Source organism: Pectobacterium brasiliense, assembly GCF_016950255.1.
GTDB classification, from domain to species: Bacteria; Pseudomonadota; Gammaproteobacteria; order Enterobacterales; family Enterobacteriaceae; genus Pectobacterium; species Pectobacterium brasiliense.
Genome location: NZ_JACGFN010000002.1, coordinates 57,672 through 519,044 on the forward strand (window position 1 = coordinate 57,672; position 461,373 = coordinate 519,044).

Consider the following 461,373-nt stretch of genomic DNA (forward strand, 5'->3'; position numbering starts at 1 on the left):
ATACGCCGCAGCCAGCGCGCAGATCAGCGTTTCGCCGTCGATCGGGCGCGTACCGACTGCCGCCAGCGCGGCGGCAACCAGCGAAGCGCCGGGGTGCCCCATGCCGCGTCCGGCAACCTCATAACCATCATCGTAATCCAGCGCATTAATCGCCGCCGCATTCAAAAATGCCGCGCCGATGGCCGCCAACGGCGCGCCACCGTCCAATACCGGGCAATTGCCCGCCGCATAGTGCAGGCAGGTGACACGCGCGCAATCCCGCACCACCTGACTACTCGCACCGGCAATGCCACAGCCCAGACTGTCGATAAAATGCAGCACGATTTTTCGTCTTAACGCGGCGGGAATGTCCTGAATCGTCAGTCGATGGGCAAAGGTCGCGAGGCGCAACGTCAGAGGGAGTTCAATAGCGTAAGACATCGGTAACCGTCATTCTTTTATAAATAAAAGGAATATTAGCACCACGTTTTATTATTTATTTATCATTTTTTCGACCTGCTAAGATGCATCGGTTCTAACAAAATAAGAAACCTATTTCCTAATTACGTTGTTTCCAGGGGCTCTGCATCTATGTCTTATCAGTGGGATTTTTCCGCCATCTGGCCCTATCACCAACTGCTGCTGGAGGGGCTATGGGGAACGATAAAGATCGGTGCCACCAGCATCCTGATCGGGATGGTGGCAGGCATGGTGCTCGCCGCCATGAAAATGTCGCCCCAGCGGCTCTTGCGCCTGCCCGCCGCGATGTTGATTGGCTTTTATCGTAATACGCCCGCGCTGGTGCATTTTTTCTGGATTTACTACGCCCTGCCCGTCATTACGCCCTTAACGTTTTCGCCTTTCACCGCCGCCGTGATCGCGCTGTCCGCACAGTCCAGTGCCTTTTATGCCGAAGTTTACCGTGGCGCGATCTCTTCTATTCACACGGGACAATGGGAAGGGGCAAAAGCGCTGGGCATGTCGAAATCAACGGCACTGCGTCGGGTCATTCTTCCTCAGGCGTTACGCCGCATGATCCCACCCTTTATTGAGCGCTCGTTTGAACTCATTAAATCCACCTCTCTGGCGTCATCACTAGCTTATAGCGAGTTGCTTTATCAGGCGATGCAGATCAACAGCCAAACCTACCGACCGCTAGAAGTCTACAGTCTGGTGGCGGTGATGTATTTCACCCTGCTGCTGCTGATTAGCCTGTTCAGTCAACATATTGAGAAACGGCTGTCGCTGACCGATCGTCGGCTCGCGTAAGGAACATCATGCACTATCAATGGGATTTCTCGCTGGTCTGGCACAACCTTCCCGTGCTGCTGAAAGGCCTAGGCGTTACGCTCGAACTCTGGCTGTTAGCCGGTGTGTTGGGCACCGCTCTGGGGCTGGTTCTCGGTCTTTTTCGCGTATTTGGCAAACGCTGGCTGTCGCTGCCCGCCAGATGCTTTGTCGAAATCTTCCGTAATACGCCCGTCCTGATCCAACTGATCTGGTTTTATTACGCTTTTCCTGTTCTGGTCGGTATACAGTTCAGTACCTTTGCCGCCGCCGCGCTGGCTTTAACGCTGTATAGCGCCGCGTACTGTACGGAAATTTTCCGCGCGGGGCTGCAATCCATCGACCACGGACAGTGGGAAGGCGCAAAAGCGTTGGGCATGCGGCAGGCGGTGATCCTGCGGCGTGTGGTTCTGCCACAGGTGTTACGCAATATGCTGCCCGCCCTCACCAACCGGATGATCGAGCTAGCCAAGGTGACCTCACTGGCCTCCATTCTGGCCGTCAACGAACTGATGTATCAGGGGCGGCTGCTGAGCAGTACCTATTATCGCCCGCTGGAAATCCTGACGGTGGTGGCGCTGCTCTATTTCGTTTTGATCTGGCCGGGGAGCTACCTTGCCGCACGACTTGAACGTCGTTTCCGTTCAACCCCCTAGCCCCAGCGCCACAGGATTGCTATGAGTGAAACTATGACTTTGAATGAAAACAGTACTTTGAATGAAAACAGTACGTTGAGTGGAAATGAAGCGCTGAATGACGATATCGTCCTGCGCATTCGCGGGCTCCAGAAACGCTTCGGTGCCGTTGAGGTCTTGAAGGGGATCGATCTCGATGTACGCCGCGGCGAAAAAATTGCCATCATCGGCGGTAGTGGGTCGGGAAAAAGCACCCTGTTGCGCTGCCTGAATTTTATGGAGATCCCCAGCGCCGGCACCATCGAACTCGATGGCGTGGTACTGGGAAAAACCAATGCACAAGGCCAGCGTGATTATCCCGAAAAGCAGCTGTGCGCCGTGCGGGAACGCGTAGGCATGGTGTTTCAGCAATTCAACCTGTTTCCCCATCTGACCGTGCTGGAAAACGTGCGTGAAGCGCTGGTGTCAGTGAAGAGGATGCCGCGACAGGACGCCGATGTCATCGCCAAAGCCCAGTTGGAAAAGGTCGGGCTGAGCAACAAGCAAGAAGCCCGTCCCGGCAGCCTGTCCGGCGGTCAGCAGCAGCGGGTGGCAATTGCGCGTGCGCTGGCGATGTCACCGGAAGTCATGCTGTTCGATGAACCGACATCGTCACTGGATCCAGAACTGGTGGGCGAAGTGCTGCACACCATCCACGCGCTCGCGGAGGAAGGCCGTACCCTGCTGTTAGTCACCCATGAACTGGGATTCGCCTATCACTTCGCCGACCGCGTTATCTTTATCGAAAATGGCGTGATCCATGAAATGGGCAGCGCCGAGCAGGTGCTCAAAAATCCGCAGCAACCCCGTACCCAAGCCTTCCTTGCTCGTTTTGCTGAGCGAGCATTTTAACTCATCATTCAGGAACAGCACGATGCAACCCACCTTATCCAGCCAGAGCAGTCAGGCCTATTTGCAGGATCCGCGTAACAACGACGTACAAGTGTATGTGAATGGGGAGTTTGTACATCGCGACAATGCGGTGGTGTCGATCTTTGATTCCGGCTACGTGTGCGGCGACGGCGTATGGGAAGGCTTGCGTCTGGTTAACGGCCGCCTGATTGCGCTGGATGCACATCTGGATCGTCTGTTTGACGGTGCCGCCGCGATTCAGTTGGATATCGGCCATAGCCGGGAAGCGCTGACCGATATCCTCTATAACACGCTCGCCATCAACGGCATGACCGATGGCGCGCATATTCGCCTGATGATTACCCGGGGGAAAAAGCATACGCCGAATCAGGATCCCCGCTTTATTATCGGCGGTGCCACCATCGTGTGCGTGGCGGAGTATAAAGTCGTCGATACGGCGGCGAAAAAGCGCGGGCTGACGCTGTTTACCTCCACCTACCGCACCAGTACGCCAGACGTCTTCGATCTGCGGCTGAATTCGCACAGTCGACTTAATCTTATTCAGGCGCTGCTACAGGCGTTGCAGGCCGGTGCCGATGAAGCGCTGATGCTGGATCCGCACGGTTTTGTCGCCAGCTGTAACTCCACCAACTTTTTTATCGTCCGTCGCGGTGAACTGTGGACATCATCAGGCCGCTACTGCTTCAACGGTATTACCCGTCAGACCATTATCGATCTCGCGCAGGCCAACGGACTCACGGTCAAGACGCAGGATTTTACGCTGGCAGAAGCCCTTACCGCTGATGAAGCCTTTGTCACCGGCACGTTGGCGGGCATCACCCCGGTAAAAGCGCTGGATGGCCGGCCGTTTAGCGCTGAACACCGCCCGGTTACCGAGCAGCTCAGCCGCTGGTATGAGGCGTATCTGCATGCGCAGTGATTGAGGCGCTACGTTCAACAACGAATTGATTCAACGAATATTAACCGTTAGAAACATTTCATGTAACCTAAGCGCCATTTTTTCAAAAGAGCAGGTCAGGGAATGAAAGCCGTAAAGTTACTGTTTGGCATCCTACTACTGAATATGGTCATAGGGGTCAGCACGGCTATCGCCGCCCCAGACGACACCTTACCCCCTTTTGACGCGGGTAAAACGCTGGCGCATCCGATTATTTCGGGCGCACGCGACAGCAGCGCCCTTCTGGTTTTCATTCAGGAAAACCAGGTGGTCAACGGCTATTACTGCTTCTGTAGCGAAGAGGATAAGAGTGCCGATCACCTTCCTCACCTGCTCGGTACCTTCCCCGATTCCACCATTGAATCCGTGTTTTATGTCGACGTAGACCAGACTGGTCAAATCACGTTGGTATTGAGTAAAAGCCACGGCAAGTTCGCCCTGCGCGGTTGGCGTTACATTGAAGACGGCAGCTATATTCCGGTACGGAGTTTACAGCCGGTTCTGGACAAGCTGGTTCGCGAGAATAAGGATCTCAATGCAACGTCGATAAAACGCGCCCTCACCAAGCTTCCGCCTTATGACTACAGCGCGCAGTACCCTAAGTTCGATAATCATGATTTCGATAACATCGACTTTACTCAGGGCGACGTTGTCGGCTGGTATCTTGACGATGGCACACCTTCTCATGCTGCGAAGCAGCCAGCAGACAACGTCTACGCCTATAAAAAAACCTTCGCGGAAAAAGACGGTTTATTTCTTACCGTAACCTTCCGTCGCGTGGAAGACAGCGCAACACCTGGATTTCGCGCGACAGCCATCAGTTGGCAAGCTGACCCGGCTAAATTCAGCGGCAGCGAGAATGGGCCTTATGTCTATTACTCGCCGCAATATGGCTTAGTAAAAGGTTTTTTCCTGCATGGCGTTCCTGACGGAAAATGGACCACCGTCGGCGAGAACTTCGGCAGTTCAGGTAGCTATGTCGCGGGACAACAGCAAGGCCAGTGGACCATCAGCGATGGGCAAGAAACGGCAACGGGATTGATGAAAAACGATGAGCGTGAAGGCCGCTGGGAGATCGCCGACGACATGGATGGCAATACACCAGAGCTAAGTGGCTTCGATACTTATCTCAATGGCCAGCGTCATGGCCCCAGCGAGCGCCGTCTGGCCGGCGTGCTGCGCTCGAAGGGCGATTATGTTGATGACCAGCCTGAAGGCATATGGATCACCGAAAACGGCGAAGGCCCGTTTGTGAAAGGCGTGGCTAACGGGATGTGGAAACTCAAGACGGCTGACGGCGAAATCCAACAGGTCGAACTGATCGCTGGCGTAAAGCAGGGGGAACTGCGCTGGAGTGATAAGCAAGGCCGGCTGACACAAATCATTCATTATAAAGATAATCTTCCTCACGGTGTGTACCAGAAGTTCAACGCTGCCGGAAAAATGGTTTATCAGGCTGATTATGTCATGGGCAAACTGGAGGGTCGTGAAATCGAATATTATGACGATGGCACCACTGTGCGCGCCGATCGAGGCTACCGCAATGGCGAACTCGACGGCCCGAATATCTATAATTTCCCCGACGGAAAACCGAAGTCCATATCAACCCTTGACCGCGGTTACGAAGTCGGACTGATGCAGGAATTTACCGCCACTGGCGTCAAAATTATCGAACGCAATTACTGCCCTCTGTCGATGAGCGGTCGTGGCTACTGCGGTAAACAGCAAACCTTCAACCCGGACGGCACGCCCCTCACCGAAGCCGATTATCTGTTCAACCGCCAGCAAACCAATAACACCTGGTATGCGAACGGTCAGCGTCAGGATGAAACGCGTATCGGTACCGATGACAGCTACACCCAAATCAGCTATTACCCTAACGGTCAGATGCAATGCATTAGTCGCGCGCAGGGTTTCAAACCGTTGGTGGTCGATGGCAAAGAGTACAAAGATTATCAGGGCGCGCTGCGTCAGGGCGAAAGCGCCTGTTATTACCCCGATGGCAAAGTCAAAAGCAGCGGAGTCTGGAAAGACGGCAGGCTGACCACCGGCTGTGAAACCCGTTTCGATGAGAACGGAAAACAGACCGCCCCCGGCCCTAAAGGCTGCGTGCCCCCGAAATGGGAGTATGAACGCTGAGATCCCACACAGGAGAAACGCTCAGTCATCGATGATTCTGCACGGGTGTACGAGCGATTCATATCCTTTCGAAAGTGGTACCGCATTGAGTGAGGTTATATGGAGGCAGGTGCTTTCCATTACTCACTCACCGAGGTGACGATAAGCCCCGACGTTTGCTTAGGAAATTGAGTCGCCGGGGTTTATAGGCCGCTCAGCGGTATTATTCAGCGATGCCTCAGGTTTAAGATCTCGTTTGGGGTTGTCTGCTATGAGCGAGGAGCAGACATTCTACATTTAGAGATCATTGTAACACTGGAACTCTCTGTGGCTGTTTAATATATTCTTAGGTTGCTAAGGATGTATTGCTCAAATTCTGCTGTATGTATTCAATAAGCGCTCGTGTTTTAGCGGGCAAATAACGCCTGTTTGAATAAAGTGCGAACAATTGAAGTGGGGCTGGCGGTTGTTCAAACTTAATCTCGATCAGCCGTCCATCGTCGATGTAGGGTTGGCAGGCCTGTTTCGAAAGAATAGCGAAACCAACACCCGCTACCGCCGCGCGTCCTGCCATCTCTCCGCTGTTTACCCGGTAATGGCCTTTAACCTTTATCGTCTCGAATCCCCCGTTTTTATTCACAAACTGCCAGGGAGCACCTTTAAGTGCATTTACCGTGGTAATACAGGGTAATTCTTCAAATTGTTGTATACGAGAAAGTATGCCATAACGCTGAATGACGGAGGGGGCTGCAACGATAGTGCAAGGGATCGTCACCAGATGACGGGCTATGTAATCACTATCATCCATCTGGCCACGGCTCACAATAATGGCTAAATCCAGATCGTCTCTCAGGGATTCAAGACCAGACAAATTTGTGACACAGCTAATTTCCAGATCCGAGTGCTGGCAGGCGAAATCCGCAATCACAGAACCCAGCAGTGCAGGACCTATTTCATTGGGAATACAGATACGTAGTGGCCCCTTGAGCTGCATCTGCCGCAACGTTAATTCTGTTTCAGTCTGCTCAAGTGCATCCATTAATGGCTTCGCCCGGGAATAGAGCAGGAGCCCCGCTTGTGTGAGTTTCATATGTCGGGTGCTGCGCTCAATAAGGTGAAGATTCAGTCTGTCTTCTAACTGAGAAATACAACGACTCACGTTTGATGTCGGCATTTCAAGGACTTTAGATGCCCCAACAAAACTGTCTCTTTCAACCACCGCAATGAAAACTTTCAGGGTATTAAAATCAAGAACTGGCCGCATCAACTATCCCATAAATGATAACAATAAATGCCAGTTTTACCATCTATTGAACAAGATTGATAGCAGTTAAACTCGGATATCTTTCACCCACAGGTCGCTTGCTATGTCATTGGTCACAACAACGTTTAATCATAAAGCCCTCATCCGGATAGCGGTTGTTATGGCTTTTATCCAGTTCACAAATGCACTGGAATATATGATGTTCAACCCTGTTTTTGCTTTTATGGCATCAGACTTCGCCGTTCCCGTATCATTCTCAGGCTACGTATCCGGCATGTACACCTCCGGGGCGGTCCTGTCGGGAATTATCGCCTTTTACTGGATTGGTCGTTTCAATAAGAAACGTTTTTTAATCGCCAATATGGCGCTACTCGGCCTACTGACACTTTTGACGACATTTACCTCCAGCTTTAGCCTTCTGCTTACATTACGATTGTGTGCCGGATTGGTTGGAGGCACAACTATGGGGGTGAGTATCAGTATATTGATAAATCTCGCACCAGTTAACTTGCGAGGAAAAATGTTGGCGACGGTAATTGCATCATTTTCGATGGTAAGCATTGTCGGAATGCCCACGATACTATTTTTGTGTGCTCATTGTGGCTGGCATGTCGCTTTGTGGTTAATCAGTATGCTGTGTTTGTTGGCATTGCCACTGATTGTTTCCATCATCCCTCAGGATCCAGTCTCTTTCGACACACCCCACGCAATGCCTCTCGACATTAACACTTTACTGTTCGCTTCCAGTAATGCGCTGGTACAGTTTAGCTCGATGCTAGTCATTCCTGTTCTGGTACCATTAATGACCCAGCAACTGGGGGCCTCTCGATACCTGCTGCCATGGCTGTTTTTCGCTGGGGGCGTTGCAGGATACCTGTCAACAAAAATGACAGGCGCGTTAACTCCGCATTTTTCTGCTGTGGGTCTGGCTACAGGGTCAACTGTCGTTTTTTTACTCGCTTTGCTAATACCTGTTATGGGCTATTCGCATCCGGCGCTATTTATTATTTTATTTCTCGGTGCATCTTACAGTCGTCTGGTTTCCTCCTCGGCGGTGAGCATTCAGTTTCCTAATGACAGGCAACGCGCGGGATTCTCTTCATTGCAGACATCAATAATGTACCTGATCACAACGGTCGCATTTTTTCTGTCTGCCTTTCTATTACCTGGGCACGCCATAGCACCACAAAATATGAACACGTTGCTGGGAGTATGTGCAATTTCCGCATCAGGGTTCCCCATTATCGTTATCATTATGCAAAAGAAACTGGCTAAACGTACGCTCCAACCGAATCATCTCATCAATGATTAGCATAACGTCCGCTCCTGGCACGGTGCGGTCAGTTAACCGAGCCGGACGTCAGCTGCAAGCGAACAGTGGAAGTTTGGAATCCATACTCACCTTGAAGTGTCCTGAGCACAGAGGATCTGGGACTTAAGTAAGCGGTTAATTCGACATATACAGGCATTTAGGCCCATTTCGGCGGCCATAACCATAAGGCCCTGAGAATAGAGTAAACTGCTCACTGCCGCAGCAATAATGTTTATGATTTGCAGAGCCCAGTGTTGTTGATATTATGTAATAATAAATGCGCTCATGTTACTGACGCTTAAAGATAGATCACTATCGGGGAGCATGAGTCATTGCTAGCCGCGCGTCTGGGCATAACCTTCCTTCGAGATAAGTTATGCCTGATTACGTACATTTTCTTACGTTTGGTCTGGTTGCGTTAGGAATGGTATTAACTCCCGGCCCAAACATGATCTATTTAATTTCTCGCTCCATTTGCCAGGGAAAACGCGCTGGGCTTATTTCCCTAGGCGGCATTGCGCTTGGCTTTGTCTTTTACATGCTTTGTGCCGCATTCGGCATAACAGCATTTGTGTTTGCCATTCCTTATGCCTACGACTTACTTCGTTTTGGCGGAGCCGCTTACCTTCTCTATCTCGCCTGGCAAGCTGTAAAACCCGGTGGAAATGCCCCTTTTTCCGTTAAAGAGATGCCGGTTGATGGCCCTAATAAACTATTTATGATGGGCTTCATTACTAATCTCGCTAATCCTAAAATTGCCATCATGTATTTATCTTTGCTTCCGCAATTTATTCAACCAGACCATGGCAGCGTTCTAAGTCAGTCACTGGCGCTTGGATGTGTCCAAATCTTTATAAGCCTGATGGTAAATTCCATGATTGTCCTCGTTGCAGGTTCAATAGCAGGGTTTCTTTCAAGTCGTCCTTCATGGATAAAAGCGCAACGTTGGTTTATGGGTACTGTACTGGCAGGGCTAGCCCTGAAGATTGCTTGCGAGGGAAAGCGATAGTGATTGTTTCCCACTAATGAGCACATCACGACGTCAGCAATGTCCTCATATCACCCATGAGGACATCCTGCTCTGCTCCTCATAAGCTAACATATCTCAATGTTATCAATGCCCGCTCCTGGCACAGGGCTACCCTCTCCCACCACCAAGCAGTTATGAGAGGAAACGGACCTTACAGTAGAATGTTAGACAGCACGGAACATATTTAATCTTAAACCTCAAAATGAAGTCACTTCCAGTGAAAATCAACCATTGCCTGACCTGTGGCCAGCCAATGAGCAAAGAACCAGAAACGCTAAATCTTGATTGTGGCGGCGATTGTTTAAGTTGTATGGCCTGGCATGGCGATCCAGACGCAATTGAGGTTGTTGAAAGACTTACTGGCGAGAAACTGCCGCAAGTGCACACTCAGATAAGGATTTAAGTCAGGCCGCAAATTATCGTTTCATCAATCCCCCTGAAGAACTGCGGGCTCATGACTACAGTGAAATGAATAGGGTTTTATTCACGTTCCTCGACAAACTGGAATCATGCTACTGTCGGTCAAAAGCGTAGTGAGAATAACCTCATCCGAATGACATCATTAGCGCGATAAATAGATGCCGTCATTTTTAAGTTGAGAAAAAGCCCCCGGCTGAGACAGTCATCAGGGGCTTATCGGAAGAATATGTAGAACTACAGGCCCAGCTCCGACAGACCGGGATGATCATCCGGACGACGACCCAATGGCCAGTGGAACTTGCGTTCACTCTCTTTAATAGGCATGTCGTTTATACAGGCAAAGCGACGATGCATCAGGCCATCTTCTTCAAATTCCCAGTTTTCGTTGCCATAAGAGCGAAACCAGTTACCCGAGTCATCATGCCATTCATAGGCGTACCGCACGGCGATGCGATTATCAGTAAACGCCCATAACTCTTTAATCAGACGATACTCAAGTTCTTTTTTCCACTTCCGCGTGAGGAAACCTTTGGCTTCTTCACGATTGGTTGCAAACTCGGCGCGATTACGCCATTTGGTGTCTAGCGTGTAGGCCAGCGATACCTTTTCGGCATCTCGACTGTTCCAGCCATCTTCAGCCAGTCGCACCTTCTCAATCGCCGTTTCACGAGTGAAAGGAGGAAGTGGCGGGCGAGTCTGTTTATCGGACATGGTAGAGCCTCCAGGAAATTTGGATATATCAGTAGTATGGGATTTTTTGAAACTCAGGCCCTAGTGAGAGGCCTGTTTCAACAACAGTTGCGCCACTTCTCTTGCGCTATCGGCCACGCTGTCATCGCCCATCACGTGTGACATGGTGATGGCACCCTCCATCAGAATCAGCAGCTGTTTGGCCAAGGCTGATGGTTGCCCGATGTTTAATTGCTCGGTGAGTTCCAGCGTGTAATCCAGCAATTTTTGTTTATGCAGCTTTGCAATTTGGCGAACGGGATCGGCAGGGTCACCGACTTCTCCAGCCGTATTAATAAAGGCACAACCACGAAAGCCCTCTGACTCAAACCAGCCTTTGAGTACAGTGAACATATTCAGAATGCGCTCCTGAGGGGTATTGCCTTTATCACATTCCGTTCTGAACCAGTGCATCCAGCGTTCATCACGTGCATTCAACGCGGCGGCTGCCACGTCATCCTTGGTCGCGAAATAGCGATAAATGCTTTTCCTTGCGACGCCAGAGGTCTTGACCAGAAGGTCCATGCCAGTGGCATGAATGCCATTCTGATAGATAAGTTGCTCAGCGGTCGCCAGGATTTTTTCTCGGGTGTCGTTTAGTTTTTTGTTCATGAATAAATGGTAGAACGATCGTTCTACCTAGTCAAGCGTTAGCCTGAAAGCATTTTTCAAGAAATGAAGAGTGCAGTCCGTGTGGGAGAGCGAGTTCCACGCCCCTAAATCAATAGATCGCGACATAAGCACGTTCGTTTCTGGCACAACGTTGGGCAAATAAAGGAGGGTGAAGTCGGTTAAGCGAAAGGAGGTATGACGTTGCAGCCGCAACAGCCATACCGAAGAAAATTCAGTTTAGTTAATTTCAGCGGGAAGCACGATCTCAATACAGCTTCCTCCCAAGGCACTGTCTCTGCAACTTACCTGACCGCCATGCGCCCTTGCGATAGCATTCACTACGGCTAGCCCAAGCCCTGAGCCATCTGTTTTCGCCGAGCACACAGTATCAGCGCGATAAAAAGCGTCGAATATCGCCGTCATATCCTGTGGCAGAATGCCTGGCCCTTCATCCTCCACCGTGATACGGATGTCGCGGTTTACCCAATGACAGGTAATGAGAATTTTACCGGCAACAGAATATTTAATGGCATTACTCAGCAGCGCTGATAAAACCTGACTGATACGGATTTTGTCCACAAAACCAGTGAGTTGATCCGCCTCAATAGCGGGTGTCAGGCCTTTCTTCTCGAGTTCATCACGAAAGAGTTCGACGCTGGTTACGATCAACTGCTCCATCTGTACGGTTTCACGATAAAGGTAGAGCTGACCGCTATCGGAAAGGCTTAACACCCTTAAATCATCGATAAGTCTCGATAAACCTTCAGTCTGATTGAGCAACAGTAAAAATTGCCGATCGTCTTTCTCAAATATGCCATCCAGAATGCCCTGGATCCTGCCTTGTAAAATGGTAACGGGTGTCCTCAATTCGTGAGCGATGGCGGCATTCCATTTCTTCATTTCACTAGACATCACTTCCAGCTTACTGGCCATCGCATTGAAATCATCAACCAGTAATGCCGCCTCACGGATTTCCCGAACGCTATGTGTTGCTCTTGCGCTAAGCCGGCCTTCCGCAATCTTGCGGGCGCTTTCGGCCACGGCATTCAATGGAATAATGATTTTTCGCGCAAAGGACCAGGCAAAACCCAACGCGACCACAGAAGATAACAAACCAGAAATCAACGTCAGAACCCAGTCATGGGTAGTGGGTATCCAGCTATATTCATCCCGCACATCAGCAAAAGTGATGATATAGATGCTGTAAACCAAGGACAGGAGGATGAGCGTACTGAGCGCCACTTTAGACGTCAGGATGAAGAGCTGATAACGAATGCCGGTTTTCACCATCTTAGTCTCCAAGCCGATAGCCAAAGCCACGAATACTCTCAGGTACAGAGGATAACCCCGCCTGTTCAATTTTCTTCCTCAACTTGCTGATATGACTGTCCACCGTTCGCTCACTGGCTTCGCCCTCCGGCAGGCAATACTCCAGGATCTCCTGACGTGAAAATACCCTTTTTGGGTAGCGAATAAGATGGAGCAGAATTTTGAACTCTGTCGACGTGAGCTGGCTGCCAATATCGGTATAGGTATTTTTAATCACGACTGTGTGATGATTGACGTTCAGATCGATATGACGCGTGCTGAACGAGAGTGGGTTTTTATCGGTGCGGTGAAAAGACATGCGCCTTAAAATGACGTGAATCCTTGCGATTACCTCGGCAGGGTTGAAGGGTTTAACGATGTAATCGTCGGCTCCAGTCCGCAAAGCCTGAATCTTATCAATATCCGCATCCAGCGCGGTTAGCATCATGATCGGCACATCATTATCCCGCCTGATTTCACTCAGAACCTGCCAGCCATCAACATGCGGCATTCGAATATCCAGGATCACGAATGAGGGCGATTCGGCAAAAAAAAGTGAAATCGCTTCAAGGCCATCCTTCGCTCTCACCACAGTAAAACCTTCTTTCACCAGATAAGCGGTTAGAATTTCTGCAATTTCGTTTTCATCTTCTGCCAACAGGATTTTGATGTTTTTCATTTTTGCTCCAGATATCCGCTCATCTTTATCGCTCTCCACACCATCTCCACACAACCTACACTTAATGTAAACATATGAATTATATAATCATTCTAGCATGTGATATCTATTTTAAATATCAGGAAATGACGAGAATGATGCTTAACAGAACGACGAAAATAAGTGTGTTATCCCTCTTCTGGCTTTTATCAGCCTGTGATTCAGGTTCCGAAACCGCCACACAAACCGAAGAGATGCCGGCCATCGTGAACGTAGAGACACTGACCGCAGAACCGGTGTCTCGTGAGCAAACTTTTCCGGGACGGGTGGCCGCTTTTCGTATCGCACAGATTCGACCTCAAGTGAGCGGTATCGTCACTGAAATGCAGTTTAGCCAGGGAAGTGAATTAACACCGGGGCAAGCATTATTCCAGATCGATCCTGCGCCGTTTAAAGCTGACGTAAACAGTGCGGCCGCCGCATTGCAAAAAGCACAGGCCAGTTACCGACAGCTGCAAGCTAAAGCCAGCCGCCTTGCGAAGATAAAGCATTCAGGTGCAGTCAGCGACCAGGATTATGAGGAGGCGCTTTCCACTGCTGAGCAGGCAAAAGCGGCTATCTCTGAGGCGCGTGCCATTCTCGAACGCAAACAACTGGATCTCTCCTATTCAACGGTGAAATCTCCCATCGGTGGGCGGGTTGATCAAAATTTTATTACTGAAGGCGCGCTGGTCAGTGCCAGTGACAGTCAGGCTCTCGCAACGGTCCAGCAGATCGACAAAGTGTATGTTGATGTTCGACAGCCTGCCGCGCAAATGAACGCACTGCGCGCCGCCGCAGGCACAGGAGTCAGTGGCGAAAATGCGGCGTCCGCCGCCATTGTCTCTGCTGATGGAACGCCCTATAGCAACAAAGCACAAATCCTGTTTACCGGCGTCAGCGTTGATACGGGTACGGGGGACGTGGTGATGCGTCTGCTGGTTGATAACCCGGACAGAACCCTTTTGCCAGGCATGTATGTTCAGGCAAAAGTCTCACACCTGCTGGACAAAGAAGGCCTGATGGTTCCGCGTGAAGCCGTGGTACGTGAAGGCACTAAAACGCATGTCTGGCTCAATGATGAGGGTAAGGCGAAATCTGTCGAGGTTGAGCTGGGAGAGGCCGTTGGCGCTAAATTCTCAATCACAAACGGCCTTAAAGCTGGCGACCAGTTAGTTATCAAGGGGATGGGTAGATTACAGGACGGAATGTCTCTGCAACTGGCACAAGGTACACACCCGTAACCCCACCCTCACTATTATTCAGGATTTTCTATGCCGCAGTTTTTTATTAATCGCCCTGTCTTTGCCTGGGTCATTGCCGTGTTTATTGTGCTGTTCGGGATGATTGCCATCCCCAAACTGCCCGTTGCCCGTTATCCCTCCGTGGCCCCACCCAGTGTCAATATCTACGCCACTTATGCGGGTTCTACGCCTGAGATGATGAACAACAACGTCGTGTCTTTAATTGAGCGTGAACTGTCTTCGGTTAAAAACCTGCTCTACTTTGAATCGTCCAGTGATACCACGGGACAGGCAACCATTACCGTCACCTTTAAGCCCGGTACCGACCCCGAGCTGGCTCAGGTTGACGTGCAAAACCGTATTAAAATCGTCGAGCCAAGATTGCCCCAGGTGGTACGACAGAATGGCCTCAATGTTGAAGCATCGTCCTCAGGCTTTCTGATGATTATTGGGCTTTCCTCGAAGCAGGGGCAGATGTCGGACAGCGATTTAAGCGATTATTTCTCCCGTAATATGCTTGAAGAATTACGTCGGGTTGAGGGTGTAGGTCGAGTCCAGCTGTTTGGGGCGGAAAAAGCCATGCGCGTGTGGATCGATCCGATCAAACTCAATCAATATCGCCTGACGGTGAACGATATTAGTCAGGCGATCACCGCAGAGAATGCCCAGATATCCCCTGGCCGAACCGGCGATTCTCCCGCGGTGCCGGGCCAGCAGGTCACTTACCCTTTACTGGTGAAAGGCCAACTCAGTTCGCCTGAAGAGTTTGGCAATATCACTCTGAGATCGAACCGGGACGGCTCGCGGGTGATACTTTCTGATGTTGCCCGTCTGGAGCTTGGGCCACAAAGTTATACCTTTTCAACCCGGGAAAATGGGCAGATTTCCACCGGCGCGGCAATTCAGCTTGCCCCAGGCGCGAATGCGGTCAGAACAGCAGACCAAATTAAGTTGCGCCTTGATGACCTGAGTAAAGCGATGCCGTCAGGCATGCAATACACCATCCCGTTTGATACCACTCCGTTCGTAAAAATTTCGATTGAGAAAGTGGTACACACATTCATTGAGGCAATGGTACTGGTGTTTCTGGTGATGTATCTGTTCTTACAGAATGTCAGGTATACCTTTATCCCCGCCATTGTTGCTCCCATCGCGTTGCTGGGTACGTTCACGGTCATGCTGATGTCAGGCTTTTCCATTAACGTGTTGACCATGTTCGGCATGGTTCTGGCGATAGGGATCATCGTGGATGATGCAATCGTCGTCGTGGAAAACGTCGAGCGCATCATGGCTGAAGAAGGATTGGGACCGAAAGAAGCGACGCAGAAAGCGATGAAAGAGATAACCGGGGCGGTTGTCGGCATCACGCTGGTGCTCAGTGCCGTGTTTATTCCCATGGCGATGGCTACGGGGTCGGTCGGGACCATATACCGGCAGTTCACGCTGTCGATGGCCGTTTCGATACTAATTTCTGCTTTCCTTGCACTTAGCCTGACGCCCGCGTTGTGCGCCACGCTCCTGAAACCGATTGATAAAAATGCCCATGAGAAACGCGGCTTTTTCGGCTGGTTTAATCGCAAGTTTTCGGCGATGACCGACCGTTACGAAAGCGGCGTTGCCCGAATGTTGAAGCGAGTTGGAAGGTCGCTGGCCGTCTATGCGGCGCTGTGCGTTGTCCTGTTCTTATCGATGAGGAGCGTTCCCTCCTCCTTCCTGCCAGAGGAAGATCAGGGATATTTCCTGACCTCAATTCAGCTGCCTTCGGATGCCACGGAGGAGCGAACCTTAGGCGTAGTGAAAACGTTTGAAGATACCGTGCTGGGCAGAGAAGGCATCGAAACCAACCTGTCCATCATGGGATTCAGTTTCTCCGGTTCAGGTCCAAACTCGGCAATGGCATTTACCACGCTAAAAGACTGGGGCAAACGTCAGGGTGCGACCGCAGCGTCCGAATCCGGTCACGTGCTGGAGGCTTTATATGGCCACCCTGAAGCTGAGATCTACAGTCTGATGCCTCCGGCGATTGACGAACTCGGAAATTCTTCCGGCTTTGCCATGCGTCTTGAAGACCGGGCGGGTAAAGGATATGCCGCCCTCAAAGAAGCACAAAATAAACTTCTGGAGCTGGCAGCGGGCAGCAAGGTCGTTCAGGGCGTCTACGTTGACGGCTTGCCCGACGGGCAAGTGATTAACCTGCAAATCGACCGCCAGAAAGCCTTCGCATTGGGTGTGGCATTTGATGAAATTAGCCAGACGTTATCCGGTGCCGTGGGTTCTTTGTATGTTAATGATTTCCCTAACGCTGACCGTATGCAGCAAGTCATCATTCAGGCGGATGCTCCGTACCGTATGCAACCAGAGGACATTCTCAAACTGTACGTACGTAATGGCAGTGGCGGAATGGTTCCGCTTTCCGAGTTTGTTCAGGCTAAATGGGAGAATTCGCCGCTGCAGCTGGTGCGTTATAAAGGCTATCAGGCGATTAAAATTACCGGCAGTGCGGCGGCAGGCTATTCAAGCGGGGATGCCATAAAAGAAATGGAGCGACTGGCAGAACAGCTGCCAGAAGGGTTTTCCGTTGAGTGGACAGGTCTGTCATTGCAGGAGCAGCAGTCTGCCTCAGAAGCACCGATGCTGATGGTTCTGTCAATGCTGGTCGTGTTCCTGGTACTGGCGGCGCTTTATGAAAGCTGGGCCGTTCCACTGTCCGTCCTGATGGTTGTGCCGTTGGGTCTGTTAGGTGCCGTGCTGGCTGTCATGATGAGGGATATGTCGAATGATGTCTTCTTTAAGGTCGGGATGATTACCATCATCGGCCTGTCGGCAAAGAACGCGATCCTCATCGTGGAGTTCGCCAAACAGATGCATGAGGGCGGCAAAGGTTTACTCGAGTCCACGATTGAAGCCGCGCGGATGCGCCTGCGACCTATCCTGATGACTTCTCTGGCATTTACCCTGGGCGTAGTCCCCCTGATGATTGCCAGCGGAGCCAGCGCAGAAACCCAACATGCCATCGGTACGGGCGTATTTGGCGGTATGGTCAGCGGAACGATACTGGCAATATTCTTCGTCCCTGTATTCTATTTCTCAGTCATGAAAGTGGTCGAGAAATTTACCCGTAAGGCTTAATTTTTAGTGAGGGGCGTATCCTATGATGCGCCCTCGTTTATGGGGGGCACATGTCATCAATATATACTTACCATCAGGGCATTATTGATGAACTGATCCGCTGGATAGCGCAACAACACGACAACCCTGTCACAACCGCTATGGTTGCGGAACGCGCAGGTTTTTCTCGCTGGCATATGCAGAGAGTGTTTAAACAGCGGACAGGGATTACGCTGGGCAAATATATAAAAGATGTCAAACTTGGCAAGGCGGTGCTTGAGTTAATTAAAGGGAATGAACCGGTTATTATTACTGCGCTTCAGAACGGTTATGAATCCCAACAAACCTTTACCCGTGCGATAAAAAATTATACGGGCCTCACTCCGGGGAAGATCAAGCGGCTGCCTGACGAGCAAAAGATGAACTTGCTTGAATGGGTAGGACTATTGGACATCGCATCAATGCCACAGAGAAATTGATCAGCAACGACAGGCGGCAAAGGCCGCCTGTCATCATGAGTCGTAATTAATAACGTTCCAGCCAGTGGGCGTAAGGTGTTGGCAGCGTCCACGAGGCGCGATCGATGCCCAGTTCGCGGGCAGCCTGATAGCTCCAGTGCGGGTTCGCCAAATGCGCTTTCCCTACCATGACCAGATCCAACTGACCCGATGCCACAGCCTGCTCGGCCAGTTCCGGCGTGCCGAAACCCCAGGCAGAAGAGACAGGAAGATCGGCCTGCTCGCGTACCTGTTTAGCAATCGGCCCCATAAAAGCAGGTGCCCACGGAATGTTCGCCGTCGGCGTAGAGAAACCAATGCTAACACTCAGCATATCCAGCCCTGCCGCTTTAAAGCGACGCGTAAGCTCAATCGATTCCTGCAACGTTTCCTCATCGCGACCATCAAATTCAATTACGCCGAAACGGGCGGTCAACGGCAGATGCTGTGGCCACACGTCGCGAACGGCAGCCAGCGTTTCGAGCAGAAAACGGCTACGGTTGTCGAAGCTACCACCGTACTGATCGTTGCGTTTGTTGGAATGAACGGAGAAGAAACTCTGTGCCAGATAGCCGTGAGCAAAGTGCAGCTCCAGCCATTCAAACCCAGCGTCCAAAGCACGACGAGCGGCAGCGACAAAATCATCACGCACGCGGGCGATATCTTCCAGCGTCATTTCCTGCGGTTGCTTCGACAGATTCGCACCGAAAGCTTCTGCGGAAGGCGCAATAGTCTGCCAGCCGCGTGAGTCGCCAGCAGGGATATGGTCGTCGCCTTCCCAGGGAATGTTAGCGCTGGCTTTACGTCCGGCGTGTGCAATCTGAATTCCCGGCACGGAGCCTGCATCTTTAATGGATTTAGCAACCTTGGCAAACGCCTGCGCCTGCTCATCATTCCAGATGCCGGTACAGTGCGGAGAAATGCGGCCCTCGGGGGAAACCGCGGTTGCTTCTACGATAACCAACCCAGCACCACCGCGCGCCAGAGAAGCGTAATGCACCTGATGCCAGTCATTGATCAGGCCATCATTCGCGGAATAGGTACACATCGGTGGAACGGCAATACGGTTGCGTAACGTGATGTCTTTCAGTTTGAAGGGTTGAAACAGTGCGGACATAATATTTTCTGCCTTGTCTGGTTACTTCGATATTTCGATATTATTCGAATAATAGATTTTAGACAACCCTGACGCTATAATTCGCTCATGAGACCTTTTAAGCACCCTACCCCCGAAGAATTTACCCTTGAGCGCGTCCTGTATGCCTTGAGCGATCCGGTACGCTTATCCATTGTGCGTTGTTTATCCGTACAAGAAGAAGCAACGTGTAGCGAACTTGACGGCGGTCGGCCAAAATCCAGCGTGTCGCACCATTTTCGCGTGTTGCGCGACTCGGGCCTGCTGCATACCACCAACATCGGCACTACGCACATCAACCGACTGCGCCGCAGTGATATGCAACAGCGTTTCCCCGGCCTGCTCGACGCTATTCTGGCCCAATCCGCCGAGTAAATTTTTAGCATTAATGGCGGCCGTTCCGCCATTGCACACGCACGTTCATTCTCCCTTTCCCGCTATTCCAACATTGCTGCTTTGCTTTGCATTTCTATGAATATAGCGGCCACCATTTTTCCATTACTCTGATGCTGATACGGGTTTTACGAGGCAGGGTCAGAACCGCATGGATTACTACATTGGCATAGATATCGGGACCTCAAAGGTCAAATCGGTGCTATTCGATGCCGATTTCAACGAAGTGTTGATTGCGTCAGCCAACACCGTGACCTACTCGCCGCAGCCCGGCTACGCCGAGCAAGAGATGTCTCAGGTGTGGGACGCCGTGCTGTCTACCCTGAAAACGCTGGCTACCTCGCCACCGCTACAGCAGGGTTGCGTACGCGCCATCGGGCTAGCCGGACAGGGTGAAGGCGTCTGGCTAAGCGATCGCCACGGGCAACCGGTACGACAGGCCATTCTCTGGAGCGATACCCGAACAGCGGAACAGGTTCATCGGCTTAAACAGCGCCCGAATCTGGAAGCGACGCTCTTTCCTGAAACCGGTTCTCCCCTGCTCCCTTGTAACAGCGCGCAGCAGTTACGCTGGCTGACACAGCATCAGCCAGATGCGCTGAACGATGCCGATTACTTCTTTTTTGCCAAAGACTGGGTTCGCTTTCGACTGACGGGACAGGCTAATCTGGAACTGACCGATGCCGGTACGTCGCTGCTGGATCTGCATAGCGAGACGCTGTCAAAAACCGTGCTGGATAAGCTGAACTTACAGGCGATTAGGCCGCTTTTTCCGCCGCTGCTTTATCCCGATGATATCGCCGGCACGCTCAGCGATACCGTCGCCGCACAAACGGGTCTGCCAGCAGGCATCCCCGTCTGTGCGGGCGCACTGGATGTGTCTGCCGCCGCGCTGGGTATCGGCGCTATTCACGACGGCGACATTTTCACCATTCTCGGCACCACCTGCTGCACCGGCATTGTGTGCCGTGGTTTAACGCAGGTGAGCCTGCAAACCCGGTTTGTCGCGCACGCCTGGCCGGGCCACTATCTCAACCTGTTCGCGATGCAGTCTGGCACGCCCAATATTGACTGGGCTCTGAACACGCTGACCGACGGTGCCGATTTTCAGACAATCAACGCACGTATTGCCCGCGTGCCGCCTGGCAGCGGCGGCGTTTTCTATCAGCCTTACCTTAATGGCGAGCGCGCGCCGTTTTACAGCACCTCGGCCCGAGCGGGATTTTTTGGTATCGAGCAGTCCACCACTAACGCGCATTTGCTGCGCGCGGTCTTTGAGGGGCTCGCGTATGCGATTACCGATTCGCTCAGCGGCTACCCTACCCACGGCGATCTCTACATCGCCGGTGGCGGGGCCGCCTCAGCGATTTGGCTGCAAATTATCGCGGACTGCACCGGACGGCGGGTGATCGCCAGTTCGGTTAAGGAACTGAGCGCCTGCGGTGCTGCACGCCTTGCCGCCCTGTCCATCGGAGAAAGTGCCAACATTGTTCCTGCCGTCAACGCACAGGCGTCAACGTTTCTTCCTGATGCCGACGCCCATCGGCAGTACCAGACACTGTTTCCGGTTTTTCGCCAACTGCGCGACCAGCTACAGCCGCTCTGGCAGGCACGGGCTCAGGCGCTTAATGCACTCGACAATCACAACGCGGCGCGTTCGCACACGGCCCCTAGCTCACAGGAAAGTCTTGCCTCATGAAGATCGTATTTACCGCCGAATACGGCGGCAGCCTTGATGCCTTTCAGGCGTTAGGAGAACTGGTTGTGGACGGCTGGGCCATCGGCCAGCCCAAACTGAGCGAAGCGGCGCTGATTCGTCTGGCGGAGGACGCCGACGTCATCATCACCAGCTATGACGATATTACCGCCCACGTCATTGGGGCGTGTCCTCACCTGCGGCTTATCGCCTGTACTCGCGCCAATCCGGTCAACATCGATATCGAGGCCGCACGCCGTCGTCGTATTCCGGTGCTTTACACGCCCGGACGCAATGCCGATGCTGCAGCAGAATTAACGCTGGCACTGATGCTGAATGCCACCCGCCACATCCCTCAGGCCCATAGCGCGCTGAAGCGCGGCGAATTCACGCGTGAAACCGACACCGCGTTACAAACACAGGACGGGCTACGACAGGATGTAGTGTGGGACGTAGACAAACACAGCCCGTATGAGGTTTTCAAAGGCGGCGAACTACGTAATAAGACGCTCGGCATCATTGGTTATGGCAGCATTGGTCATCGAGTCGGGAAGCTGGCACGTGCCTTCGGTATGCAATTGCTGATAGCGGATCCGTATGTCGCCGCCGAAGAGATCGACGAACCGGGCATTCGCAAGACTACGCTGGACGAGTTGTTTTCACAGTCCGATTTCATCAGCCTGCATCTGAACAGCACGCCGCAGACCAAAGGGCTGGTCAACCTCGACAGGCTCAGAACCATGCGTCCCAGCGCCTATCTGATTAACACCTCGCGCGCTGCCGTTATTGTCGAAGCCGATCTGATCGCGGCGCTACGCGAAAAATGGCTGGCGGGTGCCGCACTTGACGTTTACGACAGCGAGCCGCTCTGGCGTCACCACCCGTTTATTACCGAATTTGATAACGTGGTACTCACGCCGCACATTGCCGGCGCGACGCGGGAGACGCTGATGAAACACACCGCGATGATCGCCGCCGACCTACAGCGGTTTATTCGCGGCGAACCGCTGCTTTACGAATGGAAATAGGCGCGGCACCGATCTGGTAGGTCAGCGTCTCTTAATAGGCCAGCGCCTCCTAATAGGTAGGCGCTTCTGCCATAAACTTCAGCGTATGCTCCCAGTCAATCACGCCTGCATCGGATCCCAACCCGGTGGCGACCAGCCCTGAAACGGCCGAACCGAGCTGGCAGGCCTGTTCCAGATCCCAGCCTTTTGCCAGACCGGCAATAAAGCCACCGCAGTAGCTGTCGCCGCAACCGGTCGTGTCCGATACTGCCACACGATAGGCGGGAATGTGCAGCGTGACATCCTGACCGAACACGTAAGACCCGCTCGCACCAGCCTTGAAAATGCAGGTGCCGACGCCGCGATCGAGGAAGAAAGCCGCAATCTCCGCCGGTGTAGTCAGGCCGGAGATAAACGCGGCCTCGTCCAGCGACGGCATAAAGTAGTCGACATCCGGCAGCAGTGGCGTCAGCAGCGACAGTGTCTCCGCATTTGGCGCAATCAGATCGAAACTGGTCGTCAGCCCCTTCGCTTTAGCGTGTCGAAGCAGACGCGCGCTCTGTCCCTGATCCATTTTCGCCAGCAGACCCGTACCGCCGTGGTGTAAAAAGCGCGCATTGCATACGGCGTCAAAGTCCTGCTCATCAATGAACAGGTGATCTGACGCCCCGCGATAGTGCAACGCAGGACGCTCGCCGTCCGGCCGAATGGTCAGAATGGTCGCGGAGGTCGATGCCGCTGTCGTTCGCTGCACCAGCGAGCAATCAATGCCCAGCTTGCGATAGGCCGCCAGAATAAAATCGGCTTTCTCATCCTCACCGAGACAGGCCGCCGTCGCGGTGCGGATGCCGAGTTTGGCGGCATTCATTGCCGCACCGCTGGCTGTACCGGCGGGATTAAGGCGAATTTCGTCGATAAAGTGTACACCACCACCTTCAGGCAAGCCGGTCACCGGCCGACCGGCAACATCCAGAATGGTTAATCCAACAAAAACCGCATCAAATTGGCTCACGCTCGCTCCTTCTTCACATTCCGCTTCTTCACATTCCGCTTCTTCACATTGTGTTTTTTTATTCGTGGCCGATTCATTATTGCCGCTGACGCAGTCGCCCTTGCAGGAAAGAGAGCGCCAGCGCCAGCACTAAAATCACGCCGCTCAGCGCATCTTTGACGATGAAGTTCAGCCCCATCAGGTTCAAACCGTTGGCGATCATACCGAGAAACAGCACGCCAATTAGCGTCCCCGCCACGTTGGGTCGCCCTTGCGCGTGGAACGCGGTGCCGATGAACACCGCGGCAATCGCGTCCATTAGGTAAGCCTGTCCGGCCAGCGGCGTAAACTGACGCAGATTGGCGGATAACACCACACCGCCGATGGCGCATGTCACCGACGTGACAATCAGCAGCCAGAACATCGTGCTCCGCACGTTAACGCCGGCAATCAGCGCCGCTGGCGCATTCAATCCCATTGCATGAATACGTTTACCGGCAATCGTCCGTTCAAAAAACAGGTAATAGGCAAGCCACAGCACCGCCACAATCACGATCGGCACCGGAACGCCCCACAGATCGCCAACGGCCAAATCATGGTACTGCGGTGCCATCCGGCGGTAAGCGATCGGTCCGCCGCCCTCGGTGTAAATGCGTTCGATGCTGCTACCGATAAACCATGTCCCGAGCGTCGCCAAAAACGGCTTAATGCGGCAGTGAATAATCAGCACCGCGTTAAGCAAACCAACCAGTGCGCCTCCCGCTAATGCCGCCAACACCGCTGCCTGCCACGGCAGGCCATAGACTTTGAGCGCCACCAGCGCGAAGGCGGCACCAAAATCCAGCGCAACGCCCACCGACAGATCGATTCCGCCCGCGGTCACCACCAGAGTCATAGCCAGCGCCACAATCAGCAGCACCGCACTGCCCTGCAGCAGATTCCCCCAGTTACCTAACGTCAAAAATATTGGGTTTTGCAGCGAGAAAAACACCAGAAAAGCCAGCAGAATGACCAGAAAACCATAGCGGATAAAGAACGACAGCCCCAGTCTGCCGCCCGGCAGCACAGGCTGCACCGCCAAAGAAGAAGGTTTCACGTGTGACTCCTTTGCCTGCGTAGCGAGGCGGCGGCGAGCACCACCAGAATCAGCACGCCCTTAATCGCACCGACCCAGAAAATATCGACTCGCAGTAGCGCCAGGCCGTTCGACAGGGCGTTCACCAGCAGCGTACCCAGCAATGCCCCCCAGATGGTGACCACCCGACGACGTGAAAACGCCGCACCAAGAAACGTCGCCAATACCATCTCCAGCAACAGCGGCTCTGCCGTGCCGGGCGAACTACCCGATCCTTGCGCCACCAGCGTCAGCGAGGCCAGCGCCGCCGCCAGCGCCCCCAACAGATACGAACCGATAATCAGCGGCTTGTGGGAAATGCCCGACAGTTGCGCCGCTTCGCGGTTTCCGCCCGCGGCCTGCAAATGCTGGCCCCAGCGGCTATGGTGAACGACAAACTGAAACAAGAAGAAGGCCAGCAGCATAAACCAGACCGCCAGCGGCAACCCAAGCAGGCTGCTATCACGAAACGCCACAATCAGCGGATCGCTCACGCTGATGCGCCGTTGCTGAGTCAGTAAATTGGTGAGTCCAATTACCGCCACGGAGCAGGCTAACGTCGCCAGTAGCGGCGGTAGCCGAATCGCCACCACCAGCGCGGCATTCACCGCCCCTGCCAGTAGCACAGCTCCTGCCACCAGCGCAATCAACCACGGGTAGCTGAACCCTGCGTTCGTCAAACCATCGCTGATTATCGCCACGGCAAGTACCGCAATCGCAGGCAGAGAGAGATCGATACCGCCGGAGACAACATCGTCACCGCCGCCCGTAATGACGCAGACCAGCCCGAAGCACAAGATCGCTAGCGGCGCACTTTGGCGTAAAATAATGGTGATATTTTGCCAGCTGAGAAAATAAGGTGCGCTCAGGCAGAGGAACAGCAGCAGTGCCGCAAACAGCACTAAGGGTATATGATTGAAAAACCCGGCTAAACGCGGCGTCGCTCGGAGGGATTGTAAGGCACGAGTCATACCGTCTCCTGCATGCGGCCGCTGCTGGTCAACGCCAGCAGGCTATCCAGTGAGAGATGTTCCGTCGGCACATCAGCGATGAGTTCACCGCGCCACATCACCAGAATACGATCGCACAGCCCCAGAAGTTCACCGTCATCGCTGGAAGAAACGATAACCGCTCGCCCTTCTGCCGCGAGCTGCCGGGTAAGCTGATAGATTTCTGCTTTCGCGCCAATATCAACCCCCAACGTCGGTTCATCAAGAATAAACAGCCGAGTCTCGGTCTTTAGCCAGCGCGCCAGTATCACCTTCTGCTGGTTACCGCCACTTAAATTGCGCACGGGCACGCTGACATCGCGCGGCCGGATATCCAGCGTCTGCGCCAGATGATTCGCCTGCGCTACAGCTTGCTTACGCCGCAGCCAACCGCGCCAGGCGACAGCGGGCAAGGAAGCCAGATTGATATTGTCCGCCACGGATAGCGGTAAAATCAGCCCATCATGACGACGATCGCGCGGCACCAGCGCCATCCGCTGCGCGATGGCCTGTACTGGAGAACGCGGGCGCAGCGTCTGACCCTCGATCGTAATATGTCCTTCACGGGCGGGCGTAATGCCATAGAGCGCATCAATCAGCGCCTCACGTCCCGATCCTAACAATCCCGCAATCCCAACAATTTCTCCCGCCGCCACCTGAAAACGGATTGGCTGAAAATGCTGCCGATCCGTGAGCTGTTCAACCTGTAGCAACGGCGTACCGCTTTTCTCTGTCTTGCGCTTCCCGTCAAACAGGCTGGCAATCTCTCGCCCCACCATCAGACGAATCATTCCATCGATATCCTTCGTCTCAGGATCGTCTAGTGTCGTCACCCCCTTACCATTACGTAACACGGTGACGCGATCGCAAATATCCGCAATTTCATTGAGATAGTGGGAGACATAGATAATCGCAATACCGCGCTGTTTCAGCGTCTGGAGCGTATGCAGTAACTGCGTGGCTTCCCGCGCTTCCAGCGGCGCAGTCGGCTCATCAAACACCACCAGCCGCGCCTTGCCGTCGATCAGCGCTCGTGCGACCTGCACCAGTTTGCGTTCCGCCAGGCTTAACTCCCGGATGAGTCGATTGGCGTCTATCGATAAATTGAACGTATGCTGAAAAAACTGTTCCGTTTCACGCCGCATCGCCCGACGATCGACGCCTCGCCAGCGGTTCACTCGTTCCTGACCGAGAAACACCGACTCCGCCACGGTAAAATGGGGGATCAGATGCAGTTCCTGATGGATAAAACGAATGCCGTGCGCGTGTATAACCGCGGGCGTCACAGCGCTCAACCGCTGCCCATCGACAGCGATCTCGCCGCCGTCTGAGGCATAAACGCCAGCCAGCACCTTGATTAAGGTCGATTTCCCCGCGCCGTTTTCCCCGATCAGGCCGAGAATTTCTCCCGGCCGAACCGTTAGCGAGACGTTGTCCAACGCGGGAACTCCCGCGAACTGCTTGCTGATGTGCGTCATTGCCAGACCGCCGCCGGACGGCAGCGGGGCTGAGTGATATCCCACCATAGGTTATTTCAGTTCGCCATAGCCAAGCTGTTTATAGACCGCCTTGGCTTCCGCCTCCCCTTTGACAGGCAAGACGGGTACAAACGTCTGCGGCAGCAGTGTGGCACCCGCGAAATAACGCGCGACGTTTTTCGCCGATGTGGTGCCAATCAGACGCGGCTGCTGCGCTACGTTGGCAACAAACGGACTGCCTTTCTCCGCCATAATTTCCAGCGTTTCTGGCCCGGCATCAATCGCCGTGACCTTCACGTCCTTATCACGCCCGGTTTCTTCCAATGCCTGCACCACGCCGATGGCCGGTTGATCCCAGCAGGCAACGTGGATTGCATCCAACGTGCCTTTCGGGTACTGGCTCAGCAGCTCAAGGGTTTTCTTGCGCGCGTCTTCCGGCGAGTTGGAATATTGTTCAGCCAGCTCAGGCTGAATAATTTTGATCCCCGGATAATCTTGCAGAACGTATTTCCACAAGTCATAGCGAATACCGCAGATGCGCAGCGCGTTGGAGAAAGCGTTGAAAACCGCGATGTTCCCTTTTCCTCCCAGCGCATCCGCCGTATAACGCCCGATCGTCGAGCCGATCGCGTAGTTATCTGACGTCGTGTTATTGATGGAATACGATGAAACATGATCGACGGTAAAAACCGGAATCTTTGCCTCATGCAGCGCTTTAAACTTCGGTTCTACCGCGCTGTCGCCGAGAATACTGATCACGGCATCGACCTTACGCGCCAGCAGGATATCGTGGTTATTGGCATGAACCTGATTATCACGCCCTCCATCTACGCCCACAACCTGCCCACCAAGTTTCTCAATTTCTTCGGTCGCCCCTTTGTAGGCCTCACGGTCCCAAAAGTGCTGTGTTCCCACTACGGCAACGCCAATAGTTTTTCCCTTCAATGACAGTGTCTCATCCGCTGCCTGAGCAGAGGTCATTACCCCTGTAGCCAACACGCACGCAGCGAGACGAGAAAAGCGAGTCTTCATCATTTTTATCCCGATTTTTATAAAATTATTAGCAGGGAAAGAGATTAGCAACGGGAAAAGTTAAATCGAAATAACAAAAATGATAATGGCTAGTGATTAAATAGAAATAGCATTGATAAACAGATGTAGCGAATTTTACTTATTGAATTTACAGGAATAAGTTATAAAAAATGCATCTTGTTTTTTGTCCCTATAAAGGGAGTGGTTAACACTCTTCTATACCCAAGGGAAAAGCAGACATGACAACGCTATCGATTTACCACCGTCCACAGATCACGCAACCCGTCCAGCAGATCACCGCGTTTACTGACATCGCTTCCCTGCTCGCCAGCGCCGGGATCCAGCTAGAGCACTGGCAGACCGATGCACCACCGTTAGACGCCAGCAACGAAACCATTTTGGCTCAGTACCATGCCGACATTGAACGTCTCAAACAGCAAGAGGGCTACACCTCTGCCGATGTGATCAGCCTGACGCCGGATCATGCCGAGAGACTGGCGCTGCGGGAAAAATTTCTTCAGGAACACACCCATAGTGAAGATGAAGTACGCTTCTTCGTGCGCGGCAGCGGAAGCTTCTTTGTGCCGATTGGCGAGCAGGTTTTCCAGCTTACCTGTGAGGCAGGCGATCTCTTACGCGTTCCCGCCAACACGCCGCACTGGTTTGACTGCGGCGAATTTCCTGATTTTGTCGCGATCCGCATTTTTACCAATCCAGAAGGCTGGGTTGGGCACTTTACCGGACGGGAGACGTTTCACTAATTCCACGATCGTTTCTGCATTTCTCCGCCGTTCCCTTTATACTGTGCGTTTTGTACCAAGACGAACGGCGAGACCCCTTCCGTAATGATGAATAACGATGTCCTGCGCAGCGTGCGCTATATGCTGAATTTGAATAATGACCACCTGCTGAAGATTCTGGCGCTGGTGGAGATGACCGTCCCTCCCCAGCAGTTGGTGAGCTACGTCAAAAAGGAAGGGGAAGAAGGTTATCAACCTTGCCCAGACATCGTGATGAGTTATTTCCTGAACGGGCTGATTCTGCAAAAACGTGGACAAGATGAAAACCAGCCTGCGCCGCAGTTTGAGCGCAAGATGACCAACAATATTATTCTGAAAAAGCTGCGTGTCGCGTTTTCATTAAAAACGGATGATATTCAGGCGATCCTGCTGGAACAGAATTTCCGCATTTCAGTACCGGAAGTCACCGCGATGATGCGCGCGCCCGATCATAAAAACTATCGCACCTGCGGCGATCAGGTGATCCGCTACTTCCTGAAAGGGCTGACGGCGCGAGTACGCAAAGGCTAAAACGCCGTTAACGAAAGACGCGAGCGTTGCCTGACTGACCCTTTCTTATAAAGGCATCAGCAACGCTCGGTTTTTAGTACGTTATCTGTTAATACGGTATTGTTTAATACAGTATCAGTGCTGTGTGTCATGCAGGATAGCGGTGACCAGCTTCTCGAGCTCTTCTTCCTCAAGCTGAGTGACCTGCTGCACGCTGTTCTTATCCATTCCCGTTAGCAATAAATTACGGGCAATTTGTCTGGCACTGCTTTTCATCCCTTGTTCAATGCCTTGTGCTAATCCTTGCTGAATACCGCGCTGGATTCCTTCCTCGAATCCCATTTTTTTCAATTGTTCTGCAATCGTCATAATGTCCTCCTGACCGGTTGATAGCGGTGCTGCCAGTGCGTCAATGAAATCTGCGGGTTTGGATGTGTTTCCCGCTTGTGCAATATAAAATAACAGCGCCCGACGCTGCGTCAGCGGCACCGACCAGCGTTCAAATAGTAACCCAATCTCACGCGCTAGCTCCAGCATATCACGGAGCCGTTGCAGTCAGGCGGCTGCATGCTTTTCCATCATCAAGCGTGCAGGAGCTGCGTCGACGTGCAGCGCCGGATGACGGCAGAAGCGGACGACGTCACCGACCACCAGCAGGCTGGGCGACTGTGGCTGATAACGTGCCAGCAGTGCCGGTAAGGTCGCCAATGTTGCAGTCAATAGCCGCTGATCCGGCTGGGTGCCGCGTTCGATAATCGCGACGGGCGTCTGCGCGGACAGCCCGTGCTCGATCAGACGCTGACACAGCCGACTGCTGTGGCTCAGCCCCATGTAGAACACCAGCGTTTGCTGGCTGTCCGCCAGCGTCGGCCAGTCCAATTGCGGCTCGCCATCGCGCGAATGGCCGGTCACGAAGCACACCGACTGCGCACAAGCCCGGTGCGTCAGCGGTAGCCCTACGGCCGCCGCACAGCCTGTCGCGGCGGTAATACCGGGTACGACGTGGCAGACGACTCCAGCCTGTTGGGCATAATCCATCTCTTCGCCACCGCGACCAAAAATAAAGGGATCGCCACCTTTCAGACGGATCACCCGCTGCCCGGCCTGCGCCAGTTCAACTAACAGCTGATTGATTTTTTCCTGTGACAAACGGTGACAGCCGCGCGTTTTCCCGACGTCGATGCACAGCGCCTGCTCCGGCACCAAATCCATAATCTCCGCCGACACCAGCCGATCGTAGACCACCACATCCGCCTGCTGGATTGCCCGCAGCGCCTTCAGCGTCAGCAGTTCTGCATCACCCGGCCCTGCACCTACCAGCCAGATTTCACCGCCGAGTACAGGCTGACGCCGTTGGCCCTGCGCCAATATTGATTGTGTTGTCATCATGTCACACCTCATTACGCCGTGGCGCTCAACCGGCTTTTTTCAATTCATTGACCGTTATCGGCACATGCTGGCTCAATAACGCTTTCAGTTCGGGGATACAGGAACCGCAGTTGGTGCCACATTTCAGCGTGCCGCCTAGCGCTGCCACGCTGTGGCAGCCTTTACGAATCGCACCGATGATGATCGCTTCACCAACGCTATAGCAACTGCAAACCGTCGCCCCTTGCGCCACCTGTCCCTGCGGTGCCTGCCCCGCCAGCAGCGCATGGCGCTCGTGCGGTTGCTGAGGTGGAGTGACAAACGCCTGACACACTGCGTCGCTGTCGATACGCAGCGCCTGTGCACTGACATAGCAGGCCAACACCACGCGACCATCACGCCAGCCAATCAGATGAAATACGCCGTTGCCCTGTGCAATCTGACACTGCATATTTTCCAGCCCATAATGTTCAATCAGCCATGCCTGCCAATCGTCTACCGGCACGCGGTCGGCAAACAGATACTGCGTCACGCCCTCATGAGGCACTTTGCTCCAGTAGGTGGCGGGCGGCGGTAGAACGTCATGATCTGCGGGTAACGTTAATGCTGCGGTAGATGGCTCGTCAGCAAAAAACAGCGTTGCCTGCCAGGCGGTATGCCAGAGTTGGATACGCACCCGGCTGTGCTTGCTTTCCGGCTGGCCGGAATACGGATCGGTAATCGGCGCCACTAAACTGTCAGCCCGAGCCTGAGCACTGAACTGCTGATTCCAGTGCATCGGTACAAACACACTGCCGCGGGCCTGTCCGGCGTCGAGTCGCGCCCGCGCCAACATCCAACCGTGCACCGACGACAGGCGTACCAGATCGCCCGCCTGAATGTCATGCGTCTGCGCATCCTGTGGATGCAGCTCGCAGTAAGGTTCGCTGATATGACGCATCAGCCGAGCCGCTTTGCCCGTACGCGTCATGGTGTGCCACTGATCGCGAATACGTCCGGTGTTCAGCACCAGCGGATACGCCGCGTTCCACGGACTTTGCGGCAGCGATGGCGTGACCGCCACCAGACGCGCTTTGCCATCGGCATGCCAGAATCGGCCATCGTCACCCAGTCGAGCGCGCCCGTGTGGGTATGTCGCATTCACCGGCCACTGTATCGGCTCCAACTGCTGCCACTGCTGGTTGCTGAGCGTCGCCAGCCCGCTGATATCAAACGCGCGGCTGCCGTTATTCTCAAATCCGGACAGAGTCGCATGTTCACGAAAGATCTCCGCCGGATGCTGATAAGCAAATGCCTCAGCAAATCCCATACGCTGCGCCACCTGACTCAACATCCACCAGTCGGCTTTGGCTTCCCCCGGCGCAGGCAGAAAGGCTCGCTGGCGAGACACTCGGCGTTCGGAATTAGTTACCGTGCCGTCTTTTTCTCCCCAGCCCAACGCAGGCAGTAAGATATCAGCGGTTTCTGCGGTATCGGTGTGGCGCATCACCTCGGAGACGATCACCAGCGGGCAGCGTTCCAGCGCCTGTTTCACCCGGTCAGCATCCGGCATCGACACCACCGGATTGGTGCCCATAATCCACACCGCTTTAATATCGCCGCACTCAACCGCGCGAAACAGTTCCACCGCATTCAGACCGGGCTGCGTCGCCACATTATCGCTCTGCCAGAAGCGCCCTACACACTCGATATCCTGTGGCGTAAAGCCCATATGGCTGGCAAGCTGATTGGCCAGCCCGCCAACTTCCCGCCCACCCATCGCATTTGGCTGTCCGGTTATCGAAAAGGGGCCGGAACCCGACACGCCGATTTTGCCGCTCAGCAGGTGAGCATTGATGATCGCGTTACATTTATCACTGCCCGAGGACGATTGATTAACACCCTGCGAATAGAGCGTGACCACTTTATCGCTGGTGCTGAACAGGTGGTAGAAACACTCGATATCGGCTTCATCTAACTGACAAAACTCCGCCACCTGCGCCACCGACCACGCTTGCGCTGACTCTAATGTTGCTTCCACGCCGGAAAAACGATCGGCCAATTCGGTGCGATCGATGCGTGGATCTTGTGCAATCCACTGCAGCAGGCCGTTGAACAGTCCGGCATCGCTACCGGGTTGCAGCGGTAAATGCAGATCGGCGATGTCACAGGTTGCGGTACGTCGAGGATCGATCACCACCACCTGCATCTGTGGCCGCTGCTGCTTCGCCTGCACCAGCCGCTGATACACCACCGGATGCGCCCAGGCGGTATTAGAACCGACCAGCACCACCACATCCGCCAGTTCGATATCTTCATAGTTACAGGGAACAGCGTCTGCTCCCAGCCCGCGCTTGTAGCCAATCACCGCAGACGCCATGCACAGCCGCGAATTGGTATCCATATTGGCGACGCCAATAAAGCCCTTCATCAGCTTGTTAGCGACGTAGTAATCTTCCGTCAACAGCTGGCCTGAACCATAAAACGCTACCGACTGCGGGCCGTGCTGCTGCATGGTCGCCAGCAGCCGTTCGGCTACCGTATCGAGCGCCTGATTCCAGCTAACGCGACGTCCTTCCACGAGCGGCCACAATAACCGGCCTTTCAAATCCAGCGTCTCTCCCAGCGCGGAGCCTTTGACGCACAGCCGACCCAAATTCGCCGGATGGGCAGGATCCCCGCTGATCTTTACCGCACCTTGCCCATCGTGTTCTGCCAGCACACCACAGCCGACGCCACAATAGGGGCAGGTTGTCCGACAGACGCGCGCGTTCATGATGCTTTCGCCATGGCAGTATCTGCCAGCACGACGCCTTCAGGCACAGCTAGCGGTTGACGGCATACCCAAATCTCGTCGTCTTCCACGCGCACCGGCCAGGCACGTACGTACAGCGCGCTGTCATCTGGGCTCACACCATCTCGCAGCTTGAAGCGTTTCTTGTACAGCGGTGAAATCACCACCGGTTCACCCGCCACGTCACCGATCAACCCACGCGATAGCACATTCGCTCCGCTGCCCGGCTCGTGGTTTTCCAACGCGTACACTTGCTGCTCGCTACCCGGCAGGTGGAACAGCGCGATCTGCTGCTGTCCGAGGCGCGCCGCCATGCCGGCATGGCGCGGAATATCACTCAGCGTCGCCACCTGTACCCACTCCGCTTCATGCGCGGCGGGTTTCAGAGCAACCAGTTCTGGCGAGACCGCTTTTTCATGATCCTGCGCCGGACGAATCTGTCCGCGCTCCGGCACCATCACCACCGCTTCATCCGGGCTATCGCTGTTCAGGAAGCCGCGGAATAGCGCCAGACGTTCCGGGCTTTCCAGCGTGGTTTGCCATTCGCACTGGTAGGCATCAACCACGCGCTGCATCTCTTTATCTAACTCTTCACCGATATTCAGGCTGTCTTCCAGAATCACCTGACGCAGATAGTCGATACCGCCTTCCAGATTATCCATCCAAGTGCTGGTCCGCTGGAGACGATCGCCGGTGCGGATATAGAACATCAAGACCCGATCGATAGTGCGCAGCAGAGTTTCCGTATCCAGATCGCTGGCGAAGAGATCGGCATGGCGCGGTTTCATGCCGCCGTTGCCGCACACATATAGATTCCAGCCTTTATCCGTGGCAATCACACCGATATCTTTGCTTTGCGCCTCAGCACATTCGCGGGTACAGCCAGACACCGCCATTTTAACTTTATGCGGCGAACGCAGCCCCTTGTAACGGTGCTCCAGTTGGATCGCCAGCCCGGTGGAATCCTGCACGCCATAGCGGCACCAGGTCGATCCCACGCAGGATTTCACGGTACGCAGCGATTTGCCGTAGGCATGACCGGTTTCAAATCCGGCATCGATCAGCTCACGCCAGATCTCTGGAAGTTGCTCCAGGCGCGCACCGAATAAATCTACGCGCTGACCGCCGGTGATCTTGGTGTACAGGTTATAGCGCTGCGCCACCTGACCGATCGCGATCAGCCCTTCCGGGGTGATTTCCCCCGCCGGCACGCGTGGCACGACGGAATACGTACCGTCTTTTTGGATGTTGGCAAAGAAACGATCGTTGGTATCCTGCAGCGGCAGGTGCTGCGGTTGCAGCAGATAATCATTCCAGCAGGACGCCAGCATCGACCCCACCAGAGGCTTACACACTTCACAGCCTAAACCGTGGCCGTAACGCTCAAGGAGGCTGTCGAACGAACGGATCTCATGCACACGAATCAGGTGGTACAGCTCCTGACGCGAATAGGCAAAGTGCTCGCAAATGTCCTTCTTCACTTCGACACCCAGCTGTGTCAGTTCATACTCCATCACCTGTTTCAGCAGCGGCACACAGCCGCCGCAGCCCGTTCCCGCTTTGGTGCAGGTTTTCAGCGCGCCCAGTTCGCCGCAGCCGCCTGCCACCGCCGCCGAGATATCGCTTTTGCTAACGTTATGACAGGAGCAAATCTGTGCGCTAGCCGGTAATGCCGCCACGCCCAATCCTTTCGGCGCATCGCCAGAGCGCGCAGGCAAAATCAATCCTTCCGGCTGTTTAGGCAACGGCATATCGTTGAGCATCATTTGCAGCAGCGTGCTGTAATCGCTGCTGTCGCCAATCAGTACCGCCCCCAGTAAACGCTTGCCGTCGGCAGAGACGACAATTTTCTTGTAGACCTCGTTCGGGCCGTCCGTCCACTGATAGCTTTGGCTCCCCGCCGTGCGTCCATGTGCATCGCCAATCGAGGCGACTTCAACGCCCAACAGCTTCAACTTGGTGCTCATGTCCGCGCCGGTAAATGGCGTATCGCGCTGCGCCAGCGTATCCGCCACGCTGCGTGCCATTTGGTAGCCCGGTGCCACCAATCCGAAAATTTGGCCTTTCCACAGCGCACACTCGCCGATAGCAAAAATTGCGTCATCGGAGGTCTGGCAGCGGTCGTCAATCACGATGCCACCGCGCGGCCCTTTCTCTAAATCGCAGCTATCTGCCAGCTTGTCACGCGGGCGAATCCCGGCGGAAAATAACACTAAGTCGGTTTCCAATACGCTGCCGTCAGCAAAGCAGAGGCGATGCAACGCCTGCTCGCCGTCGGTGATCTCACGCGTTTCTTTACTGAGATGAATCTGTACGCCCAGCGCCTCAATTTTGCGCCGCAGCATAGCGGCACCGCCGTCATCCAGCTGCACAGCCATCAGACGCGGCGCAAACTCCACCACATGGGTGTCCAGCCCCAACTGGCGCAGGGCGTTTGCCGCTTCCAGCCCCAGCAGGCCACCGCCAATCACCACGCCAGACTTGGCCTTTTTCGCCTGTGCGGCAATCGCGTCCAGATCGTCCAGCGTGCGATAAACCAGACAGCCGGGGCGCGTATTGCCGGGAATCGGCGGAACAAAGGCATAAGAGCCGGTCGCCAGCACCAGCTTGTCGTAGGCGGTTTCCCTGCCCTGTGCATCGCTCACGCATTGGCGTTCACGGTCGATCGCCACGATCTCACTGGCGCTGCGCAGCTCAATGCCGCTCTCGGCAAAAAAGCCGTCTTTTACCAGCGACAGAGAAGCGGCGCTGCGGCCAGAAAAATACTCGGAAAGGTGAACGCGGTCATAGGCTTCATGACGTTCTTCACCAAATACGACAATGTGGTAATGCTGATGCAGGTCGCGTTCAACCAGCTGTTCAAGAAAATAGTGGCCGACCATACCGTGGCCGACGACCAACAAAATAGGTTTGCTCATGACAGGAATCCTTACAGCTTCAGGCTGTGGGTCAGAATCAGGGGAAGAAAGACCGAAAAGCAGCGAGGCTGGCGGAATCATCTCGCCCGCTGTCGTGCTCTCCATCGCGGCCAGCAGGCGCTGGCTGTCGTCGGTGTCGCCATACAGCAGGACACCGCTCAGCCGCCCGTCGCGCAGTAGCAGACGGCGGTAGTGCTGCGTCTGCGGATCAAAAAGGGTGTACACCTCATCATCCGGTGCCGCGTTAATATCGCCGCCGCTGACCACGCCAATTCCCGTGACTTTCAGCCGCGTTGCCGCCTGTTCACGCTGATAGTCTTTCGGTGTGTGTCCGGCAAGGCGCTGTGCCACCAGCGCAGCATGGGTGAAACACGGGGCAACCAGCCCAAAGGTTTCGCCATTGAGTTCACAACATTCGCCGATTGCGCTGATATACGGGTCGGCAGTTTGCAACTGTCCGTCCACCAGCACGCCGCGGTTACAGGGTAAGCCGCCGTCGCGCGCCAGTTGGCTAGCGGGAATCACCCCCGCGGTCACGACCACCAACCCGGCCGGAATTGTACGGCCATCTGCCAGCGCAACAGCCGTGACGCCTTTTTCATCGCCATGCAGTGCGACTACCTGTACATCGGTCTCACAGGCAATACCGCGAGCACGCAGGCTGTCGCACAGCAGGTCGCTCGCCGTGGCATCCAGTTGACGCTCCATCAAAACTGGAACGCGATGCAGCAACGTGACGTCAGCACCGCGCAGTTGCAGCGCCGCGGCGGCTTCAATACCGAGCAAACCGCCCCCAATCACCACCGCAGGAACGGATCGGCTAATCGTCGCCAACATCAGCTCGACATCATCCAGCGTGCGGAAGCCGCACACACCAGCCAGATCGATACCGGGCATCGGCGGCATAAACGGCGTGGAACCGGTCGCCAACACCAGATGATCGTAGTGCAGTTGCCGTTGCGTCGTTGTCACCTCACGCTGCTGGCGATCGATGTGCGTGACCCGCTCACCCAGGAGATAATTCACCGGCAGCGCCGCATCGTCGTCGATAGCCGCAGGCGTCAGCAGCGTATCCGTAAACGCTTTCTCGCCACTCAATACTGGCGACAGCAGGATGCGGTTATAGCTGGCGCGCGGTTCATCACCAATCACGGTAATGCGGTAGCGCGTTGCGGCCAGTTGGCGCAGCACATCGACGAATCGCGCACTCGCCATCCCGTTACCAATCACAATCAGATGCGGTTTCATCATCGTTCCGGCCTCGCTGTCAGGCTGCTTTAGGCTGTTTTTCATATAAGAAATGCAGCACCTGCTGACGGTAGTGGTGGTAGTGCGGATCGTCAGCCAGCACGACGCGTGAACGCGGACGTTCCAGCTCGACTTTCATGATTTCCCCGACCGTCGCCGCGGGGCCGTTGGTCATCATCAGCACGCGATCCGACAGCAGCACCGCTTCGTCAACGTCGTGCGTAATCAGCACAATCGTGGTTTGCAACCGCTGCTGAATCTCCATCACTGCATCCTGAAGATGTGCGCGGGTCAACGCATCCAGCGCGCCGAACGGTTCATCCATCAGCAGGACTTTCGGCTTCATGGCCAGCGCGCGGGCGATGCCGACACGCTGCTTCATCCCGCCGGAGATCTCATTCGGCCGCTTGTTTAGCGCGTGCTCCATATGCACCAGTTCAAGATTGTGGGTAATCCATTCGTGCATTTCGCGTTTGTTCATCTGACCGCGAAACACCTGGCGTACCGCCAGTGCGACGTTTTCGTAGGTGGTCAGCCACGGCAGCAGCGAGTGGTTCTGAAAGACCACGCCGCGCTCCGGCCCCGGACCGTCGATTTCACGGTTGTCACATAGCAGTCCGCCGCTGCTTGGCAGCGTCAGACCGGCAATCAGGTTCAATAACGTGGACTTGCCGCAGCCGGAATGGCCGATCAGGCTGATCGTCTCCCCCGTGTGAATATCAAAACTCACCTGATCCAGCGCCAGAAACTCACCGCTGGCGGTATTGAAACGCTGGCTCACCTGCTGCACTTGAATAATCGGTGTTGTACGCATCGTCGGCTCCTTAGCGGTTGTCATAGCTGAAACGGTTAGCAATCCACACCAGTCCCTGCTCAAGCAGCAGACCGATAACGCCAATCACCACGATGGCGATGATGATGTTTTCCACATTCAGGTTGTTCCACTCATTCCAAATCCAGAAGCCGATACCGACGCCGCCGGTCAGCATTTCCGCCGCCACAATCACCAGCCAGGCAACACCAATCGACAGGCGCACGCCGGTCAACATGTTAGGCAGCACCGCAGGCAGCAGAATCTTGCGCATGATGGTAAATTCGGAGAGCTTCAGGACGCGCGCCACGTTCAGATAATCCTGCGGAATACGGCGCACGCCCTCGGCGGTATTGAGGATCATCGGCCAGATAGAACAGATAAAAATGGTCCAACTGGATGCCGGTTCGGCACGCTGGAACAGCAGCAGGCCGATAGGCAGCCACGCTAGCGGGCTGACCGGGCGCAGCAGCGAAATAATCGGATTAAGCATGTTGGCCAGAAAGGTAAAACGACCAATCAGGAAGCCAGCGGGAATGCCGACCAGTGCCGCCAGCCCGAAACCGATACCCACGCGTTGCAGCGAGGCCAATACGTTCCAGCCGATGCCCTGATCGTTCGGCCCTGCGATGTAAAACGGGTCGGCAAAGAGGCTGAGCGCCGCAAGCCAGGTCGTCCACGGCGTCGGGAAGTTTTCGCTGTTGAGCGCGGCAATCTGCCAGACCGCAACCAGCAGCCCCAGTCCGAGAACCGCAGGGAAGAGTTGCTGAAACAGCTTACGCAGCAGCAAGCGGTAGGCAAAAGCAGGAGCCGCCGGCGCTTTTGCGGGCGTTACGGGTTTAGTTGGCAGTGGCGTAATATCGGCGCTGCGTACGGTTTCCGGGGCGTTATCCGCGGTAATTGGAATGACCTGGGCCTGGTTTTTCATCATCAACCTCACTTATTTCTTCACGCTAAAACTGTTGGCATAACCCGCTGGATCGCTACCATCCCAGCGACGGCCATCGATGAGCACGCTGCTGCGCATGTCGCTACCGGGCAATGGCACACTCCCCACGGCATCGGCCGCCTGCTTATAGATATCAATGCGGTTAACCTGCTTCGCGACGGCCAGATAGTCCGGCTCTTCGGTGAGCAAGCCCCAGCGCTTGTGCTGAGTGAGGAACCACATGCCATCGGACAGGTACGGGTAGTTCACGGAACCGTCGTGGTAGAAACGCATCGCGTGTTCGTCTTTCCAGCTTTTCCCCAGTCCGTTCTCGTACTGGCCCAGCATGCGTCCGACGATGGTTTCTTCTTTGGCATTGATGTACGCGCGTCCGGCAACGACGCCGGCCGTTTCGCGGCGATTGTCGTCCGAGGCATCAATCCAGCGCGAGGCATCGAGAATCGCGGCGGTCAGCGCGCGGGCGCTATGCGGGTTGGCATTTACCCAGTCAGCGCGGGTGCCCAACACTTTTTCCGGGTGATCCGGCCAAATATCTTGCGAGGTGGCGGCGGTAAAACCGATTTTTTCGCTGATGGCACGCTGGTTCCACGGCTCGCCGACGCAGTAGCCGACCATATTGCCAATCTTCATGTTCATCACCATCTGTGGCGGCGGCACCACCACGGTGCGCACGTCGTTCAGTGGATGAATGCCGGCGGAAGCCAGCCAGTAATAGAGCCACATGGCGTGCGTACCGGTTGGGAAGGTTTGCGCGAAGGTGTAGGTTCCCGCCGGACTGGCGGCGATATATTTTTGCAGCGCGGCGAGATCCGTGACGTTGGCTTCACGCAGCTGGTTTGCCAGCGTGATCCCTTGTCCGTTCTGGTTGAGCGTCATCAGCGCTGCCATGTTGCTTTGCGCCCCGGATAGCCCCATTTGCAGACCGTACAGTTGGCCGTACAGAATGTGGGCCGCATCCAGTTCGCCCGACACCAGCTTGTCGCGTACTGCTGCCCAGCTGGCTTCTTTGCTGGGAACGATGGTGATGCCGTATTTCTTATCGAAGCCTTTCACTGCGGCCATCACGACCGAGGCGCAGTCCGTCAACGGAATAAACCCGACCCGAATTTCCTTTTTCTCCGGCGCGTCGGAACCCGCAGCCCAGGCGCTATTCATCAACCCCGGCAGCATCAGGCTACCGCCCAGTGCAGCACTCCCCAACAGAAACTGGCGGCGAGAGACGGTCATGCTTTTGGTTTTGGAATCACTCATCAACGACACCCTTGCGCAAAACACCTTTTCAGGCGGTAAAAACAAAAACGGCGTCCACAAGCCCATGCAGAATCTGCACGCTTATGGACGCCGTTGTCCGATTAACACCTTCCGCACCGCCGTTGGCCCGAAACGCATTATGAATGTTTGGTTGTTGCTAATGAGTTAAAGCAAGGTTTGTGCCAGTTATCACAGTTTTACATACTGCCGAGGGGCATGCTTTAATCGAGAGGTGAATTGAAATTTCGATAACAATATGTAATTTAAGGTTATTATTTCGTGCGCCAGAATATTGCCATTTCTATGCTACGTCGTAGCACGCGCCCGACAAGGGGCGCTCAGTCGCCGCCGCCCCGTGACCCGCGGCTTTCCGCGAGAAATAACGTCGCTACGCGATACCTTCAGAAAAAACAGCCTCTTAACGGACCGCCGTTGACGCGTTCCCGACGCGGCAACGGCTTTCGCGGCTTCCCTGCCGCTCATCCTAAGTCTGTTTTTCCTTCAGCGTTATTTACGCTCATCACAACACAACGACAGCGAGAACCCGCTACGCACGAAACCACCTCCCCCACCGCTATTGACGCCACAATTTCCTCTTCACAAGACGGCATCTTGCACCGCCAGCAAGCAGAACACGCACAGTTCATGTGCATATACCTCTTAAGGGGTATCTCCGAATACATCTGCCACCGCGAGCATCGCCGTCGCGATGTCAATCAGCTTTTTATTCTGACTCATCGCCATGCGGCGCAGGGTTTTGTAGGCCTCTTCTTCGCTTAATCCACGGTGCTGCATCAGTAAGCCCTTCGCGCGATCGATCTGCTTTCTTTCATTCAACGTGGCTCGCAGCGCAGCCAGTTCATGATCCTGCGCCTGTAAGCGCCGCGATTGTTGCTGCACCAGCGACAGCAGCGATCGCCCCAGTTGTGGACTGACACCATCGCTATTCAGCCAGCCGGGAGGGACGTTCTGCCCTTCCACGTCATGACCAGCGATAAATATCGAATAACCGGGATCGTTATGCTCCTGCTGCACCATCAGCGCGTCGAGATCCGCACGCTGATCGCTGCATGCCTTCTCCGCTGCTGCAATACGGGTACGGCAGCGCTGCATCAGCGTCTGCTCCAGTTCATCTTCCATCTGCTTCATTTCGTCGATGCGCCGCGTGGCAATCGAAAACCAGTGCAGGCTATCTGATTCCGACAGCTTTTCTATCGGGCTGCGGGTGCACACAATGCGGCGCAGGCGTTCAAACTCGCTGTCTATCGCGATAGCACGCCAGCGCTGCTGGTTTTCTTCATCGCTAAAATTCAGAAAGGTATCGAAGCAACGCTCCTGCCGCTCGATCAAATCCAGCAGCTTTTGCCGGGTTTCCTCATCGACGCTGCCCGCCGCATAGGCCGCCGCGCCGATCGCCCGCTCTTGCCCCGCCAGCTCTTTACCCTGCATAAAGCTGAACATGGCAATCAGCGCGCGGGAAATTCCCGGATCGGCTGCCGTGTCCGAAACCTCAAAAACCAGCGCCAGCAGATTACGGATAATGTCGTTGAAAAACGTCATCGCCTGCGGTTGAGGCAGCAAACGCTGGCGAATCTGCTGACGCAGCGTGGGCAGCAGACTTAGCGCATAAACCACGCTGGCAACGCGGCTGAATAAACGGCTCGCCTGCGGCAATTCCGCCGTCATTTTTTCCAACCCGGCCAGATGCGTCATCAAATGCGTCTGCGCCACCTGCACATCTTTCTCACGTAGCGCCAGCTCGTCGGCGAATAGTCGACCATCGGAGCAAAGAAACAGGTTGGCTGTTCCCCGTTCACGCTGCAATAGATGGACAAGCTGGCTAATTTTGCCCACCAGCTCACCGCTTTGCAGCAGGTAGCGCAGGCTGTTCAGCTCACACTGGCGCGAGGCAAGTAAAAATCGAATTGTCGTTGAAGGCTCCGCCACCATTGCACTCTCTCCTGAAAAAACCACAAGCAGGACTATGCAATTAGCGCGCCATTTGCATCCGTTCACAGTTATCAGGAAGCAAGGGCATAGCATCCGCGCGGTGACTGCCGCTTCCACACGCGTTTCACCTCAATTTTTAAACTCCGTTGCTAAACCCGCCAGCCACAGACGGTGATGCAGTTCGGCGAACTGCCTGAAAGTATGACTTTTCTGGCTCCAGCAACCGAGTTTGATCGGTGGGATGGAGCGGCCTGGGTGACAAATCAGGCGGCGCAACAACTTGCCGTAACCAAAAGCCTACAGCTGGAGTTGGCGGCACGGCGCGCGACGGCAAATACCCGAATTGCCGAGCTGAACTATGCTATGGACTTGGCTATTGCCACGGATGAAGAGCAAGAACAGCTAACCCAATGGAAAATTTATCTGGTTACGTTGAACCGCATTGATCTCACCGCTGCATCCGTCGTGTGGCCAATCGCGCCTTCCGTGTAATCGGTGTAACCCACATCCGATTAGATCAATAATGGTGTGTCGTATTTTAACGTACGGCACACACGCCTCACCTCCCTCTCTTTGGACAGGATATTCTGATAATTCCTAATTATTTTTATCGCCAAATGTAAAATTAAATAAAAAATGAAACTGTTATATTTATGCATCTCAAATCTGTACTATTTTAATTAATTTCAATTCTCAGCATCGAAATAAATAAAGAATAAAAAACTAATAATCACATTTTAATGAAATTAAAAACCAAAAAATAAAGTTAAATTAAAATATAAAAACAAAATAATCGTGTTAGAGATAAAAAAACCAAATCAACAAACTGTACTATTTATCCTTCAATTTTTGCACGCTATAATCTCTGCACGTTTTACTCACTACTCATTCTTATCTCACTTCAATCAATGAAGTTAATTTCTGACGGATGCAAATACCGTCGGCGGTAATTTATTTTCGTTTTATTCGCCACGATTTATTCCGGCAAGCATCGGAATAACAATATGGCGTGCATTTTCCTGCCTGAAGCTAGGAGCCTAACATGTTTGATGTCGTTGAGCTGTCGCGGCTGCAATTTGCCCTGACTGCCATGTATCACTTTCTTTTTGTCCCACTGACGCTCGGATTGTCTTTCCTGCTCGCCATTATGAACACCACCTATGTGTTAACCGGCAAGCAAATCTACAAGGATATGACCAAATTCTGGGGCAAGCTGTTCGCCATCAACTTTGCGCTGGGCGTGGCAACTGGTCTGACGCTGGAATTCCAGTTCGGCACCAACTGGTCTTACTATTCTCACTACGTGGGCGATATTTTTGGCGCACCGCTGGCGATGGAAGGACTCATGGCGTTCTTCCTCGAATCTACACTCATCGGCCTGTTCTTTTTCGGCTGGGATCGCCTGACCAAAGTCCAGCATATGCTGGTGACCTGGTTCGTCGCGCTGGGCTCCAACTTTTCCGCCCTGTGGATTCTGGTCGCCAACGGCTGGATGCAAAACCCGATTGCCGCTGAGTTCAATTATGAAACCATGCGCATGGAAATGCTGAGCTTCGCCGAACTGGTGCTGAACCCGGTCGCACAGGTGAAGTTCGTCCACACCGTGGCAGCAGGCTACACCGCTGGCGCGATGTTCGTCCTCGGGATCAGTTCTTACTATCTGCTGAGAGGCCGCGATATCGCCTTTGCCAAGCGCTCGTTCGCGATTGCCGCCAGTTTCGGCCTGGCCTCGGTGCTGTCCGTGATCGTACTGGGTGATGAATCCGGCTATGTCATGGGCGATGTGCAGAAAACCAAGCTGGCAGCGATCGAAGCCGAATGGGAAACGCAGCCCGCCCCCGCGTCTTTCACGCTGTTCGCCATCCCCAATCAGGAAACGATGCAGAACGATTATCCGATCCACGTTCCCTATCTGCTGGGCCTCATCGCCACGCGTTCGCTCGACAAACCCGTCGTCGGCATTAAAGACCTGATGGCGCAACATGAGATTCGCATTCGTAACGGCATGACGGCCTATGGTCTGTTGGAGGAGCTGCGCTCAGGTAATACCGACCCCGCCGTTCGCGCCCAATTTGAGGCTGCCAAGCGCGATCTTGGCTACGGTCTTCTGCTTAAGCGCTATACCGATGACGTCGCCAACGCCAGCGAAAACCAGATTCAGCAGGCAACCAAAGACTCAATCCCGCGCGTCGCGCCGCTGTATGTCGCTTTCCGTCTGATGGTGGGCTGCGGCGTGCTGATGCTCGCTATTTTTGCGCTGTCATTCTGGAGCGTGATACGTGGCCGCATGGGACAGCGTAAATGGCTGCACCGAGCCGCGCTGTACGGCATCCCCCTGCCCTGGATCGCGATTGAATCCGGCTGGTTCGTCGCCGAGTACGGTCGTCAGCCGTGGGCAGTCGGTGAGGTCTTGCCTACCGCTATCGCCAATTCATCTCTGGAAGCACACGACATTCTGCTGTCGATGGGGCTGATTTGCGGGCTGTACACGCTGTTTCTGGTCGCGGAAATGTATCTGATGTTCAGGTTTGCCCGACTGGGGCCAAGCAGCCTGAAAACCGGCCGCTACCACTTTGAACAATCGACGACACAACCCCTCACGACACCTGCAAAACCATAACGGGAGCCATAATAATGCTGGATTATGAAACATTACGCCTGATTTGGTGGGGATTGATTGGCCTGTTGTTTATCGGCTTTGCCATCACCGACGGCTTTGACATGGGCGTGGGCATTCTGTTGCGTTTGCTGGGCAAGAATGATACTGAACGGCGAGTCATGATTAACGTGATCGCCCCGCACTGGGACGGCAATCAGGTCTGGCTGATCACCGCGGCGGGCGCATTGTTCGCCGCCTGGCCGATGGTTTATGCCGCCGCGTTTTCCGGTTTCTACTTCGCCATGATTCTGGTGCTCGCCGCTCTGTTTTTCCGCCCGGTTGGCTTTGATTATCGATCCAAGCTGGAAAACCAGCGCTGGCGCAATATGTGGGACTGGGGCATTTTCATCGGCAGTTTCGTCCCCACGCTGGTGTTCGGCATCGCATTAGGTAACCTGTTGCAGGGCGTGCCGCTGAGCGTCGATATGTATTTGCGTCTCACCTACCACGGCGGGTTCTTTGGCCTGTTGAACCCGTTCGGGCTGCTGGCAGGCGTCGTGAGTGTCGCAATGATCGTCGCACACGGTGCAATTTACCTGCAAATGCGCACCACAGAGGCGCTTCAGCGTCGCGCGCAAAAAACCGTTCTGCTCGCCAGCACGCTGATGAGCCTCACCTTCTTACTGGCTGGCCTCTGGGTGCTAACCGGAATCGACGGCTACCTGATTACCTCCACGCTGGATAAAGCGGCCCCGTCTAACCCGCTGCATAAAGAGGTGGTCCAACAGGCCGGGGCCTGGTTAACCAACTTTACGGCGCACCCTGCGCTGTGGGCGATCCCCGCATTAGGTGTGGCTCTGCCGTGGTTCACCTGCCTCTTCTCTCGCGTAAACCGCTGCGGCTGGGGTTTTCTGACCTCATCATTGACGATTGTCTGCGTGATTCTGACGGCAGGCATTACGCTATTCCCGTTCGTGATGCCTTCCAGCTTCGATCCCAACGTCAGCCTGACCATTTGGGATGCCACGTCCAGCCAGCTTACGCTTCAGGTGATGACCATTCTGGCCTGTATTTTTGTTCCCACCATCCTGCTTTATACCAGCTGGTGTTATTACAAAATGTTTGGCCGGATCGATGCCCGCTACATCGAAGCCAATAAGCATTCCGTTTACTAACGACTTGAGGAGAAAGAGCATGTGGTATTTCGCCTGGATACTCGGCACGCTTCTAGCTTGCGCGTTCGCGCTGGTCACCGCGCTGGCGGTAGAGAACCATGAAGCGGGCAAAGACGCTTCCTGAGAAAACGAAGCGCCTCATCGGGCGCTTCATCATTCTTTGCTGAGACATCATCGCTGAAACAATTGTCGCTGATACCGTCATCAGGGCAGACGAAACCCGCCAAGGGCGCTAGAATGCAGACGCTGCGCCCAATCAGATGCCCTCTTCAACCTGAAATCAGACGACAACATGACAGCACCCAGACAGGACAAAACACCGTGGTGGAGTCAGGGGAAAACCCCGGACTACCGTTTTTCATTAGCGAATGAGCGCACCTTTCTGGCATGGATTCGCACCGCGCTGGCGTTTCTTGCCGGCGCAGTGGGTATCGACCAATTTACCGTGCACATCGATCCGCTGTTGCGTCAGGGGCTGTCGCTGTTGCTGGTCGTTAGCGCGGCACTGCTCGGTGCGTTGGCGTATCGTCGCTGGGTTAGTAATGAGAAAGCGATGCGTCAGGAAAGCGATATGCCGTATACGCCAATGCTGCTGATCGTGACGCTGTTTATCACCCTCATTGCCATCGCGCTTGCCGCGATGATTCTGTTCGGGTAGCGCATGGACACGACACGCGATCCGGGATTACAGCCACAGCGAACCGGCATGGCCTGGTCACGGACGCTGTTTGTGATGCTAATCAACAGCCTGCTGTGTTTTCGTCTGAGCATGGTGAATGACAGCCGAGTGGTGTTTGCCTGCGCCATTCTGCTCTTGTGTGTTTCTGCGTTGATGTCGGTGCTGGCGATTCTGCGCTACCGCTTTAACGCCCATTGCCAACCGGTGCTATCACGCGTTAGCCACGGGCTGATTGTGCTCACGTCATCATCGATTGTCATCACCGCGCTGGTCTTGCTGCTACATTTCAGCGGCGTGTGGTAAGCCCCGATTTTCTGTCATTTTTTCTGAAAGGAAAGGTTTTCTGAAAAGAAAAGTTTTCTGAAAAGAAAGGCGGTGAAGCCCAAACGCGCTTCACCGATTAGACGGACTATTCGATCGAACTTTCCGGGAACAGGAACGGGTTGATGCTGCTGCGAGAAAAGCCCTCTTCCTCCATTTTCACATCCAGCACCAGTGACGCCAGATCGTCGGCGACGGCTTCTACACGGTGATCTTTTTCCTGATATAGCAGCTTCAGATACGTGCCGCAGTGGCCGCAGCTTTCCGCTTTGATGGCGGAGTTTTCGCTATCCAGCGACCAGTAATTCAGCTCGCTCGATTCTTCACAGTTGCTGCATTTCACCCGCACCATGTGCCATTCGCTCTCGCACAGATTACAGTGTAGATAACGCAGCCCGCTGGACGTACCTAACTGCACTACGCCTGAGACCGGAATACTGCCGCACACGGGGCAGAACTGGCGATGTTCGCCGGGTACGGCACGCGCTTTACCGGGCAGTTGGCTTGCCATTTGCGCCCAGAACAGCGACAGCGCCGCCCAGATGAACGGGGCTTTATCATTGCTCTCGGCACGAAATTCGTGTTGCAGCAGCGCCGTTGCCTGTTCTTCCAGTTCCTGCTCTGAGACTTTTTCCAGATTCTCCAGCGTAGATAATACCTGCCCGCTGGCATCCGGTTTTAATTCTTCAATCAGTGCACGCAGCAGCGTGTGCCAGTGTGTATCACGAGGGAACACCGCGATATCGAGCGGTGGACGTTCACCAGACTGTTTCAGCACGTCACTCAGGTCAAGCTTCAACGGATGATCGTGCAATACCTTCTGCTGGGCTTCCACCACGCCTGCGGCGAAAGTGAGATAATCGCCCAACGGGTGATCTTCAGCTAACTGACGCAGACGCTCCGCGCGGCTGCTGTACAGGCTTTTCAGATTGGCAAAAAGCAACGGGGGGATATTCCCTTCCGGCATCGATTTTTCGTTCTGTTCTAACTGTTCCTGAGGAACAATGCGAATACTCATCAGGGGGATTTTTCCTGTTGTTTACGTTGTCTATCCGATAGATTTCGGGGTGCAGGAAGGCCGCCAGCGCGGTCCGAAAGATAGCGGGTATAGCTCACCTTTAGTCGGAATTATACGCATCGTGACTAGCGACTTTCTGATTTCCGGCAAGGTTATGGCTGTTTTTCGCCATCCATTCAGTCACCTTCAGCTATGACGGAAACAGTAGCAGAAAAGCGGCAAACATCTCCACACCTCTAAAGGGGTGATCGGGTCAAGCGTTCACTTATCTGCGATCGAATCAGCGATGCCAATACGATCACGCTTTGCTCACAGCGCTCGTCCCATTCATAGGAGGCGTTGAAGCGGAAGTAACGATCGTATTTGTCGCCAGTCGTGAACATTTTCCCCGGCGCAATACTGACGCCTCGTTCCAGCGCGCGGCGATATAGCTCCGTGCTGCTGATACCTTCAGGCAATTCCAGCCAGAGAAAATAACCACCTTGCGAATGATTAATGGGTACGTCGCCCGGGAAGTGTCGGCGTAGCGACTGTAACGCCGCGTGTTTACGTTGTTCCAGCGCTCGTCGCAGGCGGCGCAGATGGCTGTCATAGCTGCTGGTCGCCAGATAATCCGCAATCGCCAGCTGCATGGGTGCACTGGTCGATAAGGTACTCATCAGCTGTAAACGCTGAATGCTGCCCGCATAGCTCCCTGCCGCTACCCAGCCGATGCGGAACCCCGCCACCAGATTTTTAGAAAACGAAGAGCAGTGCAGAATCGTCCCTTTTTTATCCAACGCTTTTGCGGGCAACGGACGTTGCAGGCCGGTATAAAGCTCGCTGTAGACGTCATCCTCTACCAGCCCGACGCCGTGTTTTTCCAGCATCGCCACCAGCCGCTGTTTCTTTTCCCAGGACAGCGTGCAGCCGAGCGGGTTATGAAAATTGGTCATCAGCCAGCAGGCTTTAATTGGATAGTCGTTTAGCGCCTGCTGCAATGCATCAAGATCGATGCCCTGCTGCGGATCGGTTGCAATCGCAATCGCTTTGAGTTTAAGGCGTTCGATCGCCTGTAGCGCGCCGTAAAAAGCGGGAGATTCGATCACCACATAATCGCCCGGCTCCGTCAGCGCCTGAAGGCTGAGATTAAGGGACTCCATCGCGCCCGCCGTAATCACAATCTCATCGGGCGAGACGGCAATCCCCTGCAACGCGTAGCGCTGGGCGATGTTCTTCCTCAGGCTTTCATTACCCGGCGGCAAGTTATCCAGCGCGCTGTGTGGCTGCATATGACGCGCCACCGATGCCAACGAGCGCGTCAACTGGCGCTGTGGGAAGAGCTGTGGATCGGGAAACGCCGATCCGAACGGCATGACAGCCGGATCTTTGCTGGCCTGAAGCACGTCAAAAATGAACGCATTGACGTCTACGTCTTCGGTCAGTTGCACGCGCTCCTGCCCTACGGGCGAATGCAGGCTGTCTGCTGGTAGCACAGACAGCTTTGGTGCCGCGTAATAACCCGACTGTGGACGCGACACAATCAGCCCCTGACTTTCCAGCAGCTGATAAGCGTGCAGCACGGTCATCAGGCTCATACCCGAATGCAGTGATTTTTCCCGCAGCGAGGGCAATTTGTCGCCCGGCTGCCAGATCCCTTCCTGAAGCTGCTCACGGATCTGGTGAGCGAGCTGTTCAAACTTTGCCATAGCGCTGCGGTTTCGGTGGATGAGTCTGTCATTATTTTTAGCTCGATCACCACCGACAGGTCATGATCGAGAAGGATGCTTTATCGCGAACAACACGTTGTTCCAGGATTATTTCGCCGCGTAGCGTTGTACAAAATCCAGCAGAATCTTGCGCGCCCAGACGGGTTCCTGCGAAATATCCATCATCCTATCGACATCCCAACCGCCCTGTCGTAGCGCCGCTTCATTATGACGCAGGCACGTCAGCATGATGTCCGCGCTGAATTCCGGGTGAAATTGCACGGTCAGGACTTTATCGCTGTAGCGGATAATCTGGCAGCCATCCATCTCGGAACTCGCCAGCACCTGCGCACCAGCAGGTGGTTCCAGCACGGATTGCTGATGGGTCAGATAAGCACCAAACTGCTGCGGATAATCACGCAGTAAGGTGTCTTGCGCCGCGGCTTCATGGGTTGTCACAACCTGAACGCCCACTTCCTTGCCGTTCGGGTTATCCCCCACTTTACCGCCCAGCACATCGGCGAGCAGTTGGTGCCCATAACACACGCCCAGCAACGGAACATCCGCGTAATACGCTTCACGCAGCCAGCCTGCGGTGTATTCGCTCCAGTCCAGTCGATCGGTGACCATTGACCACGAGCCGGAAATCACCACCGCCGCCAGCGTATCAAACGACGGCAGTCGCTCCCCGAGATCGGGACGAACCACCTGCACCGGCTGCGTTTTGCCCTGCACCGCATCAGTAAACCACTTCCCCTGTTGCCCAACCTGAGACGCAATGCCTTCCGGCGGTTGGCCCAACTGAATCACCAGCAATACCCTTTCGCTCATCGTCCTGTTCTGCCCGTATTTGAAAAGCCATCAACCTGAGAAATCATCGGTCTGAAAAACCAATAAGCATGCTGTGCGCACTGCTTATAACGAACGTAGCACTATGACTCCATGAAAACCAGCCGCCATGAAAATCTGCGCATGGGGAAAAAAACCCTGCGCATTATTTTATCATCGTGAAATGGGGCTGCTTGAGGGCAGAAAGAGTCTGCTAACTGGAAGGCTGTTGATGGTAGGCTAGCGAGAAAACATCGTAGAAATCAACGTCACCTTTCGTACGTCGAATTTTCTCTATCCCTGCTTTCACGGCTGATGGCACCTGCTCGTTGCGTAGCAGCTTATCCTGCGTGTCCTGTGATACGTGGCGGACCGTAAACCACTCGCCGTTATAGCAAACACGGAGATCCAGCGTATCAATGTCTTCAAAGCGATAGGTCGGGTTGATATCTACCGAGAGCGCCAGCGTCATCACCAGCAGGAAAACCGTGAAGCCGATCAGATACGGTAAACCAAAATAAGGGGCATAAAAGAGGATGATCGCGACCGGCACGTAGCTCACCAGCATCGCGGCAAACAGATAGGGATGTGACTGCATGAATTTGCGGCTAAAACGTATTTTATTGTCGCGTTTTTCTTCCCGATTAATACGTTCGATCTCTTCGGTCAGAAGGCGTTTTACTTCATCCATCGTCATCACCATCGTGCTTGAGGAATACAACACTGCTGGCATCGATTAGAACATAGCCCCATGAGAGATAACAGATACAGTTTTCGACAGATTAACTATAACAGTTTGCCGAATGCCGGGATGGATTACCCCGGCAACTTCGGTGACAGAATGGCGGAGATTATGGAATGGCGGGCATCGTGAGATCGGGATCGATCAGATTGTAGATGTGATTGCCAAACACGGGTTGTTGCAACAGTTGATCAACCGCCAGCGCGACATCCCAACGGGACACCAACCCCAGCGTAGCAGCACCCTGCGTCAGTTTTGCATTGTGCGTCGCAACCACGTCCAGCAGACCGCCGGGACGAACAATACAGTGATCCAACGTACTGCTTTGCAACCAGCTTTCTGCCAGCGATTTCTCACGCACCGCGAAGCCAAACGCCGCTCTGGCGCGTGGCGACAACAGCGGCCAGCTATCGCCGCAGCCCAGTGATGTCACCAACAACATACGCTTAAGACCTGCCTGTTCGGCACCATCGATCACCGTGCGGTGACCCTGATAATTTACCGTGCCGCCGCCCATTGTCGATACCACAATGGCAGAAGGCCCCGCCACACGACAGGCTTCCGCGACCGTTTCCAGCTCGCAAGCATCGCCTTCTACTACCGTCATTCCCTGCTCACGCCAGTGTTTGGCCTGTTCAGGATTACGTAATACGAGTACGACTGCCTGCTCGCACTCAATAGCGCGCTGTAATAAACAGGCGCCGACCCCATTGCCTGCGCCGAAAAGTAACCACGTCATACCTGCTCCGGTTGTAATTCACTCGCCAGCGCACGGAACGCTTCAACCTGAGCGCTCAGCAACTGGCGGTGGCTGTCTCGTCCAAGGAAAATTTTAAACATCGCCGCACCGCTGGCATTAAAGAACACCACGGACGCCGTGTCCATCCCCATGAATTTACGTTCAATAAACGCAATGTGCTGACAGCTCGTTGCACGGATATGTCCGCTCAGGCCATTTTTACCGCGCAGGTTAAAGTAACCGTGGCGATGCGTACCGGTTGGCAGCTCGCTCTTGAATTCCAGAATCGCGTCCGCCGTGTGGCTGATTAGCGTCACTTCACCCCAGGTCGCAATCGTGTCCCAGACGCGATCGAAACGATCGCCCGCCGCCAGCGTACGCTGCGCCGCAGGCAAGGCCTCAACGACAGCAAACAGCGAGGTATTATATTTTCCGGCAATCTCTTCCAGTGTGCCATCAGGGTTGGTTGCCAGTAATTCATTCAGTGTCATCGTCATGGTTGCGTCTCCGGTTAGTGCGCATGCTCTTCGGCATTAAGCTGGGGGATAATTTGTTGTAATGCCTGCATCAGGTTATTCGCCCAGAAGCGGCCATCGTTGGTCAGACGCAGGCAGGTGGAATCGTCACAGGTCAGCCCGGCCTGATGCCACTGGCTAAGCAACGGCTGAAGTTCACGGGCATGGCGAGTCAACTGAGGCAGCTTGATACGACCGACCTCAATACCCGCCTGAAGCTGATGCTGCCACGGCCCGGTCGGACTGGCTGGCGTCATCATCATGATCGGTTTTTGCCCCTGATCGATCTGCTGGTAGTAGCGCTCCAGGCTGCGTTCCATCATGTAGGCTTGCCCGTTTATATTGCCGCCCGCACCGCTGCCCATTGCCAGACAGTCCGCGCCTTGTTTAATCAGCAGGTTATACAGGTTGCGTTCACGCGTGGTGCGCGCCCAGTGGCTGTTGCTAAGCTGGTGCCAGCCAGCATCGGCCAAAAACGCCGCACCAGTTCGGTAAAAATCACGACGGGCCACCACATCAGGCAGCGCCACACGCTGGTTTTCGGCCGCCTTCGCCAGCGGCGTGGTTGGTAACAGATTCAGCGCATACAGATCGACGCCGTCTAACGCTAAATCGCTGACGATGGCCAGATCTTCGTGCCAGATTTCCGGCGTTTGCTCCGGTAGACCGAACATCAGATCGCACACCACAGCGGCTCGATCTCGCTCGCACAGACGCTCAAGGAAGCGAATTGACTGCTGCTTATCCGACGTACGCGCCATACGCTGACGAATACGGGTATCGAACGTCTGAATTCCGATGGAGAAGCGGTTCGCTCCGGCATCCAGACAGGCATCGATCCGCTCATCGTCAAAATCCATCGCCCGCCCTTCTACTGTGATTTCACAGTCCGGTGCCAGCGGCAGAGAAGTACGGATCGCGCGAATAATCTGCGACAGCTCATCGGCCGCCAGCGCCGTTGGCGTCCCTCCACCAAAGTACACCGCATGAATCGGTGCAGACTGATGCAGCGGGCTATCCGCCTCCATCGCCAATTCCTGTAATAAATAGCGGGTATAGGTCGCCGTGCTGTCATCACGCAGCTTGTTTTGATAAAAACCGCAGAACGTGCAATGCGTGGCGCAGAAAGGAATGTGCAGGTAGAGCAGGCGTTTACGCGCAGGCACTGTCTGTTGCTTCAACGTCTGCCAACCGGCAGGAATCTGTTCTGGTGAAAGCGGCACATGGTTGCGCCATGGCATAGCCATACGTCGGGCGCCAAAAGGCTGCTCACCGGGCTCGGCATAATACGGCGTCAAATCGATGTTCATTAACGGCCCCCAAATAATCAATAAAATAAATTAAATGATAATTATTTTTATTTGGCAACCAGCCCAACAAGCAGAAAGGAAGAGGATTATTCTTTTCGCGTCATTTTCTCTTTAAATTAACCGATTTGCTTATTTTGGTTAAAATTGCAGATATAAATAAATACGGTTATTTCTCATGATTTTCATAGCATTAATCCACTGCACTCACTTTAAATGTTAAATAAATGAAAACAAAAATCACTACATTAAAATTCGTTAATTTAACAACCAATAAAATATTGCAAGTCCTTATTTAATAATAAATGAGATTGCAGTCACATTTTTTAATATCCATTCAAATTTAATTATCGCCGCCCTCCCTCAAATGATAATGTTAATGATAATCATTAACTTTTCAGAGAAAAAGCCATGAATAAAAAGGCCACACACTGGGCTCTCTTTATGCTGCCTGCTATTTATAGCGGCGCAATTAATGCAGCGCCAAACGATTCATCGACAAATCATTCGACCACAAACAGCGATGAAATAACCGTTATTAGTGCAGGGAGAACGGAACAGAATTTATGGGAAAGCCCGGTCACGATGCAGGTTATCGATAATGAAAAGCTGAATAAATATACGGGTGATTCTATTGCCGAAGCGCTGCGTGATATTCCCGGCGTCGATATTACCGATACCGCATTAGCCGGGCGGAAACAAATACGTATTCGCGGCGAAGAAGCCTCACGCGTATTAGTGTTAATTGACGGACAGGAAGTCACTTATCAACGCGCCGGACCCAATTACAGCCTCGGGTTATTAATCGATCCTTCTTATATTGAACGTATTGAAGTCGTGAAAGGCCCGCATTCGGTATTATATGGCTCGCAGGCTATCGGCGGCGTGATCAACTTTATTACCCGCAAAGGCGGAGACAAACCGTTGAGCGGCAAAATCAAAGCCGTTTATGACAGCGCGACCGCAGGCTGGCAGGAATCGGGTTTAGCCTACGGCTCCATCGATAATTTTGACTATCGCCTCAGCGGCAGCTATAGCGATCAGGGCAACCGCAGCACGCCGGATGGTCGTCTGCCGGATACTCATTTCCGCAACAGCGGACAGTCCGCCTGGCTCGGGTATCGTCTTGGCGATCATAAATTCGGCCTGTCGCTGGACAGCTTCAAGCTCAGCACGCAGACCTACACCGACTCGGATGAATACGACAGCTTCAGCGTGCGTATTCCTGAACTAGAAAGAAAGAAGGTCGGCCTGTTTTATGACTGGCAGATCGGCGGCGATGTGCTGAAAAACCTGCATCTGGATGCCTATCAGCAAAATATCAAACGCGAATTCCGTAACGATCTGTCGCAGAGCGGTAATCCGTTGCGCTATAACGGCATGGCGCTTTATCAAGGCAAAATGGCGATGAGTACAGGCACCGACGACAAGCAGACTAGTCGGGGATTGACCTTACAAGCGGATATCACGCCATTAGCCGGACACACGCTGATCGCTGGGGGACAATGGCTCTCCGATGTCGTGAAGCAAAATGCATTCTCCGATGTCCGGGTAACGGGATCGTTATCGCCGATGGGCACACCGTCTCTGTCGGTCAACCCAAGCTCAATATCCAATAACCACTGGCGGCAAAATAGCTGGGCGCTGTTCGCGCAGGATGAATGGAAAATAACACCGGACTGGACGTGGACACTGGGTGCGCGTCAATACTGGGTTGAATCACTCTCCTACGGTGGTCAGAAGACAGGCACCGTGAGAATGAACGGTATGGTGATGCCGAATAACAGTACGTCTGCCGCCGCGAAGGAAAGTGACAGTACACTCGTCACCGCCAGCAGCCTACGCTATTCCGGCTTTGACAATATCCAGCTGCGCGCCTCCTTCGCGCAAGGTTATGTCTACCCTACCCTGACGCATAAATTTTACGACACCGCGGCGGGTGGGAGCACCACTTACGGCAACGCCAATCTGAAAGCGGAAAAGTCGGATAACTATGAAGTCGGCATGCGTTATAAAAACGATAGCTGGCTGCTGGACAGCGCGATCTACCATTCACGCGCCAAAGACTACATCACCACGCTGAACTGCGCCGGTAACGCCGCCTGTTCCGGCAGCACGGACAGCAGCAGCCGCTACTACGCCAACGCCAACCGTGCGACTACGTACGGGATGGAAATGTATGCGGAATACCTCGGCTGGACGCTGTCTCCTTACGTTAACGGCAACATCATCCGCCGTGAGCTGGAATTGCCGACTCGCAGCACCTATCGCACGGGTGAACCCACCTTTACGGGCCGCGTCGGGGTCAAAAATATTATGCTGTTCGAACGTATGGAGTTGGAGTCGGATCTCTACCTCCGGGCAGCCTCACGAGCGAAGGATGAAACCGCAGATACCGCCGTCCAGCACAGCGGTTGGGCAACGGCTAATCTGGAATTTACCAGCACCTTCGGTAGCGAGAATCAATACCAGGTCACGCTGGCGCTGAATAACCTGCTGGATAAGCGCTATACCACCGCGCATGAAAGTATTCCCGCATCCGGCTTCAGCACCGCGATTGGCGCAGCGTTCTCATTCTAAGCATCATGATGATGAAGGCGATAATCGCGTTAATGCTCTTCGGGCTGTCTTCCTTCACCTGCGCGGCTGAGCCGCGCGTGGTGATTGCCGGTGGCTCGCTGGTGGAAATCGTTTATGCGCTTGGCGCAGGCGATACGGTGGTCGGCGTCGATCAGACCACTACCTATCCGCCACAAACAGCAACGCTGCCAAAGGTCAGCAACTGGCAACAGTTGACGAGCGAAGGCATTTTGTCACTGCACCCAACGCTGTTGATGACCTGGCAGGATGCCAACCCGCCGCAGGTACTTAATCAGCTTGAGCAGGCAGGTGTAACGGTGGCGCGTTTCACCCGCACGCCCAGCACGCCAGCGCAGTTGCTTAGCAATATTCGTCAGGCTGGCGCGTTGCTCAATCGCACGGAGGCTGCCGAGCAATTGGCGACCCGTCTCTCTCAGCAGTTGAGTGCGGTATCAGAGCGGCTGTCAACGCGGAAGGATCGCGTCAGCGTCGTGTTTTTGCTGAGTGTTGGCAGCAGTGCGGCGCAGGTCGCGGGGAAAAACACCGTGGTGGATAGCCTGATCGCGCTGGCAGGCGGAAAGAATATTGCCACACATAGTCAGTATCGTATTTACGGCGGCGAGGCGATGATTGCAGCCAATCCTGAGGTGGTTGTGGTGACGACGCAAAGTGTGGAAAACGGCGTGGAGGCGCTGGCGGCTGTACCCGGTTTAACGCAAACCGCAGCCTGGAAAAACCAGCGTATTATCGCGCTCGATCAGGCGATTTTACTGGGAATGGGGCCGCGCGTTGCCGAGGCTGTGGAAGCGCTGAATCGCGGATTTTATCCTGACTAAACGAATATATCCCCTAGATAATTCGAGTTGCAGGAAGGCGGCGACACAGTGAATCCTCAGGAGCTTACATCAGTAAGTGACTGAGGTGAGCGAGGAAAGCCAACGCACATGCAGCTTGAAGTATGACGGGGATTAACGGCCTCAATAATGAGGCCGTATCACACACTTACTGAATACCCTGACTACGCAGGTAATCTTCATAGTTGCCGGTGAAATCGATCACTTTATTTGGCGTTATTTCCAGAATACGGGTCGCCAACGAGCTGACAAATTCACGGTCATGGGAGACGAACAGCAGCGTCCCTTCATACATTTCCAGCGCCATATTCAGCGATTCAATGGATTCCATATCAAGGTGGTTGGTCGGTTCATCCATTACCAGAATATTCGGACGCTGCATCATCAGCTTACCGAACAGCATGCGGCCTTTTTCACCACCGGATAACACTTTCACTTTCTTCTTAATATCATCCTGGCTGAACAGTAAACGACCGAGTATGCTGCGCACGGCTTGCTCGTCGTCTTTTTCCTGTTTCCACTGGCTCATCCAGTCAAAAACAGTCAGCGTCTCATCGAATTCGTATTCGTGATCCTGCGCGTAGTAGCCAATTTTTGAGTTTTCAGACCATTTCACCGTACCGCTATCCGGTTCCAAATCACCGACCAGCGTTTTCAGTAATGTCGATTTACCGATACCGTTGGCACCCAGAATAGCGACTTTCTCACCCACTTCGACCATCAGGCCCAGCTTGCTAAACAGCGGGCCATTATCAAAACTTTTGCTCAACGCTTCAACTTCCAGCGCATTACGGAACAGTTTCTTATCCTGATCGAAACGGATAAACGGGTTTTGACGGCTGGACGCTTTCACTTCATCCAGCTGGATTTTATCGATCTGGCGTGCGCGCGATGTCGCCTGCTTGGATTTAGAGGCGTTGGCGCTAAAGCGGCTGACGAACGATTGCAGTTCGGAAATCTGCGCTTTCTTCTTGGCGTTATCGGCCAGTAAACGCTCACGAGCCTGCGTCGCGGCCGTCATGTACTCATCATAGTTGCCGGGATAAATACGCAGCTCGCCGTAGTCCAGGTCCGCCATATGCGTACAAACCATATTCAGGAAGTGACGGTCATGCGAGATGATGATCATGGTGCTGTTACGCTCGTTCAGCACCTGCTCCAGCCAGCGGATCGTATCGATATCCAGGTTGTTGGTCGGTTCGTCGAGCAGCAGGATATCGGGATCGGCAAACAGCGCCTGCGCCAACAAGACACGCAGTTTCCAGCCGGGAGCAATCTCACTCATCAAGCCATAGTGCTGCCCAACGGGAATTCCCACGCCCAGCAACAGTTCACCAGCACGAGATTCTGCGCTGTAGCCATCCATCTCACCATACTGCACTTCCAGATCGGCAACTTTGTAGCCGTCGGCTTCGCTCATTTCAGCCAATGAATAGATACGGTCGCGCTCTTCTTTTACCGCCCACAGCTCACCGTGGCCCATGATAACGGTATCCAGCACGCTGTATTTTTCAAAAGCGAACTGATCCTGACGCAGTTTACCCAGGCGTTCATTAGGATCGAGGAAGACGTTACCGCCGCTCGGCACCAGATCGCCGCCGAGAATCTTCATGAATGTAGATTTACCGCAGCCATTTGCGCCAATCAAACCGTAACGGTTGCCGCCACCAAATTTAACGGAAATGTTTTCAAACAACGGCTTGCTGCCGAACTGCATGGTGATATTGTTGGTACTTAACACAGCACTTATACTCGAGTCGGAATGTGATTTGGCGCGCATTATGCCACAAGCGCGCGATAGGATCGCGGTTAGTTTTGAGTAATATTTAAGCGATAGCGCATACAGGAGAGAAATGCGATGCCTATAGTACGTCGTTTCAAACAGGTCGACGTTTTCACCCAGCAGTCTTTCAAGGGCAATCCGCTTGCCGTCATTATGGAGGCGAAGGGATTAACCGATGCGCAAATGCAGGAGATCGCTCGCTGGACAAACCTGTCAGAAACCACGTTTGTCCTGCCAGCCACCGATCCTTTAGCGGATTACCATGTTCGTATTTTTACGCCAGAATCGGAAATGCCGTTTGCCGGACACCCTACGCTAGGCACCGCACATGCCCTGTTGGAAGAAGGGTTGCGCCCTAAATCCCCAGGTCAGTTAGTGCAACAGTGCGGCGTTGGCTTAGTGCCCATTAATATTAATGATGACGGCAGTCTGGCTTTCCACGCGCCGCAGGCCACCATGGTTCCGTTTGGTGATGAGCATGCGCCACTGCTGGAAAAAACACTGGGCATTACTGGTTTGGGTAGTGCTGCTATCGATAACCGCTACCCACCCACCGCGGTACACATGGGCATTCGCTGGCTTGTGATTCGCGTAGACAGCGCCGACACCTGTCTGAACATCACACCCGATGCAGACGCGCTCTCAGCCGTGCAAGACCTCAGCCAGACTAACGGCATCGCCATCTATGGCCCGCACGGTAATGCGACGCCAGCCGATTATGAAGTTCGTGCGCTCTACATTGAACGCGGTCATCTCAAAGAAGATCCGGTTACTGGTAGTGCCAACGCCTGTCTGGCAGCGCTGCTTCGCCAACAGCATTCTATCAATAACGTCACCGCGCCACTCAGCTACCTGGCGCGACAGGGCACCATGCTGCAACGCGATGGCCGCATTACTGTCACTTACCTGAACGATGAACCGTGGATCGGCGGGCACAGCGTCACGATCGTTGACGGAACGTTACAGCGGTAAAGGGAGCGATTTTATGGAAGCGCCATTTGTCGATACGTCATTTATAGATGCGCTGTATGAATTGCGTCATCAGCCCCGCCTGCACCTAGCGATCCAGGAAGAACGCGATGCCGATGCGCTCTTTACCCTGATTCAGCAGGAAAAAGCGCGCTTACGGCGTACTTTACCCTGGCCTGATTCCGTCAAGAGCGTCGATGACACGCGTGAAACCATTCGCGCCAACCGAAAGGCCTTCTTCGACAAAACGGCCGCCGTGTACATGATCCGCTGGGACGACGCGCCGGCTGGCATCGTCTCCTTCAACACGATTCAGGATAAAGAAGGCACCATCGGCTATTGGATCGCCGAAGCCTTTGAAGGCAAAGGCATCGTTTCTCAGGCTGTCAGTACACTGATAGCCGCCTATACCGATGCCAACCTCGTTGAGCGCTGCGTCATCAGAGCCTCAACCGCCAACATGCGTAGCAACGCTGTCGCTCAACGGCTTGGCTTCCGCTTTCACCACACGGAGAAAGACGCCGAGCGGATTGGCGAGCAGTGGTTCGATCACAATATTTATCACTATCCCGCCTGATATTACCTCGCATGCTTTCCACCACCTGATGCGCTGGCCTTCCGGCTGCGCATCAGGTTCTTTCGTTCCACGACGTGTTTCACTTATCGTGTCGTTATTATTTTGTGACTAACGTCACAAAAATGTTGAAATCCGATCTCATCTTCGCTACCATTAAAAAACGTGATGAACATCACATTTAACTAACCCGTTAGAGGAGCCTGATAATGAAAACTTTTCGCAAAATCAGCAAATTCTTTAAAAGAATGGGAGATGTTTATGTCAGTTACTGTGAACGTATTGGGTCAATCATCAGCCCGTTCTGATTGTGATATAAACAATCTCTAAAGCCGCCTCCTACAGGCGGCTTTTGTTTTTTCAGCCTCTCTGTCACCCTGTTCATCCCCCTTTCCTTTTTGTCTACCCACACGTCGCAGATTTGTGCAGCACACCGCATGCCTGAACATTCTCTTTTAAAAACAGCTCAATGCGTTTTCCTTTCACGGCAAAACCACCGTTAACAGACTATGCTTTTCTCTAGCTGTACTTGCTTCGCGTCCCCGACGTCTGCGCTAAAAGATAAAAAGGACATGGCTATGAGTAAAGTTAAACAACAGGATATTGACCGTCTGATCGAACTGGTCGGCGGGCGTGAGAACATCGCGGCGGTCACACACTGCATCACTCGTCTCCGCTTCGTCTTGCACGACTCGTCCAAAGCTCATCCCAAGAACATCGAAGAACTGCGTATTGTCAAAGGGTGTTTTACCAACGCCGGACAATTTCAGGTCGTGATCGGCACCAATGTGGATGAGTATTACAAGGCACTGCTCGCCACGACGGGCAAAGGCGAAATCAATAAGGAAGAGGCCAAAGTCGCCGCTCGCCAGAACATGAGCTGGTTTGAACGCAGCATTTCACATTTTGCCGAGATCTTTTTCCCGCTGCTTCCCGCGCTCATCAGCGGGGGCTTGATTCTCGGTGCACGTAACGTCATTGGCGATATCCCGATGCGCGACGGGCAAACGCTGGTACAGCTCTACCCAACCTGGCAAACCATCTACGATTTCCTCTGGCTGTTGGGTGAAGCCATCTTCTTCTATCTCCCCGTTGCGGTCTGCTGGTCAACCGTACGCAAAATGGGCGGCACGCCCATCCTCGGCATCGTGCTGGGCATCACGCTGGTATCGCCGCAGCTCATGAACGCCTACCTCATCGGTCAACAAACGCCTGAAGTGTGGAATTTCGGCTGGTTCACGATTGAGAAGATAGGTTATCAGGCACAGGTCATTCCGTCCGTCCTGGCCGGGATGGCGCTGGCGATAATCGAGACAAGGCTGAAAAAAATCGTGCCGGATTACCTCTATCTGGTGGTCGTGCCCGTAACCTCACTTATTCTGGCCGTGTTCCTGGCACACACGTTAATTGGCCCGTTTGGCCGTATGATTGGTGACGGTGTCGCCTGGGCCGTTAAAGCGGTCATGACTGGCAGCTTCGCCCCTGTTGGCGCAGCGCTGTTTGGGTTCCTGTATGCGCCGCTGGTCATCACGGGCGTGCACCAAACGACGTTAGCGATTGATATGCAGATGATTCAAAGTATGGGCGGCACACCGGTTTGGCCGCTTATCGCGCTGTCTAATATTGCTCAGGCGGCTGCCGTCGTCGGGGTGATTCTCGTCAGCCGAAAAGCCAACGAACGTGAAATTTCTGTTCCCGCCGCGATTTCCGCCTTTCTTGGCGTGACCGAACCGGCGATGTACGGTATCAACCTGAAATATCGCTTCCCGATGCTGTGCGCCATGATCGGTTCTGCCGCCGCCGCGCTCATTTGCGGCCTGTACGGCGTAACGGCAAATGGCATCGGCGTAGGCGGATTGCCGGGCATTCTCTCCATCAAGCCACAGTTTTGGGGAATCTTCGCTATCGCCACGCTGGTTGCCACCGTCATTCCGATTGTGCTGACGTCGCTGGTCTATAAGCGTAAAAGTCGCAATGGCACACTCGACCCTGCATAGCAGTGACATATAATTATTATCTCAACTCAGGCCGTGCAAGCACGGCCCCCTGTAATAAAGGAGCGACCTCATGACGATGAACGCCTCGCTTCCCTGGTGGCAAAACGGCGTAATTTATCAAATCTATCCGAAGAGCTTTCAGGACAGTACCGGAAATGGCATTGGCGACATCGCTGGCGTCACCACCCGACTCGATTACCTGCAACAGCTGGGTGTCGATGCGATCTGGCTGACGCCGGTTTATCTTTCTCCTCAGGTTGATAACGGCTATGACGTCGCCGACTACTGCGCCATCGACCCAACCTATGGCACGATGGCCGATATGGAAACGTTGATCGCGGAAGCGCACCAGCGCCGTATCCGTATCGTCATGGATATGGTGTTCAACCACACCTCGACGCAGCATCACTGGTTCCTGAACGCGCAGGATCGCCGCAGCCCGTACCGTCATTTTTATATCTGGCGTGATGGTAATGACGGTGCACTGCCCAATAACTGGCGATCAAAATTTGGTGGGCCAGCCTGGCAGTGGCACGCGGAAAGCAAACAGTATTATCTGCACCTTTTCGCTACCGAACAGGCCGATCTGAATTGGGAACACCCACGCGTACGCGATGAATTAAAACAGGTTTGTGAATTTTGGGCGGATAAAGGCGTGGACGGGCTGCGGCTGGACGTCATCAACCTGGTCTCCAAGCAGCAGGACTTCCCGTCTGATGCTCAGGGCGATGGACGCCGTTTCTATACCGATGGCCCCCTGATTCATGATTACTTGCAGGAATTCAGTCAGGATGTTTTTCAGCCACTCGGCTTGATGACCGTCGGTGAAATGTCATCTACCTCGCTGGAGCACTGCCGCCGCTACGCCGCGCTGGACGGCAGCGAACTCTCCATGACGTTCAATTTCCATCATCTGAAAGTCGATTATCCCAATGGGGAAAAATGGACGCTGGCGGAACCTGATTTCATCCAGCTTAAGCAGATTTTTAATCACTGGCAGCAGGGAATGCACAACCACGCCTGGAATGCGTTGTTCTGGTGTAATCACGATCAGCCACGCATCGTGTCACGCTTTGGTGACGAAGGCGAATTCCGTGTGCAGTCCGCCAAGATGCTGGCAATGGTACTTCACGGTATGCAAGGTACGCCCTATATCTATCAGGGCGAGGAACTGGGTATGACCAATCCCGGCTATACGCAGATTGAACAATACCGTGACATTGAAAGCCTGAATCAATTTGCTGAACAGCGCGATCGCGGCCAGCCAGAGGCACAAACCTTAGCAATCCTCGCCAGCAAGTCGCGCGATAACGGCCGTGCGCCGATGCAGTGGGATACCAGCAAGCATGCTGGATTTACGAGTGGTACACCGTGGATAACGCCATGCCAGAATTTCACCCACATTAACGCGGAGCTGGCGCTGGCGGATAAAGAGTCCGTCTTCTACACCTACCAACAGCTTATCGCTATGCGTAAAGCGCTTCCGCTGCTGACGTATGGCGAGTATCAGGATCTTTTGCCAGACCATCCTACCGTCTGGTGCTATCAGCGTATCTGGGAAGGACAGCGGCTTCTGGTTCTGGCAAACCTCAGCAAGCAGCCCCTGCTCTGGCAGCCTCCCATTGATACTCATGACCGCCGCTGGCGACTGTTACTCAGCAATTACCCTGACGCCCAGACTCAGCCCGCAATCCTGGAGCTACGCCCGTTTGAAGCCATCTATTGGGTACAAGGAATGCCGGAGAAAGAGGATAAGATTCAGGACTAAAGGATATCGAGAGATGTAGCGGGTAACCCCGCTACATTATTCCTGGAAACTACATTACCAGAAACTAGATTGGCAGAAACTAGCGCTTAGCCAGCAGTAATCCTAACACCAGACCTACCGAGGCACCGATACCGATACCGTGCCACGGTTTGTCATGCACATAGACGTCGGCTTTGTCGGCCACCTGCTTGGCGCGTGCATAATAGCTGTCAGTTACGCCAATACGGGCTTTGACTTCCAGCAGCGCTTTTTCAGCGCCCTTCTTCAAATCAAGGTAGGCTTGGTCTGCCTGATCGCCCGTATAGCGCAATACCTCATCCAGCGTTTCAGACAGAAGTTTTAAATCATCATCAACACGAATATCTTCAGGCTGTTTTTTTGTCGCTGCCATAAAGTGCTTCCTTCTGTTATGAAAAGTCATTAGTTATAAATCGTTGCCTTGTTAACTATAGACAATTTTGCGCCTTTGCTACGGCTTCAACAGACCAGATCATTCCTAAAACGTATTTTGCTTCCATAAAAAAACGCAGTGAGCGTTTTTCAACGTCGCTTGCGACGGCCCGAAGGGTGGCGAGCAGGAAGCTCGCCATAAAAAAACGCCGTTGATTCTCATCAACGGCGTTTCATAACTCAAGCAGACTCTCGTCAGCGGTTACATCATTGGCTGCGCCAATTGCACCAGAGAGATAAGCGGCTGCGGATACAAACCAAAGAACAGCACTGCGATGGAGGAGATCAGTACGACCACACCACCAGCGGTTAAAGCCCAGTTGTTTGGCGTATCACGCTGCAACACCTGCGGCGCATTCAGGAACAAACTGACCATCACACGCAGATAGTAGTACAGGCCAATGGCGCTACCCAGCACGACCGCACCAGTCAGCCACCACAGTTCAGCGTTAACACCGACAGCCAGCACGTAGAATTTACCGAAGAAGCCCAGCGTCATCGGAATACCCGCAAGAGACAGCATCATCACCGTCATCACCGCAGACAGGATCGGTTTATGCCAGAACAAACCACGGTAAGAGAACAGTGAATCAGCATCCGGCCCACGGTACGGGCTGGACATCAGGCTAACCACACCAAACGCACCCAGGCTGCTGAACAGGTAACCCACCAGATACACGCCTACGGTTTCCAGCGCCAGTTGATGGCTCTGAACCGCAATCAGGGCAACCAGCAAATAGCCCAAATGCGCGATGGAAGAGTAGCCGAGCAGACGTTTGATGTTGGTTTGCGATACCGCCATCACGTTACCGAACAGGATCGATGCGAATGCGATAACACCCAGCACGATTCTGACAGACTCGCTGTCAGCCATCGGCGCATACAGGAACAAACGCATGACTGCACCGAAAACGGCAATTTTACCGGCTGTCGCAAGAAACGTAGACACAGGTGCAGGCGCGCCCTGATACACATCAGGCGTCCACAGCTGGAACGGAACCAGAGACAGTTTGAAGCCCAGACCGACAATCATCATCCCCAAGCCTGCCAGCAACAGCGGCTCATGGATTTGGTGATCGCTCAGGCTCTTACCGAGGCTGGCAAAGCTCATATCACCTGATTCAGCATAAATCAGCGCCATCCCAAACAGCAGGAAGGAAGAGGCCGCTGCCGACAGCAGCATGTATTTAATACTGGCTTCCAGCGAACGTTTCAGGCGGAAGGCATAACCGACCAGACCAAACAACGGCAGAGAAAGCAGTTCAATCCCGATGAACAACGAAGCCAAATGGTTAGCGCTCGCCAGCAGGATCCCACCTAACGCAGCAATCAGAACCAGCAAGTAGAACTCATCACGGTTGTCTGGGTAGCCTTGCAGCCACGGATAGGCAAACGTGCTGGTTGCCAGACTGGCAAGCAGAACCAGTCCGGTATAGAACATCGAGAAGCCATCAACACGCAGCAGCGGCGTCACGTCCGTTGGGCCAGCCTGACCGACAAAGTACAGTGACAGCAACGCAATATTCAGGCCGATAACCGTCATGGTTGCGTTGACAAAATGGTTGCGTCGCCACGCAATGCACAGCATCACAACCACTACCGTCAATCCGACGATCAACAGCGGCGATAGCGCAATTAGTTGTTGAAGAGTTATTGTCATGGCGAATTACGGCCTTGTTGTTGAAATAATTGAATCTGGAGCAGACGACATAAACCACTGCTGGATATTTGACATCGCGGCACTGGAGGTATCCAGAATCGGTTGCGGGTAAACCCCTAACAACACCAGTAATACCACCAACAGCATCACGATAGACAATTCGCGGAACGACATACTCTTCAATGGTTCATCAGACTTAGGCGTACCGTAATAAGCACGCTGAATCATGATCAGTGAGTAGACCGACGCAAATACCAGACCGAAGGTTGAGATCACCGTAATCACCGGCACAACCTGATAGCTGCCGAACAGAATCATGAATTCGCCAACAAAGTTGCCCGTTCCTGGCATCCCCAACGTCGCGACAGCAAAGAACAGAGACAGCGCTGGCAGGTATTTCAAACGCGCCCACAGGCCGCCCATTTCACGCATGTCACGAGTATGCAGACGCTCGTACAGTTGACCGCACAGAATAAACAGACCGGCAGCGGACAGGCCGTGCGCAATCATCTGAATTACTGCGCCCTGATAAGCCAGTTGATTACCGGAATAGATGGCAATCATGACGAAGCCCATGTGGGACACCGAGGTGTAAGCGATCAGACGTTTGATGTCAGTCTGTTTAAAGGCCAACCAGGCACCGTAGAAGATACCAATCACACCCAGCCACATGGCAATCGGTGCAAAGGCATGGGAGGCGTTCGGGAACAGCGGCAGGCTGAAACGCAGCAGACCGTAGGCCGCCGTTTTCAACAGGATCCCCGCCAGATCAACAGAACCCGCGGTTGGCGCCTGGCTGTGTGCATCCGGCAGCCAGCCGTGCAACGGCACAACAGGCATTTTTACAGCAAACGCGATGAAGAAGCCCAGCATCAGCAGATATTCAACACCGTATGACATCGGCGTCTTCAGCAGGTCTTCATAGTTGAACGTCCAAACGCCGGTGGCATTGTGATGCACAAAGACCAGCGCCAGAATCGCAATCAACATGATCAGGCCACTTGCCTGGGTATAAATGAAGAACTTGGTTGCCGCCGTAATTCTGGTTTTACCATCGGAGCCTTTATGCCCCCACAGTGCAATCAGGAAGTACATCGGTACCAGCATCATTTCCCAGAAGAAGAAGAACAGGAACATGTCGATGGCAAGGAACACACCGATAACGCCGCCAAGAATCCACAGCAGGTTCAGGTGGAAAAAGCCCTGATAGCGCTGAATTTCATTCCAGGAACAGAGGATTGCCAACACGCCCAGCAGCCCCGTCAGCACCACCATCAGCAGCGACAGGCCATCCAGCGCAAGATGGATACCGATGCCGAAGCGTGGGATCCATGGCACATAAAACTCGGATTGCCATTGTGGCACGCCTGTTGGCGCAGTCAGAGAGTAACCGCCTTGCAACCACAGTTGCAGAGACAGTGCGAGTGTCAGCCCCATTGCAATCAACGCTATCCAGCGCGGTACTTTCGTACCAAAACGCTCTAACTGCCAGCACAGCAGACCGCCGATAAAGGGGAGAAGAATTAGCCAAGGTAGTAGCATGGCGTTTTGTGTCCCTAAATTAAAGAAATCTGAAAACTTGCCGTGGCGGGCATCCCTACCTGCGGAATGCCCTACCTTTTATACGTTACCGGATACTGCTTTAGACCAGCAGTAACAAGGCCAGTACCAGCACGGCACCAAAGCCCATAGAAGCAACGTACCAGCGCAACTGACCATTCGCACTGAGCGCTAGCCCACGGTTACCCCAACGGGTAATCGTAGCCGGAAGCGTCATCAATGCATTTAACGGATCACGCTGCAACAGCTTCGCGATAGCCAGATACGGTTTCACAAAGACATGGTCATACAACCAGTCGAAGCCCCACGCGTGGAACCACCAGGTCGAGAAGAAACGACCTGGAGCACTCTTCGCGATGCTGCTCACCGCCTGACGTTTACCCAGCCACAGCACAGCAGCAAGCAGAATACCGGCAATCGCCACCACGCCAGAGGTAATTTCCAACGTCATCAACTGACCATGTTCAAGCTCTGTCGTCGCCGGCAATACACCGTGCAACGGCGGAACAATCATCGCACCAATAAAGGTGGACAGAATCATCAGCACAACCAGCGGTAAGTGGTGAGAAATGCCTTTTCCTGCATGCGCTTTGGTTTTCTCTTCACCGTGGAACACGATGAAAATCATACGGAACGTATACAGCGAGGTCATGAAGGCACCGGCCAATCCAGCCACCATCAGATTGATGTGACCATTTGCCCATGCGCCAGCCAGAATCTCGTCTTTACTGAAGAAGCCTGCGGTAACCAGCGGCAGTGCAGCCAGCGCCGCGCCCCCGACCAGGAAGCAAACATAAACCAGCGGAATCGTTTTACGCAGGCCGCCCATCTTGAAGATGTTCTGCTCGTGGTGGCAGGCCAGAATCACCGAACCAGAAGAGAGGAACAGCAGCGCTTTAAAGAACGCGTGCGTCATCAGGTGGAAAATCGCGGCATCCCATGCCTGAACGCCCAGCGCCAGGAACATGTAACCAATCTGGCTCATAGTAGAATAAGCCAAGACGCGCTTGATGTCGGTTTGAACCAGAGCGGCAAAACCCGCCAGCACCAGCGTTACTGCACCCACAATTCCTACCAGATGCAGAACATCCGGTGCCATCAGGAAGAGGCCGTTTGTGCGCGCAATCAGGTAAACGCCCGCGGTAACCATCGTCGCGGCGTGGATCAGTGCAGAGACCGGCGTTGGACCCGCCATCGCATCTGCCAGCCAGGTTTGCAGCGGCAGCTGTGCCGATTTACCGACGGCACCACCCAGCAACATCAGCGTAGCCCAGGTGATTTCCGGTGAACCTTCAGCCAGTTTCTGCGGTGCCAATACCATCAGCTCGCGGAAGTTAAGCGTACCCAGTTCTTTGTAAAGGATGAACAGGGCAAAGGCGAGGAAGACGTCACCCACACGCGTAACGATGAAAGCTTTCATCGCCGCCGCGCCGTTCTTCGGATTGGTGTAGTAGAAACCGATCAGCAGGTAACTGCACAGCCCCACCCCTTCCCAACCGAGGTACATCAACAACAGGTTATCTGCCAGTACCAGAACGACCATACTCGCGATGAACAGGTTGGTGTAGGCAAAGAAGCGGGAATATCCCTCTTCCCCACGCATGTACCAGGAGGCAAACAGGTGGATAAAGAAACCAACGCCTGTTACAACGGACAGCATCGTCACCGAAAGGCCATCGAGCGTCAGCGTTACGCTGATGTCGAAGTTGCCAACGGCCATCCATGTCCACAAATGCTGATTAAAGAAGGTCACGCCACCGTGCTGTTGGCCCATGAAATCGACCACAACCCAAGCGGTAACCAACGCTGCCAGACCAATCGAGCCAACACCGACAGTCGCGGACGTATTTTCCGACCAGCGACCGCGAGAAAATGCCAGCAACAGAAAGCCGAGCAGCGGGAAGAGTATTGTTAAATAGAGTAAGTTCATCCGCGCATCTCACTGACTGTATCAATATTCAGGGTCTGACGACGACGATACATTTGTAGCAACAGTGCCAGACCAATACTGGCCTCAGCCGCTGCCAGCGTAATCGCCAGAATGTACATCACCTGACCATCCGGCTGCTGCCAGTAACTGCCTGCAACGACAAAAGCCAGCGCGGCAGCATTGATCATAATTTCGAGACTGATCAACATAAACAGCAGGTTACGGCGAATCAACAGACCAGTCAGTCCCAGAACAAACAGGATAGCGGCTAAAATTAACCCATGTTGTAACGGAATCATGCGCGTTCCCCCGTTATTTTCTTCTCAACGTCCTGGTTCGCGCCTTCTTTACTGACAACGTCACCACGTTTATCTTCACGACCAATGTGGAAAGCGACAACCAATCCCGCCAGCAGCAGCATTGATGCCAATTCAACAGCCAGAACATAAGGACCAAACAGGCTGATACCCACGGCTTTCGCCTCAACTGGCGTACCCGTTATGCCCTGCTCTTTCAGGCTAAGGATGGCATTGACGACAATCACCAGTAATGCCAGTGAAAGAATGCTCGGACCGATCCAGACGCTAGGCTTCAGCCAATTCCGCTCTTGTTCTTCTACGGAATTACCGAGGTTGAGCATCATGACCACGAACACAAACAGCACCATGATGGCACCTGCATACACGATGATGCTCAGCGCGCCGGCAAAATTAGCCCCCAGCGAGAAAAATACGCCCGCAATCGCCATAAGCGAGGTGACCATATACAACAATGCATGCACAGGATTGGTATGCGTAATGACGCGCAATGTCGCCAGTATCGCAATCAAGCCTGTGGTATAAAAAGCGAATTCCATGCTAGCTCCTTAGGGCAACAGGCCTTTGACATCAATGGGTTTAGCTTCGTTTTCAGCTTCGCCTTTGTCTTTCCCATCGATTGCCATACCAGCCATCCGGTAGAAATTGTATTCCGGATATTTACCCGGCCCCGATATCAGCAAATCTTCTTTCTCGTACACCAGATCCTGACGTTTGTAGTCGCCCATCTCGAAATCCGGCGTCAGCTGGATAGCAGTTGTCGGGCAGGCTTCTTCACAGAAGCCGCAGAAAATGCAGCGCGAGAAGTTGACGCGGAAGAACTCTGGATACCAGCGACCATCTTTGGTTTCCGCTTTCTGCAATGAGATACAGCCGACCGGACAGGCCACCGCACACAGGTTGCAGGCAACGCAACGCTCTTCACCATCAGGATCGCGCGTCAGCACGATACGACCACGGTAGCGCGGCGGTGGATTCACAGGCTCTTCTGGATACATTCTGGTTTCGCGCTTCTTAAAAGCATTCGATCCCACCATACAGATACTGCGTATCTGGGTGCCGAAACCAACCACTAACTCTTTCAATGTCATGGTTTATTCACCCCTTCTTAAGCGTTGTACAAAATGACGGCCGCTGTCGCCAGCAGATTCAAAAGCGTTATCGGCAGACAGACTTTCCAACCGAAAGACATCACCTGGTCATAACGCGGACGGGGTAACGAAGCACGAATCAGGATGAACATCATCATGAAAAAGCCTGTTTTCAGCGCAAACCAGACAAACGGAGGCAGGATTGGACCATGCCAGCCACCGAAGAATAAGGTCACCATCAGCGCGGAAACAGTCACGATCCCGATATATTCCCCGACAAAGAACAGACCGAATTTCATACCGGAGTATTCAATGTGGTAACCATCTGCCAGTTCCTGTTCAGCTTCAGGCTGGTCAAACGGGTGACGGTGACACACCGCCACGCCTGCGATGGCAAACGTAATAAAACCGAAGAACTGCGGGATCACGTTCCACAGGTGTTCCTGAGAATCGACGATGTCACGCATGTTGAACGAGCCCGCTTGCGCGACAACCCCCATCAATGACAGGCCGATGAACACTTCGTAGCTTACGGTCTGAGCAGAAGCACGTACCGCACCCAGCAGCGAGTATTTGTTGTTACTTGCCCAGCCAGCAAACAGCACCGCGTAAACGGCCAAACCTGCCATCATCAGGAAGAACAGGATACCGATGTTCAGATCGGCGACACCCCAGGTTGGCGTGATCGGCACAATCGCAAAGGCAATCAGCATTGACGTAAACGCGATCATCGGTGCCAGTGTGAAGATCACCTTATCGGTGAAATTCGGCACCCAGTCTTCTTTGAAGAACATCTTGATCATGTCAGCGACAAGCTGCAATGAACCGCCCCAACCTACCCGGTTCGGTCCATAACGTCCCTGGAAGAGGCCGAGCAGTCGACGTTCACCCATACTCATGAATGCGCCACAGGTCACCACAACCAGCAGAATCACGATCGCTTTTCCGACGGAGATCAGAATCTCGATTAATTCCGGTGTTAACCAACTCATTGTGCGGCCTCCCGCAGATTTTCAACGGTTGCACCCGCCAGCACCGGTGCAATGCCCGGCAAGCCCAGCGGTAAACCAACCTGTCCCTGACTCAATGTCGCACTTAAGCGCAGTGGCAGACGTAGCGTTTGTCCTGCACAGGTCAACTCCAGCAACGCACCGGCGTTCACGCCCAGCGTTGCCGCATCAGCCGGGTTCACCATAACGTAAGGCTCTGGCATACGCTGCTGAATCACGTCAGAACGCTGTGACATTTCATCACTACCAAACAGGTGATAATACGGCGCAACACGCCATTGACCCGCCTGTGGGACGAAAGCCGCAGGAATGTTATTGAAATACGCCAGCGAACCTTCTCCGGCTTCGATCATACGCACACCCGGATCGCCATGACGCAAATGTCCGCCCACTTCGTCCTGGAATTTGTTCCAGGCTTGCGGTGAGTTCCAGCCTGGTGCCCAGGCAAACGGAATTTGCTGACGATTAGCTGTCGGGCTGTTGTTCCCTTCCATTGAGAAGGCAAACATAGTGTCTTTATCGACGGGCTGACGCGGTTCATGCACGCTGATATTGGCACGCATCGCAGTACGGCCGCTGGAGCGAATCGGTGAACGCGACAGTTTCTGACCACGAATACGGAACGAGGCATCAGGCGCGGCATCTTTAATTGCAGCCAACTGCGGCAATTCAGCAACACACGCATCAATCACGTTATCCAACTGCGTCCAGTCAACCTGACGGCTGTTATAGGTGATATACAGCGAGTGCAGCCAGCGCCAGCTTTCCAGCATCACAATTTTGTCGTTGTAGTACGTTGGGTCATAAACCTGGAAGAAACGCTGAGCGCGGCCTTCCTGATTCACCAACGTACCGTCGCTTTCAGCAAAGCTGGCGGCAGACAGAATGATGCTGGCCTTATCCATGATGCGAGTACGCTGATGGTCAACCACAATCAGGTTTGCAGCTTTTTCCAGTGCCGCGTCAACGCGAGCGATTGGAGCATGACGGTAGAGATCGTTCTCCAGAACCACCACGCTATCAGCGTCGCCGTTTTCCAACTGCGCCAGCGCGTCATCCAGCGAACCGCCCCCCATGATTGACAACCCGATGCTGTTGGCAGCAGGAGCAACAAAGGTGATGCCGACGTCAGAACCGCGATTTTTCAGCGCCTTGGCAACGTTTGCCGCCGCAGAGATCACTTCCTCGCTACCTGAATTGGTACCGGAGATGATGAGTGGTTTTTTCGCACCGGCCAGCGCCTGTACGATGATATCGACTTTCTGGTCGAGGCCCGCAGCCAGATCGGTAACTGCTGGTGCGCTGCTATCCAGACCGTGTGCAATGGCAAAACCAAGGCGAGCCTGATCGGCAACTGGCGCACGGTAGTTCCATGCGGCGATGTCGTCCAGACGGGTGTTGTCGACGTTGGTGACAAACAGCGGATGCTTGGCATGCTGACCGATGTTCATGATCGCCGCAATCTGCCAGTCAGCCACTTTCTGTGCTGCTGCCATTTCGCGAGCTTTACCTTTAACAGCCTGACGAACTGCCAGTGCGATACGCGCACCTGTCTGCGTCAAGTCTTCACCCAGAATCAGAACCGCATCGTAGCCTTCGATCTCACGCAGCGCCGGTGTTCTCACACCGCTTTCACGCAGCACTTTCAGGATCAGTTGCAGACGATTTTGTTCTTCCTGCGCGATACCGGTGTAGAAGTTTTCAGCACCAACTAACTCACGCAACGCGAAGTTGCTTTCAATGCTGGCACGCGGTGAACCGATGCCGATCGTTTTCTTCGCCTGACGCAGCACATCCGCCGCACCTTGCAATGCCTGATCGGCATTCAGCGCGATCCAGTCATCACCACGACGTTGCAGCGGCTGGTTCGGACGGTCTTTCTGGTTGACATAGCCGTAACCAAAACGGCCGCGGTCACACAGGAAATAGTGGTTTACGCTACCGTTGAAACGGTTTTCGATACGACGCAGTTCGCCATAGCGCTCACCAGGGCTGGTATTACAGCCGATGCTGCACTGTTGGCAGACGCTCGGTGCAAACTGCATATCCCATTTACGGTTATAGCGCTCGGAGTGCGTTTTATCGGTGAATACACCGGTAGGACACACTTCAACCAGGTTGCCGGAGAACTCGCTTTCCAGCGTGCCATCTTCCGGGCGACCGAAGTAGACGTTGTCGTGAGCACCGTAAACACCGAGATCTTTGCCATCCGCGTAGTCTTTGTAGTAACGCACGCAGCGATAGCACGCGATACAGCGGTTCATCTCATGAGAAATGAACGGCCCGAGATCCTGATTGCGGTGGGTACGTTTGGTGAAGCGATAGCGACGGAAGTTCTGCCCCGTCATCACCGTCATATCCTGCAAATGACAGTTACCGCCTTCCTCACACACCGGACAATCGTGCGGATGGTTGGTCATCAGAAACTCAACTATCGTCTTACGGAATAGCTTCGCTTCTTCATCTTCAATCGCGATGAACGTTCCTTCGGTTGCCGGTGTCATACAAGACATCACCAGACGACCGCGGGTGTCTTCCGCGTTTTGGTACTGTTTTACCGCACAGAGGCGGCAGGATCCGACGCTCCCGAGCGCGGGGTGCCAGCAAAAGTAAGGAATATCAAGTCCCAGAGTCAGGCAAGCTTCAAGAAGGTTGTCTGCTCCGTTTACTTCATACTCTTTGCCGTCTACATGAATAGTAGCCATAGTCAGCATGCTTCCATAATGGCCCGTGTTACCACGAGCGCTAATCAAAAATTCTGTATACCCTCACTTTCAAATCGCAAATGCGTTGGCTACCTGCGCCTTGAAATCTATTGGGTTTATGAGGGTGGCTTATTTGCGCCACCCTGCGGATACATTCACTGCATCTCGCACGTGTTGAGCGATAGCTTACCAGCGCTCTTTCAACAGGTTAGGCTGAATACCGCCAATCGCTTTGACATTGCCTAAATACTGTTTAGAGATACCCGCTTCGAATTCTTCCCGGAAATACTTGATGGCACTTTGCAGCGGTTCGACCGCACCCGGCGCATGCGCACAGAAGGTGTTACCCGGTCCGAGAAAACGGCAAAGTTGCTCCAGCGTTTCGATATCGCCTGGCTGGCCTTCACCCTTCTCCAGCGCACGCAGAATCTTCACGCTCCACGGCAGACCATCGCGGCACGGCGTACACCAGCCACAGGATTCACGGGAGAAGAATTCTTCGAGATTGCGCGTCAGCGAAACCATATTGATTTCGTGATCGACGGCCATCGCCAATGCGGTACCCATACGGCTACCCGCTTTCGCAATGTGCTCAAAATCCATCGGCAGATCGAGATGGCTTTCCGTCAGGAAATCCGTACCGGCACCACCCGGTTGCCAAGCTTTCAGCTTCAGACCATCGCGCATACCGCCCGCGTAGTCTTCCAGAATTTCACGCGCAGTCGTACCGAACGGCAGTTCCCACAGGCCCGGATTCTTGACGCGGCCGGAGAAACCCATCAGTTTCGTGCCTGCATCTTTACTTTTACCCGCAGACAGCCCCTGATACCACGCCGCACCGTGCTCGATAATCGCCGGGACGTTACACAGCGTTTCCACGTTGTTAACGCAGGTCGGTTTGCCCCACACACCCGCAGACGCCGGGAACGGCGGCTTAGAGCGTGGGTTAGCACGACGGCCTTCCAGTGAGTTAATCAGTGCAGTTTCTTCACCGCAGATATAACGCCCAGCGCCCGTATGCACGAACAGCTCGAAATCAAATCCGCTGCCCAGAATATTTTTGCCCAGCAGGCCAGCCGCTTTCGCTTCTTCGATTGCGCGACGCAGGTGAACGGCAGCTTCGATGTATTCACCGCGCAGGAAGATGTAGCCACGGTAGGCTTTCAGCGCAAAGGCGCTGATCAGCATGCCTTCAACCAGCAGATGAGGCTCTTGCTCCATCAGCAGGCGGTCTTTATAAGTGCCGGGTTCCATCTCATCCGCGTTACACAGCAGGTAGCGGATATTCATGCTTTCGTCTTTCGGCATCAGGCTCCACTTCAAGCCTGTCGAAAAGCCTGCGCCGCCACGCCCTTTCAGGCCAGCGTCTTTAACCAGTGAGACCACTTCATCCTGCGCCATGCCGGTTAACGCTTTTTGCGCGGCGGCATAGCCGTTTTTGCTGCGATATTCATCCAGCCACACCGGCTGTTTGTCTGCACGTAAACGCCAGGTCAGAGGATGCTGCTCAGCAGTCAGAACAATGTCTTTACTCATTGATACTGCTCCAATAACGATTCAATTCCTTCCGGCGTCACATGGGTATGGGTATCTTCGTCAATCATCATTGACGGCCCCTTGTCACAGTTCCCCAGGCAGCAGGTCGGCAACAGCGTGAAACGTCCATCGAACGTTGTCTGTCCCGGTTTGATGCTGAGCTTACGCTCAAGCGCGGCCTGAACGCCCTGATAGCCATTGATGTGGCACACGACGCTGTCGCAATAGCGAATAACATGACGCCCGACAGGCTGACGGAAAATCTGGCTGTAGAACGTTGCCACGCCTTCCACGTCACTGGCAGGAATACCCAGCAACTCGGCAATCGCGTGGATAGCCCCATCCGGTACCCAGCCGCGTTCTTTCTGCACAATTTTCAGTGCTTCGATTGACGCGGCGCGTGCATCTTCGTAGTGATGTTTTTCGTGCTCAATGGCGTCACGTTCAGCATCACTCAATACAAAAGCATTGTCTTTTGTCAGCGAATCGGCAGCAGGTTGTCCCTGAGCGTCAATATGATCGTGATTGTTATGATCATGCATAATTAGCGGTCCACATCTGACATTACGAAATCAATACTGCCGAGGTAAACGATCAGGTCGGATACCAGACACCCACGAATGACAGAAGGAATCTGTTGCAGGTGCGCATAGCTCGGCGTGCGAATACGGGTACGGTAGCTCATCGTGCCGCCGTCGCTGGTCAGGTAATAGCTGTTGATACCTTTCGTTGCCTCAACCATCTGGAATGATTCATTGGCAGGCATCACCGGTCCCCAGGAAACCTGGAGGAAGTGGTTGATCAGCGTATCGATATGCTGCAACGTGCGCTCTTTTGGCGGCGGCGTCGTCAGCGGGTGATCCGCTTTGAACGGGCCTTCCGGCATGTTCTTGAGGCACTGATCCAGAATACGTAAGCTCTGACGCAGTTCTTCGACTTTCAGCATAACGCGGCTATAGCAATCGCTGATGCCGTCACCGACTGGCACTTCAAAGTCAAAGTTTTCATAACCGGAATACGGACGCCATTTACGCACGTCAAAACCAATACCAGTGGCACGTAGACCCGCACCCGTTACGCCCCAATCCAACGCTTCTTTCGCATTGTAGGCGGCGACGCCCTGAGTACGGCCTTTCAGAATGGTGTTCTGCAACGCAGCCTTGACGTAGGTATCCAGACGACTTGGCATCCAATCAAGGAACTCACGCAGCAGACGTTCCCAGCCGCGTGGCAGATCGTGTGCCACACCGCCAATACGGAACCACGCTGGGTGCATACGGAAGCCGGTAATCGCTTCAACCAAATCGTAAATTTTCTGGCGGTCAGTAAACGCAAAGAACACCGGTGTCATCGCACCGACGTCCTGAATATAAGTACTGATATACAGCAGATGGCTATTTATACGGAACAGCTCAGACAGCATTACGCGAATCGTCTTGACGCGATCCGGCACCTCAATACCTGCCAGTTTTTCCACGGCCAGTACGTACGGCATTTCGTTAACGCAGCCGCCGAGGTATTCAATACGGTCGGTATAAGGAATGTAGCTGTGCCAGGATTGGCGCTCGCCCATTTTCTCCGCACCGCGGTGGTGGTAGCCCACATCTGGCACGCAGTCGACGATTTCTTCACCATCCAATTGCAGGATAATACGGAAGGCACCGTGTGAAGATGGGTGGTTCGGACCGAGGTTGAGGAACATGAAGTCCTCATTTTCAGTACCGCGCTTCATTCCCCACTCTTCCGGTTTGAACGTCAGCGATTCCATCTCCAGATCTTCTTTCTGCTTGGTCAGCTCGAAAGGATCGAATTCGGTCGCACGCGCCGGATAATCTTTACGCAACGGATGACCTTCCCACGTCTGCGGCATCATGATGCGCGTCAGGTGCGGGTGACCATTGAACGTAATACCAAACATTTCCCACGTTTCACGCTCATACCAGTTGGCGTTCGGGAACAGTTTGGTCACGGTCGGTACATGCAGATCGCTCTCGGCTAACGCGACTTTCAGCATGATGTCGCGGTTACGCTCGATGGAAATGATGTGATAAAAGACGGAGTAGTCGGCAGCAGGTAAACCTTCACGATGGGTGCGCAGGCGCTCATCCATACCGTGCAAGTCAAACAGCATCACATAAGGCTTCGGCTGTTTTTTCAGGAATGCGACAACATCCAGTAATTGCTCACGCTTGACCCACACAACAGGGATACCTGTGCGGGTTGCCTGTACAGTAAATGCATCTGGTCCAAAACGGTTACACAGTTCGCCAACGACCGGATCGTTAAGGTGATCGCGGGTTTGCCAGCCTGGCTGAGCGAGATCGTGTGTCGTTAAATCTGTCATAAATATGTCACCACATTAAATGTGCTATTTCTGTAGCTGATAATGACCGCACACTATTATCGAGGTATTACACGGTCACCGGGTTTATCATCTACAGGTCAAATCTCATCAGGCGAACGCAGGTTAGTCACAGCGATTCGTTCGCCGCGTTTGCGCTCACGCTCAGATTGCATGTTGGCGCGGTAAACGCCCTGTTCACCCACCACCCATGACAGAGGGCGGCGTTCTTTACCGATGGATTCTTTCAGCAGCAGCAGCGCTTGCATGTAGGCTTCAGGACGCGGCGGGCAGCCCGGAATGTACACATCAACAGGCAGGAATTTATCTACACCCTGAACAACGGAATAGATATCGTACATACCACCGGAGTTAGCACATGCGCCCATGGAGATAACCCATTTAGGCTCCAGCATTTGTTCGTACAGACGCTGAATAACGGGGGCCATTTTGGTAAAGCAGGTTCCCGCGACTACCATGAAGTCAGCCTGACGTGGCGACGCACGCAGAACCTCAGCACCAAAACGTGCCACGTCATGAACGGCGGTAAATGACGTCACCATTTCTACGTAGCAACAAGACAGGCCGAAGTTGTACGGCCACAGGGAGTTCTGACGCCCCCAGTTCACCGTATCGTGTAATGCATGTTCCAGTTTGCCCATATAGACACTGCGGTGAACATGTTGCTCCAGAGGGTCGGAAACGATCTCCTGACTTTGCAGGGGATAACGGTCATTCTCACCGTCCGGCTCTATGCGGGTGAGCGTATAGTCCATCTTAAAATGCCTCGCTGTTACTGCGGATGATTGTTGGTAGTGTTGATGATGTCTGATTTAACGACTTGTCTCTTGGAACGTACCGGGGTCCAGTCAAGTGCCCCAACGCGAACCAGATAAATCAAACCAGCCAACAGCACCAAAATGAAAATGGTTGCTTCAATGAAGCCAATCCAGCCGCTTTCTTTGATAGACACAGCCCAAGCGTAGAGATAGAGGGCTTCAACGTCGAAGATTACGAAGAACATAGCGACAAGATAAAATTTAGCAGACAGGCGCAACCGCGCTGAACCTACGGAGTCGATACCGGATTCATAAGGTACGTTTTTGGCCCTGCCTTTTGCTCTCCCTCCCAGCAAGAATCCACCGGTCAGCATGAAGACGCAAAGGCCTACGGCAATGATAAGGAATAGCCCAAATGCCCAATGATGGGCGAGGATTTCAGTAGTTGTTGACATTCTCTTTGCTTACTCATCAAAAGTGGCGGGTAACATCTCTGCTCTATTATCGGCAGTTAATGCGCCACATCGATTAAAAGGAAGGATTAATAACCACAAAAAAGCATGGAAACGTATCAGGTAAGCCTTGCTTGGTATGGTTGAGCCCCTAAATTTGTAACCTTTTTTTCAACCTTACTAAAAATAACAGTACATTACTTTACATGCACGCTGTTTTGTTAACATTTTGTGTTCTCACCCGCAGCTAAATCGAGTCAGTACTTTTGTCAGTTAACCAGTGTGCAGCAGCACACGAAGCAAGTTAACCGCGTCACTATACCATTTTCACAGAAAATGCCTGTTCCCCCATGTGGTTATTAGGGGTATTTTTTGATCCAGCACACATTTTTACCAATTTAGTTAGTAAAAAAATCAAGATGATGCTGGATAAGATTTGATGCTATTTTCCATAACATTATTTTAAAAAAATAGAACCGACGTTTTATAAAGCGGGAGAGATCATTAATCTCGCCACGCCTAGCCTATTGATGTGAAATGGAAAACGCAAAGTGGGATCGGCGGGAAGAAAGCAGGCCAAGAAGGCGCTGCCGATGTGGGTTTAACACCTTAGTCATAAATCATCATCATTCGGGGTGCATCCCTACCCTCCCCGAATGATAGTTAACTACCCATTACGATTAGATCGCATCCTTCAGCGACGGGTCGGAAGACAATCTTTCATTCGTGCTGTTTGCTAACATGCTGACAGGCGTAATGTGAGAGGGCTTCCCTGATTCAATCACATTGAAAATTGCCGTTGCCAGCTCATTCTCCTGATTAGGATTCTGGCAGAGGAAATAACGCGTTTCAGGCAACCTCGGCAACCCCTCCTCTTCGCCCAACACCCGTAATTCCGGGCTCATCATTTCCACTGACCGCACGGTAATACCCATACCAGCCTTCACCGCAGCGCGCACAGCAGAGAGCGTTGAAGCGACATACGCAATTCTCCAGGGGATTCCAGCGGCCGTCAGCTGTTGTGTAGCCAACGTCCGGAAAGGACTCGGCTCATCCAGAACAACCAGAGGGACAGGTTCTTGCGATCGGAACTGATAATCCGCCGCGCAATACCATAACGTTGGAGAACTACGTAATAACACATGAGGAAACACCACACCGTTCATTGTGGTAATAACCAGATCTATTTTCCCCTGATTCAACATTTCCATCATTTCAGCGCTGCGTTTTACGCTGACATTGACGGAGAGTTTAGGAAATACGGATGTCACCCGATGCAAAATATAAGGAAGTATGGTGTCTGCCGTATCGTCAGACGCCCCGATGGTCAGCGTACCCTGAATATCGCTGTACATTAATGAAATACAAGCTTCATCATTGAATTGTAATATTTTTCTGGCATACCCCAGAAACTGGATACCATGTTCGGTCAGCAATTTATTACGCCCGTGCCGGGCAAAAAGCTCCTTTCCGATGAGTTGCTCCAGCCGCTGCATCTGCTGGCTGACAGCCGATTGGGTTCGATTGACTGCGCTCGCCGCTGCTGCAAATGTATTTAAATCTGCAACGGCAACAAACGTCCTCAGTAAATCAAGATCGAGATTAAGTACTGGTCGATTTGCACTGGTCATACGATTTTTCACTTATCTATTTTAATTTTAACAAAATATTCCTGGTGTTTTATTACATGTACAGGTAATGACCGATACATTTAAAGACACTATCGCAGACGCACGATAAGGGCAAAAAAATACTTATATTTCGTTACCACTATCGCCTTTCCATTGGTAAGACATCATGTAATTAAATGACTCACCAGCCTTAATCCTTAATTCAATAACAACGGCACCTTCCCTTTATTTCAACTTGCGAAATAAATACGCTCCACACTTAAATAAACACGATCTCCCTGTCACCCTATTCTGGCGCTAAAAAAGTGCGGCATGAACAGTTGTCCGCCCCCTACCATATCGCACCATCCAACGAGTACACAACCATATAGTGCAGATGCGCAACCATTTGCAGCAAAAGCGATAATCATTCTTCAAAAGGTACTACAGGAAGAGTACATTAAGCAGGTTATGCTATTCCGTCTGGGAATATGCGCTCTCTGCAGAAGGCTCGTACTATTTATGTCTCTGATTGAAAAATCCAAGAAACTGGAGAACGTATGCTATGACATCCGTGGCCCAGTCTTAAAGGAAGCCAAGCGGCTTGAAGAAGAAGGTAATAAAGTCCTTAAACTGAACATTGGCAACCCTGCCCCTTTCGGCTTCGAGGCACCAGACGAAATTCTGGTCGATGTCATCCGTAACCTGCCTACCGCCCAGGGTTACTGTGATTCCAAAGGCCTCTATTCCGCCCGTAAAGCCATCGTTCAGCACTATCAGGCGCGGGATATGCGCGATATTACGGTTGAAGACGTCTATATTGGTAACGGTGTTTCCGAACTCATCGTGCAATCCATGCAGGCGCTGCTTAACCCAGGCGATGAAATGCTGGTTCCTGCGCCGGACTACCCGCTTTGGACCGCCGCGGTTTCCCTGTCTAACGGCAACGCCGTTCACTATCTCTGCGATGAATCCTCCGATTGGTTCCCCGATCTGGATGATATCCGCAAAAAGATCACGTCCAATACTCGCGGTATTGTCATCATTAACCCGAATAACCCAACGGGTGCGGTCTACAGCAAAGAGCTGCTGTTGGATATCGTGGCGATTGCGCGCGAACATAACCTGATCATTTTTGCCGACGAAATTTACGACAAAATTCTGTATGACGATGCGCAGCATCACTCGATTGCCGCACTCGCGCCGGATCTGCTGACAGTCACGTTCAACGGACTTTCCAAGACCTACCGCGTGGCGGGTTTCCGTCAAGGCTGGATGGTACTCAATGGCCCGAAAAAACACGCCAAAGGCTACATTGAAGGGCTGGAAATGCTCGCCTCTATGCGTTTGTGCGCGAATGTGCCGATGCAGCATGCGATTCAGACCGCGCTGGGCGGCTATCAGAGCATCAGCGAATTTATTCAGCCCGGCGGACGCCTGTACGAGCAGCGCAACCGTTCCTGGGAACTGATCAATCAGATCCCCGGCGTGTCATGCGTAAAACCACGCGGCGCGCTCTATATGTTCCCACGCATTGATGCCAAGCGCTTCAATATCCACGACGACCAAAAGCTGGTATTGGATCTCCTGTTGCAGGAAAAAGTGTTGCTGGTTCAGGGAACCGCATTTAACTGGCCTTACCCGGACCACGTACGCATCGTCACGCTGCCGCGTATTGATGAGCTGGATATGGCAATCCACAAATTAGGGCGTTTCCTGGGGCACTATCACCAATAACCCAGCAGTCATCGAACCTATCCTCGCCGGGCAATCACCGCTCGGCGACTATACCTCACCTCCGTTTGCATAATCTCCGGCATGTGCCCACAATAGATGCCCACGATATTGCTATTTTACTGCGCTGTTGTCTGAGAGATCGCCATGAATCAGAGCCACTTTTTCGCCCATTTATCTCGTCTAAAACTCATCAGCCGTTGGCCGCTCATGCGCAACGTGCGCACGGAAAACGTCTCCGAGCACAGCCTTCAGGTCGCCTTTGTCGCCCACGCGCTGGCAGTCATCAAAAACCGTAAATTCGACGGTAACCTGAACGTAGAACGCATCGCGCTACTGGCGATGTACCATGATGCCAGCGAGGTGCTGACCGGTGACATGCCGACGCCGATCAAGTACTACAATGCGCAGATCGCACATGAGTACAAGAAGATAGAGAAGATTGCACAGCAGAAACTGGTTGAGATGTTGCCGGAAGAACTCCAGCAGGATTATCGAATGCTGCTGGATGATAACTACACCAGCGAAGAAGAACGCGCCATCGTTAAACAGGCAGACGCACTGTGCGCCTACCTGAAATGTCTGGAAGAATTATCCGCAGGCAATGCGGAATTCACACTTGCCAAAGCACGACTGGAAAAAACATTGCAGTTGCGCCACAGCCCGGAAATGGACTATTTCATGACGGTATTCGTGCCCAGCTTTAGCCTGTCGCTTGACGAAATCAGTCAGGATTCTCCGTTATAACGGGCGTCCGCTATAACGGTCAGAGGTCGTCAGAACGGATACAGCCACGGCACCATCACTACGCTGACCAACATCACCAGCACGGTAAAGGGGACGCCAATGCGCACAAAGTCCCCGAATTTATAACCGCCCGGTCCTAGTACCAACGTATTTACCGGTGACGACACCGGGGTCATAAAGGCGGCAGAGGCTGCAATCGCGATGATCATCGCAAAGGGATAAGGCGACACGCCCATCTGCTTCGCCGCGGCAATCGCAATGGGTGCCATCAGCACCGCCGTCGCCGTGTTGGAAATAAACAGACCGATCACAGCACACAGTACGAACAAGCACACCAGCATCACATGCGGCCCGGCGTTCCCGGCAACATCCATCAGCCCTTTAACAATCAGCGCTACACCGCCCGTTTGCTGCAACGCCAGCGCAAACGGCATCATCCCAACGATAAGAATAATACTCGGCCAGTGAATGGCTCGATAAGCACTTTCCATGTCGATACAGCGGAATTTACCCATCAGCAAACAGGCGATCAGCGCAGCGACTGCATTCGGTATTTCATCCGTCAGCATCATCGCTACCATCAGCGCCAGACAAAACAGCGCGTGAGGTGCCTGACTCACCGCGGGCGCAACGTCATCCACTTCGGCAGGGAGATTAAGTAAAAGGAAGTCGTTTTTCTGCGTGTGCAACTGCCGGATCATGCGCCAGTCGCCCATCACCAGCAGAATATCCCCGAGCTGGAGCGGTTCATCGGCGAGGATACCTTCCATCGCTTCGCCTGACCGGCGAATCCCCACGACACTCAGGCCATAGCGGCTACGAAATCCGACGTCGTACAGCGTTTTCCCCAGCAGCTCGGAATCAGGGATCAACGAGACTTCCGCCATTCCCACATCACGCGCCTGCTCAGAAAAATATTCACCGCGCAGCACCATCGGTTCAAGCCGCTGCGCGGTGCAAAATTCGCGTAAATCTACCTCAGAGGCCGACATGTCGATCAGTAAAACATCATTCAGGCGAAGTTCGGTATTGCCCGCCACGCTGATCATCACACGGCGAAACTTACGCCAGCGCTCAATCCCAACTACGTTTGCACCAAAGCGCTGACGCAGGCGTAAATCATCAAGACGGTGACCGATAAAAGGCGACCCCGGACGAATCGCCAGCCGACGCGCCCTGCCCGTCAGCCGATAATCACGAATCAGATCGCGAAATGTTCTTCTCTTCCACATCTCTTTTGCTGTTGCCGTCTCGGCGTCGCCAAGCCAGTAACGCGCGACCATCATATACGCCACACCCAGCAGCAAGACCACCATCCCTATCGGCGTCACGCTGAAAAACCCAAAACCCGCGACACCTTCGCGCATCAGCTCGCTGCTCACCACCATATTCGGCGGCGTCGCTACCAGCGTCATCATGCCGCTAATCAACCCGGCAAAACTCAGCGGCATCATCAACCTTCCGGGGGAAATCTTCATCCGTGCGGAAACGCTCAGCACCACGGGAATAAAAATCGCGACAACGCCGGTGGAACTCATGAAAGCACCTAGCAGCGCAACGGTGACCATCAGTAAGATCAACATCTTCATCTCACTGCTGCCCGCCACGCGAACCAGCCAATCACCGACCTGATAAGCAACGCCGGTACGAACCAACCCCTCACCAATCACAAACAGGGCAGCAATCAATATCACGTTAGGATCGCTGAACCCCACCAACGCTTCAGATAGCGTCAGCGTGCCGCTCAGTACAAACGCGATAATGACCAACAGCGCTACGACGTCCATGCGTAATTTATTGGTGGTAAACAACACAATGGCGATCAGCAACAGGGATAAAACCCAGAGAAGTTCGCTATTCAAAACGGTTCCCCTGACGGAAAAATGCATGTTGAGAGGTGTGGGTTCGCATACCCTGAAAAGGGAAGCCAACGCACATGCAGCTTGAAGTATAACGGGTATAGTCTGCCATAAAAAAACCTCGCGGATGCGAGGTTTGATCATATTTAGTCACAATTTTATCATTATGTTACAGACGCCTACTGGCGCAGAAGCACCTTAGCACCGTTCGGTAATTGTTCTATTTCTATCTGCTCCAACGAATCAAGAATCAGATCGACCTGATCCAGTTTCGGCGTATCCGCAGGAGCCTTCACCGCAATGACTTTACAGCCTGCGGCCAGCCCCGACAGCACGCCCGCTGGCGCATCTTCCACGACGACACACTCTTCCGGCTTTAACCCTAACTGCTGTGCGCCAAGGAGATAAGCATCAGGAGCAGGTTTGCCTTTGGCAACCTGCTCCGCGGTAATAAAGGCACGAGGAGCAGGTAGTTCTCCGCGATGATGACGGGCACTGGCAATCGGCACCGTACCAGACGTCACAATCGCCCAGGGAATATCCAGTGCATCCAAACGTTCCAGCAGCGCCTTAGCACCTGGCATGGCAACAATGCCCTGCGTATCAGACGCTTCAGTTTTCTCCAGCGCATCAAACTCTTGTTGAATCGTTTCTTCGCTTTGCCCTTGAAGAAAGTGACGCAGGGACGTGATTGCCTGCTTGCCATGAATAAAATCCAGCACTTCCTGTGGTTCAATATCGTGATCCTTTGCCCAGTTAATCCACGCACGTTCTACAGCAGGCAGTGAATCAACCAGCGTACCATCGAGGTCGAACAGAAAACCTTTACACTCCACAGAAAGCCCCTTTTTCATTAATCAGGCGTTGATGATCTGTGCGATCTCAACCGCACTCAAGTGATACTGGCGTGGGCAGGATTGCCAGACAGCCAGCATTCTGTTGTATTTGTCCCACATCTTCGTCTGCGCGTTAAACCCATGCGTACCCGCATCAAAGTGGGGATAGCGACCTTCGACATGTACCATAAAGCGTACAAAACCGAGGTAGCGCGCTTCCGTTGCGGCATCAAAGCCCAGGAAAGTCAGGCGACGCTCATCCAAATCCTGCTTATCTTTCAGATTGGTCCACGACACCTGCAAGGCATGATGCATTTCCATGATGTTAATAATCGAGCGGCAAACCTCTTCAGTCAGCTCACCAAACTCACGATCCAGCTCGCGCATCTGCAAACCATAACCACGCTCAATGATCGTTTGTAACCGGCGATAGCGCTCGGCGTTGTCAGGATCGAGCATCGTCATCATTTTGTATTGGTTTGAAAGGATCAATCTCTGGGCATTCGTCATTTCCATGTTGCTCTCCTGAACCCTCTTTGGTGTAAGCCAATGTCGCTAAATAGGTATTAACCGCAGAATCGCATACTGAATCGTGTCACGATAGCGGTAGCCACCGCTTCTTTGATTTGAAACAGGGGAAAGAACAAAATAGCTATCAACCCTCATACAGCCTGACGCCGATCACAAATCATCAAGGAAGGTTTTATCAAGCTGGCTAAATGCCCGCTTCAGCACATCTGCCAATGATTGGTAAGTCGGCGCTTCTTCCAATGGGGCCAATGCCTGACCTGACTCCAGCAGCTTATGACGAATCTCATGGAACCACTGTGCCAGCGTCGGCGGTAAAGGCGTCACGGAACGGCGGCCAAGCCACCAAAGGCCTTGCAACGGCAGGCTACAGGCAAACAGCGCGGTAGCAATGGCCGGGCCGAGTTGGCCGCCGAGCGCAATCTGCCATGTTAAGGTAAACACCGCCAGCGGCGGCATGATGCGGATGCCGAACCGTGTCGCTCGCGCTACACGGTTTTCAGGAAAGACTGGCGCCAGCTGCTTTTCTGCTGGCCACGTTTTCATGTAATGCTGCCCACGTTGGAGTAGCTGTAGCCAACTGATTCTACTGTCTGGTTTCGTCGCCATAGCCACACCTCAACTTTACAGATAAAAAATAAAACTTTTGCACAAATCAACAACTCAAGTTGATAAGGTTAAAATATATTTTGTGTTTACTCTACGCTATCGGTATCCTAGACCGGCCTTTTGGCCGCTGTATACCTAAAGTAGTATGACTACACGCAAGGAGTATAATTCCCTTCGCGACATAAGCGCAGCCAACGGCCATAACGCGGTTATTCATCGCTTTAAAAGCTGCGGTTTACATCAGGTCGATGTCACGTTGTTGTAGAGATTAGTTGTATCGATTATCCGATATAACCTACGTCATAGTATCGACCCTATTTCATCATCGTGTCTGGTGTATCACACCAAGGTATGATGTTAATCATAAATGCCAGTGGCGGCATGCGATACGCTATGCCCTGTATGACATTTTTTTAACCATGTATAACAAGTAGGTACTTCCATGTCGAGTAAGTTAGTACTGGTTCTTAACTGCGGTAGTTCATCCCTGAAATTCGCGATCATCGATGCGATTAACGGAGAAGAGTACCTGTCTGGTTTAGCCGAATGTTTCAACCTGCCTGAAGCCCGCATCAAATGGAAAATGGACGGCGGTAAACACGACGCCGAACTGGGTGCCGGTGCAGCTCACAGCGAAGCGCTGAACTTCATCGTCAATACCATTCTGTCTCAGAAACCAGAGCTGTCAGCTCAACTGGTTGCTATTGGTCACCGTATTGTTCACGGCGGTGAGAAGTTCACCCAATCCGCGATCATCACTGATGATGTTCTTCAGGGTATCAAAGATTCCGTACCTTTTGCACCTCTGCACAACCCGGCGCACCTGATCGGCATCGACGAAGCACTGAAATCTTTCCCGCACCTGGCTGATAAGAACGTCGCTGTTTTCGACACCGCGTTCCACCAGACCATGCCGGAAGAATCCTACCTTTATGCACTGCCGTACAAACTGTATAAAGAAAACCACATCCGTCGCTACGGCTTCCACGGCACCAGCCACTACTTTGTTTCTCGTGAAGCCGCTAAAGTGCTGAACAAACCAGTAGAAGAGCTGAACGTTATCACTTGCCATCTGGGCAACGGTGGTTCCGTTACTGCAATCCGTAATGGCGAATGCGTTGACACCTCTATGGGTCTGACGCCGCTGGAAGGTCTGGTGATGGGTACGCGCTGCGGCGATATCGACCCGGCTGTGATTTTCCACCTGCACGACGCTCTGGGCATGGACATTGATCGCATCAACACCCTGATGACCAAAGAATCTGGTCTGTTGGGTCTGACTGAAGTGACCAGCGACTGCCGCTACGTTGAAGATAACTACGAGACGAAAGCAGATGCTAAACGTGCAATGGACGTTTACTGCCACCGTCTGGCGAAATACATCGGTTCTTACGCTGCACTGATGGAAGGCCGTCTGGATGCCGTCATCTTCACCGGTGGTATCGGTGAAAACGCCGCAATGGTTCGTGAACTTTCGCTGAAAAAACTGGGCCTGCTGGGCTTTGACGTCGATCACGAACGCAACCTGGCTGCGCGCTTCGGTAAAGCAGGCAACATCGCTAAAGATGGCACCCGCCCTGCGCTGGTTATCCCGACCAATGAAGAGTTGGTCATCGCCGAAGACGCTTACCGTCTGACCGCGTAAAACACGTAACTCCCAACACCGTCAGCCAAGGCTGACGGTGTTGTTTTTGACTAACGAGCAACCGTAAAGAGGTTCGGCCGTGTCCCGTATAATCATGTTGATCCCAACTGGCACCAGCGTTGGTCTGACAAGCGTCAGCCTGGGTGTCATCCGCTCCATGGAACAGAAAGGCGTTCGCCTGAGCGTGTTCAAACCTATCGCCCAGCCGCGCAGTGGCGACAATACGCCAGATCAAACGACCACCATTATTCGTGCTAATTCCGCCATCAGCGCCGCCGAGCCGCTGGCGATGAGCCGCGTTGAAGCCCTGCTGAGCTCCAACCAGCAAGACGTGCTGATGGAAGAAATCATCGCGCGCTACCACGAAAATACCAAAGACGCAGAAGTCGTTCTGGTTGAAGGTCTGGTTCCTACCCGCAAGCACCAGTTTGCTAACGCATTGAACTATGAAATCGCCAAAACGCTGAACGCAGAAATCGTCTTCGTACTGGCGCTGGGTAACGATTCCCCGGCACAGCTGAAAGACCGTATCGAACTGGCGCGTTCCAGCTTCGGCGGCAGCAAAAACAAAAACATCACTGGCGTGATCATCAACAAACTGAATGCGCCGGTAGACGAACAGGGACGCACTCGCCCTGACCTGTCTGAAATCTTTGATGACTCCACGAAAGCCAGCGTTGCCAACATCGATCCGAAGCAACTGTTTGCTAACAGCCCGCTGCCGGTACTGGGCTGCATCCCATGGAGTTTTGACCTGATCGCAACGCGCGCTATTGATATGGCGAAGCACCTGAATGCGCGTATCGTCAACGAAGGTGACATTCAGACGCGTCGCGTTAAGTCCGTGACCTTCTGCGCACGCAGCATTCCTCATATGCTGGAGCATTTCCGTCCGGGTTCACTGCTGGTGACCTCCGCTGACCGTCCTGATGTTCTGGTTGCCGCCTGTCTGGCTGCCATGAATGGCGTGGAAATCGGTGCCCTGCTGCTGACTGGCGGCTACGAAATGGATCCGAGCATTGCCAAGCTGTGCGAGCGCGCCTTCCAAACTGGCCTGCCTGTATTTATGGTCAACACCAACACCTGGCAGACCTCACTCAGCCTGCAAAGCTTCAACCTTGAAGTACCGGCTGATGACCGTCAACGTGTTGAGAAAGTGCAGGAATACGTTGCACGCCACATCGATACCCAGTGGATCGATTCCCTGAGCGCAGAGTCTGAGCGTTCACGTCGTCTGTCTCCACCAGCATTCCGCTATCAGCTTACCGAGCTGGCGCGTAAAGCAGGCAAACGCATCGTTCTGCCAGAAGGTGATGAACCACGTACCGTTAAAGCAGCGTCTATCTGTGCTGAACGCGGTATTGCTCACTGTGTGCTGATCGGTAACCCGGAAGAAATTCAGCGTGTTGCTGCCGCTCAGGGCGTAGAACTGGGCAAAGGCATCGAAATCGTCGATCCGATTGTCGTACGTGAGCGCTATGTTGCGCGTCTGGTTGAGCTGCGTAAAAGCAAGGGCATGACCGAAGTGGTTGCGCGCGAACAGCTCGAAGACAACGTGGTGCTGGGTACGCTGATGCTGGAACAGGGCGAAGTTGACGGTCTGGTTTCTGGTGCCGTTCATACCACCGCTAACACCATCCGTCCGCCGTTGCAGCTGATCAAAACCGCACCGGGCAGCTCTCTGGTGTCTTCTGTGTTCTTCATGCTGCTGCCTGAGCAGGTTCTGGTTTACGGCGACTGCGCCATCAACCCAGATCCAACCGCAGAGCAACTGGCTGAAATCGCTATCCAGTCTGCTGATTCCGCTACCGCCTTCGGTATCGACCCACGCGTTGCGATGATCTCTTACTCTACCGGTAACTCCGGTGCGGGTAGCGATGTTGAGAAAGTGCGTGAAGCGACCCGTCTGGCACAGGAAAAACGCCCTGATCTGGTTATCGATGGTCCGCTGCAGTACGACGCCGCAATCATGGCTGACGTTGCACAGTCCAAAGCACCGAACTCGCCAGTTGCAGGTAAAGCCACCGTGTTCATCTTCCCTGACCTGAACACCGGTAACACCACGTACAAAGCGGTACAGCGTTCTGCCGACCTGATTTCCATCGGGCCAATGCTGCAAGGCATGCGCAAACCGGTTAACGACCTGTCTCGCGGCGCACTGGTAGACGATATCGTTTACACCGTTGCCCTGACCGCTATTCAGGCTACACAGCTCTAATCTATTCAGATTAATTCTGTTATCTTCTATGCCAGCCTCAGCGCTGGCATTTTTTATTGCTCTCCGTACAAAAACCACACCGCGCAGGCTCAAAAATAACCATAAACAGGGTCGATGGATGACGGTAATACGACGATTGGATCAACACTTTCAGCAGCAGTTGGAAAAAGGGATTACGCCTTCATCGCCCAAAGGGTTAACCCGTTTTTTGATTGAATTTCTCTATTTTGGTGTCAAAGAAGCCCGCGCCTGTCTCTTCGTTGGCCTGTTCTTTCTTGCCGTGTTTAGCGTACCGAAAGCTGGCTGGTTTTCTATCCCGCGCTATGATTTGTTGCTGATATTCGCCATTCTGATTCAGGGATGGATGGTTGCCAGCAAATTAGAAACCTGGGATGAGTTAAAAGCCATTACGCTGTTTCACCTCGTGGGTTTTGCGCTTGAAGTGTTTAAAACCTCATCAGGAATTCGCTCCTGGTCGTACCCTGATTTCGCCTACACCAAGGTACTGGGTGTGCCGCTGTTTGCCGGATTCATGTATGCCTCTGTCGGTAGCTATATCATTCAGTCCTGGCGGCTATTCGATCTTAAAATTCGCCATCACCCGCCCTACTGGCTGGCAACGCTGGTCGCGCTGCTCATTTATGCCAATTTCTTCACCCACCACTACATCGGCGACTACCGCTGGTACATTGCTGCACTGTCAGTTGGGCTCTATGCGCGCACCACCGTCATTTTCACGCCTTACGATCGGGAACGACGAATGCCGCTGTCATTGGCCTTTATTCTGATCGGCTTTTTCATCTGGCTGGCTGAAAATATCAGTACGTTTTTCAGTATCTGGAGCTATCCAGAACAGCTCGGAGCCTGGTCGATGGTTCACGTAGGGAAATGGAGTTCGTGGGCTTTACTGGTGATCATGACGTTCACCATCGTGATTTACCTGAAGGATATCAAGAAGAGTATTCATGTTCCCGAGTGATGACTCGCAGTTCATCACTCGGAAAAAATAGATGCCGCTGCGGGGAAAATCAGCGGCGAGATAGAAGCGATATTATTTCTGTGAATCAGCGTCTGATGAAGCGACGACGTTGCTGTCGTTTTCATCATGAGCATTTTCATCATGACTGTTTTTATCATTAACAGCAGATGTTGCAGCGGCTTCGACTGCCTCGTTCAGCTTACGTGAAATCGGCTTGCCATATTCCTGATCGCTATGGCGCGTTAGCCACAGCGACAGGGCTTTCAGCGAATCTGGCGTAAACTCATCGCAGCGTGCGGTGATCTCTTGCGGCGTCAGCCAACTGACCTCATCAACTTCTTCTTCCTGTAGCGCAAACGGCCCGTGGGTGACGCAGCTAAACAGCCCGCCCCACACCCGGCAATTCTCGCCTTCGTAATAGAACAAGCCGTGTTCTGCAAACGGCACGCCCGCAATGCCAAGCTCCTCTTCCGCTTCACGACGTGCGGATTCCAGCATTTGCTCACCGCTTTGCACTACGCCGCCAGCGGTCGCATCCAGCCAGCCTGGATAGAAATCTTTGACTTTCGTCCGGCGTTGAACCAGAACTTTACCCATTCCATCATGCACAACAATGTAAGTGGCACGATGACGAAGACTCTGCGCACGCATCTGCTGACGACTTGACTGAGCAATTACCTCGTTGTTTTCATTGACGATATCAACCCACTCTGTGCCTGCTGCCTGACTTTGTTCCGCCATCCTCTGAAACCCTTTAGTATTGGCACGTTGCTACGCGCGTCTGTTTTAAATGATCGATCTTTGCCGTGAATCTTCCCTGCTGCCTTGCCATTATTCAAGGTCAAAAACAGGGTATACGCTAAATTAGTGCCTAATCGTGACCTGTGCAATAGGTTCGCCGCCGTGTAACGGCAGAACCCGCAGCTCGTCTTGTTCAAGTAAACCGTAGCTCGCGGGGTATCCCCCCTTTGGCAAGCTCACTGAGCCGGGATTGAAAAAATAATATTCACCCCGTTGCTCAGCAACCGGAATATGGGTGTGACCATATACCAATACATCCCCCGCGTGTAGCGGCGGCATATTCTCTGGATGATAAAGATGACCGTGCGTCAGGAAAAGGCGATTCTGCGGCAATAGCACATGTTGCCAGGGTGCCGTTATCGGAAAGGTCAACAGCATCTGATCCACCTCACTGTCGCAGTTCCCTCGCACGGCAATAATGCGTGATGCATAGGCGTTCAGTCGGGCAGCCACTTCCGCAGGCTGATATGTTTCTGGCAGCGGATTGCGCGGGCCATGATTGAGAAAATCGCCCAGCAAGATAAGCCAGTCGGCATGACTCTGCTCAAAGATCTCCAGCACACGATCCGTCGCGCTGAGAGAACCGTGTATATCGGACGCAAACATTAACTTCATCGTTATCTCCACAGCGTTTATATCAACCATGCTACACCTACAACACCCGCATTCTTTATCGGACGTAGTCTACCAAAGTTAGCAATGTGCTTCCGGTAAAGATCGCTCAACGGCGTGCGTCATCGCTTATTTTTCACTCGCAGAAGTGGTAGGGTAAGAACCCGTTCCTCAATTCGCTATTCTGACAGCGCGTCGCTCTCTGAAGCGATCAACTGCCATACAGTCCATGATGTTTTTCTGAATTAAAACGGAGACTTGATTCATGATTGACCTGTATTACGCACCAACCCCTAACGGGCACAAGATCACCCTGTTTCTGGAAGAAGCTAATCTCCCCTACCAGCTCCACCGCGTGAATATCAGCAAAGGCGAACAATTCCGACCGGAGTTTCTGGCTATCTCGCCTAATAATAAAATTCCCGCGATTGTTGATACGCAGCCTGCGGAAGGTGACACGCCGATTAGCCTGTTTGAGTCAGGCGCTATCCTGCTCTATCTGGCGGAAAAACACGGCGTGCTGCTGAGCACCTCATTACGTGAGCGTACAACTACGCTGCAATGGCTTTTCTGGCAGGTTGCTGGTTTCGGACCGATGCTGGGGCAGAATCATCATTTTAACCACTATGCGCCTCAGCCAGTGCCTTACGCCATTGAACGCTATCAGCAGGAGACGCAGCGCCTGTACCGCGTGCTGGATAAACATCTGCAAGACAGCCCCTGGCTAGCAGGAGAAGATTACAGCATCGCTGATATCGCGACCTACCCGTGGGTGGTTTCTTATGCTCGCCAGCGCGTCGACCTTGATGACTACCCAGCGGTGAAGGCGTGGTATACGCGTATCAGTGAGCGTCCGGCAACGCAACGGGCTTACCAGCTCGCCGATCAATAAAATTCTGGCATCATCTCATTCGGCCTTTGGGTATCTTCTGCTATGGTAATCAATATATTGTCGTTAACGATACCCCCTGACGCTGCGGTTTAGTCGCAGTAACAGAAGCTACCGAGGGCCGAGCAATGCCACATCACTATTCTGACGCCATTATTCGTATAAAAAATCTGCGGCTGCGCACCTTCATCGGTATCAAAGATGAGGAAATTACGAATAAGCAGGATGTGATCATCAACGTTGTGATTCACTACCCAGCAGAACAGGCACGCAACAGCGAGAATATCGCTGATGCGCTGAACTACCGCACCATCACCAAAAGCATTATTCGCCACGTGGAAGATAACCGCTTCGCTTTGCTGGAAAAATTAACGCAGGATGTGCTCAACATCGCCAGCGATCACGAATGGATCACCTATGCTGAAGTAGAAGTCGATAAACCGTTTGCCCTGCGATACGCCGATTCGGTTTCCATGACCCTGCGTTATCACAAGGCATAAAGATAGGGAGAGGGGTGCGATGCAACTACTTATAACCGGCGGAACCGGCCTTATTGGTCGCCATCTTATCCAACAATTACAGCTGCTTTCCCATCACATTACGGTACTGACACGCGATCCAGAGCGCGCTCGAGGGGTTCTCGGCAATCAGGTGGAATACTGGTCCACGTTGAGTAATATCACCTCACTGAACGGCTTTGACGGCGTCATCAATCTGGCGGGTGAACCTATCGCCGACAAACGGTGGACGCCACAGCAAAAGCAGCGTCTGGCAAAGAGCCGCTGGAATATCACCGAGCAACTTACCACGCTGATAAAAGCCAGCAGTGAGCCACCGGCCGTTTTTATCTCGGGCTCCGCTGTCGGATATTATGGCGATCAGGGGGAAGCGCTGATCACGGAAGATGAATCCCCAGTCGATGAATTCACCCATCATCTGTGCGCCCGCTGGGAAGCCCTAGCACAGTCCGCCGAAAGCGATAAAACTCGCGTCTGCCTGCTGCGCACTGGCATTGTTCTTTCAGCACAAGGCGGCGCGCTGGCAAAAATGCTGCCAATTTTCCGCCTCGGGCTTGGCGGACCGATGGGTTCCGGCAAGCAATATATGCCGTGGATTCATATTGATGACATGGTGAACGGCATTATTTATCTGCTGAACCAGCCGATACTGAGCGGCCCCTTCAATATGGTTTCGCCCTACCCGGTTCATAATGAACAATTTTCCGCCACGCTGGCACACGTATTGGATCGTCCCGGTTTTCTGCGAGCACCCGCTTTTGCGATCAAACTACTGATGGGAGAAGCTTCGACGCTGGTACTGGGCGGACAGCGCGCCATTCCACAGCGGTTAGAGGCCGCAGGCTTTAATTTCCGCTTCCTTGAGCTGGAAGAAGCCTTACAGGACGTCATCAAGAAACCGGGCTGAAGTTTGATAAAATGCCCAAATATTCTGCACTTCTGGCGTAAAAATTGTGCTGAAGTGGGCGTGACCGTCGGGTGAGCCGCACGGACGCGGCGAAAGTCAGTGCCGCGTCGGGAACGCGTCACTGGCGGCCCGAATAGCGGTCAGGAACGCTGAAGGCACCGCGCAGCGGCACAATTCTCGCCCAAAAGCCAGTGGTCAAGGAGCAGCGGCAACTGAGCGCTCCTTGTCGGGCGTGTAGATAAAGTATAAGAATACTCGGTGGTTAACACGCACGAAACTTTTACACTATCCGACATAGAATTATGAAAATGCTAGAGCATGAGTACCTGTTAACTGCTAGATGCTGATAGCCATCAGCCCCAAAACCTACTTCAATGCACCTGACAAAAACTGCTGCAAACGTGCACTTTTCGGGCTCCCGAACAGCTGATCCGGCGGCCCCTCTTCCTCGATCACACCCTGATGCAGGAAGATAACGTGGCTGGAAACATGGCGGGCAAACTCCATTTCATGCGTCACCACCACCATCGTTTTCCCTTCCTCCGCAAGCTGCTGCATGATGCGCAACACCTCGCCGACCAGTTCGGGATCGAGCGCTGACGTAGGTTCATCAAATAACAAGACTTCCGGCTCCATCGCCAGCGCCCGTGCAATGGAAACACGCTGCTGTTGGCCACCGGAAAGATCCGACGGGTATTTCTGCTGGGCCGCATCCGTAATCCCGACCTTGTTCAGGTAGAACACCGCCCGCTCACGCGCTTCAGCTTTACTGAGTCCTAACACCTGAACCGGCGCTTCCATCACGTTTTCCAACGCCGTCATGAAGCTCCACAGGTTAAAGTGCTGAAACACCATCGTCAGACGCGTCCGCAGCATTTGAAGCTGCTTTTTATCAAAAACTTTCAGCTGTCCGTCAGTATCACGCACCATGCGAATTTCCTGATCGCTGACGTAGATCGCCCCCTCACAGGGTTTTTCCAGAAAATTGATACAGCGCAGTAAGGTACTTTTTCCCGAACCGGACGATCCAATAATTGAAATAACGTCACCCGCTTTCGCCTGTAATGAGATCCCTTTCAGTACCTCATGCTGGCCATAGCGTTTACGCAGTTCCGTCACCATCAGTTTGTTATTCGACATGCTCTTTTTTCCTGCGTTTAATGAGATGAACGGGTATAAAGATGACGTAACCAGCGCTGTTCCGCCTTTCTGAACAGCCCAATTAACACAAATGAAATCGCCAGATAGATAACCGCCGCGATGCCAAATGCATAAAACGGCTGGTAGGTTGCCGCGTTGATATCACGGGCGATTTTCAGAATATCCGGCACCGTTACGGTAAAGGCCAACGCCGTTGAATGCAGCATCAGAATCACTTCGTTGCTGTAAGCGGGCAGCGCAATACGCAGTGCACTCGGTAAAATAATGCAGCGATACTGCTTAAAGCGGGAGAAGCCGTAGGCTCTGGCCGCTTCAATTTCCCCATGAGGTACCGAGCGGATTGCTCCCGCGAAAATCTCTGTCGTGTACGCACAGGTATTCAGCGCCAGCGCCAAAATGGCGCAATTTAACCCGCTGCGAAAAAAAGCATTCAGCATGTCGGTGCCGCGCACAATCTCCAGGCTATACACGCCAGAATAGAACACCAGAAGCTGTACGTAGAGCGGCGTGCCGCGGAACACATAGGTGAATAGCCAAACCGGAAAGCTGAACCGGCGTCGCGGTGACACGCGGGCAATCGCCAGCGGCAGTGCCATCAGCCCGCCGATAACCACCGAAGAAATGAGCAGCCAGAGCGTCATCGCCAGCCCAGTCAGGCGGTAGCCGTCGCTCCACAGTAGCGGCTGCCAATATTGTTGCAGGATCTCACTCATAGTTTACTTTTTTGACTCCCTGCGAATAGTGCCTTTCCAGCCACCACAACACGCCGTTAGAAACGGTGGTAAAAATCAGGTACATCGCCCCAGCAACCAGCGCAAAATAAAACGGTTCGTGTGTGCCCTTACCGGCCAATTGCGTCGCCTTGATGACATCGTTCAGGCCAAGCAGTGACACCAGCGCTGTCGCTTTCAGAATCACCTGCCAGTTATTGCCGATGCCCGGCAGCGCGAAACGCATCATGGAAGGAAACAGAATACGGCGGAACACCTTCATCGGAGAGAAACCGAACGCGACGGCAGCTTCGATTTGCCCGCGCGGCACGGCAAGATAGGCTCCACGAAAGGTTTCCGTGAAATACGCACCGTAAATAAAGCCCAGAGTAATAATCCCGGCGGTCAGAGGATCGATATCAATCTGATCCAAACCGATCGATTCCGTCACGCCGTTTAAGACAATTTGCAAACCATAGAAAATCAGCAGCATCAGCACCAGATCGGGAATGCCGCGAATCAGCGTGGTATAGCAGGAAAAACACCCCGCCAGCAGACGGTTGGAAGACAGTTTCGCCGACGCGCCGATCAGGCCAATAGCCAGCGCCAGCAGTAACGAACTTGCTGCCAGTTCCAGCGTCATGATGGCACCATCCAGAATTAGCTGGGAATAGCCATAGAGCATCAATGATATCCGTTGAAATAGCGGTTAATGGCACGCTGCGTCATCAGTCAGGAACACGACACGAGAGGAACGATCCCGTGCCGCATGCCTTACGATCCCGCTACACATGTGATAAAGAAATGAGCGTCACCTTGGCGACATTAGCCGCCGTAGACGTCAAAATCGAAGTATTTTTTCGCGAAGGTATCGTAGGTACCGTCTTTACGCATTTCTTCAAAGGCTTTATCCAGCGCGGCTTTCAGCTCGGTATCCGCTTTGCGCAGACCCATACCCGTGCCCACACCGAAGAATTTGTCATCTTTTACCGCCGGGCCGGCAAACTCATAGTCTTTACCTGCGTCTAACTTCAGGAAACCTTCACTTGCTGCGACCTCATCCTGAAAGGCTGCATCAATACGGCCTGCGGCCAGATCGGCATAAATCAGATCCTGATTTTGGTAAGCGACAACGTCAACGCCTTTAGGCTGCCAGTTAGCATTAGCAAAGGCCTCCTGTGTTGATGCCTGCAATACGCCAACACGCTTTCCGCCCAGAGAAGCCAACGTGGGTTCAATGCTCGTCCCTTTCTTCGCAATCAGGCGTGAATTGGCCGCATACAGCTTCTCGGTGAAAGCAATTTCCTGCTGACGTTTTTCGGTGATAGACAGAGAAGAGATGATGGCATCGATTTTTTTCGCTTTCAGGGACGGAATTAACGCATCAAAGTCACTTTCTACAAACGTGCAGTTAGCCTGAATACGCTTGCACAGCTCTTTCGCCAGATCGATATCAAACCCAACCAGTTCGCCGCTGGCGTTTTTGGATTCAAAGGGAGCATAGGTAGGATCGGTACCAATTTTAATATTCTTAGGAATCTCCGCCATCGCGCTACCCGCAGCCAGAATGAGTGCCAATGGCAAGACTTTGATCAGTTTCTTCATATTGCTACCCTTATCATGAGTGATTGATGTCATGTGTCGTCAATGTCGGAATTATTTAGAGTGAATCGCTTTAAAAATGAACGATGTGAGTGCTATTTGTTTTCTGCGCCGACTATTACCGTTTTTGTAGCAGTTTTCATGCCACAATGAACGTAGGGATGTCGTAAAAACCCCATGATCGAAACGCGCAGAAAATAAGGGTTAACCATTTGATTCTGCAATATTTTCAGAGGGAATTTTTTGGCGCGTAACAATAAGGATAGATAACATTGGCATGAATACAAAAATCTAAACGCACCATTTCGGTGCTTTCACGCACAAAATTAGTGCAATGTGATAAAAAGGAACAAAAAAAGGGCAGTAAAAGTTTACCGCCCCGAGAGAGAAAAATAGCGTGTCTGGGTCTCTATCCTGCTACGACGCACCTTGCCAGCGGATAAAGAGATCTTTTGGCAGGTCGATGTCAAACTGGTCCAGAATACGATTCACCGTCTGATCGACAATATCCTGCACACTTTCTGGGCGATGATAAAACGCAGGCACCGGCGGCATGATTATCGCGCCCAGTTCAACGGCGGTGGTCATCAGCCGTAAATGCCCTAAATGCAGCGGCGTTTCACGCACTCCCAGCACCAGAGGACGACGCTCCTTCAGCACCACATCAGCCGCGCGGGTCAATAGATTGTCGCTGTAGCTGTGCACAATGCCGGAAAGGGTTTTTATCGAACAGGGTAAAATCACCATCCCCGCCGTTTTAAACGACCCCGAAGAGACGCTGGCGGCAATATCACGCGTGTCGTGTACCACATCGGCCAGCGCCTGCACGTCACGCAGGCTAAAATCCGTTTCTAGCGCCAGCGTCTGCCGGGCAGCCTGACTCATGATCAGATGCGTTTCGATACCTTCCAGCGTCTGTAAAACCTGTAGCAGCCGGATGCCGTAAATGACGCCGCTGGCACCGGAAATTCCTACAATGAGTCGCTTCATTCATACTGCCTCTGGCTAGCCGCGTAAGCAGAAACGCGGAAAAATCATCTGCGCAAACTTTGCCGCATTGATTAGCGATAAGCAAGGATAAGCACCGAAACCCTGTTTTCTCTATGCAATTTTTCTCTACATACAAAATTTTCTCTACATACAATAAGGGGGAGGACACTTTCGCGTCCTCCCCCTTCAATACAGCCTTAATGTGCGACTAGCTGTTAACCTTCGTTGTGCAATTCCAGATCTTCAACTTCATTCTGGCTACGCAACGCTTTGGCATCGTCATTGCGCAAGACTTCCAGATAATCCAGATAACCTTGATCGACGTCCTTCGTCACGTAAATCCCGTTGAATACCGAGCATTCAAACTGAGCAATATCCGGGTTATCTTCACGCGCGGCTTCAATCAGATCGTCGAGATCCTGGAATATCAGCTCATCGGCACCAATAATCTTACAGATTTCATCCACTTCACGACCGTGGGCAATCAGTTCATTGACGCTTGGCATATCGATGCCGTACACGTTAGGGAAGCGAATTTCCGGGGCCGCGGAGGCCAGATAAACACGCTTGGCTCCTGCTTCACGCGCCATCTCTACAATCTGCTCTGACGTTGTACCACGCACGATGGAGTCATCCACCAGCAGCACGTTCTTGTCACGGAACTCAGCACGGTTGGCGTTCAGCTTACGACGCACTGATTTCTTACGCGCCTGCTGCCCCGGCATGATAAACGTGCGGCCAACATAGCGGTTTTTCACAAATCCCTGACGATACGGCTTGTTGATGATACGCGCGATTTCCAGCGCGATATCACAAGAGGTTTCAGGAATCGGGATCACGACATCAATATCGAGATCTTCCCACTGGCGCGCAATTTTTTCACCGAGCTTCTGGCCCATGCGAACGCGTGCACTGTAGACCGAGATTTTATCAATGAAGGAATCCGGGCGAGCAAAGTAGACATATTCGAACAGGCACGGATTGCTCTTTGGATTCTCTGCACACTGGCGGGTAAATAGCTGCCCTTTTTCCGTAATGTAGATCGCTTCTCCCGGCGCCACATCGCGTAAAAATTCAAAGCCCAGCGTATCCAGCGCGACACTTTCTGACGCCACCATATACTCGCTGCGGCCATCTTCCAGATCGCGCTTACCAATCACCAGAGGACGAATCCCATTAGGATCGCGAAAAGCGACCATACCGTGACCGATAATCATGCCAACACAGGCATAGGCACCGCGAATTTGCTGGTGCGTTGCGGCAACGGCCGCAAAAATATTATCGGCTTCCAGCGGATAGTGTTGGAAACGGTCCAGCTCTCTGGCGAAAATATTCAGCAGAATTTCAGAATCAGACGTGGTGTTAACGTGACGACGCTCCTGCTCGAACAGCTTTTTACGCAGTTCGTGGGCGTTAGTCAGGTTACCGTTGTGAGCCAGCGTGATACCGAACGGAGAGTTCACATAGAAAGGCTGTGCTTCCGAGGCGCTGGAACTGCCCGCGGTCGGATAACGCACATGACCAAGCCCCATGTTGCCCTGTAGGCGTTGCATGTGCCGCGCTTCAAACACATCTTTCACCAGGCCATTGGCCTTACGCAGGCGAAAACAATTAAAGGCATCGATGGTCACAATACCCGCAGCATCCTGCCCACGGTGTTGCAACACCGTTAACGCGTCATAAATCGACTGGTTGACCGGTGTAAAACCGGCGATACCGACAATACCGCACATGGTGTCTTTTCCTCATCAGCGCTACCGCAGCGATAAATGCTGCGGCAAGAAACTTGACGTGCTTTGCAGGTAGTCAAAAAACCACCTGATAATATAACTGAACTGCGGGATTAACTGGGACTGCTTCCAGTCATCACTTTGTGAAAAACCGGTGAACGTATCCAGAAAGAATAGCAGTGCGGAAACGATCAGCACCCCGCGCAGCGCACCAAAACAGATGCCCAGAACGCGATCGGTGCCGGATAATCCGGTACGTTCAACCAGTGAACTAATCACATAGTTGACGATAGCTCCCACAATCAACGTTGCAATAAACAGAATGGCAATCGCAATACCGTTACGCACCAGCTCATCATCAAAACGGGTGAAGTAGACCGCGAGGTAAGCGTAGTAATGACTGGCAACAAAAAAAGCACATCCCCAGGTTACTAACGACAGCGCTTCGCGAACAAACCCCCGGATCAGGCTAACCAGAGCCGAAAATCCGATGATGCCAATAATGACGTAATCAACCCAAACCATGAACTATCCTAATAATGAACGATGCTACCGATAAGCCGCTACGTCATCCTGTTCGCGGCGCATTCTAACAGAAAAAGAAAACGTTTGCGTAGCGTATTTCCGCCGATTTCTTCGATAGATAATCAGGCGAAAAAACCGACAATACGTCATGCCTGATTCTATTCACTCTCGGCATGTCAAAACTCACAGCAGGCATCTTAAAACAGATGCGGGCGGAGTATCACTGATGTGAACCTCATCCCCACTGCCTGCTTTTGCTTATTTACGTGATCGACTGCTTTACGTGACAGACTGCAAACCAGCCATCACGTCATCACCACGCTCGACGACCTTAACGAACGGAATGTGCTCGCACCTGCCCGCTTAGCCCGCTGAGCTGTTTCAGCTCGCCCAGTGAAGACTCTAGCTTCTGCTTCGACGCATCCGGCCCAACGTAAATGCGGGTGATTTCGCCTGAAATCGGCGTTGATGGCACGGTATACGCGCGATAGCCAGAAAGACGAAGCTTGGCGACAATCTCGTTCACCTTATCCGCGTTTTTCAGCGCGCCAAGCTGCACAATATAGGCCTGTCCGACAGGCGCTTGCTGCGTCGGCTGCGTTTCAGGCTTCACTTCCGGTTTGGGTTCCGGTTTAGGCTCTGGCTTCGGTTTCGCTTCTTGCTTCACCTCAGGCTTTGGCTGAGGCTTCGGCGTCACAGGTGCTGGCGTCTGAACCAGCGGACGCTCAACCACCACTGGCGGTGCCGTCATGGCTGGCGTATTCGTGCCAGAATGGGACGATGGCGGCGTCTGCGTCGTGGTTTCAGGCGCTGTAGATGACGCAGACGATCTCGCTTCAGCGGCTTCGGCTTCCGCGCTGTTTTGCATCGCTGCCTCCGCCCCTTCCGGCGGTTGACTTGGCAGCGACGGGTTCAGTGCAGGCAGCGCTTCCATCTCATTGCTGTCACCCGGCTTAGGGATCAGCGGAATCGACGCAAACTCGTCTTCGTAGTGCTTTTTCTTGCCGTCCAGCAGGCCAGGTAAAACGATCACGCCCAGCGCGACCAGAATAACCGTACCGACCAGTCGATTCTGAAATTTACTCGCCATTCGCCTTCTCCTCATCCAGCGCTTCCATCACATGCGCTACCGTATGAAAAGATCCACACACAATGACGATATCCTGCTCCGTCGCCTCGGACATGGCTTGCTTCCAGGCGGCAACGACATCGGAGAACGATTGGCTGCGCGTCAGGTGCTCAGCAATCTGCTGCGCGGTGGCACCACGCGGCCCCTCCAGCGGAGCGCAATACCACGCATCCACCAACGGCGTTAAGTGAGCCAGCGTACCGGCAATGTCTTTATCCGACAGCATGCCAACAACGGCTCGCACTTTTCCGGTTTTCGGCAACTCAGCCAAGCGTTTTGCCAGATATGCCGCCGCATGAGGGTTGTGTGCAACATCAAGAATCAAACGCGGTGACGCCTGCACGGTCTGAAAACGGCCGGGTAATGCGGCATGCTGCAAACCGTGTCGAATTGCCTCTTCACTCACGTTGAGTGAAGAATAGTGCAATGCAGCCAGTGCCGTAGCGGCATTGGCTAAGGGGACGTTGGGTAACGGCAGCCGTGACAGCTCGCGCTGTTTATCCTGCCAGCTCCACGTCTCACGCTGCATTGAATACTCCCAGTCGCGACCACGGCGGCGCAACTGCGCGCCTTTCTCAGCGGCAACGTCGGCAATCGTTCCCGGCATATCCGGTTCACCAACAACGGCAGGTCTACCCTGTCGGAATATCCCGGCTTTCTCGCGGCCAATGCTTTCCCGATCGTTACCTAACCAATCGGTATGGTCGATAGCAATGCTGGTTACCACGGATACATCCGCATCCACAATATTGGTGGCATCCAGACGCCCGCCTAGCCCTACTTCCAGAATGACGACATCCAGATTCGCCTGCTTAAAGAGTTGCAGCGCCGACAGCGTACCGAATTCAAAATAGGTGAGCGATACCGCCCCTCTCCCTGCTTCGATATCCGCAAATGCCTGCGTGTGCAGCGCTTCAGGCAATTCTTTGCCCTGAATACGCACTCGCTCGGTATAGCGGACAAGGTGGGGAGAACTGTACACGCCTACCCGTAGCCCGGCGGCTAACAGAATGGATTCCAGCGTACAGCAGGTCGTTCCTTTGCCGTTCGTCCCCGCGACGGTGAAGATCGTGGCGGCAGGCTGGAGCAGTTGGAGATGTTCGGCAACCTGCTTAACACGCTCCAGACCTAAATCAATGGCCTGAGCGTGCAGGTGCTCAAGATAATGAAGCCACGTGACCAAAGGTGACGTGGCTTGAGGTATTTGAAGAGTATCCATGAGTCCCGTTCACTAGCTTACGGTTCATTGCGGGCAGAGCATGCATTGCTACTCGGTCGAGAACGACGTGGTCGAGCACCACACGCCCTGCCCATCATGTCAATTATGCGTCATCCTGTGATGATTCAGACGGCGCATCGCTGCGGATTTCCACGTCATCGTTGCCCGGTTCTGGATGGTTCGTCAGTTTGGCAAGAATAGTGGCCAGCTTGTAGCGCATTTCCGGACGACGAACGATCATATCGATCGCCCCTTTCTCAATCAGGAATTCACTGCGCTGGAAGCCTGGCGGCAGCTTTTCACGCACGGTTTGTTCGATAACGCGTGGGCCGGCAAAACCGATCAGCGCTTTCGGCTCAGCAATGTTCAGGTCGCCCAGCATCGCCAGACTCGCGGAAACACCACCCATGGTTGGGTCGGTCAGCACAGAAATGTAAGGCAAGCCGCGATCGCGCATTTTTGCCAATGCCGCACTGGTTTTCGCCATTTGCATCAGCGACATCAGCGCTTCCTGCATACGCGCACCACCACTGGCGGAGAAGCACACCAGCGGACAACCGTCTTCCAATGACTGCTCAACGGCACGCACAAAGCGCGCGCCCACAACAGACGCCATTGAACCGCCCATGAAAGAGAATTCAAATGACGCGGCGACAATCGGCATGCCGTACAGCGTGCCTTTCATCACGACCAGCGCATCTTTCTCATCGGACTGTTTCTGTGCAGAAACCAGACGATCTTTATATTTTTTGGAATCCCGGAATTTCAGGACATCCTTCGGTTCCAGCTCGCTTCCCAACTCGACAGTGTTTTCTTTATCCAGAAAAGCCTGTAGACGGGCGCGCGCGGAAAGGCGCATATGGTGATCGCACTTCGGGCAGACACCCAGATTGCGCTCCAACTCAGCACGATAAAGAACCTGACCGCAGCTATCACATTTTGTCCAGACCCCTTCAGGGATGTTCGCTTTGCGGGTCGGTGTAATATTGCTTTTGTTAAGAATTCGTTCAATCCAGCTCATTGATAACCTTTCTGCTTGAACCTGGCAAATGCCAGTCCGCTGTTCATGTTATTCCCTGACAACATTGCCAATGAAAAAATGCCTGAGACGCACGGCAATCGCGGTACAAAGGCATCGGCACCAAGGATGTTCCCAAGAACAGACCATAAATGCTGCCCATTAAACCATAACGTTCCGGTACTGTGGATAAAAAACTGGTCAAACCGGATGTTAAAATACTTCACTTATTTCACATTGCCGCGCGAGGCCGCTCTACGATGACGGGCAATCTCAATAATGCCCGGCAGGATAGAGAGGAAAATAATCGCAACAATCAGTAATTTCAGATTTTCCTGCACCACCGGCAAATCGCCAAACAGGTAGCCCGCATAGGTGAATGACAACACCCACAGCAGCGCACCAATCACATTATAGGCTGCAAAATGCCGATAGCTCATGTGCCCCATGCCTGCGACAAACGGCGCAAATGTTCTCACAATCGGGACAAAGCGCGCCAGAATTATCGTCTTGCCACCGTGACGCGCGTAAAATGCATGCGTTTTATCCAGATAGCTGCGGCGGAAAATCTTTGAGTTCGGGTTGCTAAACAGCTTCTCACCGAACAGTCGTCCAATCGTGTAGTTCACTGCATCGCCCGTAATCGCGGCCACGATCATCAGAAACACCATTGTGTGCACATTCAAATCGTTCGACGGCAACGCCGCCAGCGCCCCTGCGACAAACAGCAGCGAATCCCCCGGCAGAAACGGCGTCACCACCAGCCCGGTCTCACAGAACAGAATCAGGAACAAAATGGCATAAACCCAGACACCATATTGCGCCACCAGTTCCGCCAGGTGAACGTCAATGTGCAGAATAAAATCAATAATAAACTGTATAAATTCCATCACAACTTCTTCTCCCAAAGTGTCTATCGAACGCACGCGGTCGATATACGCAAGGCAGCCGCGCTACCCGTGTTGCCTTGCGTATAGCACGCTGAATAGCCTCGTCCTTAATACGCATCGCACGCTGCCTTTTGGCCTACGGCCATCTGGCAGCGTGCAACAGGTAAAAAGCGCACTCGCTACAATCAAAAACGTCAATCTGCTAAAAAGAGCGGCCCCATCGTAGGCTGCGGCAAAGCAAAACGCGCAGGATAATCTACCGCTACCAAATACAGCCCTTCGGCTCTGGCCGTTGCGCCAGCCAGCGTACGATCTTTGGCCGCCAGCAGCTCGGCAATCCACGATTCAGGGCGATTGCCACAGCCGACGTCCATCAGGCTGCCAACGATATTACGCACCATATGATGCACGAACGCATTGGCCTTAATATCTACCACGATATAGTCACCGTGACGTGTAACCTTTAAATGATTTACATAGCGCCACGGCGTGCGCGACTGGCACTGCACTGCACGAAAAGAGGTGAAATCATTCTCACCCAACAGGCATTGCCCGGCTCGCTCCATGCGTTCCACGTCTAACGGGTGATAAAAGTGCGTCATACCGCGCGAAAGCACCGCAGGACGATAGCGGTGATTGTAGATGACATAACGGTAGCGGCGTGCCGTCGCGCTGAAGCGCGCATGGAAATCCTCATCCACCGTTTTCACCCAGCGCACCGCGATATCCGGCGGTAAATTCGCATTCACACCCATCGTCCAGGCGGCGTCTTTTCGGATCGCGTGTGTGGTGAAATGCACAACCTGGCCGGTGCCGTGAACGCCAGCATCGGTTCGCCCGGCGCAAAACACTTCTATCGGTTCATCCGCGACTTTACTCAGCGCCTTTTCAAGACAGGCCTGCACGCTAGCGACATCAATCTGACGCTGCCAGCCATAATAGAGGCTACCGTCGTACTCAATGCCTAGCGCGATTTTCAGCGGGGCGCGTTCGTTTTCCGCAGCGGCATCGGCCTGAGTAGCCTCCGCCTGAGTGGTTTCCGACATTACCCGAGATACTCCTGCACCAGACACTCTGCCGTTTCCACCGCCATCAGCGCGCCGCCAAAGCGAGCGTTATCGGCGACCGACCAGAATTGCAGTAGCTCAGGAATACCGTAATCATTACGCAGGCAACCGACGCTCAGTTGCCCATTACCGGACGCATCACCCACCTGCGTCGGGTAATCCTGCTCGTCACTAACCTCAATATTTCCCGCATTGAGCAGTTCATCGCGTGCTTCTTCCGCAGACAACGGACGCAGCGATTCAAGATGAACAACCTGCGCATGACCATAGAACACAGGGGACTGAATGCAGGTCACTGAAATCGGCAATCCGTCGTCCTGTAAGACTTTACGTACCTGATCGACCAAACCGCGCTCTTCGCGCACGCTGCCCGCATCATCGGGCAGTAAAGGCAACAGATTGAATGCCAGCTGTTTCGGGAAAAGCCCGGCCTCAGGCGGAACACCATTCAGCAGACGAGCGCTTTGCCCCGCCAGATCGTCTACCGCCGCTTTACCTAGTGCGGAAACGGACAGCATATTGACAACATGCAGGCGCGAAAGCCCAGCCGCATCGGTCAACGGCTTAATCGCCGTCAGCAGTTGGCTGGTCAGACTGTCTGCCACCGCGACAATATTACGGTTACGGTAATCTGCCAGCGTATGCGTATTCACGCCGGGCACCACCAGCGGGACATCGGGCTCCAACGCAAACAGACCGCTGCTGTCGATAACCAGACAGCCCGCGTCCCCCGCTTCTTCCGCATAGCGGGCGCTGACATCCTGACCGGCGACAAAAAACGCCAGCTGTGCCTGTGACCAGTCAAAATCCGCCACATCGGTGACCAGGCAAGATTTGCCGTTAAAACGTATGGTTTCACCCGCGCTACGTTCACTGGCCAGCGGATAGAATTCACCCACCGGGAATTCGCGTTCCTGCAATAATTCCAGTAACGCCGTGCCTACTGCGCCCGTTGCGCCCAGCAGAGCAATATTCCAGCCGTCAGACATTTGGTTCTCTCCCAAATTTTGAATGAAACACAAATCATGAATGGAACTGACAGACGATAGCGACACCGTCTGTCAGTTCATGAATAAAAAAGTGATGCTCGCGCGAAACGCCGTTAGCGTGCGCCCCGCACTGACGCCGTGAATCCCAGCGCGTTCAGGCAATCTGCGCTGTCAGCATCGGCGCAGATAACATGGAGTGACGACCATTCGCGTCGTTCCTGATAATGTTTGCGCAGACGATCGAACTCGCCTTCCTGATGCGCAACGTGGCGCAACAGTGCATCGTCCCGGCGCACATCATACACCAGATGCACCAGACGTTTTAGCAACGCCTCATCCAGCGGCGCGGTCAATGTGACTTCGGCATACTCTGGTGCAGGCAAAAGCGACGAAAGCGCCACCTGCTGCGGGGTTCCGATAAACTCGCTCCACGCCTCAAACACCTGCGTGGTGCCGCGCGCTTTCCCTTCCAGCGTATAACCAGCGATATGCGCCGTGCCAATGTCTACTCGCGCCAGCAGATCGGTCGATAAGGCAGGTTCTGGCTCCCAGACGTCAAGAATGACGCTGAGCTTTTTACCCTGTTGCAGCGCCTCAAGCAGTGCAGCATTGTCCACCACCGGGCCACGGCAGGCGTTAATCAGAATACGTCCGTCCGCAAACGCGTTCAGTACGGCGGCATCAACTAAATGATGAGTACGGTACGGGCCGTCGAGATACAGCGGCGTATGCAGCGTCAGAATGTCGGCATCACGCACCAGCGTTTCTAGCGGCAGGAAATCGCCCGCCTCACCGCGATCGGCACGCGGCGGATCGCACAGCAGCGTGTTAACGCCCCAGGCTTTCAGACGTGCATCCAGGCGTCTGCCAACATTGCCCACGCCGACAATCCCGACGGTTTTATCACGCAGTTGGAAGCCATCACGCTCGGCCAGCATCAGCAAAGAAGAAAAGACGTACTCCACTACCGCAATGGCATTGCAGCCGGGGGCAGCAGAAAACGCGATCCCGTTGGCGTTAAGCCAGGTGTCATCGACATGGTCGGTGCCTGCTGTCGCGCTGCCGACAAATTTTACCGCCGAACCAGACAGCAGATCCGCGTTCACCTTCGTGACCGAGCGCACCATCAGCGCATCCGCGTCGGCCAGCAGCTCGCGCGGCAAAGGACGTCCCGGCACGGCCTGAACCTCACCCAGACGGCTAAATAGCTCGCGGGCATACGGCATATTCTCATCAACCAGAATCTTCATTGTCTTCTCCGACATCGGTAGCCAGCCAAAAAAAGCGGGGAGATATTTTGCCACCGAATGGTGCAGAAACCCAAGGCAATTACGACGCGATATCTTTCCGTTATCGGTTCTCACCGATGAGGATCATACAAGATGGTCGTCATAGAAAGCCGACGCCATACAAGGTTGATCGTCGTCACATGGCTCTGTTATGTTGTTTGCCATTGCCGCACTTGCCCCATTTTTATCGACCAGACTGGTAATTGGTGCGTTTTTCGTCTGGTCTGTTATGAGAAACCCAACGTTGAACGCCCTCTTTCCCACCATTGCCGTCCTGATTTGGTCAATTAACGTCATCGTCAACAAGCTCTCTGCAAACGTTATTGACCCAGCTGCTATCTCGTTTTATCGCTGGCTGCTGGCGTTCCTCGTCATGACACCGTTCATGCTGCCAACGCTTCGTCAGCACACAGCGACCATCCGTCAACACGCCTGGAAACTGCTCGTGCTGGGTCTGCTTGGCATGGTGCTGTATCAAAGTCTGGCCTATTACGCGGCGCACTCGATCAGCGCCGTGATGATGGGGATCATGGGGTCACTTGTACCGCTACTCACCGTCCTGCTCAGCATTCCGCTGCTGCGCCTGGCTCCCACGCTGGGCGTCATGCTCGGTAGCCTGCTGTCGCTGGTCGGGATTGTCTGGCTGATCGGTGAAGGACATCCCGAACAGATTCTGGCGCAGGGCATCGGCCCCGGTGAACTCATGATGTTTTGTGCGTCGTTGTCCTATGCACTCTATGGCGTGCTGACCAAACGCTGGAGCATCCCGTTGCCCAACTGGGTGTCGCTCTATGTGCAAATTGCCTTTGGCGTAGTCGTACTGATTCCAAATTTCCTGCTGACGGAGAATGTGCAACTCAACGCCGAAAATCTGCCGCTGGTGATTTTCGCTGGCATCATGGCCTCAATCCTTGCACCTTTTCTGTGGATTCAGGGGGTTATGCGTCTCGGAGCCAGCAAAGCCTCCATCTTTATGAACCTGACACCGATCTTTACGGCGATGATCGCGATTGGCTTTTTGCACGAGCCGTTACATCACTATCATCTGGTTGGCGGTGGCATCACGTTACTCGGCGTGATCCTCGCGCAGCGCTTACGCATCCCACTAGGGCGTAGCTCATAAGCCCCCCATAAGATTCGTGCCGTTTTAAGCGACGTCTGACTATCGGCCGTCACGGGAGATTGCTATGATTCATCTCAATCATGACGGCAGTGAGGATAACCGATATGCAACCTGTAAGCGGCCCAGGTGCCCCGCTGCCCGGCGAACGTTCGGTGACGCCGACCACCACATCGTCAACCTCTACATCATCTGCTAACGCCGCGGGTTCCGCCAACGGCGATCGACCGCTGACGCTGGCGCAGCGTACGACGTTGGAAAATCTGGTGCTGAGAGTTGCCGCACTGACAACGTCAAAGGCAGCGGAAGTCTGGACAACGGTAAAACAGGGATTAGGGCTGGCAGAAAATAATGAACTGCTGTCCCGCCATTACCAGCCTGCCGAGCAGATACTCCAGACGCGTTTAACGCAGGCGCAAGATAGCGGTGGACGTCAGCAGCTGCTTCAGCGCCTGACAGATATGCTCTCTCAGGGAAATAACCGTCAGGCGGTTAGCAATTTCATCCAGCAACAGTTCGGTAGCACCACGCTAAGCGCGCTGACTAAAACACAGCTACAGCAGGTGGTTACGCTGCTGCAAAACGGGCAAATCCCGCAGTCAACGGCATCAGCCACAGCATCGCAAACCGCTCAGGCCGCCAACTCGCCCGATCGTCCGCTCTCTCCTGCTGAACAGCGTGGCTTGAATCAGTTAGTCACCCGATTAGCGACCATGACCGGGGAACAGCCTGCAAGAGTGCTGAACAATCTGATGATGATGCAGAATCTTAGCCCGGGCGACGCTATCCCGTTAAAACATCTGCCGCTGATCACGCAGTTCTTGCAAGCACAGGTTGAGCTGCAACAAACACAGACGCTGCTGCGTGGCACCTCGCCAGCGCAGCAGGGAACACCAACAAATGCAGGCGCAGCGTCAGAACCGCTGACAGCCAACACCACCAATACGGCTAACGCGAATTCGTCATCCGCTGCGAATCTATCATCACAGCCACTAGCGACACAGAACGCGCTGCTCTCCCCGAATCTCGCACCATTACAGGCATTGCTACAACAGCCCATGACCGCGCAGGAACAGCACTTATTGATGGATTACACGCAGAATCGCTTCAATATCGGGTTACAAACGCCGCTGACGCCGATGCAGGTTAGCGATCTGCTGACGTTCCTGTTTACACAACGCATTCAGCGTTCACAGGAAACGGACTGGACAACCACGTCACAGTTGCTGCATCCGCTGTTTAACCCGCTGATTGCTTCGCTACCGCTCAGTTGGCAATCCCTGTTCCATAAGCCAATGTTTCTGGTGATTGTCAGCACCTGCGTGGCTGCATTTCTGCTGTGGGTATTAATCTAGCGTCAATACCGCTCATGACCATCATCAACCAAACCCGCACAAACAAAAAACCCCGCGGCTTGCGCCTGCGGGGTTTTTATTTCTTTGAATGATAATGTCTGTGTAAGAAACCGATTATTTATCGAGTTTTCTCATTACCAGCGCAGCGTTGGTTCCACCGAACCCGAAGCCGTTAGACATAACAGTTTTCAGTTCACGCTCAGTGGTTTCGGTAATGATGTTCATGCCTTCCGCACGTTCATCCAGCGTATCCACGTTGATGCTCGGTGCAATAAAGCCGTGCTCCAACATTAACAGCGTATAAATCGCTTCCTGAACACCAGCGGCCCCCAGAGAGTGACCAGTCATCGCTTTGGTGGCAGAAATCGGCGGAACCTTGTCACCGAAGACTTCACGGATCGCCCACAGTTCTTTCACATCACCTACTGGCGTTGAAGTACCGTGCGTGTTGATGTAATCGATCGGCGTGTCAATATCCTGCATCGCCATTTTCATACAACGTACCGCACCTTCGCCTGATGGGGCAACCATATCCGCACCGTCAGACGTCGCGCCGTAGCCGACGACTTCCGCATAAATATGTGCGCCACGCGCCAGCGCGTGTTCCAACTCTTCGACAACGACCATACCGCCACCGCCGGCGATCACGAAACCATCGCGATCGGCATCATAGGTACGGGACGCTTTTTCCGGTGTCTCATTGTATTTGGTCGACAGCGCGCCCATCGCATCAAACTCACAGGCCAGTTCCCAGCACAGCTCTTCGCCGCCACCGGCAAAAACAATGTCCTGTTTGCCCATCTGGATTTGCTCAACCGCGTTACCGATACAGTGTGCAGAGGTCGCACAGGCAGAGCTGATAGAGTAGTTCACGCCGTGAATTTTGAATGGCGTTGCCAGACACGCGGATACCGCAGAACCCATGGATTTGGTTACCACATAAGGGCCAACGGCTTTCAGGCCACGCGGGCTACGCATCGCATCAGCACCGAACACCTGATAGCGCGCAGAACCGCCGGAACCGGCGATCAGGCCAACGCGTGGGTTATTCTGATAAACCTCATCAGACAGCCCGGAATCTTGAATCGCCTGCTCCATGGATAAGTAGGCATAAATCGATGCATCACTCATAAAACGCACAACTTTGCGATCGATGAGGCCAGTGGTGTCCAGTTTGACATTCCCCCAGACGTGACTACGCATGCCGGAATCTTTCAGCTCTTGAGAGAAAGTAATACCCGAGCGGCCTTCCCGCAATGATGCCAGAACTTCCTGCTGGTTATTACCGATGCTTGATACGATCCCCAGGCCAGTAATCACTGCACGTTTCATTTAATACCTCTTCTTCCACTTATAGAGTTTGGGATTTCGCTTCGCACTTTAGCGTACAGTTGTAAGCTGAACAAGTCCGATCAGCCAAACTATCGCGAAATCATTGCTAAATTTGCGCCACAATATTCAGCCCGATAGAATCTCATCATCACTTGAATAATGAGCTTTTTGTCGTGACCAACCTCCCCATCCAACACGCGTCGTTAAGTTGGAACGCTCAGGGTACACCTGTATCGCAACAGTTTGATGACGTCTATTTTTCGAATCAGGATGGGTTGGCAGAAACCCGTTATGTGTTTTTAAAGGGCAATCAGTTTCCCGAGCGTTTCACCACGCACACGCGCGCAGCCTGCGTGATAGCAGAAACCGGCTTTGGTACGGGCCTGAATTTTCTGACGCTGTGGCAGGCGTTTGCCGACTTTCGTCAACAGCAGCCACAGGCGACATTGCGACACCTGCATTTCATTAGCTTCGAAAAATTCCCCCTGCGTCGGCATGATTTGGCTGCCGCACACGCCCAGTGGCCGGAACTGGCCGCCTTTGCGGATGAACTGCGAGAGCAATGGCCGCTACCGCTGCCGGGCTGCCACCGTCTGATTCTGGCGCAAGGCACTATTACGCTCGATCTATGGTTTGGTGACGTTAACGTCTTACTGCCTGAGCTGGATGATACTCAGAACCATCAGGTCGACGCCTGGTTTCTGGACGGCTTTGCGCCAGCCAAAAACCCAGATATGTGGACGGATAATCTGTTTCAGGCAATGGCTCGTCTGTGCCGTAAAGAAGGCACGTTCGCCACCTTTACCGCCGCAGGTTTTGTGCGTCGCGGTTTGCAACAGGCGGGGTTTAAGGTCAGTAAGATTAAAGGATTTGGGCAGAAACGGGAAATGTTGAGCGGCATGCTTCCCGACGCGCTTCCCGTCACCTCGCCAACACCGTGGTATGCACGCCCTGCTGCCAGCACGACTGACGATATTGCGATTATCGGCGGCGGCATCGCCAGCGTGCTTACTGCCCTTGCGCTGCAACGGCGCGGTGCAAACGTCACGCTCTACTGCGCAGAGGCACAGCCTGCCACGGGCGCATCCGGCAATCGTCAGGGGGCGCTGTATCCTCTGTTGAATAACCGGCACGATGCCGTGTCCCGCTTTTTCTCGCTCGCCTTTGATTTTGCCCACCGCAGCTATACCGCGCTGGCGCTGCAGGGTCTGGAGTTTGAGCACCAATGGTGCGGCGTCAGCCAGCTTGCCTGGGATGAAAAAAGTGCGCGTAAAATCGAACAGATTCTGCAAGGCGAATGGCCGGAAGAGCTGGTCGTTAGCGTGGATGTGCAGCAACTGGAAACGCAAAGCGGCCTGAATATCGGCGTAAATGGCATCACTTATCCTGACGGCGGCTGGCTGTGCCCGGCAGAACTGACGGCTTCTGCACTGAAACTGGCACAGCAAAACGGTCTGTCGGTACAGATGAGTACCGCCGTTTCCGCACTGGAGAAAACGGACGGCGGCTGGGCGCTCACCCTGAGCACCGGCCAGCAGGTAAATCATGCCGTTGTGGTGCTGGCAAATGGTCATCACATTACCGACTGGCCACAGACATCCCATTTACCCGCTTACGCCGTGCGCGGGCAGGTCAGCCATATTCCGACCAACCCGATGCTAGGTCAGCTCAAACAGGTTTTATGCTACGACGGCTATCTGACGCCGGTGAGTCCGCAGCATCAGACGCACTGCATCGGGGCGAGCTATTTACGGGGAGAAACACACTGTGATTATCGGGAAGATGAGCAGCAAGACAACCGCCAACGGTTGCTGAATTGTTTACCTGACGCAGACTGGGCGAAAACGATCGATGTCAGCGATGCACAGGCACGCCAGGGCGTCCGCTGTGCGCTACGCGATCATCTGCCGCTATTAGGCGCGGTACCGGACTATGAACAAACGCTGGCCGAGTACGAAGATCGACTGCATCCTCAACACCGTGCCGACACGGTGCCAAACGCACCCTATTGGCAGGATCTGTTTATTATCGGTGCGTTGGGCTCACGCGGGCTCTGCTCCGCCCCACTCGCGGCAGAAATTTTGGCTTCACAAATGTATGGAGAACCGCTACCGCTGGACCGCGATACGCTCGCCGCACTCAATCCGAATCGTTTCTGGATAAGAAAACTGCTGAAAGGCAAACCTGTAATAAAGGATTAATGAGGAAGAAGATGTGCTGGCTTGACTAAGCCAGCACTGATTGCTTAACGATGAGCACTGATGAAATCAGTGGGTACTGTTCTGCGCCTGTTGGAACAAACGTTCCCACATCCCGTTAACCAGTACCTGATCCGGCGGTGACAGTTCACCGTTTTTGATGGCATTATTAATACTGTCGCTAACGCGCACATGCAGGGCTTCAAGCGTGTGTTCCCCGTTTTCTTCCGCTTCTGCCACCGACACCGTCAGATGACCGCGCAAGTAGCCACCAGCAAAAAGCTCGTCGTCGCTGGCATGTTCTACCATGTCATCAATCAGCGCCAGAATGCGCGTTTCAAATTCTGCGATCATTTCTTATCCTCAAATTTTTTCGGTTCCCGCGCATCATAGATCGGCTGGATACGGGAAGCTCGCCGCCGTCAGCGGTGGCGTATTGTAAAACGATTGTAATGCACGAATAAAGCTCGCCGGACGTGCGGGAATCCCCTCTTCCAGATATTGCATCACCTGCGCATGCACGCGTCGCTGGAAATCAATGCGGTCCGGCTCGCAGTCGCCGTTCAGGTTGTCGCAGCTGACGTTAAACGGAAAGCCCGCGGCGACACAGAACAGCCAGTCGAAGGCCTGCGGTTTGATTTCCACCACCTCAAACTGGCTTTGCGTCGAGGCATCGCGGCCATCCGGGCAGTACCAGTAGCCGAAATCGACCTGCAAGCGCCGCTGGGCACCAGCAATGCACCAGTGAGAAATCTCGTGTAGCGCGCTGGCATAAAAACCGTGGGCAAACACAATCCGGTGATACGGAATGTCATCATCCGCTGGCAGATAAATCGGCTCATCATCGCCTTTTACCAGACGAGTATTGTATTCATCGCCAAAGCAATCATTAAAAATATCAATCAGCTGTTGATAGTGGTGCGTCGTAGTCATGTTATCTGTTGTTATCATAAAAACTGTCCCAGCCAAACGGCAATCTCATGCCCGTGGCTGTCATAAATCAGCTTGCCGCTCATAATAGCGGAAACCAGCACCAGCATAGGACGAATCAGCTTTTGCCCTTTCGTCATCACCATGTTGGCCCCCAGTCGCGCACCGAGGATCTGCCCGATCAGCATGACGCCGCCGACCACCCAGACCACTTTTCCGCTGAGTATAAAAAACAGCAGCCCGCCGAAGTTGGAGGTAAAGTTCAGGATTTTGGCATGCGCCGTCGCTTTTGCCAGATTGAAGCCATACAGAGTGACAAAGGCCAGCGCGTAAAACGATCCCGCGCCGGGGCCGAAGAAGCCGTCATAAAAACCGACACAACAGCCTGCCACAATCGCAAACGGAAGTGGCGACAGACGACGCTGCCGATCTTCATCGCCGATTTTAGGCGTGAGTAAAAAGTAGAGGCCGATGCCAATAATCAGCACCGGCAACAGCTGGCGCAGAAAATCAGCATTGATCTGCTGGATCAGCCAGGCACCAAAGGTCGAACCGACAAAGGTCAGCGCAATCGCCAGCTTCTGCTCGCCCAAATTCACCGCGCGACGGCGGATGAAATACAGGCTGGCGGAAAAAGATCCGCCAACAGCCTGAAGTTTATTCGTTGCCAGCGCCTGCGCCGGAGATAAACCCGCCGCCAGCAAGGCCGGGATCGTCAATAAACCGCCCCCGCCCGCAATCGAATCAATAAACCCTGCCAACGCCCCGACAAAAAACAGCACGGCCAGCATTTCTGGCCCAAGAACTAACCAGTCCATCGTTATTCGTTATCTCGCGGCAAAATGTCTGTCGAGTAATGCCTGACAAGACGGAGGCAACGGCGGCGGCGTGGTTTTTTCTGGGGCTTCGGTACTCGGCTGCTTCGGTTGGAACCAACTGGTTAATTCAGCACCGCACCCGTCACCGACAGGGGGTTCGTCCTGATCCTGACACTCAAGGCTGTCCGCCGGGCAGCGCAGGCGCACATGCATATGTGCACGGTGCGCAAACCAGGGGCGGACTTTACGCAGCCAGTCACGATCGTGGCCCGCTTCGGCACACAGCTGTTTTTTAATCGCCGGATTGACGAAAATACGCGTGACGTCGCTATCCAGCGCAGCGGTTTTGATCAGGGTGGTGACTTCTGGTCGCCAAACGCGTGGGTTAACGTTCAGTCCGCTGGCGTTAACCAAATCGATAGGCTGCGGTTTCAGCAACTGCTGCTCGCTCCAACGCTGTCTGGGCAATTGCAGCCAGATGTCGACATCCAGCCCGGATTGGTGACTGGCGTGGCCGCTGCTGAAACGTCCCCCTACAGGCATACCCATATCCCCCACCAGCACATTACCGGAGGTTTTGCGCTTAACCTCGTTGCTCAGGCGGTGAATAAACGCCAGCAGGTCGGGGTGACCGAAATAGCGGCGCTGATCGACGCGCATCACCTGATAATCCAGCGACTGCAATGGCAGCGGCAGGGCACCGATGATACAGCCATTGGAAAAACTACCAATTGACTGCGGCGTACCCGCAACCGGATGCGCAATCTCCTGCCAGGGCGTTTTCGCCCACGCGGCGTTCGATAACAGCGGCGCGCTCAGTACCAGCGCGAGAACCCCGATTAACCCTTGTTTCATTATTTTTTACCAGCGAGGAACCTGACTGTTCACATCCCCACACTGTGCGCGTTGGCGCAGCAGGTGATCCATTAACACAATCGCCATCATGGCTTCGGCAATCGGCACCGCACGAATACCGACACACGGGTCGTGACGCCCGCGCGTCACCATTTCAGACGCTTCACCCTGACGGTTGATCGTTTTCCCCGGCACCATAATGCTGGAGGTCGGCTTCAACGCCAGATGTGCAACGATGTTCTGGCCGCTGCTGATCCCGCCCAAAATGCCACCAGCATGATTGCTTTGGAAACCATCCGGCGTGATTTCGTCTCGATTTTCACTGCCACGTTTGGTGACAACGGCAAAGCCATCGCCAATTTCGACGCCTTTCACGGCATTGATGCTCATCAGTGCGTGAGCCAAATCGGCATCCAGACGATCAAAGACCGGCTCGCCTAATCCAACAGGCACCGACTCCGCCACGACGCTGACCTTGGCGCCAATCGAGTCGCCCTCTTTTTTCAGCGCCCGCATCAGTTCATCCAGGGCTTCCAGCTTGTCGATATCCGGGCAGAAGAACGGGTTTTGCTCAACCTGTTCCCAATCTTTCAGCTCGCAGGTGACATCGCCAATCTGCGACAGATAGCCACGTACCTTCACACCATGTTGCTGTTGCAGGTATTTCTTCGCAATCGCGCCAGCGGCAACGCGCATTGCTGTTTCGCGCGCGGAAGAGCGGCCACCGCCACGGTAATCACGCAGGCCGTATTTTTGCTCATAGGTGTAATCGGCATGACCGGGGCGAAAGACATCTTTAATCGCACCGTAATCCTGAGAACGCTGATCGGTATTTTCAATCAACAGACCAATGCTGGTCCCTGTTGTCACACCTTCAAAAACGCCGGACAGGATCTTGACTTGATCGGGTTCACGGCGCTGCGTCGTATAGCGGGAGGTTCCCGGACGGCGGCGATCCAAATCGTGTTGCAGATCCGCTTCCGTCAGCGGGATCCCCGGCGGTACGCCGTCAACAATACATCCCAGGGCAATACCGTGGGATTCACCAAATGTAGTGACGCGGAAAAATTGCCCAATACTGTTGCCTGCCATCACAACTCCTTCGCATGTGTTCTGTTTCTGCCTTACCGTCTACACGGTAAGGCGAATAAATATCGTTATGACCGTTTAATCACGGTAAGCGCTGAAATGCGCTTTGCAATCAACCAGCTGTGATTGCGTTAGCATAAACACACCGTCACCGCCGTTATCAAACTCAAGCCAGGTGAACGGGATGTCTGGGTATTGATCGATCAGGTGCACCATGCTGTTACCCACTTCGCAAATCAGCACGCCGTCATCGCTCAGATAGTCTGGCGCACAGGCCAGAATACGACGCACCAGATCCAGACCGTCGTTACCCGCCGCTAGCCCCAGTTCAGGCTCAAAACGGAATTCCTGTGGCAGATCGGACATATCTTCTTCATCCACATACGGTGGATTAGTCACGATCAAATCATAGCGAATCGCCGGTAAATCGCGGAACAGATCAGAGCGAATCGGCGTCACGCGGTATTCCAGACCGTGCTGCTGAATATTTTGTTCGGTTACCGCCAGCGCCTCGCTGGAGATATCGACCGCATCGACTTCCGCTTCCGGGAACGCCTGAGCGCAGGCAATAGCAATACAGCCGCTGCCCGTACACAGATCCAGAATATGGTTTGGCGTTTTTGGCAATTGCTCATCAAAGTAGTTATTGATCAGCTCACCGATGGGAGAGCGCGGCACCAGCACGCGTTCGTCCACGTAGAATTCCAGGCCGCAGAACCAGGCCTTGTTGGTCAGATAGGCGACCGGGATACGCTCATTGACGCGGCGGATCACGCGTTCAACAATGCGCTGCCGTTCGCTGGTGATCAGGCGCGACGTGTACATATCTTCAGGAATATCAAGCGGCAGATACAGGCTAGGCAATACCAGCTGTATGGCTTCATCCCAGGGATTATCCGTCCCGTGGCCGTAATAGACGTTAGCTGCGTTAAACCGGCTGACAGCCCAGCGCAACATATCCTGAATGGTATGAAGTTCACTGACGGCCTCATCGACGAAAATTTTGTCCAAGGGTGTCCTCCGCAGACTGTTCTGAATGGGAAATTGGCGCTTAGTTTGCCATGAAGCCCGCGACAAATCAGCAGATATAACTGACTGAACGCGTCCCGATACAGACTTTTATTTAGCGACAGCGGGGAGACAAGGTAAACTGATCGAATGTTGACGCAAGATGAATGAAACATGAGTAATAAATATTCGCTGAATGACGACGAATTACAGCTTTTTCGCACGTCAATCACTGGCACAAAAAAGTTGCGTCAGGATACCTATACCCACAAACCGCTGCGCAAAAAACCGGGTGAATTACCCGCCAAACGGGCATTGCAGGAGCAGGTTGATGCCAGTTTCTATTTTTCGGATGAGTTTCAGCCACAGCTGGATGCAGAAGGCCCGACGCGCTATGTCCGCCCGGGTGCCAGCCACTATGAATTGAAGAAGCTTCGGCGGGGAGATTATTCACCGGAGCTGTTTCTGGATTTGCATGGCCTGACGCAGCTTCAGGCAAAGCAGGAACTGGGCGCGCTGCTAGCGGCCTGTCGGCGGGAGCACGTTTACTGCGCCTGCGTAATGCACGGGCACGGCAAACATATCCTTAAGCAACAAACGCCGCTCTGGCTGGCACAGCACCCTGACGTGCTGGCTTTTCATCAGGCTCCGAAAGAATTTGGTGGGAATGCCGCGCTGCTGGTGTTGGTGGCGCTAGAGACGCCTTCGCTTGAATAAGCTCACTCTTCTTCAAAAAACGATGAGACGTGTAAGTTCATTACACGTCTCATACCGTATGAATTCAGGAGTTTGAGGTTAGTGGTATCAGGATTTCGCGTTCAACTGAGCCGGGCTGACTTGCCAGTGCAGAACGCCATGACCGGATTCCGCCTCCACCTTAACGCAGGCAATAGCGGATGTAGCGAACATCGGTGCGGTTTCATTCTGGCATAATTCGGCAACCAGATAGCCCACCAGCGGCAGATGCGACACAACCAGAACCGCCCCCACGCCTTCTCTCGCCAGCGTTTGCAGATAATAGCTAACAAGCTGGGCATCACCACCGGGCGTCAGCTCATTCAGGCAATCCGCCTCTTCCGGCAACGTCAGCGCTTTTTTCACCACCTCGAGCGTTTGCTGAGCGCGCAAATAAGGGCTCACCAGAACGCGCTCAATATCGATATTTTGCTCATTCAACCAACACGCCATCTGGCGGGATTCATCACGACCAGCGTCGCTCAATGGCCGAACAGCATCACTCGCTGCATCAAGTACCGCATCACCATGACGCATTATCAACACTTGCATATTACACCGCTATGTTAATGAAATATATGATATATCCTCATACTTAATGCTGTATGAGCATTGGCTTTGCTGCCGCTTTGGCATACCTGCAATGTAGCCATATATAAGGTAGATACCCTAAATCATTCAAGTATGACGGGTATAACCGCTTTGTTATTGTAGGTTACCTGAATTGTTGTAGGTTACCTGAGTTTCTCGCTATGTAAACTCACCTGAGGTCAGGTTTAAGTAGAAAATGTCATCATACCTGCTTCCCAACCACAGGTTACCCACTGAGATCGGCCGTGAAGGCGACCCAATACTGTTATAACATTAACCATTCTCAAAACACGTTTTTAGCGTTCCGTCACCAACGGGTCAATAATTGTAATGTATCAGCAACGTCACCAGACTCGCCGCTCTTATTTCCCATTGTTAATCACATGATAAATAAAAATTTTATAGGCACGCGACAGGATCTACCCGCTCGAAACACATAACCATATCTTTACAGTGGTCATTGTGAACGCTTACAGTAAAATCAAAAAATAAGAGACAGAATTCAATAATGAACAAAAAATCAGCACAAAACACTGATAAAATCAAAAATGTCGATTTCTTGCACTTTTTTAACGCATATCAATTTTTGCGACATTGTTAAACAACCACTCTGGTTCTATCTTTATATTAAATAGCACTTTTCTTCACTATTCATGTTTTATAAAAAAGGTAATTACACAGAATATAACGTCATATAATAAAAATAGATTGCTCTTCTATTTATGGACGAATATGCAATTCAGGATAAAGCTCGAAGAACGTCTCTGCTATTTATGTGCCCGCCATTATTCACACCACGGAAGATAAAATTAGTCATCCGTTTTCTTTATAGCGTTATCTTCACCATGCGGAACGCACTGAAAGTAATAGCGATATCTATTTCAGTAATGAGACATTTTTGTGTCAGTGATTTAGACGATTAGGAAAAAGAATACATGCTCTGCATTTTCTCAATCGGTTAAACCATGCATATCAATATCCGTGCTGATTAAAACGACTCGTTATGGTTACTTTTGTAAGAGTCATTCGTGACGAGCAGTTTTCACGAAAATCCATGTACTTTCGTGAAGACATTTTCGATGAAAATAAGTAAGAGGCATATAAAGGAATCGTTATGAATTCTAAACGTATAGCATTACCTATTCTGGCCACACTATTCACCACATTCGGCCTCTCCCCCACTGCCAGCAGCGTGACGATTAATGGTCAGATCCCTGTATCACTGACGATTACCTCTGCCTGCACGGTCAACAACGGAGGAGGCGCAGGCACTACATGGGGAACAATCAACTTTGGCTCTCATAATGACCTAACGCAGAATATTGACGCTCAGGTTTCCAGCATCGGGGGCAACGGGATTACCGTCAGTTGTTCTGTTGGCACACCGGCGGCGTTGTATCTCGATGCGGGTGCAAATGCCACCGCCTCGCTACGCCAGTTAGCGCCAGGCACGGGAACCTACAACGTTCCTTACCGTTTATACAGCGATTCAACCCGCACGACCGAAATCCCACTGAGTAGTGCAACTGGCATTGCCATTGTTGCAACGGGTAACCCACAGATGGTTCCAGTGTATGCCCGTATCCTGCCGTCAGATCAGACCGTGCTATCGCCCACCGCTGGGGCTTATACCGACACCGTCACAGCTACGATCGAATGGTAATTTTTTACAGGCTGGCATATTCGCATGCCGGCCTTTTTAGGGTCATTGATCCACAAGAAAAGGAGCCGTTATGTCACCACATCTCATACGCGATTCCGCATTGATTACCTACGCCCTGCCGTTCCCTCTGGCTTTGGGCGTTTTTCACATCGCCATTCAGGCTCGATAGCCGCGGGTATTGCGATGCGTTTTTCATCGGCATTGATTTTGTCACTTCTGCTGTCTGGCTCCATCGTCTCCACGGTGGCGATGGCGCTCACCGTAAGTAGCACATTCGATGTCACGGCGACGATACAAAAAGGCTGTGTTTTTGGCACCAGCACGGCAAGCAGCCAGCCCAACATGGGCACGCTGAATTTTGGGACGCGCAGCGCCGCGGCAACCAATGTGGATATCGCCAGTACCAGCGGTGGAGGGTCGATTATCGCGACCTGTACGCCAGGCATTAGCGCCGTTATTGAACTGAGCTATGGCGCTAATGGCGGTAACAGCACACAGCGTTATCTGAAAAATGCAGCAGGAACGCGCCTGTTGGCTTACCAACTTTACCGCGATGCGGCACGCACACAGGTCTGGGGAACGGGAGGTCTGGCACTCAACATCGCCTCCTTTCCCGCCACATCCCAGACCTACATCGTTTACGCCCGCTATTTTGGTGGCACACCGCTGCCCCCCGCAGGGGTTTATACCGATAACGTAACCGTCAGCCTGACTTATTAAAAACAAAACAGGGTGAATACAGAATGAAAAGGAAAATAACGTTTTTTATTCGGGCAATGGTCTTTTTATTAAGTGGTTTTGGCTCATCTTGCTTTGCTGCCAGCTCTATCCTCGTTTGGCCGATTTATCAGGTTATTGAGTCCGATGAGAACAGTTCTGCGCTATGGCTGGAAAACAAAGGCACGGCGCCCGTCGGCTTGCAAATCCGTATCATGTCCTGGAAGCAAATCGATTTTCAGGATCGTTATGCCGAACAAAGCAATGTGATTGCGACACCACCGTTCATGACGCTGGAGCCGGGTAAGCGCAATATGGTGCGTCTAATTCGCGTCAACCCAACACCCGCCAATACTGAGATGGCTTACCGCATCATCGTTGATGAAATTGCCGCGCCCTACCAACAGGATGCCCCGCAGATGGGGCTGCAATTCCAGATGCGCTATCTGCTACCGCTATTCCTTGATGGTGCAGGCATCTGGACGCATATGCGCCCGGGAAAACGACGCGCCAGCGCTGAGCCTACGCTGCCCGTGCTCAGTTGGCGAGTCAGCGCAGTTGGGGGGAAAAACTATCTTTATGTCCGCAATCGTGGCGTGGTGCATGCCCGCCTGAGCAACGTCTACTGGTCAGCCGACCAGAGCGGGAAAGGAAGCCGGATAAAGATAACCGACGGCTTTTTAGGCTATGTACTACCGGGACAAGAGATGCGCTGGCCGCTGCCCGCGGGTATATCCACACCGGGTGCAGGCATGCAGCTCTTCACTCACCTGATCGATATCCACGATCCTATCTTGATTAAACGCGAATGATAGCTCGGTTAGCCGCAGAAGCGTGTTTATTGACCGCGCGGTCATGGTGAGGTCAGGCATGAAGAGCAAAACAGGTGTGTTTCCTCTGCTCATCTATGCCCCGTTTACGCTGTTTTATTCTGTGACGATTTTCGCAGAAGACTATACCGATCTGCCCGCGCCACCCAGCGCCATGCCCTCACCCAGCGAATCCGTTTATTATTTAACAATTTCCGTCAACGGGCTGAGCGATAATCTGGTCGTGCCTGTAACGTATCGGGCGGGGAATTATTATGTGGATGCAGCAACACTGCGTTCGAATCACGTCCGTCTGCCAGACCAAAGCGTGGGGCTGGTCAATGTCAATGCCCTACCAGAGGTCACCACCGATTACGATCAGGCCATACAGCAGCTAAAAATCACCGTGCCTACACTCTGGCTACCCGAGCAATCTGTTGAAGGCGGCGGGCAGGACATGACGCATGTCCCCGCCCGTAGCAGCCCCGGCTTATTGTTCAACTATAACCTTTATTACACCTCGCCCCGTGCCAATTCAGATTCGCTCAGCAGTTGGATGGAACAGCGTTTTTTTAGCCCTTATGGAACCTTATCCAATACGGGGATCTACTATTTCACCTCGGGCAGTAATTCCGCGCAGCAAGATGGCTATCAGCGTTTCGATACCTATTGGCGCTATAACGATCACGACCGCATGATCACCTATCAGGTTGGTGACCTGATTAGCAACTCTCTAACGTGGAGCAACTCGGTGCGTATGGGCGGCCTGCGTGTCGCACGCAATTTCGGTCTTCGCCCAGATATCGTCACTTACCCGATGTTGCAATATACCGGTACGGCCGCCGTGCCCAGCACGCTGGACCTGTTTATCAACGGGTATAAAGCGAACAGTACCAGCCTGAATGCTGGCCCCTTCACACTCACGAATACGCCTTACCTGAACGGCGCAGGGGAAGCCACCGTCATTACCACAGACGCTCAGGGACGGCAGATTTCTACCACGATCCCGTTTTACGTCTCCAACACATTGTTAAGAGAGGGGTTAAGCGATTTCGATCTGTCCGTTGGCGTATTACGTCAGGACTATGGCATAAAGAATAATGCCTACACTGACGATCCCGCTGTCAGCGGCATCTATCGCTATGGGTTGACCAATAAGCTGACCGTGTCAGCGCATGGCGAAGCCGTACAGGATCTCTATCTGCTCGGTGCGGGAGCCGATTTTACCCTTGGCCGCTGGGGTACGCTGAGTTCGTCCTACAGTCAGAGTGAAAAAGAAGCCACCGGACACCAGCACACCACGGGCTATTCTTATTACACTTCCGCGTTTGGCCTGAATGTTCAACATGCCAAACGCAGTAAGGAATACCGCGATTTAACCGCCGTACTCACAGAAGGCCGCCTCAGTCAGGAAAGCTATCAGGCAACGCTCAGCAGCCAACTGTTCGGTGAAGGCAATGGTTCATTCGGCGTAGGCTATTTCGATATCCGCGCGTACGATTCAGCCCGTACTCGCCTGCTGAATTTTTCTTTCAGCCGTCAGGTCTGGCAAAACAGTTCTATTTATCTCGCCTTTAACAAAGCGCTGGGAGAAAACGGCTACAGCGCCCAGATCCAGTTCGTGATGCCTTTTGGTACCAACAGCAGCATTAATGCCGGCGTTCAGCGCGACAGCAATGGCGATTATTCACCGCGTGTTGGGGTGAACCGTACCGCGCCGACAGACGGCGGATTAGGCTGGGACGCCGCGTATGGCGCAGGAAAAAATCCTTATCACCAGGGCTCGCTGAACTGGCGCGGCCCTTATGCCACGCTTGCTGGCGGAACCTATGGCAATGAAGGAAACACCACGCAATGGGGGGAACTGAGCGGCTCGCTGATCTACATGAACGGGGGGCTTTTCGCCAGTAACCGCATCAACGACGCCTTTATTGTGGTCGATACCGAAGGATACCCCGACGTCCCGGTAAAATATGAAAACCAGATAGTAGGGAAAACCAACAAACGCGGTCACTTGCTCGTGCCGTGGGTCGTGTCCAATTACCCCGCGAAAGTGGAAATCGACACACTACAACTGCCAGCCAACGTCACCACGCCACAGGTGGAATCGCGCGTGTCGGTCAAAGAGGGCAGCGGCACCATCGTGACGTTCCCCGTTCATGCCGTGCGATCCGCCAACATTAAGTTGCGCAATACGGATGGCAACCCACTCACCATCGGCACCTGGATAACAAACGAGGTCAGCGGGGACACCACCATTAGCGGCTACGATGGCCTGGTCTACTTTACCAACCTGGGAACATCGAACCGCTTACGCTTTAAACAAGAAGACGGACAGCTTTGCCGGGTGGAATTTTCACTGCCGGAATCGCAGACCATGATGGAGACCATCGGCCCGCTTACCTGCCAGACTGACTCAAAAGGATAAAACGATGCTGACCCCGATACCAAAAACCCAGCACTTCTTCTCCGCCAATCGGCGAGCTGCCCGTTGGCTGGGTCTGGCCTTGATACTGATGGCGCTGTATTACGCCCCCTTTAGCTACGCCGCCTGCACGACCCCTCCTAGCAACACGACGCTGGGACCTTATGCTTCTTCCGTGGTCGGCGTTAATGGAACACCCCAGATCGTGACATCAGGCAGTGGATTCATCTGTACGGGAAGTCTGCTGAGTATAGCGGGTACTAATACCATCACCGCGACAATACAGAGCGATAGTAATCCCAGCGGCACCACCATGCGGATGCGTCGTGGGACGAGCACAGATTACGTTCCTTACAATCTGTGTATGGATTCGGGATGCGGTACACTCTATAACATCGGTTCAACCTACACCTGGAGCCAGACCACCTTTCTGGGGATATTAGGGCTGTTCAATTCATCAGATGGTTCTATACCGATCTATATCCGTACCAGTACAGGTAATAACATTTCTGCCGGTACCTATACCGATACGGTGACTATAAAATGGGATTATCGACTTTGTTCATTAGGGATAGTCTTGTGCATTTATGAGGAAGGCTCAACGACTTCAATCCTCAATATCACCATGAACATTACCAACGATTGCCAGATCACCAGTGCGCCGAATATCAATTTTGGTGTTGCGGCATTCCCCGCCGATTTCGCGGCGGTCAACAATAGCCTCGGCGTTCGCTGTACGCTGCTGGGGGCGTATACCGTCAAGCTGGTCAGTACCCATCCCGACGATGCTAACTGGCGCAGAATGATGGCCACCGTTAATGGTGTTCCCTCTTATATGCAATATCAACTTTATCGCACCGGGAACATCGCCTGGACCGAGACGAACGATTACAGCGGGACGGGGACGGGGATTACGCAGAGTATCCCGTACACCGCCCGCATTAACGCAAGTCAGGCCAGCAAGCCAGAAGGCGCGTATAAAGATACCGTCACGATTAACGTCACGATCAACTAGCGCCCTGGTCTTCATCGGTTGGCGGATAAAACGTCCGTCGACCTTCCCGCATCGCGAGCAGACGTTCACAGGGTGCGAACCGATCGCCATACTGTTGTTGCAGCACCAGCAGCGTTTTCACGACGGTTTCCACTCCCAAACGGTCCATATAGTGGAACGGCCCGCCGAGGAAAGGTGGGAAGCCAATGCCAAATACCGCGCCGATATCGCCATCGCGTGCGCACTGGATCACGCCTTCATCCAGACAACGTGCAGCCTCATTCAGCATCATCATCACGGCTCGCTGGCTGATGAGCGCAGGGTCGATATGGGCCTTCGCCGTGACATCCAGCAGCGGATAAACCGAGCTGTCTACCTCCCTGCCCGCGTGCCAGAAACGGCGTGTTTTATTGTATCGATAGAACCCTTTCCCATTCTTGCGCCCTTTTCGCCCATCTTTCAGGATCGCATCAAACGCGGGTGGAGAGGTGAAGCGTTTGCCCAGTTCTTCACTCAGCACTGGCACAATTTTGGTCGCGACATCAATACCGACTTCATCAAGCAGCGCGAGCGGACCAACAGGAAAACCAAAGCGCACCAGCGCATAGTCAATCGATTCGATCGGCTCCCCTTCCAGCAGGCAATAAGCCGCTTCGTTGATATAAGGCGCTAATATGCGGTTCACATAAAAACCGGCACTGTCGCCTACGACGATCGCAGTTTTCCCCTGCTTTCTCGCCAGCGCCACCGTCGTCGCCACCGTCTCTGCGCTGGTGTGAGCGTGAGGGATAATTTCAACCAGCGGCATTTTGTCCACCGGGCTAAAGTAGTGCAGACCCACAACCTGTTGCGGGCGGCGCGCGCCCTCTGCAATCTGATGGATCGGCAGCGAGGAAGTATTCGATGCAAAAATCGTATGCGGCGCAGCGTGCTCTTCAATCTCCGTCACCATTTGCCGCTTCAGCGCCAGATCTTCAAAAACGGCCTCAATGACGATATCCGCATGTTCAAAACCGCGATAGTCCGTACTGCCAGAAATCAACGTCATCAATCGCTGGCGCTCCGTCGGCTTCATCCGCTTACTCTGAACGCGTTTGGTCAGCAGCTGCCAGTTGTACTTCAGCGCATGGTTGATACCCTGTTCATTGATATCTTTAATGCGCACCGATAACTGCCCGCGCGTCGCCGTCACGCTGGCGATCCCACCACCCATCAGCCCACCGCCGAGAATACCGACACGGTGGATCGGCTTCGCTTCAGCGGGCGCGCCAGAGGTTTTCTTTAATGCATTAGAGGCAAAAAACAGATGGCGTAGCGCGGCCGATTCCGGCGTCATCACTAGTTTGCCGAACGCTTTCGCCTCGTGCCGATACCCTTCCTCACGACCTTTTTCTATGCCCCGACGCACCACCTGAATGATTTTTTCCGTGGCCGGATAGTTGCCGTGTGTTTTCGCACGCGTTTTGCGTTTCACTATTTTGAACAGCACATCGCGAATACCCGGACTGCTCAACAAACGCGAACGCCAGCCCAGCGGCACGGCTTTGCGTTTTCCTTTTTTGAGAATCTCGACTGCCGTCTCCAGCAGGATATCGTGCGGGACGGCCTCATCAACCAGCCCTTGTCGTAACGCCTGACTCGCACGGAGGTGGCGGCCGGTCAGAATGAGATCCAGCGCGCTATCCAGACCAATCAGCCGTGGCAACCGCTGCGTTCCACCTGAACCGGGGAGGAGGCCAAGCTGTACTTCCGGTAGCCCCAGCACCGTTTTTTCATCCAGCGAGCAGACGCGATAGTCGCAGGCCAATGCCAACTCCAGCCCTCCGCCCAGACAGGCACCGTGGATCGCCGCCACCACGGGGAACGGGAGCGCGGCCACCTGATCGAATGTTTCCTGCCCTTGCTTCGCCAGATTTTCTGCCTGTTCGGCACTGCTGCACTGGTTCAACATGGTGATATCCGCACCGGCGATAAACGAATCAGGCTTGGCGGAAATAAAAATCAGCCCCCTGAGCGTCGCATGCTGCCGCGCCTGCTCAAAGACTGTGAGAATCTGTTCTGCAAATTCGCTCTTTAGCGTGTTTACCTTTTCGCCAGGAACATCAATGCAAATAACACCGATATTGTCCGGCCGAATCGTTAGGGAAAAGGCAGACGGGCTTCCCGTTACGTGCGCTGTTTTTTCTGTTGCAGACGATGTTATCACGGAGAAAGGCTGTTGATCGTTCATGGCGTCACCTCCAGTACCATTGCCGCACCCAGCCCGCCAGCCGCGCAGGCAGTGGTTAATCCCAGCCCGCCGCCGCGACGGCGCAGTTCATTCAGCGTTTGGGTAATCATCCTCGCGCCAGTGGCAGCAAAGGGGTGTCCATAGGCAATGGATCCCCCCAGCACATTGAATTTTTCGCGATCCACCTCGCCCAGCGCGGCGTTTCTACCCAATTGATTCCGGGCAAACTCATCGCTGGCAAATAGCTTGAGATTTGCCAACGTCTGGGCGGCAAAGGCTTCATGCATATCAATGAGTGTCAGATCGGCCAGCGTCACGCCAGCCCTTGCCAACGCCAGCGGGGAGGCATAAGCCGGCCCCAACAACATATCACGCTGCACACCAATGGCGCTGAATGCATAGCTGCGCAGGTAACCTAGCGGCGTGAGCCCCAGGCTTTTCGCCCTGGATTCACTCATCATCAACACCGCTGCCGCGCCATCCGTAAGCGGCGTACTGTTCGCCGCCGTGACCGTACCGTGTCGGCGATCGAACGCCGGGCGTAAGCGGGAATACTGATCCAGTGCAGAATCATGGCGCACGTTGTTATCTTCACTCAGCGCCTTGTCATAAGGTGGGACGTAAGCCGTCATCACTTCATCGCGCAGCACGCCGGATTCCCAGGCCTGAGCCGCCAGCTTGTGCGAACGGTGCGCCAGTTCATCCTGCTCTTCACGCGTGATGCCGTAGGTTTTTGCCATTTGTTCGGCGGTATCGCCCATGCGTAATCCGGTGGAATACTCCGCCACGGCCGGCGCAACTGGCAGCAGGTCTTTCGGGCGCAGGCCGCTTAACAGTTTCAATTTCTGGCTCAGCGTCCGAGCCTTGTTCATATCCACCAACGTTCTGGCCAACGCTTTGCTGACGCCAATCGGCAGCACGGAAGAGGAATCCGCCCCGCCAGCAATGCCGACTTCGACCATCCCCGCCATAATGCTTTCCGCCACGTTGGCAACCGCCTGAAAGCTAGTGGCGCAGGCGCGCGACACGCTGTAGGCGTCGGTATGCACGCTCATGCCCGTGCCGAGCACAATCTCTCTGGCGATATTCGGCGCTTCGGGCATCTGAACCACCTGCCCAAAGACCAATAGCTCGATCAATTCAGGATCGATCCCAGTACGAACCAGTAATTCGCTGGTGACGAGCTTCCCTAATTCGATGGCAGGTACGCCATGATAGGCTGTTGCCTGCCGGGCAAATGGGGTGCGTAATCCGCTCACGAACGCAATGCGATCGCCACGGCGGGTTATCAGAGGTAATACCTCGCTCATAAACGCTCCTGTTAACCGAAAATAAAGTATGCGCACAACAGGTCAGACCTGATTTCATTGTTAACCAGATAGTTACATTACGCAAAGCTGCGCAACACAAAAGTGTGAAGAACATGTCGTTGTCAGCCCCGATACCCTCAACATTATTTACGCAAAGGCATTTGCCAACAAAATACATTAGCGCTAATGTATTTATTCCAACTAGGGAGGCGATGTTGAAAATTAAACCCGGATTGGGCGAACTGCTGAGGTATACCGCTGAGCTGGTTGATAAAGGTTCGGAGGCAAACTACCGCGCCCTGTCACTCAATTATCGTCCACGATTTACCCCTATCCTGCGTGCAATGGCCGCAGGCGCTCAGACCGTGCAGGACATCACTGCGTCCACGCACTTAACCCAGGGGGCGATCAGCCAGTCGGTCGCGTTAATGGAGCAGGACGGCATTCTTGTACGCGAACAGCTCAGTGATGGGCGCAAATTTGCCCTCAGGCTGACGCCAGCAGGCATTCAACTCGTTGCTCAGTTGGAAACCTGCTGGGAAGCCATTTTCCTCGCCATTGAACAGCTTGAAAAAGATGCCGGTTGGCCGCTGATGAAGGGGCTGGAGGAGTTGGCGTCTGCGCTGGAACAGAAGGACTTCGAGAAACGCATACAGATAGCACGTGCGGAATTACACGCCTCAGGTGATAAAGATGACTAACACAACCGAAGAAAGCAGAAACTGGTTTTCCTCAGGTGGGGAGAACTATGCTCGCTACCGACCGCACTATCCACCCGAACTGGCAGAATACCTTTCCAGTCTCGCACCAGATACCAAACATGCGCTGGATGTGGGATGCGGGACCGGGCAGCTTACACGACAGTTGGCTGAACATTTCGACGCTGTAAAAGGTATCGATCCCAGCGCGAGTCAGTTAGGCAACGCCGTTGCACATCATCGTATTGACTACGCGTGCTCCCCCGCAGAAGCGCTGCCCGAACAGCCACTCACTTACAGTTTGATTACCGCAGCGCAGGCCGCGCACTGGTTCAAGCTAGACGCGTTTTATCAGGAAGTCCGCAGAGTGGCAGTCCCTCAGGGAATACTGGCCCTCATCAGCTATGGCGTTATGCAGCTTGATGACGATCTGAACGACAGATTTCGTCAGTTTTATTACGAAGAGATTGGTCCGTTTTGGCCTACCGAACGTCAGTTGGTGGATAACGGATATCGGGATATCCCCTTCCCTTTTGATGAGATCGCCGCACCACCTCTTAACATCCAGCTTGAATGGCCGTTAGACGCCCTTATTGGTTATATTTCAACCTGGTCTGCCGTCGCCAGCGCCCGAGAAGCAGGACGAGAGGAAATGCTGCGCCGTTTTTATGAAGACATCGCGACGCTCTGGGGAACGCCAACAACATGCCGACCGATTCTATGGCCGATTAACATGCGCATTGGGAGAATTGAAAAGTAACGACACCACCGACAGTGGTGGATAGAAACAACGAAAGGAAATGAAGGGAAATAAAGTGAGTCAGGCAGGCGATGCGATAACGCAATGCCTGCCAGAGGAAGATTTAACGCAGGCCGAGCTGGAAAATCATCGTTTCAGCCTGACAGCTGAACGTGAAATCGATGTCCAGTTTAACGCCGCCGTCTACCTCTTCCAACGTGCTAGCGATTTCACAAGGTTCAGACTCTACCGCACGCGCTTTTTCCGTCAGGGCGGCCAGTGCCGCTTCCGCCTCAGCACGATCGCCGAAAACATTGCTGTAAGACGCCGTGCAATCCGTGTTATCCATAATTGTGCCAACATCGACACAGCAGCAGGCTGCGGTTTCTTCAGCACTGCATTTGTTGATTACGTTCGTCATGCTACTTTCCTCTTGAGGCTTAAGACGCGGGAGATTTGATCCAGTTCAAATATTTTTAGCTTCCTTATATTTTACTCCCTCATCCCGAAGCAGTGCCAGCACTTCATGCTGACCAGTAATTTTAGTGATATCAATCACATTACGGTGTTATATGACAGTAAAGACCGCGTAATATCTCTTCACACAAATTAACCAAAACGTTAAGCAGATCTAAATTTTGCATCATTTTAGAAATATTCTTAATACATAGTCGCAACATTGTCGTATTCCCCACTTATACTTTGGCAACTGGTCTGATTTGTCAGGCTGAGTGCGCCCCCTACAATGCGCGTCCCTTGTTACCTTGTGTAACAACGTTAAATAACAAGCATATAAAGAGGTTTTGGTCATGAGCCAGAAAAACCTGTTCAAACAATCCACAATTGCTGTTGCGGTGGCCCTGTTTTCAGCAAATGTGTCAGCAGCTGGTTTCCAGCTAAATGAATACTCGTCATCGGGTCTGGGACGTGCGTTTTCTGGTGAAGGTGCTGTAGCCGACAACGCGACTTCCGGCAGCCGTAACCCGGCGACCATGACCATGTTTGACCGCCCGTCTTTCTCCGGTGGTGTCACCTATATCAACCCGGATATTGATGTTCAGGGGAAAAATTCCCTGACCGGGCAAGATACCAGCGCCAAAAATATTGCGCCGCACGCCTGGGTGCCGAACCTACACTTCATCATGCCGCTGAATGAGCAGTGGGCGGTTGGCGCTTCTGCCACCACCAACTATGGCTTAGCAACGGAATTCAATGATAACTATGCCGCAGGTTCTATCGGCGGACAGACCGACCTGTTGACATCAAACCTGAACCTGAGCGCCGCTTATCGCCTGAACCAACATTTCAGCTTTGGTTTAGGGGTTAACGCCGTTTATGCCGATGCCAAAATTGTCCGTCGAGCAGGTGAACTCGCGAATATTCCTCCCGCTGCTGGCGGAGCACAGGGAGTCGTTGCTGGCCCGTCTTCTGAGCTGGCCCGTATGGAAGGTAAAGAGTGGGGTTACGGCTGGAACGCAGGCCTGCTGTATGAAGTCGATGAAAATAATCGCTTTGGCCTGACTTATCGTTCTAAAGTCGATATCGACTTTAACGGTGATTACAGCAACAATCTCCCAACAGCAGCTGGCGGTACTGGTGGTGCAACCGTTCCCGGTAAGCTAACGCTTAATCTACCGGAGATGTGGGAAGCCTCTGCTTACCACCGCGTGGCACCGAAGTGGGCGGTTCACTACAGCCTGACCTATACCAGCTGGAGCCAGTTCCAGGAGCTGAAAGCAACAGGCAGCAACGGTCAGACTCTGTTCCATAAAGATGAAAGCTTCCGTGATGCTTACCGTATCGCACTCGGTACTACCTACTATCATGACGATAACTGGACGTTCCGTGGCGGTATCGCGTTTGATGACAGCCCAGTACCGGCCGACAAACGTTCGATCTCCATCCCCGATCAGGATCGTTTCTGGTTAAGCGCAGGCACCACCTATGCCTTTAATAAAGACGCGTCTGTGGATGTTGGCGTGTCTTACATGCATGGTAAGCAGGTTGATATCAGTGAACCTATCTCTGATAGAGCGGGCTCCCCACGCTACAACTTCAGCTCCAAAGGTAAAGCCTGGCTGTACGGCGTGAACTTTAACTATGCGTTCTAAATAACGTATAGGTTTCTAAATAAAGCACGCGTTCTCATTGCTATCAGTCAGAACGTGATAAAGCAGGTAAGGCAACTTACCTGCTTTTTTATTGCTCATCATAAGGCATTTGTCTCTGTCTTACTGGCGTAGTGATTAGCTAATGATGAACAATCCACGAACATCGTAATGTCGAATCAGTCGTTCAAGAGACGCCCGCCATCCACGACGATCTCACTACCGATGGTCCATCGGGACTCATCTGAAGCCAGGTACAACACCGCCTTGGCAATCTCCTCCGCCGTACCGAAACGGCCGGAAGGAATGCTCTTGACGATCTCCTCGTTGACTTGTTTGCGATAGGTATCGGGAATACCAAGTTTGTCATACAGTGGGGTATCGACTGGCCCGGGGCTAACCGCGTTGATGCGAATGCCGCGTGCCATCAGTTCGCTCGACAGCGTCTTTGACAGGCTAAGAAAAGCCGCTTTGGTCGCCGAATAAACGGAGGAGCGGCTCGATCCTACATGCGTACTAATCGATGTATTGAGTACGACTGAAGCGGGATTGGCGAACACCGGCAATAGTGACTGGATCAGAAAATACGGCCCCTTGACGTTAATGTCGAGAGCGGCAGGCTGTGTCAGGTACTTTGCGGCTACGAAGCACCGCCGGTGCCAATCCAGTTTCTCTATGTTGCCAATCGCCTGCTACCAAAGCGAGCCATGGTATTCATGGACTTCATTGCAGAAGCATTTTCCAGGATCCCTGGACTCAACACCGACAATCGCTAGTTCGCATTAGGCTTGAAGGTACAAAAAAGGCCGCTTTCGCGGCCTGACATTGTGACTTCCAGCTAACCCCGATTACTCAGGCTTAACCTCAATATAGTCCAGGTCCAGCGTGCTGCTGGTGTAGCTGCGGATTTTATTGGTCATCTCAATATTACCGTCCAGCTTCTGACCATAAGAGGGAATGATCTCTTTCAGCTTGCCCTGCCATTCTGGCGTCGCAACTTTATCTTTAAACACTTTTTCCAGCAGGCTCAGCATAATCGGCGCGGCGGTAGACGCGCCCGGAGAGGCACCCAGCAGCGCGGCAATCGAACCATCTTGTGAACTGACAATCTCCGTACCCAGCTTCAGCACGCCGCCTTTGTCATCATCTTTCTTGATAACCTGAACGCGCTGGCCAGCAATCGTCAGTCTCCAGTCTTCTTTCTTCGCGTTCGGGAAGTATTCCTGCAGCGAGGCGAAACGATCGTCGTCATCCATCATGACCTGACCAACCAGATACTTCACCAGATCGAAGTTATCCAGACCGACGTGCGTCATTGGCATCACGTTGGAGAACGTCACGGAACCGATCAGATCCCACAGCGAACCATTTTTCAGGAACTTGCTGGAGAACGTAGCAAACGGTCCGAACAGCAGAACTGGCTTACCGTCAAAAATACGGGTGTCCAGATGAGGAACAGACATCGGTGGCGCACCGACGGAGGCTTTACCGTAAACTTTCGCCATGTGGCGCTTCACGATTTCCGGGTTTTCTGTCACCAGGAATTCGCCACCAACCGGGAAACCACCGTACAGATCGGCCTCAGGAATGCCGGATTTCTGCAACAACGGCAACGCCGCCCCACCCGCACCGATAAAGACAAACTTCGCCTTAATCACGCTTTCTTTCTCGCCGTTCTTCAGATCGGCGTAAGTCACGCTCCAGGTGTTATCCGCATTACGCTTGATATCACGCACTTCTGAATTCAGGTGCAGCGCAAAGTTGGATTTGGTTTTCATCGCGCCAACCAGCTGACGCGTGATTTCACCGTAGTTCACGTCGGTACCGATAGGCATACGAGTCGCCGCAATTTTCTGAGCCGGATCGCGACCTTCCATCACCAACGGCGCCCACTCTTTGATCGTATTGGGATCGTCAGAGAACTCCATGCCACGGTACAGCGTGCTGTGCTGCATCGCATCATAGCGGTGCTTCAGGAACGCGGTGTTCTCATCACCCCAGACAAAGGCGATGTGCGGCACGCTATTGATGAAAGAGTGCGGATTATTCAGCACGCCGTTTTTCACCTGATAGGACCAGAACTGGCGCGAGACTTCAAACGCTTCGGTAATTTCCAGCGCTTTGCTGATGTTGATTGGGCCGTCGGGATTATCCGGCGTGTAGTTGAGTTCCATGAAAGCAGAGTGACCCGTACCGGCATTATTCCAGCCGTTCGAGCTCTCTTCCGCCACATTATCCATTCGCTCAACCATGTCGATAGACCAGTCTGGTTGCAGCTCCTGTAAATACACGCCCAGCGTAGAGCTCATAATGCCCCCGCCGATCAGTACCACATCCGTTGTCTTCTCTGTCGTTTTAGCCTCTTCAGCCATCGCCAGTGGGGCGCTAACCACCACGCTGAGGCAGAAGAACATAGCAAGTAGTTTTTTCATGCTTATATCTCTATTTTTATAAGTGCAGGTAAATAGAATTCCGGGCATTCATTAACACACGACCACGCCATCATCCGTAAAAGGCATCATTCTTATGACCTTTTTGTTAATCACCTTGCTAACAAAAAAATCAGCGTGCAGACACATTTCAATCATGATGAGCATCGATAGCGGTTAACGACGTAGCATTATTGTTATCTGACGGAAGGAAATAAATTTTAGTAAGTAAATAAATGGACAACAATGCCATAACTTTTAAGAAACAAACCACAGAATCATCATGGTAAAAGTAAGTTTAGCAGTGTTTTATAAAAGCAAAAGGCACCCGCAGGTGCCTGTGAAATGAGCGATGTGACGCGACACTATTTCTCTGAATCGATCTCGTCGAGCGAGTCTTCAATCGCTGCCGCATTCGGGTTCTTCTGCGGGGTGAGTTGTCCATCACTGGCAAGGAAATCATGCCGCTGGAAGTAGGCTTCACGCACCATCAGGTATGGATCGGAAGAGTTACGCAACAGACCGTCGGAATCCAACAGCTGTGCTCGCGTTTCTATCCCTTCGATAGCCCATTTACCCGCGGACATCCAGAACGTCAGATAGCTCAGCATCGGATACAGCGTATCCACTACGCCACCGCCGTCTTCACGAGGTGTCACGCTGCCGTAACCAGGTACCACCAGATAAGGCCCGTAGCCCACGTCATAATGACCCAATGTGCTACCAAAGCGGCGAGACTCTTCTTTCGCCAGTTTCGGGTTCGCCATTGAGGCCACGTCAATCAGGCCGCCCATCCCGAGCAAGGTATTCAGGAAGAAGCGGTTAAAGTGAATCATCGCTTTATACGGCTTGCCTTCAACGAAGTAGTTCACCATCGTTGCAGGTTCTTCCAGGTTGCTGAAGAAGTTCCCCAGTCCGTTACGCGCGGGCGTCGGCACATAATCGCGCCAGGCCACCGCCGCAGGACGCAGCAGATAAGGATCCAGGACGTCATAGTTAAAGCTGAACATGGTACGGTTAAAGCCTTCAAGCGGATCAGAACGTCCTTCTTGAGCTCGATCCCCGGAACTGGCGCAACCGATCAGTAACACGCTGGCAAACACCACCCCACTCAGGCGGTAATTCATATCTGTTCTCCCTGATTTATAGTGTGCTATACCCGCGACCGAAAATGGGTATTCCCAGTATCAGCCCCAGCCTATCAGGCTGAGCGACAAGGACGGGATATCGGCCAACAGTGTAACATTTTATCGCTCCATCGCTACGTTGGCTTACGCATTACTGCATTTTCAGAGGTTTACCATTTTTCTTATGGGGACAACACGCGGCATCGTTACGACACGCGCTCCAGCGTGGGCGACAGTACGGTATTCCCTTGTTCCCCTCACAGCATAGCACCGCCAGCCTAAATCAGTGAGTCGCACTGCGCCATCCCATATTGTAAAAACTGACTACGCTTATCATCGGGGTTGTCGGTGATTACCCCTCACGCCAGTAGCGTTACCCAGACAATAACCGGCCCACTCGTCGAGAGAATCACTATGAATCCACCTTCAGAATCCAGACAAATCCAGCAAGAGAAAGACAAGGACGTGGCGGTAGAGAGTGAGGAAAGCACACAGGGAAAAGCGATCGATGTAGATGAAGATCACTTGCCTTCCCCCGCCGCTGCGATCCATGAAGAGATTCGTCAGGAAGGGCAAAAGGAGCTGGAACGCGATGCCATAGCGTTACTGTGGTCGGCGATTGCGGCAGGGATCTCTATGGGAACCTCATTCATGGCGGTCGGTATGCTCCACAACCATCTGGTTGGCGTACCCGGCGGCTTTCTGCTGGAGTGCTTCGGTTACACCATCGGCTTTGTGATTGTCATCATGGCACGCCAGCAGCTGTTCACCGAAAACACGGTCACGGCCGTGCTTCCCATCATGCATAAGCCCACACGCAGCAATATCTACCTACTCGGCCGGTTATGGTTTGTCGTGCTGACTGGCAACCTGATTGGTACAGCCTTGGCCGCCCTCGCCTTTACCTACATGCCCGTTTTTGATGGCGAAACGCGGGTGGCTTTGGTCGACATCGCGATGAAGGTCATGAAGCACTCACCAACGGAGATGTTCGCCAATGCCGTCGTCTCTGGATGGATTATTGCCACTATGGTCTGGATGCTGCCGCGCGCTTACTCCGCCAAGCTGTGGATTATCATCATCATGACCTGGATGATTGCCTTCAGTAACCTCACCCACATCGTGGCCGGTGCCTCAGAAATTTTCTATCTGGTGTTTATTGGCCATATTCCCTGGCAAGACTTCATCTGGCCGTTTGCTCTGCCCACGCTGGCGGGGAATATCATCGGCGGCACCTTTATTTTCGCACTCATCAGCCATGCGCAAATCCGCAACGATATGAGTCGTGCATCGCACGGTAAACGTCAGAAGGCGCATGAGAATGAGGGAAAAGAACATCGGCAGAAACGCTGATTGCCGACACTTTGAGCAAACGCGCCGTTAAGTGCTTATTCTCAGAGTGAAAATGCGTATAATAGCTGAGCTTCATGTCCCCGTAGTTAAACGGATATAACAAGCCCCTCCTAAGGGCTAGTTACTGGTTCGATTCCAGTCGGGGACACCATAATCTCGCCCACGAACGTCCATAAAAGTCTATTTTTTCCATTCTATTCATAAAGTTAAAAAAATCTAGTCTACTGCACTCTACTCAGTTTTACCGGCATCCACGCTGTTTTGTTGGTATGAATGTTGGCATGGTAAGTTCGATAATGCAGATACCATCACTGTGGGAGATTTGCTATGGCACTCACTGAGGCAAAGGTCAGAAATGCGAAACCGGCTGAGAAGTCCGTCAAACTGACTGACGGAAATGGTATGCACCTTCTGGTCCAATCTAACGGCTCTAAATACTGGCGTTATCGCTGATGATTCGGCGCACTGGCAGATGAAGCCACCGTCCCCGTAACGCTGAGTGTTTTGAACGGCAACAGAGCGATAATGCTCTACCAACGCGTAGGTTTTAAGGTCGTTGATAGCGATGATATTGCATTAAAAATGAAACGCCGCCCCGTCAAGCGCCAACAACCGTTTGAATAACAAACAATATATACTTACAACCATGAATAACCTTATAATATCAAGAGGATTTATTCACTATTTGTAAGGAATGCGTGTTTATTATGAAACGGAGTTATATAAAAAGCGTCGTTTTACCTTTTCTTTTTCTCTCCAGCGCGGCACATGCGCAAGACTTCCCCACTTTTGTGACAGATTTCACCAAGGTGTTGCAAAAGAGTAAATTGTCACAGAAGGATTACAATCAATTTATTGAACTCACTAATTCCTATTTTATTCCCGCTAGCTATGGTGTAAACATAGCGAAAAAAGATAAAGTAAGTTATAAAAACAACGAAATAATGCCAAAACTGGAATCTGACTCCAGCTTTATCTTCAATGGTTCAAATGGAAAATCGGCCTTTACTTCATTTCTGCAAGAAATAAAAAATCTCCCGCCGTCAGAAAAATATTTTGAAAAATCCTACACGGATGCAGGATCAGTCTTCGTCATGAATTACTATACGCTGTCATCAGGCATCATTAATATCCAGATGGACATCGTGTCTCCTCCTGGCCTCAAAGGGCTAGTCAAAAAACTTATTAACCAAGAGACACCAGACCTTGAACAAGAAGCAGGTGAGCGAACCTATATCTATCAATTCTCAAATATAAATGGCGGCTATAAGATGGTCAGTGCCAACGCCTACTCATCTTCAGATAAACGAATCTGCGCGTCCTGCTGACATGATTTCAATGGAATTGAAAATGATAAAAATCATAATAAAATCGCTATTGTTGATAATACTTTCATCACACTATGTTAACGCAAATAATCTTGTGTGTCGTAGTCCACTTGTTATTCAGTCGTTAATCAAAGAAGATCAAGAGAAAGCACAGCCCATCAACGATCGTGTATCTTTAGAGACAATTAGAAAAATTGAATTTGAATATGACATCATTATCACAAAACTTAAAACAAAAAATAATCTAAGCTGCTTTGGCAAGGCCAAGATAAAAATCCCATCCGATGTGGAAAATTTTTTAAAGTACTATCCTATTCTGGAGAATGGAGATCCTAAAGCAAAAAGCATTTACCGTTCCAATCTTTACCTACACAAAAAAGGTGATGAATACATCGTATTAGACCGTGTTTATTATAATGTTCATATTGCTGATAATCAGCAAGAAACCAATATTATGTATCCACACGATGAGTCAGTCTCACGCACACTTTATGGCTTGGCCTGGTTACAAGAAAATGCAGCAAGGCTGGAAGAACAATCACCACGTTTTAAATATATTAAAGCCATTGTCGAATTCAGAGAGGCTGATAGTGCGTTAAATGCTTACTGGAGTAATCTGCCCGATTATATTAAGGGGCAGCTGAAAGAAGATGCACGGCAATGGATAAAAAACAAAAATAAAAAATGTGGTGCAATAGAAACTATCGCGAATAACAACCGCTCAATGGAAGATCAGGCAAAAATTTATACCTGCCAACAGCAGATGACCAGGGAAAGGCTGGTGCAGCTTGGATTGACTGAAAACAAGGACAAGAAATGAAACAGCTCCTCTATGTCATGATTGGAATTATCTTTACTTGCACGTCAGCATATGCGAAGGACGACTTTCAATGCAGCGATCCCAACGCGGTTGAAGCCGTTAAAAAAACGTTTGCCGACCGTGCAAAAGAAATGTTCTATAAGTCCCCTTCTCAATCTGTTGATACTGTGAACGTGATTTATTCTAAAATATCAACTCAGCCACGCTGGGGAAAAGCATTCTCGTGTAGCCTGCGGGTTGAAATTCCCGTAAGTCAGGAGATTATCGACATCATTCTTAATGAAGACGATCTTTTGTACACAAAGGATGAAATGGGTAAAATTAGCAATAACCTTTTTACTAACACAGGGGAAAGCAAAGGTAATAGGCTCAGTGATGACAAGATCATCATTCCGTCATTTGCCTACGATCTCAGTGTTCTCGAGCATGAAAAGGAAATAAAAGTAGAAAAAAAATCCTATGATGCCCTATCCAAAGCGATTTATGCCGTTGCCTGGCTCAGTGAAAATGCCGAAAAAATCACAAAAACCGCACAAGATAAAACGCTTGAAAGTGAAAAGGAACAATATCTTTTCTTTTTCACCGACGTATATGGAATATTGGAAGACGCACCTGAAGATATAAAAAGTAAGTTCCACGCCTCTCAAGCAACATGGGTTAAAGAAAGAAATAAAAAGTGCGGCAATGCTGAATCCTTAGAGACGAATAATCTTTCAATTAAAGAACAGATTCATGCTTATCGCTGCCATAATGCAATGATGAGTGAACAAATATCCAGTTTAGATCCAAGCGAAGGGTGATAGTCACACTGATATTGCCTCAGGCTATTGCCTACTGTTTTAGCAATGGCCTGACTATAAACCTCTCGCTCAGTTTACCCGACGTGACGCTGCCAAATCGTCAGCGAATTAGCTATCGCTTGGCTGTACAGGGCGCTCAAGATAGGTAGACAGCACAATATACGAACGCGTTGAGCTTACGCCCGGCACCGCGTAAAGCTGAAACAGGAGCTTTTCCAGCGACTGCGCGTCTTCCGTGCGGATCTTGAGGATCAGTGCCGCATCGCCAGCAACCGAATGCACCTCTTCAACATCAGAATTGCGCGTTATCTCCATCAATTCTGATGAAACGCCCCAGCCGCTGGTGTCAACGTGAACAAATGCCAGAAGATTCTTTTTTATCGCGACAGGATCGAGCAACGCGGCTGTTTTTCGTATCACGCCATCGCGCCGAAGCCGCTTGACCCGTTCATGCGCGGCGGGCGCTGAAAGCGCAACCTTTTCCCCCAGCTCGGCATAGCTCAACGTGGCATCATCAACCAGTTCCCTTAATAATCTTCGGTCAGTTGCATCAATATCCCGTGTAGGAATGACTTTTTGCTTAATGTCATCTTTATTTATTTTCATTCTCTCATTCCCTGTTTAAAACGAATGTTGTTTGGTTAATAGTATTTTACCCGAATCATATTAAGCAAAAAGCGAAATTTCAATGTCACAACATCAACATGCCGAATGTCATGCCAACTCACGCACGCTTCGTGTCCCTGGTGCGGCTTATGTCCTGACGTTTTGTATCGGCGTGATTGGATCCAATTCGTTACTCCTGGGCCCTATCGCTCCCGAGATAGCCACATCCTTCAAGAGCACCGCACAATCAGTCATGCTGGCATCGGCCGCATTTGGCCTGGGAACGGCGCTTAGCGCCCTGTTTCTGGCACGATACATCGATCGATTCGGCGCTTTCAGGATGTTAAAGAACGCGATGCTCCTGCTGGTCGTTGCCTTGCTTTCCAGCGCGAGTGCTGCTTCCGTCGAATGGCTGATAGCCAGCCAGCTCATTGCCGGTATTGCATCCGGCGTGGCAATTCCGGCGATTTACACCACCGCCGCGGCTATCGCGCCCAGGGGGTTGGAAAGTAAAACAACGGGCGTCGTTCTTACCGGCTGGACGCTGAGCCTTGTCGCTGGCGTTTCACTCGCGTCGATTCTGGCAGAACAGTTTCACTGGCGTGTCGTTTATCTGGGGATCGGCGCACTTGCCATTTTGGCTATCGTCATCCTTTCCCGTCTGAGTAACCAGGATGAAAATGTCACGCGAGCCTCATCATCGCCGCTTGCAGCACTGAGCGTGCCCGGTGTGAAACCGCTATTGGCTGCGTGCGGCGGGTTCATGACCGCCTTTTACGGGGTTTACGGCTACCTGGGGGACTATCTCTATAATGCACTGCATCAGCCGCTCAGTGCCAACGGCCTGATTGCGCTTTGCTACGGTATCGGTTTTGGCTCAGCGGCTTTTCTGGATACGATGATAAGCAAAGTGAATGCCAAAGTGGCTATGCCAGCCTCATTCCTTACGGTAGCCGCGGTGTACCTCACTTTCGCCCTGTCAGGAAATAGCCTGCCCGTTATCTGCATTCTGATGCTTTTCCTTGGCACCGCTAACCACCTGTGCGTCAATTTATTGATCACCGGATTAAACACAACCGATACGTCGAAACGCGGTGCAATCATGGGGCTTAACAGTGCGGTTACCTATTTAGCCGTCTTTATCGGGAATACGCTTTTTGGTGCACTCTACCTACATTGGGGTTATACAACCGTATTATATGCGGCGGTCGGTTTCGTGGTGATTTCCATCCTGTTCACAGTACAAATTCGAACAGCCAGCAAACGCTGAATGGCATTAACACATTCCCATCTCTTATCCAGCAGGATATTTTTGTAGCGGCACACTGAATGTGTGCCGTCAGACAAGGTCAGTGCTGCCCCCGGTACGGCTTCCGCAATTCCAATATCGCATGGATTAACACTCCGCTTACCCACCTTGATAAACCTTCTATTCGCTGCGCCTGCAACCACGCCCAATATCCGCATGGACGCTGGGAAATATCTTAATAGTATGCCGACTCGATGAGCGCCCCAAAGAACGATGAAAATACACGCCTAGTTTATTTTAGGAAACGGACACCAAGATAATGCCAAGCAGTAACTGCATGATAGAATAGCTAAACTGGCATCTAGGATCGTTCCAAAAGCCGATACCTCATCGGTTGGTGCCAGTTGAAAAATAGGGAGGAAGGTAACGGGGAACACCTTTGTCAAAGTTGAACAATTTACGGAAATGGCTCAGTCTCGACGAGTCAGCGAAATACCTCGAAAGAAAAATCAACGAGCAAGTAGCTATAACAGATATTTTACGATTTGCTCTGGATGGGCATCTGATTTTATCAGTAAACCTACAATCACCTAAGATCGCCAAAAAGGTTGAAATAAAAAGAGTAAAAATGGCTGAAACAGCTACGAATGTGGAAGTGTATGTACGTGAAAACTGGGGGATATATATTGGTGAATCATTCTCCCCAGATCGTGAAATAGACTTTGCTATCGCAACAAGCAATGAGATAACAAGCCTGAGTGGGGTACAAGACACGCCGCTGTTAGGTATTGAGCGCTTATTTGCTGAAGAACAATACTGTAAGAGCCTTGGACTCCCCAAGCCATCAAGAAAGCAAGACATCATTCGAGGTGTAACCATCTCTGCTGGTCCATCAGGTCTTTACCAACTCCAGCATTTTATCGACGTTGACGATGAGATTGAGGATCTTTACCGAGCCGCGGAAGCCGCAGGGGATGCCAATCATCCAGCCTTCAATAACATTATCGAAATATTCAAAAACCTCAGCACGATTAGCATGTGGGATGCAGATGCCCACATGAGATATATTCCCGCGCCATCTGTGCCAGATGATATCTATTTTGTTGCTCGAACGGCCAATCTGGATAAGTTAGTTGAGGTGCTCAATGCGACTCCAGTGACAAAAACACCAAAACAGTCAAAGAAAACTGAGAATGCTCAAGCCAAGTTTATTAAAAATCTCCTCACGGTGATGTATGGCGCGGATGTCGCTGAAAATCCGAGAAAACATATCGATGGAAAGATGGCACAAATTAGAACCGATTTGGAGGCAAAAAGCCTTTACTGCCCTAGCGGAGTCACCATCGAAAACTGGCTGTCTGAAATAGAATAAATCGTAATATTGCATTTTATCTTTGTAAGATTACCCCACCAGCGACATAGCATTGACACAATTCTCCTGTAGACCGCAACCCCCTACAGGAGATAGCAAATGACTCACCCCTCTATAGTTCTTTCCTCTCAACTAACTGCCCCTATCGGTATCATCAGCGATATCCATGTTGAAGCCCGCGAATCGCTGGAACAGGAGGCAGGTAAGTGAAGAAAGGGATCGAAGTAAAGCTGACCATGCTCCGGGGAATTATTGATCTAATGACCAGTTGCGACGATTCAACCGAACTTGAAACCCTGCGCAATGTTGCACTAACGGCACTTGTGATCGTGGACGACATCAATGATGAATATTGCCATGAACAGTTCGACGAGAAGCGAATAAAAAGCTAAGCGCATCACAGTATAAATATGCCAACATCATCAGAATAAGAAGGCGAATCTTATATTTGTCTAAACGGGTTATGCACGCTGAATGTCGTAGTATAAATGGTGGTGTAAAGAGGTTGGCATCATTCCAGGGACAGTTCGCCCCTGATTATTATCAAAATCAATTTACCCCCATATATCGGAAAATACTCGGCAGGAAATGCGAAAATAGAGAGAGGTATATCTGACTATACCTCTCTTATGATAATTATTTCGACGCGGTTAGACTGGCCGCCGTAAATTCTGGATAACCGGCCGGCCGGCCATTATTCAGATTAGTCAGGAAATTACTGTCTTTAAGCGGAATAGAGGCGGAACCGTAGTCAAACGCATTTAATCGGTTACGCAGCTCTTCGTTACTGATACCGTCACCCGACATCGCATACCAGCTGACAATATCCGGCGTCACAAAGTTGCCGTAAGGGTTTTCCGCTTGTTCATTCGTTTTGGCAAACCGGAAAGCATGCGTTAACGCACCGTCTTTGTGGTACACAAATTTCAGGCGACCGCCCTGCTTATCGATATTCGCTGCGGCTTCCGTCGTCAGTTTGCCGTGCGCACTGAAGCTACCGTGTGTTACCGCCCCGTTTTTAGTCCAGATGGCAACATGCTCCCAGTCATGGCGATGACCCGTGTTCAAACCGCCCAACACCTGATCTTTTAAGAAATAGAGCGCATAGAAGCTACCACAATAGCGAGAACCACCGGAATCAACACAGGCATATCGGTGTAATGTATTTGACGACTCGAGAAAGTTACCCCATCGGCATCCACCCGTCAGACTTCCTGTCGGCTTCAAACCACCGTTTTGTACCCCACCTCGGCTAAACCCGGCACTGGGCAGACAACCATCACTGTCGAAATCAAATACCGGCGCAATCGCAAGCGCATTAATACCTGACGGTAGCGCTTGATCCAACTTAGAGAAATTATCCGCATGCGCAGAAAAAGCGACACATAATATGGATATCGCCATGATCGTTTTCTTTCCTGAAAGCATTTTCACTCCTTTAGCAGAAAATAGCCCTTTTATGGGCTCGTACCCTTGCAGTTACAATGAGGATAAAACGTAATATTGATAAAAAATGAAGGCGGAATTACTTTTAACAAGAAAGGAGTGGAAATAAAAATCATTTATTTCCAACAATGAACACCAATATATTTAGCCTGCAAAATAATGCAGGGGATTTATATATTAAAAATCGCTAACAATCCTAATCTGTTAGAATTTTTACTCACCGACCACATCATAACGCTGGCTTGCCGCATCAAAACGGTATTCCAACAGAATATCGCCTCCGCCGTGGGAATAGCAGTTCAGCATGATACTGCGATTATCTCCGCCATTTTCAATATTCATATAAACCGGAGTCATGAAAAAGCCAAACTGGCATTGTTGAAAATCAGGCTGGAGAAGCTGATCGACATTGCCGCTCTTCTTGTTAATCGCCTTGATACCCTCCACAACCATGCCTGTATCACTGTTTTGATACACGCCGACAAAACTGTGAGTCGACGTTTGTCCCCAGAATGGAATATCGACCTGCCCTTCGACTTTGGCGGGCTGCTCGCTATCGTCAAAGGATGCCACACGCCGTAGGCTAACATCATAACGCGCCTTTCCGTTTGACCACTCGCCGCGGAGCTCTTCCCCTATCTCGGTCAATTTAAACGGGCAGTGCGTCATATCGATGCCGGACTTAACGCCCTGAACGATATATTTATCATAGTCCTGCGGGGTATGGATTTCGCAGATTTCGAGCGAGGTATCCGAAAGCCGTCCATACAGAGGGATAGGCGCTCTGTATTTATCGTAAAAATAGCTCCCAAGCAGATTCTTATCCTGGTCAATACTGTATTTCTGCAATGAAAAATGCACAGGATAAGGCCCAATGTGGCCTTCGTAATTGCTCACGACATACCAGCCGGCTTGCGCTCCCCATGCTGCCGTCAATAGTCCACAGGCTATTAAGGTTGATACCGCTGCTCTCATACATTCACCTTGTCTACCCGTCATACTTCAGGCTGCTTATGCGTTGGTTTGTCTGCAACTCACACTATGTTTTTAGCGTGTCAATCATGAAGCCGGATCGTTCAAAAACGGCTTAGCGTATCAGGCTAATCATGGTGGCAGCAGGGACAGATTTCCACCTCAGACACCGTCATGGATGTTGTGCCTTCGCAATCCCACTCGACACGTACGGCCTGCGCCTCTCGCCCTGAGTGGTGCAAATACTTCTCGACTGGGCTTTCCGTCATCCCGGTAATCACCTCGGTGGCGATGAGCTCATCACCAACAAAAACGCGAGCCGTTGCCTGTGAGGCTTCGCGCGTTTCACCGGCTTGCCGATACAAATAGTTAACCGTCAGTTTAATGCTAGGCATAGCGCTTCTTAACAGAGGAAAAGACAGGGAAAACAGTGTATCGCGTTCCCCCGCGCTTGTAGAGCACATACGTGGCAAGGGATATCACTACGTCACGCTAATACCTTGATAGTTTTATGTTTTTAAAAAATGAAGCGATTTGGTCACATAAGCTCGCACGATTAGTAATCAAAAAGTTAAATCTTATGCATTTTGGATATTAATGAAGCAGAAAAAACAGCCGATACCTTTTACGATAGGGTGTTTTTTAATGCAATTGCATTTTGCATAAATAGTGTTTGGCATAAATACTGTTTTACATTAACTGTGTTCTCACTGAACCATTTCGTTAACGTCATATTGTTGAATAGTAGGAAAGTATCTCTAGCAGACTGATTCATCTTCCAAGGAAGATAATTATTCTGCTTGTGTTGGTGACCCCAATTTCAACGAGTGCGGTATTAACGTATGTGGTTTTAACACACTGAAGTAACTCACTGGTAAAACCATTACCAGCACTAAATAGATATAAGAAGGAGTTATACTGTGGTGATTCCAGATATTCAACTCGTGAATACAACTACCCCGGCAACCATGCCTCCGATTGGCGCAGCGGCTAACCCGACTGTCGTTGCCGCTATCAGCCCGGGGAATAAAACCGATACATCAGCAAACTCCGACTCTCAAAATATGCCGGGCTCGAACGAGAGCACCAAAGTCACGCTATCTTCTCAAAAGAAGCGTGCCGCTGAAGAGAAAGATGCTCCTCCACCTGAACAGGTTAAAGCACAGCAGAAAGCCGCTACCGAATATTCGCTGGCGATGACGGGTATTCCTTTGTACAACGGCAAGCTCATTTCCGTGGTTAAGTACCCAGATGGTAATTCTGAAATGTTCGATGCTTTTACCGGACAGCGCATCACACAAGAAGACCTGGCACTTATGGGCGCACTTCATAGTTCCGGTGGCGAACAGGTATTACATTTTGAGAGCAAAACGTCATATAGCAATTTGTCTGCCGCCGAAGTTTATCAGCAGATTCAGGAAATGCTGCATGGTTCAGGCGATCAGGAAGAGCTGGCTTAATAAAAAATAGATGCCAAGACAACGCTATTCATTGCCCTGGCATTAAAGAAAAATATAACGTTATCTTAATAATGTAATATGACTACTTGATGGAAACTGGCCGATTAATGAGCGTCTCTGAAAACTCAGCTAATCTTGTCAGACCATATTCCCAGGGACCAAATCCCGCTTCTGCATTAATATGCCCCGCCTCACCGACATCAACCAGTTCACTATCCCACGCATGCGCCCAGTATTGGGCGCGAGTGAAACTCATCAACGGATCGTTATGACTGGCAAATGTCAGCGTCGGAACCGACAGCGGTGCAGCCTGAATGCGATCGTCAATCTCAAAGCGCATCGGCTCAGCAGGGGCCACCAGCATCACACCAGCAATCCCTTCCTGACCCTGCTGCACCACATGACAGGAAGCCAACGCGCCAAAGCTATGGCCGATCAGAATCACAGGCTGAGTACAGACGCTAAGCTCACGGCGGATCGCCAACACCCAACGATCCAGATCGGCCTGATACCATTCCCGCTGGCGTATACGGTGCCAGTGAGGGAAACGCCGTTCCCAATGGCTTTGCCAGTGTTCGTCATCGCTGTCCCGCAATCCCGGCACCAGCACCATCGTTAGCTTCTGGCTCACTTCCGTTAGCCGCCGCTCGATTTCTGTTGTCTGCATCCGCCCTTAACACTCCTGTCAGTTACCCGTGCCCCTTCTTTCTGGTATATCAGCCACCGGTTACTTTAACAATCTGGCCTTGCAGCTTTTTCCTTTGATTTTGCCTTTCTGGAGCTGCTGCAACGCACGCTTAGCACTGGCTTTACGGATAGCGACATAAGCATGCATCGGGAACATATCAATTTTCCCCACTTCCGCTGCCGTTAATCCTGCATCACCGGTTAACGCCCCGAGGATATCGCCGGGACGGATTTTGGCTTTTCTGCCACCATCAATGCACAGCGTCATCATCTCTGGTTCGAGCGCAACCTCACCACTGCGACTAATTTCATCCGCCGATGTCCATTTAATGCGCATACCGAGATAGTCTTCAATCAGATTAGCGCGGTTCATTTCCTGTGGTGTACACAGGCTGACAGCCAGACCTTTCGTACCCGCGCGGCCCGTTCTGCCAATGCGGTGCACGTGGACTTCAGGGTCAAAAGCCAGCTCAAAATTCACCACCAGCTCCAGCTCTTTGATATCGAGGCCGCGAGCGGCAACGTCGGTTGCCACCAGCACACGGCAGCTGCGGTTAGCAAAACGCACCAGAACCTGATCGCGATCGCGCTGTTCCAGATCGCCATGCAGCGCGGATACGCTAATCCCGCGCATGTCCAGCGCATCAAATACGCTCTGGCAGTCACGCTTGGTGTTACAGAACACCACGCAGGACGAAGGCTGATAATGGCCCAAAATGGCAATCAACAGCGGCAGGCGCTGATCTTTCGTCGTCTCATAGAAACGTTGTTCAATAGCCGACTCTTCCACACCATCTGCAATCTCAAAACGTTGCGGCTGACGCTGAACGCGCGCGCTAATCTGTTCGATCTCTTCTGGATACGTAGCGGAAAATAACAGAGTTTGGCGATCGGACGGCGTGTAGGAAATCACATCATCAATGGCGTCAGTGAAGCCCATATCCAGCATGCGATCCGCTTCATCCAGCACCAGCACTTTCAGGCTATCCAGAGACAGCGACTGCTTGCGTAAATGGTCCTGAATACGTCCCGGCGTCCCGACAACAATATGCGGAGCATGAACCAGCGAATCGAGCTGTTGCCCCATCGGCTGACCCCCGCACAGTGTCAGAATCTTAATGTTTTGTGCAAAACGAGCCAGACGGCGCAGCTCTTTGCTGACCTGATCGGCCAGCTCACGCGTCGGGCACAGCACCAGCGCCTGCGTGGTAAAGTCGCTCACGACAATACGATCCAGCAACCCAATGCCGAATGCCGCCGTTTTACCGCTACCGGTTTTCGCCTTGGCCCGCACGTCTGCGCCGCTCAGAACGGCTGGCAGCGTCGCCGCCTGAACGGGCGTCATGTCGGTATAGCCCAGTTCATTAAGATTGGATAACTGCTCTGCGGGCAGCGCGAGGGAAGAAAAAGAGGTTGTACTCACAGTGATTACTCTACCAGGGACGAGATAACGAAAGGTGACGCCGCGCTAAAAAGCGGCGCAGATATGCCGCAATCATAGCAGAGTTCGCCATCGTTGACCGATTTACCTCCCGTTCTGCGACTAAAACCGCGAGGCAAATCCTTTGTTCACCAGAAAGCCTTGTCCTTCAGGTGATAAAAGGTAGTTTGCCAGCAGCCGCGCCTCACGTCGGGCAGGCTTCATGACAGCCAGCATGTACTCGGCATCAATGCGATAGGGATCGGGTAAATGAACTACATGTAGATCCGGTTGATTGAGCAACAACGGCAGATAGCTCGCATAGCCAATGTGCATATCACTCTGCCTAGTCCGAATCAGGTAACTTCCCGCCGTCATGCCAGCCGGAATGGCATGATCAAGCGCTCCGCCCACCAGCGGTTTCGCTTTGTCGCGCAGCTGATTTCCCCAGCCTCGATGCAGACGTTCGATGCGTTCAAAGAGCGCAAACGCATAATCCCCGCCAGGATCGCTGCCAGGCGTTGACGTTGAAAGCACAAAGCGTGGGTCAAGGAGCGCCATCAGCCAGGATTGAGTAGTGAGTTCCGGCACGTTACGCATCACAATACAAAGGTGGTTGCGCGTAAACACGCTGGTTTCTTCCGTCAGGCCCAGCGCTTTCAAGCGTAAAGGGTGCGCGCAGTTTGCCGAGGCGAAAATATCCACCGCGTCACCGTGCATTATTTTTTCACTCAGTAGCCCAGCCGGGCCAAACGTCGGTATCACGTCCACCGCATAGCGTTCGCTGAACGTCGCCAACAGCGGAGCAAATGCAAGGCGCAGGCTGCCCGCGGCATACAGGCGAAGGGGATCGGTCATGGTGGCTCCGTCATGGTCAATATCGGTATCAGCGCATAATACGGCTGCGCCACGATTTCCACGCACACCTGCCGCATCGGAATACCATACAGCTGCGACAGGTTATCCTCCGTCACAACCTCATCACAACGACCATAAAGATAGTGTTGATTATCCATCAGCAGCAGCGCCCGATCGGCAATGGCCAGCGCATGCGAGGGATCGTGCGTGGTGAGCAGGATGCTCAAGCGCTGCGTTTTAGCCAGATGCGTCAATAACCGCAGCACCTGCGCCTGATTTTGCACATCAAGCGCCGCCGTCGGCTCGTCCAGAATCAGCGTCTGGCACTCCGAAGCTAACGCACGCGCGATTAAGACGAGCTGCCGCTGCCCGCCGGACAACGCGCTAAATTCACACTCGGCAAGGGATGCGATTCCCAGCATCCCCAGCGCTTTCCGGGCTACGGTGATGTCATGCGCAGAAGGCATGGCAAACAGCCGAACACGTGCCGCACGCCCCATCAGTACCATATCCAGAACGCTATAAGAAAACGGCGGAGTGAATATCTGCGGCACAAAGCCAATGTGCCCATCGCGCTGGATCGTCCCGGAAAGCGGCGATAAGTGCCCCATCAGCGTATTCAGCAACGTCGTTTTTCCTCTGCCATTCGCGCCCAGAATCGCCGTAATTTCCCCTTCCTGACAGCGCAAATTCAGCGGTAAAAAAAAGCCCTGCCCCCGTTGGTAGCCATATACCAGTTCTTCCGTCGATAGCCTGATGGTCGGCATGCTAGCGTCCTCTACCCTGCCGCTGCGTTTTATACAGCAGCACGGCAAAAAGTGGCGCGCCAAGTAGCGCCGTCAGAATCCCCAGCGGAATTTCCGCTTCACTGAGATTGCGCGCCAGATCGTCCACCAGCACCATAAATCCTCCTCCCAGCCACAGCGACACCGGCAGCAGGCGACGATGATCGGCCCCCACCAGCCTACGTGCGACATGGGGAATCACCAGCCCAATCCAGCCAATACTGCCGCTGACCGCCACCTGCGCGGCGACTATCGCGGCACACAAACTCAAAATCAGCCAGCGCAAGGGCTGCACAGCGACACCCAGCGCACGCGCATCCTGCTCGCCCATCGACAGCACGTTGATGTGCCAACGCAGCCGCAGCAGCAGTCCGCCCGCAAGGGCTAACGGCACCGCCATGGTCATCAGCGAGTTCCAGTGTGCGGTGGCAAAGCTGCCCAGCAGCCAGAAAACGATGCTCGGCAGCTTTTCTTCGGTATCCGCCAGATATTGCATCAGGCTGACCAGTGCGCCAAAGAAGCCGCTGAGGATGACGCCTGCCAGAATCAGGATCAGCACGTTCTGTTTGCCGAATGCGGCGGCCATCATGAAAATCAGCAAGAGCGCCAGCATGCCGAACGTAAACGCAGACAGCAGCAAAAGCAGCGGCGTCCAGCTTAATAGAATCGCCAGCGTGCCGCCGAAGGCCGCGCCAGCGGACACGCCGATGATATGCGGATCGACCAGCGGGTTACGGAAAACGCCTTGCAGCGTGGCTCCGCTCAGCGCCAGCGCCGCGCCCGCACACCAGGCTAATAACACGCGGGGTAGGCGCACGCTCCACACTACTTGCCGTTCAATATCACCAAGTAAAGGATTGTTGCCAGACAGTGGCTCGATAAGGATCTGGACGATGCGCCACGGGGATAAGCTAAAACGCCCTATCCCCAATGAGCACACGGCAATCAACAGCGTGGACACCACCACCGTTAGCAGCGTGATCCGGTAGGTGCGATAACTCATTGTGCCGCAGAAACTTCCGCACGGTAGTCCATACGATAGAATCGTTGGTAATACGCATCAGCGGCTTTTTGCATATCGATATCGCTGAAGCGTTCAGGGTACAGCTTTTTCGCCATCCACAGTTCGCCAATCGCTAATGCTTCCGGCATCGGATAACCCCAGGCTTTGGCGTATTCCGGCATCAGATACACGCGATGTTGTTTCACCGCCTCAATCGCCTGCCAGGCCGGATCGTTAACGATCTGTTTCACGACATCCGGATAGCGATCCTGCACGAAAATTACCTCTGGGTTCCAGGCCAGCACATTTTCAATCGACACCTGTTTGAAGCCTTTTATCGATGCCGACGCTACATTAAGCGCCCCTGCGTGTGACATCATCAGACCGGTATATTTTCCTGAACCGTAGGTTGTCAGGTCAGGATTAGCCATATACACGCGGATTCGTTTCTCCTCTGGAATAGACGCCAGACGCGCACTCACATTTTGCCGCTGCGTAAACGTATAGTCGATCAGTGCTTGCGCCTGTTTCTGACGCTCAACCACATCACCAATCAGCCGAATACCTGCCTTAAGCCCTTCGTTATACGCCGCGTTTTCATCACCCATCGTAGGATTGATTTTGTCGGCTTCTCCCGGCTGATCCTGACGCAGCGAGATCGCCACAACGGGAATCCCCGTTCGCTCAATCTGCGCAATCATTTCTGGCGGTGCATAGTTAGCGACAAAAACCACCTGCGGCGACAGCTTCAGCAGGCTTTCAATATTGACCTGCGTGAGATCGCCCGGCATCGGCAAATCCGCCAGACGCGGAGCCAGCCGCACATAATGCTCGCCCAACTGTTTCTTCCAACTGGAAAGCACACCCACGACGCTCTCTTGTGCATCCAACTGCACCAGCAGGTTTAAGGTTTGATGCTGCAACACCACCACGCGATTAACGTGGTCGGGAATCGTTACAGTGCGCCCGAGTTGGTCGGTCACCTGACGCGCCGCCCAGGCGTTAGAAAACACCAAAAACAGCCCGGCAACCCACAGCGTGTAGCCAAATTTCTTTATCATGTTGGTATCCTGATTTTCGCTATATATAAAATGATACAGCGATAGCGACAAAGAAAATACTGATCTCGCTCATAATAATATTTAGATACCAACTTTGGGGTAGATCACCCCAGATTGGGTTTTCTGCTAAATAACCCACAGGCGATTTACTCTGCAAAATATTAGTCAGATAAACTGAATTATTACGTTAAAAAAATGATATTTATTCTCACTATTAATCGCGTAGAGTGCTTCTATTACTGATCTATATACCCTTGCTGGGTAGGACGAATAGGCTAAATATTTGTCTGAATATAAGGATAAGTACCCTATGAAGAAGATTGGCTTTTTATCATTCGGCCACTGGGCCCCGTCGCCGCAGTCTGGTACACGTTCCGCGGCTGATGCACTACTGCAATCTATCGACCTTGCCGTTGCCGCTGAAGAGTTGGGGGCTGACGGCGCCTATTTCAGGGTGCACCATTTTGCCCGCCAGTTGGGCTCACCTTTCCCACTGCTGTCCGCGATTGGGGCGAAAACCAAAAGCATTGAGATTGGCACTGGTGTCATTGATATGCGCTACGAAAATCCGCTGTACATGGCTGAAAACGCCAGCGCCGCCGATCTGATCTCTGGCGGGCGCTTGCAGCTCGGCATCAGCCGTGGTTCGCCAGAACAGGTGATCGATGGCTGGCGCTATTTTGGCTACCAGCCGACAGAAGGGGAATCGGAAGCGGATATGGCACGGCGTCATACCGAGGTGCTGTTGGATGTACTGCGTGGCGAGGGGTTTGCAAAACCGAATCCGCAGCCCATGTTCCCTAATCCACCCGGCCTTTTGCGTCTGGAGCCTTATTCTGATGGGTTACGTGAACGAATCTGGTGGGGTGCAGGATCGAATGCCACGGCAGTATGGGCAGCGAAGCTGGGCATGAACCTGCAAAGCTCCACGCTAAAGGATGACGAAACAGGCGAACCTTTTCATATCCAGCAGGCACAGCAAATTCGTGCCTATCGAGCCGCCTGGGCTGAGGCTGGACATACGCGCACGCCACATGTCTCCGTCAGCCGGAGTATTTTTGCCCTGATGGATCACCGCGATCGCGCCTATTTCGGCGGAAGCAGTAACGATAGTGACAAGGTGGGTTTTCTGGATGAAAACACGCGCGCGATTTTCGGTCGCAGCTATGCCGCTGAGCCGGACGCACTTATCCAACAGCTAAAACAGGATGAAGCGATCGCCGAAGCGGATACGCTATTGCTCACGGTGCCGAACCAGCTGGGCGTGGATTATAATGCGCATGTGATCGAATCGATCCTGAAATATGTTGCCCCTGCGATGGGATGGCGAGCGTAGTCCTGTAGCCTAACGCATTCAAGCCTATCCAATAGGTGCCAAACCAACGATAACAGCGTCAAAAATCGGGAAGATTGAGAGGCTATTTTCACTCGAATCCTCCCGGTTTTCCCAGTCCCTGAAACGGTTCAACGCTTTTTAATGCTATTTTGAAAATATAGTTTCTGGACCTCTTGAATTCCCCCCCTCACTCGGCGTAGATTTAGCGCCGATCCCGTCATAACTGGTGTGACTCTGGTGATGACAACGGGAAAGATTACCCTTCGGTGACATCACCGGCAGCGTAATTATTTCCTTCCATAATAAAACGCACAATCGGGATCGTTGCTGGCGTGGTTTCTGCTGGAGAATAAATCGGTGAAGTATTTTTTTATGGGTATCTCATTCTGTTTAGTCGTTTGGGTGAGTACCTTTATGCTGATGGTAGAATAACCTGTCATTTGCCCGGCAAAGATTTATTCATTGAAGGGCACACACAGATAAAGATAAAAAAGGCTGATGGTATTTATACCCTCAGCCTATTTTTATGCCTGCCGATCTATGTTCGACTGACGATTGTTCAACCGATGACTCGTATTGCCTTTGTCATGCTCTACAGATTGAATCCGTTCATTATCACGCCAAACACACCGCCCATTGCCAGCCAGGGGCCAAAGGCCAGCGGTTTAGCCGTATCCTCTTTACGCAATCCGCGCCAGACGAGAGTAACAACCAACCCGCTCAGCGCCGCCACCAGAACCAGGTTCGGCAATGCCTGCCAGCCCAGCCAGGCACCCAGCGCAGCCAGCAACTTAAAATCACCGTACCCCAGCGCCTCTTTGCCCGTTGCGTATTTGAATACCCAATAAAGCAGCCACAGAGATAAATAACCGGCCATCGCGCCGACTACGGCATCACTCAATGGGACAAATGTCTCCGACAGATTAAACAGCAGCCCTATCCACAGAAGCGACAGCGTAAGCACATCCGGCAGCAGCAGCGTTTTGATATCAATAACGGTCAGCACCAACAGGAATGACAGCAGAATCAACGCCCCCCACAGCGCCATACCGGGCAGCCAGAGTAAACCTGCCGTCAGAAAAGCCAGCATGGTGATGACTTCCACTAACGGATATTGCACAGATACTGATTGATGACAGCAGCGGGAGCGGCCACGCAGCCATAACCAACTGAATAGCGGGATGTTATCCTTCACCACAATAGCCTGCTGGCAGTGCGGACAAGACGAAGGCGGCCACCACAGGTTGTAGCGCGTATCAGGATCGGAATCGGCTATGCCCGTTTCAAGCTCGATGTCCTGCCGCCAGCGACGCTCCAGCATAATCGGCAAGCGGTAAATCACCACGTTCAGAAAACTGCCAACAATCAATCCCAACACGCCCAGCGATCCAAACCACCACGCCGGAAACAGCTGTGCAAATTCCCTTAAATCGTCCACGTTAATCCCTGATTGTTGATAAAGAAACGGTATGAATGAGCGGTTTATTTTTGCGTTCGACGACACAGCAATAACAACGAACGTTTTTTCTTACAACGATCATGTCTATTACAGCAAGCGCCCTTGAAAATTCAGCGTTCTGGCACCCTGTTCATCGGCTTTACCGGTGGTTGCCAGCAGCTTTTTCATCGTCGCGGGCAAGTCATTTCCGCTACTCAACCGCCCCGTGAAACGATATTCACCTTTCGGGGTGACGCTGCCTTTGCCAGACAATTGCAGATGTGAGGAGGTCTGCCGCAGGTTCGCTTCTAGCGCGCCTTGCTGGCAGCGTAACGTGGCCTGAGGCGTAGCGAGCACCAGTCCGCCCAGCGGCGTTTTCACCCGCGCCCCCGGCCAGGTTATATTGGCATCCAGCGACTGGCAGCCTGAACGGTCTACCGTCGCCTCTTGCAGATTGAGCTGCACGTTTCCTTCTGCGCCGATTGGTACGATAAAACGCAGGTGGCTGAATAAATAGCCCGCTGGCACAGAAAGCTGCCATTGATAAAACTGCGGCTGCTGCCAGCCGCGAATGATCCCGCGACCTGCAATGCCTTCCGGGTTTTTAAACGCGATTTCCAGCGCGGGCATAAAATCCGAGAAGGTGATATTCCAGTGCACATCGTCCAGCGTTAACGTGCGCCAGCTAAACCGTTGCAGGTTCCCCTGCCATAGCGTTCCGCTGGCCTCTGCAACCACCATTCCAGTTGGCAGCGGCACGGCGGTGAGCAAGCGGGCAGGCGCATAGCTCGCCAAGAACAGCCCGTAGGCCAGAACCATAGCGATACCTGCGCCAATGCCGGATTTAAGCTTCATCCGCCCGTTCCAGCATCAGTCTGGTAACATCCACCATTCCGGGGCTTTGCTCGACAGCATTCACATCCAGCGACATCACTTTTACGCCATTTTTCTGTTCCAGTTCGCCAAGCCAACGCAGCAGACTATTAAAATCACTCTGCCCCAGCGTCACCGATGCCTGACTACCCTGCGGCTGCAAGCGAACAACGCTGAGCCCGTAACGCTTGGTACTTTGCGAAATCAAAATCGGCAGACTGACGTCGCGCTGGCTATTGTCCCCCTGCGCCTGATTGCCCTGCGGAATCGATGAGGCCTGTTTCTGCATCCAGTTGACGGTTTGCTGTTCGCGGGAAATCGTACGCTCCCACAGATCTTCCCGTTCCTGCCAAGGCTGTAGGATAGCGTAATACACCAGACAGAGCAGAAGCACCGCCGCGCACACGACCATAAGCTGACGCTCGCGTGGGCTCATCGCCTGCCAGCGTTGCCGTAATTCATTCATTGCTGGCTCCTTAACGTTAAGCGGCCTTCAACCCGATCGTTTTCCTGCCGCATCTCTCCCGCCTGTACCTGATAATAAGCGGCAGCCTGCTGCTGAAATTGCTCGAGCTCCTGATATGACGTGCCCTGCAACGCCAGCCGGAATTCACCCGCAGCGCCGTCGTAAGACAGCGACTGAATTTTGATCGCGCTATTCTGCGTTATGAGTTGCTGTAAGGGGTTCAATTGATCCAGCAGCGCTTTCCCTGTGCCTCCGGCGGCCGTACGTTGCAGATGCTGCTGCATCTGCGCGCGCGGGTTAACGACATTCGTCTCGGAAGGGAAAATTTGCCGATAGACACGCACGCTTTCCTGTCGCCAATGTTCAGACTGTTGATAAAGCTGGTAATGCGCCCAGCCGGCATCCGCCACAACCAACAGCAGGTAACAGGCAAACGCGATCCCAACGCCGCGCCACGGCAGCAGGGTGTTTTGCCAGGCTTTCTCCGGCGCATAGTCGCCTTGTCGCAGATCGACCGAGGCAGGTAAGTGTGCCGTTGCCGCCAGTGTGAAGAGATCCGTTTCCGGCTGTGCCTTCCACTCGCCCTCTTCCTGCCATTCGTACTGCGACAGCTCACTGCCGACAGATGCAGCGCTGTAGCTGTATATCGCAGGTAGCGGCATAGACGCTTTCAGCAGGTCACCGCACCAGGAGGACTCTGCCGCCATCGCATGGCCCGTCGGCTGGCGAAATAGCCACATGTCATCATGCTGCAACGCGCTCCAGCCATCCTGATGTTTCGGTAATACGCGGGCATCAGGCAATAACGTATCGACGCTGAGGCCCAGCGCATCACACTGTGCCAGCCAGCACTGCATCCGGTTTTTTTCCACCACGGCAACCGTGCCATCATCGCCATGAATTTCCAGCACGGCAAAATGCAGCTTTTCAATTTCCGTCGCTAGCTGATCTTCCAGCATAAACGGCACGACCTGCGTCAGCTGACGCCGAGCCTGTCGGGGCAGCGTCAGGGTATAAAACGTCACGTCAGTGGCCGGAACCAGAACACGGGTAAATGCCACGGACGGATAGGCCGCTAGCGCCTGACGAACCTGTTCGACGCTGCCGCGTCCCTGACTCAGTAAATTTTCCCCATTAGATGAACGCACCTGCCATTCGATCTCTCCCAGCTCTTCTACCGGAAGACGAACAATGAGGCACGGATGTCGAGCGACCGTTCCTCGATTTAATGGGACTTTTGCGGCTTTTCGCTTCCATTTTCCCGCTATTTTCATGGATTCACCGTCCTATATCCTCCATATTGCCGCTGCACGATCTGTACCTTTTGTCCACTCAGATGAAGCAAGCTACGTTGATGAAAATCGCTGTCGCCGACACGCACCTGAAGTTTTACAAAGAACCATTCACTTTTTACTGCCAGCACTCGCTGCGCGGTATTTTTACTATTCGGGGGCAATAACCCGGTTTGTTGCAGAACTTCAATACTCGCCCACCCCATACGTGGCCGCTGCTGCACCAGCGCTTTTGCCTGCGACATCGTCATTTCGTTCAGGAACACGGCAGATAGCAGCGGGGCATCAAATTCGGTTAGCGTGTTGATATTAATGGACATCGCATCCACCGGCAGCGCACAGACATAGGGCAGTAACCGACGATAGAGATCGCTATCAACGCCATACACTGAGCGTAATTCACTGATTTCGCTCATTCTCTGATTCGCGGTACGATAAGGCACTGGCAACGCAGCATAGACTTCGTCTTCTGCGCCGTTCGCCGACGGATAGTTATCCGCATCAATCCAGTCACGCACCGCTGCGGTAATTTTTTCTGCACGATCCGTTTCTTCACCCAGATTTTTCAACAGCAAACGAAAAACTTGTGCCGGATAAGGCGTCTTCACCAGTGTGCTTTCGTTATCCACGCCTTGATTGATCGCATTCACATTAAAGCAGGTACGCGCATCAGTAATCTGGCCAGTGATTTCGCCACCGTCCACGGGGAAACGCATCCCCGGCTGCGACCAGTTCTGTCCGGCAAACGTGCGCCCCGGCATATTCCGCGCATCGCGCTGTAATATCTGCCCGCTTAGCGTTTCCGCCCCTAATGCGTACCATTTCGCCTGCTGACGGCTCAAATGACTTTCGGTACGCAAAAATGCTTTGCCTGTGCGTTCCGTAATCACCGCGGCAATCGTCACCATTAACGCCAGAATCAGGAGCACCACCAGCAGTGCCGCGCCGCGCTGACGCGACCTCATTTAACCGGCCCGGTGGTAATTAAAAACATACGCGACATTTCTCCGTAATCCCTTAAGGTCAGCACCACTTCGATTCCTTGTGGCAATTGCGTAGTGTTGTCCCAGCGATCGCGCCAGGTTTTATTGCTGAAAAAGCGCAGGCGGAAGCCATCAACCTGCGTAAGAAGCGGTTTTACGCCGGGTTCGAGCCCTTCTATCGGATCGGGAGTTACATGCGTTAACCGTTCCAGCGTGTGTTCCCGCAGCCGATAGGCCACAGGCTGAAGTTCCGAGCGTGGCAGAATGCCAAACGGGTTCTGCCAGCCATTACGCATAAAGCTGACGCCCCAATCATCACTTTTTAACTGATCGCGACCAGCGTAAAACATCGAGGTACTTCCTCTGCTGCCGCGTGCGATCATCTGGGAGAAATCGTTGTCCATTTGCGAAAATGCGCGCTGTATTTCGGCCAGACGCTCGGCTTTACGCTGCGAAATTTCATCGTTACGCATCACGCCGTTCAGCACCTGAAACGCACTTAGGCTCAGAGCCGCAAAAATAGCGATCGCCAGAATCATCTCCAGCAGCGTAAACCCCTGCTGGCGTTTCTGTCGCGCGGGCTCTCGTCCCCTTCTTGTTTGGCTGCACATCCTTGTCTTACTAAACATTATTGCTTCACCACATAGGTGCGCAGGGAAGCATCGGCGGCAAAGGCGTCTTTATTACGTCGCACTTCCACATCCAGCGCTTTGGTCTGAGGATCACCGGTCTCTACACCCTGCCAGCGCCAATGCCAGCGCAGGCCAGCGAACTGCGTTTCGCCTCTCACCCACGACGCTTCCGGCCAGCGCTGTTCCAGTCGCAGTTGAACCTGCTGGTTTTCCGCCACCCACCCTGCAAACGTCTTCTCTTCCAGCCGGCTCAGGCTACTTGCCTGTCTGGCTGTCGTTTGCAAAACAGCAATGCCTGCCAGCGCAAAAACGCTCAGCGCGACCAGCACTTCCACCAGCGTCATCCCTTTCTGTCGTCTCATCGTTTCTTGCCCTGACTCATCGACGTCACAAATCGTCCGGTGTTATCCACCTGGAGCCAATTCGAGAGCGCTTTGTTTTCAGATTTAACGAGCAGACGGAAAGGTGTGATTTCGCCACCGGGCAAAATCAGGATATCGGGATCGTCACCACTCTGCGTTTTATCCACTTTTTTCCCGTCGGCTTGCAGTAGCTCAAGCCGTAGTGCCTCGGGCAGCGTTGCCGATGCGCTCACCCGATGCGGTTGCCACGGCTGCCACTTGTAGCCCTGCCAGCGATCGCCACTCGGGATCGGTATCCCTTCTGATGCAGCGGGTCGCTGGAGTTGATAAAACTGCCAGCGATCGGAATAGATACGAACACCCAGCATGTATTCATTCACCTGGCTGCTTTCAGCGGCAAACTCTAGCTGCGCCTGAAAACGAGCCAACTGCCAGGCGCTGTCATTCTTGCGCTCGGGAGGAAACGCCATGACGACCATGCTAGCCGCGATGCCAGCCAGTAACACGACCAGCATCATTTCCAGCAGGGTGAACCCCTGCTGCTTCCTCGTTGACCGCTTCATTGCGCTTTTGCCGTCCTTTTCCCGCCGCCATTGATAGCAACTACCCACAACAGTCATCCACAGGCATCACCCAACAACCATCATCAATAAAGACAAGCGGATCGCCGCATACCTTTATTTCTTATCAAGATTCCAGTTGCCGATGTCATCTTCCGTTCCCGGCATGCCATCAGGCCCCAGAGAGAAGATATCGAGCTTGCCGTGCTGGCCGGGGTTCAGCAGTTGATAGTCCGTGCCCCACGGATCCTGCGGCAGGCGGCGAATATAGCCATCGGCTGGGTAGTTACGCGGTTCCGGCTGTACCGTCGGCTTCGTTACCAGCGCCTTCAGCCCCTGCTCGGTGGACGGATAGCGGTTGTTATCCAGCTTATACATGTCGAGTGCGCTTTCCAGAGACACAATATCGCTGACGGCTTTTTGCCGATCCGCCTTTTCCTTATTCCCCATCAGATTGGGTACCACCAGACTCGCCAGTACGCCGAGAATGACGATGACCACCATAATCTCCAACAGGGTAAAACCACGCTGACGATTACCGCTCTGACCATAACGATTTTGTCCACAACTACGCTGAGACTGTTGCATCCTTACTTTCCCTCATTCAATTGTTGGTTCTCTTACGAACTCATTAACGTATTCAGTTGCAGAATCGGTTGTAAAATCGCGAGTACGATAAACAACACCACCGCTGCCATGCTAACCACCAGCAGAGGCTCAAATAGCCCCAGCGCCAGCGTCATCTGCGAACTGAATTCCCGATCCTGATTATCCGCCGCCCGTTCCAGCATGCTATCCAGCTCGCCGCTGCGTTCACCGCTGGCGATCATATGGCGCATCATTGGGGGAAAGAGCGCCGTCTGTTCCAGCGCTTTGTGCAGGCTGACGCCCTCTCGTACCGCATCCGTCGCCAGAGAGAGCCGATGGCGGGCATAGTCATTACTCATGACATCGCCGCTAATGCGCATCGCCTGTAGCAACGGCACCGCACTGGCGTTAAGAATACTGAGCGTCCGCGCGTAGCGTGCCGTATTTAAGCCACGCGCTATACGGCCAATAAGCGGTAAATGCAGCAGGCGGCGATGAAAACTGATGCGCCGCTTTTCCTGCCGCAGCATCACGCGGAACGCCATAAAACCAGCCAGCAATGCCAGCAACATCCACGGTCCAAACGTGCGCACAGCATCGCTCATCCCCATCAACACGCGGGTTGAAAGCGGCAGCGCCTGCTTCATATGAATAAATTGCTCGACGACTTTCGGCACCACGACGGACAGCAAAATGCTGACCACGGCAATCGCGACCACGGTTAATACGCACGGGTAAATCATCGCCTGCTGAATGCGGCTACGCATCTGTTGGCGCTGTTCGGTGTAGTCCGCTAATCGGTTCAACACGGCATCAAGGTGACCGGACGTCTCGCCTGCGGCGACCATCGCGCAATACAACCGTTCGAAGCTGCTGGGGAAGCATTTCATGGCATCGGCCAGCGAGTGACCTTCCATAACCTTGCTGCGCACCGCCGCCATCAACTGGCTCAGCTGTGGCTTTTCACTCTGTTTCGCCACCGCATCCAGCGCTTCCTCCAGCGGCAGCGACGCCGCCACCAGCGTGGCCAACTGGCGAGTCAGCAGCGCCAAATCTGAGGTGCTGATCCGAATTTTGCGACGTAGGGAGAATCCTGTAGAACCGGATTTCTGCTGGTCGCCTCGGTTTTCATCAACCGACAACGGCACCAGCCCGCGCTCCCGCAATAGCTGACGCGCCTGCCTGGCAGAGTCGGCCTCTTGAACGCCACGGCATTTTTTCCCCTGCGCATCCAGCGCCTGATAGTGGTACTGTGCCATATCATTCCTCTTTGGTTACGCGGATCACTTCTTCCCAGGTCGTGAGCCCCGACAGTACCTTATCCAACCCGTCCTGACGGATGGTGGTTCGACTCCCCCCCAGAATCTGCGCAATCGCCATTTCACCGTCACTGCGGTGGATCGCGGCACGGACGTCGTCATTAATCAGCACCAGCTCATGAATGCCGATACGTCCCCGGTAGCCGGTAAAGCTACACTGCGGACAACCAACGGGATTATGCAGCAGCGTACCGGGCGCGATCCCCATCTGTTCAGCCTGAACCGGATCGACCGGCTGCGGCTGGCTACAGTCAGAACACAGCGTCCTGACCAGACGCTGCGCGAGAACGCCCAGCAAAGAGGTTGATAGCAGGAAAGGCTCGACGCCCATATCCTGCAAACGAGACAGTGCGCCCAGCGCACTATTGGTATGCAGTGTGGATAACACAAGGTGGCCGGTCAGCGAAGCCTGCACGGCAATCTGCGCCGTTTCACCATCACGAATCTCCCCCACCAGCACGACGTCCGGGTCCTGACGCAGAATGGCACGCAGCCCGCGGGCAAACGTCATATCGACCTTGGCATTGACCTGCGTTTGCCCGATGCCTTCCAGTTCATACTCGATGGGATCTTCCACCGTCATGATGTTACGTTCTGACGCATTCAGGCGGCTGAGCGCGGCGTAAAGCGTGGTACTTTTCCCCGATCCTGTCGGGCCGGTGACCAAAATAATGCCATGGGGACGATGGATCAGGCTGTCCAGCAGTTGCCGATTGCGTTCCGACATACCCAGCAGTTCAAGATCGAGCTTAACGCTGTTTTTATCCAGCAAGCGCAGCACGACGCGCTCACCGTAGTTCGACGGCAGTGTGGAGACACGAACGTCAATCGCTCGTCCCCCCACTCGCAGCGCCATACGTCCATCCTGCGGAATACGCTTTTCCGCAATATCCAGCTTTGCCATAACCTTGATACGCGACACCAGCAGCGACGCCAGCTTACGCTGTGGACGCAAAATTTCACGCAGTACGCCGTCAACGCGGAAGCGGATCAGCAAATAGCGCTCATACGTTTCGATATGAATATCCGACGCTTTATTTTTAATCGCTTCGGTCAACATGGCGTTGATGAGGCGGATAATCGGCGCGTCGTCGTCGGCATCGAGCAAATCGTCGCTGTCTGGCAATTCCTCCACCAGCGTATAAAAGTCCATTTCATTGCCGATATCTTCCATCAGACGGCGTGCTTCTTCCGAGTCGCGCTGATAGCTAATGACTAATTGCCGTTCAAACTCGTCTTCCGTCACGCGTTCAATCTTAAGCGAGCAGCCCGCAATCCGACGCGCTTCCAGCAAGGCAGAAGGCGGCGTTTGCGCGACGCAAATCGTCTGTAGGCTCGCATCATTTTCCCGCTGCAACAGCAGAATTTGCTGCGATCGCGCATAGGCAAAAGGCAATATCGGGCGTAGCTCTATCATCTGGGAGGCAACGTCACTCATTTCCCGCCCGCCGGATAAAACGCCACAATCGAGGACTGAACCTGACGGAACGTGTAGGCGTTTCCGCCTTCCGGCAAGCGCAGCAACTCGTTATTCAAGAGCCCCCCTTCGCTGCCGTTCACGTCTCGCTGCTTCTCCTCTTCCGCATTGAACGAGTGATATTTACTGGCAGAGGCGCTCTGGTATTGGCTGCGATCGCGAATAATGGAAGGACGGATAAACAGCATCAGGTTACGCTTTTTCGTTTCCGTGCTGTTGGAACGGAACAAGTATCCCAACACGGGAATATCGCCCAACAAAGGCACTTTACTCGCGGACTCATTGGTACTTTTATCCAGCAAGCCGCCAACAACGACGGTTTCACCGCTGCTGACCAGTACCGCGTTATTAACGGTACGCGTATTGAATGTTGCCCCCAGGTCGGTGCTGCTGCTGGAGGCCGCATCTGCCACGCTGGAGACTTCCTGTTCGATTTCCAGCAGAACGGAGTCGCCTTCGTTAATTTGGGGCTTCACTTTCAGTTTGATACCAACCGTTTTACGTTCTACCGTTTGGAAAACGTTGTCGCCGGATGTCGTCTGCGAACCGGCTAATACGGGTACTTCCTGACCGACGTTAAACGTCGCTTCCATATTGTCCAGCGTCACGATACTGGGCGTTGCCAGAATATCGTTCTTACTGTTTTTGGACAGCGCCGTCAGCAACATGCTCCAGTTACCCTGATAGAAACCGGCGGCAATCCCGTTGAAACCGCCAAGCGCCGTTGTCGCTGCCGTGCCAAGCGTTCCATCACGTCGGAACTGATCCGCCCCCGCCATCATTGTCGTGATCGGTAATCCCGTATTCGTGAATTGCGTTACACCAGCATTTTTATTCGCCCATTGAACGCCCAGATTCATGCCATCGGCATCCTGTACTTCCGCGATGATCGCTTCGACCAAGACCTGCGGACGACGGATATCCAACTGCGCAATCACCTGTTCCAGATCGCGCATGATGTCCGGTGCGGCATTCACAATCAGCGAGTTGGTTTGTTCGTGTGCCTTAATCGAAATGTCTTTACGCAGCGCAGGCAGCGCATTTTGCTGATCGGTTTGGATGCTGTCGCCAACGCCGGTGAGCACTTCGACCAGATCGGTAGCCTTGGCGTATTTGAGGTAGATAACTTTGGTGTTGCCCTGTACCGCCTGTTGGCGATCGAGCTGCTTGACCATATCAATCACGCGCTGGCGTGAATTCGGCTCGCCGCGCACCAGCACTGAGTTGGTTCGCTCGTCCGCCACAACATTGGCGGTCAACATACCGGGCAAGGCGGATTTCTCATCCATCTTGTTCAGCTCATTCACCATCTTCACCACTTCCGTTGAGGAAGCGTAAGACAGCGGTATGCTGGTCACATTCCGATCGCCGGTCTGATCAACCCGTTCGACAATCGTCATCAGCCGCTGAATCACCCCCGCGCGGCCGGTCATCAGCAGCACGTTCGACGGTTCGTAATGCACCACGCTCCCGGCACCAGCGTTGTCATTCAACTGACGCAGCAGCGGTGCCAAATCACGCGCGGCGACGTTGTTGACGGGCACGACGCGCGTCACCACTTCATCACCAATGCCCGGTTGTGCATCAGTGGCTAGCGGCATAGACGTCGATTTCGCATCCTTCGAGCGAATGATTTTCAGAACGTTGTTATCCATCGGAATCACGGTGAATCCATAAACATCCAGCACGCTCAGGAAGAACTGGTAATACTGTTCTTCATTCATCATGTCATAGCTGCGTACGGTAATGGTTCCGCTGACCGACGGATCGATAATGACCGTCTTATTCAGATTCTTACTGACGGTATTAATAAACTCCTGAATATCCGTGCCTTTAAAACTGGCGGAGAATTCGGCGCTCCACGCCAATGATGACGCCATCAGCAAAACGCTCCCGCTGAGCAATAACATGCTCTTGCGGCGTATATGATCAAGCCACTGGTTTTTATTCTTCGAAAAAACCTGACGCTTAAAAAATCCCTGTCCCTTGCTAAACAAATTAGTGGTCTCCATCCAGTGCCAGATATATATCCTGCTGTTGACCATCACGTTCGACGGTCAAATTAAATTTGCTCATCCCGGCTAGCTGCGCCATCGCCTGCTGTGCCTGATCCGCATCGCGTAAATCCATGCCGTTTAATGACACCGCGAGATCGTTATCCTGCAAACCAGCGCGGTAGAAAAGATCGGGATTTTTGCCGGGGTTTAACTGATATCCTTTCAGTACTTCTTCTTCCGTGACGGGAGAAATGCTGAGGTAATCCTGCGCCGAGAGGGGATTTTTTTGTATTTCCTCTTTCATCTGGCTAAATGTGCCAGAAGACGGCGGCGCATCAACGGTGTTTTCTTCCTGATACAAATGCAGCGCTTCATAGCGCCCTTGGTACTGGAGCACGACACGATCGGCAGAGATAGTCACAATTTTGGCTTCATAGCCCGGAATGGCATCGCCGACGCTGCGACTGTATTGCTGACTATCTTTAGCGATAATGGCAATCGAACGCTTGGCATCTCCACTCGCCAATACCCCAGTCAGGCTGATATTTAACGAAGTGAGCGGAATATCGCCGGATAATGCGGCGTCGTTAACCGCAGACGCATCTGCAGCGGGGGCATGGCCGAATAAGGTAAAATCACCCGGCGTTGCGGGCTTTTCTTTCGCCTGGGCAGGCGTGACCGACACGCCAACAATGCGTGAGTCTTCAGGGAGGAGAAAGCGCCAGGTCAATACGGCCAACTGCTGACAAATCAGCAGCAAAATCAGCCCCAACACAATACGTCGGATCAGTGGAGCGGGCAGTGACCGAAAAGTGGCAACCAACGAGTTAAAAGACGGATCTTTGAAAGCTTGCAATCGTGCCATAGGTAATCATCCATAATACTCCCCACGCCGAGTAGCGTGGGGAAAATGCCTTATTCCGTTGCGGCTTCCCGGGTGATGGTTTCATCACCGCTGGTCGTCAGCGCGGCATCATTATTTACACGGTCTTCGAGCCTGATATTTTCAATATGACCGAAATTCCAGGCTCCCGGTACATTCTCAAAAACGACATTCTTAAATTCACTGTTCTTCAGGAATGTGATGTCCGTAGCTTTTACATTTTTGAATTTTACATTCTCAAAATGTAAGCCTTGATGATAAGCATCACGTCCAAAAGAGAACTTATACGCATCAGCCATTTCAGCCACGGTCATCCCATCGACCATGATGCTGTTTTTCTTCGCTGTACCATCAACCGTGACGTTGGAAACGGTCACATCACGGAACTGTGCGGGCTCAGCAGCAGGCTGGGTATCGTTCACGTCCGCTTTATATTTAATCGTGAACACAAACGGCTCGTTGACAATATCACGCATCGCGTTATTACGGAATACCACGTCACGCGAGCCACCCCCATAATAGGGTCGACTCTTCATGCGCAGGCCAACATCCGTCTTATTCATTACGTTATCTTCAGCAACAATTTTTTCAATCCAGGCACCGGTATGGCTACCCGTAACCACCGCACCATGCCCACGGCGGAAGTAGTTATTGAAGATCCAGGCACCGCTCTGCGCTTTTTGCCCCAGCGTTGCCACTTCAGCACCATATCCCGCCGCAAAGTTTACGCTGTCATCCCCCGTGTCAAAAAAGTTATTGAATACCATGACGTTCTGGCTGTTGCCGAATTCAATGCCATCCGCATTATTCGCGTCGTACGTTGTGTGCACCAGCGCATTCATTGCCACATTTTCAGATTCCAGCACCATCACACCGTGGAAAGCCGGGTTCAGAATCGTCAGCCCTTCCAGATACATGTTGCTCACACCGCGCAGCGTCATCAGGCTGGAGCGTCGGTTTTTGTACGCCTCATCCAGTAGCATCCCTTCAGCAACGGCTTTTGCCGTTTGGTCTTTTGCCAGAATACCGTCACTGCTGACATTGGTGGCTTTGCTCGCACGATAGAGCGGTAACGTGTTATTTAACTCATCAGTTTCAGTAATGTTTGCGTCACCGGCTTTAATACCGCGCGTCCAGCCGTTGCCATCAATGGTGCCCTGCCCGACGATACGAATATTTTTAAAGGTGCCTGCATGGCTGCTGCCCTGATCGTCTGCTTCCAGAACGTTAATCAGAGAAGGCGGACGCTTCGGTAATTTAGGTGAACTGTAAGGGTAGAGATAGTAGCCGCGGGCGAGCGGGTAATCATCACCGTTTGCCGATCCCAGCAATGTGGCACCTTTCGCGACTTCAAACGTCATATCGCTGTGCAGGAACAATGCGCCGGTTTTAAACGTTCCCCCTTCAACCACGACCTTACATCCTTTCGGATACGCGGCTGGCGTACAGTCATCAATTGCCTTCTGAATCGCCACCGTGTCGTTAGCGACACCATCCCCTTTCGCACCGTAGTTGGTCACATTCAGTGACGCTGGCGTCGCCGTCGTTTTCTGCACGACGGTTTCACTATCTACGGATTCTTTGCCGTCATCATAAAGCGCGCGCACCGTGAAGCGGTATTCTGTTTCCGGCGACAGATTAGCGACCTTGAAATTGTGGAAGCTGACGCGGACATGCCAGTTATCGGTATCAATCGAATTGTAGAAATTATCGATATAGGGCTTGGCCGGCGAATGGGTGTTTTGGTTATCAATGGTTCCACCCAGCAAGGTTCCATTCATATAGACACGGTAATCTTTAATACCGGCGGCAGGTTTGGTCGGTTTTTCCCAGGCAAGCACCACGCTACTGTCATCATAGGCTAGCGTCGGCACTTTAAGATTTTGTGGCGCAGCAGAACGATCAACACCCACATTCGGCGTTGAGTCGCTATCGCTGCATCCGACAATCAGGCCGCTCAGAACGAGTGTCGCGCAGAGCGTAAGGCGAGTACGAGGTAAAAAGTCAGTCATAGCATTTCCTGTATTTTTACTATTATTTTGTCCGATGTATTTCGCCCTACGGCAGGGTAGTTGCCACAGAGCGAAACCTATCGGCAGAGGGTTTACAGATAAAAATCACATAAAAAAATAACGGGTTGAATCAGGCGATCTACGGCAGAGAAATATCCAGTTTCCCAGCACCGGCATTGTCCAGGACGTATTTCTCAACGGCGGCAATAGATTTCCCTGCGCTATATGTATAAGGCGGGCTCCATTCCAATTCATTGGTGCAGGTTTCCAGCGCCCATGCGGGTACCGCTTTGCCAGAAGTCGTAGCGGCGGCCTTCTCGGCTTCTTGCAATGTGCTGCATTTGTCTAATGCGATTTGATTCAAATTGCTTGCCGGATTGCCATTAAACCAGGAGCCGTTATCTTTAAATTTGCTTCCTTTGTAGGCACCGATGATTAGATTTTCATCCGCACCGCCGCCCTGGAAATTAAACACGTTACTTTCGGAAAGAATGGATGAATCGAAGCCCATCCCAATGGCATACAGAATGGGGTAATTTGTATCCGTTGCCCCGCGATGGTAGTTATTCAGCAAATGCACCTGACCAAAGCGCACACGCGGTGACCGCTGCACGCTGTTGTCCCATAAATTTCCTTCAAAAGTGATTCGGTATTCCCCTTTATCACCATCGCCGGAACCAATTAATACCGTTTTGTCATGCTCGGCAAAAATGTTGTAGGAAATCGTCAGGTAATCGGCACCGTCTTCTATGTCCAGCAAGCCGTCGTGGCGCTGGATATGTTTGCCAAATAGCACCGGTTCCTGATAGTCAGGATGTTCACCGTCCGTAAAGGTACAGTGATCAACCCAGACATTTTTGCTGGCGTTAATCGACACGGAATCATAGCGCGCATTCCAGTTGCCTTTATCACCGTCGCCCGCATCCCAGGCTGGGGCGAAGTCACGCGGTGCCTGAAACGTAATATTACGGATAATGATGTTGCTGTTATCGGTTTTACCGAACGTGTGGCTCAGGGTATTGAGGGATAAATAGCCTTCTACCAGCTTCGCTTCGCTACCCACGCCTAAAATGGTGGTATTCGGCGGGACCTGAAATTGAATCTGCGCCTTCTGGTTGTTGGCATACTGCGAACGTTGACCATTCTGCTTTTTAAGCAGGCTAAGTTCAGCGCTAGCCGCCGCTGCATCGCTGCCGCCAGCATCCGCCGTCGCTTTCAACTGCGCCATGTAATCCTGATCGAACGCTTTGACATATAAATCAAAATCAAACGTCGTTTTATTCGGCTTGGTTTTATAATACTCAGCATCCGCATAGCGTCCATTGCCTAAATCATCGCCGCGGACCGTGCCTTGCCAGTAGATAATTTTGGGTTCTAACTTCGCCTTCAATTCCGCATCGGCATCGCCTGCGATATAACGGGGGCTGCGGATATTATTTAATGCGTCTTTTAATTCCTGGCGGCTGGTGACGACATAAATACTATTTTCATGTGCGCCCTCGCCCCCCGTCGTTGCATAAAATTTACCATCCGTATTCTGATATTGCGCAGCCCAGCCAAACGGTGCCGTTTTCACCTGCAAATCTGGCGGAGCCGCTTCTGCCACTGGCTGCTGACTATTATCACACCCGGAAAGCACGAGCCCAGAAAGGGCAATAGCTACCGCACAGGTGCGTAAACGACCAGTCCCAATAACCGTTCTCAACATTTTATCCCTCAGTATTTTTTAATTATTAAAATAGAAAATAAATCCGCACAAAACCCTGCGATATTAATCGCATACTTTAAAAGTACTTTTATTCTTAATGTCGTGGCAGATTGACACGTCCCTTATTGATAAAAAAGCAATGCACTATCTGTAGTAAAAAACCACATAATAATACTGCCCATTTAGCACTCGGGACTGTTAATTAAATGATGATGCCTCCACGCTGACTGATTATCGAACAACAAAAAGAAACGTTATACCTACAATGGTAAAACATGGTTTCATTAAAGCAAATTCACACGTTTTTTTTGCGACCCGCATCAAGATTCCATCTGTGATTATTATGACTGTAATAGTTTTTAATCAAAATGAAGGAACTGTCACATAACCGAGATATTCAGTTTTCTGGCTCTTTCTATTTTTTGCAAAATAAGGCAGACGGCACCATCCTACTCACCCGACTTTGGTTTATGATGTGATGCTACACGACCTAAAATATGCCCTACACACTTAAGGATGAGCGCGTGGACAACGCACCGGACGCAACGACACACTCACAGCCAGCATGGCTTGCCAGATATCCGATGCCCGGTTATCTCATGGTTATTTACGCTCTGCTTTTTGCCGCGCTCGGCTGGTTCAGCCACCAGCGTTGGGGGAGCTCTGCTTCTCCGACGACCACTTTAGCGGCTCAAGCGGCCACCTTGCCTGCGGCAGAGGTGCAAACGCCAGCAGCACTCGCCGCTACACCTCATCAGGAAGAGGCTCATACCGATACGCCAGCCCCCTCAGAGAAAAGGACCACACTGCCGTTACCCGCCATCAGCAACGGTGAGGTTCCGCCGCTGGCCTACAGCGCACATGTTTACACGTCGGATGAAACCAAGCGCAGCATCACGCTCAACGGCCTGCAATTCCGCGAAGGGGATTCACCAATAGAAGGGCTGACCATAGAACAGATCCAGCAGGATATGACCATTTTTAGCGTAGAGGGTGAGGTGTTTATTCTGGAAGCACTGGAAGATTGGCCGGGCGGAAAATTCAACGAGAATGAACGTTCCGCCGACAATGAAAGTGGAAGCGCTACGCCTTAACTTTGACTGCGAATGGCGTCAATAAACGGCGTCAACGTACGGTTAAATTCCGAACACTGCGCCTCTTTTGGCGTACTGTCTTTCAATAACCCTTGATACAGGCTTTCACTGCGCTGCGGTAAAGCCTGATAGCTGGCAACATTCCAGCCTCGTTGTTTCGCTACAGCCAACGCGACATTGGCAATCGTCGCATCATCAGGCAGATCGCTGCGGTTACACTTCGATTTGAGATAGCGGGTAGCCGCAACCAGCGACGCCAGTTGATTCAGCTGATCGTTAGGAGAAACCGTTACCGCAGAAGACTGGCCTGCCACTGTTCCTTTTTGGGCAGACGTTCCTGTTTGTTGGCACCCGGCCAGCGTGACGCAAAGCAGCGTTAACGCAGAAATTTTAGACAGAGATAATGACATGACAAACTCATCCTGATTGAGATTAACGGTAGGCATTCTAGCAAATGATAAGCCGCTGTCACGGCATGTTTATAGGCTCCCAGTCAGTCGACTGGGAGCCGCGGTTATCAGGAAATGACTATCAGGCAGTCGTGCCCTTGCCAGGTATGGATTTGGTGGTTGGCAGGAGACCGTCAGCACGGAACATGGCCTTAATACCGCGCACCGCCTGCCGAATTCGATCCTGATTCTCAATTAAGGCAAACCGAACATGGGTATCGCCATAATCGCCAAAGCCAATGCCGGGGGAAACACAAACCTTCGCTTCCGACAGCAGTCGTTTAGCAAACTCCAGCGACCCCAGATGCGCATAGGCTTCAGGAATTTTCGCCCAGACATACATTGAGGCTTTCGGCTCATCAACAATCCAGCCGGCCTCGTGCAGACCACGCACCAACACGTTACGGCGCTGGCGATACTGCTCGGCAATATCCCGTACACATTGCTGATCGCCTTCCAACGCAGCAATCGCCGCCACCTGCAACGGCGTGAACGTGCCGTAATCGTGGTAGCTCTTAATCCGCGCCAGCGCGCTGACCAGCTCTGGGTTGCCGACCATAAAGCCGATGCGCCAGCCAGCCATGTTGTAACTTTTCGACAGCGTGAAGAACTCTACCGCGATGTCCTTCGCACCGGGAACCTGCATGATCGACGGCGCTTTCCAGCCGTCATACACGATATCGGCATAGGCCAGATCGTGGATCACCAACACGCCGTACTGTTTCGCCAACGCCACAACGCGTTCAAAGAAATCCAGCTCAACACACTGCGCTGTAGGGTTCGACGGAAAACCGAGAATCATCATTTTCGGCTTCGGAATACTCTCGCGGATCGCGCGTTCTAATTCGTTGAAGAAATCGACGCCGTCCACCAGCGGCACAGAACGCACCTGCGCCCCGGCAATCACCGCACCATAAATGTGAATCGGGTAGCTGGGGTTAGGCACCAGCACCGTATCGCCATGATCCAACGTTGCCAGCATCAGGTGCGCCAGCCCCTCTTTGGAGCCAATCGTGACGATAGCTTCACTTTCAGGATCGATATCAACCTCATAACGATCGGCGTACCAGCGGGAGATCGCACGGCGTAAGCGCGGAATGCCTCGGGATGTCGAATATCCGTGAGTATCTTCGCGTTGTGCGACCGTACAGAGTTTTTCCACGATATGAGGAGGGGTCGGGCCGTCAGGGTTACCCATGCTGAAATCAATAATATCTTCGCCGCGACGACGCGCAGCCATTTTTAATTCAGCAGTAATATTAAATACATACGGGGGAAGACGATCGATGCGCGTAAAACGGCGCGGAGAAGTAGAATCAGCCATAACATCCTCAGATTAACGTGAGCGCCCGGACCGTCCGAGCGACGCAGTGCCTGTAAAGGCACTCTACTCAACATCATTCAAATCGCAGTAAACCCGTTTTCGTTGACGGCAGCTTTCGTTAACCACAAGGGCACAGACGACCTGAAGTATAATGAGCTTATTCAAGCTATCTCAGATAATTCGCCCTGTCGATACCGTGCTCATAAATTTTTCCAGCCCGGAATTAAGCCTCATCTATTTATGGCTAAGATCGCGAAAAATGGAGAATACGCACCGAAAGAAGCATTACACTTGATGACCCGCTCAGGCCTTGTAAATAAGGCGCTTATCCCCCTGAGGCACAGGATGGTTAACCCGAGAGTAAGCTTATGACTGAGATGCGATATTTCACCGAGAGTTGGCCAATAGAAGGCGCATTTACCATTTCACGCGGCAGCAAGCGTCAGGCAGATGTCGTTGTAGTGGCGCTCCAGTCCGGCAACGTGACAGGCTACGGCGAATGCGTCCCTTATTCACGCTATGGCGAGTCCCTCAGTAGCGTCATGGCGCAGATTGCCTCACTGCACAGCGACGTCCGTAACGGTTTAGATCGGGAGACGCTGCAAACCATCCTGCCCGCAGGCGCGGCGCGCAATGCGCTCGATTGTGCATTCTGGGATCTGGAGTGCAAACAGCACCAACAGCGCATTTGGCAACGTTTGGATCTCCCTTCGCCTACGGCGTTGGAGACAGCCTATACCCTATCGTTGGATACGCCAGACCGTATGCGCCACGCCGCGATACATCATGCTAATCGCCCTCTTCTCAAACTAAAGCTGGCCGATGCAGACGATCTGGCCAGAGTTGCTGCCGTGCGCGAAGGCGCGCCATCGGCTCGCCTGATTGTGGATGCCAATGAAGGATGGGATACCGAACGTTACCTGACGCTGGTTCCTGAACTCGCTGCACTTGGCGTAACGATGATCGAACAACCTTTCCCAGCAGGCAAAGATGATGTGCTGGCAGACTTGCACCGCCCGATTCCCGTCTGTGCAGATGAATCCTGTCATGACAGTCAGTCGCTGGTCGCTCTGGTCGGCCGCTATGACATGATCAACATCAAGCTGGATAAAACCGGCGGACTAACGGAAGCCCTGCGTCTGCGAAAATACGCACAGGAGCAAGGTTTAAACATTATGGTCGGCTGCATGGTGAGTACATCGCTCTCGATGGCACCCGCATTTGTCGTGGCACAAGGTGCCGCCGTGGTCGATTTGGATGGCCCACTGCTCTTGCAGCGCGATCGCACTAACGGGCTGCACTATAACGGTAGCGAAATATTACCGCCCGACGCATTATTGTGGGGATAACGCGCGTTAACCTGCATTGAGCAACTATTAAGGAGTGTTGTGATGCAACGTCTTGTTTATGTTGATGGACAGTATGTAGAAGAAAATGAAGCAAAAATTTCTGTATTTGACCGTGGTTTCCTGTTTGCCGATGCCGTCTATGAAGTGACGGCGGTCATCGATGGCAAACTGGTTGATTTCGCCGATCATATCACTCGCCTGCAACGCTCCTGCCGCGAGCTGTCGCTCACGTTGCCCGTCACTCCTGAAGCACTCAAAGAGATTCACGATGAGCTGATCAATAAAAACGATCTGAAAGAAGGCGCGATCTATTTACAGCTTAGCCGCGGCAATGCCGGCGATCGTGATTTTTATTTCCCTTCTGCTGACGTCAAATCCACGCTGGTGTTATTCACTCAGGCACGTTCGCTGGTCGGTAACCCAAAAGCCACAACGGGCCTGCACGTTGTCACCACCGAGGATATTCGCTGGCACCGTCGGGACATCAAAACCGTCAGCCTGCTCGCCGCCAGCCTGGCAAAAGAGTATGCCCATGCCAATCAGGCCGACGATGCTTTCTTTGTCGAAGAAGGTTTCATTACCGAAGGCAGTTCCTGCAATTGCTACATCGTCCTGCATGACAACACGGTTGTGACCCGCCCACTCAGCAACGCTATTCTGCACGGTATTACGCGTCAGTCGCTGCTCAAGCTGGCAGAAAAGGAGGGCATTACGCTGGAAGAACGCTTTTTTACGCCGGAAGAGGCGTATCACGCCAAAGAGATTTTTGTCAGTTCAGCCACCATGCTGGTTCTCCCCGTCGTAATGCTGGATGGAAAAACGATCGGCGACGGCAAGCCCGGAAAAATGACTCAGCGGTTACGTGAAATCTATCTCGATATGATTAAGCAGCAGTAAAAATAGCCGCGCTTCACATCCTGTAAGCACGGCTTCGATGTTCATCCGTTACCCGTTCACTGCCGGATAACGGATGGCTGAGCACATTATTTATCTTCACCCGACATGCCGTCAGTCAGCGCAAACCCTGAGTTTTCCAACACCATCTTCTGCGGTACGGCCAGTGGAATATTAGATTCCCGCAGTCGCTTGATAATCGCAAACAGCAGATCGCTCTTCGCTTCCGATACCATTCTCGGGCTGCTGACATAGCCCGTGACGCTCAGCACCATGCCCGTTGGGTTCAACTGGCTGAACTTCACTGACGGTGCCGGGGTTTCCAGAATCGCCTCATGGCTGATGTAAGCATCCAGTAACAGTGTACGGACTTCTTCAGGATCGATATCCAGCGGGAACGTCAGCGCCAGCGTGGCAACCCCGAACGGGTTCCCCATCGTAATATTACGCACATTCTGCGAAATAAATTGGGAGTTCGGCACGATCACTGTCGAACGGTCGCCAAGCTGAATTTCCGTCGCACGCACGTTAATCCGCCGGATATCCCCTTCAACGCCGCTGATACTGACCGAATCGCCAACTTTCACCGGGCGCTCTGTCAACAAAATCAGGCCGGAGATAAAGTTCTTCACGATCTCCTGTAAGCCAAAACCGATACCCACCGACAGCGCGCTGACAATCCATGCCAGCTTGTTCCATTCAATCCCCAATGTCGCCAACGTCAGCAGGATAATCAGGATGTAGCCGATGTTGCTGAACAGCGTCACCAGCGACGCACGGATACCGCGTTCTAACGTCGTTTTAGGAAGGAATTCATCTTCCAGCCAGCGTTTTGAGGAGCGTAAAACATAAACCCCCACCACCAGGAAGAGCACGGCATTGACCAGATGAGCAGGCACGATGCTCAGCGTTTCCAGCCCTTTTCCGCCCCAGATTTCAACGGCTTTTTGCACCAGCTCCAACGGCGTAGTGGTGCCAAACGTCCCGTTCAGTAAAGCGACGGCCGCCATCAAGATTAAAAAGACTTTACCAGCAGCCGACAGGAGCAAGGTGGCCTGAGCCAGATGCCGATCGTCCAGATTGAGCGAATTTTTCATTCGCTTGCCGCTGGCGTTGTTGGGAGAAAAGAGGCTTTCGCAGATATCGGTAATAAACGTTGAGAACAAATACAGGCAGGAGAACACCATACCAATCCACACCAGCTCAAACGCCAGGAAACGAGCCAGTGAGATATAACCAATGACCAGCGAAACCAGAATAGAGAACGATGTCGCCAATACGGCAAGATGAATAATGCCGGATAATGTCGAACGCGCTTCCGGCTGTTCCCCTGAATGTACCATCTGTCGACGAATCTGATCGCTTTTTAGCGCGATCGTCCCCGCAGTAAAGGCCAGGAACAGTGCAGATAAGCCGTTCACCATAATGGTTGCCGCGACCGATGTTCCCACCGTCGCTGTCACTTGTTCAATAAAACCGAAGATCAGGATAATGCCCGCGGCAACCACAGGAAACGGCTTCATGGCTTTTGCGACAGGGTTAGCAATCGCAGGCAAACGCCATGAAGGGCGCTGATTCGAAAGAAACGCACGCCCCAATCCGGCGATCATCGAACAGAAAATTGCCTGTCTCACCAACGCATCAAGGAATGACACGACACGTTCTGAAGCTTCACCGTGGCGCGTAAACGTAAAGTCGATCAGATTTACCGCAATACCGATCGTGACCACGGTTGAAATAACCGATGCTGTGGCTAAAAAGCTCCGCCGCAGACGCCCTTCCGGCAGCCAGTTAATTCCCGCCCAGGCCAGACATTTCTCCATATACCGACGCCCCGCCGAACTCATAGCCATGGCGATCAAAATCAGGAGTGCGGAACCGTAACGCCAGTCTGGCTCCCAGGCCACCGTAAAAGCATCGCTTAATTGATCCTGAAAGGTACTCAGGCGGCGTACATCCTCAGCCTGCGGAGCCACAATCGGTGCCCAGAAGCGCCCGCCCAGAATGCTACCGGAATTCAATGCCAGCTGCGTTTTCAACGCATTACGGCGCAGAGTCACGATTTGCGCGGACAGATTGCTCGCTCCGGTGCGTAAAGCCTGAATCTGCTCGATCTGCGCATCCATTTTTGCTTTTTGCGTATTCAGACTGTTTCGCTTACGCGTCACTTCGCTGGTTTCACTAATGCTGGAGCCGGGCTCTGGCGCTGGTCCTAAGACATCCAACTGAGCCTGAATTTGAGCGCGCTGCGGTGCTACTGCATTAGCAAGCTCATTGGCGCTATTCACCAGTTCCTGCGTTGTGTCATTCAACGCGCCAAATTTGCTGTCGCTATTGGTGCCTGAAACCTGCTGCTTAATGTTATCTAACTGTTTTTGCAGCTTGACCAGCTCGGCATCGACATTAATTTTTACGGGCGCATCGGTCTGCGCAGGCTGTGGGTCAGGATCAGAATCCGCACTCGCCGCCGATGCATATCCAACAGGCAGCATAAACATTGCCAGCAGACAAACGCGCAAGAATGCGGATGAAAGAATGTTCATAAATCAAAAGGTTCCAAAGTTCGACAAAATAGCGGATCCACAAATAGCCGAGCGACAAACCCGGCACGTGAAAGCAGCCCACACTCATCCAAAACCCACGAATGCGGGCATAGTGTACCAACAGCGCAGAACGCAGAATACGTCCGTTCATAACTTGAAAAGAATTACTGAACGCATCTAGCAGATAAAACTGAAATTTTCATTGCTATGTGTAGTTCATGTGGACGAGGCTCGCAATTGTGCAAAAAAGTCACACCAGAGAAAGCGACATTCACCAAAGTTGTACAGGGATTCACCGTATAGCGTAAATCCAGCGCCAACCCGTTGACTCACTGGGACGTGTGGGTATAATCCAGCCCACTGTTGTAACACGCAACAGCCATTTCTTTTTTGAAATGCGCCCTTAGCTCAGTTGGATAGAGCAACGGCCTTCTAAGCCGTAGGTCACAGGTTCGAGCCCTGTAGGGCGTACCATTTTAAGTTCTCCCAGACTCTACCGAATTCAACAAAACCCCGTTATATTCATTGATACCACTAGGATTTTCTGTCGCTGAGCTCTACCGAGGTCAACCCAGCATACCGGAAATCAAGTCGATGTTGGGAAGCCCGCCAAGCCACAAGACAAAGAGTACAAGCTCACTGAGAGCGCAGGCCTTATCTTCTGATAAAGCCGAACGGAGCCAAATATTGGCGTTTGAAGTACCGCGTTGCGCGTAAAGAGAAAAAATTATTTATCGGCGTTTATCCTGATATCTCGCTGGCAGAAGCGAGATTAAAACGGGAAGAGGCTCGAAAAATCGTCGCTTCTGGTGGCGATCCTGGTGAACGGTAAACCCATCCCTGACAACCGTGGCAATATCTCTACGCGATTGATGGAACATACCCGGGAGAATCCGGCTAAGGGAACTTACGAAGATGAATTCTTCAGTATTCGTTACTTCAGAAGGGAACCGCGCATTTGACCTTCAAACGCCAGGAGTTGGTTGAACGTATGAACGACATCATAGCTAAACACTATCCAAAAATACTATCGAGTAAGAAAACCAAGGTACGTATACTTAGTAAGAACATGACAATAACGTAAACATCAGATGAATGGATTTCTATGAATAATATTAATAATGCTAAACGGATTTTAGATGAGAACACCAAAGTACTTTATGGCATCTTTGGTGTCATTAGTTCTTCTGGCTATTTCCCACCTTTGCCCTTTCTGAATGAATTCTTCCTGGTTGGCAGTGATCCATGTGATCAAGATGGAAGAATGGGTTGTTGGCGTCCATTCACCCTTATACCCTCGGAATATGAAGTGGTAAAGGAATGGTGGTTTGCATCTCATCCGGGTACAGTTGAGTCACGACTTGGTTGTGAATGTTGGGGGGATTGGGTTCAAGAGCTCCTCGAAATGTAAATGTAAGCCCCCCGCCAAACCGAACCATTCACTTTAGACGTCTTCTGAGATGCTCATTTCTTCTTTGTCGGGAAAAGTCATCATTTGAGCATTACAATTCCGCGTTCCAATTTCTGAAATAGCGCTTTAATTTCTCGACAGTATGCCGCCATTTCTGAGTTGTAGGCTTGCAGACCGTATTTTGGTTGCCGAAGAACCCCACTTCGTTAACCGCCTCCTGCTCACTGCGGGTTTCCAGCCATTTTACGGGAACAAAATACTCAGACTTCTCAGGGTCATCCGCGTTCAAGCGATAGAGATCGCTGTGCTTCAGCACATCCATTGCCAGCTTTTCACCGCCTTCGGTGTTGATGGTGAAGCTGCTGGCAGGTTCAACGGCACTCTGCACAATACCAACGCCGACGTAGCCTTTCGCCGGGATTTTTACCCACACACGGTTGCCCGGTTGAAGCTGTTTTAACGTCTGGCTGTACCAGCTTCCGCCGCCCGCACTGATAAAGTTGTAGTGTTGCGCCTCTTCCCAGTTTCGGCTTTGCATGTCGCCAAACGAGACGTAAAACTCTCCGTTCCACGGTTCCTTCGCATTGGCGCTTGCTACGGCGGTGGCCTGTGCGGCATTGGTTTGCGTTTCGCTCGGGTCGATAAGCCAGGTGCGGCTTAAGAACTGCTCGTCACCGTGCTGGAATACCTTAAAGAACAGTACGTTAATCGAGATACCGTTTTTGCTTAGATAGTCCACGATGCGTTCTGTGGACGGATCCAGCTCCGCCGCCACAATGATGATTTGGTGCGACTGGTTGAGTGACTCTTCTTCCAGTTCAGTATTGAAGCGCTGCTTGAACGCGTCACCGAGATTGCCGCCACCGGAGAATTTTTCATAAATCTGCGACAGACGATCGGCGGTTAAATCATCCACCCAAGAGGCGTAATCTAGCGCCTGCGCCACCACTTCACGCGGTGTGCGGTCGCGTTTAAGCTCAATCAGGATCAGCGAGGCATCCGGCGCAATAGCCAACAGGTCGATACGCCCTTTATCGAGCGTCGGTTCCTGATGCCCGATAATCATCCACTGGTCAGAGAGGATGGTGGGATCGTTTAGAATCATCTTCTCCAGCAGTTGTTCGCTGGCGAGTTTGCTGATGGTCAGCGGCTGAGGGGTCTCCCCTACTCGCCAGATAGCATGATGAACCGGCATCGTCTGTTCCTTAGTTTAGTGCTGCGTCGGTAAGTGCGTCCGCGAGATGGAGCTGGGTTTGCTGGGCGGATTGCAGGCGGGATTTGAGGGCGTCACAAATATCATTAAGTCGCTTTACTTCGCTAACAATTCGCTGCTGTTCTTTGATTGGGGCCAAGGGAAAGATAAAGCTCCTGACTTTCTTCCCGTTTAGTGCGGGCTGTGCTCCACCGTGCCCATCTCCTCTATGGGACAAATACTTACTTTTCGCCCAGATCCAAACATATTCAGGCTCGACAAGTGCTTGGTTAAAAACAAAAGCAGCAACATTTTGGTTAGTGCATGCGTCAATGCCTAAAACTGCCGTCTGCCCTCTCGTTTTTCCTTGCCCAATAATTGCCATTAGTAAGCTTCCAGTTGGAATCATACTTGTGCTCGAATTTTTAAAACCCTCAGATGTGATTTTTTCTTTTGTATCTAAAATAACTTCATTGGCAACTTCTCCAGAGCTAACCCAAGGGACATCTCCATTCCAATATTTCCTTTCAGATCTATCCGGAGTACTTCCCAACCTTATGTCAGCAAAATCCTGAACAACAATATTTAACCAAGAATGGGGTAATGAAGTGGGCTCTCCCAAAGGTTCAACTGGAGGATGTTTTTTGATTTTGCCTTCTTTCACCAATTGTATTTTTTCCTGCTCAATACGTTTAAGCAGTTCAGAAGCCGGTTCGTCGTTAGCATCTTGCGGCACCAGTTTCCCCATCACCGCCAGCTGCAGAATGGTTTGTTTAAGCGCATCGATACTCGCTTCGGTGGTAAATAACGTGTCGAAATGCTGGCTGATTCGCGCCCAGTTTTCGGCTAGTTCTTCGGCATTTTGGCTGTCGATCAGGGTTGCCAGCAGGGTTTCTACCAGTTGCTGATGCGCTTCCAGACTGGTCAGGGATTGCTGTGCAAGTTGATCGCACAGAGACATTAATATGTCAACTTTTGAAAGTATTCGCTGCTGTTCTTTTTCAGGGGCTAATCCAAGCAAAATAGTATTCATTTTTGCCTGATTCATTTTCGGCTGAGCGGTACCTGTAATATATTGTTCAAGATTAATCGAATTAATATACAGACCAACATACTTAAGAAAACCCTCCGACACTCCGTCTAAAACATGGGCATGGTTATTCACCCAGTACCTTCCATCAGCAATAAAGGCTATCGGTGTCGTTCTGTTTATTAAGTTGGCACCATCTTCACCAATAAGTAGCAGTGGCTTATCAAACAGAAAGTCATCAATTTTATCAATAATTCCTGATGCTCCATAATAGTCGTATTGTCCTTGCCGACTCGAACGTTCCTCAGATGAAAGAGGAACTCTCTCAGCATCACGATTAATAGTTGCATCACCTAAGCGACAAAACTCCCACCCCTCCGGCAACTCAAACGGCTTCTCATCCTCACTAATTTCCGGCTGCGGCTTCTGCTTTTTAATTTTTCCCTGCTTTACCAATTCCGCTTTCTCGGCGGCAATACGCTTTAACAAATCAGACGCGGGTTCATCATTCGGATCCTGTGGCACCAGTTTGCCGCGCACCGCCAGTTCCAGAATCAGCTCACGCAGTTTCTTAATGCCATAGAGGTCGATTTTGCCATTACTGCCTCGTCCCGCTGTAGAGCGGGCTTGCAGGGCAGAGGACCAGATATCGATATGGTCGGTGATCAGCGTCTCAACGGTCATCAATTCGCCCCCTTGTTGCCTGCCAGTGCGGCACCGAGGATATCGCGTAACTGATTACGCAGTTCGCGGATTTCCGCCAGATGCGTCTGGTACTGTGCCAGTAATTCGTCCGGATCGTGGCTGATGATTTCGCCCTGATAGGGGTTCTTGATATCAAGGTTAAAGTTGCGGGCGATGATCTCGTCGATGCTGACTTTCCATGTCTGATGGTTCTCTTCGCGGCTGGCAAAGCCGTCCGCTTCACTGCCCCACCAGTCGATTTCGGTTTGGAATTCCTCAAACTTCATCGGTTTGGTTTTGCTGTAGTTCTTCACGCCGTCTGGGTACGGATGCTCGTAGAACCACACCTGCTTAGTCGGCTGGCCTTTGGTAAAGAACAGAATATTGGTTTTGATACCGGTATACGGATTAAACACGCCATTCGGCAGGCGCACGATGGTGTGCAGGTTGCACGCTTCGGTGAGCAGCTTTTTGATTTTGGTTTTTACACCTTCGCCAAACAGCGTACCGTCTGGCAGCACCACTGCCGCGCGGCCTTTATCGGCCAGCACTTCGATAACCAATTGCAGGAACAGATCGGCGGTTTCACGGGTCTGCATTTCTGCCGGGAAGTTCTTCTCAATCCCGTCTTCTTCGGTACCGCCAAACGGTGGATTGGTGACAATCACATCCAGTTGTTCGTCCCAGGAAGAGAGCGGTTTATTGAGCGTGTTGTCATGGCGAATTTGCACCGGCACTTCAATGCCGTGCAACAGCATATTGGTGGTGCACAGCAGATGTGGAAGCTGCTTTTTCTCTACGCCATAGATCTGCTTTTGCAGCGTTTTGTGGTCTTCAGTGGTATTAACGTAATGTTCTTTCACATGGTCGAACGCACAGGCAAGGAAGCCGCCAGTGCCGCACGCCGGGTCCATAATGGACTCGCCCAGTTTCGGGTCAATACGGTTGACCATAAAGCGCGTCACTGCACGCGGGGTATAGAACTCGCCCGCATTACCGGCGCTTTGCAGGTCGCGCAGGATCTGTTCGTAGATATCGCCAAACAGATGACGCTCCTGACTGCTGCTGAAGTCGATTTCATTTAGCTTGTTGATCACCTGACGCAGCAGCGTGCCATTTTTCATGTAGTTGTAGGCATCGCTGAACGCCTGTTTTACCACAAAGCCACGCGGATTCTTATCGATCGGGGTTGTGAGATTTTTCAGGGTCGGGAACAGGTCGTCGTTCACAAATTCCAGCAACGCCTCCCCCGTGATGCCCTCGCTGTTTGCTGCCCAGCTACGCCATAAATAGCGTTGTGGGATCGGGAACTGGTAGTCATCCTGCTCCAGTTCCAACTCTTCTTCCTGAGTATCAAAAATCTTCAGAAACAGCAGCCATGAAAGCTGCCCCAGACGCTGGGCATCGCCATCCACCCCGGCGTCTTTACGCATAATGTCCTGAAGGGATTTAATGACTGAGCTAATCGACATGTATTCTTTCCATACTTAAAAAAGGATGCCACCGGACGCAGACGCGACCAGTGGCACGATGTTTATTCGTTATCAGGCTGAGCGCGGCGGTAGCTGGTAGATTTCGTTTTCCAGTTCGTTAACGGCTTGCTCATACGCCTTCTTGTCACCAAAGCGGGTTTTAATGATCTCTATCGGACGACCCAGCGCATCGAACGGTTTCAATTTAAGTACCTGGACATCCTCGATTTCCTGCACGCCTTCATCGGCGTATTTATCCAGCAGCGTGCTGAGCACCTGCTGCGCCGGTTGTGCATATTTCGTAAAATAGTTACGTTTACGCACATTGGCCGCGCGTTCCTGACGCGTTAACGGCGGCTGACCGTACACCACATGACAGAGTAAATCAAACGGGTCGAGATCTTTACCCACCTCTTCCGCCAGCACATCCCACAGAATCCCCAATTGCGCCAGTTCTTCAATAATGATCTGTTTGCGTGGTGCATCCTGCCATTTGCGCACGAAGCTATCCAGTGAAGCGTACTCGCTATCTTTGAGCATCGTTTTACGGGTGTAATCCTGGAAGGACTCAGTCACCAGTTTGCCATCAGAATCATAATACTGAACGCGCTTAGCCAGCACTTTTACATCCACGCCATTCACATAGAATTTACGGACTTTGTTGTCGTCATCGTCATGGAATTCACCATTGCCCCAATGCTTGTCATGATTAATCTGATAGTCAGCGGCGTCTTCTCGCGCTTTATTGGCGGCATTATCGCCGTCATCTTCCTCATCCAGCTTTTCATTGAAATCGGAATCTTGGTCGGAAATGTCGCTGGGTTTTACCACCAGCACTTTTTCTGGCAAGCCGTCAAAGCGAGGATCGGCAAACAGCTCTGTCGCTTTTTTGAAGTCAAGAATGGTGAACCACAGCTTACCGTGCTTTTCGTTGATTCGCGTGCCGCGCCCGATGATCTGTTTAAATTTGGTCATGGACTGGATGTTTTGATCCAGCACGACCAGCTTGCAAGTCTGCGCATCGACGCCGGTGGTCATCAGTTCAGAGGTTGTGGCGATAACAGGATAATCTTTTTTAGGGTTAATAAAATTATCGAGCTGCGCCTTGCCAATATCATCGTCGCCGGTGATTTTCATCACGTATTTTTCGTTCTTCAACACCTGCTCAGGGTTGAGCACCACCAGCGCATGGCGCATGCGATCGGCGTGATCGATGTCGTTGCAGAAGACAATCGTTTTATCCATCGGGTTAGTACGTTTCAGGTAATCGGTAATGGTCTGCGCCACCAGCATCGTGCGTTCATCAATGACCAGCGTGCGGTCAAAATCTTTCAGGTTGTAGATGCGGTCTTCAATTTCTTTGCCATATTTATCCAACTGCCCTTTGACAGGACGCCAGCCTTGTACATCGACGTCAATATCGACGCGCACCACTTTGTAAGGCGCGAGGAAGCCGTCTTCAATGCCCTCTTTCAGTGAATAGGTGTAAACCGGTTCACCGAAGTAATCGATATTGGAGACCTCTTCGGTTTCTTTCGGCGTGGCCGTCAGACCAACCTGCGTGGCGCTGCCGAAATACTCCAGAATCTCCCGCCAGGCAGAATCTTCGGACGCACTGCCACGGTGGCATTCATCAATCACAATCAGATCAAAGAAATCCGGTGCCACCTGCTTATAGGCTTTTTGATATTCTTCCGGCCCAGTAATCGCCTGATACAGTGCTAAATGCACTTCATAGGCCGGATCGATAGTACGCCCGGTGACTTTGGTCATCGCCGTGCCGAAAGGTTGAAAATCGTTGTTTTTAGTCTGATCGACCAGAATATTGCGGTCCGCAAGGAACAAAATGCGTTTTTTGTGTTTGGCTTTCCACAGACGCCAGATTATCTGGAACGCCGTATAGGTTTTGCCCGTGCCAGTCGCCATGACCAGTAGAATACGGTTCTTACCTGCCGATACAGCATCAACCGTTCGGTTGATCGCCTGCATCTGATAATAACGGGGAGATTTTCCGCTGCCGTCGTCGTAATAGTCCTGACTGATAACGGGCAGTTGCTCTTGAGTGAACCCTTTCCAGACACAGTATTTTTGCCAGAGCTGTTCAGGTGTTGGGAAATCGCTAAGGGCAATTTCGGATTCGAGCTGCTGCGGATTGGTTTTATCGTGGAAGATGAACCCATCACCGTTGGAGGCAAATACAAAGGGAACATCGAGCAGGCTAGCGTAGTCCAACCCCTGCTGCATCCCTTTGCTGATGGCGTGCTTGTTGGCTTTGGCTTCGATGACTGCAAGCGGCAAGTTCGGCTTGTGGTACAGCACGATGTCGGCAGATTTGACTTTGATACGTGAGGCTAATTTTCCGCGAACCACAATCTTGCCATCACGTAGTTTCACTTCCTGACGAATCTGAGCAAAATCATCCCAGCCAGCATCCTTAATCGTAGGAAGGATAAATTTGGTGATGATATCCGTTTCAGTCAGGTGCGTTTTGTTCACGCCAGCCATAGCAGAGCACTCCACGATATTGGGTTAGCTCTGATTTTACACAGATTAGTGCATCAGGTAATGACCCTAAATGACGTTTTGGACGGTTACTGGCAAAATCATTATTCGCCAGAACAAATTCTGCTGCTTCCCAGCACATGTAGCTGGATAACACTGTAGACAGAATAAAACCAGCTCAGTGCAACATCACTGAGCCGGCAACGTTTATGCTATTGAACTCGCCAGTCGCTAAAGTAATGACTGATGACTGAAGGTTGGTCGAGAGGAGCGGTGGCGGCTATATAGCCATCTGGCCGAACTAACAGGTATTGATCGGAATAGGGGCTACTTCCCGTTTCAACGTGCAGGACATTGACGATATCAGGCAGTGATGCAGGGACAGTCGCCGCGCCGATGATAAGCAAACTGTAATTGCGATAATTTAAATGTGAGTAAATTCTGCCTGGCTGACTGGATTGAGAATCACGCCACATAAAATCATGCAGCCTTTCGCCAACACGCCCGTCGGTTCCATAGCGAACACCCATCCCCGTGATGTAACCCGCACGTTTTTCGACAATCTTGACGTAGTCATCGGCATGGGTGCCCGTCTCTGAGGTTTTGGTTGAACGCACGAGTTCCGCTGACGTTTTTACGACTTCCAGCGCGACCGCTTTTCGCTCCGTTTCGTAACTCTGTAATAGCGTTTGAGGCGCATGATGATGGGTAATCATCGCGATTTTCCAGATGAGGTTAAATGCATCGGCCAATCCGGTATTTAGCCCTTGCCCACCATTTACCGAGTGAATATGGCTCGCATCGCCAGCGATAAATAATTTATTTTCAAGGATATAGTGTTCTGCTACAGACTCTTTAACCGAGAATTGTGAGTACCACTCAATCGACTTGAATTGCAGGCGGTGTGGTTGCAGAGCATGGTTAATTTTATCTATCGCCTGCTGTTGCGTGAAGTCCTCACTCTCCATCTGGATATAGAAACGATCAATCTTACCTTCACGTGGTATCCAGGCGACATCCGCGGTTTCTGCCTGGAAAACAATAATTTCCGGTACTTTTGGGAAATCAGTTTCTATTTCGCCATCAATCACTGCCCAGGTAATTTGTGGTCGAGTGATCTCAAACGGGATAGCAAAGTGTTGGCGCACAAACGATCGTGAACCATCTGCACCAATCAAATACCGGGAACGTACGGTCTCACCGCTGGTGAGCGTGGTGAGACAGCCGTCGTCCTCCAGCACAATATCTTCCACAGAAGTATTACGGCGCACGGCACTATTTAGCTCGGTGAGCTTATTATCGAGTGCTTGTTCCACATAAGCCTGACCAATCATTAAAAAATGCTTGTGAAAACAGCCTTCTAAAGCATCCCACCAGGTCGATTGGCGTGAAATAAATTTACCTTTTGACCAAACTGAGCTGGTATTGCAGGTTTTGCCCAAGGGATAAAGCTCGTCGAATAAACCGATAATTTCAAACAGCTGCAAACTACGGGCGTTTAGTGCATCAGCACGGCCTACCGTTAACGGCCCCGATGATTTATCGATGATGACGGTGCTTAAACCTGATAGCTGAGCAAGATAGGCACAGGCCAGGCCGACAGGCCCGGCGCCGATAATCATGAGATCAACATGCTGTGGTTTCATGACGGTTGCACCAAATGTGGGTTAGTCAGCGGCTGTTTAGCATGGATATGCACTCGGCGCAGATGACGGCCACTCTGGCTGGCATAAGATTCACGACCATGTAATAACGAGTAGTTATCTGCAATGACAATGTCGCCGCTTTGCCATTGGTGAGCATACTGAACCCGTGGATCATATAAGGCATGCTGCAAGCTGCTGAGTAATTGCTCTTGCTCTTCGGGTTCAATACCGGAGAAGTGATAAGTGGACGGGTTCAAGAATTCTTTATCACCAGCAATCGGTGGCTCACAAAAACGAATGACGGGATGAGTGCGGTAAGGGTGTTGCTCGATAATAGGAGCCTGCGCGGTGCTGCTGTATAGCTCGACGGCGCGCTGATACTGACCTGTTGCACGCTGCCACAGCGCTTTGGTTTCGGGTGACGCCAGACGTAACGCCGTGGTGGTACTCGAAAACGTGGTTCGCCCACCCTGCCCTTCGCCAACGGCTGAGACGCATTGAAAGACTTGTAGTTCCGGCACGGTTTTAAGGTACATGCCGTCCCAGTGCAAGGGAACATAGTTATTAGCAAAGATATGGTCGGTCGCATCGGGTTGTTCAACCAGCTCCAACACGGCACCAAATGGCCATTGCATAATGTCACCGATAGCTGCGCAGTATGTTGTTAAATTTTCTGCACTCGTAAAGCTATCAAAGCCACGCAGTACCACTAATTGTTCGTTCTCTACTAATGTACGCAGCCAGGTAGGTGATAATTCACCAATATGCACGCCTGACTGTTTAGGCTCAATACGCACACCAAAATGACAGGTTTCACCTTGGGACTGGGTTAAAGGCTGATAATCAAAGCGATCTTCTAAAGTGAATGAGTCCATTTTACTTCTCCGTGTATTATCCATTGCTGAAAGATCTCTTCAGATAATATCGGCAACAAATATTCAACACCACGGATACAATTTTAATAATTAGGAGGGTTTGAATAGAGAATCACTGCCCTCCTCTTTTCACTACTATCTAATGATGTAATAGACTTTGATACTCCCCCCACAATTAAAAAACCCCAGATAAACCTATCCGGGGTCTTTAAATAACGAGAAAAAACCGTCGCCGCTTCAGGCTTAGCCGCGGTTCTCTTCGATGTAGCGAGCCAAATCTGCTGGGGTTTTCAGAACGGTGGCGACTTCGGTTGGCGGGATCACGCAGCCGTAAACGTCCTGCACTTCCAGCACCAAGTCGACCGCTAGAATAGAGTCGAGAATGTCAGACTCAATCAGCTCATCGTTAAAGCCCACTTTACGGGATAAGATCTTTTCAAACAGCGCGAGTATTTCTTGTTCCATCATTTTTTCCTGAGTCATTAGATCGTGCGGGCATGGCTGTCCAGCAGTTTACGGTCAATTTTGCCGTTAGGATTAAGCGGCAACGCATCTTTGATAATAATTTGGGAAGGCACCATGTAAGGAGGAATCACCTTCGAGAGCGACGTTTTAATTGCTTCTGGCGCTAAGTTCGTCACGCAGAACGCCGCGATGCGCAGAACGCCACCGCCCGATTTCATCAACGGCAGAACCACGGCTTCGCTGATGTCGGATATCGCCAGCAGACGATTTTCAATCTCATTGATTTCAATGCGATAGCCATTCAGTTTGATCTGGCTGTCGTTGCGGCCCTGACAGTACAGCAGTCCGTCTTCATAGCCCAGGTCGCCGGTTCTGTAGCCCCGGAATGCTTCGCTCTCCCGATGCAGCAATTTCTCCGCATTCTCTTTCGCCAGCCCAAGGTAGCCGCGCATGACATTTTTGCCCCAAATGATCAGCTCGCCCTCAGACGTAATTTCCATTCTGGAGTCCGGCATCATCGCACCCACCGGCAGCAGATCGTTTTCACTGTGCAGGATTTCATCGGTGATTTCGATGACGGTAGTTGCGATGGTCGCTTCCGTTGGACCATAGGAGTTGAGAATTTTGGCCTGTGGGAAGCGACGGCGTAACTGTTTGACCAGCGCTTTGTTGAGCACTTCACCAATGAACACGAAGACGTTAAGTTCAGGTAAATATTCACTGTTGAACTGGGGGGAAAGCAGCCTCTGGTAGGCGAAAGAGGGCGTTGACACCCAGACGGAAACGCCGTTTTCTTTCAGGCGATCGAGCCAGTTTTCTGCCGCGATATCCTCTTTCGCATTCAGGACGATGTGCCCTCCAGTAGCCAGATTCGCCAGCAGCGGGATCAAAGAGAGATCGAAACTGAATACTGCATGGTTCATCAGCACTGGCACGTCCGGCAGCGAAAAGTCCTGACGCACCCACTTCATAAAGTGCCACAGACTTTCACGCCCGATCTGCACCCCTTTAGGCTTTCCAGTGCTGCCGGAGGTAAACATGATATAGGCAAGATCCTGCTCGACCAACGCCTGCCCTGCCTCACCGGTAGCAATGAACTGTCGGGTCGCCACATCGTAATAATAAGGCGCGCTCGCCAGGTGGCAAATCTCGTTAAGTCGCTCCTGAGGATAGATGCAGTCCACCGGAATATACGGGATGTTATGCAGCAGACAGCTATAGATCGCCACGGCAAACTCCGCCTGCTGATGCCCATATAACACGACTGGCTGCCCCGCGGGCTGCTGGCAGTGCTGATAGCGATGCGACCAGTCTGCCACAGCAATGGATAGCTGTTGCCAGGTCATTGCTTCATCGCTGCCGCTAATCGCCAACTGCTGTGGATTCGCAGGGTCGAGTAATGCCGCGCGGAGGAAGTCTTGCAGTTCCTGAAGTTCAGAGTGAAGATTCATAGTGGGGACATTCCGCTAAAGATGTAGAGGGAGGCCGCAGCGCTTGCCAGCGTCAGAATTCGACCGATGAACGCAATAACCGGATGATGTAGACAATTGCTCAGCGCCGGGCTGCGTTTGGCAGACCACAGCAGCATGTTGTGAGCAACGGAAATGGCGCCAAACAGTGCGCCGCTGATGACATAGTGTCGTTCAAGCCCGTTCCATGCCCCCATACAAAACAGGGTGCAGAAGATGCCAATATTCTGTGCCAACGTTTTGTTCTGTCGGAAAAAATCGAGCTTCATCAGATTCATATAAATCGGCATAAAGACCACATCCCTCAGCCATTCAGACAGGCTGATGTGAAAGCGTCGCCAGAAATCCTGCGGGTTTTTCGCCAGAATAGGCAGATTGAAGTTCGCCGGAATATTCAGGCCAAATAAGCGCCCTGCCCCGATAGCCATATTGCTGTAGCCAGCAAAATCAAAATAAAGGTAGGCGCTGTAGGCGAGCGACATCACGACACCCACGCTTAACGTAAACGGGCGCTGGCTCCACGACTCAATCACCAGATTATTGATCAGCATGGCAAATAAGAACTTCTGAATGATGCCGGTAAAAATCTGCTCCATCGCCACTAAAAACTGTTCACGGGTCAGCGTGAAGACCGGTTTATTAATGTCATTAACCCATGTCCGCCAGCGATACATCGGACCCGCCAGAATAATAAAAGGCATAAAGAGGTAGCAGAAGTAGTGCAGGAAGTTCTGGCCATCTTTTTTACTGCGATAAAGCAGGACATCAATGGCACGGAAAGTCATAAAGGACAGGCCGATCATGCCCCAGTGGTTGTTGAGGTGTAATTTCACCAAAAATAGCGGCAATAGTGTCAGGCTGACTGCCTGCCAGGTTTTTAACCAGCCTTTCTCTTTTAATGTGACGAGAATGTAGAAGCTTAGGAAAACCGCCACGGGAACAAGGTAATCCCCCTGAAAAATATATCCCCAGCCTAGCACTGCCAATACGGAGAAGGCGGATAAATACGTCAGCCGATAACTGAATACGCGATTAACTAGCGCGAACAGTAACGCCGATGAAAACAGAAGGAAAAAAAACATTCCGGAGCTGTACATCATTCATCCTTCAGAATTTTTGATATTCAAAATGCACTTTTAAACTCATGCTTTCATCAACAGACGTCCATGCAACGATGGTGACTGCCAGAAAGAGATAAAGGAAAAAAAGGCGAATGGCAGTTTTCATCATTTAAAACTCTCTGCAATAAATTGATCCATCGCGACCCATGCCGGCTCGGTTGGGTGCAGGCGGTCCCAATTCCAGCCGTTCTGATAAGGTTGCGCATACATATCAAAATAGCGGACCTGATTTGCGTCCAGCATCGATCTGATCTGGCTATCGACTGGCTGGAATTTCTCGGAATTCTTAATCGCCCACGGATTAATCGGATCGACAATCACCACAAATTGGACGTTGCGCGCTTTCAGCAGTTTGATCGTCGCCGATAACGCCTCCATTTGCGCCGGAACAATCGGTGCATCGTCCCACTCTTCCGGTGTTTTATCGTCGGCAAAAACGGACTTATCCATCCACAATGTGTCTGCACTTTGCTGACGGGACTGATTCAACACCTGAGACTGCGCCAACTCGCGATTCCAGTCAGGAGTCGGATTGACAGTTGCCCGATGTGGCCACGGTTGTGTCGACTGAGGGATAATACGCAGCATCGCCAGCCAGTCGTTTTTTATTAGCTCGCAGAAATTAGCAAATTGATAACTCACTTCCTGCCAGATAAGTTGTGGATCCCAACCATAGATCTTCATTTGGCCGAACGTTAAATGACTAATCTCTTCTTTATCGATATGTTGTAAGTAATTGACCAAAAAGGGTCGTGCCTGATCATCCTGCATCAGGGGATTAAAAATAGAGGCCGGAAAATTATTAGCAAAAATGGCCGGCGGAATACCGTCTGAATAAAAGCTATCGGGTGCCAGCAGCAAAACCACTTTACTGTTCGCGTTAAGTTCATTTTTAAAACGTGAGAGCAGTAAAAAGTGCGTGACGCTATCCACATAGCTATCGCCATAGGCCACAACCGGACGATGTAGCTGGTTATTAAAATAATTATAGACAGCGTAATGTTCATCTTCCGATGTAGAGACCTCGGAAGCCCCGAGAAAGAAAATCGCATTTCCCTGTAATGCATGGGAAATCGTGGCTATCTTTTCCTTTTGTTCTTTTGCCGTCCCTTCCATCGTGTTAATCAGTGGCTGGAATGTCAGCGCCGGATCAACGCTCTTCACCAGCGAGGGAACGCTAAGAAACAGGATGGCAAGGGTCGCCATCAGGATATGTAGGCAGAGAGTATTTTTGATTTTCATTATAAAGTAAGGCTACATGATATTTATTGTTTGAAAGTTGTGAATTTTTATCTTCACAGTAAATCGTTCCCTGTATTTTTGGATTATATACCAGGCTTATCGCCGATGATGAGCGTTGCTGTGTAACGGTATGTACAGTGTTTATGTCCGTCACAGAATAAGGCTGACGAGCCCCGCGCGATCGAGGCAGGAGAAGGGTTCTCCTACATCCATTATCACTTACGTGGTTTGAATATGCGTTAGTAAAGAGCGGTGACGGGCCCCATGCGTTCAGATTTGTTAGGGGTTTTAGGGATGATGATGTTCAAGAATCCTTGGTGCGATGAATAAGTACGAATAGCGTCATCCAGGCTTTCCTTTTTATTTCATCTGACAAACCATTCTCTTAATGTTAACTTAATGTATTCGCAATATTACGGATTCGCTCGTTATTCCTCCTCACGTTTTACAGGGCTATACGTAATTGAAAAAACTAAAAGGAGAATCGATGAAAAATTATCAGGCCACTCTCCCTCGGTTATTAATCGTCTCAATAACCCTGTTTGTTATCGCCTGCTCATCCAGCACGAAAAAATCCCCTACTGATGAAACGCCAGCGTGTATGAAATATCGTTCTATGATGACGGCACCCTTGCCACCAGCGGAAATGATGAGGCTAAAAAATCAGTGCGAGCAATCAAGGCATTAATGCGGTGGTATGTTCATCAGAGCCAGCATAGATCCGATGTATTTTACAAAACATACCAACGCCTTCGAATAAATCCACTCCCCCTCAAGGTAACGCTAGCCAAGTAGCGGTCATTATTGAAAATGGCCGCTATTCTCTTCAATTCGCTGCCCGTTCTAAATCGCCATAGAATGAATATGGATAGCCATTTTCCAGCCATTCAGCATCGTCAATAACGCAAACATCATCTTCTACATAAATATCTGATGCCATTATTTTTATTGCGAAACCATTAGTTTTGTATTCCGAGCGGAAATTATCATAGGTAATTTCGCCTCTACCGAAATAGTCTTTGAGTTCTTCCCGCCATAATAGCTCGATCTCTGCACTAAACGGGCCGCTCTCCATTTTCCCTTTCAGGCTGGCGATAATCTTTTTCTTCTCAACAAAACCCCATCGAACGGCATCCAGCGTCCAGGCATCGTCGCTAACACTAAACTCACCAGAAAAAATCGCTAAAAGCGCGTCATTATTATCAGAACACATTTCATTTCCTTGAATATTCAAAATTTGTCGGTGGAACCGATTATCTTAAACGCTTTTTAATCGCCTGACTTACAACCCAATAACCCAATAACCCAATAACCCAATCCTAACGTGGGTAGCGCAGCGCTTCCACAAACAGTGAAAAGGCCGTGGTATGCTGTTTGCGGCTGGGATAATACAGGTAGTAGCCGGGGAACGGCGGGCACCATTCCGTCAGCACCCGAATCAGACGCCCGCTGGCAATATCATTTTGTACCGAATCTTCAGGTACATAGGCCAGACCGAGCCCAATGCGTGCCGCGTCGATCCGCTGGCGCAGGCTATTCATGGTCAGTTGTCCCTCAACGCGCACCTTGATTTCCCGACCGTTTTTTTCAAATTCCCATGCATAGATGCCGCCCATCGTCGGCAGACGCAGGTTAATACAGCGGTGATGCTGCAAATCCTGTGGCGTCACGGGAGCAGGATTGCGAGCGAAATAGTTCGGGGAACCGACCACCGCCATGCTCATTTCCGGTGCGACACGCACGGCAATCATGTCTTTTTCCACCTGTTCTCCCAGGCGAATGCCCGCATCAAAGCGGCCGAGAACAATATCAGCTAAGGCGTTATCTACCGTGATGTCGACGTTAATATCGGGATAATTCACCAAAAATGGCTTTAACACCGGCCATAATATTGAATCAACCGCATGCTCCCCCGCCGTGATACGAATATTCCCCGCAGGCCGTTCGCGCATGTCACCCAGCGCCACCAGCTCGCTTTCAATATCCGCGAAGTGCGGGCCGAGGCTATGCGCCAGCTTCTCTCCCGCTTCCGTCGGCGCGACGCTGCGCGTGGTTCGGGTCAGCAAACGCACGCCAAGCCGCTCTTCAAGGCCGCGAATCGAATGGCTTAGTGCCGACTGGGAAAGCCCGAGCTTCGCCGCCGCTTTAGTAAAACTACGTTCTCTTGCCACCACAAGGAACGAAATGAGGTCATTAAAATTTTCTTTTAACATCAGCGTATCCGAAGAGTGGTGTCGTGAATGATGTCCATGTGAAACGGTCAATCGCTAATTAAGCCACGCTGAAAATTAGCAGCGGGACATAGCACCCCGCATTGCACGGCGTAATTAATGAATATAATTCATAGCCGCTTGCTGGTTTTGCCCTCTGGTGCTTCTCCGTAAATCGCAGTAACGTTTTGTACAGCCGCTGTCTTTCAGCTTTCACCAACCCTGAACAGCGAATCTTCCAATAACAGCTACGCTTTCCATGAGATGACTCGCAGCCTCTGCCGTGATGTTATCCATGTTAGTCCCGGCTGCGACTGCCGGAAAGGAGGAAAAATTGAAAATTACCCGCAGCGGTTCACACCCGTCCCAACCTGGCTCGGAAAGCTATTTTTCCGGCAACGTACGTATTGATGCGCCTTTTCAGGGTACTGCCCCGGCTCGGGTTGGTGGCGCGACGGTTACCTTTGAACCCGGTGCCCGCACGGCATGGCATACCCATCCGCTCGGTCAGACGCTGATCGTCACGCAGGGTCGGGGCTGGCTTCAGGAATGGGGCGGCGAGATTCAGGAAATCAATCAGGGCGATATCGTCTGGATACCCGAAGGCGTAAAACACTGGCACGGCGCGACGGCACAAACCGCGATGACACACATTGCCATTGCCGAATCGCTTAACGGCACCCCGGTTGAATGGCTGGAAAAAGTCAGCGACGAGCAGTACGGAAACGGGAAATAGCATAAGGAAAACGTCGCTATAAGAAAAAATAGCAACGGGTAGAAACAGCAAAGCCACTCAGCGTGAAACTGAATGGCTTCTTCCTTTGCTCCGCGATGCGGCTAGCGCATGTGGAGATTGACGCCAGAGACCTCTTTTCTGAGTTCAATAATCTCTTCAGCCAGCTCACGGCACAGCATCGCATTCATCAGGTGATCCTGCGCGTGCACCACGATAAGTTCGATATTGGCTTTTTCCTTACTCTGGTTGCCAATAAATCCGGTCTGGATCAACTGCGCCCGGTTCAGCGCCACCGCCGCCATTTTTAATAATTCATCGACGTGATCCCACTCCCCTCGACGAGCGGATCTCAGTGCTTCCATTGCGCAGGAACGTGTTTCGCCAGATTTAACGATAAGCTCAATCATCCGCGTTTCTACATCCATTTTTCCATCCCCCGAATATCAGTTGCTGTGTCACCTTTTGTCGGTCAATTAACCCCAAATTGCAGACAAGCGCACGTGACACCGAAGCAAGTACGGTGCATTTGTTGTATCGCTACTCATAGCCTGCAGAGTAAATATAGATGATAAATCAGGATTTGTTTCTGTAAATCATGATGTTATGTCTCATTTCCGGTGAAATAAATTTTACAGAGACGTCAGCCTGTTTTTTAGACGATCGATTTATACATATTCATGCCGTGACACGCCTTGAAATAAAGTGATGACCGAAATATCACACTCACCGGAACCTTAATTTAACCTTAAGAAAGCGAAATAATAATAACTATCATTATTATTATCGATATGTAGAATCCATCGTCGACTGCCGCTACATATCGGCCTGTGTCGCTAAAATAGCGTAGCTATCGCGAGTGATGCCGGGCTTCCCATGTAAGCCAGCCATACGCAAACACGACAGGTATTAATAAGGGTAAATAATATGAAGCTTAGTTTTGGATTGCTGAGTTCTGCCGTTTTATTCGCTTCCGGTTTGGCTCTCAGCGCATCGGCAACCGCAGCAGAAAACGATGAAGGGATTGTGATTTACAATGCCCAACATGAAAACCTCGTGAAATCCTGGGTTGACGGTTTTACCAAAGAAACTGGCATCAAGGTGACGTTGCGCAATGGCAGCGACACCGAATTGGGCAACCAACTGGTGCAGGAAGGGAAATCCTCCCCGGCCGATGTGTTCCTGACTGAAAATTCACCATCAATGGTGCTGGTCGATAACGCCAATCTCTTTGCTCCGCTGGATAACGCGACCCTTGCTCAGGTGCCGTCTGACTATCGACCATCCCACGGTCGCTGGATCGGGATTGCCGCACGATCCACCGTCTTTGTTTACAATCCGACCAAATTTACCGACGCTCAACTGCCGAAATCCTTAGCCGATCTGGCGAAGCCAGAATGGAAAGGTCGCTGGGCCGCGTCTCCATCCGGTGCAGATTTTCAGGCCATCGTCAGCGCCTATCTGGAGCTGAAAGGTGAGCAAGCCACACAGGCGTGGCTGAAAGGCATGAAAGAGAACTTCACCGCCTACAAAGGCAACAGCACGGTGATGAAAGCCGTGAATGCAGGCCAGATTGATAGCGGTGTGATCTATCACTATTACCGTTTTGTCGATCAGGCTAAAACCGGCGAAAACAGTAACAACACGAAGCTGTACTACTTCAAGCATAAAGATCCGGGCGCGTTCGTCAGTATTTCCGGCGGCGGCGTACTGGCATCCAGCAAACATGCGAAAGACGCACAGACCTTCATTAAGTGGATTACCGGCAAATCCGGTCAGGAAGTCTTGCGCACCAACGATGCCTTTGAGTACGCCGTTGGCGTCAACGCGGCCTCAAATGACAAACTGGTTCCGCTGAAAGATCTGGATGCGCCGAAAGTCGATGCCGCCAAGCTCAACAGCAAAAAAGTCGTGGATCTGATGACGCAAGCTGGTTTGTTGTAACGCACAGATTGTCGCATAGGGGTTATAGCATATCGATGTCATAACCCCCTTTCATCAGGGCGTTCGCGCCCTGATGAATCCTTACCCGAATGTCCGCTCAGCGCGGCTTCACCGTCTTAAAATATTGTCCTGACAAGGCAGCTACAGGCCGTATGACAAACGTTAGCTACAGCGAAACCACCCCGTTCACCGCCCCTTCTACGCCATTACGCAAGCCAGCCGCGTTGCTGACCATCGTCGCCCTGACGCTATCCCTGCTGGGGTTTATTCCGCTGGGCTTTGTGATTGGCGTGAGCATTGATACCGGTTGGGAAACGGCGCGTGCGCTGCTCTTGCGCCCTCGCGTCGGCGAATTACTAACCAACACGGTGCTGCTGGTTGTTCTGACGCTGCCGATTTGCACGGTGCTCGGCGTGCTGTTGGCCTGGCTGACTGAACGCACTACCCTGCCTGCCCGACGCCTGTGGTCGCTGCTGCTCACCGCGCCGCTGGCAATACCCGCATTTGTACAAAGCTATGCCTGGATCACTACCGCGCCCGGTCTGCATGGTCTGCCAGCTGGCGTGTTTTTATCCGTCGTCGCCTATTTGCCTTTTGTGTATTTACCCTGTGCCGCGACGCTGCGACGGCTGAATCCTGCGCTGGAAGATGTCGCGGCTACGCTGGGCGTGCCTCCCGTTACCGTATTTTTCCGCGTGGTGCTGCCGCAGCTAAAGCTGGCTATCGGCGGCGGGCTGCTGCTGATTGCGCTGCATCTGCTGGCGGAGTATGGCCTGTTCGCCATGATCCGCTTCGATACCTTTACCACCGCGATTTTCGATCAGTTTCAGTCAACGTTTAACGGTCCGGCGGCTAACATGCTGGCTGGCGTGCTGGCGCTGCTGTGCCTGTTTCTGTTGTGTGCGGATGCCCGCATGCGCGGCGTCACGCGCTATGCCCATGTCGGTTCCGGCGCGCCGCAGGCTGTCACGCTGGTACGCCTGTCGCTGCTTCCGCTGTTACTGGCTCTGCTGCTACTGGCGACGCTGGTGCTGCTCACGCTCGGCGTGCCTTTTATTACGCTGTCTCGCTGGCTGTGGTTTGGCGGCTGGGAAGTGTGGCAGCGCCGCGAACTGCTTGATGCCTTTCGCCAGACCATGACGCTGGCGCTGAGCGGTGCCGCACTGACAACGCTGGCGGCGATCCCGATGGCCTGGCTGACAATTCGCCATCCCAGCCGCCTGTATCGGTTTCTGGAAGGGTGCAATTACATTACCAGCTCTCTGCCGGGTATCGTCGTCGCGCTGGCGCTGGTGACCACCACGATTCACATCGTCAGGCCGCTCTACCAGACTGAATTCACCGTACTGCTGGCTTACCTGTTGATGTTTATGCCACGGGCGCTGGTTAATCTACGCGCCGGTATCGCACAGGCTCCAGTGGAGCTGGAGCAAGTCGCCGCCAGTCTGGGGCGTTCGCCGTTGCAGACGTTAATGACCGTGACCGTTCGACTGGCCGCGCCCGGCGTCGCAACAGGTGCAACGCTCGTCTTTCTGGCAATTGTTAACGAGCTGACCGCCACATTGCTGCTGGCTCCCAACGGCACCCGCACGCTGGCGACCGGCTTTTGGGCGCTCACCAGTGAGATCGATTATCCGGCGGCGGCACCCTACGCGCTGATTCTGGTTCTACTGTCGCTGCCGTGGACCTGGTTTCTCTACACGCAATCACAAAAAATGGCGGGGCTGTAATCATGTTAGAACTTCATCGCGTCAGTAAAGGCTTTAACGGGCGCATCGTGCTGTCTGACATTCATCTGACGTTAGAAAACAGTCGCCGCACGGCGATTGTTGGCCCGTCCGGTTCGGGGAAAACCACGCTGCTGCGCCTGATTGCCGGGTTTGAAAGACCAGATAGCGGCGTCATCACGCTGAACGGGCAGACGCTCTGCGATAACGGGCTTTCCGTTCCTGCCCATCAGCGCAGAATCGGCTACGTACCGCAGGACGGCGCGCTGTTCCCGCATCTTTGCATCGCAGACAACATCGCATTTGGGCTCAAAGGTTCGAAGGCAGAAAAACAAAAGCGTGTGGATGAGCTGATGGCGCTGGTTTCCCTTCCAGCGCATTTGCGGAAGCACTCGCCGCATGAGATTTCCGGCGGCCAGCAGCAGCGTGTCGCACTGGCTCGCGCGCTGGCACAGCGCCCTGCATTAATGCTGCTGGATGAACCTTTTTCGGCGCTGGATACCGGCCTGCGTGCCGCCACCCGTAAAGCGGTGATGGACGTATTGCAGCAGGCTAATGTGGCATCGATTCTGGTGACTCACGATCAGGGAGAGGCGCTGTCCTTTGCTGACCACGTTGTCGTTATGCGCGACGGTCAACTGTCGCAATCCGGTTCGCCGTGGGCGCTTTACCATCAGCCCGCCAATGAGGAGATCGCGACCTTTCTCGGCGAAACGCTAATCCTCGATGCACAGATCGACGGCGGTCATGCTGACTGTCTGCTTGGGCGCATCGCGGTAGATCGCCCAACCGCAAGCGGAAAGGCAAGAATCATGCTCAGACCGGAGCAAATCGCGATTCAGGATGCCGGGGTTAATAACGATAAGGTTGATAGTAATGAGGCAAATAGCACAGCAACCGTTCGCGCAACCATCCGCAAAGTTGATTTTTCCGGCTTTGTCTCGACGCTGACGTTGCACGTCCACCACGCAACAGCCGACATCATTGAACTGAAAACCGTCAGCCACGCCGCTTTTGCCGTCGGCCAGCAGGTCAGCCTGACGGTGAACGGTACGGCACACGTTTTCAGTCAATAACTCTCTATCGCTAGCGTTACGCGCAGGCGGCTTATCGCGCCGTCTGCGCGTTACGACTCACCAGCCAGACGCCCAGCAGAATAATCAGGACGCCGAGGTTTTTCCGCAGGCTCATCGGTTCGTTCAGCCACGGCAGGAAAACCGCCGCCAGATAAACCACCGCGTAGCTCAGGCTAATTAACGGATAGGCGCGGCTTAGCGGCAGGTAGCGTAGCACCATGAACCAGCACACCATCGATAGCCCGTAGCAGAGCATCCCGATTAGCACCGCAACCGCAGGCCAGCCGGCCAGCAACGTGCTGAACGGCGGCCAGTGCGTCATGGAAATGCTCGGCAGCGCCAGCATCCCGCTTTTCATTAACACCTGCGCGGTGCTGGCAAGCACAATGCTGCCAAGCGCCCAGACATAGCCCCTTTTCGCCATCATCCCCCCTGCATCAGATAGATACCGGTGACAATCAGCGCAATGCCCCACCAGTGATATTTGTCCACACGTTCGCTAAACCCGTAGTGCGCCAGCAGCGTGACCAGAACAAAATTGATGCTCAGCAGCGGATACGCCACGCCGAGCGGGATATGCTGCAACACCACAAGCCACAGCAGCAGCCCGATGCCGAGCAGCAAAGCCGCCAGCATCAGCCACCCCAGCGTCACGCATCGACGTCGATCCGCGGGTAAACGCCGCCAGCACTCCGCTGCCCGTTTCTGGCACAGCTGTCCCAGACTGGTCAGCAGGCAGACGATAGCCACCAGTAGATAACTCATGGCGCTATTTGCTTATAAAACAGCAGCACGTAGCGGTGCGATTTTTTCAACTGATCGGGGGCAGGCAGATTGCGGTATTCTTCATCGGTATCCCTATCGACTTTCAGCACCAGCGCGACATTTCCGCTACGCCGTTTCTCCGCAAGCCAGGCCGGGAAAGCCCCCTCATCCACAAAACGGTCAGTGGAATCGGCGTAGTCCAGACCGTAGTTCAATTCGCCCCGCGCCTTGAATAAGGTGATATCACTGCGCTTCAGCTCCCACGCCAGTCCGGCCGCCAGCCCAACCTCATCGCTCAGCACATAGCGGCTCTGCTCCAGCAACGGCTGATGGCTACGAATAAAGGTTTGAGGGTTCTTTGAATCGACCACGCTCGCCGGAATACTCCCGCCAACGAGCAGCGCCAGAAATAGCGGACAGCCTGCCACCAGATAGCCCCACGATCGCGGATTTCTCAGGCTAACAGCGGCAAAGGCAATCCAGCCGATAAAGCAGACGACACCCGAGACGATGGTCAGCCCTTCTCCCGGTTGATAGACATGCGGCACGATAATGCCGAGCCCGAGCGCGGCAACGGCGAGCGCCAGCATGCTGCCGAAGGCGATGTTAAGCCAGCTATTGATGCGCAATACACGTTCACGTATTGCGGGTGCCAGCCCGGAAATCCACGCCGCCATCAGCAGCGCCAGCGGTGCAAAGCACGGCAGAATGTAGGTCAGCAGCTTGCCTTTAGCGATGCTGAAAAACAGCAGCGGCATCACCATCCAGCACAGCAGGAGGAACCGTTCCGGGTTCGCTTTTCGTTCGCTCCAGCCGCTGCGCAGCGCGCCCGGCAGCAGCGCCAGCCAGGGGAATGCGCCGACCATCAGCACCGGCAGGTAATACCAGAATGGCGCTTTATGCTGTGCATCCTCTTCCGCAAAACGCTGGATATGCTCAATCCAAAAGAAGTAATGCCAGTAATCGGCTTCTCGTGCATGCACCGCCAGCGCCCACGGCGCACTCAGCAATACCGCGACGACAATCGCCAGCGGCCCGAACAGCAGCAGTTCCTTAATGCGCTTTTGCGCCAGCGCCACCGGCAGCACGCTGATGACCGGTAAAGCCAGCGCCAGAAAGCCTTTGGTCATGAATCCCATACCGCAGGCCAGCCCCATCAGTCCCCAGGCCACGAGCCGTTCGTGCATCAGCGTGGCGCGCTGAATCAGAACGTGGCTGAACAGCGCCGCCGTCATCCAGAGCGTCACCATCGGATCGAGCACGCTGTACGTGCCGATACCATACACCAGCAGTGACGTAAGATAGATCGTCGCCGCCAGCAGCGCAGTACGCCGGTTTTTCCACAACAGCATCGCCAGCCAAAACACCAGCAGCGCACTCAACGCAGTAGAAAATACCGAGGCAAAGCGCACGGAAAAATTGGTATGACCCAATAACCACTGGCTGATGTTATTCAGCCAGTAACCTGCGACGGGTTTCTCAAAATAGCGAATACCCAGCAAATGCGGCACGATCCAATCGCCACGCTGAAGCATCTCGCGGCTGATTTCCGCATAGCGCGTTTCGTCCGGTGACCACAGCCAGCGGCCGTTAAGCGGTAACAGGTAGAGCAAAGCAAATAACACCAGTATCACGGTGCTTTTCAGCTTTATCATGCCTTTTTCCATGCTATCTCCTGCTTTATTTATTCTTCCGTTTGCACACCAAGCCAGCCTTCCCGTCCGGGAAACGGCGCACGTTCAATCCGCCCGACGGGCAGCGTGGCGGGGTCATCAGGCAGTAAGGCGGAAAGCGGACAAAATTCGATGTGCTGCTGGCGGGCGCGAAGCAGCAGCTGACGGAACTGCGCCAGCTTCGCACCACCTTCCACCTCCGCATGGATGGTGTAGACCGGCACGCCGCGATCCTGCTGGATCGCCTCAAGAATAAAGTCGTTAAATTCGCCGTCGTTCACGCGTTCGCCGATGACTTCATCGTAGGTCGGCAAGGTGACCGGGATCTGCACGGTGCCCAACTCACCATTTTTCAGGCGCGGTCGAAAAGGTCGGGTGCCGCGACAGTCGCTGTTATAGTCCAGATTCCAGCGCTGCTTCATCTCTACAACGCGCGAATCGGCTCGCCAGCCTGCCACGGCGGAACAACGCACTGGCGATGGCAGAATCTGTGCCAACGCATCCATTCCTTCACGGAACTGCGCGGCCAACTGAGCATCCGACCAGCGCGCGACATTCGCCTGCCAGCCGTGATGATCCCAGGCATGTAGTCCGACTTCATGGCCTGCATCGTGCGTCTGGCGGATTAACGAACCAAACCGTTCGCCGATATGACGCCCCGGCCATGCCGTACCGGCAAGCAAGATATCCCAGCCGTAAAGCGAGGCCGCATTGGAGCGCAGCATCTTCCATAAAAAGCGTGGACGCAGCAGACGCCACAGGTGACGCCCCATGTTGTCCGGCCCGACGCTAAAAAAGAAGCTCGCCTGAATATCGAACTCTGCCAGCACATTTAGCAGCGCGGGCACGCCGTCCCGCGTACCGCGCCAGGTATCAACATCTATCCGCAGGCCAACACGCGTCATCCCTGCGCACCCTCGGCGTCAACGGTATTCTGGGGGTCAACGGTACGCAGAAAATAGTCCAGCGTTTCCGCGACGGTTTGATCCATCTTCACCATCGGCTCCCATGCCAGCAGGCGTTTGGCGTTGCGAATGCTCGGCGTACGGTGCTCCACATCCTGATAGCCTTTGCCGTAATAGCTGCTGCTTTCCACGTCAATAAACCCGGCGAACGGCGGGAAGCGGTCGCGCAGCGGATGCGCATTAAAGCTGGTCAGCAGCATTTCACCCAACTCGCGGATACTGGCTTCATTATGCGGATTACCGATATTGATGATCTGCCCGTCGCACTGGCCGTTGCGGTTTTCAATAATGCGGAACAGCGCTTCAATGCCGTCGTGAATGTCGGTAAAGCAGCGCTTCTGCGCCCCGCCGTCCACCAGCTTGATCGGCGATCCTTCCACCAGATTGAGGATCAGTTGGGTAATCGCCCGGGAGCTGCCGATGCGTGCCGCATCCAGCGTATCCAGCCGCGGCCCCATCCAGTTAAACGGACGGAACAGCGTAAAGCGCAGGCCGTTTTTCGCACCGTACGCCCAGATCACCCGATCCAGCAGTTGCTTGGACACCGAGTAGATCCAGCGCTGCTTGTTGATCGGCCCGACAATCAGGCGTGAGGTATCTTCATCAAATTCTTTGTCATCACACATGCCGTACACTTCCGAGGTGGACGGGAAAACGATGCGTTTGTTGTAGCGCACGCAGTCGCGCACGATTTTCAGGTTCTCTTCAAAGTCCAGTTCAAACACGCGCAGCGGGTTACGGGTGTATTCGATAGGCGTGGCAATCGCCACCAGCGGCAGAATGACATCGCATTTCTTGATGTGGTATTCGATCCATTCGTTATGAATGCTGATATCGCCTTCCACAAAATGAAAACGCGGATCGCCAAGAAAACGGGCGATGGCATCCGAGCTGATATCCAGCCCGTAAATCTCATAGCGATCGTCCCGCAGCAGGCGTTCGGTCAGGTGGTTACCGATAAAACCATTCACACCGAGGATCAGAACGCGTGTGCGGCGTCGCTGCACGCGGCTGGCGAGGTTACCCAATTTCGCCTGTGGCACCATGCCCATTTCCGCCGCCAGCCGGCTGCCTGACATATACAGCCCGGCTTCACTCTGCCCGCTGACAATCTCAAGCGCATCCTCACCGCAGGACACCACCAGCGGCGACGTCGAGATGATCGCGCCCGGTTCCTGCTTCACCCCATTGGCTCTCACATCGTTACTTTTAACGCGATTAACCTTCACTACACGAGCACGCCAGATAATCACTTTACGCTCACCGAGGAACGTAAACGCGCCCGGATACGGTTCCGTCACCGCGCGGATCAGGTTGTTAATCTCACAGGCGCTTTTTTGCCAGTCGATCAGCCCGTCTGCCGCCGTGCGACGTCCGAAATAGCTGGCACGGCTCTCATCCTGCGGCGTCAGCGTAATCTCACGTGAGCGAATCAGCGGCAGTTGCTGCGCCAGCAGCGCGGCAGCGGCAGTACGACATTTGCCATGCAGCGTCAGCGCGGTGTCTTCCTCATCAATCGCCACCACGGACTGGGCGACGATATCGCCGGCATCGGCGCGAGAAACCATCTTGTGCAGCGTCACGCCCGTCTGCGTTTCACCGTTCACCAGTACCCAATTAACCGGTGCACGTCCCCGATAGCGCGGCAGCAGTGAACCGTGCAGATTAAATGCGCCAAACGACGGTAGCTGGAGAATGTCATCGCTTAATAGCGTGCGGTAATAGAAGGAAAAAATAACATCCGGCGCCAGTTCCCGAATGCGGTTCACCCAGAGCGGATGGTTAACGTCTTCCGGCGCAAACACCGGCACGTCCATCTCGGCAGCCGCTTTCGCCACTGAGGCGTAGAAGTGGTTCTCGCCCGGCGCATCGCTGTGCGTAAACACCGCCTGAATCTCATAGCCCGCGAGCTTTAACGCCTCAAGGCCGACACAGCCGATATCATGGTAGGCAAATACGATCGCTTTCATTCTTCTTCATCCCGTAAAGTGGTAGCCAGTGGTGTTGCCGCACTCACTGTTTTTTGCACAAAATAGCGTGGCCGGGCACGGACATCGGTATAGATACGGCCGATGTATTCCCCTAAGAGCCCCATCCCGACGAACTGTGCGCCGATAAACATGAACAGCACGGCAAACAGCGTGAACACGCCTTCTGCCGCCCATTCCGCACCGAAAAACAGACGCAGGCCGATCAACAGCAGCGCCAGCAGGAAGCCCGACAGCGCAACGATGCTGCCAATCAGACTGAGTATGCGCAGTGGCGTCGTCGTCAGGCAGGTCAGCAGGTCGTACATCAGGTTAATCAGCTTCAGAAAGCTGTATTTAGACGTGCCGAATTCGCGCTCGGCGTGCATCACATCGATCTCGATGGTTTTCCGGGCGAACGTGTTGGCAAGGATAGGAATAAAGGTGCTGCGTTCATGACAGCGCAGCATCGCGCTGACAATGTGGCGGCGATACGCGCGCAGCATGCAGCCGTAATCCGCCATGGATTTCCCGGTCGAACGCCGGATCATCATGTTGATGGTTTTCGAGGCCAGTTTGCGAAACAGCGAATCTTTCCGGTTTGCCCGCACGGTGCCGACCACGTCATACCCTTGTGCGGCATATTCCACCAACCGCGGAATTTCTTCCGGCGGGTTCTGCAAATCGGCATCCAGCGTGATAATCACATCGCCCACCGCCTGCTGGAATCCCGCCATGATGGCAGAGTGCTGACCATAGTTGCGATTCAACAGCACGGCGATAATGTGCTTTTCCGGGTCGCTCGCCGCTTCGGTCAGCAGATCCGCCGAACGATCGCTGCTGCCGTCATCAACCAGAATAATTTCCCAGGGTTTACCGATCTTCTGACAGGCCGCCAGCGTGCGTTCGATCAGCACAGGCAAACTCTCTTCTTCGTTATAAACGGGAATCACAACGGAAACATTTTTGATGTCATCAATCACGAACAGACTCCAGAATCGAGGTTAGCGCCGCGACGACGCGATCGACATCGCTGTCCTGCATATCGGGGAACAGCGGCAGCGTCATCAGCGACGCTGAATTCCATTCCGTTGCCGGCAGGTGCAAGTGGGGATAGCGCTCACGGTAATATTTCTGTGTATGCACCGCTCTGAAATGCAGCCCGGTGTCAATACCGCGTGCTTGCAGTGCCACCATCAAATCATCGCGTGATATGCCGCACTGCGTTTCATCCACGCGCACCATAAACAGATGCCAGGCGTGCAAGTGGGGGTAGTCAGGAACGGCCAGCGGCTGGAGCGGCAGCGAACGCAACTGGGTGAGATAACGCGCAGCAAGCTGCTGACGGCGGGCGTTGATCGCCGGGAGTTTATCCAGTTGCACCAGCGCAATGGCTGCATTGATATCTGCCAGATTGTATTTAAACCCCGGCGTCACCACTTCGGCCTGTGGCTTGCGCCCCTGCAACTGCCTGTCGAATGCATCCACACCCAGCCCGTGAAACTTCAGGCTGCGTATGCGCTCGGCGAGCGCTTCGTCGTCCGTCACCACCATGCCGCCTTCCGCACAGGTGATGTTCTTAATCGCGTGAAACGAGAAAATGGCGGTTCCGCGCGCGCCGATCCATTCATCACGATATTGCGTACCCACGGCATGCGCCGCGTCCTCAATCAGCGGGATGCCGTAGCGCTCGCTGAGCACGCGAAGCGCCGCCAGATCGGCCGGAGCGCCAGCATAGTGCACGGGAATAATCGCTTTGGTTTTCGGTGTGATAGCCGCCTCAATATCCTGCGGTCGCACCATCAGCGTATGCCGATCTACGTCAACCATCACCGGTTCCGCGCCCAATAGCGTGATGATATTGACGGTTGAAACCCAGGTCTGGGACGGCGTAATCACCTCGTCGCCGGGGCCAATACCGAGCGCCATCAGCGTGACATGCATGCCGCCCGTCGCCGAACTGACCGCAATCGCCTGTCGGCACCCGATTCGCTGGCAAAACGCCTGCTCTAATTGCTGGCATTTCGGCCCCGTGGTTATCCAGCCGGATCGTAATACTTCCGCCACGGCAGCAATTTCTTCTTCACCCATATTCGGGCGGGAAAAAGGCAAAAAATCCGTCATAACGTATTCCCAAAATAAATAATGGCGAGAAATCATCATTCCGCAGTCTAAATAACGAAGCCTTAAGCCAACCTTAATTTATTGCGATAATCATAAAACCACAGATAAAAAGCACGACATAAAAAAACGGAAAAAAGACATAATTAATTACAATGCAAAAATGAACTTTTCGCGAATAACCGAATAACGCTTTATTGATTTACGGCAAAAAATCAATCTTCGCCAAATAAATCTCGCGTATAGACTTTGCCCATCACATCTTTTAATTCATCGGCATAACGATTGGTAATAATAATGTCACACTGCTGTTTGAAACTGTCGAGTTGATGAATGATGGGGAAATCTAAAAAATCATCATCATCAATCCCAGGCTCATAAATTACTACTTTGATTCCTTTCGCTTTTATCCTTTTCATAATCCCCTGAATGGAAGAGAAGCGAAAATTATCCGATCCCGCCTTCATAATAAGGCGGTGGACGCCGACGGTTTTCGGATGGCGACGGATAATCGTGTCGGCAATGAAGTCTTTTCGCGTATGGTTAGCGTCCACAATCGCCTTGATCAGGTTATTCGGCACGGTGCGATAATTCGCCAAAAGCTGCCGGGTATCCTTCGGTAAACAGTAGCCGCCATAGCCGAACGACGGATTATTGTAGTAATCGCCAATACGCGGATCGAGGCACACTCCTTCAATAATTTGCCGGGTATTCAGCCCCAGCGATTCGGCATAACTGTCCAACTCGTTAAAGTAGGCCACGCGCATCGCCAGAAAGGTATTTGCAAACAATTTTATCGCTTCAGCCTCTGTTGGGTCGGTAAATAGCACGCGAATATCTTTTTTTAATGCGCATTCCATCAATAGGTTAGCGAAGAATCTCGCTCTTTCCGACCGCTCGCCCACCACAATCCGCGACGGGTAAAGATTGTCGTGTAGCGCCTTGCCCTCACGCAAAAACTCGGGCGAAAAAATGATGTTATCCGTATCCAACTGCTGGCTAATTTTCTCGGTGAAGCCAACAGGCACCGTCGATTTAATCACCATAATGGCCTGCGGATTAATCGCCAGCACGTCGCGAATGACCGACTCTACCGACGACGTGTTGAAATAGTTGGTTTGCGGATCGTAATCTGTCGGCGTAGCGATGATTACGAATTGCGCGTCGGTATACGCCTCATGCTTATCCAACGTCGCGGAAAAATTCAGCGTTTCATGTTGTAAAAAACGCTCAATCTCGGCGTCATTAATCGGCGATTTTCGTTGATTCAACTGCACCACTTTTTCCGCCACAATATCCAACGCCACAACCTGATGCTGTTGCGCTAATAATAGTCCATTCGATAAACCGACATATCCCGTTCCGCTAATCGCTATTTTCATGAAGGGCTCTTTATTTCATTACTGGCTAAAAACCTATTTCGCCGCAGTATCTTTCTTCTTTTTTCATCTGAATAGAGGTGTAACATGTCAATTTATTTCGTGTTTCTCTCCCGCCATGCTTTTCTATCATTCACATATACGCCCTTCACTCATCCGTCGATAACGTCAGCTGCACACTATCCTTATCATTAGCAATTCCAGTTAAACGCCAATTAAACATAGCGTATTTAATGATAAATAAAGATCTTCTTACACCTTGTGACTTTTTTAAATCATTAGCGTGAAAACAAATTTTCATGACGTTATGTAACACAACGTCATTTATCTTAGATGATATTGGCGAATAAACACGATGATGTATTTTTATTTTGACCGCTTTATGGATGGCACAAGGAAACAGAATACAAATATGTGACATTTTATCAAAGCAACGTAGGGTTCGATAAAACGCAACAAAAACATAAGAGAATCTCATCAATAACGGCGCAAATTGCAGAAACGTCTACACTTACCATCAGTCATCTCTCTGGCTAAGGATGGGAAGAACAATGAAGGTCAGCACGCGCGACAAGGCCAGCCAGCATCAAATGCCGCTCCAAAAATTGATGATTGTTTTTATGTTATTCATCATCACCACAGTAGTGGCGCTGAACGGATGGGCTGTCTTCAATTCTCACCAACAGCTTATCGACTCCACGGAGCGAAACGCTAAAAACCTGTCGTTGTCACTGGCACGCCATGCCGAAGATACGTTTTTACAAGTCGATATATTGTTGCAAGATTTACAAGAGCGCATCGAGCAGGATGGTCAATCACCTGCGCAATTGAACCGCCTGGGCGATATTCTAAAGAGCCGTAAAACGGCGCTGCCGCAGCTGCATGGCATCTTCATTTACGACAACAAAGGCGAATGGCTGGTGAACTCGGGAGTATCAAAACCCGCCAATGCCAATAACGCTGACCGAGAGTATTTCAAGTATCATCAGAACAACGTCAGCCAGACCATGCACATCGGCAGCGTGATTCAGAGCCGCTCTACGGGCGATCTGATCATCCCCGTTTCTATGCGCATCAATAAGCAAGATGGCAGCTTTGATGGCGTGCTGCTCGCCACCCTCTCGCTGGACTATTTCAAACAGTATTATGGCTACTACTCTTTGGGGAACATGGATGTACTCGCCATTCTGTTGTCCGACGGCCGGATTCTGTACGGCCGCCCTTATGACGACTCTTATATCAACCGAAATGTATCCAGCGGTCCGCTCTTTTCAGAGTATCTGAAACAGTCCGAAAGCGGCACGGCGACGATCGTCTCCACGCTCGATCACATAGAACGGATTTATGGTTATACCAAATTAAAACGTTACCCCATCGTCATCGCTGCGGGGTTCGATCTTGGGTTAGTACTCAACAAGTGGCGATCGGACAATCTGGTCTACGGCGCCATTACCTTAATTCTGCTGTTCACCATTACCCTACTCGGCCTGATCGTGCTGAGACAAATTCGTATGAATGTGAAAAATCAGATCGATTTAACTATCGTGCGTGATGAGCTCACCTCGGTTAACCACACTTTGCAAACGCTGGCGCTGTTCGATGGTCTGACGGGCTTAGCCAACCGCCGCCAATTCGATATCTTTCTGCAACAAACCCTATTGCAGGCCGCAGAGAAGCGGCAGTGTATCGCGCTGATCATGTTCGATGTCGACGCCTTCAAGAAATATAACGACCACTATGGGCATGTAGCAGGCGATGAATGTCTGCGCAAGATTGGTAACCTCCTGAGCAATATGCTGCGACGTAACGAGGATTTGGTCGCCCGTTATGGCGGTGAAGAGTTCGCCATCATTATCACCGAGACAGATAAACAAAGTGCCGCCGCGCTGGCTCAGCGTGCGCTGGACTTAGTACGCGAGGAAAAGATCCCGCATGAAACCACGCTATTCTCGGAAAAAATCGTCACCATTAGCGCCGGTGTCTACGTGTTCTGCGCCGATAACCCACCACCAGCGGCGTCATCCGTTATCGATATTGCCGATGCCGCGCTGTACCGCGCCAAAAACGGCGGTAAAAACCGTATAGAGGTGAGTGAATAGCGCAGCCAACGCCCATCCAACTTAGTATGACGGGTGTAGAAACAATTAATATTGATGCAACGCCTGACAGCACGTGCAGCTTCTGACAAAATAGCGGCCATCTCCCCCTATTTCAAATTGATGGGTCTCTTCTCAGATGGCAGCAAAGATTATTGATGGTAAAACGATTGCGCAGCAGGTCAAAGACGAAGTTGCCGCACGAGTCACGCAGCGTTTAGCAGAAGGAAAACGCGCACCGGGTCTGGCTGTTGTGCTGGTCGGCGAGAATCCAGCGTCACAGATTTATGTCGCCAGCAAGCGCAAGGTGTGTGAAGAAGTTAGCTTTATTTCGCGCTCTTATGATTTACCTATCACCACAACGGAATCTGAGCTGTTGGCACTTATCGACCAGCTCAACGCCGACCAAACGATTGACGGTATTCTGGTTCAACTTCCGCTACCGGAAGGCATTGATAACACCAAAGTGATCGAACGTATCGCGCCAAGTAAAGATGTGGATGGCTTCCACCCTTACAACGTGGGTCGTCTGTGTCAGCGCGCGCCAATGCTGCGCGCCTGTACGCCACGCGGCATCATCACGCTGTTGGAGCGTTATAATATCGACACCTTCGGACTGAATGCCGTTGTCGTCGGCGCGTCTAATATCGTTGGTCGCCCGATGAGTCTGGAACTGCTGCTGGCTGGCTGTACGACTACCGTCACGCACCGTTTCACCAAAAATCTGCGCCACCATGTTGAAAACGCCGATCTGCTGGTTGTCGCGGTGGGTAAACCGGGCTTCATTCCTGGCGAATGGATTAAACCGGGCGCGATCGTGCTGGACGTGGGTATCAACCGTCTGGAAAGCGGTAAAGTGGTCGGCGATGTGGAATTTGAAACGGCACAGGAAAGAGCGTCTTACATCAGCCCCGTACCGGGCGGCGTCGGCCCAATGACCGTTGCCACACTGATTCAAAACACGCTACAGGCGTGCGAAGAGTATCATGACCACGCCGAATAATTGGCGAGTCAAACACGGATAAGCAGGAATTTATGGCAACCTTTAATCTTGAAAAGCATCCGCACGTTGAACTGTGCGATCTCTTGAAACTGCTGGGCTGGAGCGAAAGTGGCGCAGCAGCCAAACTGTCTATCGCCGCAGGCGACGTGACCGTTGACGGCCAGACGGAAACGCGCAAGCGCTGCAAAATCGTTGCTGGGCAAACCGTTCAGTTCAATGGCGAGACGGTAAACGTTACCGAGTAACCCTAACGGCCTCGATCATGACGAAAAAAAGCCCGCAATTTCATTTTTGCGGGCTTTTTATTTACGAACGTGTTGCAGGAAGAAAACGTTACTTACGGCGCCAGATCGTTCCCTGCGGGCCATCTTCCAGCACGATCCCCATTTCATTCAAGCGATCGCGAGCCTGATCCGCTAGCGCCCAGTCTTTCGCCGCACGCGCATCTTTACGCTGTTGGATTAACGCTTCGATTTCTTTTACTTCATCATCATCTACCTGCGCACCATTTTGCAGGAACTGCTCAGGATCCTGCTCCAGCAGGCCAAGCACGCCGGACAGTTTACGCAGTGCCGATGCCAGTTGGTTCGCCGCTTGTACATCTTCCGTTTTCAGGCGGTTAACTTCACGCGCCATATCAAACAGTACCGAATAGGCTTCCGGCGTGTTGAAATCGTCGTCCATCGCTTCGCGGAAACGGGCTTCAAACTCGTCACCGCCGTGCGCCGCAACGCTAGCATCCGTTCCACGCAGCGCCGTATACAGACGATCCAGCGCCGCACGTGCCTGTTTCAGGTTGTCTTCGCTGTAGTTCAACTGGCTACGGTAGTGGCCTGACATCAGGAAGTAACGCACGGTTTCCGGATCGTAATACGCCAGCACGTCACGTACGGTGAAGAAATTGTTGAGCGACTTTGACATCTTCTCGCGGTCAACCATCACCATGCCGGAGTGCATCCAGTAATTCACATACGAGCCGTCGTGTGCACAGCTGGACTGCGCGATCTCGTTTTCGTGGTGCGGGAACATTAAATCTGAACCGCCGCCGTGAATATCAAAATGCGTACCCAGCTGTTTGCAGTTCATGGCAGAACACTCGATGTGCCAGCCAGGCCGCCCTTCTCCCCACGGAGAGGACCAGTGAGGCTCACCCGGCTTGGACATTTTCCACAGCACGAAATCCATCGGGTTACGCTTCACTTCGGTAATTTCAACGCGCGCACCAGCCTGCAACTGATCCAGATCCTGACGAGACAGCACACCGTAACCCGGCGCGGTATCAACGGAGAACATCACATCGCCATTACTCGCAACATAGGCGTGACGACGGGCAATCAGCGTTTCCACCATTTCGATAATGTCGGCAATATGGTGCGTCGCACGCGGCTCGGCATCCGGACGCAGAATATTCAACGCATCAAAATCGGCGTGCATCTCTGCGATCATGCGGGTCGTCAGTTGGTCACTGGTTTCCCCATTCTCGATCGCACGTTTAATAATTTTGTCGTCAATATCGGTGACATTACGCACATATTTCAGTGAATATCCCAGATACCGCAAATACCGCGCCACCACATCAAACGCCACGAAAGTACGCCCGTGACCGATATGACACAGGTCATAAACGGTGATGCCACACACATACATTCCCACCTGACCGGCGTGGATAGGTTTAAATTCCTCTTTTTGGCGACTCAGCGTATTAAAAATCTTTAGCATCAGGGCATTCCAGTGTTTTTATAAAAAATGGTTTTCACAAAAAAATGGTTTCAAAGAAATGGTTTTCACAATCGCAGTTAGCGTCAGTAACATCAATGCATTCAGGGTTGATACCCAACGGCGTATTGAAACCTGAACCCTACTGTATTGCAAGGTTAATAAGAAGAGGGAATCAGCGAGAAAGGATAAAAATGAAATGGCCCGGAAAATCCGGGCCATTTCACATCATTGGCGATGACTGACAAGCAATCCGCCGACAAAAAACCATTAACGCCAGCGCGGATTGGACATCACAGAGTATTTTCCGCTACCGAGCAGGGCAATCGCGATACCCGCAAAGAAGAACACCGCCGTGCCTTCAACACCCCAGGCACCCGTTTTGGCCAGCGTGACGAAACCGTCAGGGTGAACCAGTAACGTCGCCACGAGCATGGTGAAGGAGAAAATCAGCGCAGAAGGACGTGTAAGAATCCCGAGAATCATCAGAATCGGGGTGATGACTTCTCCGACATAGACACCGTAGCCAATAAAAGCAGGAAGCCCAGCCGAGGTCAGCATGCCTTCAATGGCACCGATTCCACCGTGTACCTTATGCCAGCCATGAAACAGCATCAAAACGCTGAAAGATACGCGCAAAAACAGTTTGCCAAAATCCGGTTTGTCTAATAAACGATTAACGCCATCCAGAATACCCAGCATAGTTCACCTATCTCTTTAGAGTTATTTATGAAGAATAAGAATTACTCTCAGATTAATCTGGGTCGCAAAAAAAGAACACGTTGATTACGCAAAACATTGATCTGGGGCAACAAAAATCTCATTCAAATTAATTAACTTTCATTTGACGTTTTAATCAATTTATTTGTTTTTAAAAGTCCCTATTGCCTGATTAACACCTTATTGTGCACTATTATTAAGCGCGCATATTATTTGACACCTACCAAAATCAGAGTAGTAAACCTTTTTATACGATTTTCTCATCCATACAACCGCCAACAGCGGTGCGGTAAGCGCGAAGTACTGACTCAATCGACCAGTTATGCTATAACAGCGCTCTTGTTGTTCACCGCCTTTTGTGAACAGCACTCTTAATCACTAAGGCTATCTAGGGTTCATTATTATGATTACGCTTCATACCAACCACGGCGATATCGTTATTAATACGTTTGCAGACAAAGCGCCGGTTACCGTAGAAAATTTCCTGAACTACTGTCGCAGCGGTTTTTATGACAACACGATTTTTCACCGCGTGATTAATGGTTTTATGATTCAGGGCGGCGGCTTCGCTCCCGGCATGGATCAGAAAGAAACCAATGCGACAATCAAAAATGAAGCCAACAACGGCCTGAAAAACACCCGTGGCACATTGGCGATGGCGCGTACCAACGATCCGCACTCTGCGACTGCCCAGTTCTTTATCAACCTCGTTGATAACGACTTCCTGAACTTCCGTTCAGAGCGTGCCGATGGCTGGGGCTACTGCGTATTCGCAGAAGTCACCGAAGGCATGGACGTCGTTGATAAAATCAAAGGCGTGGCTACCGGCCGCAGCGGCATGCACCAGGACGTACCGAAAGAAGACGTGGTGATTACCCACGTAACGGTCAGCGAATAATCCGACCTGCATGGCAACGCTGTTCATTGCCGATCTGCATTTAAGTGTTCATGAACCGGCGATTACCGCCGGTTTTCTGCGTTTTTTACGCCATGATGCGATTCATGCCGATGCGCTGTACATTCTTGGCGATCTGTTTGATGCCTGGATTGGTGACGACGATCCCCAGCCATTGCATGCAACTGTCGCCGCGGAACTGCATGCTTTACATCAGCGCGGCATTCCCTGCTATTTCGTGCACGGTAACCGTGATTTCCTGATCGGTAAGCGTTTCGCCAAACAAAGCGGAATGACGCTGCTGCCGACGGAAACGGTGCTCGATCTCTACGGTCAGAAGATCCTCATTCTGCATGGCGATACGCTGTGCACTGACGATCAACATTACCAGCAATTCCGCCGTCGGGTACACAACCCGTTCATTCAGCGACTCTTCCTGCTATTACCGCTGTCATTACGGATGAACATTGCAGCGAAGATGCGGGCAGCCAGCCAGCATGAAAACCAGAAAAAGTCGCAGCAGATTATGGATGTCAATCACGACGCCGTACTTGAACGCTTACGGCATTATCAGGTGAAGACGATGATCCACGGCCACACGCACCGCCCGGCTATTCATCAGGTCGATCTCGGCGAATCTTCTGGTCGTCGTGCCGTTCTCGGAGCCTGGCATGAAGAAGGGTCGATGATTAAGGTCACACCACAGAATATCGAACTGATTTCCTTCCCATTTTAATGCGTTTACTGACATTGACTTAACGGTCTCTCGCCTTATTCCCCCAGCATTTCCGCATACGCAACCGTTTTCCTCGTCATAATGGCGTGATATGCTCTACGCCCTCAACGCCAGACCCTCCCTGTCTGGCCGACGCGAACGCGTCACGAACACGTACAATCACAGGAGCGTTACAGGCATGTCATCCAACGTTGCCCCGGCTAAAATTGCCATCGTCATGGGTTCAAAGAGTGACTGGGCCACCATGCAGTTTGCTGCGGAAATCCTCACCACGCTGAACATTCCTTTTCATACCGAAGTCGTTTCCGCACACCGGACACCGGATAAGCTGTTCAGCTTTGCTGAGCAAGCGGCACAGAACGGTTTTGATGTGATTATCGCGGGCGCAGGCGGCGCAGCACACCTGCCGGGTATGCTGGCAGCGAAAACGCTGGTTCCCGTGCTTGGCGTGCCGGTACAAAGCTCAACGCTGAGCGGTGTAGACAGCCTGTATTCCATCGTCCAAATGCCTCGCGGCATTCCGGTTGGCACGTTGGCGATTGGCAAAGCAGGCGCAGCGAATGCGGCTCTGCTGGCCGCACAAATTCTCGCCCTACATGACAATGATATCGCCACCCGACTGGCAGACTGGCGTCAGGCACAAACCGATGATGTGCTCTCTCATCCCGATCCGCGGGAGGAGGCATGAAACCGGTCTGCGTATTAGGCAATGGTCAGTTGGGCAGGATGCTGCGTCAGGCTGGTGAACCGCTAGGTATTGCGGTTTACCCGGTGGGACTGGATGCAGAGCCGGAGTCGGTTCCGTTTCATAACAGCGTCATTACCGCCGAGATCGAACGCTGGCCGGAAACCGCCCTCACCCGCGAGCTGGCCGAGCACACGGCGTTTGCAAACCGCGATATTTTCCCGCGTCTGGCCGATCGCCTGACGCAAAAACAGCTGCTAGACTCGCTGAATCTGGCAACCGCCCCGTGGCAACTGCTGGCTAGCGCCGATGAATGGCCACACGTCTTCACCTCATTGGGTGAATTAGCGATCGTTAAACGCCGCGTCGGCGGTTACGACGGTCGTGGGCAGTGGCGCTTGCGCGATGGCGAACAGCAAACGCTGCCCGCTGACTGCTACGGCGAATGCATCGTTGAGCAAGGCATTAACTTTTCTGGCGAAGTCTCGCTGGTGGGTGCCCGCAATACGCACGGCAAATGCGTATTCTACCCACTCACTCATAACCTGCATCAGGATGGCATTCTGCGCACCAGCGTGGCTTTCCCTCAACCCGATCCGCAGTTGCAGCAGCAGGCTGAACAGATGCTGTCTGCAATAATGAATGCGCTGGGTTATGTGGGCGTGATGGCGATGGAATGCTTTATCGTCGGCGATCACCTGCTTATTAACGAGCTGGCTCCACGCGTACACAATAGCGGACACTGGACGCAAAATGGTGCGTCCATCAGCCAATTTGAGCTGCACCTGCGCGCCATTCTGGATCTGCCGCTGCCAGTACCGGTTGTCGAAACACCGTCGGTGATGGTCAACCTGATCGGCACTGATGTGAATATCGACTGGCTGTCGCTGCCGCTGGTACATCTGCACTGGTATGAGAAAGAGGTTCGTCCTGGCCGCAAAGTTGGACACCTCAATCTACCGTCGTCGGACACCGCACAGTTGCAACGCACGTTGCAATCGCTGGCACCTCTATTACCAGAGGAATACCACAGCGGTCTGGCGTGGGCAGAGGAAAAACTCACCGCCTGACAGATCGGTGACCGTTATCCGGCAGGTTGCAATCTGCCGGGTAGCTCTCATCTGATGTGATGCAACAACAGGAGCCGCACCGTCGATACGTCCTCAAAAGAGAAAAAACATCATTACGCGTGACATCAGCAAAATTGCGTTTATTATTTCATCTGCTCTTTATTTTATTTATTGTTCATTTTTCATCACTCGATAATTAAGTAAAGTATCAATAACGAGCTGTTAAAAATATTTAAAATAAAGTATCAAGATTGATATTTTAATTTGCGCGGAAATTTATTAAAATATTTCCCGTCAATTCATTTCTGTGATCGCCTCAATATTATTCGCTGACCACCACGATATAGAATGCCGCCACAAAACAGTATTGACCTACTGACATAATTAGCAACATGTCTCGTTCATTTTTTAAACTCCGTAACGGCAGCTTGCCGATACTGTAATTTTTATAATCCACATCACGTGGCAATACTCTTGTAACAGAGTATTAATATGTTCACCGAGGAGAGATCAGTATATGAGCACCATTCAAGATAGCAGCCAGGTGTTAGAACAGGCTTCAGGATGGCGTAAAAGCGACACGGTCTGGATGCTGGGCCTCTATGGCACGGCCATCGGCGCTGGCGTGTTATTCTTACCTATCAATGCCGGTATTGGTGGGTTAATTCCGTTAATTATCATGGCACTGATTGCCTTCCCGATGACATATTATTCTCACCGTGCCTTATGCCGCTTTGTATTATCCGGCAAGAAAGGTGGCGAAGATATTACCGAAGTCGTTGAAGAACATTTCGGCGTTGGTGCAGGTAAATTAATCACTTTGCTTTATTTTTTCGCTATTTATCCGATCCTATTAGTTTATAGCGTCGCCATCACCAATACGGTAGATAGCTTTATTACTCACCAATTGCATTTGCCTTCTCCGCCACGTGCACTGCTGTCATTAATATTGATCCTCGGATTAATGTTTATTGTCCGCTTCGGTGAAGCGATGATCGTTAAGGCAATGAGTATTCTGGTTTACCCATTCGTTGCCGTGCTGATGTTGCTGGCACTTTATTTAATTCCGAACTGGAACACCTCTGTTTTTGAAAACATTTCTTTGAGTTCCAGCGTCACGGGCAACGGTCTGTTGGCAACATTATGGCTGGCTATTCCGGTGATGGTTTTCTCCTTCAACCACTCGCCAATCATCTCCTCTTTCGCCGTTGCCAAACGTAAAGAATATGGCGATGACGCCGAGCAAAAATGCTCACGCATTCTGTCTTACAGCCACATCATGATGGTGCTGACCGTAATGTTCTTCGTCTTCAGCTGTGTACTGAGCCTTTCTCCGGCTGAGCTGATGGAAGCGAAAGCACAGAACATTTCTATTCTGTCCTATCTGGCGAACCACTTTAACAACCCGGTAATCGGTTATCTGGCACCGGTTATTGCCACCATCGCGATCTCTAAATCGTTCCTGGGCCACTATCTGGGTGCAGGCGAAGGTTTTAACGGCATGATCGTGAAATCCCTGCGCAGCAGAGGCAAAACCATTTCCAACACCAAATTGAACCGCATCACTGGGCTGTTCATGCTGATCACGACCTGGGTTGTTGCGACGCTGAACCCAAGCATTCTGGGCATGATCGAAACATTGGGCGGCCCGATTATCGCGTGCCTGCTGTTCCTGATGCCGATGTACGCTATCCAGAAAGTCCCTGCGATGAAGAAATACAGCGGCCACATCAGCAACGTCTTTGTCACCCTGATGGGACTGATCGCTATTTCCGCCATTGTTTACAGCCTGCGCGATCTGCTGTAAGCACCACACTCTAATTTAACGCCGGCACGTTGTTTAACGACCGGCGTTTTTTTTCAAGGAAATCGCTATGGTCAGCGTATTTGATATCTTCAAAATCGGTATCGGCCCGTCCAGTTCTCATACTGTCGGCCCAATGAAAGCGGGTAAAATGTTCACCGACGATCTGGTGAACCGCGCGCTTATCTCATCGGTGACGCGTATTGTCGTTGATATTTACGGCTCGCTTTCCCTCACGGGGAAAGGGCACCATACCGATATCGCTATCATTATGGGGCTCGCGGGTAATCTGCCGGATAGCGTAAATATCGATAGTATTCCGGCGTTTATTCAACAGGTGAAAGACACCCAGCGTCTGCCGATGCTCAACGGTCAGTATGAGGTCAGCTTCCCGCTGGAATCCTCCTTGCGTTTCCAGCCGGAAAACCTGCCGCTGCATGAAAATGGCATGACCATTCGCGCCTATAACCAGCAAGAGTTGGTCTATAGCAAAACGTATTACTCCATCGGGGGCGGATTCGTCGTCGATCAGGAAAACTTCGGCAAACCAAATCTGGCTGAAGAAAGCGCGCCCTACCCGTTCTTTTCTGCCCAGAAACTGCTGCAACACTGCCACGATCACTGCTTGTCTTTATCCGCCATCGTCCTGAAAAACGAGATTGCGATGCATGGTCGGGAAGCGCTTGAGCACTATTTTGCCGACGTATGGAAAACCATGCAGGACTGCATGCATCGCGGCATGAATACGGAAGGCGTATTGCCCGGCCCATTACGCGTTCCCCGTCGGGCATCAGCGCTGCATCGCCTACTGTTCATCAACGATCGTTTTTCTAACGACCCGATGGACGCGATGGACTGGGTGAACATGTTTGCGATGGCCGTGTCGGAAGAAAATGCGGCTGGCGGACGCGTCGTCACCGCACCAACTAACGGCGCATGCGGCATTATTCCTGCCGTGCTGGCTTATTACGATCGTTACGTGCAACCGGTCACCCCGGAATCTTACCTGCGTTACTTCCTGGCATCCGGCGCTATCGGCATGCTCTACAAAATGAACGCCTCCATTTCCGGTGCGGAAGTGGGCTGTCAGGGAGAAGTCGGCGTGGCCTGTTCGATGGCGGCAGCCGGTCTGGCTGAGCTACTCGGCGCGAACCCTGAACAGGTATGCATCGCGGCGGAAATCGGCATGGAACATAATCTGGGGCTGACATGCGACCCGGTAGCGGGTCAGGTTCAGGTGCCGTGCATTGAACGCAACGCTATCGCCTCCGTGAAGGCAATCAACGCCGCCAGAATGGCAATGCGCCGTACCAGCGAACCACGCGTATCGTTGGATAAGGTCATTGAAACCATGTATGAAACCGGCAAAGACATGAACGCCAAGTACCGTGAAACCTCTCGCGGGGGACTGGCGATTAAAGTTGTTCTATGTGAATAACAAGCAGCAGAGGATAAACGGGCCTTGTCGCGTTAAGTACCAAGCAGCTTAACGCGACAATCAGGGACATGCGTAAGGGTTAATGCATTTGCATTAACCCTTTATTTTTTATCGCTTTCAGGCAGCGACCAGACAATGTTGTTTTCAGCCGCCGCGATATACCAATCTACCGTGCTGTTAGCGGGTTTCTTAATATTTTCATGCTTGGTGAGCGCTTTGGCAGGAAAGGTCGCGGCTTTCTTTCTGATACGCAGCGGCGTCTGTTTTTTCTCACCGCTAATCTGCGCATGGAAGGATTCCACTTCGGCATCGAAGAGCACGCCTTCAATCTGATGCAGACGATTTAATCCGCGCAGAATGGAGAGCAGGCTGCTGAGCGTAATGGATTCTCCCATTTCCGCACGCTTGATCGTTGCGATCCCCAGCCCTGCCCGTTCAGCAAGATCGACCTGCGATAAACGTTGCTGAATTCTGGAGTCTTTTATTCTCCGGCACAGCTCGGTAATAATTTCGCCTTCGTTCATGGTACTGAATTTCATCTTACCCGCCACTTGCCAGAGTCAAAAGATTTGCGCGCATTTTATCATCAATTTTTCAAATGGCACGGACAATTGATGAACGGTATCCATAATTTTTTTAGGTCATTTAAACGCGGCGATCTGATGAAATTTCACCCAAATCGACCAGTAATATAATCCTCCGTGCGGCGCTGCGTCGGAGAGGTAAACAGATCGTCCGTACGGTTGTATTCGATCAGTTTGCCCTGATTGATAAACGCGGTGTAATCCGACACGCGAGCGGCCTGCTGCATGTTGTGCGTCACCAGCACCAGCGTGAAATGCTGCTTTAGCGTTCCCATCAGTTCCTCGACAACCAGCGTCGAAATGGGATCGAGCGCGGAGGTCGGTTCGTCCAGCAACAACACTTCCGGTTCAATGGCGATCGCCCGGGCGATCACCAAACGCTGCTGCTGCCCGCTGGATAGCGTTAGCGCGTTGTCGCTCAGACGATCCTTTACCTCATGCCACAGTGCCGCCGCACGTAGCGCACGCTCAACGGCATCATCCAGAAAGCGGCGATCGCGTAGCCCCTGCAATCTCAGGCCATAAATCACATTTTCATAGATCGACTTGGGAAACGGATTCGGTCGTTGAAAAACCATACCGACCCGACGGCGCAACGTGGCAACATCCAGCTGTGGGTCGTTGACAGACATACCATTCAGCCAAATATCACCTTCGGTGCGGCAGTCATCCACCAGATCGTTCATGCGGTTAAAGCAGCGTAACAGCGTGGATTTACCACAGCCCGACGGCCCAATCAGCGCCGTCACCTGATTCCTCGGAATGCGAATCGAAATATCGTTCAGTGCCTGCTTGTCGCCATAGTAAAGATTCAGATGCTCCACGGTTAACGTCGTCTGCTCATCACTCAGTTGATGAACATCAGGCAGCGGTGCCATCTCCTTTTGTGTCATAAATCCCATAACTTCATCCTACTTTCAGAGTGATAACGAACGATATTTCTCACGCAGAACATGGCGAATCCCAATCGCTGCAAGGTTCAACCCAACAACAATCAACACCAGCAGCAGTGCGGTGATGTACACCAGCGGCCTTGCCGCTTCGACGTCTGGGCTTTGGAACGCCAGATCGTAGATTTGGAATCCCAGATGCATAAATTTTCGCTCAAGATGCAAATAAGGGAAAATGTCATCAATCGGTAACACCGGCACCGACTTCACCACGCCGACCAACATCAGCGGCGCGGTTTCTCCTGCGGCGCGCGCCACGGCGAGGATCAAGCCCGTCATCATCGCAGGAACCGCCATCGGCAGCACGACGTGCCACAGCGTTTCGGCTTTGGTGGCTCCCAACGCCAGTGAACCGTGGCGCACAGACATTGGAATGCGCGACAGCCCTTCTTCCGTCGCCACAATCACCACCGGCAGCGTCAGCAGAGCCAGCGTCAGCGACGCCCACAGCAGCCCCGGCGTACCAAACGTCGGATTCGGCAGCGCCTCGGAATAAAACAGCTGATCCAACGTGCCACCGATGAGATAAACAAAAAAGCCTAACCCGAACACGCCGTGCACAATGGAAGGGACCCCAGCCAGATTGACCACGGCAATCCGCACCCAGCGCGTTAAGCTATTTTTCCCTGCGTATTCATGCAGATAAACCGCGGCAATCACCCCCAACGGCATCACCACGATAGACATCAGCACCACCATCAGCACTGTGCCAAAAATGGCAGGGAAAAGGTGGCCAGCGCTGTTGCTGTCCGGCGAATAGTGCACCAGCATGTATTTCGCCTGAGCGCCCCAGTGACTGGCTTTTTCCCATAGGCTCATCGCGTTAGGGTACCAGGCCTGTTCAATGTCCCTGAGCGGAATAAGATGGACGCGGCCGTTCGCGTCCCGCAATTGCACGGTATCGCGATTAATGTCCTGATTGAGTGAGGTTAGCTGGCGCGACAGTTCATCAAAGCGGCGTTGCAGTTCAATGCGCTCAGCCTGAAGACGGGCTAACGCCTGATTATCCAGCGTCTTACTCTGCTGCCGCTTTTTCTCTTCCAGCCGCAGCGTCTCAAACTGTTGGTTGATCTTCGCCATCTCTCCCATACGGATGGCCTGCGTCTTCGCAAGCAATCCCTGCACCTGCTCGATGCGATGCTGTAAGGTGGCGGGAAGATCCGTTGCCACCAGCGGCTGCTCGCCCTCCAGCATGCCAGCCAGATAACCATAGGCAGTGCCATTGTTCGTCCGCTTCAACACCAAAATGTCGGCGGGTTTATCAAAGCGAACAATGTCGCGCGACAGCAGCGTGCGAAAGCTCTGCCCATGAATTTCACGCTGGCCAATTTTGATCAAATAGCGTGTTTCAGCATCCTCAGACGAAGGGGACAAACCAGCCTGTTCCAGTTGCTGGCGCGACAGCGTCTGCTCGGCATAAATTTCCCCTATCAGCGCACGTTGCGTACCCTGTTCCGGCTGTAACGTCAGCAGCCAGACGGGCTGTGGCCACAGGTAGCGCATGCCCTGCCCGGCCAGCAGTACGATAATTGCCAGCATCGCCAACAGGCTAATGGAAATTGACGACGCGGTCAGCCACACCCAGGGCCTTCCCGAACGGAACCAGCGCTTCACGCGTTTTCTCCTTCGTCACGGTAGCGTTGGCGTAAGCGCTGCCGGATAGTTTCAGCCAGCGTATTCACGATGAACGTGAAAACAAACAGCGTTAATGCCGTTAAGAACAGCACCCGATAATGACCGCTGTTCGTCACCGCTTCCGGCATTTCGATAGCGATATTCGCCGCCAGCGAACGCAGGCCCTGGAGCAGACCTTCATCCATAATCGGTGTATTGCCCGTCGCCATGAGCACAATCATGGTTTCCCCCACCGCGCGGCCAAAACTCAGCATCAGCGCGGCGAAAATCCCGGCACTGGCGGACGGCAGCACGACGCACCACAGGGTTTGCCACGCCGTCGCCCCCAGCGCCAGCGATCCCTGACTTAAACGAGCCGGTACGCTGAACAAAGCATCCTCCGCCAGCGAAAAAATCAGCGGGATCAGCGCGAAGCCAAGAGCAACGCCCGCCACCAGCGTATTGCGTTGCACAAAATCATCACCCAGCCACTGGTACAGCGGCTGCCCCAGCACCCAGTTCTCCATTCGCGGCGCAAGCCAACAGCCGACCACAAATGTCAGCAAGATCGTGGGAATGAGGAATAGCACGTCCCAGCCCGCAGGGAAACGCACGCGCCAGCGCGTCGGCAGGCATTCAATCAGCCAGCCGCAGCCGAGCACGGCCAGCATCCATAAAATCGGCATGACCAGAATCGCGGACAGATAGGTCGCAAAATGCGGGGCCAGCCAAATGGCCGCAATCAAACCGACAACCACCGTCGGCAGCGCGCCCATGATTTCCAGCGTGGGTTTAATCCAGCGTCGCAGCGTCGGCGACATAAAGCAGGCGGTATAAATCGCCGCGGACAGCGCCAGCGGCGTGGCAAACAGCATGGCGTAAATCGCGGCCTTCATCGTGCCCAGCATCAGCGGCATCATGCTGAATTTGGCTTGATAGCTGTCATCCGCCGACGTGGATTGCCAGATGTAGGCAGGCTCCGGATAGTTCTCGTACCACAGCTTTTGCCACAGCCCGTGCCAGCCAATATCAGGATACGGGTTATCAACCCGATAGCGATGCCAGCCCTGCGCCGTTTCAACCAGCAAAGCTGAACCGCGCGGCGAAAACGCCAGCGTTTGTGCATGAGCCGGTAATGTCTGCGTCAGCAGCGCATGCGACTGCTTGCTGGCAAACAACGACAACTCACCCTGTGCGCTCAATGTGGCAAAGACGCGCCGCTGCATTTCCGTTGCCAACAACACCGACTCTCCCACAACGTGCGGAAACTGACGGGTCTCTGTCAGCGTCACGCCCTTTTCACCCGGAACGTCAAACCATTGGCTAATCCGCCCGTCAGCAGCCTGCACCAGTAGCGATCGTCCACCGGACAACAGCGCCAGATGCAGCGGTTCCGCCAACTGTAACTGACGCTCTTCCCGCAGCGTCAGCGCGTTCGCCCCCACCTGCCATAGCGTTAATGTCTTACCGCTGAGCAAATACACCTGCTGCCCGTCGGGTGTCAGCAGCAGTTGGCTAACCGTACCCGCCGGAAGCGTAATCTGTGCACGTTGCCGCACGCCGTTTTTATCAATATCGGCAATAATCAAGGCATTTTCCTGCCCGATCGCCGCCACAACGACCTGCTTTTCACCCACTGCCGCCACTGCCAGATAACGCAGCGGCTGCGCAGGTAAACCCAGCGAATACGCCTGCTCACCCAGCGGATAATCCCAGACAGGAGAACGGTTTTCCGTACGCGATAACACAGGCTGAACGAAAACCAAACGGCCATCAGGCTGACTCAGGGCATAAACCTGTCGCTCACCCTGACTCTGCGCCAGTAGGCTCAACGCGGGAACCAGTTGAATACGCGACATGGGCTGGTTTTCCGCAAACGAGATAAACTCGCCATAGCCCTGACTGTCGATGCGAAACCCGATTTGCCCGTTGTCGCTAAGCCCCAGCGCCAGCGACGGTTCTGCACCCTGGCGTGGCACCGTTTTTTGGCCATTAACGGTGGGCGAAAGAAACAGTGGCGTCACCACATACAGGAGATAGAAGAAGATTAACAACAGCATAGCCAGCACCAGCAGCCCACTGCCCGCAACAATGCGGTGAACCAAGCGATCGATCCACGCTCGCCGACGATCCCGATACTGTGATGTGTTGCCTGTGTTTACCATTATTCTCGCCGTTAGAGTGAAGCCGCCAGAGTCGTGTTGCTAACGTATTGCGGGTAGCATATGTTGCCTTTACGCCCATAATATGACAATGGTAAGTCTGTCTATGAATTAGATTTTATCGTCATCAACACGCCATAATGTTGTTGTACCCTATCTCCACAACGGAAGGGTATGAATATTGGATGAACCTTCAGTACATGAGTTGAGCGGAGTGACAATGGGTCAGGACAAACTCTATATAGAGAAAGAATTAAGTTGGTTATCCTTTAATGAACGAGTACTTCAGGAAGCAGCAGATAAAAGCAATCCGTTAATCGAACGTATGCGCTTTCTGGGCATTTACTCCAGCAACCTTGATGAATTTTATAAAGTCCGTTTTGCCGATTTGAAAAGACGTATTCTGATTAACGAAGAGCAAGGTCTGGACGGCAATCTGCGACACCTTTTAGGCAAAATTCAGGCACGTGTTCTCAAAACCGATCAAATCTTCGATAGCCTGTACAACGAACTGCTGCTGGAGATGGCGCGTAACCAGATTTTTCTGGTCAACGAACGTCAGGTTTCCCCGAATCAGCAAGAGTGGCTGAGAGATTACTTCCGACAACATCTGCGCCCACACATCACGCCAATACTGATCTTTAACGAAACCGATCTGGTGGAGTTCCTGAAGGATAACTATACCTATCTTGCCGTCGAGATTATTCGTGGCGATGAGATCAGCTACGCGCTGCTGGAAATTCCTTCGGATAAAATACCGCGCTTCGTCAACCTGCCAGCGGAAGCACCGCGCCGTCGTAAGACCATGATCCTCATCGATAACATTCTTCGTTACTGTCTGGATGATATCTTCAAGGGCTTCTTTGATTATGATGCGCTGAACGCGTATTCCATGAAGATGACGCGCGATGCAGAATACGATCTGGTGACGGAAATGGAATCCAGCCTGCTGGAGCTGATGTCTTCCAGCCTGAAGCAGCGCCTGACCGCCGAACCGGTACGCTTCGTCTATCAGCGCGACATGCCGGACGCGATGGTCGCCATGCTGCTTGATAAACTGGGTATCTCTTCCTATGACTCCGTCATACCCGGCGGACGTTACCATAATTTCAAAGACTTTATTTCGTTCCCGAACGTCGGACGCGCCAATCTGGTCAACAAACCGTTGCCCCGCCTGCGGCACACCGGATTCAACAATTTTCGCAATGGGTTCGATGCAATCCGTGAGCGCGATGTGCTGCTCTATTACCCGTACCACACCTTCGAGCACGTATTGGAACTGCTGCGACAAGCCTCTTTCGACCCTAACGTGCTGTCCATCAAAATCAATATTTACCGCGTCGCCAAAGACTCGCGCATCATTAATTCGATGATCCATGCGGCACACAACGGCAAGAAAGTGACGGTCGTGGTCGAGCTACAGGCGCGCTTCGACGAAGAGGCGAATATCCACTGGGCCAAACGCCTGACGGAAGCCGGTGTACACGTTATTTTCTCAGTGCCAGGGCTGAAGATTCACGCCAAACTGTTCCTGATTTCCCGCCGCGAAGGGGAAAACATCGTGCGTTACGCGCACATCGGCACCGGTAACTTCAACGAAAAAACCGCCCGTTTGTATACCGACTATTCGTTGCTGACCGCCGACGAACGCATTACCAACGAAGTCCGTCGCGTCTTCAACTTCATTGAAAACCCCTACCGCCCGGTCAGCTTCGAGCACCTGCTGGTGTCACCGCAAAACTCCCGCGACAAGCTTTATCAATTGATCGATACCGAGATCGAAAATGCGCTGGCGAATCGTGATGCAGGCATTACGCTTAAGGTAAATAATCTGGTGGATAAGGGGCTGGCAGAAAAGCTGTATCAGGCTTCCTCTGCGGGCGTAAAAATCAATCTACTGGTACGTGGCATGTGTTCACTTATCCCTAATTTACCGGGGATCAGTGAAAATATTCAGGTCATCAGTATTCTTGACCGCTATCTGGAACACGATCGGGTGTATGTCTTCAACAACGGCGGGGACAAGAAAGTCTACCTCTCTTCCGCAGACTGGATGACACGCAACATTGATTATCGCATTGAAGTCGCAGTGGAAATCCTGGATCCCATTTTGAAAAACCGCGTGCTGGAAACGCTGGATATTCTGTTCAGCGATACGGTGAAAGCCCGTGTCATTGATAAAGAGTCGAGCAACCGCTATGTCTCACGCGGCAACAAGCGTAAAGTACGCGCGCAAAATGCCATTTACGACTACATCAAGGCGTTGGAGCAACCTGGAGATAAGCCTGAATAATGCCGTTAACGAACAATGAAAAAACCGAGATAAAGCCGCAAGAGTTTGCAGCTATCGACCTGGGCTCCAATAGTTTTCATATGGTGATCGCACGCGTGGTAAACGGTGCGCTTCAGGTATTGGGACGTTTAAAACAGCGGGTACATTTGGCCGATGGGCTGGACAGCAAAAATGTGCTCAGCGAAGAAGCCATTCAGCGCGGCCTGAGCTGTCTGGCGCTGTTTGCTGAACGCCTGCAAGGCTTTCCGGCAATGAACGTGTCTATCGTCGGCACGCACGCGCTGCGTCAGGCGGTCAACGCGCAGGAGTTTCTGCGCCGCGCGGCGGATATCATTCCCTATCCGATAGAGATCATTTCCGGCCATGAAGAAGCTCGTCTGATTTTTATGGGCGTGGAGCATACGCAGCCGGAAAAAGGCCGCAAGCTGGTCATCGATATCGGCGGCGGTTCTACAGAGCTGGTTATCGGTGAAGATTTCGAACCGATGCTGGTGGAAAGCCGTCGAATGGGGTGCGTCAGCTTCGCACAGCAGTTTTTCCCGAATGGTGAAATCAGCGAAGCCAACTTCAAGCGCGCCCGACTAGCCGCGGCACAAAAGCTGGAGACGCTGTCCTGGGAATACCGCATATACGGCTGGAAATTCGCCCTCGGCGCGTCTGGAACGATCAAAGCCACGCACGAAATTCTGGTGGAGATGGGAGAGAAAGACGGCCTGATTACTCCCGAGCGGCTAGAAATGCTACGCACACAGATCTTGCAGTTTAAGCACTTCAAAGCGCTGAGCCTGCCGGGCCTGTCCGAAGATCGTCAGTCGGTGCTGGTGCCCGGTCTGGCTATTCTGTGTGGTATTTTCGATGCGCTGGCAATCAAAGAGCTACGCCTGTCCGATGGCGCGCTGCGTGAAGGTGTGCTGTACGAAATGGAAGGGCGTTTCCGCCATCAGGATATTCGTATCCGTACCGCGCAGAGCCTGGCGACCCATTACAATATCGACCGTGAGCAGGCGCGACGCGTGCGGGAAACCACGCAGCAGCTTTATGCACAATGGGCAGAGCAAAATCCTAATCTGGTTCATCCACAGCTTGAAGCTATTTTGAACTGGGCCTCCATGCTGCATGAAGTTGGATTGGGTATTAACCATAGTGGCATGCACCGCCATTCTGCCTACATTTTGCAAAACACTAACCTGCCCGGCTTCAATCAGGAACAGCAGCTTGTGCTGTCCATGATCGTGCGATTGCACCGTAAAGCGATCAAGCTGGAAGAATTGCCGCGGTTGAATCTGTTCAAAAAGAAACAGTATTTGCCCATGGTGCAGCTTTTGCGCCTTGCCACGCTGTTGAATAACCAGCGTCAGGCAACGACAACGCCGGAATCGTTACGGTTGCATACCGATGATAACTACTGGACGCTGACGTTCCCACGCGACTTCTTTACCAATAACACGCTGGTACAGCTGGATTTGGAACGGGAACAGGAATACTGGCAGGACGTCACTGGCTGGAAGCTGATGATTGAGGAAGAAAAAGCCTGATTGATGAAAACGTTACGTGGAAACCCGAGCCTACGCCGAACAGTGCCGTGGCGCAAAATTGTGCAACCGAGCTGGCTGGTGAAGCCCGGTTAACGTAAAGTTTACAGGGATGGGGCCGATACCCAAATGATGGCTGGCGAGAATTTTCGCCAACATCATGCAACCTTGGCGGAAAGGTGCGCTTCCTTTCCATACCGGATATCAATCCAACTCAGTATTAAGGAGAGTGAAATGGATGTATCACAGATTGCATCACTCGCGACCGACCTCAGCAACATGCGTACCAGCAGTGAGGCCAGCGCGCTTGTGCTGAAAAAAGCGCTCGATAGCCAAGAGGCTGTTGCTTTAGGTATTTTGCAGGCATTACCACCTCTGCCAGCAAACCCGGCGATTGGGCGTAACGTCAATACCACGGCGTAATTCCTTGCACCACACAACCCGCTTATTCATTTTTGTTTGAGCGGGTTTTTTGGTGACCTCTTTCATCCCCCTGATTCTTCTTCCTTCACACTCCCCTTCATACTTATACCGAACGTGCGAAAACCGAAATCGGTCATCATCTTTTTCACATCGGCAGATTGACCTCGTCTACCGCTTGTGCCTAAATAAACAACAGCGAATGTTCGCTTTCACAGAGGATTAACTGGTAATGTCCACGCTTACCCATAAACGACGATTATCGATACGCCCGCGACGAAGTGGCTCTCGGATCGCCCGTGCCGTTTTACTCATCAGCTTCATTATTCTTTTAGGCCGCTTTGCTTACTCCACCATCACCGCGTTTGGTCATCACCAAGACAAACAGCAACAGCGTGCTGAACAATTACTGCTTCCTGCCAACGTACTCGTCAATCAGAAAGAGTAGCGCTTAACCAACCTGTTTCTTATCTTCTATTTTTCTTCATCAGGCATGCTGCCTTCGTATTTTCGTGCCCGTCATTTATCCCCGCACCCACTACCTATTCAGGTGATGCCGTACCAACAAAAAAACGTCGGGAACGTTTTTCAACGTTGCGTAGCAACGGCCCGAAGGGTGACGGATGAGGATATCCGTCATAAAAAATGTCCAGTGTCAAGCCTTTCGTGGAAACACGGCGGGCTTGAAACCATATGCGGGGCAATAGGTTAGCTCTGTTTCGTGCCGCTTGCCGTGGAGGCGGCGTTGTGGGCTGGGAGCCACATAGGAGCCTTGAGAAAGCAAGCCGGGTCGCGCTGTGGCGGCGACGATTGCCAAGGGATGGCGGGCTTGTTCGGCCATCATAGTCCAATCGTTCGCGGCACCCCAGAACGAGGAACGCGCAGCGTTCGGCTGCGCGTTCAAGGGGTGGCCTGCTTGGTTACTGCGGATCATCAGCTTGGTTTTGGTGGCGCGACCTTACCCGCACTACCCTTCCTGAATCCTCTATCCCCAGCGATGAACGCCTCCAGCATGTGCGGGATCAGCGTCGTGGCATCGACCGCCTCGCCATACGCCTGCGCGTGCAGCGCGGCGTAGCGGTCGAGGTCTGCTTTCAAGCTGGCCGGGCAGGCAAAGGTCAGCTTCATGCTCTCGGTCTTGGGCAGCGGCCCCAGCCGCAGTTTCTTGGTCGTGCTCATCGTGAAGTCCCCTTGTTGAAGAACAGCGGCTGATAAGGCCGCAACACCAAATCACGGTTCACGATGATGCGCACCGGCAAGCCGGGGCGGCTGGTCAGCGTGGGCTGGGTGTTGAGGTTGCGCCGGGTCACTTCCTGGCCGACCTGGTTCACGGTGTCCTGCAGGCTGTCGCGCCCGGCGATGATGACGCGATCACCATCCTGGCGGTTCTCGGGTGCGGCCAGTTCAGCTCCTACACCCAGCAGCGTTGTCAGCACCGCACCGGCAAAGATCCGACCCCAATGCCAGTCCACGTCGTCTTCCAGACCGGCATAGCCTGCGGGGTTGGTGCCGATCAGGTTGTCGAGCGTGAGCGATGACGTGTCGGGCAGGATGATGCGGTTCCACACCACCTGCACGCGGCTCTGGCCGTAGCTGACCTGGCTGTTGTACTTGCCCAGGATGCGAGATCCCTGCGGGATCAGCAGGAACTTGCCAGTGGCCGTGTCATAGATCGGCTCCGTCACCGTGGCGATCACGTCGCCCGGCAGGTCGGACTTGATGCCCGTGACCAGTGCCCCGGCAATGACCGTTCCGGCCATCACCTGATACGGCGAGGTGGGCATTTGCAGGTTGCCGGAGTTACGGGTTTCCGCAGAGCTGCCAGTCAGGAACGCCTCTTTCTGGTCTTGCCGGTTCTGCACGGCAGTCGGATCAGCAGGCTGGGCCGCCGTCGAGGCTGGGCCAGCGGCCGGCGGATCGAAAGCGGCATTGGCGGCGAAGCCAGGCGCGGCAGTGACCTGCGACTGCGCCACGGGTGCTGCTTGCGGGGAACCAGTGCGGAAGAACACCGATGAAGCTGCCGCCGCTTCTGCTTCCTTGCGCAGCGCATCGTTAGGGTCGTAACCCGGCGCGGCATAGGTGGCGGCGACAGGCTGCTGCGAGTTCACGATGGCCGGGCCAAGATCGCCCGGCAGCGGTGGCCCCAGTTCCGGCACGTCAGGCGGCAGCGCTGGCAGCTTGGAGTAATCCGTTGGCAGCGCGTCCAGCCCTTCCGAGCGCGACACACGATCCACGTTGTACAGCTCCGAGGATTCGCCCGCGCCGCGCTGCTGCGGTTGCAGAGACCAGATCAGCGCGCCCATCACGCCAACCGACAGGCCGCCGGCGAGGATGGCCAGCGTGCGTCGGTTCAGGCGCGTGACCGGGCGCGGTTGGGCGCGCAGCGCCACCGCCTCGGGTGCCACCTTGTCCGCCTGCGGCGCGGCAAGGTCGGGGGTATCGTCCTGGCTCATGCTCAGTTCCTCCCGGCGATGCCATGCGTGCGCTCGATGCGCACCACATCGCCCTTGTCGGCTCCCAGGCGCAGTTCTGCCGCACCGAACAGGCGATCAACGATGTAGTACGGTGAGCGGAAGCGATAGTTCACCAGTTGCCCGTCGCCCTGCGCACCGATGACGAACAGCGGCGGCAGCTCGCCCTGAGCGATGCCTGCCGGGAACTGGATATACACCTTCTCGCCATCATCGAAAGCCCGCAGCGGCTTCCATGATGGATTGCTGCCGCTGATCGCATAGCGAAACCGGATGTTCTCCAGCGACAGGCCCGCATCGACCGGCGCGGCAGCGCTGGCAGCCTGTGCCTGTCGCTGCAAGGCCAGCATCCGATCCTTGGGGTAATCCCAGGACACCGACGCCATCCATGCCTTGTCGGTCGAAGTCAGTTCCAGCAGATAGGTGCGGCGGCTGGTGGTGATGACCAGATTGGTCTTCAACCCGGAACGGATAGGCTTGACCAGCACATTGACGCGCAGATCGGCCCCGCTGCCGCTGGAGGTGTCGCCCACGATCCAGCGCACGGTATCGCCCGCAGCGACCGTCACCAGTTCCTCGCCGGGCTGGAGCGCGATCACTGTCACGCGGCCAACCGACGCATAGACCTGGTACAGCGCGCCATCGGTGAACGGCCAGACCTGGATCGCATTGACGTAGCCCTCTCGGGTCGGCGCAATGCGCGCCTCGGCATTGGCGCGGGAGACGCGCACCTTCTCGTCGGCAGGCTCCGGTACCACCGGGGCCGCATCAACGTCCGGCAGTGGCTTCAACTGTGCGGGCAGCGCCAAGGGCTCGGGCACGGCCACCACTTCGATGGGTTTGGGCGGCTCGGGCAATGGCTGCGCCTGAACCGGCTCATCGAGCGAGATCACCGGCGGCGGTTTGCCCTGCGTGGCGCAGCCTGCAAACAGAACAGTCGATGCCAGCAGGATCACCGGCAATGCGGTTTTACGGAAATGTGCATTCATGGTTTGGCTCCTTCAGAAGAATCCAGTTCACGGCTCCATGACAAGCCATTGACGTAGATGCCCAGCGGGTTGCGGCGCAGGCGTTCTTCGGTGCGCGGGGTCTGCTGCACGATGGACACCACCGCCGTCCATCGCTCCAACCCGGCAGCCGCTCCATTGACGTAGCGGCGTTCCGTCCAGCGCACGTTGAAAGACGCATCGCTGGCGCGTACCACGCTGGTGATCTGTACCGTCACCGACTCCTTGCCGATGCGGGCGAACGGGTCATTCACCCGCGCATAGTCGTTGAGCACCGCCGCGCCCCGGTCGGTGGTGTAGTCGTAGGCATCGAGCCAGTTCTGCCGCACGACGATGGGGTCGATGGACAACGACCGCACCAGCGTCATGAAGCGCGCGATGTGGTGTGCCGTCTGCGCATCGGTGGGCCGGTACGGCGTGGCCGCTTCGCCCACGGTGCGCACCTGGCCGGACTGATCGACCTCGATGACATAGGGCGTGACGATGGACTGGGCCGAGCGCCACACCAGGCCACCGGCCATCAGCAGCGCGAGCACCAGGCAGCCAAAAGCCATCAGCCGCCAATTCTTGGCCTGCACGCGGGCCGAGCCGATGCGCTCGTCCCACACCTGGGCGGCGGCTTGATACGGAGTGGCAGGCTGTGGCGTATCGGCATAGCGCACCTGCGGTCGTTTGAATCGCATGGGGTTCTCCTTAAAAGTCAGCTATCGGGTCATTCATCGGGGCGCAGGCTCGGGCCTTGGCCCGAACCGCCGCCGTCGCCACCGCGCAGCGTGTGCGCGACCGTGGCGGTGGCCTGGGTGAGTTGTTGGCGGCGTTGCAGGCGCTTGGCCCAGCCGGGTTGCTCCTGCTTCTGCGCATTGGCCGTGTTGCCGGCGGCATCGTCTGTGGTGGCCTGCCCGGAACTGGCAGCGCCACCGCCTGAACCACCATCGGTGCCGGAGCCTTGCCAGCCTGCTTTGAATGGCGCGGCAGTCTTGGCAGCGGCTGCTTTGATGCCAGCACCCGCGCGTTGACCTGCCGCCTGTGCGCCGCCCTTGGCGACAGTGCCCAGCCCTGCCAGCGCGCCTTTGGCCCCGCCGCCCGCAGCGGCGGAACCGGCCTGGAAAGCCGTCTTCGCGCTGCCAGCCGCCGAGGTTGCGGCCCGCGCACCAGACCCGGCGAGCTTGGCGGCAGCCGGTGCCATGCGCGCCCCGGCCATCACGGCTCCACCCACGCCGGTGGCGGCGGCACCTACGGCAACCGCCGCGCCTGCGGCACCCACAGCAGCACCGGCCATCGCCCCGGCACCCAACTGCGGTGCGCCGGAAACCAGCCCGGTGGCAATGCCAGGGCCGAAGATCCCCAACGCCAGCAGCGTCAGTGAGGCCAGCATGATGACCACCGCATGGTCGATGGAAGGCTCGGCTGGATGCACCTGGAACTCGGCAAACAGGCCCGAGCCGATGCCGACGATGACGGCCAGCACCAACACCTTGATGCCCGAAGACACCACGTTGCCCAGCACTTTCTCGGCGAGGAAGCTGGTCTTGTTCCACAGCGCAAACGGCACCAGCACGAAGCCCGCGAGCGTGGTCAGCTTGAACTCGATCAGCGTGATGAAAAGCTGGATCGCCAGAACGAAGAAACACAGGATCACCACCGCCCAGGCCAGGAACATGACCACGATGGGCGTCATGTTCACGAACACTTCGGGAAAGCCCGCCATGTCGCTGATCTGCTCAAGAATCGGTGCCGCCGCGTCGATGCCAGTCTTGGCCAAACGTCCCGGTTGCAGGAATTCGCCCATGCTCATCGTCGAGCCGCTGGCCGTCAGGCCCAGGCCCGCGAATGAGCGGAAGACGATGCTGGCCAGCCAGTTGAAGTTGTTGATGATGTAGGCGAAGGCACCGACGTAGAGCACCTTGCGCAGCAGCTTGGCGATCACGTCATCGCCTTGGCCGGTGGCGTGGCTCATCGCCCAGTACAACCCGGCAATCGTCATGTCGATGACGATCAGCGTGGCGGTGAGGAACGCGACTTCGCCCTGCAGCAGCCCAAAACCCGAGTCGATGTAGCGCGAGAAAGTAGCAAGAAAGCGGTCGATCACTGTCACGTCATTCATGGCACGTCCCCCTCGAAGGGCATGGCGTCTTGGTCACTGGCGGGTGTGTCAAAGCTCGGCGGGATCGGCGGCAGATCAGCCAGCGTGCGAAACTCGTCAGGCCCGGTTTCCCCGGCGAAGAAGCGCCGCCGGAAGGCATCGGCCGCGGCCAGGCAGGCGTCTTCGCCTGCCGTCGTCCTGTCGGCGGCACACTGCGCACGCAAAGCCTTTAGCCGCACGGGATCGGCGGCCAGAGCAGCGGCCAGGTCTTCGGTCGGCTGCTGGCCGCAAGCGACCAGCAGCACGGGCAGCACCAAGAAAACGCATCGCATGGCCGTCTCCCGTCAGTTGCCGTAGAAATCCACGCGCTGCGGTGTGTAGGGCGTGCCATCACCTAGAAAGCGACGCGTCACTTCACGTCCACGTTCGACAGCAGCTGCTTGGCGTGCCAGTTCGAGCGCGGCAGCGCGTTCCTGCGTGATCTGGAGTTGCTGCGCCTGGATGGATTGCTTGGCCTGCAAAGCCAGAAGCTGATTGGTCGCCTGCATGGCTTGCAGCGCGCCGGTGGCGGACTGACTCTGGCTGATCAGATCGGACAGTGCGCTTTCGTCTTGTGCCAGGTTCTGCGACACCTGCGCCTGCATCCGCATGGCGGTATGCAGGCCATTCAAAGTGTTCTTCCAGCGTTCCTGCGCATCGCGCAGCATCTGGTCGCCGCTGACGGTCGCGGCGTATTGTTCCGGGTACAACCGGGCGAAAGTGGCATCCATGCTCTGCACGTCATAGGCCAGGCCGCGCGCCTCGGCGATCAGGCGCTCAGTGGTTGCCAGCGTCGAGCGCAGGCGATTGACGATGTTGAAGTCCAGATTCGCCAGATTGCGCGCCTGGTTCATCAGCATCTGTGCTTCGTTTTGAAGCTGGTTGATTTGGTTGTTGATCTGCTCCAGCGTGCGAACAGCGGTCAACGTGTTCTGCACGAAATTGGACGGGTCAAACACCGTCAGCGCAGACGCAGGCTGTGAGGCCAGCAGCGATACCGACAGCACGGCGGCGAGTGAGACAGAGAGCAAACGGGGTTGGGTGTTCATGGCGAAACCTCCAGAGGATCAGAAGCGAGGAAGGACGCTGCCGCCGGTGAGGAAGGCAGCAGGTCTGCGGCCCAATCGAGGCCGCGATGGCGCAGCCAGGCACCGGCAAAGCCCGGTGTGCCTGCGTCCAGCAGCACGCGATCCATGTCGCGTTGGTCTTGCGGAGTGGAAGCCCCGGCAAAGGCCAGCGTGGCTGGCCCCAGGTCGAGGTCGAACAGGCGATTTCCCAACCGCGATTGGTAGTAGTAGTCACGCTTGGGTTGCGCGGTCGCCACGATCTCGATCTGGCGTGAGTTCAGCCCGAAGCCTTCGTAGATCGTGCGGATCTGCGGCTCTGTGGCCTGCGGATTGGGGAGGAAAATGCGACTCGCGCAGCTTTCGATCACCGCCGCAGCAATGCTCGAATCCTTGATGTCGGCTAGCGACTGAGTAGCGAAGATGACGCTGACATTCTTCTTGCGCAGCGTCTTGAGCCACTGGCGGATGCGGGCGGCGAACACCGGGTCATCGAGGAACAACCAGGCTTCATCGAGGATCAGCAGCGTGGGCGCGCCGTCGAAACGTTCATCGAAGCGGGCGAACAGGTAGCCCAGCACCGCCAGCACCGCCGCCTTGCTGTGCATGAGTTCTTCCATCTCGAAGCACTGCACAGAACCCGAACCAAGACGATCCGAATCTGCGTCCAGCAGCTTGCCGTGCGCGCCGCCCAGTACATAGGGCGCGAGCGCCTGGCGCAATGCGTTCGATTGCAGCAGCACCGACAGGCCCGTCAGCGTGCGCTGCTCCGCCGGCGCACCCGCAAGGCTGCCGAGTGCCGACCAGATCGCGGCCTTCTCCTCTGGGCCGATGGCCACGCCTTCGTGCAGCAAGCGGCCTTCCACCCATTCGGCGGCCCAGGTGCGGTAGCCCTCTTGGTCGACGCGGGCCAACGGCTGGAAAGCAATCGCCCCATCGCTGCCCAGGTCGTAATGCTCGCCCCCAAGCCCCAGGATGGTGGCGCGCATGGAGCGGCCCATATCGAAGGCGAAGATGCGCGAACCGAAGTAACGGCGGAACTGCATTGCCAGCGTGGCGAGCAATACCGACTTGCCCATGCCGGTTGGCCCGGCGACCAGCGTGTGGCCCACGTCTCCGATGTGCGTCACCAGCCGGAACGGCGTCGCGCCATCGGTGCGCGTGACGATCAGCGGCGGGCCATCCAGATGCGCGTTTTTCTCCGGCCCTGCCCAGACCGCTGACAGCGGCATCATGTGCGCCAGGTTCAGCGTCGAAACGATGGGCTGTCGCACATTCGCGTAGGCGTTGCCGGGGATCGAGGACAGCCAGGCATCGACAGCGTTGAGGGTTTCGGGGATGGTGACGAAGCCGCGCCCCTGGATGACGCGTTCCACCATGCGAAGCTTCTCGTCGGCGGTCGCCGGATCAGCATCGAGCACCGTCAATGTGGCAGTGAGATAGCCGAAAGACACCTGATCGCTGCCCAGCTCCTGCAGGGCGGCATCGGCATCGGCGGCCTTGTTGTTGGCGTCGGTATCGACCAGCGGGCTTTCCTGCTGGAAGATCGTTTCACGCAATAGCGCGACGACGTTCTTGCGCTTGGCGAACCACTGGCGGCGCAGGCGGCCCAGTTCTTTTTCCGCTTCGGCTTTGTCCAGGCACAGAAAGCGCGTGCTCCAGCGATAGCCAAAGCCCAGACGGTTGAGGTCGTCCAGAATCCCCGGCCAGGTCGAAGTCGGAAAGCCCCGCACCGATACCACTCGCAGGTGCTGGTCGCCCAGCATGGGGGTCAGACCACCGACCAACGGCGAGTCAGTTAGCAACGCGTCGATGTGAAACGGCACGCCGGGCACACCGACGCGGTAGCGTCGCGTGGACACCGTGGCGTGCAGGTAAGTCAGTGTCTGCGCGTCATCCAGCCAGCCAATTTCCGGCATCACGCCATCGAGCAGGTCGAACACGCGATCTGTTTCTGCCACGAAAGCTTCAAGCCGACCCTGCCAGTCCACACCGTCGCCCGGTGCGTTCTCATAGAGCATCTTGGCGGCGCGGGCGCGAGATTCTTCTGGTGGCAGATAAGCCAGCGTGAGGTGATAGGCGCTCTCGTAGTGATGGCCGGATTCCTCGGAAGCCGCGCGGCGTTCTTCTTCCACCAACCAGGACAACGGCTCGGGGAAGTCGGAACGTGGATAGCCCGCCGCTGCGCGGCGCTCGGCTTCGATGAACAAGGCCCAGCCCGATCCCAGGCGGCGCAGTGCGTTGTTGAGCCGCGCCGACGTGGCGATCAGCTCGCCTTGCGTGGCGCTGTCCAGATCCGGCCCACGAAAGCGTGCTGTGCGCTGGAACGAACCATCCTTGTTCAGCACCACCCCCGGCGCAATCAGCCCGGCCCAGGGCAACCAGTCGGCCAGCAGCGCGGGCCGCTGGCGGTATTCGGCAAGGTTCAGCATGTCGGCTTCTCCCTATGCGTCCAGCAGCGGCTTGTGCTTGATGTGCCGGGCGAAGACCTGCATGAACTGCGGATCGACGCGCGCGCCCCAGACCGCCAGCGAGTGCCCGACGATCCAGAGCACCACACCGGGAATCCACAGTTGCAGGCCCAGCCCGACGGCGGCGGCCAGCGTGCCGTTGGCAATGGCCACGGTGCGGGGCGCACCGCCCAGCAGGATCGGCTCGGTCAGCGAGCGATGCAGCGGCACTTCAAAACCCGGAAGATCGGTGGCCGTGCTCATACGACGGCCCCGCCGGAGAAGCTGAAAAACGACAGGAAGAAGCTGGAAGCCGCAAAGGCAATGGACAGACCGAAGACGATCTGGATCAGCTTGCGGAAACCGCCACTGGTATCCCCAAAGGCCAGCGCCAGACCCGTCGCAATAATGATGATGACCGCTACGATGCGGGCTACCGGCCCCTGGATGGATTCGAGGATGGATTGCAGTGGGCCTTCCCACGGCATTGAGGAACCGGCGGCCTGAGCCGTACCCGCCAGCAACAGCATCAACACCGCGAGCAGCAGCCCTTGTCCTGCGGGGCGAACCAGACTACGCAGCCGCGGCAGCGTGGGCGGCGGAGAAAGTGGATTGACAGAAAGACGGAAAGCATCAAAGTGCGTCATGGCAGTTCTCCAGGTTGATCAGTGGTCAGGGAAGGCGCAGCGGCACCGGCTGCGAGAGGAACCGGCGGCAACTCGGGAAGCGGTGCTTCCAGCGCATCCGCCAGGCGGTAGCCCGCGCCGTCGAAGCCGACAACGCGGGAAATGGTTTCGACGTGGCGCTTGCGGCCGCGTCCGGCGATGTGGATGACGACGTTGACCGCCTCGGCGATCAGGGCGCGGGGCGGGTTCACCGCCACTTCGAGAATCAGTTGCTCCAGGCGCAGCAGTGCGCCCAAGGCGGAGCCGGCATGGATGGTGGCGATACCACCGGGGTGGCCGGTGCCCCAGACCTTCACCAGATCCAGCGCTTCGCCGCCGCGCACTTCGCCCACGATCACGCGATCCGGGCGCAGCCGCATCGTGGCGCGCACCAGCTCCTGCATCGACACCACGCCCGCACGGGTGCGCAGCGGCACATGGTCACGGGCTGCGCATTGCAGTTCCATGGTGTCTTCCAGCACCAGCACGCGGTCGCCGGTGGCGGCGATCTCGGCCAGCAAGGCGTTGGCCAGCGTGGTCTTGCCGGTACTGGTGCCTCCGGCGATCAGGATGTTGTGCCGCTCGCGCACGGCATGACGCAGAAACTCGGCCTGCCCAGCGGTCAGGATGCCGTCGGCCACATACCGATCCAGACCGATGATGCTCACGGCGCGCTTGCGCAGCGCAAAGGCCGGGCCGGGTGCGGCGGGCGGCAGAATGCCCTCGAAGCGTTCGCCGGTTTCCGGCAGTTCGGCGGTCAAGAGCGGTTGGCCGCGATGCACCTCCGCACCGACATGGGCGGCGACCAGGCGGATGATGCGTTCGCCATCGGCTTCGGGTAGTTCAACGCCGAGCGGCGCACGGCCAGAGGACAACCGATCTACCCACAATGTCCGATCGGGGTTGAGCATCACTTCCACCACGTCCGGGTCTTCCAGCGCGGCGGCAATCACCGGCCCCATCGCCGTGCGCAGCATCTGGATGCGGCGATCCTGGGACGCCGCAGCGGATGAGCGTGGATCGGGCGCGATCTGTGGAACGGCACTCATGACGCACGCTCCGCTGTGCGTTCATGGGCGGCAGCCATTGCCGCCGCGTCATCCATGCGCATGCCGAACTCACGATCTTGGGGGTGCAGTTCTTCCACAACGTCGCGCACCAGGCTGCGGCCACGCAGCAGGTGGCGACCCAACTGTTCGACAAACTGCTCGAAACGCGCCTTGCCCTGCGCGCGAGCCGCGTCCTGATGGGCCTCCGGCACCGGCGTGCTGACGGTCAGGTAGTAGCGGACGAACAGCGCCAGCGTTTCGATCTGGATGTTCTGGTCGCGCTCCAGGCGCTCGGCCTGCCGCGACAGACGATCCAGTCGTTTGGCAATGGCGGCCTCACGCTGGTCGCCGGCATCAGGCGACAGCCAGGATGCCAAGGCAGCGGCGACGATGCTGGACTTGGACACGCCTTTCTTGGCGGCCAGTTCGTCCAGACGCTTGGCGTGCTCATGCTGGATGAACAGGTTCAATCGGTATTGGCTCATAGGTCGATTCCGTCGTTGGGGTCGAGAGATGCCAGCCGCGCCGTGCGTTGCAGAGCCGGATCGAGCTGGCCGGGAAGCACCGGGGGCATGTCGTCGTCATCGAGCAGCGACAGATCGCTGGTCGTGGCATCCATCTCGGGGGCATAGGCGATGGTTTCCGACAGTTCGGGCTGACGGCGTGGGCCGCCGTCATCGGTCGAACCCAAGTTCTCTAAGTCATCAGCGGATGCCGTGGTCGGTGACACAGGAACCGCAGGTATTGCTAGACCGCTCCAGTCATCAGGGCGTGCAGGCGGCACATCGGCATAGCGGCCTGCCGTCACCACAGGCGGCGGAATTACCCGTTGCTTGAAATTGGCGTCGGCGAAATAGCGCAGCTTCTTCGCCTTGATCGGCGCGACGCTGGACACCATCACCACGGATTCATCGGGCGGAAGCTGCATCACTTCGCCCGGCGTCAGCAGTGGCCGCGCCGTCTCCTGCCGCGACACCATCAGGTGCCCCAGCCACGGTGCAAGCCGGTGGCCGGCATAGTTGCGCTGTGCGCGCAACTCAGTGGCCGTGCCCAATGTTTCGGAAATGCGTTTGGCGGTGCGTTCGTCGTTGGTGGCGAACGTCACTCGCACATGGCAGTTATCGAGGATGGAATGGTTCTGCCCATACGCCTTGTCGATCTGGTTGAGCGACTGCGCGATCAGAAAGCTGCGGATGCCGTAGCCCGCCATGAAGGCGAGCGCTGTCTCGAAGAAGTCCAGCCGACCCAGCGCCGGAAATTCATCGAGCATCAACAGCAGCTTGTGGCGGCGTTGGATGCCGTCGCTGCCGTCCAACGATTCGGTGATTCGTCGGCCGATCTGGTTGAGGATCAGCCGGATCAGCGGTTTGGTGCGCGAAATGTCCGAAGGCGGCACCACCAGATAGAGCGATACCGGGTGCTTGGCGGAAATCAGGTCGGCAATGCGCCAATCGCAGCGCGAGGTGACTTCTGCCACTGTAGGGTCGCGGTACAACCCCAGGAACGACATGGCGGTTGAGAGCACACCAGAGCGCTCGTTGTCCGACTTGTTGAGCACTTCGCGGGCAGCGGAGGCGACGACGGGATGCTGCGCATCACCCAGGTGTTTAGTCGTCATCATCCGATGCAAGGTCAGCTCGAACGGGCTGGCTGGATCGCTGAGAAAGTTGGCGACGCCACGCAGCGTCTTGTCTTCCCCCGCGTACAGCACATGCAGGATCGCGCCGACCAGTAGCGCGTGACTGGTCTTCTCCCAGTGGTTGCGCTTCTCCAGCGCGCCTTCGGGATCGACCAAGATGTCGGCGATGTTCTGCACGTCGCGCACCTCATGCGCGCCGCGCCGCACTTCCAGCAGCGGGTTGTAAGCCGCCGACTTCGCATCTGTCGGGTTGAACAGCAGGCAGTGGCTGAATCGACTGCGCCAGCCAGCGGTGATCTGCCAGTTCTCGCCCTTGATGTCGTGGATGACGGCGGATGTCGGCCAGGACAACAGCGTTGGCACCACTAGGCCCACGCCCTTGCCCGAGCGAGTGGGCGCAAAGGTCAGGACGTGTTCCGGCCCTTCGTGCCTCAGGTAATGGCCGTCATGCTGACCGAGAAAGACGCCGGCGGGCTGCGTCAGCCCGGCCTTGCGAATGTCGGCAGCATCGGCCCAACGGGCCGAGCCATAGGTCGTCACCTTGCGCGCCTGCCGCGAGCGCCAGACAGACATAGCGATGGCGACCGCCACGGCCAGCAGGCCGCTGCTTGCCGCGATCATGCCTCCGGTGTCGAACACCTGCGGCGCGTAGGCGTCGAAGAAAAACCACCACTCGAAGAGCTTCCACGGGTAATAGACCGGTGTGCCGTGGAAGTCGAACCAGGGCGAGCCAAGGCGTAGCTGGTAGCCCAAGGCGGCGGCTGTCCATTGCGTGGCACCCCACACACCGGCGATCACGATGCCGAACACGGCGGCGATCTGCCCGAACAAAACGCCCTGAGCTTGCATACCTTGGCCTCCGATTTCTCCTGCGCTGATTCGCCGTGGAAAACGCGGCACAAAGGCGTGCCGCAGGCGTCAGGATCGGTGCCGGTTCAGTGCCGGTCAAAGACCGTTATCGGCAGCAAGGTGATGCAAAAAGCATGGCTCCATGTAGAGAAGAAGCCAGTAGAAACGCCGCAGGCGTGGGCGCGCTGCGGCGTGTAGAGAAAATAACGAAGATACGCGGCAAGCCGCCAACAGTTAGAACTTGGGCGGCGTTTCCGATGGCGTGTAAGGCACCTTGCCGTCGCCCAAAAAGCGCTTATTCGTCGCCTCCGCTACCCGGTTGCAGAGTACGTCTCCCATTGCCGTACGCTCGGTCTTGCACTGACGGCGCAGTTCCTTCAAGCGTTCGGGATCGGCCGCCAGTTCTTCCACGGTCGGGACACCGAAGTCCTGCTTCGGCGGCTCCGACGGGTCGCATGCTGTAAGCGCCGCGACCAGCAGCAAAGGGGTCATTCGCTTCATGGCTCGGTGTCCTCCGGGGCATCAGGTTCAGGTGGTTGTTCGGGCCTCGCGCCTTCGAGCAAGTCAATAGCTTGCACCCGCTCGATAAATCGGGACAGCGCTTCCGAAGGCTCACCTTCGCGATGCAGTAGATAGGTCGTCAGCACTGGGGAACAGCCTGCCAAGGGCCGCGCAACTACGCCCGGTTCGCGGCTGGCCTCGATGTGTGGTGCGGCAGTCAGGCCCAGCGCGAAGCCCGCTGATACCAGCGCCATCATCAGGTCGTATGAGGACACACGCTCTGCAATCAGTGGCTCCATTTCCGCGCGGCGCAGCACCCGCTCGACCTGGCGCGCGTGTCCTTCACAAGCGAGCGGATCACACAGCACGAGGGGGTAACGTATCATCTCCTCCAGCGGAATGCGCTTGTGTCTGAGCAGCGGGTGGCGAGCTGGCACCGCCACCATTAGCGGATCACTCCACACAGCCTGGGCTGCAATGCCTTCACCCACTTCATTGGATTGTGCGAAACCAACGTCGTAAAGGTCGTCGTGCAGCCCTTTGATCTGCTGTGAAAGCGGCACCTCAAACAGACGGATCTCGACTTCGGGTTCCTCCTGCCGGCACAACGCCAACAAGTTCGGCAAGCGCGATGACGTCGTGCCGTCGGACAGTGCAATGCGTAATTGCCCATGAAAGCCATTGGCCGCAGCCTGCACGCTGTCTCGGGCTTGCTGCAAGGCTGTGAAGATGCGCGGCACATGCTCAAGAAAAAGCTTGCCTGCCCGTGTCAGTCGTGTGCTGCGGCTGGTGCGTACGAACAATTGCTCGCCCAGATCTTCTTCCAATTCCCTGATGGTGCGCGACAAGGGCGACTGTTCTATATGTAGTTTTTCCGCAGCTCGGGCAAAGTGAAGCTCTTCCGCAACAGCGAGGAAACACCGTAAGTGCCGCAGTTCCATAGTTTCCCTTGTTCCCAATCGTTCCTATAAGAGCCTTGGTTATTCAACAGTCCCACTCACCACAAGAACCACAGTCAAGGCAACGCTCAAAGCGTGCCGAAAGCTTATGCCTTATGCCTCTGCAGGGTGGGAGCCAACAGCAACGGCAGAGCCAACAGCGTTAGAACAACAAGCATGGTGAGCCGAAGGCCGATGTGCTCGCCGATGAAGCCGAGTGGCGAAGGGCCGACGAGAAAGGCCGTGTAGCCGATCGTGGCCAAAACCGCGATGCGCGCGATTAGACCGAACCCGCCGTTCGCGAATCCAGAGAGGTGAACGTGATGCCAGTCATTTGGCACGCCATCTTTAGACATGTACTGACACATGGGGGCTACCCAAGCCCTGTTTGGGATCGTGACGCCGCCTGTAACCAAAGGCGAAAAAAGGTGGGTTTGTGCCGAAGCCATCAAACGCACATGAATGGTGTAATAGGAGAAAATGGGCAGGGACATAGCGTCCCGGTCTCTTGGCATGCATCCAATTACCGATTGCGCAATCTGATGCATGCAGAGACGTCGAGATACCATCAGAGCCCGTTGCGGAAGTCGGCGATGCTCACGTCGGTCAACGCGTAGTTGCTGAACGAGACATTGCAGCCATCGGCATTGGGGGATTGCGCCTCAAAGCCAATTTCCGGCTCCGCCTCGGTGTTGTCAAAAGCGAATGCCCGCACGAAAATCCACTTCACGCCATCCACTGAAGCATGCAGCGCGTACACGTTCTCTTTACGAGAAATGCGCAGATTTACCTGCTTGCCATCCACAGTAAAAGCATTCGCGTCGTCGGAGGTGCCACCTTTATTGATGACTGAAACCACCATGGGCTCCCCGTCTGGGGAATATTCGAAGCACAGCTTCGCCCAGGTGCTCTCATCGACCCGCAAGAGCAGCACACCCGCGTCAAAGGTGGCTCCGAACTCGACGTGTACTGTGGCACTGAATTGAAAGTCACCGGCCGGAATGCGAGTCATCAACGTCGCCGCATTGTGACGGCTGGCAGACGACACTACGGATCCAGCGCGGCCCGGATCTATGAAGATGTCGCTATGCCCGGGTGCGGTGGTGGTCACGCGACCGCTGTTGTTGTCAACCTTCCAGTCAGACCCTTGCGAAGCAACGAAGTCGTAAGGGACGTTGTGTAGTTTCATGACGCTCTCCAGTTCTAGGTTGGCAGAAAGAATCCGCGCGTATTGAAAGTGTCTGATCAGCGTGTGATGACGCGAACCAGCCATGGTGAAACTATGTCGCTCGCGTGCCTAGTGCGGGCTCAAGGTTTTGAAGAATCCTGTGAAGGCTCATGAACTACGCCTTTGCAAAGTGGTTGCCAACAGCAATGGCAGAGCCAATAGAGCCATGACAAATAGCATCGTGAGCCGTAGGCCTATGTGCTCGCCGATGAAGCCGAGTAGCGGAGGGCCGACAAGAAAGGCCGTGTAGCCGATCGTGGCCAGAACCGCGATGCGCGCGGATGGATCATGTCCAACTGAGGCACCGGCTGACATCGCTACAGGAAAGCCCAGTGATGCACCGATTCCCCAAAGAAATACGCCGATACCTGCCACAGACAAGGTTGGGGCCAGAACTACTATTAGTATTCCGACTGCGCCGATAAGCGCACTGGCGCGAATTACGTTGACGGGTCCGAAACGGCTCAGCACCCCGGTTCCCAAGAACCGTCCCAATGTCATCGTCGCAGCGAAAGCGACGAACAGAAGCGAACCAATGGCTTCAGAGGTTTCGTGCGCGTCCACAATCAGCAGTGGTAGCCAGTCGTTGGCGGAGCCTTCGGCCAGCGCCACAGCCAGCACAATTGCACCGATGAGGATGAGCTTCGGATCATCCTTGATGGTCGTGATGAAGCCTCGCTTATTTGCGGAATCAGTCGCGCGTGCGCCGTGTGATCCGACCACACCGTAGGCGACATAGACCAGCATCGGACACAGCAGCGCACAGACGACGAGCATGTGCGAGGTAACGGACAAGCCTTTTGCAACCAGTAGCAGACCACACACGGCACCGAGCGTCGTACCCAGGCTGAAGCAGCCGTGTACCAGCGTTAGCACGGGTCGCCCCAGCCCACGTTCCACATGCGCCCCCAACACGTTGACGGCCACTTCGGCCTGGGCCATTCCAAAACCAACCAGGCCCAAGCCAAAGCCTGTCATCCAAGCCAAAGCGAGGTGAGTACCGCTCGACAGCACGATCAGGCCCGCCAGAGCGAGCGTCATGCCAGCGCAGACTGCACGATCTGCACCAATACGGGCCACGATGTTGCCGGCCAGCAGAATCCCGCCCATCGAGCCAAGCGAGAACCCGAAAAGGATCAGACCCATCTCTGCTGTGGATGCGCTCAGAGCGTCGCGGATAGAGGGCGTGCGCACGATCCAGGAGGCCATGACAAAGCCGAGCACGAGGAAACATCCGAACAATGCCCGGCGCGTTTTGAGCAATCTTGCGTTTTCAGTATTCACATTCATTCTTGGTTGCAGGAGGCCTTAGGCCTTGCTGGTTGATCTGACGAAGCAAGCCGTTTGTTTGCCTACCAGTTCATTGGAGAGATAAGGCGCTGTCCGGCTTGCCTTTACGGCAGCCACTACCTCTGGAGGCCCACTGACCACCACTCGGCCTCCCGAATTGCCAGCCCCTGGTCCCATGTCGATGACCCAATCACACGCCGCGACCACGCGCATGTCGTGCTCGACCACCACAACTGTGTTGCCTGCCTGGACCAATCCATCGAGTTGCAGGAGCAAGCGATCGACATCCGCCGGGTGCAGTCCAGTGGTGGGCTCGTCCAGCACGTAAAGGGTGTTGCCATGCTGCAGCCGCTGCAACTCGGTGACGAGCTTGATGCGTTGCGCCTCACCCCCGCTCAACTCGGTCGCAGGCTGCCCCAGTCGCAGATAGCCCAGGCCGATGTCGTGCAACAGCATCAGTGGTCGCAGTACGGCAGGCTCATCCGAAAACACCTCGCAGGCATCCTTCACTGTGAGGTCAAGCACCTGCGCAATCGTCAGATCCTTCCACTTGATCTCAAGCGTTGCCGGGTTGTAACGAGCACCGTGGCATTCCGGGCACGGTGCGTACACGCTCGGGAGGAACAGCAACTCCACGCTCACAAAGCCTTCGCCTTCGCACTTTGGGCATCGTCCCTGTGCGACGTTGAAGGAAAAACGCCCTGGCCCATAGCGGCGCCGCTGTGCTGCAGGTGTGGCCGCGAACAGCTTGCGTACGCCGTCGAACAAGCCGGTGTAAGTTGCCAGGTTGGACCGTGGCGTGCGGCCGATGGGCTTTTGATCAACCCGAACCAGTCGTTTGATACCGACCAATCCCGCCAAGCGGCCCGCCGTCACGACGCCTGCACTATTGCTGGCAGCACCCGGATCATCGTCTTGCAGGTCGCTGAAGGATTGCGCGCTACTGGGCGAGCTATCGCCATCGTTGTGCTCGGCGTCAACCAAAGGCGTGCCGAGCTCCTGCGCTACAAGTTCGACCAGTGCATGACTGACCAGACTCGACTTCCCAGAGCCAGAAATTCCGGTCACCGCCGTCAGACACCCCGTCGGAAACGCGGCGTCCACATTTTTAAGGTTATGGCGCACAACGCCTTCAAGGCGTAGCCACTCAAGGGCATCCCGGCGAACTTGAACCTTTCTGTCGCTCTTGGCCGGGAACAGGTAGCGCGCCGTTTTGGATCGACTAACTTTCGCTAGCCCAGCAGGAGGGCCGCTATAGAGAACTTCTCCTCCATGGGCGCCAGCGTCGGGTCCGACGTCTACCAACCAGTCCGCTTCGCCCATGGTGGCCAGATCGTGCTCCACCACAAACAAGGAATTGCCAACTCTTTTGAGCCGATGCAGTGCAGCAATCAGTGCTTCGCCGTCTGCGGGGTGTAATCCTGCAGACGGTTCATCGAGTACGTACACGACTCCGAAAAGCTGTGATACCAGTTGCGTGGCCAGACGCAGGCGTTGCAGCTCGCCCGAGGACAGCGATGGCGTCGCGCGGTCGAGCCACAGATACCCAAGCCCGAGCTGTGTCATCGCGCTGATGCGCGAGGTAATTTCCTGGGCTAATCGCTGGGCAGCAAGCACCTGCTCCTGGGCATATTCAGGTACGGGCTTTGTCGTCGATCCCGAGCGGCGTTTACCGCCAGCCGTGGTGGGAAGACCCGCATGAATGCTGGCTGCTGGGATCTCCTGTCCGAGCCTGCCTTCGGCCGCCGGAGTAAGGAGCACTGCCATCTCGTCGAGCGTCAACCGCCCGAGCTCAACGATGTCGAGACCCGAGAAGGTGACCGTCAAAGCCTCAGGCTTGATGCGCTTTCCACCACAAACATGGCAGTCGCTACTGACCATGAATGCCGCGGCCCGCTCGCGCATACGCGCGCTCTTGCTGTGTGCGTAGGTGTGCAAGACATGCCGCTTCGCACTGCTGAATGTGCCCATGTAGCTTGGCGACAAACCAGTCTTTTGCGCGGCCTTGGCTTCCTCATGGCTGGCTCCGGCATACACCGGGACGGTAGGCTGCTCTTCAGTAAAAAGAATCCAGTCGCGCAATTTCTTGGGAAGCTTTCGCCATGGCACATCGACGTCGTGTCCCAGCATGACGAGGATGTCCCGCAGATTCTGCCCACCCCACGCAGTGGGCCAGGCCGCTACAGCGCGCTCGCGAATCGTCAGGCCGTCATTCGGAACCATCGACTGTTCGGTAACTTCATAGACTTTGCCCATGCCGTGGCAATGCGGGCATGCACCTTCCGGTGTGTTGGGCGAAAAGTCTTCCGCATACAGCATGGGGTGCCCCACGGGATACCGGCCCGCACGGGAGTAAAGGAGCCGCACCAAATTGGAAATGCCGCTCAGACTCCCAATAGAGGACCGAGCGGTAGGTGTACCCCGACGCTGTTGCAGCGCCACGGCGGGTGGCAGACCGTCGATAGCGTCCACATCCGGCGTACCCGCTTGGTCGATCAGCCGACGTGCATAAGGCGCAACTGATTCCAAGTAGCGACGCTGCGACTCGGCATATAAGGTGCCGAAAGCCAAGGACGACTTGCCCGAACCCGAGATACCCGTGAAGACCACCAGCGAATCACGGGGAATCTCAACGTCAATGTTCTTTAGGTTGTTTTCCCGTGCCCCGCGAATACTCACAAACCCGTGATTTTTAGATATTTCGTTCTTCATAATGTCGACTGATATCGTGGTTTCTTCCGAATTTGCAGGAGCGCAAAATGCTGTGCCCCCGCAATGATTCCGTTGCCTCCGTATTGCGTTGCTACACCCATTGAGGCCACAGCATCCACATCACAGCATTTGCATACGTTGGATTCGGACGACTTGCCACAGGTGCGTTCTCCGTTTTTCCTAAAGTCCGGGCAACGCCGCACTGCGCTTACGCTGCCCAAGACGAATCAGTTGCTCCCAGCAGCCGTAACAATATCAACCGAGCTATAAGCCAGTACCAGCCTCAGTTCTAATTTTTAGCTGGTTTCTGACTGTATACATGACTAAGCAATAAAGGATCAGCATTCCGATAAATGACCAGCTCGCTTTCTTCTATCGAGAAAGCCCGCCCATACTGTCAGAGCGAATGCCAAAAATACGAATATTGCAGCGATCAAAGGTGTGGATGTCAAACTTCCCCTTGCCACGATCATCCCCCCTATAGAAGCGCCTCCGGCGATCCCCAAATTGAATGCCGCGATATTCAGCCCGGAAGCGACATCCACGGCAGACGGCACATAACGCTCGGCTTGTTTAACGGCATAAAACTGAAGACCAGGAACGTTTCCGAAGGCGACTGCACCCCATATCAGAACGGTGATGAGCATCATCCATTTGCTTGATGCAGTGAATGCCAATGCGATAAGGACAACTGTCAATGCCAAGAATATCGAACGAAGCGCGGGCACAGCACCGTAGCGATCTACAAGCTTTCCACCATACAGATTTCCAACTGCAACAGACACGCCATACAAAAGCATCACGCCACTCACTGCTGCTGCCGAGAAGCCCGTGATTTCTTCAAGAATTGGCGCGAGGTAGGTAAAGGCTACGAAAGACCCACCGTAGCCAATAGCGGTAATTGCATAGGCCAGTATCAGGCGTGGGTGCGTTAGCACGCTGGCAAGTTGCCGCAATGTTGCAGGCTTGCTACTGGGGATGTTGCTAGGAACGAACAAAAGTGTTCCCAATATTGCGATTGCTCCCAAAGTAGCCACAACGAGGAAGGTCGAGCGCCAACCAAAAATCTGCCCAATAAAGGTTCCAATCGGCACACCAGTGACAAGTGCTACGGTCAGCCCTGTAAACATTATCGCAATAGCGCTGGCGGCTTTTTCCTTTGGAACAAGCCCTGCGGCAATGATGGTCGCGATTGAGTAAAAGACTCCGTGAGCTAGTCCTGTTAACACCCGAGCTGCGACTAGTGTCTCAAAACTCGGTGATGCCCATGCCAATATGTTGCTCGCAGTGAAAATCGCCATCAATGAGATAAGCAGAATCTTCCGGTGGACTTTCCCCGTGGCCGCGGTAAGCAAAGGGGCGCCGACCGCGACGCCCATTGCATAAAGGCTGACGAGCAGGCCTGCGGATGGCAGGCTAACGCCCAGGTCCGTTGCTACGATTGGAATCAATCCCACAATGACAAATTCGGCAGTGCCGATTGCAAAAGAACATATCGTTAGGGCAAACAATGCAATTGGCATCAGATCCTCTTAAATCATCAAAGAAAAAGCTCCCTGCAAAACCAAGGAAGTGGACTTTCCTAAGTCAACCCTGTCACTATGCTCGCACTGAGGGGCACCCAGGAAACAATTTGGGTTGTTTGAATAGGCCGCCTCAATTACCGAAAATGTGATTGCAGCCAAATCGAGCCTTACGCTAGTGGTTTTAGTCAACCGGTGTTTCCAAGCGCTAACAGAATTAAAAATGAAAATATGGGGACTAGACACTCACTGTTAGAAAGTAGTGTATAGCTCCGTTCGTGGATCAGTGACCGCCGAAAGTCCCAATATGCCAGTGCTTATTTTTTGGAACTAAGGCTTTCCTGAGTATTAGCCCAGCCGGTCAGATTCTCGACCAGGTTATCAACAGCCAACTCGGCCTTCTCAATAGACTCGACGACTCGCGCATCCCTAAACTCATCGAACTCGATAGCGATCGAATCGAAGTCCTTGATTCCGATATAGCGCAGAGCGGCCATTACGCCACCCTCGACATGGTTGTCAGCAGACAGACGTCCCCCTGCGTCGTAGCCGTAGTCTCCGCGCGAACTCAGGAGTACAGCCCGACGACCTTGGTCGGCCAAGAGCGGCCAATACGGTACTTCACCACGAGTCAGATCAAAACCGAATGTACGACCCACGCGGATGAGGTTATCGAGCCAAGCTTTCACCTGCGTTGGCACGCCAAAGTTGTACATGGGCACACCGAGCACTATCAAATCGCTTCGCAGAAGTTCGTCAATCAATGCGTCGCTCTCAGCAAGTCGCTCAACCATCCAAGGCTCTCGCTGCTCAGCTGGTGTAAATGCGGCATGAATCCACGCCGCGTCAACTTGGGCCGGAGGAGCTTTTCCAAGATCTCGGTAAACGACAGAATCTTGGGGCCGGATGCCCTGCCATTTAGACACGAAGCGCGACGTCAACCGCCTGGTATGCGAGCCGTGAGCTTGCTCAGCGGAGGAGCCAGGGCGGGCGCTTCCATCCAGGTAAAGAACATTAAGCATAATTCATCTATCCTTCTCAAATGTAGGCATGGAACTGCCGATAAGCGTATGATCTACGGGAGTAGACTTCACGACAAACGATCTTTTCTCAGTCGATAGGTGAGATAACTTCATGCATCAGCACATCCTCGGGAACATACCTCTTAGCGCGCTACGCGCTTTTGAGGCAGCGGCACGCCTGCAGAGCTTCAAGGAAGCTGCTACAGAGTTGTCGATCACTCCAACAGCGGTAAGTCATCGCATCAAACAGTTAGAGGATGCTCTTGATATCCGGTTATTCGCGCGTGAGGTACGCAGCGTCAGCCTCTCCGATGCTGGCCAACTTTTGTATCCTGCTGTCCACACTGCGTTTACCGGCATTGTGGGTGCGATCGAAGAACTGCAACGTCGAGACCGCAGGCCATCCGTTACATTAAGCACAACCTGCGGTTTTGCCGCTCGTTGGCTTTTGCCTCGTCTGCCTGCCCTCGCGGCGGCTATTCCTAACGTCGATTTGCACCTACATTCTTCTGATTCGCCAGTTCAAATTAAAGCTGGCAGTGCAGACCTTGCTATTAGATTTTGCACACCACCAGATTCAAGTGTTGAAAGCGAGGTATTGCTTCCTGGCAGATATGTGCCAGTTTGCGCTCCCTCACTTAATGCCGAAAATCGCGACGATTTCTCCAATATTGCGAGATTGCGTTTCCGTTCGAGTAAAAATGACGACTGCATTCCGGATTGGCCGCAATGGCTAGCCACTTCAACCATGGATGGAAAGCCGTCTGGACCAGAAATCGGCTTTTCTGACGAAGCACATACCATTCAAGCCGCAATTGCGGGTCAAGGAGTTGCACTTTCAAGTGTTGCCCTTGTTGCGGATGCTCTCGACGAAGGATTGCTTCGCGTGCCTTTCGGCCCGACAGTGGATGGTCGTGATTTCTATCTGCTCTCAGCCTTAGGTTCTTGTGAACATCCCGCAGTCGTGATGGTAAAAAATTGGCTTAGGGAAGAAGCGCGATTATTCGTGGCCAAACATTCAAATTATTTTTCATAGGATGCCCCTAAGACTAGAGATTAAATCTGTCAGCTCAAAAATAGTTCTGCTCATAGCTCGCGTCATGTGTACAAGGCGGTTATGAATTCATCTCCAATGATGGTGTCTTGCTCGCCAAAAGAATTATTTCGTGGTGCCTACTCTATCCAATTCACAGGCCGCGTTGTTTTCTGAAATCCCACGCGACCCCGTTCCCATGCACTGTCGCAGCAATCTGCTGCCCTAGCCGCTGTTCGATTACTGGCCGCCACGGCACTAGACTGAATTCCTTGCCATGGTCCAGGAGCGCGTAGCGGCCACTCACAAGCATCAAGGAGCGCCGGTAGATGCCGACCACCCTTTGCCCATCCGCAATCGGACGATGCTCCAGGCCGGTTGCAATGGCAATTCCTTCGGCAGCTTGCGCCATCTCCCGATTGCGCAGCGTGCTCAGCAGGTTGCGTGCGAGGATGACACGCCGCCCACGCCGCTGCGCCAGTCCCTGTTCTTCGAGGAAGTCGATGCGCTGCTGCAAGGCCTGCTTGGCGTCACCGCCAAAGCCGAGGTCGCCCATCCCACGGCCGCCGCCGATCAGTTGCTGGTCCAGCCAGGTGGCCCCAATCACGCGGGCCTGACGCTCAATTGCAAGATGCGATTTCAGTTGCACCGCCACGTCGCCCAGCCGCTGCGCGTCGTACTGGCGGCCACGCTCGGCCAGGTCGTCCGGCACCTTCCAGAGTCCATCGGCCACGCGCTCCACGATGCCGGCGCGGCGCAGGGCCTCCAGCCGGCGGACATGGGCAGCGACAACCTCCTGCGGATCGCGTCCGGCCTTGGCCCGGCCCTGTTCGATGGCCAGGTGATGGTCGGCGCGGTACAGGCCATCGCTCGCCAGCGCGGCGATGTTCTTGTCGGCCGCGCGTATGTTGGCCGAATCCTTCACTTCCACCACCGCGCCGGTGGGATAGTTCGCCAGCTCGTCGCGGGCGTTCAGTGCGACGTAGTGGGCCTTGCCATCCACACCGTCGATGACCAGATAGCCACGGTCGTGCAGCTCGTCGGCCAGCCCCTTCGCAGCCACGCGGCCGAGGATGCTGCGGCCACCTCCATCATCATTCTGGCTCGGCTCGAACACTGCCAGCTCGCGCTGCTGGCCGCTCATGGCGCGCTGCATAGTGCGGATGATGTCGCCACGCTCGCCCAAGGCGCGCAAGGTCTTCTCAGCATCGGCATGGACGGCCCAGATGCCGGGCTGCATTTCGTCGGCCAGGCCCAGCCGTTGTAAGCGTTGCAGCCGGCCGATCAGCAACAGACGCTGGCGTTGCAGCACCGGTGCGTTGAACTGTTCGATCTGCACTCGGCCATCGTCGCCGGCTTCGCGTTGCAGGGTGCGATCCAGGTTCGTCCACCGCTCCTGTTCCACCTCGCGCCCCAACGTCTGCTGGATCTCCAGTTCGGTGCGCGGCCCCAGCCATTCGGTCGCCAGTTCGGCGGCCCGGTGGCGGAAGCCGTGGGCGATGTAGTCGCCGGCGATGATGAGGTCTTTGCCGGTGTCGTCGCGCCCGCGCACGATCAGATGGGTGTGCGGGTTGTCGGTGTTCCAGTGATCGACCGCCACCCAATCCAGCCGCGTGCCCAGGTCGGCTTCCATGCGGTTCACCAGATGCCGGGTATAGGTGCGCAGGTCGTCCAGTTCCGCGCCGTCTTCCGGGGAAACGATGAAGCGGAAATGGTGCCGGTCGTCCTGGCAGCGTTCCTTGAAGGCATCAAGGTCGGCTTCATCGGCCTGCGGCCCGTAGGCCCGGCCCGGTTCGCCATCGCGGCCCGCGCCATCGCGCTCGATATAGCGCAGATGTTTCGCCAGCGACTGTGGGCTGGCGTTGCGCTGGTTGACCAGCAGCGTCTTGATAGTCACGCGCCGCGACATGGGGGTCAGCTTCGCGCCTGCGAAGCGCGCCGCCGTATGGCCGCGCCCCAAGCGCGAGCCGGGCCGCTGGCCTTGGCCGCCGGACGCGGCGGAATGGCGCACCGCCGACTTCCCGCCGCTGGCCTTGCCCGTCTGCTTGAGCACCTTGGAAACGAAGCTCTGGCCTTGGCCGTTGCCCCGGTTCTTCGGGGCGCTCGGGCGCACCCGGAAATCGTCGTCGCGGCGGTCGGTCATGGCTGTGCTCGCTGCAAGCTCTGGCGTGTCCTGGCGTGCGAAGCACGCGGACATGCCTGCATTGGCGCGACCCTCGCGCCGAACGCGGCACGGCGGCGAAGCCGCACCGTGCCGCGCCACCCCCATGTGCAGACAGGCTTTCGATGCGGCCCAGTGCCGCGTCCTTTTGTCTTGCCTTCCGCCTTTGCCCTTCGCTGTCGCTCCAGGCGTCGGCGGCCCGGCGGCGCTGCGTTGCTTGCAGCCAGACCGCCGGCGAACACAACGACGACCGCAGGCCGGGCGCGTTCGAGGCAAGACGCCTGCACGTTGGACGGCTGCGCCGAAGGCAGCGCGAAGTGCGGTGCGAATGCACCCGCACTGCACGCGCGACGACACCGCGACGGCCAGCAGAACGACATGCCCGATGGCACGATAAGATGCACGGCAACGTGCAGCGAATCGGCGGCCGTCATGGGCGTGTCTCCAGCCAGACCGGATGCGCGACGCCGATCACGGCGGATGCGCTGATCGGGCCGAAATAACGGCTGTCGAACGATGCCGGATTGGTCACGCTCAACAGGAACAGCTCGCCCGGTTCAAGGCGACGGCAAAGCTGCAAGGATGGCAGCGGCCGGCCCAGCCGGTCGGCGGGCAGCACGGCGGCCACCGGCACGCCGTCGATGCGTGCCTGACCGGCGACGATGCAAACGTGTTGTGGCGCGACTGCGCCCACACGTTTGAGCAGCGGAACGTGTGCCGGCAGGTAGCCGCGCTGCGTAGCGAGCGTGGCAACATCTGGCGGCAATGTGGTCAGGACGACGCTGCCTACGGACAAGGGGCGTGGCAGCAAGCCGGTGTCGTGGCGCTGTGGATCGACGCGATACCAGCCGACCGGAACGCTGATGGACGGGTTGTGGATCAGGCGCGGCAGCGGCTGCACGAAAGCCGCCCAGGCCAGCGCAGCGAGGCCGACGGCGGCGAAGCCGGTCAGCACGATGCGAGCTCGCAGGCGCGAGCGAGGAAGCGGCGCGGCTTTGGGTGTGCGTGCGGCGGTGGGATGGGCCGTCATGGCAGCGCCCTCCCGGCCAGCCAGGCGGCGTGCCGCTCGGCGGTGTATTCGGGCAGCGACAAATGCGCGGCGAGCCGGTTGGCGAGTGTGCGCCAGTACGCGGGCGACACGTCGATGGCAGCGATCCCCAGCGCCTCGATGCCGTCGATGCGTTCCAGCACGGCGCGCACACTGGCGTCACCTTCGGCATGCAGGAGAAGGCACGCGCCTGGCTGCACGCCGGGGATACGCTGCATGTCGTCCAGTGGCGTGGCAGCCTGCATCAGCATGAGCTGCCAGCGGATCGTGCCGTAGTCGTTGGCCTGCCAACGAACGCGGCAGAGGATTGCACCCGGCAGGAACATGGCGCAGCGCCGCCAGCGGTCGAGCTGGAGCGTGCGGGCTGGTTCGCCGAAGCGCAGATAGAGCTTGAAGCGCGGTTCAATGTAGGCGAGCGATACGCGCGTCAACGGCGCGCTACCAGGCTGGCTGGACGGTGCAGCGTGCGCAGCCGTGACCGCAATGGCGTCAGGTGCGGCAGCAGACAATACGGATGTGGTCATGGCGTGTTCTCCCTGCGGTGTTCTGGAAACTCGCGCTCCAGCAAGCCGCGCAGCAGGTCGGCCACGGTCACGCCTTGCGTGAAGGCCGACACCTTGATGCGCGCCCGCATGGCGGGCGTGATATCGAGGGTCAGGCGAGCGGTGTAGAGGTCGCCCTTGTTGAGCGCATCCGCGTCGCCCTTGCGAATCCACGCCTCGGCGTGCGGATTGGCGGGCGGACGCGCGCCGATTCCGACCCGCTTGGCCGGGCGTTTGCCGTTGGGTAGGTTGCTGTTGTCGCTCATGACGGCCACCGCAGCAGCTCATCGACCAGCGCGGTGATTTCCTGCGCCGCTGCGCTATCGGGGGCTGTCTCCCGCGCCAATCGACCCGCAGCCACGCTGTCGGCAAAGACGATGCGCTGACGCACCTCGCTGCGCAGCGCTGACAACGGCTGCTCGGCCAAGGCTTGCCGTGCTTCGCGCCCGATTACCGTGGTGCTGACGCGCCGGTTGATGACGAAGGCCGCGCGTAGCGCAGGCCGGAACACCTGGGCCTCACGGATCAGCGCCACCATCTCGGCGCTGGCCCACAGGTCGTAGGGGCTGGGTTGTACCGGGATCAGCACCCGTTCGGCTGCCAGCAGTGCAGAACGCGCCAAGGCGGCGATCCTGGGTGGCCCGTCGATGATGACGTGATCGGCTCGCCTGGCGAGTTCTGGGGCTTCCTGGTGCAGTGTTTCGCGTGCCAGGCCCACCGCGCTGAACAGCCGTGGCAAGCCTTGTTGGCTTCTGCGCTGCGTCCAGTCCAGCGATGAACCCTGCGGGTCGGCGTCGAGCAGGACGACGTGCTGACCGCGCAGCGCCAGTTCGCCCGCGATGTGCGTGGCGAGTGTGGTCTTGCCGACACCGCCTTTCTGGTTGAGCAAGGCGACGATCATGGCGCGGCCCTCCAGCTTGGAAGACCGGACTGTTTTTGCCGTGCCGAACGGGGTGGTTTTTGGAGTTTTTGCTGGCTGTTTTTTCGGCCTGCGGCAGTTGTCCACCGCAATGCTGTTTCTCTATCAATAGTTAGAGAATTTAAGTTAGTAATGTTAGAGGGATCGCAAACCCGCGCCGTTACTGGCTTTCCGGCGTTTTCGTACTCCTGATAGCACGATAGGCATACTCCTGATAGCACGACACCCCTTACTCCTGATAGCACGACCCCATCCACAGCTTGTCCCGCTGTTATCCCCGTGCCGTCTGCGGCACGGGCCGAAAGGTCAGCAATTCCATGTCGTCCTCGGGAATCCGCACGATGCCCAGCTCGTATCCCGGCAGCGATTGCCGGGCGACCAGCGCCCGCAGGTCGTAGGCGAAATCCGAAAACCGCGTGCTGCTGCCCGACTTGCGGTGCAGATGCCGGAAGTCGAACTGCCAGCCGTATTCCTGCCTGCCGCCATGCTTGCGCACCAGGCGGTACAACCAGCGCTCGATGCCTCCCGTGAGTCGGAAGTACGTCGGGTCGATGGTCAGCACCAGGGCGGCGTCCAACACGCCCGCATAGAACCAGTCCGGCAGGATCAGCTCGATGCCCAGCGGCGTGCCGTTGGCATCGGCCAGTTCCTTCCATTCGTTGATCCACGAAAAGCGGTGCAAGCGCCTTCCCGTGGTTTCGCGGATGGACGTGGCCACCGTGGTCGATTGCAGCCGATCCAACGCGGCCTTGAGACGCTGGTAGTCGCGCAGCGACTTGCCGCGTCCGATGAAGCGCAGGATCTCGTAGGGCGTGGCCTGCATCCGCCGGGACGGCTGGATGCCCGAGTCCTTGGCTTCGACGATCTGGCTGGCGGCCCAGATCAGGATGTCGGCATCCCAGATGGTGGCAATACCATGCTCCTGCGTGCCTTCCACGCGGATGGTGATGTTGCCGCTGCGGAAGTCGATCGGCGCTGCGCGCCGCGACTTCGCCAGCGAGAAGAACGGATAGGCCATCAAGTCCTGGGCATCGCGCGGTGCCATGTCCTCGCCCGGCAGTGCGCGGAACAGGTCGAGCTGTTCGCGCTGCTGCAAGGCGTGCCCTGGTGGGCGGGACATGGCGATGGCCACCGGCGATGCGCCGATCAGCGCGCACGGCTGTCAGCCGAGTGGTGCTCGGCATATTCGGGGTCGGAAGTGGTCTCGAAGCTGCGCGTTTCCGCCCAGGCATCGAGGTCGGCCACGGCGTACATGACGCGGCGACCGAACTTGCGAAACTTCGGGCCACCGCCGATCACGCGCTGCTTCTCCAGCGTGCGCGGCGAAAGGCGCAGGTAGTCAGCGGCCTCGTCGTTGGTCAGATAGCGTTGGGGCTGCGCGGGCGCAGCGACAGCAGCGGCGGCAGGCCGCAAGGGAGCGGGTCGCATGGGAAGTACCTCCATCAAGCCCGGCCACACAGCGCAGCCGGATGGAGGCAGTCTCAAGAAACTTGGGGCTCTTGCTCAGGGACGTTCTGCTGCGGATGCGAAACGTCCCCCCTCATGCGAAGTGACAGCCGGAAGCTGTGCCAGACGGCGATAACCGCCGCGCATCAGCCCATCGCCCCGGCGCACCAGCCGCCGCACGCGGGCGCGCAGAGCGCTGTCGGCGTGCCAGTCGGCGGTAACGGCATCCACACCAAACAGCCCTTCGGCCACCTCCCGCAAGGACGCACCCGCCAGGGTCGCGTCCAGCGCCTGAAGCGTGTGCAGTTCCAGCAATGCGGACAGCGGCGGACGTGGCCGGACGGTCGCCGCAGGTACGGCACCGGCTGCTACGGCGATCTTGTTCAATTCGCTCGCCAGAGCCGCATAGCGTTCGCAAGGCGCGGCGCAGGCCCGGATGGCATAGGCGTAAGCCATGCCATCGGCCAAGCCTGGCGCGAGCACGAAGCGCAGGCAGCAGCCGGGCCAGCACGCCACCAGCACCAGGCGCTTGCCGTCATGGATCAGGTGTTTGTGGCCCGGCAGTTTCCAGAACTCAAAGCACAGCGCATCGGGCGGCGGATCGGCATCCGGGTAGAGCTGCACCACGGCATCGTGATCAGGGAACCAGGCCGGGTGCGCGTCTCGCGCATCCAGGGCGGGATCTTCCAGCAGACGCAGCCCCCAAGGCCCGGCAACATCCGGTTGGCGACGACGACGCAGCCAGTCGTGACGATAGTCTGGATGACGGCGCAAGTACTCCCAGGCCAGCGCCGGGCCATCCAGGTGCAGAACGTAGAGATAGGCCGCCGTGGCATACCACGGCTCGGCACTGCGATCAGCCATACGGCAACCTCCCTGTGCTGGGGGTGCGTCGCCACGGCGAAACGGCGTGCTACGAGGCCATCGTCAAAACGTCATGGGTGAAGCGTAAACTGGCAGTGTCAAGACCGATGAACTCCGATGCGTTGCTGAAATCGTCCGAGTGCGACGGCGGCAACGCACTCCAATGGCATGCCGCGTCGGTCAGCTTGCCGCAGCTCGCGCCAAGCATCATGACCGTTTCGATCAGGCACGCACCGCTTCGGTGCAACACTGCCGATTCAGACCGAACGGGTCACAGACCAGACCGAAATAGACACAGTGCGCCTCGCTTTGCGGTGGCGCTCAATCGGTGATCGAGCCGTTGTCTTCGGCCAGTCGCAGGTATTCCGACAGCCGCCGCACCGGCTGGAAGTAGCGATCCCTCATCACGGGCTGCTGGCGCGGCCCGACGATGGCGGCCAGGTCGGACAGCTTCACCGCTCCCAGTGCAGGCATGCCTATCCCCAAGTCGATCAGGCCGTGGGCGGTGTCGCCATCGGCGGGGTCGAGCGAAGCCAGCAGCCAGGTGGCATGCGCATCTGGCGTGAACAAGCGCACCACGGGCAACGGGTCGGTGTCCTGCCCGGCGGCGCGGACTTGGCCGTTGACCAGCAGGCGCGTGCGCTCGTCGGCGGTGATGAGCGAAGTCATGGCTGTACTCCCACGGATGTACGGAGCAGCAGAGACGCTTTGCCGCTTTCCCTCGAAAGCACGGATGCGCAAGCCCACGCATCCGCAGAAGCGTAGAAGCACGAAGGCACATGCACGGAAGTCAGGAAAGACACGGATCAGGCTCTCCGCTTTTGAAGCAAGCCGCCAATGCGGATTTCAGTAAAGGCACAAAAACAGGTGAGATTGGATGAATGAGTTAAATATAACGTGGTTTTAATTGTGCTGCGAATCGACGCTTCTGTCTATGCAGAAGCGAACCGTCCAGCGCGGCCGACCGGCCGGCTCTACCACCTTCGACGCCGAGCTGGCCCAGGCCTTCGGCGCGGCGGTGCGCGCACTGCGGGTCGAGCGAGGCGTGGCGCAGGAAACCTTGGCACATCAAGCCGGTATCGAGCGTTCTCACATGGGCAAGATTGAGCGCGGTGAACACATGCCCACGCTGGCGATTATTTTCAAGATCGCGCGTACGCTGGGGCTCAGCGTCGCCCACTTGATGGGGGCCGTTGAAGAAGTCCTGGGCGAAGTGCCTAATTGACTCTGCATCGCATAGCTTCGCTTGGCGTGGTGCAACTTTGGAAAGGAACTCAATGGCGAAGACATGCATCGTGTGCGGACAGGCCGCAGGCTCTGGGGAGCACGTTTTTCCGGCGTCTCTTGGAGGCCGGCGGGTCAACTCCGGCATCTATTGCCCCAAGCACGACAACAGCTATTCGGGTCTCGTCAATGAGATTGCCGAGCAGCTCGACTTCCTCAATGCATACTTGGGCGTTCGGCCGGATCACTCCAAGCACCCCAAAACTGCCTATGGCGAGCACACGCTGACGGGAGAGACCGTTTCGATCTCTGCCAAGGAGATCAAATTCACGAAGCCCCGCGTCATCTCCCGCACCGCAGTTGGCGAAGGTGAAGAGTTGCATCTGGCATTTCCCAACCAGCAGTCCGTCAAACAGTTCGCAAAAAAGATGGAGGACGATGGACACGAGTGGACACCCTTGTCGAAGCCCTCCGCTCGGCCGTATATCACCGGCTCCATTCACCATAAGCGCAAATTTGGCGGTGCCTGTGGTCTGGGCGCCATCGCGTACATGACGCAGACATTCTTCGCGCAGGAATTCCCAGAGCTCGCGCGATCAGGGACGCTTTCCAACTTCATCAACTACACGCAAGCCATCGCCAAGGTCGCAGCGCTGGGCGGCTGCGAACAGCAGCCGGAAGAGCGCGAGGAATTGATCGAGGCACGCGCGGCGGTGACGGTTGCGCTGGAGCCCTTTGGAGGCACGGCACCGATCTGGTGGGATTTCAGCCCGCCCGCCGGAGCGCGCGCCAACAAGTTTGAATTTGGGCATCGAGTGACGGTTGGTATTGATGGCTTTGACGGCCAAATCTACGGCCGTGTCGCGCTGTTCTCCACTTTAACCTTTGCCGTACACCTGGGCACGGCACCGCAGGGTTCCGCCACGCGAGAAGTGACCGTGGACATTGATCCTCTCGCGGAGCATCCGCCACACGATATCGACAAACATCAGGTGCTCTCAGCGCTAGGCCGCGTTCAAGTGCCAGAACACTCTACCGAAGGGCTTGCGAATGCGCTCGCCGACGGCACGCAACAGCGTGCATTCGCAAACCTGCTGGAACGCTTGGAAGAACATCAACTCCTCAAACTGGCTCGCACCATGAGTATGGCGCTCGCGCCATGTTCCACCTTGTCGCCATTTGAAGCGCGAACACTGATCGAAAAGGAACTTGACCAACAACCACAGCAAATTTGGCGCTTGGTCACTTTTGTCGTTGAAGGCTTACGGGCGAAAATGGTCAAAGGCGGCATGGGAAGCATTACCCCAGTGCTAGATAACCTGATTGCGTATGACGCTCAATCAGCAAGCGGTCTATCGCAGCAGGCCGAGGCCACGTTAGCCCTGGCCAAATCCGCATTAGTTGCACAGATGGAGCAAGACTGCGCAGCAGGCGTACTCCACGAGGAACGCATTGCGGAACTCATAGGCAGAGGCCCTGGCCTTTATGCCGTGGGGCAGTTGGTGCTGGCCCCTGTCTTGCAGGTGTTTAGTGAATCCGCTCACCCCAATGAAGTGAGCAGGTAAGCCAAGCGCCTCGCCATAGTGGGCGAGGCGCTGAGGTGGTTACGCCGCCTTGGGCTTGCTGCGTGACCAGATCAGGTCATGCGTGCCATCCTCGTTTTCGATCAGGCGGGCATAGACCGTTGCAGGGAACGAAGGATCGTCCAGGGTCACGGACACATAGGGGCGTCCGGCCTCGCTGGTCTTTTTCCACGCTGCGCCTATATCGTGGCCAGCCGCTTGCAGGCGGTAGTCTGGTGCGCTCTCGTTGTCACCCTTGTCGTTGGGAACCAGCTTGACCTTGACGTTGAGCGTCAGGGTGCGAAGCGTGCCGGTGAGGCCGTCTTTCTCTGCGGTGAAGGTGCCGATGTTAGCCATGATGATTTCTCCTTTCGGGTTGAACAAGGTCGCGCCAGTGCGTCCTTGTTGTGATCCGCCCGGCGGGGGATGGGCTGGCGGCACCGCTCAGCGGTCGCAACACCGTGGAGAACCTGGAGGCGAAAAGAATTTGTCCCGCGAGGAATGCGCGCAGCGCAGGGGAAATTGTTTTCGCCTCCAGGTTGCAGTCATAAAGCCCAAGGCGCAGCCGCGCCAACGCCAGGATTCACGACAAGCCAAGGACGCACGGGCCGCCTCTCCCGAATGGAGACATGACCGACTCGGCATCCTCGCATGGCAGCTTCACCGGCTTGCGCCCTAACGCGGCCAGGTCAATGCCGCAGCGACAAGGTACGAGCGCTCCTGCCACAACTTGCGACCACATGCTTGATGCGTGGCGTGGAAGCTCCACATAGAGGCCAGGTGGTGTGTCGGTGAACCGTCTTTCGTGACGTACAGGCAACGAACCGCCAGCGTCGAGCACGGCACGCATTCGTGCAACCTGCCGCAGCAAGCCGGGGCGTAGCCCCACAAGCGCCGCCCATTGCGGCGAGGTGCTGTCGGAATGTCGGCGGCGCGTGCGCCGCTGCACTTGCATGGCTTCAATGACTTTTGCGCACAAGGCGACTGGTGCGCGGCCCCTTTGCCGCCTTCGGTAAGGCGGCAAAGGGGCGTTTTGGCTTTGAGCCTTGAAACCGGGTGCGGCCACTGCAGCGCACGGAGCTTTGGCATTCCCCGCGCCCAAGACGGAACGGCTTGGGCGCGGGGTTGCTTCCTATTCTTTGGTTTCGATGATCCGCCACATGGCACGCGGCAAGGCGCGGCCCGTGATGGGGTGTAGGTCGGTCAGGTCGGCACGGGCTCTCCAGCCGCGAGGCGGACGGTAGCCGCGCACGTCGCTATCGCCATGCCAGCGGCGGGCGCGTATCGTGCCGGGGGCGTAAGTCGCGGCCATGCGCGGTTCGTGGTGTCGTGGCTCATGGGGGAATCCTCGACATGAAAGCGCCCCGACCGGAACCGGGGCGCTATCTGTGGTGCGGGGTCAAGCGGCCAGTGCCTCGGCCTGCGTCTGTTCATCCGCCACGGCGGCGACTTCCTCCGGTGCTTCGGCTGCCTCGTCCGTCACCACCTCCTGCGCGGCCTGCTGCGTGACTTCGGCGGCGAAGATGGCAGGCATCCAACCGGTGCCATCGGCCAGCCGTTCGGCTTCGCTGGCAATGTCGCCTTTTTTCAACTTCGCCAGCCGGGTGACGTGCTGCGGTGCGAATTCGCCCACGGCTTCCAGAATCGCGACCTTCGGCACATGCTGGAAATAGCCGTCTGCGGTCGGTTGCCACCATGCCGCCATCTCCAGCGCCACGGCCTGCGCCAGTTCGGCACCCGGCTGGCGCTGCGTGGCGCGGGGCGTCACCACATCGACCGTGGATGCTACGAATACGGCCAGCAGGCGCACCAATTCATCCTGCGGCTTCGCCAGCAGTGCGGCGAACAGTTCGGCACTGTCCTCCGGCAAGGCCTCACCCGCTACCTGTTGCAGTGCGCGCAGAGCCACGGCGGCGGGCGATTCCGGCCAGTCCGGGGCCATGCCTTCCAGCCGATCTTGCTGGGTCAGCTTCACGCCCAGCGGCAGATCGTGGCCGTAGTGGCTGCCTTGCAAGACAGTCTGCACCATGCCATGCACCAGTGCGGCCAGCGCCACCTGCGGATGCCGTGCGACTTCGATTTGCAGCGCGGCGGTACGGTGGGCACTCAAGCGTTGCGCCAGCCGGTCGGACATGGCGGCGGGCTTAGGGGCGTCGTCGGCTTCCTCGCCGGTGTCGTCGTTCCCGGCTTCGCCCTCGCTGCCGAAACCTTGCCGCAGCCGTTCCAGCGTGCGCAGTGCCTTGGCCTCGGCTTCGCGCAGCAGGCCACGATGAATCACGGCCTCGCCGTTGCGGTCGATGGTGACGATGGCACCGGCGGCAGCTTTGGCGGCTTCCCCGTAGTCCTGCAAGCCATCTTCCAACGCCTGCAACTGTTCGCCCAGGTATTCGCCTTCCTGCTGCAAGACATCGGCCTTTTCTTCGTCGTCGGCGTCCAAGGCGGCATCCACGGCCTCGGCCAGCGCCTGCATCTTGGTTTGCAGCTTCTCGATGCGTTGGGCCTCGCGCTTGTTCGGGCTGCGGCGTTGCCTCGGGGCGCGCTGGAAGGCTTGCAGGTCGGCATGGGTCGTGCCGGGGGTGGCATCCACCCATGCCCAGCCTTCGGCCTTCACCTCGGCGGCAAGGCTGGCCAGCTTGTCCTGCGCCAGCCGTTCCAGCAGCGTGGCATCGGTCAGATACACGCCGCTATCGGCTTCCGCGAACAGATCGCGGCGGGTGCCACCGCCTGCGGCCTCGTAAGCATCCAGTCCAACGAAGCGCACCAGCGGATGCCGGTGGGCATCAATCTCTCGCTCGGTCAGGCGGTCGCGCAAATTGTGCGGGCCGCGCTGCCATGTCGGCGCATCGTAGAACGCGGCTTCCTGTGCGGTGTGGTCGTCGGTGATGGCAAGGGCCATCAACTGGTCAAGGCTCACGGCCTCGGCCCGGTAGTCGGCCAGTAGGCGCGGCGACACGTTGGCGAGTTTCAAGCGGCGCTGCACCACCAGCGGCGTGACGCTGAAATCGGCGGCAATGTCCTCGATGGGTCGGCCTTCGGCCAGAAGCGCGGCGAATGCCTCGAACTGGTCAGCGGGGTGCATGGCTTCGCGCTGCACGTTCTCGGTCAGGCTGGCGGTGCGGGCGGTGCCATCGGCCACCAGCAGGCAAGGGACGTCCCATTCCTTGCTGATGCGGCGCTTATTCGCCAGCAGCTTGAGGGCGGCAAGGCGACGGCCTCCGGCCACGACTTCGTAACGCTCGCCGTCAGCGGTCGCGGTCACGATCAGGTTTTGCAGCAGGCCGACACGCTGGATGCTGGCGGCGAGTTCGGGAATCGACATGCGCGGGGTCTTGCGCACGTTGCGGCCCGTGGGGCGCGATACCAGCCGCGACAGCGACACAAGAATCAGATTCTTGCTCGGGTCGGCGGCCTCCAGCAGCACGGCAGGCGCGGCGTTGGCCGTGCCGTGGATGGCTTGGGCTTCGGTGTGGTTGATGGCGTTCATGGTGAAAACTCCTTGCGATGATGGAATGCAGCAGCGAATGACGCGGCAAGGGTTGCTGCCTGCCCCTGCCGCGCAGGGAAATCAGGCTTTCAACTGGCGCAGGCCATCGGCCAGCAGCCACAGGGCGCGATTGAGGCGAATATCCGAATCAATGCCCTGCACCGGGCGGGTCTGCTGGCGGCGTCCGTTGGCGCTGCGTCCAGACAAACCGCCTTTGGTCAGGTTCTCTTGGGTTCGGTTGAACACGCTCCACAAGTCCGGGCGGCGGTCGTCGAACCGGCGCGGCATCAGGATTTGCGATTCGGTGATGGGTGCGGGCTTGTCCGGGTCGTCGTACTTAAGCGACAGCGCGGCGCGGGCGAACACCTCGGCTTCGCCTTCGTCCAGCGTGATGGCCTGCATGGACTCTCGGGATTCCAGCGCACGGTCAAAACCGTGTAGCACCTGATAGGCACCTTCGATCACTTGTCCGGCCACGTTGCCCTTATGCGGCACGCGCACATCGGCCACGGTATCGCCGCACACCAGCCCATTGCTGCACACGAAACGGAACATCCCGGCCAGCATCTGGTAGCTGCTGGTGCCATCGTGCGAGTTCAGCAGGATGATTTCGTTGGCCTCGCCTCGGGCGTTGATCTGGCTGGCGTGGCGTAGCCGGATCATGTGCTTGGTGTAGTCGCGGCGGTCTTGGTGGCGGGTGCGGGTCTGCGTCACCATGAAAGGCTGAAACCCTTCCTTGCGCAGTTCGGTCAGCACCGTGGCGGTGGGGATATAGGCGTAACGCTGGGAACGGCTTTCGTGGGGCGCTTCCGCAAAGATAGACGGGGCCACGCGGTGAATCTGGTCGTCCGACAGCGGGGTATCGCTGCGCAGAACCGGGGAACGTGATGCGAAACGGGATGCAAGCATGGTCTTTCTCCTGACGAAAAGGGTTTGCTGTTCAAACCGCACACCGGATTCCTAGATTCGGAGCCCAGCCTTTCGGCTGTTCGGTGCGGTTGGCACGAGGAACCCGGTTGGCCCTGTTGCCACCGTCTTTCCTGAGTTCATCGCCCGCGACGGTCAGGAGCCCACGGACGTGGGCCGTCAAGGAGAAAAGCGGCAGGTAGGTGCGGCCCGCAGGCGTAGCCGAGGACACGGCCTGGCGCGCCTTGACGGCACGCGGCCACGGGCTACAGTCGCGAGCAAGGTGATGGAGTCAGGAGAGACGGCTGGACATGGCAACGGCCGCCGTGATGTGCAAGCCGCAAGCAAGCGAAGCGCGCAGGCCCGAAGCTGGAAGCCGGGCCGTAGGCGTCAGGGATGTGGAAGGCTGGCGAATGCCAGTCCCGTCAGGGATGAGCGAAGAGCGAACCTGGAGCAGCGCGGTCCGCAAAGCGGAGACGCAAGGCTCTTCTTGGCTTATTATCTATTTGTAAGCACCTACAACGGAATAACTTCTTTCCAGTTCAGGAATCTCAAATATAAAAAGGATAGAGCCTTGTCTGATGTCAACTACGAAAAGCAAGCTCAGGACTACTACGGCAAGGCTCCCATTATTATTTTGGGTAGTGGAGCCTCGGCTGCCCATGGAATGTCTGGCATGTGGGGGCTTGCGCAGCATTTGATAAAGAATACTGACGTTTCAGGGCTCTCTGATGCTGAGATGGAGTCCTGGGGGATGTTCTGTCAGACACTGACAGAAGGCGTGGATTTAGAGGCAGCTCTCCACCGAGTAGCAGTATCTGAAGTGCTGACGTGCAGAATCATAAATTCTACTTGGTTACTTATAAACCATGAAGACTGCGGCATCTTCAAGAGTGGCTTGCAAAATAGCTCGATGTTCCCGCTGAGCCGTCTGCTTGAACATATGTTCAAAACAAGCCTAAGAAAAATAAATATCATCACTACAAATTATGATCGTTTGGCAGAGTACGCATGCGAGCAAAGCAGGCTCCATCACTACACTGGTTTCACACACGGTTTTTTCCGTCAATTGGCCACGCCCGATGAACTGACCTGCTCGCGCAGAGTGAATATTTGGAAAGTACATGGCTCTCTAGACTGGTTCCAGTCCCCACTAGAGGACACTGTCGCAATTTCGGGCTCACAAGAAATACCTGAAAACTACAGCCCCCAGATTGTCACGCCTGGCACGCAAAAGTATCAGAAGACGCATCTTGAGCCATTTCGCTCAATTATAAATAATGCAGACGTAGCCATTAACGAGGCCGGATCATATTTGTGCGTCGGATATGGATTCAATGATGAACATATCCAGCCAAAACTTATGGCCAAATGTCAGCGGCATGGCGCACCAGTCACCATCATTACATACGCGCTTTCGGAGTCAGCTAAGAGACTTATCCTTGGCGGCAAAGCACAAAATTATTTAGCCATAGAGCGAGGAGAAACAGACAATCAGTCTATTGTCTACTCCTCCCTTAGCAGTTCTGCAGTTACAGTAGAGAAAAACATCTGGAGCCTTGAGGGCTACTTATCACTCATCATGTAGAGAGGACATATGCCAATATTCAACTTTAGGGATGAAGAAGCGCTCGGGAAGGTTGCCTCGGTTGACACCACGAATGTCATCGTGGACGTCGAGAATGTGTCTCATCTGAAGAGGCTTCAGGTTAATCACCTCGCTGTACTCCAGAGTAGCAAGCCAGGACAGCACCTGATTGGTCTTATTACGCAAGTGACAAGAAAGCGCGGCATTGAGAATCTTTCTGATGACGGAATCGTAGATCAGAATTCAGAGTTGAATCTGTGCCGCATTGCATTAATTGGAACCATGCTGGATCGCGATGGCTCCAAGGAGAACGTTTTCCGTCGAACACTCGAAAGTGTTCCTGAAATAGATGCAAACTGCTTCGCTCTCGAAGGCGAGAACCTCACTGGATTTATGCGCACGCTCTCCAGTGTTTCAGCCGACGGCAATGCATTGACTCTCGGCAAATACACTCTGGATGACAATGCAGTAGCCTACCTTAATGGAAATAAATTCTTCCAGCGCCATGCCTTTATTGGAGGGAGCACAGGGTCTGGGAAGTCTTGGACAACGGCCAAAATTATTGAGCAGATGTCAGGGCTTTCTACAGCGAACGCCATTGTCTTCGACCTCCACGGAGAATATGCGCCATTGACGGGGCCTGGCATTCAGCACTTCAAGGTTGCTGGGCCTGCAGATGTTGAAGCCCAACGCACTATTTCTGATGGTGTGCTTTACCTGCCTTATTGGCTACTTTCTTATGAGGCGCTAGTTTCCATGTTTGTGGATCGCAGCGACCAAAATGCCCCGAACCAAGCCATGATTATGGCTCGCGAGATCAATCAGGCCAAGAGGAAGTACCTTGAAGACAATGGACAACAGGACTTGCTTAAGCATTTTACTGTAGATAGCCCTGTGCCATTTGATCTTAACTTCCTGATGTCGCGACTAAATGAAATAAACATCGAAATGGTTCCTGGTTCGCGCGGCGACAAGCAAGGCGACTTCTTCGGAAAGCTCGCACGCATGATTTCTCGCCTTGAGAACAAAATTTCCGATCGACGCCTCGGATTTATGTTTAATGGCGGCGGAGATATTCTTGATTTCACTTGGCTTGAGAAATTTGCCAGCGCTGCTCTTGGGAGCACTGCGGAGAACGGGAAAGCAGGAATCAAGATCATCAACTTCTCCGAGGTTCCCTCGGACGTCTTGCCCCTAATCGTATCCCTCGTTGCACGAGTTACGTTCTCAGTCCAACAGTGGACGCCATCAGAGCTTCGCCACCCTATTGCGCTTCTTTGTGATGAAGCGCACCTATATATGCCGCAGCGCAATATGGCAGATTCTGCCGACGATATTTCACTGGATATATTCGAGCGCATCGCCAAAGAGGGGCGAAAATATGGCGTTAGCTTGGTTGTAATCAGCCAACGTCCATCCGAAGTAAACAAAACACTGCTTAGCCAGTGCAGTAACTTTGTATCTATGCGTCTAACCAATGCTGAAGATCAAGGAGTTATTAAACGTCTACTTCCTGATAGCCTCGGCGGCTTCAGCGATATCCTTCCTACGCTCGACACTGGCGAGGCTTTGGTTGTTGGTGATGCCAGTTTATTGCCAAGCCGCATCAGAATCGACGAGCCACAAAATAAGCCGAATAGCGGGACTGTTAATTTTTGGGATGAATGGCAGATCCCAGTCGAAGAGAATCGACTAATGATCGCTGTTGACAACTGGCGAAAGCAAAATATCCAATAATGAACCCTGCATTAAAGCGGGTGCTATTTTAATTAGGTTATTGCTTCCCACTACTCGGAAGAAAAATCGAGGCAATAACTTTTTAAATTTACATTTCCAATGCCTGGTTGGTTTTTTGCACATGCAGGTAGTTTTCTGGAGTAGACGGATGAGGGATGTATTCAAGGATCTCAACGATGAAGATTGGGAGAATTTTGCTCAAGATGTTCTATTCCATCTTGGCTATACAATAGCTCTCGGGCCATCTGTGGGGCGCGATGATGGCGTGGATCTTCTTGTCGAGAAAGGTGGACAGAGATTTGTTGTAAGTTGCAAACACCATCAGAAGGCTATTGGTGTTTCGCAGGAAAAAGACATTCGAGATCGCATGGAGCTTAATTCATGCTCGGGATTTATAGCATTCTACTCGTCATCAGTAACTTCAGGCCTGAAAAAAAAGTTTGGCAAGCTTCGCGAGCTTGATTTTAAAGTGGTCGAGTACTACAAAACAAACATCTTAGACATAATCCCTACAATGATGGGATTTGTTCTGGAAAAGTACTTCAAGCAAGTGCACGACCTATATCACCATGTGAACACAAACATGGTATACAAGCCACTACCTTGTGTAATGAGGTGTGGATGTAATGATATTTTATCAAAAGAGAATCTCCCTCGCTCAATGGTTACCCTTGTAAAAAAGGGTAATAAGCTATGTTTCGAATACGGCTGCAAAAAATGTCTCAGGGATTATCCTGAACACAACCTGGACTGCTTCGACCCCGAAATAATAGGAGGATTCGATCTCATCGAAATATACTGGATGGAGATATCGCAGATTCGTTTTTTTGAGGAGTACTTCAAGTGGCGAGACTTAATTGATTTATGCCTGGAGAATCTCGAGGTTGTCCCTGATGACGATTTCTACAAGAACTTATCCATATTTAACATGGCGCTAATGCAAGTTATGGTTCCGCAAGGATGGGGGGTATGGCTGCCTGAAGAGTATGAAATCACCACGATTCGATTGATGTGAATTTTGCAATTTATTTCTGAGCGATCAGATTAACTCTAAGGACTCTCTCGGTTAGGGCTTAAGAATTGATACGTCATATCTTCATGAGGGTATGCTGTTTAAAAAAACTTCGACAGTGCGACACACAACTTTGCTTTTTTCTTCACGAAGTTTTAGTTGGCGTTTTGATGTGCAATTGTGCCCGTTGAGTTGCCTGCTTTAACTTCTCACTTAGCACTGCGCGCGGCGGCAAGCTTGTCAGGTACTCGGCGACGTGGATGCCCGACTTGTCTAGTTCCAGCAACTCAATCTGTTCGCGCTTCTTGCCGGTGCAAAGGATGATCCCCAGCGGCGAGGCTTCCGCCAGCTCCCGCTCGTTCTTGTCCAGCCAGCGCAAGTAAAGCTCCATCTGCCCTTTGTAGGCCGCCTTGAACTCGCCGATCTTCAACTCCACCGCCACCAGCCGCCGCAACTTGCGGTTGTAGAACAGTAGGTCAAGGTGGAAATCCTCATCGTCGATCTGGATGCGCTTCTGTCGGGCGACGAAGGAGAAGCCCGCACCCAGCTCCAGCAGGAAGGATTCCATTTCACGGATGATGGCCGCCTCTAGGTCACTTTCCTGCCAGCTATCTCGCATTCCCAGAAAGTCGAGGATGTACGGGTCGCGCATCACGAGCGCCGGTGTCATGCGTTGCGCGTCGCGCAAGGTCGCCAGCTCCCGCTCGATGGTTTCTTTCGGCTTTTGCGACAACGCCGTGCGCTCGTACAGCATCGAGTCAATGCGCTCGCGCAGAGTTCGCACGCTCCAGCGTTCAGCACCTGCAATCTGCGCGTAGTAGTCCCGCTGGAGCGGTTCCTTGAGTGCCAGCAGCAGGACAAAATGCGACCAGCTCAATTGTCGCGACAGTGTCGCGACAATTTGTTCTTCTGGGAACGTGGCGGCGAATTTGACCATCCGACGCAGATTCTTCTCCCCAAAGCCGCGCCCATAGTCGCGGGCAAGCTGCTCGGCCAGAGTCGGCAAGATTTCCTCGCCGTACCCGGCCCGCTGCCCGGAAAGCACCTCCGTATGGATGCGCTGGCCAATCTGCCAGAATAGCAGGGTCAGTTCGGCATTGATCGTTGAGGCGACGCGCTGCTTCGATGTCTCGATCAGTGCCCGAATGTCCCCCAGCAGCGCCGTCGGTTCTGCTGGTGACGTGATGGATACCCTTTCGCCTGGTCATGCTGTCACCTCCGCAGGTGATTGCTTGACACAGGTTAGCGCTTTGCGCCGGTTCGCCACCAACTCGGCGGCCTCCCGCACGGGCTTGTCTTCGGTGTGGACGTAGCGCATGAACATCGCCACGGTCTTGTGCGCCGTCAGCGCCATACCGACCTTCACTGGGATGCCCGAATTGGCAATGTCCGTCGCCGAACGGTGGCGGATGCCGTGCGTACCCACATGCGTTACACCAGCGGCTTTCAGAGTGCGAGTCCAACCGCTGTAATACTCGCCATCGCTCAGGTGCCGATCTGGATGCCGTGGAGAGGGCAGCACATGGGGCTTCATAGCATTGCGGGCGGCTGTTGAAAGAAGCCGATAGGCTTCTTCGCTCATGGGCTTGGACATACCCCCTGTCTTGCTGTCAGGCCACACCACGCGCCGGTTTTCCAGATCAATCCAATCCCATTGAAGCTCAATGATTTCGGAGCGACGAGCGGCAAACTCGAATTGCAGGCGGATGGCCAGCGGGATCACTGCATGCTCCAGGCCTTCCGCCTCCAATTGGTCAAGGTAGCGAAACAACTTGCCCATTTCCTCGTCGCTGATGAGGTGAGTCGCCTTGCCGTTCGGGTACATGGGCACATGGCGGCATGGGTTAGTGCCGTCAGGGCGATAGCCCCATACCTCAGCCAAGTTGAACATCTTGCGCATCACGCTGAACGTGCGGTTCGCATCGGCGGGTTTGTGCGCCATCTTCTTCATCATCGAAGCCACGTCAGGCCGCTTCAGATCCTGCACCTTCATGCGACCAAGCATCGGGATGATGTTGCGGTCAATGACGCTCTGGTAGCCTTCCTGCGTGCTAGGCTTGTTACGCTGGCTGGAGTAGTCTTCCATGAACTTGATGCACAGCTCCTTGACCGTGGGTGCCTGACGCGCTGCAGCCTTCTCTGCAGCAGGGTCGCCACCTCGGCGCACTTGCGCCAGCCACTCCTGCGCCAGCGACCGAGCCTGTTCGACGGTCAGTTCTCCATAGAGCCCCAAGGCAGGTTTGCGCCGCTCTCCGGCATTCGTGCGGTACTGGAGCATGAACACCTTGCGGCCTGCCGGGGTGATCTTGCACAGGAAGCCGGGAACCAGGGTATCGCGCAGTTCGACTGGCTGCGCTTGGGCTTGTGCCGCATCGACTGCGGACTTGGTGAGTTTGATTTTCGCCATGATGACTCCTCGGAAAGCCCGATTTCCAGGAGCCTGTTGGGAGCCAAGCGGGTGGAAGCCGGGTCAAGTTTCAGAAAGCACCGGCATATGATGAATCCGCCTAAGTTATTGATAAACCTGCTGTATCAGACTGTGGCGTAGTCCAGCGAAGTTCGGTGCTGGAATCATGGTGAAATAAAAAAACGGCAGTGCGAATCTTCGCAGCCACCGTTTTTATCAATCAATTGAGTTCCTCAATCAATCATGTGCTTGCTTCAAGCCAGGCTTAGACGATAGTCAGGGTCACATCGATGTTGCCGCGCGTTGCATTGGAGTATGGGCAAACGATATGGGCTTTCTGCACCAGATCTTCAGCCACGGCGCGATCCAGACCCGGCAGGGAAATCTTCAGTTCAACTTCAATACCAAATCCCGTCGGGATAGCCCCGATGCCTACGCTACCGTTTACCGTAGTATCAGCAGGGACAGCGATTTTCTCACGCGCACCGACAAATTTCATCGCACCAAGGAAACAAGCAGAATAGCCCGCGGCAAACAGCTGCTCTGGGTTCGTCCCTTCACCGCCTGCACCGCCCAGTTCACGTGGGGTCGTCAATTTAATATCAACCGCTTTATCGGAAGACACCGCACGACCATCACGACCACCGGTAGCTTGAGCATGGGCAACGTATAATACTTTTTCAATAGACATAATGTGACTCCAGATAGTTAGGGAATGGCCTAAGGCAATATAGATGCTGCTCAGGCTTTAATTACATAGTAAAAAATTAAATCGCGAACTACTTATTTGCGTAAAGAAAATCACGTAAAAACAGACTACTTAACAAATATAATGCTGTCTGAGGAGCTGCGGATGCACAAGGCAACCGCCACTATCTTCAAAGATGCCCAATCAGATTCTTACGCAGCGTTTCTAAATCTTTTTTGATCGTCTGTAGCTGGTCAAGATGGCATTCCGTCGCGCAAAACACGCTTTCAGGAATCGCTTTCGCCTGTTGCTGAAGTGCTCGCCCTGCTTCGGTTAAACCAACCAGCACCTGGCGCTCATCCTCTGTTCCCCGGTTACGCACGACTAAGCCTGCGCTTTGTAACCGCTTGAGCAACGGCGTTAGCGTTGCGGAATCGAGATACAGACGCTCACCCAGTTCAGACACCGTCAGCCCCTCACGCTCCCACAACACCAGCATGACCAGATATTGGGGATAGGTCAGGTTCAGCTCAGACAGCAAACGACGATACAGTTTATTCATCGCCAGATTGGCTGAATACAGTGCGAAGCACAGCTGTCCATCCAGTTTGTAAGCGTTGTCGTTCATCGTTTCTGCCATTGGTATCGGTTACGTTTCTGGAATTGAATATATATCGCCAAAAACTAAGTAGCAAGCGATTTAATAATTCATTAGATAAAAACCGCATCAAAAACGCGTCTGGGCACTATCGCACACCTTTCAGACTGCGATTCGCCAGTAATCCTATTCTTAATCTACTGATTTTGCGCTACGTTTAATAAAACACGGATAAAAAACAGATCGAGCATAAAACATTATGTCGAGTGTAAAAAAACTTACCGACCTCCGTCGCCGTATCTCCCTTCTGCTGTTGGAAAACAAAGAACTGGTTGAAGACATTATCAACCGGCAACCGCGCGTTACGGAACGCGATGACGCCTCGTTGGACGACAGCGCTGCATTAAATAACAAAATCAGACTGCGTGAAAAAAGCATCCTGCTCGATCAAACCGCAGAAATCAGCGAGCTCATCATCGGGCTGCATGCCGCTGACCTTGCCGACATGCTGGAATCTTTACCGCAGGATGAACGGCTGGCGCTCTGGCGGCTTATTCCTGTAGAGAAGCGCGGCCGCGTATTGATTGAGGCCTCTGACAGCATTTCTGACGATCTGATCGGCGACATGCAGGACAAGGAAATCCTGAGAGCGGTGAGGATTCTGGATGTTGATGAGCAGGCTCAGCTGTCTCGCCTCGTCCCCCGCCATCTGCTGGGCAGAATACTGACCTCGCTTGAGCCGAAGCAGCGCGCGCAGCTACGTGCCGCCATCAATTACGATGAAGACTGCCTCGGCCACATGATGGATTTCAAGCTCATCACCGTGCGCGCCGATGTCACACTCGCGACCGTACAGCGCTATCTGCGCTACCGTAAAACCATCCCCAATTCCACCGACAAACTGTTCGTTACCGATCGCAAAAATACGCTGATCGGCGAGCTGTCACTGGCCAGCATTCTGCTCCACTCGCCTCAGGCTCTGGTTAATGACGTCATGGACGATCAGCCGTTGAGATTCCAGCCTGAAGATAAAGTCGAAGAAGCCGCAGGGGCTTTTGAACGTTACGACTTAATTTCCAGCGCCGTGGTCGATAGCAAAGGGAAACTCATGGGACGCCTGACGATTGAGGATATCCTCGACGTCGTGAACCGAGAGAGCGACAGCAGTCTGCGGCGTTCAGGGGGGTTAACGCCTTCTGAAGACGTCTACGCGCCCGTGTATAAATCGTTTCGCAATCGCTGGGCATGGCTGGCGATCAATCTTTGTACGGCGCTTATAGCTTCGCGGGTTATCGGCCTGTTTGAGAATACATTATCCCATTTGGTGGCGCTGGCGACGCTCATGCCGATTGTCGCCGGAATTGGCGGGAATACGGGTAACCAGACGATTACGATGATCGTGCGTGCACTGGCGTTGCATCAACTTGAACACGGCAAAAAATCGTACCTGTTGCTTAAAGAATTAGGTGTTGCGCTGGTCAACGGGGTGATATGGGGCACGATTATGGGCGTGGTGACCTTCCTGCTCTATGGTAATGCCGCGATGGGTGGCGTAATGATGCTGGCGATTCTGCTGAATTTGCTGCTCGCCGCGCTGATGGGGGTCGCTATCCCACTGATCATGATGAAACTCGGCCGCGATCCGGCCATCGGCTCCAGCGTAATGATTACGGCCATTACCGATACTGGCGGCTTCTTTATTTTCCTCGGGCTGGCAACGCTGTTCCTGCTGCCTTAAACATATGCAATGTAAAACACATGAAATGTAAAAAGGGCTTTAACCAAAGCCCTTTTCGCTCACCTTTCCCAGCCTGAACTTAACTCACGCGACCCGCACCGCCGGATGCCTGGCACAGATAGATGGATGGCTGAAGGCCGGTACGCGCCGGATATTCCCGTTCGATCACCTGTTTGACTTCATCCGTCAACGCCGAGGGAATAAGGGCGACAATACAGCCACCAAAACCGCCACCGGTCATACGCACACCGCCCCGCTCACCGACATACTCCTGAATCAGATCCACCAGCACATCGATCGGCGGCACGGTAATTTCAAAATCGTCACGCATGGAGACATGCGATTCTGCCATCAGCGTAAACAAACGGTGCGCATCTTGACGCGCCAGCGCATCGGCCGCTTCCAGTGTACGACGGTTCTCGGTAATAACGTGTCGCGCACGGCGTACCGCTACCGGATCCAGCCCCTCGATTCCCGCTTCAAACTGTGCCAGTGAAACATCACGCAGCGCCTTGACGTTAAAGTGACGCGCCGCCGCTTCACACTGCTGGCGTCGCGTATTGTATTCGCTGTCCACCAGCCCACGGCGCACGTTAGAGTTCACGATCAGGACGTCAACGCCGTCGAGCATACGCACAGCGCGCCCTTCAAGAGAACGGCAGTCGATCAACAGCGCCTGACCGACACGCCCTTGAGCGGAAATAAACTGATCCATAATGCCGCAGCTACAGCCGACAAAATCGTTTTCCGCCTGCTGGCCGTTCAACGCCACATCCAACTGGCTGATATCCAGATTATTCAACTCTTTGAACGTCTGCCCGATCGCCACTTCCAGCGAAGCCGAAGAACTTAGCCCTGCGCCAGAAGGCACATTACCGGAGACCACCATATCCATACCAGTGAGCGGCAGGCCACGTGCCTGCAAAAACTTCACCGTTCCACGGATATAGTTCGCCCAGGTGTAGTCCGGGTGAGGCACGATCGCTTTGGCAAGATCGAATTCATCCTGCTGGTTGTCAAAGTCCACCGCGACCACCCGCACGATGCCATCCTGACGTACCGCTGCGCTGACAACCGTCTGGTAATCGATAGCACAAGGCAAGACAAAGCCATCGTTATAGTCGGTGTGCTCGCCAATCAGGTTGACCCGACCGGGAGCCTGAATAGCCGCGTGCGGCGCATAGCCAAATAATCGGACAAAAACAGACTCGGTTAACTGACGTAGAGAATCAATACGGCTCATAAAATGACCTCAAATTTGCTCACGAAAATGGATATCACTCACGCTGCGTAAACGTTCAGCGGCCTGCTCTGCCGTCAGATCACGCTGTGTCTCAGCCAGCATTTCATAGCCGACCATAAATTTGCGCACGCTGGCGGAACGTAATAACGGGGGATAAAAATGGGCATGCAGCTGCCAGTGTGCGATGTCATCGCCCTTAAACGGCGCGCCATGCCACCCCATCGAATAGGGGAAGGAACACTGGAACAGGTTGTCATAACGGCTGGTCAGCTTTTTCAGGATCAGCGCCAGATCGTCACGCTGACCGTCATTGAGCTGTGGTAATCGCTGCACGGCGAACTTAGGCAGGACCAGCGTTTCAAACGGCCACGACGCCCAGTAAGGGACAACCGCTAGCCAGTGCTCCGTTTCCACCACAATGCGCGATCCGTCAGCCTGCTCGCGGCGAACATAGTCCAGCAGGAGTGGCGAACCGTGGCGGGAGAAATAATCACGTTGCTGCTCATCCTCACGCTGTACTTCGTTCGGCAGAAAATCGTTAGCCCAAACCTGCCCGTGCGGATGGGGATTGGAGCACCCCATCATCGTCCCTTTATTCTCAAAAACTTGAACCCACGGATACCGTTTGCCCAGTTCTTCAGTCTGATCGCTCCACGTATCGATCACCGCTTTCAGCGCTGGCAGCGAAAGCTGTGGCAGACTTTTACTGTGATCGGGAGAAAAACAGATGACACGGCTAACGCCACGGGCTTGCTGCACGCGAAAAAGCTCGTCGTCGCCCGATGGTGCATCCGGCGTGTCCTCCATCAGAGCCGAAAAGTCATTCGTAAAAACAAAGGTGCCCTGATAGTGCGGGTTGATATCGCCAGTAATGCGTTTATTGCCCGCACACAGATAGCAGGTCGGATCGTAAGGCGGTGGCGTGGCGCGATCCGGTTCATCCTGCTGCCCCTGCCAGGGGCGCTTGGCACGATGCGGAGAAACCAGAATCCATTCGCCTTTCAGCGGGTTAAAACGGCGATGCGGATGTTCAGTCGGCTCAAACTGCATAAGCTATTCCTCAATACAAAACACAAATTCGGTACAACCGCGGCACCATCCGCAACCCATTGTATGGCGCTAACAGTCCGTCAGAGATCTCGGAGAGGCATCAGGTCAGTCTGTAAACTCAGCCAGAAAAACCCCTTAATGTAATCAGTTTCACTATATGGCATGGATAAAACAGCTGTAGCAATGCTGAATAACGATAGTCAGCTATCGTTTAACCATCATATAAGTGTAATCGGTTACCCTAAATTTAAACCTCAGCATGGTATTTTGGAAGAGAGAAATGGTCGATGATTGTTGATAGCGATCACATAAGTACGGTCTGGATCAAAAAGGCAAGGTGGTCGGATAGGTAACATCCCCCAAAAACCTGTACATTTATAAATATAAGTAATCGATTTTTTCTTTTAACTTGCGAGTTGGGCTGCGTTCCGCCTCACCACGCATTTGACCGCTCAGGAATGCCAATGGCCACAATAAAGGATGTTGCTCGTCTATCAGGTGTATCAGTCGCTACGGTTTCGCGCGTGATTAATAACTCACCCAAAGCCAGTACCGCCTCAAGGGAAGCCGTACACAAGGCCATGGCGGAGCTGCAATATCATCCAAACGCCAATGCCAGAGCGCTCGCGCACCAAAGTGCGGAGACCATGGGGTTGGTTGTCGCGGATGTGTCCGATCCCTTTTTCGGGACAATGGTGAAATCTGTCGAACAAATTGCCCAGGCAACCGGCAACTTTTTGCTCATTGGTAACGGCTATCACAATGCCGAGCAGGAAAAGAAAGCCATTGAGCAGCTAATTCGCCACCGCTGCGCGGGGCTGATCGTGCATGCAAAAATGCTTTCAGATGAGGAACTGGCGGCGCTAATGAGCCACATTCCTGACATGGTGCTCATCAACCGTACGTTACCCGGTTATGAAAACCGCTGCGTTGCACTCGACGATCGCTATGGCTCCTGGCTGGCAACGCGCCATTTAATTCAGGAAGGGCATCAGCGAATCGGCTTTCTCTGTTCTAATCACCAAATTTCTGACTCCGCCGACCGCCTGCAAGGCTATGTGGATGCGCTGCAAGAGCACGGCATCGCACGGGATGAACGCCTCATTGCCCGCGCCTCACCGGACGAAGTGGGCGGTGAATCCGCCATGATGGAATTGCTGAGTCGGGGCGGCAACATGACGGCGGTGGTGTGTTACAACGATTCCATGGCCGCAGGTGCCCTTTCTGTCCTGAGCGATAACAGCATCAGCGTACCGCAAGATATGTCGGTAGTTGGGTTTGATGACGTATTGATCGCCCGCTACCTTCGTCCTCGCCTGACGACCGTACACTATCCAGTTTCCGCTATGGCAATTCAGGCGGCAGAATTAGCCATCGCGTTATCCCACGGCAAACAGCTCAGTGAAACCACGAACATGTTTAGCCCGACGCTGGTACGCCGCCATTCTGTCAGCCCCCCAGCCCGTAAGAAATAACCGCCTTTTATCATTCAGCTTGCCCGATGCGTTGCTCTTTCGCATCAGGCAAGCACGACATCATTGTCCCTTTCCGCACTTGCACGTCCTGTTCTGTATTTCTCTTCCGCAGACTCTCTTTCACTATTTTTCTGAAATGTTTCCTACTCGGCATCGCATCATGCCTTTTATGTAACGTCACCGATTCTGACATAAAAAATTTTTATGCTGCATTTTAACCGTACAGGCAAAATGTGTAACCAGTTACACATCATTACACAGCAAATAACACCTAGATAGTTCTGATAAATAATCAAAATACCCTCTGTAATATCGTTACATCAGTGTAAATATCGGTGTAACTATTTTGTATTTTGTGAGAACAATCATGTCACGCACCATTTTATTCCCCCATAATCCTTCGCCATGAGTGGAAGCGTTTTACCTCCGTTCACGTCATGTTATTTGGAACATCCACATTCTTACCCGAATAAGCGAAAGGTATATTATGAAAAGAAAACTGCTGACAACATCCATTGCGCTGAGTTTGGCAATGCTGGCAAGCCCTTCTTATTCTGTTGATTTTTCAGGGTACTTCCGTTCTGGCGTGGGGGCTTCAAACCACGGGAAACAACAGGCAGCCGATAAAAACTATGTAGGAAGATTAGGTAACGAAGATGACACCTACGGTGAAATCCAATTAGGGCAGCAGCTGTATAACGAAAATGGGAAAACGTTTTACTTTGATAGCATGATTTCCATGTTCTCTAACGGCTCGAACGATAATGAAACGACAAAAAATGACGATGCCGAGTTTGGTTTGCGCCAGTTGAACCTTCAGGCAAAAGGCTTTGTGCCTGGCCTGCCGGATGCCACAGTATGGGCGGGGAAACGCTACTATCAGCGTCATGACTTGCACATCATCGATACCAAATACTGGAATATCTCCGGTGCGGGTGCCGGGATCGAAAACGTCAAAGCCGGTGAAGGTGCATTCTCGTTTGCCTGGATCCGTGCCGATGCTGAAAACATGAACGTCGACTGTGGCAACAGCATTAACAGTCAGGAATGTCAAACCAGAACAGATACCTACGACGATCTGAATATCAACTATCTGGACGCACGCTATGCGGGCTGGAAGCCGTGGGACGGTGCGTGGACGGAGTTCGGTATCTCCTACGCGATGCCAAATGAAGCGGACACACAGAAAAATATCTTCCTCGCGGAAGGGCAAAAATTCGATCCTAAAAACTCGATGATGATCACGGGCGAGCTCAGCCACTACTTCTCTGGCCTCAAATCCAACCAGAAACTGGTGCTGCAATATGCCGACAAAGGGCTGGCACACAACATGGTCGATCAGGGCGGCGGCTGGTATGACGTCTGGAGCATTAACGACAGTGCTAAAGGCTACCGCGTCATTCAGGCCGGTGATCTGCCGATCACGGATAATATTTCTCTTAGCCATGTCCTGACCTACGGTAAAGCGGATGAAATCAGCCGCTGGCGCGACAGCACAGAGTTATTATCTGCGGTAGGTCGCGGCCAATACGCCTGGACCAAGAACCAGAAAACCTATCTGGAAGTGGGTGCATATCAGAAAAAAGATAGCTGGAAAGCGGGTACAGAAACCAAATACAGTGGTGAGAAATACACGCTGGCACACGCCTTCAGCGCTGATATTCCCATGATGACACGCCCGGAACTGCGCTTCTTCGTGTCTTACCAAAACCGCGGAAATGAAAACCGCAACACCTTCAACGACGCTCGCAGCAATGCCGTGAACTTCGGTATTCAGGCAGAAGCCTGGTGGTAATACCGCACTAACCCTCAGCTCGACGGGTCCATCATTCCCGTCGGGTATTTCCCAAAAGGCCTTCTACCGAAGGCCTTTTTCTATTGCGAGTAACACTCGCTATCAAATTTTCACTGCATCATATGCGGTAGTACGAAAGTTTCGTGCGTGTTAACTACCGAGTAAATCTGTGATGTCATCACACGCCCGACAAGGCGCGCTCAATCGCCGCAGCGCCTTGACCACTGGCTTTTCGGCGCTAATTGCGTCGCTACGCGATACCTTCGGCGTGCGTATCCGCTATTCGGACCGTCTGCGACGCGTTCCTTACGCGGCGCAGATTTTCGCGGCGTCCATGCCGCTCATCCGGCGGCCACGCCCACCTCAGCGCAATTTTTTACGCCTGGAACACACAGAGCAGCGACATATTTCGCAATAGAGGATTTATAAATATCAGAATTAGCGCCCGCTAAGGGCGCTGTTTATGTTTAGTAGGGATTTAGGCTATTGAGATTCAGCGATGCAGTCGCTTAACTAGCCACTGATACGCAGGCCATCGGCGTTAAACACCAGACAGTTATTGGGCGAGAAGAAAACCTCAATGTGTTCATACGGTTTGAAGGCGCTGTCGCCTGCCAGAAGAAGCTTGAAGTTATCAATGCCGCAGCATTGGCCGAACAGGTAGGTGCTGTTACCTAAACGCTCGACAACCTCGCAGCCGAATGACAGGCGAATCCCCTCACCTTCAGGTGACACGTGTTCCGGCCGCAGCCCCAGCGTGACCGTGCTGCCAACGCTCAATTCGCCAGTACGGATCGGTAGCTCAAGCTGTAGCTGCTCGGCAATATTCACCGTCAGGCTATCCGGCGTCCAATCGATGACCTGCGCAGGCAGGAAATTCATTTTGGGCGAACCGATAAAGCCCGCGACAAACTGATTAACCGGATGATAGTAAAGCTCCATCGGCGATCCTACCTGCTCGACTTTGCCGTAATTCATGACCACGATTTTATCGGCCAGCGTCATAGCTTCGACCTGATCGTGCGTCACGTAGATCATCGTCGTTTTCAATTCCTGATGCAGTTTGGCGATGTGCAACCGCATATCCACGCGCAGTTCCGCATCCAGGTTCGACAGCGGTTCGTCAAACAGGAACACTTTCGGGTTACGCACGATGGCGCGTCCTATCGCCACACGCTGGCGCTGACCGCCGGATAGCTCTTTAGGTTTGCGCTCCAGCAGGTGAGACAGTTGCAGCGTCTTCGCCACCATCTCGATCTGGTGCTTAATCTGGTCTTTCGGGACACCATTCACGCGCAGGCCGTAGCCCATATTCTCAGCGACGGTCATGTGCGGGTACAGTGCATAAGACTGGAACACCATCGCCACGCCACGGTGAGCAGGGGCAACATCATTCACCACTGCCTCATCAATCATGATTTCACCGCCTGTGACATCTTCCAGCCCGGCAATCATTCTCAGCAACGTCGACTTACCACAGCCTGACGGCCCAACAAAAACGGCGAACTCTCCATCGGCAATCGTCAGATTCACATCGTGAAGCGTAATCGTTTTGCCAAAATGCTTACTCACTCTATCCAACTGGATCGACGCCATAACGGTAACCTCTTGATAATTTTGCTTTTCAGGATATAAGCGCTGAGTCACAACGGCCCAGTGGTCGTCTACTCAAAATGGCTAGGTAGCCCTTCCAGACGCATTAGCATCCGGCCAGGTTTACCTGCACGCTGGTCATAATTGCAATATAACAGCATGGTGTAACCGTTTGCACAAACAGGGGGTTACTTTTGTGCATAAGATCACAGCCTTTACATGTTTCGCTGGCAGACGTGGCGCACTCTGCTTAATGTAATCGCCATTGGTGTAACCGTTATCCTAGTTTGTGGAAAACGCGTAATAAAGCGTCAAGCACCACACAGCGACGATCGCCAAACAACGTGTACTGTTAGATGCCTCATTCCCTGCGGTGTACTGCCGTGTGATGTAACGTTACACCCACATCGCACAGAGACAGCAAAAACGGCGAAAGCGGAAAGTACGCGACGATTTCCTACCATGATGGGCCCACCAGGGCTTTGAGGACTAATGATGAAAATGAAAACACTGACCACCGTCATTATGATTTCACTGGGTATCACCGGTGTACTCAGTAAATCAGCGCTGGCAGCCGACAAAGAACTTCTGGTATGGGAAGATATCAAGAAATCCGACGGCATCGCCGACGCGATCAAAGCCTTTGAAAAACAGAATAATGTCAAAATCAAAGTGCTGGAAACGCCTTACGCACAGCAGATTGAGAAACTGCGTCTGGATGGCCCAGCAGGAATCGGTCCGGATGTAATCGTGATGCCACACGATCAGGTCGGGACTGCCGTGGTTCAGGGATTGATCAGCGAACTGAAGCTGGATCAGACGTTCCTGTCGAGTTTCACCAAGCCAGCACTGGAAGCACAAACCTATAACGGTAAGCTTTACGGCGTGCCGAAAGCCGTTGAAACCACCGTGCTGGTGTACAACAAAGATCTGATGCCACAGCCGCCGGAAAAATTCGACGACCTGTTCACCTTCTCCAAGCAGCAACGTGCGGAAGGTCGTTACGGCCTGCTGGCGAAATTTGACGAAATTTATTACGCCTATGGCGTCATCGCCGGGATGGGTGGCTACATTTTCGGGCAGAACAGCAACGGTTCACCGAACGTAAAAGACATCGGTCTGGATAAAAAAGCCACCATCGACGCCGTCAACTACATCAAGAAATTCTATGCCGATGGCCTGTTCCCACCGGGTATCGTCGGTGAAACCGGCGCTAACGCCATCGATTCCCTGTTTACCGAGAAAAAGGCCGCTGCCGTCATTACCGGCCCGTGGGCATTCCAGCCGTATAAAAATGCAGGCGTAAACTATGGCGTCGCCCCACTGCCGCTGCTGCCAAACGGCGAGCATCCACGTTCGCTGCTGGGCGTGAAAGGCTATAGCATCTCCACCTACTCCAAAAACAAAGAGCTGGCGCAGAAATTCATTGAGTTCATCAATCAGCCTGAGTACGCCAAAGTCCGCTTCCAGTTAACCGGTGAAATCCCACCGATCGCGGCGCTGGTTGACGATCCGCTGATTAAGGACGATGAAAAATCCCGTGCTGTCGCGATCCAGTCTGGCTATGCCGTTCCTATGCCGAGCGTACCGGAAATGCAGGAAGTCTGGACGCCAGCGAACAGCGCGTTGCAACTGAGCGTGACCGGTAAGCAGGACACCAAAGCGGCACTGGAATCTGCCGTGAAGATTATCAAAATGCAGATCGAAGCTAACCACAGTAACCAGTAATCCCCCGCACCACCGTGGGTCAACATGGGATCCCTTGTCATCCCCAATCGATTTCGGGATGTAAGGGATACCCATGTTTTTAAGAAAAATGGAGGTAGATGTGACCGTCAACGCCAGCGGCCTTACGCCACAAGAAAGAGGATGTCGCCACGCCAGAACGGCTGTATTGCTGGCGCTCGTCCCCGGACTCGGACAGATTTATAATCGCCAGTTCGTCAAAGGTGCGCTTTTCTTTATCGTCATGGCCTGCTTCATCGGCATATTCCATGATTTCCTGCGAAACGGTGCCTGGGGGCTCATCACGCTGGGCACCGAGCTGCCGCGCGATCACTCTATTTTTCTGCTGGCAAAAGGCATTATCAGCGTGATCGTCGCCGCTTTTGGCGTCGGCGTTTACTATCTCAGCCTGCGCGATGCTTACGTGTGCGGTGCCAGACGCGATAAAGGCCTGCCGTTGAACAGCGTGAAGAAGCAATATCAGATGCTGCTGAGCGAAGGCTTCCCTTATCTGATGATCACGCCCGGCTTCATCCTGCTGGTCTTTGTCGTGGTTTTCCCGATTATTTTCGGTTTTTCCATCGCCTTTACCAATTACAACCTCTATCACACGCCGCCCGCCAAGCTGGTCGACTGGGTGGGGATGACGAATTTTATCAACATTTTCCGGCTCGATCTCTGGCGTTCGACGTTCTTTGACGTGCTGCAATGGACGGTGATTTGGACGCTGATTGCGACCACACTTCAGTGCGCCGTAGGTATTCTGCTGGCGATTTTGGTAAACCAGAAAGGCCTGCGCTTTAAGCCGCTGATCCGCACCATCCTGATTCTGCCGTGGGCGGTGCCGGGTTTCGTCACTATTCTGGTTTTCGCAGGGATGTTTAACGAAACGTTTGGCGTGATTAATAACGGCATTCTGGCCGCATTAGGGATTGAGCCTAAAGCGTGGATGACCGATCCGTTTTGGACCAAGACCGCGCTGATTCTGATGCAAACCTGGTTAGGCTTCCCGTTTGTGTTCGCCATGACGACGGGCGTATTGCAGGCGATTCCTGACGATTTGTACGAAGCCGCGACGATTGACGGAGCCAGCAGCTGGTACAAGCTCACCACTATCACGCTGCCGCTGGTGCTCTACTCCATTGCGCCCATCATCATCACGCAGTACACGTTCAACTTTAATAATTTCAACATCATCTATCTGTTCAACAACGGTGGACCGGCGGTGATCGGCTCCAACGCGGGCGGGACGGATATTCTGGTGTCCTGGATTTATAAACTGACCATGTCTTCTTCCCAATATGCGATCGCAGCCAGCATCACCATTCTGCTGTCGATTTTTGTCGTCGGCGTCGCGCTGTGGCAGTTCCGCGCCACCAATTCCTTCAAACAAGACAACATGGCATAGGAAAGCGCGCAGATGAAAAAACACAGCGTTAAACGCCAGAATTTTATCAAACTCGGCCTGACCTACCTGTTGCTGACGATCGTGGCGGTCATCATTATTTATCCGCTGATCTGGACGGTAGGCGCGTCGCTGAACCCCGGCAACAGCCTGCTCAACACCTCGATCATCCCGGATAACTTCTCCTTCATTCACTATGAGGAGCTGTTTAACGGCCAGATTGACTACGCCGCGTGGTACTGGAACTCGATGAAAATCAGCTTCCTGACCATGATTCTGACGCTCATCAGCGTCAGTTTCACCGCGTATTCCTTCTCTCGCTTCCGCTTTCGCGGCCGCCAGAACGGGCTGATGCTGTTTCTGCTGCTGCAGATGATTCCGCAGTTCTCTGCCCTGATCGCCATTTTCGTACTGGCGCAGATGCTGGGACTGGTGAACAGCCATATCGCGCTGGTGCTGGTTTACGTTGGCGGCATGATCCCGATGAACACCTATCTGATGAAAGGCTATCTGGACGCCATTCCGAAAGATCTGGATGAGTCCGCGCGTATGGACGGCGCGGGTAACTTCCGCATCTTTATCGAGATCATTATGCCGCTGTCCAAACCAATCATCGCGGTGATCGCCCTGTTCTCGTTTACCGGTCCGCTGGGTGATTTCATTCTCTCCAGCACCATCCTGCGCACGCCAGATCAGTACACGCTGCCCATCGGGCTATACAACCTGGTCTCGCAGAAGATGGGCGCCAGCTACACCACCTACGCCGCAGGTGCCGTGCTGATCGCGGTGCCGGTCGCCATTCTTTATCTTTCATTGCAAAAGTACTTTGTCTCCGGCCTGACCTCAGGCGGAACCAAAGGGTAATTACTCAACATCTGTACAAATTCCAGGAACGTAAAATGAAAATGAAAAAACGCGTACTGATGGTCGCCATGCTCGCAACTGGCCTGCTGACCGTCTCCCTGCCGCAAACCCTGTATGCCGCAGAAAATGTGACGATCAACAAATTGACGAACGTCCCTGCCGACTTCATTAAAGGCGCGGATATTTCCATGCTGAACGAGGTGGAAAAGCACGGCGGAAAATTTTATGACGAGAACGGCAAGCAGAAAGACGCCATGCTGATCCTGAAAGAAAACGGCATTAACTATATCCGTCTGCGCATCTGGAACGATCCGAAAGATGCGGCGGGCAATGGTTACGGCGGCGGTAACAACGATCTGGCGACCACGCTAGCGCTGGCTAAACGCGCCAAAGCGAACGGCATGAAAGTGCTGCTGGATTTTCACTACAGCGATTTCTGGACCGATCCGGCTCACCAAAACAAGCCCAAAGCCTGGTCTGGACTCAACGTAGCGCAGCTCACGACTGCCGTACATGACTACACCAAAGCCACGATTAGCGAATTCCAGAAAGCGGGCGTGATGCCGGATATGGTGCAGATCGGTAACGAACTGAACGGCGGGATGCTGTGGCCGGAAGGAAAAAGCTGGGGTCAAGGCGGCGGTGAATTCGATCGCCTCGCGGCACTGCTGAAAGCCGGTATTCAGGGCGTGAAGGACGTACAGGGCGCGAATAACGTCAAAATCATGCTACATCTGGCAGAAGGCACCAAAAACGACACCTTTATCTGGTGGTTCGATGAAATCGTCAAACGCAATGTCCCGTTTGATGTGATTGGCGCCTCGTTCTACACCTACTGGAACGGCCCTATCAGCGCGTTGCAGTACAATATGAACGACGTCACCAAACGCTACAATAAAGACATCATTGTGGTTGAAGCCGCCTATGCCTACACGCTCGAAAACTGCGATAACGCGGAAAACAGCTTCCAGCAGAAAGAGCTGGATGCGGGCGGCTACCCGGCTTCCGTTCAGGGTCAGGCCAATTACCTGCACGATTTGATGCAAAGCGTCATCAACGTCCCCAATCAGCGTGGCAAAGGCGTCTTCTATTGGGAGCCAATCTGGCTGCCCACTCCCGGCGCAACCTGGGCTACGAAAGCGGGCATGAAATACAACAACGACGAATGGAAGGAAGGCAACGCGCGGGAAAATCAGGCGCTGTTCGACTGCAAAGGCAACGTCCTGCCTTCCATCAAAGTGTTTAAGTAAGCCGCAAACCGTATTCAACACGTGACAATCCGTTTAACTGACACAAGAGCAGCGATAATGGGATAGAAGAGTAAAGCGTTTGCGCCATGGATGGCGCAACTCGAGCGTACAGGGATGTATTCACCGCGTCTTTACGATCTACCCATCATCGCCGTGTAAGCACATTGCAGCTATCTCGAACGCGCAAACCGTATTCAACACGTTGACAACCCGTTTAGGAGAGAACGATGTTCAAATTCCCCCCATTAAGCAGCAAGGTGCCTGTTCTGCTGCACGGCGCAGACTATAACCCTGACCAATGGTTGGACGATCCAGAGGTGCTGGAAAAAGACATTGAGATGATGAAGCAGACCCAGTGCAACGTCATGTCCGTGGGCATTTTCAGCTGGTCCGGGATTGAACCGGAAGAAGGTCGCTATGAATTTGGCTGGCTGGACGGCATCCTCAACACGCTGTATGCCAATGGGATATTCGTTTTTCTGGCAACCCCGAGCGGGGCGCGCCCAGCCTGGCTATCGCAGAAATACCCTGACGTGCTGCGTGTGGGTAGCAACCGCGTGCGGGCGCTGCACGGCGGTCGCCATAACCACTGCCTGAGCTCGCCGAATTATCGCGAAAAAGTAAAACAAATGAATACCCAGTTGGCAAAACGCTACTCGCACCATCCTGCGGTGATCGGCTGGCATATTTCCAACGAATACAGCGGCGAGTGCCACTGTGATACCTGCCGCGGCACCTTCCAGAGCTGGCTAAAAGCGCGCTACGGCACGATAGACGCGTTGAATAAAGCGTGGTGGAGCACCTTCTGGAGCCACACCTACACCGACTGGTCGCAGTTAGAACCTCCATCGCCCATCGGTGAAATGTCGATTCACGGCCTGAATCTGGACTGGAAGCGCTTTAACACCTCACAGGTTAGCGATTTCTGTGCGGCAGAAATTGCGCCTCTCAAAGCCGAAAACCCGTCTCTGCCAACGACGACGAACTTCATGGAATATTTCTATGATTATGACTACTGGCAGCTAGCGAAGGTCATCGACTTCATCTCCTGGGACAGCTACCCGCTGTGGCATAACGCGGAAGATGACTGCACGCTGGGTGCCTACACCGCGATGTATCACGATCTGATGCGCTCGCTAAAAGGTGGAAAACCCTTCTACCTGATGGAGTCAACACCGAGCCTGACCAACTGGCAGCCGATCAGCAAACTGAAAAAGCCGGGCATGCATATCCTGTCTTCACTTCAGGCTGTCGCACACGGTTCCGATTCTGTGCAGTATTTCCAGTGGCGTAAAAGCCGCGGTTCCGTCGAGAAATTCCACGGTGCCGTCGTCGATCATGTCGGACATATCGACACCCGCGTCGGGCGTGAAGTGCAGGAATTGGGTGACATACTCAACAAACTCGCACCGGTGGCAGGCAGTCGGGTTGACGCCAACGTCGCCATCATTTTCGACTGGGAAAGCCGCTGGGCGATGGACAACGCCCAAGGGCCGCGCAACGCGGGGCTGTTCTATGAAAAAACCGTCACCGAGCATTACCGTACGTTCTGGGAACAGGGCGTGGCGGTGGATATCATCAACGCGGATGTCGACCTCAGCGGCTATCAGCTCGTCATCGCCCCGATGCTCTACATGGTGCGTGATGGTTTTGCCGAACGCGTCGATGCCTTCGTCAAACAGGGCGGTCGCTTCGTCACCACCTACTGGTCTGGCGTCGTCAACGAAACCGATCTGTGCCACCAAAACGGCTTCCCCGGCCCGCTGCGCCCTATCATGGGGATCTGGGCGGAAGAAATCGACGGGCTGTACGATCATGAAAGCAACAGCATCAGCGGTCTGGACGATAACGAGCAACGTCTGGTCGGCCCGTATCAGGTCACCCACCTGTGCGAGCTGATTCATCTTGAAGGCGCGCGGGCGCTGGCGACCTATGACAGCGATTTCTACGCTGGGCGTCCGGCCGTTACGGTCAATGATTACGGCAAGGGTCAAGCCTATTACATCGCATCGCGTAACGATCTCGCTTTCCAGCGTGATTTCTTCACCACGCTGATACAGACGCTGGATCTACCACGTGCGCTGCCGACCGACCTGCCTTACGGCATTGTGGCTCATCGCCGTGATGACGGGGAAAGTGAGTTTATCTTCGTACAGAATTACACGGCAACACCGCAGCAGATCACGCTGCCTGCCGTCTACGAAGAAATGACTACGGGCAGCACGCTTTCAGGGGTGCTCGACCTGTCAGGCTACGGCTGCCGGATCCTACGCCGCGCATTACAGTAAGGCTCATGCTTATTGATTAAGCCTTACGATACCGGGCGAGCACGGTGCAGAAGTTCCTACGGAACATCATCACCGTGTGTCGCCTAACAGTAATGTTACGTGAACGGCATTATCATACGCACGCTGATAAACAAACGAAGAGGTGACTACGATGGGCAAGATTCACAATTTTCGGAAATTGTTCGCATCAATGTTGGGTAAGCAAATTACCGAGATTGAAATCGCTTCACCGCTAGACAAAGAAAACTTGCAGCAGTTGGTAACCGCCTTTGGTGGCAAAGAAAATATCGTCAGTCTGGATGCCTGCATCACCCGCCTGCGGGTCGAGGTTCACAGCCTGCGGCTGGTCAACAGCGACAGCCTGCAAAAACTGGGGGCTATCGGCGTGATTATTGTCGGCCATCAGGTACAAGCCATCTTCGGCACTCAGTCGGATAACCTGCGCCGCGAACTGGCCGCCTGGTTTGAAGACGACGGCGCAGAGGCACACTAACGACACGTTTTCGTCCCGATCGGTGAAACGCATTGAGCCATCCCGCTAACGGACACAACACGCCCGTTAGCGGCATCAGCTATTTAATGGTTGGTGTGGTGCTCTTCACAGCCGGTACAGCCCCAGTTTTTCAGCTTGGTGGTTTTGCCTATTCCTGGGTTCAGGCTATTGGTAGGATCGCTGTTCTGATAAAACGCTTTTAGCTGGGGTTTAGCCTGATAGAGATGACCAACATTGTGCTCTGCCGGATATTCCGCCCCACGCTGATCGAGTAAGGCCAGCATTCTCTCTTTCAGTTCATGAACATCCACGCCTTTCTTCACAATATAATCCTGATGGAAGACATGGCACATGAAGTGACCGTAATACAACCGATGTACCAGCATATCGCTAATATCCGCCGGTAAATGCTCGAACCATTCACGGTCGTTACGCCGCAGAGCGATGTCCAGCGCCAGGATATTTTCCACATCCTTGCTGTGTACCGCATGATAACGGATCGCGGCTCCCGCTGCTGCGAAGCGATGCAGAAAGGCCTTCGCACCTTCTTCCGGCGTACAGACAAAAAACTCGCCGTCGGCATCATGAAAATACTGCTCTAGCCAACGATGTGCTTCATCAATGCCGTCGCCCGACATTTTCACCATCAAATGATGTTCAAAACGGTCACGATACGTTTTCATCCGCACCGGTAGATGAGAAGGCAGCAGGCGGCTGAGAAACTGCATGGTACGATCAACGAGATGCGACGGTAGGAAAGGCACTTTGCTAAAGATCGCGTCCATCCGCCCTTTCAGATTGAAAAATAGGGGCAATTTATCCGTACCCAGTTTATCGATCATCATAAACGTATCTTTGCCGTATATTTCGGCGATATCGAATATATCGCGGTGCATATACTCACCCGCCACCGGCAGATTTTTAAAATCTGCGAGCATATGACGGCGTAATTCCGTCAATACCTGCGGCTGATTAGTCCCAATATAAAAAACCTGTTGGGATTTTTCCGCCGGAAACGTATCCAGACGCACAGCAAAAACCGACAGTTTTCCTGCGCAGCCAGCGGCCTCAAATAAGCGGCGTTCATCGGCGTTAAAGCGCGACGGCGTGTCTGCATCCACATCCCGCACGCGTTCAATATAGTCGTGGTCGGATGCCTGACGCTCGTCATAAACCACATCTTTCGCATCATATTGTTGCGATTCCAGACGGGTCAGGATCGCTTCCGGCGTATCACCCAAATTGATCCCCAGATGGTTGATCAGCTCCACCTGACCTTGCTCGTTAACCCGGCCGTAAAGTGCCATTTCGGTATACGCCGGGCCACGATGAACCAAAGAACCACCGGAGTTATTACAAATTCCCCCAATCACCGATGCCCCAATACACGAAGAGCCGATCACAGAATGCGGTTCACGCCCCAGCGGTTTCAATACGCGCTCAAGATGCCACAGAGTACTTCCCGGCAGCGCCACAACCTGTCGTCCTTCATCCAGCAGTTGAACGCTATCCAAACGCAGGGTATTGATGATCACGATTTCCCGATCGTAATCATTACCACTCGGGGTGGAACCCTCAGTTAAACCCGTATTAGCGGCCTGCATCAGCACGATACAACCCGCTTCAATACTGGCTTTAAATACCTGCCACTGCTCAAGTAGCGAAGCGGGAAAAGCCACCGCCAGTGCCTCCCCGCTACCGGAACGAAAGCCTTTGCGATAACGCTCTGTTTTATTTTTATCGGTTAAGATGTGGGGCTTACCGACAATGCGGGTTAGCGTTTTGATAAGATCGTGAGAATCAATGGAAATGCGACTTTCTGAGGTGATATCGTCCTTCATAGCTGTCTGTCCTGTTAATTAATTTAACAAGTACGATAAAAAGACTCGTATTCAAAAAACTCTCTATTTATTAGTAACGACTCGCACGGTTCAGCAGCTCAATATCTTCAGCCAGCAGCACCAGCCGCGTCGCGCCCACGAGTTCAGCAACCTGCTCCAGCGATGTCGCACTGGCGATCGGGGCGGTGATACTCGGACGGGCGATCAACCAGGCCAGCGCAACCTGCGACGGCGTCGTCTGATGCGCATTCGCCACGCTATCCAATGCTTCCAAAATGGTGCGGCCGCGCTCATTCAGGTATTTTTCCACCACGCCCTGTCCGCGGGCGCTTTTCGACGCGTCTTTTGGCTGGCGATACTTGCCTGACAGAAATCCGCTAGCCAACGAATAGTAGCTAATAACCCCAATGCCTTGTTCGCGCACCAGCGGTTCTAGCGCAGCCTCATAACCCTGTCGATCGTACAAATTGTATTCCGGTTGCAGTGTTTCATACCGCGCCAGATGGTTAGCTTTACTGACTTTCAGCGCCTCAGCCAGACGCGCTGCGCTGTAGTTAGACGCACCAATAGCCCGAACTTTACCCTCTTTAATCAGCGCATCAAACGTAGCCAGCGTTTCTTCCAGCGGCGTGTCTTTGTCATCAGCATGAGCCTGATAAAGATCGATATAGTCAGTTTGCAAACGCTGTAATGAAGCCTCGACCGCTTGACGAATATAGCGAGGAGACAGCCCTTTCTTGCCATCGCCCAAATCCATCCCCACTTTGGTGGCGAGAATGACCTTGTCGCGCTGACCGCTTTTTTTCAGCCAATTGCCGATGATGGTTTCAGATTCACCGCCCTGATTACCGGGTGCCCAACGCGAATAAACATCAGCGGTATCGATAAAATTCAGCCCGTGCGCCAGCAGCGCATCCAGCAGGCTGAACGATGTCGACTGATCGACCGTCCAGCCAAAGACATTACCGCCGAACGAGAACGGCGGCACCACGATTCCTGAACGTCCAAGCTCACGTGTGGTATTTGATACTGACATCATCACTCTCCTTTTGAATCATGCAGAAAACATCATAAAAAAACCTCGCCAACCTGCAATGCAAAACACGGCAGTGCCACTTTCTGTGTGGAATAAGAATAATGAATGAACAGAAAGACGCAAATAACGAGACGTAGCATTTAGTTTAGATAAAATCCCAAGGTATAATTGTTTTTTTGCGTCCTTCCTCTCATTTTTAATGCACGCGTTACATAAAATGACGTGGAAAATTAGGCCTGCCTCATATTTGGAGCACACATGTCCCTGTCCCATATCGCGCAATTTATTCTGGCGCTGGTTGTTGTTGCGGCGCTGGCGCTACTCGTCTGCCGCGATCGTAAAAGTATTCGTATTCGTTTTATTATTCAGTTACTCGTCATCGAAATTCTGCTCGCGTATTTCTTCTTGTACTCGGACATTGGATTAGGCGCAGTTAAAGGGGTCGCCGCGCTGTTCGACAAACTACTCGGATTTGCAGGTCAAGGGACGGACTTCGTATTCGGTGACATGGTTAACAGTGAGAAGAACCTGATTTCCTTCTTCTTTAAAGTGCTCTGCCCTATCGTCTTCATTTCCGCGCTGATCGGTATCCTGCAACACATTAAAGTGCTGCCGATCGTCATCCGCGCGATTGGTACGGTTCTGTCCAAAGTGAACGGCATGGGTAAACTGGAATCCTTTAACGCAGTCAGTTCCCTGATTCTCGGTCAGTCCGAAAACTTTATTGCCTACAAAGACATTCTGGGCAAGATGTCCGAAAAACGCATGTACACCATGTCCGCGACCGCCATGTCGACCGTTTCGATGTCTATCGTCGGTGCGTACATGTCGATGCTGGATGCCAAATTCGTGGTTGCTGCGCTGATTCTGAACATGTTCAGTACCTTCATCGTGCTGTCGCTGATTAACCCTTACAAAGTCGGTGAAGAGCCGGAATTGCAGTTGGGGACTCTGCATGAAAATCAGAGCTTCTTTGAAATGCTGGGCGAATACATTCTGGCAGGCTTCAAAGTGGCCGTTATCGTTGCAGCGATGCTGATCGGCTTCATTGCACTGATTGCCGCGGTCAACGCCGTTTTCAGCGCCATTTTTGGCATCAGCTTCCAGGAAGTTCTCGGCTACGCGTTCTATCCGTTCGCCTGGATCATGGGTATTCCGTCTCACGAAGCCCTTCAGGTTGGTAGCATCATGGCAACCAAACTGGTTTCTAACGAATTTGTCGCGATGCTGGAACTGCAAAAAGTGGCTGGCGAACTGTCTCCACGTAGCGTGGGTATCCTGTCTGTGTTCCTGGTGTCCTTCGCCAACTTCTCGTCCATCGGTATTATTGCCGGTGCGATTAAAGGCCTGAACGAACAACAGGGCAACGTGGTTTCCCGTTTCGGCCTGAAATTGGTTTACGGTTCTACGCTGGTGAGCATCCTTTCCGCTGCTATCGCGGGTCTGGTGCTGTAATCCTTCACCGCGTTACACCTTATTTATCCCTATCCGGCAGCCTTGTGCTGCCGGCTCTTTTTCCTACAAACCCTGACATATCTTCCACATTTCCTTCATTTTTCTCCGGCGCCTCCTGTTTAAACTAGTAAAATAAGGCTATTGGTCTACTAACGTGCTGGGTATGACAGCCAACGCACATGCAGCGTGAAGTATGCGGCTACGCCGTGCTTCCCGCGCAACCTGGAGAGAGTAATCCATCACTATGAATGCCAAACGTATCCGAGGCCTGCTGGTACTTGCCGCCGTTATCGCTATTGCCGTACTGATCTGGCGCCATTTTACCCAGACGTCGCCTGCCACCTCCGGTGCGGGCGAACAGCACGCCGCCCGTACGTCACATTCGGCAAGCAGCAGCAGTGGCGGTGGACGCCGTGCCGCTATGCGCACGCTGGCCCCCGTGCAGGCGGCACTGACGCAATCCGCTTCCGTGCCCTATTATCTGTCCGGTTTAGGCACCGTGACGGCGGCCAATACCGTGACGCTACGCAGTCGGGTGAATGGTCAGTTGATGGCGTTGCACTTTCAGGAAGGGCAACAGGTTAAGGCTGGCGACTTACTGGCAGAAATCGACCCTCGTCCTTTTCAGGTTGAGCTGACGCAGGCACAGGGGCAACTGGCAAAAGATCAGGCTGCACTGGCTAATGCCCGACAGGATTTAGCGCGCTATCAGCAGTTGGTAAAAACCAACCTGATCTCCCGTCAGGAGTTAGATGCGCAGACCGCCGCTGTACGTCAGGCGGAAGGGACGCTAAAAGCCGATGAAGGTGCCGTAGCCAGCGCACAGCTCCAGTTGGATTACAGCAAAATCACCGCCCCGATCAGCGGTCGGATCGGCTTAAAGCAGGTCGATGTGGGGAATTACATCACCAGCGGCGACACCAATGGCATTGTCGTGATTACACAGACTTACCCTATCGATATCGTCTTTACCGTGCCAGAAGCGGAAATCTCCACGATTCTAAGTGCGCAGAAGTCCGGTCAGCCGCCCGTGGTGGAAGCCTGGGATCGCGCCAATCAAACGAAACTCTCACAAGGCATCCTGCTGAGTATGGACAACCAGATCGACACCACCACGGGCACGATCAAGCTCAAGGCGCGTTTTGACAATCTGGATGATGCCCTGTTCCCGAACCAGTTCGTGAATATCCGTATGAAGGTCGACACGCTGAAAAACGCTGTCGTCGCACCGTCCGCCGCCGTACAAATGGGCAATGAAGGCCGCTTCGTCTGGATTCTGAATGATAAAAATGAAGTGAGTAAGCGTCAGGTTACCACCAGCATTCAGTACGGCCAGCTGGTTGTGGTGACTGCGGGGCTGGACGCCAATGTTCAGGTCGTGACTGACGGTATCGACCGCCTGACCGAAGGCGCGAAAGTGGAAGTCGTGCCCTCAGCGCTGACGGAGAAAACGCCTGCCATCACCGGGGAGAAATCCTGATGCAGGATACCGTTCCAGCCAGCGGCGGTGGGCCGTCACGCCTGTTTATTCTGCGTCCGGTCGCCACGACGCTGCTGATGATCGCTATTTTGCTGGCCGGTATTATCGGCTATCGGGCGCTGCCAGTTTCCGCCCTGCCAGAAGTCGATTACCCGACGATACAGGTTATTACCCTCTATCCCGGTGCCAGCCCCGACGTGGTGACGTCGGCGATTACCGCGCCGCTGGAGCGGCAGTTCGGCCAGATGTCCGGACTAAAACAGATGTCGACGCAGAGCGCAGGCGGCGCATCCGTCATTACGCTTCAATTCCAGCTTGAACTATCGCTGGACGTCGCCGAACAGGACGTGCAGGCCGCCATCAATGCGGCCAGCAACCTGCTGCCTAACGATCTGCCCTACCCACCAACCTACAGCAAAGTGAATCCGGCGGATCCGCCGATTATGACGCTGGCCGTCACCTCCAGCGCCATGTCGATGACACAAGTTCAGGACATGGTAGACAACCGTATCGCACAGAAAATCTCGCAGGTGGCGGGCGTCGGACTGGTGTCGTTAGCCGGTGGGCAACGTCCGGCGGTGCGGGTAAGGCTGAACGCGCCAGCGCTAGCTGCGTACGGCTTGACCAGCGAATCGATCCGTACTGCGATTACCGCCGCCAACGTGAATTCCGCCAAGGGGAGTCTGGACGGTCCGACGCGCTCGGTCACGCTCTCCGCCAACGATCAGATGAAATCCGTTGATGATTACCGCAAGCTGATTGTCGCGTGGAAGAATGGCGCGCCGGTGCGGCTTCAGGATGTCGCAACGATTGAGCAGGCCGCCGAGAACATTCATCTCGGTGCCTGGGCGAATCGGCAGCAGGCGATCATTATCAACGTTCAGCGCCAGCCGGGTGCCAACGTCATCACTACCACGGACAGCATTAATAAGATGCTGCCCGCGTTAAAAGCCAGCCTGCCTAACTCCGTCGAGGTCACCACGCTGACCGACCGCACCACCAGCATTCGTGCCTCGGTGAAAGACGTCCAGTTCGAGCTACTGTTAGCTATCGCGCTGGTCGTGATGGTGATTTACCTGTTCTTGCGTAACGCCGTCGCCACGCTGATCCCCAGCATTGCCGTGCCGCTGTCGCTGATTGGCACCTTTGCCGCCATGTATTTCCTCGGTTTCTCCATCAACAACCTGACGCTCATGGCGCTGACCATCGCCACTGGTTTCGTGGTGGATGATGCCATCGTGGTGATCGAAAACATCGCCCGCTATATCGAAAAAGGGGAAAAGCCGCTTAACGCGGCGCTGAAAGGCGCGGGGGAAATCGGCTTCACCATTATTTCCCTGACCTTCTCGCTCATCGCCGTGCTGATCCCACTGCTGTTTATGGGCGATATCGTTGGACGCCTGTTCCGCGAATTTGCCGTCACGCTGGCGGTATCTATCCTGATTTCCGCCGTCGTGTCGCTCACGCTAACGCCGATGATGTGCGCTCGAATGCTGAGCCATCAGTCGCTGCGTAAACAGAACCGTTTTACTCGTGCAAGCGAACGTTTCTTCACTCGCCTGATCGATGCCTACGGCGTCTGGCTGCGCAAGGTACTGAACCATCCGTGGCTGACGCTTAGCGTCGCGCTAGGTACGCTGCTACTGACGGTTCTGCTCTATATCTGGATCCCGAAAGGTTTCTTCCCGATACAGGATAACGGCATCATTCAGGGCACCGTACAAGCACCGCAGACGGTCTCGTTCAGCAATATGGCCGATCGCCAGCAGCGCGTTGCATCCATCATCATGAAAGATCCGGCGGTGGAGAGCGTATCCTCGTTCATCGGCGTTGACGGCACGAATGCCGCGCTAAACAGCGGCCGACTGCAAATCAATCTGAAACCGCTGAGTGAACGCAGCGAACGTATTCCAGAGATCATTGATCGTTTGCAACAGCAGACTGCGCAGATTCCCGGTATCCAGCTCTATCTGCAACCGGTACAGGATCTCACCATCGACACCCAAATCAGCCGCACGCAATATCAGTTTACGTTGCAGGCAATGTCGCTGGACGAGCTGAGCCAGTGGGTGCCCAAGCTAATGACCGAGCTGAAAAAGCTGCCGCAGCTAGAAGATGTCAGCAGCGACTGGCAAGACGGCGCAGCGGTTGCCTACGTCAACGTGAACCGCGACAGCGCCAGCCGTCTGGGCATCACGATGTCACAGGTCGACAGCGCACTATACAACGCCTTTGGTCAGCGTCTGGTTTCCACCATCTACACGCAGGCCAGCCAATATCGCGTGGTGCTGGAGCACGATACGACGAACAACACCGGTCTGGACGCGCTGAACGACGTGCGCCTCATCAGCAGCGACGGCGGTACGATTCCGCTCAGCAGCATTGCCACCATTGAAGAGCGTCAGGGGCCGTTGGCGATCAACCATATTGACCAGTTCCCGTCGACGACGATCTCCTTCAACGTCGCCGACGGCTATGCGCTGGGTGAAGCGGTTGATGCCATCACGCAGGCCGAGCAGCAGATGAACCTGCCGGCGGATATCACTACCCGTTTTCAGGGCAGTACGCTGGCGTTTCAGTCGGCGCTGAGTAGCACCGTGTGGCTTATCGTGGCGGCGATTGTTGCGATGTACATTGTGCTCGGCGTGCTGTACGAAAGCTTTATTCACCCCATCACCATCCTGTCTACGCTGCCCACGGCGGGCGTCGGCGCACTGCTGGCGCTAATGATGGCGGGGAATGAACTGGATGTGATCGCCATTATCGGGATCATATTGCTCATCGGGATCGTAAAGAAAAACGCCATCATGATGATCGACTTCGCGCTGGCGGCGGAGCGAGAACAGGGCATGAAACCGTATGACGCGATTTATCAGGCCTGTCTGCTGCGTTTCCGGCCGATTCTGATGACCACCATGGCGGCGCTGCTCAGTGCGCTGCCGCTGATGCTGAGTACCGGCGTCGGCGCGGAGCTGCGCCAGCCGCTGGGGATCTGTATGGTCGGCGGCCTGATCATGAGCCAAATCCTGACGCTGTTTACCACACCGGTGATCTACCTGCTGTTTGACCGTCTGGCGATGCGTTTCCGCCGCGCGCCGCGTCAGGAGGAAGAAGCCGAGTGAAGTTCTTCGCCCTGTTCATCCACCGCCCCGTCGCCACCCTACTGCTGACGCTGGCTATCGCGCTCTGTGGCGCACTGGGTTTCCGCCTGTTGCCGGTGTCACCGCTGCCGCAGGTGGATTTCCCGGTGATCTCGGTCAGCGCCTCGCTGCCCGGTGCCTCGCCGGAAACCATGGCTTCCGCTGTCGCCACGCCGCTGGAACGGGCACTCGGCAGGATCGCAGGCGTTAGCGAAATGACGTCAACCAGTTCGCTCGGCAGCACGCGCGTTATTCTGGTGTTTAATTTCGATCGCGATATCAACGGTGCAGCGCGCGATGTACAGGCGGCCATTAACGCGGCACAGAATCTGCTGCCGTCAGGTATGTCCAGCCGCCCGACCTACCGCAAAGTCAATCCGTCCGATGCCCCCGTCATGATCCTGACGCTAACCTCGGACACCTACAGTCAGGGACAGCTGTACGACTTTGCGTCTACCCAGCTGTCGCAGAAAATTTCGCAGATGGAAGGCGTCGGCGATGTCTCCATCGGCGGCAGTTCGCTCCCCGCCGTACGTGTCGCGCTGAATCCGGTGGCACTGTTCAATCAGGGGATTTCCCTCGATGAGGTACGGCAGGCCATCGCGCAGGCGAACGTACGTCAGCCGCTGGGGAATGTGGAAAACAGCCAGAAAAGCTGGCAGATACAAACCAACGATGAGCTAAAAACCGCCGATGCCTACGCACCACTGATTATCCACTACAACAACGGCGCCGCCGTCCGTCTGAGCGACGTCGCCACGGTGGAAGATTCCGTGCAAAATACCCGCAACGCGGGGATGGTAAATTCAAAGCCCGCGATTCTGGTGATGATTCGCCGCGCGCCAGATGCCAACATTATTACCACGGTAGACAATATCCGCGCCGCCATGCCAGAGCTACGCGCTGGCCTACCCGCAGAAATACAGCTGGATATCGCCCAAGATCGTTCGCCCACCATTCGCGCCTCGCTGGCGGAAGTCGAGCAATCGCTGATTATCGCCGTCGCGCTGGTTATTTTAGTCGTCTTCCTGTTCCTGCGTTCAGCTCGAGCCACCGCCATTCCGGCATTGGCCGTCCCGGTATCGCTGATCGGCACCTTTGCGGCGATGTACCTGTGCGGCTTTAGCCTGAATAACCTGTCGCTGATGGCACTGACCATTGCCACCGGCTTCGTGGTGGATGACGCCATCGTGGTACTGGAGAATATTTCCCGCCACATTGAAGCGGGCATGAAGCCGCTACAGGCATCGCTTCAGGGCGTGCGCGAAGTGGGGTTCACCGTCTTATCCATGAGTCTGTCACTGGTGGCGGTGTTCATCCCGCTGCTGCTGATGGACGGCTTGCCGGGGCGGCTATTCCGTGAATTCGCCGTCACGCTGTCGGTGGCGATCATGATTTCACTGCTGATCTCACTCACGCTCACGCCGATGCTGTGTGCACGACTGCTGCGTGCCGTGCCCAAACGCAGCCAGCCACGTAAGCGCGGTTTTAACCGCGTCCTGCTGGCGATGCAACAAGGCTATGGGCGCTCGCTGAAATGGGTGCTCAACCATGCACGCTGGGTGTTGCTGCTCCTGTTGGGCACCATCGCGCTCAACGTCTGGCTGTATATCAGCATTCCGAAGACCTTCTTCCCTGAACAGGATACGGGTCGGCTGATGGGCTTCATTCAAGCCGACCAGAGCATTTCTTTTCAGGCCATGACGGTGAAACTCCAGAACTTCATGACCATTGTCAGCAGCGACCCGGCGGTGGATAACGTGAACGGGTTTACCGGCGGATCGCGCACCAACAGCGGGTCGATGTTTATTTCGCTCAAGCCGCTGTCCGAGCGCGATGTGTCGGCACAGCAGGTCATCAGCCGTCTGCGTGTCAAGCTGGCAAAAGAGCCCGGTGCCAACCTATTTTTAATGCCAGTGCAGGATATTCGCATCGGCGGGCGAGAATCGAGCGCTGGGTATCAGTACACGCTGCTGTCTGACGATTTGAGCGAGCTGCGTATCTGGGAACCCAAGATTCGTGCGGCTTTCAGCAAACTGCCTGAGCTGGCTGACGTGAACTCCGATCAGCAGGATAAAGGGGCGGAAATGGCGCTCACCTACGACCGTGATGCGATGGCGCAACTGGGCATCAGCGTCTCTGCCGCTAACGCGCTGCTCAATAACGCCTTCGGACAGCGCCAGATTTCGACCATTTATCAGCCGCTAAACCAATATAAGGTCGTGATGGAAGTGGATGACGCCTACACGCAGGATGTCAGTTCACTGAACAAAATGTTCGTGATCAATAACGAAGGTAAGCCTATTCCGCTCTCTTACTTCGCCAGTTGGAAGCCGATCAACGCGCCGCTGTCGGTAAACCATCAGGGGCTGTCTGCCGCCTCGACGATCTCGTTTAACCTGCCGGAAGGCACCGATCTGTCCAGCGCGACGGCGGCGATAGAAAGAACCATGACGTCGCTGGGCGTGCCGTCAGCGGTACGCGGCCAGTTCTCCGGTACGGCACAGGCGTTCCAGCAGTCGCAGTCTTCCCAGCTGTTGCTGATTCTGGCGGCGATTATCACCGTGTATATCGTACTCGGCGTGCTGTATGAGAGCTACGTGCATCCGCTGACGATCCTGTCCACCCTCCCCTCCGCGGGCGTGGGCGCACTGCTGGCGCTAGAGTGGTTCGGCGCGCCGTTTAGTCTGGTGGCGCTGATTGGCATCATGCTGTTGATTGGGATCGTGAAGAAGAACGCGATCATGATGGTGGATTTCGCGCTAGTGGCACAGCGCAGCGGTGGGTTGAGCGCGCAGGACGCCATTTTTCAGGCCTGCCTGCTGCGTTTCCGCCCGATAATGATGACCACGTTAGCCGCGCTGTTTGGCGCACTGCCGCTGGTGCTGACCAGCGGCGACGGTGCGGAGCTACGGCAACCGCTCGGCATCACGATTGTCGGCGGGCTGGTGATGAGCCAAATCCTCACGCTGTACACCACCCCGGTGGTGTATCTGTTTTTCGACAAACTGAGGAATATTCGGCGCAAAGCCCCGGAGAAGGATTTGTCACTGTCGTGACGGAATAGGATTAGCGTTAGCTATCTAATTAATATGCTATTTATGGGGATATTTCGTGCGCTTAACGTTCGCTGTTTTTCTGGTAGCGCCCCGAACGCGCCCGACCAAGGGCGGCTCAACGCGCCGAGACCAGAGAATAGGAACGCTTAACTCTCAACGTACCTCCACCTTGGCGTAAATGATGCTGAGGAGGAGATGATCTCTCGGATGAGCCGCAGGATCTGTCACTATCTGGCTGAACATGAGTAACGGTAAAGATCTAATAACATGCTATTCCAGGGGAGGTTTCGTGCGCTCAAGCTTCACCATTTTTCTGGTAGCGCCCCGAACGCGCCCGACCAAGGGCGGCTCAATTGCCGTCGCCCTTGGAACCCTGGCTTGTGGCGCTAAATTGTACCGCTACGCGGTGCCTTCGCCAAAAGCAGTCTCTTTACGGGCCGCCAGTGACGCGTTTACTCGCCCCATAAATGGGGCTCGCCCTTCGGGCCAGCACAAGTGCTGTTCAAAAACGTCTCGACGTTTTTGTCCGGCGCGGCACTGTCTTTCGTGGCGTCCATGCCACTCACCCGTGAGCCAGCTTACGCCTCAGTACAATTTTTTACGCCAGGGGCAACAACAATGAATTCCGCCTCCGTCCGCTGGCAGCTCTGGATTGTTGCCTTTGGCTTTTTTATGCAGACGCTGGATACCACCATCGTGAATACCGCGCTGCCGTCAATGGCTGCGAGTCTGAATGAAAGCCCGCTGCATATGCATTCGGTGATTGTTTCCTATGTGCTGACCGTTGCGGTGATGCTGCCTGCCAGCGGGTGGCTAGCGGACCGTATTGGTGTGAAGAATATCTTTTTCACCGCGATTCTGCTGTTTACGCTCGGATCGCTGCTGTGCGCCCGGTCGGAAACGCTGAATGAACTGCTGGCCTCGCGCGTTATTCAGGGGATCGGCGGTGCGATGATGGTGCCGGTCGGCCGGCTGACGGTGATGAAAATCGTCCCGCGCGATCAGTATATGGCGGCGATGACCTTCGTGACGCTGCCAGGCCAAATCGGTCCGTTAATGGGACCCGCACTCGGCGGTTTTCTGGTGGAATACGCCAGCTGGCACTGGATCTTCCTCATCAACCTGCCCGTTGGCCTTATCGGCGCGCTGGCCACCTGGTTCCTGATGCCCAATTACACCATGCGGACGCAGCGCTTTGACATCAGCGGCTTCCTCTGGCTTGCCGTCGGTATGGCCACGCTGACATTGGCGCTGGACGGCAACCGCAGTCTGGGCATTCCGCCGATTGCTATTTTTGCGTTAATCACCGTTGGTCTGATCGCATTACTAAGCTATTGGCTGCACGCCCGTCATAACAAGCGGGCGCTGTTTAATTTGCATCTGTTCGACACGCCGACCTTCTCTATCGGCCTGAGCGGTGGGCTATTGGCGCGCATCGGCAGCGGTATGTTACCGTTTATGACGCCGCTGTTTTTACAGCTGGGAATGGGCTTTTCTCCGTTCCATGCCGGGCTGATGATGGTGCCGATGGTGTTAGGCAGCATGGGAATGAAGCGGATCGTGGTGCAGGTCGTTAACCGATTCGGCTACCGCCGCGTGCTGATTATCTCCACGCTGCTGCTGGCACTGGTCACGGCGCTGTTCGCTCTGGTCGCGCTGATGAAATGGATCTGGATGATCCCGATTGTGCTGTTCTTCCTCGGCACGGTGAACGCCGTTCGCTTTTCCACCATGAACACGCTAACCCTGAAGGATCTGCCGGATACGCTCGCCAGCGGCGGGAATAGCCTGCTATCGATGACCATGCAACTGTCCACCAGCCTCGGCGTCAGCATCGCAGGCATTCTGCTGGGCATGTTTTCCCAGCCGCACATGGCGGCGGGAAGCGGAGAAACACACATGGTGTTTATTTATACCTATCTCAGCATGATCGTCATCATCGCCCTGCCCGTGTTGATTTTTAACCGTGTCCCGACAGACAGCGTCAAGCAGTCAACGCTGCCGCGTAACTCGTGAGGTCGTCATGAAATTCGGAATCACTGCCAAACTGTTCCTCGCGATTTTCGCCACCTGCATGCTGGTGCTGATTACTATGCACTGGGGCGTGCGCGCCAGCTTCGAGCGCGGTTTTATCGACTACATTAAACGCGGCAACGAGCAGCGGGTCATGCAGCTACGCGATGCGCTGGCGGAGCAATATCAGCTGCACGGCGACTGGTCATTCCTGCGCAACAATGAGCGTCTGGTATTCAAAATGCTGCACTCGCTGGACCAGAACAACGACACTGACAACAGCATGCAGGGATTACGAGTGCGCCTGTGGGTGCTGGATACCAGCAAACGTAAGCTGTTCGGCTCTCCGGCACCAATCCCCAATGAAGGCACCTGGCAACCGATTCAGGTACAAAATCAGACGGTCGGCTGGGTTGTTGCTTCGCCCGTTGAGCGCCTGACCCGCAACGCCGACATCAGTTTCGACAGGCAGCAGCAGCGCACTAGTTGGCTGATTGTCGCGCTCTCGACGCTGCTCGCGATCATCGCCACCTGGCTGACCGCGCGTGGCCTGCTCGCGCCCGTCAAGCGGCTGGTCAGCGGCATGCACAGCTTGGCCTCGGGCGATTTCAGCACCCGTGTAACTGCCAGCTCGCACGATGAACTGGGCAGGCTGGCACAGGATTTCAATCAGCTTGCCATCACGCTGGAAAAAAACGAACAGTCCCGCCGCGCATTTATGGCCGATGTCTCCCACGAATTGCGCACGCCGCTGGCGGTGCTGCGTGGCGAACTGGAAGCCTTGCAGGATGGCGTGCGCAAGCCCGACTCGCATTCTCTGCATTCGCTCCAGTCTGAGGTCACAACGCTCACCAAACTGGTGGACGACCTGCATCAACTCACCCTGTCCGATCGTGGGGCGCTGGCCTACCGCAAAGCGTCTGTAGACGTGGTGCAAATTCTGCATATTGCTATCGCCGCGTTTCATGAACGTTTCCAGAAAAAGCAGATTACGCTCACCACCGATTTACCCGCACAGGCGAGCGTCTTTGGCGATCCAGACCGGCTAAGTCAGCTGTTTAACAATTTGCTGGAAAACAGCCTGCGCTACACTGATGAGCAGGGGCAGTTGACCATTGCGGTTATTCAGCAGCATAAACGCTGGGCGATTATCTGGCAGGACAGCGCCCCCGGCGTGACCGACGAGCAGCTCACGATGATTTTCGAACGTTTTTACCGTGCGGAAAGTTCGCGTAACCGTGCTAGCGGCGGCTCCGGGCTGGGGCTGGCAATCTGCAATAATATCGTTGAGGCACATAGCGGACGGCTGTATGCTGAACATTCGCCATTAGGGGGCGTGATGATTACCATCGAGCTTCCCTTGCACGAACCTGATTAAGATTCACATCTAAATAAGCAGAGCTATGACAACCGTACCCGATTTCGCTATGGCGTCACCGATTCTCATCGTCGAAGACGAGCCCAAATTGGGGCAACTGCTGGTGGATTACCTTCAGGCAGCGGACTATGCCACGCACTGGCTGCCCAACGGCAATGATGTCGTCGAGTGGGTGCGGCTGCATTCCCCTTCCCTCATTTTGCTGGATTTAATGCTACCGGGCTGCGACGGCCTGACGCTCTGCCGCACCATCCGCCAGTTTTCCAACGTGCCGATTATCATGGTCACCGCCCGTAGCGAAGAGATCGATCGCCTGCTGGGGCTGGAAATTGGGGCCGATGACTATATTTGTAAGCCCTTCAGCCCGCGCGAAGTGGTCGTGCGCGTTAGAACGCTGTTGCGCCGCTGCGGCTGGCAGAATGACGGGCTAAAAGCCGTCGAGAAAACCGAAACCGCTCTCTTGATCGATAAAAGCGGCTTTCAGGCCAGCTATCTGGGGCAGAATCTCGATCTCACGCCAGCGGAGTTTCGCCTGCTCAAGACACTCTCTGCCGAGCCGGGTAAGGTGTTTTCCCGCGAGGCGCTGCTGGATAAGCTCTACGACGATTACCGCGTCGTGACCGACCGCACCATCGATAGTCACATCAAAAATCTGCGTCGCAAGCTGGAACAACTGGACGAAGAGACCTCATTTATCCGCACGGTATACGGCATCGGCTATCGCTGGGAAGCCGCGCCCTGTAATGAGGTGTAACCCCCAGCGCCTTATGATGTTATGGAGAGCATTTTGAACGGACCAGACCCTGATAACCGCTACCCCATGGCCGGTTTCCCCCAAGTGTGTTTCATCAAAAATATTGTCACCAACCCGAATATTGAAATTGGCGACTACACCTATTATGACGATCCCGATGGCGCGGAAAATTTCGAGCAAAATGTGCTCTATCACTATCCGTTTCTCGGCGATAAATTAATCATCGGTAAGTTTTGCGCTATCGCACGTGGCGCAAAATTTATCATGAACGGGGCCAACCATCGGCTTTCCGGCTTGTCGACTTACCCATTTCAGATTTTTGGCAACGGCTGGGAAAAAGTGACGCCCAAGCCCGGCGATCTGCCTTACAAGGGTGACACGCGCATCGGCAATGATGTCTGGATTGGCTATGACGCGCTGATCATGCCCGGCATCCGCATTGGAAACGGTGCCATCATTGCGTCACGCGCTGTGGTCACCGCCGATGTGCCCGCTTATACGGTCGTCGGCGGCAATCCGGCGAAAATCCTTAAAGCCCGTTTTGCGCCGGACGTCATCGAAGCACTGGAAACGCTGTGCTGGTGGGACTGGCCGATAGAAAAAATCACCCGTCATCTGGAAATCATCGCAGCGGGCGATATTGCGGCACTGCAAGCTGGCCATCTGTCCGAATAACCGTCGCCCATTCCACACAAATTCATTACACACGAAAAAGAGGCTTTCACGATAATGACTGCGCTATTTTCCGAAACCACCAAAATCGAGACTCCTCGCCTGCTGCTGCGCCCACTTTATCGTGATGATGCGCCAGCGCTGTTCGCCTTTATGTCCGATCCGGTTGTGATGCGCTTCTGGAACCATCCACCCTGGCAACGCATCGAGCAGGCGCACGACGCAATTGACGAATACTGGAGCGCGCTGTGTGCCGGGCACCACATGAAGCTCGGTCTGGAAGTCAAAGAAAGCGGTGAACTGATTGGCACCTGCGTGTTGTTCAATCTGGAGATTGAGTCTAAACGCGCCGAAATCGGCTACTGTTTAGCGGCGAGTGCGCAAGGGAAAGGCTATATGACCGAAGCGCTCTCTGCCCTACGGGATTTTGCCTTTGAAACGGCGGGACTAACCCGACTGGAAGCCGAAATCGATTCCCGTAACGTAGCCTCAGCCCGCGCGCTGGAACGATTGGGATTCACGCAGGAAGGGCTATTGAAACAGCGTTGGATCGTCGACGGCGAGGTGTCTGACTCTGCGCTATACGGCCTGCTGGCGGCTAAACGTTAGCCCCCTTCTCAGCCTGGTCAAAAATACTGTCTGACTTAATGAAAATTTTGTCATTTTCTCTTTTCCCAAGGCTGTTACTCTTTTAAGCCTACAATAATAACGGGTATCACTCCCGCACGGCGTGCGGGACTTGGGTCACCTGCAACAGAACAGATAAGGGGAAAAACGATGTCAGGCTTAGTGAATGGCAAATGGGTTAACGGCGATGTCGCGGCGGAAGAGATCAAAAACGGGGCATTCCACCGTGAAGAAACCAAATTTCGGCAAACCGAGCTGGTGCCAGAAGCCGGTCGTTACCAGCTTTTTGTTTCCTATCTCTGCCCGTGGGCGTCGCGCACGCTGATTTTCCGCAAGCTGAAAGGGCTGGAGAATATCATTTCGCTCTCCGTTGCCAACCCGCGCATCGCGGATAACGGTTGGGAATTTGACACCCCGCAGGATGCCGGCGAGCACGTGGGTGAGATTCACTACCTGCACCAGCTCTACACCGCCAGCGTGCCCGACTATACCGGAAAGGTATCGGTCCCTGTGCTGTGGGATCGGGTAGAAGGTCGCATCGTGAATAACGAATCGGCGGATATCATCCGCATGCTGAACAGCGAATTTAACGATCTGACCGGTAACCACCTCGATTTCTACCCGTCGGAACTGCGCGCTGAGATCGACCGCTGGAACGAAACCGTCTACCACAACGTCAACAACGGCGTGTATAAGACTGGGTTCGCCAAAACGCAAGAACACTATAACGATGCCGTCACCACGCTCTTCGCCACGCTGGACGAACTGGACGACCATCTGGGCAGCCACCATTATATGCTCGGCGACACACTGACCGAGGCCGACTGGCGTCTGTTTGTGACGCTGGTGCGTTTTGACGTGGCCTACCACGGCGCGTTCAAATGTAACCTGAAGCGCATTGCCGACTACCCGAACCTGTCGAACTACCTGCGCGAACTGTATCAGTGGCCGGGCGTCGCGGAGACGGTCAATATCGACCACATCAAAGCAGGCTATTACGGTATTGCCTGGCTGAACCCGACGCAGATTGTGCCGGTTGGTCCACAGGTCGATTTATATCAGCTCCACAACCGCGACACGTTCGGAAAATCCCGTATCGCGACGCGTTAATCCTACTTTATCCGGCCTGCTCTATTAACGGCAGGCCATTCTTTATTTAGGTCAAAAAATTGATTTACGTCAAACAATTGATTTACGTCAAACAATAGGCCCACGTTTCGTGTGCCGTCTACTGCAATTTCCCCCTATTAGCGCTAGAATCCTCCGCCTTTACTGCTCCCGCCGTGGAGCAGCCTGACTTGTGATCAGAATCGAGAGATACCATGTTTAAACCGGAACTGCTTTCTCCGGCCGGTACGCTGAAAAATATGCGCTACGCCTTTGCCTATGGCGCGGACGCAATTTATGCCGGTCAACCCCGCTACAGCCTGCGCGTGCGCAATAACGAATTCAACCATCAGACGCTGGCGCAAGCCATTAACGAAGCGCATGAACTGGGCAAGAAATTCTACGTCGTCGTTAACATCGCGCCGCACAATGCCAAACTGAAAACCTTCCTGCGTGACCTGCAACCCGTGATCGAAATGGGGCCAGATGCGCTGATCATGTCCGATCCGGGCCTGATTATGCTGGTGCGGGAAAACTTCCCACAGATGGATATTCACCTTTCCGTTCAGGCCAACGCGGTCAACTGGGCGACGGTGAAATTCTGGCAGCAAATGGGGCTGACGCGTGTGATTCTGTCCCGCGAACTGTCGCTGGAAGAGATTGCAGAAATCCGCCAGAACGTCCCAGATATGGAACTGGAGATCTTCGTTCACGGCGCGCTGTGTATGGCGTATTCCGGTCGCTGCCTGCTGTCCGGCTACATCAACAAACGCGATCCGAATCAGGGTACCTGCACCAACGCCTGCCGCTGGGAATATAAGGTTCAGGAAGGTAAAGAGGACGAGGTCGGGAATATCGTCCATCAGCACGAACCTATCGCAGTGAAAAACGTTGAACCCGCGCTGGGCATCGGCGAACCGACTGACAAAGTCTTTATGCTGGAAGAAAACATGCGTCCCGGCGAGTACATGAGTGCATTTGAAGATGAGCACGGCACCTACATCATGAACTCCCGCGATCTGCGCGCCATTCAGCACGTTGAACGCCTGACGCAAATGCAGGTTCATTCGCTGAAAATCGAAGGCCGCACCAAGTCATTCTATTATTGCGCCCGTACCGCACAGGTTTATCGTCGCGCTATTGACGATGCTGTCGCAGGGAAACCGTTCGACCCAACGCTACTGGAAACGCTGGAAGGTCTTGCACACCGTGGCTATACCGAAGGCTTCCTGCGTCGCCACGTGCATGAAGATTACCAGAACTACGACTACGGCTATTCTGTTTCCGATCGTCAGCAGTTTGTTGGTGAATTCACCGGCGTACGCCGCGATGGGCTGGCAGAAGTCAATGTGAAGAACAAATTTTCCTGCGGCGACAGCGTGGAGATGATGACGCCAAACGGCAATATTCAATTCACCATCGACACTATGCAGAATGTTAAAGGCCAACCGACCGATGTGGCACCGGGTAACGGCCATATCGTTTATCTGCCCGTGCCGGACGATGTCTCGCTGGATTATGCGTTACTGCTGCGCAATCTGCCGGGCACCACCACGCGCAACCCTAACGTGGAATAAATCGGTAATATCGCCGGATGCCCAACCATCCGGCTATCCCGTTCGTCAGCCCCTCTTTCCTTTACGGTATGCCCCCCTATCACCGCACCTTCCCTGCTACGAATAAGTGCATCAGCCGCCCGAGGGTATCGTTACAAAGCTCAGGGCTTTTTAACGAATATTAGAAACAGATCACATCAATTCGCCGCTCTTGTGGTTAATATTGCGTCGCTGAGAAAACATAGAACGAAAAATAAGCGTAGTGATACTACTAGGAACCACCTCCTTGGCCAGCTCAATCTCCCTTGAGCTGGCTTTTCTTTTTCTTCCGCTCACGCATTTTCCCACCGCACACATTCACCGACTCTTCTGATATCTGTCTGCCTATTTAGTGTCTATGATTAACTGCAACATTTCTGTATTAACAACATCGCAGCCAGAGAAAGACGACATGGAAAAAAATCCAATCACACTGCTGATTTTGAATGGAAAAAGTTCGGGTAATGAAGAACTTCGCGAAGCCATTGATGAGCTACGCAAGGACGGCTATACGCTGCATGTTCGCGTAACCTGGGAATACGGTGATGCCAAACGCTATGTAGAAGAGGCGATTCAGCTTAACGCGGATAACGTGATCGCCGCCGGTGGCGACGGTACCGTCAATGAGGTCGCCGCTGCCTTAGCGGTGCAGTCGGAAACGGTGCGTCCGTGTCTGGGAATTGTGCCGCTGGGCACCGCCAACGATTTTGCCACCAGCTGTCAGATTCCGATGGAGATGCACAACGCGCTAACACTGGCGATCAAAGGCCGCGCTACCGCGATTGATATCGCCAAGGTGAACGACGAACACTATTTCATCAACATGGCGACGGGCGGCTTTGCCACACGCATTACCACCGAGACGCCAGCCAAAATGAAGGCGGCGCTGGGGAGTGCTTCTTACGTGCTGCATGCGCTCTTTCGCATGGACATGCTGCAAGCCGAGCGCTGTGAGATTCGTGGGCCAGATTTTCACTGGGAAGGCGATACGCTGGTTATCGCGGTGGGGAACGGTCGTCAGGCTGGCGGTGGACAGGAACTTTGCCCAGAAGCGCTAATTAACGATGGGCTGCTGGAACTGAGCGTGCTGTCAGCAAAAGAGCTGCTGCCCAATATGCTTCAAGCCTGGTTTACCGGCAGCGAAAACCAGAACATGATTTCCGCTACCCTGCCTTGGCTGGAGATTACCGCACCAGACGACATGACGTTTAATCTGGACGGCGAGCCGCTCACCGCCAAACGCTTCCGCATCGAAGTGCTTCCTGCGGCGATTCACTGTCGGTTGCCACCGCAATGCTCGCTGCTGGAATAGCGGCACGTTTTGACTATTCCTGTTTCAATTATTCCCGCTTCAGGCGATTACTGTTTGCCAGGTACAGCGTCACCACCAGCAGCAGGATCGCCGCGGAATAGACCAGCGTATCCGACGGGCTTTTGTGATCGACAATAATCAGGCGAATGATGGCCGTGATGCCGATGTAGATAAAGTAGCGCAGCGGGAAGTGATAGCCGGACTGGAAATACTTCACGATCAGCGCGATGAACTCGAAATACAAGAAATAGATCACAATGCCTTCTATCAGCTGATAGGAGGAGTCTTTCTCGTTAGAGATCAACAGCACCTTCGCCAGATGAAACGTTTCCTTGACTAAAAAAATCACCAAAATGATCGCCAGCACCAGCAGGCCGATATTGAGTATCGTCTGAAGCGCCTTGGCAGCCATCGCACTGCGAGCAGAACCTGCCATATGTTATCCCCACACCCTATTTCACATTAACGCCAAGATTTCACAGCAAAGTAACCGGACGACCGTGCGCTGTCTACGCCGAAACACGCTTAATTTAGTTTGAAATTACTGGCAAATGTATCACGCAAAGTACAAGTCAATTTACTTATACCCGCCATACGTCAAACGGCAGGAGCCGGCAGCGCGAAAGAGTGAGGGCATATAATATTTACCACCAGCGATGGAAGTGATGGACAGGGCCTATTCCGTGCCCGACCTCCAGCGTGTCGGCCTGCTGTAACGCCTGCTGTAAATAGTCCTTCGCTGCCTTGACCGTCTCCCCCCAGCTAGCGTGACGTGGTCGCAGCGCCGCCAGCGCGGCGGACAGCGTGCAGCCAGTGCCGTGCGTATGACGCGTCTTCACGCGCGGAGAGCTAAAGCGCTGCGGTTCAGCCTGACGGCTGAACAGCCAGTCCGGGCTTTCCGCTTCGCTGAGGTGACCGCCTTTCATCAGCACCGCCTGGCAGCCCATCGCCAGCAGCGCTTCCCCCTGCTCACGCATTTCCCGCTCGTTGGTGGCCGGTGACGTATTCAGCAGCGCCGCGGCTTCCGGCAAGTTGGGCGTAATCAGGGACACCAGCGGCAGCAGTTCACGACGGATCGACTCCACCGCCTCCGGCGCGAGTAGCGGATCGCCACTTTTCGCCAGCATCACGGTGTCCAGCACCACGAAAGGCACGGCGTAATGGCGCAGGCGTTCGGCAACGGTTTCAACAATATCGGTCTGCGCCAGCATCCCAATCTTGACGCTGTCGATACGCACATCGCTCAACACGGAGTCCAACTGCGCCGCGACAAAATCCGGTTCAATCCGGTAGACGGACTGCACGCCGCGCGTATTTTGCGCCACCAGCGCAGTAATGACCGAGGTGCCGTAAGCGCCCAAGGCTGAAAACGTTTTTAAATCCGCCTGAATCCCCGCACCGCCGCTCGGATCGGTGCCCGCAATCGTCAACGCATTGATACGCTTCATGCCAGATCCTCCGCGCGCAGGGTATAAAGTCTATCGAGGAAGTTGGGAATAAAACTCCCCGAGCCTTGCGACACCGAAGCCGCCTGCTGACCCGCTAACGCCATGACATAGCACGCCGCCGCCACGTGGGATAAACGATCACCTTTCAGGCAACAGAAACCCGCGACGACCGCCGACAGCGCACAGCCCGTCCCGACCACGCGCGTCATCATGCTATCGCCGCCGGATACCGCGATATCTCGCTTACCGTCCGTGACATAATCCACCACGCCGGTCACCGCAACAATGGTTCCCACTTGCAGAGCCAGCTCGCGTGCAGCAGGGAGCGCCGCCAGCGAATCATCGGCGCTATCCACGCCCCGTCCTTGTGCGGTTAAGCCCGCCAGCGCCATGATTTCAGACGCATTGCCGCGAATCGCCGCAGGTTTCCACGTCAGCAGTTCGCGGCAAAATTCAGTACGAAAGGTCAAACCGCCTACCGCAACCGGATCAAGCACCCACGGTGTATTCGCCTGACGCGCGCTCTTTACCGCCGCTCGCATCGCCTCAGCACGCGAGCGCTCCAGCGTTCCGACATTAATCAGCAGCGCATCGGCTACTGCGCTGAACTGCGCGGCTTCTTCGGGATCGACCACCATCGCAGGCGACGCATTCAGCGCCAGCAGCACATTAGCAGTAAAAGATTGCACCACATCGTTAGTCAGACAGTGGACCAGCGGCGCGGCAGAACGAAATTGAGTGAGTGATGTTGCTGCCTGAGCGGCAGAAAAGTCGGTGGGTCGCGTGTTCATAAGTCTCCCAACCGGCGTGGAAGAAGGCGGCAACCGGTGGGGCATACCGTGACTTCCCTACGCTGGCATTATCCAGATCAGGTGGTACGGGTATTTCTCAGCCTTCACAAAGAAGGGCACCCCGAGTCATTTACTACGTTTGGGAGCATAAGTAAGTGAGTAACGTAAAGCAAGTGCTGCCCGCTCCCTTCCCCACCTGACACAAAATGAAAAACCACAGGCACGTTGTGACATAGAGAAAAATGCCATAACCCTTTAGACTGGTTAATCAAACCCATACTGAGGAAATTGTGATGACGATAATCAAGAGTTATGCCGCACCGGAAGCGGGCGCAGCGCTGGAGTTGTATGAGTTTGATGCGGGTGAACTTCAGGCGGAAGACGTTGAAGTCGTGGTTGATTACTGCGGCGTATGCCACTCCGATCTCTCGATGATCGATAACGAATGGGGCATGTCGAGCTATCCGCTAGTTGCCGGGCATGAAGTGATTGGTCGTGTGCACGCGCTAGGCGACGCAGCGAAAAGCAAAGGGTTAAAGGTGGGTCAGCGTGTCGGTATTGGCTGGACAGCACGCAGCTGTGGGCACTGCGATGCCTGTATCAGCGGCAGTCAAACCAACTGCCAGCAAGGCAGCGTACCGACAATTCTGAATAAAGGCGGTTTTGCCAATAAGATTCGCGCGAACTGGCAGTGGGCTATCCCGCTTCCCGATTCCATTGATATCGAATCTGCGGGTCCGTTGCTGTGCGGCGGCATTACCGTGTTCAAACCGCTGCTAATGCATCATGTCACCGCAACCAGCCGCGTCGGCGTGATCGGTATCGGTGGCCTGGGACATATCGCGATTAAGCTCCTGCACGCGATGGGCTGTGAAGTCACGGCGTTCAGCTCTAACCCAGCTAAAGAGCAGGAAGTGCGGGCGATGGGGGCCGATAAGGTCGTCAACAGCCGCGATCCGCAGGCGCTGACCGCACTGGCAGGCCAGTTCGATCTCATCATCAACACCGTGAGCGTCGATCTGGAATGGCAGCCCTACTTCAACGCACTCGCCTATAACGGGAAATTCCATACCGTAGGCGCGGTAATGAAGCCGTTCAGCGTTCCAGCCTTCACGCTTATCGCAGGTGACCGAAGCGTTTCCGGCTCTTCTACCGGCTCACCGCATGAGCTGCGTTCCCTGATGAAGCTCGCCGCGCGCGCCAACGTGAAGCCACAGACGGAACTGTTCCCGATGTCGAAAATCAACGATGCTATCCAGCACGTACGTGACGGCAAAGCCCGCTACCGCGTTGTACTAAAAGCGGATTTTTAATCGCTAAAGACGCCTGAGCGATCGGGCGTCTGCTTTTTGCACATCTGTTCAACCCACGTCATTCTCTGGGTTACACCACGATTCTAAATGTATTCAATAGGTTTCATGATAGGATTGAAAGGTGATGCAAGAGGAGATCCGCAATGCCTTTTAAAGAATATGACCACGACTTTATTGATAGAAATAAGAAAGCCTCCTCGTCTGTCAGGCTCGCCCTGTTATTCTCTGCGTTAGTCATTATATTCAACCTCGTATTCTTCAAACACCGCGACTTTCAGGAGCAACTGCATAATAATCCGGGTGCTTATACCGACTCGATTGCACTGATTTTTCTTTTTTTTATCTTGTCCTGCACCAGTAAAATCTCACTTAGCCATACCTCAGCCTTATCCATTCGCCTCGGGCTGCACGTCTGGATATGCTCAGCCACGTTTGACTTGATGGATGAATTTATCTATCAGCCCAAGCTGGTTGGGTATTATGTTGAGGATATGCTGAGAATTATTGGTATGTTTGGCGTCGGGTTTGGTGTCTATACCCTGATACAGCAAATCAATAATAAGTATGTCGAAGCCAGAATACAGTCATTCAGCGATGAACTCACACAGCTTCCTAATCGTCGGTTTTTTATTAATGAATTAAAAAAGCTCGAAGCGAAAACACCCTATTTATTTATTATCGACATCGACAATTTCAAAGTCATTAATGATAAATATGGACATACGAAAGGCGACGAAGTATTAAGCAAATTTGGTCACATACTCTCCCGCTTCGATAACAGTGAGGTGGTCGCAACCCGAATCGGTGGCGAAGAGTTCGCGATTATTTTGTATGCCGGAACGCAGGATCGGGCAGAGAAGCTGGCAAGAGAAGTACTCAAAAATGCGAACAAAATCATTATCAAGAATATGCACCACCTTTCAGTCAGCATTGGAGCCGGTAAAAAACAGCCGCAGGAACCTACCGAACATTTTATGAAACGCGTGGACATCGCGCTTTACCAGGCTAAAAATACCGGTAAAGGCAAAGTGGAATGGGCTCTGGAGCCGAAGGAAAAAACGCAGTAGCCCGCCTCCCACCATACCAATAACACGGCTGCATGGACGCGCCGTCCGCTAAAAAACATCAATGCCATTTTCGCTGAAATAAAAACGGGAAAATAACAGTCCGCCTGGTGTTTAATCTATCAAAGCAAGAAGCGATTTTTATATAAAAGGGATACCACAGTGCTATCCCTTTTATTTTCTTTATAGCTTAGCTAAGCGCTTGGGTATTACCGAGGCACACAAGCTGCTTACTTTTAATACAGTAAACTTCGACGTCTGGGCTGGGTAGCGGTCTATTTAAAGAAATAAGTATGCGTTAACAATGATAACCAGAACGCTCACCGCATTATCTCAGCACCAGCATAGTAATTCCCACGCCGATCAGCATCAGGCAAAACGCGGCTCGCAGGTAGGCAACCGGTAATTTATGGGCAACCGCAACTCCCCACGACACGCTGACAATTCCGCCCAACGCCAGTGGTAAACCGATACTCCAGTCAACGTTACCCGCTTGCGAATAAGATAACAGCGCCGCCAGTGCACCCGGTACCACGAGTATCAGCGCCATGCCCTGCGCCTGCGTTTGCGCAAAAGCAAACAGCGTGACCAGAACGGGCACGACGACCAACCCGCCACCGACGGTAAAAATACCGGACATAAATCCGCTCGCCACGCCGAGTAGCGGCAGGTATTTGGTCGACAGTACAATCTCCGACGTTTGACTGCGTTTTTTGTTATACCACTGCCACATGTAGTACGCCGCCAGCACCAGCAGGAAAGTGGCAAAGGCACGCTGAAGGTTGTGAACATCAATCGATGAAGCGATGTGGGCGGCAAGGTAGGCAGACCCAGTAGCAAACGCACACATGGTCAACGCCACCCGCGTATCGATGCGGTTGCGCTGGCGATAGCGTAGAAAACCAATCAGTACGTTAGGTGTAATCATCACCAGCGCGGTTCCCTGCGCCATATGCTGATCCATCCCGAAGAGCACGCCCAGAATCGGAATCGCGATAAGCCCACCGCCAATCCCTAGCATTCCTCCGCAAAATCCCAGCCCGATACCCAAAAGTAGACACAACAAAATATCGCTGAACATCATTAAGCTAAACATAAAACAACCAAATAACCCATAGGGCAAAAAGAGGGAGGACAGCGCCATCCTAGGCGCAGATCTGCGTTTTGATAATCCCTGAATACTCAATGACCCTTTCCTGTCAGGAAAACCATCCGCTGTGCTACATTACAGCGTGCCATAAGAAATCTGCCCGCATGATGCGCGATATCAATATGCCAGTCATTGGCCTGCTTTTCTGCCCTGCTGAGGAAGCTCGAACTATCATGATTAACCCCACACACTTTGACCTCCAGTCGCTCCGCATCTTTTTGCAGGTTGCCCAGACCGGCAGCCTGACCAAAGCGGCAGATAAGTTCCACATCACGCTTTCTGCCCTGAGCAAGCGTATCGCCGAACTGGAACGTACTGTGGACTGTGCGCTGTTCATCCGAATGCCGCGCGGCCTGACGCTAACCCCGGCAGGCAAGGAATTGGTGAATCATGCACGCAACGTGTTAAGCAACGTGGAGCGCATGGCGAGTGAAATGAACGACTACGCCGTTGGCGTGCGCGGCCACGTACACATGTGGGCAAATACCTCGGCGATTATTCAGTTTCTTCCACAGGATTTGGCGTCATTCCTTCTGGCCCGACCGCTGATTCGTATTAACCTGGAGGAAAAGCTCAGTAAGACCGTAGTAACGGCACTCGCGATGGGTGAAGCCGATATCGGTATCTTCGCTGACAATGTCGGCTCACAGGGGGTCGAGAAGATTCCTTATCGTCAGGACAAGCTTGTCGTACTCGTTCCGCCGCAGCATCCGCTTTCCACGCGGCCAGAAGTCAGCTTTAACGAGACGCTGGGTTATGACTATGTCGGCCTCAATAACGGCAGTTCGTTGCTGAAACAGCTGAAAGACGCTTCGGATGAACTGGGGAGAGTGCTGCGCCTGCGGGTGCAGGTCAGCAGCTTTGACGGCATTTGTCGCATGATCGAAGCAGGACTGGGGATCAGCGTCTTGCCAGAGGGCGCGATTCGCCCAGGCGTGCTCGGCACCGGGTTACGCGCCATCAGCCTCACCGACGAATGGGCTTCACGCCAGCTCTGGCTGGGTGTGAAATCCGGCGCGACATTGCAACCCGAAGTCGCCAATCTGCTGACACATCTGCGACAATGCGGCGTGTAAAGGTGAAGCGCTACCCTCAGCCCTCTTCGCTGCCCGTTTTTTCATAGCCGAGGCGGCCAACAAAAGGTAAACGCAACGCAGGCGGGTTCATATCCACGCCCATGTTCAGCCCCAGAATGTTGGCCTCGATTCCCTCTTCAAGGCCCATCGTGATACCCAGCACGCCTAGCAGCGAAATCTGCACACCGCTTCCCGATGGCGACAGTCCAACCGGTCGCGTGATCGGGCGGTAATCTTTGCCAATGGCATTAGCGGGCATATCCAGCTTGAGCGCGGGCACTTCGCGGCCAATGTGCGCCAGAAACGTATTGCTGTTCGGCCCCGGCCAGGCGTGATAGGTATTCGGCCACGGATAGCTTTTGATCGCAGCCTCAATCTGCGGGATCATGGCTTCCGCCTTGTCGCCACGGTGATCCACCAGCAGCTTCGGTTTCGCGCCATACCAATACGCATCCGCCACCGAACGATTAAGACGGACGACGTTATCACTCCCCCAGCTCACGACTTCATAGCGGCGATATTGAGTTCCCCCCGCGTTCTTGAAAATGATCCACGGATGTACCGCCACCAGCCCACGCCAGCCGTATGTCGGAGCAGCATAAACCTGCACGATAGCAGTCTGGCGAAATTGCACAGGGTTAGGTGCTAAGCCGGAAGAATCACGTTTGGCAGACCACCAGCTTTGCCCATTAAACGTTTCGCCATTACGCGTTGACTGCGCCCAGCTTTGCCAAAAAGACAACAACAGCACACAAATAAACCCAATCCCCAAGAATTTGAGGTACGTCATAGGCCAGATAGCTCACTGAAAAGAGGGAACGGAATCGATACGTCTGCAGGCAAGAACCCACAGTGAAAATCGGTCAAAAAATCACGCTGCCAGTTTACTGCCAGTTGGCGGTAAGGTTAAAGCATTGGGTGAAATATTGACCTATTTTTACGTTGTGTGAGTACGACGACAACCGTCTCAAGGCATTTTCATGCAATGTTCGTTACAGTGTGGGGATTAATTGAAAATCAACATAAAATAAACGAACCATCAAAAATACATTCCCATTGAATAATAATAAATAAACTAATCAGCATGCATCGTCATATTTATTTTTATAGCCACTACCTCACATAAATAAATCACTGACTATACTCGTCATACTTCAAGCTGCTTGTGCGTTGGCTTTCCTTAAATACTCGGCCCGTCGTGGGCCTCACCCTAAAGGGCCGCTGCAAGCAGCGTTCAAATCTGCTCCCGGCAGATTTGTCATCCCAGTCACTTACCTGAGTAAGCTCCTGGGATTCATGCGGTTGCCGCCTTCACGCAACTCGAATTTTTTAGAGTAAATAATTAGCGGTAATATTAGTGAACTCCCCCTCTGAGAATAAACGTGGGCACAATACGTGTTGGATAATTTTGCTACCGTCGATGAAGCCGTCAAGTCGCTGCAAGAGGAAAAATTTACACTGGTCACAAAAGACTTACCGCATCAGGATAGAAAAGCAACGCTGCACCTCTCCTTATCCGATTCATCCGGTGACAGTGCAATTATTGAATATATCGACGGCAAGCAGGTCATTCACCATGATCCAAAATATCAGGTGATGACCAACTCGCCGGCTTTCGATCAGCAGTTGGCGCTGAATGCCTATTGGGATCAGATAGGTGGCAATGTGATGTTGCCAGGAACGAACCGCGCCGCCGATCGCTTTGTTCGCGCCTCGTTCTATGTGAAAAATGTTGCCCCCAATAAACTCATTCCAGGGGTAGCGGAAAAAAGTAAAATAGAAAAAGATAAGGCGGACTTAGCCACCGCATTCAGTATTATACGTAATACATCTGTTCCTTATGGTTATTCCTTACCGAATATGCCGAATATTTCCTCAACGCGCTGGCGCACTGTTATAGACCATAAATCGCTACAATACTTCTTTGAATCTGCCGTATCGCCTAATATCTTTTGGGTCGATTTGAAAAAAATTGACTTTGCTCCGCGTGACGGGAAAGCAGCAAAATTAGACTTAGGGCCAAACCAAAGCACCATTTATTCTGGTCAGGCTTCCGAGCACTTTAAGCCCGCTACGCCGTTTAAATTCGCAGGGCTGTAAATAATAGAATTATTTACGATATTATTTTTATTCCACGATGATGTTAAAGCGCCATGATCCCATGGCGCTTTTGCGTTATGCCATCAAATGCTCACAGGTTGATCACTCCAATAAACTATTTAGTAAACCGCTTTAAAATATCCCTTCCGTTGAATAAAGGATAATTTTCACGAAAATCAACCAACGGAGTAATAAAATTTATGAAAAATTTCAATATCGAAATTAACGTGTGTGACAGTACAGGAAAATCAACCTGCACCGTTCATCCACCAGTTAACGTTGATCACCACACTTGTTGCAATACAAACAGCCAGTGCGAAGAGAATCCAAACATCTCTGGCGTTTCCTCCGTATTCGGACGCACGGGTGTCGTAACAGCACAATCAGGCGATTACACAGCAGATGAGATCACAGAGACGGCAACAAGAAAGTTTGTCACACCTGATGAAAAGTCCGTATGGAATGCAAAGCAATCTGCATTAATTTCTGGCACTAATATTCGGACGCTTTTTGGACAATCTTTGCTCGGCAGCGGAGATTTTTCACCGACTCCCGCTCAAATGGGTGCAGCGGCTGCAGTACATACCCATACAACATCAGATATCACGGACTATACGCAAAAAACCAAACAGCTGATTGCTGACTCGCTTGAAGCTGGAAGTGGCGTAACGTTAAGCCAAAATGCCTCTAATGGCAAAACGATAATCAGCGCGACGGTCAACAGCGGTTCAGGTAACGGAGGGTATACCGTTGTTAATAAAGCGGGCGCAGCAGCAGGTGAAAATCATTTATTCAACATTAGCTCTCAGACATCCTACGCGTATGACGCATATGCACTGAAAGAAGAAAAAGGCACAAGCAATCAAACCTATCTGGTAGATGACTTCGATAGCGCCAGCAAACTTAACTATAACAGTACGAGCGCAGTAAAATTTAACGGCTCTGTGACCCCCTTTACTGGTGATACGTACGAGTTGCAACAAAATGGTGGTTTCCACAGCGCTGAAATACAAGCTGATGGGGAATTTCTTTCGATCGCCCCAGAGACCAGCACGTCTATTATTCCGGCCATGACATCAGACACGGCGCCTACCGGTTATGTCGCAAGCGCCTCCAATTTTGCGGTCTCTACCGCAGCCTTTCACCCTTATGTCGCTTTCGATGGAAAAGACAATATCGGAGAATGGCCAGACTGCTGGAGTACCGATAACCAGTGGCAGCCATCTGTAGCGAACCCACACTGGTTGCGGATCGACCTTCCAGAAGGAAAATCAGTTCTCAGCTATCAGATGGTTAACCGCTCAAGAAATGAATTAGGCAACCCTAAATCCTGGAAATTTCAGGGAAGCAATGATAACGGCGGAACATGGGATACCCTACACGAGGTTACAGACAGCGCAGACAATAGTCCCGGAAGTAAAAGAAGCTATAAGCTTGGCACAACCGTCACCTATAAAAGCTATCGGTTGCTGATTACGGCCAAAAATGGAAGCCAGCCATTTACTACACTGGCCGAGCTAAATTTATTTTCCCCGATTGGTCGGTTTGTGATTCACTCAAACAGTAAATATTACGGGGTAACCAACGGTGTATTATCAGAAATCCCAGGTGAGTTAACCAAAGAAAAAATTGATCAGTATGGTGTTTTCAGCCTGGATACATTCCCGACGTCCGGGACAGCGCTCACCGCGCCGGTCAAAATCGTTTCAAACGAAAAACTGAAGGTAAAAACGACATATATTCCTTTCCCACAAATCGTGTTACCCAAAGAACTGATGTCTGCCAGCGCATGGGAGAAAATTAATTCTGCAACATTAACGGCGGTACAAACTAATGCAGGCAAAGTTCGCGTCGCAGTCTCACGCGATCTGAAAGATTGGTTCACATGGGATGGTGCAGCATGGCTATCTATTGGCTCGCTCTCTGCCGATACGACGGGTGCAACAGCATTAATTCAGAGTGGCATGACGCCAGCCGCTTTAAATGCAGTAACAGCGGCACAATGGGGACAACTTTTTACTTCAACAAATAATGTACCGGACCGTATCGCCTTTGCCTTTGCATTGGATGTCACCGATCCAGCAGTCGATGTTTCTTCCATCGATAAACTGACATTAAATGTCGATAATGCTTCATCCTGGAAATTGCAAACGCCAGCTGAAGTAGAAATTCGTTGGAATAGCAATAGCATCACATTCCGCACTGTGACAGCCGGGAATTACAAACTCGCTTATCAACACCCGTAATTATTTAATTAAATTCTTAAGCCGCTGTTTCAGCGGCTTTTTTATTGGATTTACATTAGAACAATGCCGAATAACGTCCATTAAATTTATTGTATTTTAGTGCGCGAGTAAAATAGCCAGATTGCCATTATAACTCTAACACTACAGCGCCTTCGCATTCCCTGCCCATTCTCTATAGAAATGGCTCGAACAGAGCCTAAAATCGATTGCCTTTATCTCTGCTTTAACTAATCCCAGATTAACAAACGGATCGTCGGCCAGAATATACTCCATATCAGAAAGTTCTAACCCGTAGGCTAAAATATCCCCCGTGCCGTCATCCAGCAGGATGGGTAAAAATAACACTTCCTTTTTCAATATTATCAGCCAGCCATTTTTTGTGTGCGTCAATACTCTTTTCAAGTTCATCTTTCGGGCTGGCGTAATACAGCGTAATGGCATAGAGCATGATTGCTACCTCATGATTATTGAACGGCTATAGATGTGATAACGAAATGAATAAAGGTTTTCACACTATGAATTTCACTATTATTCTGGATGGTTACGGCGGAAAGCCCGAAAAGCTTTATTACCCGCGTCAGGGTCGAGATGGCCTGCCTGCTGCTTGAAAAACCGATGACCAATATCAAGCAAGTCGCCACCGAATACGGTTACAGTGAAGACACCGCATTTAGACGTACCTTTCCCAGCAGATGAAGATGACACCAGCCCAGTTCAGAAAGTGGGCGCTGTTGAGGAATAATAAACCGGACACGTTGGATAATGAGGACGGCGATTAAGGAGGTGGTTCTGAAAAACACGACTTACGCTAAACCCCCGCCTTGATCGACACCTTTGCTACACATTGCTATTCACTCAGGGAACGCATTAAGGACATAAAATTGATGATAAGGAAAACCGTTATTGCCACGCTGATCGGCCTGTCGGCGGCATCCATCAGTCAGGCAAATGACAACGTAGATATGCTCTACGAACGCCTCACGCAGCAGGATGCTGATGCATTAACCGCGTTGACGACATTAGCGAAAGACAACGACCCGCAGGCATTGAGTACGCTGGGGTTCATCTATGAATACGGCATCACCGTCCCGCAGAATACTACGCAAGCGATCCAGTATTATCAGCAGGCCTGTGAAATAGATGGCAATTTTGGCTGCTACAACGTCTGGTATTTTTATCAATACGGCAAAGGTGTGGCGCAGGATAAAGCACGCGCCAAACAGTTTGCAGACAAAATGAATCAAACCGATCTCAAACTGGGTGTTGAGGTCATAAACACAATCACCCGCTCCATTTATAACGCTAAAGCCGCTGCGGAAAGCGATATATCTAATCGCCCTCGCTTGATTCAGGCAGTAAAAAGATACTTAAGCAGCAGCGATGATGAAACCCAGCGCTTCTTCAGCCGTATCGGTTTTAGCCAGCAGGATATTCTGCGGCTAGCCATAGCCTGGGCAAAGGATGGCGATCCAGAAATGAATTTCCTTGTCGGCCATCTCTATAACTTTGGCTATGGCGATATTGAAAATGAAAATATTGAAGCCCTGAAATGGTTCCGTGTCGCGGCAGAGGGCGGTCAACGGGATGCCCAGAATATACTCGGTCTGGCGTACGAAGAAGGAAGATGGGGCGTTAACATTGACGGAGATGAAGCGCTTAAATGGTATGAACGTGCTGCCAGCCAGGGCGATAACACTGCGCAGATAAATCTGGGCAAGATGTATTACACGGGCTTACGAGTCAGAACCGATTACCAAAAAGCCTATTCACTGTTCGAACGGACTTATAAAAATAACGTTCGTAATGCCGGCAACTATTTATCCCAGATGTATTACAACGGGCAGTATGTTGAGGCTGATTGCCATCAAGCCAAAAAGTATTACGAAGAAACGACCAGAACACCAGACAATAATTATTTTCGTCAGTGTGAGAAAGATAAAAAAGAGAGAAAGGCAACGCACAGTGAATTACCGATCTTAACGTTAAAGCATGAATCAATCTTCCTTGGCGGAAAGGACACACCGTATCAATGCGAGCTTAATTTCTCTATCAATACGAATAAATTAGGCGAAGTCGCCAATTTTCGCGCCACGCTGCAACTCAGAAACAGCGAGGGCGCATCCACCGAACAAACGCTCGCTTTCCCTGTGTTTGGGGCCAATAGCCTCGATGCCGAAACGATTGGAGAGCAATACATCGTGTCCCGGAAGTCTGCACTCATACCTATGCACCAACCCGGTTTTTGCCAGTTCAGCGATCTGAAATTTCAGGTCACCTCCGCGACTGCCACGATTAACGGCGAGGAGGTGGATGTGCTTAAGGCAGGAATATTGAGGCAACAGGAAAAGCGTTAACACTCAGGATTAATGCTCGATTTTCTATACTGATAGCCCAGAGATCTGGGCTATTTAGCCTTTCAGCGCATTCGCCGACGTGGTTACTGTTAGTTCTCATACTCAATCACGATGCTCTCTGCATGACTCTGTCATCTGGCAGAATCATATAAACAAAGCGCCAGTAAACTATGGCGCTTTGTTTATCTTCCCTATTCCCTACCCTCACTTCAATCTGAGCTCAGCTAGTCATCGTTCATTTATCATGCTAAATTATACCCATATAGATATAAACGCATGGATCGCGCTAATGAAATCACTCTACTGGGTTGGCAGTAGCAAAAAGGATCTACAGTCGCTACCTGCAGATGTGCAGGATGTGTTCGGTTACGCACTTCATGTGGCTCAGACTGGTGGTAAGCACACTCAAGCCAAACCGCTTAAAGGTTTTGGTGGTGCAGGCGTATTAGAAGTCGTTGAGGATTATATCGGCGATACTTATCGCGCAGTCTACACCGTCAAATTTGGAGAAGCAGTATACGTTCTACATGCTTTTCAGAAAAAATCGTCATCAGGTATTGCAACACCAAAACCCGATATGAACACCATTCGTGAACGCCTTAAAACCGCAGAGAACCATGCAAAAGGAGCATAACATGAGCCAGGATATTGAAGTCAGCAGCGGTAATGTGTACGCCGACCTTGGCAACTTGCATGCTGAAGATATGTTGGTCAAAGCGCAGCTTGCCACCCTGATTAGCTCAATCATCAAAAACCGCCGTCTCACACAGGCAGAAGCAGCGAAGCTATTGGGTATGCCCCAACCCAAACTATCCAACTTATTACGTGGTCAGTTCAGGGGAATCAGCGAAACCAAAATGCTGGAATGCCTTACGAAGCTGGGACGCGATATACAGATCGTTGTAGGGAAGCCGCGCCGCACACCGGGTAGCGTTAAAGTCGTGTTTGCATGATTTCATTGCACGATAGGATTTACGACTTACATGAAAAAGCGCCGTCGTTCGATGGCGCTTTCTCGCTAATCTCCCCTACTCCCTGCTCTCATTTCACGCCTGAATAACGCGACGGCCAAATCTCTTCCGGCCTTTTCCCCATCGCTTCGGCAATCAGTCGTTCGCCTTTCGGCCAGTGTCTGGTGAGCGCATTCGCCAGCGTGGATGATGCAAGCCCCGCCGCTCTGGAAACCGCCGCCAGCGTTGTCCCTTTCTTCCGTAATCCCGCGATGATATCCGCCGGGTGCCAGTCAGTGTGATTCATTCCATTTCCCTCCACCTATCAAAAACCATTTTGATTTCCGTGTGAATAGGATCGCGTTTTGTGATGAGCAAGACCACGGACGATGAGTCACATCTTTAACGGGTTAGACGAGCATTATGATGCTGACTATCTATTTATGTGGATAGCGACAAAAGTTTCGTGCGTGCTAACCACCGTATTTCTCTGTCATTTCATCACACGCCCGACAAGGCGCGCTCAATCGCCGCAGCGCCTTGACCACTGGCTTTTTGGCGCTAATTGCGTCGCTACGCGATACCTTCGGCATTCGTGACCGTTATTCGGACCGCCAGTGACGCGTTCCCGACGCGGCACTGACTTTCGCCGCATCCATGCGGCTCATCCGACGGCCACGATCGCCTCAGCGCAATTTTTTACGCCGAGAGGGAAAGATCCTCGCGCTGCTTCAAAAATAGATATCCGAATAGACCGTGCAGAAAAGGGAAATTTCGGCGACCATAAGTTTGAAAGAGACGGTGTCTGGGAGCTAAGAGTTGATTATGGTCCAGGCTATCGAGTGTATTACGCGATAGAGGGCGATAAGATGACTTTGCTCTTCATCGGTGGCGATAAATCAAGCCAAAGCAAAGATTTAGATAAAGCGGTGCAATACTGGCGGGATTATCAAAAGAGGTAACATCATGGCAATCATCACCCAATCCACTAAATTCGAAAAAGCCATTAGCCACGATGATGCAATGGTTGCAGAACTACGAGAAAATCCTGAATACGCAGAAATATACCTCCAGACAGCACTAGAGGATATTTATGAGGAAGGTGGCATCGCTGCATTCCTTACAGCGTTACGCCGTGTCGTTGAAGCGCGTGGCGGAGTGGGCGAAATAGCCAAAAAATCGGGACTGTCTCGCCAACAGCTATACAGAACGCTGTCTGAAAATGGTAATCCAACGCTGACTACGCTCACCGAAATTACTAGAGCCGCAGGCGTTCGACTTATTCCCCATACTCACAATAATTAAAAATATGAGTAGCTCAATCACGTAGTCAGACGTAAAAAACCCGCAGTTACGCGGGTTTAATAGGTTTTTGCTCTGAGCGCCCCTATCACTTAGCAAGCGCCCAGTTCGGTTTTAAGACAAGCAAAATTCGCCTCAAGGTGCTCAACGAGTGACCTCTGACATCCTTCGGCAATCCATCCGTCGATCGAAAGCCGCATTGCCCCGACACCAATCATAGCTGCAAGACGCAAGCCGAATCTGCTGGCAACATCTGGCCACAGCTCGCACAGAGCCTCGTAGGCCGCTTGCTCCATTCGCAGGAATTTAGCCTGATTGCCCAATTGGAGCTGTTCAGTCGACTGCACAATTCTGCCAATTAATACCGCGACATCCGGACGCATATTTACCGTCTGAGTAACCAGCGCCGCTTGAATGGTCGCGATTGGCGATGCTGCCACACCCTGCTTCAGTATCTCAGCATGTAGCTCACCCGGCAGCGCATTTTGCCAAGCCAAGATGATTTCTTCCTTAGAGCCGAAGTAGTTAAAGAAGGTTCTTCGGGCGATGCCCGATGCTTCGGCAATCGCATCGAGCGTCGTGGCTTCATAGCCGTTCTCTGCGAACAACTTCAGGCCTACTTCAGTGATGCGTTGGTACATCTCGCGGCGCTTCTTTTCGCGAACGCCGTCTTTGCGTTTCAACTCGTGTTCCATGGTAGGGCTCTCGCACATCTGGAGCTTGAATATTTGCACTAAGTGCAATATATTTGTTTGCACTCGGTGCACAAATATATCACCAATACTTCCTTTTCCCAACGTTGGAAATCGCATATGAAAGCCATACGCATTCACAGCTTCACGGAAGCGCCTCGCAGAGAAGACATCCCCATTCCTGATATCGGTCAAAACGACGTACTCGTGCGTGTAGAGGCAACAGCAGTCAATCCTCTTGATATACTCGTGGCATCGGGTGTCGCCCGCCAGTTCTTCGATATCACTATGCCCATCACGCTCGGTACAGATTTCGCAGGGACGATTGAGCGCGTGGGAGCTGGTGTTACACAGTGGAACATCGGCGACAGAGTGATTGCCTGGGTTGATGCCGGATCAGGAGGCGGACTTGCAGATTTTGCGGTTGCCCCCGCCCACGCATGCGTACAGTTGCCCGAAAGCCTTTCAGCCGCGCAGGGCAGCGCGATTCCGACTGCCGGGATCACCGCATGGCATGCCCTATTCTCCTGTGGCAAGCTGAAAGCTCGTGAGACGGTACTGATTCATGCGGCCGCAGGCGGCGTTGGCAGCTTTGCTGTCCAATTCGCCCACATTGCTGGGGCACACGTCATTGCGACCGCGTCTGGCAGTGGCCTTACTCTTGCTCTAGGTCTGGGAGCCGACGAGGTCATTGATTATCGATCGCAGGACTTCACTAGCCTAGCAACAAATGTTGATATGGTTCTCGACCTCGTAGGCGGCGAGACCCAAAGCCGATCCTACAAAGTCCTCCGCACGGGAGGTCGTCTTGTTTCCACTGTCATGCCGCCCAACGAGGAAGAGGCTCGGACACACGGGGTAATAGCCAGTATCTTTTACGCCAAACCCTTCGCCGCTCGCTTAGACGATCTCGTCACAACGATCGCTACCCGAAATTTGAAAGTGATCATTGACCGTGCAGTTCCCTTCGATCGCTTTGACGAAGCGTGGGATCACCAGATCTACGGTCACGCACGTGGCAAAACCGTCATTCTTTCACAATAAAACTCACCAACACACATCAGGATAATTTCATGAACCCCTCTAACCTTGGCGGCACGTTTACCCCTATCGGCACATCGTTGAACCTGAAGCGAATGGGCTATGGCACCATGCAATTGCCCGGCACGCACGTCTGGGGTCCACCACACGACAAGAGCGCCGCTCTGGCAGTGCTGCGCGAAGTGATAGCTCTCGGTGCAAATCACATCGATACAGCCGAATTCTATGGTCCGGGCGTATCCAACCAACTCATCCGCGAAGCGCTCTCGCCCTACTCCGATCGCCTGACGATCGTTACCAAAGTCGGCTTCGTTCGTGGTGCCGATGCATCTTGGGTATCCGATCTTACGCCAGATGGGCTCAAACGTGCTGTGCATGAGAACCTCACAAGCCTTGGTCTAGAAACGCTCGATGTTGTCAATTTGCGGCTAGGCGGCGCACACGGGCCAGATAATCGTTCGGTAGCCGAACCATTGGAAGTACTTGTTAAACTCCAGCAGCAAGGCCTGATTCGTCACATTGGCTTGAGTAATGTCTCACCCACGCAATTCGCCGAAGCCAAATCGATAACGACAATCGTGTGCGTCCAGAACCAATATAATTTGGTCAAACGTGACGACGATGAATTCATCGATGCTCTGGCAGCACAAGGGGTGGCCTATGTTCCCTTCTTCCCACTGGGCGGGTTTTCACCGTTGCAATCGTCGCTCCTTTCGCAAGTGGGTGACGAAGCCGGCGCAACACCAAAGCAGGTTGCACTAGCATGGCTGCTGCAACGCTCTCCTAACATTTTGGTCATCGCAGGAACGTCATCTACGACGCATCTTCGAGAAAATTTCGCCGCAGCAGAACTCGTATTGTCACGCGAACAGATCGCTAAACTTAATAGCATTTCGCAACAGGTAGATTAATTATGTCTTGCGTGGTGGATGTTTTTAGTGAGAAACCACCATACCGATAAGCTTCTTCAAAATGTGAAAAACCCGCAGTTACGCGGGTTTTTTGCTGTTTAGCACAACGCTATTTCAGACGCAGGCTTATTCCCACTCAATCGTCGCAGGTGGCTTGCCCGATACGTCATAGACAACACGGGAGATGCCGTCGACTTCGTTGATGATGCGGTTGGAGACTCGGCCTAAGAAATCGTATGGCAGGTGTGCCCAATGCGCGGTCATAAAGTCGATGGTTTCTACCGCGCGCAGCGCGACAACCCAATCGTATTTACGGCCATCGCCCATCACGCCCACGGAGCGAACCGGCAAGAAGACGGTGAAGGCCTGACTGACTTTGTTGTACAAATCGGCTTTATGCAGTTCTTCAATGAAGATCGCATCCGCACGACGCAGCAGGTCACAGTATTCTTTCTTCACTTCACCCAGTACGCGCACGCCCAGACCCGGGCCCGGGAACGGATGGCGGTACAGCATGTTGTACGGCAGACCCAGTTCCAGACCAATCTTGCGCACTTCGTCTTTGAACAGCTCTTTCAGCGGCTCAACCAGACCCAGCTTCATCTCTTTCGGCAGGCCACCCACGTTGTGGTGTGACTTGATCACGTGCGCTTTGCCGGTCGCAGAAGCCGCAGATTCGATCACGTCTGGGTAGATGGTGCCTTGCGCCAGCCATTTCACGTCAGTTTGCTTGCTGGCTTCTTCATCGAACACTTCAACGAACACGCGACCAATGATTTTACGCTTGGCTTCTGGCTCATCTTCACCCGCCAGCTCGCCCAGGAAGCGATCTTCCGCGGCAACGTGAACAATGTTAAGACCAAAATGATCGCCGAACATTTCCAGAACCTGATCGGCTTCGTTCAAACGCAGCAGGCCGTTATCGACAAACACGCAGGTCAGACGATCGCCAATCGCACGGTGCAGCAGCATCGCGGTAACGGAAGAATCCACGCCGCCAGACAGACCCAGAATCACGTGATCGTTGCCTACCTGCTCACGAATACGGTTCACCGCATCGTCGATGATCTTGGCTGGCGTCCACAGTGCTTCACACTGGCAGATATCAAGAACAAAACGCTCCAGCATGCGCTGGCCCTGACGGGTGTGCGTCACTTCCGGGTGGAACTGCACGCCGTAAAAACGCTTCTCTTCGTTCGCCATGATGGCAAACGGACAGGTATCGGTGCTGGCAACGGTCTCAAACCCTTCTGGGATGGCCGTCACTTTGTCGCCGTGGCTCATCCAGACATCCAGCAGCGGTGCGCCTGAGGCGCTCAACGCATCCTGAATATCACGCACCAGCGCGCTATCCGTTTTCACTTCTACCTGCGCATAACCAAACTCACGCTCGTTGGAACCTTCAACGTGGCCACCCAGCTGCATCGCCATCGTCTGCATGCCATAGCACACGCCCAATACCGGTACGCCAGCATTGAAAACGTATTCTGGCGCTCGTGGGCTGCCAAACTCGGTGGTGCTTTCCGGGCCGCCGGACAGGATGATCCCGTTCGGATTAAACCCGCGAATCTGTGCTTCCGTGACATCCCATGCCCACAGTTCACAGTAAACGCCCAGTTCACGCACGCGACGAGCAACCAGCTGCGTGTACTGCGAGCCGAAATCCAGAATAAGAATGCGGTGTTGATGAATGTTTTGAGTCATGAGGAGCATGTTCCAAAAAGCAAAAGACAAAAGCGAAAAGTAAACCCAGCTAACCGCTCCACCTTATGTAAAGGCAGAGCGGCGCGAAATAGTACAGGGTTTATTGCGTTAAATCACCTTATGAACCCATACGGTAGTTCGGTGACTCTTTAGTAATGGTAACGTCGTGAACGTGGCTTTCCTGAATGCCCGCGCCGCTGATGCGTACAAACTCAGCCTGCGTGCGCAGTGCATCGATAGTCGCGCAACCGGTCAGGCCCATGCAGGAGCGCAAGCCGCCCATCTGCTGGTGAACGATCTCTTTCAGGCGGCCTTTATAGGCTACGCGGCCTTCGATACCTTCCGGCACCAGTTTGTCGGCGGCGTTATCGGTCTGGAAGTAACGGTCTGATGAGCCTTTGGACATTGCGCCCAATGAACCCATTCCGCGATAAGATTTGAATGAACGGCCTTGATACAGTTCGATTTCACCTGGGGATTCTTCCGTACCCGCCAGCATGGAGCCGACCATGACACACGCCGCGCCTGCTGCGATGGCTTTAGCGATGTCGCCGGAGAAGCGGATACCGCCGTCGGCGATGACCGGAATGCCTGTGCCTTCCAGCGCTTCAACCGCATCAGAGATAGCCGTAATCTGCGGTACACCCACGCCCGTTACGATACGGGTCGTACAGATAGAGCCAGGGCCGATACCCACTTTCACGGCGCTAACGCCCGCTTCAACCAGCGCTTTCGCACCTGCGCCCGTTGCTACGTTGCCGCCGATGATTTCGAGGTTCGGGTATTTAGCACGTGTTTCACGAATGCGCTGCAATACGCCTTCGGAATGGCCGTGTGAGGAATCGATCAGCAGGACGTCAACGCCTGCAGCAACCAGCGCATCAACACGCTCTTCATTGCCTGCACCTGCGCCAACCGCCGCGCCTACGCGCAGGCGACCGTGTTCGTCTTTACACGCGTTCGGTTTACGTTCTGCTTTCTGGAAGTCTTTTACCGTGATCATACCGATCAGGTGGAATTGGTCGTCAATCACCAGCGCTTTTTCAACGCGTTTTTCGTGCATTTTTTGCAGCACGACCTCACGCGCTTCGCCTTCTTTGACGGTGACCAGACGTTCTTTTGGCGTCATGAACGCGCTAACCGGTTTTTCCAAATCGGTAACAAAACGCACGTCACGACCGGTGATGATACCGACCAGTTCGTTGTCTTTTGCCACGACAGGGTAGCCAGCAAAGCCGTTGCGCTCGGTCAGCTCTTTCATTTCACGTAGCGTCGTTTCTGGCGTTACTGTTTGTGGATCAACCACAACGCCACTTTCGTGTTTTTTCACGCGGCTAACTTCTTCAGCCTGACGCTCAATGGACATATTTTTGTGAATAAAGCCCAGACCGCCTTCCTGCGCCAGCGCAATGGCCAGACCGGATTCGGTAACGGTATCCATCGCTGCGGACAGCATAGGAATATTCAGGCGAATGTTTTTCGTCAACTGCGTGGACAGATCGGCAGTGTTAGGCAGAACAGTAGAATGAGCGGGAACCAGGAGGACGTCGTCAAACGTCAGTGCTTCTTTAGCGATACGTAGCATGGGCAATATCTCACCAAGGTGGATGTAAGAATAGATAAAATATTGCCGTGGCATTATACAGAGCGTAATCGGTTGCCTCCAGCATTATTTTACTAAAATGCTTGATTACCTTTTTCAGGTAGGTAGTATCGATCAATTAAGTGACTGTTTTAAAATTTGATCTGGCTCACAATGTCTCAATTTCCCTCCTCTGCAATTTTTACCGTTAGCCGCCTGAATCAGACGGTTAGACAACTGTTGGAAATGGAAATGGGCCAGATTTGGCTCTCCGGCGAAATCTCCAACCTCTCTCAGCCCTCATCCGGCCACTGGTATTTCACGCTGAAGGACGAACGTGCACAGGTGCGCTGTGCGATGTTCCGCACCAGTAACCGCAAAGTGACATTCCGCCCGCAAAACGGTCAGCAGGTGCTGATTCGGGCGAGCATCACGCTATATGAACCTCGCGGCGACTATCAGCTACTAGCGGAAAGCATGCAGCCCGCTGGCGATGGCCTGCTACAGCAGCAGTTTGAACAGCTCAAACAGCGCCTCGCTGCCGAAGGGCTGTTCGACCAGCAGTTTAAGCAGGTTCTGCCCTCTCCCGCCAAACAGGTCGGCGTGATTACGTCAGCTAGCGGTGCCGCCCTGCACGATATCTTGCAAGTGTTGCAGCGCCGCGATCCGTCGCTGCCGGTGATCGTGTATCCCACGTCGGTGCAAGGCGCGGAAGCGCCGCTACAGATTGTTCGCGCTATTGAGCTGGCTAACCAGCGGGATGAGTGTGACGTATTAATCGTCGGGCGCGGCGGCGGTTCACTGGAAGATCTGTGGAGCTTTAATGACGAACGGGTCGCCCGCGCTATCTTCGCCAGCCGCATTCCTATCGTCAGCGCCGTCGGCCATGAAACCGATGTCACCATCGCCGATTTCGTCGGTGATCTGCGCGCCCCCACGCCGTCGGCTGCTGCCGAGTTAGTGAGTCGTAACCAACTGGAGCTCTTGCGTCAGATACAGTCCCAGCGCCAGCGTCTGGAAATGGCGATGGATTATTACCTTGCCCAGCGCAATCGGTACTTTACCCGTCTGCACCACCGTTTACAGCAGCAGCATCCGCAGTTACGGCTGGCGCGTCAGCAGGCACAGCTGGTTAAACTGCGTCAGCGGTTGGATGACGCCATGCAACAGCAGCTTCGGCAGACCTCGCGCCGGAGTGAACGCTTACAACAGCGTCTGATGCAACAACAGCCGCAAACCCGTATTCATCGTGCGCAGCAGCGTTTGCAGCAGCTTAGCTATCAGATGCAAAGCGCAGTAGAACGCCAGTTGAATCAGAACAAGCAAAAGCTAGGCATCGCCTGTTCGCGATTGGAAGGCGTTAGCCCGCTGGCGACGCTGGCGCGTGGCTATAACGTCACCACCGCCCCAGACGGTAAAGTGCTGAAAAACGTCGCGCAAATTTCCCCCGGCGAAACGCTGAAAACCCGTTTGCAGGACGGTTGGGTAGAAAGCCAGGTCACGACACTGGCTCCGAATCAAAATGCCGTGAAAAAGCGGCGAAAACCCTCATCCCCGACGCCAAAATAACGCGTTCGGCATAAAATGCGTGAATGGGGATTTGTCCTAAAACAACGGCGATCCCCCATTCTTCCCCCCGGTATCTGAACTATACTCATTCCCTGCTCACTAATTTATATTCACCGTTTTCACCACACGGGTTATCAGCCTCTGCGCGGTGACGCGGATAGGATAAAAAGACAGTGAGCTTTGTTGATCGTCTGTGTTACCCCTGATGAGTGTTTTCAAGGAGATGAGGTATGAAGTCCAGACCGATTTGTAGCGTGATCCCCCCTTACATTTTGCATCGTATTATCGCAAACGGCACAGACGAGCAGCGCCACTGTGCGCAACAAACGCTGATGCACGTTCAGTCATTAATGGTCAGCCATAATCCACGCCCGGAACCCCATGAGAAATTAGCCGCGGGGCAGGCAAATCGCAACATTCATGATGCCGAACAGCAACAACAGTTGCCCGGCAAGCTGGTGCGCGCTGAAGGTCAACCCAGTAACGGTGATATCGCCGTCGATGAGGCCTATAACTATCTGGGCGTCACTTACGATTTCTTCTGGAAAATTTTCCAACGTAACTCGCTGGATACCGAGGGGCTGCCGCTGGCTGGCACCGTACATTACGGTCAGGATTACCAGAATGCTTTCTGGAACGGGCAGCAGATGGTGTTCGGAGATGGTGACGGCAAAATCTTTAATCGCTTCACGATTGCGCTTGATGTGGTCGCACATGAACTCACGCACGGCATCACCGAAAACGAAGCAGGACTGATCTATTTCCGCCAGTCCGGTGCACTAAATGAATCGCTGTCCGATGTTTTTGGCTCCATGGTCAAGCAGTATCATTTGGGGCAAACCGCTGAGCAGGCCGATTGGCTTATCGGTGACGAGCTTCTGGCCGATGGTATTCACGGCATGGGGCTGCGGTCAATGTCTCATCCGGGCACGGCGTATGATGATGAGCTGCTGGGTATCGACCCCCAGCCCTCTCACATGAGTGAGTATGTGAACACGCGTGAAGACAACGGCGGCGTGCACCTGAATTCAGGTATTCCTAACCGGGCATTCTACCTGACATCCATCGCACTGGGCGGCCATTCGTGGGAAAAAGCTGGCCGCATCTGGTACGACACGTTGTGCGATAAGTCACTGCCGCAAAATGCGGATTTCGAAATTTTCGCGCGCCATACCATTCAACATGCCGCCAAGCGTTTTAATAACACCGTTGCCGACATCGTCATGCAGTCGTGGGAAACCGTGGGCGTGGAGGTACGACAGGAGTTCTTATGAAAACGCTGCCGGAGCTCAACGACGATGCCATCATCGAGTTGGCGCGTGAAGGGGGATTTGCTTTTATCCCTAAGCTGGCGGGGTCGCGACGCTTCGCGCTCGCCAGCGTACCGCCATCCGAACGGGAGCGAATTTGTAACGCGATCCGCCATGCCTTTCCTCAGGCCCGTGAACCCAGCGAACCGGACGGACCAGGGCGCGGTGACCAGTTCTATTACCGCATCCACATCAGCTACAGTCATCCTCAACAGAATCAGTATGCCGATGTCATTCTGCTGATCCCCGAAGACTGCGCGCCACAGGAGCTGACCGAGCTGTGGCGCAACGGCGTACAGGAGTCATAACGAATTTAATCGGCAGGCGCATAGCTGAACACGACTTGCCGTTTGGAAATCATCCCGTGCTGCTGGCAGAAGTAATCCACCGCACCGCAGGCTTTCAGCTCCTGAAGCGAGTGCTTACATTCAGGACACGCAGCCTCACGCAGATAATCCTGCCGGCAGGCTGTGCACTGAAACCGCGCACCGCTTTTCCAAACCAGAGGATGACCACAGCTCGGGCAATTTGCTTCCATATTTATCCTCTCTTTTCACCACGTTCAGGCAGCACATTTCTGTCCAATTCCGGCAGCATAATCACGCTTTCCTGATCGTTAGTATCAGTACGGGAAATCACCAACACGGCGACATCGTCACTGGGATTATAGGGTAAATGCGGGACGTTCTCAGGGATATAGAGGAAATTGCCTTCGGGTAATTCAATCCAGTTTTCAAGCTGCTCCCCGTAATACATGCAGGAAATACCGCTCAGCGCGTAAATTGCCGTTTCGTGGTGCTCATGCTTATGCGCTTTTCCTTGCGAACGCGGTGGAATCCACGCTAACTGCATATGAAGATGTTGAGCCCCCACCGTCTCGCGTGAAATTCCAACCGAATAAACCAAGCCTTGTTTGCCCTGATACTGGGCCTGCGGGGCAATCCGCTGGCAATATACGTCCCGCTCAGAATGCGTTGTTTTCATCACCGCGCCTCAGGAAGAAGACTGTCCAAGAGTACGCTATCAAATTCCTGTTCTATCAGCCAAAAGGCAAGACGTAAGACTCTGTCACTTACTGCAACAGGAGCCTCCAGCGCTGAAACACATCAGGAAACATGGTAAACCCGCTGGCTTTGGCTTGATTACAGAAGGTCGTCACCATGAATACTCTCGAACAAGCCGCTCTCCACGCCCGCGCTAAATCACACCCAGTGAACGTAAAAAGTAGAGCCCCAGCGCAATCATAAAGAAGGCCCCTACCGTGGTCAGCCCAATGATATTAGCCGCAAGCGTCGCGTTTCCACCCATCGCCCGCGTCATCGCATAGCTACCTGCTGCGGTTGGCGTTGAAGAAAACAGAAAAATGATTCCCAGCTCAACACCGCGGAAACCAACAAGCCATCCGCCCAGCGTGAGTAACCCAGGCACAACGAATACCTTTGCCACAGAAGAAAGCACGGCAACATTGGACGAACGGAACATACTACGCCACTCCAAACTGGCACCCGCACAGAGTAACGCCAGCGGTAGCGCCATGGAGGAAATAAAACCGCCCGTTTGTTTAATCACGCCCGGCATCGGCAGTTGGCTTTGTCCATAGGCAGCCCCCAGAAGTAGGCCAATAATCAGCGGGTTGGTCACAATACCCCGCAGCAGTTGGCTTACCGGAATCTTTTGTTCGGGCGATTGCCGCTGCAAGCTGCGCGTCAGCGTAATGACAGACAGCGCGTTAAACATAATGACCGTCACCATCAAATACAACGAGCCAACAGCAATGCCTTCATCGCCATAGGCACTCATGGCAAAAGCCAGCCCCATCACGCCAGTATTCGACCGAAACCCGCCTTGTACGAAGATGCCGCGTTCCTTCGGATCCTTAACTAGCCTCGTCGCCGCAAGTTCCAGAAGCAGAAATGTTGCCAATGTTCCGACTGTGCCATAAACCACCAGCGGCCACTGGCTTACAAAAGACTGTTGATTACTGGCAACACTAAAAAACAGCAGACAGGGAAGAGAAACGTTGAACACCACCCGCATTGCCGTATCACAAAACGCATCATTTAGCAGATTGAGTTTGCGTAACGCGATACCCATAAACAACATCAACAAATTGGGCATCGTGACGTTGAACGCAAAACTCCAGGTTTCCCAGGACATGACTTTCCTTGATTATTATTCGTTTTGTTAAAATGGTCGTTTTATTAAAAATGGTTCGTTTTGTTAACGACGGCTCGTTTCGTCTCTAACAAAACGGGGCGAATATCGCTATTCGCCCCGTAAATGAATCACTTACTTTTTTTAAGATGCGACATCAAACGCTTACGCTTGCGTAACTGGTTTGGTGTCAGCGTGTTGCGCTTGTCCGCAAAGGGGTTTTCCCCTTCTTTAAACTGAATACGAATCGGCGTGCCCATCACTTCCAGCGAACGACGATAGTAGTTCATCAGGTAACGCTTGTAGGAATCCGGCAGGTCTTTCACCTGATTCCCGTGAATCACCACAATTGGCGGGTTATAACCACCGGCGTGCGCATATTTCAGCTTCACGCGGCGACCACGCACCAGCGGCGGCTGGTGATCGTCTGATGCCATTTGCATGATACGGGTCAACATAGCCGTACTAACGCGACGAGTGGCGCAAGAATAGGCTTCGGTTACCGACTCAAACAGGTTACCCACGCCGCTACCGTGTAGCGCAGAAATAAAGTGAATACGGGCGAAATCGATAAAGCCGAGACGTAGATCCAGCGTCTCCTTCACCTGCTCACGGACTTCCTGCGACAGGCCATCCCACTTGTTCACCACGATCACCAGTGAGCGCCCACTATTGAGGATAAAGCCCAACAGCGAGAGATCCTGATCGGAAATACCTTCACGCGCATCAATAACCAGCAGGACTACGTTGGCATCTTCAATCGCCTGCAATGTCTTGATGACAGAGAATTTTTCTACCGTTTCCGTCACTTTTCCGCGCTTACGCACCCCGGCGGTATCAATCAGAACGTATTCGCGTTCATCGCGCACCATAGGGATGTAGATACTGTCACGCGTCGTGCCAGGCATGTCGAACACCACCACACGCTCTTCACCCAGAATACGGTTCGTCAGCGTGGATTTACCCACGTTCGGACGCCCGACAATCGCCAGTTTGATCGGCAAATCTTCAGGATTGAAATCGTCTTCTGCTTCTTCTTCGCTGTCCTGCTCTTCTGCTTCTAACGCTGCCCAGTAAGCCGCGTTCTCTTCTTCTTCAGTTAGCTCGACCGGCTCTTCTATTTCATCCTGTACAAACGGCAGCAGAACCGTTTCCAGCAGCGACGTTACGCCACGGCCGTGAGACGCCGCGATCGCGTACACTTCACCCATTCCGAGCGAGTAGAAATCCGCTGTGACCATATCCGGGTCAAGGCCATCGGTTTTGTTAGCGACCAGCACGGTCGTCTTTTCGCGGCTGCGCAAATGCTTGGCAATGCCTTCATCCGCAGGCATCAACCCCGCGCGTGCATCCACCATAAACAGCACGATATCCGCTTCTTCAATCGCGACCAGCGATTGACCCGCCATGCGCGTTTCCACGCCGTCTTCAGTGCCATCGATACCACCGGTATCGACGATAATAAATTCATGCCCTTCCACTTCTGCACGACCATACTTGCGGTCACGAGTCAGCCCAGGGAAATCCGCCACTAATGCATCACGAGTGCGCGTTAAGCGGTTAAATAGCGTGGATTTCCCCACATTCGGGCGCCCGACCAGCGCGACGACAGGTATCATTGTTACAACCTCATTACTTATATTTCAATACGTTACAGCGAAGTACTCGCTGACGATAAAAAGACGAAACGGCCCCTGATAATGTCAGGAGCCGTTATACGAGCACGCCCTAAACGCCGTGCTCCAAATTGATACGAGTTACTTAGCGGGTGAACGCGTAGACATCACCGTTTTTCGCCTGAATCAGCAGCTTATCGCTGGCAACCACAGGCTTGCTCAAGAAGCCCGAGCTATCCACTTTTTGCTGCGCCACGAAGCGGCCATCTGCCGTATTCAGCCAGTGCAGATACCCTTCGGTATCGCCGACAACCAGATAACCATTATACAGTGCCGGAGCCGTTAAGTTACGGTGCAGCAGATCGCTTTGACGCCACAGGCTCACGCCGCCGTTGGTATTCAATGCAACCACGCGATCGTCCTGATCGACCAGATAGATGCGGTCGCCGTCAATAATGAAATCATGCACTGAACCCAGTTCACGCTTCCACAGAACCTGACCAGAACGCAGATCCAACGCGGTCATGTTGCCATTGTAACCCAGCGCATAAACCACTTCGCCCGCGACCACTGGCGTGGTGTCGACATCGTTCAGACGATCGATTTCAGTTGCACCACTCGGCTGTGAAATACGCTGTTGCCAAATGAGCTGACCCTGATTGATCATCACGGCGTTCACACGACCGTTATCACCACCCACAATCGCCGCACCAAATGCAGTTGTCGGGGCAGATTCACCGCGCAGAGACAGCGTCGGCATATCCAGATTGACGCTCCACTTGATTGCGCCATCGGCTTCATTCAATGCCTGCAGCATACCGTTGCTGGTGTGAATCAGCACCACGCCGTCGCTGACGACAGGGCGAGACAGCGCTTCACCAGCCACTTTGGTCTGCCATACTGGCGTACCATCTTCCGCATTCAGCGCATAGACCTGCGCCCTTTCGCTACCGACATAGACATGGTTACCAGAAACCGTTACGCCGCCGGACAGCAGCGCTGGATTATTGCGGGAGAAGAAATTGGTCTTCTCTGACAGATCCGCGCGCCAAATCTCTTTGCCATCACTCAGATCCATCGCTTTCACGGTGCCACGACGATCGGCCGCAAAAACGCGATTATCCTGCCATGCGGGGTGAAGATTGGAATAAAACTCACCAATCCCGCTCCCAACCGAGCTGTTCCACACCTTAGTTGGCGTGAACTGGTTTTCCACCTGCGGCAGTGGAGACATAGTGACAACATCTTCTTCGCTGTTAAACAGCGAGCATCCGCTCAGCAGGGCAACAGAAACCAGTCCTACCAAAAGTGTTTTACGCAATTGCATGGAATTCCTCTTAGCTGGACAGGTTATTCAGTTTCATACGCAGTAACGCTTGCTGTGCCTGCGATGGATTGGAAGACAACCCTTTGTTGTAGGCATCACGCGCAGCCTGATTATCCCCTTTGCTCACCAGAATATCACCACGCACTTCCGCAGCCTGTGATGCCCAGCCTTCCAGCTTGATGGCATCCAACGTTTTCAGCGCGTCATCCGCTTTATTTTCCTGTAGCTGAACCCGCGCCAGACGCAGATTCACCACGGCCAGCAGGTCGGCATCTTTAGTCTGCGACTGCGCCTGTACCAGCTGCTGCGCTGCTTTAGCAAAATCTTTCTGATCAACGTAATGACGAGCCAGTTCCAGAGAAGCCAGCGCGCCATAGGTATTCTTATTCTCAGCTGTAAATTTCTCGGTTGCCGTAATCGCGTCGGCTTTACCTTCGGCCAATTGCTCCGTCACCTGCTGATAAGATGAAGATGCCGCCATTACGCTGTCATTTTGGTGGCTTTGCCAGAAACGCCAGCCAACCAGTGCGCCGACGCCTAGCACAACACCGACAACTAACGCCTTTCCGTTCTCCGCGAGGAAACGACGTAGTGCATCAACCTGTTCATTCTCTGTGGTATAGACTTCCACGGTGTCTCTCTCCTCAATCCAGTAACGTTGCCAGCCGCGATGCGACGTCGGCCTGTGCCAATGTATCCTGCTCGCCATTGCTCAGGTTTTTAACCACAACCTGACCGGCCGCCACTTCATTTTCGCCTAATACCAATGCGACGCGTGCGCCCCATTTATCAGCACGAGCGAACTGCTTCTTAAAGTTGCCACCACCGTAGTTGGTCATCAGTTTCAACTGCGGCAGCGCGTCACGTAATTTCTCCGCCAGCTGCATTGCCGCAACCTGCGTTCCCGTACCGGAAGAAATCAGATAAGCATCCACGCTCGGCTGTGCTTTGAAATCCGGGTTCACAGACTGCACTAGCAGCACCAGACGCTCCAGACCCATTGCAAAACCAACCGCCGGCGTCGCATGTCCGCCCAACTGTTCAACCATACCATCATAACGCCCACCGGCACAGACTGTGCCCTGTGCGCCCAGACTGGTCGTCACCCACTCAAATACGGTGCGGTTATAGTAATCCAAACCACGAACCAGACGCGGATTAACGGTATATGGGATGCCGGACTGCGTTAAAAGTTCACCCAGTGCCTCAAAGTGTGCACGTGATTCGTCATCCAGATAGTCCGTCAGCACTGGCGCATCGTTCAGCAGTTCCTGAATCTGCGGATTCTTCGTATCCAGAACGCGCAGCGGATTGGTGTACATCCGACGCAGGCAGTCTTCATCCAACTGATCTTTATGCTGTTCGAGGAACGCCACCAGCGCTTCGCGATAGCGCGCACGCGCGTCTAACGAACCAATCGAGTTCAGTTCCAGCTTCACATGATCGGCGATGCCAAGCACACGCCACCAGCGGGCTGTCATCAGGATCAGTTCGGCATCAATATCCGGCCCTTGCAGACCAAACACTTCACAGCCCAATTGATGGAACTGGCGATAGCGCCCTTTCTGCGGACGCTCGTAGCGGAACATCGGGCCGACATACCACAGTCGCTGTTCCTGATTATAGAGAATACCGTGCTCAATACCGGCGCGGACGCAGCCAGCCGTCCCTTCCGGGCGCAGAGTCAGGCTATCGCCGTTGCGATCGTCAAAGGTATACATCTCTTTTTCGACGACATCGGTCACTTCACCGATAGCGCGCTTAAACAGCGGCGTTTGCTCAACAATCGGCAAACGAATTTCATTATAGCCGTAGCCGCTGAGCACCTGTTTCAGGCTGTTTTCAATACGCTGCCACAATGCCGTTTCGGCTGGCAGGTAATCGTTCATGCCACGGATGGCTTGAATATTTTTTGCCACGTCAGTTCTCTATGCGTTTTTCAAAAAATAAACCCGATTATAGAGGGATTGTCGTCGCATCTTCAATGCGGGGCATCCCCATCGGGTTCAGGAATCGTGAATTAGGCGGGTGACGGCAGACCGTCACGCCGTCAGAGTTACTTATCTACCAGATTGACGGTAATACGCTGATTTTCGTCCATCATGGAGGCTTTCGCGCGGATCTTGGCTTCTAACTGATCGATCATCTGTTCGTTATCGAAGCGCTCTCTCTGCCGCACGCCGTCTTCATAGAAGCCGCTCTTGTTGTGCCCACCCGTTACACCAATGGTGGACACCAGCGCTTCGCCCGGACCATTTACCACACAGCCGATAATTGAGACATCCATTGGCGTGATGAGATCTTCCAATCGTTGTTCCAGCGCGTTCACCGTACCGATCACGTCAAATTCCTGACGGGAACAGGTCGGGCAAGCAATAAAGTTGATTCCGCGTGAACGAATGCGCAGTGACTTCAGGATATCGAAGCCGACTTTCACTTCTTCAACCGGATCGGCCGCCAGCGAGATACGCAGCGTGTCGCCAATACCTTCAGACAGCAGCAGACCGAGGCCAATAGCCGATTTTACCGCGCCGCTACGTGCGCCACCGGCCTCGGTGATACCGAGGTGCAGAGGCTGATCGATACGCGCTGCCAGCAGGCGATAGGATTGCACGGCCAGAAAAACATCCGAGGCTTTAACGCTGACTTTAAACTGATCGAAATTCAGGCGGTCGAGAATATCGACATGGCGCATCGCTGATTCCAGTAGCGCTTCCGGCGTTGGCTCACCGTATTTTTCCTGCAAATCTTTTTCCAGCGAACCGCCGTTAACGCCAATGCGGATCGGGATATTGTTGTAACGTGCGCAGTCGACAACCGAGCGGATACGCTCTTCGTTACCAATATTGCCGGGGTTGATACGCAGACAGTCGACGCCGTACTCCGCGACTTTCAGCGCGATGCGGTAGTCAAAGTGGATGTCAGCGACGAGCGGGACATTCACCTGCTGTTTGATAAGCTTAAAAGCTTCCGCCGCGTCCATGGTTGGTACGGAAACGCGGACAATATCGACGCCAACACGTTCCAGCGCTCTGATTTGGTTGACGGTTGCTTCAACGTCGGTGGTTCGGGTGTTGGTCATGGATTGCACAGCAATCGGCGCACCATCACCAACAGGCACCTTGCCGACGTAAATTCGTGTTGATTTTCGACGGGTTATGGGTGCAGCGTTATGCATTACTTCATCTCCAACATTGCAGTCTTACCTGAACAACACGTTATTCTGCGGTCAGCGTCAGGCGTGCAACCTGATTGCTGCGCACAAAGCGGCTTAAATCAACCGGCTTGCCTTGAAATTGAATATGTACCGCAGCAGGTGCACCGATTTTCAGTTTATAGGGTGACTGACCATCCAGATTCAGTGTGCCACCATTACGCTGCATGCCGCTGAACAGTTTTTTACCGCTGGCATCGGTGACTTCCAGCCAGCAATCGGCCGTGAACGTCATCACTAATGCATGAGCAGCAGGGGCTGGATTGGTTTCCGCTACCGTGCCCGCAGCGGGCGCTACAGCTCCAGCACCTAACAATGCATTACCCGCAGCCTGCGGCTGTGTGGCGTTCGCGTGTGAAGGTGACTGGCTGGAAGGTGTAGCAGACGGTGTAGAAGCAGAAGAAGGCGTTGACGGTGTCTCCGATCCAGTGGCTGAAAGGTCGACTGGTGTAGAAACCGGTGCCGTAGCAGAATCCGGCGTTGCCGTTTCCTGCGGTGCGCTATTGTCCATTAGCGGAACGGACTGCCCTTCCGTTTGTGCCTGCATCGAACTGGCGTGATCGACCATGCTGTTGATTTCCGCCTGCTGAGCCTGATGGTTTTGCCACCACCATGCCCCAGTTAGCCCCAGAACAACCAGCACGACCAGCCAGGTGATTGTCATCAACCAGCCATCACGCTTTTTGCGGCTTTTTTTCAGCGAAAAACTCTGCATCGGCGAAACAGAGATCGTTTTAGGTATGGCCTGTTTATCCACAGAGGGAAGCAGTTCATCTTCGGGTAAATGAACCAGCTTGGCATAAGAACGGATATAACCGCGCAGAAAAGTCGGCGCTAAATCGGCAGGCGTCGTACCGTCTTCAATATCACGAACGGTGGTGATTTTAAGGCACAAACGCTCAGCAATAGTTTGCTGAGTTAGCCCAAGGCGTTCACGCGCCTCACGCAGACGTTCGCCGGGTAGTTTTGCTTCTGTTGTATCTTGGGTGGCTTCAGTATTCATTAGCTAAGAAATGCTGGTACTGTTTAGATTGTGGAAAACTTCGCGCCAGCACGTTGCCATAACGTTCTTTATCGCCATCATGGCCCGCTAACGCGGCGAAACGAATCTGTAACCATAAGCTTTCGGCACTGGCCGGAAGACTATGCTGATAAACATCAAGCAGCAGCCGCGCCTGCTCATTTTTCCCGGAAGCAAACTGTTTGTTTGCTTCCGCCAGCAAGGCACTGCCTTTCGTCGGGTCATACTTCAGCGCCCGACTTAATAAATTGCGCGCGTCTTCAGTCTGTCCAGCATTGAAAAAGCAGTATCCCGCATTTTCCAATGCATCAGCAACCTGACTGTAATCAGGAAGTTGTGCAGCCGCACTAAACTGTCGCTGAGCCGCTACATACTGCCCTAAACTACACAGAAACGCACCGTAATTATTCATGACGCTGCCATTTTCCGGTGCCATGTTTAACACATGTTGATAACGCTGTTCAGCCAGACGATTTTCACCTATCCGCTGCTCGTAAAGCGCCATCCCCAATTGTGTTCGATAATCCTGCGGAGCAATCGCAACCGCCTTCTCAAGATTCTGCCGAGCCGAATCCAGATTATTGTGCGCCAGATAGGTCAACCCTAACTGCAAGCGGGTTTGGGCAACCGCTGGATTGGTCGTCTCCTGAGGCGATTTCACACACCCCGCCAGCAACAGCACCGCGAACAGGCCACTCAGCCAATGCTTTCCCTGTGATAAAGACATTCTCTGCCATAAAGAAAGTCTCTGTGATAGTGGCTTTGCCATCCCTGCACCCTCGCCTTGTCGTCTTTGCCAGACATCCTGACCAGCGAGGTTACCTGAATATGAACAGAGTGGCAGTCGGACCTTACAACAACGCGGCACGCCTCGCAATTTGCTCACTTTTGCCCTGCAAATTACCTCAGCGGACGACGTCGGGTTAGCGCTTCACGTTAACCCGCGCCCATTTGTTATCAGACCGCTTTCACCGCGATAGGTTCGCCGGCCAATTTCTTCTTCAGCGTACGTTTGGTTCTGTCTACGACTTCACCCGCTAGCTGACCGCAGGCGGCATCAATATCATCCCCACGGGTTTTACGTACGATCGTCGTGAAGCCATACTCCATCAATACCTTGGAGAAACGGTCAACGCGGCTGTTTGAGCTGCGGCCATACGGCGCGCCCGGGAACGGGTTCCACGGAATCAGGTTGATCTTGCACGGCGTATTTTTCAGGCATTCAGCCAGTTGATGCGCGTGTTCGGTGCCGTCATTGATATGATCCAGCATCACATACTCAACGGTAACACGTCCCTGATTCGCATTGGATTTCTCCAGATAGCGACGTACCGCGCTCAGAAACGTCTCGATGTTGTACTTTTTGTTGATCGGCATGATTTCGTTGCGGATGTCGTCGGTCGGTGCATGCAGAGAAATCGCCAGCGCAACATCGATCATATCGCCCAGTTTATCCAACGCAGGCACCACGCCTGACGTGGACAGCGTCACACGGCGCTTGGATAAACCAAAGCCGAAGTCATCCAACATGATTTCCATCGCCGGCACGACGTTAGTCAGGTTCAGCAGCGGTTCGCCCATGCCCATCATCACGACGTTGGTGATTGGACGCTGACCGGTAACTTTAAACGCACCGATAATCTTCGCCGCACGCCACACCTGACCGATGATTTCCGATACGCGCAGGTTACGGTTAAAGCCCTGCTGCGCCGTTGAACAGAATTTGCATTCCAGCGCACAGCCTACCTGAGACGACACACACAACGTGGCGCGATCTTCTTCTGGAATATAAACCGTTTCAACCCGCTGACCGCCCACCAGAATCGCCCACTTGATGGTGCCATCGGAAGAGCGCTGTTCATCCACCACTTCAGGAGCGCGAATTTCAGCGATCTCCTGCAATTTGCTGCGGAAGACTTTGTTAATATCCGTCATCTGGTTGAAGTCATCACAGCAGTAGTGATAAATCCACTTCATGACCTGATCGGCGCGGAACGGTTTCTCTCCCATCGACATGAAGAGGTCACGCATTTGCTGGCGGTTAAGATCCAACAGGTTGATTTTTTCCGCACTGGCTTTGACGGATTGAGAGGCATCAGCAGACGCCGGAGAGAATTCGGACACGGTTTGCTCGGATACGGTAGTGTTAGATACTGTGGTTTTAGATGCCGTCGTTTCAGACACGACGGTTTCAGACGCGATTTGCTTAGACATTGTCAATCCTGGCCTCGTTATTACACGTTATGGCGCTAAAAAGAAGGTTGAATTCGATGGTTATGACCAAAGAAACGCCCCAGATAAGAGCAGGCTCATCCGGGGCGCAGCATTGTACAAAGTTTAAAACAGGTAAGCTACCATCACCGCTTTTTTTCTGTGTCATTACGTCGACACGGCGCATTAACGCAACGAAAAAGAGGCAACATCACACGCGCTAACCTGTTTATCACGCGCAATATTACGCGCGTGCGCAGATTTCGTCATCGCTGAAGAAATAAGCGATTTCACGCTGAGCGGATTCGATAGAATCAGAACCGTGTACCGCGTTCGCCGTGAAACTGTCCGCGTAATCAGCACGCAGCGTGCCCGCCAGTGCGTTTGCTGGGTTAGTCGCACCCATGATGTCACGGTTACGTTGGACGGCATTTTCACTTTCCAGCACCTGCACCATGATCGGGCCAGACATCATGAATTCGACCAGGCCATCAAAGAACGGCTTGCCTTTATGCTCAGCGTAGAAACCTTCCGCTTGTTCACGGCTCAGACGCAGCATTTTAGCCGCAACAATGGTAAAACCTGCGCTTTCAAAGCGTGCGTAAATCGCACCGATGGCATTTTTAGCAACCGCATTAGGTTTTACGATGGAGAAGGTACGTTCTATCGTCATATTGACCTCATTAACTAAACTGTCAGATTACAGCCGGATTATAAGAATTGTATCAACCCTAAATAATTCGAGTTGCAGGCAGGCGGCAACCGCACGAATCCCCGGGAGCTTACACCAGTAAGTGACTGGGGTGAGTAAGGAAAGCCAACGCACATGCAGCTTGAAGTATGACGGGTATACCCAGCCAGTGAAAGTGGCGCAGATTATAAGGGTAGCGGCCTTTGTTGCCTACCAAGTAGATAACATTTTATTAAAAAAATATTACCTCTCGTTTTCCCTTCATTAACGATTACGCCTCGTACGTTTTCGTTTCCCACCACCCCCGTACTGAATGTAACAAATCATCGGCGATCACAGTTCTGAAGGTTACTTGTAACGTTATAGGTTATTTGTTTTTAAAACAACAAGATAACTGGAACTTCTTTGTCATTCACTGCTAGCCTGCTGCTGTACCCACCATAATGGCCAGTAAGAGGGCTGATAATGAAAAGAGCGGTCAATGCATTGCAAAATTTCGGCAAGTCCCTATATGGGCCGGTGCTGATACTCCCGATTGTCGGGTTATTCATCGCATTTGGGAATGTGTTCGGTAACGGCAATCTAGCGGGTTATGTCCCTTTACTTAACCACCCTTTGATTCAGGATTTTGGTCAACTGGTTTCCAAATCTGCCGTGGCGATTCTGGCTAATTTGGCGCTGGTGTTCGCCGTAGGGATCCCGATCGGGCTGGCGAAACGCGATAAGGGCTACGCTGCGCTGATTGGTTTGGTGATGTTTATCATCTTCATTAATGCCATGAACATCACGCTGCAATTACAGGGCAAACTCGTACCAACCGCAGAGATGCGCGCCGCAGGGCAAGGTATGGTGCTGGGCGTTCAAGTGCTGGAAATGGGGGTTTTCGCCGGTATCCTGATCGGCGGATTCGCAGGCTATCTGTATAACCGTTATTCCAGTAAACAATTTAACGGCGTGATGGCGATCTATTCCGGCCACTGCTTCGTCGCCATTCTGGTTATTCCGCTGGCGATTGCGCTGGGCTTTGCGATGAGCGCCCTGTGGCCGTTTGCTCAACACGGCATTACCTGGCTCGCCTTCGCTATCAAAGGTGCGGGCCCTGTTGGCATCGCGATTTATGGCTTTCTGGAACGCGTACTGATCCCCACCGGGCTACATCATCTGGTCTATACCCCGTTCCTGTATACCGAACTGGGTGGCACCGCAGAAGTGTGCGGCAAGCTGTATCAGGGCGCACGTAACATCTATTTTGCTGAAATGGCCTGTCAGGACGTCAAACAGCTGAGTTCCACCGTAGTCTGGGACGCGCGCGCGGTATCAGTAAAATGTTTGGTCTGACGGCCGCTGCGCTGGCGATGTATGTGACAGCGAAACCCGAAAAACGGCTGGCCGCCAAAGCTATTCTGATTCCGGCTGCATTTACTTCTTTCTTACTGGGCGTCACCGAACCACTGGAGTTCTCGTTCCTGTTCGTCGCCCCGATGCTGTTTGCCGTCCACGCCGTACTGACCGGCATAGGGATGATGCTGTTCTCCATTATGGGCGTGCATGCGATTGGTGCCAACGGCGTCATTGACTTCCTGCTTTATAACCTGCCGCTGGGCATCGAGAAATCCAACTGGCCGATGTACATCGCGGTCGGGCTGACTATGTCAGTGATTTACTTCTTCGTCTTCCGCTTCCTGATTCTGTATTTCGACATGCCAACCCCCGGGCGTGAAACCGATGAGGAAGAGACGCGACTGTATTCCAAAACCGAATATCAGGCCAAGGCCGAGAATCCGGCAAAAACACAGGATCCAGTGAAAAGCGATGCACAACTTGTGGGTGCCACCATCATCGCCGGGCTGGGTGGCAAACCCAATATCGAGGTGGTGGATAACTGCTACACCCGCCTACGGGTCACGCTCATCGACCCGGCGTTGGTAGACGAACAACAGCTTAAGAACACCGGTGCGAAAGCCGTTATCCGACAGGGTAACAACGTACAGGTGGTTTACGGACTTCACGTCAAAACGATACGCGAAGCAGTTGAAAACGCGCTTTAACAGGAGACTGACCATGACGAAACCCCCATTCATTCTGACCATTGCCGGCGGCGGCAGCACCTATACCCCAGGCATCGTAAAGAGTCTGATGGTACGTCTCGCGGATTTCCCGCTGGCGGAGATTCGTTTGTATGACATCGACGGCCCGCGGCAGGATATCATCGCGCCGGTGGTGGAAAAGGTGATTCGCGACCACAGTGACAGCATCGTCTTTACCGTCACAACCGACGCAGAGACCGCGTTTAGCGGTGCCCACTTTGTCTTTGCCCAGATGCGCGTCGGCCAGTACAAGATGCGCGAACAGGACGAGAAAATCCCACTACGCCACGGCGTCGTCGGGCAGGAAACCTGTGGCCCCGGCGGACTGGCCTACGGCCTGCGTACCATTCTGCCGATGGCTGAGCTGATCGATCTGGTTGAGCGCTATGCGCATAAAGAGGCATGGATCGTCAATTACTCCAACCCGGCCGCGATTGTTGCAGAAGGCGTGCGTCGCCTGCGTCCTAACGCCCGCGTACTGAATATCTGCGATATGCCGGTTGCCGCGATGCGTAACATCGCTGCCGTGCTGGGCGTCGATCGTCACGACATCACGGTGGACTATTTTGGGCTGAATCACTTTGGCTGGTTTACCCGCGTGCTGGTCGACGGCGTCGATCGTATGCCAGAACTGCGCGAGCACATCGCCCGCTACGGCCTGTTGACCGCCGATGCCGCCGATACCGATCCGCAGCACGCCGATCCGTCGTGGGTGAAAACCTGGCGCAACATCAAACCCGTCATGGATCATTTCCCAGAGTTCGTGCCGAATCCGTATTTGCAGTACTACCTGATGCCGAATCAGATCGTGGAACATCAGGATCCTGACTATACGCGCGCCAATGAAGTGATGGACGGGCGTGAGAAGAAGCTGTTTGCAGCCGCCGCCAGCTACAAGGAAACGGGGATTCTGTCGGACGCGTTCCACGTTGGCGTGCACGGCTCATTCATCGTTGATGTCGCCTGCTCACTGGCGTTCGATCTGCGCCAGCGTCATCTGGTGATCGTCGAGAATAAAGGTGCCATCGCCAATCTGCCTTACGATGCGATGGTGGAAGTGCCCGCTTATATCACCGCGCAAGGTCCAGAACCGGTGCGGATGGGGAATGTCCCGCAGTTCCATCGTGCCTTGCTGGAACAGCAGTTGGCGTCTGAACAACTGCTGGTTGAAGCCACGCTGGAAGGCAGCTACGAGAAGGCCTTGCAGGCATTTACTCTGAATCGAACCGTGCCGACAATGCAGCACGCCAAAGCCATTCTGGACGAGATGATTGAAGCCAATCAGGATTACTGGCCGCAATTAAAACAAGCATATAGAGACGGTATCGCCCAATAATCTGCGACTTGTCGGATGAGGGAAAATCGCTGACAATGAATCTATCATTGCACATCAATGATAGATTCGGGGTCGAATTCGTCGGCCTCAACGTGGAGGATCTATGTCAGCATCGTCTTCTGATTTGCCCGTTTCTCATGAGCGGTTTGTTTCCGCAGACTGGCTTGCCAGCCACCTGAATGACAGCAGCATCACGCTCATCGACGTCCGGATGCTACCGCCGGGCAACAGCACCCGTGATATTCACGCTGAATACCGCGCCGGTCATCTGCCTGGCGCGGTTTTTTTTGATATTGAAACGCTGTCCGATCACAGCACCGATCTGCCACATATGATGCCGACTCGCGAAGACTTCGCACGCGCGATGGGCGAATTGGGGATCGATAACCAGCAGCATCTGGTGATTTACGATGAAGGCAATCTCTTCTCCGCACCACGTGCGTGGTGGATGCTGCACACGTTTGGCGCGACATCACTTTCGATCCTGAGCGGCGGTCTGGCAGGTTGGACAGCGCAGAACCTACCGTTGGAACAGGGAAATGTGACGCCGAAGCCAACCACGTTCCATGCCACACTGGATGAAAACGCCATTCGCTCACGCGATGAGGTGCTTTCCATCAGCCGGGATAAATCAGAACAGATTGTCGATGCCCGCCCCGCTCCCCGTTTTAACGCCGAGGTGGATGAACCGCGTCCCGGTCTCCATCGCGGCCGCATTCCCGGTAGCCTGAACGTACCGTGGACTGATTTGGTAAGTAACGGTGCGCTGAAACCTAATGCCGAACTGGCGACCATTCTGCATAAACACGGCGTGGATTTCACTCGCCCCCTCGTCGCCAGCTGTGGTTCTGGCGTAACGGCCTCTGTCGTGGTGCTGGCGCTGACGCAGTTAAATGTCCCGAACGTGACGCTGTACGACGGATCGTGGAGCGATTGGGGGAGCCGCGATGATGTCCCAATTGAGAGTGATTAGTTCCGTTCGCTATTTTACTGCCGTCAATCAGGGGTAGCAGGTGGATAATCGGCTGGCGTCATTAATGCAGCACGGCCAGGTGCTGACGCGCGCGGAATACCGCGTGCTGGCTTTTATCGCCGACCATTCATCGCTGATAGGCAAAATCACGGTGCGGGAGCTGGCGCAGAAAACCTATGTTTCCACGGCGACGATCATGCGGCTGTGCCAGAAAATCGGCTTTAGCGGCTACAGTGAATTCATTTATCACTGCAAAACGTTGCTCACGGAGCACCCGCGTCTGGCTCCCTCGCCTGTCGTTACACCCAATGACACTTCGCTTCCTGATGCTTTCCTGCATTTTGTCGACAATTACCAGCGCACGTTTGCCTACATTAGCCATCAGGATAGAGCCGCTTTCAGCGCTATCCTGCGACAGGAAAGCCATTTTTTCCTGTACGGCGCGGGGTTTTCCCATCTGTTTGCTGAATATTTGGCGAAGAAACTACAGGTGCTGGGGAAAGATGCCTTCTCCTCCGGATTAGGCGACAGTCGAGGCATTTTTCTCAATAACGCGCCGAAGTATCAGGTGTTTATCGCTATCTCCCGCAGTGGGGAAACCGAGCAGGTGTTGGATAAGGCGCGTATCGCCAAAAACATTGGCATGAAAGTCATCGCATTTACCCGTGCGTCGTTGAATTCATTAGGCGAGTTAGCAGATTTGCACTTCCGGCTCTACGATGATGCGGTTCACTATGCGGCTGAAGCCGGTGAGATTAGCTCATTTGAATCGAATCTGGTGATGTTGATCGATCTACTGTTATTGCAGGCAACAGCGGAAAAATCGTAATCCGCCGTTGCCTTCATAAAACTTATACCCGGTATCAGGCGTTGCCGCTTCCCTTAAACTCTCTCAGGAAACTTCCCCACTTACGCTCGTAGAACGGCGTGGTGTGCTTAATCATATAATGACTGATACCCGATTCGCCGTCCTTCACCAGACACAGGTCGACAGGACGCTCGTCCGGTAAAGTGTCGCTGGCGACGCTGCCCGCTTCACGGATGATGATTTCCTCGTCCTGATCGGCATCAATCCCAATCAGCAGGTGCGGCTGCTCTTCACCCGGTTCCTGAATCTGTGCCAAAAACGCCCGTTTTACATGGCGATGTTTGGTAAACAGCTGCGTCAGGGAATCAATCATCTGTGCTGGCATCTCGGCTGGCTGGCTCAGTATGACCTGCATCTCTTCTTCAACAACGCGTTGCTGAACAAAGCCGTTACCTTCGCCAGACAGAATATGCTCAATTTCCTGCGGTAAAAACTCTTTGCCATACGGCAGCTTAGGGTTGAGGAACAGCGTGACGCCCTGCGTCATTTCAAACAGCGAACGCGTCGGCAGAGCCAGAAAAGCGGCTTCTTCCTCAATCACGCTCTGCAATGCTTCCAGAGAAGAGAAGAAAGGAATGGCGGATGAACCATCGTCTTTTTCCCAGTGCTGAATGTTCACATTACTGCCCGCATGCAATACCACCTCACCGGATTCATCCCCGTCATCGGTATTGCCCAGCACAAACACCGTGGCTTCCATCAGTTCACTGAAAAATTCAGGACGATGCGCTGGCTCTGTTGCAGCCAGAATCAGCACTTCTTCCAGTTTATTACGTGGCGAAAACTCCATACTTTCCTCAACATGATTACGTTAAAAACCGACGCTTTAAGACCTGAACCGACTACTTGGCGTTGCTCAGCAGGAGATTCGCCAGCGTGCGTACGCCGAGTCCCGTTGCGCCCGTCGCCCACTGATCTACCGCGCCTTTACGGTACGTCGCGGAACAGTCAATGTGCAGCCAGCCTTGCTGGTAATTTTTCACAAAGTGCGACAGGAAAGCCGCTGCCGTGCTGGCTCCGGCGGTGTGTGCACCACTGGCAATGTTGTTCAGATCCGCAAAGCTGGACGGCAGATGGCTGCGGTGGAATTCTTCCAGCGGCAGACGCCAGAACGGCTCGTTTTCTTCCGTCGCGCTTTCCTGCAATGCCGCCACCAGCTCATCATCGAAGCTGAACAGCGCGTGATAATCGTTACCTAGCGCCATTTTTGCCGCGCCCGTCAGCGTTGCACAGTCGATAATCCACTGTGGATTTTGCTCGGAGGCATCGATCAGGCCATCCGCCAGCACCAGACGCCCTTCCGCATCAGTGTTCATGACTTCAACCGTTTTACCGTTGCGGTAGCGAATGATGTCACCCAGTCGGAATGCATTGCCGCTCACCATGTTGTCTGCACAGCACAGGTACAGTTTCACGCGCTGTTGCAAACCGCGCGCTGCTGCCAGCGCGAGCGCGCCCGTCAGCGTGGCTGCACCGCCCATGTCCGATTTCATGGAGTCCATAGAGCCGCTAGGCTTCAGGCTGTAGCCGCCGGTATCAAACGTAATACCTTTACCTACCAGACAGGCGAACACGGGCGCATCCGCGTTACCCGTCGGGTTATAGTCCAGCGCCAACAGCACCGGTTGACGTTCAGAACCGCGGCCCACCGTGTGCAGACCGGCATAATTCTGCTCACGCAGATCTTCACCTTTGGTGATGCGGTAGCTGACAGCGTCACAGGCAACGTCACACAGCAGATCGACTGCGCGGGTCGCCAGTTGCTCTGGCCCCAGATCTTCAGCAGGCAGGTTGATGGTGTCACGCACCCAGTCCACAATCTTCAGGCGATCGTTCAGCTCTTTCTTGTCAGCGTCGTTCAGCTCCGCCCATTCAACCGTTCTTTGCCCTTTCGGCCCGCGATACCCCTGCCAGAATGCCCAGCTGTTTGCCAGATCCCAGCCTTCACCAGCTAACTGAACGTGTTTAATCCCCTGCCCATCAATTTTGCGGGCAGCACGTTGGATCACCGCCAGTGCAGCTTTGCCATTCAGGGTCGCCCCTGCATGAATGGTAAAACCCTGCTCATTCACACTCAGCGTCGCTTTTTCTCCCCAGCGCGCATCAGCAGGTTGAGTGGAGAGTGAAATCAGCATGGTATTGTTCGTCATAGTGCTTCTCCGATAATAGGTATTCCTGCCACGTTTCATGTTTGCAGGTGATGTTCATATTTACAGACGTTCTGCTTCTCAATACGTGTTTATAAACGCTCTCGCTTATAAATACTCGGTTTGCAGATAAATAAACGGTGCATCATGACATGCAAATGTTACGAATTTTGGCACGAGAATAAAACGGGCCACCCAAGGCAGCCCCGTCATTGTGCTATTCAGCTTCATCTAACCAGACCAGCAGGATCGCTTCCAGAATTTTTTCATTGGAGGCATCCGGCCGATCGTCAAACTCATCCAGCTCGCAGATCCACTGGTGCATATCCGTGAAACGGACGGTTTTCGGATCGAGATCGGGAAACTGGTCGTAAAGCGCTTCGCCGATAGCCCGGCTGTCTGTCCATTTTAATCCCATAACGGTTGCTCCCTATGCAGATTAATGCTCGCGCGCGTGGTTGATCGTATAGCGCGGGATCTCGACGACCAGATCGTCCCCGGCGATACGCGCCTGACAGCCCAGACGACTTTCCGGCTCCAGCCCCCAGGCCTTATCCAGCATGTCGTCTTCTTCTTCTGTACTTTCTGCCAGCGAGTCGAAGCCTTCGCGCACGATGCAGTGGCAGGTGGTGCAGGCACAGGATTTCTCGCAGGCGTGCTCAACGTCAATACCGTTACGCAGGGCGACTTCCAAAATGCTTTCGCCGCGTTCCGCTTCCAAAACCGCTCCTTCAGGACACAGATCCTGATGCGGTAAAAAGACTATCTTAGGCATGTTACACCTCATCCACAGAATGGCCTGCCAGCGCGCGACGGATAGAGGCATCCATGCGACGGGCGGCGAATTCCTGGGTTTGTTGATCGACTGTTTTAATCGCGGCTTCAATCGCCACGGGATCGCTTCCCTGCATCATCGTATGCAGATGTTCGGATGCCGCGACAATGATGCCTTTTTCGTCATTGCTCAATAACTCAGCGTCAGCCACCAGCGCGCTTTGCAAGCTTTCCAGCACGCGTGCCGCCTCCACTTTTTGTTCTGCCAGACGACGTGCCCCGACATCTTCCTTCGCATTCAGCATCGAATCGGTGATCATCGTGGCGATTTCCGTATCGCTCAAACCGTATGACGGTTTCACCTGAATAGATGCCTCGACGCCCGTCGATTTTTCCATCGCCGTGACGCTCAGTAGGCCATCTGCATCAACCTGAAAGGTCACGCGAATGTGAGCCCCGCCGGCAGGCAGAGGTGGCAAGCCGCGCAGTGAGAAGCGCGCAAGCGAGCGGCAATCCGCCACCATTTCGCGCTCGCCCTGCAAGACGTGGATCATCATGCCGCTCTGGCCGTCTTTGAAGGTGGTGAACTCCTGTGCGCGGGCAACCGGGATCGTGGTATTGCGCGGAATGATTTTTTCCACCAGCCCGCCCATCGTCTCCAACCCCAGCGACAAGGGGATCACGTCCAGCAGTAACATTTCGCTGTCTGGCTTGTTACCCACCAGAATATCCGCCTGGATCGCCGCGCCGATAGCAACGACCTTGTCTGGATCGATCGACGTCAGAGGTGTACGACCAAAAAACGTTCCGACTTGTTCGCGCACCAGTGGAACACGCGTCGATCCACCCACCATCACCACTTCCAGCACGTCCTCTGGCGCCAGCCCCGCGTCTTTCAGCGTGCGACGGCACGACAGCAGCGTACGTTTCACCAGCGCAGCAATCAGCGAATCAAACTGCTCGCGGGTGATCTCACCCTGCCAGCCTGCAACATCCACACGTACCGACTCGGCGCTGCTGAGTGCAACTTTAGCCTTCACCGCCGCGTGACGAAAAGCATGATCTAACTGACGATCGTCACGATCGTGAATGCCCGCCTGCTCACGCAGCCACTCCGCCAGCAGATGATCGAAATCATCACCGCCCAGCGCAGAATCGCCGCCTGTCGCCAGCACTTCAAAGACGCCGCGGCTCAGGCGCAGAATGGAAATATCAAAGGTACCACCGCCCAGATCGTAAATGGCGATCACACCCTCTTTACCGGAATCCAGCCCGTAGGCAATCGCGGCCGCAGTTGGCTCATTGAGCAGGCGCAAGACGTGCAGCCCGGCAAGACGCGCCGCGTCTTTGGTGCCCTGACGCTGTGCGTCATCGAAATAGGCAGGCACCGTAATCACCACGCCATCCGGCACGCCGCCTAACGCCGCTTCCGCACGCGCCGCCAGCGCGGACAAGATATCCGCCGATACCTGTACAGGATTGAGATTGCCAGCCGAGGTCTGAATCAGCGGCAGGCCATTATCGCTGGCATGAAAGTGATACGGTAAGTGCGGATAGCGTTGCTGAATATCGTCCAGAGAACGCCCCATCAGGCGTTTGACTGAGCTGACGGTATTTTCCAGATCGTGGGCAGCATTGTCGCGTGCATCCCAGCCGACGCTGTGACCATCGTGACGATAGTGAACAACCGAGGGCAGCAGGTCGCGCCCATCGCTATCCGCTAGCGTCTGAGCTTCACCGCTGCGTACTGTGGCAACAAGAGAGTGGGTGGTGCCTAAATCAATACCGACAGCCAGACGACGCTGGTGCGGTGCGGCGCTAAGGCCAGGCTCACTAATTTGTAATAAGGCCATATTGAGCTTCCATCAATTGGCTGGCGAAAAAACCGATATGGCAATCACCATCGGGTTATCCGCCGGATTAACCAGTTATCTGTCCAGCAATTGTTCTTCGAGTTCTTCAACCTGTTGCTGGAGCTTGTCTAAAAAGCGTAGCTTGCGCACGGTATCTGCGGCGTCTGTCCACGTCTCATTATCGAGTTCATCACGCATATGCGAACGGCGCTTAACGATCGTTGCCTGCAATCGCTCGGCGAAGGCCGTCAGCGCCTCATCGGCATCCGATCGCTGCGAGATCGCGTCCAATTCTTCGCGCAGTTCCAGCTGTTCCATCAGGAATGCTGTGTCCTTCATCGTATGCTGTTCGTTGTTCACATCAAAACCGTGCAGCGACAGCATATACTCCGCGCGTCTCAGCGGATGCTTGAGCGCCTGATAGGCGTTATTGATCGTCGCCGCCTGCTGCACCGCCAGCATGCGCTCACGCTCTGGGCTGGCAGCATAACGGTCAGGATGAAACTGCCGTTGCAAATCCTGAAAACGGGATGCAAGCAGGCCGCCATCCACATCATAGCGAATCGGCAGCCCGAATAACGTAAAGTAATCCATAGTGGTACTCTAGGAGTTCTGGGTAGCAACGCATGCCATTAACCGATCGCACGCACACTACCCAAGAGAGGTCAGACGTTGAAACTTTCGCCGCAACCACATTCGCCGGAAATGTTCGGATTATTGAACTTAAAGCCTTCGTTCAGCCCTTCTTTAACGAAATCCAACTCGGTTCCGTCAAGATAGACCAGACTTTTGCCGTCCACGATGACCTTTACGCCTTTGTCTTCAAAGACCGTGTCACCGTCGTTCAAATCATCAACAAACTCCAGCACATACGCCATACCGGAACAGCCGGATGTGCGTACGCCAAGACGCAGGCCAAGGCCTTTGCCCCGGTTTGCGATGAAAGCGTTCACGCGTTGTGCCGCATTTTCGCTCAGAGAAATCGACATACTGTTACCTCGATCGTTCGCCACCTCGACGAGAACAGGCACCGCAAGAAACGGTGCCCCGCCGAGTTCAGCCGCAGAGATTACTGCGCGTCGCGTTTACTTTTGTAATCCGCAATCGCTGCCTTGATAGCGTCTTCCGCCAGAATGGAGCAGTGAATCTTCACTGGCGGTAGCTCAAGCTCTTCGGCAATCTGCGTGTTCTTAATCGCTTCAGCTTCATTCAGCGATTTGCCTTTTACCCACTCTGTGACCAGCGAGCTGGAGGCAATGGCAGAACCACAACCGTACGTCTTGAAGCGGGCATCTTCGATGATACCCTCATTGTTGACTTTTATCTGCAACTTCATCACATCGCCGCACGCTGGCGCGCCGACCATGCCGCTGCCGATAGAAGGATCGGCGTTGTCAAATGAACCCACGTTGCGTGGATTTTCATAGTGATCAATTACTTTTTCGCTGTAAGCCATGATAGTCGTCCCCGATCTGGTGAATTAATGATGCGCCCACTCGATGCTGCTGATATCCACGCCCTGCTTGAACATTTCCCACAGCGGAGAAAGATCGCGCAGACGACCGATGGATTTACGTACCAGCTCGATGGTGTAGTCGATCTCTTCTTCGGTGGTAAAACGCCCCAGCGAGAAACGGATCGAGCTATGTGCCAGCTCATCATTCATGCCCAGCGCACGTAGCACGTAGGAGGGTTCCAGACTGGCCGACGTACAGGCAGAACCAGACGATACCGCCAGATCCTTGAGCGCCATAATCAGCGATTCACCTTCAACATAGTTGAAGCTGACGTTCAGGATAGTGGGTACGCCCTGCTCGATATCACCATTCAGGTAGACTTCTTCAATATCATTAATACCGTTCCATAGACGATCGCGCAGCGCACGCAGGCGATCCATTTCTGCGGTCATCTCTTCTTTCGCGATGCGGTAGGCTTCACCCATGCCGACAATCTGGTGCACAGGCAAGGTGCCAGAACGCATACCGCGCTCATGGCCGCCGCCGTGCATCTGCGCTTCGAGACGAATACGAGGTTTACGACGAACATACAGTGCCCCGATCCCTTTCGGCCCATAGATTTTATGGCCGGAGAAAGACATCAGATCCACTTTTAACTGGTTCAGATCGATAGGCAGTTTGCCTACGCTCTGTGTGGCATCAACATGGAACACGATACCGCGGCTACGGCACATGTCACCGATAGCGGCAATATCCTGCACAACGCCGATTTCATTATTGACGTGCATGATGGAAACCAGAATGGTGTCCTCACGCATTGCGGCTTCGAGTTCAGTCAGATCGATAATGCCGTTACGTTGCGGAGCCAGATAAGTCACCTCGAAGCCTTCGCGTTCAAGCTGACGACAGGTATCCAGCACGGCTTTGTGCTCGGTCTTGCTGGTGATGATGTGCTTACCCTTCTTCTGATAGAAGTTGGCAACACCTTTAATCGCGAGGTTATCGGCTTCGGTCGCGCCTGACGTGAAGACGATCTCACGTGGGTCAGCACCAACCAGTTCAGCAATTTGGTTACGGGCGATATCAACCGCCTCTTCCGCTTGCCAGCCAAAACGGTGGGAACGGGAAGCCGGGTTACCGAACGTACCGTCCAAGGTCAAACACTGCATCATTTTCTCAGCGACGCGCGGGTCAACCGGCGTGGTGGCTGAGTAGTCGAGATAGATAGGTAACTTCATTGCTCATAAACTCCGTACATCACTTCAAAACGTACAATGCGTTTTGTTTTATTGACAGGTTGTTTATACCCGCAACCTCTCGGGCCAATGCAAAAAATCTGGCGATGTTATCGTGGAACAATTTGTCGTCAGAACACATTATCGTCAGATACATGCCGTGACAGTCGGACTAACGCCAACACCACATTGAGTAATGTGGTCAGAATTATGCGGCTATCAGAAAGGCAAAACGTGACGAGTAAAGGTTACTCGTCACGTTGAAGATATATCAGGCGCGCAGGTTAACGTTGATCGTTTCCTGGATACGTCCGTTGGCAGTGCGGCGCGTGTCAGCATCCTGACGATCCGCCACATCCAGCACTTCCTTATTATTCACCAGCTCATCCAGCGTGATGTTATTCAGGAAGTCGGTAATACGGTCGCTCAGATCGCGCCACAGCGTGTGCGTCAGGCAGCGATCGCCACCCTGGCAACCTTCGCGGCCCTGGCAACGCGTTGCATCAACAGATTCATCGACGGCCGAAATGACCATACCAACAGCGATTTCATTCGCGTTTTTACCCAGCAGATAACCGCCGCCTGGGCCACGAACGCTGGCAACCAGTCCGTTTTTACGCAGACGCGAAAACAGCTGCTCCAGGTAAGACAGTGAAATACCCTGGCGTTCAGAAATATCCGCCAATGGAACGGGGCCTTCCTGGGAGTGCAGAGCCACATCGAGCATGGCGGTAACGGCGTAACGGCCTTTGGATGTCAGTCTCATGATAGTGGTACCTGTAGATAAAACATGTATTATGAAAACATGTATTGGCAGAACATACCGCGAGTCTGACATTCCTGAGTGTTTTAGTCAACTATTTAACCAAGTAAAACACTCAAGTATTATTCGTCGTGCGTTTTCTGTACCGAACTCAGTATTCCACGCAGGATGTTGAGTTCCTGACTTTCAGGCCTGGCGCGGGTAAACAGGCGGCGCAGCTTGTTCATCACCTGCCCCTGATGCGCTGGTCGGATAAACCCGGTTTGCAGTAATGTCTGTTCAAGATGCTGATAAAACCGCTCCAGATCGTCGACCAGCGGGTACGGCGATTCTTCATGTTGCGGCTGTCCGGCCTGTAAGCGATCCAAATGCGCGATACGCACTTCATAAGCAATGATCTGCACCGCCATCGCCAAATTGAGCGAGCTGTATTCCGGGTTCGCGGGAATCGCCACGTGATAATGGCATTTCTGAAGCTCTTCATTCGTCAGCCCCACGCGTTCACGCCCAAACACCAGCGCTACTGGCGCGTGTTCCGCTTCCTGCGCGCTACGAACGCCACACTCGCGTGGTTCCAGCATCGGCCAGGGTAAGGTTCGAGAACGTGCGCTGGTGCCAACGACCAGACCACAGCCTTCGAGCGCTTGATCGAACGAATCTACAATAGTGGCATTGCCGATAACATCGCTGGCGCCTGCCGCCAACGCAATGGCCTGCGAATCAGGCTTAACCAATGGGTTGACCAAATAAAGTTTGCTTAACCCCATAGTTTTCATCGCCCTGGCCACTGACCCCATATTGCCAGTGTGCGACGTTTCAACCAGAACAATGCGAATATTGTCTAACATATGAACTCTGTTATGCGATAGATAGAAGGAAGTCGTGCGAAAAGGAAATCGGCATACCTTAACACAAACTTAGCTATTTTACTTTTCCACTGCTATACTCTGCGCCGCTTTCCGTTCTTTAACATTCCAGTGGACCGATACCATGCATCCGATGCTCAACATCGCTATACGCGCTGCGCGTAAAGCCGGTAATTTAATTGCCAAGAACTATGAAACGCCAGACGCCGTCGAAGCTAGCCAGAAAGGCAGCAACGATTTTGTGACCAACGTCGATCGGGATGCAGAACGTCTGATCGTTGAAGTCATCCATAAGTCTTACCCACAGCACACCATTATTGGTGAAGAGTGTGGCGAGCTGGTTGGCGAAGATCCGGCAGTACAATGGGTTATCGATCCTCTGGATGGCACCACCAACTTCATCAAACGTTTACCCCACTTCGCTGTTTCTATCGCGGTCCGCATTAAAGGCCGTACCGAAGTTGCCGTTGTTTACGATCCTATGCGTAATGAACTGTTTACCGCGACTCGTGGCCAAGGCGCACAGCTGAACGGCTACCGTCTGCGCAGCAGCACTGCCCGCGATCTGGAAGGCACCGTACTGGCAACAGGCTTCCCCTTCAAATTAAAACAACACAGCAAAAGCTACATCAATGCCATCGGCGCACTGTTCACCCACTGTGCGGATTTCCGCCGTACGGGTTCTGCTGCACTGGATCTGGCCTATGTGGCCGCGGGTCGCGTTGACGGTTTCTTTGAAATCGGCCTGAAGCCGTGGGATTTTGCCGGTGGCGAGCTGCTGGTACGTGAAGCTGGCGGGATCGTGACCGATTTCGTTGGCGGCCATAACTATCTGGCATCCGGCAATCTGGTTGCAGGTAACCCGCGTGTGGTGAAATCCATTCTGGGCACTATCCGTGAAGAACTGAGCGACGCGCTGAAACGCTAATTCCGACTCACTCCGGCCCATTGCCATAAAAAAGAAATTGGGCCGGAGTTGTTATTTTTCTTTACATATGAATCCTGTATACGCATTGTTTATCATTATACGATAATAATTATCAAACTCATTACACTGATAACTTCATCACATTGATAAATTGTGAATTAGGATCGCCACCATGTTAAGAAAATCAGTAAGATCGCTCTTTCTGACCGCACTCCTCACCACCCCGCTTTTCAGCTACGCCACCCAATATCCTCTTACCGTCACCGATTTCGACGGGAGAAGTGTCACCATTAAACAAGAGCCACAGCGCATCATTCTGCAAGATGGGCGCGATATTATGACGATGGCATTGCTTGACCGCGATAATCCCTTTCAGCGTCTGGTCGCCTGGAACAATCTGGCGAAAAAGCAGGACACCGCAACCTGGGATATGCTGAAAGGGAAATGGCCTCAATCCGTTGGTATTCTGGATATGGGCTTCAGTGACAAAGGTAACGTCGATCTGGAAAGCGTGCTGTCAAAACAGCCGGACCTGATGATTGCCCAGTTGCGTGCCAAAGCGGCATTGACGGAAAGCGGCGTGATAGACAAACTCAGCGCGCTGAATATTCCAGTTCTGTTCGTCGATTATGAAGTGAATCCCGCTAAGGATACGGCCCCCAGTATCGACCTGTTGGGCAAAGTGCTGAACCGTGAAGCCAATGCCAAAGCCTATACGGACTTTTATCGTCAACACTTCGATGCCATTCAGCAGAAAACCGCAGCAGTAACGCCGAAACCCAGCGTATTTATCGAAGCTATCGCCGGCAACTCCGACTCCTGCTGCTTCACTCACGGTCACAATGGCTGGGGCGGACTGATTGAAGCCGTCGGCGCGAAAAATATCGGTTCTGATTTGCTGCCGGGTGCATCAGGCTTTGTCTCGCTGGAAAAAATTATCAGCATGAAGCCCGATGCCTACATTATGACAGGCTCTAAACGTGGCAACAGTCAGGTCCTGCCGTTAGGCTATGGTGCCAGCGTAGAAGACGTTCGCAATCAGGCCGCTACGCTGCTAAATCGCACGGGTATCAGTCAGATTCCAGCGGTTCAGGCGAAACACGTTTACGGCGTTTACCACCATTTCTACAACCATCCCTACAACATTGTCGGTATGGAATATCTGGCCAAGGATATTTATCCTCAGGCCTTTACCAGCCTGAATCCTGACGATACGTATCGTTATATCATTCAGAATTTTACCTCGCTGCCTGACAGTGACTTTATCTTTGCCTGGAAACAAGGTGAGTAATTTTTAATGAGTACAACCACTGAACCGGGTATCCGCAATAATGCCGCGGATGCCAACACCATTATGGACAACTATCGCGGCATCATTCGACGCCGCGTGGGTGTGATGGCGATACTGCTGTTGATCATCATCGGCTCGTTGTTGCTGGATTTCACGATGGGGCCTTCAGGGCTGACACTTGATGTGCTTTGGCAGACGCTGACCGATCCGGCCAGCGCCGATGCGGGTACGCGCGTGATCGTCTGGGATATTCGTCTGCCTTACGCGCTGATGGCTATCGTGGTCGGGCTGGCGCTTGGTCTGGCCGGTGCAGAAATGCAGACGATCCTGAACAACCCGTTGGCCAGCCCGTTTACGCTCGGCGTTTCTTCCGCCGCTGCGTTCGGTGCTGCGCTGGCTATCGTCCTCGGTATCGGCATCCCCGGTATTCCGGCTCAGTGGTTTATCTCCGCAAACGCCTTTATCTTTGCACTGCTGGCAGCGTTGCTGCTTGATGGCATTACGCGCTGGACGCAGGTTGCCACCTCCGGCGTCGTGCTGTTCGGTATCGCGCTGGTGTTCACCTTCAACGCGCTGGTTTCCATGCTCCAGTTCATCGCCAACGAAGACACGCTGCAAGGTCTGGTGTTCTGGACGATGGGCAGCCTGGCCCGTGCCTCGTGGGAAAAACTGGGCATTCTGCTGCTGGTGCTCGTCATCGTGATGCCAATTTCACTGATGAGCTCATGGAAACTGACCGCGCTACGGTTGGGTGAAGATCGCGCCGTGAGCTTTGGCATTAACGTCCGCCGCCTGCGTTTGGCGACGCTGCTGCGCATCAGTATTTTATCCGCCATTTCCGTCGCGTTTGTCGGTCCAATCGGCTTTATCGGTCTGGTTGCTCCGCATATCGCACGCATGATTTTCGGTGAAGATCACCGCTTCTATCTGCCTGCCAGTGCGTTAACTGGCGCGCTGGTGCTGTCGATGGCATCCGTTGCCTCGAAAAATCTCATCCCCGGCGTCATTATCCCGGTCGGGATCGTCACCTCACTGGTTGGCGTTCCCTTCTTCCTGAGTATTATCCTGCGCCACAGAGGAAACGTATGAACCAGCAAACCGCTTCTGGATTACGCCTTTCCCACTTTCGCGCGGGTTACCCCAAGCGTCAGGTGATTCGCGATCTGTCCGTACCACAGCTGCCGCGCGGAAAAATTACCGTGCTGCTCGGCCCTAACGGCAGCGGTAAATCAACGCTGTTGCGTGCAATGGCAGGTCTGAACGCGTCCGAAGGCGAACTGTGGTTGGATGACACCAACCTGATGGCGTTACCTTTTGCTCAACGAGCGGAAAAAGTCGTTTATCTGCCGCAATCGCTGCCTGCGGGCGTTCACCTGCACGTGCTGGAATCGATTATCGTCGCACAGCGCGCATCCGGCGGCATGCACAACGCCGAAAAGCAGGATGAAGTGATGAACCTGCTGCGTCAGTTGGGCATTGAACATCTGGCGTTGAGCTATCTCGATCAGCTCTCCGGCGGGCAGAAACAGCTGGTGGGGTTAGCGCAATCGCTGATCCGTCAACCTTCGCTGCTCCTGCTTGACGAACCGCTCAGCGCGCTGGATCTGAACTATCAGTTCCACGTGATGGATTTGGTACGCAAGGAAACGCGTAAGCGCAACATCATCACCATCGTGGTAGTGCATGACATCAATATCGCGCTACGCCATGGCGACCACGTATTGATGCTGCAAAACGGTAATTTGATTGCCAATGGCGCACCGGCCGAGGTGATTAGCCCTGAAAGCCTGTCAGCGGTCTATGGCGTACGCGGGCGCATCGAGCGCTGTTCGCAGGGCGTGCCGCAGGTGATTATCGACGGGCTGGTCAGCGAACCGACCATCTAAGCTTTTCTCTGTACGAATAGACGGTGAGTTCCCTCACCGTCTTCCTTACCTTATCAAACGCGACGACGCTGATTCACCGCACCAGAGCCATTCATACCGAACATCCACCTTACGTTGCCGCTATTCAGCACAAACGCGCAGAGGCAAGCCCATCACGCATGTTCGTCAGCATGTTCTCAAACAGACGCAATGCCAAACCCACGCTGTTGACGTTGTAGTAGAGCGCCGCGTCATAATGCTTCAGATAATGTTCAAACTCTGGTTTATCGAGCAGTTTATAGATTGCTGTAAATCGCAAAATAAGGTGGCTGCAATTATTGAGATAGAGATCAAGCGTGCGGTAATCGCTTTTCATTAGCTGAGTAAGCAAGGCGGTCATATGCTCGAATTCTGTCAGTAGCGACGCATAATCCCCCAGATTTTCCGCACTGTGCTCAATCGATTCCATACCGTCCTCTCCCTTGGCTTTCGCCGCTGGTCAATCGAACCTATAGCCGCATGCCGCCTGACTGCGCAGCATACGGCACGATAGATTAGAAACGCTGCCAGTCCGCTTCATCCGGAGCAATGACACCTTTTTTCCTCACGGGAGAAAGGCGCGGCGCGGACACTCCAGGTAGCGCGGATGCAGAAGCGGAGGCAAACGCCAGAGGGGTAACCTGGCCCACAATGAATTGCCCAACCAGTTGGCTCAACGTACTTGCCTGTTCCTGCAACGACTGCGACGCCGCAGACGCCTCTTCCACCAATGAGGCATTTTGCTGAGTCACATCATCCATCTGGTTAACAGCCTGATGCACCTGGCTGATACCCTGGCTTTGCTCCTCAGTCGCCGCCGCGATTTCATTGACTAAATCCGTCACCTGCTGGATCGCATCTTTCATCGCCGACATGTTTTTCCCTACGTCGCTGGCTTGATCCACACCCGCCGACACCAGCGAGTTTGAGGCATCAATCAAGTCCTTGATTTCGCGCGCCGCCGTAGATGACCGCTGTGCCAGCGTGCGCACTTCTCCCGCAACCACCGCAAAACCGCGCCCCTGTTCGCCGGCACGCGCCGCTTCCACCGCCGCATTCAGGGCGAGGATATTGGTCTGAAACGCGATACCTTCGATGAGCGCAATGATCTCGGTGATCTTGCCTGAGCTCGTGCGAATGTGTTCCATCGTATTCAGCATCGTATTGACGGAATCCGCGCTATTGATGGAGATCTTGCTGGCATTTACCGCCAGCAGGCTCGCCTGCTGCGTGTTCTCCGCGTTCTGGCGCACCGTCTCACTGATTTCCGTCATACTGGCCGCCGTTTGTTCCAGCGAAGCAGCCTGTTCCTCGGTTCGGGATGACAGATCTTCATTCCCCGCTGCAATCTGCGTCGCCGCGCTGCTCACCGACTGCGATGACGCACTCACCGAAGCCAGCGCTGAGGATACCCGCTGCATCAGGCTGTTAAAGGCGCGGGCGGTATTTCCCACTTCATCCTTGCGTCGATCGTCCGCTTGAATCGTCAGGTCGAGATGGGTACTAACGCTTTCCATCGTCTGACTCATGTTATTCAAACTTTTTCTAATGCCCAGAATGGTTCTCACCGCGAAAAAGCCGATCAGCAAGACGATCAACAACGTGCCGGACAACAGGCCAAACCACGTTTGTTCATAGATCCGTTGATTCATCTGACGCAGGTCATCGCCAATCTTGATATTAAGATCAAACTGTTTGCGATAGTTGGCGATCAAATTACGTACGGCCTCACCTGGCCCTCCCATGCCCTGGAGAAGGCCAAGCGCAGTGTCATTTTGATTTGCACGTGATGCATTCAAAAAAGCAGGCAGTGAAGCCTGCAATTTTCCGATGAGATCGATCGCTTTGTTTGTCAGTTGAAGATCTTCTTCGCTCGAGATGTCATTTTTCAGGTAATACTCATTGAGCGCCTTCAACTCTTCGATGGTTTTAGTGATGTCCTGCTCGATCGCAGGCAGCTTACGATCGTCATCCGTGGTCTGATGACGATACAAAAAAAGCACCAGCGAGTTGCTTTTATCCACCAGACTATTTAAATCTTTAATGCTCGGAATCGCATTATCCTGAACATATTCAAAACGAGACTGGAACCCTGATAACAATGATAAAGTAACAATAACTAATGTGATAAGCGCCAGCGACATTAGCGAAAACGTCAACAGCAGGCGTTGCGTGATATTCATAACCGCTCCATTTTTTGAATTTTTATACCGTATTTTTTTCCTGATTCCGGTATGTCGAATAAATCGAATTTCCCTCCATACGTGGCATTTTTCATAGAATCAGACATACCTTCACCACGTTCAATTATCGCCACAGAAGCGAACAGCTTGATAGCATCGATCATTAAAAACATTTAATAATCTCAAAACAATAGCCAAAAACTATCAAAGTAAGATAATCGATCGTCATAAACATCCATCGATCCTGCAACAAATTAACTGGAAGAGAATGGGTTACGGAAAATCCTTCATCAGCCATATTGCGATGAACGGCAGATATATTTTTCTATTATTTGTCAGGCGATAAAGTCGGTGAAAAAAGCACAAAAAAAAGCACTGACCGATGAGGTTCAGTGCTTTTTTATTATCTGGTTTACTGCATTATCTGGCTTATTGCCTGATGGCGTTATTTCTTCGCAGGCAGCGTGACCCAGTAGCCTGGCTGATAAGGTAGCGGCAGGAACTTCTCATGGAAGGTACGGAACGTTGCATCAGGATCGATATCCTTGAACAGTTCCGGGTGCATCCATTTTGCCAAGACCTGAATCGCCACAAACTGATACGGGCTATCATAGAACTGATGCCAGATTGCATGGGCGTTGCCATCGGTTGCTACCGGCAGCGTTTTAAATGCTGAGCGTTCCATCAGTTTTTGCAGGCGTTGTAGCGCTTCTTTCTGATCGGCTCCCGGTCCAACGCCAACCCAGCCATTTGCCGTGTTGTAGTTTTTCCAGTTAGCTCCAGTCACCACCACCACATCCGGGCGAGAGCTGATAATCTGCTCTGGGTTCAGCGTACCAAACGTGCCGGGAATGATGTTCTTGGCAATGTTGTCACCGCCAGCAACCTCAACCATGCGGCCAAAGTTTTCATCACCGAATGACATGCAGCACTCTTCGTCATAACCGCCCGCACGGTCGATCATCACTTTCGGGCGTGGCCCCTGATAGTTCTTCAACCGATCGGTGACGAGCTCAATCTGCTCACGACGGAACTTAATAATCTCTTCCGCACGCTGTGGTTTGCCAACCAACTGGCCCATGATGTGAATGCTTTTCTCAGCGTTCTCAAACGGCTTCTCACGGAAATCGATAAACACCACTGGAATCCCCAGCGAATTGAGTTTCTCGATCAATTTGCCTTCATCCGTTGCCGCTTTTGACTCCAGATTCATCAGCACCAAATCCGGCTTCAGCGTCAATGCCTGCTCGACGTTGAAGGTGCCGTCTTTCGCTCCACCAAAGGTCGGCAGCTTTTTGATTTCCGGGTATTGTTTTTCATAAGCCATATAGCCGTCGTAATCCGCTTTTGGCAGATCGTCACGCCAGCCAACCACGCGCTGGAACGGAGCCTCGGTATCAAAGGCAGCCAGCAGATAAATCTGTCGACCTTCCCCGAGGATAATCCGCTTCACTTCGGATTTGATTTCTACTTTCCTGCCACTAACGTCTTCAATAACAATCGGGTTAGCGCTGGCAACAACGCTCGCACTCAACCCCAACAGAACAACGACTGAAAACAGCCATTTCTTCATTATTATTCCCTTCTGCGATTATGGTTATGAATGATAATAGTTATCATTATTGAAATGATATCCTGCCGTGATTATCGGAAGCAATGGGTTTTTAGCGCAGCGTTAATAAAAGGTAAAATTAGCCGGAGAATGGCCGAATACCGCCCATCATTGCGGGCTGTGCACTGAGGTAAAGCAGAACGCCGGAGCCAACCAAAATCAGCCCGCCAGCAAACGCCAGAAGAGAAAACGTCGCACGCTGCCACATGGGCGAGGCACGGTTTGCACCTAAGCGCTCAACCACGCGACGGCAGTAAAAAACCAACACGGCCAGCGCCGAGATCGTGATCGCCGTTCCGGCAGCCATCACCAGCGCAGAGGCTACGCCCCACCAATACACGCCGATCACTTTAGAGAAAAGCAGCACCAGAATAGCACCTGAACACGGGCGCATGCCCATCGCCAGCACAATCATCAGACGTGTGCGCCAACGGCTATCGCGCTCAAGTTCCTCATTGCTGGGGAGATGGCGGTGTCCGCAGCCGCAGTCGGCATCGTGCTGATGAGAAGAGGAAAGCGCAGGCGCCGGGCGAAGCACCATACGTCTATCGGTTGGTACGTTAAACTGGGTTACGTGAGAAGGCGTTACGTGCAAAGGCGTTACACGCAAAATCGTCGCCGGTTTAGGCTGCCGCACGACGGCGATATACAGCTGTTTCAACGCACGGAAACAGAGCAGCAGTCCCAGCCCCGCCACCAGCACGAAGCTCCCCTTTTCCATCCAGAAACTGCTGTTATGCAACGTTCGACTAGACAGCTGCAAGATCCCTAATACTACGGTCACCAGCGCCACCGCCATCAGCCCCTGAACCAGCGACGCGGCAAGCGTCAACTTCAGGCTGCTTTTCAGCTTCGACGGGTGTGTCGCCAGATAGGTCATGATGACGACTTTACCGTGCCCAGGTCCGACGGCATGAAGCACGCCATAGACCAGACTGAACATCATCAGACTCAGCCCCGCTTGATGCGGTTGCTGTTCCACCATCTGCAACAGGTGCGACATCTGCTGATGCAGCGATTTCTGCCAGATCGCGCTTTGCAGCACGATTTGCGGCCAGTATCCCACGATGTAATGCAGCGCCCAGGCCAGCAGCGCCAAGAACAGCCACAATGGCCACAGGTCACGCAATCGACTCAACAACGAGCGCTGACGCGGCAGTGAGCCGAGGTTCACTGACATTGCAACGTCACCCGCTGTGCAAACTGTTTGCCCAGCTCCATGTCTTCATCCGGCGCATCGTTCTTATCCAGCGACAGCGCATAGGATTGCAGTTCAGCGTTGGGTTCCGGCGTGACGAGCGAGGTTTTACAACGTGAAGCCAGCGCAGGCGCCAGCGTAACGGCCTTATCGTTCTGGTAGGACATATCGACAAAGTAGGTAGGATCGTAAGTAGAAATCAGCAAAGGCTTACCGGCCAGCGGCTGTGGATGCGCCAGCGGCAGCACAAACTCCAGTACCGCCTGATTGCCTTTGCGAGAAAGGTGATATTCGGTTGGCATCGGCGCATATTTCACGGGCTGACCATCACGATAAATATCGGTGAAATAATGTTGCCCTAACACATTCGCCATGACTTCCGCCGCCAGCTTTTTCCAGACTTCAGAGTCCTTCTTCGCCTTCCCGGCGTCATACAACAGGTCGGCAGACGTGATGGGATCCATCGTCCACAGCATACGTAAACCGGTGATGTTGTCGTTCTGGCTCTCAACTGTCGTCTGCATATCAATAAAACTGTGTGGGTGAGCGAAAACGGGCTGGCCGAACGCCAGACCTGTCATCAGCAACGTTATCTGTCCGGACCACCGTTTCAAAGCGTTATAATGTAACATTATTTTTACCACACTACGTTATCTTGACAATATGCGCCATGACTTAGGCCTTCTCAACTACAGCATGGTGACTGACAGAAGGCCGAATAAACAGGGCCGGAACCGCCAACAGTGCCATCACCCAGAACGTGCCGCCCTGCAAGTGTTCAAACAGGAAACCGGACACCATCGTCATCACCGCGATACTTCCGCCCATCGCCAGCGCGGAGTACACCGCCTGTAACCGCAGGATGTCACCACCGGTACGTGCAGCGATAAAGCGCATGGCAGCCAGATGGCACACGGTGAAGGTTCCACAGTGCAATATCTGTATCACAATCAGCCACGGCAGAGCCACCGTCGCGCCCATCAAGCCCCAGCGCACCACGCCGCATACGGCAGAAAGCAGCAAAAGCTGTCTGGCACTCCAGCGTCGAAACAGGCGCTGGCTAAAGGTAAAGATGACAATCTCCGCGACCACACCTAACGACCAGAGATAGCCAATAATCGAGGCGGAATAGCCCGAATCCTGCCAATAAATGACGCTGAAACCATAGTAAGCCGCGTGTGCACCTTGCAGCAGCGACACGCAAAGCAGGAAACGCCATACCGCGGGTTCGGTTAGCAATCGTTTCCACGGCGTGACGCTAACCGACTGCGCTGTCGATGTTGCGGCTTGCGGCATCACGCTGGGGCGAAGCAGCATACCTAACAGCATGACAGCCAGCCCGGCGCTGAGGATTGCCAGAATCGCGGGGTGTCCCCAGATTGCGACCAGTTCCCCCGTCGCCGCAGAAGCAATGACAAACGCGATCGAACCCCAGACGCGTACCTTGCCGTAATCCATCACGACCTGACGCTGCCATGTCGCAGCTAATGCATCAGTCAGCGGCACCAGCGGCGCAAAAAACAGGTTAAACCCGATCATCACGATCATCAGCCACAGCCAGGCATTCCCCAGCCAGAAACCAACAGCCAGCGCCAGTGACAGCAACGCTAGCCCACGTAACACCGTAATTAATTTGGACGGATCTTTCACGCTGGGCGTGATGACCAGACTGCCGACGAAGCGCGCCACCAGCCCCGCGCCCAGCAACATGCCGATCGACTCAGCGGACAGCCCCTCGCCTTTCAGCCACCCGCCCCAAAACGGCAGGAAAACGCCATAGCAAAAAAAGTAGGTGAAATAGCTCAGCGCCAACCAGCGCGTCGATTGCAAAACCATGATTCCTCCCTTTCGATGACAAACTCCCCTAGCTTCGGCACTTTTTTACTGGCTACTCTTTTTTGCCGGTTACTGTGTCAGAGTGCACACGGCGGTGCAACGCGTTATTCATCATTAAACGTGAACGGAGATAATGTCCTGATCGACAGACATAAAAAATTGTCGGATGAAGTTTTTAACGTTGCGTCAGCAACGGTCCATAAAGGTGGCAGTAAGGGATGGCAAGCCATAAAAAAACGTAGGGAACGTTTTTCAACGTCGCTTGCGACGGCCCGCAGGGTGGCGGCCAGAGATGGCTGCCATAAAAAACGCCAGCACTCAGGCTGGCGTTTAGGAAGTGTTCCGACAGTGATGTCAGAGAAAATGCCGAATTATGCGTAAACCGGGAAGCGGGCGCAGATATCCAGAACTTTCTGTTTCACGCGTTCAATGGTCGCTTCGTCGTTGATGTTGTCCAACACATCACAGATCCAGCCAGCCAGTTCACGTACTTCCGCTTCTTTAAAGCCGCGACGGGTTGCCGCTGGGGTACCGATACGGATACCGGAAGTCACAAACGGGCTCTTCGGATCGTTAGGCACGCTGTTTTTGTTCACGGTGATGTTGGCACGGCCCAGCGCAGCATCAGCTTCTTTACCAGTCAGATTTTTGCTCACCAGATCCAGCAGGAACAGGTGGTTGCTGGTTCCACCAGACACCACGTTGAACCCACGTGACAGGAAGACTTCAACCATTGCTTTGGCGTTTTTCGCGACTTGCTGCTGGTAAACCTTGAATTCAGGCTCCATCGCTTCTTTCAGCGCAACCGCTTTACCCGCGATAACGTGCATCAACGGACCACCCTGACCACCAGGGAATACCGCAGAATTCAGTTTTTTGTACAGCTCTTCGTCGCCGCCTTTCGCCAGAATCAGGCCACCGCGTGGGCCAGCCAGCGTTTTGTGCGTGGTGGTGGTCACGATGTGAGCATGAGGAACCGGGTTAGGGTAAACATCCGCGGCGATCAGACCGGCAACGTGCGCCATATCGACAAACAGGTAAGCACCGATGCTGTCAGCGATTTCACGCATCTTCGCCCAGTCAACCACGCCAGAGTAAGCAGAGAAACCGCCGACGATCATTTTTGGCTTGTGCGTACGCGCCAGTTCAGCCATTTCGTCGTAGTCGATCTTGCCGCTTTCGTCGATGCCGTAAGGAATAACGTTATACAGTTTACCTGACAGGTTAACCGGAGAACCGTGCGTCAGGTGACCACCGTGTGCCAGGTTCATACCCAGAATGGTGTCGCCCGGCTGCAGCAGCGCGGTGTAAACGGCAAAGTTAGCCTGAGAGCCGGAGTGCGGCTGAACGTTGGCATAATCTGCACCGAACAGCGCTTTCGCACGATCGATAGCCAGTTGCTCAACGATGTCCACATACTCACAGCCGCCGTAGTAACGCTTGCCTGGATAACCTTCAGCATACTTGTTCGTCAGCTGAGACCCTTGAGCCTGCATAACGCGTGGGCTGGTGTAGTTTTCTGACGCAATCAGTTCAATGTGCTCTTCCTGACGCACCACTTCTTGCTCCATTGCTTGCCACAGGTCGGCATCATAATCGGCAATGTTCATTTCACGCTTTAACATCCGGATCTCCTGACTCAGCTAACATAAATATACTGGGAATTAATGACCCATTTGGGAATTGGGCTACCCTTTTGGGGAATGGCGTATAGTGTAAACCGTTTTTCCCTAATGAAGATAGGTCTTGACAGAGGTTTTTACGCAAACGATTAGCTGTAGGCAGCGCAAGGCTTCAGCAAATATCTGCTGCGCGGTGGTCAACGGATTTTTCTTCATTCACAACCTGCTATTTCCTCATGCTATTCCCTTTGGCTCCGCCTAAAAACCCCTACCACCAAAAAGGTAATTTACAGCGACGGACAAACCCAATAAGATGCATATAAAATACAACTTATAAGTCATACCAATAAAAAGGAGTCACCATGCTGGATAACCAAACTATCGCCATCGTTAAATCAACCATTCCTCTGCTGGCGGAAACAGGCCCGAAACTGACCGCGCATTTTTACGATCGCATGTTTACGCATAACCCTGAGCTCAAAGATATTTTTAACATGAGCAACCAGCGCAATGGCGATCAGCGCGAAGCGTTGTTCAATGCCATCTGTGCTTATGCGACGAATATTGAAAACCTGGCGGCGCTGCTGCCTGCGGTTGAGCGTATCGCTCAGAAGCATGCCAGTTTTAACATTCAGGCCGATCAGTATCAGATCGTCGGTAATCATTTATTGGCAACGCTGGATGAACTGTTTAGCCCAGGGCAAGAAGTCCTGGATGCCTGGGGTAAAGCCTATGGCGTGCTAGCGAATGTCTTTATTCAGCGCGAAGGCGATATCTACCGCAGTACCGAAGCGCAAAACGGCGGCTGGAGCGGTGTGCGACCTTTCCGTATTGTGAACAAGCAGCCGCAAAGCTCGGTGATTACCAGCTTCACTTTGGAACCCACCGACGGCCAGCCTATTGCGGATTTTCAACCGGGCCAGTATCTGGCGGTTTACATCAAGCATGACAGTTTTGCCAATCAGGAGATTCGCCAATACTCTCTGACTCACGCGCCAAATGGAAAATCCTACCGGATTGCGGTGAAACGTGAAGCACAGGGCACCGTTTCTGGCTATCTGCATGATACCGCGCGTGAAGGCGATATCATTCATCTGGCGGCTCCGCACGGCGATTTCTTCCTTGATATCCCTGCTTCCACGCCAGTTGCCCTGATTTCCGGCGGCGTGGGGCAAACCCCAATGCTGGGCATGTTGCATACGCTCAAGCAGCAGGATCATCAAGCGAAGGTGCTATGGCTGCATGCAGCAGAAAATGGCACAGCGCATGCGTTTGCGGATGAAATCAAACAAACAGGACAGTCTTTGCCGCAGTTCCAGCATCACATCTGGTATCGGGAACCGCAGCAGGTCGATCGTCCGGGCGAAGACTATCATCACAACGGGCTGATGCAGTTGGCCTCGTTAAAAGATGAATTAACCACGCCAGATATGCACTATTACCTGTGCGGCCCTGTGGTTTTCATGCAGTTTATCGCACAGCAGTTGCTGGCTATGGGCATCCCCGCTGAGCAACTGCATTACGAATGTTTTGGTCCACATAAAGTCGTCTAACCCTCATTGGTGACGGATCAAACCCAAAGGCCGCTTTTGCGGCCTTTTTTCACCTTTCAGAAAACCACCGCCTGTAAAACACCTTATTGATCACAAATCTATATGCCAATACGGCAGTGCTCCGCTAAAAAAGAGGTGGGTCACAAAAAACAACACATTATTAAAATAATATTTCATTTTTAATGAATAGTTATTTCATCAAAGGAACCTCGTTTAGGCATCGCCCTTGAATCGGCTTGGGTGCACAATAAAAGCCCGACGTTCTCGCTGAAGGCCGTGATAAGAGCGATAAAAAACAGCGACCTTCCTTTGATAACGCCTGGGTTCATTAACCGTTTTCGACTAACCAACAAGGGATATGTCTGACCATGGCAAACCATTTTTCAGAAAGTGTAGCTTTAGCTCTGATACTTTCCGCCCCTTTCACACTGGTACACGCTAAAACGCCCGCTGCGGCACACCAGGCCGCCGCACCGGACAGCGTTAACTTATTGTCGGGTTCAACACTGGGTGAGAAAACCGGCTTATCCGGTAATGTTACCGTACGGGATATTCATCTGCCTGCCACCATCATTATCAGAGACCAGCAGGGCCAGAAGCGGCAGACACAGACCGATGAGCAAGGAAAATACCACCTCGATGTCTCTGGCCTCACACCGCCATTACGCCTTTTAGCCATCGAATCCGGCGGCAATAACTGCCTGCTGAATAATATTTCTCGTGCAATCTGCCTGTCTGCTGTCGCCCCATCACTGCATGACGGTAAAGAGAATATTGCCAATATCAACCCGCTGACTGACCGCATTACCTCAGATATTGCGGTGGCAGCAGGCTACATTGGTCCACAGCAGCTAACGGACGACACGGCATCACCGAAACTGGACGCCGCAGCATGGAAAAAAGCCTACGCCGATTTTCATGCAGGCTTTAATGACGCGTTAAAACAGGTAGGCGTCAGCGCGCCCAAGCGTTTCGATCCTCTGACTTACCCCGCGGCCCAGCAGGATGCGGTCACCAAAATCGTCAACGTCATTAACCATACCCGCAATTATCACAACGACACCGGCTATTCTGGCCATACGGTACTGACCGACAGCGCGTTCCATCCCATTGTCGGCCTGAATAATAAAGGCGATTATGAACCGCTGGATTACCGTTCTGCCCGCCAGAGTCTGGACGCGATCCAGAAAGCGCAAACCCGCATTTTTATCGTCGGCGACTCAACCGCGGCAACCTATGAAAAAATGCGCTTCCCGCGTATGGGATGGGGTCAGGTTTTTGAACAGCAGTTCAGTAAAAATAGCAGTGTGAAAGTCGTCAATGGCGCACGCGCAGGCCGTAGCTCACGTGACTATTTCTACGAAGGCTGGTTCCGCCAGATGCAGCCACTGATGAAAGAAGGTGATTTCCTGTTTATTCAAATGGGGCACAACGATCAAAACTGCAACAGTGCAAAAGCGGTACGTGGCCCGGCGGATGTCGCTAACCTCTGTACTTACCCGAATGATGCCGCAGGGAAAAAGCAAGCTCCACAAGGGAAAGCCGATATGTCATTCCAGACATCGCTGGAGCGCTATATCACTTTCGCCCGTCAGCACAAACTCACACCGGTTCTGTTGACCCCGACTACCCGAGTGAAAACGGCTGACGGGAAAAACGGCACGCCTGCCGTACACAGTCACTTCACCAAACAAAACGCGGAAAATGGCTATGCTTTCGTCGGCGATTACAGCCAGACCATCAAGAACACGGCTGCGGATAACAAGGTCATTTTGCTGGACGTTGAGCCCGCCACTATTGCGTTGGCAAACCAGGGCAACAGCGACCATTGGAAACAATACTGGCTGGTAATCGATCCCAAAAAATACCCTTACTATCGCGATCAGGCAGGTAGCCTGAGCAAACCGGATACCACCCATTTTCAGAAAAAAGGCGCTATCGCCGTGGCAGGGATTGTCGCTGACGCCATTCGGCAGGAACCCGCTTTAGCGTCGCTGGCGGAAAAAACGACCAGCAAGCACAAGTAGTTATCAGTCAGGAAAAAACGATAAGACAGAACCGCGCGGTGTTACATCGCCGCGCGTTATATACCTTCCTTTACCGATTACAGGACTCTGGACATGATAAACGCTTCACATCTTCGCAAAACTCTGACCTTAGCCGTGTTAATTTCCTCGCCCTGGTCGCTAGCGCAGGCTGCCGACTACAATGCGCTGGTTTCTGCGAATGCAACGGGCACCAACACCTACAAAACCATCGCTGAAGCCATCGCCAGCGCACCGGCAGACAGCTCGCCGTTTGTCATCTATCTGAAGAATGGCGTGTATCACGAGCGCCTGACCATTACGCGCCCTAACATTCACCTACAGGGCGAAAGCCGCGACGGCACCGTGATCACCGCAACCACCGCCGCTGGGATGCTCAAACCCGATGGCAGCAAGTGGGGAACCTATGGTAGTAACACGGTGAAAGTCGATGCGCCCGATTTCAGCGCTCGTTCACTGACCATCAACAATGGTTTTGATTACCCGGCCAATCAGGCTAAAGCCAACGACGATCCCACCAAATTAAAAGATTCGCAGGCTGTTGCGCTGCTGGTTGCTGAAAATAGCGATCGGGCATGGTTTCATGATGTCAGCCTGACGGGCTATCAGGACACGCTCTATGTAAAAGGGGGACGCAGCTTCTTCTCACAATGCCGAATCAGCGGCACCGTTGATTTCATCTTTGGTAACGGTACTGCGCTGTTTGACGATTGCGACATTGTCGCGCGTAACCGTACCGACGTGAAAGATCAGCCGATTGGCTATCTCACCGCGCCCAGCACCGATATTAAACAAAAGTATGGTTTGGTCATTACCAATAGCCGGGTGACGAAAGAACCAGACGTCCCAGCGAAAAGCTATGGCCTAGGTCGCCCTTGGCACCCAACGACCACCTTTGACGATGGGCGCTATGCCGACCCTAACGCCATCGGCCAGACCGTCTTCCTGAACACCAGCATGGATGACCATATCTATGGCTGGGACAAAATGTCAGGCAAAGATAAACAAGGCGAGAAAATCTGGTTCCATCCACAGGACTCACGCTTTTTCGAGTATAAATCCAGCGGTAAAGGGGCAGAGAAAAACGATCAGCGTCGTCAGTTAAGCGATGCGGAAGCAGCAGAATACACAGCAGACAAAGTGCTGGCAGGTTGGGTTCCTACTGCGCCTAAAGGGAAGTAAATGTGGAGAAGCCAGCCTGATAGGCTGGCTTCTATACTCGTCATACTTCAAGTTGCATGTGCGTTGGCTTCGTTAGCTCACCCGAATCACTTACTTGAGTAAGCTCATCGGGACGCCCTCACTTGCCGCCTTCCTGAAACTCGAATTATTTAGAGTCTACGTGGTATTGACGAGGCGATTAAATCGCTTCTTCGTCTTCTTCACCGGTACGAATACGGACAACGCGAGCCACATCAAAGACGAAGATTTTACCGTCGCCGATTTTACCCGTTTGCGCGGTCTGCGTGATGGTTTCCACACAGGTATCGACGATGTCATCCGACACGACAATTTCGATTTTTACCTTTGGCAGAAAATCGACCATGTATTCTGCACCACGATACAGCTCGGTGTGGCCTTTCTGACGACCAAAGCCTTTAACTTCTGTTACCGTCATCCCTGTGATGCCCACTTCAGCTAACGCTTCACGCACATCGTCCAGTTTGAACGGCTTAATAATCGCATCAATTTTCTTCATGGAGGAACCTTTGTGTTATCTATGTTGCGGCCAAAGCCGAGCATCAGCAAGTGGACAGCATGTCAGAACTCAGGCGGACAATCTACACCCGCACGGCTCTCTCAGCGCTAGTCTTTAAAATCGTTGGCATCCAGCTCATGGCGGCCCAACAGTTTATAAAATTCCGTTCGGTTACGCCCGGCCATCCGCGCGGCCTGCGTCACGTTACCTTTTGCGATCTGTAATAGTTTTCGCAAATAGTTAAGCTCAAACTGATGACGCGCCTCAACAAACGTTGGCAGGGCGGTATTTTCACCTTCCAGCGCTTGTTCAACCAGCGCATCGCTGATCACCGGTGCGCTGGTGAGCGCCACACACTGTTCGATGACATTCACCAGTTGACGCACGTTACCCGGCCAGCTTGCCGTCATCAAGCGCTTCATCGCATCGGTAGAGAAGGTGCGCACAAAAGGCTTGTGGCGATTAGCAGATTCACGCAGCAGATGGTTTGCCAGCATCGGGATATCTTCAGCACGCTCATGCAGCGCTGGCAGCTTCATGTTCACCACGTTGAGCCGATAATAGAGATCCTCGCGAAATTCGTTCTTCTCCATCGCCTTCGGCAAATCACGATGCGTGGCGGAAATAATCCGCACGTCAATGTCCAAATCGCGGTTGCTACCCAGCGGGCGGACTTTTCGCTCCTGCAAAACGCGCAGCAGCTTAACCTGTAAGGACAGCGGCATATCGCCGATTTCATCTAAAAACAGCGTGCCACCTTCCGCCGCCTGAAAAAGCCCTTCACGGCTGCTGACCGCGCCGGTAAAAGCCCCTTTCGCATGGCCGAACAGCTCCGATTCCAGCAATGGCTCCGGCAGCGCACCGCAGTTAATTGCAATAAAAGCTTTCTTTGCACGTGGGCTCGCCGCATGAATCGCCTGAGCCAGCACCTCTTTCCCGGTGCCGCTCTGACCATTAATCAGCACACTGACGTCCGACTGCGCGACCATTCTGGCCTGCTCCAGCAGACGCAGCATAATCGGGCTGCGCGTCACGATGGTTTCACGCCAGCTTTCATCACCCGCTGGGGCGGACAATGCCAATGCTTCGTCTATCGCTTTGTAGAGCGCATCACGATCAACGGGCTTCGTCAGGAAGCTGAAGACTCCCTGCTGTGTAGCCGCAACCGCATCGGGAATGGAACCGTGAGCGGTTAAAATGATCACTGGCATCCCCGGCTGATAGCGCTGGATTTCGGCAAACAGCGCCATGCCATCCATTTCATCCATACGAAGATCGCTGATCACCAGATCGAACGTCTCGCGCGTTAACAGCCGCAGCGCCTCTTGGCCGCTCTCCGCCGTCATCACGCTAAATCCTTCGCTGGTCAGCCGCATGCCCAACAGTTTCAGCAGGCTGGGATCATCATCCACGAGCAACAAACTCGCCGTTTTTCGGGCTGTCATTGTCTTGTTGACTCCTTCTTCGTCGTCGCGTTGTCCGTATGTGATTCCATCGGCGGCGCATAGGTGTCATCCGCATCAACTGGCTCATTTCTGGATTTCGTTGCCGAATTGCGCGAAGCGTCTTTATTTGTACTACCGCTATTCGCACCGGAACTACCGCGACGATCGCCGTCGTTATCCGGCATTTCCCCCGACAGCTGTTTACGAGACGACAGTTGACGCTCAATATCCGTCAGATTTTCCAGTTTCTGCGTGGTGGTTTCTAACTGATATTGCAGGTGACTTTGCTGTACACGCAGGGCGTCTAGCTGCTTGTCGCTGGATTCCTGCAAGCGCTTATAGCGCAGACGCTCATCCGATAGCGCCAAGAACAACGTTTGTCTGTCACGCCAGGTTTGCATCAGCGGGCGTAACGCCGCCGGGAAAGCCAGACGATATAAATTGATCTGTTCCAACACCTGACGGCGTTCAACCTGAGTAATACCGGCATTATCCAGCAGGATGCCCTGCTTAAACACGCTATCCCAGCTATCACCCGCAACTTGCCCGGCTTCCTCGCGGGCCTGGAACTGTGTTAAACGCCCGGCACAGTCCATCGCCCGCAACCAGTAAAGCGCGTTGTTCATGGATTCACGATCGTCGATCTGCCACAGATGCTCGCATTGCGCGATACGGAAATCGGCAACCTGCTCTTTCGGCGGTGTCGCTTCGGTCTCCAGCAGTGCAATGCCATTGTGCACGTTGCTATTACACGCAGCTAAAATGAGTGGCGATGACATAAGCGTCACCTTCAACAGACGGGAAAATCTTCTACTCGCCAGCCATCCCTTCATAAATCCTACATTCATTCTCTATTCATTCTCGGATCATTCGTTATCGGACAATAAGGGCAGCTCGATGCGGAAACACACATCAGCATAGTCCACGGTAATTAGGCTAAGCTCACCACGCATACGACGGATGCAATCACGCGCGATGCTCAACCCCAGTCCGCTTCCTTTTACTGCACCACGGCGCTGATGGCTGCCCTGATAAAAGGGCTCAAAAATCATGCCCCGCTCCGCATCGGGAATGGGCGTACCATTGTTGGCGACATCAATCTGAACGCGATTGCCAATCTGACGGCTATAAATCCAAATGTTACCGGATTCCTTACCGTAGTGCACCGCATTGGAATAGAGATTATCGATCACTCGCATCAATAGCGTCGTCTCCGCCCAACAGTGATCGACGGCAAGCGTCACATCGGTATGAATCATTTTGGCGCGGGCAGGCAAGCTATGAGAGGCCACGACAATATCGACGATTTCTTCGATTTCCACCCGCTCCAGCTCGGTCGGCGTATCCGCCAGCTTGCGATTGTAGTCCAGCAGTTGATCGATCAGCTGTAGCAGGTGGCGACTGCTGCTATCAAGAATAGCAACCACCTCTTTCTGATCGGCAGTCAGCGGACCAACCACCTCATCGGCCAGCAATTCAGTGCCTTCCCGCAGGCTCGCCAGCGGTGTTTTCAGTTCGTGGGAGATATGGCGTAAAAACTCATGTCGCTGTGATTCGAGCCAGGACAGACGCTCGCTCAACCAAATAATGCGCTGCGCCAGCGTCCGAATTTCACGCGGCCCTTTAAAGGTGCTGGTGTTGCCCAGCGAGCGCCCTTCCCCCAGGCGGTTAATCATTCGCTCGACGCCATTAACTGGGCCGATAATCATCCGTGTAAAGAGAACCACCAGCAGCACGCTGACCAGAAACAAGAGCAGCGCCTGCCAGCCAAAGAACTGACCACGTTCGGAAATAGCCTGCTGAAGCTGCTGTCCACGGGAGAAAACGACGTCACGCGTCACCTGCACCATCTGCCCATTCGCACGGGAGAACCCTTCCAGCAGGCTAGATGCCGTTTGTTCCGGGCCGCTGTTATGGCAGCGTATTTCGCCGAGCTGAGTAAGGAGTTGACGTAGCGTCTGGTAGTAGCGGGGATCGGGCAGGACCTGCGCGTGAGAATCCAGCATTTGCAAATACTGTTTACGCTGGTTCTGATAGAGCGTCGCCAGCGTCTGATCGTCCAATACGCAATATTGCCGGTAGCTACGCTCCATCGCCAGCGCGACGCTGGTCATTGCTTCACTGCGCCGAGCATCCGTCAGCGTTGTCCGGTTAATATCCGCAGCCTGTTCGCTCAGCATGTTCAGGCTTTGATAAGCCTGATAGGCCAGCACCAACAGCGGCAGCAAAACCAGCAAGAACGCCATAATTACTAATTGCCGCAGGGAACGCGGGAATAAACGCCATCGTTTCAAAGAAATCATCTCGTTACCTATCGAATCCGCTCTGATGCTAACTGAGTCTTATAAAAGTTCAACGTTTTCCCTTACGACATGCGCAACGCTTCGCAATGTGGCATGAATACCACTGTAAGGACGTCAAAAGTAACGCCGTAAAAACAGTCAGGGAGATTCTCTGGGGAGAGGTGGCGAGGTTAAAACGTCACGCGGCCAGAAGAATCGCTCCCTCTGGCCGCGTAACTGAATAGGCGGTGCCTCACTCAACGTGTCGCCCGATGCTTGATAACGTTCGTTTTCACGCCCGATTATCGGTCTGGTGGACGATAGGCACCCTTTCTTTTGGCATCATTCCAGATGTTATGAGCGAAAATGTTTGCCAGTTAGCAACGCAATCATAACCAGTTGAATGAGCAACTTCTTTTAAAATGCACTTAGCATGCCAGGTTTGACTAAAACACAACAATATACTGATTTTTAATAATTTTTATTTAAAATACCGCCAAGAAACGCATAACCCAGAATACAAATAACGAAAATACATGCAAAAGAGACGATTTATGTCGCTAAAAACAGACAGCTTTATGATGCCATCACACCGTTCATATAAATCAAATAGTTAAATGTCACTAATTAGAGACAGTAAAAAGCCTATACGTCGCAAAACAACGACAAACTGAGAAAAACAGACGTAAAAAAGGGGCCGAAGCCCCTTTCTCTGGCTGACCTAAACTTAGCCCAGCTGTCTACGCGCATTACGGAACATACGCATCCACGGGCCATCCTCGCCCCACTCTTCCGGGTGCCAGGAGTTACTGACGGTACGGAACACACGCTCAGGGTGCGGCATCATGACGGTTGCCCGACCACTGGTGCTGGAGACTGCCGTAATACCGTTTGGCGAGCCATTTGGGTTAGCCGGATAGTTCTCGGTTACCTGACCGTAGTGGTTGATATAACGCAGCGCCACCAGACCATGTTCTTCAATCGCCGCCAGATGAGTATCGTCCCGGACTTCAACTTGTCCTTCACCGTGTGAAACGGCAATCGGCATACGCGATCCAGCCATGTCATTCATGAACAACGACGGACTTTTCTGCACTTCGACCAGGCTGAAACGCGCTTCAAAGCGATCGGATTTATTGCGGACGAAACGCGGCCAGAGATCGGCACCAGGAATCAGTTCACGCAGGTTGGACATCATCTGACAGCCGTTACATACGCCCAGCGCCAGCGTTTGCGGACGCAGGAAGAATTCCGCGAATTCATCACGCACGCGAGAGTTGAACAGAATGGATTTAGCCCAGCCTTCACCCGCGCCCAGCACGTCACCATAAGAGAAGCCGCCACAGGCAACCAGCGCTTGGAAATCCTGCAAGTTACGGCGATTCGCCAGCAGGTCGCTCATATGGATGTCGATGGCATCAAAGCCCGCACGGTGGAACGCCGCCGCCATTTCTACGTGAGAGTTCACCCCCTGCTCACGCAGGACAGCCACTTTAGGGCGGACATTTTTAGCAATGTAAGGCGCGGCGATATCTTCCTGCGGATCGAAGGTCAGCGACACGTTCAGGCCGGGATCGTTATCATCCTGTCTGGCGATGTGTTCCTGATCGGCACACTGCGGGTTATCACGCAGGCGCTGCATCTGCCAGCTGGTTTCAGCCCACCAGCGACGCAGCGTTGAACGGCTTTCCTGATAGATCGCTTCTGCACCCTGATTGATGGTGAAACGCGTGCCTTCTTCAGCATGACCGAGGTAATGTACACAATCTGCCAGACCATGCAGCGCCAGAACCGCTTCCACTTCCGCACGACGTGCCGCAGGGATCTGAATTACTGCGCCAAGCTCTTCGTTAAACAGCGTCGCCAGCGTATCCTCACCCTGAGACGCAATATCAACCGTCACGCCGCAATGGCCAGCAAACGCCATCTCTGCCAGCGTAACCAGCAGGCCGCCGTCTGAGCGGTCGTGATAAGCCAGAAGCGCTTTATCCGCGACCAGTTGCTGCATGGCATTAAAGAAGCCAGCCAACTGCTCAGGGCTATGCACATCTGCCGTCTTACGACCCAGTTGGCGATAAACCTGTGCCAGCGCCGTCGCACCCAGCGCTTTGTTGCCTGCACCCAAATCGATGAGCAGCAGCGCATTATCCTGTCCGGTACGCAGCTGTGGCGTTACCGTGTTACGCACGTCTTCCACGCGGGCAAACGCAGAGATCACCAGCGACATCGGCGAAGTGACCGCGCGATCTTCGCCTTCTTCCTGCCAGCGGGTTTTCATCGACATAGAGTCTTTACCCACCGGAATCGTCAGACCCAGCGCTGGGCACAGCTCCTCACCCACGGCTTTCACCGCATCGTACAGGCCAGCATCTTCGCCCGGATGCCCTGCGGCTGCCATCCAGTTCGCAGACAGCTTCACGCGAGTCAGCGGGCCGATATGCGTGGCCGCAATGTTCGTCAGCGCCTCACCCACCGCCAAACGCGCGGAGGCGGCGAAGTTACGCAGCGCGACTGGCGCACGTTCACCGATAGACATTGCCTCGCCGTAATAGCTATCAAGGCTGGCGGTGGTCACCGCACAGTCAGCCACCGGCACCTGCCACGGACCGACCATCTGATCGCGGGCTACCATACCGGTAACAGAGCGGTCACCGATGGTGATCAGGAAGGTTTTTTCCGCGACAACAGGTAAGTGCAGCACGCGCTCGACCGCTTCTGCCAGATAGATTTCATCACGCTGTAGCGGTGTGCCTTCTACCTGCTTGCGCTCAACGTCACGCAGCATCTTCGGCGTTTTGCCCAGCAGCACATCCAGCGGTAGATCGATCGGCTGGTTGTTGAAGTGACGATCGTTCATCGTCAGATGCAATTCTTCCGTCGCCTCACCAATCACCGCATAAGGTGCACGTTCACGGCGGCAAATTTCATCAAACTGTGCCAGCTGTTCTGGTGCAACGGCCAGAACGTAGCGCTCCTGCGATTCGTTACACCAGACTTCCAGCGGGCTCATGCCCGGCTCGTCGTTCAGAATATCGCGCAGTTCAAAACGACCGCCGCGACCACCGTCGCTCACCAGTTCCGGCATCGCGTTAGACAGACCGCCCGCGCCGACATCGTGGATGAACAGGATCGGGTTGGCTTCACCCAATTGCCAGCAGCGGTCGATCACTTCCTGACAGCGGCGCTCCATTTCTGGGTTATCGCGCTGTACAGAAGCAAAATCCAGATCCGCATCAGACTGACCCGATGCCATAGAAGAGGCTGCACCGCCGCCCAGACCGATATTCATGGACGGTCCGCCCAGTACAATCAGTTTGGCACCGACGATAATTTCGCCTTTTTTGACGTGATCGGCGCGGATGTTACCAATGCCGCCCGCCAGCATGATCGGTTTATGGTAGCCGCGCAGCTCTGTGCCATTGTGGCTATCAACACGCTCTTCATACGTACGGAAATAGCCCGTCAGTGCAGGACGGCCGAATTCGTTATTGAATGCCGCGCCGCCCAATGGACCTTCGGTCATGATATCCAGCGCGCTGACAATACGCTCTGGTTTGCCGAACTCTTCTTCTTCCCACGGCTGAACAAAGCCAGGAATGCGCAGGTTCGATACAGAGAAGCCCACCAGACCGGCTTTTGGCTTGGAGCCACGGCCTGTCGCGCCTTCGTCACGGATTTCACCACCGGATCCCGTTGCTGCGCCCGGCCACGGTGAAATGGCGGTCGGGTGGTTGTGCGTTTCAACCTTCATCAGGATATGAGCATCTTCCTGATGGTAAGTATATTGCCCGTTGGGATCGGTGTAGAAACGGCCGACGGCGGAACCTTCCATGACGGCGGCGTTATCTTTATAGGCCGAGAGAACGTGATCGGGAGTGTGTTCAAAGGTGTTTTTGATCATTTTGAACAGTGACTTCGGCTGAGTAACGCCGTCGATCACCCAATCAGCATTGAAAATCTTGTGGCGGCAGTGTTCAGAGTTCGCCTGGGCGAACATATACAGTTCGATATCGTTAGGATTGCGGCCCAGTTTGGTGAAGGCTTCCAGCAGATAGTCAATCTCATCTTCTGCCAATGCCAGTCCCAGACGGACGTTCGCCTCTTCGAGTGCCTGACGTCCTTGCAGTAGAATTTCGATACGCTTGAAAGGGGCAGGTTGATGATGAGAGAAAAGCGCTTCGGCCTGTTCCAGGTCGCTAAATACGCTTTCCATCATTCGGTCATGCAGCAGAGCCCCCAATTGCTGCCACTGTTCATCGCTCAGTGTAGGCGCATGAATATAGAAAGCCAGCCCACGCTCCAGACGCAGCACTTTGCTTAACCCACAGTTATGAGCGATATCCGTTGCTTTGGAAGACCACGGTGAAATCGTGCCGGGACGCGGCGTGACCAGTAACAGACGGCCTTGCGGCTCGTGCTCCGCGAGAGAAGGACCATACTTCAGCAAACGTGTCAGTTTGGCCTGTTCATCGTTGTTCAACGGGGCGCTGACATCGGCGAAATGTACGTATTCAGCATAGATATCACTGACCGGCAAAACGTGCTCTTTGCAGCGGACCAGCAATTTATTAATACGAAAAGCCGATAAAGCAGGTGAACCACGCAGTATTTCCATAATCTAAAGTTCTCTCGTCTTCGATGCACTGGCTGCGATACAGCCATGGGGCACAACAGGGGGGAAACGCGCATATTATAGAGAATCCTTCCCTCGGACGAAACCGTTTGCGTGGCGATAATTTCACTTCGCGTCCGACGAATGATTAATCGGTGACCAAATCAATAAAAGTTGCACAGTGGCGCTTTGTTAAGCAAAATGCCCCCACTCTGGGAAATGACGTATAAAAAAACTGCCGTTACAGACAGCCTGGCCACACGGCCGCCGAGAGATAACTATTTGAAGCCGTTAAAATTAAATTATTTTTTCATCGGGATTATCACGTTACTGCTGGCGTTAGCGCTATGGCCTAGTATTCCCTGGCGCACTAGTCAGGATGTACAGCTCAGGCAGATCCTCTCACGCGGTGAGTTGCGTATCAGCACGGTCAACTCACCGCTGACCTATGCAATGAGCAACGGATCCCCGACAGGTCTGGACTACGAACTAGCAAAACGGTTCGCCGATTACCTCGGCGTCAAGCTGGTGGTCTCGTCACGCAAGAATCTTGACGAGCTGTTCGACGATTTGGACGGTGACGACGCCGACCTGCTGGCTGCTGGGCTGATCTATAACCATGAGCGTCTGGAACGCTTCCGCGCCGGCCCAACCTACTATTCCATTTCACAACAGATGGTGTACCGCCTCGGTTCACCTCGCCCCAAAACGCTGGATAAACTGCAAGGCCGCCTCGTCGTCACATCCGGTTCCGCGCACGCCGCTACCCTGCGCGATCTAAAAGCAGAGAAATACCCGCAGCTAAGTTGGGAATCAGCCTCCGATCAGAGCACGCAGGAATTACTGAAGCAGGTTGCCGACGGCAAACTGGACTATACGCTGGGTGATTCGGTCACCATCGGCCTGATGCAGCGAATTCATCCGCAGCTTGCCGTCGCCTTCGATCTCAGCGACGAAGAGCCGGTTACCTGGTATATGCGCCGTTCACACGATGACAGCCTGTCCGCCGCGCTGCTGGATTTCTTCAGCCAGATTGTCGAAGACGGTACGCTCGCGCGTCTGGAGGAGAAGTATCTCGGTCACGTTGGCGAATTTGACTATGTCGATACCACCACGTTCCTGAGCGCGATTGATGAAACGCTGCCGGATCTGCGACCGCTGTTTGAAAAATACGCCACCGATATCGACTGGAAGCTGCTGGCCGCCATCTCCTATCAGGAGTCACACTGGAACCCGCTGGCGACCTCCCCTACCGGCGTGCGCGGACTGATGATGCTCACGCGCAACACGGCAGAAAGTCTGAACGTCACCGATCGAGTCGACCCTGAGCAAAGTATTCGCGGCGGTGCGCAATATATGTCGCACATGATGCAGAAAATGCCGGACACCATCCCAGAAGATGAAAAAATCTGGTTTGCGCTGGCGTCTTACAATATGGGATACGCCCATCTGCTTGATGCGCGTAAATTGACCGAAAAACAGAAAGGTAATCCCGACAGTTGGGTCGATGTGAAGATGCGCCTGCCGATGCTAAGCCAGAAGCGCTATTACACCCAAACCACCTACGGCTACGCGCGTGGACACGAAGCCTATAACTACGTGGAAAACATTCGGCGTTATATGGTGAGCCTGGAAGGTTACCTGATCGAGAAAGAAGCTAAGGCGCAACAGCAAACCCAGATCGCGCAAGGCTATCCGGCCGTGCCTCTCAGCAAGGTACCAGAATAAAAGAACCGAAATAGATCCGTATGGAAGGGAAAACGCCCCGCTATTCCTGCGCGGCGTTTTTCTCGGCTGCACGACGGGCTTTATGCTGTTCACGACGCAGGCGAAAGAACGTACTGAGCGTTGCAGAACATTCATCAGCCAGAATGCCGGATTCAATCACGATCTGATGATTCATGCCGGGATGGCGCAGAATATCCACCAGCGACCCCGCAGCCCCCGTTTTCTCATCTGACGCGCCATAAACCAGACGGCCAATACGGCTGTGTACCATCGCGCCCGCACACATGATGCACGGCTCCAGCGTGACATACAGCGTCGTTTCCAGCAGGCGGTAGTTCTGCAACACCTGCCCTCCCTGCCGCAACGCCATGATCTCAGCGTGCGCGGTAGGATCGTGATGCCCAATCGGCCGATTCCACCCTTCGCCGATGGCTTCGTTATCCAGCACCAGCACCGCACCAACCGGCACTTCGCCTTCATCCTGAGCGCGCTGAGCCAGCATTAATGCATGGCGCATCCAGTATTCATCGTTACGCAGATTGCCCACGTTTCCTCACAGTCATTCATATTTTGGCGGCGCATTATACCTATATGAAGAGATGAAAAATCAGATGAAAGGATGAAAAAATCATTCCAGCTGTTGCAGGCTACCTTCGGGGGTGACTCGCCAGCGGTGTTCGCAAAAATAGAGCAGCGGGTTGTCCTGTTTGCTGTCGCTGTAACCACTGTAGAGTTTGAGCGGCGCGCCGAGACGCTGCTCCATCTGTGCCACTTTTTCATGTCCGAGACAGCGTAGCGTTAATACCCAGCCGCCGTAGCGGCGCGTAATCTGGCTTCCCATCAGGCGAACGCCAGGCAGAAAAGGCGAATCATGGTAGACCTGTTCCACCAACCGCTGCGGCGATCCCGTCACCAGCCAGACCTGTGCATCACTGTCTTCAAGATAGGTTTTCAGCCGCTGCTGAACCTGCGGAAATGGAATGACATCATGACGAAACGCGCCGACAAACTGCTTTTCCAGTTGAACCAGCTCGTCTTCATCACGCCCAAACGTAATCGCCCACAGCAGCCAGCTCATCGGCCACCGAGCCGCGCGACCGCGAATCAGTAGCCCCAGCCCGATAAGAGGTAATAGCGGGATAACCAGAACGAGATTTAACGGCAGCCGACGAAGTAAAAAACGCAAAAAGCTGCCAAACATGTCCTGCTGATGCAACGTGCCATCCAGATCAAAAAAAACAATGCGTTGCTCTCGCTTATCACTCAAAACATTTCTCCCGACTTACACCAAGATAATTTTATCCGCCAATCAGCGCCTCACGCAGATAACCGTTGTGTTGTTTCAGGCGCTCACGCGCCGCTTCCACGTCAATATTAGCCAGAAGCATCAGGATTGCAGGCTTAACCTCATTATCCGCCTGCACCAGCGCCTGCCGCGCCTTTTCCCGCTCAGCACCCGTCGCTTCAACCACAATGCGGCAAGCCCGGTCCAACAGCTTCACGTTGGTTGCCTTCACATCGACCATCAAATTCTGGTACACCTTTCCCAGCTTAACCATTGCGCCGGTAGAAATCATATTCAGGACGAGTTTTTGCGCCGTTCCCGACTTCAAGCGTGTCGACCCCGTTAACGCTTCCGGGCCAACCACCGGAGAAATCGCCACCTGCGCTTCCTGTGCGATGGGTGAATGCGGGTTACAGGAGATCGCCGCCGTCCGGCAGCCAACGTCACGCGCATAGCGCAATGCGCCAATCACATACGGCGTTCGGCCTGATGCCGCAAGGCCGACAACCATATCTGCCGCGGTGACATCCAGCGCTTTTAAATCCGCCTCACCGAGTGCAGGGTCGTCTTCCGCACCCTCAACCGCTTTAAGCAACGCGCCCGGCCCACCGGCAATCAGGCCAATAACCAGCCCGTGTGGCACGCCAAACGTCGGCGGACACTCTGAGGCATCCAGTACGCCCAAACGACCGCTGGTCCCCGCGCCCAGATAGATCAGCCGCCCGCCCTCCTGCAACGACGCCGTCGCCAGATCGACAGCCTCGGCAATCGCGGGTAAAACTTGCGCAATGGCTTCGGGTACTTTCCGATCTTCCTGATTAAACGCGTGCATCATCTCCAGCGTAGAGAGCTGATCCAGCGCCATCGTCGCCGGATTCCGAGTTTCGGAAACCAGCTTCCCTAAATTAAGGTTCTCTCCATCCATCACATCTGAACGCATTCTGCTACCCCATGCTTTATATCAGCGTTCTCTACACGCTTATGACAAACCACCCTTTTCACCACTATACTGCTTTTGGGGAGTATGAAAGTACGCTATTCTGCATCGAATTACCCCACCACATTTATCTCGCAAGGTAAACAGAGAAACCTCAGTGCGACTCTCCGGGTTCAGACTCTCCAGTTACACGCTTTTCTTTATTAGCTGTCTGCTGTTTCTGCTGGCGGGTTCCCTGCGCGCGGACTGGGATTTTATTACCATTAATCAGCGCACCGAGCAGCTTTATGGCCCGGCAACGCCCGATGCTCGCCGCCGAATAGATGAATGGCAGACGCTGTTGGCTAATTCCCTCAACAAAGAGGAAAAGGCCCTGCTGAGTAGCGTGAACCAATTTTTCAATGACCGTATGCTGTTTCGCGATGATATTGTCGTCTGGAATCAGGAAGATTACTGGGCTACGCCGATTGAAGCACTGCGTAAAGGTGCCGGAGACTGCGAAGATTATGCGCTCGCCAAGTATTTTACGCTGCGCCATTTAGGCGTCCCGGCGGACAAATTACGTATTACCTATGTTAAAGCCCTGCGTCTGAATAAGGCGCATATGGTGGTCACCTATTATCCCACGCCAACCTCGATTCCGCTGGTGCTGGATAATCTGACCGACAAGATCCAACCCGCGACAGAGCGCACTGATTTAGTTCCGGTGTACGCCTTTAATGGCGGTGGTCTCTGGCTGCCCGGAGCCAGCGGCAGCAACAAACGCGTAGGTGACAGTAAACGACTTTCACGCTGGCAGGATGTATTAACCAAAATGCGTGCCGAAGGGTTTTCAATTGAGGAGTAAGGGTAGGCTATGTCTCTATACAAACAACTACTGATAGCCATCTGCCTGTTTGTGCTAATTATTTTCAGCGGGAGTTTTTTCGTCAGCCTGGAAAATTCGCGTGAACAGTACAATAACCAGCTTCACTCTCACGCGCAGGATGCCGCTACCGCACTGGGCCTTTCCCTGACGCCGAATATCGATGACCCGGCAATGGTAGAGCTAATGGTCAGCTCGATTTTCGACAGCGGCTACTTTTCCAGTATTCGCGTGCGGGATTTAAAAACCAGCAACGTTACGCTGGAACGCACTGCATCGCCGGATATCCCTGACGTACCGCGCTGGTTTGTTCAGTTAGTGAACCTGCAACCCGGCGCAGGCGAAGCCATCGTGATGCGCGGCTGGGAACAGGCGGCAAAAGTTGAAGTCGTCAGCCATCCGATGTTCGCGGTGACGCGACTGTGGCGCAGCAGTACGGCTTCTTTCCTGTGGTTACTCGGCTGTGGCACGCTGGGCGTGTTACTCGGCGCGCTATTCCTGCGCCGTCAGCTACGTCCGCTTGATTATATTGTCGATCAGTCGCTGGCCATTACCCGTCGTGAATTCCTTAGCCAGCCGGATTTGCCCAATACACCCGAGTTTCGCCGCGTCGCACAGGCGATGAACCTGATGGTCAGCAAGCTCAAAAAACTGTTTGAAGAAGAGGCAGAACGAAGCGAGCGCTTACGTCAGGAAGCCTATCAGGATCCTCAAACCGGATTGAATAACCGTCGCGCGTTTGACATGCAGTTCAACGACAAGCTGGCCGACGAAGAAACCGCCCCCGGCTTCCTTATTATGATTCGCGTTCAGGATCTGGCGGGGATGAATCAGCGGCTGGGCGGCCAGCGCACCGATGCGCTATTAGCCTCCGTCGGGCATATTCTGCGTAACACGCAAAAGCAGCATACCCATGCGGAAAGCCTTCTGGCACGTATCCGCGGCGGGGAGTTTGCGCTGTTCTGCCCGGGGTTGGTCGATAAAGAAGCCTATGCGCTGATTGGCGAGCTGACGCGCAACATCGAAACGTTGCATCTGACAGGCGAAACCGATGTCTCCCCTGTCGCCCAATTCGGCATGGTGCCTTTCCGCCCCGGCGATACCGCGCAATCCCTGTTTATTCAGGGCGATCAGGCGCTCACGCGAGCCGAAAGTAATACCGATACCACCGCGCCTCACGACATTCCGTCCGTCAGTGCCGAACAGGTCGAAACCGATCGCCATAGATGGTTTAACCTGCTCGATCCCATTTTGGAACAGGAACGCTTGCAGCTTTTCCTGCAACCGGTCGTCGCCTGTGACGATCCCAGCCAGGTGCTGCATCACAAAGTACTGGCCCGCATTCAGGATGAACAGGGGAACAGCATCGCGGCAGGCCGCTTCCTGCCATGGATCCAACGCTTTGGCTGGGATACCCGTCTGGATCAAACCATGCTACGCGAAGTACTGGACTATCTTCGCCAGCACGACGGCAATCTGGCGCTGAGCCTGTCCGGCACCACGGTTCTGAATCTTCATCTGCTCGCCGATCTGCTTGCTCCGTTGAAGCATCAGCCAGCGGTCGCCAGACGGCTGATTCTGGAACTGGATGAGAACCAATTGCCAGACAGCGCCCAACTGGAAGCTTTAATCAAGCTGCTGAATGAACATGGCTGTGCGCTGGGGCTACAGCATTTTGGCGGGCGCTTTAATATGATCGGCAACCTGTCGCAATGGGGGCTGGCTTACCTGAAAGTCGATGGCAGCTACATCCGCAATATCGATCAGGAAGACGATAAACAAATGTTTATCGAAGCGCTGTATCGCGCCACCAACAGTATTGCCCTGCCGCTTATCGCCGAACGTGTTGAAACCGCAGGCGAGCTGAAAGTGCTTCAGGAGATGGGGTTACAGGGCGCGATGGGACGGCTGCTGGGTGAACCCGCGCCAGCGGTCAGAATCTGATACCACATCATTTTGGCTAACGGCGTTTAACGACCCCGGCTTCTCACTACGATATTGAGAGGCCGGAAACGGCTGAATAGGACGTTACGGGATAATTTCTTCTTCAAAGCATTATGTTTTTAAACAGTAAGCCCTTAAAACAATAGTCATTAAAACATGGTCTCTTCATCGTCGCCAATCAGCTTGTTCAACCCGCCACTCAGCGCTTCACGCGCCTGAGCACGGTTGATTAACTTCAACTGTGCCGCCTGAGGGAAATCGGTAATGCTGACCACGCCTTTCTGAATCAAAACCTGAATTAAATCCTCCAGCACGCGCACCATTTCCAGATCGCTTTGCCGCAGTTGCTGGAGACTGGACATTGTGGCCTGATGACTGCGGAACCAGGCCTGCGCCTCACGCGAATCATCGGATAGTTCACCGTTCATTTCAGGAAAAGGACTCTTTTCTACCTTCATCAGGTGGCCATCACTATCGCGCTGGATATAAAACATTTTCAGAGACCTTTTAAGTTTTTGATAAAGAAAGGAGCCGGGCAGGCTCCCCCTTTTGGTCAGCTAGACGGTTCTGGCTTGCTGACCAGACTTTCAAGCGACGGCAATGCACCGTTATAGTGTTCCAACGTAATCGACACTGCAACCGTTCCGCCTTTATCCGCCGTAAAGTTCCCTGCGGTGCTCACTTCAATCGTCGGTGAACCATGATTATCGGTAATGCGAATATAGCGGCTGATATCGGTGCCCTCCTCCAGTTCGCCAACCAGATCGCTTAAATCAATCCGGTCACCTTCTTTGGCATTGAAGTCTTTGATCACATCGTTGCCGATATCACCAGCCTGCCACTTAAAGGTATCCGCACCCGCCCCGCCGATGAGCGTATCGCCCCCTGCGCCGCCGATCAGGATGTCATCTCCCGCACCGCCATAGAGCAGATCATTACCTTCTCCGCCAATCAACGTATCATTTCCACCTTGGCCAAAAAGAATATCATTCCCTGCTCCACCGTTGAGTATGTCATTGCCATCTTTCGCCGACGACAAATCAAACTCCGCGCTGTGCGTGGCAATATAACCATGCATCTCTTTCGCAGTGGGTACGCCTGTTTGCATACCTAACTGCTTGCCGATGTAGTTCTGCAAGGCGGTAATACCATTGCCGTCGATATTAGGAAACGACACGACATCGCCGAACAGAATGTCATTCCCCAACCCGCCATTGAGTTGATCATTACCGGCATGTATCGATTCGCTGCTGCCCAGAATCGCTTTATTTAGGTTAGCAGGATCAATATGATCCTGAACCACACCATCGGTGTCATAGCGCTTCAGCGTATCGCCATTTAAATCAGCACCAATACCGATCGCTTCAATCGTCGACTGCTTCTTCAGCAAATTGAAGGCCTGAGCCGCGTTGGTGTTGCTGACATCGCGGTTGCCTGAATTATCAACCCAGTGCCAATTGCCTCGGTAGTCCTGCGTCCAGTAGCTGCTGTTATTACCCACGCCGCCCAGAGAGGATATTTCATACGTTCCATCCCCTTGCGCGTGTACTTGCCCAATGACCGTACCTACGACTTTCTTACTGTCATCGCTCCAGGCATATTGATAAACGTTACCTTTACTATCAATCACTTCGCGGACAGCCCCGCGTACATCCATAGAGTAAGACTGCCCCGGTTTGTAGGCGATATTGTCAATATTCAGCGACTGCCACCAGTCGCTCACGCGCACTTCATTGGCCTCGTTGGTCTGGTAGTAAGTTGGCTCACCGTCGGTGATGAAATATGTCAGGTTATTACCCACATTCTTTTTCACCACATCACTTTGGAACCAGTTTGCCGTCGTCTTGAATACATCTTCATAGTTGGTTCCACCGCCTGCGGAAGATCCCCCCACCATTGAATTCAATACGGCGGTCAGCTTGTTAAGTGCATTGGTGTCGTTCAGATTTACAGATACGGTTTTACCCACCTGCGTATCAAAGTCAGCCAGGAACACGTTCACCGTGCCAGAATTCGCGCCGCCAGCACTGTTGATCAGACTTTTGAATACGTTACTCAACGACGTGCGCGCATTGTCGATATCCGTTGATGACATGCTGCCTGATGAGTCGACCATAAAGGCAATGTTGTAATTCTGCCCTTCAATGATCTGCAAACCAGATACATCCGCGATCATCACATCATGGCTATGCGTCCCGGACATAGTGTCATCGCCTATCGTACCGATACTCATCCCATACTGTTCAACGCCTCCGGCAGAGTATCCGGTCGCCGTATCGTGATTGGCGATTTCTGTCGATGTCGCCTGCGCGACTACGTTGAATTTACCTGCATCGACTGGCACGTCGAGCGTAATCTTTCCAGCCAGCGTCTGAGCATTGTTGGCGTTCTTGATAATGTACGATCCATCGTCACCAACGGTATATTTCACATTGTTAATGTGGTCAGTGAGCACCGTTCCTTTCGGAATCCCCGTGAGCGTAATCCCTGACAGGGTTTCACTACCGTCACGATCGGTGAGAGCAGCCGAGACATCAAGAGTATGCGTCTGCGTTCCTGCATGACCGGGCACTTTTTCCACCGTCGCACTGTTGGTGCCTGGAGTGTAGGTCGTGCCGTCGCTATAGATCACACCTTCAATATTATTGCTAACCTGCGTCGTAAACGAGCCAGACTTGCCGCTGCTATTGGTGTAATTGACCTTTAGCCCATCCAGCGTATTCACCGACGTATCCTGATTATTGTTCGTGTTGTAGGTCGCGTTATAGGTATAACCCGCCTCTTTTATAACGAACACATAATCAGAATGCGCGCTGCTGCCGTTATTCGTCCGGTTACCGTTGAATGAATCCAAATCGCGGTGATCCTTACGATCGGCCGCCCAATCGCTCTGGCGATAAAAATAGCCGCTGGTAGAGTGCACAACGAAAATATCGCTGTAGCTACCGTCACCGCTAGTGTTGCCCTGACTGTAATACGCCACCTTACCGGTACCGACCACGGTAGGCACAGGATCCCCCTCGGTCAGCCAGACGCGAACCCCGTTACCCACTGCGACGATTTTCCCATTTTGTACGTCGAAGCCACCGTTGGCGCTACCGCCATTCACCTTAATAATTTCTGAAGAGGTCGGCGTCGTGGCACCGCTGGTGATGCTCAGACTCACAACGGGTGCATCGGCTACTGGCGTGATGCCAATATGCAGTGCGGCCTTATCGCCGGTATTCCCTGCGCTATCGACAGGTCGGTAAGCAATGTCACCCAGCGATGCGCCAGAGACATTAGCCGCAGGCGTAAAGCGTAGATCGGTGTTGCCCGCCGTAAAGGATTGTCCAGCGGTGACGGCTTTCCAACTCCCGTTATCATTAAAATAGAGCGTGCCAGCGGCAGCAGGCGGCAGAGACGAAATCACGATGCTTGTGGTATCGCTCGATACGCCCAGATCGCTCCAGCCAATGTGCAGCGGCGTGTCTTCCGTACCAAACACCGTGTTGTTGTGTGCGGCTGGCGGCGTAATATCCATGATAGCCTGACTGCTATCATGCGCATGATTGCCTGCCGCATCGGTTGCCGTCGCCCCTGCAGTAATTTTGCCTTCCGCTAACGTACTCAGATCGACATTCGTCTGCCATTTTCCGTTCGTCACGGGCACGTCATGCAGCGTAACCGACTTACCATTCACATCGGTAAAGACCAGATCGACCTTCTTCTCGTTGCTGGTGCCGCTGACCAGGGTGTTTTTCGACTCACTCTGGCTGACATAGCCATCGTTACCCGCGAAATTCGTAATATCAATTTCTGGTGCGGTTGTATCCACGCTGTATGTATGATGGGTATTCGCCGTGGTGGTATTCCCCGCCGCATCACGCGTGGTCACGCTGGCACTAATGTCACTGTTAGCCGCCAGTACAGAACCGGGAACACTCACACTCCAGGTTTTTCCATCGGCATTCACCGTCGTCTGGTAGGTTTCGGCGCCGACTTTAACCGTAACGCTATCGCCCGCCCTAATCTCATTGCCGACTTTTCCGGTAACAGAGATCGTTTGTCTGGATTCATTAGCATTAATCACGTTATCTGACGTGACATTATCAATTGAAATTGAAGCAACAGGCGCAACCGTATCGACGCCATAAGCATGACTGGTGTTGGCGGTGGTGACGTTACCTACCGTATCGCGAGTGGTGACGGTCGCACTCACATCACCGTTTGCTGCCAGCACGGAACCGGGAACATTCACGCTCCAGGTCTTGCCATCGGTATTCACCGTCGTCTGGTAAGTCTCCGTGCCGACTTTCACGGTAACCGCATCGCCCGCTTTGACTTCATTGCCCACCTGACCCGTGACGGCGATCGTCTGACCGGATTCGCTGACGTTAATCACGTTATCCGACGTGACGTTATCAATAGAGATCGACGCGACTGGCGCAACGGTATCGACACCGTAGGCGTGACTGGTATTCGCCGTGGTGACGTTGCCCGCGGCATCTCGAGTAGTAACGGACGCACTCACATCACCGTTCGTAGCCAGCACAGAACCGGGAACATTCACGTTCCAGGTCTTGCCGTCGATATTCACCGTCGTCTGGTAGGTTTCCGTGCCGACGGTAACGGTGATCGCATCGCCCGCTTTAACGTCGTTATCGACTTTCCCCGTCACCGCAATCGTCTGCCCAGACTCGCTGGCATTGATCACGTTATCCGACGTGACGTTATCGATAGAAATTGAGGCAACTGGCGCAACCGTATCGACGCCATAAGCATGACTGGTGTTGGCGGTGGTAGCGTTGCCTGCGGTATCACGCGTGGTCACGCTGGCACTAATGTCACTGTTAGCCGCCAGTACCGAACCGGGAACACTCACACTCCAGGTTTTTCCATCGGCATTCACCGTCGTCTGGTAGGTTTCGGTGCCGACTTTAACCGTAACGCTATCGCCCGCCCTAACCTCATTGCCGACTTTTCCGGTAACAGGGATCGTTTGTCTGGATTCATTAGCATTAATCACGTTATCTGACGTGACATTATCAATTGAAATTGAAGCAACAGGCGCAACCGTATCGACGCCATAAGCATGACTGGTATTCGCGGTGGTGACGTTACCTACCGTATCGCGTGTGGTGACGGTCGCACTCACATCACCGTTCGCAGCCAGCACGGATCCCGGAACATTGACGCTCCAGGTCTTGCCATCGGTATTCACCGTGGTCTGGTAAGTCTCGGTGCCGACTTTTACGGTAACCGCATCGCCCGCTTTGACTTCATTATCGACTTTACCAGTGACCGCTATGGTTTGGCCGGACTCGGTCGCATTAATCACGTTATCCGACGTGACGTTATCGATAGAAATTGAAGCGACTGGTGCCACCGTATCCACACCGTAAGTGTGATTCGTGTTCGCAGTCGTGATATTACCTGCGGTATCACGGGTAGTGACCGAAGCAGAGATGTCACCGTTAGCAGCAAGTACAGAACCGGGAACATTGACGCTCCAGGTTTTACCGTCGGCATTCACCGTGGTCTGGTAGGTTTCGGTACCCACTTTCACGGTAACCGCATCGCCAACTTTGACTTCATTACCGACCTGACCGGTCACAGCAATAGTCTGACCGGATTCGGTCGTATTAATCACGTTATCGCTGGTGACATCATCAATTGAAATTGAGGCAACTGGCGCGACGGTATCCACACCGTAAGTGTGGCTGGTGTTCGCAGTCGTGACATTACCGGCGGTATCGCGGGTAGTGACCGAAGCTGAGACATCACCATTAGCAGCCAGTACAGAACCGGGAACATTCACGCTCCAGGTCTTGCCATCGGTATTCACCGTCGTCTGATAGGTCTCGTTACCGACTTTCACGGTAACCGCATCGCCCGCTTTCACGTCGTTATCGACTTTACCGGTGACGACGATTGTCTGGCCGGACTCGGCCGCGTTAATCACGTTATCGCTGGTGACATCATCAATTGAAATTGAGGCAACTGGAGCGACGGTATCAACACCGTAAGTGTGGCTGGTGTTCGCAGTCGTGACATTACCGGCGGTATCGCGGGTGGTGACGGTCGCACTGATATCACCGTTAGCAGCAAGTACCGATCCTGGAACATTGACGCTCCAGGTCTTGCCATCGGTATTGACGGTGGTCTGGTACGTCTCGGTACCCACTTTGACGGTAACCACATCACCTGCTTTGACTTCATTACCCACCTGACCGGTCACCGCTATCGTCTGGCCGGACTCGGTCGCATTGATCACGTTATCCGACGTGACATTGTCGATAGCGATCGACGCGACTGGTGCAACGGTATCGACACCGTAGGCGTGACTGGCGTTGGCGGTGGTGACATTGCCTGCGGTATCGCGCGTGGTGACGGTAGCGCTGATATCACCGTTAGCGGCCAGTACCGATCCCGGTACGTTGACGCTCCAGGTTTTACCATCGCTATTCACCGTGGTCTGGTACGTCTCGGTACCCACTTTGACGGTAACCGCATCACCTGCTTTGACTTCATTACCCACCTGACCAGTGACCGCAATCGTCTGCCCAGACTCGCTGGCATTGATCACGTTATCCGACGTGACATTGTCGATAGCAATCGATGCGGTTGGCGCAACCGTATCCACACCGTAAGCGTGATTCGTGTTCGCAGTCGTGATATTACCTGCGGTATCACGGGTAGTGACCGAAGCAGAGACATCACCGTTAGCAGCAAGTACAGAACCGGGAACATTGACGCTCCAGGTTTTGCCATCGGTATTCACCGTGGTCTGGTACGTCTCGGTACCGACTTTAACGGTAACCGCGTCGCCCGCTTTGACTTCATTGCCAACCTGACCGGTGACAGAAATAGCCTGACCAGATTCGCTGGCGTTAATCACGTTATCGGACGTGACGTTATCAATTGAAATTGAAGCCACTGGCGCAACCGTATCCACGCCGTAAGCGTGGCTGGTGTTCGCAGTCGTGACATTACCCGCGGTATCACGGGTGGTGACCGTCGCACTCACATCACCGTTTGCTGCCAGCACGGAACCGGGCACGTTGACGCTCCAGGTTTTACCATCGGTATTCACTGTCGTCTGGTAAGTCTCGGTGCCGACTTTTACCGTAACGGCATCGCCCGCTTTCACTTCATTGCCAACCTGACCCGTGACGGCAATGGTTTGACCGGACTCGGTAGCATTAATCACGTTATCCGACGTGACGTTATCAATAGCGATCGACGCAACTGGCGCAACCGTATCGACGCCATAAGCATGACTGGTGTTGGCGGTGGTAGCGTTGCCTGCCGTATCGCGGGTAGTGACCGAAGCTGAGACATCGCCGTTCGCGGCCAGCACAGCTCCCGGGACATTCACGCTCCAGGTCTTGCCGTCGGTATTCACCGTGGTCTGGTAGGTCTCGGTACCCACTTTAACTGTGATCGCATCGCCCGCTTTGACTTCATTACCGACCTGACCGGTGACCGCAATCGTCTGACCGGATTCGGTCGCATTGATGACATTGTCTGACGTGACGTTATCAATAGAGATAGACGCCACGGGAGCAACCGTATCGACACCGTAAGTGTGGCTGGCGTTGGCGGTGGTGACATTGCCTGCGGTATCGCGCGTGGTGACGGTAGCGCTGATATCACCGTTAGCAGCAAGTACCGATCCCGGCACATTCACGCTCCAGGTTTTGCCGTCGGCATTCACCGTGGTCTGGTACGTCTCGGTACCGATTTTGACGGTAACCGCGTCGCCTGCTTTGACTTCATTGCCAACCTGTCCCGTGACCGCTATCGTCTGACCGGACTCGGTAGCATTAATGACGTTATCGGACGTAACATTGTCGATAGAAATTGAGGCAACAGGCGCAACCGTATCGACACCGTAAGTGTGGCTGGTGTTCGCAGTCGTGACATTACCGGCGGTATCGCGGGTGGTGACGGTCGCGCTGATATCACCGTTAGCAGCCAGTACAGAACCGGGAACATTCACGCTCCAGGTTTTGCCATCGGTATTCACCGTGGTCTGGTAGGTTTCGGTACCGACTTTTACGGTAACCGCGTCGCCCGCTTTGACTTCATTACCGACCTGACCGGTGACGGCAATGGTTTGACCGGACTCGCTGGCATTGATGACGTTATCGGACGTGACGTTATCAATAGAGATCGACGCAACTGGCGCAACCGTATCCACACCATAAGCATGACTGGTATTCGCGGTAGTGGCGTTACCTGCGGTATCGCGCGTAGTGACAGTCGCCGAGATATCACCATTAGCGGCCAGCACAACGCCCGGAACATTGACACTCCAGGTCTTGCCGTCGGTATTGACGGTGGTCTGGTAGGTTTCGGTGCCGACTTTAACCGTGATCGCGTCGCCTGCTTTCACGTCATTATCAACTTTACCGGTCACCGCGATCGTCTGACCCGATTCGGAAGCATTAATGACATTGTCTGAAGTAACGTTATCAATAGAGATAGACGCCACGGGAGCAACCGTATCGACGCCATAAGTGTGACTGGTATTGGCGGTGGTGACGTTGCCTGCGGTATCTCGAGTAGTAACGGACGCACTCACATCACCGTTCGCAGCCAGCACAGAACCGGGAACATTGACGCTCCAGGTCTTGCCATCGGCATTCACCGTGGTCTGATAGGTTTCGGTGCCAACGGTAACGGTGATCGCATCGCCCGCTTTAACGTCATTATCGACTTTCCCCGTCACCGCAATCGTCTGACCGGACTCGGCCGCGTTAATCACGTTATCGGACGTGACGTTATCAATAGAGATTGACGCGACTGGCGCAACCGTATCGACACCGTAGGCGTGGCTGGTGTTGGCGGTGGTAGCGTTGCCTGCCGTATCGCGGGTGGTAACCGTCGCCGAGATATCGCCATTCGCTACCAGCACAGAACCGGGAACATTCACGCTCCAGGTCTTGCCATCGGTATTCACCGTCGTCTGGTAAGTCTCGGTGCCGACTTTTACGGTAACCGCATCGCCCGCTTTGACTTCATTACCGACCTGACCGGTGACGGCAATGGTTTGACCGGACTCGCTGGCATTGATGACGTTATCGGACGTGACGTTATCAATAGAGATCGACGCAACTGGCGCAACCGTATCCACACCATAAGCGTGACTGGTATTCACGGTAGTGGCGTTACCTGCGGTATCGCGCGTGGTGACCGTAGCGCTGACATCACTATTCGCTGCCAGCACCGCTCCCGGCACATTGACGCTCCAGGTTTTACCGTCAGCATTGACAGTGGTCTGGTAGGTTTCGGCACCCACTTTAACGGTGACTGCATCACCGGCTTTGACTTCATTGCCCACCTGACCGGTGACCGCTATCGTCTGACCGGACTCGGTAGCATTAATGACGTTATCGGACGTAACATTGTCGATAGAAATTGAGGCAACAGGCGCAACCGTATCGACACCGTAAGTGTGGCTGGTGTTCGCAGTCGTGACATTACCGGCGGTATCGCGGGTGGTGACGGTCGCGCTGATATCACCGTTAGCAGCAAGTACCGATCCTGGAACATTGACGCTCCAGGTCTTGCCGTCGGTATTGACGGTCGTCTGATAGGTCTCGGTACCGACTTTAACGGTAACCGCGTCGCCCGCTTTGACTTCATTACCGACCTGACCGGTGACGGCAATGGTTTGACCGGACTCGCTGGCATTGATGACGTTATCGGACGTGACGTTATCAATAGAGATCGACGCAACTGGCGCAACCGTATCCACACCGTAAGCGTGACTGGTATTGCGCGGTAGTGGCGTTACCTGCGGTATCGCGCGTAGTGACCGTCGCCGAGATATCACCATTAGCGGCCAGCACACGCTCCGGAACATTGACGCTCCAGGTTTTGCCGTCGGTATTGACGGTGGTCTGGTAGGTTTCGGTGCCGACTTTAACCGTGATCGCATCGCCCGCTTTCACTTCATTGCCGACCTGACCGGTGACGGCAATCGTCTGGCCGGACTCGGTCGCATTAATCACGTTATCGCTGGTGACATCATCAATTGAAATTGAGGCAACTGGTGCAACGGTATCCACGCCGTAAGCGTGACTGGTATTGGCAGTGGTGACATTACCGGCGGTATCGCGGGTGGTGACGGTCGCACTCACATCACCGTTCGCAGCCAGCACAGAACCGGGAACATTCACGCTCCAGGTTTTACCATCGGTATTCACCGTCGTCTGGTAGGTCTCGTTACCGACTTTGACTGTAACCACATCGCCCGCTTTGACCTCATTACCCACCTGACCGGTCACGGCAATGATCTGGCCGGACTCGGTCGCGTTAATCACGTTATCCGACGTGATATTGTCGATAGATATCGATGCAATTGGCGCCACCGTATCCACACCATAAGCGTGGCTGGTATTCGCGGTGGTGACATTGCCTGCAGTATCGCGTGTCGTAACCGTCGCAGAGACATCACCGTTAGCAGCAAGCACCGCTCCCGGAACATTGACGCTCCAGGTTTTGCCATCGGTATTCACCGTCGTCTGGTAAGTCTCGGTACCGACTTTAACCGTAACGGCGTCACCCGCTTTGACTTCATTACCGACCTGACCGGTGACTACAATCGTCTGGCCGGACTCGGTCGCATTGATGACGTTATCGCTGGTGACATCATCAATTGAAATTGAGGCAACTGGTGCCACGGTATCGACACCGTAAGCGTGACTGGTGTTCGCAGTGGTGACATTGCCTGCCGTATCGCGCGTAGTGACTGTCGCACTCACATCACCATTGGCTGCCAGCACGGAACCGGGAACATTGACGCTCCAGGTCTTGCCATCGCTATTGACGGTGGTCTGGTAGGTTTCGGTGCCGACTTTAACCGTGATCGCATCACCGGCTTTCACTTCATTGCCGACCTGACCGGTCACAGCAATGGTCTGACCCGATTCGCTGGCATTGATCACGTTATCCGACGTGACATTGTCGATAGCAATCGATGCGGTTGGCGCAACCGTATCCACACCGTAAGTGTGACTGGTATGCGCAGTCGTGACGTTACCTGCGGTATCCCGCGTGGTAACCGTCGCCGAGATATCACCATTAGCAGCCAGTACAGCACCCGGAACGTTCACGCTCCAGGTTTTACCATCACTATTCACCGTGGTCTGGTAGGTTTCGGTGCCGACGGTAACGGTGATCGCATCGCCCACTTTGACTTCATTACCGACCTGACCGGTGACGGCAATCGTCTGGCCGGACTCGGTAGCGTTAATCACGTTATCGCTGGTGACATCATCAATTGAGATTGAAGCGACAGGTGCAACGGTGTCCACACCGTAAGCGTGGCTGGTATTCGCAGTCGTCACGTTACCTGCGGTATCGCGGGTGGTGACCGAAGCTGAGACATCACCGTTAGCAGCAAGCACCGATCCCGGCACATTCACGCTCCAGGTCTTGCCATCGGTATTCACCGTCGTCTGGTACGTTTCCGTGCCGACGGTAACGGTAATCGCATCGCCCGCTTTGACTTCATTACCGACCTGACCGGTGACTGCAATCGTCTGGCCCGATTCGGTCACATTGATCACGTTATCGGACGTGACGTTATCAATAGAGATCGACGCCACGGGAGCAACCGTATCCACACCATAGGCGTGGCTAGTATTGGCGGTGGTGACGTTGCCCGCAGCATCTCGAGTAGTAACGGACGCACTCACATCACTGTTCGCAGCCAGCACAGAACCGGGAACATTCACGCTCCAGGTCTTGCCATCGGAATTCACCGTGGTCTGGTACGTCTCGGTACCGACTTTGACGGTAACCACATCGCCCGCTTTCACGTCGTTATCGACTTTCCCCGTCACAGCTATCGTCTGGCCGGACTCGGCCGCGTTGATGACGTTATCTGACGTGACATTGTCGATAGCGATCGACGCCACAGGTGCAATCGTATCCACACCATAGGCGTGGCTAGTATTGGCGGTGGTGACGTTGCCCGCGGCATCTCGAGTAGTAACGGACGCACTCACATCACCATTAGCAGCCAGTACAGCACCGGGAACATTCACGCTCCACGTCTTGCCGTCCGCATTCACCGTGGTCTGGTACGTCTCGGTACCCACTTGAACCGTAACGGCGTCACCCGCTTTGACTTCATTATCGACTTTACCAGTGACCGCTATGGTTTGACCGGACTCGGTCGCATTGATCACGTTATCGGACGTGACGTTATCAATAGAGATCGACGCAACTGGCGCAACCGTATCGACGCCATAAGCATGACTGGTGTTGGCGGTGGTAGCGTTGCCTGCCGTATCGCGCGTGGTGACCGAAGCTGAGACATCACCATTAGCAGCCAGTACAGCACCGGGAACATTGACGCTCCAGGTCTTGCCGTCGGTATTGACGGTGGTCTGGTACGTTTCCGTGCCGACTTTGACGGTAACCGCATCCCCGGCTTTGACGTCGTTATCGACTTTACCGGTCACAGCAATCGTCTGACCGGACTCGCTGGCATTAATCACGTTATCGCTGGTGACATCATTAATTGAAATTGAAGCAACAGGCGCCACCGTATCCACACCGTAAGCGTGGCTGGTATTCGCCGTGGTCACGTTACCTGCGGTGTCACGGGTGGTGACCGAAGCGGAGACATCACCGTTAGCAGCAAGTACCGATCCTGGAACATTGACGCTCCAGGTCTTGCCGTCGGTATTGACGGTCGTCTGATAGGTTTCGGTACCGACTTTGACGGTAACCACATCGCCTGCTTTGACTTCATTGCCCACCTGACCAGTGACGGCAATCGTCTGGCCGGATTCGCTGGCATTAATCACGTTATCGGACGTGACGTTATCAATAGCGATCGACGCCACAGGTGCGACGGTATCAACACCATAGGTGTGACTGGTATTGGCGGTGGTGACGTTGCCCGCGGCATCTCGGGTAGTAACGGACGCACTCACATCACCGTTTGCTGCCAGCACAGCGCCCGGCACGTTCACGCTCCAGGTTTTGCCGTCGGAATTCACCGTCGTCTGGTAGGTCTCGGTGCCAACGGTAACGGTAATCGCGTCGCCGGCTTTGACGTCGTTATCGACTTTACCCGTCACGGCAATGGTCTCGCCGGATTCGGTAGCATTGATCACGTTATCCGACGTGATGTTATCAATTGAAATTGAAGCCACTGGCGCAACCGTATCCACGCCGTAAGCGTGGCTGGTGTTGGCGGTGGTAGCGTTGCCTGCCGTATCACGCGTGGTGACCGAAGCGGAGACATCGCCGTTAGCAGCAAGCACCGATCCCGGAACATTCACGCTCCAGGTCTTGCCGTCAGTATTCACCGTGGTCTGATAGGTTTCCGTGCCAACGGTAACGGTGATCGCATCGCCCGCTTTCACTTCATTGCCGACCTGACCGGTGACCGCAATCGTCTGGCCTGACTCACTGGCGTTGATGACGTTATCTGACGTGACATTATCAATAGAGATTGAGGCAACAGGAGGCAAAGTATCGACCGTTATCGCTTCACTTCCCCCCGTACCAGGAATGCCCGCAGTATCGGTGTAACTGCCGTCAGGAATACTGACGCGGACTTCTCCCTCAAAATTGGCGGCTGGCGTCAACGTCGCCGTCCAGCGAGTCGGATCGTTAGGATCCTGCACCAGATTCGTTACTGCACCGTTTGTGACGGTGATATCACTGAGGTCAAAACCAACGATCGGTTTTGTGAAGACGAAATTTACTGTGCCATCGCTGTTTATAACAAGGGTGACAGAAGGCGGGGTGGTATCGGTGGTATCCGTTGCCGCAGCCAGCAACGTAGATGAATCTGCACCATCCAGAACGGACGAGGCTCGGTCAGTAAACGATGAACCAGCGGTATCATAACCAATCGGGGTCGTCACGACCTCGGCCGTCAAATTCAGAACTACCGTTGAATTGAAATGCCCACCGCCGCCGTCACCGGCTTCTCCGGTGTCATCATTACCCGCGGCAGTCGCTTCTAATACTTGCGTTGGGTCGGCGCCCTGAGCGATAGCATCTTGTATAGCCGCGACATCATCGGCGACATCCGCATTGGACTGAGAGGATGCATTGCTAACATCGCTCCAGCGGCTATCACGCCCCAAATCCAATGTTTTGCCATCCGGTAATGTGATTGAAACCGCGCCGTTAGCGCCAGTTACCACTTCTTCACCGCTGTAAACCCGATCGCCAGCAACCAGCAATCTCTGGCTTCCATCAAGCGCGACGATAAAAACTTGTCCAATAACGAATTTAATGACGCCAATCACACTATTCAAAATGCTTTCTCCTTGATATCTATAATTATTTTTATAATATGGCGATATTGCGGCTATAGATTTTTGCTATCATCCTGATAAGGTTGATTTGCTGTGTGTCGTCCTGACATTTTATGAAAAAAAGCGTTACGATAGTGCTGTCGTTATGCGTCAAACGCTTGACTCAATGACCGATATAATAAAAAATTCGGAATATTCTTTCCAGAACTTTACTCATTTAGAGTAAGTCTTATTTTTTCTTGTGCAGGACGTTTCAGGGAAAGTAATTAACATATTGATATAAATGGAATAAAAGCAAATCAATTCGTTAAGCGTTTATATAACACTCAAACACTTTAATAGGAATAATCACAAATAAAGTTTTTGTGAAGGAAAACTGCTGATGATGCGTAGATATTATTTTGCTTTATTGCCTTTTATTACCCTTTTTTCCACAGCAACGCATGCCGAGACGATTCAGGAAGCAATAAAAAGCACGCTCTATACACATCCTGAAGTAAGCGCCGCGATTAATAGCCGTTTTTCTGCCGAACATGATTTACGTGCGGCCAAAGGCGGATATCTCCCCTCCATCACGCTAAGTGCCGGCGTCGGACGCGAAGAGACCGATAGCCCCTCAACACGCGCCAGCACCAATAAGCGCGTTGAGCTCAGTCGTCAGGAATCCAGTATCAATTTAAGCCAAACGGTATTTGATGGTTTCGCCACCTCCAGCGAAGTGGGCAGACAACGCGCCACGGTCAATTCACGCGCCTATAAAGTATTAAATACCAGTGAGGCAACGGCGTTAGATACCGTTCAGGTCTATCTCAGTGTGCTGCAACGTCAGGAATTTGTCCGTCTGGCGGAAGCCAATCTTGCAAGCCATGAGCGCATTTACGATCAAATTAGGCTGCGCAGCGAACAAGGCGTTGGGCGACTGGCCGATCTGGATCAGGCCGAAGCACGTCTTGCGCAGGCCCGTAACAACGCGCTGACAGAACAAACCAATCTGGATGATGCCAAAATCAACTACATGAGCATTGTGGGTAAGGTACCAGAGAATTTGGTGATGCCCGATGCTTCTGCGATAAAAATCCCCGCTTCGCTGGATGAAGCACTACGCATCATGCTAGCTAACAGCCCGGCGCTGAAATCCGCAGAGTCAGATATTGAAGCCACTCAGCAGCAGTATGAGACGTCAAAATCAACATTTTACCCGCGCCTCAACGTTGAACTCTCTCGCACGATGGATAACAACGTTGACGGAACGCGCGGTCAAAATAATGAATGGCAGGCGATGCTGCGGATGCGCTACAACCTGTATGAAGGCGGTAGCAGCAAAGCCAACATGGAATCAAAAGCCTATCAGGTAAAAGAAGCACAGGATGTCCGAAATAATGCCCTGCGCCTGCTAAGCGAAGAACTCAAGTTAGCCTGGTCTGCGTTAAATAACTCGCGCCAACAACTGCCGATTGCCGCCGAATACGCCGACCGCAGTATGAAAGTGCGTACCGCCTATCAGAAGCAATTTGGCCTGGGAGAAAGGACGTTGCTGGACCTGCTGGATAGCGAGAACGAGCTATTCACCGCACAGCGCCGTCTGGTCGAGGTTCGTTTCACCTCTCTCTATACCGAATACCGGATTGCATCCCGCATGGGAGAGCTATTAAACCGTTTAGCGATCCCAGCGCCTGATGCGGGTACCAGCTTGACAAACGTCACCACCCAAGCAGAGTTGCCGAGCCTTAATTAATATATTTCATTGGTCAGACGGCGATAAATTATGGTTTATATGCGGGGAATTACGTTGCGTAAGGGAACGTTTAGTTAAATGAAGTTGCATTCAGTACAAGAGACGGATGGTTCTGATAAATCAGCTACCGAGGAGTCCATCGTCCAAGAGCCTGTTGTTCATGAATCGACTACTGTTCATGAACATAGTGACCCTCGCAGCCGTCATGACGATCCTTTATTGGATAGCTTGCTGATCCTCTGCACCTTGCAGGGGAAATCCGTCAGTCGTACGACACTCACCGCGGGGCTCCCTTTAGCCAACCAGCGGTTATCGGTAAAATTGCTCCCGAGAGCCGCTGCACGCGCGGGGTTACAAGGGCGCATTCTCAAACGTTCTCTGAATAAAATTTCCGACATGTCGCTCCCCGCGATGTTGCTGTTACGGGAAGGACGTGCAGCGATTCTGTTAGGCTGGAACGCTGACGGCAGCGCACGTCTGATGCCCAGTGAAACAGAAGGCGGAGAAATTTCCGTTGAGCACAATACGCTGCAACAGAATTACCTCGGTCTGGTGATGTTTGCCCAACCTCGTCATCAGTTCGATCTGCAAAATCCGTCACTGATCCCCCGAACCAAATCCTGGTTCAAAGATACGCTTAAACTTTCACGCTCACTCTATCTCGATGCCGTCCTCGCCAGTTTGCTGGTGAACATTATCGCGCTTGCCACGCCGCTGTTCGTGATGAATGTCTACGACCGCGTTGTGCCCAATCAGGCAACGGCGACATTATGGGTGTTGGCTATCGGCGTTACCGGCGCGTTTGTTTTCGATTTGATACTCAAAACGCTACGCGGCATTTGCCTCGATATGGCGGGCAAAAAAACCGACCTGATTATTTCCGCCACGTTATTTGAGCGCATTACCGGTATGTCGATGAAGGCTCGACCTCCGCGGGTCGGTAGCTTTGCGCAGAATATTCATGAGTTTCAATCACTCAGAGATTTCCTTTCGTCACTGACGCTAACGACACTGATCGATTTTCCTTTTACGCTGCTTCTGTTGCTGGTTATCGGCATCATCGGCGGCCCGCTGGTCTGGGTTTCCATACTCGCCTACCCTATCGCCCTGCTGGCAAGCTGGGCGATGCAAAAGCCGCTGTCCGCCACCATTGAAAAAACGATGCACCTTGCCAGTGAACGGCAGGCTACGCTGATCGAAACCTTGAGCTGTCTGGACGCGATCAAAGTCAATAATGCGGAAAGTGAACGGCAGCACCAGTGGGAACAGACCATTGGCAGCCTGAGCAAGCTGGAAATGCGGGCCAAGGCACTGTCTTCACTGGCGGTAAACCTGACACAGTGGTTCCAACAATTTGCCGGCGTTGCCATGATTGTCGTCGGCGTCTATATGCTGATTAACGGCAAACTCAGTATGGGTGGGCTGATTGCCTGTTACATGCTGAACGGCAGAGCGCTCATGCCGTTGGGCCAGCTGTCTGGGCTGGTCAGCCGTTACCAGCAGGCGCGTTTGACGATGCAAACCACCGAACAGATGATGCAGTTGCCGCAAGAGCGTAGTGATAACGAACGCCCACTAAAGCGCGAGAGCATCCGGGGCGGTATCGAATTTCGCGATGTGACGTTTAATTATCCAGAACAAAAAACCAGTTCGCTGCAAGGCATTAGCCTGACCATCGCGCCCGGCGAGAAAGTGGGCGTCATTGGCCGCAGCGGCTCAGGCAAAAGCTCGCTGCAAAAACTGATCGTAAACCTCTATCAGCCTAATACCGGTAATATTCTGATCGACGGCGTCGATGCCCGTCAGTTGGATGTCAGCGATTTACGCCACAACATCGGCTATGTTCCTCAGGATATTCAGCTATTTAGCGGTTCGCTGCGCAATAACCTGATTAGCGGCGCACGCTATGTCGAAGACGAAGCCATGTTGCGAGCCGCCGAAATTTCAGGGGTGAACGAGTTTGCTCGCCTCCACCCGGATGGCTATAACCTTCAGGTTGGTGAACGCGGCCAACAGCTTTCCGGCGGGCAGCGTCAGGCTGTCGCGATAGCCAGAGCGCTGCTGCTCGATCCGCCGATTCTGGTGCTGGATGAACCCACCAGCTCGATGGATAACACCAGCGAAGATCGGTTAAAACAAGCGCTGGCCCCCGTGATTGCAGAAAAAACGCTCTTACTGGTCACTCATCGGGTTTCCATGCTGGCACTGGTCGATCGTTTAGTGATTGTCGACAGAGGTAAAATTATTGCTGATGGGCCGAAAGCAATCGTGATGGATGCGTTGAAGAAGGGGCAGATCAATGCGTCTCGGTAAATATATCAAACGAATCAAACGGTATTTTGTCGGCGGAGATGAAGAGAGCCTGCAAACGATGCCAGAAGTGAGCCGGGCAATGGCCGAAGATTCGCCACGTTCTATTCGCTTCACGCTGTGGGCTATCGGTGCTTTTTTCCTGTTTTTCATCCTGTGGGCAGGGCTCGCGAATATCGATGAAGTCACTCGCGGCGATGGTAAAGCCATCCCATCTTCCCGGCTGCAAAAAATCCAAAACCTGGAAGGCGGCATTATCACGGAAGTGTTCATTCGTGAGGGACAGGTCGTCAATGCTGGCGATCCTTTGCTGCGCCTTGATGATACTCGCTTTGCCTCTAACGTCGGTGAAACCGAAGCCGACCGGCTTGCGCTGCTGTCGCGAATTGAACGCCTGAACGCCGAAATCAACGGCCAAGAACTGGTGCTTTCAGAAGAAATCACGACGCAAGCGCCTAAAATCGCGGCAGGAGAAAAAGAGCTTTATAACAGCCGCCGCCAACAGCTGCATAATGAAATATCCGGTCTGGAAGAACAGTTGATCCAGCGCCAGCAGGAACTGCGGGATTTCTCAGCCAAGGAGATTCAGTTCCGCAACAGTCTTGGCCTGCTCCAGCAAGAAATTAAAATGTCAGAACCGCTGATCGCAGAAGGCGCGATTTCTAAAGTGGAAGTTTTACGCCTGCGCCGTGCTGAAGTTGAAACTCGTGGTCAGCTTGATTCCATCAAGCTCTCCATTCCGCGGGCGGAGTCTGCAATTAAAGAGAGTGAGAATAAAATAGAGGAAACGCGCAGCCGCTATAAAAGCGAGGCGTTATCTCAGCTTAGTGAAGCACAGACCAGCCTGAACAAAATTGAAGCCACAGGTAAAGCGCTCGAAGATCGGGTAAACCGAACGCTGGTCGTCTCCCCGGTTCGCGGTATCGTGCAGCAGGTTCTGGTGAATACCATCGGGGGAGTGATTCAACCGGGTAGCGATCTGGTAGAAATTGTTCCGCTAGATGACAAACTGTTGGTCGAGGCTAAAATTCGCCCTCAGGATATTGCCTTTTTACACCCCGGTCAGGATGCCATAATAAAATTGACAGCTTATGACAACACCATCTATGGCGGTTTAAAAGGTCAGTTGGAACAAATTAGCCCAGACACGGTAACCGATAAAGAAGGGAACAGTTTTTATATTATCCGACTGCGGACTGATAAGAATTATTTAGGTACAGCCGATAAACCGCTTCTTATCATTCCTGGTATGGTGGCCTCTGTTGATATAATAACGGGAAAGAAAACGATTCTCAGTTATTTATTAAAGCCAATTATTCGCGCAAAAGCAGAAGCACTACGAGAAAGATAATAAAAAGGCGTCCCATAAAAAGAACGCCTTTGCTATTTTATTCATCAACGATCGTCCATATCGTGATAAATCTGAGTTTGGCTACGCCCCATGGCTTTAGCCTGATACATGGCTGAATCTGCATTAATTGCCAACGTCAGAGAGTCGGAACCGTGCTCTGGGTACAATGCAATACCGATACTACACGATATATCCAGCTTTTTCCCGTTGATCTCAAAAGGTTTATTCAATGCGTTATGGATTTTATCTGCAACATAGAGTGTATTATCAATTTCCTTAATACCCTGAAGCAGAATAATAAATTCATCACCACTACGGCGATAGACCGTATCCGAATCCCGAACTGCACCACGCATACGCGCAGCCGCTTCTTTTAATAGCAAATCGCCAACAGCATGCCCAAACGAGTCGTTTATCTGTTTAAATTTATCGAGATCCAGGAACATCAGCGCGATTTTTCTACCCGTTTGTTTGGATAGCAGAATCGCCTGTTCCATTTGCTCAGCAAACGTCAGGCCATTAGCCAGTGACGTTAATGAGTCATAGTGCGCCAGTTGCCGATAGTGTTCCTCGCTGCGCCGCAGCATATCAATGGCATGATATCGCTCTATGGCGATCGCAATCAGCTGCGCCGACTTCTCGATAGAGAAAATTTCCTCTTCAGTCGGGACATACACTTTTCGATGATAAACGCTTAAAACTCCTAATATTTCTTTGTTCTGACCAATAATAGGTTCAGACCAGCAGGAACGCAGCCCGGCATATAATGCGAGCCCTTTATACAAAGACCAATGCGGATGCACGGAAATATCATCAGCGATTACGCGTTTTCCGGTATAGGCTGCTGTACCAAAAGAAGCCACACCATCAGCAATTTTCACGTTGTGAATGGCATTTTTATAAAAACCTGGCAAGCTCGGCGCCGATCCAAGCGTCAAACATTTCTTTTCTTTATCGACGAGCAATACAGAACAAACGATACGGCCGGGATTTTTTTCCTCAACGCTGAAAATGATCGCATCCAGGATGTCTTTCAGCGGGGCGCCGCTTGATAACAGCTCCAACGCACGATTGTATGAATTATCATGATGTTCCTGCGATTTCCGCTCTGTAATATCTAACTTAATGCCGACGTACTGGGTCGTGTTACTCGCCTTATTATATATTTTAACGATATTGGCCTTTTCCCAATACAACTGCCCATCTTTACGCCGGTTAACAAACTCACCGCTCCAAACATTACCTTTATTTATGGTAGCCCACAGATCTTCATAGACGCTGGCGTTGGTCATGCCAGAGTTTAATATATTCGTTTTTTTGCCAATAACTTCATCCGGCATATAGCCGGACATGGTAATAAACTGGCGATTGACGTAAATAATTTCACAATTTTCATCTGCGATCATAATTGAGGCAGGGCTATATTCCATCGCAAAAAAAGTCATGTTGAGGAAGTCTTGTTTTTTCTGCTCAGTTTTAAACTTTTGTTTAATTTTTCTATTTTTCACAGAAGAAAACAATAACAATAGCAACAATAAGGTTATTATAATTTCATACACAATAACACTCTCCTCAGGCCCGAGTGGTCCTGATCGTACAAATCACAACGCTGATGACGAAAAATCCCGGTAACAAGCCCCTATCCCGTAGATTGTCAGGATGAGTGCATTTCCGGAGAGCAGAAAGGATGAAAGAAAAAACGCTCCATGAAGCAGGAGTGTTTAGAAACATAGCAACGTAAGCATAAAGCCCTCGCATATGACTGTGCGCAGATAAAAACAACAAATTCAAAAGAGTATCTTAATTTAATAGTAGTAATTGTTCGGGTTATAAGCTTCTCTAATGGAATAAAAGAATATTCCTAAGGGTACATGGCGATATATTCTGAACATCAAATTTTTGTAAGCAAATCAATTATACCAATAAGTATCATTGTTTTAATCAACAAAATCTATCACAAAGTGATTTTTGATCGTTAACAGTAAACATTATATTTTTTTACCATTAAAAATCAAATAATTAAAAGAAAAAAATAAAATCATTAACGCAAGCGTCTGATTATATATGTCATAATTTGATGCAAAATCCGTAGTCCTCTTCCTCCTTGTTTTATTGAAATTAAACACTGCCATAACAAATAAAACAAGAATTAAATAACAAAAATAAAACAAATTACAGCATTATACCTTGAAAATAAAAGAGGAAAGACAGCTCATCAGATAGGCGATATTTTATACAGCGATGAAATATTAGGAAATATAATGAATTAATAGGGAGGAAAAACATGGATGGGCATACAGCGGTACTCTACTGTGTAAAGTGATAGCCTAAACAACAGGTTATCACCTAAAGTTCAAGCTTCAACATCTCAAAATTCTCAAACGGCTGAGGGCGTGAGAGGTAGTATCCTTGGGCAGCATAAGCATGTGATGCCTGAACGATTGCCCACTCTTCCTTGGTTTCGATTCCCTCAATGACCACATAATTGCAAAAACGCGATAGCAAAGCGATCAGCGCAGGGAAAACGGTTTTCCCTTCACTACTTTGTTGCAGGAGAATGAAGAGCTCACGTGCCACTTTTATGCAATCATACTGAGCCAGCATGAGTGATGAAAAATTCGCCATACCGCAGCCGAAATCATCCAGCCACAGTGTTTGCGCTTCTGGGAGTTTAGTTAAGATATCTTTTGGCAACCCTCCCTGATTTTCGACCATTTCAAAACGAATCCAGGGCATTGCCGCGATCAGACGTTTGGCTTCCAGGCTATTTTGCAACGCGAGTAGCGTCATACCATCAATATTGACAGAGGCAAAAAGATCGTCGCGAGTAAATCGAAAACTCCACTGAGATAAAAGTTGCAGTTGTTCTACAATAATTAACAGGCGGGTTTCAACATCAATATTCGCGAAGTATTTTTCAGGAGAGATGAACTTTTGCGGCAGGGTAGGAGAAAAAACGGAAGTCAGTAACTCAATAGCCATTAATTTACCTGATGTTCGGTAAATGGGCTGAAAAGTATACCGCCGTTGGCATTGGTGCCAGTAATCAGCGCCTAATGGCTCTGCGTCTCCCTGTTGGAAAAATCCTGCCCCAACCTGATTAAGATGACCTTCCTGCTGCACTATGAGTTCCGCCATTAAACTGACACTATTAGTTATAAAATTATATCATACGGACATGCACCATCATCGACTCTCCAGATGCAAACTCCATCGGCAATACCGATTAAATCAATGTCCATGATATTACAAAAATAAGTGGTTCAATATCACAACTAAATTTATTTAAATTGTAAATCAATAAATTAAAACCCAAGAAACACAGTCGCACTGGCTGATTCATACAGTTTAAAGGATAGGTATAAAACCAATTTAACGAACAGATGGTAATTTTACCCTGTAACCTCACTATTTATGCTGCCAATCGGTTGCATGCCGAGGGCCTCCGAAAACACGCGAAAGACGCAGTAAACGGCCTAGGAAGAAAGACACATTGAGGACAGGAGAAACCGATTTGCCAGTATATTCGTCATCGATGACAGTTACGCGTGTTTAAACGAGCATCAACGGGTATAATCTGCGCCCTGTTTGTAAGGTAGAAGAACATCATGGCGTTACTTATCACCCATAAATGCATCAACTGTGACATGTGTGAGCCCGAGTGTCCTAATCAGGCTATTTCCATGGGCATGGACATTTATGAAATTGACACCACCCTCTGTACCGAGTGCGTAGGTCACTACGACACCCCTACGTGTCAGAAAGTCTGTCCGATCGACAATACGATCATCAAAGATCCAAACCATGTTGAAGGCAATGAGCAGTTGTGGGAAAAATATGTGCTCATGCACCATGCTGACAGGATTTAAGCATCCGTTTACGGACGATCAGCTTTCGATAATCACCGTCGCACAGGCATAGCGTCTTTCGTCAGCCAGCGTCACATGGACGTGTCTGACGCCCATTTGTTCAGCCAGCTCTGCCGCTTTAGCAAAAAACCGCAGGCAAGGTTTACCCAGTTCGTCATTAAAAACTTCAAACTGGTTGAACGCGAGCCCGTTACGAATTCCGGTACCAAAGGCTTTTGCTGCCGCTTCTTTCACGGCAAAGCGCTTGGCGAGGAAACGAACAGGCTGCTGATGCTGCTGATAATGCATCCATTCAGCATCCGTCAGAATGCGGCGAGCCAATCGCTCGCCTGAACGTTCAATCACCGCGTCAATACGGGCGATTTCGACAATATCTGTTCCAAGCCCAAGAATCGCCATTAGCGGCGCGCTTCTCGCATCAGACTCTTCATTTCGGCAACGGCATCCTTCAGGCCGCTCATCACCGCACGCCCGATAATCGCATGCCCAATATTCAATTCGTGCATTTCTGGCAAAGCAGCAATCGGCAGAACGTTGTGGTACGTAAGACCGTGGCCTGCATTGACTTTAAGCCCCTTCGCCGCAGCGTAAGTCGCCGCATCACGAATGCGCTCGAACTCATGTTGGCGTGCTGCGTCATCTGGCGCATCGGCATACGCCCCAGTATGGATTTCGATATAAGGTGCACCGCTGGCCACGGCGGCATCAATTTGCCGCTTATCCGCGTCAATGAAGAGTGAAACCAAGATATTAGCCTGGCTAAGTCTGGCGACTGCGTTATCGATCTTTTCCTGCTGCCCCGCGACATCCAGCCCACCTTCGGTGGTCACTTCCTGGCGTTTTTCCGGTACCAGACAGCAAAAATGCGGCTTCACTTCACAGGCGATGTTCAGCATTTCTTCCGTAACCGCCATTTCCAGATTCATACGGGTTTGGAGCGTTTCTCTCAGGATCCGTACATCACGATCCGTGATATGGCGACGATCTTCACGCAAGTGCACAGTGATGCCATCCGCCCCCGCCTGCTCAGCGACAAAAGCCGCCTGAACGGGATCGGGGTATGCCGTTCCACGCGCATTACGCAGCGTTGCAATGTGATCGATGTTAACGCCAAGCAACAGTTCAGCCATGATAAATCCTCGGTAAAGTCATGCACGATACGTGGCAGTTTACACCGATGTCACAGCGTCAGGGTACTGAGGAGACGGGATTATTTATCAGAAGATGCGGGTTTGGACAAATTAGCAGCAGGAACAAACTGGCGGAACAGTTCACGACTTTTCAGCGGTTTTCCCCCCAGATAGGGCTTTAACGCAATGCGGGTGAAACGTTTTGCCGCCTTCAGCGTGCCGACATCAGGAAACTCACGCGACGCCAGCGAGCGTAATTCATGCCCGGTAAAACTTTTATTATCGACCACCAGGCTGGCAATAAATCCCCTTTCCTCTCGATACTGATAAGTCATGGTATCGGCCACCGGCTCACCGCTACCAGCACAATGCAGGAAATCAACGCCGTATCCAAGATAGCCCAATAACGCTAATTCAAAGCGTCTTAATGCTGGCTCGGGAGAGGCATCCTGTGCAGCAAGATGTTGTAAACAGTGGAGATAATCGAAGAAAAGAGCGGAGTAATTGGTTTCATGTTCCAGCACGCGGGACAGCAGTTCGTTAACGTATAAACCGCTATAAAGCATCGAGCCAGTCAGTGGTAACGCGAGCGAGACAGGCTCGGCGCTGCGTAATGTTTTCACTTCTCCCCGACCACTCCAGCGCACCAGCAGTGGAGTGAAAGGCTGTAAACAGCCTTTCAAGCTAGAACGTCGGGCACGTGCGCCTTTGGCAAGCACACGAACTCGACCATCGCTTTCGCTAAACAGATCCAGCAATAAGCTGGTTTCGCTATAAGGTCGCCCATGCAAGACAAATGCGCGCTGCCAGCCTTCCATCGGCGTGAACCTTACAGGTCTTCGCTATAACCCAGGCTGCGCAGGGCACGTTCGTCATCTGCCCAACCGGATTTCACTTTAACCCACAGCTCAAGGTGTACCTTGGCTTCGAACATCTCTTCCATATCCTGACGAGATTCGATACCAATGGTTTTAATTTTGGCACCTTTGTTGCCAATAACCATCTTCTTCTGGCCTTCACGCTCAACCAGAATCAGGCCGTTGATGTCATAACCGCCGCGCTCGTTCGTCACGAAACGCTCGATTTCAACCGTTACGGAATACGGCAATTCTTCACCCAGGAAACGCATCAGTTTTTCACGGATAATTTCCGACGCCATAAAGCGCTGTGAGCGATCGGTGATGTAATCTTCCGGGAAATGATGGGTTGCCTGCGGTAAGTGTTTACGCACAATGTTGGCAATCGTATCGACATTCGTCCCCTTCTCAGCCGAGATAGGAACAACATCAAGGAAGTCCATCTGTTGGCTGAGGAACTGGATATGCGGCAGCAGCTTGGTTTTATCCGTGACGTTATCGACTTTATTGATCGCCAATAGCACAGGGAGTTTCTGATCGCGCAGCTTATTCAATACCATGTCGTCGTCGTCGTTCCAGTGTGTACCTTCAACAACGAAAATGATCAGCTCAACGTCACCAATTGAGCTGCTGGCAGCACGGTTCATCAGGCGGTTAATCGCCCGTTTTTCTTCAATGTGCAGTCCCGGCGTATCCACATAAATAGCCTGATAAGGCCCTTCAGTGTGAATACCCATAATGCGGTGCCGCGTCGTCTGGGGCTTACGTGACGTAATAGAAATCTTCTGCCCCAGTAATTGATTCAGTAACGTCGATTTACCGACGTTTGGTCGACCAACAATCGCGACAAAACCGCAGTGTGTCTGTACTTCGCTCATTCAAGCTCCAGTTTTTTCAACGCTTGTTCAGCCGCAGCCTGTTCGGCTTTACGACGGCTCGATCCTGTACCAATGACCGACTCACTAAAGCCGCTCACCTGACAGTGGATAGTAAATTCCTGATCGTGTGCTTCCCCACGAACCTGCACCACCAGATAGGTCGGCAGAGGTAAGTGACGCCCTTGCAGAAATTCCTGCAACCGCGTTTTCGGATCTTTTTGCTTATCGCCGGGACTGATTTCATCCAGACGCGTCTGATACCAGTTCAGGATCAAACGTTCGATGGTCTGAATATCGCTGTCGAGGAAAATACCGCCAATCAGCGCTTCGACCGTATCAGCCAGGATCGATTCTCGACGGAAACCACCGCTTTTTAATTCACCGGGACCGAGGCGTAAGCACTCTCCCAGTTCGAATTCACGCGCGATTTCCGCCAGCGTATTTCCTCGCACCAGCGTCGCTCGCATCCGACTCATGTCCCCTTCATCAACCTTGGGGAAACGGTGATACAGCGCATTGGCGATCACAAAACTCAGGATGGAGTCACCCAGGAATTCGAGTCTTTCATTATGTTTGCTGCTGGCGCTACGGTGCGTCAGCGCCTGTAACAAAAGCTCGTACTGCTGAAAAGTATAGCCCAGCTTTCTTTGTAAACGATTTATCAGGATGGGATTCATGTGTTACCAATAGATCAACGATGCGTCAAAAACAGCAGCATACGGAACAGCCCTGCTTACCAATTCGGTCAAAACTGTTTCGTTTGCATTGGCTCCCCTAAGGGAGCCTGCCTTTCTGCCCGTCATACTTCGCGTTGCCTGTGCGTTAGCGTGGTTAAAACGCTAACGTGTTGTCCTGCAACTCGTACTACTTAGGGCATGTTCTTTCAAAAAGAGCGTTACTGAAAATATTCTACAACGGACAGCATCAGAATGCTGCCTGTATCTTATTTCGGTTAATGCTTAGTTTGGTTAATGAATGCCACCGATGCGACTCAAACGTACGCCGGTAGGCCATTCGCCTTCCTGCTTCTCAAAGCTCATCCAGATAGCGGTGGCTTTACCGACCAGATTTCTCTCTGGTACAAAGCCCCAATAGCGGCTATCCAGACTATTGTCGCGGTTATCGCCCATCATGAAGTAGTGCCCTGCTGGGACAACCCATGTCGCAAGCTGCTGCTGCGATTGCTGGTAATAACCACCAAGCTGATCCTGCTGGCCCGGTACCAAGAGAATATTATGCGTTACATTGCCTAATGACTCTTTGCGCGCGCCCATACGGGTCCCTTCCACGCTGTTGTCATTGACAGGTACCTCATAAAAACCGCTACGCGACTCCAGTCCTGGCTGGTTGAAGGTCTGAACAAAATCGCTAGGCTGTACGTTACTGTACGTAACCGCCAATGCGGTATCACACGCCTGCTGCCCCTGACAGGATGGACGAATCGTCACCTGCTTGGTTATCGGGTTATAGCTCACGCGATCGCCCGGTACGCCAACCACGCGTTTGATGAAGTCTACTTTAGGATCGGACGGATATTTAAACACCACCACGTCGCCACGCTTCGGATGACCGGTTTCAATCAGCGTTTTTTGCGTGAAGGGTTCTTTAATACCGTAGGCAAATTTCTCCACCAGAATAAAATCACCGATCAACAGCGTCGGCATCATCGAACCCGATGGAATTTGAAACGGCTCATAAATGAAGGAGCGCACAACCAATACCAAAGCCACGACTGGGAAGACGGACGCTATCGTCTCAATCCAACCTGGTTGTTGAATCGCTTTCGATGAAACCGCGCCATCAGCCAGATCGGCACCGCTCATCGCAGCAAATTTCTTCCGGCGAGCGGGTGCCCAGACGAAACGATCTAAACACCAGACAATCCCCGTGACCAGCGTCACAACTGCCAGAATTACGGCAAACATATTGGCCATGCCAACTCCTCAGAATTTATTTACTGTCTTTGCCGACGTGAAGAATTGCCAGAAACGCTTCTTGCGGCAGTTCGACGTTACCGACCTGCTTCATACGTTTCTTACCGTCTTTCTGTTTCTGCAACAGTTTCTTCTTACGGCTGACGTCGCCACCATAACACTTGGCCAGTACGTTTTTACGCAATTGCTTAACCGTAGAGCGCGCAATAATGTGGTTACCAATTGCGGCCTGAATCGCGATATCAAACTGCTGACGTGGAATCAGTTCTTTCATCTTTTCGACGAATTCACGACCACGATATTGTGAATTATCACGGTGAGTAATCAGAGCCAAGGCATCAACACGCTCGTTGTTGATTAATACATCAACGCGCACCATGTCTGATGCTTGGAAACGTTTGAAGCCATAATCCAGCGAAGCATAACCACGAGACGTTGATTTCAGGCGATCGAAGAAATCGAGTACCACCTCGGCCATCGGGATCTCATACGTCAACGCAACCTGATTACCGTGGTACACCATGTTCGTCTGCACGCCACGCTTCTCAATACAAAGCGTAATCACGTTACCCAAATATTCCTGAGGCATCAGCATGTGACACTCGGCAATTGGTTCGCGCAGTTCCTGAATATTGTTCAGCGGCGGCAGTTTAGACGGGCTATCAACATAAATGGTTTCTTTAGCCGTCGTTTCTACTTCATACACCACTGTCGGTGCCGTAGTGATCAGTTCCAGATCGTACTCACGTTCCAGACGTTCCTGAATGATCTCCATGTGCAGCAGCCCCAGGAAGCCACAGCGGAAACCAAAGCCCAGCGCGGTAGAGCTTTCTGGCTCATAGAACAGAGAGGCATCATTGAGGCTCAGCTTGCCTAACGCATCGCGGAATGCTTCATAGTCGTCGGAGCTAATCGGGAACAGGCCAGCGTAGACCTGCGGTTTGACTTTCTTGAAGCCAGGTAACGCTTTTTCAGCCGGATGACGCGCCAGAGTCAGCGTGTCCCCTACTGGAGCACCCAAAATATCTTTGATGGCGCACACCAACCAGCCTACTTCGCCGCAGTTCAATACATCGCGGTCGATCTGCTTCGGCGTAAAAATACCGAGACGGTCGGCGTTATAAACCTGACCCGTGCTCATCACCTTAATTTTGTCGCCTTTGCGCATCGTGCCGTTTTTGATACGTACCAGTGACACAACGCCAAGGTAGTTATCAAACCAGGAGTCGATAATCAGCGCCTGCAACGGTTCATCAGGGCTGCCTTCCGGCGGCGGAATATCACGCACCAGACGTTCCAGAACATCCGGCACGCCAATCCCCGTTTTTGCAGAGCAGCGCACGGCGTCGGTGGCATCAATGCCGACGATGTCTTCAATTTCCTGAGCAACACGATCCGGATCGGCAGCAGGCAGGTCGATCTTATTCAGAACCGGCACCACTTCCAGATTCATATCCAGCGCGGTATAACAGTTAGCCAGCGTTTGAGCTTCAACACCCTGACCAGCGTCAACGACAAGCAGCGCGCCTTCACAGGCGGCGAGCGAACGGGAAACTTCATAAGAAAAGTCAACGTGCCCAGGCGTATCGATGAAGTTTAACTGGTAGGTTTGGCCGTCCTGCGCTTTATAATCCAGCGTGACGCTTTGCGCTTTAATCGTTATTCCGCGTTCACGTTCCAGATCCATGGAATCCAGAACCTGCGCCGCCATTTCACGCTCGGTTAAACCGCCGCAAATCTGGATAATACGGTCAGATAACGTTGATTTACCGTGGTCGATATGGGCAATAATGGAGAAATTTCGTATATGCTTCATTATAAAAATTTTTCTACCTTGATATTCCTGAAATTCTTGCCGATGGGCATGCGCATAGGTGAAAACAGCAGCGATGTTATTCCACCTGAATCGCAGCATTCTACATGCGAGAGGCGTGAAAACCTAGTCATGTCCGGTTCATTCCCCTTGATTATGACGGTTTTATTTGGAATAGCAGAACAACAAGAGGAAAGCAGGAAGTAAAGTGTCATTACGTGGCAAACATCGTGTCGAAAGATAACAAACAAGTCAGCAATGTTTCCGCACCGCGCGCCGTTTACGCTCCGGTAAACTGGTCAATTTTGTAAGAGCGTGCCCGGCAGTGCGATTTGCAGGATAACGGGCTCATAACGCTTATTCTTACCCAACTGCTTCGCCCAACGCTTCACGCCAATAAACGCCACGCCACCGCCTAGCAGCGCACCAATAACAGCAGCCAGATCGGTGCCGAATAACGTTTGGCAAATCGCCGCGCCGAGCAGCAGCCCAACCAGCGGAACGAAATAAACCAGAGCAGCGGAAAACAACAGCCGCCCCTCGGAAATGCCCAATTCCACTTTTTGTCCCACTTCTAAAGGCCGATCGTAAGGAACGAACAACGTATTTTCAGCAGAGAGCCCAAGCTGACTTAATAAACCCGTTCCACACGACGAACGGGATTTACAGGTGCCGCAGCCCGAACTGGGCTCACACCGCAGCTCTGCGATGCCATCCTGCCATGACACTACCGTTGCCCACTCTTTAATCACGGTTGCGCCTTCAAAATAATGCTGTCAGCCACGCGTTTAGCCGTAGAAGGAGGAATATCGCCAACGACGGTAATCTCTCGATTGCCTTTCATGACAGTGTGAATAGAGCGTCGCCCCGTGAGCACAGATTGTTCCTCGCTCACGTCAGAAGACGGGCTAATGTTAATCGAAAAGCTGAATAAACCATCGCTATACAGACGTGTTTCAAGCGGAATGGACGAACCTGGCAATATCTTTTTGTTGTGCGACAGCTCTTTCATCCCGGTAGGTAGCCATTCCGGCCCCCAGGTAAAATCACCTTTTTCCGCAGCAGGCGCGGGTAGCGCAGGAGGAAGTTTGATACCTTCCAGCGGACGCATCACGCTCACTACATCATCGTCAACAATCAGTGATGTCGTTAAGAATTGCTCCAACCGTTTGTCGCCATTGCGATCCTGTAAATCAATGCGCAGTGGAAGTTTCGAGTCCGCATCAATCCACACCGTATAGCTGTAGCGTGTGCCATCGCGTGAGATGACCCGAATGCCTGATGCCAGACGATCGGCAATGCGCACCCGCCCATCGGCAGGAACAAAATCATAATAGGGCGAGAGTTTCTGGAAATCAGCGAACACCAGAGAAGGGAGAGAGTCAACGATATGGTCGCTAGTGAGCGTAAATGGCTCAAAACCAGGATCGAAATAGCTGACTTCATTACCACGCTGCACGATCTCGCGTCGCGGCCCGTCCATAAACAGCAACTGTGCCAAGGCACGGTTGTTCACCACAGCATGGCGATACCGTACCGACTCGAACCCTTGCAGGGTAATGTTAATAAAGGAAATTTCGTAATTCAGAGAACGAATAGCGCCATTCATCTGTTGCAGCAACGCGCCCGGCTCAACATTCTGAGCCGGGGCGAAAGTAGAATAAAACAGGCTGCCAATCAGAAAACAGGCGGCGGACCAAACACGCTTCATTACCGGGGCTGTGTTCCTAATGATTGAGTACCGGGAACCTGAATTGCCGCTTGCTGATCGTCCTGCGGCAGAGCGTGTTCGGCATGCAGCCGGCGCTGTAATTCGTAGTCCTGCAAAATAGCGTTAAGGCGATTGCGCTGCATATCGGATTTTTGTTGACCGCTGTTAGGGGCAACATTTTCTGACGGCACGCCCAGACTCACTGGAGAGGCGGTGCCCATAGCGGGTAAGGTGCTGAACACGCCAGATTCCACAACCTGTTCGGAAGCATTACCCTGCTGGTAATTTTGTACGCCGACAATCACCGCTAAAGAGACGCAGGCGGCCACACCGACTTGCGTCAACTGGCTGCCCCACGGGCGGATTTTGTGCCAGAAAGGCATCTTCGTCCACTCGACAGGCTGTGGCTGAGATTCAGGCTGCGCTTGTGGAACCAGACGAACAGGTTCTTTTTCGATTGCAGCGGCAACACGAGAAGCGATGTCCAGGTGAATCACGTTTTCACTCACATCACCACGCATCGCATCACGAATCAGATGATAACTTTGCCAACTTTGCTGCAACGCATCATCCCGTGACAGTGCGCCTAACAGTTCGGAATCTACTGCTTCGCCATCCATTAAAGCGGAAAGTTTCTCTTTCTGCATACCGACACCCTTACCTTGTCAAATCCATCATTAGTCATGCGGATAGCTGAAAACGCTCGCTAGCGCTGAATAAGCGGTTGTACTTTATTATCAATCGCTTCCCGCGCCCGGAAAATACGAGAACGAACAGTGCCAACGGGACAATCCATAATCACGGCGATCTCTTCGTAGCTTAAACCGTCCAACTCACGCAGCGTAATCGCTAAACGTAAATCTTCCGGTAAAGACTCAATAGTTCGGAAAACGATGCTTCGTAATTCTTCTGACAACATTAAATTCTCAGGGTTCGATATTTCTTTCAGTGCACCCGCATTTTCATAATTTTCCGCGTCATTGGCATCAATGTCGCTGGAAGGCGGGCGGCGTCCCTGAGCTACCAGATAATTCTTGGCCGTATTCACTGCGATACGATACAGCCACGTATAGAACGCGCTATCGCCGCGGAATGACTCTAACGCGCGATAGGCTTTAATAAACGATTCCTGTACCACGTCCGGCACGTCCCCTTGGGGAACATACCGCGATACCAGGCTCGCTACCTTATGCTGATAACGAACGACCAACAAGTTAAACGATTTTTGATCGCCTTTTTGGACTCGCTCGACCAGAACCTGATCTGCCAGTTGCTCGCTCATCCGAGGTAATCTCTACTCAAACCGTTCTCCACGCGTAAAATAGTACTGCCAGCTATATAAGTCATATTTAGAGCAAGCTCCTCATTAGAACCAAGACACCCAATAAAGTTCCGAGTCATCATTCTTCTTTTGCTTAGCGCCGTTACTCGTCTTTGCGATGCGTATCATCCCACATTCTCTTCATCAAAAATGGTCTTCATCTGAGGCTCTACGTTTCTCCGAGGATGATACGATAAATCTGGGGTATGCGCACGATTCAGCACGCCCTACTCTTCGCTTATTTATAGCGTAGAAATGGGGCTAAAAACCAATGCAGCAATCAACCATTGGGTGCTACCATCGGATTTCCTCTTCTTTTTGCACCCACGACACGACCATGCAAACGACCACTGAATACGTCTGTGATGTTTTAATCATTGGCAGCGGTGCTGCCGGGCTTTCACTGGCGCTGCGTCTGGCTTCACAAGCCAACGTGACGGTATTAAGCAAAGGCCCACTCAACGAAGGCGCAACGTTTTATGCTCAGGGCGGCATCGCCGCCGTTTTCGATGAAACGGACACGATTGACTCCCATATCGAAGATACCCTGATCGCTGGCGATGGCCTGTGTGAACGGGAAGCCGTTGAGTTTATCGCCAGCAATGCCAAACACTGCGTGCAATGGCTGATCGAACAAGGCGTGCTGTTCGATACCGAAACCAGCACCAGCGGCGAAGAGCGTTACCATCTCACGCGCGAAGGCGGGCACAGCCATCGTCGAATTCTGCATGCCGCGGATGCAACGGGCAAAGAAGTGGAAAACACGCTGGTGCAGAAAGCGCTATCTCATCCGAATATTCGGATTATGGAACGCTGCAACGCCGTCGATTTAATTACCTCGAATAAGCTGGGTTTGCCCGGTACACGCCGCATTGTCGGTGCTTATATATGGAACCGTGAACGGGAACGCGTAGAATCCTGCCGGGCGAAAACGGTGGTGCTGGCGACCGGCGGCGCATCCAAAGTGTATCAATACACCACGAACCCTGATATTTCCTCTGGTGATGGCATCGCCATGGCCTGGCGTGCGGGTTGCCGTGTGGCAAATCTGGAGTTCAATCAGTTTCATCCGACCTGTCTGTTCCATCCGCAGGCGCGAAACTTCCTACTAACGGAAGCGCTGCGCGGTGAAGGCGCGTACCTTAAACGTCCTGACGGCACACGCTTTATGCCCGATTTCGATGCCAGAGGCGAGCTTGCGCCACGCGACGTGGTCGCCCGGGCGATTGACCATGAGATGAAGCGGCTTGGCGCAGACTGTATGTATCTGGATATCAGCCACAAGCCCGAAGCATTCATCAAACAGCACTTCCCCACGATCGATGAAAAACTACAGTCTCTTGGCATAGATCTGACGCGTGAGCCGATACCGATCGTACCCGCAGCACACTACACGTGCGGCGGCGTGCTGGTCGATCAGCATGGTCGCACCGATCTTGACGGCCTGTATGCGATTGGCGAAGTCAGCTACACCGGATTGCATGGCGCAAACCGCATGGCATCCAACTCATTACTTGAGTGTCTGGTTTACGGCTGGTCAGCCGCTGAGGATATTTTGCAGCGCTTACCGCAAATCAAAGCAGTGAAAAAGTTACCAGATTGGGATGAAAGCCAGGTCGACGACTCCGACGAACAGGTGGTGATCCAGCATAACTGGCACGAGCTGCGCCTGTTTATGTGGGACTACGTTGGGATCGTGCGGACGACTAAGCGACTGGAGCGGGCACAACGTCGCATCCAACTGCTTCAGCAGGAAATCAACGAGTACTACGCCCACTTCCGTATTTCCAACAATCTGCTGGAACTGCGTAATCTTGTGCAGGTCGCCGAACTCATCGTCCGCTGTGCGCTGGAAAGAAAAGAAAGCCGCGGGCTACATTACACACTGGACTACCCAGAGCAGTTCGACACCCCAACCCCCACCATTCTGGTGCCATAACTCATAGAAAAATAGTTCGCTCAGCAAGGCAGACGCCGCTACAAGGCGTCTGCCATCTACATAAAGAGATAAAAATCTTTTGTCAGCCGCTGGAAATCCGTCGAGTAGCACCTTTCTGCATCACGAATGGCCAGTGAGGAATTCGCACATTCTCTTTCCTGACGAGACAGCGCCAGCAAAACGCGATGCGCAGGTTTCTCTTCCTGCTCCGATACGTGAAGCTGCTGGTGAACGTGCCAATTGTCCTGCTGCGCCAACGGAATAAAATGCTCAGCAACCTGAACCGGCAGCACCACGCAGAAAAGCCCTTCAGGCACCAGCAGTTGATGGGCACAACGCAACAGTGCTTCATGGGTTAACAAGGTGGTATAGCGAGCCTGATCGCGCTGAGCTGATCCGCACGCGATCCCCGGTGGGAAATAAGGCGGGTTACTGATAATCAACGAATAGGTGGCGGCTCGCGTCTCAGCAAAACTGACGATATCCTCAGCATACACCGTGATTCTGTCAGCCCATGGCGAGGCAGCCACGTTTTCTTTCGCCTGATCGCTGGCGGCGCTATCCAGCTCGACGGCATCAATCTGAACATGCGGTTCAGAACGTTGCGCCAGCATTAGCGCGAGAAGACCGGAGCCGCTGCCAATATCCAGAACCCGTGTGGCTGAAGACACCGGCGTCCAGGCACCCAACAAAATGCCGTCGGTTCCCACCTTCATGGCACAACGATCGTGCGCCACAAAGAATTGCTTGAAGGTAAATCCATCCCGACGCAGGGTCAGTTTATTATCAGTCTGATGACTCATGAAAATAAGATTCCAAACGCAAACCGCAGTAGCATAGGTGAAACATCAGTACAGGAAAAGTGCCGATGTCTGCTTAAACAGGTGAAGAAACCGGCCAATCCGTCTATAATCGGCGCCCCAAATAGAGGTAGACCATGACTGTAACCAATTTTTCCGAGCTTGATCTTGATGAAAGCCTGTTAGACGCCCTGCGCGATATGGGCTACGAGCGCCCGACCGTGATTCAGGCTGAGGCGATCCCTCCAGCGATGGAAGGCCGCGACGTACTGGGCTCCGCGCCAACAGGAACAGGTAAAACCGCCGCCTATCTGCTGCCGGTTTTGCAGCATCTTATCGATTTCCCTCGTAAAAAATCGGGTCCACCTCGTATTCTGATCCTCACACCAACCCGTGAACTTGCCATGCAGGTGGCCGATCAGGCGCGAGCGTTTGCAGCGCATACGCACCTGGATATCGCCACGATTACCGGTGGCGTGGCCTACATGAACCACGCAGAAGTCTTCAGTGAAAACCAGGATATCGTCGTCGCGACGACGGGCCGCCTGCTGCAATACATTAAAGAAGAAAACTTCGATTGCCGCGCGGTAGAAACGCTGATTCTGGATGAAGCAGACAGAATGCTGGATATGGGCTTCGCTCAGGATATTGAACACATCGCTGGAGAAACCCGCTGGCGCAAGCAAACGATGCTGTTTTCTGCGACGCTGGAAGGAGATGCGATCAAAGATTTCGCCGAGCGTCTGCTCAACGAACCCGTTGAAATCGAATCCGACCCATCGCGTCGGGAACGTAAAAAAATTCTGCAATGGTATTACCGCGCTGACGATCTCAAACACAAAACGGCGCTGCTCTGCCACCAGTTAAAACAGCCGGATGTAACACGTTCTATCATCTTTGTACGCAAGCGTGAGCGTGTGCACGAGCTGGTTGCCTGGCTACGTGAAGCGGGCATTAACTCCTGCTATCTCGAAGGCGAAATGGTGCAGGCCAAACGTAATGAGGCGATCAAACGTCTGAGCGACGGGCGTGTCAACGTGCTGGTGGCAACCGATATCGCCGCGCGCGGTATTGATATTGACGATGTCAGCCACGTATTTAACTTCGACTTGCCACGCACAGCCGATACTTATCTTCACCGTATCGGTCGTACTGGCCGTGCAGGTCGTAAAGGCTGTGCTATCTCTTTCGTCGAAGCGCACGACCATCTGCTGCTGGGAAAAATCAGTCGCTACTTGAATGAGCCGCTAAAACCGCGCGTCATTGAAGAACTTCGCCCAGTGACGAAAGCACCAAGCGCCAAAACAACGGGCAAACCGTCGAAAAAAGTGCTCGCTAAGCGACAAGAGAAAAAAGAGAAGGAAAAAGAAAAAGTTAAAGTGAAGGTTCGCGATCGCGACAGTAAAAATGTTGGTAAGCGTCGTCAACCAACAAAGAAAACTGACGAACCGTCTGCTGAATAAAATCGCTATAAAATAGAGACATAAAAAAAGGGAGCTTCAGCTCCCTTTTTGTTAAGGCTTGAGTAACAACTTACAGGCTTGCGGTAAAAGTACGAGCGATAACGTCGCGCTGCTGCTCTGGCGTCAGTGAGTTGAAACGCACTGCGTAGCCAGATACGCGGATAGTCAGCTGCGGATAGTTTTCCGGATGCTTAACGGCATCTTCCAGCGTCTCACGGCGCAGAACGTTGACGTTCAGGTGCTGACCGCCTTCCACACGCACTTCAGGTTTGATTTCCAGCGGAATTTCACGATACTCGATCTGACCCAGATCGCTCACCGGAACGATTTGATCTTCGCTATAACCCGATTTAGCACACACGCAACGCGCCTGTGATTTTTCTTCATCCAGCAACCAGAAAGAATTGATCAGCGCGCTGTCGTTAGCCTTGGTGATTTGAATACCAGTAACCATAATTGCCTCCGTAAAACGGCGTGTTATTGTCTTAGTTAAAAACGAACGCAGTTAAAAACTGACTGAGTTAAAATCGCTATCGGTAAAAAACAGCCAGATTTCGTAACGATCGTATAAAACTGTTTGTATCTACTCCCTATATACCAGCCTGATAGCCAGGCATCCTTGACTTAAATCAATTTTAAAACCCCATCACTTAACCACACGAAGGCAATTTATTGTTTTATATCAATATTACCAAGACGCCGAATTGCAAATGTTTTTGTAAATTTTCAATTTTTTTTCAAAAAAAGCGTTTTCATTGCGACAGCAACGGTTACGGTTTTACCTCGGCACGATAGATCGGTAAGCTACCCGCAACACCATTCAACCTGTAAAAAAAGAGTGCATGATGGCGACCTCTCTCACCTGGCATGACGTGCTGGCACAAGAAAAGCAGCAGCCTTACTTCATTAACACCCTTGAATTCGTTGGGAAAGAACGTGCAGCGGGTAAAACTATCTATCCTCCGCAGAAGGATGTTTTCAACGCGTTCCGCTTTACCGAACTGCATCAGGTCAAGGTCGTCATTCTGGGACAAGATCCCTATCACGGCCCAAATCAAGCACACGGACTGTCGTTCTCGGTACGTCCTGGCGTACCTGCTCCGCCTTCTCTGGGCAATATTTATAAAGAATTAGCGAACGACATCCCTGGATTTGAAATTCCACGGCATGGTTTTCTACAAAGCTGGGCGGAGCAAGGCGTTTTACTGCTCAACACGGTATTAACCGTTGAAGCCGGACAGGCACACTCGCATGCTAACTTGGGCTGGGAAACGTTTACTGACCGCGTCATCGCCGCATTGAATGAGCAGCGGGAAGGTCTGGTCTTTCTGCTATGGGGCTCGCATGCACAGAAAAAAGGCAACATCATCGATCAGCAGCGTCACCATATTCTGAAATCACCGCACCCTTCCCCCCTATCTGCCCACCGCGGTTTCTTGGGCTGTAAGCATTTTTCGCAGGCTAATCAGCTTTTGGAACAACAAGGGCTGTCACCAATAGACTGGACGCCAAGGCTCCCGGAAGAGGCTTAAGCGATAACGGTTTGGTTGTCTTCAAAAAATGAAGGCAGCCAACTGTCGTTTACAAAGAATCCTTTACAAGGAATCGCTGACAAACGCATTAAGCAAACGAAAAACGTTAATTGAATAAGGAGAAATTGAAAAACGGGATGAAATAAGAAGTAATGCGATGATTTGGTGGAGCTAAGCGGGATCGAACCGCTGACCTCTTGCATGCCATGCAAGCGCTCTCCCAGCTGAGCTATAGCCCCACAACGTGTGGAATGTTCGTGATAATCAACCAAACAGAGGGAGTGTTTGGTGGAGCTAAGCGGGATCGAACCGCTGACCTCTTGCATGCCATGCAAGCGCTCTCCCAGCTGAGCTATAGCCCCGTATCTTACAGCATCACCGTGAAAGCAAGTACTGTGCGAACGCGTCGCATAATATGAAACCCGATTCGCAGTGTCAACGGCTAAATCCGGTTATCCGATTAACCGCTGAAAAAGACGCCAAAGGTAAGAAAAAACAGGCGCGAATTTCGATGTCATCTCATCATAAGCACAATAAAAAAGCTGCTAACGATAACGCGATTTATTATCATCACTTCACGTTACGCTTCTGCCTCCTATATAAGCCCCATCACATGCGCTATTTTCCTATGATTGTATTTTCTATGATGGTATCTGCCTCTGGCATGTTGCCTGTTCGGGCACAGCCCACTATTCCTGATATGACCGAACAAGCAAAAGCTCAATTTGAGATCAGGCAAATTGAGATGAAAAGCGATGCGCAGCATGCCTATCGGCTTTTTATCGCACTTCCCCGCCAACCGGCACCTGAAGGGGGTTATCCGGTTCTGTATATGCTGGACGGCAATGCTCAGTTTCCCGTTGCCGTAAATAGCTATAACGCAAAAAATGGCACGGCACCGCTGATTGTCGCCGTGGGTTATCCGATCGATAAGCCTTACGATGTCCCCGCCAGAACGCGTGACTACACGCCACCGACAACGCTCACCGACCCAGATTTTGCCGCAGGCGGCGAAGCTGAGGCGTTTTATCAATTCCTGCAATCCACGGTAAAACCCTGGGTTGAAGCGAACTACGCCGTGAATAAGCAAAAACAAACGCTGGCCGGGCACTCTTTCGGTGGCCTGTTTACGCTCTATACGCTTTTTAACCACACCGAATCTTTCCAGCGTTATGTTGCCGCAAGCCCGTCTATCTGGTGGGGAAATGGCGTTGTAATTCCAACAAGAACGCCGCTGCTCGCGACACCGCCACAATCCATTACCGTCACGGCAGGGGCAAATGAAGATGAGCCAGCCAAAACGCAGGCGGGTAAACCTGTTGATGAAAAGCGGGCAGAGCGTCTCAGCCAAAGAAAAATGGTGGAAAGAGCAACAGCACTGGTCGCACAGCTCAACGAACAAGGTACAAAAGCCGACTTTATTCTGTTCCCCGGTAAAGGGCACGGCGACGTGATCCCTGATGCCATCGGTAAAGCGGTTGCTATCGCTGGTCAATAATGCGCTAAGTCATAAATAAAAAGCCCCAGCATTTGGCCGGGGCTTCTTGTCTATTCATGCAGTAGGGCTTATTGCTGCGCTTCACGCTCAGCAATGAACGCCAACGCTTTATCAATACGCGCCAGCGAACGCTGTTGACCAATCGCATGCACAGTCACGTCAACGCCCGGAGACTGACCCGCGCCGGTTACCGCAACGCGCAGTGGCATACCGACTTTACCCATGCCCTGACCCAACTCGTCCGCCGTGCCCTGAATGGCGTGATGGATATTCTCCGGCGTCCAGCTCGTCATCACGGCCAGCTTCTCGCGTACCAGCTCAAGCGGCTGACGGGCAACCGGGCGCAGGTATTTCTTCGCAGCATCGGCATCAAACTCAGCAAAATCTTCATAGAAATAACGGCAAGAGTCCGCCATTTCTTTCAGCGTCTTGCAACGTTCGCCGAGTAAGCCAACCAGTTCGCTCAGCTGCGGCCCGGTGCGGGTATCAATTCCAGCCTGCTCGATATGCCATGACAAATGCGTCGCCACGTATTCTGCGGGTAAATGGTTAATATAGTGATGGTTCAGCCATTGCAGCTTCTCAGTATTGAAAGCACTCGCCGATTTGTTGACGGCATCCAGCGAGAACAACGATTTCATCTCACCTATAGAGAAGATTTCCTGATCGCCAGACGACCAGCCTAAACGCACCAGATAGTTCAGCAGCGCTTCCGGCAGATAGCCGTCATCGCGGTATTGCATTACACCCACAGCGCCGTGACGCTTGGACAATTTCTTACCGTCGTCGCCCAGGATCATTGACACATGCGCATATTCCGGCACTGGTGCGCCCAGCGCTTTCAGGATGTTGATCTGACGCGGCGTGTTGTTGATATGGTCTTCACCACGGATAACGTGCGTGATTTCCATATCCCAGTCATCAATAACAACACAGAAATTGTAGGTCGGTGAACCGTCAGTACGACGGATAATCAGGTCGTCGAGCTCCTGATTGCTGAATTCGATCGGCCCGCGAATGCGGTCATTGAAGATGACCGAGCCTTCCTGCGGGTTGAGGAAACGTACGACGTGCGGCTCATTATCAGCATGATGTTCGTGAGAGCCACGGCAACAGCCGTCGTAACGCGGCTTTTCGCCGTTTTCCATCTGCTTTTCACGCAGCGCTTCCAGACGCTCTTTAGAGCAATAGCACTTATAGGCCGTACCGTTTTCCAGCATCTGATCGATTACTGCGTTGTAACGGTCAAAACGTTTAGTCTGGTAGTACGGGCCTTCATCCCAGTTCAGGCTCAGCCAGTTCATACCATCCATAATGGCATCAATCGCGTCCTGAGTTGAACGCTCCAAATCGGTATCTTCAATACGCAGCACGAACTCGCCGTCATGATGACGGGCAAACAGCCAGGAATACAGTGCGGTACGAGCGCCGCCGACGTGGAGATAGCCAGTAGGGCTAGGGGCGAAACGGGTTTTGATTTTCATTTGGGATTACAGCCTTATTACGCAACGGCTGTCGGCATAGACCGACATAAGCTCAGAGAACAAAAGTGGGCAACATTCTATCACTCTGCTTCGATTCCTCAACGCCGTAACATGCCGCACGTGCTTTTATTCTGCTAGCGATAGCAAGATAACAGGCTGAATTGCGCAAGGATGCAGCACCAGCGGCGATAAATACGACGCCTTGACTAATTTTGCAACGAACAATCATTTTAGTTTTAAAAAGCGTTGACTCACATTCAAGGATCCCTATAATGCGACTCCACACAGCGGGGGTGATTAGCTCAGCTGGGAGAGCACCTCCCTTACAAGGAGGGGGTCGGCGGTTCGATCCCGTCATCACCCACCACTCTTTACGAAAGTAAAAGTGTCTCGCTGTGTAGAGTAAGAAGATTTGAGATTGGGTGATTAGCTCAGCTGGGAGAGCACCTCCCTTACAAGGAGGGGGTCGGCGGTTCGATCCCGTCATCACCCACCAATCTCATACCAGCTGGTCTTCTTATTAGAAGTTGAAGTAAATGTAGTTCAGAAGTGGGTGATTAGCTCAGCTGGGAGAGCACCTCCCTTACAAGGAGGGGGTCGGCGGTTCGATCCCGTCATCACCCACCACTTCTGCGGGTCGTTAGCTCAGTCGGTAGAGCAGTTGACTTTTAATCAATTGGTCGCAGGTTCGAATCCTGCACGACCCACCACTTCCGCAAAGTGAATCCTCTCTGAAGTAAATCCACCCAATGTTATATATTACACATATCGTGTAGATAAAATTCTACTCAATTGCTCCGCATTAGCGTTCCCAATATTCAATGAAGTACCGCAGCCCTACTCAGCTACGGCACATAAATATCACGCCAGTACGGCTAAATCCGCTGCATCAAAACCGCGTAATTTATCAGTCTGCCCAGAACGCACTTTTTGCACCCATTGCGCATCAGAAAGCAGGACTCGGCCGACCGCGATCAAATCAAACTCTTCCCGCTCCATCCGCGCATGCAGATTGTCCAATGCCGCCGTGCCAGAACCTTCACCGCCAAATGCAGCAAAGAAATCCGAGCTTAATCCCACCGAGCCAACGCTGATTGTCGCCGCACCCGTCAGTTTTTTCGCCCAACCGGCGAAGTTCAGCCCTTCCGCCCCATCAACCTCCGGGAATTCAGGCTCCCAGAAACGACGCTGGGAACAGTGCAGAATATCCACACCGGCCTCAACCAGCGGCGCTAGCCAGTCCGCCATCTCCTGTGGGGAACTCGCCAGACGTGCGCTGTAGTCCTGCTGCTTCCACTGACTCACACGCAGGATCAACGGGAAATCCTCACCAACAGCGCCCCGAACAGCACGAATTACCTCAGCGGCAAAGCGAGAGCGTTCGCGGATCGTTGCGCCACCAAAGGCGTCTTCACGCTTATTCGTGCCCGACCAAAAGAATTGGTCGATCAGGTAACCATGTGCACCATGCAGTTCCAACGTGTCAAAACCCAATCGTTTTGCATCCGCCGCAGCGCGAGCAAACGCCGCCACGGTATCGGCAATATCTTCTTCGGTCATCACCACACCGCGAGGCTCATCTGGGCCGACGATTCCCGAGGGACTTTCAACAGGCGCATCAGGCTCCCAGCCACGTCCGTGGGTTGAACCTGTATGCCAAATTTGCGGCCCAATACGGCCACCAGCGGCATGAACCGCTTTCGCTACCGCATCCCAACCGGCTAACGCGGCTTCGCTGTGAAAGAGCGGGATTCCGGGCATATTACGCGAAGCGGGACGATCGATTACCGTTCCCTCTGTCAGAATCAGCCCGACTCCCCCTTCGGCACGGCGGCGATAATATTCCGTCTGCGCTGGGCCAGGAATGCCGTTTTCAGCCATACCCCGCGTCATCGGTGCCATGACAATGCGGTTAGGAAGAGTTAACCCTTTCAACGTGAAGGGACGAAACAGAATATCGTCAGACATAGATATTTCCTTTTAAGGTTTAACGTCATAGCGGCGTTGAGCCGTGATTAAAAACGCAATTCATACGGTTGCACAACTCTTGCCACATAACGCATCGTACCATCACCCTATCTCTGGATTTTGATTATTCAGACTACGCTCCTTTTTCATAACATCTTGTTATTGCATTATTCCTATCCATCATTAGACCGCCGTAATTGCGGTGCTATGCTTGTCTGCGTTTACGATGTTCACGTAATTTTTTGACAGAAAATATCAAATTTATTGGTTTTCTATTCAACCCCTAAATCGACGACACTGCCGCACTCTATAAAGCATTGCCAACAAACATTACCAATAAGCATTTTTGCTCACTTATGAGGTTGTCTATTATGATTTCTCAGTTGAATCAGTGGTTCACGCGTTTAACCGATCATCCTGATGCAGGTAAACTTTTACTGCGTTTAACCGTGGGTATTCTGCTGCTGTTTCATGGCGTAGCAAAAGTTGAGCACGGTGTAGGCTGGATCGTACAGATGCTGCAAGGTGCAGGTCTGCCTGGTTTTATCGCTTACGGCGTTTATATCGGCGAGGTTGTTGCCCCGATTCTGATTATTCTTGGCGTATTTACCCGCATTTCCGGCCTGATTGCCGCGCTGACGCTGGTTGTAGCGACTCTGATGGTTGGCACAGGTAAATTCTTCACCCTAACTAATGTTGGTGCCTGGGCACTGGAAGTCGAAGCACTCTATTTCTTCGCCGGCATTATTATCATGTTGGTCGGTAGCGGTCGCTATTCTGTTGCCTCTAACCCCGCTTATCGCTAATCCTTGCCACCCGGCAGGTATTCACGACAAAAGCAAAAAACCCGCGGATTCGCGGGTTTTTTATTTCGATGCTCTGTCGGTCAGATTTCCCAATCGTGACTATAACGTTTGGGTTTGAACTGAATCACATCGCCTTTCTGTAGCCCGTGCAGGCTTACATCGTCTTTTGCGACTTCCGCTTCAATCAGTTCAGACTGCTCGCCCAGCTTCAACGACAGACGCGTTAAGGCACCGAGTGGGCGAATATCTCGCACTGTCACTGCCTGATAGCCTTCCTGAGCCTGAACGGATAACGACACTTCATGCGGACGGAACAGAATCGTTTCCTCCGTCTGCGCCACTTTCAACCGGTTACTGTCGCCAAGGAAATGGTAAACAAACTCGCTAGCTGGATTGTTATACACCTCTGCTGGCGTGCCGATTTGTTCAATCACACCTTTGTTCATCAGCACGATGCGGTCGGCAACTTCCATCGCCTCTTCCTGATCGTGTGTTACAAATACCGATGTCAGATCGATATCTTCATGCAGCTGAGACAGCCAGCGGCGCAGCTCTTTACGTACCTTGGCATCCAGTGCGCCAAAAGGTTCATCCAGCAGCAGGATGCTCGGCTCGACGATCAGCGCACGCGCCAACGCAATACGCTGACGCTGGCCGCCGGAAAGCTGTTCAGGATAGCGATCCCCCAACCAGTCCAACTGCACCAGATTCAGCAGCTCATGCACTTTCTTTTCGATGTCACTCTTCGATGGCCGGATATTTTTCGGCTTCATTCGCAGCCCAAACGCCACGTTATCGAACACCGTCATGTGACGAAACAGCGCGTAGTGCTGGAATACAAACCCTACGTTGCGTTTACGCACATCGTGAACGGACACATCTTGACCGTGGAAGATAATACTGCCGCTATCCGGCTGTTCCAGCCCAGCGATAATACGCAGCAGCGTTGTCTTACCGCAGCCCGATGGACCCAGCAACGCCACCAGCTCGCCGCTGTGGATAGACAAATTAATCTCGTTCAGCGCCCGGAACTGACCAAATTGTTTATTAATATTGCGAATCTCAATGCTCATTTTTGGCCAACTCCTGTTGTTTCTCTATTTGCTTCGTCAATCGGCTTTCACTCCACTGGCGCAGCAGCAGCACTACCAGTGACATAATTAGCAGAAGGATCGCCACGCTGAAAGCCGCAACGATGTTGTACTCGTTATAAAGAATTTCAATATGCAACGGCAGCGTGTTCGTCAGACCGCGAATATGGCCGGAAATGACGGAAACCGCGCCAAATTCCCCCATCGCACGCGCGGTACACAGCACCACGCCGTAGATCAGCGCCCATTTCACATTCGGCAGCGTGATGTGCCAGAACATTTGCCAGCCGTTAGCCCCCAGCAATCGCGCCGCTTCTTCTTCCTGCGAACCCTGCTCTTCCATCAGCGGGATCAGCTCACGGGCAACATAAGGCAGCGTAACGAAAATTGTCGCCAGCACGATGCCCGGCACGGCGTAAACAATTTGCAGATCGTGTTCGAGCAGGAAAGGATAGATCTTGCTTTGCGCCCCAAACAGCAGCACATACACCAGCCCCGCAACCACAGGGGAAACGGAAAATGGCAAATCGATCAGCGCCAGTAGAAAGCTCTTGCCACGAAATTCGAATTTCGTCACGCACCACGCCGTCGCCAGCCCGAACACTACGTTTAGCGGTACAGAAATGACGGTCGCAAGCAGCGTCAGCTTAAGTGCAGAAATCGCATCCGGCTCGGTAATCGCGTCCCAAAATGCGCCGACGCCTTTATCCAGCCCCTGAGTGACGACCATCATCAGCGGCAGCACCAGAATCAGGAAAAAGACGACCCATGCGAGTGAAACCAGAATGTAATAGGCGGCGGGCTGTTTTTTTCTTTTAGCCGCGTTGGCCTGAGTGGAAATAACCTGTTCCATGAAGACCGGCCCTTACAGTTTCGGTTGAATGCGGCGCTGCAACACGTTAATCAGCAGCAGCATAATGAAAGACACCAGCAGCATGAATACACCGATCCCCGTTGCTCCCTTGTAGTCATACTGATCGAGCTTGGAGACGATCAGCAGCGGCAGAATTTCGGTTTTAAACGGAATATTCCCCGCGATAAAGACCACAGAACCGTATTCGCCAACGCCGCGGGCAAAGGCCAGCGCAAAGCCCGTCAGCCACGCAGGTAACAGCGCAGGAAGCAAGACATGGCGGAAAACCTGAAGCGGGCGCGCGCCAAGGCAGGCGGCAGCTTCTTCCACTTCTTTCGGAATATCAGCCAGCACCGGTTGCAGCGTTCTGACCACGAAAGGCAGCGTGACAAAAATGAGCGCTAGCGTGATACCAATGCCGGTGTAGGCAATTTTGAACGGAAATAGCGAGCCAATCAGGCCATTCGGCGCATACAATGCCGTCAACGCAATCCCCGCCACGGCGGTTGGCAGCGCGAAAGGCATATCGATCATGGCATCGATCACTTTACGGCCGGGAAAGGTATAACGCACGAGCACCCAGGCCAGCAGCGTCCCGAGAATGCCGTTAATAAACGCCGCAGCCAGCGCCGTACCAAACGAAAGCCGCAGGGAGAAAAGCACCTGACGGCTAGTGATCAGATCCCAAAACTGACCAAACGTTAGTTGGCTGGCATACAAAAACATCCCCGCCAACGGAATGAGGACAATTAATCCTAAATAGCTCAGGCTAAACCCTAACGTTAGCCCGAAACCGGGAATCACTGAGGAAGAACGTTGTGACATACCGTGCCTTTAATTTTCATACTCACTACCCAGCCAACAACTGCTTGCCGACGCGCGCTACCTGACTGAAAGGTTAAAGGCGGCAGGTCCTCTGCCTTCTTAACCTGAAAAAAGCCGCTAGGGTGATAGCGGCCTTAATCCGTCAGACATTAAAAACTTACTTATTAATCTCTTTAAAGATGGCGTCGAACACACCGCCGTCGTTAAAGAATTTGTCCTGTGCTGCTTTCCAGCCGCCGAAATCCTTATCAATCGTCACCAGATTCACCGGTGCAAACTGATCTTTAAACTCTTCAGCGATCTTGGCATTGCGTGGGCGGTAGAAATTTTTACCGATGATGCGCTGCGCTTCATCGCTGTAGAGGTATTGCAAATAGGCTTCAGCCTGTTTCTGCGTTCCCTTACGTTCAACGACTTTGTCGACAACGGCAACCGGTGGTTCAGCCAGAATCGACAGAGAAGGCGTCACGATCTCAAGCTGATCGCCGCCCTGTTCTTGCAGAGACAAGTAGGCTTCGTTTTCCCATGCCAGCAGTACATCGCCTAGCTGACGTTGCACAAAACTGATCGTTGCCCCACGAGCACCGGTATCCAGTACGGGTGCATGGCGATACAGTTCAGTGACAAATTTCAGTGCAGTTTCATCATTGCCACCCGGTTGCGCTTTGGCATAGGCCCACGCGGCCAGGAAGTTCCAACGCGCACCACCAGAGGTTTTCGGGTTTGGCGTGATCACTTCAACGCCCGGCTTCACCAGATCGTTCCAGTCTTTGATTTGCTTCGGATTACCTTTGCGCACCAGAAAAACGATGGTGGAGGTGTAAGGGGTGCTGTTATCAGGCAGACGCGCCTGCCATTTAGGATCGATCAACTGTTGATTCAGGTTTAAGGCGTCAATGTCGCCCGCCAGCGCCAGCGTCACCACATCAGCCTGCAAGCCGTCAATCACCGAACGCGCCTGCTTTCCAGAACCACCGTGTGAATTTTTGATGGTGATATCTTCACCTGTGGTCGCTTTCCAATGCTTAATAAACGCCGCATTGTATTGCTGATACAGTTCGCGCGTCGGATCGTAAGACACGTTTAATAATTCGGTAGCCGCCGAGGCCACACCGGAAAACAACAGTGCTGCCGTAGCAACAGATAACCCCAGACGACGTATTGACATTCTTATCACTCCCTAATGCTCGAAAGTATCAGATAAAATCATGACGGATGTGACTGATTAATAAATTAAATAATTCGATTCGCAGGAAAAAACGTTATCGTTTTGAACCGCGTACATGCCGCTTGAAATAGGACGGGTATATCAGGCTGACAACATGGAAGTGACAATAGTGGATATAAGGAAGGGGCAAAAATATTGTTTCGCGATAATTTATGCTATCGCGTTATATTGTTAATGATTATGTAATAGTTTTCAGTCTAAGCAATTTTGTTGCAGCGGAAATATTTTACGACGGGATATGAGATAACCCTGATGCCGTGCGACATCAGGTGAATACGGTGCAAGGTAAGCTTAAATCACAGTGGACGCCAAACGACGTGTCTTTCTGCCCTACTCTTCTTCATCCAGTTGCAAAGCCACGTACAGCAGCAGACGGTCATCGAAATTCCCCAGATCTAACCCCGTTAGTTCTGAGATGCGGTTAAGGCGATATTCCAGCGTATTACGGTGGATAAACAGCGCTTTCGCCGTCGCACCGGGTTGAACGTTGTTACGGAACCAGGCACCCAGCGTCCGACGCAGCAGACCATTGCCGTCCATTGCTTTAAGCTTCGAAAGCGGGCGCACCAGCTCATTTGCCTGCCAGCCGCCGCGCAGGCTGTCCAGCAGCACGGGTAACATCAAATCCTGATAGTAATAACAGCGCTGGGCGGGCATACGCTGTTTACCTACGCTCATGGTCGTTCGTGCCGTGCGGTAGGAGCGCGCGATACTGCCGGGGCCAGAAAAATAGTTCCCCAGCGCCAGCCGTACTCGCAGCCGACTGCTTTCCGCCATACGCGACATCAGCGTATCCACGCGACGTCGGTGTTCCTCTGCATCCCAACGCCCGTGGCTGTTCAGCGCCGGTTTTAGTACCACCATTTCCGTCAGAGAAACGATAGCGATCAGGTTGTCGCGTTCCGGCGTGGTCAGCAACGTCTGCAACTGCTGTAGCTCTGCCATAGCGGAGTCGACGCCGAGCTGCCCGCTGTCCACTTCGATCACCGCAGCGACACGGGGCTTATTCAGATCGATGCCTAAACGCTGCGCCCACTCCATGAGAGCGGGAGACAGATCGTCGGTACGAATCAGGTTCAGTACCAGCTCTTCACGCAGGCGGCTATCCTGCGCCAGCATATGCAGCAGCCTCGCCTGCTCCAGCATCATTTCCGCCGTCATGCAGACAAGTTCGCCGTATTGCCGCAGCTGGCTGGGATTCCCGGTCAGGCCGATGACGCCAACGATTTCACCGTCGATGCGCAAAGGTAAATTGATACCCGGACGCACGCCGTGCAGGTGACGCGCCACGGCATCATCAATATCGACGACTCGCCCCTGCGAAAGCGCCAGCAGCGCGCCTTCGTGCAGTTCCCCCAATCGTTCCTGATCGCCACTGCCGATAATCTTACCGCGAGCATCCATCACGTTGATATTGCTATCAATGATCTGCATAGTCCGCGCGACAATATCCTGTGCCATCTTGGCATTGAGATGATACGACGCCATTTTTACCTCTGAGAGGAACATTGACAATTGCACCAGCATACCGCCACACGGTGCGCCACACATTGTGCAAATTAACAAAGAAACGGGAATTAGATTAAATCTGTGGAAGAACTCACAAAAGCACGTTGATAGAGAAGGAAGAAGTGGCCGAGTACCTGAGTACCCGGCCAGATAAGTAACGTAACAAATTGTCTTAAAAGGTAATTATTAACGTAGACGTTGAACCGTTCGATTACTGAGCCAGCAGATAAATCGTGCTCTCGCCACGACGAACGTTCAAGGCCAATACGGCCGGTTTGCTGTCCAGAATTTTACGCAGCTCACCAATATTCTGTACCGACTGTTGGTTAACCCCCAGAATAATGTCGTCCTTCTTCAAACCAATTTTAGCCGCCGCGGAACCGGGTTTAACGTTATCCACCTTGACGCCTTTTTTGTCGTCCACCTGAGTATTACTCAGCTCGGCACCTTCAATACCAGAGTAGAGATTACCGGAAGCCACCTGAGCCTGATTGCTCTGTTGCAGCGTCACCTCAACCGTCAGCGGTTTACCCTCACGCAGCAGGCCCAGCGCTACTTTGCTGCCCACCGGCAACGATCCAACCTGCGCGCGCAGCGCAGAGAAGCTGCTGACCGCCTTACCATTCAGCGTGACGATCACATCGCCTGCCTTGATGCCCGCTTCATCTGCCGCTGATTTAGGTCGCACTTGACTCACAAACGCACCGCGCTGTGCATCAACTTTCATCGCCTGCGCCAGTTCGGAGTTCAGCTCCGTCCCGGTGATGCCCAGCTCGCCGCGCTTCACTTCGCCAAACTCGACAATCTGTGCCACCACGCTTTTCACCATATTGCTGGGGATAGCGAAACCAATCCCGATATTGCCGCCATCTGGAGCAAGAATCGCGGTATTCAGCCCAACCAGCTCCCCGTTCAGATTAACCAGCGCACCACCGGAATTCCCCCGGTTGATCGCCGCATCGGTCTGAATAAAGTTCTCGTAGTTTTCAATATTCAACCCGCTACGCCCCAGCGCGGACACAATACCCGATGTCGCCGTTTCGCCCAGACCATACGGGTTACCAATCGCTACCGTGTAATCACCGACCCGCAGTTGGTCAGAATCTGCGACCTTAATCGCCGTCAGATTTTTAAAATCTTTCAACTGCACCAGCGCGATATCCGAACGTGGATCTTTGCCTAACACTTTGCCGTCATACTTGCGACCATCGCTGAGTCGAACCTGAATTTTATCGGCGTTATCCACCACATGGCTGTTGGTCACCACATAGCCTTTTTCTGCATTAATCACGACGCCCGCACCCAGCGCCTGGAAATTCTCCTGCTGCGGCGGCTGACCATCGTCGTCACCGTCTCCCTGACACATCGGCGATGACTGGAACGGCGATCCTTCCTGACAGAAAGGCGAGTTTTCACCAAAAAACGGCTGAAGCTGCGGTGGGATACCGTCTTTTCCCGCATTGCCCGCATGGGTCGTATGCCCTTCCACATAGATGCTCACCACGGAAGGCATGACGTTTTCCAGCATAGGGGCCAGGCTGGGTAATTGACCCGATGACGCGGCAGACGCCGCTGACTCAGCGGCATTCGCCGTGGTGGAGCCCATCGCCATCGCCAGACTTAACGCTAGCGCACTCAGAACCAGTGATTTTCTTTTCATAGGAGGTTATCTCATAGTAATCAACACGCGAGTCTTACGGCCCGTGTACCCGACACCGGGTACACTCAGTGGTCGTGCTGTATGAGATAAATATGGACCAACAAGGTTCCCGAGGGGAAGATCGTGAAGCGTAAGGAAATATTGAACGGCTTTACAAAAGTCGCGATTTCCGTTGCGGCCTGTTCATCGCTAATCTGCCGCCATCAACTTGCGGTATTCGTCGTAGGCATACAAATCCGTCATACCGCTGATGTAATCCTGCATCAGGCGCGCCCGATAATAATATTCACGGATGACGCGCTCGGTTTCGGGTAATCCTTCCAACCCAGCAACCGCTTCACAATAGGCCAGACAGTGCTTGCTGGAGAGCTTGTGATAAAGCCGCGTTTCAATCGGATAGCGCTTGTGCGTATCGTCGCTCACAAGCTGGCTGAAATCCTGATAGGGCATCTCGAGCAGCGGGCTATAAATATCCAGCAGGCCGCGAATCACGCGATCCCCCTGTAGCTCCAACTGTTCAACTTCATGATGGTTAAAAACGTGCTTTAAGGCGACGCGTTTGAAAATACCTAACAGGCGGTTCTGCGGGCTGTCGTCCTCAAGCAACGCCTGATTGAACGAACCGGCATAAACTTCCGGCAGGTTGTCGATAAAACGCTGCGCGGCATGCGGCACCATCTGCCCCACGGTATGAACACGGAGATTCATGAAGAACTGATCGTCGTGGCTACGCCATTGAAAGCGTTCGCGTTCTTTGTAAGCACGTTCGATCGTTTTAGCGAAAATATCTTTCTCGGTTCCTGCGCCCCAATTTTCGCGCAGACGATCGTAAAGTTCGTCGATCGTGAGGATATCTTTCTCGACGGCATCCTCAAGATCCGCAATGCAGTAGGATACATCGTCGGCCGCTTCCATGATGTAGCTCAGCGGGTGACGATGAAATTCGCCCATATCCAGCTCTTTACGCAGTGTGGCGACAAACGCTTCTTCTGCCAGATAGTAGCCCGGCTTCTTCATCAAATACTGGTAATTCGCCGGAAGCTCGCCGTGCCAATACGCGGGACGGGTGTATTTCAGAATGCAGGCCACCTGCCCGTAGGTCAGGTTGAGCTTCAGCAACGTATGCACCAGACGGATCGCCTGTGCATTGCCTTCAAAATGACTCAGATCCTGCCGGATTTGCCCACGCAGATCGTCCAGTCCATCCTGCTGCATCCGCAGCGTAGGCACTCTACAGTCATCGACGCGTTCCGAGGATTCATTGTCCAGATAGTGGCTATCCAGTAATTTTCTGAACCACTGATTAATCGCCGATTCGCCAAAATGCCCAAACGGCGGATTGCCAATGTCATGCATCAGACACGCCATTTCGACCAGGCTTTCAAACGGCGTTTCTCTGTCGTTCAGACCCAGCGACGCAAGCCGCCCGTCGACTTTCAGGCGGTGCAAAATCTCTTTGGCGATATAGCGACCAACCTGCTGAACTTCCATTGAGTGGGTAAGACGGGAGCGGACGGCCGCATTACGTTCTAGCGGAAAAACCTGGGTTTTTTGCTGTAAGCGGCGGATGGCAGCGGAGTTAATAATACGACCCCGATCGCTCTCAAACTGGCGCACAATCGTATATTCATCCTCAGCCGTTTTAGCTCGACTGAAATGCCGCTGAAAACTCATTTTTTTGGCGAAATCGATACCAGACATACGGTTCTCCCTATCATCCCGCTACAGCACAATGATGGACACTCCATCTCATCCCGCTAGCCATGATAGACTAACCCCAGCTACACGCCTTCCATTTATAACAGAATTTGCGGGGAACCTTATGAAAGTCGGTATTATCGGCGCGATGGAACAAGAAGTAACGCTGCTGCGCGATCGGATTGAAAACCGTCAGACCTTCCAGCGTGCAGGTTGCGAAATCTACACCGGACAAATCAACGGCGTAGACGTCGCCCTACTGAAATCCGGTATCGGCAAAGTCTCCGCCGCGCTGGGCACCACGCTGCTGCTGGAACACAGCAAGCCAGACGTCGTAATTAACACCGGTTCCGCTGGCGGACTCGCGCCTACATTGAACGTCGGGGATATCGTCGTTTCCGATGAAGTGCGCTACCACGATGCCGACGTCACGGCTTTTGGCTATGAACCCGGCCAGATGGCGGGCTGCCCTGCCGCTTTCCTTGCCGATGAAAAGCTCATCGCGCTGGCGCAGGCAGTGATTGCCGAGTTACAGCTGAACGCCGTGCGCGGCCTGGTTGTCAGCGGTGATGCCTTCATTAATGGCGCGGAGCCGTTAGCCCGTATCCGCACCACCTTCCCGAAAGCGATTGCCGTAGAAATGGAAGCGACGGCCATCGCCCATGTATGCCACCAGTTCGCCGTCCCGTTTGTGGTTGTACGCGCGATTTCTGATGTGGCCGATAAAGCCTCACACCTGAGTTTCGATGAGTTCCTGAGCGTTGCAGCACAGCAATCAACGCGGATGGTAGAAGCGATTCTGGCCAAACTGGCCGCACGCTAATCGTGACAGTCAGGTTCCTCTGCTGGCTGACCGGGCTGCTGCTCTGCTCTGCCGCTTATGCTATTCCGCAGCGTGTCATCAGTCTCGCACCACACGCGACGGAAATGGCCTATGCGGCAGGCATGGGCGAACAGCTGATTGCAGTCAGCGCCTGGTCAGATTACCCGCCAGAAGCGAAAAAGCTGGAACAGGTGGCTTCCTGGCAGGGAATCAACCTCGAGCGGATCCTCGCCCTCAAACCCGATCTGATTCTGGCGTGGCGCGAGGGTAACCCGCAGCGTCCGCTGGAACAGCTCGCCAATTTCTCGATTCCTATCGTTTATCTGGATGCGAAGACGTTAGACGATATCCCGGCGTCACTACGACAGCTGGCGACCTACAGCCGCCATCCTGAGCAAGCCGAACGGGCCGCGACAGCTTTTCAGCAGGAAATAGGTGAACTCCAGCACGCTGGCAAGAAACCTAACGCCGCGCCATTGCGGGTATTCATTCAATTTGGCACTCAACCGCTGTTTACTTCTTCGAAAGCGACGCTGCAAAGCCAGATCGTTTCGCTGTGCGGTGCCGAAAATGTCTTTAGCGACAGCCCGGTGCCTTGGCCGCAGGTCAGTCGTGAACAGGTGTTAAGACGCCAGCCGCAGGCCATTATTGTCGGCGGTGCGCCAGATAGAATTTCCAGTGTGCAAGCGTTTTGGCGGCCGCAATTAGCGGTTCCGGTAATTACCGTCAATGAAGACTGGTTTAGCCGCAGCGGCCCACGTTTACTCTTGGCAGCCCAGCAAATTTGTTCTCAATTAACCGAGTTAAGACCCACGCTTTCGTCAGCGAAGTGATTGTTAATTAACAGAGTGAACCCATTTCGACAACAATAGCTTCATTAGTATACAAGTTGTAACACTAACAGCCTTTTATTTCGCCAATAGTTGCCGATAATCTGAACGTAAGGGTGGAATCATAGACATCAATAAAGGTGTTGATTACCACTCGGCGATAAAGCCAAAGCAAGACGAAGTAAGAAAACTTTTGAACCGATATCGGTTCCTTTAACACCAGGTAGCTTTAACTATGAAAAATGCGTTGCTTTACTCGGGCTTACTTATGGCGGCCTGTAGCACGGCGTATGCAGGGAGTCAGGGCGGGCAAATTAACGCTCAACTGACGATACTACCGGCGTGCGGCGTAACGCCTCAATCCGGTCAATATAAAATGAATTGTAACGTAGCCTCTGTACCACAACCTAAAATTACTGAGTCACGTATTCAGGTCGATCAGGCAAAATTTTCGACTTCTGCGGCAAAAACAGCACAGGGTACGGAAACGCGTCTGATTACGGTCGAATGGTAATCACAGTAAAAACACGAGGCGTGTTCTTTAATTAACGCGTCTTGTGACAGGTTGGTTGCTTGTTTACTATAAAAAAACCGTGTCTCGGCAACAAGACACGGTTTTTATTTTTCAGTCGGTCAATCACCGTAATGCAGGATCAGACGCTGAAAGAGGAACCACAGCCGCAGGTGGATTTCGCATTCGGATTCGTCACGATAAAGCGAGAACCTTCCAGGCCTTCGGTATAATCCACCGCACCGCCAACCAGATATTGCAGGCTCATCGGATCAACCACCAGCGCCACACCTTGTTTCTCAATGGTCATATCGCCGTCGTTGATTTGATCATCAAAGGTAAAACCATACTGGAAACCGCTACAGCCGCCGCCCGTGATATACACACGCAGTTTCAGCTCTGGGTTTTCTTCATCAGCAATCAGGTTTTTCACCTTGCTTGCCGCCGCATCGGTAAATTGCAGAGGCAGTGCTGCTATATCATCGCTCATATTTTTACTCCCAACTCAGGGCTTATCAGGTGATAGACCCATATTCATACGCTTATTATCCGGCAGTATGCGAAAACGTTCAAGATTTGACAGCTGCTGTTGAAATAATCGCCGCATTATGCCGCTTCATCTACCCCACAGCCAGTACTC

At 53.3% G+C, this 461,373-nt stretch carries 395 protein-coding genes, 8 tRNA genes, 10 pseudogenes and 2 riboswitches (1 of these 415 cut by a window edge); of the genes and pseudogenes, 160 read left to right on the forward strand and 253 right to left on the reverse strand.

Annotation, left to right across the window (positions count from 1 at the left end; translation table 11 throughout):
- On the reverse strand, positions 1–420 hold the 5' portion of the coding sequence (locus H4F65_RS14840; RefSeq protein WP_010278665.1) for an MmgE/PrpD family protein. 990 nt of this gene lie to the left of the window's left edge; only the first 420 of its 1,410 coding nucleotides appear in the window; the start codon lies at positions 418–420; its stop codon lies beyond the left edge, outside the window.
- A 150-nt stretch (positions 421–570) separates the two neighbouring features.
- Here H4F65_RS14840 and H4F65_RS14845 point away from each other — a divergent pair, with 150 nt between their 5' ends.
- From H4F65_RS14845 to H4F65_RS14865, 5 genes are all read left to right on the forward strand, one after another.
- Positions 571–1,248, forward strand: a complete 678-nt coding sequence (locus H4F65_RS14845) for an amino acid ABC transporter permease (protein WP_010278669.1) — start codon at positions 571–573, stop codon at positions 1,246–1,248.
- Between the two features lie 8 nt (positions 1,249–1,256).
- Positions 1,257–1,922 (forward strand): amino acid ABC transporter permease, encoded by a 666-nt coding sequence (locus H4F65_RS14850; protein ID WP_010278672.1) that lies wholly within the window; start codon positions 1,257–1,259, stop codon positions 1,920–1,922.
- Positions 1,923–1,943: 21 nt separating this feature from the next.
- Positions 1,944–2,792: an amino acid ABC transporter ATP-binding protein gene (locus H4F65_RS14855; protein WP_010278675.1), complete on the forward strand. Its 849-nt coding sequence runs from the start codon at positions 1,944–1,946 to the stop codon at positions 2,790–2,792.
- A 22-nt stretch (positions 2,793–2,814) separates the two neighbouring features.
- Positions 2,815–3,732 (forward strand): aminotransferase class IV, encoded by a 918-nt coding sequence (locus tag H4F65_RS14860; protein ID WP_010278678.1) that lies wholly within the window; start codon positions 2,815–2,817, stop codon positions 3,730–3,732.
- A 102-nt stretch (positions 3,733–3,834) separates the two neighbouring features.
- Positions 3,835–5,889 (forward strand): toxin-antitoxin system YwqK family antitoxin, encoded by a 2,055-nt coding sequence (locus tag H4F65_RS14865; protein WP_010278681.1) that lies wholly within the window; start codon positions 3,835–3,837, stop codon positions 5,887–5,889.
- A gap of 325 nt (positions 5,890–6,214) precedes the next feature.
- On the opposite strand, the gene H4F65_RS14870 is transcribed toward H4F65_RS14865, so the two are convergent.
- The gene (locus H4F65_RS14870) at positions 6,215–7,132 is read right to left on the reverse strand and encodes a LysR family transcriptional regulator (protein ID WP_010278686.1); all 918 of its coding nucleotides are present in this window, start codon (positions 7,130–7,132) and stop codon (positions 6,215–6,217) included.
- A 103-nt stretch (positions 7,133–7,235) separates the two neighbouring features.
- Between H4F65_RS14870 and H4F65_RS14875 the strand changes: the two genes are divergently transcribed.
- From H4F65_RS14875 to H4F65_RS21915, 3 genes and pseudogenes are all read left to right on the forward strand, one after another.
- Complete coding sequence (locus H4F65_RS14875) at positions 7,236–8,444, forward strand: MFS transporter (protein ID WP_010278689.1); 1,209 nt, start codon at positions 7,236–7,238, stop codon at positions 8,442–8,444.
- Between the two features lie 277 nt (positions 8,445–8,721).
- Positions 8,722–8,804, forward strand: a riboswitch (ZMP/ZTP riboswitch).
- Between the two features lie 16 nt (positions 8,805–8,820).
- Positions 8,821–9,453, forward strand: coding sequence for a LysE family translocator (locus H4F65_RS14880; protein WP_010278690.1), 633 nt, complete (start codon positions 8,821–8,823; stop codon positions 9,451–9,453).
- 402 nt (positions 9,454–9,855) lie between these two features.
- Positions 9,856–10,008, forward strand: a pseudogene (locus H4F65_RS21915) (glutamine amidotransferase); the annotation flags it as partial.
- 120 nt (positions 10,009–10,128) lie between these two features.
- Here H4F65_RS21915 and H4F65_RS14885 read toward each other — a convergent pair.
- The 4 genes from H4F65_RS14885 to H4F65_RS14900 all read right to left on the reverse strand — a co-directional run bounded on the left by H4F65_RS14885 (position 10,129) and on the right by H4F65_RS14900 (position 13,222).
- Positions 10,129–10,605: a nuclear transport factor 2 family protein gene (locus H4F65_RS14885; protein WP_010278692.1), complete on the reverse strand. Its 477-nt coding sequence runs from the start codon at positions 10,603–10,605 to the stop codon at positions 10,129–10,131.
- 60 nt (positions 10,606–10,665) lie between these two features.
- The gene (locus H4F65_RS14890; RefSeq protein WP_010278694.1) at positions 10,666–11,235 is read right to left on the reverse strand and encodes a TetR/AcrR family transcriptional regulator; all 570 of its coding nucleotides are present in this window, start codon (positions 11,233–11,235) and stop codon (positions 10,666–10,668) included.
- Between the two features lie 237 nt (positions 11,236–11,472).
- Positions 11,473–12,555 carry an ATP-binding protein gene (locus H4F65_RS14895; protein WP_236146226.1) on the reverse strand — a complete coding sequence of 361 codons (1,083 nt, stop codon included), beginning with the start codon at positions 12,553–12,555 and terminating at the stop codon, positions 11,473–11,475.
- Positions 12,527–13,222, reverse strand: coding sequence for a response regulator (locus H4F65_RS14900; RefSeq protein ID WP_072014216.1), 696 nt, complete (start codon positions 13,220–13,222; stop codon positions 12,527–12,529). The genes H4F65_RS14895 and H4F65_RS14900 overlap by 29 nt, the downstream gene beginning before the upstream one ends.
- Positions 13,223–13,356: 134 nt before the next feature.
- Between H4F65_RS14900 and H4F65_RS14905 the strand changes: the two genes are divergently transcribed.
- The 3 genes from H4F65_RS14905 to H4F65_RS14915 are packed head-to-tail and all read left to right on the forward strand — an operon-like array spanning position 13,357 to position 18,071.
- Positions 13,357–14,484: an efflux RND transporter periplasmic adaptor subunit gene (locus H4F65_RS14905; protein ID WP_010278702.1), complete on the forward strand. Its 1,128-nt coding sequence runs from the start codon at positions 13,357–13,359 to the stop codon at positions 14,482–14,484.
- 30 nt (positions 14,485–14,514) lie between these two features.
- On the forward strand, positions 14,515–17,613 hold the full coding sequence (locus tag H4F65_RS14910) for an efflux RND transporter permease subunit (RefSeq protein ID WP_010278706.1): 3,099 nt from the start codon (positions 14,515–14,517) through the stop codon (positions 17,611–17,613).
- Positions 17,614–17,663: 50 nt separating this feature from the next.
- Entirely contained in the window at positions 17,664–18,071 is a 408-nt protein-coding gene (locus H4F65_RS14915; RefSeq protein WP_010278710.1) for a helix-turn-helix domain-containing protein, read from the forward strand.
- A 46-nt stretch (positions 18,072–18,117) separates the two neighbouring features.
- On the opposite strand, the gene H4F65_RS14920 is transcribed toward H4F65_RS14915, so the two are convergent.
- The gene (locus H4F65_RS14920) at positions 18,118–19,206 is read right to left on the reverse strand and encodes an NADH:flavin oxidoreductase/NADH oxidase (protein ID WP_010278711.1); all 1,089 of its coding nucleotides are present in this window, start codon (positions 19,204–19,206) and stop codon (positions 18,118–18,120) included.
- Positions 19,207–19,293: 87 nt separating this feature from the next.
- On the opposite strand from H4F65_RS14920, the gene H4F65_RS14925 reads away from it, so the two are divergent.
- The 3 genes from H4F65_RS14925 to H4F65_RS14935 all read left to right on the forward strand — a co-directional run bounded on the left by H4F65_RS14925 (position 19,294) and on the right by H4F65_RS14935 (position 22,341).
- Complete coding sequence (locus H4F65_RS14925) at positions 19,294–19,599, forward strand: ArsR/SmtB family transcription factor (RefSeq protein WP_010278714.1); 306 nt, start codon at positions 19,294–19,296, stop codon at positions 19,597–19,599.
- 169 nt (positions 19,600–19,768) lie between these two features.
- Positions 19,769–21,316, forward strand: a complete 1,548-nt coding sequence (locus H4F65_RS14930) for an FGGY-family carbohydrate kinase (protein ID WP_010278716.1) — start codon at positions 19,769–19,771, stop codon at positions 21,314–21,316.
- Complete coding sequence (locus tag H4F65_RS14935) at positions 21,313–22,341, forward strand: 2-hydroxyacid dehydrogenase (protein WP_010278718.1); 1,029 nt, start codon at positions 21,313–21,315, stop codon at positions 22,339–22,341. The genes H4F65_RS14930 and H4F65_RS14935 overlap by 4 nt, the downstream gene beginning before the upstream one ends.
- Positions 22,342–22,390: 49 nt before the next feature.
- On the opposite strand, the gene H4F65_RS14940 is transcribed toward H4F65_RS14935, so the two are convergent.
- The 5 genes from H4F65_RS14940 to H4F65_RS14960 all read right to left on the reverse strand — a co-directional run bounded on the left by H4F65_RS14940 (position 22,391) and on the right by H4F65_RS14960 (position 27,873).
- Positions 22,391–23,332 carry a carbohydrate kinase family protein gene (locus tag H4F65_RS14940; RefSeq protein ID WP_010278722.1) on the reverse strand — a complete coding sequence of 314 codons (942 nt, stop codon included), beginning with the start codon at positions 23,330–23,332 and terminating at the stop codon, positions 22,391–22,393.
- A 76-nt stretch (positions 23,333–23,408) separates the two neighbouring features.
- A complete protein-coding gene (locus H4F65_RS14945; protein WP_010278725.1) occupies positions 23,409–24,407 on the reverse strand; it encodes an ABC transporter permease in 999 nt (332 codons plus the stop codon).
- Positions 24,404–25,396 (reverse strand): ABC transporter permease, encoded by a 993-nt coding sequence (locus tag H4F65_RS14950; protein WP_010278728.1) that lies wholly within the window; start codon positions 25,394–25,396, stop codon positions 24,404–24,406. The genes H4F65_RS14945 and H4F65_RS14950 overlap by 4 nt, the downstream gene beginning before the upstream one ends.
- Positions 25,393–26,940 (reverse strand): sugar ABC transporter ATP-binding protein, encoded by a 1,548-nt coding sequence (locus tag H4F65_RS14955; RefSeq protein WP_010278732.1) that lies wholly within the window; start codon positions 26,938–26,940, stop codon positions 25,393–25,395. The genes H4F65_RS14950 and H4F65_RS14955 overlap by 4 nt, the downstream gene beginning before the upstream one ends.
- 3 nt (positions 26,941–26,943) lie before the next feature.
- Positions 26,944–27,873: a sugar ABC transporter substrate-binding protein gene (locus H4F65_RS14960; protein WP_010278734.1), complete on the reverse strand. Its 930-nt coding sequence runs from the start codon at positions 27,871–27,873 to the stop codon at positions 26,944–26,946.
- Between the two features lie 290 nt (positions 27,874–28,163).
- Between H4F65_RS14960 and H4F65_RS14965 the strand changes: the two genes are divergently transcribed.
- Positions 28,164–28,685 (forward strand): 1,2-dihydroxy-3-keto-5-methylthiopentene dioxygenase, encoded by a 522-nt coding sequence (locus H4F65_RS14965; protein ID WP_010278736.1) that lies wholly within the window; start codon positions 28,164–28,166, stop codon positions 28,683–28,685.
- Positions 28,686–28,769: 84 nt separating this feature from the next.
- Positions 28,770–29,234, forward strand: a complete 465-nt coding sequence (locus H4F65_RS14970) for a YehS family protein (RefSeq protein ID WP_010278739.1) — start codon at positions 28,770–28,772, stop codon at positions 29,232–29,234.
- 114 nt (positions 29,235–29,348) lie between these two features.
- Here the strand turns inward: H4F65_RS14970 and H4F65_RS14975 are convergent.
- The 8 genes and pseudogenes from H4F65_RS14975 to H4F65_RS15010 form a co-directional block, all read right to left on the reverse strand.
- Positions 29,349–29,762, reverse strand: a pseudogene (locus tag H4F65_RS14975) (RpnC/YadD family protein); the annotation flags it as partial.
- A gap of 6 nt (positions 29,763–29,768) precedes the next feature.
- Entirely contained in the window at positions 29,769–30,602 is an 834-nt protein-coding gene (cobA, locus tag H4F65_RS14980) for a uroporphyrinogen-III C-methyltransferase (RefSeq protein ID WP_010278743.1), read from the reverse strand.
- A gap of 25 nt (positions 30,603–30,627) precedes the next feature.
- Positions 30,628–33,336 (reverse strand): nitrate reductase, encoded by a 2,709-nt coding sequence (locus H4F65_RS14985; RefSeq protein ID WP_010278746.1) that lies wholly within the window; start codon positions 33,334–33,336, stop codon positions 30,628–30,630.
- Positions 33,333–37,520: a nitrite reductase large subunit NirB gene (nirB, locus tag H4F65_RS14990; RefSeq protein WP_072152300.1), complete on the reverse strand. Its 4,188-nt coding sequence runs from the start codon at positions 37,518–37,520 to the stop codon at positions 33,333–33,335. Before nirB ends, H4F65_RS14985 begins: the two co-directional genes overlap by 4 nt.
- Positions 37,521–37,539: 19 nt before the next feature.
- Positions 37,540–38,334, reverse strand: coding sequence for an ABC transporter ATP-binding protein (locus H4F65_RS14995; protein ID WP_010278753.1), 795 nt, complete (start codon positions 38,332–38,334; stop codon positions 37,540–37,542).
- A gap of 10 nt (positions 38,335–38,344) precedes the next feature.
- Positions 38,345–39,259, reverse strand: coding sequence for a nitrate ABC transporter permease (gene ntrB / locus H4F65_RS15000; RefSeq protein WP_039320092.1), 915 nt, complete (start codon positions 39,257–39,259; stop codon positions 38,345–38,347).
- A 12-nt stretch (positions 39,260–39,271) separates the two neighbouring features.
- On the reverse strand, positions 39,272–40,531 hold the full coding sequence (locus H4F65_RS15005) for a CmpA/NrtA family ABC transporter substrate-binding protein (protein ID WP_010278758.1): 1,260 nt from the start codon (positions 40,529–40,531) through the stop codon (positions 39,272–39,274).
- A gap of 660 nt (positions 40,532–41,191) precedes the next feature.
- Positions 41,192–42,481: a nitrate regulatory protein gene (locus tag H4F65_RS15010; protein WP_010278763.1), complete on the reverse strand. Its 1,290-nt coding sequence runs from the start codon at positions 42,479–42,481 to the stop codon at positions 41,192–41,194.
- A 165-nt stretch (positions 42,482–42,646) separates the two neighbouring features.
- Between H4F65_RS15010 and H4F65_RS15015 the strand changes: the two are divergent.
- The 6 genes and pseudogenes from H4F65_RS15015 to H4F65_RS15040 all read left to right on the forward strand — a co-directional run.
- Positions 42,647–42,973: pseudogene (locus tag H4F65_RS15015) on the forward strand (tail fiber assembly protein); the annotation flags it as partial.
- Positions 42,974–43,523: 550 nt separating this feature from the next.
- Positions 43,524–45,101: a cytochrome ubiquinol oxidase subunit I gene (cydA, locus tag H4F65_RS15020; RefSeq protein WP_010278770.1), complete on the forward strand. Its 1,578-nt coding sequence runs from the start codon at positions 43,524–43,526 to the stop codon at positions 45,099–45,101.
- A 14-nt stretch (positions 45,102–45,115) separates the two neighbouring features.
- Positions 45,116–46,255: a cytochrome d ubiquinol oxidase subunit II gene (gene cydB, locus H4F65_RS15025; RefSeq protein WP_010278774.1), complete on the forward strand. Its 1,140-nt coding sequence runs from the start codon at positions 45,116–45,118 to the stop codon at positions 46,253–46,255.
- Between the two features lie 19 nt (positions 46,256–46,274).
- Positions 46,275–46,379 (forward strand): cytochrome bd-I oxidase subunit CydX, encoded by a 105-nt coding sequence (cydX, locus tag H4F65_RS15030; RefSeq protein ID WP_010278781.1) that lies wholly within the window; start codon positions 46,275–46,277, stop codon positions 46,377–46,379.
- A 168-nt stretch (positions 46,380–46,547) separates the two neighbouring features.
- The gene (locus tag H4F65_RS15035) at positions 46,548–46,913 is read left to right on the forward strand and encodes a YidH family protein (RefSeq protein ID WP_010278784.1); all 366 of its coding nucleotides are present in this window, start codon (positions 46,548–46,550) and stop codon (positions 46,911–46,913) included.
- A gap of 3 nt (positions 46,914–46,916) precedes the next feature.
- Positions 46,917–47,237, forward strand: coding sequence for a DUF202 domain-containing protein (locus H4F65_RS15040; protein WP_010278786.1), 321 nt, complete (start codon positions 46,917–46,919; stop codon positions 47,235–47,237).
- A gap of 106 nt (positions 47,238–47,343) precedes the next feature.
- Here H4F65_RS15040 and fdhE read toward each other — a convergent pair whose 3' ends face one another.
- The 7 genes from fdhE to hutW form a co-directional block, all read right to left on the reverse strand.
- Positions 47,344–48,273, reverse strand: a complete 930-nt coding sequence (gene fdhE, locus H4F65_RS15045) for a formate dehydrogenase accessory protein FdhE (protein WP_010278788.1) — start codon at positions 48,271–48,273, stop codon at positions 47,344–47,346.
- 236 nt (positions 48,274–48,509) lie between these two features.
- Positions 48,510–49,961 (reverse strand): aminotransferase-like domain-containing protein, encoded by a 1,452-nt coding sequence (locus H4F65_RS15050; RefSeq protein WP_010278793.1) that lies wholly within the window; start codon positions 49,959–49,961, stop codon positions 48,510–48,512.
- Positions 49,962–50,069: 108 nt separating this feature from the next.
- On the reverse strand, positions 50,070–50,792 hold the full coding sequence (locus H4F65_RS15055) for a glutamine amidotransferase (protein WP_010278798.1): 723 nt from the start codon (positions 50,790–50,792) through the stop codon (positions 50,070–50,072).
- A gap of 211 nt (positions 50,793–51,003) precedes the next feature.
- Positions 51,004–51,480, reverse strand: coding sequence for a YlaC family protein (locus H4F65_RS15060; protein ID WP_039320010.1), 477 nt, complete (start codon positions 51,478–51,480; stop codon positions 51,004–51,006).
- A gap of 160 nt (positions 51,481–51,640) precedes the next feature.
- A complete protein-coding gene (locus tag H4F65_RS15065; protein ID WP_010278806.1) occupies positions 51,641–52,270 on the reverse strand; it encodes an NAD(P)H-binding protein in 630 nt (209 codons plus the stop codon).
- Entirely contained in the window at positions 52,267–52,767 is a 501-nt protein-coding gene (gene hutX / locus H4F65_RS15070) for a heme utilization cystosolic carrier protein HutX (protein ID WP_010278810.1), read from the reverse strand. The genes H4F65_RS15065 and hutX overlap by 4 nt, the downstream gene beginning before the upstream one ends.
- Before the next feature lie 14 nt (positions 52,768–52,781).
- Positions 52,782–54,095, reverse strand: coding sequence for a heme anaerobic degradation radical SAM methyltransferase ChuW/HutW (gene hutW / locus H4F65_RS15075; protein WP_010278813.1), 1,314 nt, complete (start codon positions 54,093–54,095; stop codon positions 52,782–52,784).
- Positions 54,096–54,503: 408 nt separating this feature from the next.
- Here hutW and H4F65_RS15080 point away from each other — a divergent pair, with 408 nt between their 5' ends.
- The gene (locus H4F65_RS15080; protein WP_010278816.1) at positions 54,504–56,672 is read left to right on the forward strand and encodes a TonB-dependent receptor plug domain-containing protein; all 2,169 of its coding nucleotides are present in this window, start codon (positions 54,504–54,506) and stop codon (positions 56,670–56,672) included.
- Between the two features lie 11 nt (positions 56,673–56,683).
- Positions 56,684–57,508: a heme/hemin ABC transporter substrate-binding protein gene (locus tag H4F65_RS15085; RefSeq protein WP_010278819.1), complete on the forward strand. Its 825-nt coding sequence runs from the start codon at positions 56,684–56,686 to the stop codon at positions 57,506–57,508.
- A 166-nt stretch (positions 57,509–57,674) separates the two neighbouring features.
- Here H4F65_RS15085 and H4F65_RS15090 read toward each other — a convergent pair whose 3' ends face one another.
- Complete coding sequence (locus H4F65_RS15090) at positions 57,675–59,267, reverse strand: ABC-F family ATPase (protein WP_072014220.1); 1,593 nt, start codon at positions 59,265–59,267, stop codon at positions 57,675–57,677.
- A gap of 117 nt (positions 59,268–59,384) precedes the next feature.
- Here H4F65_RS15090 and H4F65_RS15095 point away from each other — a divergent pair, with 117 nt between their 5' ends.
- The 4 genes from H4F65_RS15095 (at position 59,385) to treC (ending at position 64,617) form a co-directional block, all read left to right on the forward strand.
- Positions 59,385–60,281 (forward strand): PhzF family phenazine biosynthesis protein, encoded by an 897-nt coding sequence (locus H4F65_RS15095; RefSeq protein ID WP_010278827.1) that lies wholly within the window; start codon positions 59,385–59,387, stop codon positions 60,279–60,281.
- A 13-nt stretch (positions 60,282–60,294) separates the two neighbouring features.
- Positions 60,295–60,855 carry a GNAT family N-acetyltransferase gene (locus H4F65_RS15100; RefSeq protein ID WP_010278830.1) on the forward strand — a complete coding sequence of 187 codons (561 nt, stop codon included), beginning with the start codon at positions 60,295–60,297 and terminating at the stop codon, positions 60,853–60,855.
- A gap of 575 nt (positions 60,856–61,430) precedes the next feature.
- Positions 61,431–62,849, forward strand: coding sequence for a PTS trehalose transporter subunit IIBC (gene treB / locus H4F65_RS15105; RefSeq protein WP_010278838.1), 1,419 nt, complete (start codon positions 61,431–61,433; stop codon positions 62,847–62,849).
- Between the two features lie 76 nt (positions 62,850–62,925).
- The gene (gene treC / locus H4F65_RS15110) at positions 62,926–64,617 is read left to right on the forward strand and encodes an alpha,alpha-phosphotrehalase (protein ID WP_039320085.1); all 1,692 of its coding nucleotides are present in this window, start codon (positions 62,926–62,928) and stop codon (positions 64,615–64,617) included.
- A 79-nt stretch (positions 64,618–64,696) separates the two neighbouring features.
- Here the strand turns inward: treC and elaB are convergent, their stop codons facing one another.
- The 15 genes from elaB to lrhA all read right to left on the reverse strand — a co-directional run bounded on the left by elaB (position 64,697) and on the right by lrhA (position 82,079).
- A complete protein-coding gene (gene elaB / locus H4F65_RS15115; protein WP_010278848.1) occupies positions 64,697–65,008 on the reverse strand; it encodes a stress response protein ElaB in 312 nt (103 codons plus the stop codon).
- Positions 65,009–65,269: 261 nt separating this feature from the next.
- Entirely contained in the window at positions 65,270–66,727 is a 1,458-nt protein-coding gene (nuoN, locus tag H4F65_RS15120) for an NADH-quinone oxidoreductase subunit NuoN (protein WP_010278852.1), read from the reverse strand.
- A gap of 6 nt (positions 66,728–66,733) precedes the next feature.
- Complete coding sequence (nuoM, locus tag H4F65_RS15125) at positions 66,734–68,269, reverse strand: NADH-quinone oxidoreductase subunit M (protein ID WP_010278855.1); 1,536 nt, start codon at positions 68,267–68,269, stop codon at positions 66,734–66,736.
- Positions 68,270–68,369: 100 nt separating this feature from the next.
- The gene (gene nuoL / locus H4F65_RS15130; RefSeq protein ID WP_010278858.1) at positions 68,370–70,217 is read right to left on the reverse strand and encodes an NADH-quinone oxidoreductase subunit L; all 1,848 of its coding nucleotides are present in this window, start codon (positions 70,215–70,217) and stop codon (positions 68,370–68,372) included.
- Positions 70,214–70,516, reverse strand: a complete 303-nt coding sequence (gene nuoK, locus H4F65_RS15135) for an NADH-quinone oxidoreductase subunit NuoK (protein ID WP_005969835.1) — start codon at positions 70,514–70,516, stop codon at positions 70,214–70,216. Before nuoK ends, nuoL begins: the two co-directional genes overlap by 4 nt.
- Complete coding sequence (gene nuoJ, locus H4F65_RS15140) at positions 70,513–71,073, reverse strand: NADH-quinone oxidoreductase subunit J (RefSeq protein WP_010278881.1); 561 nt, start codon at positions 71,071–71,073, stop codon at positions 70,513–70,515. The genes nuoK and nuoJ overlap by 4 nt, the downstream gene beginning before the upstream one ends.
- Positions 71,074–71,082: 9 nt before the next feature.
- A complete protein-coding gene (gene nuoI / locus H4F65_RS15145; protein WP_010278884.1) occupies positions 71,083–71,625 on the reverse strand; it encodes an NADH-quinone oxidoreductase subunit NuoI in 543 nt (180 codons plus the stop codon).
- Between the two features lie 17 nt (positions 71,626–71,642).
- Positions 71,643–72,617 (reverse strand): NADH-quinone oxidoreductase subunit NuoH, encoded by a 975-nt coding sequence (gene nuoH, locus H4F65_RS15150; RefSeq protein ID WP_010278889.1) that lies wholly within the window; start codon positions 72,615–72,617, stop codon positions 71,643–71,645.
- A complete protein-coding gene (nuoG, locus tag H4F65_RS15155) occupies positions 72,614–75,340 on the reverse strand; it encodes an NADH-quinone oxidoreductase subunit NuoG (protein WP_039320002.1) in 2,727 nt (908 codons plus the stop codon). The genes nuoH and nuoG overlap by 4 nt, the downstream gene beginning before the upstream one ends.
- 186 nt (positions 75,341–75,526) lie before the next feature.
- Positions 75,527–76,876 carry an NADH-quinone oxidoreductase subunit NuoF gene (nuoF, locus tag H4F65_RS15160; protein ID WP_010278895.1) on the reverse strand — a complete coding sequence of 450 codons (1,350 nt, stop codon included), beginning with the start codon at positions 76,874–76,876 and terminating at the stop codon, positions 75,527–75,529.
- The gene (gene nuoE / locus H4F65_RS15165; RefSeq protein ID WP_010278898.1) at positions 76,873–77,418 is read right to left on the reverse strand and encodes an NADH-quinone oxidoreductase subunit NuoE; all 546 of its coding nucleotides are present in this window, start codon (positions 77,416–77,418) and stop codon (positions 76,873–76,875) included. Before nuoE ends, nuoF begins: the two co-directional genes overlap by 4 nt.
- Before the next feature lie 2 nt (positions 77,419–77,420).
- A complete protein-coding gene (gene nuoC / locus H4F65_RS15170; RefSeq protein WP_010278900.1) occupies positions 77,421–79,220 on the reverse strand; it encodes an NADH-quinone oxidoreductase subunit C/D in 1,800 nt (599 codons plus the stop codon).
- Positions 79,221–79,318: 98 nt separating this feature from the next.
- Complete coding sequence (locus H4F65_RS15175; protein ID WP_010278902.1) at positions 79,319–79,993, reverse strand: NuoB/complex I 20 kDa subunit family protein; 675 nt, start codon at positions 79,991–79,993, stop codon at positions 79,319–79,321.
- Between the two features lie 17 nt (positions 79,994–80,010).
- Positions 80,011–80,451: an NADH-quinone oxidoreductase subunit A gene (locus tag H4F65_RS15180; protein WP_010278904.1), complete on the reverse strand. Its 441-nt coding sequence runs from the start codon at positions 80,449–80,451 to the stop codon at positions 80,011–80,013.
- Positions 80,452–81,128: 677 nt separating this feature from the next.
- On the reverse strand, positions 81,129–82,079 hold the full coding sequence (gene lrhA, locus H4F65_RS15185) for a transcriptional regulator LrhA (RefSeq protein WP_010278906.1): 951 nt from the start codon (positions 82,077–82,079) through the stop codon (positions 81,129–81,131).
- A 501-nt stretch (positions 82,080–82,580) separates the two neighbouring features.
- Between lrhA and H4F65_RS15190 the strand changes: the two genes are divergently transcribed.
- Entirely contained in the window at positions 82,581–83,795 is a 1,215-nt protein-coding gene (locus tag H4F65_RS15190) for a pyridoxal phosphate-dependent aminotransferase (protein WP_010278908.1), read from the forward strand.
- A gap of 144 nt (positions 83,796–83,939) precedes the next feature.
- The gene (gene yfbR / locus H4F65_RS15195; RefSeq protein ID WP_010278911.1) at positions 83,940–84,539 is read left to right on the forward strand and encodes a 5'-deoxynucleotidase; all 600 of its coding nucleotides are present in this window, start codon (positions 83,940–83,942) and stop codon (positions 84,537–84,539) included.
- A 29-nt stretch (positions 84,540–84,568) separates the two neighbouring features.
- Here yfbR and H4F65_RS15200 read toward each other — a convergent pair whose 3' ends face one another.
- From H4F65_RS15200 to yfbV, 4 genes are all read right to left on the reverse strand, one after another.
- Entirely contained in the window at positions 84,569–86,401 is a 1,833-nt protein-coding gene (locus H4F65_RS15200; RefSeq protein ID WP_010278915.1) for an SLC13 family permease, read from the reverse strand.
- A gap of 176 nt (positions 86,402–86,577) precedes the next feature.
- Complete coding sequence (locus H4F65_RS15205) at positions 86,578–87,234, reverse strand: sugar phosphatase (RefSeq protein ID WP_010278919.1); 657 nt, start codon at positions 87,232–87,234, stop codon at positions 86,578–86,580.
- A gap of 21 nt (positions 87,235–87,255) precedes the next feature.
- Positions 87,256–87,750 (reverse strand): YfbU family protein, encoded by a 495-nt coding sequence (locus H4F65_RS15210; protein WP_010278924.1) that lies wholly within the window; start codon positions 87,748–87,750, stop codon positions 87,256–87,258.
- Between the two features lie 165 nt (positions 87,751–87,915).
- Positions 87,916–88,371 (reverse strand): terminus macrodomain insulation protein YfbV, encoded by a 456-nt coding sequence (gene yfbV, locus H4F65_RS15215; protein ID WP_010278929.1) that lies wholly within the window; start codon positions 88,369–88,371, stop codon positions 87,916–87,918.
- 442 nt (positions 88,372–88,813) lie between these two features.
- Between yfbV and ackA the strand changes: the two genes are divergently transcribed.
- The 3 genes from ackA to H4F65_RS15230 all read left to right on the forward strand — a co-directional run bounded on the left by ackA (position 88,814) and on the right by H4F65_RS15230 (position 93,213).
- On the forward strand, positions 88,814–90,016 hold the full coding sequence (gene ackA / locus H4F65_RS15220; RefSeq protein ID WP_010278931.1) for an acetate kinase: 1,203 nt from the start codon (positions 88,814–88,816) through the stop codon (positions 90,014–90,016).
- Between the two features lie 79 nt (positions 90,017–90,095).
- Positions 90,096–92,234, forward strand: coding sequence for a phosphate acetyltransferase (gene pta, locus H4F65_RS15225; protein ID WP_014916033.1), 2,139 nt, complete (start codon positions 90,096–90,098; stop codon positions 92,232–92,234).
- A gap of 118 nt (positions 92,235–92,352) precedes the next feature.
- A complete protein-coding gene (locus H4F65_RS15230; protein ID WP_010278935.1) occupies positions 92,353–93,213 on the forward strand; it encodes a DUF817 domain-containing protein in 861 nt (286 codons plus the stop codon).
- 72 nt (positions 93,214–93,285) lie between these two features.
- On the opposite strand, the gene yfcD is transcribed toward H4F65_RS15230, so the two are convergent.
- Both yfcD and yfcE read right to left on the reverse strand, forming a co-directional pair.
- Positions 93,286–93,954 carry an NUDIX hydrolase YfcD gene (gene yfcD, locus H4F65_RS15235; RefSeq protein WP_010278937.1) on the reverse strand — a complete coding sequence of 223 codons (669 nt, stop codon included), beginning with the start codon at positions 93,952–93,954 and terminating at the stop codon, positions 93,286–93,288.
- 123 nt (positions 93,955–94,077) lie between these two features.
- Positions 94,078–94,629 (reverse strand): phosphodiesterase, encoded by a 552-nt coding sequence (gene yfcE, locus H4F65_RS15240; RefSeq protein WP_010278939.1) that lies wholly within the window; start codon positions 94,627–94,629, stop codon positions 94,078–94,080.
- A gap of 262 nt (positions 94,630–94,891) precedes the next feature.
- Here yfcE and yfcG point away from each other — a divergent pair, with 262 nt between their 5' ends.
- From yfcG to H4F65_RS15255, 3 genes are all read left to right on the forward strand, one after another.
- Positions 94,892–95,518, forward strand: a complete 627-nt coding sequence (gene yfcG, locus H4F65_RS15245; RefSeq protein ID WP_010278941.1) for a GSH-dependent disulfide bond oxidoreductase — start codon at positions 94,892–94,894, stop codon at positions 95,516–95,518.
- A gap of 125 nt (positions 95,519–95,643) precedes the next feature.
- Complete coding sequence (gene folX / locus H4F65_RS15250; protein WP_010278945.1) at positions 95,644–96,015, forward strand: dihydroneopterin triphosphate 2'-epimerase; 372 nt, start codon at positions 95,644–95,646, stop codon at positions 96,013–96,015.
- A 19-nt stretch (positions 96,016–96,034) separates the two neighbouring features.
- Complete coding sequence (locus tag H4F65_RS15255) at positions 96,035–96,940, forward strand: TIGR01777 family oxidoreductase (protein ID WP_010278948.1); 906 nt, start codon at positions 96,035–96,037, stop codon at positions 96,938–96,940.
- A 366-nt stretch (positions 96,941–97,306) separates the two neighbouring features.
- Here the strand turns inward: H4F65_RS15255 and hisP are convergent, their stop codons facing one another.
- The 14 genes from hisP to pdxB all read right to left on the reverse strand — a co-directional run bounded on the left by hisP (position 97,307) and on the right by pdxB (position 111,220).
- Positions 97,307–98,080: a histidine ABC transporter ATP-binding protein HisP gene (gene hisP / locus H4F65_RS15260; protein ID WP_010278951.1), complete on the reverse strand. Its 774-nt coding sequence runs from the start codon at positions 98,078–98,080 to the stop codon at positions 97,307–97,309.
- Between the two features lie 17 nt (positions 98,081–98,097).
- On the reverse strand, positions 98,098–98,814 hold the full coding sequence (locus H4F65_RS15265) for an ABC transporter permease (protein WP_039316213.1): 717 nt from the start codon (positions 98,812–98,814) through the stop codon (positions 98,098–98,100).
- Positions 98,807–99,496, reverse strand: coding sequence for a histidine ABC transporter permease HisQ (locus H4F65_RS15270; RefSeq protein WP_010285036.1), 690 nt, complete (start codon positions 99,494–99,496; stop codon positions 98,807–98,809). Before H4F65_RS15270 ends, H4F65_RS15265 begins: the two co-directional genes overlap by 8 nt.
- A 140-nt stretch (positions 99,497–99,636) precedes the next feature.
- Positions 99,637–100,416, reverse strand: coding sequence for a lysine/arginine/ornithine ABC transporter substrate-binding protein (locus H4F65_RS15275; RefSeq protein ID WP_010285040.1), 780 nt, complete (start codon positions 100,414–100,416; stop codon positions 99,637–99,639).
- A 414-nt stretch (positions 100,417–100,830) separates the two neighbouring features.
- Positions 100,831–101,403 (reverse strand): UbiX family flavin prenyltransferase, encoded by a 573-nt coding sequence (locus H4F65_RS15280; RefSeq protein ID WP_010285043.1) that lies wholly within the window; start codon positions 101,401–101,403, stop codon positions 100,831–100,833.
- A 215-nt stretch (positions 101,404–101,618) separates the two neighbouring features.
- Positions 101,619–103,136: an amidophosphoribosyltransferase gene (gene purF, locus H4F65_RS15285; protein WP_010285044.1), complete on the reverse strand. Its 1,518-nt coding sequence runs from the start codon at positions 103,134–103,136 to the stop codon at positions 101,619–101,621.
- 21 nt (positions 103,137–103,157) lie between these two features.
- Positions 103,158–103,658, reverse strand: a complete 501-nt coding sequence (cvpA, locus tag H4F65_RS15290; protein ID WP_005969889.1) for a colicin V production protein — start codon at positions 103,656–103,658, stop codon at positions 103,158–103,160.
- Between the two features lie 331 nt (positions 103,659–103,989).
- Positions 103,990–104,748, reverse strand: coding sequence for a cell division protein DedD (dedD, locus tag H4F65_RS15295; RefSeq protein WP_010285047.1), 759 nt, complete (start codon positions 104,746–104,748; stop codon positions 103,990–103,992).
- Positions 104,738–106,006 (reverse strand): bifunctional tetrahydrofolate synthase/dihydrofolate synthase, encoded by a 1,269-nt coding sequence (gene folC, locus H4F65_RS15300; RefSeq protein WP_010285049.1) that lies wholly within the window; start codon positions 106,004–106,006, stop codon positions 104,738–104,740. The genes dedD and folC overlap by 11 nt, the downstream gene beginning before the upstream one ends.
- Before the next feature lie 103 nt (positions 106,007–106,109).
- Complete coding sequence (gene accD / locus H4F65_RS15305) at positions 106,110–107,027, reverse strand: acetyl-CoA carboxylase, carboxyltransferase subunit beta (protein ID WP_010285052.1); 918 nt, start codon at positions 107,025–107,027, stop codon at positions 106,110–106,112.
- A gap of 224 nt (positions 107,028–107,251) precedes the next feature.
- Entirely contained in the window at positions 107,252–107,914 is a 663-nt protein-coding gene (locus H4F65_RS15310; protein WP_010285058.1) for a DedA family protein, read from the reverse strand.
- A 194-nt stretch (positions 107,915–108,108) separates the two neighbouring features.
- Positions 108,109–108,960 (reverse strand): tRNA pseudouridine(38-40) synthase TruA, encoded by an 852-nt coding sequence (gene truA / locus H4F65_RS15315; RefSeq protein ID WP_010285061.1) that lies wholly within the window; start codon positions 108,958–108,960, stop codon positions 108,109–108,111.
- The gene (locus H4F65_RS15320; RefSeq protein WP_010285063.1) at positions 108,960–109,970 is read right to left on the reverse strand and encodes an aspartate-semialdehyde dehydrogenase; all 1,011 of its coding nucleotides are present in this window, start codon (positions 109,968–109,970) and stop codon (positions 108,960–108,962) included. Before H4F65_RS15320 ends, truA begins: the two co-directional genes overlap by 1 nt.
- A 113-nt stretch (positions 109,971–110,083) precedes the next feature.
- The gene (gene pdxB / locus H4F65_RS15325) at positions 110,084–111,220 is read right to left on the reverse strand and encodes a 4-phosphoerythronate dehydrogenase PdxB (protein ID WP_010285064.1); all 1,137 of its coding nucleotides are present in this window, start codon (positions 111,218–111,220) and stop codon (positions 110,084–110,086) included.
- Positions 111,221–111,410: 190 nt separating this feature from the next.
- On the opposite strand from pdxB, the gene H4F65_RS15330 reads away from it, so the two are divergent.
- The gene (locus H4F65_RS15330) at positions 111,411–112,382 is read left to right on the forward strand and encodes a DMT family transporter (protein ID WP_010285066.1); all 972 of its coding nucleotides are present in this window, start codon (positions 111,411–111,413) and stop codon (positions 112,380–112,382) included.
- A 104-nt stretch (positions 112,383–112,486) separates the two neighbouring features.
- Positions 112,487–113,734 carry a flagella biosynthesis regulator Flk gene (flk, locus tag H4F65_RS15335; RefSeq protein ID WP_010285068.1) on the forward strand — a complete coding sequence of 416 codons (1,248 nt, stop codon included), beginning with the start codon at positions 112,487–112,489 and terminating at the stop codon, positions 113,732–113,734.
- 114 nt (positions 113,735–113,848) lie between these two features.
- Here flk and fabB read toward each other — a convergent pair whose 3' ends face one another.
- Complete coding sequence (fabB, locus tag H4F65_RS15340; RefSeq protein ID WP_010285069.1) at positions 113,849–115,066, reverse strand: beta-ketoacyl-ACP synthase I; 1,218 nt, start codon at positions 115,064–115,066, stop codon at positions 113,849–113,851.
- Between the two features lie 173 nt (positions 115,067–115,239).
- Here fabB and mnmC point away from each other — a divergent pair, with 173 nt between their 5' ends.
- A complete protein-coding gene (gene mnmC / locus H4F65_RS15345) occupies positions 115,240–117,267 on the forward strand; it encodes a bifunctional tRNA (5-methylaminomethyl-2-thiouridine)(34)-methyltransferase MnmC2/FAD-dependent 5-carboxymethylaminomethyl-2-thiouridine(34) oxidoreductase MnmC1 (protein ID WP_010285071.1) in 2,028 nt (675 codons plus the stop codon).
- A 66-nt stretch (positions 117,268–117,333) separates the two neighbouring features.
- On the opposite strand, the gene H4F65_RS15350 is transcribed toward mnmC, so the two are convergent.
- From H4F65_RS15350 to prmB, 6 genes are all read right to left on the reverse strand, one after another.
- Positions 117,334–117,618 (reverse strand): YfcL family protein, encoded by a 285-nt coding sequence (locus H4F65_RS15350; protein WP_010285074.1) that lies wholly within the window; start codon positions 117,616–117,618, stop codon positions 117,334–117,336.
- A 33-nt stretch (positions 117,619–117,651) separates the two neighbouring features.
- Entirely contained in the window at positions 117,652–118,197 is a 546-nt protein-coding gene (locus H4F65_RS15355) for an elongation factor P hydroxylase (RefSeq protein WP_010285076.1), read from the reverse strand.
- Positions 118,198–118,211: 14 nt separating this feature from the next.
- Positions 118,212–119,012 (reverse strand): sulfite exporter TauE/SafE family protein, encoded by an 801-nt coding sequence (locus H4F65_RS15360; protein ID WP_010285083.1) that lies wholly within the window; start codon positions 119,010–119,012, stop codon positions 118,212–118,214.
- Between the two features lie 9 nt (positions 119,013–119,021).
- A complete protein-coding gene (mepA, locus tag H4F65_RS15365; RefSeq protein ID WP_010285087.1) occupies positions 119,022–119,867 on the reverse strand; it encodes a penicillin-insensitive murein endopeptidase in 846 nt (281 codons plus the stop codon).
- A 6-nt stretch (positions 119,868–119,873) separates the two neighbouring features.
- Positions 119,874–120,959: a chorismate synthase gene (gene aroC, locus H4F65_RS15370; protein WP_010285090.1), complete on the reverse strand. Its 1,086-nt coding sequence runs from the start codon at positions 120,957–120,959 to the stop codon at positions 119,874–119,876.
- Positions 120,960–121,034: 75 nt separating this feature from the next.
- A complete protein-coding gene (prmB, locus tag H4F65_RS15375) occupies positions 121,035–121,967 on the reverse strand; it encodes a 50S ribosomal protein L3 N(5)-glutamine methyltransferase (protein ID WP_010285093.1) in 933 nt (310 codons plus the stop codon).
- 171 nt (positions 121,968–122,138) lie between these two features.
- Between prmB and smrB the strand changes: the two genes are divergently transcribed.
- The gene (gene smrB / locus H4F65_RS15380; RefSeq protein WP_010285095.1) at positions 122,139–122,681 is read left to right on the forward strand and encodes an endonuclease SmrB; all 543 of its coding nucleotides are present in this window, start codon (positions 122,139–122,141) and stop codon (positions 122,679–122,681) included.
- Positions 122,682–122,768: 87 nt separating this feature from the next.
- Here smrB and sixA read toward each other — a convergent pair whose 3' ends face one another.
- Positions 122,769–123,251: a phosphohistidine phosphatase SixA gene (sixA, locus tag H4F65_RS15385; RefSeq protein ID WP_010285098.1), complete on the reverse strand. Its 483-nt coding sequence runs from the start codon at positions 123,249–123,251 to the stop codon at positions 122,769–122,771.
- Positions 123,252–124,404: 1,153 nt separating this feature from the next.
- On the opposite strand from sixA, the gene H4F65_RS15390 reads away from it, so the two are divergent.
- The 5 genes from H4F65_RS15390 to H4F65_RS15410 all read left to right on the forward strand — a co-directional run bounded on the left by H4F65_RS15390 (position 124,405) and on the right by H4F65_RS15410 (position 129,919).
- Positions 124,405–124,953, forward strand: coding sequence for a Csu type fimbrial protein (locus H4F65_RS15390; protein ID WP_010285104.1), 549 nt, complete (start codon positions 124,405–124,407; stop codon positions 124,951–124,953).
- A gap of 183 nt (positions 124,954–125,136) precedes the next feature.
- Positions 125,137–125,673: a Csu type fimbrial protein gene (locus H4F65_RS15395; protein WP_010285113.1), complete on the forward strand. Its 537-nt coding sequence runs from the start codon at positions 125,137–125,139 to the stop codon at positions 125,671–125,673.
- Positions 125,674–125,696: 23 nt separating this feature from the next.
- On the forward strand, positions 125,697–126,482 hold the full coding sequence (locus H4F65_RS15400; protein WP_010285118.1) for a fimbrial biogenesis chaperone: 786 nt from the start codon (positions 125,697–125,699) through the stop codon (positions 126,480–126,482).
- A 58-nt stretch (positions 126,483–126,540) separates the two neighbouring features.
- Positions 126,541–128,907: a fimbria/pilus outer membrane usher protein gene (locus tag H4F65_RS15405; RefSeq protein ID WP_010285120.1), complete on the forward strand. Its 2,367-nt coding sequence runs from the start codon at positions 126,541–126,543 to the stop codon at positions 128,905–128,907.
- Positions 128,908–128,911: 4 nt separating this feature from the next.
- On the forward strand, positions 128,912–129,919 hold the full coding sequence (locus H4F65_RS15410) for a Csu type fimbrial protein (RefSeq protein WP_010285122.1): 1,008 nt from the start codon (positions 128,912–128,914) through the stop codon (positions 129,917–129,919).
- Here the strand turns inward: H4F65_RS15410 and fadJ are convergent.
- Both fadJ and fadI read right to left on the reverse strand, forming a co-directional pair.
- Entirely contained in the window at positions 129,912–132,128 is a 2,217-nt protein-coding gene (fadJ, locus tag H4F65_RS15415) for a fatty acid oxidation complex subunit alpha FadJ (protein WP_010285124.1), read from the reverse strand. The two genes, H4F65_RS15410 and fadJ, sit on opposite strands and share 8 nt — an antisense overlap.
- A complete protein-coding gene (gene fadI, locus H4F65_RS15420; RefSeq protein ID WP_010285126.1) occupies positions 132,125–133,438 on the reverse strand; it encodes an acetyl-CoA C-acyltransferase FadI in 1,314 nt (437 codons plus the stop codon). Before fadI ends, fadJ begins: the two co-directional genes overlap by 4 nt.
- A gap of 212 nt (positions 133,439–133,650) precedes the next feature.
- Between fadI and H4F65_RS15425 the strand changes: the two genes are divergently transcribed.
- Entirely contained in the window at positions 133,651–134,139 is a 489-nt protein-coding gene (locus tag H4F65_RS15425; protein WP_010285129.1) for a MarR family winged helix-turn-helix transcriptional regulator, read from the forward strand.
- Positions 134,132–134,896, forward strand: coding sequence for a class I SAM-dependent methyltransferase (locus H4F65_RS15430; RefSeq protein WP_010285130.1), 765 nt, complete (start codon positions 134,132–134,134; stop codon positions 134,894–134,896). Before H4F65_RS15425 ends, H4F65_RS15430 begins: the two co-directional genes overlap by 8 nt.
- A 103-nt stretch (positions 134,897–134,999) precedes the next feature.
- Here H4F65_RS15430 and H4F65_RS15435 read toward each other — a convergent pair whose 3' ends face one another.
- A complete protein-coding gene (locus H4F65_RS15435; RefSeq protein WP_010287787.1) occupies positions 135,000–135,296 on the reverse strand; it encodes a YfcZ/YiiS family protein in 297 nt (98 codons plus the stop codon).
- A gap of 388 nt (positions 135,297–135,684) precedes the next feature.
- Between H4F65_RS15435 and fadL the strand changes: the two genes are divergently transcribed.
- Positions 135,685–136,986, forward strand: coding sequence for a long-chain fatty acid transporter FadL (fadL, locus tag H4F65_RS15440; protein WP_039319992.1), 1,302 nt, complete (start codon positions 135,685–135,687; stop codon positions 136,984–136,986).
- A gap of 176 nt (positions 136,987–137,162) precedes the next feature.
- Here fadL and H4F65_RS15445 read toward each other — a convergent pair whose 3' ends face one another.
- The 3 genes from H4F65_RS15445 to mlaA form a co-directional block, all read right to left on the reverse strand.
- Complete coding sequence (locus H4F65_RS15445; protein WP_236146225.1) at positions 137,163–137,543, reverse strand: SDR family oxidoreductase; 381 nt, start codon at positions 137,541–137,543, stop codon at positions 137,163–137,165.
- A 288-nt stretch (positions 137,544–137,831) separates the two neighbouring features.
- On the reverse strand, positions 137,832–139,415 hold the full coding sequence (gene mqo, locus H4F65_RS15450; protein WP_010287057.1) for a malate dehydrogenase (quinone): 1,584 nt from the start codon (positions 139,413–139,415) through the stop codon (positions 137,832–137,834).
- 362 nt (positions 139,416–139,777) lie between these two features.
- Positions 139,778–140,539 carry a phospholipid-binding lipoprotein MlaA gene (gene mlaA, locus H4F65_RS15455; protein WP_010287060.1) on the reverse strand — a complete coding sequence of 254 codons (762 nt, stop codon included), beginning with the start codon at positions 140,537–140,539 and terminating at the stop codon, positions 139,778–139,780.
- A gap of 414 nt (positions 140,540–140,953) precedes the next feature.
- Between mlaA and H4F65_RS15460 the strand changes: the two genes are divergently transcribed.
- The 6 genes and pseudogenes from H4F65_RS15460 (at position 140,954) to H4F65_RS15480 (ending at position 144,840) form a co-directional block, all read left to right on the forward strand.
- Positions 140,954–141,892, forward strand: coding sequence for a formate/nitrite transporter family protein (locus tag H4F65_RS15460; RefSeq protein WP_039319989.1), 939 nt, complete (start codon positions 140,954–140,956; stop codon positions 141,890–141,892).
- A gap of 76 nt (positions 141,893–141,968) precedes the next feature.
- A tRNA-Arg gene (locus tag H4F65_RS15465) sits at positions 141,969–142,043 on the forward strand.
- A 176-nt stretch (positions 142,044–142,219) separates the two neighbouring features.
- Positions 142,220–142,336 (forward strand): annotated as a pseudogene (locus H4F65_RS21925) (Arm DNA-binding domain-containing protein); the annotation flags it as partial.
- Positions 142,337–142,599: 263 nt separating this feature from the next.
- Positions 142,600–143,220, forward strand: a complete 621-nt coding sequence (locus tag H4F65_RS15470; protein ID WP_010681620.1) for a hypothetical protein — start codon at positions 142,600–142,602, stop codon at positions 143,218–143,220.
- A gap of 22 nt (positions 143,221–143,242) precedes the next feature.
- On the forward strand, positions 143,243–144,040 hold the full coding sequence (locus H4F65_RS15475; protein WP_010681621.1) for a lysozyme inhibitor LprI family protein: 798 nt from the start codon (positions 143,243–143,245) through the stop codon (positions 144,038–144,040).
- Positions 144,037–144,840, forward strand: a complete 804-nt coding sequence (locus H4F65_RS15480) for a lysozyme inhibitor LprI family protein (protein WP_010681622.1) — start codon at positions 144,037–144,039, stop codon at positions 144,838–144,840. Before H4F65_RS15475 ends, H4F65_RS15480 begins: the two co-directional genes overlap by 4 nt.
- A gap of 108 nt (positions 144,841–144,948) precedes the next feature.
- On the opposite strand, the gene H4F65_RS15485 is transcribed toward H4F65_RS15480, so the two are convergent.
- Positions 144,949–145,446, reverse strand: a complete 498-nt coding sequence (locus H4F65_RS15485; RefSeq protein WP_010681623.1) for an Lrp/AsnC family transcriptional regulator — start codon at positions 145,444–145,446, stop codon at positions 144,949–144,951.
- An 82-nt stretch (positions 145,447–145,528) separates the two neighbouring features.
- On the opposite strand from H4F65_RS15485, the gene H4F65_RS15490 reads away from it, so the two are divergent.
- The 3 genes from H4F65_RS15490 to H4F65_RS15500 all read left to right on the forward strand — a co-directional run bounded on the left by H4F65_RS15490 (position 145,529) and on the right by H4F65_RS15500 (position 148,459).
- Positions 145,529–146,716 (forward strand): MFS transporter, encoded by a 1,188-nt coding sequence (locus tag H4F65_RS15490; RefSeq protein WP_052051614.1) that lies wholly within the window; start codon positions 145,529–145,531, stop codon positions 146,714–146,716.
- 418 nt (positions 146,717–147,134) lie between these two features.
- Entirely contained in the window at positions 147,135–148,067 is a 933-nt protein-coding gene (locus H4F65_RS15495) for a hypothetical protein (protein ID WP_010681625.1), read from the forward strand.
- A gap of 206 nt (positions 148,068–148,273) precedes the next feature.
- Complete coding sequence (locus H4F65_RS15500) at positions 148,274–148,459, forward strand: hypothetical protein (RefSeq protein ID WP_010681627.1); 186 nt, start codon at positions 148,274–148,276, stop codon at positions 148,457–148,459.
- Positions 148,460–148,703: 244 nt separating this feature from the next.
- Here H4F65_RS15500 and H4F65_RS15505 read toward each other — a convergent pair whose 3' ends face one another.
- The 3 genes from H4F65_RS15505 to H4F65_RS15515 all read right to left on the reverse strand — a co-directional run bounded on the left by H4F65_RS15505 (position 148,704) and on the right by H4F65_RS15515 (position 150,880).
- Positions 148,704–149,495, reverse strand: coding sequence for an NPP1 family protein (locus tag H4F65_RS15505; RefSeq protein ID WP_010681628.1), 792 nt, complete (start codon positions 149,493–149,495; stop codon positions 148,704–148,706).
- A 231-nt stretch (positions 149,496–149,726) separates the two neighbouring features.
- Entirely contained in the window at positions 149,727–150,488 is a 762-nt protein-coding gene (locus H4F65_RS15510) for a hypothetical protein (RefSeq protein ID WP_039319984.1), read from the reverse strand.
- A 125-nt stretch (positions 150,489–150,613) separates the two neighbouring features.
- On the reverse strand, positions 150,614–150,880 hold the full coding sequence (locus H4F65_RS15515; protein ID WP_010681630.1) for a hypothetical protein: 267 nt from the start codon (positions 150,878–150,880) through the stop codon (positions 150,614–150,616).
- A 525-nt stretch (positions 150,881–151,405) separates the two neighbouring features.
- Here H4F65_RS15515 and H4F65_RS15520 point away from each other — a divergent pair.
- Positions 151,406–151,945 carry a hypothetical protein gene (locus H4F65_RS15520; RefSeq protein ID WP_010681631.1) on the forward strand — a complete coding sequence of 180 codons (540 nt, stop codon included), beginning with the start codon at positions 151,406–151,408 and terminating at the stop codon, positions 151,943–151,945.
- A gap of 82 nt (positions 151,946–152,027) precedes the next feature.
- On the opposite strand, the gene H4F65_RS15525 is transcribed toward H4F65_RS15520, so the two are convergent.
- The 6 genes from H4F65_RS15525 to H4F65_RS15550 form a co-directional block, all read right to left on the reverse strand.
- The gene (locus H4F65_RS15525) at positions 152,028–152,612 is read right to left on the reverse strand and encodes an alpha/beta hydrolase (RefSeq protein WP_010681632.1); all 585 of its coding nucleotides are present in this window, start codon (positions 152,610–152,612) and stop codon (positions 152,028–152,030) included.
- Positions 152,613–152,672: 60 nt separating this feature from the next.
- Positions 152,673–154,055 (reverse strand): ATP-dependent RNA helicase DbpA, encoded by a 1,383-nt coding sequence (gene dbpA, locus H4F65_RS15530; protein WP_010681633.1) that lies wholly within the window; start codon positions 154,053–154,055, stop codon positions 152,673–152,675.
- Positions 154,056–154,175: 120 nt separating this feature from the next.
- Positions 154,176–154,910 (reverse strand): molybdate ABC transporter substrate-binding protein, encoded by a 735-nt coding sequence (locus H4F65_RS15535; protein ID WP_010681634.1) that lies wholly within the window; start codon positions 154,908–154,910, stop codon positions 154,176–154,178.
- Positions 154,907–155,677 carry an ABC transporter ATP-binding protein gene (locus H4F65_RS15540; protein WP_010681635.1) on the reverse strand — a complete coding sequence of 257 codons (771 nt, stop codon included), beginning with the start codon at positions 155,675–155,677 and terminating at the stop codon, positions 154,907–154,909. The genes H4F65_RS15535 and H4F65_RS15540 overlap by 4 nt, the downstream gene beginning before the upstream one ends.
- A 1-nt stretch (position 155,678) precedes the next feature.
- Complete coding sequence (locus H4F65_RS15545; RefSeq protein WP_010681636.1) at positions 155,679–156,698, reverse strand: FecCD family ABC transporter permease; 1,020 nt, start codon at positions 156,696–156,698, stop codon at positions 155,679–155,681.
- Entirely contained in the window at positions 156,695–157,759 is a 1,065-nt protein-coding gene (locus H4F65_RS15550; protein WP_010681637.1) for an ABC transporter substrate-binding protein, read from the reverse strand. The genes H4F65_RS15545 and H4F65_RS15550 overlap by 4 nt, the downstream gene beginning before the upstream one ends.
- A gap of 310 nt (positions 157,760–158,069) precedes the next feature.
- Between H4F65_RS15550 and H4F65_RS15555 the strand changes: the two genes are divergently transcribed.
- Complete coding sequence (locus H4F65_RS15555; protein WP_010681638.1) at positions 158,070–159,095, forward strand: LLM class flavin-dependent oxidoreductase; 1,026 nt, start codon at positions 158,070–158,072, stop codon at positions 159,093–159,095.
- A gap of 357 nt (positions 159,096–159,452) precedes the next feature.
- Positions 159,453–159,527 carry a membrane protein YpdK gene (gene ypdK / locus H4F65_RS22075; RefSeq protein ID WP_099606229.1) on the forward strand — a complete coding sequence of 25 codons (75 nt, stop codon included), beginning with the start codon at positions 159,453–159,455 and terminating at the stop codon, positions 159,525–159,527.
- Between the two features lie 160 nt (positions 159,528–159,687).
- Here the strand turns inward: ypdK and H4F65_RS15565 are convergent, their stop codons facing one another.
- The 15 genes from H4F65_RS15565 to H4F65_RS15635 all read right to left on the reverse strand — a co-directional run bounded on the left by H4F65_RS15565 (position 159,688) and on the right by H4F65_RS15635 (position 175,685).
- A complete protein-coding gene (locus tag H4F65_RS15565) occupies positions 159,688–160,533 on the reverse strand; it encodes a prepilin peptidase (protein WP_010681639.1) in 846 nt (281 codons plus the stop codon).
- A gap of 108 nt (positions 160,534–160,641) precedes the next feature.
- Positions 160,642–161,388, reverse strand: a complete 747-nt coding sequence (locus H4F65_RS15570; RefSeq protein ID WP_010681640.1) for a type II secretion system protein N — start codon at positions 161,386–161,388, stop codon at positions 160,642–160,644.
- A complete protein-coding gene (gspM, locus tag H4F65_RS15575; RefSeq protein WP_010681641.1) occupies positions 161,378–161,872 on the reverse strand; it encodes a type II secretion system protein GspM in 495 nt (164 codons plus the stop codon). Before gspM ends, H4F65_RS15570 begins: the two co-directional genes overlap by 11 nt.
- On the reverse strand, positions 161,869–163,146 hold the full coding sequence (gene gspL, locus H4F65_RS15580) for a type II secretion system protein GspL (RefSeq protein ID WP_010681642.1): 1,278 nt from the start codon (positions 163,144–163,146) through the stop codon (positions 161,869–161,871). The genes gspM and gspL overlap by 4 nt, the downstream gene beginning before the upstream one ends.
- Positions 163,143–164,129: a type II secretion system minor pseudopilin GspK gene (gene gspK, locus H4F65_RS15585; RefSeq protein ID WP_010681643.1), complete on the reverse strand. Its 987-nt coding sequence runs from the start codon at positions 164,127–164,129 to the stop codon at positions 163,143–163,145. The genes gspL and gspK overlap by 4 nt, the downstream gene beginning before the upstream one ends.
- Complete coding sequence (gene gspJ / locus H4F65_RS15590) at positions 164,126–164,776, reverse strand: type II secretion system minor pseudopilin GspJ (RefSeq protein ID WP_072014215.1); 651 nt, start codon at positions 164,774–164,776, stop codon at positions 164,126–164,128. The genes gspK and gspJ overlap by 4 nt, the downstream gene beginning before the upstream one ends.
- On the reverse strand, positions 164,776–165,141 hold the full coding sequence (gspI, locus tag H4F65_RS15595) for a type II secretion system minor pseudopilin GspI (RefSeq protein ID WP_039284733.1): 366 nt from the start codon (positions 165,139–165,141) through the stop codon (positions 164,776–164,778). The genes gspJ and gspI overlap by 1 nt, the downstream gene beginning before the upstream one ends.
- Positions 165,138–165,704, reverse strand: a complete 567-nt coding sequence (gene gspH, locus H4F65_RS15600; RefSeq protein ID WP_010681646.1) for a type II secretion system minor pseudopilin GspH — start codon at positions 165,702–165,704, stop codon at positions 165,138–165,140. The genes gspI and gspH overlap by 4 nt, the downstream gene beginning before the upstream one ends.
- Before the next feature lie 114 nt (positions 165,705–165,818).
- Complete coding sequence (gspG, locus tag H4F65_RS15605) at positions 165,819–166,289, reverse strand: type II secretion system major pseudopilin GspG (RefSeq protein ID WP_048257411.1); 471 nt, start codon at positions 166,287–166,289, stop codon at positions 165,819–165,821.
- Between the two features lie 32 nt (positions 166,290–166,321).
- The gene (gspF, locus tag H4F65_RS15610) at positions 166,322–167,548 is read right to left on the reverse strand and encodes a type II secretion system inner membrane protein GspF (RefSeq protein WP_010681648.1); all 1,227 of its coding nucleotides are present in this window, start codon (positions 167,546–167,548) and stop codon (positions 166,322–166,324) included.
- A gap of 1 nt (position 167,549) precedes the next feature.
- The gene (gene gspE, locus H4F65_RS15615; RefSeq protein WP_010681649.1) at positions 167,550–169,046 is read right to left on the reverse strand and encodes a type II secretion system ATPase GspE; all 1,497 of its coding nucleotides are present in this window, start codon (positions 169,044–169,046) and stop codon (positions 167,550–167,552) included.
- A complete protein-coding gene (gene gspD, locus H4F65_RS15620; protein ID WP_167740030.1) occupies positions 169,043–170,995 on the reverse strand; it encodes a type II secretion system secretin GspD in 1,953 nt (650 codons plus the stop codon). Before gspD ends, gspE begins: the two co-directional genes overlap by 4 nt.
- 88 nt (positions 170,996–171,083) lie before the next feature.
- Positions 171,084–171,947 (reverse strand): type II secretion system protein GspC, encoded by an 864-nt coding sequence (gene gspC, locus H4F65_RS15625; protein ID WP_010681651.1) that lies wholly within the window; start codon positions 171,945–171,947, stop codon positions 171,084–171,086.
- 50 nt (positions 171,948–171,997) lie between these two features.
- Positions 171,998–173,977, reverse strand: coding sequence for a glycosyl hydrolase family 28 protein (locus H4F65_RS15630; protein WP_010681652.1), 1,980 nt, complete (start codon positions 173,975–173,977; stop codon positions 171,998–172,000).
- Positions 173,978–174,116: 139 nt separating this feature from the next.
- Positions 174,117–175,685, reverse strand: a complete 1,569-nt coding sequence (locus H4F65_RS15635; RefSeq protein ID WP_010681653.1) for a pectate lyase family protein — start codon at positions 175,683–175,685, stop codon at positions 174,117–174,119.
- A 524-nt stretch (positions 175,686–176,209) separates the two neighbouring features.
- Here H4F65_RS15635 and gspB point away from each other — a divergent pair.
- The gene (gene gspB / locus H4F65_RS15640; protein ID WP_010681654.1) at positions 176,210–176,779 is read left to right on the forward strand and encodes a type II secretion system assembly factor GspB; all 570 of its coding nucleotides are present in this window, start codon (positions 176,210–176,212) and stop codon (positions 176,777–176,779) included.
- On the opposite strand, the gene gspS is transcribed toward gspB, so the two are convergent.
- Together gspS and alaC are read right to left on the reverse strand one after the other, a co-directional pair.
- The gene (gene gspS, locus H4F65_RS15645; protein ID WP_010681655.1) at positions 176,776–177,189 is read right to left on the reverse strand and encodes a type II secretion system pilot lipoprotein GspS; all 414 of its coding nucleotides are present in this window, start codon (positions 177,187–177,189) and stop codon (positions 176,776–176,778) included. The two genes, gspB and gspS, sit on opposite strands and share 4 nt — an antisense overlap.
- 121 nt (positions 177,190–177,310) lie before the next feature.
- On the reverse strand, positions 177,311–178,552 hold the full coding sequence (gene alaC / locus H4F65_RS15650) for an alanine transaminase (protein ID WP_010681656.1): 1,242 nt from the start codon (positions 178,550–178,552) through the stop codon (positions 177,311–177,313).
- A gap of 368 nt (positions 178,553–178,920) precedes the next feature.
- Here alaC and dgcA point away from each other — a divergent pair, with 368 nt between their 5' ends.
- Positions 178,921–179,901 carry an N-acetyl-D-Glu racemase DgcA gene (gene dgcA, locus H4F65_RS15655; protein ID WP_010681657.1) on the forward strand — a complete coding sequence of 327 codons (981 nt, stop codon included), beginning with the start codon at positions 178,921–178,923 and terminating at the stop codon, positions 179,899–179,901.
- Positions 179,902–179,943: 42 nt separating this feature from the next.
- A complete protein-coding gene (locus H4F65_RS15660; RefSeq protein WP_010681658.1) occupies positions 179,944–180,798 on the forward strand; it encodes a D-amino-acid transaminase in 855 nt (284 codons plus the stop codon).
- A gap of 86 nt (positions 180,799–180,884) precedes the next feature.
- On the opposite strand, the gene H4F65_RS15665 is transcribed toward H4F65_RS15660, so the two are convergent.
- On the reverse strand, positions 180,885–183,338 hold the full coding sequence (locus H4F65_RS15665; protein WP_010681659.1) for a DUF3772 domain-containing protein: 2,454 nt from the start codon (positions 183,336–183,338) through the stop codon (positions 180,885–180,887).
- 397 nt (positions 183,339–183,735) lie between these two features.
- Here H4F65_RS15665 and H4F65_RS15670 point away from each other — a divergent pair.
- From H4F65_RS15670 to H4F65_RS15685, 4 genes and pseudogenes are all read left to right on the forward strand, one after another.
- A tRNA-Arg gene (locus H4F65_RS15670) sits at positions 183,736–183,812 on the forward strand.
- A gap of 134 nt (positions 183,813–183,946) precedes the next feature.
- A pseudogene (locus H4F65_RS15675) lies at positions 183,947–184,164 on the forward strand (Arm DNA-binding domain-containing protein); the annotation flags it as partial.
- Positions 184,157–184,422, forward strand: a pseudogene (locus H4F65_RS15680) (DUF4942 domain-containing protein); the annotation flags it as partial. The pseudogenes H4F65_RS15675 and H4F65_RS15680, both read left to right, overlap by 8 nt.
- 21 nt (positions 184,423–184,443) lie before the next feature.
- Positions 184,444–184,749: a hypothetical protein gene (locus H4F65_RS15685; protein ID WP_072014214.1), complete on the forward strand. Its 306-nt coding sequence runs from the start codon at positions 184,444–184,446 to the stop codon at positions 184,747–184,749.
- Positions 184,750–184,840: 91 nt separating this feature from the next.
- Here H4F65_RS15685 and H4F65_RS15690 read toward each other — a convergent pair whose 3' ends face one another.
- The 10 genes from H4F65_RS15690 to H4F65_RS15735 form a co-directional block, all read right to left on the reverse strand.
- Positions 184,841–185,944, reverse strand: a complete 1,104-nt coding sequence (locus H4F65_RS15690; protein ID WP_010681661.1) for a PDDEXK family nuclease — start codon at positions 185,942–185,944, stop codon at positions 184,841–184,843.
- Positions 185,945–185,954: 10 nt separating this feature from the next.
- On the reverse strand, positions 185,955–187,655 hold the full coding sequence (locus H4F65_RS15695; RefSeq protein WP_010681662.1) for a restriction endonuclease subunit S: 1,701 nt from the start codon (positions 187,653–187,655) through the stop codon (positions 185,955–185,957).
- Positions 187,655–189,127 (reverse strand): N-6 DNA methylase, encoded by a 1,473-nt coding sequence (locus H4F65_RS15700; protein ID WP_010681663.1) that lies wholly within the window; start codon positions 189,125–189,127, stop codon positions 187,655–187,657. Before H4F65_RS15700 ends, H4F65_RS15695 begins: the two co-directional genes overlap by 1 nt.
- 72 nt (positions 189,128–189,199) lie before the next feature.
- On the reverse strand, positions 189,200–191,632 hold the full coding sequence (gene hsdR / locus H4F65_RS15705; RefSeq protein ID WP_039319979.1) for an EcoAI/FtnUII family type I restriction enzme subunit R: 2,433 nt from the start codon (positions 191,630–191,632) through the stop codon (positions 189,200–189,202).
- A 209-nt stretch (positions 191,633–191,841) separates the two neighbouring features.
- On the reverse strand, positions 191,842–193,275 hold the full coding sequence (locus tag H4F65_RS15710) for an FAD-binding protein (protein ID WP_010681664.1): 1,434 nt from the start codon (positions 193,273–193,275) through the stop codon (positions 191,842–191,844).
- Positions 193,272–194,150: a TauD/TfdA family dioxygenase gene (locus H4F65_RS15715; protein ID WP_010681665.1), complete on the reverse strand. Its 879-nt coding sequence runs from the start codon at positions 194,148–194,150 to the stop codon at positions 193,272–193,274. Before H4F65_RS15715 ends, H4F65_RS15710 begins: the two co-directional genes overlap by 4 nt.
- A 243-nt stretch (positions 194,151–194,393) precedes the next feature.
- Positions 194,394–194,615 carry an acyl carrier protein gene (locus tag H4F65_RS15720; protein ID WP_010300175.1) on the reverse strand — a complete coding sequence of 74 codons (222 nt, stop codon included), beginning with the start codon at positions 194,613–194,615 and terminating at the stop codon, positions 194,394–194,396.
- Between the two features lie 17 nt (positions 194,616–194,632).
- On the reverse strand, positions 194,633–196,066 hold the full coding sequence (locus H4F65_RS15725) for an AMP-binding protein (RefSeq protein ID WP_010681666.1): 1,434 nt from the start codon (positions 196,064–196,066) through the stop codon (positions 194,633–194,635).
- On the reverse strand, positions 196,063–197,181 hold the full coding sequence (locus H4F65_RS15730; protein WP_039319975.1) for a membrane-bound O-acyltransferase family protein: 1,119 nt from the start codon (positions 197,179–197,181) through the stop codon (positions 196,063–196,065). The genes H4F65_RS15725 and H4F65_RS15730 overlap by 4 nt, the downstream gene beginning before the upstream one ends.
- Positions 197,182–197,310: 129 nt before the next feature.
- A complete protein-coding gene (locus tag H4F65_RS15735) occupies positions 197,311–198,447 on the reverse strand; it encodes a D-alanyl-lipoteichoic acid biosynthesis protein DltD (RefSeq protein WP_010280276.1) in 1,137 nt (378 codons plus the stop codon).
- Between the two features lie 487 nt (positions 198,448–198,934).
- Here H4F65_RS15735 and H4F65_RS15740 point away from each other — a divergent pair, with 487 nt between their 5' ends.
- Positions 198,935–199,135 (forward strand): hypothetical protein, encoded by a 201-nt coding sequence (locus tag H4F65_RS15740; RefSeq protein ID WP_072014213.1) that lies wholly within the window; start codon positions 198,935–198,937, stop codon positions 199,133–199,135.
- Between the two features lie 138 nt (positions 199,136–199,273).
- Here the strand turns inward: H4F65_RS15740 and H4F65_RS15745 are convergent, their stop codons facing one another.
- A complete protein-coding gene (locus tag H4F65_RS15745) occupies positions 199,274–199,660 on the reverse strand; it encodes a hypothetical protein (protein ID WP_010280278.1) in 387 nt (128 codons plus the stop codon).
- Positions 199,661–199,766: 106 nt separating this feature from the next.
- Positions 199,767–200,660, reverse strand: coding sequence for a LysR family transcriptional regulator (locus tag H4F65_RS15750; RefSeq protein WP_010280280.1), 894 nt, complete (start codon positions 200,658–200,660; stop codon positions 199,767–199,769).
- Positions 200,661–200,952: 292 nt separating this feature from the next.
- On the opposite strand from H4F65_RS15750, the gene H4F65_RS15755 reads away from it, so the two are divergent.
- Positions 200,953–201,393, forward strand: coding sequence for a (R)-mandelonitrile lyase (locus H4F65_RS15755; protein WP_010280282.1), 441 nt, complete (start codon positions 200,953–200,955; stop codon positions 201,391–201,393).
- Between the two features lie 101 nt (positions 201,394–201,494).
- Here the strand turns inward: H4F65_RS15755 and H4F65_RS15760 are convergent, their stop codons facing one another.
- Positions 201,495–201,818 (reverse strand): PTS sugar transporter subunit IIA, encoded by a 324-nt coding sequence (locus tag H4F65_RS15760; protein WP_010280285.1) that lies wholly within the window; start codon positions 201,816–201,818, stop codon positions 201,495–201,497.
- 499 nt (positions 201,819–202,317) lie between these two features.
- Here H4F65_RS15760 and H4F65_RS15765 point away from each other — a divergent pair, with 499 nt between their 5' ends.
- From H4F65_RS15765 to H4F65_RS15775, 3 genes are all read left to right on the forward strand, one after another.
- The gene (locus tag H4F65_RS15765; RefSeq protein WP_010280287.1) at positions 202,318–203,334 is read left to right on the forward strand and encodes an iron ABC transporter substrate-binding protein; all 1,017 of its coding nucleotides are present in this window, start codon (positions 202,318–202,320) and stop codon (positions 203,332–203,334) included.
- A 152-nt stretch (positions 203,335–203,486) separates the two neighbouring features.
- Positions 203,487–205,064 carry an ABC transporter permease gene (locus tag H4F65_RS15770; RefSeq protein ID WP_010280289.1) on the forward strand — a complete coding sequence of 526 codons (1,578 nt, stop codon included), beginning with the start codon at positions 203,487–203,489 and terminating at the stop codon, positions 205,062–205,064.
- Positions 205,065–205,066: 2 nt separating this feature from the next.
- Entirely contained in the window at positions 205,067–206,137 is a 1,071-nt protein-coding gene (locus tag H4F65_RS15775) for an ABC transporter ATP-binding protein (RefSeq protein ID WP_010280292.1), read from the forward strand.
- Positions 206,138–206,168: 31 nt separating this feature from the next.
- Here H4F65_RS15775 and arnF read toward each other — a convergent pair whose 3' ends face one another.
- The 8 genes from arnF to H4F65_RS15815 all read right to left on the reverse strand — a co-directional run bounded on the left by arnF (position 206,169) and on the right by H4F65_RS15815 (position 215,010).
- Positions 206,169–206,561, reverse strand: a complete 393-nt coding sequence (gene arnF, locus H4F65_RS15780; protein WP_010280294.1) for a 4-amino-4-deoxy-L-arabinose-phosphoundecaprenol flippase subunit ArnF — start codon at positions 206,559–206,561, stop codon at positions 206,169–206,171.
- A complete protein-coding gene (gene arnE / locus H4F65_RS15785; protein WP_010280295.1) occupies positions 206,561–206,902 on the reverse strand; it encodes a 4-amino-4-deoxy-L-arabinose-phosphoundecaprenol flippase subunit ArnE in 342 nt (113 codons plus the stop codon). The genes arnF and arnE overlap by 1 nt, the downstream gene beginning before the upstream one ends.
- Positions 206,899–208,569 carry a lipid IV(A) 4-amino-4-deoxy-L-arabinosyltransferase gene (arnT, locus tag H4F65_RS15790; protein WP_010280297.1) on the reverse strand — a complete coding sequence of 557 codons (1,671 nt, stop codon included), beginning with the start codon at positions 208,567–208,569 and terminating at the stop codon, positions 206,899–206,901. The genes arnE and arnT overlap by 4 nt, the downstream gene beginning before the upstream one ends.
- Positions 208,570–208,586: 17 nt before the next feature.
- Entirely contained in the window at positions 208,587–209,480 is an 894-nt protein-coding gene (gene arnD, locus H4F65_RS15795; protein WP_010280299.1) for a 4-deoxy-4-formamido-L-arabinose-phosphoundecaprenol deformylase, read from the reverse strand.
- Positions 209,477–211,510 carry a bifunctional UDP-4-amino-4-deoxy-L-arabinose formyltransferase/UDP-glucuronic acid oxidase ArnA gene (gene arnA, locus H4F65_RS15800; protein ID WP_010280301.1) on the reverse strand — a complete coding sequence of 678 codons (2,034 nt, stop codon included), beginning with the start codon at positions 211,508–211,510 and terminating at the stop codon, positions 209,477–209,479. Before arnA ends, arnD begins: the two co-directional genes overlap by 4 nt.
- A complete protein-coding gene (arnC, locus tag H4F65_RS15805) occupies positions 211,507–212,490 on the reverse strand; it encodes an undecaprenyl-phosphate 4-deoxy-4-formamido-L-arabinose transferase (protein WP_010280304.1) in 984 nt (327 codons plus the stop codon). Before arnC ends, arnA begins: the two co-directional genes overlap by 4 nt.
- Positions 212,483–213,631 carry a UDP-4-amino-4-deoxy-L-arabinose aminotransferase gene (gene arnB / locus H4F65_RS15810; protein WP_010280306.1) on the reverse strand — a complete coding sequence of 383 codons (1,149 nt, stop codon included), beginning with the start codon at positions 213,629–213,631 and terminating at the stop codon, positions 212,483–212,485. Before arnB ends, arnC begins: the two co-directional genes overlap by 8 nt.
- A gap of 212 nt (positions 213,632–213,843) precedes the next feature.
- The gene (locus tag H4F65_RS15815; protein WP_010280308.1) at positions 213,844–215,010 is read right to left on the reverse strand and encodes a nucleotide sugar dehydrogenase; all 1,167 of its coding nucleotides are present in this window, start codon (positions 215,008–215,010) and stop codon (positions 213,844–213,846) included.
- A gap of 548 nt (positions 215,011–215,558) precedes the next feature.
- Between H4F65_RS15815 and H4F65_RS15820 the strand changes: the two genes are divergently transcribed.
- The 3 genes from H4F65_RS15820 (at position 215,559) to ybcJ (ending at position 218,351) form a co-directional block, all read left to right on the forward strand.
- Entirely contained in the window at positions 215,559–217,106 is a 1,548-nt protein-coding gene (locus H4F65_RS15820; protein WP_010280310.1) for a sensor domain-containing diguanylate cyclase, read from the forward strand.
- Between the two features lie 136 nt (positions 217,107–217,242).
- Positions 217,243–218,106 carry a bifunctional methylenetetrahydrofolate dehydrogenase/methenyltetrahydrofolate cyclohydrolase FolD gene (gene folD, locus H4F65_RS15825; RefSeq protein WP_010280312.1) on the forward strand — a complete coding sequence of 288 codons (864 nt, stop codon included), beginning with the start codon at positions 217,243–217,245 and terminating at the stop codon, positions 218,104–218,106.
- 32 nt (positions 218,107–218,138) lie between these two features.
- A complete protein-coding gene (gene ybcJ, locus H4F65_RS15830) occupies positions 218,139–218,351 on the forward strand; it encodes a ribosome-associated protein YbcJ (protein ID WP_010280314.1) in 213 nt (70 codons plus the stop codon).
- Positions 218,352–218,439: 88 nt separating this feature from the next.
- Here the strand turns inward: ybcJ and cysS are convergent, their stop codons facing one another.
- Both cysS and H4F65_RS15840 read right to left on the reverse strand, forming a co-directional pair.
- Positions 218,440–219,825 carry a cysteine--tRNA ligase gene (gene cysS / locus H4F65_RS15835; protein WP_010280316.1) on the reverse strand — a complete coding sequence of 462 codons (1,386 nt, stop codon included), beginning with the start codon at positions 219,823–219,825 and terminating at the stop codon, positions 218,440–218,442.
- A 267-nt stretch (positions 219,826–220,092) separates the two neighbouring features.
- Entirely contained in the window at positions 220,093–220,524 is a 432-nt protein-coding gene (locus H4F65_RS15840; protein WP_010280318.1) for a DoxX family protein, read from the reverse strand.
- 421 nt (positions 220,525–220,945) lie between these two features.
- Here H4F65_RS15840 and ppiB point away from each other — a divergent pair, with 421 nt between their 5' ends.
- From ppiB to H4F65_RS15870, 6 genes are all read left to right on the forward strand, one after another.
- Complete coding sequence (ppiB, locus tag H4F65_RS15845; protein WP_010280320.1) at positions 220,946–221,440, forward strand: peptidylprolyl isomerase B; 495 nt, start codon at positions 220,946–220,948, stop codon at positions 221,438–221,440.
- 10 nt (positions 221,441–221,450) lie between these two features.
- Positions 221,451–222,173, forward strand: a complete 723-nt coding sequence (gene lpxH / locus H4F65_RS15850; protein WP_010280321.1) for a UDP-2,3-diacylglucosamine diphosphatase — start codon at positions 221,451–221,453, stop codon at positions 222,171–222,173.
- 178 nt (positions 222,174–222,351) lie between these two features.
- Positions 222,352–222,861, forward strand: coding sequence for a 5-(carboxyamino)imidazole ribonucleotide mutase (purE, locus tag H4F65_RS15855; RefSeq protein WP_010280323.1), 510 nt, complete (start codon positions 222,352–222,354; stop codon positions 222,859–222,861).
- Positions 222,858–223,928 carry a 5-(carboxyamino)imidazole ribonucleotide synthase gene (gene purK / locus H4F65_RS15860; protein WP_010280326.1) on the forward strand — a complete coding sequence of 357 codons (1,071 nt, stop codon included), beginning with the start codon at positions 222,858–222,860 and terminating at the stop codon, positions 223,926–223,928. The genes purE and purK overlap by 4 nt, the downstream gene beginning before the upstream one ends.
- 517 nt (positions 223,929–224,445) lie before the next feature.
- Entirely contained in the window at positions 224,446–225,735 is a 1,290-nt protein-coding gene (locus H4F65_RS15865) for an HAAAP family serine/threonine permease (protein WP_010280330.1), read from the forward strand.
- Between the two features lie 67 nt (positions 225,736–225,802).
- Positions 225,803–227,170, forward strand: coding sequence for an L-serine ammonia-lyase (locus tag H4F65_RS15870; protein ID WP_010280332.1), 1,368 nt, complete (start codon positions 225,803–225,805; stop codon positions 227,168–227,170).
- 101 nt (positions 227,171–227,271) lie between these two features.
- On the opposite strand, the gene H4F65_RS15875 is transcribed toward H4F65_RS15870, so the two are convergent.
- The 4 genes from H4F65_RS15875 to H4F65_RS15890 form a co-directional block, all read right to left on the reverse strand.
- Positions 227,272–227,709 carry a helix-turn-helix domain-containing protein gene (locus tag H4F65_RS15875; protein WP_010280336.1) on the reverse strand — a complete coding sequence of 146 codons (438 nt, stop codon included), beginning with the start codon at positions 227,707–227,709 and terminating at the stop codon, positions 227,272–227,274.
- 131 nt (positions 227,710–227,840) lie between these two features.
- Positions 227,841–228,656, reverse strand: a complete 816-nt coding sequence (gene pstB / locus H4F65_RS15880; protein WP_010280339.1) for a phosphate ABC transporter ATP-binding protein PstB — start codon at positions 228,654–228,656, stop codon at positions 227,841–227,843.
- 15 nt (positions 228,657–228,671) lie between these two features.
- Positions 228,672–230,318, reverse strand: coding sequence for a phosphate ABC transporter permease PstA (gene pstA / locus H4F65_RS15885; protein WP_010280341.1), 1,647 nt, complete (start codon positions 230,316–230,318; stop codon positions 228,672–228,674).
- Entirely contained in the window at positions 230,315–232,483 is a 2,169-nt protein-coding gene (locus tag H4F65_RS15890; RefSeq protein ID WP_039319962.1) for an ABC transporter permease subunit, read from the reverse strand. Before H4F65_RS15890 ends, pstA begins: the two co-directional genes overlap by 4 nt.
- 217 nt (positions 232,484–232,700) lie before the next feature.
- Here H4F65_RS15890 and ppk1 point away from each other — a divergent pair, with 217 nt between their 5' ends.
- From ppk1 to H4F65_RS15910, 4 genes are all read left to right on the forward strand, one after another.
- Positions 232,701–234,773, forward strand: coding sequence for a polyphosphate kinase 1 (gene ppk1 / locus H4F65_RS15895; RefSeq protein WP_010280345.1), 2,073 nt, complete (start codon positions 232,701–232,703; stop codon positions 234,771–234,773).
- Positions 234,773–236,308: an exopolyphosphatase gene (ppx, locus tag H4F65_RS15900; RefSeq protein WP_010280348.1), complete on the forward strand. Its 1,536-nt coding sequence runs from the start codon at positions 234,773–234,775 to the stop codon at positions 236,306–236,308. The genes ppk1 and ppx overlap by 1 nt, the downstream gene beginning before the upstream one ends.
- Before the next feature lie 231 nt (positions 236,309–236,539).
- Positions 236,540–236,728: a YjfB family protein gene (locus H4F65_RS15905; RefSeq protein ID WP_010280350.1), complete on the forward strand. Its 189-nt coding sequence runs from the start codon at positions 236,540–236,542 to the stop codon at positions 236,726–236,728.
- 229 nt (positions 236,729–236,957) lie between these two features.
- Positions 236,958–237,173, forward strand: a complete 216-nt coding sequence (locus tag H4F65_RS15910) for a YfgG family protein (protein WP_010300967.1) — start codon at positions 236,958–236,960, stop codon at positions 237,171–237,173.
- A gap of 485 nt (positions 237,174–237,658) precedes the next feature.
- Here H4F65_RS15910 and H4F65_RS15915 read toward each other — a convergent pair whose 3' ends face one another.
- Genes H4F65_RS15915 through H4F65_RS15975 form a run of 13 tightly spaced genes read right to left on the reverse strand, consistent with a single transcriptional unit; the run spans position 237,659 to position 250,041 of the window.
- Entirely contained in the window at positions 237,659–237,904 is a 246-nt protein-coding gene (locus H4F65_RS15915) for a DUF2274 domain-containing protein (protein ID WP_010280353.1), read from the reverse strand.
- Positions 237,901–239,178 carry a TraB/TrbI/VirB10 family type IV secretion system protein gene (locus H4F65_RS15920; RefSeq protein WP_010280354.1) on the reverse strand — a complete coding sequence of 426 codons (1,278 nt, stop codon included), beginning with the start codon at positions 239,176–239,178 and terminating at the stop codon, positions 237,901–237,903. Before H4F65_RS15920 ends, H4F65_RS15915 begins: the two co-directional genes overlap by 4 nt.
- Positions 239,179–239,180: 2 nt before the next feature.
- A complete protein-coding gene (gene trbG, locus H4F65_RS15925; protein WP_010280356.1) occupies positions 239,181–240,185 on the reverse strand; it encodes a P-type conjugative transfer protein TrbG in 1,005 nt (334 codons plus the stop codon).
- Complete coding sequence (gene trbF, locus H4F65_RS15930) at positions 240,182–240,886, reverse strand: conjugal transfer protein TrbF (protein WP_010280358.1); 705 nt, start codon at positions 240,884–240,886, stop codon at positions 240,182–240,184. Before trbF ends, trbG begins: the two co-directional genes overlap by 4 nt.
- Positions 240,887–240,915: 29 nt before the next feature.
- On the reverse strand, positions 240,916–242,307 hold the full coding sequence (gene trbL / locus H4F65_RS15935; RefSeq protein ID WP_010280360.1) for a P-type conjugative transfer protein TrbL: 1,392 nt from the start codon (positions 242,305–242,307) through the stop codon (positions 240,916–240,918).
- The gene (locus H4F65_RS15940) at positions 242,304–242,618 is read right to left on the reverse strand and encodes a hypothetical protein (RefSeq protein WP_010280362.1); all 315 of its coding nucleotides are present in this window, start codon (positions 242,616–242,618) and stop codon (positions 242,304–242,306) included. Before H4F65_RS15940 ends, trbL begins: the two co-directional genes overlap by 4 nt.
- Before the next feature lie 12 nt (positions 242,619–242,630).
- Positions 242,631–243,374 (reverse strand): P-type conjugative transfer protein TrbJ, encoded by a 744-nt coding sequence (trbJ, locus tag H4F65_RS15945; protein WP_010280365.1) that lies wholly within the window; start codon positions 243,372–243,374, stop codon positions 242,631–242,633.
- Complete coding sequence (gene trbE, locus H4F65_RS15950; RefSeq protein WP_010280367.1) at positions 243,371–245,821, reverse strand: conjugal transfer protein TrbE; 2,451 nt, start codon at positions 245,819–245,821, stop codon at positions 243,371–243,373. Before trbE ends, trbJ begins: the two co-directional genes overlap by 4 nt.
- Positions 245,822–245,833: 12 nt before the next feature.
- Positions 245,834–246,103, reverse strand: a complete 270-nt coding sequence (locus tag H4F65_RS15955) for a VirB3 family type IV secretion system protein (RefSeq protein ID WP_010280369.1) — start codon at positions 246,101–246,103, stop codon at positions 245,834–245,836.
- Entirely contained in the window at positions 246,100–246,486 is a 387-nt protein-coding gene (locus H4F65_RS15960; protein ID WP_010280372.1) for a TrbC/VirB2 family type IV secretion system protein, read from the reverse strand. Before H4F65_RS15960 ends, H4F65_RS15955 begins: the two co-directional genes overlap by 4 nt.
- On the reverse strand, positions 246,483–247,553 hold the full coding sequence (trbB, locus tag H4F65_RS15965) for a P-type conjugative transfer ATPase TrbB (protein WP_010280374.1): 1,071 nt from the start codon (positions 247,551–247,553) through the stop codon (positions 246,483–246,485). The genes H4F65_RS15960 and trbB overlap by 4 nt, the downstream gene beginning before the upstream one ends.
- Positions 247,550–248,038, reverse strand: a complete 489-nt coding sequence (locus H4F65_RS15970) for a ribbon-helix-helix protein, CopG family (protein ID WP_010280375.1) — start codon at positions 248,036–248,038, stop codon at positions 247,550–247,552. Before H4F65_RS15970 ends, trbB begins: the two co-directional genes overlap by 4 nt.
- Entirely contained in the window at positions 248,035–250,041 is a 2,007-nt protein-coding gene (locus H4F65_RS15975) for a conjugal transfer protein TraG (protein ID WP_010280377.1), read from the reverse strand. Before H4F65_RS15975 ends, H4F65_RS15970 begins: the two co-directional genes overlap by 4 nt.
- Between H4F65_RS15975 and H4F65_RS15980 the strand changes: the two genes are divergently transcribed.
- Positions 250,036–250,239, forward strand: coding sequence for a hypothetical protein (locus H4F65_RS15980; RefSeq protein WP_146235404.1), 204 nt, complete (start codon positions 250,036–250,038; stop codon positions 250,237–250,239). The two genes, H4F65_RS15975 and H4F65_RS15980, sit on opposite strands and share 6 nt — an antisense overlap.
- A 36-nt stretch (positions 250,240–250,275) precedes the next feature.
- On the opposite strand, the gene H4F65_RS15985 is transcribed toward H4F65_RS15980, so the two are convergent.
- The 8 genes from H4F65_RS15985 to H4F65_RS16020 all read right to left on the reverse strand — a co-directional run bounded on the left by H4F65_RS15985 (position 250,276) and on the right by H4F65_RS16020 (position 259,255).
- Positions 250,276–250,542 carry an EexN family lipoprotein gene (locus tag H4F65_RS15985; protein ID WP_010280379.1) on the reverse strand — a complete coding sequence of 89 codons (267 nt, stop codon included), beginning with the start codon at positions 250,540–250,542 and terminating at the stop codon, positions 250,276–250,278.
- Positions 250,539–251,483 carry a LysR family transcriptional regulator gene (locus H4F65_RS15990; RefSeq protein ID WP_010280381.1) on the reverse strand — a complete coding sequence of 315 codons (945 nt, stop codon included), beginning with the start codon at positions 251,481–251,483 and terminating at the stop codon, positions 250,539–250,541. Before H4F65_RS15990 ends, H4F65_RS15985 begins: the two co-directional genes overlap by 4 nt.
- Before the next feature lie 104 nt (positions 251,484–251,587).
- Positions 251,588–251,974, reverse strand: coding sequence for a hypothetical protein (locus H4F65_RS15995; protein ID WP_039319956.1), 387 nt, complete (start codon positions 251,972–251,974; stop codon positions 251,588–251,590).
- A gap of 74 nt (positions 251,975–252,048) precedes the next feature.
- Positions 252,049–252,669: a DUF1349 domain-containing protein gene (locus H4F65_RS16000; protein ID WP_010280387.1), complete on the reverse strand. Its 621-nt coding sequence runs from the start codon at positions 252,667–252,669 to the stop codon at positions 252,049–252,051.
- Positions 252,670–252,816: 147 nt separating this feature from the next.
- Positions 252,817–253,998 (reverse strand): MFS transporter, encoded by a 1,182-nt coding sequence (locus tag H4F65_RS16005; RefSeq protein ID WP_010280389.1) that lies wholly within the window; start codon positions 253,996–253,998, stop codon positions 252,817–252,819.
- Between the two features lie 18 nt (positions 253,999–254,016).
- Positions 254,017–256,710 (reverse strand): excinuclease ABC subunit UvrA, encoded by a 2,694-nt coding sequence (locus H4F65_RS16010; RefSeq protein ID WP_010280391.1) that lies wholly within the window; start codon positions 256,708–256,710, stop codon positions 254,017–254,019.
- Positions 256,711–257,048: 338 nt separating this feature from the next.
- The gene (locus H4F65_RS16015; RefSeq protein ID WP_010280393.1) at positions 257,049–258,233 is read right to left on the reverse strand and encodes an MFS transporter; all 1,185 of its coding nucleotides are present in this window, start codon (positions 258,231–258,233) and stop codon (positions 257,049–257,051) included.
- 317 nt (positions 258,234–258,550) lie between these two features.
- On the reverse strand, positions 258,551–259,255 hold the full coding sequence (locus tag H4F65_RS16020; protein WP_010280397.1) for an FMN-dependent NADH-azoreductase: 705 nt from the start codon (positions 259,253–259,255) through the stop codon (positions 258,551–258,553).
- Between the two features lie 112 nt (positions 259,256–259,367).
- Here H4F65_RS16020 and H4F65_RS16025 point away from each other — a divergent pair, with 112 nt between their 5' ends.
- Positions 259,368–260,291 (forward strand): LysR substrate-binding domain-containing protein, encoded by a 924-nt coding sequence (locus tag H4F65_RS16025; RefSeq protein WP_010280399.1) that lies wholly within the window; start codon positions 259,368–259,370, stop codon positions 260,289–260,291.
- Between the two features lie 151 nt (positions 260,292–260,442).
- Here H4F65_RS16025 and H4F65_RS16030 read toward each other — a convergent pair whose 3' ends face one another.
- The 9 genes from H4F65_RS16030 to H4F65_RS16070 all read right to left on the reverse strand — a co-directional run bounded on the left by H4F65_RS16030 (position 260,443) and on the right by H4F65_RS16070 (position 267,937).
- The gene (locus tag H4F65_RS16030; RefSeq protein ID WP_010280400.1) at positions 260,443–262,431 is read right to left on the reverse strand and encodes a relaxase/mobilization nuclease and DUF3363 domain-containing protein; all 1,989 of its coding nucleotides are present in this window, start codon (positions 262,429–262,431) and stop codon (positions 260,443–260,445) included.
- A gap of 448 nt (positions 262,432–262,879) precedes the next feature.
- The gene (locus H4F65_RS16035; protein ID WP_010280404.1) at positions 262,880–263,479 is read right to left on the reverse strand and encodes a S26 family signal peptidase; all 600 of its coding nucleotides are present in this window, start codon (positions 263,477–263,479) and stop codon (positions 262,880–262,882) included.
- Positions 263,476–264,021 (reverse strand): DUF2840 domain-containing protein, encoded by a 546-nt coding sequence (locus H4F65_RS16040; RefSeq protein ID WP_010280406.1) that lies wholly within the window; start codon positions 264,019–264,021, stop codon positions 263,476–263,478. The genes H4F65_RS16035 and H4F65_RS16040 overlap by 4 nt, the downstream gene beginning before the upstream one ends.
- A complete protein-coding gene (locus tag H4F65_RS16045; protein WP_010280407.1) occupies positions 264,018–264,305 on the reverse strand; it encodes a hypothetical protein in 288 nt (95 codons plus the stop codon). Before H4F65_RS16045 ends, H4F65_RS16040 begins: the two co-directional genes overlap by 4 nt.
- Positions 264,302–264,940, reverse strand: coding sequence for a ParA family partition ATPase (gene parA, locus H4F65_RS16050; RefSeq protein WP_010280408.1), 639 nt, complete (start codon positions 264,938–264,940; stop codon positions 264,302–264,304). The genes H4F65_RS16045 and parA overlap by 4 nt, the downstream gene beginning before the upstream one ends.
- A gap of 289 nt (positions 264,941–265,229) precedes the next feature.
- The gene (locus H4F65_RS16055; RefSeq protein WP_439116284.1) at positions 265,230–266,054 is read right to left on the reverse strand and encodes a replication initiator protein A; all 825 of its coding nucleotides are present in this window, start codon (positions 266,052–266,054) and stop codon (positions 265,230–265,232) included.
- 50 nt (positions 266,055–266,104) lie between these two features.
- A complete protein-coding gene (locus H4F65_RS16060; RefSeq protein WP_010280414.1) occupies positions 266,105–266,386 on the reverse strand; it encodes a helix-turn-helix domain-containing protein in 282 nt (93 codons plus the stop codon).
- A 75-nt stretch (positions 266,387–266,461) separates the two neighbouring features.
- Positions 266,462–267,268, reverse strand: a complete 807-nt coding sequence (locus tag H4F65_RS16065; RefSeq protein WP_010280415.1) for a DUF2285 domain-containing protein — start codon at positions 267,266–267,268, stop codon at positions 266,462–266,464.
- A gap of 321 nt (positions 267,269–267,589) precedes the next feature.
- Complete coding sequence (locus tag H4F65_RS16070; protein ID WP_010280416.1) at positions 267,590–267,937, reverse strand: DUF2958 domain-containing protein; 348 nt, start codon at positions 267,935–267,937, stop codon at positions 267,590–267,592.
- 265 nt (positions 267,938–268,202) lie between these two features.
- Between H4F65_RS16070 and H4F65_RS16075 the strand changes: the two genes are divergently transcribed.
- Both H4F65_RS16075 and H4F65_RS16080 read left to right on the forward strand, forming a co-directional pair.
- A complete protein-coding gene (locus H4F65_RS16075) occupies positions 268,203–268,493 on the forward strand; it encodes a helix-turn-helix domain-containing protein (RefSeq protein ID WP_010280417.1) in 291 nt (96 codons plus the stop codon).
- 52 nt (positions 268,494–268,545) lie between these two features.
- Positions 268,546–270,057, forward strand: a complete 1,512-nt coding sequence (locus H4F65_RS16080; RefSeq protein WP_010280419.1) for a hypothetical protein — start codon at positions 268,546–268,548, stop codon at positions 270,055–270,057.
- 39 nt (positions 270,058–270,096) lie between these two features.
- On the opposite strand, the gene H4F65_RS16085 is transcribed toward H4F65_RS16080, so the two are convergent.
- The 3 genes from H4F65_RS16085 to H4F65_RS16100 all read right to left on the reverse strand — a co-directional run bounded on the left by H4F65_RS16085 (position 270,097) and on the right by H4F65_RS16100 (position 274,447).
- Positions 270,097–270,411 carry a DUF736 domain-containing protein gene (locus tag H4F65_RS16085; RefSeq protein ID WP_010280421.1) on the reverse strand — a complete coding sequence of 105 codons (315 nt, stop codon included), beginning with the start codon at positions 270,409–270,411 and terminating at the stop codon, positions 270,097–270,099.
- A gap of 1,042 nt (positions 270,412–271,453) precedes the next feature.
- Positions 271,454–273,538 carry a ParB/RepB/Spo0J family partition protein gene (locus tag H4F65_RS16095; protein WP_010280428.1) on the reverse strand — a complete coding sequence of 695 codons (2,085 nt, stop codon included), beginning with the start codon at positions 273,536–273,538 and terminating at the stop codon, positions 271,454–271,456.
- Positions 273,539–273,619: 81 nt separating this feature from the next.
- The gene (locus H4F65_RS16100; protein WP_010280429.1) at positions 273,620–274,447 is read right to left on the reverse strand and encodes a DUF932 domain-containing protein; all 828 of its coding nucleotides are present in this window, start codon (positions 274,445–274,447) and stop codon (positions 273,620–273,622) included.
- A gap of 571 nt (positions 274,448–275,018) precedes the next feature.
- Here H4F65_RS16100 and H4F65_RS16105 point away from each other — a divergent pair.
- The 3 genes from H4F65_RS16105 (at position 275,019) to H4F65_RS16115 (ending at position 278,784) form a co-directional block, all read left to right on the forward strand.
- A complete protein-coding gene (locus H4F65_RS16105) occupies positions 275,019–276,032 on the forward strand; it encodes an SIR2 family protein (protein WP_039320066.1) in 1,014 nt (337 codons plus the stop codon).
- A gap of 9 nt (positions 276,033–276,041) precedes the next feature.
- Positions 276,042–277,769, forward strand: a complete 1,728-nt coding sequence (locus tag H4F65_RS16110) for an ATP-binding protein (protein ID WP_010280433.1) — start codon at positions 276,042–276,044, stop codon at positions 277,767–277,769.
- A 148-nt stretch (positions 277,770–277,917) separates the two neighbouring features.
- Positions 277,918–278,784: a restriction endonuclease gene (locus H4F65_RS16115; protein ID WP_010280436.1), complete on the forward strand. Its 867-nt coding sequence runs from the start codon at positions 277,918–277,920 to the stop codon at positions 278,782–278,784.
- A gap of 142 nt (positions 278,785–278,926) precedes the next feature.
- Here H4F65_RS16115 and H4F65_RS16120 read toward each other — a convergent pair whose 3' ends face one another.
- The 4 genes from H4F65_RS16120 to H4F65_RS16135 form a co-directional block, all read right to left on the reverse strand.
- The gene (locus tag H4F65_RS16120; protein ID WP_039319946.1) at positions 278,927–279,967 is read right to left on the reverse strand and encodes a PDDEXK nuclease domain-containing protein; all 1,041 of its coding nucleotides are present in this window, start codon (positions 279,965–279,967) and stop codon (positions 278,927–278,929) included.
- A gap of 18 nt (positions 279,968–279,985) precedes the next feature.
- Positions 279,986–281,188, reverse strand: a complete 1,203-nt coding sequence (locus H4F65_RS16125) for a tyrosine-type recombinase/integrase (RefSeq protein WP_039319943.1) — start codon at positions 281,186–281,188, stop codon at positions 279,986–279,988.
- 265 nt (positions 281,189–281,453) lie between these two features.
- Complete coding sequence (locus tag H4F65_RS16130) at positions 281,454–281,879, reverse strand: organic hydroperoxide resistance protein (RefSeq protein ID WP_010285606.1); 426 nt, start codon at positions 281,877–281,879, stop codon at positions 281,454–281,456.
- Between the two features lie 187 nt (positions 281,880–282,066).
- The gene (locus tag H4F65_RS16135; protein ID WP_010285607.1) at positions 282,067–282,516 is read right to left on the reverse strand and encodes a MarR family winged helix-turn-helix transcriptional regulator; all 450 of its coding nucleotides are present in this window, start codon (positions 282,514–282,516) and stop codon (positions 282,067–282,069) included.
- Between the two features lie 217 nt (positions 282,517–282,733).
- Here H4F65_RS16135 and mgtE point away from each other — a divergent pair, with 217 nt between their 5' ends.
- Positions 282,734–284,212, forward strand: a complete 1,479-nt coding sequence (mgtE, locus tag H4F65_RS16140) for a magnesium transporter (protein ID WP_039319941.1) — start codon at positions 282,734–282,736, stop codon at positions 284,210–284,212.
- Positions 284,213–284,291: 79 nt separating this feature from the next.
- Here mgtE and galK read toward each other — a convergent pair whose 3' ends face one another.
- Together galK and galT are read right to left on the reverse strand one after the other, a co-directional pair.
- Positions 284,292–285,455, reverse strand: a complete 1,164-nt coding sequence (gene galK / locus H4F65_RS16145; RefSeq protein WP_010285609.1) for a galactokinase — start codon at positions 285,453–285,455, stop codon at positions 284,292–284,294.
- A 9-nt stretch (positions 285,456–285,464) separates the two neighbouring features.
- Positions 285,465–286,505: a galactose-1-phosphate uridylyltransferase gene (gene galT, locus H4F65_RS16150; protein WP_010285610.1), complete on the reverse strand. Its 1,041-nt coding sequence runs from the start codon at positions 286,503–286,505 to the stop codon at positions 285,465–285,467.
- Positions 286,506–286,969: 464 nt separating this feature from the next.
- Between galT and galR the strand changes: the two genes are divergently transcribed.
- The 3 genes from galR to H4F65_RS16165 all read left to right on the forward strand — a co-directional run bounded on the left by galR (position 286,970) and on the right by H4F65_RS16165 (position 290,193).
- Positions 286,970–287,980 carry an HTH-type transcriptional regulator GalR gene (gene galR, locus H4F65_RS16155; RefSeq protein WP_039274381.1) on the forward strand — a complete coding sequence of 337 codons (1,011 nt, stop codon included), beginning with the start codon at positions 286,970–286,972 and terminating at the stop codon, positions 287,978–287,980.
- Between the two features lie 487 nt (positions 287,981–288,467).
- Positions 288,468–289,775 carry a maltoporin gene (locus tag H4F65_RS16160; protein WP_010285616.1) on the forward strand — a complete coding sequence of 436 codons (1,308 nt, stop codon included), beginning with the start codon at positions 288,468–288,470 and terminating at the stop codon, positions 289,773–289,775.
- 169 nt (positions 289,776–289,944) lie between these two features.
- Positions 289,945–290,193, forward strand: a complete 249-nt coding sequence (locus H4F65_RS16165) for a hypothetical protein (RefSeq protein ID WP_155278060.1) — start codon at positions 289,945–289,947, stop codon at positions 290,191–290,193.
- Positions 290,194–290,288: 95 nt separating this feature from the next.
- On the opposite strand, the gene H4F65_RS16170 is transcribed toward H4F65_RS16165, so the two are convergent.
- On the reverse strand, positions 290,289–291,371 hold the full coding sequence (locus H4F65_RS16170; RefSeq protein WP_010285619.1) for an ABC transporter ATP-binding protein: 1,083 nt from the start codon (positions 291,369–291,371) through the stop codon (positions 290,289–290,291).
- 492 nt (positions 291,372–291,863) lie between these two features.
- On the opposite strand from H4F65_RS16170, the gene H4F65_RS16175 reads away from it, so the two are divergent.
- The 6 genes from H4F65_RS16175 (at position 291,864) to H4F65_RS16200 (ending at position 299,393) form a co-directional block, all read left to right on the forward strand.
- Positions 291,864–293,096, forward strand: coding sequence for an extracellular solute-binding protein (locus tag H4F65_RS16175; RefSeq protein ID WP_010285621.1), 1,233 nt, complete (start codon positions 291,864–291,866; stop codon positions 293,094–293,096).
- An 88-nt stretch (positions 293,097–293,184) separates the two neighbouring features.
- Positions 293,185–294,501 carry a sugar ABC transporter permease gene (locus H4F65_RS16180; RefSeq protein ID WP_010300993.1) on the forward strand — a complete coding sequence of 439 codons (1,317 nt, stop codon included), beginning with the start codon at positions 293,185–293,187 and terminating at the stop codon, positions 294,499–294,501.
- A 12-nt stretch (positions 294,502–294,513) separates the two neighbouring features.
- The gene (locus H4F65_RS16185) at positions 294,514–295,362 is read left to right on the forward strand and encodes a sugar ABC transporter permease (RefSeq protein WP_010285626.1); all 849 of its coding nucleotides are present in this window, start codon (positions 294,514–294,516) and stop codon (positions 295,360–295,362) included.
- Positions 295,363–295,397: 35 nt separating this feature from the next.
- Positions 295,398–296,612 (forward strand): glycoside hydrolase family 53 protein, encoded by a 1,215-nt coding sequence (locus H4F65_RS16190; RefSeq protein ID WP_010285627.1) that lies wholly within the window; start codon positions 295,398–295,400, stop codon positions 296,610–296,612.
- 227 nt (positions 296,613–296,839) lie between these two features.
- Positions 296,840–298,900 carry a beta-galactosidase gene (locus tag H4F65_RS16195; protein ID WP_010285628.1) on the forward strand — a complete coding sequence of 687 codons (2,061 nt, stop codon included), beginning with the start codon at positions 296,840–296,842 and terminating at the stop codon, positions 298,898–298,900.
- Positions 298,901–299,051: 151 nt separating this feature from the next.
- Positions 299,052–299,393, forward strand: a complete 342-nt coding sequence (locus H4F65_RS16200; protein ID WP_010285629.1) for a PTS sugar transporter subunit IIB — start codon at positions 299,052–299,054, stop codon at positions 299,391–299,393.
- Positions 299,394–299,476: 83 nt separating this feature from the next.
- Here the strand turns inward: H4F65_RS16200 and dld are convergent, their stop codons facing one another.
- On the reverse strand, positions 299,477–301,234 hold the full coding sequence (dld, locus tag H4F65_RS16205; protein ID WP_010285630.1) for a D-lactate dehydrogenase: 1,758 nt from the start codon (positions 301,232–301,234) through the stop codon (positions 299,477–299,479).
- A 70-nt stretch (positions 301,235–301,304) separates the two neighbouring features.
- Positions 301,305–302,270, reverse strand: a complete 966-nt coding sequence (locus H4F65_RS16210) for an aldo/keto reductase (protein WP_010285631.1) — start codon at positions 302,268–302,270, stop codon at positions 301,305–301,307.
- 264 nt (positions 302,271–302,534) lie between these two features.
- Between H4F65_RS16210 and H4F65_RS16215 the strand changes: the two genes are divergently transcribed.
- From H4F65_RS16215 to yegS, 12 genes are all read left to right on the forward strand, one after another.
- The gene (locus tag H4F65_RS16215) at positions 302,535–303,725 is read left to right on the forward strand and encodes a NupC/NupG family nucleoside CNT transporter (protein ID WP_085996951.1); all 1,191 of its coding nucleotides are present in this window, start codon (positions 302,535–302,537) and stop codon (positions 303,723–303,725) included.
- Positions 303,726–303,969: 244 nt separating this feature from the next.
- Positions 303,970–305,205, forward strand: coding sequence for an MdtA/MuxA family multidrug efflux RND transporter periplasmic adaptor subunit (locus H4F65_RS16220; protein ID WP_010285633.1), 1,236 nt, complete (start codon positions 303,970–303,972; stop codon positions 305,203–305,205).
- Positions 305,205–308,327 carry an MdtB/MuxB family multidrug efflux RND transporter permease subunit gene (locus H4F65_RS16225; protein WP_010285635.1) on the forward strand — a complete coding sequence of 1,041 codons (3,123 nt, stop codon included), beginning with the start codon at positions 305,205–305,207 and terminating at the stop codon, positions 308,325–308,327. Before H4F65_RS16220 ends, H4F65_RS16225 begins: the two co-directional genes overlap by 1 nt.
- On the forward strand, positions 308,324–311,404 hold the full coding sequence (gene mdtC, locus H4F65_RS16230) for a multidrug efflux RND transporter permease subunit MdtC (protein ID WP_039319937.1): 3,081 nt from the start codon (positions 308,324–308,326) through the stop codon (positions 311,402–311,404). The genes H4F65_RS16225 and mdtC overlap by 4 nt, the downstream gene beginning before the upstream one ends.
- A 618-nt stretch (positions 311,405–312,022) precedes the next feature.
- Positions 312,023–313,420, forward strand: coding sequence for an MFS transporter (gene mdtD, locus H4F65_RS16235; protein ID WP_010279918.1), 1,398 nt, complete (start codon positions 312,023–312,025; stop codon positions 313,418–313,420).
- 7 nt (positions 313,421–313,427) lie between these two features.
- Positions 313,428–314,795: an envelope stress sensor histidine kinase BaeS gene (baeS, locus tag H4F65_RS16240; protein WP_010279920.1), complete on the forward strand. Its 1,368-nt coding sequence runs from the start codon at positions 313,428–313,430 to the stop codon at positions 314,793–314,795.
- Between the two features lie 25 nt (positions 314,796–314,820).
- Positions 314,821–315,549, forward strand: a complete 729-nt coding sequence (gene baeR, locus H4F65_RS16245) for an envelope stress response regulator BaeR (protein WP_010279922.1) — start codon at positions 314,821–314,823, stop codon at positions 315,547–315,549.
- A gap of 21 nt (positions 315,550–315,570) precedes the next feature.
- A complete protein-coding gene (locus tag H4F65_RS16250) occupies positions 315,571–316,224 on the forward strand; it encodes a Vat family streptogramin A O-acetyltransferase (RefSeq protein ID WP_010279925.1) in 654 nt (217 codons plus the stop codon).
- 54 nt (positions 316,225–316,278) lie between these two features.
- Complete coding sequence (locus H4F65_RS16255) at positions 316,279–316,830, forward strand: GNAT family N-acetyltransferase (protein ID WP_010279929.1); 552 nt, start codon at positions 316,279–316,281, stop codon at positions 316,828–316,830.
- A gap of 168 nt (positions 316,831–316,998) precedes the next feature.
- On the forward strand, positions 316,999–317,958 hold the full coding sequence (locus H4F65_RS16260; protein ID WP_010279931.1) for a glutathione S-transferase family protein: 960 nt from the start codon (positions 316,999–317,001) through the stop codon (positions 317,956–317,958).
- Positions 317,959–318,170: 212 nt separating this feature from the next.
- Positions 318,171–319,532, forward strand: coding sequence for a prephenate-dependent tRNA uridine(34) hydroxylase TrhP (trhP, locus tag H4F65_RS16265; protein ID WP_010279935.1), 1,362 nt, complete (start codon positions 318,171–318,173; stop codon positions 319,530–319,532).
- Between the two features lie 430 nt (positions 319,533–319,962).
- Complete coding sequence (yegS, locus tag H4F65_RS16270) at positions 319,963–320,862, forward strand: lipid kinase YegS (protein WP_010279939.1); 900 nt, start codon at positions 319,963–319,965, stop codon at positions 320,860–320,862.
- 28 nt (positions 320,863–320,890) lie between these two features.
- Here yegS and psiE read toward each other — a convergent pair whose 3' ends face one another.
- The 3 genes from psiE to thiM form a co-directional block, all read right to left on the reverse strand.
- Positions 320,891–321,298: a phosphate-starvation-inducible protein PsiE gene (gene psiE, locus H4F65_RS16275; protein WP_010279946.1), complete on the reverse strand. Its 408-nt coding sequence runs from the start codon at positions 321,296–321,298 to the stop codon at positions 320,891–320,893.
- A gap of 208 nt (positions 321,299–321,506) precedes the next feature.
- A complete protein-coding gene (gene thiD, locus H4F65_RS16280) occupies positions 321,507–322,310 on the reverse strand; it encodes a bifunctional hydroxymethylpyrimidine kinase/phosphomethylpyrimidine kinase (protein ID WP_010279950.1) in 804 nt (267 codons plus the stop codon).
- Entirely contained in the window at positions 322,307–323,101 is a 795-nt protein-coding gene (thiM, locus tag H4F65_RS16285) for a hydroxyethylthiazole kinase (RefSeq protein WP_010279954.1), read from the reverse strand. The genes thiD and thiM overlap by 4 nt, the downstream gene beginning before the upstream one ends.
- Before the next feature lie 37 nt (positions 323,102–323,138).
- A riboswitch (TPP riboswitch) is annotated at positions 323,139–323,235 on the reverse strand.
- 159 nt (positions 323,236–323,394) lie between these two features.
- Between thiM and ahr the strand changes: the two genes are divergently transcribed.
- Positions 323,395–324,414, forward strand: coding sequence for an NADPH-dependent aldehyde reductase Ahr (ahr, locus tag H4F65_RS16290; protein WP_010279957.1), 1,020 nt, complete (start codon positions 323,395–323,397; stop codon positions 324,412–324,414).
- Between the two features lie 143 nt (positions 324,415–324,557).
- Entirely contained in the window at positions 324,558–325,481 is a 924-nt protein-coding gene (locus H4F65_RS16295; RefSeq protein WP_010279961.1) for a GGDEF domain-containing protein, read from the forward strand.
- A 325-nt stretch (positions 325,482–325,806) separates the two neighbouring features.
- Here H4F65_RS16295 and H4F65_RS16300 read toward each other — a convergent pair whose 3' ends face one another.
- Positions 325,807–326,574 (reverse strand): sulfite exporter TauE/SafE family protein, encoded by a 768-nt coding sequence (locus H4F65_RS16300; protein ID WP_172645008.1) that lies wholly within the window; start codon positions 326,572–326,574, stop codon positions 325,807–325,809.
- 89 nt (positions 326,575–326,663) lie between these two features.
- Here H4F65_RS16300 and H4F65_RS16305 point away from each other — a divergent pair, with 89 nt between their 5' ends.
- The gene (locus H4F65_RS16305) at positions 326,664–327,704 is read left to right on the forward strand and encodes a LysR family transcriptional regulator (protein WP_236146223.1); all 1,041 of its coding nucleotides are present in this window, start codon (positions 326,664–326,666) and stop codon (positions 327,702–327,704) included.
- A gap of 16 nt (positions 327,705–327,720) precedes the next feature.
- On the opposite strand, the gene H4F65_RS16310 is transcribed toward H4F65_RS16305, so the two are convergent.
- Positions 327,721–328,494, reverse strand: coding sequence for a DUF3750 domain-containing protein (locus H4F65_RS16310; protein WP_010279972.1), 774 nt, complete (start codon positions 328,492–328,494; stop codon positions 327,721–327,723).
- A gap of 593 nt (positions 328,495–329,087) precedes the next feature.
- Here H4F65_RS16310 and H4F65_RS16315 point away from each other — a divergent pair.
- Positions 329,088–329,804 (forward strand): annotated as a pseudogene (locus H4F65_RS16315) (linear amide C-N hydrolase); the annotation flags it as partial.
- A 200-nt stretch (positions 329,805–330,004) separates the two neighbouring features.
- Positions 330,005–332,050, forward strand: a complete 2,046-nt coding sequence (locus tag H4F65_RS16320; protein ID WP_236146222.1) for a discoidin domain-containing protein — start codon at positions 330,005–330,007, stop codon at positions 332,048–332,050.
- Between the two features lie 141 nt (positions 332,051–332,191).
- On the opposite strand, the pseudogene H4F65_RS16325 reads toward H4F65_RS16320, so the two are convergent.
- Positions 332,192–332,498, reverse strand: a pseudogene (locus H4F65_RS16325) (YciI family protein).
- Positions 332,499–332,590: 92 nt separating this feature from the next.
- On the opposite strand from H4F65_RS16325, the pseudogene H4F65_RS16330 reads away from it, so the two are divergent.
- The 4 genes and pseudogenes from H4F65_RS16330 to H4F65_RS16345 form a co-directional block, all read left to right on the forward strand.
- Positions 332,591–332,829: pseudogene (locus H4F65_RS16330) on the forward strand (helix-turn-helix domain-containing protein); the annotation flags it as partial.
- A gap of 105 nt (positions 332,830–332,934) precedes the next feature.
- Entirely contained in the window at positions 332,935–334,404 is a 1,470-nt protein-coding gene (locus tag H4F65_RS16335) for an SEL1-like repeat protein (protein ID WP_010279982.1), read from the forward strand.
- Between the two features lie 289 nt (positions 334,405–334,693).
- Positions 334,694–335,038 carry a type II toxin-antitoxin system RelE/ParE family toxin gene (locus H4F65_RS16340; protein WP_010279985.1) on the forward strand — a complete coding sequence of 115 codons (345 nt, stop codon included), beginning with the start codon at positions 334,694–334,696 and terminating at the stop codon, positions 335,036–335,038.
- A gap of 1 nt (position 335,039) precedes the next feature.
- Positions 335,040–335,357: a helix-turn-helix domain-containing protein gene (locus H4F65_RS16345; RefSeq protein WP_010279989.1), complete on the forward strand. Its 318-nt coding sequence runs from the start codon at positions 335,040–335,042 to the stop codon at positions 335,355–335,357.
- An 88-nt stretch (positions 335,358–335,445) separates the two neighbouring features.
- Here the strand turns inward: H4F65_RS16345 and H4F65_RS16350 are convergent, their stop codons facing one another.
- On the reverse strand, positions 335,446–335,661 hold the full coding sequence (locus H4F65_RS16350) for a helix-turn-helix domain-containing protein (protein WP_010279992.1): 216 nt from the start codon (positions 335,659–335,661) through the stop codon (positions 335,446–335,448).
- 346 nt (positions 335,662–336,007) lie between these two features.
- Here H4F65_RS16350 and H4F65_RS16355 point away from each other — a divergent pair, with 346 nt between their 5' ends.
- Both H4F65_RS16355 and H4F65_RS16360 read left to right on the forward strand, forming a co-directional pair.
- Positions 336,008–336,316 carry a type II toxin-antitoxin system RelE/ParE family toxin gene (locus tag H4F65_RS16355; protein WP_052051616.1) on the forward strand — a complete coding sequence of 103 codons (309 nt, stop codon included), beginning with the start codon at positions 336,008–336,010 and terminating at the stop codon, positions 336,314–336,316.
- Positions 336,317–336,320: 4 nt separating this feature from the next.
- Positions 336,321–336,659 (forward strand): addiction module antidote protein, encoded by a 339-nt coding sequence (locus H4F65_RS16360; RefSeq protein ID WP_010279998.1) that lies wholly within the window; start codon positions 336,321–336,323, stop codon positions 336,657–336,659.
- A gap of 89 nt (positions 336,660–336,748) precedes the next feature.
- Here H4F65_RS16360 and H4F65_RS16365 read toward each other — a convergent pair whose 3' ends face one another.
- Positions 336,749–337,351, reverse strand: coding sequence for a TetR/AcrR family transcriptional regulator (locus tag H4F65_RS16365; RefSeq protein ID WP_039316571.1), 603 nt, complete (start codon positions 337,349–337,351; stop codon positions 336,749–336,751).
- Positions 337,352–337,468: 117 nt separating this feature from the next.
- On the opposite strand from H4F65_RS16365, the gene H4F65_RS16370 reads away from it, so the two are divergent.
- Positions 337,469–338,392 carry an NADP-dependent oxidoreductase gene (locus H4F65_RS16370; protein ID WP_010280001.1) on the forward strand — a complete coding sequence of 308 codons (924 nt, stop codon included), beginning with the start codon at positions 337,469–337,471 and terminating at the stop codon, positions 338,390–338,392.
- Between the two features lie 29 nt (positions 338,393–338,421).
- Positions 338,422–339,300: an aldo/keto reductase family oxidoreductase gene (locus tag H4F65_RS16375; RefSeq protein ID WP_010280003.1), complete on the forward strand. Its 879-nt coding sequence runs from the start codon at positions 338,422–338,424 to the stop codon at positions 339,298–339,300.
- A gap of 126 nt (positions 339,301–339,426) precedes the next feature.
- Here the strand turns inward: H4F65_RS16375 and guaA are convergent, their stop codons facing one another.
- Both guaA and guaB read right to left on the reverse strand, forming a co-directional pair.
- Entirely contained in the window at positions 339,427–341,004 is a 1,578-nt protein-coding gene (guaA, locus tag H4F65_RS16380) for a glutamine-hydrolyzing GMP synthase (RefSeq protein ID WP_010280015.1), read from the reverse strand.
- A gap of 118 nt (positions 341,005–341,122) precedes the next feature.
- Positions 341,123–342,589 (reverse strand): IMP dehydrogenase, encoded by a 1,467-nt coding sequence (gene guaB / locus H4F65_RS16385; RefSeq protein WP_010280020.1) that lies wholly within the window; start codon positions 342,587–342,589, stop codon positions 341,123–341,125.
- Between the two features lie 171 nt (positions 342,590–342,760).
- Here guaB and xseA point away from each other — a divergent pair, with 171 nt between their 5' ends.
- The 3 genes from xseA (at position 342,761) to H4F65_RS16400 (ending at position 345,773) form a co-directional block, all read left to right on the forward strand.
- Entirely contained in the window at positions 342,761–344,155 is a 1,395-nt protein-coding gene (gene xseA / locus H4F65_RS16390; protein WP_039319929.1) for an exodeoxyribonuclease VII large subunit, read from the forward strand.
- 230 nt (positions 344,156–344,385) lie between these two features.
- Complete coding sequence (locus tag H4F65_RS16395) at positions 344,386–345,429, forward strand: M4 family metallopeptidase (RefSeq protein ID WP_010280028.1); 1,044 nt, start codon at positions 344,386–344,388, stop codon at positions 345,427–345,429.
- Positions 345,426–345,773, forward strand: coding sequence for a protealysin inhibitor emfourin (locus H4F65_RS16400; RefSeq protein WP_010280033.1), 348 nt, complete (start codon positions 345,426–345,428; stop codon positions 345,771–345,773). Before H4F65_RS16395 ends, H4F65_RS16400 begins: the two co-directional genes overlap by 4 nt.
- A 5-nt stretch (positions 345,774–345,778) precedes the next feature.
- On the opposite strand, the gene H4F65_RS16405 is transcribed toward H4F65_RS16400, so the two are convergent.
- The 12 genes from H4F65_RS16405 to ndk all read right to left on the reverse strand — a co-directional run bounded on the left by H4F65_RS16405 (position 345,779) and on the right by ndk (position 357,681).
- Positions 345,779–346,003 carry a zinc ribbon domain-containing protein gene (locus H4F65_RS16405; protein WP_010280037.1) on the reverse strand — a complete coding sequence of 75 codons (225 nt, stop codon included), beginning with the start codon at positions 346,001–346,003 and terminating at the stop codon, positions 345,779–345,781.
- 2 nt (positions 346,004–346,005) lie between these two features.
- Complete coding sequence (locus tag H4F65_RS16410; protein WP_010280039.1) at positions 346,006–346,449, reverse strand: cupin domain-containing protein; 444 nt, start codon at positions 346,447–346,449, stop codon at positions 346,006–346,008.
- 213 nt (positions 346,450–346,662) lie between these two features.
- Entirely contained in the window at positions 346,663–347,622 is a 960-nt protein-coding gene (locus H4F65_RS16415; RefSeq protein WP_010280041.1) for an AEC family transporter, read from the reverse strand.
- A 128-nt stretch (positions 347,623–347,750) separates the two neighbouring features.
- On the reverse strand, positions 347,751–349,238 hold the full coding sequence (gene der, locus H4F65_RS16420) for a ribosome biogenesis GTPase Der (protein ID WP_010280043.1): 1,488 nt from the start codon (positions 349,236–349,238) through the stop codon (positions 347,751–347,753).
- A 142-nt stretch (positions 349,239–349,380) separates the two neighbouring features.
- The gene (gene bamB / locus H4F65_RS16425; RefSeq protein WP_010280044.1) at positions 349,381–350,562 is read right to left on the reverse strand and encodes an outer membrane protein assembly factor BamB; all 1,182 of its coding nucleotides are present in this window, start codon (positions 350,560–350,562) and stop codon (positions 349,381–349,383) included.
- Positions 350,563–350,572: 10 nt separating this feature from the next.
- The gene (locus H4F65_RS16430; RefSeq protein ID WP_010280046.1) at positions 350,573–351,193 is read right to left on the reverse strand and encodes a YfgM family protein; all 621 of its coding nucleotides are present in this window, start codon (positions 351,191–351,193) and stop codon (positions 350,573–350,575) included.
- A 13-nt stretch (positions 351,194–351,206) separates the two neighbouring features.
- Positions 351,207–352,481 carry a histidine--tRNA ligase gene (hisS, locus tag H4F65_RS16435; protein WP_010280049.1) on the reverse strand — a complete coding sequence of 425 codons (1,275 nt, stop codon included), beginning with the start codon at positions 352,479–352,481 and terminating at the stop codon, positions 351,207–351,209.
- A 137-nt stretch (positions 352,482–352,618) separates the two neighbouring features.
- Positions 352,619–353,740: a flavodoxin-dependent (E)-4-hydroxy-3-methylbut-2-enyl-diphosphate synthase gene (ispG, locus tag H4F65_RS16440; RefSeq protein WP_010280052.1), complete on the reverse strand. Its 1,122-nt coding sequence runs from the start codon at positions 353,738–353,740 to the stop codon at positions 352,619–352,621.
- A 40-nt stretch (positions 353,741–353,780) separates the two neighbouring features.
- Entirely contained in the window at positions 353,781–354,779 is a 999-nt protein-coding gene (gene rodZ, locus H4F65_RS16445) for a cytoskeleton protein RodZ (protein WP_010280055.1), read from the reverse strand.
- Entirely contained in the window at positions 354,769–355,524 is a 756-nt protein-coding gene (gene pilW / locus H4F65_RS16450) for a type IV pilus biogenesis/stability protein PilW (protein WP_010280058.1), read from the reverse strand. Before pilW ends, rodZ begins: the two co-directional genes overlap by 11 nt.
- Positions 355,525–355,754: 230 nt before the next feature.
- On the reverse strand, positions 355,755–357,011 hold the full coding sequence (rlmN, locus tag H4F65_RS16455; RefSeq protein ID WP_010280061.1) for a dual-specificity RNA methyltransferase RlmN: 1,257 nt from the start codon (positions 357,009–357,011) through the stop codon (positions 355,755–355,757).
- A gap of 241 nt (positions 357,012–357,252) precedes the next feature.
- Positions 357,253–357,681 carry a nucleoside-diphosphate kinase gene (ndk, locus tag H4F65_RS16460; protein ID WP_010280064.1) on the reverse strand — a complete coding sequence of 143 codons (429 nt, stop codon included), beginning with the start codon at positions 357,679–357,681 and terminating at the stop codon, positions 357,253–357,255.
- A gap of 483 nt (positions 357,682–358,164) precedes the next feature.
- Between ndk and H4F65_RS16465 the strand changes: the two are divergent.
- From H4F65_RS16465 to H4F65_RS16480, 4 genes and pseudogenes are all read left to right on the forward strand, one after another.
- Positions 358,165–359,747: pseudogene (locus tag H4F65_RS16465) on the forward strand (PTS transporter subunit EIIC).
- Positions 359,748–359,760: 13 nt separating this feature from the next.
- Positions 359,761–361,122, forward strand: a complete 1,362-nt coding sequence (locus H4F65_RS16470; RefSeq protein ID WP_010280068.1) for a 6-phospho-alpha-glucosidase — start codon at positions 359,761–359,763, stop codon at positions 361,120–361,122.
- 103 nt (positions 361,123–361,225) lie between these two features.
- Positions 361,226–362,095, forward strand: coding sequence for a 3-mercaptopyruvate sulfurtransferase (sseA, locus tag H4F65_RS16475; RefSeq protein WP_010280069.1), 870 nt, complete (start codon positions 361,226–361,228; stop codon positions 362,093–362,095).
- Positions 362,096–362,135: 40 nt separating this feature from the next.
- Complete coding sequence (locus H4F65_RS16480; protein WP_010280070.1) at positions 362,136–362,924, forward strand: MurR/RpiR family transcriptional regulator; 789 nt, start codon at positions 362,136–362,138, stop codon at positions 362,922–362,924.
- A gap of 34 nt (positions 362,925–362,958) precedes the next feature.
- On the opposite strand, the gene sseB is transcribed toward H4F65_RS16480, so the two are convergent.
- The 11 genes from sseB to trmJ form a co-directional block, all read right to left on the reverse strand.
- Complete coding sequence (gene sseB / locus H4F65_RS16485) at positions 362,959–363,753, reverse strand: enhanced serine sensitivity protein SseB (RefSeq protein WP_010280071.1); 795 nt, start codon at positions 363,751–363,753, stop codon at positions 362,959–362,961.
- 52 nt (positions 363,754–363,805) lie between these two features.
- Positions 363,806–365,113, reverse strand: a complete 1,308-nt coding sequence (gene pepB / locus H4F65_RS16490) for an aminopeptidase PepB (protein WP_010280072.1) — start codon at positions 365,111–365,113, stop codon at positions 363,806–363,808.
- Positions 365,114–365,327: 214 nt separating this feature from the next.
- Positions 365,328–365,528, reverse strand: coding sequence for a Fe-S cluster assembly protein IscX (gene iscX / locus H4F65_RS16495; RefSeq protein WP_010280073.1), 201 nt, complete (start codon positions 365,526–365,528; stop codon positions 365,328–365,330).
- Between the two features lie 21 nt (positions 365,529–365,549).
- A complete protein-coding gene (gene fdx / locus H4F65_RS16500) occupies positions 365,550–365,885 on the reverse strand; it encodes an ISC system 2Fe-2S type ferredoxin (protein ID WP_005970171.1) in 336 nt (111 codons plus the stop codon).
- A 1-nt stretch (position 365,886) separates the two neighbouring features.
- Positions 365,887–367,737: a Fe-S protein assembly chaperone HscA gene (gene hscA / locus H4F65_RS16505; RefSeq protein ID WP_010280079.1), complete on the reverse strand. Its 1,851-nt coding sequence runs from the start codon at positions 367,735–367,737 to the stop codon at positions 365,887–365,889.
- 75 nt (positions 367,738–367,812) lie between these two features.
- Positions 367,813–368,331 (reverse strand): co-chaperone HscB, encoded by a 519-nt coding sequence (hscB, locus tag H4F65_RS16510; RefSeq protein ID WP_010280080.1) that lies wholly within the window; start codon positions 368,329–368,331, stop codon positions 367,813–367,815.
- A gap of 71 nt (positions 368,332–368,402) precedes the next feature.
- Positions 368,403–368,726, reverse strand: coding sequence for an iron-sulfur cluster assembly protein IscA (gene iscA, locus H4F65_RS16515; RefSeq protein WP_010280081.1), 324 nt, complete (start codon positions 368,724–368,726; stop codon positions 368,403–368,405).
- Between the two features lie 80 nt (positions 368,727–368,806).
- Positions 368,807–369,193, reverse strand: coding sequence for a Fe-S cluster assembly scaffold IscU (gene iscU / locus H4F65_RS16520; protein WP_005970177.1), 387 nt, complete (start codon positions 369,191–369,193; stop codon positions 368,807–368,809).
- Between the two features lie 24 nt (positions 369,194–369,217).
- Positions 369,218–370,432 (reverse strand): IscS subfamily cysteine desulfurase, encoded by a 1,215-nt coding sequence (locus tag H4F65_RS16525; protein ID WP_010280085.1) that lies wholly within the window; start codon positions 370,430–370,432, stop codon positions 369,218–369,220.
- Between the two features lie 268 nt (positions 370,433–370,700).
- Positions 370,701–371,195, reverse strand: coding sequence for a Fe-S cluster assembly transcriptional regulator IscR (iscR, locus tag H4F65_RS16530; protein ID WP_010280087.1), 495 nt, complete (start codon positions 371,193–371,195; stop codon positions 370,701–370,703).
- 119 nt (positions 371,196–371,314) lie between these two features.
- A complete protein-coding gene (gene trmJ / locus H4F65_RS16535; RefSeq protein WP_010280090.1) occupies positions 371,315–372,040 on the reverse strand; it encodes a tRNA (cytosine(32)/uridine(32)-2'-O)-methyltransferase TrmJ in 726 nt (241 codons plus the stop codon).
- 142 nt (positions 372,041–372,182) lie between these two features.
- Here trmJ and suhB point away from each other — a divergent pair, with 142 nt between their 5' ends.
- From suhB to H4F65_RS16555, 4 genes are all read left to right on the forward strand, one after another.
- Positions 372,183–372,986, forward strand: a complete 804-nt coding sequence (gene suhB, locus H4F65_RS16540) for an inositol-1-monophosphatase (protein WP_010280091.1) — start codon at positions 372,183–372,185, stop codon at positions 372,984–372,986.
- Between the two features lie 172 nt (positions 372,987–373,158).
- Positions 373,159–374,277, forward strand: a complete 1,119-nt coding sequence (locus H4F65_RS16545; RefSeq protein WP_010280092.1) for an ABC transporter substrate-binding protein — start codon at positions 373,159–373,161, stop codon at positions 374,275–374,277.
- A gap of 6 nt (positions 374,278–374,283) precedes the next feature.
- The gene (locus H4F65_RS16550; protein WP_010280093.1) at positions 374,284–375,366 is read left to right on the forward strand and encodes a FecCD family ABC transporter permease; all 1,083 of its coding nucleotides are present in this window, start codon (positions 374,284–374,286) and stop codon (positions 375,364–375,366) included.
- On the forward strand, positions 375,363–376,163 hold the full coding sequence (locus tag H4F65_RS16555; RefSeq protein ID WP_010280094.1) for an ABC transporter ATP-binding protein: 801 nt from the start codon (positions 375,363–375,365) through the stop codon (positions 376,161–376,163). Before H4F65_RS16550 ends, H4F65_RS16555 begins: the two co-directional genes overlap by 4 nt.
- 124 nt (positions 376,164–376,287) lie before the next feature.
- Here the strand turns inward: H4F65_RS16555 and H4F65_RS16560 are convergent, their stop codons facing one another.
- From H4F65_RS16560 to glyA, 8 genes are all read right to left on the reverse strand, one after another.
- Complete coding sequence (locus H4F65_RS16560) at positions 376,288–376,611, reverse strand: hypothetical protein (RefSeq protein ID WP_010280096.1); 324 nt, start codon at positions 376,609–376,611, stop codon at positions 376,288–376,290.
- Between the two features lie 85 nt (positions 376,612–376,696).
- Positions 376,697–378,364, reverse strand: a complete 1,668-nt coding sequence (locus H4F65_RS16565; protein WP_010280098.1) for a methyl-accepting chemotaxis protein — start codon at positions 378,362–378,364, stop codon at positions 376,697–376,699.
- A complete protein-coding gene (locus H4F65_RS16570; RefSeq protein ID WP_167740029.1) occupies positions 378,361–378,537 on the reverse strand; it encodes a hypothetical protein in 177 nt (58 codons plus the stop codon). The genes H4F65_RS16565 and H4F65_RS16570 overlap by 4 nt, the downstream gene beginning before the upstream one ends.
- Before the next feature lie 272 nt (positions 378,538–378,809).
- Positions 378,810–379,937 carry an ABC transporter substrate-binding protein gene (locus tag H4F65_RS16575; protein WP_010280100.1) on the reverse strand — a complete coding sequence of 376 codons (1,128 nt, stop codon included), beginning with the start codon at positions 379,935–379,937 and terminating at the stop codon, positions 378,810–378,812.
- Positions 379,938–380,055: 118 nt separating this feature from the next.
- Entirely contained in the window at positions 380,056–381,156 is a 1,101-nt protein-coding gene (locus H4F65_RS16580) for a nickel/cobalt transporter (RefSeq protein ID WP_010280102.1), read from the reverse strand.
- Positions 381,147–381,806, reverse strand: a complete 660-nt coding sequence (locus H4F65_RS16585) for a DUF1007 family protein (protein WP_010280104.1) — start codon at positions 381,804–381,806, stop codon at positions 381,147–381,149. The genes H4F65_RS16580 and H4F65_RS16585 overlap by 10 nt, the downstream gene beginning before the upstream one ends.
- Before the next feature lie 43 nt (positions 381,807–381,849).
- On the reverse strand, positions 381,850–383,010 hold the full coding sequence (locus H4F65_RS16590) for a 3-phenylpropionate MFS transporter (protein ID WP_010280105.1): 1,161 nt from the start codon (positions 383,008–383,010) through the stop codon (positions 381,850–381,852).
- A gap of 371 nt (positions 383,011–383,381) precedes the next feature.
- The gene (glyA, locus tag H4F65_RS16595) at positions 383,382–384,635 is read right to left on the reverse strand and encodes a serine hydroxymethyltransferase (protein ID WP_010280106.1); all 1,254 of its coding nucleotides are present in this window, start codon (positions 384,633–384,635) and stop codon (positions 383,382–383,384) included.
- 359 nt (positions 384,636–384,994) lie between these two features.
- Here glyA and hmpA point away from each other — a divergent pair, with 359 nt between their 5' ends.
- From hmpA to pemA, 3 genes are all read left to right on the forward strand, one after another.
- Positions 384,995–386,185: an NO-inducible flavohemoprotein gene (hmpA, locus tag H4F65_RS16600; RefSeq protein ID WP_010280109.1), complete on the forward strand. Its 1,191-nt coding sequence runs from the start codon at positions 384,995–384,997 to the stop codon at positions 386,183–386,185.
- Positions 386,186–386,553: 368 nt separating this feature from the next.
- A complete protein-coding gene (gene paeY / locus H4F65_RS16605) occupies positions 386,554–388,212 on the forward strand; it encodes a pectin acetylesterase PaeY (RefSeq protein ID WP_010280111.1) in 1,659 nt (552 codons plus the stop codon).
- A 93-nt stretch (positions 388,213–388,305) separates the two neighbouring features.
- Entirely contained in the window at positions 388,306–389,412 is a 1,107-nt protein-coding gene (pemA, locus tag H4F65_RS16610) for a pectinesterase PemA (RefSeq protein WP_010280113.1), read from the forward strand.
- Between the two features lie 178 nt (positions 389,413–389,590).
- Here the strand turns inward: pemA and glnB are convergent, their stop codons facing one another.
- The 5 genes from glnB to purL all read right to left on the reverse strand — a co-directional run bounded on the left by glnB (position 389,591) and on the right by purL (position 398,271).
- Positions 389,591–389,929 carry a nitrogen regulatory protein P-II gene (glnB, locus tag H4F65_RS16615; RefSeq protein ID WP_005970202.1) on the reverse strand — a complete coding sequence of 113 codons (339 nt, stop codon included), beginning with the start codon at positions 389,927–389,929 and terminating at the stop codon, positions 389,591–389,593.
- Between the two features lie 107 nt (positions 389,930–390,036).
- Positions 390,037–391,374 (reverse strand): two-component system response regulator GlrR, encoded by a 1,338-nt coding sequence (gene glrR / locus H4F65_RS16620; protein WP_010280116.1) that lies wholly within the window; start codon positions 391,372–391,374, stop codon positions 390,037–390,039.
- Positions 391,371–392,222 (reverse strand): two-component system QseEF-associated lipoprotein QseG, encoded by an 852-nt coding sequence (gene qseG, locus H4F65_RS16625; RefSeq protein WP_039316514.1) that lies wholly within the window; start codon positions 392,220–392,222, stop codon positions 391,371–391,373. The genes glrR and qseG overlap by 4 nt, the downstream gene beginning before the upstream one ends.
- A gap of 18 nt (positions 392,223–392,240) precedes the next feature.
- On the reverse strand, positions 392,241–393,677 hold the full coding sequence (locus H4F65_RS16630; RefSeq protein WP_010280118.1) for a sensor histidine kinase: 1,437 nt from the start codon (positions 393,675–393,677) through the stop codon (positions 392,241–392,243).
- A 706-nt stretch (positions 393,678–394,383) separates the two neighbouring features.
- The gene (purL, locus tag H4F65_RS16635) at positions 394,384–398,271 is read right to left on the reverse strand and encodes a phosphoribosylformylglycinamidine synthase (RefSeq protein WP_010280120.1); all 3,888 of its coding nucleotides are present in this window, start codon (positions 398,269–398,271) and stop codon (positions 394,384–394,386) included.
- 216 nt (positions 398,272–398,487) lie between these two features.
- On the opposite strand from purL, the gene mltF reads away from it, so the two are divergent.
- Positions 398,488–399,996, forward strand: a complete 1,509-nt coding sequence (gene mltF / locus H4F65_RS16640; RefSeq protein ID WP_010280124.1) for a membrane-bound lytic murein transglycosylase MltF — start codon at positions 398,488–398,490, stop codon at positions 399,994–399,996.
- 40 nt (positions 399,997–400,036) lie between these two features.
- Here mltF and tadA read toward each other — a convergent pair whose 3' ends face one another.
- From tadA to murQ, 3 genes are all read right to left on the reverse strand, one after another.
- Complete coding sequence (tadA, locus tag H4F65_RS16645; protein ID WP_010280127.1) at positions 400,037–400,543, reverse strand: tRNA adenosine(34) deaminase TadA; 507 nt, start codon at positions 400,541–400,543, stop codon at positions 400,037–400,039.
- An 81-nt stretch (positions 400,544–400,624) separates the two neighbouring features.
- Complete coding sequence (gene yfhb / locus H4F65_RS16650; RefSeq protein ID WP_010280128.1) at positions 400,625–401,263, reverse strand: phosphatidylglycerophosphatase C; 639 nt, start codon at positions 401,261–401,263, stop codon at positions 400,625–400,627.
- A gap of 31 nt (positions 401,264–401,294) precedes the next feature.
- Entirely contained in the window at positions 401,295–402,221 is a 927-nt protein-coding gene (murQ, locus tag H4F65_RS16655; protein WP_010280129.1) for an N-acetylmuramic acid 6-phosphate etherase, read from the reverse strand.
- 154 nt (positions 402,222–402,375) lie between these two features.
- Here murQ and lapG point away from each other — a divergent pair, with 154 nt between their 5' ends.
- Together lapG and lapD are read left to right on the forward strand one after the other, a co-directional pair.
- Positions 402,376–403,065, forward strand: coding sequence for a cysteine protease LapG (lapG, locus tag H4F65_RS16660; protein WP_010280130.1), 690 nt, complete (start codon positions 402,376–402,378; stop codon positions 403,063–403,065).
- A 9-nt stretch (positions 403,066–403,074) separates the two neighbouring features.
- Positions 403,075–405,027, forward strand: a complete 1,953-nt coding sequence (gene lapD / locus H4F65_RS16665) for a cyclic di-GMP receptor LapD (protein WP_010280131.1) — start codon at positions 403,075–403,077, stop codon at positions 405,025–405,027.
- 149 nt (positions 405,028–405,176) lie between these two features.
- Here lapD and H4F65_RS16670 read toward each other — a convergent pair whose 3' ends face one another.
- From H4F65_RS16670 to H4F65_RS21930, 3 genes are read right to left on the reverse strand one after another with little or no spacing between them, the layout of a single operon-like run.
- The gene (locus tag H4F65_RS16670; protein ID WP_010280133.1) at positions 405,177–405,521 is read right to left on the reverse strand and encodes a hypothetical protein; all 345 of its coding nucleotides are present in this window, start codon (positions 405,519–405,521) and stop codon (positions 405,177–405,179) included.
- A 59-nt stretch (positions 405,522–405,580) separates the two neighbouring features.
- Positions 405,581–414,853 (reverse strand): Ig-like domain-containing protein, encoded by a 9,273-nt coding sequence (locus H4F65_RS16675; RefSeq protein WP_240350889.1) that lies wholly within the window; start codon positions 414,851–414,853, stop codon positions 405,581–405,583.
- Positions 414,735–419,297 carry a beta strand repeat-containing protein gene (locus H4F65_RS21930; protein WP_338155006.1) on the reverse strand — a complete coding sequence of 1,521 codons (4,563 nt, stop codon included), beginning with the start codon at positions 419,295–419,297 and terminating at the stop codon, positions 414,735–414,737. The genes H4F65_RS16675 and H4F65_RS21930 overlap by 119 nt, the downstream gene beginning before the upstream one ends.
- A gap of 391 nt (positions 419,298–419,688) precedes the next feature.
- Here H4F65_RS21930 and H4F65_RS16680 point away from each other — a divergent pair, with 391 nt between their 5' ends.
- From H4F65_RS16680 to H4F65_RS16690, 3 genes are all read left to right on the forward strand, one after another.
- On the forward strand, positions 419,689–421,041 hold the full coding sequence (locus tag H4F65_RS16680; protein WP_010280442.1) for a TolC family outer membrane protein: 1,353 nt from the start codon (positions 419,689–419,691) through the stop codon (positions 421,039–421,041).
- A 78-nt stretch (positions 421,042–421,119) separates the two neighbouring features.
- Positions 421,120–423,354: a type I secretion system permease/ATPase gene (locus H4F65_RS16685; RefSeq protein ID WP_010280445.1), complete on the forward strand. Its 2,235-nt coding sequence runs from the start codon at positions 421,120–421,122 to the stop codon at positions 423,352–423,354.
- Positions 423,341–424,702, forward strand: coding sequence for an HlyD family type I secretion periplasmic adaptor subunit (locus tag H4F65_RS16690; protein WP_010280446.1), 1,362 nt, complete (start codon positions 423,341–423,343; stop codon positions 424,700–424,702). The genes H4F65_RS16685 and H4F65_RS16690 overlap by 14 nt, the downstream gene beginning before the upstream one ends.
- 44 nt (positions 424,703–424,746) lie before the next feature.
- On the opposite strand, the gene H4F65_RS16695 is transcribed toward H4F65_RS16690, so the two are convergent.
- Together H4F65_RS16695 and pdeH are read right to left on the reverse strand one after the other, a co-directional pair.
- Entirely contained in the window at positions 424,747–426,261 is a 1,515-nt protein-coding gene (locus H4F65_RS16695) for a sensor domain-containing protein (protein WP_010280450.1), read from the reverse strand.
- A 787-nt stretch (positions 426,262–427,048) separates the two neighbouring features.
- A complete protein-coding gene (gene pdeH / locus H4F65_RS16700; protein WP_141209929.1) occupies positions 427,049–427,840 on the reverse strand; it encodes a cyclic-guanylate-specific phosphodiesterase in 792 nt (263 codons plus the stop codon).
- Positions 427,841–428,310: 470 nt separating this feature from the next.
- Here pdeH and H4F65_RS16705 point away from each other — a divergent pair, with 470 nt between their 5' ends.
- Entirely contained in the window at positions 428,311–428,571 is a 261-nt protein-coding gene (locus H4F65_RS16705) for a YfhL family 4Fe-4S dicluster ferredoxin (RefSeq protein WP_010280453.1), read from the forward strand.
- Positions 428,572–428,589: 18 nt separating this feature from the next.
- Here the strand turns inward: H4F65_RS16705 and acpS are convergent, their stop codons facing one another.
- The 11 genes from acpS to rpoE form a co-directional block, all read right to left on the reverse strand.
- A complete protein-coding gene (acpS, locus tag H4F65_RS16710; protein ID WP_010280454.1) occupies positions 428,590–428,970 on the reverse strand; it encodes a holo-ACP synthase in 381 nt (126 codons plus the stop codon).
- Positions 428,970–429,701 (reverse strand): pyridoxine 5'-phosphate synthase, encoded by a 732-nt coding sequence (gene pdxJ / locus H4F65_RS16715; RefSeq protein ID WP_010280456.1) that lies wholly within the window; start codon positions 429,699–429,701, stop codon positions 428,970–428,972. The genes acpS and pdxJ overlap by 1 nt, the downstream gene beginning before the upstream one ends.
- Positions 429,702–429,781: 80 nt before the next feature.
- Entirely contained in the window at positions 429,782–430,519 is a 738-nt protein-coding gene (recO, locus tag H4F65_RS16720; RefSeq protein WP_010280459.1) for a DNA repair protein RecO, read from the reverse strand.
- An 11-nt stretch (positions 430,520–430,530) separates the two neighbouring features.
- Positions 430,531–431,436 (reverse strand): GTPase Era, encoded by a 906-nt coding sequence (era, locus tag H4F65_RS16725; RefSeq protein WP_010280463.1) that lies wholly within the window; start codon positions 431,434–431,436, stop codon positions 430,531–430,533.
- Positions 431,433–432,113, reverse strand: coding sequence for a ribonuclease III (gene rnc / locus H4F65_RS16730; RefSeq protein WP_010280465.1), 681 nt, complete (start codon positions 432,111–432,113; stop codon positions 431,433–431,435). The genes era and rnc overlap by 4 nt, the downstream gene beginning before the upstream one ends.
- 291 nt (positions 432,114–432,404) lie before the next feature.
- On the reverse strand, positions 432,405–433,370 hold the full coding sequence (gene lepB / locus H4F65_RS16735; RefSeq protein ID WP_010280466.1) for a signal peptidase I: 966 nt from the start codon (positions 433,368–433,370) through the stop codon (positions 432,405–432,407).
- Positions 433,371–433,386: 16 nt separating this feature from the next.
- Positions 433,387–435,186: a translation elongation factor 4 gene (gene lepA / locus H4F65_RS16740; protein WP_010280468.1), complete on the reverse strand. Its 1,800-nt coding sequence runs from the start codon at positions 435,184–435,186 to the stop codon at positions 433,387–433,389.
- A 296-nt stretch (positions 435,187–435,482) separates the two neighbouring features.
- Positions 435,483–435,935 carry a SoxR-reducing system protein RseC gene (gene rseC, locus H4F65_RS16745; RefSeq protein ID WP_010280470.1) on the reverse strand — a complete coding sequence of 151 codons (453 nt, stop codon included), beginning with the start codon at positions 435,933–435,935 and terminating at the stop codon, positions 435,483–435,485.
- Positions 435,932–436,894 carry a sigma-E factor regulatory protein RseB gene (gene rseB / locus H4F65_RS16750; RefSeq protein WP_010280471.1) on the reverse strand — a complete coding sequence of 321 codons (963 nt, stop codon included), beginning with the start codon at positions 436,892–436,894 and terminating at the stop codon, positions 435,932–435,934. Before rseB ends, rseC begins: the two co-directional genes overlap by 4 nt.
- Positions 436,894–437,541 carry an anti-sigma-E factor RseA gene (rseA, locus tag H4F65_RS16755; RefSeq protein ID WP_010280474.1) on the reverse strand — a complete coding sequence of 216 codons (648 nt, stop codon included), beginning with the start codon at positions 437,539–437,541 and terminating at the stop codon, positions 436,894–436,896. Before rseA ends, rseB begins: the two co-directional genes overlap by 1 nt.
- Before the next feature lie 59 nt (positions 437,542–437,600).
- The gene (rpoE, locus tag H4F65_RS16760) at positions 437,601–438,176 is read right to left on the reverse strand and encodes an RNA polymerase sigma factor RpoE (protein ID WP_005973561.1); all 576 of its coding nucleotides are present in this window, start codon (positions 438,174–438,176) and stop codon (positions 437,601–437,603) included.
- Positions 438,177–438,552: 376 nt separating this feature from the next.
- On the opposite strand from rpoE, the gene nadB reads away from it, so the two are divergent.
- A complete protein-coding gene (gene nadB / locus H4F65_RS16765) occupies positions 438,553–440,154 on the forward strand; it encodes an L-aspartate oxidase (protein ID WP_010280483.1) in 1,602 nt (533 codons plus the stop codon).
- 56 nt (positions 440,155–440,210) lie between these two features.
- Here the strand turns inward: nadB and trmN are convergent, their stop codons facing one another.
- The gene (gene trmN / locus H4F65_RS16770) at positions 440,211–440,957 is read right to left on the reverse strand and encodes a tRNA(1)(Val) (adenine(37)-N(6))-methyltransferase TrmN (RefSeq protein WP_010280485.1); all 747 of its coding nucleotides are present in this window, start codon (positions 440,955–440,957) and stop codon (positions 440,211–440,213) included.
- Between the two features lie 134 nt (positions 440,958–441,091).
- Between trmN and srmB the strand changes: the two genes are divergently transcribed.
- Positions 441,092–442,417, forward strand: a complete 1,326-nt coding sequence (gene srmB, locus H4F65_RS16775) for an ATP-dependent RNA helicase SrmB (protein ID WP_010280489.1) — start codon at positions 441,092–441,094, stop codon at positions 442,415–442,417.
- 70 nt (positions 442,418–442,487) lie between these two features.
- Here the strand turns inward: srmB and grcA are convergent, their stop codons facing one another.
- Positions 442,488–442,871 (reverse strand): autonomous glycyl radical cofactor GrcA, encoded by a 384-nt coding sequence (gene grcA, locus H4F65_RS16780; protein WP_005973551.1) that lies wholly within the window; start codon positions 442,869–442,871, stop codon positions 442,488–442,490.
- Positions 442,872–443,262: 391 nt separating this feature from the next.
- Between grcA and ung the strand changes: the two genes are divergently transcribed.
- Positions 443,263–443,949, forward strand: a complete 687-nt coding sequence (gene ung, locus H4F65_RS16785) for a uracil-DNA glycosylase (RefSeq protein ID WP_010280490.1) — start codon at positions 443,263–443,265, stop codon at positions 443,947–443,949.
- 163 nt (positions 443,950–444,112) lie between these two features.
- On the opposite strand, the gene H4F65_RS16790 is transcribed toward ung, so the two are convergent.
- A tRNA-Ala gene (locus H4F65_RS16790) sits at positions 444,113–444,188 on the reverse strand.
- Between the two features lie 47 nt (positions 444,189–444,235).
- A tRNA-Ala gene (locus tag H4F65_RS16795) sits at positions 444,236–444,311 on the reverse strand.
- Between the two features lie 281 nt (positions 444,312–444,592).
- Between H4F65_RS16795 and H4F65_RS16800 the strand changes: the two genes are divergently transcribed.
- Positions 444,593–445,447, forward strand: coding sequence for an alpha/beta hydrolase (locus H4F65_RS16800; protein WP_236146221.1), 855 nt, complete (start codon positions 444,593–444,595; stop codon positions 445,445–445,447).
- Between the two features lie 68 nt (positions 445,448–445,515).
- Here the strand turns inward: H4F65_RS16800 and gltX are convergent, their stop codons facing one another.
- Positions 445,516–446,931, reverse strand: a complete 1,416-nt coding sequence (gene gltX / locus H4F65_RS16805) for a glutamate--tRNA ligase (RefSeq protein WP_010280492.1) — start codon at positions 446,929–446,931, stop codon at positions 445,516–445,518.
- Between the two features lie 291 nt (positions 446,932–447,222).
- On the opposite strand from gltX, the gene H4F65_RS16810 reads away from it, so the two are divergent.
- The 4 genes from H4F65_RS16810 to H4F65_RS16825 all read left to right on the forward strand — a co-directional run bounded on the left by H4F65_RS16810 (position 447,223) and on the right by H4F65_RS16825 (position 447,641).
- A tRNA-Val gene (locus H4F65_RS16810) sits at positions 447,223–447,298 on the forward strand.
- A 53-nt stretch (positions 447,299–447,351) separates the two neighbouring features.
- Positions 447,352–447,427 (forward strand) — tRNA-Val (locus tag H4F65_RS16815).
- A 55-nt stretch (positions 447,428–447,482) separates the two neighbouring features.
- Positions 447,483–447,558, forward strand: a tRNA-Val gene (locus H4F65_RS16820).
- Positions 447,559–447,565: 7 nt separating this feature from the next.
- A tRNA-Lys gene (locus tag H4F65_RS16825) sits at positions 447,566–447,641 on the forward strand.
- Between the two features lie 151 nt (positions 447,642–447,792).
- Here the strand turns inward: H4F65_RS16825 and H4F65_RS16830 are convergent.
- A complete protein-coding gene (locus H4F65_RS16830) occupies positions 447,793–448,899 on the reverse strand; it encodes an NADH:flavin oxidoreductase (protein ID WP_010280493.1) in 1,107 nt (368 codons plus the stop codon).
- A gap of 371 nt (positions 448,900–449,270) precedes the next feature.
- On the opposite strand from H4F65_RS16830, the gene H4F65_RS16835 reads away from it, so the two are divergent.
- Positions 449,271–449,705, forward strand: coding sequence for a DoxX family protein (locus tag H4F65_RS16835; protein ID WP_010280495.1), 435 nt, complete (start codon positions 449,271–449,273; stop codon positions 449,703–449,705).
- 80 nt (positions 449,706–449,785) lie between these two features.
- On the opposite strand, the gene H4F65_RS16840 is transcribed toward H4F65_RS16835, so the two are convergent.
- The 7 genes from H4F65_RS16840 to dgt form a co-directional block, all read right to left on the reverse strand.
- Positions 449,786–450,778, reverse strand: a complete 993-nt coding sequence (locus H4F65_RS16840) for a sulfate/molybdate ABC transporter ATP-binding protein (protein WP_010280499.1) — start codon at positions 450,776–450,778, stop codon at positions 449,786–449,788.
- On the reverse strand, positions 450,768–451,649 hold the full coding sequence (gene cysW, locus H4F65_RS16845; RefSeq protein ID WP_010280501.1) for a sulfate ABC transporter permease subunit CysW: 882 nt from the start codon (positions 451,647–451,649) through the stop codon (positions 450,768–450,770). The genes H4F65_RS16840 and cysW overlap by 11 nt, the downstream gene beginning before the upstream one ends.
- 12 nt (positions 451,650–451,661) lie before the next feature.
- Entirely contained in the window at positions 451,662–452,474 is an 813-nt protein-coding gene (gene cysT / locus H4F65_RS16850) for a sulfate ABC transporter permease subunit CysT (protein WP_010280704.1), read from the reverse strand.
- Between the two features lie 157 nt (positions 452,475–452,631).
- On the reverse strand, positions 452,632–453,636 hold the full coding sequence (locus H4F65_RS16855) for a sulfate ABC transporter substrate-binding protein (protein WP_369987577.1): 1,005 nt from the start codon (positions 453,634–453,636) through the stop codon (positions 452,632–452,634).
- 396 nt (positions 453,637–454,032) lie between these two features.
- Positions 454,033–455,190 (reverse strand): CdaR family transcriptional regulator, encoded by a 1,158-nt coding sequence (locus tag H4F65_RS16860; RefSeq protein ID WP_010280713.1) that lies wholly within the window; start codon positions 455,188–455,190, stop codon positions 454,033–454,035.
- A 232-nt stretch (positions 455,191–455,422) separates the two neighbouring features.
- Positions 455,423–456,871, reverse strand: a complete 1,449-nt coding sequence (gene degP / locus H4F65_RS16865) for a serine endoprotease DegP (RefSeq protein WP_010280717.1) — start codon at positions 456,869–456,871, stop codon at positions 455,423–455,425.
- Positions 456,872–457,060: 189 nt separating this feature from the next.
- Positions 457,061–458,572, reverse strand: coding sequence for a dGTPase (gene dgt, locus H4F65_RS16870; protein ID WP_010280719.1), 1,512 nt, complete (start codon positions 458,570–458,572; stop codon positions 457,061–457,063).
- 121 nt (positions 458,573–458,693) lie between these two features.
- Here dgt and mtnN point away from each other — a divergent pair, with 121 nt between their 5' ends.
- The 3 genes from mtnN (at position 458,694) to H4F65_RS16885 (ending at position 460,736) form a co-directional block, all read left to right on the forward strand.
- Positions 458,694–459,392 carry a 5'-methylthioadenosine/S-adenosylhomocysteine nucleosidase gene (mtnN, locus tag H4F65_RS16875; RefSeq protein WP_010280722.1) on the forward strand — a complete coding sequence of 233 codons (699 nt, stop codon included), beginning with the start codon at positions 458,694–458,696 and terminating at the stop codon, positions 459,390–459,392.
- A 2-nt stretch (positions 459,393–459,394) separates the two neighbouring features.
- On the forward strand, positions 459,395–460,225 hold the full coding sequence (btuF, locus tag H4F65_RS16880) for a vitamin B12 ABC transporter substrate-binding protein BtuF (protein ID WP_010280724.1): 831 nt from the start codon (positions 459,395–459,397) through the stop codon (positions 460,223–460,225).
- 232 nt (positions 460,226–460,457) lie between these two features.
- Positions 460,458–460,736 carry a hypothetical protein gene (locus tag H4F65_RS16885; RefSeq protein WP_010280727.1) on the forward strand — a complete coding sequence of 93 codons (279 nt, stop codon included), beginning with the start codon at positions 460,458–460,460 and terminating at the stop codon, positions 460,734–460,736.
- 139 nt (positions 460,737–460,875) lie between these two features.
- Here the strand turns inward: H4F65_RS16885 and erpA are convergent, their stop codons facing one another.
- Positions 460,876–461,223, reverse strand: a complete 348-nt coding sequence (gene erpA, locus H4F65_RS16890; RefSeq protein WP_005969047.1) for an iron-sulfur cluster insertion protein ErpA — start codon at positions 461,221–461,223, stop codon at positions 460,876–460,878.
- Positions 461,224–461,373 lie beyond the last annotated feature (150 nt).

Excerpts from the sequence above, each read along its gene's own strand:
- H4F65_RS14845 (WP_010278669.1), top strand. The coding sequence starts at position 571 with ATGTCTTATCAGTGGGATTTTTCCGCCATCTGGCCCTATCACCAACTG.
- H4F65_RS14850 (WP_010278672.1), top strand. The coding sequence starts at position 1,257 with ATGCACTATCAATGGGATTTCTCGCTGGTCTGGCACAACCTTCCCGTG.
- H4F65_RS14855 (WP_010278675.1), top strand. The coding sequence starts at position 1,944 with ATGAGTGAAACTATGACTTTGAATGAAAACAGTACTTTGAATGAAAAC.
- H4F65_RS14860 (WP_010278678.1), top strand. The coding sequence starts at position 2,815 with ATGCAACCCACCTTATCCAGCCAGAGCAGTCAGGCCTATTTGCAGGAT.
- H4F65_RS14865 (WP_010278681.1), top strand. The coding sequence starts at position 3,835 with ATGAAAGCCGTAAAGTTACTGTTTGGCATCCTACTACTGAATATGGTC.
- H4F65_RS14870 (WP_010278686.1), bottom strand. The coding sequence starts at position 7,132 with ATGCGGCCAGTTCTTGATTTTAATACCCTGAAAGTTTTCATTGCGGTG.
- H4F65_RS14875 (WP_010278689.1), top strand. The coding sequence starts at position 7,236 with ATGTCATTGGTCACAACAACGTTTAATCATAAAGCCCTCATCCGGATA.
- H4F65_RS14880 (WP_010278690.1), top strand. The coding sequence starts at position 8,821 with ATGCCTGATTACGTACATTTTCTTACGTTTGGTCTGGTTGCGTTAGGA.
- H4F65_RS14885 (WP_010278692.1), bottom strand. The coding sequence starts at position 10,605 with ATGTCCGATAAACAGACTCGCCCGCCACTTCCTCCTTTCACTCGTGAA.
- H4F65_RS14890 (WP_010278694.1), bottom strand. The coding sequence starts at position 11,235 with ATGAACAAAAAACTAAACGACACCCGAGAAAAAATCCTGGCGACCGCT.
- H4F65_RS14900 (WP_072014216.1), bottom strand. The coding sequence starts at position 13,222 with ATGAAAAACATCAAAATCCTGTTGGCAGAAGATGAAAACGAAATTGCA.
- H4F65_RS14905 (WP_010278702.1), top strand. The coding sequence starts at position 13,357 with ATGATGCTTAACAGAACGACGAAAATAAGTGTGTTATCCCTCTTCTGG.
- H4F65_RS14910 (WP_010278706.1), top strand. The coding sequence starts at position 14,515 with ATGCCGCAGTTTTTTATTAATCGCCCTGTCTTTGCCTGGGTCATTGCC.
- H4F65_RS14915 (WP_010278710.1), top strand. The coding sequence starts at position 17,664 with ATGTCATCAATATATACTTACCATCAGGGCATTATTGATGAACTGATC.
- H4F65_RS14920 (WP_010278711.1), bottom strand. The coding sequence starts at position 19,206 with ATGTCCGCACTGTTTCAACCCTTCAAACTGAAAGACATCACGTTACGC.
- H4F65_RS14925 (WP_010278714.1), top strand. The coding sequence starts at position 19,294 with ATGAGACCTTTTAAGCACCCTACCCCCGAAGAATTTACCCTTGAGCGC.
- H4F65_RS14930 (WP_010278716.1), top strand. The coding sequence starts at position 19,769 with ATGGATTACTACATTGGCATAGATATCGGGACCTCAAAGGTCAAATCG.
- H4F65_RS14935 (WP_010278718.1), top strand. The coding sequence starts at position 21,313 with ATGAAGATCGTATTTACCGCCGAATACGGCGGCAGCCTTGATGCCTTT.
- H4F65_RS14950 (WP_010278728.1), bottom strand. The coding sequence starts at position 25,396 with ATGACTCGTGCCTTACAATCCCTCCGAGCGACGCCGCGTTTAGCCGGG.
- H4F65_RS14955 (WP_010278732.1), bottom strand. The coding sequence starts at position 26,940 with ATGGTGGGATATCACTCAGCCCCGCTGCCGTCCGGCGGCGGTCTGGCA.
- H4F65_RS14960 (WP_010278734.1), bottom strand. The coding sequence starts at position 27,873 with ATGACCTCTGCTCAGGCAGCGGATGAGACACTGTCATTGAAGGGAAAA.
- H4F65_RS14965 (WP_010278736.1), top strand. The coding sequence starts at position 28,164 with ATGACAACGCTATCGATTTACCACCGTCCACAGATCACGCAACCCGTC.
- H4F65_RS14970 (WP_010278739.1), top strand. The coding sequence starts at position 28,770 with ATGATGAATAACGATGTCCTGCGCAGCGTGCGCTATATGCTGAATTTG.
- cobA (WP_010278743.1), bottom strand. The coding sequence starts at position 30,602 with ATGATGACAACACAATCAATATTGGCGCAGGGCCAACGGCGTCAGCCT.
- H4F65_RS14985 (WP_010278746.1), bottom strand. The coding sequence starts at position 33,336 with ATGAACGCGCGCGTCTGTCGGACAACCTGCCCCTATTGTGGCGTCGGC.
- nirB (WP_072152300.1), bottom strand. The coding sequence starts at position 37,520 with ATGAAACCGCATCTGATTGTGATTGGTAACGGGATGGCGAGTGCGCGA.
- H4F65_RS14995 (WP_010278753.1), bottom strand. The coding sequence starts at position 38,334 with ATGCGTACAACACCGATTATTCAAGTGCAGCAGGTGAGCCAGCGTTTC.
- ntrB (WP_039320092.1), bottom strand. The coding sequence starts at position 39,259 with ATGAAAAACCAGGCCCAGGTCATTCCAATTACCGCGGATAACGCCCCG.
- H4F65_RS15005 (WP_010278758.1), bottom strand. The coding sequence starts at position 40,531 with ATGAGTGATTCCAAAACCAAAAGCATGACCGTCTCTCGCCGCCAGTTT.
- H4F65_RS15010 (WP_010278763.1), bottom strand. The coding sequence starts at position 42,481 with ATGGTGGCGGAGCCTTCAACGACAATTCGATTTTTACTTGCCTCGCGC.
- cydA (WP_010278770.1), top strand. The coding sequence starts at position 43,524 with ATGTTTGATGTCGTTGAGCTGTCGCGGCTGCAATTTGCCCTGACTGCC.
- cydB (WP_010278774.1), top strand. The coding sequence starts at position 45,116 with ATGCTGGATTATGAAACATTACGCCTGATTTGGTGGGGATTGATTGGC.
- cydX (WP_010278781.1), top strand. The coding sequence starts at position 46,275 with ATGTGGTATTTCGCCTGGATACTCGGCACGCTTCTAGCTTGCGCGTTC.
- H4F65_RS15035 (WP_010278784.1), top strand. The coding sequence starts at position 46,548 with ATGACAGCACCCAGACAGGACAAAACACCGTGGTGGAGTCAGGGGAAA.
- H4F65_RS15040 (WP_010278786.1), top strand. The coding sequence starts at position 46,917 with ATGGACACGACACGCGATCCGGGATTACAGCCACAGCGAACCGGCATG.
- fdhE (WP_010278788.1), bottom strand. The coding sequence starts at position 48,273 with ATGAGTATTCGCATTGTTCCTCAGGAACAGTTAGAACAGAACGAAAAA.
- H4F65_RS15050 (WP_010278793.1), bottom strand. The coding sequence starts at position 49,961 with ATGGCAAAGTTTGAACAGCTCGCTCACCAGATCCGTGAGCAGCTTCAG.
- H4F65_RS15055 (WP_010278798.1), bottom strand. The coding sequence starts at position 50,792 with ATGAGCGAAAGGGTATTGCTGGTGATTCAGTTGGGCCAACCGCCGGAA.
- H4F65_RS15060 (WP_039320010.1), bottom strand. The coding sequence starts at position 51,480 with ATGGATGAAGTAAAACGCCTTCTGACCGAAGAGATCGAACGTATTAAT.
- H4F65_RS15065 (WP_010278806.1), bottom strand. The coding sequence starts at position 52,270 with ATGACGTGGTTACTTTTCGGCGCAGGCAATGGGGTCGGCGCCTGTTTA.
- hutX (WP_010278810.1), bottom strand. The coding sequence starts at position 52,767 with ATGACGATGACACTGAATGAATTACTGGCAACCAACCCTGATGGCACA.
- hutW (WP_010278813.1), bottom strand. The coding sequence starts at position 54,095 with ATGAACATCGATTTGACGCCGTATTATGCCGAGCCCGGTGAGCAGCCT.
- H4F65_RS15080 (WP_010278816.1), top strand. The coding sequence starts at position 54,504 with ATGAATAAAAAGGCCACACACTGGGCTCTCTTTATGCTGCCTGCTATT.
- H4F65_RS15085 (WP_010278819.1), top strand. The coding sequence starts at position 56,684 with ATGAAGGCGATAATCGCGTTAATGCTCTTCGGGCTGTCTTCCTTCACC.
- H4F65_RS15095 (WP_010278827.1), top strand. The coding sequence starts at position 59,385 with ATGCCTATAGTACGTCGTTTCAAACAGGTCGACGTTTTCACCCAGCAG.
- H4F65_RS15100 (WP_010278830.1), top strand. The coding sequence starts at position 60,295 with ATGGAAGCGCCATTTGTCGATACGTCATTTATAGATGCGCTGTATGAA.
- treB (WP_010278838.1), top strand. The coding sequence starts at position 61,431 with ATGAGTAAAGTTAAACAACAGGATATTGACCGTCTGATCGAACTGGTC.
- treC (WP_039320085.1), top strand. The coding sequence starts at position 62,926 with ATGAACGCCTCGCTTCCCTGGTGGCAAAACGGCGTAATTTATCAAATC.
- elaB (WP_010278848.1), bottom strand. The coding sequence starts at position 65,008 with ATGGCAGCGACAAAAAAACAGCCTGAAGATATTCGTGTTGATGATGAT.
- nuoN (WP_010278852.1), bottom strand. The coding sequence starts at position 66,727 with ATGACAATAACTCTTCAACAACTAATTGCGCTATCGCCGCTGTTGATC.
- nuoM (WP_010278855.1), bottom strand. The coding sequence starts at position 68,269 with ATGCTACTACCTTGGCTAATTCTTCTCCCCTTTATCGGCGGTCTGCTG.
- nuoL (WP_010278858.1), bottom strand. The coding sequence starts at position 70,217 with ATGAACTTACTCTATTTAACAATACTCTTCCCGCTGCTCGGCTTTCTG.
- nuoK (WP_005969835.1), bottom strand. The coding sequence starts at position 70,516 with ATGATTCCGTTACAACATGGGTTAATTTTAGCCGCTATCCTGTTTGTT.
- nuoJ (WP_010278881.1), bottom strand. The coding sequence starts at position 71,073 with ATGGAATTCGCTTTTTATACCACAGGCTTGATTGCGATACTGGCGACA.
- nuoI (WP_010278884.1), bottom strand. The coding sequence starts at position 71,625 with ATGACATTGAAAGAGTTAGTGGTTGGTTTCGGCACCCAGATACGCAGT.
- nuoH (WP_010278889.1), bottom strand. The coding sequence starts at position 72,617 with ATGAGTTGGTTAACACCGGAATTAATCGAGATTCTGATCTCCGTCGGA.
- nuoG (WP_039320002.1), bottom strand. The coding sequence starts at position 75,340 with ATGGCTACTATTCATGTAGACGGCAAAGAGTATGAAGTAAACGGAGCA.
- nuoF (WP_010278895.1), bottom strand. The coding sequence starts at position 76,876 with ATGAGTAAAGACATTGTTCTGACTGCTGAGCAGCATCCTCTGACCTGG.
- nuoE (WP_010278898.1), bottom strand. The coding sequence starts at position 77,418 with ATGCATGATCATAACAATCACGATCATATTGACGCTCAGGGACAACCT.
- nuoC (WP_010278900.1), bottom strand. The coding sequence starts at position 79,220 with ATGACAGATTTAACGACACACGATCTCGCTCAGCCAGGCTGGCAAACC.
- H4F65_RS15175 (WP_010278902.1), bottom strand. The coding sequence starts at position 79,993 with ATGGACTATACGCTCACCCGCATAGAGCCGGACGGTGAGAATGACCGT.
- H4F65_RS15180 (WP_010278904.1), bottom strand. The coding sequence starts at position 80,451 with ATGTCAACAACTACTGAAATCCTCGCCCATCATTGGGCATTTGGGCTA.
- lrhA (WP_010278906.1), bottom strand. The coding sequence starts at position 82,079 with ATGACCAGTGCAAATCGACCAGTACTTAATCTCGATCTTGATTTACTG.
- H4F65_RS15190 (WP_010278908.1), top strand. The coding sequence starts at position 82,581 with ATGTCTCTGATTGAAAAATCCAAGAAACTGGAGAACGTATGCTATGAC.
- yfbR (WP_010278911.1), top strand. The coding sequence starts at position 83,940 with ATGAATCAGAGCCACTTTTTCGCCCATTTATCTCGTCTAAAACTCATC.
- H4F65_RS15210 (WP_010278924.1), bottom strand. The coding sequence starts at position 87,750 with ATGGAAATGACGAATGCCCAGAGATTGATCCTTTCAAACCAATACAAA.
- yfbV (WP_010278929.1), bottom strand. The coding sequence starts at position 88,371 with ATGGCGACGAAACCAGACAGTAGAATCAGTTGGCTACAGCTACTCCAA.
- ackA (WP_010278931.1), top strand. The coding sequence starts at position 88,814 with ATGTCGAGTAAGTTAGTACTGGTTCTTAACTGCGGTAGTTCATCCCTG.
- H4F65_RS15230 (WP_010278935.1), top strand. The coding sequence starts at position 92,353 with ATGACGGTAATACGACGATTGGATCAACACTTTCAGCAGCAGTTGGAA.
- yfcD (WP_010278937.1), bottom strand. The coding sequence starts at position 93,954 with ATGGCGGAACAAAGTCAGGCAGCAGGCACAGAGTGGGTTGATATCGTC.
- yfcE (WP_010278939.1), bottom strand. The coding sequence starts at position 94,629 with ATGAAGTTAATGTTTGCGTCCGATATACACGGTTCTCTCAGCGCGACG.
- yfcG (WP_010278941.1), top strand. The coding sequence starts at position 94,892 with ATGATTGACCTGTATTACGCACCAACCCCTAACGGGCACAAGATCACC.
- folX (WP_010278945.1), top strand. The coding sequence starts at position 95,644 with ATGCCACATCACTATTCTGACGCCATTATTCGTATAAAAAATCTGCGG.
- H4F65_RS15255 (WP_010278948.1), top strand. The coding sequence starts at position 96,035 with ATGCAACTACTTATAACCGGCGGAACCGGCCTTATTGGTCGCCATCTT.
- hisP (WP_010278951.1), bottom strand. The coding sequence starts at position 98,080 with ATGTCGAATAACAAACTGATGGTGACGGAACTGCGTAAACGCTATGGC.
- H4F65_RS15265 (WP_039316213.1), bottom strand. The coding sequence starts at position 98,814 with ATGAGTGAGATCCTGCAACAATATTGGCAGCCGCTACTGTGGAGCGAC.
- H4F65_RS15270 (WP_010285036.1), bottom strand. The coding sequence starts at position 99,496 with ATGCTCTATGGCTATTCCCAGCTAATTCTGGATGGTGCCATCATGACG.
- H4F65_RS15275 (WP_010285040.1), bottom strand. The coding sequence starts at position 100,416 with ATGAAGAAACTGATCAAAGTCTTGCCATTGGCACTCATTCTGGCTGCG.
- H4F65_RS15280 (WP_010285043.1), bottom strand. The coding sequence starts at position 101,403 with ATGAAGCGACTCATTGTAGGAATTTCCGGTGCCAGCGGCGTCATTTAC.
- purF (WP_010285044.1), bottom strand. The coding sequence starts at position 103,136 with ATGTGCGGTATTGTCGGTATCGCCGGTTTTACACCGGTCAACCAGTCG.
- cvpA (WP_005969889.1), bottom strand. The coding sequence starts at position 103,658 with ATGGTTTGGGTTGATTACGTCATTATTGGCATCATCGGATTTTCGGCT.
- dedD (WP_010285047.1), bottom strand. The coding sequence starts at position 104,748 with ATGGCGAGTAAATTTCAGAATCGACTGGTCGGTACGGTTATTCTGGTC.
- folC (WP_010285049.1), bottom strand. The coding sequence starts at position 106,006 with ATGGATACTCTTCAAATACCTCAAGCCACGTCACCTTTGGTCACGTGG.
- accD (WP_010285052.1), bottom strand. The coding sequence starts at position 107,027 with ATGAGCTGGATTGAACGAATTCTTAACAAAAGCAATATTACACCGACC.
- H4F65_RS15310 (WP_010285058.1), bottom strand. The coding sequence starts at position 107,914 with ATGGAATTTATACAGTTTATTATTGATTTTATTCTGCACATTGACGTT.
- truA (WP_010285061.1), bottom strand. The coding sequence starts at position 108,960 with ATGTCGGAAACCACTCAGGCGGAGGCTACTCAGGCCGATGCCGCTGCG.
- H4F65_RS15320 (WP_010285063.1), bottom strand. The coding sequence starts at position 109,970 with ATGTCTGACGGCTGGAATATTGCTCTGCTGGGCGCAACGGGCGCAGTA.
- pdxB (WP_010285064.1), bottom strand. The coding sequence starts at position 111,220 with ATGAAGATTCTGGTTGATGAGAATATGCCGTATGCCCGCGAGCTATTT.
- H4F65_RS15330 (WP_010285066.1), top strand. The coding sequence starts at position 111,411 with ATGTTGTTTGCCATTGCCGCACTTGCCCCATTTTTATCGACCAGACTG.
- flk (WP_010285068.1), top strand. The coding sequence starts at position 112,487 with ATGCAACCTGTAAGCGGCCCAGGTGCCCCGCTGCCCGGCGAACGTTCG.
- fabB (WP_010285069.1), bottom strand. The coding sequence starts at position 115,066 with ATGAAACGTGCAGTGATTACTGGCCTGGGGATCGTATCAAGCATCGGT.
- H4F65_RS15350 (WP_010285074.1), bottom strand. The coding sequence starts at position 117,618 with ATGATCGCAGAATTTGAAACGCGCATTCTGGCGCTGATTGATGACATG.
- H4F65_RS15355 (WP_010285076.1), bottom strand. The coding sequence starts at position 118,197 with ATGACTACGACGCACCACTATCAACAGCTGATTGATATTTTTAATGAT.
- H4F65_RS15360 (WP_010285083.1), bottom strand. The coding sequence starts at position 119,012 with ATGGACTGGTTAGTTCTTGGGCCAGAAATGCTGGCCGTGCTGTTTTTT.
- mepA (WP_010285087.1), bottom strand. The coding sequence starts at position 119,867 with ATGAAACAAGGGTTAATCGGGGTTCTCGCGCTGGTACTGAGCGCGCCG.
- aroC (WP_010285090.1), bottom strand. The coding sequence starts at position 120,959 with ATGGCAGGCAACAGTATTGGGCAATTTTTCCGCGTCACTACATTTGGT.
- smrB (WP_010285095.1), top strand. The coding sequence starts at position 122,139 with ATGAGTAATAAATATTCGCTGAATGACGACGAATTACAGCTTTTTCGC.
- sixA (WP_010285098.1), bottom strand. The coding sequence starts at position 123,251 with ATGCAAGTGTTGATAATGCGTCATGGTGATGCGGTACTTGATGCAGCG.
- H4F65_RS15390 (WP_010285104.1), top strand. The coding sequence starts at position 124,405 with ATGAATTCTAAACGTATAGCATTACCTATTCTGGCCACACTATTCACC.
- H4F65_RS15395 (WP_010285113.1), top strand. The coding sequence starts at position 125,137 with ATGCGTTTTTCATCGGCATTGATTTTGTCACTTCTGCTGTCTGGCTCC.
- H4F65_RS15400 (WP_010285118.1), top strand. The coding sequence starts at position 125,697 with ATGAAAAGGAAAATAACGTTTTTTATTCGGGCAATGGTCTTTTTATTA.
- H4F65_RS15405 (WP_010285120.1), top strand. The coding sequence starts at position 126,541 with ATGAAGAGCAAAACAGGTGTGTTTCCTCTGCTCATCTATGCCCCGTTT.
- H4F65_RS15410 (WP_010285122.1), top strand. The coding sequence starts at position 128,912 with ATGCTGACCCCGATACCAAAAACCCAGCACTTCTTCTCCGCCAATCGG.
- fadJ (WP_010285124.1), bottom strand. The coding sequence starts at position 132,128 with ATGAACGATCAACAGCCTTTCTCCGTGATAACATCGTCTGCAACAGAA.
- fadI (WP_010285126.1), bottom strand. The coding sequence starts at position 133,438 with ATGAGCGAGGTATTACCTCTGATAACCCGCCGTGGCGATCGCATTGCG.
- H4F65_RS15425 (WP_010285129.1), top strand. The coding sequence starts at position 133,651 with ATGTTGAAAATTAAACCCGGATTGGGCGAACTGCTGAGGTATACCGCT.
- H4F65_RS15430 (WP_010285130.1), top strand. The coding sequence starts at position 134,132 with ATGACTAACACAACCGAAGAAAGCAGAAACTGGTTTTCCTCAGGTGGG.
- H4F65_RS15435 (WP_010287787.1), bottom strand. The coding sequence starts at position 135,296 with ATGACGAACGTAATCAACAAATGCAGTGCTGAAGAAACCGCAGCCTGC.
- fadL (WP_039319992.1), top strand. The coding sequence starts at position 135,685 with ATGAGCCAGAAAAACCTGTTCAAACAATCCACAATTGCTGTTGCGGTG.
- mqo (WP_010287057.1), bottom strand. The coding sequence starts at position 139,415 with ATGAAAAAACTACTTGCTATGTTCTTCTGCCTCAGCGTGGTGGTTAGC.
- mlaA (WP_010287060.1), bottom strand. The coding sequence starts at position 140,539 with ATGAATTACCGCCTGAGTGGGGTGGTGTTTGCCAGCGTGTTACTGATC.
- H4F65_RS15460 (WP_039319989.1), top strand. The coding sequence starts at position 140,954 with ATGAATCCACCTTCAGAATCCAGACAAATCCAGCAAGAGAAAGACAAG.
- H4F65_RS15470 (WP_010681620.1), top strand. The coding sequence starts at position 142,600 with ATGAAACGGAGTTATATAAAAAGCGTCGTTTTACCTTTTCTTTTTCTC.
- H4F65_RS15475 (WP_010681621.1), top strand. The coding sequence starts at position 143,243 with ATGATAAAAATCATAATAAAATCGCTATTGTTGATAATACTTTCATCA.
- H4F65_RS15480 (WP_010681622.1), top strand. The coding sequence starts at position 144,037 with ATGAAACAGCTCCTCTATGTCATGATTGGAATTATCTTTACTTGCACG.
- H4F65_RS15485 (WP_010681623.1), bottom strand. The coding sequence starts at position 145,446 with ATGAAAATAAATAAAGATGACATTAAGCAAAAAGTCATTCCTACACGG.
- H4F65_RS15490 (WP_052051614.1), top strand. The coding sequence starts at position 145,529 with ATGTCACAACATCAACATGCCGAATGTCATGCCAACTCACGCACGCTT.
- H4F65_RS15505 (WP_010681628.1), bottom strand. The coding sequence starts at position 149,495 with ATGCTTTCAGGAAAGAAAACGATCATGGCGATATCCATATTATGTGTC.
- H4F65_RS15510 (WP_039319984.1), bottom strand. The coding sequence starts at position 150,488 with ATGAGAGCAGCGGTATCAACCTTAATAGCCTGTGGACTATTGACGGCA.
- H4F65_RS15515 (WP_010681630.1), bottom strand. The coding sequence starts at position 150,880 with ATGCCTAGCATTAAACTGACGGTTAACTATTTGTATCGGCAAGCCGGT.
- H4F65_RS15525 (WP_010681632.1), bottom strand. The coding sequence starts at position 152,612 with ATGCAGACAACAGAAATCGAGCGGCGGCTAACGGAAGTGAGCCAGAAG.
- H4F65_RS15535 (WP_010681634.1), bottom strand. The coding sequence starts at position 154,910 with ATGACCGATCCCCTTCGCCTGTATGCCGCGGGCAGCCTGCGCCTTGCA.
- H4F65_RS15540 (WP_010681635.1), bottom strand. The coding sequence starts at position 155,677 with ATGCCGACCATCAGGCTATCGACGGAAGAACTGGTATATGGCTACCAA.
- H4F65_RS15545 (WP_010681636.1), bottom strand. The coding sequence starts at position 156,698 with ATGAGTTATCGCACCTACCGGATCACGCTGCTAACGGTGGTGGTGTCC.
- H4F65_RS15550 (WP_010681637.1), bottom strand. The coding sequence starts at position 157,759 with ATGATAAAGAAATTTGGCTACACGCTGTGGGTTGCCGGGCTGTTTTTG.
- H4F65_RS15555 (WP_010681638.1), top strand. The coding sequence starts at position 158,070 with ATGAAGAAGATTGGCTTTTTATCATTCGGCCACTGGGCCCCGTCGCCG.
- H4F65_RS15570 (WP_010681640.1), bottom strand. The coding sequence starts at position 161,388 with ATGAAGCTTAAATCCGGCATTGGCGCAGGTATCGCTATGGTTCTGGCC.
- gspM (WP_010681641.1), bottom strand. The coding sequence starts at position 161,872 with ATGAATGAATTACGGCAACGCTGGCAGGCGATGAGCCCACGCGAGCGT.
- gspL (WP_010681642.1), bottom strand. The coding sequence starts at position 163,146 with ATGAAAATAGCGGGAAAATGGAAGCGAAAAGCCGCAAAAGTCCCATTA.
- gspK (WP_010681643.1), bottom strand. The coding sequence starts at position 164,129 with ATGAGGTCGCGTCAGCGCGGCGCGGCACTGCTGGTGGTGCTCCTGATT.
- gspJ (WP_072014215.1), bottom strand. The coding sequence starts at position 164,776 with ATGTTTAGTAAGACAAGGATGTGCAGCCAAACAAGAAGGGGACGAGAG.
- gspI (WP_039284733.1), bottom strand. The coding sequence starts at position 165,141 with ATGAGACGACAGAAAGGGATGACGCTGGTGGAAGTGCTGGTCGCGCTG.
- gspH (WP_010681646.1), bottom strand. The coding sequence starts at position 165,704 with ATGAAGCGGTCAACGAGGAAGCAGCAGGGGTTCACCCTGCTGGAAATG.
- gspG (WP_048257411.1), bottom strand. The coding sequence starts at position 166,289 with ATGCAACAGTCTCAGCGTAGTTGTGGACAAAATCGTTATGGTCAGAGC.
- gspF (WP_010681648.1), bottom strand. The coding sequence starts at position 167,548 with ATGGCACAGTACCACTATCAGGCGCTGGATGCGCAGGGGAAAAAATGC.
- gspE (WP_010681649.1), bottom strand. The coding sequence starts at position 169,046 with ATGAGTGACGTTGCCTCCCAGATGATAGAGCTACGCCCGATATTGCCT.
- gspD (WP_167740030.1), bottom strand. The coding sequence starts at position 170,995 with ATGTTATTGCTCAGCGGGAGCGTTTTGCTGATGGCGTCATCATTGGCG.
- gspC (WP_010681651.1), bottom strand. The coding sequence starts at position 171,947 with ATGGCACGATTGCAAGCTTTCAAAGATCCGTCTTTTAACTCGTTGGTT.
- H4F65_RS15630 (WP_010681652.1), bottom strand. The coding sequence starts at position 173,977 with ATGACTGACTTTTTACCTCGTACTCGCCTTACGCTCTGCGCGACACTC.
- H4F65_RS15635 (WP_010681653.1), bottom strand. The coding sequence starts at position 175,685 with ATGTTGAGAACGGTTATTGGGACTGGTCGTTTACGCACCTGTGCGGTA.
- gspS (WP_010681655.1), bottom strand. The coding sequence starts at position 177,189 with ATGTCATTATCTCTGTCTAAAATTTCTGCGTTAACGCTGCTTTGCGTC.
- alaC (WP_010681656.1), bottom strand. The coding sequence starts at position 178,552 with ATGGCTGATTCTACTTCTCCGCGCCGTTTTACGCGCATCGATCGTCTT.
- dgcA (WP_010681657.1), top strand. The coding sequence starts at position 178,921 with ATGACTGAGATGCGATATTTCACCGAGAGTTGGCCAATAGAAGGCGCA.
- H4F65_RS15660 (WP_010681658.1), top strand. The coding sequence starts at position 179,944 with ATGCAACGTCTTGTTTATGTTGATGGACAGTATGTAGAAGAAAATGAA.
- H4F65_RS15665 (WP_010681659.1), bottom strand. The coding sequence starts at position 183,338 with ATGAACATTCTTTCATCCGCATTCTTGCGCGTTTGTCTGCTGGCAATG.
- H4F65_RS15685 (WP_072014214.1), top strand. The coding sequence starts at position 184,444 with ATGAATAATATTAATAATGCTAAACGGATTTTAGATGAGAACACCAAA.
- H4F65_RS15690 (WP_010681661.1), bottom strand. The coding sequence starts at position 185,944 with ATGCCGGTTCATCATGCTATCTGGCGAGTAGGGGAGACCCCTCAGCCG.
- H4F65_RS15695 (WP_010681662.1), bottom strand. The coding sequence starts at position 187,655 with ATGACCGTTGAGACGCTGATCACCGACCATATCGATATCTGGTCCTCT.
- H4F65_RS15700 (WP_010681663.1), bottom strand. The coding sequence starts at position 189,127 with ATGTCGATTAGCTCAGTCATTAAATCCCTTCAGGACATTATGCGTAAA.
- hsdR (WP_039319979.1), bottom strand. The coding sequence starts at position 191,632 with ATGGCTGGCGTGAACAAAACGCACCTGACTGAAACGGATATCATCACC.
- H4F65_RS15710 (WP_010681664.1), bottom strand. The coding sequence starts at position 193,275 with ATGAAACCACAGCATGTTGATCTCATGATTATCGGCGCCGGGCCTGTC.
- H4F65_RS15715 (WP_010681665.1), bottom strand. The coding sequence starts at position 194,150 with ATGGACTCATTCACTTTAGAAGATCGCTTTGATTATCAGCCTTTAACC.
- H4F65_RS15720 (WP_010300175.1), bottom strand. The coding sequence starts at position 194,615 with ATGGAACAAGAAATACTCGCGCTGTTTGAAAAGATCTTATCCCGTAAA.
- H4F65_RS15725 (WP_010681666.1), bottom strand. The coding sequence starts at position 196,066 with ATGAATCTTCACTCTGAACTTCAGGAACTGCAAGACTTCCTCCGCGCG.
- H4F65_RS15730 (WP_039319975.1), bottom strand. The coding sequence starts at position 197,181 with ATGTACAGCTCCGGAATGTTTTTTTTCCTTCTGTTTTCATCGGCGTTA.
- H4F65_RS15735 (WP_010280276.1), bottom strand. The coding sequence starts at position 198,447 with ATGAAAATCAAAAATACTCTCTGCCTACATATCCTGATGGCGACCCTT.
- H4F65_RS15740 (WP_072014213.1), top strand. The coding sequence starts at position 198,935 with ATGAAAAATTATCAGGCCACTCTCCCTCGGTTATTAATCGTCTCAATA.
- H4F65_RS15745 (WP_010280278.1), bottom strand. The coding sequence starts at position 199,660 with ATGTGTTCTGATAATAATGACGCGCTTTTAGCGATTTTTTCTGGTGAG.
- H4F65_RS15750 (WP_010280280.1), bottom strand. The coding sequence starts at position 200,660 with ATGTTAAAAGAAAATTTTAATGACCTCATTTCGTTCCTTGTGGTGGCA.
- H4F65_RS15755 (WP_010280282.1), top strand. The coding sequence starts at position 200,953 with ATGTTAGTCCCGGCTGCGACTGCCGGAAAGGAGGAAAAATTGAAAATT.
- H4F65_RS15760 (WP_010280285.1), bottom strand. The coding sequence starts at position 201,818 with ATGGATGTAGAAACGCGGATGATTGAGCTTATCGTTAAATCTGGCGAA.
- H4F65_RS15765 (WP_010280287.1), top strand. The coding sequence starts at position 202,318 with ATGAAGCTTAGTTTTGGATTGCTGAGTTCTGCCGTTTTATTCGCTTCC.
- H4F65_RS15770 (WP_010280289.1), top strand. The coding sequence starts at position 203,487 with ATGACAAACGTTAGCTACAGCGAAACCACCCCGTTCACCGCCCCTTCT.
- H4F65_RS15775 (WP_010280292.1), top strand. The coding sequence starts at position 205,067 with ATGTTAGAACTTCATCGCGTCAGTAAAGGCTTTAACGGGCGCATCGTG.
- arnF (WP_010280294.1), bottom strand. The coding sequence starts at position 206,561 with ATGGCGAAAAGGGGCTATGTCTGGGCGCTTGGCAGCATTGTGCTTGCC.
- arnE (WP_010280295.1), bottom strand. The coding sequence starts at position 206,902 with ATGAGTTATCTACTGGTGGCTATCGTCTGCCTGCTGACCAGTCTGGGA.
- arnT (WP_010280297.1), bottom strand. The coding sequence starts at position 208,569 with ATGGAAAAAGGCATGATAAAGCTGAAAAGCACCGTGATACTGGTGTTA.
- arnD (WP_010280299.1), bottom strand. The coding sequence starts at position 209,480 with ATGACGCGTGTTGGCCTGCGGATAGATGTTGATACCTGGCGCGGTACG.
- arnA (WP_010280301.1), bottom strand. The coding sequence starts at position 211,510 with ATGAAAGCGATCGTATTTGCCTACCATGATATCGGCTGTGTCGGCCTT.
- arnB (WP_010280306.1), bottom strand. The coding sequence starts at position 213,631 with ATGACGGATTTTTTGCCTTTTTCCCGCCCGAATATGGGTGAAGAAGAA.
- H4F65_RS15815 (WP_010280308.1), bottom strand. The coding sequence starts at position 215,010 with ATGAAAATAGCGATTAGCGGAACGGGATATGTCGGTTTATCGAATGGA.
- H4F65_RS15820 (WP_010280310.1), top strand. The coding sequence starts at position 215,559 with ATGAAGGTCAGCACGCGCGACAAGGCCAGCCAGCATCAAATGCCGCTC.
- folD (WP_010280312.1), top strand. The coding sequence starts at position 217,243 with ATGGCAGCAAAGATTATTGATGGTAAAACGATTGCGCAGCAGGTCAAA.
- ybcJ (WP_010280314.1), top strand. The coding sequence starts at position 218,139 with ATGGCAACCTTTAATCTTGAAAAGCATCCGCACGTTGAACTGTGCGAT.
- cysS (WP_010280316.1), bottom strand. The coding sequence starts at position 219,825 with ATGCTAAAGATTTTTAATACGCTGAGTCGCCAAAAAGAGGAATTTAAA.
- H4F65_RS15840 (WP_010280318.1), bottom strand. The coding sequence starts at position 220,524 with ATGCTGGGTATTCTGGATGGCGTTAATCGTTTATTAGACAAACCGGAT.
- ppiB (WP_010280320.1), top strand. The coding sequence starts at position 220,946 with ATGATTACGCTTCATACCAACCACGGCGATATCGTTATTAATACGTTT.
- lpxH (WP_010280321.1), top strand. The coding sequence starts at position 221,451 with ATGGCAACGCTGTTCATTGCCGATCTGCATTTAAGTGTTCATGAACCG.
- purE (WP_010280323.1), top strand. The coding sequence starts at position 222,352 with ATGTCATCCAACGTTGCCCCGGCTAAAATTGCCATCGTCATGGGTTCA.
- purK (WP_010280326.1), top strand. The coding sequence starts at position 222,858 with ATGAAACCGGTCTGCGTATTAGGCAATGGTCAGTTGGGCAGGATGCTG.
- H4F65_RS15865 (WP_010280330.1), top strand. The coding sequence starts at position 224,446 with ATGAGCACCATTCAAGATAGCAGCCAGGTGTTAGAACAGGCTTCAGGA.
- H4F65_RS15870 (WP_010280332.1), top strand. The coding sequence starts at position 225,803 with ATGGTCAGCGTATTTGATATCTTCAAAATCGGTATCGGCCCGTCCAGT.
- H4F65_RS15875 (WP_010280336.1), bottom strand. The coding sequence starts at position 227,709 with ATGAAATTCAGTACCATGAACGAAGGCGAAATTATTACCGAGCTGTGC.
- pstB (WP_010280339.1), bottom strand. The coding sequence starts at position 228,656 with ATGGGATTTATGACACAAAAGGAGATGGCACCGCTGCCTGATGTTCAT.
- H4F65_RS15890 (WP_039319962.1), bottom strand. The coding sequence starts at position 232,483 with ATGGTAAACACAGGCAACACATCACAGTATCGGGATCGTCGGCGAGCG.
- ppk1 (WP_010280345.1), top strand. The coding sequence starts at position 232,701 with ATGGGTCAGGACAAACTCTATATAGAGAAAGAATTAAGTTGGTTATCC.
- ppx (WP_010280348.1), top strand. The coding sequence starts at position 234,773 with ATGCCGTTAACGAACAATGAAAAAACCGAGATAAAGCCGCAAGAGTTT.
- H4F65_RS15905 (WP_010280350.1), top strand. The coding sequence starts at position 236,540 with ATGGATGTATCACAGATTGCATCACTCGCGACCGACCTCAGCAACATG.
- H4F65_RS15910 (WP_010300967.1), top strand. The coding sequence starts at position 236,958 with ATGTCCACGCTTACCCATAAACGACGATTATCGATACGCCCGCGACGA.
- H4F65_RS15915 (WP_010280353.1), bottom strand. The coding sequence starts at position 237,904 with ATGAGCACGACCAAGAAACTGCGGCTGGGGCCGCTGCCCAAGACCGAG.
- H4F65_RS15920 (WP_010280354.1), bottom strand. The coding sequence starts at position 239,178 with ATGAGCCAGGACGATACCCCCGACCTTGCCGCGCCGCAGGCGGACAAG.
- trbG (WP_010280356.1), bottom strand. The coding sequence starts at position 240,185 with ATGAATGCACATTTCCGTAAAACCGCATTGCCGGTGATCCTGCTGGCA.
- trbF (WP_010280358.1), bottom strand. The coding sequence starts at position 240,886 with ATGCGATTCAAACGACCGCAGGTGCGCTATGCCGATACGCCACAGCCT.
- trbL (WP_010280360.1), bottom strand. The coding sequence starts at position 242,307 with ATGAATGACGTGACAGTGATCGACCGCTTTCTTGCTACTTTCTCGCGC.
- H4F65_RS15940 (WP_010280362.1), bottom strand. The coding sequence starts at position 242,618 with ATGCGATGCGTTTTCTTGGTGCTGCCCGTGCTGCTGGTCGCTTGCGGC.
- trbJ (WP_010280365.1), bottom strand. The coding sequence starts at position 243,374 with ATGAACACCCAACCCCGTTTGCTCTCTGTCTCACTCGCCGCCGTGCTG.
- trbE (WP_010280367.1), bottom strand. The coding sequence starts at position 245,821 with ATGCTGAACCTTGCCGAATACCGCCAGCGGCCCGCGCTGCTGGCCGAC.
- H4F65_RS15955 (WP_010280369.1), bottom strand. The coding sequence starts at position 246,103 with ATGAGCACGGCCACCGATCTTCCGGGTTTTGAAGTGCCGCTGCATCGC.
- H4F65_RS15960 (WP_010280372.1), bottom strand. The coding sequence starts at position 246,486 with ATGACGCACTTTGATGCTTTCCGTCTTTCTGTCAATCCACTTTCTCCG.
- trbB (WP_010280374.1), bottom strand. The coding sequence starts at position 247,553 with ATGAGTGCCGTTCCACAGATCGCGCCCGATCCACGCTCATCCGCTGCG.
- H4F65_RS15970 (WP_010280375.1), bottom strand. The coding sequence starts at position 248,038 with ATGAGCCAATACCGATTGAACCTGTTCATCCAGCATGAGCACGCCAAG.
- H4F65_RS15975 (WP_010280377.1), bottom strand. The coding sequence starts at position 250,041 with ATGCAAGCTCAGGGCGTTTTGTTCGGGCAGATCGCCGCCGTGTTCGGC.
- H4F65_RS15985 (WP_010280379.1), bottom strand. The coding sequence starts at position 250,542 with ATGAAGCGAATGACCCCTTTGCTGCTGGTCGCGGCGCTTACAGCATGC.
- H4F65_RS15990 (WP_010280381.1), bottom strand. The coding sequence starts at position 251,483 with ATGGAACTGCGGCACTTACGGTGTTTCCTCGCTGTTGCGGAAGAGCTT.
- H4F65_RS15995 (WP_039319956.1), bottom strand. The coding sequence starts at position 251,974 with ATGTCCCTGCCCATTTTCTCCTATTACACCATTCATGTGCGTTTGATG.
- H4F65_RS16000 (WP_010280387.1), bottom strand. The coding sequence starts at position 252,669 with ATGAAACTACACAACGTCCCTTACGACTTCGTTGCTTCGCAAGGGTCT.
- H4F65_RS16005 (WP_010280389.1), bottom strand. The coding sequence starts at position 253,998 with ATGAATGTGAATACTGAAAACGCAAGATTGCTCAAAACGCGCCGGGCA.
- H4F65_RS16010 (WP_010280391.1), bottom strand. The coding sequence starts at position 256,710 with ATGAAGAACGAAATATCTAAAAATCACGGGTTTGTGAGTATTCGCGGG.
- H4F65_RS16015 (WP_010280393.1), bottom strand. The coding sequence starts at position 258,233 with ATGCCAATTGCATTGTTTGCCCTAACGATATGTTCTTTTGCAATCGGC.
- H4F65_RS16020 (WP_010280397.1), bottom strand. The coding sequence starts at position 259,255 with ATGCTTAATGTTCTTTACCTGGATGGAAGCGCCCGCCCTGGCTCCTCC.
- H4F65_RS16025 (WP_010280399.1), top strand. The coding sequence starts at position 259,368 with ATGCATCAGCACATCCTCGGGAACATACCTCTTAGCGCGCTACGCGCT.
- H4F65_RS16030 (WP_010280400.1), bottom strand. The coding sequence starts at position 262,431 with ATGACCGACCGCCGCGACGACGATTTCCGGGTGCGCCCGAGCGCCCCG.
- H4F65_RS16035 (WP_010280404.1), bottom strand. The coding sequence starts at position 263,479 with ATGACGGCCCATCCCACCGCCGCACGCACACCCAAAGCCGCGCCGCTT.
- H4F65_RS16040 (WP_010280406.1), bottom strand. The coding sequence starts at position 264,021 with ATGACCACATCCGTATTGTCTGCTGCCGCACCTGACGCCATTGCGGTC.
- H4F65_RS16045 (WP_010280407.1), bottom strand. The coding sequence starts at position 264,305 with ATGAGCGACAACAGCAACCTACCCAACGGCAAACGCCCGGCCAAGCGG.
- parA (WP_010280408.1), bottom strand. The coding sequence starts at position 264,940 with ATGATCGTCGCCTTGCTCAACCAGAAAGGCGGTGTCGGCAAGACCACA.
- H4F65_RS16060 (WP_010280414.1), bottom strand. The coding sequence starts at position 266,386 with ATGCGACCCGCTCCCTTGCGGCCTGCCGCCGCTGCTGTCGCTGCGCCC.
- H4F65_RS16065 (WP_010280415.1), bottom strand. The coding sequence starts at position 267,268 with ATGGCTGATCGCAGTGCCGAGCCGTGGTATGCCACGGCGGCCTATCTC.
- H4F65_RS16070 (WP_010280416.1), bottom strand. The coding sequence starts at position 267,937 with ATGACTTCGCTCATCACCGCCGACGAGCGCACGCGCCTGCTGGTCAAC.
- H4F65_RS16075 (WP_010280417.1), top strand. The coding sequence starts at position 268,203 with ATGCAGAAGCGAACCGTCCAGCGCGGCCGACCGGCCGGCTCTACCACC.
- H4F65_RS16080 (WP_010280419.1), top strand. The coding sequence starts at position 268,546 with ATGGCGAAGACATGCATCGTGTGCGGACAGGCCGCAGGCTCTGGGGAG.
- H4F65_RS16085 (WP_010280421.1), bottom strand. The coding sequence starts at position 270,411 with ATGGCTAACATCGGCACCTTCACCGCAGAGAAAGACGGCCTCACCGGC.
- H4F65_RS16095 (WP_010280428.1), bottom strand. The coding sequence starts at position 273,538 with ATGAACGCCATCAACCACACCGAAGCCCAAGCCATCCACGGCACGGCC.
- H4F65_RS16100 (WP_010280429.1), bottom strand. The coding sequence starts at position 274,447 with ATGCTTGCATCCCGTTTCGCATCACGTTCCCCGGTTCTGCGCAGCGAT.
- H4F65_RS16110 (WP_010280433.1), top strand. The coding sequence starts at position 276,042 with ATGCCAATATTCAACTTTAGGGATGAAGAAGCGCTCGGGAAGGTTGCC.
- H4F65_RS16115 (WP_010280436.1), top strand. The coding sequence starts at position 277,918 with ATGAGGGATGTATTCAAGGATCTCAACGATGAAGATTGGGAGAATTTT.
- H4F65_RS16125 (WP_039319943.1), bottom strand. The coding sequence starts at position 281,188 with ATGGCGAAAATCAAACTCACCAAGTCCGCAGTCGATGCGGCACAAGCC.
- H4F65_RS16130 (WP_010285606.1), bottom strand. The coding sequence starts at position 281,879 with ATGTCTATTGAAAAAGTATTATACGTTGCCCATGCTCAAGCTACCGGT.
- H4F65_RS16135 (WP_010285607.1), bottom strand. The coding sequence starts at position 282,516 with ATGGCAGAAACGATGAACGACAACGCTTACAAACTGGATGGACAGCTG.
- mgtE (WP_039319941.1), top strand. The coding sequence starts at position 282,734 with ATGTCGAGTGTAAAAAAACTTACCGACCTCCGTCGCCGTATCTCCCTT.
- galK (WP_010285609.1), bottom strand. The coding sequence starts at position 285,455 with ATGAGCCGTATTGATTCTCTACGTCAGTTAACCGAGTCTGTTTTTGTC.
- galT (WP_010285610.1), bottom strand. The coding sequence starts at position 286,505 with ATGCAGTTTGAGCCGACTGAACATCCGCATCGCCGTTTTAACCCGCTG.
- galR (WP_039274381.1), top strand. The coding sequence starts at position 286,970 with ATGGCCACAATAAAGGATGTTGCTCGTCTATCAGGTGTATCAGTCGCT.
- H4F65_RS16160 (WP_010285616.1), top strand. The coding sequence starts at position 288,468 with ATGAAAAGAAAACTGCTGACAACATCCATTGCGCTGAGTTTGGCAATG.
- H4F65_RS16170 (WP_010285619.1), bottom strand. The coding sequence starts at position 291,371 with ATGGCGTCGATCCAGTTGGATAGAGTGAGTAAGCATTTTGGCAAAACG.
- H4F65_RS16175 (WP_010285621.1), top strand. The coding sequence starts at position 291,864 with ATGAAAATGAAAACACTGACCACCGTCATTATGATTTCACTGGGTATC.
- H4F65_RS16180 (WP_010300993.1), top strand. The coding sequence starts at position 293,185 with ATGGAGGTAGATGTGACCGTCAACGCCAGCGGCCTTACGCCACAAGAA.
- H4F65_RS16185 (WP_010285626.1), top strand. The coding sequence starts at position 294,514 with ATGAAAAAACACAGCGTTAAACGCCAGAATTTTATCAAACTCGGCCTG.
- H4F65_RS16190 (WP_010285627.1), top strand. The coding sequence starts at position 295,398 with ATGAAAATGAAAAAACGCGTACTGATGGTCGCCATGCTCGCAACTGGC.
- H4F65_RS16195 (WP_010285628.1), top strand. The coding sequence starts at position 296,840 with ATGTTCAAATTCCCCCCATTAAGCAGCAAGGTGCCTGTTCTGCTGCAC.
- H4F65_RS16200 (WP_010285629.1), top strand. The coding sequence starts at position 299,052 with ATGGGCAAGATTCACAATTTTCGGAAATTGTTCGCATCAATGTTGGGT.
- dld (WP_010285630.1), bottom strand. The coding sequence starts at position 301,234 with ATGAAGGACGATATCACCTCAGAAAGTCGCATTTCCATTGATTCTCAC.
- H4F65_RS16210 (WP_010285631.1), bottom strand. The coding sequence starts at position 302,270 with ATGTCAGTATCAAATACCACACGTGAGCTTGGACGTTCAGGAATCGTG.
- H4F65_RS16220 (WP_010285633.1), top strand. The coding sequence starts at position 303,970 with ATGAATGCCAAACGTATCCGAGGCCTGCTGGTACTTGCCGCCGTTATC.
- H4F65_RS16225 (WP_010285635.1), top strand. The coding sequence starts at position 305,205 with ATGCAGGATACCGTTCCAGCCAGCGGCGGTGGGCCGTCACGCCTGTTT.
- mdtD (WP_010279918.1), top strand. The coding sequence starts at position 312,023 with ATGAATTCCGCCTCCGTCCGCTGGCAGCTCTGGATTGTTGCCTTTGGC.
- baeS (WP_010279920.1), top strand. The coding sequence starts at position 313,428 with ATGAAATTCGGAATCACTGCCAAACTGTTCCTCGCGATTTTCGCCACC.
- baeR (WP_010279922.1), top strand. The coding sequence starts at position 314,821 with ATGACAACCGTACCCGATTTCGCTATGGCGTCACCGATTCTCATCGTC.
- H4F65_RS16250 (WP_010279925.1), top strand. The coding sequence starts at position 315,571 with ATGGAGAGCATTTTGAACGGACCAGACCCTGATAACCGCTACCCCATG.
- H4F65_RS16255 (WP_010279929.1), top strand. The coding sequence starts at position 316,279 with ATGACTGCGCTATTTTCCGAAACCACCAAAATCGAGACTCCTCGCCTG.
- H4F65_RS16260 (WP_010279931.1), top strand. The coding sequence starts at position 316,999 with ATGTCAGGCTTAGTGAATGGCAAATGGGTTAACGGCGATGTCGCGGCG.
- trhP (WP_010279935.1), top strand. The coding sequence starts at position 318,171 with ATGTTTAAACCGGAACTGCTTTCTCCGGCCGGTACGCTGAAAAATATG.
- yegS (WP_010279939.1), top strand. The coding sequence starts at position 319,963 with ATGGAAAAAAATCCAATCACACTGCTGATTTTGAATGGAAAAAGTTCG.
- psiE (WP_010279946.1), bottom strand. The coding sequence starts at position 321,298 with ATGGCAGGTTCTGCTCGCAGTGCGATGGCTGCCAAGGCGCTTCAGACG.
- thiD (WP_010279950.1), bottom strand. The coding sequence starts at position 322,310 with ATGAAGCGTATCAATGCGTTGACGATTGCGGGCACCGATCCGAGCGGC.
- thiM (WP_010279954.1), bottom strand. The coding sequence starts at position 323,101 with ATGAACACGCGACCCACCGACTTTTCTGCCGCTCAGGCAGCAACATCA.
- ahr (WP_010279957.1), top strand. The coding sequence starts at position 323,395 with ATGACGATAATCAAGAGTTATGCCGCACCGGAAGCGGGCGCAGCGCTG.
- H4F65_RS16295 (WP_010279961.1), top strand. The coding sequence starts at position 324,558 with ATGCCTTTTAAAGAATATGACCACGACTTTATTGATAGAAATAAGAAA.
- H4F65_RS16300 (WP_172645008.1), bottom strand. The coding sequence starts at position 326,574 with ATGTTTAGCTTAATGATGTTCAGCGATATTTTGTTGTGTCTACTTTTG.
- H4F65_RS16305 (WP_236146223.1), top strand. The coding sequence starts at position 326,664 with ATGACCCTTTCCTGTCAGGAAAACCATCCGCTGTGCTACATTACAGCG.
- H4F65_RS16310 (WP_010279972.1), bottom strand. The coding sequence starts at position 328,494 with ATGACGTACCTCAAATTCTTGGGGATTGGGTTTATTTGTGTGCTGTTG.
- H4F65_RS16320 (WP_236146222.1), top strand. The coding sequence starts at position 330,005 with ATGAAAAATTTCAATATCGAAATTAACGTGTGTGACAGTACAGGAAAA.
- H4F65_RS16335 (WP_010279982.1), top strand. The coding sequence starts at position 332,935 with ATGATAAGGAAAACCGTTATTGCCACGCTGATCGGCCTGTCGGCGGCA.
- H4F65_RS16340 (WP_010279985.1), top strand. The coding sequence starts at position 334,694 with ATGAAATCACTCTACTGGGTTGGCAGTAGCAAAAAGGATCTACAGTCG.
- H4F65_RS16345 (WP_010279989.1), top strand. The coding sequence starts at position 335,040 with ATGAGCCAGGATATTGAAGTCAGCAGCGGTAATGTGTACGCCGACCTT.
- H4F65_RS16350 (WP_010279992.1), bottom strand. The coding sequence starts at position 335,661 with ATGAATCACACTGACTGGCACCCGGCGGATATCATCGCGGGATTACGG.
- H4F65_RS16360 (WP_010279998.1), top strand. The coding sequence starts at position 336,321 with ATGGCAATCATCACCCAATCCACTAAATTCGAAAAAGCCATTAGCCAC.
- H4F65_RS16365 (WP_039316571.1), bottom strand. The coding sequence starts at position 337,351 with ATGGAACACGAGTTGAAACGCAAAGACGGCGTTCGCGAAAAGAAGCGC.
- H4F65_RS16370 (WP_010280001.1), top strand. The coding sequence starts at position 337,469 with ATGAAAGCCATACGCATTCACAGCTTCACGGAAGCGCCTCGCAGAGAA.
- H4F65_RS16375 (WP_010280003.1), top strand. The coding sequence starts at position 338,422 with ATGAACCCCTCTAACCTTGGCGGCACGTTTACCCCTATCGGCACATCG.
- guaA (WP_010280015.1), bottom strand. The coding sequence starts at position 341,004 with ATGACTCAAAACATTCATCAACACCGCATTCTTATTCTGGATTTCGGC.
- guaB (WP_010280020.1), bottom strand. The coding sequence starts at position 342,589 with ATGCTACGTATCGCTAAAGAAGCACTGACGTTTGACGACGTCCTCCTG.
- xseA (WP_039319929.1), top strand. The coding sequence starts at position 342,761 with ATGTCTCAATTTCCCTCCTCTGCAATTTTTACCGTTAGCCGCCTGAAT.
- H4F65_RS16395 (WP_010280028.1), top strand. The coding sequence starts at position 344,386 with ATGAAGTCCAGACCGATTTGTAGCGTGATCCCCCCTTACATTTTGCAT.
- H4F65_RS16400 (WP_010280033.1), top strand. The coding sequence starts at position 345,426 with ATGAAAACGCTGCCGGAGCTCAACGACGATGCCATCATCGAGTTGGCG.
- H4F65_RS16405 (WP_010280037.1), bottom strand. The coding sequence starts at position 346,003 with ATGGAAGCAAATTGCCCGAGCTGTGGTCATCCTCTGGTTTGGAAAAGC.
- H4F65_RS16410 (WP_010280039.1), bottom strand. The coding sequence starts at position 346,449 with ATGAAAACAACGCATTCTGAGCGGGACGTATATTGCCAGCGGATTGCC.
- H4F65_RS16415 (WP_010280041.1), bottom strand. The coding sequence starts at position 347,622 with ATGTCCTGGGAAACCTGGAGTTTTGCGTTCAACGTCACGATGCCCAAT.
- der (WP_010280043.1), bottom strand. The coding sequence starts at position 349,238 with ATGATACCTGTCGTCGCGCTGGTCGGGCGCCCGAATGTGGGGAAATCC.
- bamB (WP_010280044.1), bottom strand. The coding sequence starts at position 350,562 with ATGCAATTGCGTAAAACACTTTTGGTAGGACTGGTTTCTGTTGCCCTG.
- ispG (WP_010280052.1), bottom strand. The coding sequence starts at position 353,740 with ATGCATAACGCTGCACCCATAACCCGTCGAAAATCAACACGAATTTAC.
- rodZ (WP_010280055.1), bottom strand. The coding sequence starts at position 354,779 with ATGAATACTGAAGCCACCCAAGATACAACAGAAGCAAAACTACCCGGC.
- pilW (WP_010280058.1), bottom strand. The coding sequence starts at position 355,524 with ATGTCTTTATCACAGGGAAAGCATTGGCTGAGTGGCCTGTTCGCGGTG.
- rlmN (WP_010280061.1), bottom strand. The coding sequence starts at position 357,011 with ATGTCTAAGCAAATCGCGTCTGAAACCGTCGTGTCTGAAACGACGGCA.
- ndk (WP_010280064.1), bottom strand. The coding sequence starts at position 357,681 with ATGACGATAGAACGTACCTTCTCCATCGTAAAACCTAATGCGGTTGCT.
- H4F65_RS16470 (WP_010280068.1), top strand. The coding sequence starts at position 359,761 with ATGACGAAACCCCCATTCATTCTGACCATTGCCGGCGGCGGCAGCACC.
- sseA (WP_010280069.1), top strand. The coding sequence starts at position 361,226 with ATGTCAGCATCGTCTTCTGATTTGCCCGTTTCTCATGAGCGGTTTGTT.
- sseB (WP_010280071.1), bottom strand. The coding sequence starts at position 363,753 with ATGGAGTTTTCGCCACGTAATAAACTGGAAGAAGTGCTGATTCTGGCT.
- pepB (WP_010280072.1), bottom strand. The coding sequence starts at position 365,113 with ATGACGAACAATACCATGCTGATTTCACTCTCCACTCAACCTGCTGAT.
- iscX (WP_010280073.1), bottom strand. The coding sequence starts at position 365,528 with ATGGGATTAAAATGGACAGACAGCCGGGCTATCGGCGAAGCGCTTTAC.
- fdx (WP_005970171.1), bottom strand. The coding sequence starts at position 365,885 with ATGCCTAAGATAGTCTTTTTACCGCATCAGGATCTGTGTCCTGAAGGA.
- hscA (WP_010280079.1), bottom strand. The coding sequence starts at position 367,737 with ATGGCCTTATTACAAATTAGTGAGCCTGGCCTTAGCGCCGCACCGCAC.
- hscB (WP_010280080.1), bottom strand. The coding sequence starts at position 368,331 with ATGGATTACTTTACGTTATTCGGGCTGCCGATTCGCTATGATGTGGAT.
- iscA (WP_010280081.1), bottom strand. The coding sequence starts at position 368,726 with ATGTCGATTTCTCTGAGCGAAAATGCGGCACAACGCGTGAACGCTTTC.
- iscU (WP_005970177.1), bottom strand. The coding sequence starts at position 369,193 with ATGGCTTACAGCGAAAAAGTAATTGATCACTATGAAAATCCACGCAAC.
- H4F65_RS16525 (WP_010280085.1), bottom strand. The coding sequence starts at position 370,432 with ATGAAGTTACCTATCTATCTCGACTACTCAGCCACCACGCCGGTTGAC.
- iscR (WP_010280087.1), bottom strand. The coding sequence starts at position 371,195 with ATGAGACTGACATCCAAAGGCCGTTACGCCGTTACCGCCATGCTCGAT.
- trmJ (WP_010280090.1), bottom strand. The coding sequence starts at position 372,040 with ATGTTAGACAATATTCGCATTGTTCTGGTTGAAACGTCGCACACTGGC.
- suhB (WP_010280091.1), top strand. The coding sequence starts at position 372,183 with ATGCATCCGATGCTCAACATCGCTATACGCGCTGCGCGTAAAGCCGGT.
- H4F65_RS16545 (WP_010280092.1), top strand. The coding sequence starts at position 373,159 with ATGTTAAGAAAATCAGTAAGATCGCTCTTTCTGACCGCACTCCTCACC.
- H4F65_RS16550 (WP_010280093.1), top strand. The coding sequence starts at position 374,284 with ATGAGTACAACCACTGAACCGGGTATCCGCAATAATGCCGCGGATGCC.
- H4F65_RS16555 (WP_010280094.1), top strand. The coding sequence starts at position 375,363 with ATGAACCAGCAAACCGCTTCTGGATTACGCCTTTCCCACTTTCGCGCG.
- H4F65_RS16560 (WP_010280096.1), bottom strand. The coding sequence starts at position 376,611 with ATGGAATCGATTGAGCACAGTGCGGAAAATCTGGGGGATTATGCGTCG.
- H4F65_RS16565 (WP_010280098.1), bottom strand. The coding sequence starts at position 378,364 with ATGAATATCACGCAACGCCTGCTGTTGACGTTTTCGCTAATGTCGCTG.
- H4F65_RS16570 (WP_167740029.1), bottom strand. The coding sequence starts at position 378,537 with ATGTTTTTAATGATCGATGCTATCAAGCTGTTCGCTTCTGTGGCGATA.
- H4F65_RS16575 (WP_010280100.1), bottom strand. The coding sequence starts at position 379,937 with ATGAAGAAATGGCTGTTTTCAGTCGTTGTTCTGTTGGGGTTGAGTGCG.
- H4F65_RS16580 (WP_010280102.1), bottom strand. The coding sequence starts at position 381,156 with ATGTCAGTGAACCTCGGCTCACTGCCGCGTCAGCGCTCGTTGTTGAGT.
- H4F65_RS16585 (WP_010280104.1), bottom strand. The coding sequence starts at position 381,806 with ATGTTACATTATAACGCTTTGAAACGGTGGTCCGGACAGATAACGTTG.
- H4F65_RS16590 (WP_010280105.1), bottom strand. The coding sequence starts at position 383,010 with ATGGTTTTGCAATCGACGCGCTGGTTGGCGCTGAGCTATTTCACCTAC.
- glyA (WP_010280106.1), bottom strand. The coding sequence starts at position 384,635 with ATGTTAAAGCGTGAAATGAACATTGCCGATTATGATGCCGACCTGTGG.
- hmpA (WP_010280109.1), top strand. The coding sequence starts at position 384,995 with ATGCTGGATAACCAAACTATCGCCATCGTTAAATCAACCATTCCTCTG.
- paeY (WP_010280111.1), top strand. The coding sequence starts at position 386,554 with ATGGCAAACCATTTTTCAGAAAGTGTAGCTTTAGCTCTGATACTTTCC.
- pemA (WP_010280113.1), top strand. The coding sequence starts at position 388,306 with ATGATAAACGCTTCACATCTTCGCAAAACTCTGACCTTAGCCGTGTTA.
- glnB (WP_005970202.1), bottom strand. The coding sequence starts at position 389,929 with ATGAAGAAAATTGATGCGATTATTAAGCCGTTCAAACTGGACGATGTG.
- glrR (WP_010280116.1), bottom strand. The coding sequence starts at position 391,374 with ATGACAGCCCGAAAAACGGCGAGTTTGTTGCTCGTGGATGATGATCCC.
- qseG (WP_039316514.1), bottom strand. The coding sequence starts at position 392,222 with ATGAATGTAGGATTTATGAAGGGATGGCTGGCGAGTAGAAGATTTTCC.
- H4F65_RS16630 (WP_010280118.1), bottom strand. The coding sequence starts at position 393,677 with ATGATTTCTTTGAAACGATGGCGTTTATTCCCGCGTTCCCTGCGGCAA.
- purL (WP_010280120.1), bottom strand. The coding sequence starts at position 398,271 with ATGGAAATACTGCGTGGTTCACCTGCTTTATCGGCTTTTCGTATTAAT.
- mltF (WP_010280124.1), top strand. The coding sequence starts at position 398,488 with ATGACGTATAAAAAAACTGCCGTTACAGACAGCCTGGCCACACGGCCG.
- murQ (WP_010280129.1), bottom strand. The coding sequence starts at position 402,221 with ATGCGTTCAGATGTGATGGATGGAGAGAACCTTAATTTAGGGAAGCTG.
- lapD (WP_010280131.1), top strand. The coding sequence starts at position 403,075 with ATGTCTCTATACAAACAACTACTGATAGCCATCTGCCTGTTTGTGCTA.
- H4F65_RS16670 (WP_010280133.1), bottom strand. The coding sequence starts at position 405,521 with ATGTTTTATATCCAGCGCGATAGTGATGGCCACCTGATGAAGGTAGAA.
- H4F65_RS16675 (WP_240350889.1), bottom strand. The coding sequence starts at position 414,853 with ATGGTGATATCTCGGCGACGGTCACTACGCGCGATACCGCAGGTAACG.
- H4F65_RS16680 (WP_010280442.1), top strand. The coding sequence starts at position 419,689 with ATGATGCGTAGATATTATTTTGCTTTATTGCCTTTTATTACCCTTTTT.
- H4F65_RS16685 (WP_010280445.1), top strand. The coding sequence starts at position 421,120 with ATGAAGTTGCATTCAGTACAAGAGACGGATGGTTCTGATAAATCAGCT.
- H4F65_RS16690 (WP_010280446.1), top strand. The coding sequence starts at position 423,341 with ATGCGTCTCGGTAAATATATCAAACGAATCAAACGGTATTTTGTCGGC.
- pdeH (WP_141209929.1), bottom strand. The coding sequence starts at position 427,840 with ATGGCGGAACTCATAGTGCAGCAGGAAGGTCATCTTAATCAGGTTGGG.
- H4F65_RS16705 (WP_010280453.1), top strand. The coding sequence starts at position 428,311 with ATGGCGTTACTTATCACCCATAAATGCATCAACTGTGACATGTGTGAG.
- acpS (WP_010280454.1), bottom strand. The coding sequence starts at position 428,970 with ATGGCGATTCTTGGGCTTGGAACAGATATTGTCGAAATCGCCCGTATT.
- pdxJ (WP_010280456.1), bottom strand. The coding sequence starts at position 429,701 with ATGGCTGAACTGTTGCTTGGCGTTAACATCGATCACATTGCAACGCTG.
- recO (WP_010280459.1), bottom strand. The coding sequence starts at position 430,519 with ATGGAAGGCTGGCAGCGCGCATTTGTCTTGCATGGGCGACCTTATAGC.
- era (WP_010280463.1), bottom strand. The coding sequence starts at position 431,436 with ATGAGCGAAGTACAGACACACTGCGGTTTTGTCGCGATTGTTGGTCGA.
- rnc (WP_010280465.1), bottom strand. The coding sequence starts at position 432,113 with ATGAATCCCATCCTGATAAATCGTTTACAAAGAAAGCTGGGCTATACT.
- lepB (WP_010280466.1), bottom strand. The coding sequence starts at position 433,370 with ATGGCCAATATGTTTGCCGTAATTCTGGCAGTTGTGACGCTGGTCACG.
- lepA (WP_010280468.1), bottom strand. The coding sequence starts at position 435,186 with ATGAAGCATATACGAAATTTCTCCATTATTGCCCATATCGACCACGGT.
- rseB (WP_010280471.1), bottom strand. The coding sequence starts at position 436,894 with ATGAAGCGTGTTTGGTCCGCCGCCTGTTTTCTGATTGGCAGCCTGTTT.
- rseA (WP_010280474.1), bottom strand. The coding sequence starts at position 437,541 with ATGCAGAAAGAGAAACTTTCCGCTTTAATGGATGGCGAAGCAGTAGAT.
- rpoE (WP_005973561.1), bottom strand. The coding sequence starts at position 438,176 with ATGAGCGAGCAACTGGCAGATCAGGTTCTGGTCGAGCGAGTCCAAAAA.
- nadB (WP_010280483.1), top strand. The coding sequence starts at position 438,553 with ATGCAAACGACCACTGAATACGTCTGTGATGTTTTAATCATTGGCAGC.
- trmN (WP_010280485.1), bottom strand. The coding sequence starts at position 440,957 with ATGAGTCATCAGACTGATAATAAACTGACCCTGCGTCGGGATGGATTT.
- srmB (WP_010280489.1), top strand. The coding sequence starts at position 441,092 with ATGACTGTAACCAATTTTTCCGAGCTTGATCTTGATGAAAGCCTGTTA.
- grcA (WP_005973551.1), bottom strand. The coding sequence starts at position 442,871 with ATGGTTACTGGTATTCAAATCACCAAGGCTAACGACAGCGCGCTGATC.
- ung (WP_010280490.1), top strand. The coding sequence starts at position 443,263 with ATGGCGACCTCTCTCACCTGGCATGACGTGCTGGCACAAGAAAAGCAG.
- H4F65_RS16800 (WP_236146221.1), top strand. The coding sequence starts at position 444,593 with ATGATGGTATCTGCCTCTGGCATGTTGCCTGTTCGGGCACAGCCCACT.
- gltX (WP_010280492.1), bottom strand. The coding sequence starts at position 446,931 with ATGAAAATCAAAACCCGTTTCGCCCCTAGCCCTACTGGCTATCTCCAC.
- H4F65_RS16830 (WP_010280493.1), bottom strand. The coding sequence starts at position 448,899 with ATGTCTGACGATATTCTGTTTCGTCCCTTCACGTTGAAAGGGTTAACT.
- H4F65_RS16835 (WP_010280495.1), top strand. The coding sequence starts at position 449,271 with ATGATTTCTCAGTTGAATCAGTGGTTCACGCGTTTAACCGATCATCCT.
- H4F65_RS16840 (WP_010280499.1), bottom strand. The coding sequence starts at position 450,778 with ATGAGCATTGAGATTCGCAATATTAATAAACAATTTGGTCAGTTCCGG.
- cysW (WP_010280501.1), bottom strand. The coding sequence starts at position 451,649 with ATGGAACAGGTTATTTCCACTCAGGCCAACGCGGCTAAAAGAAAAAAA.
- cysT (WP_010280704.1), bottom strand. The coding sequence starts at position 452,474 with ATGTCACAACGTTCTTCCTCAGTGATTCCCGGTTTCGGGCTAACGTTA.
- H4F65_RS16860 (WP_010280713.1), bottom strand. The coding sequence starts at position 455,190 with ATGGCGTCGTATCATCTCAATGCCAAGATGGCACAGGATATTGTCGCG.
- degP (WP_010280717.1), bottom strand. The coding sequence starts at position 456,871 with ATGAAAAGAAAATCACTGGTTCTGAGTGCGCTAGCGTTAAGTCTGGCG.
- dgt (WP_010280719.1), bottom strand. The coding sequence starts at position 458,572 with ATGTCTGGTATCGATTTCGCCAAAAAAATGAGTTTTCAGCGGCATTTC.
- mtnN (WP_010280722.1), top strand. The coding sequence starts at position 458,694 with ATGAAAGTCGGTATTATCGGCGCGATGGAACAAGAAGTAACGCTGCTG.
- H4F65_RS16885 (WP_010280727.1), top strand. The coding sequence starts at position 460,458 with ATGAAAAATGCGTTGCTTTACTCGGGCTTACTTATGGCGGCCTGTAGC.
- erpA (WP_005969047.1), bottom strand. The coding sequence starts at position 461,223 with ATGAGCGATGATATAGCAGCACTGCCTCTGCAATTTACCGATGCGGCG.